Origin of the sequence: Pacificibacter sp. AS14 (genome assembly GCF_038899935.1) — a bacterium.
GTDB lineage: Bacteria > Pseudomonadota > Alphaproteobacteria > Rhodobacterales > Rhodobacteraceae > Celeribacter.
The window spans coordinates 112,315-573,687 of sequence record NZ_JBBMQI010000001.1; the positions used below are offsets into that span (position 1 = coordinate 112,315).

The following is a 461,373-nucleotide window of genomic DNA, read 5'->3' on the forward strand; positions in this document are numbered from 1 at the left end:
GCAAGGCGATCATGGCGGGCCGATCTGCATCGCCGCCCGATTTATTGTCATTGAAGACGTCTAAAACCTCGTAGCCCTTGTATCGCGCATATTCGCGGCAACGGCTTTCTTGAGAGGCCAAGCCATCGCCCTTTTTGAGCTGAGCGACGCTTGAGACGCGTGCATAAATGACGGCGTTTTGTGTTTCCATTTAAAGACTCCCTTCCTGTTGCGCGTCAGTCTTCGGTGCTGCGGCATGTTCAAAAACGGTTGTGGTGTCTGACAAGTTTAACACATCTGCGGTGGGCATTTCCGCCAAAGAAATGTCTTTTCCACAAGCTTGCTGGACGGGATGAATACCAAACCCCAGATCAACAAAACTGACCATGATGGACCACAGCGCCTCAATCATTTCGCGCTTTTGGTCTTCCGAAATGTCCTCATCCTCAAAGAACGGCAGATATTCGGGCAAGATCGAAACTACGTCTTAGGCGATGACGAACTGAATCTCATTGGGGACCGCGATAAGCTGACGCGGTCCTTGGTGAATGTCTTAGTTAAGGACAGGCTTGAGCGTTTTTGCCTATGCCTTATTTTTTAGTGAAGGTCTGTTTCTATCAGCTGTAGCTCACTGCGATTCAGGTCCTGTGCCAAAACGTCATAGACTCTACGAATCCGACTTCTCGTTAAAAAGTCACGATGCGCGACAAGCCAGATTGGAAACACAAGCGGTTCGAGATTAGGCAGGACACGGCGCACGGCTGGGTCCGTATAGCCGATAGGTTGCCCGTTCCTGTCGCGGAACGATTGGGCTTGGCCTTTTGAAAGGAAAACCATGTCACAAGACACTCAAAAATTAACTAAACCTGAAAGACGCGCGCATCGCAGGCGCCCTTTATCTCTCAATCGCCATCACAAGCATGCTCTATCAAATGTTTCAAAGCCCATGCGCTTGGCATCTTCGTTTGGCAGTTGTTCTTTGGTGCACATTTGCTGGCTCTAGGACGGATTAGCCTGTCATCTTGGCCAATTGCGACAGAATGCTGGTGTAATTGTCTACGCCTTGCGCACCAGTAACGAGATGCTTGCGGTCAAACACAACGGCAGGCACACCAGTAATGCCCTGTTGTTGCCAAAATTGCTCGGCGCTGCGCACATCATTAGCAAAGCGCTGATCATCAAGCACGGCGGCGGCTTGGTCACGGTCCAGTCCGATTTCGGCGGCAACCTCAGCCAGAACCGCATTGTCAGACAAGTTGCGTTGATCCGTGAAATGAGCCGTAAAGAGCGCCATTTTGAGATCATGTTTGCGCCCGAGCATATCTGCCCAGTGGAGCAGCTGATGGGTGTTGAAAGTGTTGTGCATACGAGAGTCTTTGGTCCATTCGAAATCGAAGCCAAGATCGTCTGCCAGCGCTTTCATGTGCTGGCGCGATTGTTCAGATTGCTCAGGCGTGCTGCCGTATTTTTCTGCGACATGTTCGCGTGTGTTTTGGCCTTCTGGCGGCATGTTCGGGTTCAATTCAAACGGATGCCAATGAATTTCGTGATCCGTACCAGCCGCGTTCAGCGCTTGGGACAGCTGACGATAGCCGATGATGCACCACGGGCACATCACGTCTGACACGATATCGATACGCAAAGGATTGCTCATTTTACTACACTCCAGTCGCGACAAGTGACATGACGGTCGCCGTCAAGCCCAGGCCGTAGATATTTGAGTTTAAACAACATGAAAACTTTGTTTTTCACTACACATTTGGACAGATAGGTGTCGCGAATGCTTTTTTCCAGTGTTCGTGCCAAGATCCCTACGAGAACCAACTAGATGTGTCGCGTTTTAGTGCCGCTTCAAGGGCTCGTTTAAGCCACCTTCCGTTCGAAAGCGACAGGGCTTTTCCAGCCCAATGTTGAGTGGTGCCGTGGCGGATTGTAGAAGCCATTGATGTATTTGAAGATGGCCATCTTAGCCTGCGCTGTGTGTTCTATGTATCCCGCCAGCCTTGCGCAGGGCCCTAGGGGCAAATATTTAACCTTTTGCCGCCAACTTGTTTGTTGCCTCTCTTTGCAACAATTAAATATCCTTTGAGGTTCGATGGTCGAAGGTGAGCGAAAAAGTCTATAATTCAAAACCTTAAAGCCGTCACTTCGCGCGTATTCTATGGAAAACTCTATTGAGTGTGGGTATAGATTTTTGACCTCAGCGCTATTGTGTTCCGTTGTATACTTAAGGCGCCCCAATTATGTCGTGGACAGGTTTTTCCGGATATTTACATAAAGTCCAAAAGTGGTTGAGAGCGGTCAAAGCCTCAAGCATTTGATCCTTTTTGACAGGCTTAACAATATATCCAGCGACGTTAAATTCATGTGCGTTGCAAATGTCATCGGGGTGATCTGAGGTCGTCAGAACAAACACGGATACGTTTGAGAACTGCCTATCATCACGAAATTTTGCCAAGAGTTCGAGACCGCCCATACGTGGCATGTTGAGGTCCAACAGCACAATGAAATGTGACGGCCCCTTTTCCAAATTAGAGTCTTGTCGCAAGAGGTCCAAGGCCTCAATCCCATCTCGTGCACGACGTAAGCGATTGGATATGCGCAGCTGTGAAAAGCTGCGACTGATTTTTTCAAAATCGAGATCATTGTCGTCAACAACTAAAAATTCAGGAGTACCTTGATGTGAGATATCAATCATCTGTGTCATGCTACGTCTTTCAAAATTGAGGGAGAGGTCGAAATTGGCCAGCTGAGGGTAAACTTTGTGCCTTGGTTTGGTTCGGACTCTATAGCGATTGTCCCGCCATAGAACTCGACAGTGCGTTTGACAATTGACAGACCAATTCCAGTGCTCTCGATTTGATCTTTTGGCTGCAAAGACTGAAATGGTTCAAAAATTTTTGTATGGAACATAGAATCTATCCCTGGCCCATTGTCGGAAATACTGAGGTACATCCATTCGCCCACGGTTTCAGAAGTCACGCGTATTTCTGCGTTTTTGATATCATGGTGATACTTTGCGGCGTTCCCAATCAAGTTGGACAAGACTTGATTCAACCGGGTTGAGTTGGTGCACACACATGGAAGCTCATCGTCTACAATAAGTTGGCTCTCGTTCAAAGACAGGTCATTACCGATCGTACGTACAGTTTGACCCAAGTCGACTGTTTCATTCGTTTCGACGCCAGTACCAATGCCAGAGTAAACGAGAATACCATTGATCAAATTGTCCATGCGCAGAACTTGTCGCTTCATGCGTTCAATGTTGAACTGTACTTGTGGATTGGCCGAGGGACTTGAGACATAAAGCTCCAAGTCCTCTTCTAGGTATTCGGTTAAATCACCCATGCCTCGCAATGGCGTTTTTAGGTCATGGGATGTCATATATGCAAATTTCTCCAGATCTGCGTTTGACACTTCCAGTTCATTTGCCTTGTGCTGTAATTGCTGCGTAACCAAATCGGCGAAATCCAAAGCTCTTCTGTTTGAGCGGGTCAACAACACAAACAAAATGAACAACATTCCATCAATGAAGAGCCCGCCAAAAAGGATGACGAGCGGTTCGTTGCTTGCCATGTTGTTTCGAAACTCTGGATCTGCCCAAACAAAAAAAGTCCACGTGCGACCATAAAGATTCAAGTCGATTTCTTTGGTAAATGGCTCGCCTAATTCCGGTGCTGGGTGCTCTAGAGTGTTTTCTGAGTATAAATCGCTATCTGCATCACGAACTGAAAAGTGAAGTTGCCTGTTTTCTTTACCTAAAGTTCCTGCCATCAATTTCTTAAAAACGAACGGTGCGTACACCAACCCTAGAAACTCTCTCTTATCCGTTTCGGAAGCATCGTCATAATATGGCGTATAAAATAGAAAACCAGGCGTGTTCCCTTCATCCTGCACCAAACTGATTGGGCCGGTTATTTGGGCAATACCTGTATCTTTTGCTTTTATTGCCGCTGTGAAGCGGTTGATCTCATGGGCTACATCAAGTCCAATTGCTTTTGCGTTTAAATCTTGTGGCTCAATATAGGTTATAGGCAGCTTGATGTCGCCGTCGTGAACTGGGTAAACAGCAAATTCGGACAGCGTTTGGCGCTGGTCTCGCTCATAAGCCTCAAGTTTTGCTTCGGGTACGAAGTGAATCACTCCGATTCCACTGATTCCTGGATATTTTTCATAGATGTTCAGCGTTTCAGCATAGGTCCGCCACTGATCACGAGACATATTCCCACCATGAGATTGAAGTGCAGAAACACCGCCCCATAATCCATCTTCATACTGCTTTATACGTTCAGAGACGACGCCCAAAATCTGGTCGGTTTGATGTTCAAACTGCGCATTGCTGTTACGTTTGACTTGATTGCTTGAAAAGCTCCATGCGCCGAATGTGATTGCCAATGAAACCACAACCACGACCCAATGAACAGAGTGGAGCTTACCTGAACGGGCCAAAGCAGCTCTTTCCGCTTCTGCCCCGCCAAGTGTGCTAACATTCGTCGCAGCATGTATCTGTCTTAAATAATTTTGAGGCACTATTGTTTAACTTTCAATGTCTATTTAAAGATGAAAAAACTTGGGTTGGGGTCATCCAGCATGTTTAAGATTGAATTTTCACCTGTTTCATGTTCAATCGACTGGCCACCGGAATAGGACACTTGCCCCAGTGCGCGCATCAGTAACGACACAATGCGGTCATCGCTCAGTTCTGTGCGAACCACCTCTGTGACAGCAGACATCGTACGATCATGGATGGCGTCCATTTCTTTTTGAAACACACGCGTTGCATGTTGTTCGAGCCGCTTCGCCGCGGTTTTCATCATCATTTCAATCGAAAATGCGTCCATATCGTATTTGGCAACATAGTCTTGGCAGCCACTTTTGATCGCCGTGACAGCAATTTCGTGACACACTTCACCAGTCATCATTATAGTGGTGGCGTTGGCATGTGACGGGTGTCTGCGGATAACATTTTGCGCTTCTAGACCTGTTTCGTTGGCAAGGTGGTAGTCAACAAAAATTACATCGTATGTCTTTGTATCCATTGATTTTTGCATAGTTTTGACATCTTTTGCCGTATCTATTGAGAGCTGCAAATTTGTGCGTCGGCACTGCCGTTCTATATTTTGGCAATCAAAAACTGAATCGTCGACAATTAGAATGTGTGTTTCTGTTCCTGCGTTTGAATTTCTTTGTGGTTGGAACCTGGTCGCCTTGTTAAAATTTTCCATGCGGAACTCTCCCTGATCCAACCTGAGTCTCGGTCATAGAGTTTAAAAATGTGTTAGTTTTACATTTATTTAGACGGCATTCTCGCGCGGAAACGTTACGCAATCGAAAACAGCACATGATGAGTTAGGTAAAGGAATTTGAAAACAATTCACTTTAGAACAAAAATAGAACGGACATAAGATTAGCGAGATCAAAATTAATGACGGCAGAAGAACCACGCAGTTTACAACCCAACAACCGGTTCGTGTCCAGATTGGTGCACGATCTTCGCGCATCATTGCGGGCTGTTAACACACTGCCAGATTGGATTGTTGAAGACTTGGAAACGGTGTCCAGTAGCGTGCCAAGCGATGTATACAGGCACCTTCTAGACATAAAGTCGAAAGCGGAAAGGGCAGACAGGCTGATACTCTCGGTGCGGGAATATTGTGAAATTGACACTGCGACTGAGTGTCATGTGGATTGTGACGTCATTAGTACAATCAAGATGGCAATAGAACAGTCAGCGCTGCCTGATGATTTCAAAGTGACGTTAGATTTGGTAGATCAAAAATGCAATGTGCCGCAAAAATCGCTCGTACGAGTAATATGTTTGCTGTTGGATAACGCCTGCCGTCATCATGGCAAAGACGTCGGAAACATCCATGTGACCAATAATGGAACGCATGGCGCCATTTGGGTCTGTGACGACGGGCAGGGAATTCTAGAACAATATGCCGAACAGGTTTTTGAACCTTTCACGACCTTGAAGTCTCAAGATGTTATAGAGGGCAGTGGGTTCGGCTTGGCCATAGCACGTAAATATGTGGAAGGCTGGAACGGAGTTCTCCACATAATTGAAGGTAAAAGTTTTGGTGGAACATCCATTGAAATTTCTTTGCCTGAGCAAACGCACTACACATCATAACCGATTTTGGGACGAAAACTCCAAAATTATACGAAAGCTGCCCTCGGTGTTGATCGCCGTAAAGGCCCAGATTTTGGCCATCTTTTTTTTACCATAAGACAGCTTCCTTTAAATCGCACTTGCTCGACTTTCAGTCCACTGCGTTACGACATGCCGCAAAAGCCCTAGTGGATTGATCGTCAAAGACATCAAACGGGCCAACCGCAAGCATTGTTCATCTGAAAAGACGATCAGGATTGTGCTGGACGGTCTTCGCGGCGAGGATAGTATTGCTGAGCTGAACCCCTAGTTTTCAGAGCTATTTCGAACCGCTTTACACTCTTTGGCATCCAAACTGCCTTGTCGTGCTTCTAGCGGAAGTTGTTTTGATCTTGCACAAGGTCTGGTGAACAGGGTCCTATAGACTACCCAATCACTAGGAGACTGCAACATGTCCAGCATCCCTTTTGCTAGTAGAATAACGCGGCTGCCACGTGCGTATGATCTAGATCGCGGTGCGGAAGCGATTGCGTTCGTTCCTGAATTGACCGGACAAATGCGCGATCTGATCATCGGAGCGGGAGGCAGCGCACCATATTTGCATGGGTTGCTCGGGCGTGAGGCTGCATGGATAACGCCAACGCTTAACGATCCTGAAGCGGCATTGTCGAATGAGTTGACCAGGATCGATGGATTGGGTCCCGATACACTGACCCGCACACTGAATGCAGAGCTGCGCCGCGCCAAATGTCGTGTCGCCTTGTTATCAGGCCTGTGCGATTTAGCGGGTGTGTGGTCGCTGCACGAGGTCACAGGAGCTTTGTCAGATTTGGCTGATCACGCCACACATGCGGCGTTACGTGCACATGTCGCACACGAGATCGAGCGCGGGAAATTGCCAGGACAAACCCAAGATGACGTTGAGAGCTGCGCTGGTATGGTGGCCTTGGCCATGGGCAAGCATGGGGCAGGGGAGCTTAACTACTCATCCGATATTGATCTCATTTGCCTGTTTGATGAGACCCGATTTGACCCTGTGGATCGCATGGATGCGCGTGCAGGATTTATCCGTGCCACACGCAAAGCCATGGCGTCTTTGTCTGAGCTGACGGCGGACGGCTATGTGTTTCGGACTGATTTGCGATTGCGCCCTGACCCTTCTGTGACACCTGTGTGTTTCGCTATGGATGCGGCTGAAAGGTACTATGAAAGTGTTGGGCGGACTTGGGAACGCGCGGCCTATATCAAAGCCCGCGCTGCGGCCGGCGACAAGGTGGCTGGACAACAGTTTTTGGATTCGCTGACACCCTTTGTTTGGCGAAAGCATCTCGATTTTGCAGCCATTCAAGAGACCCACGATATGCGCCTCAAAATTCGCAAACATAAGGGGCTTGGCGGGGGATTAAAGCTTGAAGGTCATAATATAAAATTGGGACTTGGAGGTATTCGAGAAATCGAGTTCTTTGCCCAAACACGGCAGTTGATCGCTGGGGGGCGCGACAAGGACCTGCGCATGCGTGGAACGTGTGATGCATTGAAAGGGTTGGCCGATAAGTCTTGGATAAAAGATGATATTTGTGATCTTTTAACTGCTGACTATACGGCCCACAGAGAGGTTGAGCATCGCTTGCAAATGCTGCGTGACCAACAAACCCATAGTTTGCCATCATCGCCTGAAGAGTTTGACCGTTTGGCGCATTTGATGGGCGTGGACACCGATGCGATGCGCCGCGATATCATGAAGCGTTGTGCGCGTGTGCATGAGGTCACCGAGGGCTTCTTTGCCCCAACTGAAATTCAAGCCCCTGAGATTGTGCAATCCGAAGAGTTGCACGCAATCACATCGCGTTGGCACAGCTATCCAGCGTTGCGTTCCACGCGCGCGCAGAAAATTTTCGAACGCATAAAGCATACTATTTTGGTCCGTCTTCAGGCTCACGATCGCCCATTGGAAGTGGCTGCAAACCTAGACGGGTTCTTGCGTGGGTTGCCTGCTGGTGTGCAGCTTTTTGCGCTCTTCGAGGCTAATCCTCAGTTGATTGATTTGATTCTCGATATCGTTGCCACAGCGCCGCATCTTGGACGGTATCTTTCACGAAACTCGGGTGTTTTAGATGCTGTCATCGGCGGTGCCTTTTTTGCGCCATGGCCAGGGCGCGCTGCCTTGCGCATTGAATTGACTGAGACTTTGGCCAAAGCTGGAGACTACGAAGAAGCCTTGGACAGCTCGCGTCGTTGGGCCAAAGAATGGCACTTTCGTATTGGCGTCCATCAGTTGAGAGGCCTTATTTCAGCAGATGAAGCCGGTCAGCAATATTGCGATTTGGCGTCTGCTTCGATTGCAGCGCTGTATGAGGTGGTGGTGGACGCCTTTGCGAAAAAGCATGGGACGCCGCCGGGACGCGGGGCCCTGATCTTGGGTATGGGATCACTTGGTGCTGGCCGCCTGACCGCCGCGTCAGATCTGGATATGATTGTGATCTATGACGCGGATAATGTTGAGTATTCAGATGGAAATCGCCCCTTGCATTCTAGGGCGTACTACGCGCGATTGACGCAGGCTATGATCACAGCGGTCACAGCACAGACCGCGCAAGGCCGACTGTACGAAGTTGATATGCGGCTGCGCCCATCTGGTAAACAAGGTCCTGTTGCCACATCTTTTGGCAGCTTTATGTCTTATCAAGAAAACGAAGCTTGGGTTTGGGAACACTTGGCCCTCACACGGGCAAGCGTTGTCGTGGGAGCGCTTGATTTGGCTGAGACTGTAGAGCAGTTTCGTATAAATCTTCTACAAGCACGTAACGATGAAGCCACTATCCGGTTTGAGACAAGTGAAATGCGCAAGCGGCTGGCAGAGGCCAAGCCGGGGTCTATGTGGGATCCTAAAAGCGGCGCCGGACGTATGATGGATATAGAACTGGTCGCCGAGGCAGCGGCTTTAATCGCAGGCTGTCCATCGCAGGACGTATATACTCAGTTGCAATCTGGACGGGATCTCGGCTGGTTCACGCAGCACGAGCATGACGTTCTGCGTTCCACCTACCAGCTCACTTGGCGTTTGCAGTCAGCCGCTCGATTGTTAACAGGGGATAGGCTTGACCCAACGACTATTGGCACAGACGGACGCGCGTTCTTGATGCAGTCTACTCAATCCGATAACATTGAGTCCTTGTCTATACAGATCGAGCAGGCGTGCGGTGAGGCTGCAGACGTGCTCGAAACTGTGCTTGCGCGTCCGACCGCTTCCCCATAAATCGCTGGCTCTTGCAACGAGGGGCCGCGCACTCTAGTTGAAACCATGCTTGAACGCAGGAGAATTGATCATGGCGCGCCGTGAAACACTTGATTACGATGAAGCGCTTGATCCAGGCGGCTTGATCCGTGAATCCTACCGTATTGATAATATCACGATCCAGGAAGCTCGTTCCATATTCATGGATTGGGCGATCAAGATTGGACCAGACCTGCGGCCAGATATTGCGATCCGGCGGCTTATTGGACTGTATGAGCAAGGGGCTGCGGACCAGCATCCGATGACCTTGGTTTTGCGTGAAGGTTTGGGCAGCTTGATCGGCCCAAGTGGGCGGCGCGGCGGATCTCGGGCGCGGCGTGGCTTATAAGTGCCGCCCCCTTATGGACGGCATGATTGGCGCGAGCTGTGATAATTTGGCTAAATTTCGCGTTTTATGACTGAAGTTAGGTAACAAATTCGTAAGTAGTTTCAGCAATATTTCGAGTATTAGAACAAAAAGGCCGAGAATATCGTGAACTTGGGGCATTCAATACACCCTGAGATTTTACCAGACAACCTTTGCCAAGGCGGACCAACACCGTTTTTGGAAATGGAGCTTTACATGCGTATCAGAAGACTTAACGGAATGTTCGCGATTTCCAATCAAGTGGAAGTGAACACAGTCCATGAATTGGCCAAAGCTGGCTATAAAACACTTATTTGCAATCGACCTGATAACGAAAGCACTGATCAAGTTGCATTTGACGTTGTTGCTGTTGAGGCAAAGCGACTTGGTTTAAAGGCGATTTACCTACCCATCGATGAGCATGGGGCAACAGAGCAAGATCAAGCGGCGTTTGATCAGCATGTCTTTGCATGTCCAAAACCGATTGTAGCCTACTGTCGTTCAGGTACACGCTCAGCAACGCTATGGGCGAAATTCGATGTCGTCCACAATGGGGGACACGTCGGGGGGACTGAGCGCCGGGTTGACGCGATGCGATCCGGCGCGCTGTCAGTACAGCACGCAGCAAGCATGGCTTATGCAACAGGATTCAGCGCGCCAAGGTTAAATGCAACGACAAAAATTGGATCGGCTGCGTCTGGTATAGGCCGCAGATCGGCTTGACCCGCGGCGCATGTCATATCTTTTAGTGGTGGGCGTTAGCGGGACAGTGCAGCTGCCTCGCGCGCCAGCTCCTCAATTGCTTTCCAGTCGCCTTTGTTCACCAAATCATTTGGTGCAACCCATGAGCCGCCAACGCAAAGTGCGTTAGGCAACGACAGATACTGGTGGGCCGTTTTCACAGAAATGCCGCCGGTTGGACAGAATTTCATTTGCGGCAAGGGCGCGCCAATGGCTTTAAGCGCAGGGGCGCCGCCGTTGGTTTCTGCAGGGAAGAACTTAGCTACCGTGTAGCCGCGTTCTAACAAACGCATCACATCAGAGGATGAAGCTGTGCCAGCTAATAGCGGCATGTCTTGTGCTTCGCAGGCATCCATAAGACGATCTGTGGCCCCTGGTGACACGCCGAATTTTGCGCCTGCTGCCTTTGCATTCGCCACGTCTTGTGCGGTCAAAAGTGTCCCAGCGCCAACTGTACCGCCTTCGACTTTCGACATTTCTTTAATGACATCGAGAGCGCAAGGTGTGCGCAAAGTCACTTCGAGAGCTGGCAGGCCGCCTGCGACGAGCGCTTCGGCCAATGGGCGCGCATGGGCAACGTCATTGACAACGAGAACGGGGACGACGGGGGCAAGCGCGCAAATCTCTGCGCACAGAATGCTGGCCTCTTGTGGGGTCATGTTAGGGCTCCTTATGCCGCAAAATAGGGGTGTTAGCCCTAACAAGCCTATTGTCACGCTCAGGTCAAGTGACAGTCGCTTGTTCAGCCAGCTTGGGCATGGCTTAACACCAAAATCTCGCATAAAAAACCGTCCATATGAATATGGACGGCTTATTGCAGCTTAAAAATTGGATCTTCGCTTTCGGTTGGTCCTATAGAATTGTTGCAGCCCCTTCGGTGGCGTTGCCAGCGTTTTGACGGAACACTTCAAATAACTCACGGCCCATGCCGACGCTATTGGCTGAAAGGTCGATTTGCACTGCCTCACGTTCATCAAAATCAGATTCGAGCACTTCCAAAGTGCCCGCAACGGCATCCACACGGACCAAATCACCATCACGCAGCTTTGCGATTGGCCCACCGTTTGCAGCCTCGGGAGAGACATGGATACAAGCAGGCACTTTGCCGGAGGCACCTGACATACGGCCATCGGTGACCAGCGCCACTTTCAGGCCGCGATCTTGCAGGATCGACAGGGTTGGAGTCAAAGAGTGCAATTCAGGCATGCCATTGGCGCGTGGCCCTTGGAAACGCACAACGACCACTGTGTCTTCGGTAAATTCGCCATTGTTAAAGGCGGGTTTCACATCGCGTTGATCGTGGAAAATGCGCACTTTTGCTTCAACGATGCGGCGTTCAGGAGCCACAGCCGAGACTTTCATCACGCCGCGCCCGATGTTGCCTTTGAGTTCTTTTAGACCGCCGGTTTTCTGAAAAGCATCGGACACTGGGCGCAATATGCGATCGTTTAGCGTGTCCTTTGATCCATCTTCAAACACCAATGTACCATCTTTAATCTTCGGATCTTTGGTGTACAAAGACAGCCCGTCACCCGCGATGGTTTTAACGTCTTCATGCAGCAAGCCATTTTCAAGCAACTGCCCAATCATATAGCCAAGTCCACCAGCCGCGTGGAAGTGGTTCACATCTGCCAAGCCATTCGGATAAACCTTTGCCATCAAAGGCACTGCTTCGGATAAGTCTGAAAAATCTTGTAGATCCAGAATGATACCTGCGGCACGCGCCATTGCAGGCAAGTGCAACACAAGGTTGGTTGAGCCGCCGGTTGCCATCAGTCCAACAAGCCCATTCACAAAGGCTTTCTCATCCAAAATTTGCGATGTCGGTCTGAAATCATTGCCCAAGTTGGTGATTTCAAGGGCGCGCTTGGCCGCCGCTGTCGTCAAAGCATCGCGCAGCTCGGTGCCTGGATTGACAAAGGACGCGCCAGGCAGGTGCAGGCCCATGATTTCCATGAGCATCTGATTTGTATTGGCTGTGCCGTAGAACGTACAAGTGCCGGAGCCGTGGTAAGAGGCCATCTCAGCTTTCATCAATTCTTCACGGCCAATTTCGCCCGTTGCAAATTGCTGGCGCACTTTGGCTTTTTCATCGTTCGGAATGCCTGAAGTCATCGGACCTGCTGGAACAAACACAGATGGGATGTGACCGTATGTGGCTGCAGCCATCACCAAACCAGGCACGATTTTGTCGCAAATCCCAAAGAAAACGGCCGCGTCAAAACAATTATGCGATAAGCCCACGCTTGCCGATAGTGCGATCACATCGCGTGAGAATAGAGACAGTTCCATTCCCGGCTGGCCTTGAGTGACGCCGTCACACATGGCGGGTACACCGCCTGCAACTTGTGCGGTTGCCCCGACTGAGCGGGCCGCATCGCGGATGATGTCTGGGTAATGCTCGTAGGGTTTATGCGCAGACAACATATCATTGTACGCCGTTATGATCCCGAGGTTGGCTGAGCGCTCTGCTACAAGCGCGTCTTTGTCTTGCCCCATGGCCGCATAGGCGTGGGCTTGATTGCCACAGGTTAAGTGTGCGCGCACGGGCCCTGCGTCTGCTGCTGCAGTCATCCGCTCTAAGTAAGCGTCGCGAGTCGGGCGAGAGCGTTCTACAATACGGTCTGTGACGGCTTTGATCTGTGCATTGAGTGTCATTCGTGCGGGCCTTTGCTGTCAATTTGAAAAAAGAGTAGCGCTTTCAGTGTGTTTGTTCGAGATATATACATTGCGTTAGCGCTAAACCAAATTATGTTAGCGCTAACGTACTTCCGAGGTGCATAATTGTCCAGAACAATTCCCCAAATATGTCCTGTGCGAAGCAGATGCATGTTCTTTGAGCGGCGAAGGCCCACAGTCATGATTCCGCCAAACTGTCAGTTAGGAATGCCCGAAGCGTTTACCAGTTCTTTATGCCGCAATGCAGCGAGTGCATGGCGGGGTTTCGCAAAGGGTAGTGGTGGTCTGAGAGGGAGCAGCGTAAACATAACTCAAGCAATACGATTAAGGCCTTTAGCAAACAAGCCAGTCGTTAAAACAGAATAAGACCAGAAGGAAAAGTCCAATGACAAACGCACAATTATCACACCTCGACATCACTGCAATTGAATTTCGTGCTCGTCAACTTCGTGCTGAAGCTGCACGTGATATGATTTCTGTCGTGTCCAAATGGGTTCGTCGCCAATTTACATTCGGTGCGACATCTACATCACAAAGCGCGGCTATTTGATTGGGTCTCCAAGGGCTCGATTGGTTTCGCTACGGCTAAACACGCGTTAAGAATTTTTAATAAATCTAGAAAAATCCCGCAAAATGTTGCGGGATTTTCTCATTTTTGCCCCAATTCGCCATCATGGTTAGTCCAGAATTAATGGGGATAACCCCGGAGGCAGAGCAATGAAAAACGTAACAAAAATCGTAAAAATGATAGCAGCAGTTGGCCTGATCGCCAGTACAGCTGCCTGTACAACTGTTGAAACCGCATCGCGCGCATTACCAATTGATGCGCCGCTTGCTGGGGCTCAGTTTTCACCTGAGCCAATTTACATTCAACCGGACTTTAAAGTAGTTGATATCAATGTTTCGGTTCCAAAATCCTTGACAGTGTCAGAAGCCAATACTTACAAACCAAACGCTGACATCGTGTGGCGCGGCGATTCCTATGGCAATCGTTACGAGCAAGTCCAAGCTGTTCTGGAAACTGGTCTAGCGGCTGGCGTGCAGTCCTTTGATGGCGCACAAGAGGTCGTTTTGGATGTGCAATTGGTGCAGTTTCACGCACAAACTGAAAAAGTGCGTTACACCTTTGGTGGCGAACACGAAATTATTTTTGCCATGACCGTCCGTGACGCGCAAACCGGCGCTACAGTCGTGCCGCTGCATTTTGTAGATGCAACCTTTAAAGCTTTGGGCGGTATCGCTGCAGTCAATGCCGAAAAAGCTGGCGTGACGCAAAAGGTTCGGATCGTTGAAAGACTGGCTGAAGTGATCTCAACTGAGCTGCAACAGCCATACACCTTCTGATCCCCCTTTCATGGGACGCAAAACCTAAGTAAGAGGGGTGCATGACGCACCCTTCTGAATCATTACCCACCATTCGTCTCAACCCAAAAGCCAATGCCCGCGCGATTCGCCACGGCAGTCCTTGGGTGTTTGATAATGAGCTGGTTGTCGACCGCCGCACGAAAAACCTCACACCCGGCGCAATTGCGCGGCTTGAGGATGCGGAGCGTAACTTTTTGGCCCTTGTTGGCGTTAATCCAAACAGCCGCATTTTTGCGCGGGTGTTGGATCGTGACCCTGACATGGCGATTGACGAGGCTTGGTTTACCCCGCGCGTCAAACATGCCCTACAGCACCGCGAGATGCTGTATCCTGAACCGTTTTATCGCTTGATCCACGCTGAATCCGATGGTCTTCCAGGCGTCATCGTGGATCGTTTCGGCGATACTTTGGTGATCCAACCGAATGCGGCTTGGGCTGATACTTTGCTCGCACCTCTGGTGGCTGCTTTGAAATCCGTCACCGGTGCCACGACCATCGTGATGAACGGCTCTGGTCGCGCGCGCACTTTGGAAGGTTTGGACGAAAAACTTGAAGTGATCGAAGGCGCCGTTGACGGCGTGATTCCTGTGTCCATGAACGGTGCCACTTATATGGCTGACCTTATGGGCGGTCAAAAAACCGGTTTGTTCTTTGATCAACGTGACAACCATGCCTTCGCGCAAAACCTTGTTAAAGGCAAACGCGTTTTGGATGTGTTCTCCCATGTTGGTGGGTTCGGCTTGGCGGCTTTGGCCGCTGGCGCAGAATCTGTTGTCTGTGTTGACAGTTCTGCCCCTGCGCTTGAATTGGCCGCACAAGGGGCTGCTGCTATGGGCGTGTCTGACAAATTCAGCACCCGCAAAGGCGACGCTTTTGACACCATGGCTGCTTTGCTGGCCGAGGGTGAAAAATTCGACGTGGTGATCTGTGATCCACCCGCCTTTGCGCCCTCGAAACCTGCGCTTGAAAAAGGTCTGCGGGCTTATGAACGCGTGGCGAAAATGGCTGCAGCATTGGTTGTGGATGGTGGATATCTGGGTCTGTGTTCGTGTTCGCACGCCGCTGATTTAGAACGGTTCCGCAATTCGTGTAACCGTGGCATTGGCCGCGCAACACGCTCTGCGCAGCTCATTCACACAGGCTTTGCCGGTGCAGATCATCCCTTGATGCCGCAGCTTGCGGAAAGCGGATACCTTAAAGGTCTATTCTACCGCATGATGTCTTAAGGGATTCAAATACATGAAAAAAGTGCTCCTTGATGCCTGCGTTCTCTATCCCACAGTTATGCGTGAGGTTCTATTGAACGTGGCCGCCAAGGGGCTCTTTACCCCATTATGGTCTGAGCGTATTTTAGAAGAATGGGCCAGAGCTGCCCGCAAAATCGGCCCCACAGGCGAGGCACAAGCCCGCGCCGAAGTGGCACTGATCAAGGCCGCTTGGCCAAACGCATCGATTAAACCCCACGCCGGATTGCAAGCGCGGCTGTATTTGCCCGACGAGAACGACATCCACGTGTTGGCCGCTGCCATTGCCGGTCACGCCGACGAAATCGTCACGATGAATGCTTCAGATTTTCCGCAAAACACCCTGCGTGAAGAGGGGCTTGAGCGCCGCGATCCTGATGGGTTCCTATGGGAACTCGCCTCGCATCACCCCGATCTGGTCGGGGATGCCTGCGAACAAGTCCGCCTGACAGCCGAGCGTCTGTCTGGCCAGCCATGGGACATGCGTAAACTGATGAAAAAGGCACGCCTGCCGCGTTTGGGGAAGATGCTAGGTTAGGCTGATATTAATAAAAAGTTTGCAGTCTGGCTTTTTCGGATATAGTCGTTGTTTATGGAACAGATTTGCGCACCGAACCGTTAACTGTCCATCAAGACTAAAGAACTACTTATGGTCACATTGACGTCAGAATCATTGATGTATTGAGATGTATGCTCATATCGTAGTTAGAAACTGATGGAGAATAGAATGGCACAGAGACTAAAAAAAACCGTTTCTGAAGATAAAATATCTTTTTCGCCAGAGGCCGACGGAGATTTCGATATAGTATCTATCAAAAAAATTACGGAGTGGCGCGAAAAGCTGAACAATAGATTTGGAATTGGTAGCGGCAAACTAGTGACTATTTCTGAACCTACTGCAGACGCTTGAGGCTACTTTAGTTTATGGCGAGTTGGGAAACAAATCGACCGGAACTTTACGATGTCGTAACTGGTTTTTTTCCTGAAACATCACCGAAAGAAACTTGGGCAACTAATCCGAGGCCGCTTCTAGTATGCGGCGTTGCCCAAGATCCAGAAACGAAAACATACTTCTGTAGAATAGCTTACGGTACTTCGAAGAGTGTTCGAAGTACTCATGGTAGTGACTTGGTTATTGCCAATGTGTCGATCTTGAATAGCTTGAACTTAAAGAAACCTACAAAATTTGTTATTCATTCTGGACTTCAGATGGTAATTTTGCCATGGCTGGAAGAGTTTTTCCAACCATGGACTGGGTATGATACACCTGTTCTTAGTAGGTTGCCTGAAGATATGCAGCGATTTGTTGGAAATGAACTGTCATTGCTCCAAGATTTGCCGCAGTTCTAGTTCGGCCAACATCAAACCTGCCACTTTGTCTCGTTCACCTCAATCGCTTTGATCCGTTCTTCCACCTGCGGGTGGCTCATGAACCATGCAGGCGTTTTGGCGCCGTGGGCACCCGTGAGCGTATTCAATTTTAAAAACAAAGACTTCTGCGCCGCAGTGCCTATACCTGATTTATGCAACAGGGCCGAAGCATAGGCGTCTGCTTCAAATTCATCGCGGCGCGACAGTTTGGCGGCCAGCATGCTGGTCATGGCTGAGGCAATATAGATCGCGAAGGGGCCTATGAGTGGCACGAACCGCAGGCCCATGGCCAGCGCCGTGCGCAAAGCGTTTTGGCCTGAAAAATCAATCATCCGTCGTTTGGAATGCCCCAAAGCGACATGGCCCAGCTCGTGTGCCACAACAGATGCCATTTCTTCGGCCGTCACGTCGCCAGAGCGGAATTTTTGATAAAACCCACGGGTGATGTAGACCTTGCCATCGGGGGCGGCCAAGCCATTCACTGGGTCTATATCGTATAAAAACACCTGCACACGCGGCAGATCAAGCGCGTGAGCCAGTCGCATAAACTGATCCCGCAGGGTCGCGTCAGCCAGTTCTGCGGATTTCGCGTTCAATTCTCGCGCAGAGCGCCCCGCAGACATGCGATACATGACGTAGCCGTAAACCAGCGCCAAAAGGATGGGTAAGAACTTTAGCATATGACTTATATGGTGCTCTCGGACTGTTTGGCAAAGGGGTCAGGGGCTGTTTCTTGCGACTGCTCCGTTTCGCGGGCCTTCTCTGCGGCACGTTGCGCGCGTAAAACTTGGGTGATCCAAAGACCTGCACCCGCCGCGATGACCAATGCTGCGATCAAGCCCATGACATCTCCCACAAGTTCAGCCACAAGCGTCAAACTGCCAGCAAAAGCAAAGCCCAGCCAGATGTACAGATTGACCCAAATAGCCTCGCCCAAAATATCTGCGATGGTAAACCGCAGCCATGGCAAGCCGGCGGCACCTGCGACCACATTCACATATGGCCCAAGAGGCGCGACCAACCATGTCGAGAAAAACACGCCATACCCGCCACGCTGGTCTACGGTTTTTTCGGCGCGGGCAATGACACGGGCGCGGGCTGGGGATCGCGCCAATCGCGTCAAGGTGCGGCGTCCGAATTTACGCCCTAAGAAATAGCCTGTTTGGTCGCCCATAATCGCGCCCAAAAAGGCGGACACCAACAAAAGTGGGACCGAAATGTCGCCAGAGGCCGCCAAAGCGCCGCCCGCTAACATCATCAAAGACGTGGGCACAGGCACGAACAAGCATGAAAAAAAGGTGCAAATGAAAACGCCGATATAACCATAGGTCGTGATCAGCGCGAAAATACTATCCGTCATAATCCATCCTTTGGCGCAGGGCCGTGCGGTGAAGGCGGCGGCGGAGCAGGGCGCGTCCTGCTGAAACTATGGACGGCGTCATCAACAGATGTGATCAGCGCGTTGACCGAAATTTTCTGCGATTTGGCGATTTGGTCTAAGCTCATAGGGCCTTTTTTGCGGCGTTCGAAGTCGCCCAAACTATCCAAAACAACGTGAGGCGGCACACCCCAAGAGTGCGCGATATATTTTGGGGTCATCCAGGGCTCTATCGCTTGGGCGCGATGTTGTGGATCATTCCAGTAGGCCCAAAGCGCCACTGAGCGCGCCGCGAATGCGCCGGCGGCAGCCAAAGATATGACCAATACAATCGTGGCGATTGGCGCGTTTTGCCAAAGACGTTTGAAAAATTGTGGTATGACGCGATCCTTTTCAGGCGTTTTGTTGGATATTATACGAAGGGAAAGCGATTTTCTGTCGCAGCTGGGGCGTTTTTTACGAGCCCAACAGTTTCATGCCCTTTGTCAGTCCGTCAAGCGTCATAGGCACCATACGGTCATCGAAAATTTCTTGGATCATGCTGATAGAATGGGTGTAGCGCCAATGATCTTGGGGCACAGGGTTAAGCCAAAGGTGATCGGGCCAGTGCGCGCGGGCGCGGGACAGCCAGACTTCGCCACTCTCGTCGTTGTAATGCTCGTTGGCACCGCCCCGCATCGCAATCTCATAAGGGGACATCGACGCATCGCCCACAAAGATCACCTTGTAGTCTTTGCCGTAGGTGTTGAAGACATCTTGGGTCGGGGTTTGCCCATTCCAACGGCGGATATTATCGCGCCAAACGCCTTCATACAGGCAATTGTGGAAATAATAGTATTCAAGGTGCTTGAACTCGCTGCGCGCAGCAGAAAACAGCTCTTCTACCACCTTGATATGATCGTCCATCGAGCCGCCGACATCGAAAAACATCAAGACTTTGACAGCATTGCGCCGCTCAGGCCGCGTTTTCACATCAAGATAACCGCTTTTTGCTGTTGCGCGGATGGTGCCATCCAGATCCAACTCATCATGAGCGCCATCTCTGGCCCAAGAGCGCAGGCGCTTCATCGCAATTTTGATGTTACGCGTCCCCAGCTGCGCGGTGTCATCGAGGTTTTTGAAATCCCGTTTGTCCCAAACTTTTACAGCCTTGCGGTGGCGCGATTGATCTTGGCCTATGCGCACGCCTTCGGGGTTGTAGCCGTATGCGCCAAAGGGCGATGTGCCGCCGGTGCCAACCCATTTAGAGCCACCTTGATGTCGGCCCTTTTGTTCTTCTAGACGTTTCTTGAGCGTTTTCATCAGCGCGTCAAACCCGCCCAAGGCTGCGATCTCGGCACGCTCTTCGGCGCTCAGGTGTTTTTCAATTTCTTTGCGCAGCCAGTCTTCGGGCAGATCAATGGCATCGATGACTTGCTCTGAAGAGATGTTCTCAAGGCCTTGAAAGGACTTTGAAAAGGCTTGGTCAAACTTATCGATGTTGCGCTCGTCTTTGACCATGATGGTGCGGGCAAGGAAATAAAACTCTTCGATGTCATACTGTGCGAGCTTCACAGACATAGCCTCCAAAAACGCAAGATATTCGCGCAAGGATACAGGCACGTGGTGGTCGCGCAGGGTCTGGAAAAAGGGTAAAAACATCAAATGTCCCTCATGTAAAAGGGGCTGGGCGCGCGGTCTGAAGTGGTATTTGGACGAGCCGCGCAGTCATTACTTTTAGATCAAGATGTCGATGAACAGAGTTATAAAAAGACCGATCACAGAAAATCCCAACATCAAAGCGGCCGCATATTGCAGTTTGTCCAAACGGTTTCCGTCGCGTTTAGCAGCTATACGCCACCCAAGTGTTGCGCCGACAATAGCCAATAGAATGACGATCATAGTTCTAGTGTCCTTCATCTGCCAAAGCGCGCGCAGACCGCGTCACCCTTTGGGCTGTTTTTGCTAAACAGATCCGCTTTAATGCCGCGCAAGACTGGCGATTTCGCTGGATCGCGCATGGACCTGTTCGTCTGAGCCAAATCCATATCGTGCCCAGCCCAGACTGTCGAGACGAACCAGTCGCGCTTCAGACGCGCGACCAAGGGCAGTCAGGGCTTCGGCTTTGGTCAACATCAACGAGGCGAGCAAAGTTGCATTGCCTGCTGTGCGCGCAACTGGGATCGCGGTGTTGGTAAGGCGCAGAGCCTCATTAAAGTCACTATCAAGCAACGCTATGGCCGAGAGTTGCAACGCGACATGTGCGCCATGATAGGCGGTGTCGCTGCGTGCCGCATAAATGGCGTAGGCGTCTGACAATGCCGCCCGTGCGAGGTCGCGATCAACCCCAACAGACAAACGGCCAAGCAAGAACAGTGAAAAGCCGGTGCGAGAGTCATTCCAGTTTTGGGAAAGTGCAAAGTTTACAGCACGGGTTGCGGCAGCACGGCGCGCATCCGACGATGGCTGTGCGCCCATTGCTGCTTCAACATCGTTGATCCAAGCGCGCGGCGTCGGTGAATAGGGCGCTGTGCTGACACGATTTCCGGCGGGATTCATTTGGCTCAAAATAGCTGGCAGTCGCTGTGCCACCTCGGCGCGCGACATGCCATTGCGCAAGGCTGGATTATAGGTTGCCTGCAAAATCAGCATGTCAAATTCAGTCAAAATCGAATGAATATTGTCATCATTATAGACACTGTCGGTCAGGCTATACAAATCGTTGAGCGGTCCCAGGGCTTGGGCCAATTCTTCGTGCAGGCAGTCGCGAATTTCTTGCGGCGCTTCATCATTGGGGATGAAAATCGACAACTTTTCGCGTTTGGTGACGTTGGTCCAGCTCAAATCAGCGCGGCCCGCATGACGGTAGGCATCCCAGCTGGAAATATTCGGCGCGACAATACAAGCCGCATTTGGAATACGCTGGCGCAACTCTGCATGGGGCAGGGTTTCAATGGTGATATTGGCGTCCTCATTGGGGGCAACGCGGGTGATGTCAATGCCGGCCTCACTGCGCAGTCGCGCGATCAACAGTTCCAGATCTGGCCCCAAAGAGGCAGGGATCGCGGTCCCCGTCACGCGCAGGGTGATCGGCCCATCAAATCGTGTGAACTGTGACAGCTCGGTGCCATTTTCAAGTTGGAAACTCAGCGCCATAAAGTCACGCGCAATAGAGGTGTTCGAGCGGGTGATTGTGGCGGGCCGCAACGATGAAAAAAGTTTCATTGGTGGCAAATCAAGTAAGACAGACGGTGCGCGTGCCGTGCCACGCTGTGTCGTTCGCAGTTCCGGCGCGCCACATCCGACCAAAAGGCCCATAGCCACAGCTGCAACCCCCAGCCGCAATGCGCGGCGTCCGGATGTGGTGCAAGCGACGGATAAGGGATTGTGTAAGGGAACTGATTTAAACACTAGGATGGCCTTTGGTATTTCACAAATGGGGTTAAATTGGCAACTTGGTCGTACAGCTTGCGGGCCGTGTGGTTGCTCTCCTGCGTCATCCAGTACACCGATGGTGTCGCATTTTCATCAGCGGTAAGATAAACACGGTTGATCAAATCCCGTGCTGCGCCTTTACCACGTGCGCTTTCCGTCACGTACAGGTCTTGCAAGTAAATCACATCTTCCAACCGCCAATTGTGGGCATGGGTGATATAATGGACAAAACCGATTATTTCATCGTTTAGGACAGCCACAAAGGCGGCGCGTTCTGTGCGCGCGGAATCGGTGAGGCGCTTGAAGGTGACATTGGTCACTTCGTCAAGAACGGCGGATTCATAGAACGTCAAATAGGCCTGCCAAAGCGGCTTCCATGCCTCTTTATCTGCAGGCGCTAGTGGTCGAATAGTGATGACCATATCAGCGACGTCCTTTGCGATCTAAAAAGGCCAAACGTTCAAAAAGTGCCACGTCTTGTTCGTTCTTTAGCAATGCACCATGCAGCTTGGGCAACGCGTTTGCACTGTCCATCGCAAGGTCTTCTGGTGTCAAATCTTCAGCCAATAGCAATTTAAGCCAATCCAATACTTCCGATGTCGAGGGCTTCTTTTTGAGCCCTTGAGTCTCTCTTATGGTAAAGAACTGTGTCAAAGCCGTGGTCAAAAGACGGTCTTTCAGGTTCGGAAAATGGACATCGACGATTTGACGCATCACATCCATGTCCGGAAAACGGATGTAATGAAAAAAACAGCGCCGCAAAAACGCATCGGGCAGTTCTTTTTCGTTGTTCGAGGTGATGATGATCACAGGGCGATGACGCGCCCGTATAGTTTCACCCGTCTCGTAGACGTGAAACTCCATCTTATCAAGTTCTTGCAGCAAATCGTTGGGAAACTCGATGTCAGCTTTGTCGATTTCGTCAATCAGCAAGACCACTTTTTTATCCGCCTCAAAGGCCTGCCAAAGCTTGCCTTTTTTGATGTAGTTGCTCACATCTTCGACTTTTGGATCGCCGAGCTGACTGTCTCGCAACCGTGACACAGCATCATATTCATAAAGACCTTGTTGAGCGCGGGTGGTGGATTTGATGTTCCACTCGATCATCTGCAACCCCATGCTCGCAGCCACTTGGCGTGCCAACTCCGTCTTTCCTGTCCCCGGTTCGCCCTTCACCAAAAGAGGGCGCTCCAGCGTGATGGCCGCGTTCACAGCGACCGTAAGATCCTTTGGCGCGATGTAGGTGTCAGTTGATGAGAATTTCATAGCTAAAGAGCCCCGATCTAACGAATTTTCATCGCAATCATAGCAGTGGATCACAAAGGTACAACTCGCAGTAGATCTCCTAGTGACATCCGCTTTCAAAGCAGGTAAATGAGCGGCAATTGGATGTGCCGACCAGTCAAAAGTGATAGCACTTATGCTGCCGGCGACAATGAGGTGAGCAATATGACGGCCGAATTAGCCATGCCCGACGATTACCGTCCATCGGTGGACGAACCCTTTATGAACGAGCGTCAGCTCGCATATTTCCGCCGCAAACTTCAGAATTGGAAAGCTGAGCTGCTTGATGAAAGCCGCAACACGCTTGAAGGTTTGCAAGACGGAACCCGTAGCATTCCAGACATCGCAGACCGTGCGTCTGAAGAAACCGACCGCGCCCTTGAATTGCGCACACGGGATCGTCAGCGTAAGCTCGTCACCAAAATCGATGCCGCTTTGCGTCGCATTGAATCTGACGAGTTTGGCTATTGCGAAGAGACGGGCGAACCGATTTCTCTCAAACGTCTTGATGCACGCCCGATTGCAACCATGAGCCTTGAGGCGCAAGAGCGTCACGAGCGTCGCGAAAAAGTACATCGCGACGACTGATCTGGTTATGTGATGTGTGCGGTGGGGCGCGTTGCGCGGCATTGCGCGCAGGTGACCTGTATTCGAATTTATGTCAAACACCGAAGCAATCGCTTCGGTGTTTTTCTTTGCGCTGGCTTTGCATGAGGACTTCATATGTTGATCGGACAAGATATCGCAATTTTGGGCGCAGGCGTGGCGGGGCTGACCGCTGCTCGGGCCCTCGCGCTGCGCGGTGCGCGTGTGACAGTCTATGAACGCACATCTGAGATCGCGGAAGTGGGGGCAGGGCTGCAACTGTCGCCAAATGGCGTGGCTGTCTTGTCGGCGCTTGGATTGGATGCCGGCTTGGCGGCGATGCGATCGACTGGCGTGTTGTTGGTCGATGGGTATTCTGGGCGCACTGTGTTGCATATGGATTTTGAACGTCTCAAGCCAGATGCGGATTTTTTGTTGGTGCACCGCGCTGACCTGATTGATGTGTTGTTGAGATGCGCGCAAGACGCCGGCGTTCAAATTAAGCTGTCACATACGGTCGAGACGGTTGTTGATGATGGGGGCGCTGTGACCGTGCACTTTGAAGGCGGCAAACAGGTCGTTCATGATTTTGTCGTGGGCGCCGATGGGTTGCAGTCGCGCCTTCGCAAGACGTTGAATGGTGATGCCGCGCCCTTTTTCACCGGACAAACGGCTTGGCGCGCCACGGTGCCTGCTGCGGGCGGCGAAGATCAAATTGCGATGATCCATGTGGCTGCGGGCAAACATGTGGTGTGTTATCCGTTACGTGGCGGGTCTTTGATCAATATTGTTGCCGTTGAAGAGCGCGAAGAGTGGAGCGACGAAGGCTGGCATCTTGAGGGCGACCCGATTCAGTTGAGAGAACATTTCAGTGCGTTCTGTGCTGGTGTGACCAGTTTATTAGAGCGGGTGACCGAGGTGTCGCGCTGGGGCTTGTTCCGCCATCCCGTGGCGCAAAACTGGTATGGTACCCGCACCGCGTTGATTGGCGATGCTGCTCATCCGACATTGCCGTTTTTGGCCCAAGGCGCAAATCTTGCCTTAGAAGACGCGTGGGTTTTGGCCGATTGTTTGGCCAATATGCCTCTTGATCAGGCGCTTCCGGCTTATCAATTGCGCCGCCGTGCGCGTGTGGTGCGCGCGATTGATGCCGCCACGGCCAATGCACGCAATTATCACCTGCGCGGCCCCAAACGTATGGCCGCTCATATGCTGCTGCGCACAGGCGGCAAGCTTGCCCCGCGCGCTTTGGTGGATAAGTTCGGCTGGCTTTATGATCATGACGTGACCCGCGACGTCACTTAAGGTTCGCAAAGGCAAAACGCCGCCCAAATCACTTGGACGGCGTTTTGTTTGTGCAATGTGTTGCTGCTTAAGAGGCCTCTAACGCAGAGATAATCCCCGCAAAATCAGCAGCCTTTAAAGACGCACCGCCAACCAATGCGCCGTCTACATCTGCCACTGCAAAAATATCGGCCGCATTGCTGGGTTTCACCGAGCCGCCATAAAGCAGCGGCAGGTCGGCGGCGATGTCGCCAAACCGCTCGGTCAATGTGGCGCGCATATCGGCATGAATTTCTGCGATCTCGGCAAGAGTTGGCACTTTGCCCGTGCCGATAGCCCAAACGGGTTCATAGGCGATCACCAATTTTGTGGCATCGATTTCATCGGGCAGGGACCGCAAAAGCTGCCCGTGGACCACTTTAAGCGCATCACCCGCTTCGCGCTGACCCAGCGTTTCGCCAACACAAACAATGGCAGTGAGGCCAGCTGCACAGACCGCTTCGGTTTTTGAACGCACATCGGCGTCGCTTTCGCTGTGATCGGCACGGCGCTCAGAATGGCCGGTGATCACATAGGTCGCACCTGCATCCGCCAGTTGCGCCGCAGAAATATCGCCCGTGTGCGCGCCACTTTCATTGGAATGGCAATCTTGTGCACCTGTTGCGATGGGGCTGTCCTTGAGGATCTGGGCCATGGGCGTGATCAGTGTGGCTGGGGGGCAAAGCAAAATATCGACGCTTGAAGCTACGAACTCTTTGGCCAGCGCCGCAGCCTCGGCCAAATTGGCGGTCACGCCGTTCATCTTCCAATTGCCTGCTGCCAGTTTGCGTGCCATGTCGGGTTCTCCTCAAATGCGTTTTGTGCATCATTGCAGCGTTGAGGGCGTCGTCAAGTGTATAGCAAAGCTTGTGGTCGCCTGCGAATGGTTTTAAAGCGCAGCCAAAGCTTTTTTGCCCCAATAGCAAGCAATATCTGCATCATCCAAAGCCGCTAAAGAGTACCACCGATGATGCAGGCAAACATCACATCACCCTCAACATACAAAGCACTGCCGCCAAGCAACCCACCGACTGTAATGTCGCCTATATCTACAAAAAGACCACGCGCATGGGCAATAAGTTCAGCGGGGGCAGGCATTTACGCTCCGCTTTGCGCGGACAGGCTTTCATCAAATTTGATACTTTCGCCGCAACCACAAGCGTCAACCACATTGGGATTGCGAAACTTAAAGCCAGATTCCAGCAAGGACACTTCGTAATCGATTTCAGTGCCAAACAAGAACATCTGCGCCATGGGCGCGATCATCACGCGGCCGCCGTCTTGTTCGACCACTTCGTCCAGCGGATCGATTTCGTTCACGTAGTCCATGGTGTATTCCATGCCCGCGCAGCCGCCTTTTTTCACGCCAATGCGCAAGCCTTTGGAGCCATCTTTCTCCATCAGTTTTGCGATTTGCGCTGCCGCTTTGGGCGTGATGCTGACAGCTTGTTTGCCTGGAATACCGAACATGTGCGTTCTCCTTTCCCCTAACTTAAGGCTTTGTGGCCATGATCTCAAGAAGCGGATCACCGTTTAATCCATTGTTGATCGCAAGTGTTAAGATTGCGATAGCAATCGCCCAGCTGAACGAGGCCAGCGTGCCGATGATCACATATTCGGCTTTCTCGTTTTTAGATGCCGCATCAAAGCGCAAAACCGATTTCGCAGCGATCAAAAATCCGATGCCTGCGGGCTGTCCGGCCAGAAACATCAAAAATATGAGACCCCGTTCCAGCAGACCAATCATCTGCCCGCCTTTAGGCAGGGATTTCTTGGGAGCGCCTTTTCCGAATGGCTCCATCAATTTGCCCACCGCAAAACCGCCCGCACGCGTGGTGTATAAAATGCCTGCCGTCAGCAGCATTGCTTTTGGTGCCCAAGTGCTGATGTCCAAAAGGCCGCCAGCAGCCAAATCTTTGGTCCAAGCGCCGTTTTCCCAAAGCATCGGGGCAAAAGCGGCCATCATACCGAGCGTGATGAGATGTGCGAGCTGATCAAGTAAGTAGGGATTGATCCCGTCATCATCGCGGGTTTTGACCCAGATGGCTTTCAGCGCATCGATCGCCAAATGAACCCCCGCAAGCACAGCGACCTGCCACGCGACAGACCCCAAAGCGACCACGGCGCACAAGTACACCGCAAGCGTATGGACGAGAAGGGTGGCAAAGCGATCCTTGCTCTGCGCCATCTTGGTGGTTTGAAACACAAAATCGGCGAGAACATGGGCGAAGAAGAGGGCGCTTAGGGTTTCAAACATGTGACTTGTTGCTTTCGATATCAATTAGAGCTGAATAAATTGATCTAAAACCAGCACTATCAAGCGCTTTCGCCACAGTTTGGCGTGACTTTCCCAGAGCTTTCGCAATCTCAGTATAGGTCGGTGTGTCTGTTGGATGCAGCATGCGGATCAGTGGTGCCGCTTGTGCCGGTGTCCAATCTTGTGACATTTGCCCAAGCAGCACCGCGCAAGCAGAGGTTGCTCCAGCGCTTGCATGCCCGAGTGTGAGTTCGAGCTGCGGGGCTTCAACTTTGATCCATTCGAGCATTTGTCCAGATTTGGTGAAAACACCGTCAGTTTGGTCGTTGAGATTGGATTCCAGAGGGCCAGTTATATCTCCCTCAGCAATCCCAATATAGCTATCAAACTCACTGCCCTCAGATCGCAGCGCTGCCCTAAACATCAAAGCAGATCGCAGCGCGTATTTCGGCTCGGCCAGCGCCACTTGCCAGCCATCGCCACGGTGGCGGGTGAAGTGGAGAGATTCCCCCATCCACTCGGCTTGCGTCTCGGCGCAGTCTTTGAGGGCATTAAAGGCGCGCTCAAGTTTTTCGGGGCCCAGCGCGGTGGAGCCGACGATATCGCCGGTGAGAACGGCTATTTTGCGTGTTTTATCTGTCATGATGCAGCCAATATAGGCTGCGTTTGTCAATATGCAACCTAATTGGGCTGCGTTTTGTGTTTCGCACCCTAATTAGGTTGCGATTGTGGATATGCAGCCTCTTTAGGCTGCGCACTGTTTTGGGGCAAATCGCGTGGCCAAAAATATCACAAAACCAAAAGAAAAACGGCCCCGAAGGACCGTTTTGAACCGTAGCACAAAGGCGTGAGTGCTTACATAAAGCCGAGCTCGAGACGCGCTTCATCGGACATCATTTCCATGCCCCAAGGCGGTTCCCACGCCAGATCGACGTCAACTTGTTTGACGCCAGGCAGCGGTTCAATCGCATCTGCGACCCAACCCGGCATTTCGCCCGCAACAGGACAGCCCGGCGCGGTCAACGACATGATAATATGCACTTCGTTCTCTTCATTGATCTCGATGGTGTAGATCAACCCAAGATCGTAGATGTTCACAGGAATTTCAGGGTCATAGACGGATCGGCAGGCTTCCACGATGGCTTCGTGAAGCTGGTGTTCCGTGTTGGAAGGCTTAATCAGCGGAGTGCCTTCGACGGGAGCGTCTGAATTGGTCATGTCTGTCCTCGTGTAAACTTGACCAAAGATATAGGGTTTAGCTGGGGCAAGGTCCAGACCTCGGCTTGGTCTTTTGTGTTTGTGAGGCTATTGATTGGGCAACTGAGCACAAAAAGGTCCATTGCCATGTCTATTCTCGCCGCAGATCAAAACCTGTTCCACGTCGATATCGAATATAAAGTCGATTTGGCGCTGGTTGAACCGCATATGCAAGCGCATCTGGCTTTTGTTGACGAGGGCTATGATCGTGGATTCTTTTTGGCCTCGGGGCCGAAGGTGCCGCGCACTGGCGGGGCTATTTTGGCGACCGCGCCGGATCTTGAGGTTTTGACAGAATTTCTAGCACGCGATCCCTTTGTCACTGAAGGGCTGATTGCTTTGAACGTGACCGAATTTGTGCCGCGCCGCACAGTCGAAGGGCTGTAACGGCGCGGAGCTTTGGGCTGTTAGCTGGTAGATTTTTTGCTGGAACCTTTGCGCGCTGGCATTGGGCGGACACGTTTTTCGATGGTGTCATACAACAGACCCGCGATGTTTTTCGCGGTGGTTCTTTCTGCGCCTTCCAAACCGGGCGAGGAATTGACCTCTAGCACTTTCGGGCCATCATCGGCACGCAACAGATCCACGCCTGCCATGCGCAGACCAAAGGCTTTGGCGGATCTTACGGCGGCATCGCGTTCGGCTTTGGTGATGCGCACGGCTGTAGCTGTGCCGCCCAAATGCAGGTTCGAGCGGAAATCACCGCCGCTTGAGCTGCGTTTGATCGCGGCCACCACTTTGCCATCGACAACAACACAGCGGATATCGACGCCTGAAGCTTCTTTGACGAAATGCTGCACCAAGAAGTTGGCTTTGAGGCCGCGGAATGCCGAAATCACAGATTGCGCGGCTTTCTTGGTCTCGGCCAGCACAACGCCACGCCCTTGGGTGCTTTCAAGCAATTTAACGATCAACGGCGCTTGACCCGCCAAATCGATCAGATTGTCTGTGTCTTTCGGAGAAGCGGCAAAAGCTGTGGTCGGCATATCGATACCATGACGCGCCAAAACTTGGTGCGCATGCAGTTTGTCACGCGATTTGGCGATGCCATCGGCGGAATTCAGGCAATAGGTGCCAATGGTTTCGAACTGACGAATCACAGCACAGCCATAAGACGTGATCGAGGCGCCAACGCGCGGGATCACAGCATCATAGCGCGGCAGGCGTTTGCCGTCGTAATAAATTTCCGGCGCCATCGCGTTGATCGCCATGTAACAGCGTGTGGTGTCGATAACCTCGATCACATGCCCGCGCTCTTCGCCCTCGGTCACAAGACGTCGGGTGGAATAGCTGTCGGGTTCGCGTGAGAGCACGGCAATGCGCAGGGCGCGCGGCGCGCTTGAGGTGCGGATGGCCGCAGAAAAGTAAGCGCTGTCGTTAAGCTCGGGTTGGCAAAAGCTTTCAGACGGGGTGACAATCATGTCGTCAGCAATGGCTTGGCGGCCCAACAGCATACGATACGCCATATTGATGCGATTGGTCAGGGTGATTTCAACTGGCCATGTGCGATCTCCTATGGAAATATTGGTGGTGATCACATAACGCAGCTCGGTTTCGCCGTTGGACGATGTGACTTCGCGACGATCCACCACTTTGGCAGAGCAGGCGATGACGATGTCTTCGCGCCCGGGTACAGGATGGATGCTAAACCGCACCATAGGGGCGTTTGTAGGACCAAAAGGTTCAATGTCGAAGGCATGCAGCGCAGAGGTGCGCGCGCCAGTGTCAACTTTAACCTTGAGTGCGGGCAGACCAAGCGCAGGTAGTTTTGCCCACTCTTCCCAGCCCAAAGCGAAAGGAGCTTTGTCCGTCATCGTTTTATCTCACATTTGAAAGGGAATGCGGTTCGAAATGACACCGCCAAAGAGGCCCTTTCTCACCTATTCACGATTCTAGCAATAGGGTTTGTGAGTTTTGTGACAATGTTAGGTTTTTCGGACCATAAAACGACGAAGCATGACGATCAGGGCGCACAAGTTTGTGTTGCTTGAAGACCTGATTTTGCGAATAAATTGAGCGAATGCGCCGTTGTTCTTGCAGATTTGCCTAACATTTAGACCAAAATAGGCGTTGCCCTAAGGGTAACTTAAGCCCTCAGGGCCAAGGCCTTTTCATACGTCTTATCCGCGCGCAAACTTTCAAAATACGACAAAGGGGAAAATTATGTCAGAACAAAATTCACAGTTGGTGTACAATTTAAACGACGTTCCACCGCCACCCAAAGCCGCTTTGGCCGCTTTTCAACACGTCTTGGCGTCCATCGTTGGTATCGCCACGCCGTCTTTGATCATTGGTGGCGTTTTAGGGCTGGGGGAACATGTTTCCTATCTCATCGCGATGGCGTTTTTCGTCTCTGGGATTGCGACCTTCATTCAATGTAGACGTGTCGGGCCTGTTGGATCTGGTTTGCTCAGCGTCCAAGGGACGTCTTTTGCCTTTCTTGGTGCCATTTTGGCGGCTGGGTTTGCGGTAAAAGGTCAAGGTGGCACACCTGAAGATATTTTGGCGATGATTTTCGGCCTGTGCCTTGCTGGCTCTGTGGTCGAGATCATCCTGTCGCAGTTTTTGGACAAACTTAAACGCGTGATTACGCCAACGGTGACAGGTGTTGTGATCACCGTGATTGGTCTAAGCTTGATCAAAGCGGGCTTTACCGATTTTGCCGGTGGCGCGGGTGCGGGCGAAGATTTGGGCAAGCCTTTGTTCTTGCTTTTGGGTCTTTTGGTTGTGGCCGTGATTTTGATTGTGACTTTCATGGGCAATCCGATGTTGCGCATCGCTGCCATCATGATTGGCCTTGTTGTGGGCACGGTTGTTGCCAGCTTCTTTGGCATGGTGAATTTTGGCGCTCTGAGCAGTGCTCAACTGTTCGCTTTGCCCATTCCATTTAAATACGGCATCAATTTTGACTTTGCTTTGTTTTTGCCCATCGCATTTTTGTATTTCGTCACAGCGATTGAAACCTCTGGCGATTTGACTGCGAACTCTGTGATCTCAGGCGAACCTGTTGAGGGCGATGTCTACATGACCCGCATCAAGGGCGGTGTTTTGGGCGATGGTGTGAACTCTGCGATTGCTGCTGTGTTCAACACCTTTCCGAACACCACGTTTTCGCAAAACAATGGCGTGATCCAAATGACAGGCGTGGCCAGCCGCCATGTCGGTATGTGGATCGGTGGCATGTTGGCACTGATGGGGCTGTTCCCGATTATTGGCGCGTTCTTCTTGATCATCCCTAAACCCGTTTTGGGTGGGGCCACAGTCGTCTTGTTCGCCTCTATCGCGGTTGCGGGCATTCGCATCCTTGCGTCCCAAGAGATGACCCTGCGCCGCATTTACATCATGGCAGTGTCCTTTGGTCTCGCTTTGGGCGTGACCTTGGTGCCTGATGCCACACAGCATTTGCCAACCTTCATGAAACAGGTGTTTGCAGCACCCATCACCTTGGCGGGCTTGTCGGCGATCATTCTGTCTTTGGCTATCCCAGAAGACAAAGACTAAGCGGTCCTGTCTGAACTGGTTGTCACATAAAAAGAAAGGCCCGTCTGATGTTCAGGCGGGCTTTTTGCGTCTCTAGATGGTTCACGCTTGTTTGCGATCAACGACAGCGGTGAGGGGGCAAGCCAATTGTATCCCTCCAGCCCCAGTAAAGAGATCAAGCATCATTGCTTTGAGCGCCAAGCTTTTATCAGTGAGACAAGGCTCGCTTTTTTAAAACTAGGGCTTGCGATTAGAGCCACCGCGATAACTGTGAGTAAAATTGCACCCAAGCCTTCGCCTTCGATAAATACAATAGAAAGATTTGCATCAGCAACGAGTTGATACAGGCAGCCAAAAACTGTTTTTGGGGATTCGTTCGGCATGAGACACACTCCACTCTGTAAGGTGTCATTTTTTAATACGTAAAAGGTTGCTGTCTAGAACTGGCACGGCAAGGGTCGATTCTAGAAGTGACTCTAGATGACGGCCCATGGGCAAGTCTGGTGTGCAACACCCTCTCTGGCCCAAGCGCGCATTTCGCGCTAAGTCGTTTTCTTATGACACAACGAATCTCATTTTCCCTCGATGCCACAGATGGCAAAGCCCGCACGGGCGTGATCTCAACCCCGCGCGGCGACATTCGCACACCGGCCTTTATGCCTGTTGGCACGGCTGGCACGGTCAAAGCGATGATGCCCGAAAGTGTGCGCGCGACAGGCGCGGATATTTTGCTGGGCAACACCTATCACTTGATGCTGCGCCCCACGGCGGAGCGCATTGATCGTTTGGGCGGCCTGCACAAGTTCATGAACTGGGACCGGCCTATTTTGACAGACAGCGGCGGGTTTCAGGTGATGAGCTTGGCTGGCTTGCGCAAACTCAACGAGGAAGGCGTCACTTTCGCGTCGCACGTGGATGGGTCCAAACATGTCATCACGCCTGAGCGCTCTATGGAAATCCAAAAGTTGCTCGGCTCTGACATTGTGATGTGTTTCGATGAATGCCCAGCGCTGCCTGCCGATGACGAAGTTGTGGCCAAGTCCATGCGCATGTCGATGCGGTGGGCACAGCGGTCGCGCGATGCCTTTGGTGATCGTCCTGGGCATGCGTTGTTTGGCATCATGCAAGGCGGCGTGACGCCTGAGTTGCGTGAAGAAAGTGCCAAAGCGCTGGTTGATATCGGGTTTGACGGATACGCACTTGGCGGCTTGGCTGTGGGCGAGGGACAAGAGGCGATGTTTGGCGTGTTGGAATACGCGCCTGATTATCTGCCTGTCGATAAACCGCGCTATTTGATGGGTGTGGGCAAGCCTGATGATATCGTGGGTGCTGTGAAACGCGGCGTTGATATGATGGACTGCGTGCTGCCATCACGCTCTGGTCGCAATGGTCAGGTGTTCACCCGTCGTGGCGCCATCAATATGAAAAACGCGCGTCATGCAGACGACCCGCGCCCTTTGGATGAGGCCTGCACTTGCCCAGCATGTACGCAATATTCGCGTGCCTATTTGCACCACGTCTACCGGTCCCACGAAATGATTTCCGGCATGCTTTTGACATGGCACAACCTGCATTATTTCCAAGATCTCATGCAAGGCATGCGTGATGCGATTGCTGCTGGCACGTTTGACGCGTGGGAAGCTGAGTTTCACGCCATGCGCGCTGAGGGCGACATCGCGCCGCTGTAAACGCGACATTTAACGCAAGCTATTGAGGCCGCTCACATATTGTTGGAGCGGCCTTTTTTATGGAAATTTAGATAAAATTTTCTATTTAACTCACTGTTATCCTTGTCTTTATCTATCTGGATTTCGCCACATTTCGGACCAACCCTCTGGATAGCTCTGAAGCATCAGATCAATCAGGAGTTTATCATGTCCGTATCGAAAATTTGGGGTTTGGCTATCGGCCTGTTCTGTATATGTGTCTTGGCGTCGACGTTGCAATTGTCTGCTGCCATGCCCAAAAGCGCAAAGGCGACCCAAGCGCAGATCGAGTCTGACGCGATTTTCCAACACGCGACGGCGCAGTCGCAAATGGGGAAAATTCCGAACGTGACCGTCGCTTGCGCAATGCCAATAGCTGCAACACACCAGATTGCGCAGTGTACCATTGGCGCGTCGGCGAAATAGTCGTTACGCACGCCTGTGGCGGCTTTGGTCCCGTCTTAGCATCACTGGCGCGCTTAAAAGATTAACGATAACTTTGCTAATTCTTGCCAAATTAAGCTATTTCAGTGCTTGCGGGTGGGCGCGAAGGCGGGCAAACTAAGTCCAAATCCAACTGCACTTGGTTGAAATTGGGGGCGCAGGGCCCCAAATGTGATGAACCAAGTCAGGAAAGGGCCAAAGATTGCCGCAAAGCGGGATCCGGTTCTTTTGCAAAATAAGGACACAAAATGCACGAGCAACTTCAATCATATCCCGTACTGCCTTTGCGCGACATTGTGGTTTTCCCCCATATGGTCGTGCCCCTGTTTGTGGGCCGAGAAAAATCCGTAAAAGCACTTGAGGAAGTGATGTCGCAAGACAAACAAATCCTTTTGAGCGCTCAAATCGATCCATCCGTCGATGACCCTGAAGCCGACGGCATTTACCGCATGGGCGTTTTGGCGAATGTTTTGCAATTGCTCAAATTGCCTGATGGCACAGTGAAAGTGCTTGTCGAAGGTGATAAGCGCGTCCAAATCACTGAATTTGTTGAAAATGATAGTTTTTTCGAGGCCGCGACAGCCGAACTGTTCGAAGTCGAAGGCGATCCCGCCGCTGTAATCGCTTTGGTGCGCTCTGTAGCGGAAGAGTTCGCGCATTATGCCAAGATCAAAAAGAACATTCCCGAAGAGGCTTTGACAGCCGTCGACGACACCAAAGACCCGAGTAAACTTGCCGATCTTGTGGCGGGACATTTGGGTGTCGAAGTGGCGCAAAAGCAAGACTTGCTTGAAACCCTGTCTGTTGAGGCGCGCCTTGAGGCGATCTATGGGATGATGCAGGGCGAAATGTCCGTGCTTCAGGTCGAAAAAAAGATCAAAACGCGCGTCAAATCCCAGATGGAGCGCACTCAGCGCGAGTACTATTTGAACGAGCAAATGAAGGCCATTCAGAAAGAACTTGGCGATGGTGAGGACGGCACGAACGAAATCAACGAGCTTGAAGAACGCATTGCCAAAACCAAATTCTCTAAAGAAGCATCTGAAAAAGTCGCAGCTGAGCTAAAAAAACTCAAATCCATGAGCCCTATGTCGGCTGAGGCCACGGTGGTGCGCAACTATTTGGATTGGATGCTCTCTATTCCATGGGGCGTCAAATCCCGCGTTAAAAAAGACCTGAAACGTGCCGAAGAGGTGCTGGATAAAGATCATTACGGCCTTGAAAAGGTTAAAGAACGCATCGTTGAATACCTTGCGGTGCAGCAGCGCAGCCAGAAGCTCAAAGGCCCGATCATGTGCCTTGTGGGCCCTCCTGGTGTGGGTAAAACCTCGCTTGGTAAATCCGTAGCCAAAGCCACGGGGCGTGAATTTATTCGCATCTCTTTGGGCGGCGTGCGTGACGAATCTGAAATCCGCGGTCACCGTCGGACGTATATCGGCTCGATGCCCGGTAAAATCATTCAGGCGTTGAAAAAAGCCAAAACCACCAACCCGCTGATCTTGCTCGATGAAATTGACAAGATGGGGCAAGATATGCGTGGAGATCCCGCATCTGCGATGCTCGAAGTGCTGGATCCAGAACAAAACTCCACTTTCGTAGATCACTACATGGAGGTCGAATACGATCTGTCCAACGTGATGTTCTTGACCACATCCAACAGCTACAACATGCCCGGTCCATTGTTGGACCGGATGGAAATCATTCCATTGTCTGGCTACACCGAAGACGAAAAAGCCGAGATCGCCAAACAGCATTTGATCCCCAAACAGATCAAAAATCACGGGCTAAAAGCAGACGAGTTTTCAATCTCTGACGCGGCTGTGTCCGACTTGATTCGTTACTACACCCGTGAAGCGGGCGTGCGGAATTTGGAACGTGAAATGGCCAAGGTCGCGCGTAAGTCTTTGACCAAAATCGTCAAGAAAGAAGTGACGTCCGTACATGTTACGCCTGACAATTTGGAAGACTTCTTGGGCGTGAAAAAGATGCGCTACGGTTTGGCCGAGAAAGAAGACCAAATCGGTGTTGTCACTGGCTTGGCCTACACATCTGTGGGCGGCGATTTGTTGCAAATCGAAGCGCTGCGTCTGCCTGGCAAAGGTCGGATGAAAACCACAGGTAAGCTTGGCGATGTGATGAAGGAATCCATCGACGCGGCGTCCAGCTATGTGCGCTCAATCGCACCTGAGATCGGGTTGAAGCCTCCAGTGTTTGATACCTTGGATATTCACGTCCACGTACCAGATGGGGCGACGCCGAAAGATGGACCCTCTGCAGGTCTGGCCATGGTTACGACTATTGTTTCGGTGCTCACCAAAATTCCAGTGCGCAAAGACATCGCGATGACGGGCGAGGTCAGCTTGCGCGGCAATGCGACGGCCATCGGTGGTTTGAAAGAAAAGCTTTTGGCGGCTTTGCGCGGGGGCATCACCACGGTGTTGATTCCCGAGGAAAACGTCAAAGATCTCGCGGACATTCCTAATAATGTCAAAGAGGGTTTGGAAATTATTCCTGTGACCCATGTTTCTGAGGTTCTCAAACACGCTTTGGTGCGTGCGCCAGAGCCAATTGAATGGGATCATGATGCCGATGATGCTGCCCGATTGGCTAAGGCAACGGCGCCAGCTGCTGCGGTAGCTCCAGTCGCTCATTAGCCTTGGGCCTCGCTTGATGTAATTTCAACGCGAATTTGGTGCTTGTTTTGAAACAAAGGCGTTCCTGAAAATGGAGCGCCTTTTCATAATTTTAACACATTTTATATGGCAAGAGCATTTTCCATATTTTACAAAATATTTAGAATTTCGCGTCATCTTCAGCCAATTTGTGTGAAAACTGTCTTATATCTGCCTGATTTGTGCCCAATGTGAATTGGTGAGGCTTTTGATCTATTTCCCATTTGCAACCGGGGTAGAGGAAAGGTTAATGTTTCTACAAAAGAAACAACCTAAAGGTCTGAATCATGGCAACCCGCCGCACAACGACAACGATCACGACAGAAGAGCCCGCCGAAGTCATGGCTCCGACAACTGTTGCAACATCTACACCTGCCGCTGAAGTCGAAGCGCCAGAAGCAAGCCTTGTGCATGTTGTAAAGAAAAAAGAATTCATCGAACGCGTATCTGAGGCATCGGGTGTCCGTAAAGGCATGACCAAAAAAGTGGTTGATGCCATGCTCAAAGAAATGGGCGACATTATGCAAGAGGGCACAGAGATGAATCTGCCGCCTCTTGGTAAACTGTCGATCAATCGTCAAAAAGAGATCGGAAACGCGTTCATTTTGATTGCCAAACTGCGCCGCGCCAAAGGCATGCTTGCAGGTAAAAAGCCAACTGTTGAAGGCGAAGAGGCATCAATTGAAGATGTTGAAACCGCTGAAACTACAGAAAGCTAAAAAAGTGGCATGATGCCCCTTGCATCATGCCCGTCCTAGGGCTAAATACCGCGCCACGGCGGGTCGTTAGCTCAGTTGGTAGAGCGCTTCGTTTACACCGAAGATGTCGGGAGTTCGAGCCTCTCACGACCCACCACCGAAATTCAAAGGCATGCCGCAAGGTGTGCCTTTTTTCGTTGCGCGACATTCTTTGAAAGGCTACCTCATTTGCATGATTGAACATCCCATTTTTCTTTTGCGGCACGGCCAAACTGAATGGAATTTAAAAGGGCGCTTGCAAGGGCAGCTCGACAGCCCATTGACGACAAAAGGTCAGGCCCAAGCCTTTTTGCAACGCGATATATTGAAGCCCGTGTTCGCGACTTTTCCACAGATCTATTTTCTATCCAGTCCTTTGGGTCGTGCGTGGGATACGGCTGTGATTGCCGCAGACGGTTATCCCGTACAGCGAAATGATTTTCTCAAAGAAGTGTTTGCTGGCAGCTGGGAGGGACGTCTGCGCAGTGATATCGTGGCAGAGCGCGGCGGATCAGCGGCCGAAGAGGATATGTTTGATCTGTTTTTGTCAGCCCCGGATGGGGAAGGCGGCGAATCCCTTGAGACGCGGTGCCGCAGCGCATTGACTGCCCTGAACGGGCCAACGGTCATTGTTTCACATGGGGTTGTTTCCGCGTTTTTACGCGGTCTTGTGTGCGGGTTGGATGTACCTGACATCGCCCGGCTTTCTCACAATCAAGGCGTCGTTTTTGCGTTGCACAACGGCGTAGAGACGATGTTGGAAACGCGCGCGGATGCTGAACAATATCTTGCCAGGACCCGCGCTTAACATATTTATGAGTTAGTCTTTCGACACTGCATCTAGAATGCGGGCCCAAGAACGAATGCCCTTGTGAAAGCTTTCCACGTCGTATTTTTCATTTGGCGAATGGATTTGGTCATCATCACGGCCAAAGCCAGCCAGCATCGCATCAACGCCAACGATACGTTTGAAGTGACCGGCTATGGGAATAGAGCCGCCACAGCCGATAAATGCGGCTTCGTTTGGCCATTCATCGGACAAGGCCACACGTGCTTTCTCGAATGCTGGGTGATCTGTCGCCATGGTCGAAGCTTTTGAAGCCCCGTGCGGGTTGAAGGTTACTGTGCAATCGTCTGGCAAATTGGCGCAAACGTAGTCGTGCAAAGCGGCACGAATCTTGTGCGGGTCTTGATCGCCGACCAAACGTGCTGACAGTTTGACCGAGGCTTGTGAGGGCAGCACCGTTTTGAAACCTTCGCCAGTGTAGCCGCCAATGATGCCGTTGAATTCAAGCGTGGGTTCGGACCAGATCATTTGCAGCCCTGTTTTCCCTTCTTCGCCAGCGGGGTTTTTCAGACCAACTTCACCCAAGAATGCTTCCGCATTAAAGTCTAAGGCCTCCCATTGGCTGCGTAGGTCATCAGACAGTTCAGGTACGCCATCGTAGAATCCGGGGAGCGTGACGCGGCCTGAGTCGTCATGCAATCCGGCAAGGATTTTGGTTAAAACGCGAATGGGATTGCGCGCGATTCCTCCAAACATGCCAGAGTGCAGATCTTTATTGGCTGCGGTTATTGTAATCTCGTCGCCCATCAACCCACGCAACATGGTGACAATTGCGGGCGTGTCATGGCCAAAAAGACCGGTGTCGCAAATCAAGGCCACATCGCCTTTAAGCTTGTCTTTATGTTCTTCCATAAAGGGCACCAGCGACGGAGACCCGCTTTCTTCTTCACCTTCAAAGAAGAATGTAATTTCGCAAGGCAATTGGCCATGCTCTGTTTTCCATGCGCGGCAGGCCTCAATAAAGGTCATCAACTGGCCTTTGTCATCAGATGACCCACGCCCGCGAATGACGCGTCCCTTTGCAGTGTTCTCGATTTGGGGATCAAAAGGGTCATTCGTCCAAAGGTCAATAGGATCAACAGGTTGAACGTCGTAGTGTCCGTAAAACACCAAGTGCGGTGCATTTGAATTTTTTGGCCCATCGACATGCCCCATCACCATAGGATGCCCCGGTGTGGTATAGATTTTCGCATCAATGCCGATAGAGGATAGATCAGCGACAAGCCAATCTGCGGCTGCTGCGCAGTCATCCTTATAGGCTGGGTCAGTCGAAATCGATCTAAGACGCATGAGGTCCAAGAGACGATCCATCGACGCGGGTAAGTCTGCGTCGATACGAGACAAAACGGGAGAGAGTTGGGGGGTCATAAGAGACTCGCTTTTGGACAAAGAGGGGAATTTCGTCACAACTTACCGTGCCTAACTGCGGTGTCCAGTCGCGGGGGGAAGTTTGATATAGATCATTCCTAAATGTTTTTGTTAGAAGCTACACCAAAGCGAGTTAATATTGCTGCTGCACAGAATGCTTAAATATCTTGCATTTTTTGAATATGTTTCGCAAGTTGAGCATCAGCCGCTGTAAAAGGCGATGAAAGACCGAATGAGAGGACGACCCGTGAACTATACTGCACAGCTCGATGAAGCGCTCCAACGTCTGCACGACGAAGATCGCTACCGGACGTTCATTGATATCGAGCGCGAGCGTGGAAATTTTCCGCATGCTGTATGGAACAAGCCAGATGGAACAAAACAGCCGGTCACAGTTTGGTGCGGCAATGACTATCTGGGCATGGGGCAACACCCTGTGGTTCTTGACGCAATGAAAGAAGCCGTTGATGCAACGGGTGCTGGTTCTGGCGGCACCCGTAATATTTCTGGCACGACAGTTTATCACAAACGGCTTGAGGCCGAGCTGGCCGATTGGCATCAAAAAGAAGCAGCCTTGGTGTTTTCATCGGCCTATATTGCCAATGACGCAACTTTGTCGACTTTGCCAAAGCTTTTTCCTGGGCTGATCATCTATTCTGATTCACTTAATCATGCTTCAATGATCGAAGGCGTGCGCCGCAACGGTGGTGCAAAACGTGTGTTCCGTCACAATGATGTCGAACACCTGCGTGAATTGTTGCAAGCGGACGATCCATCCGTCCCCAAATTGATTGCCTTCGAATCGATCTATTCTATGGATGGCGATTTTGGTCCGATCAAAGACATTTGCGACCTTGCGGACGAATTCAACGCGCTGACCTACATCGACGAAGTTCATGCCGTTGGTATGTACGGTGAACGCGGGGCAGGGGTTGCAGAACGTGATGGTCTGCTGGATCGTCTCGACATCATTAATGGCACCCTTGGTAAAGCTGTTGGCGTTTTTGGCGGCTACATCGCGGCATCCGCGAAAATGTGCGACGCTGTTAGGTCATATGCGCCTGGATTCATTTTCACCACCTCGTTGCCGCCTGCAGTTGTTGCAGGGGCCGCGGCTTCAATTGCGCATCTAAAAACGGATCAGGCGTTGCGCGCACAACACCAAACCCAAGCCAAGATTCTTAAACTGCGCCTGAAGGGGCTAGGCTTGCCGATCGTTGATTATGGTAGTCACATTGTGCCGTTGATTGTTGGAAATCCCAAGCACACAAAGCTTATGTCCGACATGATGCTCGAAGGCTTTGGCATTTACGTGCAGCCAATAAACTACCCAACAGTACCACGTGGCACAGAGCGGTTGCGCTTTACACCCTCTCCAGTTCACGGGTCGTTTGAAATGGATACTTTGGTGAGCGCATTGGACAACCTGTGGTCTCATTGTGCGCTGAATCGTGCCGAATTGGCGGGTTAACCGCTTTTGACTCTGTGCGCCGCCTTTGACCATATGCTAATTAAATAGAGATATAGCGAACGAATCGCTGAATCGAATTGGGGCAATCTAGGTATGCGGATGTTGGGGCGGTGGAGCACACCTCCAGTCGAGGAAGAACAGCAGCCACGCGGCTTTGACGACTTTGAGCTGAAGCTCGGTGACGTCATGCGCGGGGAACGTGCAACCCTTGGCAAATCCCTACTTGATGTTCAACGAGAATTGAAAATCAGAGCGACTTATGTTGCTGCCATTGAAAACGCCGATCCTTCCGTTTTTGAAACCCAAGGCTTTATCGCGGGATATGTACGTTCTTACGCGCGCTATCTCGACCTTGATCCTGAGTGGGCTTTCGCACGTTTTAGTGCAGAAAGCGGCTTTGCTGTGGCACATGGTATGTCGCCCGAAGCCTCTTCTGTACGCAAGCCCTCTGCGATGGCATTGGCTGCGTCAAAGCGTAAATCCGACGATCCATATTCTGATCCTAACGCCTCTTTTGTTCCGCGTGGCGAAAGCTTCTTGGCGCGTATCGAACCTGGCGCTATTGGCTCCACTGCGGTTTTGCTCGCACTTGTTGGGGTCATTGGCTATGGTGGTTGGTCAGTTTTGCAAGAAATACAAAAGGTGCAACTTGCGCCAGTTGATCAAGCGCCCGGTGTGGCGTCTGAAACAACGACACTGCCAAATGATTCTGTTGTCTTTGCCGGTTTGAATGAAAGCGTGGGGCTGACGACCTCATCGTCTGAGGCGCTCGACCGTCTTTATCGCCCGCAAGCTTTGACCACGCCGGTTCTTGTGCCCCGTGATGGCCCAATAGCGTCGCTTGATCCACGGACCGGTGGCGCTTTGGTACAAGAAAGCGCCGAAGATCGTCTTAACGCTATGTCCCGCCAATTGGCCAGTGCTGTAACGACTGGGCCTGAGGAGACAATCATTCAAGTCGTTGAAGATGCAGCACCTGAATTGGCTTTGATCGCGGTACGTCCGTCTTGGGTGCGCGTCAGTTCTGCGGATGGCTCTGTTTTGTTTGAGAAAATTCTTGATGCAGGCGAACGCTATGTGTTGCCTGCGACCGAAGATGCACCGCGTTTGCGCACCGGCAATGGTGGTGGTGTCTATTTCGCTTTAAACGGCCAAGCTTACGGCCCTGCAGGGAAATCCGGTTCTGTAGTGAAAAACATCGCTTTGTCGGAGCTTGATATTTCAGCCACGTTCGAGGCCGTTGATCTTGCAGCCAATGACTTTGTCGCTGAGATGTTTAAAGTCGCTCAAAACACTGCTGCCGAATAGTTAAACTATTATGGATATCAATCGCGGTTGAGCTGACCTCGCCCGAGTCGTATCTGCGTGCGTGTCAAACCTGTGCCGTTTGCGATTGTGCGCTTTGCCCCATTGCCCCCATACCATCCACAAACTATCTATAGGGCAAAGACGCAAATCGTTCCGAAAGGTGCCCCATGTCCCTGAATCATATCCGCCCGTGGCGTAATATTTACCGTCGCGAAAGTCGTAAAATTATGGTCGGAAATGTGCCCGTTGGGGGCGATGCACCGATTTCGGTTCAGACGATGACCAATACTGACAGCTCGGATGTGCGGGCGACATTGGATCAAGTGTTGCGCTCTGCCGAGGCGGGCGCGGACATCGTGCGGATTTCTGCCCCTGACGAGGGGGCGACAAAAGCGCTTAAAGAGATTTGCAAAGAGAGCCCGGTGCCCATCGTCGCAGACATCCATTTCCATTACAAACGCGCCATTGAAGCAGCAGAAGCAGGGGTGGCCTGTTTGCGGATCAACCCCGGTAATATTGGTGATGAAAAGCGTGTCAAAGAAGTGATCAAGGCCGCGAAAGATTATGGATGTGCGATCCGGATCGGCGTGAACGCAGGGTCTTTGGAAAAGCATCTGTTGGATAAATATGGCGAGCCTTGCCCTGATGCTATGGTTGAAAGCGGGATGGATCATATCAAGATCCTGCAAGACAACGACTTTCACGAGTTCAAAATCTCGGTGAAAGCCTCTGATGTCTTCATGGCCTCAGCCGCTTATCAGCAATTGTCTGAGGCCACGGATGCGCCGATCCATTTGGGCATCACCGAAGCGGGCGGATTGACTTCTGGTACGATCAAATCTTCCATTGGTATGGGCCAGCTTTTGTGGATGGGCATTGGCGATACAATCCGCGTGTCTTTGTCGGCTGATCCCGTCGAAGAAGTCAAAGTCGGCTATGAAATCCTGAAGTCTCTGGGCCTGCGCCATCGCGGCGTGAATATCATCTCTTGCCCGTCCTGCGCGCGCCAAGGCTTTGATGTGATCAAAACTGTTGAGACTTTGGAAAAGCGTTTGGAACATATCAAAACGCCCATGAGCCTTTCGATCATTGGCTGTGTTGTGAATGGCCCTGGGGAAGCGTTAATGACCGATGTGGGCTGGACAGGCGGCGGCGCTGGATCTGGCATGGTGTATTTGGCAGGCAAGCAATCGCACAAGCAATCCAATGAGGACATGGTTGAACATATCGTTGAGCAGGTCGAAAAGAAGGCCGCTGAGATTGCCAAAAGAATGGCCGAAGAAGAGGCTGCGGCAGCCGAGTAAGTTTGGCCATACCCCAAAGAAAAACCCCGCTTACTTGGCGGGGTTTTGTCGTTTTAAAATAGAATGTGCTAGGGCCCTTAGCCTTGCGCGCGCAGCTCGGCTACGATTTCGACCATGCTGTCATAAGGCACATAGCCACGGACGACTGCGGTTTCCATCACAAATGCTGGCGTGCCGTTGATTTGCATCGCTTGGCCAAGGGCATGATTTTGCGCGATGATTTGCGTGACCTCATCGGAATTCATCCGCTCGATTACGGCGTCAACATCAACATCAGTGCCGCGCAATAGGCGCTTTAAGCTGCCCTCAGTGACGTTGTTGCCACCGTTCATCAAAGCCTCATGCACTTGGGCATAGGCTTCATTGCCGGCCTCCAAATGGGTCGCAATGGCAAAACGCGATGCCAAAACGGACGCTTCGCCAAGGATAGGGAATTCTTTGACGATCAATTTGATATTGCCGTCATTTTCAAGCAAGGCTGCCACATCCGGATGCGCTTTTTTGCAATATCCACAGCGGTAATCTAGAAACTCGACCAAAGTGATGTCGCCTTCTGGGTTGCCCAAGACCAAATCTTCAGGGGATTCGAATAAAGCAACCGCATTGGCCGACACCAAGTTGCTGTCTGACACGTCGGCAAGTTGGTCATTGCGCTCTTGAAGTACGGCGATGGCTTCCATCAGGATTTCTGGATTGTCCATAAGATAGGCACGCACTTCGGCGCGAAAGGCGTCACGATCTGCGTCAGTCAAATCGGTCAGATCGCTGGACCAAGCGGCACTCGCCACAGACAAAGCCGTAAGCGCGCAGGCACTCAGGGTCAAAAAAGGGCGGGTGAAACGCATTTGGGTTCTCCATTTTAAACTGTCACCTAGGTCTAGCACAGATAAATGTCGCGTCCAGCCAACAGTTTTGTGAGAGGCGGGATGCCGCAACCCTAAAGTATGGCTGGGCATGGCATTGCGTTTTGTGCCACGCGCTGGCATCCCTAAGCAAATGCCCGTTTCAAAAGTGACCGCAGATGAAAATTTCACACCGCAGCGCAGTCGACCCCTTTATCGTCATGGATGTGATGGAGGCTGCCCGCGCTGCCGAATCCGAGGGCCGTCATATCATTCATATGGAAGTGGGCCAGCCCGCAACGGGGGCGCCTGCTTTGGCGCGCGCGCGCTTGGCCCAAGAGATGGAGCAGGGGCCCTTGGGGTATACGGTCGCTTTGGGTCTGCCTGAGTTGCGTAAGGGAATCGCAGACTTGTACAAAGACTGGTACGGTGTCGACCTTGATCCTGCCCGTGTCATCGTGACCTCAGGGTCATCAGGCGCGTTTATTTTGGCCTTCACGGCCTTGTTTGATGCTGGTGCCAAAGTGGGGCTTGGGGAGCCGGGCTATCCCTCGTATCGCCAAATTTTGAGCGCTCTCGATTTAGAGCCCATTGGTATTCAATCCAAGCTGGAAAACCGGTTGCAGCCTGTTCCCAGTGATCTGCCTGAGGGGCTTGATGGTTTGATCGTGGCCTCTCCAGGCAATCCATCGGGCACGATGCTGGATCGCACCGCTATGACCGCTTTGATCGATGCCTGTGCCGACACGAATGTGTCCTTCATTTCAGATGAGATTTACCATGGCATTCAATATGATGGACGCGCGGTGTCGGCCTTGGAAATTTCTGACGATGTCTATGTGATCAATTCCTTTTCCAAGTATTTTTCCATGACGGGCTGGCGCGTGGGATGGATGGTTGTTCCCGAAGATCATGTGCGTGTCATCGAGCGACTGGCGCAGAACTTGTTTATTTGCCCGTCCCATGCTGCGCAGATTGCGGCTTTGGGGGCTTTGCAGTCGCGCGCTGAATGTGACGCGCACACCCATGTGTACGCCGAAAATCGCAGGCTGATGCTGGAAGGCTTGCCCAAAGCGGGATTCGATAAAATCGCGCCGCCTGATGGGGCGTTCTACATCTATGCAGATGTGTCCGAGTTGACCAACGACAGTCGCGCCTTTTGCGCTGAGATTTTGGAGCACGCAGGCGTCGCCGTGACGCCTGGGTTGGATTTTGACAAACAGCGTGGCGCGCAAACCTTGCGGTTTTCCTATGCGCGATCCACCAAGGATATTGTAGAAGGACTTCTTCGCCTAAACGACTTTATGAAATTGCGCAGCGAGAGATGACATATCACATTGGGTTCAGTGCTTCTTGGCTAGAACTTTTTTCATCTGCACGTTAAGTTGACGTCCAAAGGCCTAAGATAAGGTCTGGATGAGGTAAAAATGCAGTTTCCCAAAATCTGTTTAATCACAGCGGCGATTTGCGGGTGCAGTGTTCTCACGCTTGAGAGTGTGTCTGCGCAAGACAGTTTTGTCGCTTTGGCACATGTTGGCGGCGACGGCGCAGGTGTTGTGGATCACGGTCATGGGGCGACATTGACCCTGACCTTAAGCCAACCGGTGCCGTACCGCATTTTTACTTTGACCGATCCCTTACGGATGGTTGTTGATTTTGCCGAAGTTGACTGGACCGGCTTTAACCCGATCGCTTTTGACCAAGCCGAGGCGGTTACCGCCGTTAGGGTCGGTGGTTTTCGTCCGGGATGGTCCCGCATGGTCTTAGATCTTGCCCATCCTGTAGCCGTGACCTCAGCGCAGATGCAGCGGACCGTTGAGGGCGCAACGTTACACCTCAGTTTAGATCCTGTGAGCGAAGGTGATTTCGCCGCACAATCTGGTGTGCCCGAAACCGCTCAGTTTCCGTTGGCAGGAAAACCAGTTGAGCTTGCTCCCGTTGCTCGCGTGCCGATCGGAACAGGGCCTTTGCGGGTTGTGCTTGATCCTGGACATGGTGGGATTGACCCCGGTGCGGTGCGCGACGGCCTTCATGAAGCAGATTTGGTGTTAAAGTTTGCCCATGAGTTACGAGATGTCTTGGTGCGCGCTGGCGGGTTTGAGGTTGTGTTGACTCGGGATGATGACACGTTTGTCCCGCTTGAAACCCGTATCAGTATTGCCCGCGCAGTGGCGGCAGACGTGTTTATTTCGCTTCACGCGGATGCCCTTTCCGAAGGTCACGCAGAAGGGGCAACCGTTTATACGCTGGCCGAGCGCGCGTCAGATGAAGCTTCTGTGAAGCTGGCGGAACGCCATGATCGTGCCGATATTTTGGCAGGGGTCGATTTGAGTGATCAAGATGATGTGATCGCGGCCGTTTTATTGGATATGGCGCGTACTGAAACCGAACCGCGCACAGATCGTTTGGCGGACGCCTTGGTCACACGATTGCAAAAAACAATTGAGATGCACAAACGTCCACGGATGGAGGCGGGTTTTTCTGTGCTCAAATCTGCGGATGTGCCGTCTATACTCTTAGAGTTGGGGTTCTTATCCTCGCCAAAAGATCGCGCCAATTTGGTGGATTTTGACTGGCGACAGACAGCGGCTCAAGCGATCCGTGATGCGCTTCTTGCTTGGGTGGATGAGGAGAGCAGTGTCGCGCTTAAAACGCGTCACTAGCGATTGGCACCTTGATGTTCGCAAATTTGCGAAGGTCTATGGAATATTCCCCACATTTGCAGCGCAATTCTGCTCACATTCGTGCCAGTTGGTTTTGACCCGCGTCGCGACCCTGTGTAAGTAAAGATGGCAGATATAGGCACGAGCAACGACTCGTGCGATCGGTGGCGAGAAAGGCTCTCAATTTGGCACGGTTTATTTTTTCCTTCTTTGGGGCTATCTTTTCGTGGATCACCACCGCTGCATTCTTGGGCGCTGCCGTTATCGGTGGAATCTTTTGGATGTACGGGCGCGATTTGCCGGACCACGAGACCTTGGCGCAATACACGCCTCCGACCATCAGCCGTATTTATTCGGGCGAGGGGCGCATCATTGATGAGTTCGCGCGCGAACGTCGATTGTACACACCTGCTGAAGAAATCCCAGATCTGGTCAAATACGCGTTTATTTCGGTAGAGGATAAGAATTTTTATTCCCACAAGGGCTACGATCCTTTGGGGATTATAAAAGCGGCTGTGCAGTGTGCTCAGGGCGCGCGCTGTCGCGGTGCCTCGACCATCACCCAACAGGTGATGAAGAACTTTTTGCTGTCATCTGATCGCTCGGCTGAACGTAAGATCAAAGAGATCATCTTGGCGGCGCGCCTTGAGACAACCCTGTCTAAAGACGACATCCTTGCGCTGTACCTGAATGAAATCGATTTGGGTGCGCGCTCCTTTGGTGTGACCGCTGCGGCGCAGACCTATTTCAACAAATCCTTGAGCGAGTTGAACATCGAAGAAGCCGCGTTCTTGGCGATTCATCCCAAAGCGCCTTATTCGTACCATCCTGTTAAAAACTATGACGAAGCTTTGGACCGCCGTAATAACGTGGCACTACGCGAAATGTATGAGAACGGGTATATTTCGTTAGAGCAATATGAAACCGCCAAGGCGCAACCGATCCGGTCTGTGCAAAATGGTGATTTTGAAAGCTACCGCAAAGCTTTGCCGCCACGTGATTACTTCACCGACGAAATTCGTCGGCAATTGTCCAAGAACTTTGGAGCGGATGAGTTTTTCGAAGGTGGTTTGTCCATTCGCGCGACGATCGATCCTGAGCTGCAAACGCAAGCAGCCCATGCGCTGCAAAACCGTTTGGAAACGCTGGATCGCGAACTTGGTTTGTGGCGTGGCACAGGCAAAACCATTGATGTTGCAGCTTTGGACGATGGCTCATGGGAAGAAGAGCTGAGCAATGTCCAAGTGGCCCGTGATATTTCATTGGACAGCCAATGGTTTGTGGGGGTTGTCGATGCGGTTGGCGATCAGTCCATGTCACTTATGGTCGAAACAGTTGGAGAGGCTTCTGTGCCGCGAACTGATATTGGCTGGATGAGAGGTTCGTTTAAAGACAACTTCACGCGCGGTGATGTCGTCCACGTGCGCCGCCTGACGTCTGGTGACAACGGTGCCGATGATTTCATTGGCTGGACGCTTCGCCAAGTGCCTGAAATGCAAGGCGGTTTTATGGCGATGGACGTCAATACCGGCCGTGTTCTCGCAATGCAGGGTGGGTTTTCCTATCAAAATTCAGTGTTTAACCGCGCCACTCAAGCCACGCGTCAACCGGGGTCATCTTTTAAACCCTTCGTTTATGCCGCGGCTCTTGATTCAGGCTTTACACCAGCAACGATTCTTGTGGATGCACCGATTGAAATCAACACACCGCAGGGCGTTTGGCGCCCTAAGAACGCTTCTAAACGTTTCTATGGTCCAACGCCGTTGCGCACAGGGATTGAGCAATCTCGGAACTTGATGACCATCCGATTGGCGCAAGAGGTCGGCATGGATGTGGTTGCAAGTTATGCGGAACGTTTCGGCGTTTATGATCGTATGGGTCAGTATTTGGCGTCATCTTTGGGCGCTGAAGAAACGACGCTGTTCAAAATGGTGGCTGCCTACGCGATGTTTGCCAACGGTGGTGAACGAGTTGAGCCGACGCTTGTTGACCGTGTGCAAGATCGCTGGGGGAAAACCATCTATCGCCACGACCAACGTATCTGTAATGAATGTGACTTTCTTGATATCAATACCGGCCTTGCGCCGACAATTGTGTCCAACCGAGAACGCGTGATGAACGCGATTACCGCCTATCAATTGACATCAATGATGCAAGGCGTCGTCAGCCGAGGGACTGCCAAAGGACGTGTGAACCTTTCCGTGCCTGTTGCAGGAAAAACAGGGACGACAAACGATGGCAAAGATGCTTGGTTTGTCGGGTTTACTTCGAACATTGTTGCAGGGTGTTACATTGGTTACGACACGCCGCGGTCTATGGCCGGTGCATCAGGGGGCGGGTTCTGTGGGCCTGTGTTCAATGAGTTCATGCAAAAAGCTGTTGCTAAGTATGGCTCAGGTAAGTTCCGTGTACCTCCAGGGGGTCGTTTTATTAAAATTGACCGTTTCACCGGCGCGCGCTTGTCCGATGATGCTTCTGGCCCGAATGTCGTTGCCGAATACTTCCGCAATGGTGAAGAACCGGTGTTTGGCTTAGCCTTTGATGGTGGTTTCGCAATGGGGTCAGATTTGCCACTCTATACATCCGATGCTTCCGAAGCGGGCGGCACGCGTAATGTGCAAACAGGCGCAGGCCGGGTGATCACCGTGCCTAAAAAAGCGACGATTAATTCACTTTCTTCGGGTGGACTTTATTAAGTTAACTGATCAGAGTTCAGAATATAAATTATTGATTTAAATTCATTTTTTTCGATCTGATCGAAACTCTAATGAATTGGCGAAAAGAACGACGTTTTTCAAACGGCGTGGATTTTGATTGCTCAAGCGGTGGCCCATAAATCGATAGACAATTTTTCAGGTTTGGCTAATTTTTACCAATATTTATTAATTTTTGCTGCTACTTTTTTCGATTTATATTTTGGAAGGTCGCAGCCTTGCATTTAGGAGATTTGATTTCCAAGTTTTGTAGGCGATTTTGTTGTAGCTGACACCGTTAATGACAGTCTGACCGGCACTGCTTTGTCGGGCATCAAAGATGTGACGAGTTTTGAAATTAACGGCACCACTTATTTGTTCGTTGCCAGCTATTACGATGGTGTTCAAGTACTGTCGATCGACGCCAATGGGGATATGGAGTTGGTCGATGCCGCGTTCGACAACAGCGTTAGTCAGTTCCTATACGGTGCTAACACGCTTGTTGCATATGAACAGGGTGGAACAGTTTATCTGACTGTGGCCAGTGGTTACGATAATACCTTGACGACGTTTTCAGTTAGCTCTTTGGATGACTGCAACGATGGTCATCTGACGCTGGAATCCACAAAAACGGACTTTGGGCTCGATAGACCGTACAGTTTGGATCATGTTGAAATCAGTGGTCGGCATTTCATTTTGTCTACGTCCTACGATACTGACGGCCTGAGTGTGTATGAAAGCACAGGGAACGGTGATTTAACGCTGCGAGATTCTGTATTCGATAGCGATGATGAAGATTTACAACTTGATTATGCCTATGCTGTGCATGTCGTCACCGTTGGTACGCGCCATTTCGTCTATGTGTCATCGAATACTAACTCCGAAGGGTTTTCTGTGTTCGAGTTGAGTAATTCAGGAACGCTCACGTCTGTTCAAGATATACCTATGTCATACGACTATATTTCTGATTTTGAATCTGTGACAGTTAATGGAACGACGTATTTGTTTGCGTCAGAAAGCTACAACGAAGAAATAATAACTTATAAAGTCGCAGCTGACGGCACTGTGACCGTAGTGAATACAATTGATCTGAACAATTACGACGGATTGAATTATGGATCAAATCCGTTTGGCTTAACCTTCATGGAAATTGATGGGGTGTCATTTTTGGCGGCGTCTGTTGATTCTGATGGCTTGGTCCTATTTTCAATCTCTGATGATGGGTCCTTGACGCCAACTGAATCCCTGTATTCGTCGACGTATTTGGATGATTCAGACTATTTGACCCATGTGGTTGTCAACGGTCGCCACTACATCGTATCCGCCAACACCGATGACAATGCGTTGACGTCGATTGAGATTGGCGGTGGCGACAACACTGTGCTGGGAACGAGCGAAAGCGATACTTTGCACGGCCTGCGCGGTGATGACGACTTGCTGGGGTACGGTGGCAATGACACAATGTATGGTGGTTCCGGCAATGACGTTTTGAGTGGCCGCCTTGGCAATGATATTTTGTTTGGTGGGGCAGATGATGATGATGTCCTTTTGGGTCATAAAGGCAATGACACGCTTGATGGCGGCGCTGGCGCCGACGTCTTGATCGGCGGATTAGGTTATGACCGCGTATCCTACAAGTACAGTGGTGCAGGTGTTACGATAGATCTCAGCAAACAAACTGCCAGCGGAGGGTCCGCCACAGGGGATATTATCTCAGGTTTTGAGCAAGTGCGTGGGTCGTCCCATAATGATGTTTTGACCGGAGACGATGGCAACAACACGCTCGACGGTTTGGGGGGCGTTGATAGCCTAAATGGCGGTTTGGGCAACGATGTGCTCAACGGTGGTGTCGGAAATGACTCACTCTATGGGCAGGGAGGCAATGACAAACTCAATGGCCAAAATGGGAACGATTATCTAAATGGCGGCTACGGAAATGATACGTTGGCTGGCGGCAGTGGCAAAGATGTCCTGAGAGGTGGCAACGACACCTTGTATGGGAGTTGGGGCGACGATACTTTGCTTGGAGATGCAGGTAACGACACCATAAAAGGTGGTGATGGAAAAGACCGTATTGGCGGTGGTTTAGGCAATGATAACTTGACCGGCGGCAACGGCTCAGACTGTTTTGTCTTTGGTAACAATTTTGGGTCAGACACGGTCAAAGATTTTGACGCCGGTGTGGATAAGCTCGACTTTTCAAATCATTCTAAGTTCGAAGATGCCAGCGATGTAATGGGGGCTGCGCTTGAGATTTCAGGAACCGTTTATATTGTCGATGGTTCCGCTCCAATTGCCCTAGAGGGCGTGGGGCTTTCCGATCTCAGCGCGAGCGATTTCATTTTTTAAGAGATGCTCAGGTTGTCAGGAATGGCGTGTTTGGCCAATGCGCCTTTTTAAAGGGACTTTGATAAACGTTTCGGACTGCCGTTTTTGATACAGATCGATATGAGTTCAGCCTGCATCCATTCTTGGGTGCGGGCTAAATTTTGGGGAAATCCCTTGTGTCTGGCGTGTTGCGCTCGTAAATGTATTTCCCAATTCAGACGTGGCCATTTGGCTATATATAATAAGGTAGATGCACGTGCGCGCCGAGATTCAAAATTCAGTTACGAAGATCGAAAAATCAATTGATTTGCTCAAACAGCGTCTCGATTGGGAAACTGCGCCGCATCGTCTGGAAGAATTTGCTGCGATGATCGAAGACCCTACTTTGTGGGATGACCCTGAGCGGGCGCAAAAATTAATGCGCGATCGTCAGACTTTGATGGATGCAGTCGATATGGCCAAAAGCATCGCGCAAGAGATGCAAGACAATATCGAGATGATCGAGCTTGGCGAAATGGAAAGTGACCAAGAGGTTATCACGGACGCCGAAGAGGCTTTGCAAGCGCTTGAAATCAAAGCCGCTGAAAAAGAATTGGAAGCTTTGCTAGATGGTGAAGCAGACGGCAATGATACCTTTCTTGAGATCAATTCCGGCGCAGGTGGCACGGAATCGTGTGACTGGGCTTCTATGCTGGCGCGCATGTATGTGCGTTGGGCTGAGAAAAAAGGCTACAAGGTCGAGCTGCAATCTGAAAGCGCGGGCGAGGAAGCTGGCATCAAATCGGCCGCTTATAAAATTTCGGGTCACAATGCTTATGGCTGGTTGAAATCGGAAAGTGGCGTGCACCGTCTTGTGCGCATCTCACCTTTCGATAGCGCCGCCAAGCGCCACACGTCTTTCACATCGGTGAAAGTCTATCCTGTTGTCGACGACAACATCGAGATCGAAGTGAACCCCTCAGACATTCGCATCGACACCTACCGGTCGTCTGGGGCAGGCGGGCAGCACGTGAACACCACGGATTCCGCCGTTCGGATCACCCACGCCCCAACAGGCATCGTTGTGACCTCGTCCGAGAAATCACAGCACCAAAACCGCGACATCGCGATGAAAGCCTTGAAATCACGCCTGTACCAAATCGAGTTGGATAAGCGGTCCGCAATGGTGAATGAAGTCCATGAGAACGCTGGCGACGCGGGTTGGGGCAACCAAATCCGCTCTTACGTTTTGCAGCCCTACCAAATGGTCAAAGACCTGCGCACCAATTTCGAGACTTCAGACACCAAGGGCGTTCTTGACGGTGATCTTGATGGGCTGATGGCGGCGACATTGGCGCAAAACGTCTCAGGCAAATCGCGTGCAGACGCTCAGGGCGAGTAAGTACAACACGTACGGTTTTTTGTGGCAATGGCACAATTTGTTTCACGACCATAGACCAATTTCGTTTGATAACGGGTTGCCGTTGCTTGCCGATTACGCTTGTTCAAAAATATGAAAAATTAAGTTTTCAAGGTGATGCCTGCAATCGCGATGCAGACATCCTCATGCCCTTTTTCTGTTTCAAAGAAGGCCCGTTGCTCACCCAGCAACAAAAAATTCTATTCATATTCCATTTTCTCTATCTTATGTGACAAACTCACGGACGGCACAGGTGTGTTCATCTAGACATGTGTCGATAGAGCGCCGCACAGAGCGCCAATGATAAGGAAACGCACAATGATTACGGACTTCACGCCTTGGGCGTCATTGATTGGGGGCGTGCTGATTGGCGGCTCTGCGGTTTTACTAATGGCCTTTCAGGGCCGCGTGTTTGGCGCGACGGGTATTTTGGCAGGGTTCTTGCAACCCAATGGATCAGGCGACTGGGCATGGCGTGCGGCCATTTTGGCGGGCATGATTTCGGGGCCAGCGCTGTACATGCTGTTCACCGGCGCGATGCCTGCGATCGATGTGCCTGTATCGCGTTTGGCCTTGATTATCGGAGGGGCCATTGTTGGGCTTGGAGTCACTTTTGGCTCCGGCTGTACCTCTGGTCACGGTGTTTGCGGCATGGCGCGGCTGAGCCCACGGTCTATCGCAGCAACGATTACCTTTATGATCACGACTGGCATCACGGTTTACATCGTACGTCACATTTTGGGAGGGATCTAAGATGAAACATGTTATGACATACGCGATTGGTTTGATGTTTGGCCTTGGCATTTCTATGGGCGGCATGGCCAATCCTGCCAAAGTCGTCAATTTCTTTGATGTGGCGGGCACTTGGGATGCATCCTTAGCCTTTGTGATGGGCGGGGCTGTTATAACAGCGTTTATCGGCTATCGCATTGTGTTTGGCCGCTGGGAAACTCCAGTGTTTGAGCCTGCTTTCAATGTGCCGACCAGTCGCCGGATTGATGCGCGCCTGATCGGAGGCTCAGCTGTGTTTGGCATCGGCTGGGGCATCGCAGGATTCTGCCCCGGTGGCGCTTTGCCAGCTTTGGGCACGGGCGACGTAGATGTCTTTATCTTTTTTGCGGCCTTGGTCGTAGGCATCTTAGCAGCGAAATTTTTGATGAAACGGTCAACAAAGCGCGCTGCGCAATCGGCGACCTGCATATGACAAAGGACGATATCATGACACTTCAGTATCCTGTCGATATGTCGCAAATACCTGACGTAAAAGCCTTTTTTGATCCTGCGACTTGGACCATTTCCTATGTGGTGCGTGATCCTAACTCGACTTCTTGCGCGATTGTCGACAGTGTTATGGATATCGATTACGCGGCGGGCCGCATTTCTTATGAAAGTGCTGACGCGATCATCGCCTATATCGAGGCCGAAGGGCTGACATTGGAATGGTTGTTGGAAACCCATGTTCACGCCGACCACCTGTCTGGTGCGCCTTATATCCAAAACAAGCTGGGGGGCAAAATTGGCATCGGTGAAAACATCACCATCGTCCAAGATGTCTTTGGAAAAGTATTCAATGAAGGCACTGAATTCCAACGCGATGGGTCACAATTTGATCGCCTGTTTAAAGACGGTGATACCTATAAAATCGGCACGCTGGACTGTTTCACCATGCACACGCCTGGCCACACGCCAGCCTGCATGACCCATACAATGGGCGATGTCACCTTTACGGGCGATACTTTGTTTATGCCCGACGGAGGGTCTGCGCGCGCAGATTTCCCGGGCGGGGACGCAGCGACATTGTTTGACAGCATCCAAAAGGTATTGGCTTTGCCCGACGATATGCGCCTGTTTATGTGCCACGATTACGGGCCTAATGGCCGCGATATCGAATGGGAAACCACGGTTGGCGATGAGAAAAAGCACAATATTCACGTCGGCGTAGGCAAAACCAAAGAGGATTTTGTCACCTTTCGCGAAGCACGCGACGCCCAACTGGACATGCCACGGCTGATTATTCCGTCTTTGCAGGTGAATATGCGCGGTGGGGAATTGCCCCCAGCCGATAAGGATGGCAAAACTTTCCTAAAGGTGCCCGTGAACGGTCTGTAAATCGTCAAGATCGCACAGCACCCCGTTTTGTCTCAAAAAGGGGCAGGGCGGTCTTGACCCTACAGCAATGAAAGCACGCCTTATGGATTTCAATAAAATCAACGACCAGCTCACCGTCAGTGGCCAAATTTTGCCAACCGAGATGACGACCTTGGTTGAAAAAGGCTTCAAAACTCTGATCTGCAACCGTCCCGATGAAGAAGTTGAAGAGGCTCTACAATCTGCTGCGATTGAAACGGCTGCCACGGCTGCGGGTCTAAGCTTTCGGTATATTCCGATCTATCCCGGTCAATTCACCGAGGACGCCATTACTGAGTTGACCACAGCTATGACGGAACTTGATGGGCCTATCTATGCCTACTGCCGCTCTGGCACACGGTCTTGCACCCTTTGGGCCTTGTCGCAGGCGGGTGTTTTGGATGCGGACGATATTATTTCTCAGGCCGCCGATGGTGGCTACGATTTACGCGGTATGGCCGCTTATCTCGCAGGCAAATAGCCCGCGCTTCACTCTCGCGCAGTCTTCCTCGCTTTGCGTCCATAAGCTGGCCCATCCACGGCTCATTCGCCCCAGTGGCAATCAACTTATGTGACCAAAGCTGCGGGAAGCCAGCAATGGCACCCGCGTGAGGAGACGCAAAATGAACGTTAAAAAAATATCAGACGCTTTGTCTGTCAGTGGGCAAATTTACCTTGATGAGGTCGCCAACCTAGCTGACCTCGGTTTCGGAGCGATTGTTTGTAATCGCCCTGATGGCGAGGCGGCGGACCAACCAACACATGAGGAAATGCAACAGGCGGCGCAAAAGGCGGGGCTTGCGTTTCTATACCTTCCCGTCACCCCTGGGATCGTGACAGATGAGACCGCTGCAGCGTTCAAAACCGCGCTGACGGAGCTCCCTGGTCCTATTTTGGGCTATTGTCGCACTGGCACACGTACGACCACGCTTTGGTCTTTGGCGATGTCATCTGACAAATCTGTTGTTGATATTTTGGCGGCAACCAAAGCGGCAGGGTACGATATGGCAGGCGTTGCGCGCCGGATCGCCAATGGTGGAAAAACTCCGACAGACTCTGCTCAGGACGCGCAATATGATGTGGTCATTGTTGGCGCAGGTGCCGCAGGAGTTGCCGTTGCCGCCTCGTTAAAGGCGCGCAAACCAAATGCAGAAATTGCCATCATCGACCCTGCTGATATTCATTATTACCAACCAGGGTGGACTATGGTTGGCGCAGGCGTGTTCGATGCACAGACCACGGCGAAAACCATGGGGTCTTTGATCCCGCGTGGTGTGCATTGGGTGAAATCAGGCGTGGCTGCATTCGAACCAGAGAACAACGCGATCATTTTGGATGGTTGCCGCGTCGTCAAATACCAACGTCTGATTGTATGTCCGGGTTTGAAACTCGATTGGGGCGCAATTGAAGGATTGGAAGACACTCTTGGTCGCAATGGGGTGACATCGAATTATCGTTATAATTTAGCGCCTTACACTTGGGAATTGGTGCATGGCCTTAAGAGTGGGCGTGCGATATTTACGCAGCCACCAATGCCGATCAAATGCGCTGGTGCGCCGCAAAAAGCGATGTATCTATCGTCTCACCATTGGGAAACCTCAGGCAATTTGAAAAACATCGACGTGGATTTCATGAATGCCGGTGGGGTTTTGTTCGGGGTCAAAGACTATGTGCCAGCGCTGCAATCCTATGTGGACCGCTATGATCTAAATCTTAACTTCTTCCACAATCTCACTGCAATTGATGGGGCCGCAAAAACGGCGACTTTTAGTGTGTTTAAACCCGAGACTGAGGCCACTGAGATCACGGTTGATTTTGACATGATCCATGTCTGCCCGCCTCAAACCGCGCCTGATTTTATTAGAGTGTCCCCTTTGGCGGATGCAGGCGGGTGGGTCGATGTCGATCAAGCCACCTTGCGCCACAAGGTTTACGACAACATTTGGTCTTTGGGCGATGTGATGAACGCGCCCAACGCAAAAACGGCGGCGGCGGCACGGATTCAAGCGCCTGTGGTAGCGGAAAACGTGGCTTCTGACATGGATGGCAAAGGTCCAGTGGCGTCTTACAACGGCTATGGCTCCTGTCCGCTCACCGTTGAGAAAGGTAAAATTGTTTTGGCTGAATTTGGCTATGGCGGTGTGCTTTTGCCAAGTTTCCCCAAGTGGGTCATTGACGGCACAAAGCCGACCCGCGCCGCTTGGGTTTTGAAAGAGCAAATCCTGCCGCCCATCTATTGGAAGGCGATGTTGCGCGGCAAAGAATGGCTTGCGAAGCCAGAAAAAATTACAGCCAAATAAGTGTTTAGGGCGCATGATCTGGGAAATGGTCCGAGCGTGTGTCCCCATATAAGGAAAGTCCAACGTGTCTTTTAATCTCTCCGGCCTGCGCAGATATTTTCCCATTCTTGATTGGGGTTCACGCTATACACGCGACACGTTTTTGAACGACGGCGTGGCGGCTTTGATCGTGACGATCATGTTGATCCCGCAATCTTTGGCTTATGCTTTGCTGGCGGGGTTGCCGGCTGAAATGGGGCTTTACGCTTCCATTTTGCCGCTCGTGGCCTATGCCATTTTTGGGACGTCGCGTGCGCTGGCCGTCGGGCCGGTGGCCGTTGTGTCTTTGATGACGGCGGCGGCTGTTGGCAACATGGCGTTGCAAGGCACAGCTGAATATGCGATGGCTGCGATCACTTTGGCGTTTCTATCTGGTTTAATTTTACTGGTTATGGGGCTGTTTCGACTGGGGTTTTTGGCGAATTTTTTAAGTCACCCCGTGATTGCAGGCTTTATCACCGCCTCTGGCATCTTGATTGCCACGTCGCAGTTGAAACATATTTTAGGCGTTTCTGCCTCTGGTCACACTTTGTTAGAGACGGTCCAATCTCTTGTGAGCCATTTGGGGCAGGTGAATTTTATCACGTTGGTCATTGGTGTGGCCGCTGTCGCATTTTTGTTCTGGGTGCGCAAAGGGTTGAAGCCGTTTTTGATTGGCAAAGGTGCCTCGCCGCGGATGGCTGATATCGCGACCAAAGCGGGGCCTGTTGCTGTAGTTGTTGTCACCACACTTCTGTCTTTCGGCTTTGGTTTGGCCGATCATGGGGTGAAAATTGTGGGAGAGGTGCCGCGCGGCTTGCCGCCTTTGACCCTGCCGGTGTTTTCGGGCGAGGTTTGGTCGCAACTGTTTGGCGCGGCGGTGCTGATTTCTATCATCGGATTTGTTGAATCCGTTTCTGTGGCGCAAACGCTGGCTGCGAAACGACGCCAACGCATCATGCCTGACCAAGAGTTGATCGGCCTAGGGGCGTCTAATATAGCGGCCGCGATTTCTGGCGGCTATCCTGTCACTGGTGGATTTGCGCGCTCGGTTGTGAACTTTGATGCAGGTGCAGAAACGCCAGCTGCGGGTGCCTTTACCGCGATTGGCATTGGGCTTGCAGCATTATTTTTGACGCCACTTTTGTACTTTTTACCGATTGCCACCTTGGCCGCAACGATCATTGTCGCCGTGATGTCTTTGGTTGATTTTTCGATCTTGCGGGGCACTTGGGCCTACAGCAAAGCGGATTTCGCCGCCGTCTTGGCCACGATCATGCTGACGCTTGGGGTTGGTGTCGAGACAGGCGTCTCGGCTGGTGTGATTTTATCCATTGTTTTGCACCTGTACAAAACGTCTCGGCCCCATATCGCCGAAGTCGGTTTGGTGCCCGGGACAGAGCATTTTCGCAACATCAAGCGCCATGAGGTTTTAACCAAGCCGCATGTGGTGACGATCCGCGTTGATGAAAGCCTGTATTTTGCCAATGCGCGTTTTCTCGAAGACTATATTTACGATCGCGTGGCAGATTGCGATGAAATCAAGCACATCGTGCTTATGTGTCCAGCCGTGAACGAGATCGATCACTCTGCACTGGAAAGCCTTGAGGCAATCAATCTGCGTCTGAAAGACATGGGCATTTCGCTCCATTTGTCTGAGGTGAAGGGGCCGGTGATGGATCGACTGCAGAAATCTCATTTTTTGCAGGCCTTGACCGGGCAGGTATTTTTATCGCAATTCGCCGCCATAAAGGCGCTTGAGCTGCCAGATGACGTGCCCGTTGGGTAACCGCTCTATCTCATTTGGGTGACTAAAATGCGGCTTCATTTTTCGAATGGTGTCGCATTTTTTTTGGTATACGTCAGTTTGGCTCTGGTGCTGCAAAGAGCGCCAAGTTTTAGGGGCTGAAACGATGACACGTGCATCGACATTGATGGTATACAATTTTGCTCAAGGGGCGTGCGCGCAAAACTCTGGATCAGACTAATCTTTCAGGCCATCATAGAACTAAGGCATTGGGACGCGCGCAATCAAGACAGGCTGTGCCCCCGCGAATTGGAGAACGCCATGACCTATACCCCCGCAGAAAACCGTTATGAGACAATGCAATATCGCCGTTGTGGAAAATCAGGGCTAAAACTGCCTGCAGTGTCCTTGGGACTTTGGCACAACTTTGGCGATGATACGCCGCATCAAGTGAAACGCGATATCTTGCATACAGCATTTGACGCAGGCATCACCCATTTCGATTTGGCCAATAACTATGGGCCACGCCCAGGTGCTGCTGAAACCGCCTTTGGCGAAATCCTCAAAACTGATTTTGCAGGCTACCGCGATGAGATGATCATCTCAAGCAAAGCAGGCTACCACATGTGGGATGGCCCCTACGGTGAATGGGGTTCACGCAAATATCTGATGGCATCTTGTGATCAATCGCTCAAACGTATGGGGGTTGATTACGTCGATATTTTCTATTCGCACCGCTTTGACCCTGACACGCCGCTTGAGGAAACAATGGGGGCACTCGATAGTATTGTACGTCAAGGTAAGGCGCTATATGTCGGTATTTCTTCATATAATTCCGATCGCACTCGTGAAGCCTTACGCATTTTGAACGAACTTGGAACGCCTTGTGTCATTCATCAACCAAGCTATAACATGCTCAACCGCTGGGTCGAACATGATGGTCTGAAAGACACGCTGCAAGAACTGGGTGTCGGGTCCATCGCGTTTACGCCATTGGCGCAGGGCATGCTGACCAACAAATACTTGGGCGGTATTCCCGAAGGATCGCGCGCGACGCAGGGCAAGTCCTTGAAGCCTGAGTTCGTATCTGAAGCCGCGATTGCGAACCTCAATAAGCTCAATGAACTGGCCAACGGGCGCGGTCAAACTTTGGCGCAAATGGCCATCGCTTGGGTGCTGCGCAATGGCGGGATCACGACAGCGCTGATCGGTGCGTCGAAACCATCTCAGGTCACAGATTGCGTGGGGGCGGTTAATAATCTTGAGTTCACCGCTGAAGAACTTGCTTTCATTGACGAGCACGCGGACGAAGAAAAAATCAACCTTTGGGCGCTTTCATCCGAAGGCAAAGGCGAAGTTAAGTGATCTGAAGTCCCGCCTTTTGAATGGTATTCGAAGGTAGAATTTACATTCAAAAGTTCTCGAATTGGGATCTTATAGCGCGGCCTTTTCATCGGGCCGCGCTCTTAAATGTGAAGCTGACTGGGTATGTCGCGAACGCGGGTGCAGACTGATCCTTTACGAAGGGCTCTGATGCCATGTATGCGATATATATTACGGGGCCAAAGCGCGACGCGCGGTTTACCCGTTTCTCATTTGAACCTCAGGGCGTGCCTTGCAGGTCGCGTTTAAAGGATGATCACATGAGCTGGACCTCACGCCTAATGGTGTATGATTTTGAAGAGGGAAAGTCCTTTCCCGTCTTGGAAACCGACATGCATATCGAAGCTCCAAATTGGGCGCCAGAGGGCGATGCTTTGATCGTGAACGGCGAAGGTAGCTTATTTTGGGTAGACCTTGAAAATCCCGAATTGTGGGAAATTGATACAGGCCTGTGTGTCAAACTCAACAACGATCACGGGATAACGCCAGATGGCGAAACTTTGATTTTCTCTGATCATACCTATGGTCAAGGGGCTGTAATTTGGACGCAAAAGCTTGGTGACGAAAACGAAGATGCTGATCCAAAGCGCGTGACCACGAACAGCCCATCTTGGTGGCATGGCGTGTCGCCTGATGGCAAAACGCTGACCTATACTGCCGTGCGAAATGGCACTTTCGGCATTTACACCATTCCAATTGAAGGCGGGGACGAGACATGTGTGATCGAGAGCGCCCATCATTACGATGGTCCTGATTACACTGCTGATGGGGACTGGATTTGGTTTAACTCTGAACGTTCAGGCAATGGGTCATCAGACCTGTGGCGCGTGCGTGTGGATGGCTCAGATGTCGAACAAATGACTGACGACGCGCGCGTAAACTGGTTCCCGCATCCATCTCCTGATGGTGAAAAAATCGTCTATTTGTCATACGAAGAAGGCGTTGAGGGCCACCCCGTAGGCCAAGAGGTCGAGTTGCGTTTGTTTGAAAGCACAGGCCTTGCACCCAAAACGATTGTGTCGCTCTATGGTGGCCAGGGCACCCTGAATGTGCCATCTTGGTCGCCTGATGGGGTCGCCTTTGCCTATGTGGAATATGCGAGGCCTAATCAAACTTAGCCATGCTGAGTCGCACTGCAGTGCGCGTCAAAAAACGATACTCTCTAAAACTGCATTTATCATATCGTAGCTTGATCACGGTTTTGGGGCAGTTTATTTCATGCGATTGACTTCACACAAACTGCGCGCTTAAGGCGATACATTCAAATCCTGAAGGTTAGCTAATAACAAGTCTATTAATGCCTTAAGTGTCGCTGGTGAAAGCCAATTTCAGCAGGTGTTTTGCGCGCAATTGGGTTGCAATTTTGACCGAGACGTTCGATTACTATTACTGTTGGTTTCGTCGCTAGTATACCACTTGCGCTGGCGGGAACCGAGCTGGAAATTTTCTCAGAGCGCTTGGTGCTCCACGAATTAAACTGCACACCGGATTGGTGGCGGAAAGGTAGTCTCATGACGTTCACCCCACACGGAAAACACCTCATCAGCGGCGAATGGATCGGAACTGATGCGGTCTTTACATCAGAGCCAGCAACCGGAGACGCGCATGACTTTAGCGTGGGTACGTCTGCTTTGGTTGATCAAGCTGCTCAAGCAGCAGAAGACGCATTTTGGAGCTTTGGATATTCTTCTCGCGAAACCCGCGCGAAATTTTTGAATGCAATTGCTGATGAAATCGAAGCACGCGCTGATGCTATCACTCAAATCGGGTCCGAAGAAACGGGCTTGCCACAAGGTCGCATGCAAGGCGAGCGTGGCCGCACAACTGGACAGCTGCGTTTGTTTGCTGCTCACATTTTGGCTGGCGATTATTTGGACCGCCGCACTGATGAAGCCTTGCCTGATCGTGCACCGATGGCTCGTCCTGAAATTCGCATGATGCAGCGTCCTATTGGGCCCGTTGCTGTGTTCGGCGCGTCAAACTTTCCGCTTGCGTTTTCAACCGCTGGCGGTGACACAGCTGCTGCTTTGGCAGCTGGTTGTCCTGTTGTTGTCAAAGGTCACTCTGCGCATCCGGGCACTGGTGAAATTGTTGCAGAAGCCATTCACGCTGCCATCAAATCCTGCGGTATGCACCCTGGTGTGTTTTCACTGATCCAAGGTGGAAAACGAGATGTCGGCACGTCTTTGGTTCAGCACCCTTTGATCAAAGCGGTTGGTTTCACCGGTTCACTTGGTGGCGGTCGCGCATTGTTTGATTTGTGTGCACAACGACCTGAACCCATTCCATTCTTTGGTGAACTTGGATCCGTCAACCCAATGTTCTTCATGCCAACTGCACTGTCAAAACGCGGCACTGCAATTGCTGAAGGCTGGGCTGGTTCTTTGACTATGGGTGCGGGGCAGTTCTGTACTAACCCTGGCATCAGTGTTGTTTTGGATGGTCCAGATGCAGATGCATTTGTTGAAACTGCGACAAAAGCTCTTTCGTCTGTCGCGCCCCAAACAATGTTGACGGATGGCATCGCCGACGCTTACCGCAAAGGTGGCAGCAGCATTTCTGCGGCGAAAGGTGTTCAAGAATTGATCTCATCAACTTGTGACTTGCGCGATGCGGCGCCTTACCTTTTCGAGACCTCGGGCAAAGACTGGTTGGAAAATGAGTTGCTGGGTGAAGAAGTGTTTGGTCCACTTGGGTTGATCGTTCGTGCGAAAGATATGGACGAACTATTGCAAATTTCTAAAGCACTGAAAGGTCAACTTACTTGTACGATTCATCTTGATGATGAAGATGCGCAAGACGCCAAAAAATTGCTTCCGATCCTTGAGCGTAAAGCTGGTCGTATTTTAGCAAATGGTTTCCCAACTGGCGTTGAAGTCTGTGATGCAATGGTACATGGCGGACCTTACCCAGCATCGACGAATTTTGGTGCGACATCTGTCGGGACCTTATCTATTCGTCGCTTCCTACGCCCTGTGAGCTATCAAAACATCCCTGCCGCGGTTCTGCCCGCTGACTTTTCTTAAACTTAAATTGCATTCCACCACGCTGTTCGCGTGGTGGAATGCATTGTCAGACAATTTTTGAACTGCATGACCTAAGTTTTAAACTGATTGGTCTCGTGGTGCAGATTTTTTGCTTGGGTTTTGAGCATTGTGACGGCTGCAGAGCTTTCTTCGAACATCGCAGCATTTTGCTGTGTTACCTGATCAAGTTGATCTACGGCTTTGTTGATTTCAGACAGACCAACAGATTGTTCTTGTGCGGAACTCGCGATATCTTGGACAAGGCCATCGACTTGGGAAACCAAGCTTTCTATTTCTTTAAGTGCAGTGCCTGATTCATGTACCAACGCGACGCCGGATTTGACCTGTGTTGACGAAGTGTCTATCAGGTTAGCAATTTCTCTGGCGGCTTCAGATGATCTCTGTGCAAGTGCGCGCACTTCTGAAGCAACCACGGCAAAGCCACGACCACTTTCACCTGCACGCGCGGCTTCAACGCCTGCGTTGAGGGCAAGCAAGTTGGTTTGAAATGCAATGTCATCAATGACAGACGTGATTTTGGAAATTTCTTCGGAACTTTTTGAGATATCGGTCATTGCATTGATGGTAAGTTCCACAACTTCACGTCCTTCACCTGAACGAGCGCGTGCCATTGCGACTGATTTAGCAGCATGTTTGGCGCCTTCGGCGGAGTTTTCTACTGAAGAGCTGAGCTCTGTTATAGCTGACGCTGTTTCGACCAATGACGCGGCTTGACTTTCAGTGCGCCGACCCAGATCTTCGGATGCAGAGGCGATGCTGTCCACTTCGTTTTGCATGCTGTCGATGCCGAGTGTGATTTGCTGAATGAGTGCTGCCAGTCGGCCAAGGGATGCGTTGAAGTTATTGCGTAAGTCGTTCAGCTCTCCTGGCATTTCATCAGACAAATTGGCGATCAAATTGCCGCGGCTGAGTTCGCTGATTGCGTCGTTTATGTCAAACATTGCGGTTTTGAAAGCGGTGATATCAGCTGCAAACTTCACGACTTTATAGACATTCCCTTGCAAGTCAAAAATGGGATTGTAGGTCGCTTTGATCCAAATTTCTTCACCGGTTTTAGTGACACGAAGAAATTCAGAATCCATATACTCACCCGACAGGAGGGCTTTCCAAAATAGTTTGTAATCATCTGTTTCACTATCCTCTTCGCGAACAAACATGGAATGGTGTTTGCCTTTGATTTCGTCCATCGTGTAGCCGAGGGCATATAGAAAATTATCATTCGCGGTCAGGATCGTGCCGTCTGGGTTGAACTCGATCACAGCTTGGACGCGATGAATTGCTTTCATTTGGCCCGTTAGATCGTTGATGGCAGCTTTTTCTTTCGTAATTTCCGCCGCGATTTTCATGACCCGCTCTGGTTTTCCATCTTTATCGAATAGGACGTTGTAATGGGCTCGAAAAAAGACGTCTGCGCCATTTTTTGTGCAACTCAGGAATTCACCTGAGGCTGTTTTACCTTGTTTCAATTGATCCCAAAATGCGGTGTATTCTGGAGTATCGGCCTGTCCCGCTGGCATGAAGGTGCTATGGTGCTTGCCTATGATTTCGTCGATCGTATAGCCCATTTTGTCCAGAAAATTCTGATTTGCCGACAAAACGATTCCGTCGAGTGTGAATTCTACAATCGCAGATGATCGAGAAATAGCGTCATTTCTTGACTGATTGAGCATACTATCGATGTTCTTTTGAGTGACATCGGTCGCAATTTTAACCACGCCGGTGATTTCGTCATTGATGCTTTTAAGAGGAATATATGACGCTTCAATATAGACAGTTGAGCCATCTTTATGCAGACGTCCGAAGGTCCTTTGTTGCATTTTTCCTGCGCGCAGGGCCGCCCAAAATTTATTATATTCTGGACTTTGTTTTTCTGTGGCGGTCACGAACATCGCATGCTTTTTGCCAATGATTTCCTCAGGCGCATAGCCCATGGTGTGGCAAAAATTTAGATTGGCATTGGTGATGGTCGCATCCAAGTCGAACCAAATCATCGCAAGCGCGGAATCAGTCGCAGCAAGGGTGGCGGCGGAAGTATCAATTTGACGTTTGGAATTTCGAAAGTGGAACATATGTACCTCATGAGTTTGAGGCATCCTGTCTCAAGAGTTCTAATAAATGCTTTAACGGCAAGGTGTTTTTGTATTTTTCTTGAATTTTTCTGACAAGCACAAAGAAGAGCCCACGCGCATCAAACGCATGGGCCGTTCTATTAAGTTTTAGACCGAAATTAACAGATGGATTAAAGCGCGATCAAGGCCCCGCGATGTTGAACAACTTGTGACGACAGCGTCATACCTGCTCTTAGGGCACCCTCTAGATCTGCGCCTTGCATCCGAGCTGTGATGTAGCCTGCGTTGAAGCTGTCGCCTGCTGCGGTGCTGTCGACCGGGGTGACGGGTTCAGGTGAGATTGACATGCCACCTTCGCCCTGTGACCACGCATACATTTCATGAGCACCGTTTTTGACGATCACAGTGTGGGCTCCAAGATCGCGGTATCGTAGAGCTGTGTCTTGAGGCTTTGCGTCCCCGAACATTTCTTCTTCCTCGTCAAAAGAAGGCAGCATGACGTCAGCAATTTGTGCCGCCTTTGAAAGCCATTCTTTTGTGGCAGAAGGGGTTTCCCAAAGACGGGGACGAATATTGGTGTCAAAGACCACTTGGGCACCTTGGGCGCGAGCACGCGAGAGTGCTTCAATCAAGTTTTGGCGATGTTCGGGGGATAGAATTGCAAGGGTGATACCTGAGAACAACAAAATTTGGTCCCCGGCGAAGGCTGTGTCCATCGCGTCTGCGTTGCTTGCCAAAAGTTTGGCAGCGGAATTGTCACGCCAATATGCAAAAGACCGTTCTCCATCTGCCAACTGGATCGTGTAGAGGCCAGCTGTGCGATCGGGAATGCGGCTGATGTGCGTGGTGTCAATGCCGGATGTGTTGAAAAAATCTACCATCTGATCGGACATACCGTCCGTACCCACCGCAGTGAAATATCCGACGGAGTAATCATCAAGACCAGCCAGACACCGTTTGGCATACCAAGCTGTATTAAGTGTATCGCCTGCGAAGTTCATGGAATATTTTCCATGGCCGTCTGGCGCCATTTCGACCATGCATTCGCCAATGGTCAAAAGTGTCTTAGTTTTCATGGTCGTCCTCTTCGAAAAACTCGGAATGTTCTACCCGAATTGTTTGTATTGTATTTGCGATACGGTTCAGGTGCGATCGCAAAAGATCACTTAAACGCGGCTTATCGCCAGCTTTCATCGCGTCCAAAATCGCAACGTGTTCGTTGAAAGCTTTCTGCGAGACCTGTTTATCAAGCGCGAGATAGCGCACGCGATCCATGTGAGCTTTGTTGTTTTTGATCAAAGTCCAGACTTCTGGATGACCTGCAATCACACAGATTTCAGCGTGAAATTCGTCATCAAGTTCATGGAATACATCGCGTTTGTCGTTCTCGATGGCTCTTTTTTGCAAGTCGAGATTGTCTTCGAGCGAGCGGAAATCTTTAGGGTTTGCGCGCTCTAACGCCGTGCAGGTTGTTTCCAACTCTAATGCCGTGCGAATGAAGCGAGCTTTAAGAACTGCGGCTGGAGAAATTTTAGTGACAACCGTTGCGCGTTGGGGGCGGATCAATAAAAAGCCCTGTTGGCTTAGGCGATAGAATGCGTCACGCACAGGTTGACGAGAGACCCCCAATTGGCTGGCGACATCCGCCTCGGACAACTTAGTACCTGGCGTCATAGTAAGGCCTACGATGCTATCATAAAGCTGTCTGTAGACGACGTCCGTGACAGAAGGGCTGCGCTCTTGCGTCAGGGCTTGTAGTTTTAGATTTTGTCCCACCCAGTGCCTCCCTTACGTACATGTGCCAAATCCTCCGCGATGTCGCACAGTGGTTCAATTTATGCCGGTTCTCAAGAGCAGTAGCATCATTTTTCTGATGTGAACTGACCGTATGTGAAGTCTCGTTGACATGAATTTCCAACTAGCATATTAGATTGCTGAGGAATTGAACACCCCCTATAGCATCAAAGCTTGAGGCTATTTCAATGCCAAAAGTTTTAGGGGGTGACGGGGGGAATTACATGGCGCTACTCGACCAAGATCGTCTGTTTCCAGTCGAGGACCGCACGCGTGGTCTTAGCCGAGAGATATATGACGGTATAAAAGATTTACCGATCATTTCGCCGCACGGGCACACGGACCCGTCTTGGTTTGCGCTCAACGAGAGTTTTAGCGATCCAGCACGTTTATTTGTGACCCCTGACCATTATGTTTTTCGGATGTTTTGCTCGCAGGGTATAGATTTGGCCACTTTGGGCGTGCCACGCGCCGATGGGGGCGTGACGGAACAAGATCCGCGCAAAATCTGGCGTGTGTTCGCGGAAAATCTGTATCTTTTGCGCGGAACGCCGTCGTTGATGTGGCTCAACCATGCGTTTCAAGAGGTGTTTGGCATAGACGTGCCGCTGACCCGTGACACGGCTGACGAAATGTACGACCATATTGACGCCTGCTTGAAAACTGATGCGTTCAAGCCGCGCGCTTTGTATGACCGCTTTAACATCGAGGCTCTGTCGACCACCGAGATGGCCCTGGACGACTTGCAGCATCATAAAACCATTGCTGAGAGCGATTGGAATGGCACCGTTATTTCTGCCTATCGCCCCGACAATGTGATCGATCCTGAGTTTGCTGGGTTCACTGAAAATGTGATGCAACTTGGGGCTTTGACGGGTGAAGACACGGCCACTTGGGCGGGCTATTTAAATGCGCATCGTGCACGGCGCGCTTATTTCAAAGAGGTGGGGCGTGTCACGTCCTCTGACCATGGTCACCCGACTGCGCGCACCGAAAACTTTAGTGCCACTAAGGCCAATGAGCTGTTTCAAAAGGCGCTCAGCGGTACGAGCACGGCGGATGAAGCCGACGCCTTTCGCGGGCATATGCTCACCGAAATGGCGCGTATGTCGCTGGATGACGGTTTGACGATGCAAATTCATGCGGGCTCTCATCGCAATCATTCTGGTCCTATGTTGCAGCAGTTTGGCCGCGATAAAGGCTTTGATATTCCGTCCAAAACCGAATTTGTGAACAATTTAAAACCCTTGTTGAACGCTGTTGGCATGGAACGCGATCTGACGGTGATTTTGTTCATGCTGGACGAGACCACGCAAAGCCGCGAACTTGCGCCTTTGGCGGGTGTTTATCCGGCGCTGCGTCTTGGGCCGCCTTGGTGGTTCCATGACAGTTTTGAGGGCATGAAACGGTTCCGTGAAAACACCACAGAAACCGCTGGGTTTTATAACACTGTTGGCTTCAACGATGACACGCGTGCGTTTTGTTCTATCCCTGCGCGCCATGATGTGGCCCGTCGCGTCGACGCTGGATACCTTGCCACTTTGGTTGCCACAGGGCGTCTGACTGTGGATGAGGCGCATGAGGTTGCGCAAGACTTGACCTATAATTTGGTGAAAAAAGCCTATAGGCTTTGATCGCAGATACCACGCCTTTTGGGAGGGAGGCCAGTTTCACGCAAATCACTTGAATAAACACACTGCCGCTGCCTGTTTAGGAGCGCGATAGATGTATTTCAAACACTTTGCGCGCAAACCTTTACTCATATTTCAAGTTTAGAGCCGCCATTTCTGCCTCGCATTCTAACGCCGCCCTGACTTTTTAACGCGGCGAGGTTGGCCTCGCGCTGACCTGAACAAAAACATAGGAAGAAGATCATGACCAAACTCAACGTCGAAACCCGCCACGCTGTTCACCCTGAGCACGCCAAAGGCATGGATACCCAAGCCCTGCGTGATCATTTTCTGGCCCAAGGTATGTTTGCCGATGGTGAAATTCGTCTGGTCTACACCCATTACGACCGCTTTACGGTTGGCGGTGCTGTGCCCGCCGGTGGGTCTTTGACGCTGGACAAAGTCGATGAAACGCGCACAGGGACATTCTTGGAACGTCGTGAAATGGGCATCATCAATATCGGCGAAGCGGGTTCTGTTGAAGCGGCAGACGAGACTTACGTGATGAACAAAGGCGATGTGCTTTACTTGGGCATGGGCACTGGTCCTGTGACTTTCAAAGGGCAGGGGCGTTTCTACATCACGTCTTGCCCTGCGCATCACACCTATCCTTCGCGTTTGGTCACGGTTGATGAGGCCAATAAAGTTGAAATGGGCGCGCCTGAGACCGCCAATGAGCGCACCATCAAGATGTTCATCCATCCGCTGGTGATGAAAAGCTGCCAATTGGTTATGGGTTACACCTCGTTTGAACAGGGCTCCGTTTGGAACACCATGCCAGCGCATGTGCATGATCGCCGCATGGAAGCTTACCTGTATTGGGGCATGGACGATAATACGCGCGTGTTCCACTTGATGGGCGAACCTACTGAGACACGTCACATCGTTGTGGCCAATGAGGAAGCAGCTATTTCGCCAACATGGTCCATCCATTCTGGCGTTGGAACTGGCGCCTATACCTTTATCTGGGCTATGGCGGGCGACAATGTCGATTACACCGACATGGATTTCGTTCAAATCGCAGATATGCGCTAAGGGGCTTTTTATGTCAGATTTATTCTCACTCAAGGGCCGCAAAGCGCTTGTTACCGGTGCCAACACGGGCATCGGCCAAGCCATTGCAGTAACGCTTGCAGGTCAAGGCGCACACGTGATCTGTGCAGGTCGGCGCGCTTGCGACGAGACGACCGCGATGATCGCGCAAAACGGCGGCACAGGCGAAGCGCTGATCCTTGATTTTGCCGACCCTATGGCTGCGAAAGACGTGTTCAAGGGCTTGGGCGTCTCGATCCTTGTGAATAACGCAGGCATCATTCGTCGCGAAGATTCAGTCGACTATTCTGAGGAAGACTGGGACGCAGTGATGGACGTCAACCAAAAGGCACTGTTTTTTACCTGTCAGGCCTTTGGCAAGGAATTGATCACCTCAGGCGGCACGGGATCCATCGTAAATATCGCGTCTTTGCTGTCGTTCCAAGGCGGCATTCGCGTTCCTGCTTACACGGCGTCCAAACACGCTGTTGCAGGGATCACCAAAATCCTTGCCAATGAATGGGCTCCCCATGGCATCACAGTGAATGCCATCGCGCCGGGTTATATTGCCACCAACAACACCGAAGCCTTGCGCGCAGACCCCGTGCGCAACGAGGCCATCTTGGCGCGTATTCCCGCAGGTCGTTGGGGCGATGCCTCAGATATTGGCGGCACGGCGGCTTATCTTGCCTCCAATGCGGCCAAATACGTGACCGGTGCTGTGCTGAACGTCGATGGCGGTTGGTTAGCACGCTAAGTTGATACATAGGCGGGTGCGACCTGATCGCGCCCGTCCTCTCTCTACAAAGCCACTCTTGGCTAAGGACACAAACATCATGACAGACAGCAATTCACATGCCCGCCTTAGCCGCTCAGATGCGGTGAAACCCGGTGTCGGCATTATTCACCTTGGCCTTGGTGCCTTTTACCGCGCCCATGCTGCGATCTATATCGCGCAAGCGATGCAGGCATCCGGTGGCGATTGGGGCATCACGGGCGTTTCCTTGAAATCGCCCACACAACGCGACAAGTTGGCCCCGCAAGACTGTGTCTACACAGCGCTTGAATTGGCCCCAACTGGCCCGATCCCGCATCACATTGAAGTGGTGCAAGATGTGCTTGTCGCCCCTGAAAATCCCGCCGCCGTGCTGGACGCGATGAGCCAAGAGACCGTCAAAATCGTCACGCTTACGGTGACCGAAAAAGGTTATTGCCACGAACCCTCGACAGGTAAATTGCTGCAAAGCCATCCTGATATCGTGCAAGATCTTGCAGACCCCAGCGCGCCTGCGTCTGCTCTTGGGTTTTTGGTCCGTGCCTTGGATGTCCGCCGCACAAAAGGCCGGCGTCCCTTCACGGTTTTGACCTGTGATAACCTGCCTGACAATGGCCGCGTTTTGCGTGGTGTGGTGCTTGAATTGGCCGCGCTGATTTCTGATGATCTGGCCGCTTGGATTACATCCGAGGTTAAGTTTCCCTGCACGATGGTGGACCGGATTGTACCTGCGACCAAACCGGAAGACATCGATATGCTTGGCGATCTCATCGGCAAATATGATGCGTCGCCTGTGATGATGGAACCCTTCCGCCAATGGGTGATCGAGGACGACTTCGTTGATGGTGTGCGGCCAGATCTTGGCGCAGTTGGTGTACAGCTGGTAGAGAACGTCACTGAATTTGAAGACATGAAACTGCGCTGTTTGAACGGCACGCATTCAAGTCTTGCTTATTTAGGCTACTTGGGTGGTTTGGACACCATTTCAAACACCGTGGCAGAGCCTGCTTATGCGGCCTTTGTGAAATCGCTTTGGAGGGATGAAATCATCCCGGGTTTGACGCCGCCTGCTGGTGTTGATCTACAGGCCTATGCCGATGCGCTTTTTGACCGCTACCAGAACCCATCCATTCGCCACCTCACTTGGCAGATTGCTATGGATGGATCGCAAAAACTGCCTCAACGGATTTTGAAGCAGTTGGAAAGCGGGTTGCAAGCAGGGCGTCCGATGTCTGGACTTATTTTGGCGGTCGCCGCATGGATGCGCTACGTTGGTGCTGTGGACGAAAAAGGTGCCGCTATTGACGTACGTGACCCCATGGCGGATCGCCTGAAATCCCTGAGCGACGGGGCTGAAACCGATGTCGCCAAGGTGCACGCTTTGCTGGCCATTGACGAAATTTTCCCATCAACTCTACAGAATAATTCTAACTTTGTCGCCCGACTGACGGCAGCCTATGAAGGGCTTGTTGCACAAGGCGCATACAAAATGATCGAGGCACACAATGATTGAATCTTGGCGCTGGTACGGACCGCTAGATAAAATTGAGCTTGGCGAAATCGCGCAAACAGGCGCGCTTGGTATCGTCAATGCTTTGCATGAAATCCCCTACGGTGAGGTCTGGACGCGCGAGGCAATCGCTGCGCGTCAAACCATGATCGCCGACGCTGGGCATGGTCAAAAATGGCATGTCGTTGAAAGCCTGCCGATCCACGAGCGGATCAAGCGCGGCGAGGGCGATTTGACAGAACTCTTTGCGAACTATCGCCAATCTATGGCCAATCTCGCCGCCGAAGGGCTGACGACGATTTGTTATAACTTCATGCCCTTGATCGACTGGACACGCACGCGATTGGATCATCCGCTCAAGCACGGTGGGACGTCTTTGCGGTTTGAACAACGCCAAATCTGCGCGCTGGAAATGTTCATGTTGGAACGTGCTGGCGCCGAAAACGACTTTACGCCCGAAATCGTTGCGCAAGCAAAACAATGGTATGATCAATCCACCGAAGACGACCAAACAGCATTGATTGCCGCCATCATGGCGGGGCTTCCTGGCGCTTACGAGCGCTATGATGTGACGTCGATGAAAGAAGCACTCAAGCTTTACGACGGTATCGGCCGTGATGACATTCGTAGCAACTACGCGCGCTTTCTGGCCGAAGTTATTCCTGCGGCGCAAGATTTGGGCATGCGCTTTGCGGTGCACCCTGATGATCCGCCCCGCGATATTTTTGGCCTGCCACGCGTGATGTCAAATGCCGAAGACATTGCTTGGGTGTTTGCACAACAAGATGCTGTGGAAAATGGTTTGACGCTGTGTTCAGGATCACTTGGCGCCAACCCTGCCAACGATGTACCTGCGATTGCACGCGAATTTTCAGAACGGATTCATTTTGCGCATCTGCGCAATGTGGCCAAAGATGCCGATGGGTCCTTTGAGGAAGCCGCGCATTTGGACGGCGACACTGACATGGTCGAACTGGTGTCCGTTTTGTTAGGCGAAGAGCAAGCCCGCAAAGAGGAAGGCCGCGCCGATTGGGAATTGGTTTGGCGTCCCGATCACGGGCATGAGCTGTTGCATGATATCGGATCAGGCACCCATCCGGGATATCCCTTGATCGGGCGTTTGCGTGGATTGGCTGAAATGCGCGGGGTGATCAAAGCACTGTCTCATAAGAATGTGCAATTCAGTTAAGTGGACGCCCATTCTGGGTTTGAACAATGCAACCTGCCTCATGGCGGCCCACCAGTTTGGGTCGCCATTTTCTTTGGAATTATAGAACTGGGCGTGCGTCTGACGCTAAGCAATTGTCGGGGGTGAAATGCCAATGCCGTCGCACAATAAGCGCAAAACAGATTGCGCTACAGGTGTTAAAGCACCACCAGCGCGGGTGATGAGGCCATAGTCTTCGACTTCGAAATCTATATCTGTTTTTATAATCTGGACAAACCCTGCTGTATCAGGCACGCCCATGTCGTCGCCTTGATAGGATGTGAACGTCTGCGCCACTGAGGTTGCAACGGGGGCGACTGCGTTGGTTTGTGAAATCGTCGCCAGAACCAGTAAAAAAGACGAGGTTCTAAGCACCCTTTCAGGCAGGGGAAGGCCTCTGCGCCCTAGGGCTTGACTGACAGTGTTGTGTAAAATCGCGCCTGCGTCAGGCATAACCCAGTCATATTTTAACAGGTCAGCCACTGGAACAGCACTTTGTGGGGCATGATCTTTGCGTTGCAGCACAGGGTGGCCGTGTCGGCCCACAATACTCAAGGGTTCTTTGCTTACCACTGTCATATTGAACGTCGAAGGGTCTGCGCCTGTCGGCAACCGCGCCAGTGCGAAATCAAGTCGCCCGCTTTGCAGCATGGGTCCAAGCGTATCTGACGTGCCGACTTCCACGTCTATCTGTACGTTTGGCAAAGCAATGCGCGCTTGTCTTAGAGCGGGCAGCACATGCTCAATCGCTGGGCCGGTGACTGCCCCGATTGAAACTTTGCCTGTCAGCCCTGATTTCAATTCAGTAATCTCGCGGTCCGCGTCTGAAATTTCATGCAAGATCCGTCGTGCGCGTCGTGCCAAGGCCAAGCCTTCCGCCGTCAATTCGATCCCTCGGCCAGCCCGTGTATAAAGCGGCGCGCCGATGATGCGCTCGACCTCAGAGGCTAGACGCGATGCCGCCGGTTGCGCGATGCCCATAACGCGCGCTGCAGACGAGAGTTGTTGTTCGCGCATTAAAGCCTCTGCTAATCTTAGGTGGCTGATTTTTATGCCTCTTTTGAGCAATCGGTCCATTGGATAAGAGCGTCCTTGTTCTCGAAAACAGCACATGTCTGCGTTGAAGTGACTTCAGGTAGTATGGTGAAAATGGTATATTTATATCGTATAATATAATTTGACTGAGATGTGTCAAAGGTTTTGAATGCAGCGCACTGTCAAGATCACGCGCTCCTTTGTTTGGCGCCGTTGTGACGAGACAAACAAGATTAGCAATACGCCGTCACAAGGATCATGCAGCTCACATCTGCGCCCTGTGATGGAGAGAAACAAAATTGGAAATGAAAATCATGCTGCTCTCACAAATTCAAAACGCCCTTGGGGGCATCACTGTTGTCGCGCGTGACGGGTCTGAAGCCTACGCGGTGAAAGATGCGGCATCGACTTACGCTTTGGCGATGGAAGCGGCTGAGGCAGGCAAATCCTTGGCGGAAGTGATCCAAGCCCATGGGTTTGGCGAGGCGATTGATTTGAATGCGGCCTATGCCGAGGGCCGGATGATGCTGCCAATCCATCATGAAGACCCAGCGCATTGCCATTTGACAGGCACCGGTTTGACCCATTTGGGGTCCGCGTCAACACGGTCATCGATGCACGCCGAAGCCAAAACTGATGCGCCAGTAACTGACTCCATGAAGATGTTTCAAATGGGTCTTGAGGACGGCAAGCCTGCCGTGAATGCCGAGGGCGCGCAACCTGAGTGGTTTTACAAAGGCAACGGCACGCAAGCTGTGGCTGCTGGTGCGCCACTGACATCGCCCAGCTTTGCAAAAGACGCAGGCGAAGAACCTGAAATCGCAGGCATCTATGTGAACTCAGCCGATGGCACGCCGTTCCGTGTTGGTTTTGCGCTGTCCAATGAGTTTTCAGACCACATCACTGAGCGCGGCAACTACCTGTGGTTGGCGCATTCCAAATTGCGTCCTGCGTCTTTCGGCCCTGAGCTTTTGGTCGGCGATCTGCCTGGCGATGTGCAAGGCATGTCGCGCATTTTGCGCGATGGGGCTGTGATCTGGGAAAAACCGTTCCTTTCTGGTGAAAACAACATGTCGCACACTGTGGCGAACCTTGAGCATCATCACTTTAAATACGACATTTTCCGCCAGCCGGGCGAATTGCATGTGCACTTCTTTGGCACCGCAACGCTGTCGTTTGCCGATAAAATTTCCACCAAAGATGGCGATGTGTTTGAAATCGAAGCGCCTGAGTTTGGCTTGGTCTTGCGCAATCCATTGATCCAGCAGCCTGCCGTGTCTGGCACTGTCACCGTCAAAGTTTTGTAAGGGGTCCCATGACATTTACACCAGCCCCTTGGCCCCGCAAACTGCGTTCGCAATCTTGGTACGGCGGCAATTCACGTGACACGATTTATCATCGTGGCTGGATGAAAAACCAAGGTTACCCGCATGATTTATTCGATGGTCGCCCGATCATCGGCATCTTGAATACGTGGTCCGAATTGACACCGTGCAACGGCAGTCACATGAAAGAGTTGGCTGAAAAGGTCAAAGCGGGCATCTGGGAAGCGGGCGGTTTTCCGGTGGAAGTGCCTGTGTTTTCAGCCTCAGAGAACACCTTTCGCCCCACTGCGATGATGTTTCGCAATCTGGCAGCTTTGTCGATTGAGGAAACCATTCGCGGACAACCTATTGATGGCGCTGTGCTTTTGGTTGGCTGTGATAAAACCACTCCGTCTTTGATGATGGCAGCGGCGTCTTGCGATATTCCGTCGATTGTTGTCACCGGCGGACCTATGTTGAATGGTCATTTCAAAGGCGAGCGTGTCGGGTCTGGCACGCATCTTTGGAAATTCTCAGAGGCTGTGAAAGCTGGCGAAATGACCCAAGAAGAATTCTTGGAAGCCGAACAGGGCATGTCGCGCTCTTCTGGGACGTGCAACACCATGGGCACGGCATCAACGATGGCGTCTATGGCCGAAGCTTTGGGCATGGCTTTGTCTGGCAATGCGGCAATACCTGCGGTGGATTCGCGTCGTCGCGTGATCGCGCAGATGTCTGGTCGCCGGATCGTACAAATGGTCAAAGACGACTTAAAACCGTCTGATATCATGACCAAAGCCGCGTTTGAAAACGCTGTGCGCGCCAATGGCGCAATCGGTGGCTCGACTAATGCGGTTGTGCACCTGCTGGCGATGGCGGGTCGTGTTGAGGTTGATTTTACACTGGACGATTGGGATCGTTGCGGGCGTGATGTCGCCACCATCGTTAATCTTATGCCGTCGGGGAAGTACCTGATGGAAGAGTTCTTTTACGCTGGTGGACTGCCTGTTGTCTTGCAATGTTTGGGGCAGGGGGATCAGCTGAACAAAGACTGTATCACCGTCTCTGGTCAGACGATCTGGGACGAAGTGAAAGACGTCGAAAACCACAACGAAGACGTGATTTTGCCGCTCGAACAAGCCCTGACACAGCAAGGTGGTATCGCTGTTTTGCGCGGCAACTTGGCCCCCAAAGGCGCTGTTTTGAAACCCTCTGCCGCCTCACCGCATTTGCTCAAACACACTGGGCGCGCCGTGGTATTTGAAGACATCGACGATTACAAAGCCAAAATAAATGACGAGGCTTTGGATATCGACGAGACCTGCATCATGGTGATGAAAAACTGTGGCCCCAAGGGCTATCCGGGCATGGCAGAGGTCGGTAATATGGGCTTGCCGCCAAAGATCTTGAAAAAGGGCATCACCGATATGGTGCGTATTTCTGATGCGCGCATGTCTGGCACGGCTTACGGCACAGTTGTGTTGCACACCTCGCCTGAGGCCGCCGCAGGTGGTCCTTTGGCCGTGGTGCAAAACGGCGATATGATTGAGATGGATGTGGAAAATCGTGTGCTGCGTTTGGATATTTCCGATGCAGAACTGGCCGCGCGTCTGAAAGCTTGGACGCCTGCTGTAAGCGCGCCAACTTCGGGCTATGCCTACCTGCATCACGCCCATGTCGAAGGCGCTGACACCGGCGCGGACTTTGATTTTCTCAAAGGGTGTCGTGGCAATGATGTTGGCAAAGACAGCCATTAGGCCGCTCTTTCAAGGCATCAAACAGGTGCCTGTAAAATAATCAAAAGGGGGCGTTTCTCGGGACGCCCTCTTGTCTTTTGGCACGCGGTCCTAGATCACTTTGATAAGAGACCCAAAAATGGGTCTGAACGCGCACCAAAAGAGACGACAGCTATGAAATTTTTCCCGATGTTCCTTCGGATGGCCGACCGCGATGTGATGATCGTGGGGGGCGGCGAAACAGCCGCACAAAAAGCGCGGCTGATGTTAAAATCTGAGGCGCGGATCACCTTTGTTGCCCCGCGCCTAGACGACGAATTGCAAGCACTGGTGACTGAAGGTCGCGCCAGCCATGATCGCGGGCCCATCACGCCTGAGACCTTTAAAGGCTCTGCTTTGGTGTTTGTCGGCTCTGGCTGTCCGGGGCTTGATGCCTCGATCCATGCGCTGGTGCGTGTTTCTGGCGCTTTGGTTAATGTCGTCGATCAACCTGACCTTTGTGAAGCAAATACCCCAAGCCTTGTAGACCGCGATCCATTGGTTGTGGCGATCGGCACCGAAGGGGCCGCACCCGTGTTAGCGCGCCAAATTAAAACCCATTTGGAACAGGTGCTTGAACCAAAATTGGGCGACCTTGTGGCGCTCGGTGGGCGTTTGCGATCTGCCGCAGCGCAACATGTTCACAAAGACAAACGCCGTGCCTTTTGGCGGTGGGTCTATGCCGACAAACCACGTCAATTACATGCCCGCGGTGCCGAACGCGAGGCCGCAGAGCTGATCAAATCAGCCATTCAGAACGGCAGCGCACCCGATGATGCAGGACAAGGTCAGATCACCGTGGTCAGTGTTGGCGCAACCGATGCGGATTTAATGACCCTACGCGCGGTTCAGCGTCTGCAAGAAGCCGATTTGATCATCGCGGCAGAGCCCGCTTTCGCATCCATCTTCGAGCTGGCCCGCCGCGATGCGGATCGTATTGTCGTGGGCAAAGACCACGGCACCGCCGCTTGGCGCTTGTCTGATCAACGCAAAGCAGCCTTTGATGAATGCGAAAGCGGCGCGCGTGTGGTATGGTTGGTGCCTTCCCGCGATGCAGATCGCGCCGCCATGGGTTTTGATCAAGCCGTTGAAACCATTCCTGCCGTGATGTCTTAGGAGACCGATATGTCCAATCTTGAAACACGCATTGCGCAAGCCAAAGGCGACGAAATCGCGGATATCGTTCTCAAAGGCGGGCGTATTTTTGATTTGATGACCGGTGAATTGATTGCTGGCGATGTGGCGATTTGCGGGGATCGCATCGCAGGCGTGTTCGAGCAGTATGAAGGCAAACAAGAGATTGATGTCACCGGACAAATCCTTGTGCCTGGCTTCATTGATACGCATCTGCACATTGAAAGCTCTCTGGTGACGCCGTTTGAATTTGATCGCTGTGTGACACCGCGCGGGGTGACGACGGCGATCTGTGACCCGCATGAAATTGCCAATGTCATCGGCCTTGATGGCATTCGTTATTTCCAAGAAGCGTCCGAGCATACGTTGATGGACATTCGTGTGCAGCTGTCAAGTTGCGTGCCATCGACCCATATGGAAACCGCAGGGGCTGAGCTTCTGGCGGATGACCTTAAACAAGTGATGGGTCATCCGTCGTCCATTGGGCTGGCCGAGTTCATGAACTACCCCGGTGTGATGTTTCGCGACCCAAGCGCCATGGCCAAGATCAAATTGTTCGAAGATCAGCACATCGACGGTCATTGTCCGCAGCTCTCTGGGCGCGATCTCAACGCCTATATCGCCGCGGGCATTCGCACGGAACATGAGGCGACGACGTTTGATGAGGCGCGTGAAAAACTGCGCAAAGGCATGCGGGTGCTTATTCGCGAGGGCTCTGTGTCCAAAGATTTGCACGCCTTGCAGCCGCTGTTGACTGATATCACCTCGGCCTACATGTGCCTGTGCACCGATGATCGCAACCCTTTGGATATCGGCGAGCACGGCCATTTGGATTACATGATACGTACCCTGATCGCGCTTGGCTGTTCGCCTTTGTCGGTCTACCGCGCCGCAAGTCTGTCTGCGGCTGAGGCCTTTGGCCTGAAAGATCGGGGCATGATCGCACCCAGCAAACGCGCAGATATTGTGGTCATCGATAGTTTGGAAAATTGCAACGCTTCCAAAGTGTTCTGTGGTGGTGTTGAAGTCACTCATGAGAATTTTGAAGCCCGTATCGAGATCGCGCCAGTGGCACGCAATTCTGTCAAAGCACCTTATGTGACAGCGCAGGATTTTCGCACCACAGGCAACCGCGAAGACACCGACGTGATTGGTATTCTTGAGGGCAAGATCATCACGGAACACCTGCATGAGGTGATCCCAATTGAAGATGGCGATAAAAAGCCGGACCCGTCGCGTGATTTGACGCGGATAACGGTGATTGAGCGGCATGGCAAAAACGGCAACATCGCCAGTGGGTTTGTCAAAGGCTTTGGTCTGAAAGCTGGCGCGATTGCCTCGACCGTTTGCCATGATCATCACAACATCGCTTGCGTTGGCGTGGATTACGACGATATGGCGCTGGCCGCCAATCGGATGAGCGAGATCGAAGGTGGGTTTGTTGTCGCTTCAGGTGGCAAGATTTTGGCCGAACTGGCGCTGCCTGTGGCCGGATTGATGAGCCTTGAGCCTTTTGAAGTGGTACGGGATGCGCTGGTCGATTTACGTGCCGCTGCGAAATCTTTGGGCGTCACATTGGAAGAGCCGTTTTTGCAACTGGCGTTCTTGGCTTTGCCTGTTATTCCTGCGCTCAAAATCACCGATCGCGGGATGGTGGATGTGCATAAATTCGAGATAATCAGCTAAAGCCTACAAGGCGCAAGCGAGCAAAATAGGAGTGTGCCGTTTGTCCTGATTTGCGCCGTGTGCCTGTCTATTTTTAGAAAATTCAGACGGGTATTGTCTGACACGGCTATGGCAAATCCTTTCGTATTGGGCAGAATGTCTTCGATGCGCCCGCCTGTCAGTCGCGCCGATGATGGCGTGGACGGGTCGCAGTTAATTACATTTATGTTCAGTGGTTTATGGTAGTAGAGTTCGCATGTTGTTCAACGTATTGTTCAAGGTGGACTGAAAAACGAAAAGAGATTGTTTATCAGGCAATCATTTTGTTCCGAAAAAAGAGCGAACGACCCCAAGCCGCCGGTCGACGCGTTATTAGCATGCTGCGGTGGCAGCACGCATTGCGGCCTTTCGCTGCGAGTGCAGGGTTGATAATTGATCTAATTTCGCAAATGCAGATGCAGCTTTGCTGTCGTTGGTTATCCCAATGACGGTAGGCAGGCTTTAGCGCGCATATTTCCGAAATAGGCATCAAGGACAACGGACCCTGCAAGGGGTTAAAGCTTTGGTTGGGTTCTGAGATCGGTTCGTGCCATTAGTCGCACATGTCGCCTGTACGAATAGCCTGCACAAAACCATAAAGCAGCTTCAGCCAGCAACGAAGACGTAGCCGTTTACAATAGTTTCATTTGACAGGTGGGTAGCATTGCGAAACAGGTGGGTCGTTTGCTGAACAAGGAGCAAAAAATGTCACCCCCTGCAGGTTCATCTTTCCAAGCGGCTGAGGTTGTTGATCTCTACCTTCATCGACCACCCTACGCACAAGAAATTTATGAACGCATTCAAAATTTTGCGCCTTCACGAGATGCCTTGTTGGATCTGGGCTGCGGTGAAGGCAAAGTTGCCAGACAAATGACCAAGGTCTTTGACCGAGTGTTTGCAGTTGATCCATCCGCAAATATGATCACTCTCGGAAAATCGCTCGAAAATGGCGATGCTGAAAACATAGAGTGGTTGGAAGCCACCGCTGAGAACGCCGCTTTGCAGGGTTTATTTGACGTCGTCACCTTTGCATCGAGCATCCATTGGATGGAACCTGTCCCTCTTTTTACAAAGCTAAAAAAGCACTTAAAAGAACGCCATCTACTTGCCATCATTCGGGGAGACGACCCATTTGAACCTGCATGGCAAGAAGAATGGCTTGCTTTCCTGACCCGCTGGGTGCCGAAGGTGACGGGACGCGCGCTCGGCTCACCGCAATGGGAAGGGGCGAGAACGCAATATTTGCATCATGTTGATCGTATTCAAGAAGACGAGTTCATTTCAGAACCGTTCCGGCAGCCCGTCGAGGATTTCATTCAGTGCCAGCATTCCCGTGACACTTTTTCGCTTTCCAAATTGGGTTCTCAAAAACAAGACTTTCAGCGCGAGCTTGAGGTGATTTTAAGGCCTCACGCCGATATCCAAGGGAAGCTCACGTTTCAGGTGAAGACGCAATTGACACTCGCCACTCTTAAAAGTTGAAACCCCCGACTAGCAGGGGTATTTTGAATTCTACCAATGATCAAAGTCGGCTTCGGACTTGAAACTCTACTTTGCAAACTCCGGTTTTCGAGCATCGCTGCCATCTGTGCCGGATGTAGAATTAAGCAATTTTGGGCTCTTTTCAACCTTCTTCGGTTCACGGCATCTAAGTGTATCCGGTTCACTCAGCCACGAACGGCCCAATGCTGGCATTGGATGAGCTTCAATACGCTGCGGTGCAGCATCTCGAAAGCAAAACGCTACATTGCCTTCCCGCATTGAGGGGCGATAACGTTGTGAGAGGAATTAAGATAGAGGAATAGAAATGGCTTTTGTTGCGAAGGTCGATCCTATCAAAATGGTAGTTGGACAGAATAATCGAACCAAATCGGACTCTCATTCTCATGTTGAACCTAGATGAAAATATAGAACTTGAGCAGCAATTCATCGAGCCTTCCACCGAGGACGTGGAGCAACACAGGCACCTTCATGGATGCCTATTTTGGAATTCTATAGTTACGTAAAGAACGAAGCTCAGGAAGCACAGCTCGAAACAGTTGAACCTTGGATCTAAGCGTTTTCGTAAGAACCCATGTCTGCTTTCACAGTGTATTTCCAATTGTTGCGAAGACAGGTCCCGTCAGCGAGCTTCACCCAGCGCTATCGAAGCGCACGACGACATTCATAGACTTGCCGTTTGGGGGAGGTGTAAACGGCCCTGCGCGCTTGACCTGCGCAACCGCGACTTTATCAATACCAGCATGCCCTGATGACGTGACAATCAACGCTTTTGAGATTGACCCTGAAGGGGAAATGGTGATGCCAACCATGGCTTTGCCGCGCGCGCCAGCAGAGCGCTTGGGGACACGAGCGATTTTGCGCAGCACTTTGGTTTTGTAGGATCTAACCGCCCCATCACCTGTTGTTTTTGTCGTTGATTTTGTCTTGTTTTCTGAAGCGTCTGTGTTTGTGCCTGCTGCCATGCCTGAAGCTTGCCCTTTGCGCGCCGTCACTGGAGCATTTCCTGCCTTCGTTTTTCGCGGTAGTAATTTTTTTTGCGGTTTGGGGGCGGCTTGAGCTTTCGTAGGTCGGGGCTCAGGAGGCGTACGGGAAGGTTTTGATGCCTCCGTCGGCATAGGCACCGGTTGCGCTTTAACGTTGGAAGGGGTGGACGCCGCCGTTGGTTTCTGCGTCACCTGAGCAGCTTCACTCGAAGGCGCAAGGGCGGATAACATCGGGGTCGATCTGGACTGTAACGCTGGCGGCACCGAAGCTTTCGTCAACGTCTTTGTGGTTTGAGATGTTGCCGTTTGCGAAGGTGTGGTTGCAGCCACGACGGTGTCTGGCGTTACAGTTTCACTCAATGGTGTTGGCGCAGCTTGGGCTCCAACACTTGCTTTGACCAAGTCTTCGAAACCCAAGCCAAGCGCAACAACACCCGAAACGTTGCCACCGTCAAGCACAAAGGATTGCTCTGCACTCTCCCAGCCTGCGCCGAAGACATGAAGTGCGATGGACACCCCAAGGGCGGCCGGGGGCCAGAGCGACCTCATGGCACACTCTTTTCAGTCATAATCATGATTTTCTGTGCCGCTGTTGAAGTATGCGCTGCGCGCGCAATTTTCAATAACTCCAACGCAGGTGCGTCGCGATCAGGCATAATCCGCAGTTGCCCTGCGTCAATTTCTTCTTTTTGCATCTTGCGCATCGCCGCTAAACCTTCGTCTATCGTCACAGTTGACCCAAGCCACGTCAGCCTGCCATCGTCATGCAACACCAATGCATCGCTTGGTGGGATCACATCTGGATCGTCCGTTTGAACCAACGACAAATCCGCATCCAAAGGGCGGGCAACTTGCGCCGCAACAAGGAAAAAAATCAGCATTAAAAAGACGATGTTAATCAGCGGTAGTGTTGGTTCATTGCTGCCATCACGGCGATTTGCGACAAAACTCATGGTCACTCCAACACGGCAAATTTTGCATTTGGCAGAGCGTTAAAAACGCGCAGGGTGTCGACCAAACCCTGCGCCCGCGCATCTTCGCCAATCGACAAAAGCAAACGTACATCGCCATTTCGTCTCAAGGGCGCGATCGTGGCGGACACGGCGTCCAGGGGCGTCGAACGACCGTTGATTTTCACCCCATCGGCGGTGAGGCGGGCGAAGACTAAGGCTGTGTCGTTGAAGTCCGTGCGGGTTGAGCCGCCTGCCACCGTCAACTCGATGTCCCCGAATTTTGAAAACGTCGATGACAACATGAAAAACAACAAGAGCAGAAAAATGACGTCAATAAGTGAGGTCAATGACAGCCGCCCGCGTCGTCTGGCGCTACGCTTGGGCATGTTCACCTCGGATGGGCGTTGCAATCATTGGGTTTTGCGCAAAGATCTGTGGTGTTAAAATTTCTTCCAGCGCATCACGAACAGCATGATCGAAACGTTCTAATTTACCATCGAACCACGACAGCGCCATTGAGGTGGGCATGGCCACCACGAGCCCCGCTGCGGTCGTGACCAAGGCCACCCAAATCCCGCCAGCCAACACCGCAGGATCTGCTGTGCCACCGGCCTCTTGCAGGGTACGGAAGGCATCGATCATACCCAGAACCGTGCCAAAAAGACCAAGCAATGGGGCGACTTGGGAAATCACATCTAACAACCGCAAACCTGATCCAGCGCGTTCAAATTCACGCTCCAATCTCGCTGCGGTCCGCGTACGGAGCGCCTCGTCGGTCGCTCCGTTTTTCTTTGCTTCGGCGACCTGTGTCAGAATGGATCGCGCGAAACCTCGGGTCACACGTGGTCCGACCCCTTCAACGGCAAACACGACGATCTTCCACAAAATGCAAGCCAAGGCGATGACGGAAAACCCCAGTAAAATCGCCACGACGGGTCCACCCAAAGCGATGATCTCGAGCAGACGATCTTGAGCAAGTGCAATCATTGTTGAACCTCCACCGCATCTAGGCGCGACGAGAACGTCGGCGTGACCGTGCAAGCGCTCCCATCCGTTGCGTTGCAAATTGACACGTCATTGAAAAGGACCATTGAGATGTCGTCGCAATTGGTTTGAGGCATATCGAACTGTCGCACCCGCAAACCCTGAGACGGGATCGCGCCGAAATCAAACAAAGTAAAGGTCTGCACGCCGCCTTCTTGATCGAACAGAACCGTTTGGGTTTGCAATTCGGACAGGCCCTGCTGCGCTGTGACGGTGAAGGTCAAACGGCACGCGCTGCCGGCTTGCGCGGCACTGTTCAAATCGATCACGGCAGGTTGCTGTGCAAAGGCTGGTGCTGCGGATAACGCCGCAAAGGCAAGTAAGGCCGCGTGCAAGGCATACGAGATTTGGGTCATGAAAACTCCATCAGGAAAGAGAAGGGGGCACAGGCCCGCCGGTTACTGAGCGCCCAAACACGAGTAAAACGCCGCACGGGTCAGACACATAAAATTCAAACATGTTCCATGGGGTTTGAACAAAGCCACGAAACCCAGGAACTTTGCGTGCAGCGAATTCGTCGTGAAGCGCATCAATGCCCGCGCCGCGAATGTAGCAGCGCGCTTCGGTTTCCAATGGACCCGTGTCGTCGGCGGCATAGGTTCGCGCATGATCGGGTGGGCAAAAATGCAGCTCAATCTGATCTCGGCGCATGATGAGATAATCTGGCGCAACGCGTTCAGGCGTAAAACCGAGTTGGTTCGTATAGAAGGCTGTCGTCTCATCCAGATTGCTGGATCTCAGGACTGGGAGGACTGTTAAATCTGTCATTTCATGTTCTCCATATAGCTGTTCATCCTGCAGAGCCCGCAGCGAAAGACGCCGCTTGCGGTAAAACCCATGGTCCCCCAAAGGGCGGCGGGGTATTGGTGCGCACGGCGCAGCCATAACAAATGGACAGGTTCTCATTCGTCAGAACATGTTGCGGCGTGCCTGTGCTTTGCACTTTGCCTTTGTTGAGCAAGACCACTTTATGAGCAAACATGGACGTTAAGTTGAGGTCATGCATGACAGCGATCACCCCGCCGCCTGCTTGCGCAAAATCGCGTGCGATTTGCATCACCACCAGCTGATGCCCGATGTCGAGCGCAGACACAGGTTCATCCAACAATAACCAGCGCGGACGACCATCTAACACGGGGTCCCAGATTTGAACCAGAACACGCGCCAGCTGTACACGTTGGCGTTCTCCGCCAGACAAGTCCTGAACAAACCGCCCCTCAAACCCGCGCAGACCAACACGCGCCAGAGCTTTGTGTGGCAAGTCTTGCATAAGCGTTAAGGCATCCGTGCTGCGACCGCTGGTCAGACCAAGTCGCACCAACTCCAGCACCGTGAATGGAAAAGCGACGGATCCCGATTGTGGCAGAACGGCTCTGCGCGTGGCACGTTCGACGGGCGTCATATCCGACAGCAGACAGCCATCTAAAGTTGCGTTACCTGTCGACGCGACGTCTCCTGTGATGGCTTTCAACAGCGTGGTTTTACCTGATCCATTGGGACCAACAATTGCGGTCAATTCGCCGGGCAGCGCTTTAAAGTCAACGTCTTGCAGCACTTGCGTTTGGCCAAATGTGACCGTGATATTTTTGGCTTGTAGCATTGTTAAACTTCCAAAATTGCGCGATTTTTCAGCAAGACCCACAGGAAGAAGGGCCCCCCAACTGTGGCTGTCACAATGCCAACGGGCAATTCAGCCGGGGCCACGACAACGCGGCTCAGCATGTCTGCAATCAAAAGAAACACAGCCCCCAAGAGGGCGGCATTTGGCAAAAGCATGCGATGCACGGGCCCTTGTATTAGGCGCAAAAGATGCGGCACAACGATGCCAACAAACCCAATGCCGCCAGTGATGGCGACTGATGCGCCAACGGATGCGGCGACGCTTAGGACTGACATCCGTTTCATTCTCTGGACGTCAATGCCCATATGTTGCGCAACTTGCTCGCCGAGAGACAAAGCATCGAGGGCGCGTGCCAAAAAAGGCGCAGCGGCCAACGCCAGAATGATTATTGGACCCGCCGTCATGAGTTTAAACCAAGACGCCCCAGCAACCGAACCCATCCCCCAGAACGTCAAATCACGCAGCTGATCATCGTCGGCACGGTAGACCAAAAACCCGGTGGCAGCGCCCGTTATGGCCCCAAGCGCGATGCCCGCAAGCAGCATTGTGATAACAGATGTGCGCCCACCGCGGGTCGCAATTCGGTATAAGATCAATGTTGAGGCCCAGCCCCCGAGGAACGCAGCCAAGGGGATAAGATAAGGGCCCACAAGACTGAGCACTGCCACTGGCAGAAACCCACCTAGTACAATGGCCATGACGGCACCAAAGCCCGCGCCGGCACTGATGCCGACCAGACCGGGATCCGCAAGCGGGTTGCGAAATAGCCCCTGCATCACCGAGCCGGACACCGCCAGCGCGGCCCCGACCAAAGTGGCCGTGAGCATCCTTGGCATGCGGATATCCCAAACGATAGACATGTCGCGCGCGCTTGCAGTTCCAATCCCAAACTTCGCGCCAATTGCCCCAAGGACATCTGTATCGGACGCAGCACCCCAGCCCAAACTGAGCAACATCATCAATAGCAATAGGACGACCAATCCGGCCTGAAGGATGAACGATTTTGCCCTGCGATCACCGGGCGTTGAGGACGCGCGCAGTGTGGTGAATGCTTGTTTTGCAGTGGGAAAGGATAGAGCTGCCATCTGATTTACTGCGCCTTTGTTGCTATAGGTTTAGGCGCGAGCGCCGCATTGAGCGTTCTTGCGAATTGGGCCGTGCGGGGGCCAAAGCCAAGTGCGGCTGGGTCTATGGTGACGAAGGAACCGTTCAGCGCGGCGGGGCTATGAGCCAGAGAGGGTAGGGCTAATATTTCTTCTTTGCGCCCTGCGTGATCCTCGCGCCCTGTCATCATCAAAACGACGTCAGGTGCGGCTTCAATCAATGCTTCGTCGCTTATGATTTTATAGCCTTCATAAGCGGCCCCCATGACGTTCTCGCCCCCCGCAAGGGTGATTATTCCATCGGCACCTGTGTTGCGTCCTGCAACATTTAGACGCCCCCCTTGATTGGAAAGGATGAACAAGACACGCGAGGTTGTTTTTTGCTGCGCAATGTCCGTTTCAAGCGCGCCGAACGCGTCTTCGATCTGCTTGTGCAATGTCGCTGCGGCGTCTTGTTTTCCCAAGGCTTCGCCGATGTTGTCGACCGTGTTCAGAACGCTTTCTTTTGTGAAACCATCGTGGATCTCAACCAGCGGTACACTGGCGGCGCGCAACTGGTCTAATGTCTCAGGTGGACCTGCCGTGTCGCGCGTCACGATAAGATCTGGACTGACTGACAGCACGCCTTCCGCGGACAATTGACGCATGTAACCGACATCTGGAAGGGCTTCCACCTCGCTTGGGAAATGCGATGTGGTATCGCGTGCAACAATGCGGTGCCCCGCCCCAAGAGCGTAAATCACTTCTGTGACGGGGCCCCCGATGGAAACGATAGAGGTGGCATTCGGATAACTTTCTGCTTGTGCCGTAACCGGAAAGGCGACGGCGAGAGCGGCGAGAAAGTATTTCATGCCAATGCCTCTTCACAGGTTTTCAGTTCAGCCAAAATATTGGCCCACCGCGCGGCATCACCCTCTTCATTCTTTTGACCAAAGCATTGAAAAATCAAATTGCCCGCGGCGTCGAAGGCTTCGAATGACAAAGCAGGTCCACGTTTGGTTGGCTTTTCAATGACATAGGCTTCGACCACGTGATCATCGCGCAGATGAAGGTTGAATTTCGGATCAAGCACATTGAGCCAAGGCCCCATTGGTTTGATGGTGTCGAGCGTGCCCCAATGAATTTGGATGTTGCCAGGATTGCCGACAAATAAGATCACCTTTTGACGCGCTTCAGCGACGGCATTCAAGAATGCTTCTGAGCTGTCCTTTGCCACAGGGCGCACCCATTTTTCACCTGATGCGAGACGATATGCACCAAGGCGGTTCATGCCAAGATTACGTGTTATGCGGTTAAATTGATGAGTATCTGTCATCTTTGCCCATGCCTCAAACAAGGCGCTGCGATTGTCTGCGCTGCCTTGCGCACCTTCGGCAGGTTTGCGTGGTGCAACCTCTATACTGTCGTTTATGTCGCCTGTTTTCAACGCCGTAACAAGTGGCCCCCAAGCATCATGATTCGAGTCGTCACGCATAAAGACCTTTTGCAACGCGTCGCCTGCGGCATCAAAGAACTGCAAAGACTTACGGGTGCCTTTTTCGGTTTGCGTCTCAACGGCAAAGCCAAAGCTCCAGTGTTTGGAAAAGATGCGGGTGTCGATATCGGGCCCCAGCACCATAGAGGCATGTTGACCAGAGGTGTATTTCTCGAAGGTGCCGACCCGTTCGTGCACGCAAGATTCGTTGCGCGTAAGGGCCATGACTTCACCCAAGGATGTGATCTGCGGCATCACATCATCTGGATTATGGGCGATGCGGGTCACGCTTTGTCCGTCGTTCTGCCCAACAAAAGCGGCAACAAGTTGAGCTTCGGAAATACCCAAGCTGTGTGCCAAATCACGATCTCGCATTGTGGCATCGGATTTGGCTTGGCGAATATCAGTGGCGGAAAGGGGAGATGTCATAGCAATGTCCTTTAGGCTTAAGGTGGCGTAAAAACGCGAAAGGGCGATGCCGCATCTGAGGATGCGCGGCATCGCGGGCGGCCAAATTTAGAATATCTTGGTGACCGAGAGCGTCAGATTGCGTCCGGGTGCAGATCTACTGCTAAGGTAGGGCTGGTAGTCGCGATCGAACAGGTTATCGAGCGACGCACGAAATTCCACACCATGCGCGAGACCGCTGTCTGGAATGTAGGCCGCCGTCAGGCCTGCAACTGTGTAGCTTTCACTTGCCGCTGTCGCACCGGAGGTGCTTGTTGTGCGCTCATTCGACCAAGCGTGCAGGACTTCAATAGCGAGATTTAATTGGTCCTCAAGAAAATGCTTGCCAACAGTCAGCTGCGCTGCGTCGCTTGGCGCGTTGTTGAAATACTCACCCGTTTCCCATTCGCCGCGTATGCGAGACGCATTGAAATCCATGTAGAACGCAGCATTGGCGTATGAGGCTTCAAATTCGATTCCCTCCAATTTGATGTTCTCATATGAATATGTTGAATCGTAATAGGTTGTGTTGTCCCAAATACGCGTTTTGAATGCGGTCAATTTGGCTTTCACACTGTCGCCAGTTTGGAACACATCGACAGTGTCATAAGAGGCACCAAGTTCAATCGTGGTTGCTTTTTCCGACGTTTCAATAAAGGCGTTGGACAGATCATCAATGATCGGCATGTTTTCATTATACGCGAGCGTGCCAAACACTGCGAAGTTTTCACCGAGCCTGTAACGCGAAGACAAAGCACCGACGGTGGAGTCTTTTTCATAGGTTGTACCGTCCGCGATCGAGTCATTGCCCTCAGACGTGATTTTTTGTTTCTCGAAGCGCAACTGAGGGGTCAACGTGAGGTTGCCGATAACGATTTCATCCGTCGCATAGACCGCAATAAATTCATCCGTACCGCCCGGAGACGCGCTTGCATTTGAGTCCGTATCGCTAATGGAAGTGCGCGTGCGCTTACCGATTTCAACGCCGGTCAATACTGTATGATCGGCTGCCCCTGTCGCAAAGACCGCCTCATTTTCAAAACTCAAAGACAGTCGCTCTGTCCTGTTGTCCGCATTGTAGATTGTCGAGGATGTCGTATCTGAAATGTTTGAAATCAATTCGTCAGAATATGTGAGCTTTCCGGTCAGATTGATCAAATCGTTGTCGGATGGATTGTATTGAAACTGCGCATAGGCCGTGGTGTCTTCTATGTCCGCATCTACACGCGCGTCGAACGAGGAACCGATAAAATCATAGCTCACATCTTCTAGGCGGTTTTGTGTTTTTGACACTGACGCTGTAAAGCTGAGCTCATCGGTTGCGTTGTATTTTAACTTGAGCATCGCAGACGGCATTTCATAGGCCGTATCGGCTTCTGTGCTGCCCGAACCATCGGTGTAGTCGCCACTGGAACGGTAGCCGTAGAACCCAAGCACTTCGAGTTTGTCATCGGGGGCCCAAGCTACAATTGAACTGCTCATGAAGCCATCGCCGTTGCTTTCATAGGACAGCTTTTGGCGGATCGAAAATGTGTCACCGTCTTCGAGAAAATCAGATGCATCTTTGGTGACAGCGTCCACTGTGCCGCCAATCGCACCTCCTGAGAAACGGAAGCTTTCGCCCGGACCACGGATCACTTTAACTGTTTTGAACAGCTCTGGTTCCATTGTCAGAATACTACCTTGGCGGTAGATCTCTTCTTGGCCTTTTGCGACACCATCGATCACCACAGCAACCTTGGTGTTTGACCCGTATGTCCCAGCATCCGCCCCAAGGCCGCGAATGTTGATGGAAGACCCCTGAGGTGTGGCAGCGTTGGACAGTGTCACTCCCGGAATCGTACCGAGGAGTTCGGCGAGCGTTGAGGCCTGGCGCGCATCGAGTTCTTCTTGTGTAATAATTGTTTCAGATGTTGCCGTGTCGGTTTGAATGCCCCGGCGGCTTTCCCCTAATGTGACGACGCCGATGTAGTCGCCAAAGTCCGAGGTGTCGGTGTCTTGGGCAAACGCTGGCCCCGCCAGTGTCGGTGCAACAGCTATGACTGCCATAAGTGCACGCAAGCTTGTTTGAGTTCTCATTGTTATCCCCTTGGTTGTTCCTTTTGGGCTGGCTACCAAGGGAGGGAGCTTGCGTTATTTGAAGGGCAACTACTATAACCTTACTATTTTTGTCAAGAATAAATTATTAACCTCTTCATCAGGTTTGCAGATGGAGGTTTTGGTCTTCGTTGATGATAAAACCCTACTGGATTAGGGTGCTGCGCTTGAAGTCGATAGAGCGTGCCGTCACAACAAACAGGGGCGACCAACCTATCGATTGGTCGCCATCCAACACCGCATTTGCATTTGGCAACACGTCGCCTGGGACTGAAATGCGACCCAAGTTATACCCTTTTCTACAAAGGGCAGTTTTACGATTTGACGCTTGGTGTCCGCAGCCGGCATACGATTCTACTTGGTGAGGATCAGTTTCCCCGCCCGCGTTATGCGTAAAAAATAGGTTTGATCGGCTAGGACAATACATGCGGGCTGCCCATCAGGCATTAAGTCCTGTGCGTCGTATGTTTTGGGCCGTGTTGTCTCTCTGGAATTTGTCGGGATTGTTATGTCTGCCATAGTAAAGGCCCCTCTGACGCTAAATTGTCCAGAACACGTCCAAACTTTTCTTGCGGAATGCCGTCATCCTGGAACAGGATTTGGATCTTGTTCAGCGGATGTGCTTTTTGTTTGCTTTTAATGGGGCTTGTCTGTGTGCGCCAGTCCATGACGTTTCTCCTGCTATGTTGTGGTCTGGGCTCTCCATTTGGGTTGGCTAGGACCGATCCTATGCAACCTGACTAAATTTGTCAGGAATGTCAACGTGTGGAAGTGACCAAAACCGTGACGAAGGTCAGTCCTTTAACCTAAGTATCGAAAGCATAATAAAAAATATCTTTAAATATCATTCGCCTGCAGGAAAATTTGAGGTCTATATTGCAGCGGTCAGTTGACACCACACACCTTGGCTTCCGTTCTCAATACAAAAAGGCATGACCAAGCCAAATACGAGGCCTCCTATAAAGACCCACGGATCAGTGCCGTCGCAGCGATTGATTCAGGCCTCACTTGGGGCCTTGCGCCTGAGGATATACAAGATTTGACGGCTTCACTTTTACTTATAGGGCTTGGAAAAGGCGCGGATCGGTTAAGCGCAACAGACACCAGCGCTATGGGCAGCAATTTGTGCCGCAAGCGACGGTTCAGGCAATCGTGCATGCGATTCACGTCTCAGCCCTTGGTCTGTGTAAGCCCGCAGGTGAAGCGATTTTGATCGAAGAGTTTGATCGAAGAGAAAGACGATCCGGTTTGCACCGACCCGATGGAAACAGACCGCGCCCAAGTGCTTGGAGAACCCAAGTGCTTGGAGAAAATGTCGACGCTTTGGCTGATCACTTTGAATTAGAGTGAGACTTTGCGAGGCGCATCTTGGTTTGAAGATCAAGATGCGCTTGCTACCGTGAAATTTTAAGACCTGTCGCAATGCTTACATCACGATGAGATATCCTACATAAGGTGACATGAATTATAACTGGGAAACCTCGTCAGTGAGCGGTTTAACACCAAATGATAGTCGGCGAGCTGAGGTCAGCGCATTCGTGCGTGCGACGTTTGGGTTGCGAGGCACAGTGCGTCTTCATAGTTTTGCCTTTGGCTTTGATCTGCTGCGTGCCCCAGCGAATGTCTTGTTGGCGCCGGTTTTTCTTGTGACCCAACTGATGGCCCTGACCGCTAAGGCGATGCGATGCCACAAAGCCTCTGTTTGGATATCACGACGTAAGATTTTGTTTGAAACCAATGTGTCGAAGCAGGTCGCCATTCGTGTCTTGGCTTTTATCGGCGACCTTGAAACAAAGGGCGATCTCATTGCCAGTCCAACCGAGACCGTCGAGCACGAGATAGCCGGTTATACAGGCGTGCGCAGTGCCGTGAGCGAAATAACAACGACACTCATCGTCATCATTGTGGGGGTCTTTGTCTTTCAGACTGTCACCCCTGGGGTGCTGTCTATCACTGGACAGGTGGCTGAATTGAGAGCGCACGCGCATGCCATCGCGAATTTCCCCCTCGGACAAGGGGTGGGCAGACTGTACTATGGTGTGTTCTCGACGGATCTTAAGTCTTGGGAATGGGTGGCAACGGGTGTTGTCCTGTCGATGTTGGCATCTGTTGTGACGACCTTCGCCGGTGTGATCGCGGATCCGTTGCAGGTCATGACAGGGACGCACCGTCGCCGCCTGTGTCGCCTGCTGAATCGCCTAGAAATCGCGTCAGGTCGCAGCAATACCATAGCGCGAGAACACATCATGGCCCGCCTAGCTGATCTGACCGACATAGCGCTTAACCTCTGGCGCGCCCTGCGGGGATGACCGTCTCTTGAAATCTGCGGTGCGGCATAATTGATCGCGCCAATGTTGGCTTCGGGCTGTTCGTGCCGATCTAAGATAGGGTCGCTTGGCAAGACTTGGGTGCGCGACTTGGTGATCAAGTTCGTCGGCACAGCACAGCGCGCAAAGCCAGATCACTGTGTTGGCATTTCTACAGAGGCGAATAAGGGGGGGCGGGCCGATGGGTGAAGTCGATCATGCAAAATTGTCAAAGATGCGTATTGCGGAAGCGTTGAGCAATTTAAACGCGGCTCTGCCTGATGCTCATAAGATGGGAATCAGAACAGAGGTTCATTCGGTTGGATGTGCGGATTACAAGCATGCGCGGGGTGTTATGATGAAACCCGTACCCTTGCAGTTCGACAAAAAGGAGGGCTAATCCGCCTTCGTCACAAGTCCCGTTTGCTCAGGGTATTGAGCAATGGTTTCAGCGCCAAGGTGCCCACACTCACGGCAGCGCGCACCGTTTCGAATAGCCTCAAGGGGCTTGTCTGCGCCGAACATCTCAATTGTCGCTGTCTTGGTGAAAACTGAATTATGATTGCAATGCCACATCGATGACTGCGCTTTTGTTGTCACCATCATTGCTTGGTGTAAAACCTTTGTCAGTCTCCCAAAGGGCCCCCATTGGAGTATCGCGCTCAAAGCAATTGATGGTGAACAGGCGTGGGGGTTTTGAGTGACCTCAAAAACACTAGAGTTTCACGAGGCTACGTTGTCTTCGCGTGCATCTGTGCGGAGATATGGCTCTTCGACGTGACCTTTGGCGCAGCAGGGTGCCGCTATCTTGTGCGTTTATTTTAGGACCGTTGCAATCTGAGCCGCATAGCGCTGCAATATACTCGCTACTCTTGGATAGTCAGCGGGTGTGACTTCACTCATAGGTTCCGAAATACCAAGCGCAGCTTCAGCCCCGCCCATGAGGCCAACTGGAACAGAAAGCCCAACGGCTCCGGCTTCGAATTCGGCCTCGACAACTGAGATGCCGGAGGTGCGAATGTCTCGAACCTGTGCTATAATTTTTTCTCTGTCCATCAGCGTTTCGCTTGTGAAGCGCTCAAGGGGGGCCGTTTCAATCATCTCATCCGCCCATGTTTTATCACCACTCGCAAGGAGGGTTCGACCAATGGAGGTGCTCAGCAAAGACACACGGCTACCGATGGTAAACCCGAATGTGTAACGTGCGTTTTGTTGGGTCGATTGCGCCACATACACTGGGGCAGACCCATCCCGCATGGCCAAGCTTACGCTATATCCAATCTCGCGTGCGCAAAGCTCAATCAGTGGCTGTACCAGCCGGCCAAAATGATTACCCTGCAAAAAACCGCTGCCCAAAATTAAGACGCGTGGCGTCAACGAAAACCGATTTTCGTCTTTGCGAACATAGCCGAGGTGAACCAATGTAAGGACCAAACGCCGTGCCGCAGCTCGTTCTATTCCAGTCAAACGCGCAATATCAGCGAGTGTTAATTGGCTATGGTCTGCATCAAAGGTTCGTAGGACCCTCATGCCCTTCATAAACGTTAGAGAAATGTCTTTGGTCGGAATGTCGGGTTGCATTTTTAGTCCTTCAAAGCGCGGCAGCCAAGCGCAAATGTTGAGCTTTATTTGTTTTGCCCCCTTATTCTATAGCTCGCAAGCATAGAATGTATTGACAGGGTAAAATATTAGCGAACATATTGTATATTATCGCACACTTGATGCGACAGGGGATAAGGGCTCGTGAAGGGCCTGTAAAAAAACCAACACGGAGAAATACAAGTTATGCTGAAATCTCTCGCCATTGCAGGTACTGCTGTTCTAGGGCTCGCTGCATCAGCCCAAGCAGAAACCTTGCGCTACGCACATTTCATGTCGGCCAATAGTTGGCAAAACGAAACTATTTTTGAAGACTGGGCCGCCGCCGTTGAGGCAGCTGGCGGCGAAGATCTTGATGTTCAAATTTTCCCAGCGCAAACTTTGGGCAAAGCTGTTGCTGGCTACGACAATGCCGTCAATGGGATCGCTGACATTGCATGGACCGTTCCAGGATACACAGCTGGTCGTTTCCCATTGAGCCAAATTGTTGAATTGCCTGGGCTGTTTGACACTGGCGCTGTTGGGTCATGTGCGTTCCAAAAACTCTACGACTCTGGCGCGCTCGACGCTGAATATGACGAGACACATGTCTTGTTTGTGCACACACACGATCCGGGTCATCTGCATACAGCGAACACGCCTGTGCGCACCCTTGCAGACATGAAGGGTCTGAAGCTACGCCGGCCTACGCAAGTGGTTGGGGATCTTTTGACAAAACTCGGCGCGGAACCGGTGGGCATGCCAGCACCTAATACCTATGAATCGCTACAGCGCGGTGCGATTGATGGCTACATGTTGCCATGGGAAAGTGTTGAAAGCTTCCGTTTGGATGAGCTGTCCAACTACCACACAGTTTTCGGATTTTACGCCTTGTCTTTTGTAACGACGATGAACAAACGCAAGTATGAAGCGTTGTCTCCTGAAGTGAAAGCGGCAGTCGATGCAAATAGCGGTATGGAATGGTCTGTGACGGCTGGACGCGGCTATGATGAAGCGGGCGCAGAAGTTTTGGCTGGCTTGCGTGAAACGTCGACTGTGATTGAGCTTTCTGATGAAGAACGCGCCACATGGGACAAAGTCGCAAAAGAAGCGTCCGAGGACTATATCGCTCAGCTTAATGCGCAGGGTCTTCCAGGAACAGAAACATATGAAGCTGTGCAAGGATATGTCACAGCATGTGAAGCCGAGCTTCACTAAGCTGTTTCTTCTTGTTGGGCGGGCCGCATTATGCAGCCCGCCCAATACGCGTATTTTACCACACGTAGCTTATCCTCACGTAGCTTATCCTAAGGACGCCAAATGATAGTCGCAACACTCACACGAGTTTCCCGTGTTCTGGAAATGGCTTGCCTTTTTATAGGGGCGCTGTGCTTGTTATACATGGTTGGTGTTGTCGGCTTAAATGTACTGGCGCGTATCGTATTTGATGTCAGTGATACGGCTGTCAATTGGATGATCCCCGGTGCGATCGAGCAAGTATCTTATCTCTTAGGTATTGTGGTGCTTGCAGGTCTGTCAGCGTCTATGGCGCATGGCATGATCGCAGTGGATTTCATCGTAGACCGCCTTCCACAGTTTTGGAAAATACTCTTTATTCGGTTTTGGTTCTTGGGCGTGGTCGCATTTGCCTTGGTGTTGTCTTGGCTTCTTTACAAAGACATGCTGGCAACCTTCTCACGCGGCGAAGCATCACAAGATCTGCGCATTCCAATGTATCTGATCTACGGCACATATGCTGTGGAATGTTTGGCCTTGGCGATCATCGCCTTGCGCGAAGCATGCATCAACGATGGCCAACATCAGGAGCTTTCATAATGACCCCTCTCTTCGTTGGCTATGCCTCAATTGTTGTCATGTTCATCATCGTGCTGCTTGGTGCGCCGATTGGGTTGGCTATGATCGCTGTCGGCTTTGCTGGCTTTGCAATGATTGTCGGTATGGCTCCGGCTTTTAGCGTGCTTCAAACGGCAACCTTTGAAACCATCACAAGCTATTCATTCACGCTCATTCCCTTGTTTTTGTTGATGGGAAATCTGATTTCACGCTCTGGTGTTGCTGCCGATTTGTTCCGTGGTGCGCTGTTGCTGACCAAAGGCTGGTCTGGCGGATTGGCGGCTGCGGGCATGACAGCCAGCGCGGTTTTTTCCACAGTATCAGGGTCTTCACTCGCGACGGCATCGACAATGACGCGTGTGGCGTATCCTGAAATGCAAGCCCATGGATATGACCCAAGACTTGCGACAGGGTCGCTCGCAGCAGGGGGCACTTTGGGGATTTTGATCCCGCCGTCCATTGCGTTGATGCTCTACGCATTGATCACCGAACAATCTGTTGGGACGATGTTTTTGGCAGGGATTTTGCCCGGCGTTTTGGCATTTGTTTTGTATATCGTAACGATCTTGGTGATGGCGCGCATCTGGCCGCCAATCACAGCAGACACGCCGCAGCCGGAAACCGCAGACACATCATCAGACACACAAGCAGATGCGCCAGCAGAGCAAACTGGAGCCCTTACAATCCTGCGCTTGTTTGCTCCATCCTTCCTCTTGTTCGGGTTGGTGATGGGGGGGCTTTATGGCAACTTTTTCACACCGACAGAAGCAGGCGGCATTGGCGCGGCCTTGGCATTGGTTTTTGCCCTTTGGCGCCGCGTGCCGCGCTCTGAGTTGAAAGCGGCGTTTATAGAGACGACGATTACAACCGGTTCAATCTTTCTCATATTGATCGGCGCAGAGGTCTTTGGTTTTGTGCTTTCAACCTCACAATTGTCCAATGAATTGGTCAACTTTTTAAACGGCAATGGATTTGGGCGCTGGCAAGTGATGTTTGCCATTCTCATTTTTTATGTTGTGTTGGGCTGCTTCATGGAGAGCCTCGCGATGATTTTGCTCACCATTCCAATCTTTTTCCCGATCATTATTGCCAACGGGTTTGATCCCATTTGGTTTGGTATCATTGCCGTGGTGACGGTCGAATTGGGGTTGATCACGCCGCCTGTTGGCATGAATTTATTCATGGTCAAAAGTGCGTCGCGTGGCACCCCTTTGAGCACGATTATGACCGGCGTCATCCCGTTTGTGGTGACCGATATTATCAGACTTGGTATCCTATTGGCATTCCCTGCAATCTCTCTTTTGCTAACAGGGCGGCTTTGAATGTATTTTATTATTTTCGCTGAACAAAACTTACCACATGGCCGGAGGCCGCACCGATGACTTCTACTTTTCTCGCACAAATTAACTCTGGTCGTTTGGCGAAAGATGGCTTGCTCAGCGAAGAGGCTCTTCAAGGCGCGGCGGATCTTTTGCATCAGGTTGACGGCAGTGATCTTGAAACCATTCGTGTGGTGTTTGCTGATCAGCACGGGATACTGCGTGGCAAGACGGTCACCGCAGCAAGCCTTGCGTCTGTCTTTCGCTCTGGGCTCAATATGCCTGGCACTTTGCTGCTTAAAGACACATCCAATCGCACTGTGTTTCCCATTTGGGATGGCAGCACTCCGGGTGTGATGGCGACGATGGCGGGAGCTGGCGATATGCTGCTTGTGCCGGATCCCAGCACCTTTCGCATTTTGCCGTGGTCGCCCCATTCTGCGTGGCTCTTTTGTGATCCTTACGCCCGCGATGGTCTGCCGCTGCCTTTCGCGCCACGCTCTGTGCTGCGCAAAGCTGTCGATCAATTGGCCCAAAAGGGCTATGCTTTGACGGTTGGACTTGAGGTCGAATTTCACGTTTACAAACGTACAGATGACGCATTGAGCCATGATCAAGTTGGCATGCCAAGCGCGCCGCCACAAACCGCGCCGCTTGACCAAGGCTATCAATATCTGTCTGAGACAAATTACAATCGGCTAGAGCCAGTCATGGATATGATCCGTCGCCACGCGCAGGCGCTTGGGCTGCCTGTACGTTCGACAGAAGTTGAAATGGGGCCGAGCCAATTTGAGTTTACCTTTGAGCCTGCCAGTGCCATGACGCACGCTGACAACATGATTATGTTCCGCACCATGGTCAAAGAAGTCTGCGCCCGCGAAGGTCTGCATGCCACGTTTATGTGTCGCCCCAAGACGGCCAATAGCGCGTCCAGCGGCTGGCATTTGCATCAATCTTTGACCAATTCTGCGGGCGACAACGTGTTTATACCGTCCACACAAGGCGAATTAACCCCGCAAGCCGATGCTTGGATTGCAGGCTTGCTGGCGCATGCGTCCGAAAGCTGCTTGCTGACCACACCAACAATCAACGGCTACAAGCGCTATCAGCCGTTTCAACTGGCACCGGACCGGATCGAATGGGGCTATGACAATCGCGGCGCGATGGTGCGCGCATTGATGGTGCCCGGTGATGGCGCAAGCCGCGTTGAAAATCGGGTGGCAGAACCGGCCGCAAACCCTTACTTTTACTTTGCCTCACAAATCTTGTCTGGCCTCTCAGGCTTAATGCAGGACCTGAGCGCGCCACGTCCAGTCGAGTCTCCGCACAGTGCCGATGCTATAGCTTTGCCGCCAAGTTTGATTGCAGCGATTGAAGCCTTTGAGCAGGGGGATCTGTTTCGCCAGACCCTAGGGGAAGAGTTCGTCAGCTACATGTCCACGCTCAAACGTGCAGAATGGAAACGGTACCTGAGCACCGTGACGGAGTGGGAACACCAAGAATACTTTGGGATCTTTTGATATGCCGCATGTGGTGATTGAATATTTTGCCCCGCATGGTCTCGAGCGTGCCGTCGTTTTGGAAACTGCGCTTGAGACTGCGGCGCATAGTGACATCATGCAGCGTGAAGATATCAAAGTGCGTCTGGCCCCGTCAGAGGCGATTTTGTTTGGCGATGGACGTGAGTCTTTTATACATGTCACGCTATCGCTTTTGGCAGGGCGCGCTGATGCAGCCAAACTCAAAGTGGCCGAAACGCTGACGGAAAACTTGCGCAAGGTCTGCCCTGATATCGATGCGATTAGTGTCGATATCCAAGACATGAACCCGGCGTGTTATAAGAAATCTTTGCGCTAAGGCACCAACTCAGGCCGCCTGCGTCGTCTGAGTGTTATGCGCAAAAAGATCTTAAGGTGCCAAGCTCTGGCAAGGATGCGGGAACGTTCGCCAAAACATCTGGCGTTGACATCTGTTTGGACTTTGGCAGAGGCTGCGTGGACACACCAAACCCCGTCAAATACGCTGGCTCGCCGAGGCGAATATCTTTTGGTAGGCCTGCGTCAGCGTGGCCATTCAGCCAGTGCCAATCCCCTGCGCCGATCAAGATAAATTCGCCAGTGTCATGAGGTGCAACACGCATCACCGTCAAAACCATCACATCGATCATGCCCGCGTGGTTGTCGCGTAAATGTAGCGGCACCGGCGCATCTGGTGCCAAGCCCGAGATGTCCATAATCGGGGCATGTCGCAACGTAAAATTGGCCCATGAGAAATGGTTGCGCGTCATCATCTGACGCACAGATTCCTTGAGGGTGAAATACCCGTCCAGAATATCATGGAATGGCAAAGCGCCAGATGCAGGCGTTACGTCAGGCTGCATCTGGTGTCTCCTATGACCACATATGAGGTCATCATACAGACGCATCCCACGGGCAATCCGTGCGGCGTGTCATGTCTGATTGCATGCTCGCCGCAGCCCAATCATCGCTGTCTGCAATTGCGTCATTTGACAGTGGGCCGATGATTTTTGGTGTGACATGCGCGTCTTGCATGGGCAGCCGTTCAAGGTGCTCAGATGCCAAAGCTTTGATCGCTTTGCGCAACATCAAACGATATCGAATGATCGCAGCATCGCCGCGACCCAAATGTTCGCGCGTCCGATCTTGGATCGCGCCCATGCTTTCAACAGCCCACTGGTCATGGACGTTGATGTCTAGTCCCATGCCTGTATATGTCAGCGTTTTTTGCTCTTCTGGATTGAAATGATAGCTGTTGTTGCGATTTTTAAGCGGCGCGTATGTTGGCAAAGAGTGCTCTTTGATCCGCTGTGCGCGCATAAGGTCTTTGTCGACGGGCTTTTCAAAGCTGGTGAACATTGTAAACCAATAGCAATTTTCATCATCAATAGGCACGTGCCACTGCGTGATAATCATCTCGCGGGACATCGGGATACAGATGGCCGATGGGAAAATTTGGTTGGTCACGCGCACATGTGTCAAATCGTTGTCCATGTGGCGTAAGGCTGTGATTTTCAATCCAAAATCTGTTTCCTCGACTTCAATATCGGGGCGCGGATATTCCCGTAGGACTTGGGTCATTGGCATGTCTGTGTTGGCCGCTTTGTCGCGAAACTGCTTGCCGTAGCTGTCTTGTGGATCTTCGTCTTGCAAGAAGCGGTGCAAGAATGAAGCGTGGCCAGGGTCGATGCCAATTTCCAAAGCTTGCAGCCAGTTACATTCCCATAAGCCTTTGAATGCAAAAACATGGGTGTCCGGCGCACGAAAACAATCGAAGTTTGGAAACTCAGGTGGTTCCCCACCGCCCAAGTAGGCAAATAAGACCCCGTTTTTTTCAACCACAGGATATATCGGAGCGTCTTCAACAAAATGAATATCCGCACGGGCAGGGTGATGCGCTGGGGCTTCATCTGCGCTGGCAACGCGCTGGGTCAAGATATATGAGCCTGTATTCGCATCGCGCATCAACACCAGCCGTTCTCCCAAAAGGTTCACGGGCAAACGCGGATCATCACCTTCGATTTCGTCTAACAAGGCGGCGGGTTGCCAATACTGTCGATGAACCGCACCAGCAGGTGTGTTTGGTCCGATACGGCTGATTTGGTCGTTAAGCTTTTGCGTAATCATGTGTGGCGTCCTTTTTATACGGTGCAAGCAATATCAGCGTCCAAAACAGCGCTGGGTGCGGGCTCAGTGCCGCCCCACGCAAGGACATCACCATTGTGTTCCAAAACTGTGTAATTGGGCAAACGGATTGCTTTATACATTGTAGAATCATCGGGTTCCGCAGGTTGGTCCGTACATTGTCCCGTGCGGTCAAAATGCCAGCCGTGAAAGGGGCAGCGCAGCCCGTTGTCTTCGTGGCGGCCATAACAAAGGTCTGCACCGCGATGCGGGCAGTACCGGCCAATCAAGCCAAGGTTTCCCTCTTCATCGCGAAAAAGCACAAGATCGCGCCCAAAAGCATGAACCGGCGCGACGGGCCGCGGGCCACTCAATGCGCTCGCTGTTGAAATCTTAATCCATGCGTTGGCAGGCGCTTCAGCTTGAGAAGGAGTGGACATGAAATTTTCCTCAACGTGTTATAATATGGGCAACTCTTAGGTCGCGATGCGTGCGATAATCGACAAGTTGCGCTTTAATAGAACTTTTTCATTGATTTATCTACAGGTCAATGCAAATATTTAATGTGGCTCCTTCATGGCGCTAAACAGTCAACAGGGCAGGCACTTGTATAAAAAACGAGCGCCGTGATGACAAATAGAGAGCTTTTGGAGTGCGCGCTCATGACAACTAACAGGTCGACAGCCAAAATTGCCATCGTAGGCGCAGGCCCATCAGGGTGCTTTACGGCGCAAGCTTTGTTGAAGCTGGACCCAAACCTTGAACTCGATATTATCGACGCGCAACCAACGCCTTTCGGTCTTGTCCGCTACGGTGTCGCTGCGGATCATCAAGGCACAAAAGCAGTCGCTCGACAATTTTCGCGTATTTTCACACGTCAGAACGCCCATTTTTTTGGCAACGTTCAGATTGGCACGCAAGTCTCAGTTGAAGACGTGTTGCAGTCTTATGATGCAGTGGTGCTTGCCGCGGGCCTTTCTGAGGACCGCAACTTGGGGATTCCCGGGGATGATTGTCCCGGCATCATTGGCTCCCGCGCTTTGACGCGGTCCCTCTATGAACACCCCAATGCAGCAGAGCTCCCCGAACTTGGGTCACACCCTGTGATCATCGGTATGGGGAATGTCGCGGTGGATATTTTGCGCCTGCTTTCGAAAACCCCTGACGAATTGCATGGCAGTGATTTGGGGCAGGGACCGACGGACTGGCTTGCATCGCAAGAGTTTGAACAGATTACGATGCTTGGCCGCTCCTCTGTGGCAAGTGCACGCTTTTCTAGCGTCATGATCAAGGAACTGTCCAATCTGTCAGCCATTGATGTGCGCACCCACTATTTGAACAATGCCAAGGACGGCACTGCACAAGACCGTTTCGATGCCATTGCTCATTTGGAAGCGGAAACGGCGGGCGGTGTTCCTGTCGAATTGAGATTTGAGAGCCGTCCAACCGCCATCACTGAAACCGCTCAAGGCCTCACACTTGAAATCGATACTCCAGATGGCCCACAAAGCCTGCTTGCTTCATCGATCATCACGGCTATCGGTTTCACATCTGACGGACGTTTGAACCGCGAAGCGCTTTTGTCTGAGGCAAACGACAAAGCGTCGCCACAAGATCGGCTCTATACAATAGGCTGGTTCCGCGACGGTCCGGTCGGAGCTATTGCGCAATGTCGCGGCGAAGCGCAGATTTTGGCAAAACGTATCTTAGCAGAGCTAAAGCCAGACGCGGTGCGCAAAGGGTCCGCCCTTTTGGTTGACCTGCCAGATGTCATCGACTTCAAACATTGGGAAGCCATCGACGCGCTTGAGGTCTCTCGTGCGCCCGACAATCGGTGCCGTCAAAAATTATCAAACATGGCGGACCTGCTTCGCCCCACAACTTCTTAGGATATTTTAACCATGAATATTTCTTTCTTATTTGGCACCGAAACGGGCAATGCCGAAATGCTTGCTGACGATTTAAACATGGCTTTTGAAGAACAGCACGATACGCGTGTTGCGAACTTGCAAGACACAACTGTGCAGGATCTTCAAACGGCCGACTTGAACATCATCGTCTGTTCTTCGTATGGCGATGGCGACCTTCCAGGATCTGCGCAAGCCTTTGCAAGCGTCCTGCAAAAAGAACGACCTGATTTGTCTGGTGTTCGTTTTGCGATGTTTGGGCTGGGCGATATGGAATACGCGTCAACATTCGGACATGGATCGATGAAGCTCGCGACACTTCTTGTTGAGTGCGGCGCACAGAGTATCGGCGCGCGTGTTGTGCATGACGCATCAAATGACGAGATGGTTGAGGACATGGCCATTCCATGGGCCGAAAACGTTGTTGGGAGCTTGTAACGTTATGACCTTGTATTGGCGCCACCTGAACAAAACAGCTTTTGAAGACGAGGCGCTCAAAGACGCTGTGGTTGTTGTTTCTGTCGGCGCCACGGAGCAGCACGGCCCGCATCTTCCAACTGGCACAGATAGCCTGCTCGCGGATGCTATGACGCAGCTCATTGTCAGCAAAACACAAACCGCGCCTATCATTGTCTTTCCAACTTTGTGTCTCACGGCTTGACGCCTCCAGCAAGGTTGTTGTTGAAGACTGCATCGGCAACTTCACCCGTAGGATCAACATTTTGTTCCACGGATTTATCTTAGGACGTATGATTGTGAAAGCTCTGATACCAAGTTCGATTTCTGCCCCTTTTGGCCGATATGCCCATGGCGTGGAAATTCCACCAAACTGGCGGACTGTGCGCAGCTCTGGCCAGTTGGGGCTTGCCCTTGATGGAACAATACCCACAACCGTCCTAGAGCAAGCGCGTGTTTGTTTTGCCAACATCTCTGCCATCTTGGCCGAGGCAAATATGGGGCCCGCTGATGTGGCACATATTTCAGGATTTGTGACAGACCGCGCCTATTTCGCAGAGTATATGGTTGCCAGAGACGCCTTCATGCAAGGTATAGACCGACCACCGGCTTCCACGCTACTTATTGTGTCAGGCTTCACAAAGCCGGAGTTTTTAGTCGAGGTCGAAGTCATGGCTTGCGCCCCCTAAGCGTGGTTTGAGTGCAAGACACAAAACGTATACGAAAAAGAGTAGGAATAAAATGCAAGCTACACGTGTCAACGGTCAGCTGATCGCTTATCGCCACCGCTCGGATGGCGGTGGGCCCTGTGTGGTTTTCGCCAACTCCTTGGGCAGCGATCAAAGCATTTGGGACGATGTTATTGCGCATCTGGGGCGTGGCTTTGACACGTTGACCTATGATCTGCGCGGGCATGGGCAAAGTGGGATCACCCAAGATGGGACGGGCTATACCGTCACTGAGCTGGCTGACGACTTGATTGCTTTGATCGAAGAACGTGGGCTGTCCGATATTATTTTGTGCGGCGTGTCCGTCGGCGGCATGGTGGCGCAATCCATCGCAATCCGCCGCCCTGATTTACTGCGTGCCGTCATCCTGGCGAACACTGCGGCCAAAATCGGCACCGATGCGCGCTGGAATGACCGGATTTCGGCGATCCGCACCGCGGGCATTGAGACCATTGCCGACACCATCTTGGACAATTGGTTTGCGCCTGAATATCAAGGCCAACAGCCTCACAGATGGGCGATGCACCGCAACATGCTGACGCGAACACCTGCCACGGGCTATGCGGCCACTTGCGCCGCGATCCGCGACACTGATATGTCGCAAGACGTTGCAAACATCACGGTGCCGACGCTGTGCATTGCGGGGGCAGAGGATAAATCGGTGACCAGCGCACAGGTTCAAGACCTTGCTGCGGCGATCCCAAATGCGCACTTTGAAGTGCTTGAAGGGGTTGGCCACTTGCCGTCTTTGGAAGACCCAGAGCGTATGGCCCGTTTGATCGAAGGTATGGCTGTGCCGTCTCTTTCAAAATATGATCAAGGCATGAAAACGCGACGGCACGTTCTAGGGGACAGCCATGTTGATCGCGCTGAAGCTGCAAAGACTGATTTCGATCTGCCGTTTCAAACGCTCATCGCGGAAGGCGCGTGGGGCACCGTTTGGTCAAGCTCAGGGCTTGCGCATCGGGAGCGTTCCATGCTGACGCTGGCGCTGCTTGCGGCCACTGGGAACTTCGAAGAAATCCCTATGCACGTGCGGGCGAGCGCACGCACTGGCGCAAGCGGACGCGACATCCAAGAAGCGTTCCAACATGTTGCAATTTATGCAGGCGTTCCGAAAGCCAACCACGCCTTAAAATTGGCGCGCGCTACCTTTCTTGAAATGAAGGATCAAGTCGATGACTAACTTAATTGCGCCCCGCGATCTTGATTGGCATCCTGCTCCTTTGTCGCCAGATTATCGCAGCACAACTTTGCGCGCACCATCGCATCAGCGTTTGCATTACAGCCCAACTGCGACAGAGATGTCTGGGCCTGCTTTTGGGCATGATATGCTCGGCGAGCTTGATGATGATTTGATCTTAAACTACGCGCAGGCGGGTGCCTGTGCCATTGGACCGCGTATCATTGTGCATGGCAAATTGATCGATGAAAATGGACGTCCTGTTGCAGGTAAATTGATCGAAGTGTGGCAGGCCAATGCTGGCGGTCGGTACCGCCATAAGAAAGACGGTTACCTCGCGGCTTTGGATGACAATTTTGGCGGATGCGGTCGCTGTATCAGTGGCGAAGACGGCTCTTACAGCTTTAGAACCGTGCAACCTGGACCATACCCTTGGCCCAATGGTGGCAATGATTGGCGTCCTGCCCATATTCACTTTTCAGTCTTTGGTGACGGCTTTGCACAGCGCCTTATTACGCAGATGTATTTCGAAGGAGATCCTCATATTGCGCTGTGCCCAATCGTTCAGGCCATTCCCAGTGAGAAAGCCATCGATACGCTTGTTGCACGTCTGGATATGGACAAAACGGTGCCGATGGATATCCGCGCATATCGCTTTGATATTGTGCTGCGCGGGCGTGAGCAAACGCTGTTTGAAAACCAATTGGAGGGTTTGTAAATGACTGAGCTAAAGGAAATCCCCTCGCAGACAGCTGGACCTTACGTGCACATTGGTTGCGTGCCTACTTTTGCTGGATTGACGGGCATGTATGGCGGTGTCGATCTTGGCGCAAAAATGATCACGGGCACCCCGGAGGGCGAGCGTATCGAGCTGTCTTTTGAACTCTTTGATGGCGCTGGCGAAGTGCTTAAGGATGCTTTGATCGAGATTTGGCAAGCCGGACCTGATGGGACCTTCGGGCCAACGACAGGCTTTACCCATTGGGGGCGCCAACCGACAAATGCAGACACTGGCATCGCTACCTTTGAGACTTTAAAGCCTGCAGCCTCAGGTGATCAAGCGCCGCATGTGCTTGTGTGGATCGTTGCCCGTGGAATCAATCTGGGTCTCTCGACACGTGTTTATTTTCCTAACGAAGATAACTCAAAAGATCCGGTCTTTCAGTTGGCAGCAGATCGATCCTCAACCTTGGTTGCTGAAAAAACACCGCGGGGGTATCATCACACTTGCGTCCTTCGTGGTGAGAATGAAACGGTATTTTTCGACGTTTAATCGCGTCGCGTAAGGCCAAACCAGCGTTGCCGTCGCAATAGACTTAAACCCTTGAAGGTATGCCTCGCATGAACTCGATCCTTGAAAATCCGTGGATGAATGCGCTGTTTGGCGATCCCGAAGTGGCCGCTTTGTTTTCTGCCGAAACGTCCTTGCGGCAGATGCTTAAGATTGAAGCCGCTTGGACCCATGCCATCGCGCCTGCGCAGGTTGCTGCGCGTCTCGAGATGGCATTCATGCACAGCGATGTGACTGTGGCGGATTTGACAGCAGGCATGGCCCAAGATGGCGTGCCCATTCCAGCCTTGGTGCGACATCTAAAACAGAGCGTTGCGCCAGCGGATCATGCCTTCGTTCATAGTGGTCTGACCTCGCAAGACGTGATCGATACGAGCTTGATGATGGGGCTGCAGGCCTTGTTCCCAATATTGGAGATGCGCCTAAACAACCTCATAGCAGCGTTGAATGCGCTTAGTGACCGCGATGGGGCAAATGAGATTATGGCAGTGACCCGTATGCAGCCGGCCTTGGCGATCACCGCAGCTGACCGGATCACAACCTGGCGTCGGCCATTGGAAGACCTTTTAAGGCAGCTGCCTGCCTTGGCTGAGCGCTGCGCGATCGTGCAATTGGGCGGACCAGTAGGGACGCGCGGCCCTAAAATGACAGACACTATGGGGCGCAATTTTGCGGCGTTCTTAGGGCTGCGTGATCTTGGTTACGCATGGCATAATGATCGCACTATTCTGGCCGAAGCTGCGGCTTTTCTCGCACGCATGACTGGCGCGATCGGCAAAATCGGTCAAGACATTGCCATGATGGCGTTGAACAGCCAAGACGCACTCACACTGACGGGCGGCGGCGGATCATCTGCGATGCCACATAAACAAAATCCTGTGCGTGCAGAAATTTTAATCACTCTAGCGCGCCGCAACGCGGGTGATTTGGCACAAATGCATCATGCGTTGACCCATGAATTTGAGCGCTCCGGAAGTGCTTGGATGCTGGAATGGCTGACCTTACCTGCTATGGCGGAAACCTGTGGGTGCAGTCTTATCACGGGCGCAAAACTGATCGAACAGATTACCAGTATTGGGGCGCATGCTGTTGCAAAGTGATCTATAGGCCTTTGTATTTACCGCCTCAATTCCGCGTTCCTGATCACGACCTTATTGCCCCTGCGTTAAAAATTCTCCCCCTTTGTGAATGCCGCATGCGATGATGACAGCCACCGCGCGGTGCCTAGATTGTACTGCAAATTTGCTTGGATCTATCGAACGGATCGGCGCGCTATAAAACCCGTTTGAGGCCGGCCTGAACTTTCAATAATTTTTCAAGGTACTGCGCGCTCAGCTGTTCTGGCGTTTGGTGTGTCGCGGCCATCCCTGTGTTGATTGCGGCCACCACGCGCCCGCGACCATCGATCAATGGCACAGCAATGGACCTTAGTCCGACTTCGACCTCTTGGTCGATGATCGCATATCCCGCGTCACGCGCGTTATCGATCTGCTCCATTATCTCAACAGGATTTGTCAGCGAAAAGGACGTGCGTGGCGTCAGATCAACGCTTTCGATCAAGGTCTGTGCTTCGGCGCGGGGCAGGGCTGCCAAAAGCACACGACCCATTGATGTGCTCGCAGCTGGCAGACGAGACCCTGGCATGAGGCCGATGGACATGACCCGTTTTTGAGCCGCGCGCGCAATGTATACGATATCTCCTTCGTCAAGAAGCGCGACCGAACAGCTTTGTCCAATTTGCTGCGATAGCTGTTCAAGCCAAGGCTGTACGATTTGCGACAGAGGCAGTGATGAAATAGCAGCGACGCCTAACCGCAACACGCGCGGCGTAAGCGTAAAGAATTTGCCATCGTAATCGGCATAACCCTCTCGGTGCAGGGTCAGCAGAACACGGCGGGTTGTTGCGCGATCAAGCGCGCTTGCCTTGGCCGCCTCAGAAATAGAAAGCCGTGGCGTCTCTGCGCCAAAGGCTTCGATAACCTTGAGGCCTTTGGCCAGCGAAGCGATGTAATCGGTCGTTTTGTTCAACATGCGCACATACTCACGTCTATATTGAACAAATGTCAATATATGAACAATTTAAGTGACGAACCGCAGGGCATCACCATAGTTTGCAGGCAACTCAGGAGACACCCATGACGAAAATAGCAGACTCCGTACGCAATGCTGTCGCAGGTATTCCAGATGGCGCGCAAATTATGATCGGCGGTTTTGGCGGCTCAGGCGCACCGATTGAACTTATCCACGCTCTGATAGACCGGTATCGCACGACAGGCAGTCCTGCAAACGTGACCGTCATCAACAACAACGCCGGCAACGGGTCGACGGGCATCGCCGCGATGATCAAAGCGGGCATGGTGCAAAAAATGATCTGTTCCTTTCCGCGGTCGTCAAACGCCGAAGCGTTCAATTCGAAATACCTTGCAGGAGAGATCGCCTTGGAGCTGGTGCCCCAAGGCACATTGGCTGAACGTATCCGAGCTGCAGGGGCAGGTATCCCCGCCTTTTACACGCCGACCTCTTTTGGCACCGATTTGGCCAAAGGCAAGCACACGGAAGACTTCGACGGTAAGATGTATGTGCGCGAACGTTGGCTCAAGGCCGATTTTGCCTTGCTTAAAGCTCATAAGGGCGATCATTCTGGCAATCTGACCTACCGTCTTGCGGGGCGTAATTTTAACCCGCTGATGGCCATGGCTGCGGATCACACCATCGCACAGGTGGCCGATCTATGTGCTTCAGGCTCTATCAATCCAGAACATGTGATTACGCCCGGGATATTCATTGACACTGTTGTCGAGGTTCAAAATCCGAAACAAGAAGAAGAACTCGTGCGCGAAGGGGCGATCTACTAATGGCCGATTTCAACGTAATGGAAGACAAATTGCCCAACGCCAAAATCGCATGGCGCGCGGCGCAGGATTTGGCGGATGGCTCCTATGTGAACCTTGGAATTGGGTTCCCTGAAATGATCGCAAAGTTTCAACCTGAAGGCCGCGAGGTGACGTATCACACTGAAAACGGTGTGCTTGGGTTTGGCAAGGCACCCGACGTTGGAAAAGAGGACTGGGATCTGATCAACGCGGGCAAACGGGCGATCACTTTGAATGCGGGCGCGTCTTTTTTCCATCATGCAGATAGTTTTGCCATGGTGCGTGGCGGGCATTTGGACTTGGCTGTTCTGGGCGCTTATCAGGTTGGTCAGAACGGTGATTTGGCAAATTGGAGCGTTGGCTCCAAAGGCGTGCCAGCCGTGGGGGGCGCGATGGATTTGGTCCATGGCGCAAAAAATGTTGCCGTCATCACGGATCATGTGACCAAAAAGGGGGAACCCAAATTGCTTGAAACCTGCACACTTCCATTGACGGGCATTGGCTGCGTGACCCGCATCTATACGTCGCTTGCGGTGATCGATATCCAAGACGGCCAATTTGTTCTGCGTGAGAAGCTGCCTCAAATTTCGATGGATCAGTTGCAGTCTGTTACAGGGGCCGCGTTGCATATGGACGGCACCGTTGACGATCTTATTGTACCGGAGACACTGTCATGATCGATGTATTTATCTGCGATTATATCCGCACGCCTATTGGCCGCTATGGTGGTGGATTGTCCGCTGTGCGCCCCGATGATTTGGGCGCAATTCCGTTGCGCGCGCTGTCCGAACGCAATCCTGATTTGGACCTATCTGCCATTGATGAAGTGATCTTTGGGTGTGCCAATCAAGCTGGTGAAGACAACCGCAATGTGGCGCGTATGTCGCTTTTGCTTGCGGGTTATCCTGACACGGTTCCTGCCACAACAATGAACCGTTTGTGCGGCTCTGGCATGGACGCGATCATCACTGCTGCGCGCGCGATTAAAGCGGGCGAGGCCGATCTGATCATTGCAGGCGGCACTGAAAGCATGTCGCGCGCGCCTTTTGTGATGCCCAAGGCCACGGGCGCATTTTCGCGGGCCAATGAGGTGCACGACACCACTATTGGATGGCGGTTTGTGAACAGGTTGATGAAAGAACAATACGGCGTGGAGTCTATGCCTGAGACTGCTGAAAACGTGGCGGAAGATTTCAACATCTGCCGCGCAGATCAAGACCAGTTTGCCCTGCGGTCGCAGCAAGCCGCCAAAGCTGCCGCCGATAGCGGTCGTTTGGCGCGCGAAATCACGCCAGTGATTATCCCCCAGCGCAAGGGCGACCCTGTCGTGGTGTCACAAGACGAACACCCACGTCCGTCAACGACATTTGAAGCGCTGCAAAAGCTTAAGCCGTTTGTGAAAACGGGCGGGACGATCACAGCTGGCAATGCATCGGGTGTAAATGACGGCGCTGCGGCGGTGATTTTGGCCACAGGTGAAGCGGCTGAAAAGCATGGTCTCACACCGATCGCCAAAGTTCTCGGTGGGGCCACAGCCGGTGTCGCGCCACGGATCATGGGCTTTGGCCCTGCGCCTGCCTCGCACAAACTGATGAAACGCTTGGGGCTTTGCATTGATGACTTCGCCGTTATTGAGCTGAATGAAGCCTTTGCCTCCCAAGGACTGGCCACTTTGCGGGATCTCGGTGTTGAGGATGATGATCCACGGGTCAATAAAAACGGTGGCGCGATTGCGCTTGGACATCCGCTTGGCATGTCTGGCGTGCGCATTACAGGCACAGCTATGCTTGATTTGAAATCTGGAGAAAAGAGCCTGTCGACCATGTGCATCGGCGTCGGTCAAGGTATCGCGATTGCCTTGGAGGCTTTGTAACTTTTTAGATATGCTGTGGCGCCTTATGAACTCGCAGTCGCCCTGTTGAGCCGCGTGCGTTCTTAGCGCCTTCTCTGGTTTTGTATGTCCTGCGACGGATGCGTTCTCGTTTCAGCAGGTTAAAGAAGCTCTCGGCCACGGCATTATCATGGCAATTCCCACGGCGGCTCATACTGTGTTCCAGATTGTGGTGTTTGAGAAACGACGCCCAATCAATGCTTGTGAACTGTGAACCTTGGTCAGAATGTACTAGAACTTTGCTCGTTGGTTTGCGACGTCAAACAGCCATCAGTAACCCGACCACGCGATGCATTGGCAGTGAGTTGGGGCGGCGGTCACGTTTCTTCGCTTTTCCGGTTATCCCAAGGCGATTGCAAACTACGAACGCATCTTTCATCGCCTGCTGGTTCAGTGGAATGCCCCATGCTGGCCTAGCAACGGCAAAGATTGCCCCAAGGTGGGACATATAGTTTCCAACGGTGGCTGGTGTTCGTGTCGCGCCAAGTTCTTTGGCGAACTGAACGATGTCATGGCTTTGGATTTCATTGCAGTTCATAGATGCGATGTCATATTCGCGAATTGACCTCAGCACCTGCGCTTTGGTGCGGCCAATTTTCTTGACGCTTTCAGTGATGTAGCGGTCGATGGCAGTGCTTAGGGTTCTGCCTTTGCTTTTGACGGTAGACAGGTCTGCGCCTGCTGCGGTGATTTCCTTCATCCGTTTTTTGAACCGTGCTGAAGCTGAAGAATGCTTGTCAAAAGTTCGAGATTCGCGGTTCGCCCATTTGCCATTTCGTCTGATGTTGATTTGTGCAACATAGGCGATAGACCCATCTTTACGTTCGCGTTCTACAATCTGGGGCATATCTGAACAACATTTTTAGGATATTTGAACAGATTTTATTGTTCAAATAGTAAAAAACGGGCAAAAACAAGCAACAATGTGCGATGCGATGTGGAGGCCATTTTGAGCCATAGTTATTTAGAATCAGACGCTTACTTGTCTTCAAGGCTATCCGTTGCACCTATGATGGCGTGGACGGATCGGCATTGTCGGTACTTTCATCGTCTGATGTCTCAACACGCGTTGCTCTATACGGAAATGGTCACAGCGCCCGCGCTTGTCCAAGGTGGTGCTGCACATTTACTGGCATACTCTGAGGCCGAGCATCCTGTTGCGCTACAACTCGGAGGATCTGATCCGGCGGAACTGGCTTTGGCGACTAAGATGTGTGTCGATCAGGGTTATGATGAGGTGAACCTCAATGTGGGTTGCCCGTCGGATCGCGTGCAATCGGGGGCCTTTGGCGCTGTCTTGATGAAATCACCGGATTTGGTCGCAGACTGCGTGCAAGCGATGATCAAGGTCTCAAGCGTCGAGGTGACAGTGAAATGCCGCATCGGTGTGGATGCGCAAGAGGCGCATGAAGTTCTGCCTGATTTCCTTGCAAAAATGCAAAGCGCAGGGGTGAGACGTCTGACGATCCATGCGCGCAAGGCTTGGCTCCAAGGTCTGTCCCCGAAAGAAAACCGCGATATTCCGCCGCTTGATTATGCGTTGGTGCATGCGATGAAGACTGAATTTCCCGACCTGCATTTGTCCATAAACGGGGGGATTGCTGATGAGGCAGCGATGCTGTCGCAGCTTGACGTGATGGATGGCGTCATGGTCGGTCGCGCGGCCTATCACCAGCCCTTTGATATTTTGGGCCATGCCGATGCTTTGGTCTTTGGCGACACGCGGACGGCGTTGAGCCGACGCGAGGTAGTGATGGCGATGGAAGACTATATTGGCCGTCACGTGGCCGCAGGCGGCAAGTTGGCGCAGATCACCCGCCATATGCTTGGGGTCTTTGCGGGCCAGCCTGGTGCGCGCAGATGGAAGCGCATCTTGTCAGAAGGGGCCTATAAAGAAGGCGCTGATTTTGGCTTAGTGCGCGAAGCTTTGGCCGCGATGGATGATCTTTAAGACAACATTTTCGTAATGTTAGAACGAAAAACGCCCCCAAAACTGGGGGCGTTTATTTTATTCTGCAGCGGTTGCGGGCTTGCCATTGTTTGCAGCCAGATTTTCATCTTTAGGCGCTTTTTGTTGATCTTTTGGTTTTGACTCTGTCGGTGCTTCTGCCTGATGATCAATCGGCTGATCCTGGTACGGTTCAACGTCCCAAACAAACTCGGGATTGTTGGCTCGTTTGGCTTCGCGTGCCAAGGTAAAGTCACGTGCGGTTTGGCCTTGTCGTCCAATCGCTGCCGCCGTCACCGTCACGAGATAGCGCAAGATCACCCAAATCCAAACCCGAAGCGCCAGCATGGCGGGGGTGAAAATCAGCGTCAAAACCGTTGCAATGCCCAAACCAAACACCACAGCCGTGGCCAAGTTGGTCCAGAACGCCGCCGTGGGCGAGTTCAAAGAATACCCGCCATTGATGAAGTCCAAAGACAGACCAAACATCATCGGCGTCAGGCCTGCCATCGTGGTGATGGTGGTCAAGAGTACAGGGCGAATGCGGTCTTCTGCTGTGCGCACAATGGCGTCGATCCGTGGCATGATCCGCGAGTATTCTTGGTAGGTGTCGATCAATACGATGTTATTGTTCACCACAATCCCCGCCAAAGCGACAACCCCCGTGCCGGTCATGATCATGCCGAACGACATGTCCATCACCAAAAGGCCCACTAGAACGCCGGCGACAGACATCACCACCGCCATGAGCACCAAAACCGAGTTGTAGAACGAATTGAACTGGGCCAGCAGAATGATGAACATCAAAGCCAAAGCGGCGGCAAAAGCTTTGCCAAGAAAGGCGCCGGTTTCGCGCTGCTCTTCGTCATCGCCTGTCCATTCCCACGTGACACCGTCCGGCAGGTCTGCGTCGTTTTCCAACCAGGTTGTGAGCAGCGCTACGCGTTCGACGGGCGTGATCGCGATGCCGGCTTCGGTGGTCATGTCTGACGCCACGCCCGCTTTCACATCGAAGTAGCGTTTTTGATCCACGCGGTCGATTTGGGCCAGCTTTTGCACAGGTTCACGGGTGATGAAGTTTGACAACGGCACCAGCCCACCAGCGGTGCGCACCTTGAGGTTATCAAGCGTTGACATCACGCGGTCTTTTTCGGGTAAGCGCACGCGGATGTCTATCTCTTCATCCGAGCTTGGCACCCGCATTGTGTCGAGGGTGATCCCGCGCGTCACGAGCTGGACCATACCGCCCACAGTCGCCACATCTGCACCGTAGCGGCCAGCTTTGGCCACATCGACGTTGATCTTCCAATCAATGCCGGGCAGGGGACGGGTGTCTTCAATCTCGGTCAGGGCTTGCGTGTCCTCGAACTTGTCGCGCACCGTTTGCACGGCTCCGTCAAGCGTGTCGAAATTGTCACCAATTAAACGTAGGTGAACAGGTTTCGACGAAGCCGGACCACCAGACAGAGCTAGGATTTCGGCATAGATACCAGGGATTTGGTCAAGGCGTTCTTGCAGCTCGTCCAAGACTGTGTTGCCGTTGTATTCTTCGGCGACATGCGTGTCCTCAAAGAACAAGAATCCGTCTTGGGTGACCGTTGGGCGTTCGGCCCAAGGTATCAATTCGACTTGGATTTGACCAATGGTGTCACGGGGGCCTTCGCCGCCACCTGTGTTGGCATTCAAACCACCAGAACCGGCAAAGGCAAAGGCGTTGTCGACACCGACTTGGGTCAGAACGACGTCTTCGACTTGACGCACGAGGGCGTCTTTTTCATTCAATGACAGGTTGCCACGTGCGCGCACGTATATGATGGCTTGTTCTGGTTCAGTGTCTGCGAAAAATACGACGCCTTTGTTGTTGGCGCCGTAGTAGCCGAAAATGGCGACAACGCTAAAAATAACCGCAGCAATCGTGACAACGGGCATCACTGGATTGCCAGCAATGGCGTAGGTGAACCATCCAAAGGGTGAGCGTTTATAACCTGCGCGGATTTTTTGTTCTTTTTTCTCGCGACCTGCTGCGGCCAATGTGATGCCTGAAAATGCAGAACCGATGAGAAATACAACAGCGCCAGCAATGAGCCCCACAAGTCCATCGGGTGCTGAACCACCGAAGAGGTATCCAGGGTTCATCAATTGGCGTAGACCAACAAATACCATGTAGGTCGAGGGCACGACCAAAACGGCGCGCACGATCCATGGCAGGCGCGCTTTGAGAACCGCTGAGGTGCGGTCAAACAGGCGTGAAATACGGCCAGAGACACCGCCCATAACAGGCAGATAAATCAAGGCCACAATCAATGAAGCCGACAGAACAAAAATGATCGTGACCGGCAACATCCCCATAAATTCGCCCGCAACGCCCGGCCAAAACAGCATCGGCAAAAAAGCGCAGAGCGTTGTCGCAGTCGAGGACACAATCGGCCAGAACATGCGCTTGGCTGCTTCAACAAAGGCCGCCATCGGGCCTTCGCCCTCGGCCATTTTACGATCCGCGTATTCCACGACAACAATTGCGCCGTCCACCAGCATGCCCACCGCCAAAATCAAACCAAACATAACGATGTTGGAAATGGTGATGCCCATGAGGCCAAGTAAAATGAAACACAGCAAGAAAGACGTCGGTATCGCAAAACCAACCAGCAAAGCCGACCGGATGCCCAAAGACGCCAAGACAACGATCATCACCAAGGCTACAGCGGTCAAAACAGAGCCTTCGAGTTGGCTCACCATCGATGCGACCTGTGTGGATTGATCGTTCGAGGTGCCGACATTGATCGCTTCTTGCAAGGCTTGTGGCCAAGTGGCCACTTCGGCATCGACTTCGGTTTTGATCAACTCAACCGTATCGATGATGGGAAAGCCTTTGCGTTTGACAACTTGCAGCGCGACACTATCGACGCCGTTAAAGCGCGCCGTGCCTTCGCGGTCTTCAAAAGTCAACCGAATGGACGCGAGATCCCCAAGCGTAATCACGCGGTCGCCGTTCACTTTAACAGGCAGGCCCATCACATCGCTTTGGTCATTGAAAGAGGCCGGAATCTTGATCGCGAAAGTCCCAGTGGATGTGGACACTTCGCCCGCGGCCACCAGTTGGTTGTTTTGGGTGACGACTTGGATCAACTCAGCTGCGGTGACGTTGTAGGATTCAAGACGCAAAGGATCGATGATCACTTCAAGCATCTCTGCACGATCGCCTGTCAGCGCGGCTTCCAAGATGGGCTCAAGCCCTTCCAAACGGTCTTGCAGCTTGCTGGCGTATTGCACCAAGGTGCGCTCTGGCACGTTGCCTGTTAGGTTGACGATCAGGATCGGAAATTCGGAAAAGTTGATCTCGTTGATCGAATAGTTGTCCGCGCCATCAGGAAAATTACCCTCGGCGCGGTTCATGCGATCACGCACATCGGCCATGATCTTGGTTTTGTCCCAGCCAAATTCGAATTCTAACGCGACACCGGCATAGCCTTCTGAGGCCGTACCCGACATTGTATCCAGTCCATCCAAATCTGACAGCTCTGTTTCCATTGGCTTCACCAATAGACGCTCGCTGTCCTCGGCTGAAATGCCTTGAAAGGGAACTGAGACAAACAGGGCAGGGATTTCAATATCTGGTTCGCCCTCTTTGGGCAGGCTTACATAAGCCGCTGTCCCAAGCACGAGGGTCAGCGCGATGAATGCCAAAATCATTCGGGCGCGTTCACCGGCCCAATCAACGAGACCCGTCATTGTACAGTCTCCTCAAAGTGGGGATCGACCAAGACGCCTTTGCTAACGTATTCTTGACCGACTGTAATGATGTCCACGTCCTTAGGCAGGCCAGCGACCCAAATGCCGTCTTGGGTGTCGCGGATCACTTCGATGGGCATGAAATCAACCAAATTGTCAGCGCCCACTGTGCGCAATCCGATAAGGCCATCGTTGTTGAGCGTCAAAGACGATTGCGACACCAGATGCGCCAAGCGTCCGGCAGATGATATGCCAATTTCGACAGTTTGACCATCGCGGATTGCGAAATCTGTGTTGGGCACTTCGACCTCAACGCGGAACGTGCGTGTTTCTGGGTCTGCGGAGCGCGATAAGAATGTGACGCGGCCTGTGACTTCTGCGCTAGAAATAAAGCGCGCGCCAGCCAAAGCACCCACTTCGATTTTGTCGACTTCGGTTTCAGGGGCGAAACCAACCAATTTGATCGGATCAAGTTGAATAACTGTCGCACATTCTGAACCCGCTTGCAGTGATGTGCCGAATTCTGCTGTGTCTGTTTCCAGAAGACCCGCAAATGGCGCTGTGATTTCAAGGCGTTCGATGTCTTTTTGCACTTGCGCCACCGCAGCCCGCGCGTTCTCTAATGCAGCCTCAGCTGATAAAACTTTGGTTTCAGAGGCATAGCCACCTTCGGAGAGGGTTTGCGCGTTGTTCAAGCCGACCTGAGCTTCTGCCAGACCCGCACGGGCTTGCGCCAATGTTGAGGCGCGTGTTCCCGGATCAAGCTGACACAACATCTGACCCTGTTTGACATAGGCCCCTTTGCGCAGCGGCTCTGACATCACTTGTCCGCCAGTTTGGGCCGCAACAGTCACTTGACGCGCGGCCTGTGTCTCGCCGCGCAAAATAACCGCGCTGTCCAATTCGCGTGCAACAGAATGTGTGGCCACCACGTGTACGGCTTTGGTCTTTGTCTCTTCTTTTAAACCAGGCGGTGCAAATGCGTCCGCTTGGGTTTCGACCACCGTCACGGTTTCAGGAGCACCGGCCCCGGTGGTTAGACGATCACGTTCAAAAATGAAGAAGTATAGTGCTACGCAAACGAGCAGGGCGATGATGATTGACATAATACGCATAGGGTAATTTCTGTGTCCGTTGATCTTAGGCGGCGTTTAGCCGGATTTATATTTCAGGCTAGATAGAGGAAAATGGCGCTTTGTTGGCCCAAAGGTTGCCTGAAACCAGATGGGAGCACTCTCTAGTTGCATCAAATCTTGTGCTGGTCTTAAACAGATTAACATTATGGTCAAGATGGGCAACGACGCCAAGCTACGCAAGATGTTCAACAACATTACATCAGCAATACGATTATAATGGACGATTGCTTCACATAAACAGTTAAAAAACGCGCTTTTAGCCGGCAGTATTTGAGTTTTAAGCGTCCATATGGTGAGTTTGGGCCGTTAGCGGGAGCAATTGCGACAAATGAGCCCTACTTATACGGAATTGATCAGCCTAGCTTTGCGCGATAAGTTTTGAACGTCAACGTGATATGAGGCCAAAAGACGTTGCGTCATTCTTCTGAGTGCACGCGACTTTTACGTCTTCAATCGCGTGTCGCTTGCTCAATGTTTCACATCCTCTTGGCAAGGGTTCGTGGTTCGGGGTAAGAGGGACTCAACACCAAGAATATGTGCAGCTTCTTAACGAGCACACAGATCAAAGTTTGAATCGACCCCGGGGGCCAATGTGAGCAATACTGACAGTTTTATCGACGAAGTGACCGAAGAGGTTCAGCGCGACAAACTTTACGCGACTTTGCGCAAATATGGCTGGATTGGAATCGTTGCCGTTTTGGCCATTGTGGGCGGTGCTGCATATAACGAATGGTCAAAGTCTAAAGCTGAAACCTTGGCGCAAGCCAACGGAGATGCGATTACGGCGGCTTTGACCTCTGGTGGTGATGACGCCTCAGCGCGGGCGGATGCCTTGGCTGCTGCTGGTGTAAATGGATCGGCGCGTATTGTGGCTGACATGGTGCGTTCCGGCGAATTGCACGCAGCGGGTGACACTTCTGGGGCCATCGCAGCCTTGGCACCTTACACGGTTGATGCCACGCTGGATGCTATTTTTCGCGATTTGGCGATCTTGAAAACGGCGATGATCGGGGCGGGGGATATCACCCCCGAAGACCGCATCGCGCAATTGGCGGGTATCGCGTCGCCGGGCGCGCCGTATCGTTTGCTGGCTGAAGAACAAATCGCAACCGCACAGGTCGAACTTGGCGATATCGAGGCCGCTGTGGCGGGCTTGCGCGCGATTGCACAAGATGTTGATGCCACAGAGGCGCTTCGCCGCCGAAGCCTTCAAATGATAGTTGCACTTGGGGCAGATCCAATCGCACAATAAGCCAAGACTTTTGATTTTGCGGCTTTGATATATATCAGGGCCAGATACACGGACCCGCATGCGGGGTCGGGCGCTCTCAAAATACGAACACAAGAAAACGACATTTGACGAGGGGATCATCTCATGATCGCGCAGTTTGGTAAAACAGGGCTTTTTCTTTTGGCGGTCGGCTTATCCGCTTGCGGCGACAAAGATGTTATCTTGCCCGGCGAGCGCCTTGAGCTGCGCGATGGCTTTGCCATTGCAGGCGCAAGCGACGTCAAGGTGGCAAACAGCTCTGTTGCGATTTCGCTTGGGGCTCAAGTGTCTCGGGCGAGCTGGACGCAAACCGGTGGTTCCGCGAGTCACGCCGCAGGCCACAACAAATTCACCGCCACAACGCCGACCGTGGCTTGGGCTGTACCGATCGGCCAAGGCAACACACGTAAATTGCGGATGACCTCTGCGCCCGTGGCGGCCAACGGTTATGTCGCTGCCTTTGATGCCGGCTCTCACGTGACTGTGGTTTCTGCTTCGACAGGCGCGACTGTTTGGACACAAGACATCACACCGGCCAGTGAACATAAAGGCGACGCCTCTGGCGGGTCTTTGGCCATTTCTGGGTCGACACTTTTGGCGGCGACGGCTTACGGCGATATCATCGCTTTTGATCTGGCCACTGGTGCGCGTGCATGGACACAACGTATCGATGCAGCAGGGGCTTCTGGCCTGACCGTTCACCAAGGTCTGGTCTATGTGGTTGGCGGCGATTCGCAAGTTTGGGCCATTGATCTGGCGACGGGTTTGGTTAAATGGCAAATGAGCGGCCCCGAAACGATTGCCTCACGGGTCGGCGCGCCGGCGCCAGCTGTGAATGATCGTTTGGCTGTGGTGCCTTTTGCCGCGGGCGATATTTACGGGTTGTTCCGCAAGGGCGGCACGCGTCTTTGGTCTGCCTCGATTGCGGGGCAACGCGCAGGATTGGTTTATGCCAATGTGTCTGACATCACCTCAGATCCTGTGATCGTTGGCAACACAGTTTACATGGGCAATCAGGCGGGTCGTTTCGCGGCCTTTGATATGGACTCAGGCGAACGTCGTTGGACTGCACGTGAAGGGGCTTACAGCCCTGCGTCGATTGTTGGCGGATCCGTGTTTATCGTCACTGACCGTGCTGAACTGGTGCGTCTGTCTGCCTCAAGTGGCACGCGTATCTGGGGGCAGCAATTGCCACTCTTTACCACTGACAAAGTGAGCAAGCGCAAAGCTGTTTTTGCCCATTACGGTCCAGTTGCGGCGGGTGGCAAGCTTTGGGTGGCGTCCTCTGATGGGGCACTTCGCGGCTTTGCTCCAGACTCAGGAGCGTTGATGACACAAGTGAGCTTGCCTGCAGGCGCTGCCAGCGATCCGATTGTTGTGGGCGGCGTGATGTATATCTTGCTCGAAAACGGCACAATGGCTGCTTTGAACTAAGCACGCATAACGACCGATTGAGCTTTGCCCCTTTACCCCAAAGGCCCTTTGGGTGTATCGGGGCGACTTGAGATGAAAAGCGGGATCACCCATGAGTTTTACACTTGCAATTGTCGGCCGTCCAAATGTGGGCAAATCGACCCTGTTCAACCGTTTGGTTGGACGCCGTCTGGCTTTGGTTGACGACCAACCTGGCGTGACCCGTGACCTGCGCGAAGGCGAGGCCAAACTGCAAGGCATGCCCTTCACCGTCATCGATACCGCCGGTTTGGAAGAAGCCACCGATGAAAGCCTTCAGGGCCGGATGCGTGCGCTCACTGAACGTGCTGTTGGCATGGCGGATGTCTGTCTGTTCCTTGTGGATGGTCGGACTGGTATTTTGCCTGCGGATGAAGTCTTTGCTGACATCCTGCGCCGTAAATCTGCGCGGGTGATCTTGGGCGTGAACAAAGCCGAAGGCCATGCGGGCGAAGCTGGGTTCTTGGAATCTTATTCTTTGGGTCTTGGCGAACCTGTGCGCCTGTCTGCAGAGCACGGCGAAGGCATGTCCGATCTTTACGATATGCTCTTGCCGATCTCAGAAGAGTTCGAAGAACGCGCCAAGCGCGATGCGCCTGATGTCGATGTGATTTTGACGGATGAAGATTTCGATGAAGAGGGCGACACTTTAGGGTCTTCTCGCGAATTCACATTTGAGAAACCGCTGCAGATTGCCGTTGTTGGCCGCCCAAATGCTGGCAAATCCACATTGATCAACAAGCTCTTGGGTGAAGAACGTCTGCTCACCGGACCAGAAGCAGGCATCACCCGCGATAGTATTTCTGTCACGATGAATTGGAACGACACGCCTGTGCGTGTGTTCGATACTGCTGGCATGCGCAAAAAAGCCAAGGTGCAAGAAAAGCTTGAAAAGCTGTCTGTGTCCGACGGTTTGCGCGCGGTGAAATTCGCCGAAGTCGTGGTTGTTTTGCTGGATGTGTCCATTCCGTTTGAACAGCAAGATTTGCGCATCGCCGACTTGGCTGAACGCGAAGGCCGTGCTGTTGTTATCGCTGTCAACAAGTGGGACGAAGAGACCGATAAATCCAACAAAGCCAAATTCTTGCGTGAAGAATTTGCCCGTTTGTTGCCGCAACTTAAAGGCGCGCAATTGGTCACTGTTTCTGCCAAATCCGGCAAGAATCTTGATAAGTTGGAAGAAGCGATTTTGAAGGCGCATGAGATTTGGAACCGCCGCGTTCCGACTGCGCGTCTCAACAGCTGGCTCAAAGCCATGACCGAAGCGCACCCGCCACCCGCACCCGGTGGACGTCGGATTAAACTGCGCTACATGACCCAAGCCAAAACCCGTCCTCCAGGGTTCGTGGTGATGTGTTCACACGCGGACAAATTGAACGAGAGCTATAAACGCTATCTTGTCAATGGCTTGCGGATCGACTTTGATATGCCAGGCACGCCCATTCGTCTGTGGTTCCGTGACCAAGGCGAAGACAACCCGTATAAAAACAAAACCAAATCTGTGCCCTCACGCTTGCGCAAACACCTTGGCAAAGCACGGGCCGACGACAAAAAGAAATGGTAACGAACACGTATTTAACGTGTTAAAATTCTAGAACGCTCGCAGTTAAGTCTGCGGGCGTTTTGCATTTTCAGACCTTGCGCTGGAATTCGCGATGCCGCGCGACAAATTTTCACAAATCTGCGCATATTATCACATCGTCGCGACGGAAAAGTCGTGTGTCCGCGTGTGTCAATCAAAGGGTGTGGGTATGTCTGTTAGACTGCCCATCCAACACGATCGCGTATGTTAGAAACAAGGACGTTTTTAGAATGGTAAAAATGACAAACCACACGGCATGGCTTAGTTCTGCGGCGTTTGTAGTCGGGGTGTGTTCGGCCAACATCGCCGCAGCGGATGTAGATATTTCACTTTTTGATGCCGCAGAGATGCTGAAAACCCCAGAGATTGTGTCGTGCACATTAGAGAACGGCGAAGACGCGCAATGCGTGCAATTGGTTGTGCCTTACAAACCTACAAGCTTGGACATCGGTCCATTCTGCCCCACATCGCTCAGAGACGAAGGTGGTATCTGGGATTGGGACGGCGAAAACGCAGGTCTGTACCGCTTGAACGCAGCGTTCTTTTATATGCTCGAAGGGCTTGGGTACGAGTTCACCGATGCGGATGGCACGATGCATATTTCTGATCCCGGTGCGGGCCGCCCTGAGCAGACCAACACATGTTTGGAAGCCTCTGAGGACGACAGCGTTGTGATCACCGCTCTTATTCCGCTCTCGCCGCAGATGGCGGATCAGGTCACTGATCTTGGCACAGTGGCCAAAGTGGGCATGGGGCTTGATGGTGTGCCTATTTTTGCTGATGCGCCATCCGTTTTGCAGACAGGACATTTGCCCGCACTTGACACCTGTGGTGGGCATATTGATCCCGGTGGCTGGTACCATTGGCACGCGACCGCAACAGACATCGGTAGCGCTTATGATGAGGCTGGTGTGGATGCCTCTTGCGCCAATGTCACCCAAGACGTGACAGCGCAATTTGGCTATGCCTTTGATGGTTACGCGATGTACGGTACGCATGATCCCGATGGATCAATCCCCACAGATCTTGATGCCTGCAACGGCCATTTCAGTGAAGGCATTGGCTACCATTACAACGCGACAGCCGACTTTCCGAACCTGCCACCGTGTTTGACGGGTGTAATGGCTGAGCAGAACTTCTCGACCACGGCGAAAGGTGGTGTTGGCGCCGCGGGCGGCCCCGATGGTGGTCCTGCAGGTGGTGGCCATGGCCTTCCAGCAGGGTTTGAAGCTGCAGCCGAAACCTTGGGGGTCTCTGCGACAGATTTGTTGATGGCCTTGCAGGCAGCAGGTGCGCCGCAAAACCTTGATGCGGCCAAAGCGGCGGACAGTCTGGGCGTGACAGTTGAGGCTTTGACAGCGGCTTTGCCCCAGCGGCCTTAAATATAAAATTTCATGACATGATATGAAGAAGGCCCCAAGAGTTTCCGGGGCCTTTTTTCCATTTCGTTACAAGTCGATTTCAACCCAAATCGGTACGTGATCTGATGGCTTGGCTTTGGCACGTGCATAGGCATCGATTTGACAGTCCTGCAACCGGTCAGCCGCTTGTGGCGACAGCAAAAAGTGATCGATCCGTATACCGTCATTGCGATCAAAGGCGCCAGCTTGGTAATCCCAAAACGTATAGGTTTCATCCGCGCCGTTTTTCACCCGCAAAGCATCGGTAAACCCAAGGTCCATCAGTTTGCGAAATTTTTCGCGGCTCTCAGGGCGGAACAGCGCGTCTTTGCGCCAAGCATCGGGGCGTTTTGCGTCTTCGGCCTGCGGGATCAGATTGAAATCGCCAGCGAGTAAGAACGGTTCTTCAAGTTGCAAGAGATCGCGTGCGTGATCTTCCAAACGCTGCATCCATTTGAGCTTGAAATCGTATTTTGATCCTTCAACGGGGGTGCCATCACTGTTCAAGTCAACTGGATTGCCATTGGGCAGGTACAACCCGCAGATGCGCAAAGACGTCGTCTCGCCAATCACAGTGGCCTCGATATAGCGCGCCTCGATATCATCCGCGCCATCACGGCCCATCCCCGTGGCATTTGGCAGGCCACGGGTGACGTCTTCTAATGGGACTTTCGATAAGAATGCCACGCCATTGAATGATTTTTGCCCATGGGTTTCAACGATATAGCCCAAGTCTTCGAAATGTGCGCGGGGGAAATTTTCGTCCACTGATTTGATTTCTTGCAAGATCACCACATCAGGGTCAGATTCCTTTAGCCAATCTGTGAGCGCGTCGATGCGGGCTTTGATACCGTTGATGTTAAAGCTGGCAATTTTCATAACGCATCCGTTGTGTTTGTGGTTTTGGTCTTTATTTCCTCGAGTTTAAGCGCGCAAAGCCGCAAGGGAAAGCGTTGATCAGGGGTGATCCGCAATAGCGCGCCCTGCGGCAGCTGCTGAAGACCACGCCCATTGGAAATTATAGCCCCCAAGCCAGCCGGTCACATCGACAACTTCGCCGATGAAATACAGGCCTTTGACCTGCTTGCTCTCCATTGTTTTCGAACTCAAAGCATCTGTATCAACACCTCCAAGGGTCACTTCGGCTGTGCGGTAGCCCTCAGAACCCGTGGGTTTCAAGGGCAGGGCGTGCAACGTATCGCTGAGATCTTGCAACGCCTTGTCGGATTGATCTGCCAAGTTGCCCGAAAGTTTGAGGTTCTCGGACAAGGTGGTGGCAAGTTTTTTCGGGAAAAGCGCCGCCAAAGCCGTGCTCATTTGGCGGCGACCATTGTCTGCGCGCGCGCGGCGCAGCGCGTCAAAGATCGACGCATTTGGCATCAGGTTGGCATACACCGTATCGCCCTCAACCCAATAATTAGACACCTGCAACACAGCAGGGCCAGAAATACCGCGATGGGTGAACAGCAGCGCTTCCTCGAATGATGTGCCATTGGCCTCTAAACGGCCGTCTAACGCAGTACCAGCTAAGGGCACGATCCACTCCAGTTCCTGCGGGCCAAAGGTCAACGGCACCAAGCCGGGGCGCGTATCTGTCAGGGGCAATCCAAATTGCGTGGCAATTTGATAGCCAATGCCTGTCGCGCCCATTTTCGGAATCGATTTTCCACCTGTGGCCACAACAATATTGGTTGCCGTCACGTTGCGGCCAGACAATGTCGCGCGAAACACAAAACCATCATGCGCAATCGCATCAATAGACGTGTTCAGCGCGATATCGGCGTCTTTGGCCTCAGACAGCAACATGTCGATGATTTGAGTGGCCTTTTCGTCGCAAAACAGCTGCCCCAAGGTTTTCTCATGATAGGCGATACCGTATTTGGCGACCAGTTCGATGAAATCCCACTGGGTGTAACGCGCCAAAGCCGATTTGGCGAAATGCTTGTTTTGGCAGATAAAGTTGTCTGGCCCTGCAAACATATTGGTGAAATTACAACGCCCACCACCAGAAATGCGAATTTTATCGCCAGCGCGTTTGGCATGATCTACCACCAAAACACGCCCGCCTTTTGCAGCTGCAAATCCTGCGCACATCAGGCCTGCGGCCCCTGCGCCCAGAATGATCGTGTCGTAGTGGGATTGGGTCTTTGTGTTCATAGGGGCGTAAAACAACAAATCACACAGCGAGACAAGTGTTTCATGCCCTCGAAAAACGTAAAAAGGCGACCCATGAGGGCCGCCTTTAGGGGAGGAGGAGGTGAAAAGAGAGGTTAGTTCGCAACCACGTCGATGGTTTCAGTGGCTGCAATTGTTCCGTTTGTTGTCAGCACCGCAACCACGTCTTGGTTGGTGATTGTTTTAAAGCTCACACGTACGTCGTCGTTTGCGCCTGCGCGAACAGCTTGTGATCCGAGCAATTTGCCTTGGCCGTCTGCTGTAAGTTCGTAAACGTCTACAACACCAGCTGAAGAAGCGCGCACAAGGTCAAGTTCGACATATGATTTCAGGTCTTGTGAGTTGTCTGCGAAGATGTAGTCGGATGCGAAAGCGGAAGAACCGGCTGCGATAAGTACGGCTGCTGCTGCGAGTGTTTTTACGGAAGTGTTAAACATGGTGTGTCCTTTCAAGACGAATATTTTTGCTGATATGGGATCAGCGACCCAATTTTGATGAGGTTTGGCGTGTCGCTTAGTTTACAGACACATCAATAGTTTCAGTTGCTGCAACAGAACCGTTTGTGGTGAGCACTGCGACGACATCGTGAACGGTGATTGTTTTAAAGCTCACACGTACGTTGTCATTGGCGCCGGCGTGAACAGCTTGTGATCCGAGCAATTTGCCTTGGCCGTCTGCTGTAAGTTCGTAAACGTCTACAACACCAGCTGAAGAAGCGCGCACAAGGTCAAGTTCGACATATGATTTCAGGTCTTGTGAGTTGTCTGTGAAGATGTAGTCGGATGCGAAAGCGGAAGAACCGGCTGCGATAAGTACGGCTGCTGCGGCGAGTGTTTTTACGGAAGTGTTAAACATGGTGTGTCCTTTCAAGACGAATAATAGTTTGTGTCTGGCGGCGTGCCCTAGTGGCTTCATTGCTGCCTTGCCAATTGAAATAGACGCTTCAGCTGAAATTGTAAGGCCTTGATTGTTCACAAGAAAAAGAGTGAAATTTGACAAATCCGTGAGTGCGTGGATGCGCAGACTTGGCGCGCAAAGGCACAGACGGAAGTGGATGCGAGCATCGATTAAGATTTGTGAACTTGTGTTGGCTGTGGCGCGAATGAAAAAAGTCGTGGCGCAGCAAAACGATGTCACCAAGGCGGGCCTTGGTGTTTTTTTATGTGTTAATGGCGTCAGTACCGCCTAAAGCTTTATGGGATTTTGGGAGCGGGGCGCAGGATGTTCCCGCGCGCGAGCGCACGGCCTGAAAGACATCGCTCAGATAGATGCCGCGGCGCTCTAGGGTGCAGGCGGTTAGAATGAGTGCGTCTTTGGTGTGCTCAGAGGTGTACTCAGATTGAGGGCGCAGACTTTAGGTGCTATATTATTTCACACGGAAAAGGCGCTTCACATCAAGAGTTGAGATTACATTGAAAAGGACGTGCCGCATCCGCATGACGATGTGGCGTTCGGGTTCTCAATCACAAACCGCGCGCCGATCAGTTCTTCAGTAAAGTCGATCACAGCGTTTTCCAAAAATGGCAAAGACACTGGATCGATCACTACAATCGATCCGTCACTTTTAAGCACAACATCATCCTCAGCCGGATCATCAAGCGTGATGTCATACTGAAACCCTGAACAGCCGCCACCATCGACAGCCACGCGCAATGCTTTCACATCGCCAAGTTCGGCGTTAATTTCAGCAAGCCGTGCAAAGGCGCGTGGGGTGACTTGGGGCGGCAAAGTGAGTGTCATAATCTGTGCAATGCTCTTGATAGGCGACATTTTTAGCGAAACCTTTGAATTTACAGGCTTCGGCGTTTGTCGCGGTGTACATCTTTCAATATAAGGGGCGTAACGACGCACGACAAGGACAGTCCATGCTCAAATCCTATGCAAGCCAACCGATGGAAACCCGCGGACGGCTTTATACCGAGACACTTTCGACATTTCGTTCGCCTTTTCAACGGGATCGCGACCGTATCATTCATTCGTCGGCCTTTCGCCGCCTCAAACATAAGACGCAAGTTTTTGTCGAACATGAAGGCGATTACTACCGCACACGTCTGACCCATTCGATTGAGGTCGCGCAAGTGGCGCGCACCATCGCAGGCGCTTTGGGACTGAATGAAGGTTTGGCCGAGGCCATCGCCTTGGCGCATGATCTGGGCCATTCGCCTTTCGGGCACACGGGCGAGGACGCTTTGGTAGAGCTGATGGCGCCTTATGGCGGCTTTGATCACAACGCGCAGGCCTTGCGGATCGTCACCAAGTTGGAAAAGCATTACGCCGATTTCGACGGGCTGAACCTGACCTGGGAAAGCTTAGAAGGTATCGCCAAACACAACGGGCCCATTATAGGCCCCAACGCTGACCCGAAAAAACACCCCTCAGATGCGCCTATTCCCTATGCGCTGAAAGATGTGAACGACCAGTTCGATCTGGAACTACACACTTTTGCCTCGGCTGAGGCGCAGGTGGCGGCCATCGCGGATGATGTCGCCTACAATCACCATGATTTGCACGATGGCTTGCGCGCAGGGTTGTTTACCGCTGAGGATTTGATGGAGCTGCCATTGACGGGACCAGCCTATGAAGAAGTAGATCGCCTGTATCCGGACCTTGATCGTAACAGGCGCGACCACGAGGCTTTGCGGCGGATTTTCGGTTATATGGTCGAGGATGTGATCACCATCGCCAACAATCGGCTGAGCAGTGCGATGCCTGAAACCGCGCAAGATATTCGTGATATGGACCGCACAATCATTCGGTTTTCCAAGCCGTTTTTTCAGAATTTAAAAGCGATTAAATCTTTTCTTTTCAAAAGAATGTATCGTGCACCTTCTGTTATTGTTGAACGTAAGCGTGTTACCGCGATGGTCAATGCGCTGTTCCCGCTGTTCATGGAAAAACCAGAGCTGTTGCCCGAAGAATGGCGCCAAGAGATTGCTGTTGCGCAAAGTGACACGGATTTGGCGCGTATCGTTTTGGATTACGTTGCAGGTATGACGGATCGTTTTGCCATACAAGAATATGAACGCTTGTTTGAGGCGGCACAGTAGCGTTTGAGCGCACAGCTCAATCTGAAGCCTCAATACCTGTGATCTAAAAAGGAGCTGCGACATGGCCACCGAACATCTGGCTGGATTAACGACAGTTCAAGCTTTCGCCCTTGTCGGTGCGGCTGGCGTGGGCGCGCAATGGATCGCTTGGCGGCTCAAACTGCCTGCAATCGTTGTGATGCTGGCTGTTGGTCTGTTGATAGGGCCAGTGTTTGGTGTATTTGAGCCCGCGCGCGACATCGGGCCTATTGTGCAGCCTTTGATATCCTTGGCCGTGGCCGTCATTTTGTTTGAAGGCGGGCTGACGCTTGAACTGCACAAGCTGGGGGATGCGCGCCAAGGCGTCAAACGCTTGGTCTGTATCGGCGCGCCTTTGGGTTGGCTTTTGTCGTCTTTGGCGCTGCATTTCGGGGCAGGGCTCGGTTGGGAAACTTCGGCCGTGTTTGGTGGAATTATGGTGGTCACAGGGCCAACAGTGATCGCACCTCTGCTGCGCCAAGCCAAGCTTGATAAGCGACCCGCCAGTCTGTTGCAGTGGGAGGCCATCGTCAACGATCCTATCGGTGCTTTGGCCGCCGTTTTGGCCTTCGAGTTCGTCTTAGTGTTCCACGAGGCGGAAAGTCTTATGGCTGCCTTGGGGCAGTTGACCATCGGATTTATTGTGGCTTTGGTTGTGGGCTTGGTCACAGGACTGGGCCTTGCGCGCATGTTTAAACGCGGACAAGTGCCTGAATATATGAAGGTGCCTGTGCTTTTCGCGACGCTTTTGGTCTGCTTTGCTGTGCCCGACATGTTGTTGCACGAAAGTGGGCTGTTGGCCGTGACCGTGATGGGCTTGGTGATCGCCAATGCCGATCTGCCGTCCTTTGTTGAACTGCGTCGGTTCAAAGAACACGCAACGATCCTTTTGGTCTCGGGCGTGTTTATTTTGTTGGCGGCCTCGCTTGATTTTGCCTCGCTGGGGCAATTGACATGGCGCGCGGCCGTTTTCGTTGGTCTGATCGTCTTGGTGGCGCGACCTTTGACGGTGTTCATATCGTTGATCGGCACGAACTTACCGCGCAATGAGCGGATCTTGATCGCGTTCACCGGTCCGCGCGGCGTGGTGTTGGTCGCTGTCGCGGGGCTGTTTGGCGAACGTTTGGCTGCGGCTGGCATTATGGACGGGGCCGTCATCGGCCCGCTGGCTTTCGCATTGGTTATGGTCACGGTTGTGCTGCACGGATTCACGCTGGCGCCTTTTGCGCGTTTGCTTGGACTGGCCGCAACTGGCACGCCTGGGGTGATGTTGGTCGGCGGATCACGGTTCACCACCGCTTTGGGCGAGGCCTTGCAAAAAGAAGGCGTGCCAGTGATCGTCGCCGACACCAATCACGCCCGTCTCATTCGGCCGCGCGCCCATAGCGTGCCTGTGTTCTACGGCGATGTCTTGTCAGAGGCTGCAGAGCATTCGGTGGAAATGCTGTCCTATCAAACGGTGATCGCCGCCAGTGAAAACGATGCTTATAATACGCTTGTGGCAACAGATTTGAGCGCAGAATTTGGTCGCGAACAGATATGGCAAATCGCGCCGCATAAAAGTGACAAAGCAAACCACGCCTTGCCGACGCAACTGGGTGGGCGACCTTTTGGGACGGGTCGAAATTTTGATGATCTCGAAGGTCTGATGAAAGAGGGTTGGATGGTTCACATCACCAGTTTGAGCGATATATTTGGCTTTGATGACTGGAAAGAAACGCATCCAGAGGCCAAGCTTTTTGGGCTTTTGGCTGAGAGTGGCGCTGTGAAACGCATGTCACCTGACGATGTTGAGTTGTTGTTTCCGAACAGGGCCGCGGCCAAGATTGACGCATTACCAGAGGACCGTCGCGCTGCGGCCAAAGCCGAATTGATGCGACGCATGAGTGATGCCAAATTGTCTGCCGTCCGCGCACGTCTGACAGGGCCCACTCGTTTAATCAGTTTAATCCCGCCTGAGACTGTTTGAGCGTCACAACACGACTTTCATTGATCGTCTTTATATGTGCGCAACGCGAAGATTTGAACCGTTTTGGGGCGTTGACCTGAGCGCGGGGAATGATAAACCCGTGCCAACTCACCAGAAGAGACAAATACCATGAACCTATTCGCCGATATCCGCGCCCTTGTCATCAATAGCCTCACTGAATTGACCGCTGAGGGCATTCTGCCTGACGGTCTATCCTTTGACAATGTTGCTGTTGAGCCGCCACGCGATGCGTTGCACGGCGATATGGCGACCAATGCGGCGATGGTTTTGGCCAAACCCGCCAAGTCCAACCCGCGTGTGATTGCGCAGGCTTTGGCGGATAAACTTGCGACCGATCCACGGGTCGAGAGTGTCGATGTGGCGGGCCCAGGGTTTATCAATTTGCGCTTGAGCCAAGACATTTGGGGCGGCTTGGTGACCTCTATTTTGACCGACGATGCCTTTGGCAAAAGCGCGCTTGGTGCGGGCAAAAAGGTCAATGTTGAATATGTCTCAGCCAATCCGACAGGCCCTATGCATGTTGGGCACACACGCGGGGCTGTGTTTGGGGACGCCTTGGCGAGCCTTTTGGATTTTGCCGGTTACGACGTGACGCGCGAATATTACATCAATGATGGTGGCGGTCAGGTCGATACCTTGGCGCGGTCTGTTTATGAGCGCTACCGCGAGGCCAATGGGCTGTCGCCGGAGATTGCAGAAGGTCTGTACCCCGGCGATTACTTGGTGCCTGTTGGCGAGGATCTGAAAGAGAAATACGGCGATAGCCTGATCGGCAAACCTGAATCTGAATGGCTTGCTGATTTCCGCGTGTTTTCAACCGACGCGATGATGGAAATGATCCGTGCAGATTTGGCGATGCTTGGCGTGAAAATGGATAATTTCTTTTCAGAAAAAGCGCTGTACGACACCGGTTTGATCGAAAGCGCTATCGCTGAGTTGAAAGACAAAGGTCTGATTTACCGCGGTACGCTTGAGCCGCCAAAAGGCCAAATGCCGGACGATTGGGAGCCACGCGAGCAGACCTTGTTCAAATCCACCGATCACGGCGATGACGTGGATCGTGCCATTCAAAAATCTGATGGCGCTTGGACCTATTTCGCCCCTGATATCGCGTATCACTATGATAAAGTGCAGCGCGGCTATGATGAGATCATCGATATCTTCGGCGCCGATCACGGTGGCTATGTCAAACGGATGAAAGCGGCTGTCTCTGCCTTGTCAGACGGCAAAGTGGCTTGTGATATCAAGCTGGTGCAACTTGTGAAACTGTTCAAAAACGGCGCTGAGTTCAAAATGTCCAAACGGGCAGGGACTTTCGTGACCTTGAACGATGTGGTCGAGCAGGCTGGCAAAGATGTGACCCGTTTCATCATGTTGACGCGCAAAAACGATGCGTCCTTGGATTTCGATTTCGACAAGGTGCTTGAACAGTCCAAAGACAACCCTGTGTTTTATGTTCAATACGCCCACGCGCGGGTTTGTTCTGTGTTGCGCAAAGCTGATGCTGCTGGTGTGGTTTTGACCGATACGCCAAAATTTGACGATCCGGTTGAAATCACATTGGCCCGCAAACTGGCCGATTGGCCGCGTCAGGTCGAAATCGCTGCGAAATCGCACGAACCGCACCGTATTGCTTTCTACCTCTATGAGCTGGCTTCAGATTTCCACGCGCTGTGGAACAAGGGCAATGACAAGCCGGAACTGCGCTTTTTACAAGATGACCTAAATGCATCATCGGCAAAAATTGCCCTGCCACGGGCCGTTGCCGTTGTTATTTCTGCAGGATTGGGTATTCTAGGTGTAACGCCGGCACAAGAGATGCGTTAAAAATAAGCACCTGTGCCGGATGTCGGGGAATGAATTGGAACGTTAGTTTTCAAACATTTTCAAGAGCAGGCGATAACCCGTTGTTTTGAAACGGGAAGCGGTAGAGGCAAAGATATGGCGCAGACCTATTCAGCGCGCACGCAGCAGGGCTATGCCCCGCAGGCGGACGCTTATTCATCTGGCTCGCAAGCGGGCCAGAACTCTTCCTATGATCAATACGGCAATGGTCATTTTGTTGATCCTCAGTCGCAGTTTTACGCGCAAGAACTTGATCCGCACGGCCATGATCAACCTTTTTCAGCGGCACAATCTGCTTATACTTATGATGCCTCAGGGCGTGGGTATGCCACCGATGGCACGCCGCTTCGACCCAAACTTGGTGCTGCGCAATGGGGCGGTGCTGCCGTATCTTTGGCGCTCATAGTTGGTTTGGGTATTTGGGGTTACAACTTGATGGCGCGCGATGTCTCTGGCGTGCCTGTGATCCGTGACATGTCGGCCAATGCGCGATTGGTGCCTGAAAACCCCGGTGGTCAATTGGCGATGCACCAAGGCCTGTCGGTGAATTCTGTAACGGCAGACGGCTCTGCCGGTGCGCCTGCGGATACGCTGACTTTGGCCCCACGCCCTATGGCTTTGACTGATGAAGATCGTCCCATGGGCGATACCGTGACTATTGTGTCCAATTATCAACCTGACAACGCCTACACGCAGCCTGCTGAACCTTTGCCAGTTCCGGTGCCTTTGGCGGCTGAAGTTGTTGTGCCTGAGCCGCTTGAACTGTCCGATGTTGAACCTGTGGCCGCAGATGCAAGCGTTGACTTGGCCCCTAAGGTTGACTTGGCCCCTAAGATAGGCGCGTTCACGCGGTCGCCTTTGCCGAAAGCGCGCCCCGTCCGTTTGGCCGCTATCGCGCCGACGGATGTGACTGCGCCTGCTGCGATTGCTGGCGCGAATTTGAACGATGTTGCAGGTGATATTTTGGCAGCCCTCGGTTCTGAGGATGAAGTGCCAACGTCGCAAGTGGCTGTTGGCACGCCTTTGGTTCAGTTTGGTGCGTTTCAAAACGAAGATATTGCGCGGGCCGAATGGGACCGTCTGGTGTCAAGATTTGACGCTTTGATGGAAGACAAAACCCGTATCATTGAACAGGCCGAATCTGGTGGCAGAACCTTTTATCGTCTGCGCGCCCTTGGCTTTGCTGATGCGGCTGATAGCAATCGGTTCTGCGCAGCTTTGACCGCGAGCAATGCGGCCTGTGTGCCTGCGCGCCAACGCTAGCGCGCAGATGGGGCAGGGTGCATATATCTTTGGCTGTGAGGGCTTGGAACTTTCGCCGCTCGAGGCGCAGTTCTTTCGTGACGCAAACCCATGGGGGTTTATTCTTTTTGCGCGCAATGTCGAGACAAAAGAACAGCTTAGACGTTTAACAAACGATTTGCGTGACACAGTAGGCTGGCACGCGCCGATTTTGATCGATCAAGAAGGCGGGCGAGTCCAGCGTTTGCGTGGCCCGATTTGGCGTGAATTTGAACCGCCGCTTGACGATATCTTGACCAAATCTGATCCCAAACGCGCCATGTGGCTGCGGGGACGATTGATCGCAGATGATTTGGCGGGTGTGGGCATTGATGTGAATTGCGCGCCGACTTTGGATGTTGCCAGTGATCTGACCCATCCGTTTTTGCGCAATCGCTGTTATGGCACTGACCCCGCAACAGTGGCCCATATGGGCCGTGCTATGGTTGACGGAATGGCCGCAGGTGGCGTAGCTGCGGTGATGAAGCATATCCCAGGACATGGGCGCGGCACGGCAGACAGTCACAAAAATCTGCCGCGAGTATCGGCATCGCGTGCCAAACTTGAGGTGGACTTTGTGCCATTCAAAGCCTTGAATGATCTTCCTATGGGAATGTCCGCGCATATCGTGATGGAGGCGATTGATCCAGAACGTCCAGCCACACAAAGCCCCGCCTGTATTGATGTGATCCGCAATGAGATCGGCTTTAACGGCTTACTTATGACCGATGATCTGTCAATGCAGGCGCTAGATGGCACTGTGTTTGAACGCGGCCACAAAGCGCTTGAGGCAGGATGTGATATTGTGCTGCATTGCAATGGTGATTTGATTGAGATGCAAAGCGTCGCCGCGCTTGGATACATGAGTGATCTTGCACAACGTCGCGCAGATTACGCCGCAAACAGCCGCCCCAAAGCGCCAAGGTTAACGACACAGACCATTGACATTGCTGCGCTGGACGCTGAATTTCAGTCTTTATAAGCGCGGTCAAACAACTGGAGCCGGTTTGAGCCCATGCCACAAGACGATCAATTTGAACTGAGCGATGTGCTGAGTGTCGAGGAGCGGCTTGCGGCCGAGGCCTTGATTGTGGATGTGGACGGCTTTGAAGGCCCGCTTGATTTGCTGCTGACCTTGTCGCGCACGCAAAAAGTTGATCTGCGCACTATTTCTATTTTGCAGCTCGCGCATCAATATTTGGCCTTTGTGGAAAAGGCCAAAGAGCTGCGGATCGAATTGGCCGCTGATTACTTGGTGATGGCGGCTTGGCTCGCATTTTTGAAATCGCGTCTGCTATTGCCCCCTGATCCAACAGATGAAGGCCCGTCAGGCGAAGAGCTTGCTGCGCATTTGGCGTTTCAATTGGCGCGGCTGTCAGCCATGCGCGAGGCGGCGGCGAAATTGATGGCGCGGGATCAAAAGAGCCGTGATTTTTTTGTGCGCGGCATACCGGAAACCATGGATCGCGTGCGCAACGTGACTTATACCGCGTCGCTTTTGGATCTGATGCAAGGCTATGCGCGCATTCGCACCAAAGACGAATTTCGCCCGTTTGTGTTGGATCGAGAGTCAATTTTGTCGATGGAACAAGCGCTTGAGCGGATGCGTGGGCTGATTTCTTTTGCCGGCGATTGGACTGATCTGTCGTCCTATTTGCCTGAAGGCTGGGAACTTGATCCTAAAAAACGCCGATCCGCCACGGCAGCCACCTTTGCGGCGTCATTGGAGCTGGCAAAAGCTGGCAAGATTGAGATTCGCCAAGGCGACACTTTCGCCCCTATTCAAATCAGAAGCGTGAACATCAGATGAGCCAAGATCCAATAATCGCTCCATCGAATACATCCGAAGACGCAGCACAAGACCAAGCCCCACGCGAAAGCCTGTTTGAGGCACCGCCTTTGGCCGAACAAGAACGCATGGTTGAAGCCGTGCTATTTGGCTCTGCTGATCCCGTGAGCCTTGCTGATTTGACCGCGCGCATGCCACATGGCTGTGATCCAAAGGTGGCTTTGGAACAGTTACAGCGTCGCTATGAGGGGCGTGGCGTCCGTGTTGTGCGCGTGAACGAGGCTTGGGCCATTCGCACAGCGCCAGACTTAGGGTTTTTGATGCAAAAGGAAACCATCGAGACGCGTAAACTGTCACGCGCCGCGATCGAGACGTTGGCGATCATCGCCTATCACCAGCCCTGCACACGTGCCGAAATCGAAGAGATTCGGGGCGTTTCTGTGTCTCGTGGGACGATTGATCAGCTGATCGAGATGGAATGGATCAGGTTCGGCCGCAGGCGCATGACGCCGGGGCGCCCAGTGACCTATATCGTGACGCCCATTTTCTTGGATCACTTTGGCCTTGAAAGTGCGCGCGACTTGCCTGGTTTGAAAGAGCTGCGCGCAGCTGGGCTTTTGGAAAGTCGGCCAATGCCTGATATAGGGGACATGTCTGAGGAAGACATCGACGAGCAAGATGATTTGTTTGAGGATGAAAGTTAAGATCGGGGTGCATTAACCCAGCGCCATCTTTGTGGCGTATTGCCCCTGTAGTGAACTTTAAAACAGAACCAAAAGTGTTATCTTTAACGGATAGGGCTGTGAAAAAAACGGAGTGGCAGATGAATATCGAGCGAATCTTTAATATGGTGATCCGTCAGGTGATGCGTCGCCTTGTCAACAAAGGTATTGGCGCAGGTATCAACGCGGCGACAAAAGGGCGTGGCGCAGGGCAACAACAGCCAATGCAAACACAACAAAACACGCCAGCCGATATAGAGCAGCAGCAATCAGCCAAACTGATGGCCAAACGCGCGCGCAAAGCTGCCAAGCTAGGTCGTCGGCTTTAGGGCACCATAGTGTGTTGTGCCTTTGAACTAAAATCGCATGTTGCGTAGTTTGGGCAATCTTTTGCCTGTTTTTAAATCTAGAACTCTAGCCTTCAACACGTTTACACTTTGTTAACCTTTTGGCCGCACTTCTTTCATATTGCTTTGTGAATTTTGTCTTAAGGATGGAGCTGGCGTCAAAATGGTATGTGTGAAGGACGGCCATATATGGGTCGCATGACAAAACTTGTCTCCGGATTTGGCCAATTGGGGTCTGTCGGTTTTGGACCCGCGCTTGTCGCTTTGAAGTTGCAAAAGCTTTTGGCCTTTTTGGGTGCCGCGGGTGCCATGGCTTTGTTCTTTTCCATAGTCATGCATATTCAAATTTTCTCAACAGTGTCTCGCGTGAACGACATGCATGGTCTTACAGCGACATGTTTGTTGCTTTTGGCTGTAGCTATCATGGGGCGACGAGGATTTCGCAAAGCAACGCATATTCGTGACGCTGCATTTGCTTTGATCGCGTTACTCGCATCATCGCGCATTTGCGAGGCGCTCCTTTGGCAAAATTTAACGTTTTCGTCTGATATTGAATCCTTATTGGGACTGACCTTAGATCAACATAGTCCGATGGGTTTGAGTACGGCGCTAAGCCTGTTTCTATTGAGTGCAGGAGCCTTCTTGCGGCACCGCGCTTCATCGGTCTCTATCGTGATGATTTTAACAGGATTGGTCTTGCCGAGTGTTTCTGCCCTGGGCTTCTCCTATCATCATCGCGGTTTAGACGGCCAAATGTCCTTGGCGACGACTGTATTATTGCTAACGCTTGGCGGAGCTGAACTGCTTTTGTTTGTGCGCTCTTCACTTCTGCGTCCGTTTTTAACCACGTCATCTTGGGGGCGAATGGCGCGCTTGCAAATGATTATTGTCATAGGTGGAACGTGGCTTATCGGATTTTTTGCGGACCGGACTAGTTTTGACGGCGCAGTCGAAACAGTCGTTGCTGGGGTGATTTGGTTGTTTTTGGTGACAATGCTGATCACGGGCCCAATGTTTGAGCGGGTCGATCGTGATAGACGAGCATTGGAGCGTGAGCTGACCCGAAAGGCGAACATTGATCCACTCACGGGCCTGTGGAATCGGCGCGCGGTCCGTGAGATGCAGGCTTTCGGATCGTCAAATGACGAAGAAACGCGGTTGTCGAGGGCCGACCAAATTGGCGTTATTATGGCAGATGTTGATATGTTTAAACGCATCAATGATGTCGCGGGGCATGAAGAAGGTGACAGGGTGCTCCGTAACATCGCACGGGTGTTGCGCGAACGCGTACGCGGCCTTGATGTTGTAGCGCGTTGGGGAGGTGAAGAATTTTTGATTCTTTTGCCTGATCTGTCGCTTGAAAGGACAATGGAAGTGGCACAGGTTTTGCGTGTTGCTGTGGCGACGTACGTTAAATGGTCGAACAATGGAGATTTTGAATCCGTGACACTTTCTATTGGCGTAACATCCATGAATGAAAAAGTCGGAAAGTCTCTCGAAATTGCGTTAAAAGATGCAGATCACGCGCTCTATGCAGCCAAATCTCTCGGACGAAACCGCGTGATGCTTTATGGCGATTTGATGCGCAAAGTGTCAAAAGATACGGCTAGAGACATATTACTCAACCGCTCCGTGCATTGACCTGAACACCTAGGCGACAAGACACATATGTCTACCGATGCAGTCAATTGGCTTGGATTCTGTGACTTAGTTGGGTGATTTGAAGTGCTTCGACAGTTTCAGGCCTTGCCCTTGGTAATTGGACGCCAGATCAGCGCCATACAAACGGTTTGGAACCTCTTTCATGCGCTCATACACTAGGCGCCCGACGATTTGCCCGTGTTCCAATACAAAAGGGGCCTCATGGCATCGCACTTCTAATACGCCACGCGATCCTGCGCCACCTGCGTTGGCATGGCCAAAACCGGGGTCGAAAAAGCCAGCGTAATGCACGCGGAATTCGCCAACCATCGCTAGATAAGGCGCCATTTCAGCCGCCATTTCTGGTGGAATATGGACGGCTTCACGACTGACCAAAATATAGAACGCGCCAGGGTCCAAAATGATCCGCCCGTCTTTGGTGTGGATCTGTTCCCAATAGTCAGCAGGATCGTAGTGCCCGATATTATCAAGGTCGATCACGCCCGTATGCGGTTTGGCTCGGTACCCAACAAGATCGCCCTCAGTAGGGCGCAGATCGACAGAAAATCCCAAACCTTGATCGATCACCACTTCGCCATCAACAAGTGGGCTGTGCATATGCAGTTCGTGCAATTCGGGATCACTCAAAACCGCTTGGCCTTCACGAAAGCGAATTTGATTAAGGCGCATCCCTGGACGCACAAGAACAGAAAAAGACCGAGGACAAATTTCAGCAAAAAGCGGACCAGAGTACCCCGGTGCGATGCGATCAAATTCGACACCCTCATCGGTGATCAGACGGGTTAATAGATCAAGGCGACCTGTGGAACTCTTAGCATTTGCAACGGCTTGCACGGATTGCGGCAGGTTCAAGCTTTCCATCAAAGGCACAACATAGACGCAGCCTTTTTCCAAAACGGCACCATGACTCAGGTCGATTTGATGCATTTCGAATTCTGTTAGGCGATCCGCGACTGAGTTGCCAGCGCCCGCCAAAAACGAAGCACGCACGCGCCATGCACGATTGCCAAGACGCAAGTCCAATGATGCAGGTTGAATTTGTTCAGGAATGACAGACGGCGTGGCGGTTATGGCCCCGTTTTCGATCATGTTTTGAATTGCTTGATCTGCGAGTACGCCCATCATCTATCCCCAATCTCTACCGTTTTTTATTGTGATTGTGCTTAACGCAAAAATGCCCGCTGCGATAGACGCATGCGGGCATTTTTGTGGGGGTTTAGTGGTCGGGCTAGCAGGACTCGAACCTGCGACCTTCCGTCCCCCAGACGGACGCGCTACCAGACTGCGCTATAGCCCGAACTGACGCCTTTCTAATGATTTTGTTAGGCGGGGCAAGCGCGAAATGTGCATTTGTATCTCGTGCTTGTTGTATTTCTGTTCAAAGATCTATCCGGTTCGTAACAGTCTTGCTTTGAGTGCCGTAACGCGGTTAAAAATGGCTTGAACCTGCTGTGGGTCTGAGGCCAGCGCGTTTTTATTAAGCCTTCCAAGCACACCTTCAGGTACATCAAGACCCATCGCATCATCTTCTAAATCATTAGAAATTGCATCGGTTGGTAGGTTCTGGATGGGATATTCTTGGGGTACGTCGCCAACTGGCTCAGTGAGCGTAACTTCAAATTCTTGTAGATCTTTTAAAGTTTCAGACAGCTCATCTGAGTTACCCTGTTGGCTCTCAGGCTCTGAAATGTCCTGTGAAGTCCCTTTGTCTGGCTCAAGATGCGCAATTTCTGAAGCCGTCTCTGGGGCAAAGCTATCTGAAACATCTCCACCGAGTTCCGCAACCTGTTCTTCAATTGGCTCAGCAGTTTCTATCGATAGCTCAACGTTGGCTTTTGGCAGGGATCCAACTTCATGAGAAACATCATCATCGGCGTCATGAGTTGCCAGCGCATCTTGCAACGCAGCTTCAAAGGCGGCGTTGTTTGCCAGGGAGGACGCAGTCGAGAGTTCATCCGCTTTAGACGCAGAGTCAAAACCGAAATCAAAGGTGACTTGCGCGGGAGCTGGGGATGTATCTTCAGCAGGAGCCAAGTCTGGTTCTGCAACAGGCGACTCTAACGCCTCCGGTTTGGCTGCGATTTTTTGTGCCGTTGCTCGATGCGCAGGATTCGGTTCAATACTTTCGACGGTTGGAGGACGTGGTGCATCGGTTTCAATCATCAGTGCTTCAGCAGCATCTGTGGTAGACACATCATCCGTATCTGGAAGCGCAGATTCTTCCATAAGCGCTGAGTCAACTGGGGCATCACGTGCAACGGTTTGTGCAAGCGCATTCGGATCAGGTTGCGCAGGAATATCTGATCTAGAAAATGGAATTATTCTTTCTTCTTGCGTCACAGGCGTTTTGTCAAATGCGCCTGTTGGCACGTCCTCGGCCATAGGCGCTGCAGGCACGGGGCCAACAGATTCGCGGGGTGGCTCAACCGGATCGACGCCTTCGATCTGTGGTGACATCGAGGCAACATAGCGCACGCCATGTTCGCGCAGAAGCTTTTGAACGCCGCGAATGGTCATGCCATCGTCGTGAAGAAGCTTTTTAATACCACCGAGGAGAACCATGTCAGATGGACGGTAATACCGTCGTCCGCCTGCGCGCTTGACGGGTTTGACTTGTGAAAAGCGGCTTTCCCAAAAACGCAAAACATGCGCGGGCGTACCGAGCCAATCGGCAACTTCGCTGATCGTTCGAAAAGCGTCGGGCGATTTATCCATTTAACAACAGTGCCTTAGGTTTTATTGCCGTCTGCGACACGGTCTTTCATGAGGTGGGATGGGCGAAAGGTCATCACGCGACGCGCAGGAATAGGGGCTTCATCCCCGGTTTTTGGGTTGCGGCCAACGCGGGCAGATTTGGACCGGACCGAAAAGGTGCCGAAGGAAGAGATTTTGACGGTTTCCCCTTTTACGAGGGCGTCTGACATGTGCTGCAAAACGCTTTCAACAAGCTGTGCAGATTCATTGCGGCTCAGGCCCACTTCGCGAAAAACGGATTCGCTTAGGTCCATACGTGTCAAAGTCTTGCTCATAATTGTCCCCTGTGGTTGATTTAAAATAACAGTGGCAGGTCGCAAAGCATCCGTCAATATCAATGACTTGGGCAACACCGTTCAGGTGCAACATGGCCGTTTTGCTTAAAGGTCTATTACCAGCGCAAAACGACAGCGCCCCAAGCGAGGCCGCCACCGATGGCTTCTGCAACGCAGATGTCGCCTTGCTTGATTTGGCCACGAGCTTTTCCGACAGACATCGCCAAAGGAATAGACGCCGCAGAAGTGTTGCCGTGGTCTTGAACGGTGACAACAATTTTATCCATGGGCAGACCCAACTTTTTGGCGGTGCCCTCAATGATGCGGATGTTGGCTTGATGGGGCACAACCCAATCGATGTCAGCGGCTGTGATGCCTGCTTTATCCATGGCGGTCTCGGCTGTAGAGGCAAGTTTTGACACGGCTTGGCGGAACAAAGCGTTTCCCTGCATGCGCAATTTACCGGAATCGCCCGTCGAAGACACGCCACCATCGACATAGAGCATGTCGCGGTAATTGCCGTCGGAGTTCAGATCAACAGAGAGAATACCACGATCATCAGAGGTGCCAGTGCCCTCTTGGGCCTCAAGCACAAGTGCGCCAGCGCCATCGCCGAACAATACACAGGTTGACCTGTCGGTCCAATCCATGATGCGGCTAAAGGTTTCCGCGCCGATCACCAAAACACGTTTGGCCTGGCCTGACACGATTTGCGCATTGGCGTTGGACAAAGCATAGACAAATCCGGCGCAAACGGCTTGCACATCAAAGGCAAAGCCTTTTGTCATGCCCAGTTCTTTTTGAATCATCGTGCCGACAGAGGGAAAGGTCAAATCAGGTGTCGATGTGGCGACGATGATCATATCAATATCATCAGCCTCAAGGCCTGCATCTTTAAGGGCCGCGCGTGCCGCATGGGCCCCCAACTGCGATGTGGTTTCACCTTCGGCGGCAAAATGGCGACGCTCAATACCGGAACGGGTGCGAATCCATTCATCCGAGGTGTCTAGGGTTGCCTCAAATTCCGAATTTGGCACCACACGCTCGGGAAGATAATGGCCAACACCTTTGATAACTGCCCGCACGGTCATAGTGTCTGCTCACATTTGTTATTTGTTATTGTTCAGTTTGCGCTGCGGCTGCGGCGGATGCAACCCGTGCGGCCAAGCGGTCAGAAAAGCCAGACGCGGCCAATTCATAGGCCAGTTTGATGGCTGCAGATACGCCCGTGGCATCTGCAGAGCCATGAGATTTCACAACGGTTCCGCGAAGGCCCAAGAAAACGCCGCCGTTCACACGGCGTGGATCGATTCGTTTTTGCAAACGGCGCAAAGAGGTCAAGGCGAGCAGGGCGGCAATGCGCGACAAAGGCGTGGCCTTAAAGGCTTCTTTGAGGAAATCACCAACAAGTTTCGCGGTGCCTTCACCGGTTTTCAAAGCGATATTGCCAGTAAACCCATCGGTCACAATAACATCAACCCGATCCCCTGGAATGTCGCCACCTTCAACGAATCCCTCATATTGGAACCCGCCAATGCTAGCCGATTTCGCGATCAACTCTTGAGCTTCTTTAAGTTCTGCGCGGCCTTTGTGGTCTTCTGTACCGACGTTCAGCAAGCCGATCCGTGGATTTTTCAACCCAAGGCCGTTGCGGGCATAAGAGGCGCCCATCATGGCGTATTGCAACAGATCGCGTGCATCGGCGCGGATGTCTGCACCGACATCCAGCATCACGTTGAACCCTTGCGGATTGCGTGAGGGCCAAAGGCAAGCAATCGCAGGACGATTGACGCCTTCGATTTTGCGCAGACGGATCATTGAGGTCGCCATAAGCGCACCTGTGTTGCCGCAAGAGACAATAGCCTGTGCCTCGCCGTTTCTGACGGCATCGATGGCTGAGCGCATTGATGTATCCGCGCGACGCATGGCTTGAGATGGCTTTTCGTCCATGGAAACAATGCCTTGCGCGTCACGTATTTCAACGCGACCTTCTAGGCGTTTGTGCTTTTGTATAAGTTTTTTCAGCGCTGCGGCATCACCGTGTATGATAAAATTCACGCAGTCGTTTTTAGATGCAGAACGCGAAATACCGGCAACGATAGCTGCCGGTCCGCGATCGCCGCCCATGGCGTCGATAGATAAAGTGACCCGCGTGCCAGCAAGAGCGCCCAGACGCCCCATGACCTTATCCGCATCTTCGGGTGTTGCCGAAGGGGCCTCGGTGGGGTTCTGTGCGCTCATGCTGATACTCTATCGGTCGAGCTTATGCTGCGTCTTCGTCGTAGTCGATGTCGTCAGCTTGCGCGACAACTTCACGGTCAGCATAGTGACCACATGCGCCACAAACGTGGTGTGGGCGTTTCAGCTCGCCACAGTTTGGGCATTCCGCTGGGTTACCTGCAACCAATGCATCGTGTGAACGACGTTGGCCGCCGCGTGAACGTGTGATCTTACTCTTTGGGACTGCCATTGGCACAACCTCGAATTTATGGGGGCAGAGTGCCCCGGAACTGTGGGGCGTCGCCCCTGAATTTATCGGCAATCCGGCGTCATTTTGCGTGGCGCAAAACGGTCGAACCCCAACATGCAATTGAGGCCGGGAACATACTGAGAAATACGTATGTTGCAAGGCCTTTGTTTGCAGCGAATTGATGGCCCGTCTTAGTCGCCTTTTTCCAGCTTGTCACGTAGGCTTTTCAATGAAGCGAAAGGTTTTGTGTCTTCATCGGTCATTGCATCGGTACCCTGCTGTGTAAATAGGGTCTCTGGCAGCTCTGCATCCGATGCGCGGGGGTAATCTGGCAGGGCTAGAACCAAGGCTTCAGAAGCCACATCAAGCAAAGTGAGCGATACGGGAATCGGCTCGACGGTGTCATCTTTGGGCACTTCGATCTCAGATTCGTTTTCGGCTGTGGCCAAAGCGGGATCGTTAAAGTCTGATGTGTAGAGCCGCTCCACGATAACATCGACACGGGTGGTGACGGGTTCAAGCGTGGCGACGCAGGCCTGCGATACGGTCGCGCCAAGTTTAGCTTTAAGTTGCCAATCGTGTTTGGACGCGGGGATAAAACTGCCCTCAAAGCGCAGTTTTTTAAGACCAAGCAGGCCAAGGTCTTCGCGTAGGGACTTCATTTGCGCCGCATCGGGCTCCAAAGTGAAGCTGTGCTCACGGGTGCTGGACAGATCGGACAGGCGAAAAGACGCGCCCCACGTGTTTAGGCTGATTTTCGTACCATTTTTAGACATGGATGCGTTCTCCTTGATCGTCGCGCGGTGGTCGTATAAGCCGATTAAAAGGCAAGACGGCACAACGCAAGAGGGGCTTATGCTCAAAATGATCAATATCGACCGGACGACATCATGGATTGGCCGCATAGCAAAAGGCGCGTTGATGATTATAGGCGCTTGCGCGCTGAGTGCCTGTGTCGCGCAAATTCGCAATCATGGCTATCTTCCTTCTGATGAGGCTTTGGCCAAAATCGTAGTGGGACGCGATACAAAGGATACCGTACGCGAGGTGGTTGGTCCGCCGCAAGCCGAAGGTCTTTTGGCCGCGTCTGGTTGGTATTACGTGCGCTCTGAGTTTCAGCACTTGGGCGCGTTTGAACCAAAAGAGATAGATCGCCAAGTATTGGCCATCTCGTTCAACGACAGTGGCGTTGTGACAAATGTAGAACGTTTTGGCCTGGACGAAGGGCGTGTGATCGTTCTGTCGCAGCGGGTTACGACGTCTAATGTGCAGGGTACGACGTTCTTAAGTCAGCTGTTTGGCAACTTGGGACAGATTTCTGCGGAACAGTTGCTTCAATAACAGATTCCATAGCTTTGATATGAAAACGGCGGCCTATCTAGGCCGCCGTTTGTCGTTTTAGCTGTGATTTTGCCGTTCAATCGTCTTGGCTTGCGTTGTCACTGGGTTCAAACAGCAGCGCCACGCCGTTGATGCAATAGCGTCGGCCCGTTGGTTTTGGCCCATCTGGAAATACATGTCCCAAATGCGCGCCACAATCGTCGCAATGCACTTCGGTGCGCGTCATACCGTGAGTTGTGTCATGACTTTCGCCCACAGGCGCGTCGTCTTTGGCGGCATAAAAGGCTGGCCAGCCGCAATGGCTTTCATATTTGGTGTCTTGGGTGAACAGTTCAGCTCCACAACATACGCAGTGAAACGTGCCCGGTTCTTTTGGAAACCCAGGGTGCGAGTAGGCGCGTTCCGTGCCCTGTTCGCGGGTAACACGGTAGGCATCGGGATCAAGTGCCTCTTTCCACTCGGCGTCTGACTTGTTGACCTTTGGTGTGTTCGACATGAGGCCTCCTAAATATATATGGGCGTTTTTTGAAATGTAGTAGTTTTCACCCGAACCACCAGCGCATAGCGATATCACGTGGCGTCAAACTTTTGTCATACCTTGTAGGTTATCCTTAGGGCACTCATACTCTGGTCACGCCGCGATCTGCGGAGGACATAATGCGGAATATACAAAAGGCCTAACCATGTTGAATTTGCGTAAATCGCGGTACACTGTCCGCATCGCCAACGATCGTGCTGACATCGCAGCTGCGCAGCGCTTGCGGTATATCGCATTCGTGGCCGAGGCAGGGACGCTGGCGCGCAAAGATGGGCTTGACGCGGACGACTTTGACGTTCTGTGCCACCATGTTTTGATCGAAGATCGCAAATCCGGCCAGCTTGTGTGCTGTTTTCGCTTTTTGGACCTCAAAGACGGTGGTGATATCGGCACAAGCTATTCCGCGCAGTATTACGGGTTGGACAAGCTTGCCACCTACAAAGGTCGCATGGTCGAGATGGGACGCTTTTGCGTGCATCCTGAATGGCGTGACGCAGACATTTTGCGCGTCGCTTGGGGGGCTATGACCACCTATGTCGATGATAACGCTGTGGATATGCTGTTTGGCTGTTCCTCGTTTCATGGCACCGACTGGGCTGTGCATGCCGATGCTTTGGCGATGCTGAAGCACCGGCATTTGGGACCAAAAGGGCTGCTGCCGCATGTAAAAGCGCCCAATGTTTTTAAATTCGCCGCGCGCCTGCGCCGCAAACCCAATGCAAAACGCGCCGCTTTGGCGATGCCGCCGTTGTTGAAAACCTATCTGATGATGGGGGGATGGGTTTCGGATCACGCTGTGGTGGATCGTGACCTTGGTACGATGCACGTCTTTACCGGCGTGGAAATCAGTGCGATTCCACCTGCTCGTAAAAAGCTTCTGCGCGCTGTGGCGGGGTAAACCTGTTTCTAAAGCGCCTGACACTACCGCATATGCCTCTACAGCGTCAGGTGCGCTTTGACGTAATCCATGCCGGATTTTTGAAAGACCTCTGTGTCGATTTTAAATCCGCATTTTTGGTAAAACCCCGCAGCACTCAACCGTGCATCGCACCAAATTAACGTGGCGCCTTTGGTTTTGAGCTCTGTACGGGCTGCAAAAATCAATCTGCGTGCGATCCCTTGGCCATGCAGCTTTGGCTCTACGGCCATCTTTCTCAATCGAAATACGGATGCGGCGTCGGGGTCGCGAAAAAAACTGCCGATTCCCACTAAAACCTCGTTTTGATAAGCTCCGAAATTCAGAGCATTCTCGTCGCCCGGCAAATGCATCTCGGCGCGACTTTTGTTTGGCCATAAAACACGCTGCCGCAAATCAAGCGTTTGCTGGGCAGTTATGCTGCGAATTTCAACGATCATAGGGCCTCCCGTGTTTTGTACATAATATATATGCGCTCAAATGCTGTTCCAGACCTTATATAACTCAGGACCGCTTGACGTTCATTGCGGGCCATTGTAGCGGGATTGCATGGCACGCGCACCCTTACTCCAGCTCTCGAACATCTCGCTCACTTTTGGCGGAGATCCCGTATTTGATGGCCTCGATTTGGTCGTCCAACAAGGCGACCGTGTCGCTTTAGTGGGGCGAAACGGATCGGGGAAATCCACCTTGATGAAAGTCATGGCCGGACTGATGGAGGCCGACAAGGGCACCCGTGTCCTTGGTCCTGGCACCACGGTGGGCTACATGGAACAAGAGCCCAAGATGGAAGGCTTCACCACTTTGGGTGAATTTGCCGCATCCCAGCTTGATCCCATGGAAAGCTACAAAGTCGACATGGTCGCCGAAGGGTTGAAATTCAATCCAGAAGGCTTGATCGCCACTGCATCGGGGGGCGAACGCCGTCGTGCGGCTTTGGCCAAATTGTTGGCAGAAGCGCCTGAATTGATGTTGCTGGACGAGCCGACCAACCACTTGGACGTCCAAGCCATCGCATGGCTCGAAGAAGAATTAAAAACCACCCGCACGGCCTATGTGATCATTTCACACGATAGGGCTTTTTTGAACCGTTTGACCAAAGCCACGCTTTGGGTCGATCGCGGTCAAGTGCGCCGCCAAGAAGAAGGCTTTGCCGCCTTTGAAGCTTGGCGCGATAAACTGTGGGAAGAAGAAGACGAACAGCGTCATAAATTGAACCGCAAGATCAAAGCTGAGGCCCGTTGGGCTGTCGAAGGCATCTCTGCGCGTCGCACACGTAACCAAGGTCGCGTGCGGGCTTTGCAAGATCTGCGCGCTGAAAAGTCGTCGCAGATCAGTCGTCAAGGCACCGCTGCCATGGATCTGGAAGTCTCCGAAGTGTCGGGTAAGCGCGTGGTCGAAGCCATCGGCGTGTCCAAAGCCTTTGGCGACAAGCAAATTCTGAGCAATTTTGACATCAAAATCGGCCGCGGGGATCGTATCGCCTTTGTCGGGCCGAACGGTGTGGGCAAAACCACCTTGCTGAAAATGCTCACAGGCGAGATTGAAGTTGATTCTGGAGAAATTAAGCTTGGCACCAAGCTTGATGTGGCGGTTTTCGACCAAACCCGCAGCAATATTCGCGAAGATTTGACCCTTTGGGAAGCCTTGCTGTCTGAAAAAAACCTCACCGTTTCTGGTCGCGCCGATCAGATCATGGTGCGTGGTCATCCCAAACATGTTGTTGGCTATCTCAAAGAATTCCTCTTTTCCGATTCCCAAGCGCGTGCGCCCGTATCGGCGCTGTCTGGTGGCGAAAAAGCGCGTTTGCTTTTGGCGAAAATCATGGCGAAACCGTCCAACCTTTTGGTGCTCGATGAGCCGACCAATGATCTGGATATTGAGACGCTGGATTTGCTGCAAGAGCTGTTGACCGAGTTTTCAGGCACTGTTTTGCTGGTCTCGCACGATCGTGATTTCATCGACCGTGTGGCCACGCAGACCATCGCGATGGAAGGCGACGGGCAGGCGACTGTTTATCCTGGCGGTTGGAGCGACTATCAACGCCAACGCAAAGCCACAGCCCAGAAAACGGCAACGACCGTCAATATGAAGTCCAAGCAAAAGGGATCAGCAAAAATCGCTGAGCCTACACCTGCGGCGAAGTCCAAACTATCCTTCACCGAAAAGCACCGCTTGGAAACTTTGCCGGCGGAGATTGAGCGGATCGAGGCAGAAATCGCCAAACTGGGGGAGCTGATGGCAGACCCTAAACTGTTCACAGATCATCCTGCGAAGTTTGCCAAAGCGACGGAGATGTTGTCCGAACGCCAAACAGCTCTCGAGACGGTCGAGGCTGAATGGATCGATTTGGAAGAGCGCAACGCTGGCTAAAACCCGCTTATTATGCGCTGAAAACGGCCTATAAACAGCCCTTAAATCGCGTGAATGTGCAGCCACAGTGAAGCCACTGTGCAGGTTTGATGAGATCAACTTTTTCTCACGTGACTGTGAACGACCGGCCTCTAGCTAATTGAAAAATTATGAGTATTTCTTCGGTTATAGACGCACAGGGCAAGATGCCCGTGCCTATCATAATGGCCTCATTGAAGAGGCGTACAGGAGATAGATATGAACCGTTTCGCATTTGCACTCGCATCCGCATCCACACTCGCTTTCGCTGTTCCAGCACTCGCAGGCAGCTATGACCCAGCACCTGTTGAAGCACCTGTTGTTGTTGTTCCCGTACAACAAACCGCTGACGCGGATTGGTCTGGCTTTTACGGCGGTCTTTCTGCTGGCTACGGCTGGGGCGAAGATATTGCCGATGAAGCCGACGACGCAACATACGGCCTTTTCGGTGGCTACAACTATGACCTTGGCAACTGGGTTTTGGGCGGCGAACTTGAGTACGCGAAAACAGACTTGGAAAACGATGACTCGTCTATCGACGACATGACTCGTTTGAAATTGCGTGCTGGTTATGACCTTGGCAAAGTTGTTGTTTACGGCATCGTTGGCGCCAACTACGCCAATGCGACTATCGATGGCACAGATTACTCCGACACAGGCGTAAGCTACGGTATCGGCGCTGACTACGCTTTGTCTGACGCAGTTGTTGCTGGCTTTGAAGTTTTGCAAAACGACTTCAACGAATTTGACGACAGCGGCGAAGATTTGTCTGCGGCAACAGTCGGTGCGAAAATCGCTTACCGCTTCTAAAGCGACTGTGGGGTAAACATCTTACCTCTTTAAAACACTTAACCCCCGATCCTTTGTTGGGTCGGGGGTTTTGCATTTTTACTGTTTTGCGGTTCTATAAAACTGAGGACTTGGGTATGGGATTGCCAAACGCGCATCGGCGCCTTGAGGCCTTTTGAAGTGATGTAGCGCGTCGTCTTATCAATTGCGCCTAGTATACCCATCGGGCCATGTAAGGAAAACCAAATGAAAATTGCTCTCTATAGCGTCCTTATCATTTTTATTGCTGCGTTGGCCTATGTGCGTTTGTCGCCCATGGTTGCAGATCGATGGAATATTGACCCTTTTGAGGTCGAACCACCAAAAGAAGGCGGCGTGCTGCAGCGTTTTATGTCGTCTCTTGGGGCCGTCGCGACCTTGGAGGCATATCGCGCGGTGGCATTGGCGACACCGCGTACTGTTGTTTTGGCAGGATCACCATCTGAGGCACGCATGTCTTTTGTCACCCGCAGCGCGTTGTGGGGCTTTCCTGATGTGACAACCATTGGCGTGCGCGAGACCATTGAAGGGACTGAAGTTGCTATCTTTGCACGCTTGCGCTTTGGTAAAAGTGATATCGGCGTCAATGGAAAACGTGTGATGGCATGGCGCGCAATGGTCGAAAACGCACAGTGATCCGCACGTATTTTATCTGACAGACGGCCTTGGCCCCTTGACCCTGTGGCCGTGAGCGGGCAACACCTTTCCCATGATACCAGAAGAACGCCTACATCAAATCACCCAGCGCTTTGAGTTTATCGAAGCGTCCATGTCGACCGGCGAAGGCGATATCGTGGCTTTGGGCCGCGAATATGCTGAGCTGCGCCCAGTCGTCGATCAAGTCCGCGCCTATATGCAGGTCGCCCAAGACATCGAAGACGCGACAGCCATGTTGGATGATCCCGATATGAAAGAGCTGGCGGAACTCGAATTGCCAGAGCTGAAAGCGCAATTGCCAGTCATCGAAGAGGCGCTGCAAATTGCATTGCTGCCCAAAGATGCCGCCGACAATGGCTCTGCCATCTTGGAAATTCGTCCCGGAACAGGCGGCGATGAAGCGGGGCTTTTTGCGGGTGATCTGTTACGCATGTATCAGCGCTACGCTGAAAACATGAAATGGAAATTCGACATCATCGAGCTGTCTGAGGGCGATCTGGGCGGTGTTAAATCTGTCACCGCCAATGTGGTCGGAGATGGTGTTTTTGCGCGGATGAAATTCGAATCTGGTGTGCACCGTGTGCAACGTGTGCCAGAAACCGAAAGTGGCGGGCGGGTGCATACATCTGCGGCCACAGTCGCGGTTTTGCCCGAAGCCAAAGACGTCGATATCGATATTCAAGCCAACGACATTCGCATCGATACGATGCGCGCGTCAGGGGCGGGTGGTCAGCACGTGAACACCACCGATTCCGCTGTGCGCATCACCCACTTGCCCACAGGCATCATCGTTGTTTCGGCTGAGAAATCGCAGCACCGCAACCGCGAGATTGCCATGAACGTGCTCAAAGCGCGTTTGTACGATATGGAACGTCAAAAAATCCATGATGAACGCTCTGCAGATCGCAAATCTCAGGTTGGTTCTGGTGATCGCTCTGAACGCATTCGCACCTATAATTTCCCGCAAGGCCGCTTGTCTGATCACCGTATCAACCTGACGCTGTACAAATTGGATGCGGTTATGGGGGGGGATTTGGATGAAATCATCGATGCCTTGATTTCCGATCACCAAGCGACGCTTTTGGCTGAGATGGGTCAATAGACCCTGTGCAAGTGACTGTTCAACAGGCGCTTGTTGTGGCCGCGCGGCGGTTGACTGAGGCGGGTATCGATGGCGCTGTGCGCGATGCGCGTGTCTTGATGGCGCATGTTTTGCAGATAGATGTCAGTCGGATCACTCTGATCGCGCCTGATGAGCTAAATGCTGATGCAAATGCGGCTTTTGACGCCTGCATTACGCGCCGCATTGCACGTGAACCTGTCAGTCACATTTTGGGGCGTCGCAGTTTTTATGGTCGCGATTTCACAGTCACCGCCGATGTGCTTGATCCACGCCCTGAAACCGAGATTTTGGTCGCAGAGGCGTTGAAGCAGCCGTTTTCTTCCGTGCTCGACATGGGCGTGGGCTCTGGCGCGATCGTGCTGAGCTTGCTGGCCGATCAACCTTTGGCCAAGGGGCAGGGCAGTGATCTGTCGCCCACGGCGCTTGCCGTTGCACAAGCCAACGCAGATCAATTGGGTCTTAGCAATAGCGTGCGGTTTACCCAGTCCGATTGGTTTGAAAACATCATTGGCACGTTTGATCTGATTGTCTCCAACCCGCCCTATATCGCCTTGGATGAAATGCCCGATCTGTCGCCAGAGCTGTCGTTCGAGCCCCGTATGGCGCTAACGGATGAAGCGGACGGCTTGGACGCCTACCGCATCATCACCGCTGGTGCCTTGGCACATCTGCGGCCGCGAGGACGGATTTTATTGGAAATCGGTCCAACCCAAGGGCGCGCCGTTGCCGATATGCTTTTGACGCAAGGATTAAAAGCCGTGCGGATTGTGCCCGATCTGGACGGGCGTGATCGTGTTGTCTGTGGCGTGGCTCCTAAGTCAGTTTTGTCGATATGAGCAAAACATTAGATTTTTACCTCTAAACTTTGGGTTGTCAGTCCAAATATGCTTAAAACAGGGCCATATTACACAAAACGACTTGTAAAAAAATACCAGTCATGTTTACTCACATATGCGCAGGATGGGATTGGTTCCCCCTCGCAGTCACCCAAAACTCTGCTGGTGCTCATCTTGGATCCTTTGGACCTGATGTAGCTTAAGCAGCGTTACGGGCCAGTTTATAGGCCACATTTTAGGCAAGCCGGGCCAAAGATCCGGCGCAAATAGGCGCGAAAGTCAAAACATATGAGATCTTCGAAAAATCGTTCGCGGTCAAAGCCGAACAATCGCAACAACAGCAACCGCTCTGCGACCAATATCGTCAACCGGACTTATGACAGTTCGGGGCCAGAGGGGAAAGTGCGCGGCACACCGCAACAGATCATCGAAAAATACAACCAATTGGCACGCGATGCACAGTTGAGCAATGACCGCGTTGCCGCTGAGAACTTTCAGCAGCACGCAGAGCATTACACACGTTTGCTTGGCGCCGCGCAAAAAGAGATTGATGCGCAGCGCGAGCAGCAAGAACGCGAACAACAAGAACGTCGTGATCGTCAAGAGGCTGAGCGTCTTGAACGCGTAGCCCGTGCCGAGCGCAACGGTGAACGTACCGAACGTGGTGAGCGCACAGATCAAGGCGAACGTGGTGATCGTCCTGAACGTCCTGAACGCCCTGCGCGCCGTCCTCGCAATGATTATAGTGATGCTACAGAGCAACCCAGCGCAGCTGCAATCCCTGGCGAGGGCGATCAGCCTGACATCTTAGCTCCAGCACCTGCCGCTGTTGTCGATGTGCCTTCGGACACGGACTCTGGCCTTGTGGCAACTCCAGAAGAAGCGCCCAAACCAAAACGTGCACGCGCGCCGCGCAAACCCCGCGCACCACGTGCCCCAAAAGTTGATACCATAACAGAGCCAGCCGCTGAGCCTGAAATCGAGAAAAAGACAGAAGAAAAATCGGCAGATGCACCTGCTGCAGCGCCAACTGGCGATGCGCCGGAAGCCGCTGAATAGCAAGCTGTTTCAATAGCGAAGACTAAAAAACCCGCCAATTTTGGCGGGTTTTTTCATGTCTGGTGAGAGCCATTAGGGTCGATTTAAACGTTTCGAATATAGCCAGCCCGGGGTGGCCACTGACGTAAGCGATCCGGTGTTGGCGTTCGAACGAACAGCAGCTAATGACCTTGACCGCTTTGCCGGAGAGCTCAACAGTATGAACGTTGCACTTTAGTCTTTTGTAAAAAAAACTGAGTATTCAATAATGTTGTATTATCTCATTATTCTTTTAAAGAGCAAACCCACATCGTTCTGGATGAACATCATGGCTCAGTTTTGGGGTAGTCTTTTAAAATCAAGAGCCCATCGCCTCAACTCTACACACCCTATTCAGTGTACTTGGAAACGATTTTTCCGTAGGTTCCATCCGCTTTCAATTCTTCAATCGATGCTTTGAGTTGAGCTGCAATTTCGGGGTCAAAAGTGGTATTTGACGCCAGCCAGAGCGGCGCTTCAACAATCGGTGCGCCGGTGACAATCGTCGCTGGATCGAAACCTTGAGCCTTCGTCAGGTAGCGCGCGCGGTGATCAAACGTGTACCAGGCTTCGACACGCCCTTTGTTTAGAAGAGTGGCCGAGGTCGCAGGATCTGTTGCAGGTTTAAGGTTCGTCAGGCCTGCTGCCGTGAGGCGTTTTGCGCGCGGGGACCCTTCCAATGTCGTGACGCTTTTGAGCGCTATGGCCTCGTCAGTCGTGTTTATCGCCGCGGAGGTTGTTGCAAACACTTCATTGGTGACAATGACTTCGACAATCCAATTGAACATGTCTTCTCGCGCAGGGCTGCGCAGCACCGTAAATGCAAGGGAATTGGGTGTTTTCTGAATTTCAGCATTCATCCGTATAAAAGGTAAGTACTCGAAATCAAACTCAAGGTCCGTACGCTCACTTATTTCCAACAGTAGTTCATGCGTGATGCCAGGCATGTCCGGTTCACCAATGGAAAATGGTGGCAAAACGGCGGAAAACGTTTTAATCGGTTCTGCAGAAACTCCAATCGAACCGCCCATTGCCATCGACAGGCCAAAGAGTGTTGCGCGTTTTAAGTTTGTATACATGTCCATAATTTACCTTTTCGAACTGTGACATTGAACGAATGATTGAGACAGCGCTCACTCACTCTTGCTGAGTTCTTGTCGCACAAGACCATGAATAAAATTATAAAGCCGATTTTTTGGTTGAGTGCGCCTGCACTTGATAGCTTGTGTGCAGGAAACGGTCCGTGCAGTTCGCTTTGCTGTCAGCAAAGTCGATAACAAAGGCTGCGCGTGACGCCTGTGATCGACATGACTGTTGTTCAAGCCGTCTTCGACGCTTGATCTATTACATCTGATCTAAAGTGAATTGCCTTAAGGTTTGGCGATCTCGCGCGCCAAAGCACACCACCCCTCGAGCGGCACTTGTTCCGCGCGGTCGGTGGGTTTGATGCCTGCTGCGTTCAAATAGTCTTCAATCTCAGGTTTGACACCCTTCAAAGAGGCTCTAAGCATTTTGCGACGTTGATTGAAGCCTGCTGCGACAATGCGCTCAAGCACTTTGGCATCTGCTTCAAAACGCGGTTTTTCCAGTGCTTCGAAATGGACAACCGCAGAGTGAATTTTTGGCGGAGGGGTAAAGGCCTCTGGTGGCAGTTCCATAACCAAGCGCGGGTTGGTGCGCCACTGGCTTAAAATTGCAAGACGCCCGTAGGTTTTGTTGCCCGGCTTTGCAACAATGCGGTTGGCCACTTCGCGCTGAAACATCAACGTGAGAGACGCCCAGTAAGGCGGCCATTCGGGTGGGGTCAGCCAACGCACCAGCAATTCTGTGCCCACATTGTAAGGCAGGTTCGACACGATGCGCACAGGTGGAGTGAGTTGCTCAAGCGGATTGATTTCCAAAGCATCGGCATTGATCACTTCCAATCGACCGGGGTAGGCGGCAGAGATTTCGGCCAAAGGCCCCATGGCGCGGATGTCTTTTTCTACGGCCAAAACCTTGCGCGCGCCTTCGGCCAAAAGACCACGGGTCAGACCACCCGGACCGGGGCCGACCTCGAGCACATCACATTTGGTCAAGTCACCAGCTTGGCGCGCGATTTTGGATGTGAGGTTGAGGTCGAGCAAAAAATTTTGCCCTAAAGACTTTTTGGGCACCAGATTATGGGCTTGAAGCACATCGCGCAGGGGCGGTAGCCCATCGAAACTTTTCATTATTTTGGTCCTTGAGCGCTGCGCGCAACCATATCCCACGCCATATCCAGCGCGGCAATCAGTGATGTGGGGTTGGCGATGCCTTGACCTGCGATGTCCATCGCAGTGCCATGATCGGGCGAGGTGCGAATGAATGGCAAGCCGAGCGTGACATTCACGCCGCCGTCGAAATCGATGGTCTTGATCGGAATAAGCGCTTGGTCATGATAGGCGCAGATCGCCACATCATATCCCGCTCGGGCGCGGGCATGGAACATCGTATCAGGGGGCATCGGGCCTTTGAGATCAAAGCCTTCCCCGCGCATCCGCGTGATCAAAGCCGTCATCCAATCGAGTTCCTCGTGCCCCATGGCACCACCTTCGCCTGCATGGGGGTTGAGCCCCGCGATGGCGATGCGGGGCGACGTGAGGCCCCAATGACGCGCCAAATCGGTGGCGGTGATGCGGATGGTGTCTTCTAGAACTTTGGGGGTGAACTGCGTCGGCACATCTTTAAGCGCGATATGAATGGTCGCAGGTACAACACGCAATTCGGGGCAAGCCAACATCATCACGACGTGATCTGTCTTCCCAAGGGCGGCAAGATATTCGGTGTGGCCGGGGTAGGCAAAACCGGCTCCATCTTTCAGGATCTTCTTATGAATAGGAGCTGTACACATGGCGCTGGCTTGGCCCGATTGCACCAGTTCGGCGGCGCGAGCGATCACATCTATCACGTCTTGGGCATTGGCAAGGTTGGCCTCACCAGGCACAGCAGGGGCTTTGAAGGGATGACAAAGAACAGGCAAAATACCTTTGGGGATGTCAAACGCATCTTGTGGTTGCGCTATTTCTGCAAAAGGCGTGCCCACCGGCAGATGGCGTGGATCGCCGATCCAAAAGAAAGGCACGCGTCCTTGCATCAAATGGGCAGCCTTAATCGCGACTTCGGGGCCGACACCTGCGGGTTCGCCACAGGTGAGGGCAATTGGGGGCGCTTGGGTCATTTTCGAACAATAGTGGCATCTGCACGCAGTTCGGCCAGATGACTGTCTGCCATGGCGCCAATACGCGCACTTTGCAGACCTGATTTCACAGTCTCGCGATCCACATTTGCAGATTTCTCGAAGGTGCGCTCACACAGCATTAAAAACACCAAGGTTTCGCCGTTTGAGCGTGTCAGCGCGATTGAGCTTTCGCCCGGGTCAAGCTGAGCAAGCTCTTTGGCAACATCGGCAGGGATTTCACTCAGAGGCAAAGTATCGATGTCTAGCACGCTGGCCGGCGATCCTTTAGCAATGCCGTAAAGATCATCGCATGTGTCAACGCTAGCGCGCAGTTTTGACGCCGCTTTCAAACCAGACTCAGAGCGTCCGCCTGCAATATAGTAAGCGGCATATTCAATGCTTGTGGCGCGCGGCGTAGGGGTGTCAATTTCTGACAAACCGCGCAGTTGAAATATACCGATTGCGTTGCCTGTGGACAATGGGGCCGACACTTCCCCTGGTTTCAGTGTCGTTGCCGCAGTACGCAGTGGAGCAGGTAGGTTGCCCAAAGGCGTCGGAGACATGCGACCAGATTTTTCTTTTCCGCTTGGCGCAACCGAGTATTTACGGGCGGCTGCTGCAAAAGCTGCAATGGAAGGGTTGGCAGCGATTTGTTTTGCCAAAAGTTCAGACGCGGCACGTTCTTTGTCGTCGCGCGCGGGTAGGAAAATTTCAGACATAGATACAAGCAACCCGCCTGACGGGCCGTTGTCGCGCAAAGCACGGTCTATATCAGATTCGCTTACGTTCACGCGGGAAACAAATCGTGCGCGCGCATAGTCTCGCCAAGCGAGGCCAGAGACAACGAAATCACGAAATGTTTGGTTGGATACGCCATTTTTGTTCAACAAAGACAAAAATTGTTCAGGCGCAAGGTTGCCGCGAGAGGCAAAGTCGTCGATGGCTTTTGCAGTGGCTTTATCATCAGGTTCAATGTTGGCGCGCTTGGCGGCATCAACTTTCAAACGCTCGTCGATCAAAGAATCAAGCGCCACTTTGTCTGTCACACCACCGCCGAGAACGCTCATCAACTGGACACGTTGTTGCAACTCATAGGCCGTAACAACAGAGTCGTTGACCTGCGCAACCGGCGCAAACAGGTTTTGCGCGTTTACAGGCAGAACGCTGCCACCAAATGGTACAGCAAAAAGACATGCCACCTGAACAAAGCCTGTGATCTTGGATCGAATGCTCTTCGTTTTCATACCCGTCCTCGCGTCTTGTATTTGCGTCATTTTCTCTTTCATAAGCGGTTTGTGGCTGCGGGCCAAGCGGCCAATTGAGACATGTATTTCATACGCTAAAACCCGCACGTTCCTTGCGATGAAGAACTTTGCGTTCCAAAGGCGCCAAACCCTACGGAGAGTGAGTAGCTGGTCGTGAGATCCGTTGCATCTGAGTCTTCGTAGTCGCGCGATACGCCTAATGTTACGCTGGCACATTCATTGGCATATTCAAACTCTATGCCCGTTGACGTTGTTTGCGCTTCGTCAAAATCATATCGGTAGTCTGCAGTTGCCGTCCAGCGGTCATTCAGTTTGACTGTACTGTCCATGCTAACCTCGGCCAGATCCGTGTCGCGGTCTTCATCTTCATCGGCTTGTACGTAGGAATGAACAAGACCTAAAGAATAGCGTTTGCGCAACAGATCCAGCCGTGTTTCCCATTTGTTGACTGATAGATCGTTGTCCAAAAGGGCGCGGCTGCTCAGGTTCAAGGTGTTGTTCAACTGTGCAAACGCATCGATCAAGAGATCTGAAGACATGCCAGATAGACCTGACGCATCAGTGTAGTCAGAGTCACTTTCACTTGAGAGGATGCGCCCGAGGGTAACCCCGTAACTTAACTCTTGGCCTTGATGTGAAAATTTAACACCGACAGCGCCACGTGCCCCAACGCCACGCCGATCACTGCCAGAAAACTGCGATAAGGCCAAAAAGTTTCCGGCGTCAAATTCGGTCAAAATACTGTCTGAGTCGGGGACATCACCGCCGTAGCTTTGCGACCACGACAATTGTACAATTGGTTCGATCACTTGGTGGGCGCCGGTACGGGTTGTGCGCTCCAAGGGATAGCTCAAGCGCACTTGGGCTCCCGGTGTGATACGTCCAACTTGGTCTTCATAGTTTGAGTTTTGCCAAATGGAATAGGCATCCACAACCGTCGACACCATTCCATCGACGCGAATCCCTGGCCCCCAAATGACGCTGTTTTTCCAACCGGCTTCAGCGCTGGTGCGTAGGACATCCATCCCATCAACATCTGTATCTGACGTTCTGTATGACCCGAAGGCCGACAGTTCGACCCATGCCGTGCCGCCCAGATTTTGTGGCGAAAATACGTGTTTATACGATGCATCTCCTAGCAAGAAGGGCAGCGTGTCTTCAATATCGACTTCTGAATCGCGCAAAGTTCGGATGTGAATCAATTGGGCATCTAGCGCCGTGTCTGATCCATACCGTTCAAGCCACATGCGCGATGACAGCCTGTCCCCGTCATACACATCGTAGTCCTGCAGATATGAGATGTCTGATGTGGCGCGTAGATCGATGCCAAACTGTAGATCATTGCCAACGTCCCATAGACCATTTGCAAAGATATAGCCACGCAACCCGTTGTCGGTATCGTCGGTTCCCAATGCGCCATTAATTTCAAGCGTACCATTTTGGTAAGACTGTCTGTAGCGCAGATCAAGGGAACGTGCTTGTGTCGCCAAAAAAGGAGAAACTGTCAGGTCACGGTGATCCCCCAAGGTGATGAAATAGGGTATTTGAATGCCTGTACCAATGGTAGAGTTATTCTGAAAAACCGGCACCAAGAACCCCGTTGCGCGTTCTAAAGTGGGGTCAGGCAGTCGCAATCGTGGCAGAAAAAATATAGGCACATCCCAAAGGCGAAACTGCGCATCGGTGAAGTAGAGTTGTCTTGCCTCGCTGTCGTGAATCACTTCGGATGCACGGATTTGCCACAGCGGCACCGATGAGCCTTCGCAAATTTTACAAGTGGAACTTACCGTCTTTGCCAAGCGCGTGTATCGTCCATCGATACGTTCCATGCTGGCCGCTGCCAATTGAAACTGTTGATCGATGACCAACCGTGCCGAGGTCAAGATGCCATTGCGCAAATCAGAACTAAGCTCGGCTGCAGATGCCAAAACCACTGTGTCGCCGCCATTTTGCGACAGATATATCGGACCATCAATATTCAAGGAGCCAGTGTCACGATCATATGTGATGCGCTCGGCCGAGAGACGTATGTCGTCGTAGTAGACTTCGACGTTACCATTTGCGATCAACTGCGCGCCTGTGAAGTTCACGTAATCAGCTAAGAGTGCTGCATTCTGTGTCGTGGCATTCTGTGCGAAGGGACGTGAAGACGTCGTGCTTTGTGCCTGAACGTGATCGGTTATCAAGACAAGACCTGAGCTTGCCAGAGCCAAGGCGGGCAACGCGCTTGTGATGACTTGGTGCAGTGTTTGCAAAGTTACGCGGCAATTGACTAAGGTCACGGTCACCCATCCTCCAAATGTAGTAAAAGCGCCAAAGCGGCCAAAATCACGGCGACAGGCGGGGCCCATGCCGCCAGAACGATAGGGATTTCGCCGTTTTCGCCCAAGATTGATGCGAAATTTCGTAAGAAGAAAAATGCGAAAGCCAAAAGTAATGCTGTCACCACAAGGCTTGCTGTATTGCCAAAGCGTGTGTGTCGCATCGTGAAACCTGCGCCGATAAGCATCATGGCAACCAACGTTAAAGGTAAAGCCAGTTCTGATTGAAGCCACATCTTATAAGATCGCGCTGAAAAGCCAGCTTTCTCAAGCCGGTTTATAAAGCTGGGAATTTCCCAAATTGGCACCGCTGACGGTGTGCTAAACGTGTCATGGATCTCATCAAGTGTCAGCGTCGTCGGCAAATCAAACTCATCCAGGGTTTCGGAAAGCGCCTCGGGGTTGCCACCTTCAGCCAAAGGCCAGCGTTTGGCGTTTTTGATCTTCCACACGCCAGGCTCAAGACGAGCGCTGCCCGCTTCCAACCGAAATTCAGGCGCGCCATCAATTGAAAAGCCTAAAAAGGTTACGTCAAATAAGGTAGATCCATCTAAATTTGACTGGCTCGCACGTACCACAATTTGACCGTTTTCATCGCCTTGGCGCAACCAAAGTCCTTCGTCGGAAACCGAAAATATTTGGCTTTTCTCTTCAAGATATTCGGTTTTGAGTTGGTCGAATTTTCGTGACGTCGCCGAGACAAGCGGGTTCAAAACCGCGACCACCAAAACCCCCATTAGAAATGCGACAAGCAGTGGCGCTTTTAAGGCGCGCATTGCGGATCGTCCTGCCGCGCGCGTTACAACCAATTCGGATGAACGGGCCAGTCCCAAAAACAAAACCAAAGTTGAGATGACCATGACAATCGGAAAAATCTTGTAAAGCGTATATGGAATGCGCAGCACAGAAAGGTAGAACAAGGTGCCAAGCGACAGTTCCGCGGGCCCAAAAATTCTAATCTGTTCAATCATTTCGATCATCAACGCGATCGTGCATAGAATGCCTGCGACTGTTGCCAAAGCCATCAGTGTTTTTCGCGCGAAATACAGATGCAAAATCATTGCGATGTCTCCGCTTTGTTCTTAGGCAATTTTTTGCGCCACATATTTGGATCGGCAGCATACCACAACAAAGCCGTGGTGATGAGCAAGCCAACGACCAAGGCCATATAAAGCTGCGGCCATTCGTTTGGATCGCGTCGCGTTGCTGAAATGCCGGCGCTGTCGATTGATTTGACAAAAATCAGCAAGCCGAAGGATAGGAAAATCTGTTTCCATAGCCCGAAACGTGAAAACCCGCCTGCAATTAATCCTGCAAATCCAATCAACGGCGCGACAATCGCCAGCAGAGCTTTCGCATTACGCTCATGGATCGTTTTGCGCAGCTCCGCACGGTCATGACCCGTTTCTGAAATGACAGAAGTCGGGGCGGTCATCAACTCATAGGTGGAAATTGCACGCAAAGATCGCTTTGACGTGGCTATAGGGTCCAAAAAGTCACCAAGACCATAAGCAAAGCTCTTGAATGTGGTCACCGATAGTTTCTTGGCAAGGGTGTCATATTCATGGGATTCCCCGTCAAACATTAATAAAACCGGACCTTCATCTGCTTTGACGATTAAAGCGCGGCGCGCCAAAAAGTTTCTGCGCTTACCCTCCGAGCGGCTATCGGACAGGTATATATCAAACAACTCACCTGAGGGCGGAATTTCTCTGACGTAGAATGTAACCCCAGGTACAGGATGAACAAAAGTGCCTTCGGTCAAAAGTCTTGCCGTGACGTCGCGCGTGATTTCGGCTGATCGCAATGACAATTCACGCTGCGCTAGTGGTGTGAGAACATGAGTGATGCATGCGACCATCAAAGTTACAATCAGCCCAAACACCAAGACTGGGCGCGCCAACCGCCAAGGACTATAGCCGGTGGCTTGCACGACGACCAATTCAGATTCTGAACTCATGCGATTTATCGCAAACACCGCTGCGATAAACGCCGTGATGGGTAATACATCTGCAATGATCGTCGGTAACCCAAGAGTGGTCACCTTCAAAAAGGTCATGATCGATTGCCCGTCGCCCATAAGGCGGTCAAGGAGTATGACAGCTTTATTGACCCAAAATACCAAGACAAGGATCATGGAAAACAGTCCAAACAACATCATGAGTTGGTGGAGTAAGTATTTGTCGAATCTACCCAAAATTTTCCCCAAGGCGTCTTTAAGTAAAATGAGTTTATCTGCTCAAAGAGCTGTCCGAAACCCATAATACGCTGCAAAATTTCGCCCACAAGCGGTGCGCCGCACAATAAGCAGCGCTTGCCCCTCTGGCAATGCGTGCAAAGGATCGCTACCTATTGGAAAATGGAAACGTTTGGCACGCCATGTGACCAATCAAAAGACATTGATCCAAAAAGGAGCACGCCCATGACAATCCCAGCAACTCTACAGGTCACCCAGCTAGATCTCGACGCGATCGCAACATTTAATGGCCGCGTTGCAGTGATCGTGTCAAACGACGGCAAGTTGAACGCACCAGCGCAACGGTTGAACCGGCTGACCAAAGGGGCGGTAAAGCGCTTTGTGGAAAGTGCAGCCTTTGAAAAGCTTGAGGAGGGCTGCGCACAAGAACTCGCCTTTCCCTTTGGGCTGGCAGCCGAGGCTTTGCTGATCGTAAAGCTGCAGCGGTCAGCGCAGACACAGATGGCCCGCAAAGCCGGTGCTGCGATCGGTGCTGCGCTGGATAAAAAAGATGTCTTGGTTTTAAGTGGGTATCTCAAACGTGCCTCAGATGTGGCCCTTGGGGTCTTGCTCAAAGCTTATGCTTTTACCGATCACAAATCCGAAGGGCCCGCGACCGAAACTCCAACGGTAACTTTCGCGGTCACAAAGCCCGAAGAAATCGATGCGGCTGGCGTAACAGCTTTGGCAGAAGGTGTATTTTTCACACGAGATTTGGTATCGGAACCAGCTAATGTTTTGACGACAACTGAATTTGCTAATCGCCTTAAAGACTTGGAAGGCCTTGGTGTCGAGGTCGAAGTGCTGGAAGAGGCTGATCTGGAAGTGCTCGGCATGCGCACTTTGTTGGCGGTTGGCCAAGGCTCGCGCAGCCCGTCCAAAGTTGTCGTGATGCAATGGAAAGGTGGACAAGACGAGGCGCCTTTGGCACTTGTCGGCAAAGGCGTTGTCTTTGACACAGGCGGTATTTCGATCAAACCAGCTGTCGGCATGGAAGACATGACTATGGATATGGGCGGCGCTGGCGTTGTATCGGGCGTTATGAAAACGCTGGCCTTGCGCAAAGCCGCTGCCAATGTTGTTGGTCTGGTCGGAATCGTTGAGAACATGCCCGATGGCAATGCGATCCGTCCAGGCGATGTGATCAAAACGATGAAGGGTGATACAGTTGAGATCATCAACACCGACGCCGAAGGTCGCATGGTTCTGTGTGATGTCATGTGGTACGCGCAAGATCGGTTCGAACCACGCGGTATGATTGATCTGGCAACTTTGACAGGGGCTATTGTCGTTGGTCTTGGCCACGAAAACGCGGGCGTTTTCTCGAACAACAATGCGTTTTGCAATGCCTTCCTCAAATCTGCAAAAACAGAATCTGAGGGCGCATGGCGTATGCCTTTGGGGCAAGCCTATGATGATCAACTGAAATCTCACATCGCGGATATGAAAAACGTCGGCACGCGGGCAGGAGGATCCATAACCGCCGCGCAATATTTGCAGCGCTTTGTCAAAGACGGCACACCTTGGATTCACCTCGATATCGCGGGTGTGGCTTCGGTCAAATCAGCCACGGACTTGGCTCCTAAGGGGGCGACCGGTTGGGGTGTTTTAGCGCTCAATCGTTTGGTCGATGATCTCGCAGCTGCAGGCGAGGCTTAAACATGGGGGCGGCCTTTTTCTATCACCTCACACGCAATCCTTTGCCCGTGACTTTGGCCACTTTGGCTGAAAAGTCGCTTGGGGCAGGGTGGCGTGTTGAGGTGCGAGGCCGCACTCAAGCACAATTGAAATCCCTCGATGCCGCTTTGTGGCTGCGTGAGGGGTTTCTTCCCCATGGGTTGGCTGGAGGCACGCATGATGCGGCGCAACCGATTTTGCTGACCACTTCGGCGGGCGGCAATGATGCAAGCTGTATTATTTGTGTGGGGGGCGCTGAAATTTCGCCCGAAGACATCACAGCGGCTGATCGCGTGTGTATCTTATTCGACGGTCATGATGCGGCCGCGTTGGAGCACGCCCGTGGCCAGTGGAAAAGCCTAACAGCTGCGGGTGCTCTGGCCCAATATTGGTCTGAGGAAAGCGGAAAATGGCAAATGAAAGCGCAGCATCCAAAAGCCGAAGAGTGAATTCAATCAACGTGTTAGAATGAGTTTTTGACGTGTTATCTCGATCTTCTCAAACCGGTGCAAGTAATCCATACCCAGCAACGATCCGAACAAATTCCCATCGGTCACATAGGCGCGCACATCGCTGTCTTGAACGCCGCCAACGTTTAGCGTGTCAATCGATACCACTGATGTTTTGACAGCCCCATTCGCGGTGTTGGCAATGCCCGTATAGGTCAACTCATCGATCTCAATACCGGCTTTTTCAGCATCAGCATGCGACAACACAACATTAGACGCTCCGGTGTCGACCAAAAACTCGATTGGGGTGCCGTTCACGTCCGCGATCAACACAAATTGACCGCTGCGATCTTTGGGAATCTCGATCACGCCATTGCCATGGGTGATCTGCACAGGGGCCAGACGTGGTGCTACATCTTGCCACAAACCATAGCCCGCCAAAACGCCGATGAAAATCAGCGCCCACAAAATAATGTGCCGCAACAATTGCCCCAGTGCCCGCCTGTAAGACACAAGCGTATAGACCAAAACTGTGCACAACAGGATGGCGAGATAGAAAAAACGTGCGGTGTCAAAACTGTCCATGCCCTATAGATAGGGGCACTGGCCGCAGATGTCAGTAGGGCAATAGGCCTACTTCGCCTAAGCCGTCCAAAATGAACTGGACAGACAGGGCTGCGAGCAACATTCCTAGGATGCGCGTGATGACATTGACGCCTGTTGGCCCTAAGGCGCATTCCAACAAGACGCTGATGATAAACAAGATCCAAGTGATCGTCAAAACCGCTGCAAGAGTTGCAAAAATCATTACAAAATTCAGGGTTGTTTCCGCTTGCCCTGTCAACAATATCATCGATGCAATGGCACCTGGTCCGGCAATCAAGGGCGTGGCGAGCGGGAAGACAGACGGGTCATCCTCGGAAATGTCAGGTTGATTGGCTTGATCTTCGCGACGTTTTGTCCGGCGTTCAAACAGCATATCAAGCGCCGTGAGGAACAACAAAATCCCGCCTGCGATGCGAAAGGCTGGCATTGAAATTCCCGCGAAGCCCAAGACCGCTTCGCCGAAAAAACCAAACAAAACCAAGATACCAAACCCGATTAAGATCGCACGCACCGCAATGGTGCGGCGCGCTTGCTTGTTTGATCCTGCTGTCAGAGATACAAAAATGGGCATCAATCCAATCGGATCAATGATGACAAAAAGTGTCACAAAGGCTGTCAGCAAAAAGTTCAGGTCCATGTTTAGCTTTCGGCTTTTTCAAGTTTCTCTAAAGCGGCCATCCATAGCTCTTCTGCGCGATCTTTGGCCTCGCAGACCTCGTTGTATTTCTTTTGCCACAAGACAGCCGAGGGTTTGTCATCATAAAGTGCCGGATCAGCCAGTTTGACTTCAAGCTTTTTCGCCATCTCATTGATCTTCGCCATGCGCTGTTCACATTTGCGCGCGTCAGAGCGAAGCGCGAGAATTTCATCACGGGTGAACACGCGTTTGGCAGTGGCAGCAGGTTTTGCTTTGGCTTTAGGCTTGCGTGCGACTTTGTTTTTGTCGTCCCCTTGCAGCAAAAGCTTGCGGTAGGTGTCTAGATCGTCCTCGTAAGGGGTCACATGACCATCTTTCACCAACCATAAACGGTCTGCCACAAGGCTGAGCAAGTGCATGTCGTGCGTGACCAAAATCACCGCACCTGTGTAGGCTGTCAGTGCCTCAACAAGCGCTTCACGGCTTTCAATGTCCAAGTGGTTTGTCGGCTCATCGAGGATCAACAGATGTGGCGCATCCAATGTGGCGAGCAGCAAAGACAGACGCGCCTTTTGACCACCAGACAGGCGGCCCACTTGCGTGTCGGCTTGATCTGCACCCAGACCAAAACCAGCCAATTTGGCGCGCAGTTTTGGACCAAAGACACCGGGCATGGCTGGCGCCAAATGCTGCAGCGGAGTCTCGTCAAAGTTCAGCTCTTCGACTTGGTGTTGCGCAAAGAAACCGATGCGTAACTTGTTGTGACGTTTGAGTTTTCCGCCCATAGGCTCAAGCGCATTGGACAGCAGTTTCGACAGGGTCGATTTGCCTTCGCCATTGCGGCCGAGCAAAGCAATACGGTCGTCTTGGTCAATGCGCAGATCAAGTTTGCCCAAAATCTGTTTGCCGTCATAGCCAACAGACGCGCCTTCCATATTGATGATGGGCGGCGACAGTTCTTCGGGCTCAGGGAAGGTAAAGACCACGCGCGCCGCATCCTCGGGCGCGGTGATTTTCTCCATTTTTTCAAGCATTTTCACACGAGACTGCGCTTGTTTTGCTTTCGAGGCTTTCGCCTTAAACCGATCCACAAAGCTTTGCAGGTGTTCGCGTGCTGCGTCTTGCTTTTTGGCTGCTGCCGCGATGACCGCACGTTTGGCGGCGCGGGTCTTGGCAAAATCATCATAGCCGCCGGTGTAAAGCGTCAGTTTTTTGTCTTCCAAATGGACAATCGAGTCCACAGCACGGTTGAGCAGCGCACGGTCGTGCGAGATCAACAAAACAGTGTGCGGGTATTTGCCCAAATAGGTCTCAAGCCACAAAGCGCCTTCAAGATCTAGGTAGTTGGTCGGCTCATCGAGCAGCAAAAAGTCGGGCTGCGAGAACAAAACACCCGCAAGCGCCACACGCATCCGCCAACCGCCAGAAAAGGCGGAACACGGCATGTAGATTTCTTCTTCGGTAAACCCTAGACCGCGCAGCAAGGACGCGGCACGCCCTTCGGCGCTCCAAGCGTCGATGTCGGCCAGACGGGTCTGGATTTCAGCGATGCGCATCGGGTCCGTGGCGGTCTCTGATTCGATCATCAAAGACGCGCGCTCTTTGTCTTCGGCCAAAACCGTATCCAAAAGCGACACCTCGTTGCCGGGCACCTCTTGGGCAACACCACCGATGCGTGCCCTTGAGGGCAGGTCGATCGATCCGTTGTCCAGAGGCATCTCGCCGCGCAACAATTTAAACAGCGTGGACTTGCCCGCACCGTTGCGACCGACGATGCCAACTTTGTGGCCTGTCGGGATGGTGACGGTGGCGCCTTCAAACAGGGTGCGCCCCTCAACCGAATATGTGATGTCTTGGATTTTAAGCATGCCAGCCGCTTAGCAGGGCTTTGATGGGCGGTCTAGGGGGATTGAATACCTATCGACGGATTTAAGGCCCCAAAGGCTGTTTGTGATGGATCAAGATGCAACATTCGCTTTCCAAACCGCTTTGCCCGTGCTAATCCGCGCGCAATCGCGGACGTGTGGATGTTCCATGCGTTCGGTCCGAAATACTTTCACACCCTAGGATCTACATCATGGCTATCCAACGCACATTCTCTATCATCAAACCAGACGCCACAAAACGTAACCTTACAGGCGCTATCGTTGCGAAATTCGAAGAAGCTGGCCTGCGCGTTGTCGCATCCAAGCGCATTCAAATGACACTTGCACAAGCACAAGAATTCTACGGTGTTCACTCTGAGCGTCCTTTCTTTGGCGAACTGTGTGAATTCATGATCTCCGAGCCAATCGTTGTTCAAGTTCTCGAAGGCGAAGATGCGATCGCGAAAAACCGCGAAGTTATGGGCGCAACAAACCCAGCAGACGCTGAAGCTGGCACAATCCGCAAAGAGTTCGCTTTGTCTATCGGCGAAAACTCTGTTCACGGCTCAGACGCTCCAGAAACAGCTGCAGAAGAAATCGCTTACTTCTTCTCTGGTCTCGAACTGGTTGGTTAAGGTCGAAAGACCTTACAATATTTAGCTAAGAGGCTCAGCCTCCAGGGCTTTATTAAGGGCGTGGCCAATGGCTGCGCCCTTTTTCTATGACGACCTTTGCCGTTTGCGTTCGACAGCGCGTCGGGCGCTATTTCAACGCAATTACCCCAATTTCATCTAAGATCTTTTCTATCCCTGCCAGAGGATCTGGGGTCACGCCATCTTTGATCGCATCAAAGCGCATGCGCAGCGCGGTTTTTTCGTCGCCGTTGCAATCATTCCAAGGCCGCCCTTGCAGCCCCATAACCATGGCATAGAACCCGATGAAATGCGGACGCGCACCCGATTTGAGCAATCTGGCATAGGCCGCATCAGGGCCAAGATCGCGCAGCTGCGTCGCTGTGGTGATGCCTGCGCGTGCATAGACGGCATCCGTGGCGGGGCCAAGGTTGCGAATAGAGGAAACGGGATCATCATTTGGGGATGTGGACATGAATATCTCGTGTGAAGTCACTATTGGATTGTTGTCCAGAGTGCCTTCAAGGCGCGTGATGAGCAAGTGGGCTAAGGCAAAGTCACAAAACACAAGCGGCGCATCCTTTTGAACTAGGGTGCGCCGGTAAGTCTTGTCGTTGGAGGTAAAGTTCGGTCTTAGAAAGACGCCCAATCGGTGAACTGAACAGGCGCAGGTTCTGGCTGTGGTGTTTGTGCAGGGCTCTGCGCTGATATGGGTTGTGACAGTGTAGCATATGCCATTTTGAGTGCTCCTTTTGACTGTGTGTAAAAGGAGTTTGCCCAAGCAATCTGCCGATGCTTGGGCATAAATGGGGCACATTAAGGTTAGAATGTTATAGTTTTAGAAGTCCGTATAGCAATCAAACCTGTCGTTTACTGCGGTTTTACGACCTGATCGAGTGCACGCAATGTTGTCAAAAGCGGTTGCAAGTCTTCGATCCGCACCATGTTTGGACCATCTGAGGGCGCGTTGTCAGGATCTTCATGGGCCTCGATAAACAGGCAAGCTGTACCAACGGCGACGGCCGCGCGGGCCAAGGGTGGCACCATAGTGCGATCACCGCCGGATGAATTGCCGTTGCCGCCTGGTTGTTGCACGGAATGTGTCGCATCAAACACAACTGGGTAGCCGGTTTCAGCCATTTTCGGCAGGCCCCGGAAATCGCTGACAAGCGTGTTATAGCCAAAGGAGGTGCCGCGATCACACAGCATGATGTTGCGGTTGCCCGTCGAGGCCACTTTTTCCGCGACATTCGCCATATCCCAAGGGGCCAAAAACTGCCCCTTTTTGATGTTGATAGTCTTGCCTGTTTCGCCTGCAGCCAAAAGCAAATCTGTTTGGCGGCACAAGAACGCAGGAATTTGCAGAATATCGACAAATTCTGCCGCCATCGCACAGTGGTGTGTCTCGTGCACATCGGTTAGAACAGGGCAGCCAAATTCGTCGCGAATTTTGGACAAGATCGTCAAACCTGCTTCAGAGCCCAATCCGCGTTCGCCGGACAATGATGACCGGTTGGCTTTGTCGTATGAGCCTTTAAAAATAAACGGCGTACCGGTGGCGGCGCAAGCCGCTGCGATTTTTTCCGCCAGCATGCGCGCGTGATCCAAGCTTTCCAGCTGGCAAGGGCCGCAGATCAAGCCGAATGGCAGGTCATTGGCAAGCGTGACTGCGCCCTTGAGGCTTTTGTTGCCAATGGTGACGGCTTGGATAGTGGTCATATGAATGCTCCGAATTGGTTTGCGTCCATAGATCATAAAGCGCGGGCAGGGTGCAAGCTGTAGGGTGAAACGAGGTCCATCAGAATCGTTCAAATTTGCAGATCATTTGGTGTCATGTCCCATTCATGTTCCACAGTTGGGATTTTTTTCCGTATTTTGATAAAAATATGGATATAAGTTTCATGCTTTTGCTGTTCGTTGCACGATGACGGAGAACCTCCCTAAACCCCGATGTTAGTCTCATATCCAAGCGATCATGGAGGGAATGAACATGCGCATCGGTTGTCCTAAAGAAATCAAAAATCATGAATACCGCGTTGGGTTAACGCCAGAGAGTGCGGCAGAACTTGTGGCGCACGGCCATGAGGTTGTGATCGAGCATGGCGCAGGCCTTGGGATCGGCGCAGAGGATGCGGATTACATCGCAGCAGGTGCTACTTTGGCCAACGTCGAAGACGTGTTCGCAGCAGCAGACATCATCGTCAAAGTCAAAGAACCCCAAGCGGTTGAACGCGCACGTCTGCGCAAAGGGCAAACGCTCTATACCTATTTGCACCTCGCACCTGACGCGCCGCAAACAGTCGATCTGATGGCATCTGGTGCCACCTGTATCGCCTATGAAACTGTCACTTCGCCTTTTGGTGGACTGCCATTGCTTAAACCGATGAGCCAAGTCGCTGGTCGTATGGCGGCGCAGGCTGGCGCGCACACCCTTGAAAAAGCTCAAGGCGGTCGTGGCGTTTTACTGGGCGGTGTGCCCGGTGTGGCCCCTGCGAAAGTGATCGTCATTGGTGGTGGTGTCGTGGGGCGTAACGCGGCAGCCATGGCCGTTGGTATGGGCGCGGATGTCACCATTTTGGATCGCTCAAACGAGACATTGGAAAGCATCGACGCACAATTTGGCGGCTCAGTTAAAACGCTGTACTCCAGCAAAACGGCTTTGGCCGCAGCTATCATCACAGCTGATCTGGTGATCGGCGCGGTACTGATTCCCGGCGCTGCAGCGCCAAAGCTTGTGACACGTGAGATGCTCAAGACCATGCAGCCCGGTGCTGTGCTGGTGGATGTTGCCATCGACCAGGGCGGGTGTTTCGAGACATCAAAGGCGACAACCCACGCCGATCCGATCTATGTCGAGGAAGGCATCGTGCATTACTGTGTGGCCAACATGCCGGGGGCTGTGGCACGCACCTCGACTTATGCGCTGAACAACGCGACCTTGCCGCATCTTTTGAAGTTGGCGGATATGGGTGTGAAAGAGGCTTTGTTAGCTGATCCTTATCTGCTTGAAGGTCTCAATGTGGCGCATGGCAAGGTGACCTGTAAACCTGTGGCCGAAGTGCAAGGGCTTGAGTATCTGCCCGCGCGTGAGGCGGCAGAGGCGCTATAATCCGTCACACCATTTGTGTTTCAAAGGCCCTGCATCTGCGGGGCCTTTTTTCTGCGACGCAAGGGGGGCGAAGGTTCGACGCGCTGCATTGCATTGGGTTGATGGGAGGTATGCTGAAGGCGCATATGTAAAAGTTTTATGTATGCATTTAACGCATGGCGGAGTTCTCGCATTGTGGATTGTTGCGGTGCAGCATTTGCTCCATATTCAAGTCAAGCAAACGGGCAAACGTCCACACAGAAACATAGAAATTTAGGCCAGATCATAGAGCCTTCAAACCAACGACATCCGAACCGAAAGATAGGAATATTAAAATGGCATACGCAACTTCAAACGCACACATCGCTCACTCACCTTTGACAGAGCGCTTCGCAACCGTCATTTCAAACGCCTTCAAGGGATTTGTTCTTTCCGTAGCTGAAGGCCGTTACAAGTCAGAACTGTCTCACCTGAGCAATCGTGAGCTGGCGGATATCGGCATCAAACGCGCTGACATCCCAACGATCGCTCGCGAAGCGGCACGTGGCACACGCACTTAATTTTACTACAAAAACATACGCTTAGATTTGACCCCCGTAGCCATCAGGTTGCGGGGGTTTTGTTTGTTTTGAGTTTAGAGGATGTTCGACAATGTAGATAGCGATAGAAAATCCTTTGCATTTTTGATCAATATGAAATGCGTCAGCGATCAGCAAAATCGTCGATCTGTGGCCCTAGGGGACTTTGCGTGACCCACGTCCTCAGGTAGATTTCCCGAAATGCGCAGTTGGCGCGATGGATTTTTACGGGAGACGAACATGAAAACACGTGCAGCTGTCGCATTTGAGGCTGGCCAACCGCTTGTGGTTGTTGAGGTTGATCTTGAAGGCCCTAAATGGGGCGAAGTTCTGATTGAAATCAAGGCCACCGGAATTTGTCACACAGACGAATTTACCCGTTCTGGTGCGGACCCTGAGGGCATTTTTCCTGCCATTTTAGGTCACGAGGGCGCGGGCGTTGTTTTGGAATGCGGCCCTGGTGTCACATCGTTGAAGCCTGGCGATCACGTGATCCCGCTTTACACCCCCGAATGTCGTGAATGTGCCTCGTGCAAATCGCAAAAAACCAACCTGTGTACCTCTATTCGGGCGACGCAAGGCAAAGGTTTGATGCCCGACGGCACATCGCGTTTTTCTTACAAGGGCGAAACTATCTATCACTACATGGGCTGTTCTACCTTTGCGAACCACACCGTGATGCCTGAAATCGCTGTGGCAAAAATTTCCGAAAAGGCCGCATTTGACAAGGCCTGCTATATCGGCTGTGGCGTGACCACGGGTGTGGGAGCTGTAATGAATACGGCAAAGGTTGAATTCGGGTCCACCGCCGCTGTGTTTGGTCTAGGTGGAATCGGTTTGAACGTGATCCAAGGTCTGCGCCTTGCAGGCGCGGACATTATCATTGGTGTTGATCTTAATGATGATAAAGAAGAATGGGGCCGCAAGTTTGGCATGACCCACTTTATCAACCCCTCAAAGGGCGGAGATGTTGTCGAGCAAATCGTCAATCTAACCAAACGTGGTGATGACGTGATCGGTGGCGCGGATTACACATTCGATTGCACAGGCAACGTCAATGTGATGCGTCAAGCATTGGAAGCGTCTCACCGTGGGTGGGGCGAAAGCGTCATCATCGGTGTTGCGGGCGCGGGCCAAGAGATTGCCACGCGTCCCTTCCAATTGGTCACAGGTCGCACGTGGAAAGGCACTGCTTTTGGCGGTGCGCGCGGGCGGACAGATGTGCCTAAAATCGTTGATTGGTACTTGGATGGCAAAATCGAGATCGATTCAATGATCACCCACACCATGGGCTTGGACGACATCAACAAAGGCTTTGATTTGATGCACAAAGGCGAATCTATTCGCTCTGTCGTTATCTATTAAAACTTAAGTTTCGCGCGCAAGTTTTTGCTTGCGCGCTATTTTTTCATTTGGAGGTGCATTATGGAAACCGTTTCAACCAATCTTGCCTTTGGCGGGACGCAAGGCGTCTACGCACATCAATCTAGTGCCACTGGCACGCAGATGACCTTTTCGGTCTTTGTGCCGCCCCAAGCTGCTCATGAGAAATGTCCTGTCGTTTGGTATCTATCGGGTCTGACCTGTTCGCATGCAAATGTGATGGACAAAGGCGAATACCGTCGCAAAGCCGCCGAGCTCGGCCTGATCATCGTGTGCCCAGACACCTCGCCACGCGGCGATGATGTGCCCAATGATGAGAGTTGGCAAATGGGGCAAGGGGCAGGGTTCTACGTTGACGCAACCGAAGAACCATGGGTCACGCATTTCCAAATGTATTCCTATGTCACAACAGAATTGCCAGCCTTGATTGCTGGGAATTTCCCTGCGGATATGTCACGCCAAGGGATCACGGGTCATTCCATGGGCGGGCACGGGGCGCTGACAATTGCGCTGAAAAACCCTGATACGTTCAAATCCTGTTCCGCCTTTGCGCCGATCACCAATCCCTCTACGGCGGACTGGTCTAAGGGGGCGCTTAAAGCCTATCTTGGAACTGACGAGACCAAATGGGCGGCGCATGATGCTGTTTGCCTCATCGGATCCGGTGCGCGTTTTCCAGAGATTTTGGTCGACCAAGGGGCGGCGGATAATTTCTTTGATGGCTGCAACCCACAGGCCTTGCAAGATGCCTGCGCAGACACTGACATCGCGCTGACCTTGCGCTTGCAAGAGGGTTACGATCACTCTTATTTCTTTATCTCGACATTTATGGATGATCATTTGGCGTGGCATGCGGAACGCTTGTAGCCATGATGACGCGCTGATCGTAAAGACCTAGCTGCGCGCGACGATCCATATGTCACGCGCAGCTGGACTGGCGCAATGGCGCATTCCCCTCTATGTAGAGCTGAAGCAATTTTTCTGGGGGGGAACTCATGCGCAAAGTAACACTGCCTGAACGGCCAAATTGGCGTGACCAAGCGGCTGAATTGGGCTTTACCTTTGCAGATATGCATGGCGAACCCTATTGGGACGAAACAACTGCCTATCAATTCTCACTGCGTCAAATCGAGGATGACATCGAAGATCCCTCGACCGAACTGCACACAATGTGTCGCGATGCCGTGGCCGAGATCGTCAAAAGCGAAGAGTTGCTCGAAAAACTGGGCATTCCCACGGCATATTTCGATCTTGTCAAAGACAGTTGGGGGCGCGGCGATCCTGAACTTTATGGCCGCTTTGATCTGGCCTATGGTGGCACTGGGCCTGCTAAGTTATTGGAATATAATGCGGATACACCGACCTCTTTGTTCGAATCCGCCTCATACCAATGGACGTGGCTGGAAGATCAGATCAAGCTGGGTGTCCTTGGCAATGACGACGATCAATTCAACGGAATCCATGAGGCTCTGGTGGCCCGTTTCAAAGCACTGTTTGAAAACGCGATGGATCTGCATTTCACCGCGATGAGCGGCAATCCCGAAGACTACGGCACTGTCGAAATGCTGGGCTGGGCTGCGCGTGAAGCGGGGCTTGGCGCGCATTACTTTGATTTGGAAAAGCTGGCCTTGAGCAAAGAGGGACAGTTTTTGGACGACGAGTCCCGCGTCATCGGCGCGCTGTTCAAACTCTACCCATGGGAAGACATGCTGCGCGATGATTATGCCCAGCATATCGAAGGTGCCAATTGCTTGATGATTGAACCAGCGTGGAAATCTGTTGTGTCCAACAAAGGGCTGTTGCCTGTGTTGTGGAGCATGTTTGAAGGTCATAAAAACTTATTGCCGGCGTTCTTCGAGGCGGATGTTTTTACTGGTCTAGATGGCACAGGTTCTGTGAACCCCAGCGTTGCAGAGGCATTTGAACGCGCATCAGACACCTTGCGTGCAGGTCATGTCCGCAAACCGATCTTTTCGCGCGAAGGTGCGTCAGTGTCGATCATCGAGGATGGGGCCACAACCGATACGGCGCCTAACGATGATTACAGCGCTTTCCCGCATATCGTGCAGGCCTATCACGCCTTGCCAGAATTCGACGGGTTTCGTCCCGTTATCGGGTCTTGGATCGTCGGCACGCAATGTGCTGGCATGAGTGTGCGCGAAGATCGCTCGCGCATCACCCAAGATCTGTCCCGTTTTAAACCCCATTTCATTCGCGATTGATCTCAAAGGATATCCCTATGTCAAAACGTTCCAAAACCGTCGCTTTGAGCATTCTTGGTGCTGCCTCTTTCGCTTTGGCTGGTTGTCAAGACGAACAAATCGATGCGCAGGCCTATCCTGATGTCGCAACTTGTAAAGCTGAAGTCGGTGAGGGCGGGTTGGCCTCAACCGAGGCCTGCGACGTGGCATTTGCCGAGGCCCAAGCGCTGCACGTTGAAGCCGCACCACGCTATGATAGCATCGAGGTTTGCGAAAGTCAGCACGGCGAAGGGGCTTGTGGTTCAGAACAAGCTCAGGTTGGCAATGGCGGCTCAAGCGGTATTTTCATGCCACTTTTGACGGGCTACTTAATCGGCAATATGCTGAGCAATCGCGCCGGCATGGCGGGATCGCAACCTTTGTACCGCAAGGCAGGCGGTGGCTACACCAACGCCTCTGGCAATGCGAGCTATTCTGGAAACAAGGGCAAGGGCACCCTGAGCAGCTCTCAATTTAGCAAGCCCGCAGCAACCGCAGGCAAAGCCCCAATGACCAAGTCGAGCATTGCATCGCGTGGTGGATTTGGCAAAACTGCGGGAACGCGCAGCTATGGTGGCTAAGAGCTGCAGTTCGCAATTGATGGCAATTAACCAATGAAAAATCCGCCCTAAGCTCAGGGCGGATTTTTTATTAAAAACAATTATTTAATGCCTATATATCATGTATTATGTTAGAAGGTGCACAAGCGAGCTGAAAGCGCGTTTATATATAAGCTGCAATTCCGCGCCAGCCTGCTAGAATAGCGGCTAAGGCCATAACGCCAATCGCGATATTGCGATATTGCGTGCTGTTCAGACGCTTAAACGCGGCGGTACCAAGCCAAGTGCCGAGTGCCATTGATGGGATCGACATGGCCGTAATAATGAGTATCGACTGCGTCAATGCGCCTTTCAAATACAAGCCAGGCATTGCCAAGAGGACGACCACAAAGAAGAACAACAACAAAGATGCATGTGTTTGTTTGGGTGGAAGGCTTGTGCCCAAGAAATACGCCACTGCAGGTGGTCCAGGCATGGCCGCCAACCCCGTAAAGGCACCTGCGACGACACCGGCTACGACGGCCAATGGACCGTTGGGCGCAGATGTGCTGGGTTTGTAGCGCAGCAAGATAATAAGGCCTGCCAGAACAACAACAGCGATCATAATGCGCGCGGCATCTGGGCTCAACGCCGTCAGGCCCAGCACGCCGACAGGGATTCCCACGATGGCGCCAATGCACAAACGCAAAAACGAAGGTCTGTGAATCTCTGAATACAGAGTAAAGCTATCGCGCACGCCGACGACGATTTGCAGCAAAATTGATAGGGTCACAGCCTCCAGCGGCGACAAAACCACAGACACGATTGGCACGGCGGCAAGCGCAAAGCCAAAGCCGGCCATGCCGCGCAAAAAGGCGGAAAACAGGACCGCGACGAGAACAAGGATGGTGGTGCTGAGGATCATAAGTAGGGCTTTCTCGAATCAAGATGTCTAGGTGTTACTTTGGCCGTAGACAGCAATGGTAAACGACGATTGGTCCACGCCTTGGGTTTTTATGGGGCCACAGATGGGCCATGCTCCGCCAAACGGGTCGCGACTTCGCCAAGAACACGCATGCCCGGCACGATGGCTTCGGTTTCGATTAGCGATAAACCAAGCCGCAAGAAACGCCCTGCGTCTTCGGGGCGCACAAAGGGATCGCCGCTTTCAAACAAAACTCCGGCTTTCATCGCTTCACGCATGAGGTCTCGACCATCTATTCCACTTGGACATTCCAACCAAACACTTGCTCCACCTTGGCAGGGCTCCGGTATTTTGAATCCGGGCATCAGCGTATCGATGTGCTCCATGACGCGATACCACCGTTCGGCATGGACTTTGCGCAGTTTGCGCACCAGCGCGAGATAGTGCCCCTCGGCTAAAAAAATCGCTGCAGCGCGTTGGTTGTTTAACGGCACCGAGCGGTGCATCAAGCGGCGCAGCCATCGCGCTTCTTGCACGACCTCCGCTGGGGCCACCATAAAACCAAGTCGCACGCCGGGGGCTAAGACCTTTGACAGGGTGCCAAGATACAAAACGCGCCCGTCTTTATCGCGCGCTTTCAGGGCGGTGTCGCGCGCAAAGGAAACCTCGCCTTCATAATCGTCTTCGACAATCAAAAAGTCTTCTTGGGCTGCCAGCTTTAAAATTTGATCGCGGCGCGCATCCGTCATCAAAGTCATGGTTGGGCATTGTGCGCCGGGGGTGAGCAGGGCCACGTCCAATCCCAATCCAGGGGCGATCCGCGCGCCCTGTTCGTCGATCGGCAAAGGAACTGACTGTCCGCCGTAAAGCTCATAAATAAAACGTGAATCAGGATATCCAGGGCTTTCACAGCCGACACGAGCGCCAGGTCCAGACAACATTCGCGCCAGCAAGTAGAAACCTTCTTGAGCGCCCAGTGTAATCAAAATTTCTTCAGGGCGCGCATAGACGCCGCGATCAGGCAAAATCCTTGTGCGAATTTGCTCAATCAGCATTGGATCATCATCAACGGCACGATCTGCGGCCCACCAGTCAATCGAGGCGCGCCCCAAGGTGTCTCGAGAGGCCGCGCGCCACGCGTTCACCGGAAATAGGCGCGGATCGACCTGACCATAAATAAATGGATAAGAGTAGTCTTTCCAATTCAGTGGCTTGCGGATGTGATTGAACCGCGAGGGATGTATGCGCATCCGTGCATTCCAATCCAAAGATGATGGCTTTGCGGCATTCTCGTCTTGCTCGGCGCCACGGGCCGACACAAAACATCCCCGTCGCGCTTGGCTTTCCAAATACCCTCGGGCAATCAGTTCATCATAGACAGCTGTTGCTGTGTTGCGTGCGATACCCAATTGCTCTGCCAAGGCGCGCGAGGATGGAATTTTCTGCCCGACGACCATCTGCCCATCGTGAATCGCATCGATGAAAGCGCGACGGAGCTGGCGTTGCAAAGGCTCCGCACTGTTGCGATCAATGGAGAAGGGTAAGTTTTGCATCTTTAGCTTTCTTCTTGTTCAGGGCTGTGTATGGCATTCTGGCTCCTGTTTATTTTATAATTAAGGGGCCAGATTAAACCATGCAATGCGAAAATCAGGAGATATGCTCAAGATATGTTATGAAATTTCGTATGTATGCCTGAAAAATTAGCGCTAATTGGAGGGCTTTTCAATCTGGCTCCGTGGGAGTTTTGTAACTGGCTCTATCGATTGTGGTGGTTTCAGCGATGATCTGCAAAAATAGTCTCTTAACGCTTAGGTAAATCCGTCTCATGGAAATGACTCAAATCAACGACATTCGCGCTATTGTAGAATCTGACCGTACGCATGTTTGGCATCATCTGTTTCAACACGCTGCATTTGACCAAAAAGATCCGCGTATTTTCGTTGAAGGTCGTGGAATGAAGTTGTGGGACCAAAACGGTCGCGAATTTCTTGACGGTGTGTCGGGCGGACTTTGGACTGTTAATGTTGGCTATGGCCGTGAAAGCATGGCCAATGCGGTCCGCGACCAACTTATGAAAATGAACTTTTTCGGCGGCAATATGGGCACGGTCCCTGCGGCACAATTTGCCGAGAAGATTACATCAAAAACGCCTGGCTTGGATCGCGTGTTCTTTTTGAACTCTGGGTCCGAGGCCAATGAAAAAGCGTTCAAAATGGTACGCCAAATTGCCCATCAACACCACGGTGGTAAAAAATGGAAAATCTTGTACCGCGAGCGCGATTACCACGGCAGCACCATGGGCGCGATGGCGGCGACAGGTCAAGGTCAACGGACTGACAGCTACGGTCCATTTCCTGATGGTTTCATTCCTGTGCCGCATTGTCTTGAGTATCGTGCGCAATGGGATGTTGAGAACTACGGCGTACGTGCTGCTGATGCGATCGAAGAAGTCATCTTGCGCGAAGGTCCCGACACCATCGGTGCGATCTGCCTTGAACCAATGACAGCAGGCGGTGGCGTGATCACACCGCCCGCGGGTTACTGGGAGCGCTTGCAAGAAATCTGCACAAAATACGACATTTTGATCCACATGGACGAAGTCGTCTGTGGCATGGGCCGTACAGGCGAGTGGTTCGGTTACCAAAACTATGGCATCAAACCTGACATCATCACGACCGCAAAGGGTGTGGCGTCCGGCTATGCCGCGATCTCGTGTTTGATCACAACAGAAGATGTGTTCCAAAAGTTCCGCACCAATCCTGAAAATCCAATGAGCATGTTCCGTGATATCTCAACCTTTGGCGGCTGTACGGCAGGACCGGCGGCGGCGATGGAAAACATGCGTATCATCGAAGACGAAAATCTCTTGGGGAATTCCAAGAAAATGGGCGCTTATTTAATGGATAAGCTGCATGAGATCAAAGATCGTCACGCGATTGTTGGCGATGTGCGTGGCCAAGGTCTGTTTTGTGGACTGGAATTGGTCGCGGATCGCGATACACGCGAACCTCTGGCAGAAGCTTTGGTGGATAAAGTTGTTGCAGGTTGTGACGCAGAAAGCGTGTTGATCGGCAAAACAGCCCGCGCGATCGAAGGCTTTAACAACACACTTTGTCTGGCCCCATCGCTGATCGTAGGAGAGAGCGAAATCAACCAAATTACAGAAACACTAGACCGTGCTTTGGGTGCGACCCAAACCTCGGCTTAAGTCAAGAATCGTGGTTCCAAAACGGGGGGGGCGCCATCCCCAAATGACCTGTCAATTTGGGTTAACCCTTTTTTGATTTCAAAACCACCATATCGTACCGGAAGGCGTAATGGTGAAGGGTGCGTAAAAAATAGGCTTTCGAAATTGAAACGCGGATGTGGCCTAGTATCCTTAAGAAGTCAAAGAAAACCACTACCAGAATCGGATAAACCGATCACAATCTAAGGCATAGGAATGTGCCAAAAATCAACATGGAGTTATCAATGATCTTTTCTAAAACACTTAAATCCCTTGCGGGTTCAACTGCACTGGCCCTGACAGCACTTGGCGTTGCGACACCTGCATTTGCTGTCGAAGAACTGACTGTTGGGTACTTTCTAGAGTGGCCAATGCCTTTCCTTGCTGCCAAAGCAGATGGCAAATACGCCGAAGCCCTCGGCGTGCCAGTGAACTGGGTCAGCTTTGACACAGGCACAGCGATGTCTGCTGCTATGGCATCTGGCGATGTTCAAATTTCAGTCAGCCAAGGTGTACCGCCCTTCGTGATTGCGACGTCTTCAGGTCAAGCGTTGCAGATTTTAGATGTTGCTGTGAGCTACTCTGAAAATGACAATTGTGTTGTTGCAACTGCCTTAGAGATCGACAAAGACAGTGCCGATGAATTGGCGGGTAAAAAAGTTGCTGTTCCGCTTGGCACGGGTGCTCACTACGGTTTTTTGAAACAAATGGAACACTTTGGCATCGATTTGGCATCTCTGGACATTATCGATATGGCACCAGCAGACGGGGCTGCGGCTTTGTCTCAAGGCGCAGTTGATTTTGTCTGTGGTTGGGGCGGCGGTTTGGCGCGCATGAAAGAGCACGGCAACGTATTGCTTACAGGTCCAGAGAAAGAAGACCTTGGCATCTTGGTTTTTGACGTAACAACTGCGCCTTCTGATTTTGTTGTTGAAAATGAAGATGTTGTTTCAAAATTCTTGGCTGTGACAGCTGAAGCCAACGCAACTTGGATGGCAGATCACCCTGCAGACATGCTTTCTAAAATCGCATCTGAAGCGGGCATGGATGAAGACGCAACTTCGACATCCCTTTCCACATTCGACTTCCCGTCTGTTGAAGAGCAACTGTCAGAAAAATGGCTTGGTGGCGCGGCTCAAGAGTACATGAAAGGCGTCGCAGACGTTTTCGTTGAAGCTGGCTCCATCCCATCAGCCCTTGAGAGCTACGACGATACTGTATCTACTGGTCCGCTCGCCGCGATCAAGTAATGGCATACTCAATGCGCAGGGCACAATCGCCCTGCGCATTTTTTGATGTGTTCCGAAAAAGTGTATGAAAAAGGAGAACCTCGTGGGTGCTCTACAAATTAATGACATTTCCATGCGTTTCGAGTTGCCGGATGGCTCTCATGTGCAAGCTTTGCAAAACGTTTCCTTGAACTTAGAAAAAGGTGAGCTTCTTTCTGTTTTAGGCCCGTCGGGTTGCGGAAAGTCAACACTTTTGAATATCTTAGCCGGTTTTCTTGCTGCGACTGACGGCGTGGTTACTCTGGGCGGCAAGACCGTCACGGGCCCAAGCGCTGAACGCGGAATGGTGTTTCAACAAGGCGCACTGTTCGAATGGATGAGCGTTCGCGAAAACGTTGAGTTCGGTCCGCGGATGAAGAAAATGCCTGAAACGGAACGCAACACAATCGTGGAAAACCTGCTTGATACAGTGGGCTTGCGCGACTTCAAAGACAAAGCTGTTTATGAGCTTTCAGGCGGGATGCAGCAGCGCGTCGCGCTGGCACGGTGTTTGGCCAACGATCCTGATGTGATTTTGATGGACGAACCGCTTGGCGCACTTGACGCTTTGACCCGTGAAAAAATGCAAGGTTTGGTTTTAGACCTTTGGAAGAAGACTGGCAAAACCATCATCTTGATCACCCACTCTGTTGATGAGGCGCTTTTGTTGGGCGAACGCCTATTGGTGATGGCACCACGTCCAGGTCGCATCTTTAAAGAATACCGTCTTCCGTTTGCAGAGCGAGCCGTTGGGGCCGATCTGCGCGTGGTCAAAGATGACCCTGCGTTTGGCGAGACCAAAAAGGAAATTCTCGAAATGATTTGGGAAATGGAAGAAGAAATTATGGGCGGGGGAGATCACTAGATATGTCTGGTATTATCGTACTCGCAATTTATGCTGGCTTGTTTTCTGGTGCATTTTTCTTAGCCAAGGTGATCCGTGCGGCTTTGGGAAAAGCCACTGATTACACGTCTTTGAAAACCGTGACCTTTGGTGACGAAAGTGCTGTCACTGCGGACCGCGTGGCATCCATTATTTCGGTCATTGCTGTGTTCTTGGTTTGGGGTGCTTTTACAGGGTCCAAATTGGTTCCGATCCATATGCCTGGTCCCTTTATGGGCAACACCAGTTTCACCTACACATCGACCGGTCCAAGTGGCGACACGGCGGACGCTATTGTTGATGTTTTGGTTCACAAAGCTGGTGAAGATGTTAGCGCGCCTGAAGTTGGTGCCTCAACAGACTTTGCACAAAACGATTCTGCCACCGTGGCGGCATGGCGTTCAGTCCTTATCCGTGCGCAAGCCAATGATGGGGATGATGCATCGATCACTGCCATCGAAGGCAAAGCGATCACCCCGGGTAAAACAGTCAAAGTGCCGAACGGTGAAGTCACGATGACAGGCAAAGGGTCGTTGAACTTTTCACCAAACCCTGGCTGGCAGATGGAGCCTATTTGGCTTCCAGCACCAGAAGCTGTTGCCGCGCGTTTCTTTGAAATTGCAACCGATGGCTACCAAAACGTGTCTTTGTTTTCACATATTGGTTGGTCTTTGTGGCGTGTTATTGCTGGCTTTGTGCTTGGCTCGCTTGTGGGTATTCCGCTGGGCTATGCCATGGGCCTGTCCGGTTGGGCCCGCGGTTGGTTTGATCCGATCGTCGAGTTCATGCGTCCGGTTCCGCCGCTTGCCTTAATCCCGCTTGTGATCATTTGGTTCGGCATCGGGGAGCAGGGTAAGATTGTTCTGCTGTTCCTTGCTGCTCTTTGGGTGATGATCATCGCCGCCCGTGCTGGTGTGTCTGGGGTCAATATCACCAAAGTGCAGGCCGCCTATTCTTTGGGGGCCAGCAAATGGCAAATCCTACGCCATGTTGTGGTGCCAAACTCGCTGCCAGAAATCTTTACCGGTGCGCGGGTTGCCATGGGTGTTTGCTGGGGCACTGTTGTTGCCGCTGAACTGGTCGCCGCGGAAAAAGGGATCGGTAAAATGATCGTCACCGCGTCCAAGTTCCAATCGACAGACATCGTATTGATGGGGATTATTGTGATTGGCCTGATCGGTTTTGGCATCGATATCTTGATGCGCAAAGCTGAAAACTGGTTGGTCCCATGGAAAGGCCGCAGCTAAGCTTTTCAAGATCATACTCAAAACAAAAAAAACCACCGTTTGCCTTGCGCAAACGGTGGTTTTTTAAATTTTAGGTGTTCCGTTCAGTGTCACATCGTCGTGCCCTCATCAGATGACCGTTTCGCTGAACACATCGAGCGATTGCGAGATATTGGAAGCCGTTTTGGTAAACTCGGGGAACAATTCATTTTGAAGAAAATCACGCAACTGCTTGGCCAAAACTTCTGGCAAGGCGCCAAGTTCGTTTATGCGATTGACCAGATAGATTTGGCGCGAAATATTGGCAAAGGGTAGGGGGTGGATATCCACCAGCCCGCGAAACCGACTGGCATCTAAAATGCTCAAAGGCGTTGCCAGAGTCCAACCACCGGTGCGTGCGACGGTGGCGATCACTGACCGGCTTGTTTCGAACGAAAAGCGCCGCGGCGCATCAAACCCCAAGCGTTTGAGATGGGTTGCAACCAATTGACCCATAGGCATAGCTTCGGAATATTGCACCCATGGCAAGGCACGCAATGCGCTGCGCCAATCGTTTGTGGGTTGATACACGCCACGCGCCGTCACCAAGACAAATTGCTCGCGACACAGCTGTTGGACTTGAAACTTGATTGTGTTTGTTGGGATGGTGGCCGTGACAGCAATGTCAGCTTCACGCGCCTCTAAGCGGGCAGTCACGTGATCTGATCTTCCTGAAAACGTATTGATAAAGCTGCGGGGAAGCTGCGTCTGCAGCGAAGTGGCCATCAAGGGCGTCAAAGACGCATCAAGATCGTCAATGATCGCACAGTTCAGAACCGGTAGGCTTGCGACGGTAAATTCCCCTAGTGAGGCTTCGGCCGCCAAAAGCATCGCGACCACGCGGTGGGCGTGCAAGCTAAGCACTTGGCCAGCAGGCGTAAGTGAAATGGGCTTTTGCTTGCGGTCAAACAAAAGTGTGCCGAGGTTCTGTTCCATCGTCGTGATTTGCTGCGATACGTTTGATTTGCTCAAGCCTAGATTTTTCGCGGCTTCAGCAACCGATTTTGTGTTTTCCAAAGCAATGAAAACCCGTAACCCCCGTAAAGTCAGGCGGTCTGGAAAGTCATTGAGTATGGAGGATGTGCTTAAGGTATCTGTCATGTCTTATCGTAACCTTTGGCCCGTTCGGAATCAAATTTAATACTGGATCGAAGTGGCTTTTTTGTGAACCTGATCAGCGCCAGGCGTTTTCATTTCGCTGAAATTTTGGGCGCTAACAATTCGGAGCTTTTATGCGTAAAAGTCTTTATTTTTGAATAATATCACGAGTTCTTGGCCTTTTTGATATGTTTTTGGGCAGTATTTTTACAGAAGTTGGTTCTGTATTTTAAAGTGGTGCGTTCTGTTTTTCTGAACTTAAGTTTGAACGATTGACCGTGACTTCACGCTCAGGTTTAGAAGATACAAATCCAAAATTAAAAGTGAGATCGATATGAAAACTCAAACACGCGTTGTTGTTATTGGTGGGGGCATTGCTGGCTGTTCCACGCTCTACCACCTTACACAAGAAGGTTGGACCGATGTTGTATTGGTCGAACGTAACGAATTGACATCTGGCACGACATGGCACTCTGCGGCTCAGGTGACAAACTTTGGTGGAAACCAAACCATGGTTGGCCTGAAAAGCCACTCGATCAAACTGTATCAAGAGCTGGCAGCAGACGCTGATTACCCTGTTGGTTATCACCACGGCGACGGTGGCATTCGCTTGGCCAACACCGAAGAGCAAATGCAAGGCTACCGCCACTTTGCCTCTATGGCGCGCGGCATGGGCGTTGATTTCGAAGTGCTTGACGCCGAAGAATGTGCGCGTCGCCACCCTTTGATTTCGACTGACAACCTGCTCGGCGGCCTTTGGGACGCGTCTGACGGCGATATCGACCCTGCGCAGCTCTGCCAAGCGCTTGCGCGTCGTGCCCGTAAAGCTGGCGCAGAAGTGTACCGCAACACACCTGTGACTGCCCTGACGCAGCACAAAGATGACACATGGACAGTACACACAGAACATGGCGATATCGATTGTGAAATCGTTGTCAACGCCTGTGGCTACCGCGTGAACGAAGTGGGCAAAATGATGGGTGTTCACCACCCCGTTGCATCTATGGAGCACCAGTACTTTTTGACTGAAGACATCCCTGCGATCGTTGAATCAGACAAGCGTATGCCGCTTCTGCGTTGCCCAATCTCTGACTACTACTGCCGCCAAGAAAAGAACGGCCTTTTGGTTGGTTTCTACGAGCAAGATTGTAAAACTTGGGGCATGGACGGGATCGACCCGAACTTTGTCAACGCGCTTTGCCCAGACGATCTTGACCGCGTCATGGACGTTCTTGCTGGTGCATTCGAGCGTATGCCAGCTTTGGAAGAAACCGGTATCCGCGCGATTGTGAACGGACCTATTACGTACACCATCGACGGCGCGCCACTTGTTGGTCCGATCCCTGGCAAACGCAACGCTTTCTGTATCATCGGTCTGCGTGCGGGTCTTGGTGAGGGCGGTGGCCACGGTTTGATGCTTGCGCAACAAATCGTTCACGGCGAGGCTGAGTTCGACACATGGTGCATCGACCCACGTCGTTTCACAGGTCACACCAACGTTGAATTGACCGCGTTGAAATCTATCGAAGATTACCAAAACGAATTCCGTTTCCACTTCCCACATGAGCACCGCCCCGCAGGTCGTCCAGCGAAAACAACACCTTTGACGCCAATCTTGGCTGCTGAAGGCGCGGAATTCACTGTTGTGAACGGCTGGGAGCGCATGGATTACATCAAGCCAACACCTGATTTTCACCCTGCTTTGAACTTCCTGTTCGACGAGACCTTCGACATCGTCGCAGCTGAAGTCAAAAACGTGCAAGAAAACGTCGGCCTGTGTGAAGTCAACGGTTTCAACCGCTTCGAGATCACCGGTGCAGATCGTCACGCGTTCTTGGACCGTATGTTCTGTGGCAACGTCACCAAAAAAGACGGCCGCGTTGGCTTGGGCTACATGCTGAACCACCACGGTATGGTCAAAGGCGAGGCGACAATCGCGAACATTCCAGCCTCTGACCGCGGCCCACAGCGCGCTTGGTTCGGGTCTGCCGCTGCGGCTGAATTCCACGATATGGACTGGTTGCAAAAGCACCTGAACGCCGACGAGGACGTTCAAATCAAGAGCCTGACAAACGACCAGACTATTCTTGTGTTGGCTGGGCCAAAAGCGCGTAAAGTGCTTGAAGCAACAAGCCGCGGCGATTGGTCTAAAGAAGGCTTCAAGTGGTTGTCAGTGCGTGAAGCTTTCATCGGCTTCTCACCTGTGACTGTCCTTGGCGTCAGCTTCTCAGGTGAGCTTGCTTACGAGATCCACGTACCAAACGCATCACTTTACGCTGTGTATCTTGCTTTGCGTGCAGCAGGTAAAGAACACGGTCTTGGTCTGTTTGGGGCACGCGCTGTTGACTCCATGCGGATGGAAAAAGGCTTCATGCACTGGAAAGCAGACTTGCTGACTGAGTTTGACCCCTTCGAGACCTCATTGGATCGTTTTATCAAAGTTGAAAAAGGCGATTTTATCGGTAAAGAGGCCTTGGTCAAACGCCAAGAAGCTGGTCTTACAGCTAAGTTGGCCTGTTTCAAGATCGACGCGACACATGCACCAGCCATTCCTGGTGGCTCGCTGATGCTTGACGGAAAAGTGGTCGGAACGATCACATCTGGCGACTATGGTCACCGCGTTGGCATGAACCTTGCTTACGCCTTCGTGAAACCAGAACTGGCAGCCGTTGGCACCAAGATGGAACTCGACCTGCTCGGCGATATGGTTGGCGCGGAAGTGATTGAAATGTCACCTTACGATCCATCCTACGCTCTGATGCGGGGCTAAATAGCATCTGAGTGATCGGCTTTACGGCTGGTCCTCAGAAGCTAGAACAAGTTGATCTGCGGTGCATGGACCCCTTGTGCATCGCGGGTCGAACCAGCGGCGACGGACATTCAATCGGCGTTGCTGGTTTAGATCCCGATACGCGATCAGCGCGCGCTATAGGCGCATATTGAATGAACTTAATCTCCCTTAATCTCTCAAGGAACGATGTGATGAAAATTTTAGTGCCGGTAAAACGCGTCATTGACTACAATGTGAAAGTCCGCGTGAAGGCAGATGAAAGCAGTGTTGAACTTACGAACGTAAAGATGTCGATCAATCCGTTCGACGAGATCGCAGTTGAAGAAGCCATCCGCTTGAAAGAAAAAGGCGTCGCGACTGAAGTTGTTGTGGTCACGATCGGCGTGAAAAAATCCGAAGACGTGCTGCGGACTGCCTTGGCTATGGGGGCTGACCGCGCGATTTTGATTGAGGCAGCAGACGACGTACACACCGATATCGAACCTTTGGCCGTTGCCAAGCTTTTGGCGAAAGTTTCTGAGGCCGAGGCACCCGATTTGATTTTGGCGGGCAAGCAAGCCATCGACAACGACATGAACGCAACCGGCCAGATGCTGGCGGCTTTGCTCGGCTGGGGGCAGGCGACTTCTGCGTCTGATCTGGAAATCACCGATGGTGTTGCCCGTGTGACCCGCGAAGTTGATGGCGGTCTACAGGTTGTTGACGTGAACATGCCTGCGATTGTGACCTGCGATTTGCGCCTCAACGAGCCGCGCTACGCGTCACTGCCAAACATCATGAAAGCCAAGAAAAAGCCACTCGCAGCAACCACAGCAGCAGATTACGGCGTGGATATTACGCCTCGTTTGACTGTTGTGAAAACGGTCGAGCCAGCCGCCCGCGCGGCAGGCGAAATCGTCGGTTCTGTTGAAGAGCTCAAGGCCAAACTTAAAGAAGCAGGAGTGGTATAATGTCCGTTCTTCTCGTCGCCGAAATTTCCGGCTCGCAAATTTCTATTGATGCAACATCCAAAGCCTTGGTGGCTGTGTCATCGCTGGGTCCTGTGACAATCTTGGCCGCAGGCGAAGGTGTTGATCCTGCATCACTCGCTGCATTGGCTGGCGTTGAAAAGGTACTTCACGTTGAAGGGGCTGAATACGGCCACCAAATGCCAGAAGCCTGCGCCAAGCTGCTGCAAACACTAGCACCAAACTACACCCATATCGCAGCCCCTGCGACCACATCAGCCAAAGCGACCTTCCCACGCTTGGCGGCTTTGCTCGACGTGATGGTGATCACTGATGTGATTGCCGTGGACAGCGCGGACACATTCCAACGGCCTATTTATGCGGGCAATGCGATCCAAACTGTGACCTCAACAGACGCGATCAAAGTGATGACTGTACGTACAGCTGGCTTTGAAGCTGTGACTGACGGCGGAGCTGCTGGGGTTGAAGTGATCGATGCAGCCGAAGGCGTAGAAAGCTCTCGCTGGGTTGAAGACCGCGTTGTCACAAGTGACCGTCCTGAACTGACATCTGCGGGTGTTGTTGTCTCAGGTGGACGTGGTGTTGGCTCTGAGGAAAGTTTTGCGATCATCTCTGCGCTTGCAGATACACTTGGCGGTGCCGTTGGCGCGTCTCGTGCGGCTGTGGACAGTGGCTTTGCGGCCAACGACATGCAGGTCGGTCAAACGGGTAAAGTTGTCGCCCCTGATCTGTACATCGCTTGTGGTATTTCTGGGGCTATCCAACACTTGGCTGGCATGAAAGATTCCAAAGTGATCGTCGCGATCAACAGCGATTCAGAGGCGCCGATTTTCCAGGTGGCAGACTACGGTTTGGTCGCTGACCTGTTCGAGGCTGTTCCCGCTTTGACGGAGCAGCTCAAATGACAGCACAGCTCATCGACGGTAAGGCACTCGCATCAACGGTGCGTGGGACTGTAAAAGACGCCGTCGCACAGCTTAAAGCCGAGCACGGGATCACCCCGGGCTTGGCTGTTGTCCTTGTTGGCAGCGATCCGGCGTCTGAAGTCTATGTGCGTTCCAAGGGCAAGCAAACCATCGAGGCGGGCATGAATTCCTTTGAATTCCGCCTGTCTGTGGACACCTCTGAAAAAGAACTGATGGGCCTGATTGAACGGCTCAATACAGATCCTGAGGTGCACGGCATTTTGGTGCAACTTCCATTGCCTGCGCATCTTGATAGCAAGCTCGTGATCAACGCGATCCATCCGCATAAAGACGTCGACGGCTTTCACACCACCAATGTCGGTATGGTCGGCACCGGGCAGGACGCGATTGTGCCTTGTACGCCGCGCGGTTGCATGATGATGTTGGCACAGATTTATCCTGATTTGCGGGGCAAAACCGCGCTGGTTATCGGTCATTCCAACATCGTGGGCAAACCCATGGGGCGCCTGTTGTTGAACGCGGATTGTACGGTGATTGTGTCGCATAAATCATCAACCAATATCCCTGAGCTTGCGCGGATGTCCGACATTATTGTCGTCGCTGCCGGTGTGCCTGGCTTGGTGAAAGCCGATTGGATCAAACCTGGTGCGACCGTGATCGATGTGGGCATCAACCGTGTCCCCGCGCCTGAAAATGGCTTTAAAGACGACGGCACGGTTAAAACCAAACTTGTGGGCGACGTCGATTTCGACGCGGCCAAAGAGGTCGCGGGCGCAATCACCCCTGTGCCTGGTGGCGTCGGCCCAATGACCATCGCTTGTCTCTTGGTCAACACTCTTAGTGCGTGTTGCAACCTTAATTCCCTCCCTGAACCAGTGCTTTTGGGCGCTTGAAAAGGAAATACGACTATGACAAACCATTGCCTCACCGTGACCTGTACTACCAGCCGCGGCATCGTTGCAGCCATCGCGACGTTCTTGTCTGATCACGGCTGCAACATCACAGACAGCTCGCAATACGACGATTTGGACACCAACCAGTTCTTCATGCGCATCAGCTTTTCTTCGCAAGAAGGCGTGCTGCAAAGCGATCTAGAAGCTGAATTCGCTGCTGTTGCTAAGCCTTTTGACATGCAATTTGCCTTCCACGACGAAAGCATCAAAATGAAAGTCGTGATCATGGTCAGCCGTTTTGGCCATTGTCTGAACGACATTCTGTACCGTGTGAAAATCGGCGCTTTGCCTATTGAAATCGTGGCCGTGATTTCAAACCACATGGATTACCAAAAGGTTGTTGTGAACAACGACCTGCCATTCCATTGCATCAAAGTCACCAAAGAAAACAAACCAGAAGCCGAAGCTGCGATCATGAACGTGGTTGAAGAGTCAGGTGCTGAGTTGATCGTTTTGGCGCGCTATATGCAAATCTTGTCAGACGCGATGTGCACCAAAATGTCTGGCCGTATCATCAACATCCACCACTCGTTCTTGCCATCTTTCAAAGGTGCAAACCCTTACAAACAAGCCTTTGCTCGCGGCGTGAAACTCATCGGTGCGACGTCTCACTATGTGACGGCTGATCTTGATGAAGGCCCGATCATTGAACAAGACGTTGTGCGCATCACCCACGCACAAAGCCCCGAAGACTATGTGTCCCTTGGCCGCGATGTCGAAGCGCAAGTTCTGTCCCGCGCCATCCATGCGCACGCAAACCACCGTGTGTTCTTGAACGGCAATAAAACCGTAGTCGTGTCTGCGTCACCGGGCAGCTACTCGTCTGAAAGAATGGGCTAAACCATGTCGCAAACAAGCAATGATATTGACGCTCCTGCGCGCGAAAGCATGGACTATGATGTCGTGATCGTGGGGGCGGGGCCGTCGGGCCTGTCTGCTGCGATCCGGTTGAAGCAGCTCGATCCAAATCTTGAGGTCGTGGTGCTGGAAAAGGGCTCCGAAGTTGGTGCTCATATCCTGTCTGGTGCTGTTCTTGATCCCATCGGGTTGGATCGCTTGATCCCTGATTGGAAAGAAAAATCAGCGCCGATCAAGACAGCTGTCGCTGAAGATCATTTCTTGTTTTTGACTGAAAAAAGCTCTGTGCGCATCCCGAATTGGCCGATGCCAAAATTGATGTCCAACCACGGCAACTACATTGTCTCTATGGGCAATGTGTGTCGTTGGTTGGCCGAGCAAGCCGAAGCCTTGGGCGTTGAAATCTTCCCCGGTATGGCCGCTTCTGAATTGGTCATGGAAGGCGACCGCGTTGCGGGTGTCGTTGCTGGCGAATTTGGCCGCGAATCCGATGGCAGCATTGGTGCCAACTATGAGGCGGGCATGGAATTGCGCGGCAAATATGTTTTGCTGGGCGAGGGCGTGCGCGGATCTCTGTCTAAAATCGTGATGGATAAGTTCAATTTGTCAGACGGGCACGCGCCACAAAAGTTCGGCCTTGGCATGAAAGAAATCTGGGAAATCGACCCCGCCAAGCACAAAGAAGGCACCGTTCAACACACGATGGGTTGGCCTTTGGGCAGCAATGCTGGTGGCGGGTCTTTCATTTACCACATTGAAAACAATCAAGTTTACGTGGGCTTTGTGGTGCATCTCAATTATGAGAACCCGTACCTGTCGCCTTACATGGAATTCCAGCGCTTCAAACATCACCCCGTTGTGGCTGATCTGCTCAAGGGCGGCAAACGCGTAGCTTACGGCGCGCGTGCGATCTCGGAAGGGGGCTTGCAGTCCTTGCCCAAACTGACTTTCCCGGGCGGTGTTTTGTTGGGCTGTTCTGCGGGTATGGTCAACGTGCCGCGCATTAAGGGCAACCACAATGCGATGCTGTCTGGGATTGCTGCGGCCGAAGCTGCGGCCTTGGCCATTTCTGAAGGCCGCGAAGGCGATGAGCTGGCGGATTACGAGACCGCCGTGCGCGATGGCGATATCGGCAGTGATTTGAAAAAAGTCCGCAATGTCAAACCTATGTGGGCCAAATGGGGCATGATGTGCTCGTTAGCGTTCGGCGGCTTGGACATGTGGACGAACGAATTGTTCGGCCTGTCTTTGTTTGGCACCATGAAGCACGGCAAAAACGATGCGCAAGCGACAGGCGAGGCGAAAAATTTTGCCGAGATCACCTATGCAAAACCCGATGGCATTCTTAGCTTTGATCGTCTGACCAATGTTAGCTTTGCTGCGACGAACCATGAAGAAAGCCAGCCGTGCCATTTGAAGTTGGCCGATTCTTCTGTGCCGATCGAAGTCAATTTGGCCAAATATGCCGAGCCAGCGCAACGCTATTGCCCTGCAGGTGTCTATGAAGTTGTCGAAAAAGCAGGCGTGCCGGAATTTGTGATCAACTTCCAAAACTGCGTGCATTGCAAAACCTGCGATATCAAAGACCCAAGCCAGAACATCACATGGACCACGCCACAAGGCGGGGATGGGCCAAACTATCCCAACATGTGATTTTTTTTTCGAATAAAAGTGTTACGAGTGGCCTGTTGATATTGGCAGTATTCAGCCCAGGCTTTGTCACATCACCGTTGGCTGTGAGGCGCAGAGGACGATGCCAAGCCGTTGCAAAGGCTTGGCATCGTGAAGTATCTATTCTGCGTCTGCTGGTTTGATTTTATCCCATGTTTGGGTGTCAAAATCGCTTGCATCATGGCGTTCGCGCAGTTGCAGGTCTTCGTCGCCCCAAGCTTTGTTCACCATCTTGCCGCGGATCACAGCAGGGCGGGCTGCGATGTCTGCGACCCAGCGATTGACGTTTTTGTATGACGCCACGTCGAGGAATTCTGCCGCTTCATACACGATATTCTGCACCAGCGCACCGTACCAAGGGAATGTCGCGATATCGGCGATGGAATAGTCTTCCCCGCCCAGATATTTGCTTTCATTCAAACGTCGGTCCAACACGTCCAACTGGCGTTTCGTTTCCATTGCAAAACGGTTGATCGGGTATTCGAATTTTTCGGGCGCATAGGCGTAGAAGTGGCCAAAACCACCGCCAAGATAAGGGGCCGAGCCTTGCAGCCAGAACAGCCAGTTCAAGGTCTCGGTCCGGCCCTTTGGATCAGTTGGCAAGAAGGCCCCGAATTTTTCAGCCAGATAGAGCAAAATCGCGCCGGATTCGAAAATGCGCACGCCGTTGGTTTCGTCAAACAGGGCAGGGATCTTTGAGTTCGGGTTCACCTCAACAAAGCCAGAAGAGAACTGATCGCCCTCTTGGATGTTGATCAACCATGCGTCGTATTCTGCGTCGGTAAAACCCGCTGCCAGCAGTTCCTCGAACATGATGCTGACTTTGACGCCATTGGGCGTTGCAAGTGAATAGAGCTGATGCGGGTGTTTGCCAACTTGCCGGTCTTTGTCAAAGGTCGGCCCTGCGATGGGGCGGTTGATGCTGGCGAACTTGCCGCCGCTCTCGGCGTCCCAAGTCCAAACTTTAGGGGGTGTATATGTCATATCATGTCCTCTTGGGGAAAAAATTGCGTTCCACTCAGCTATGCAGATGTGTGTCTTGTGCGTCAAATCGCCAGCCCCAATATCGCGGCATGTGTTCACAATTCAGCGAGCAGTGAGGGGCGTAAACCGTGATCAGAATTGAAGAGGCAAGTTAAAAGTTTACTCGCTGTTCCCCCAGCGTTCTCCTCAGAGGATTTTCAAAAGCCAAAAGGGGCTAGCTGAAATCAGCTAACCCCTTGGAATTTTTGGCTCCGGCGGTAGGGATCGAACCTACGGCCAATTGATTAACAGTCAACTGCTCTACCGCTGAGCTACGCCGGAATGTGTGGGCTGTATAGCTATGAGAATTGGGGGCTGCAAGAGGGATTTATGACAAAATCTCACTTTTTTTAAACTTTGGTCACTGCTAGAGAAAAAATAGCTGTTTCACGCAGGTTTGGCGTCGCTTCAACCTTTGATTGTTCTTTGAGATCAATAAGATGTGCCAATGTGTTGCGCGCAGCCGCTTTGAGTGTAAAGGGACTAAGATCGCCGTAGACCGCTAGGGTGATGTCTTGCAATCCCAACGGTTTAAGCGCGAGGGCCTGTAAGATTTGATGTTCGCGCTTTGCACGATGCTCAAGCAGTGCGGTAATGCGCGAATGGCCGGTCTCAACCGGTGCGCCGTGGCCAGGATAAAGCGGGCCATCCAAGCGCATCATCAGCTTTTGGCAACTGGCACGAAACGCAGCGGCGTCGCCGTCAGGTGGGGAAATGAGTGAGCTGGACCACCCCATAATCAGGTCGCCACTGAACAGGCCGTCGTTCCAAGCAAAGCATAGGTGATTGCCCATGTGCCCCGGCGTGTGCAATGCGGTAATTGGCCCTGCAGGTGTCTCAATCTGTTGCCCATCATCAAGCAGCACATCGGGTTTAAATGTCATGTCCAGACCTTCGCCACCGCCCATTTGCGTGGTCGCTGCGAGATCGGTCATCACTTCAGAGCGCCCTGACACAGCATCACCAAAGGCCAACACCGGCGCGCCTGTCGTCTGTTTGAGATCCTGCGCGCCGCCGCTGTGATCCTTATGGGCGTGTGTCACCAAGATATGCGAAATTGATGTGCCTTGGGGCAGGGCGCTTAACAGGGCGTGTGTGTGTTGTGTGTCCTTGGGGCCCGGATCAATAAGAACGCGCGTGTCACCTGTGCCCAAGATATAACTGTTGGTACCCCAATAGGTCATCGGCGATGGGTTTGGCGCGATCACCCGGATAAGGCCCGACGCAAGGGTACTCACGGTTTCAGGTCGTTCCATCATGTGTTTCCTCTTTGCAAGCTTGTTTGGCACAGCTACCAATAGCTTATGATATTTGCATGGCTAAAAAAATACATGCCGCGTGGTCTTTATGGCCGTGCTGTGCTCATCTTGCTGGTGCCAATTGTTGTTTTGCAACTTGTGGTTTTGGTGGCCTTTTCACAACGTTATTTTAGCGATGTGACGGATCAATTGATGCGGGGGGTGCGCGCTGATGTCTCATTTTATGTCGATGCGCTGCAAGAGGCCCCTGAACAAGACCTGTCGGTTATAGTACATGATTTGGATCAGCGTCTTGGGTTCATGACTCGCGCCATTGATGACTCTACGCCTGTTATCGATCGTCGCGCGTGGTATGATTTTTCAGGTATTTTGATTTCAAGGATTTTGTATTCTGATATACAAGGCATTGAAGGTGTTGATTTAAAATCAAACAGCCGCAGTGTTATTTTGGGATTACATCTCAATGGTCAACACATTGAAATCCAAGTGCCACGTGAGAGAGCATCTGCCAAAAATCCGCATCAACTCATTCTTGTGACCCTTATGACCAGCGTTATCATGGCGGTCGTCGCGGCGACGTTTTTGCGAAATCAACTGCGTCCCATTCGCAGGCTGGCACGTGCCGCCGAAGCCTTTGGGCGCGGGCGCAATGAGCCCTATAGACTGGCTGGTGCATTGGAAGTTCGTGCCGCAGGGGCGGCATTTGTCGATATGCGTGCACGGATTGAACGGCATATTGAGCAACGCACTTTGATCTTGTCCGGTGTGTCCCACGATCTGCGCACGCCGCTTACGCGTATGCGGCTCAGCCTGTCTCTTTTAGAGGCTGACCCAAGCTTGGCGGAGGACATCAACGCGCTGCAAGAAGATTTGTCTGAAATGGAACGGCTTTTGGATGATTTTTTAGCCTTTACGCGTGCGGATGCTTTGGATGCGCCTCAAAAAGTCAATCCCGTTTCAATTTTGATGGGCGCATATGAGCGCTCAAAGCGGTCTGGCGGGACGATCACCTGTGAAGGGCTTGAGCTTGGAGATCACGTGATTTCTGCACGCCCTGATGCTCTGGCACGCGCACTAGACAACTTAATTTCGAACGCATTGAGATACGGAAAATGTGCACATGTGTCATTGACCATCCTTGAGCGATCCGTGGTGTTTCGTGTCGAAGATGATGGGCCAGGCATTGATGCTTCAGATCGTGAGAAAGCATTGCAGCCTTTTGTGCGATTGGATGCAGCACGCAATCAAAATCGTGGCTCTGGGGTTGGGCTTGGTTTAGCCATCGCAACAGATATAGCGCGCAAACATGGTGGTATTTTGCGACTTGGCCGCAGTGCAAGACTTGGTGGATTGAAAGCTGAAATCGTGATCGCGCGCTAGCGGAAAGTTTCAACAATTAGGGTATCAAAACTAGGGTATCCAAACGCCGAAAGATTGATTCACCGTGGCAAATTGTAAGTGAAGCCTTTGCTCCTCAACGGGTCACGCTCCTCCGAGCCAGAGCCCAAGTGACAAGCTATACTGGAAAAGCAATTTAGTCAGCAGAAGATGGTGGCTTTAAAAAGGTTAAAGATCACGAAAAGGGATACTCTGACAGTACTTTAGCCACTTCAGTTTTTGTGTTGATTGTGACTTCAAAATCGAACTTACGTGTTGTCGCAAGGATATTTGTAAACATGAAACGCATCAGACGACCATCACATTAAAAGAATAATTTACCAAAAGTTCTGGTTCTGGGTCGTCTGAGTTATAATGTCCGTCTAGAGCTGTCACATGGCCTGTTATGCTGCCCCCCTGTGGACGCGATTGACTGATCCTAGGGCGACCAATGCGCGGTATAACTCGCAACAAATGGATTGTAGTCTATGTTCCATACCGCATACTCATAAGGCTCGGTTGCAAAACTGGAAAGCGGTGCAGAAAATGTAAAACTAAACCGCTCGCTCGGTTCAACTGCAACCATTTTTAATATTACGCTTCGCCAGTTCTATACTGCTAGGCTAGGTTAGTCCGTCTTCACTCAGTCTGCTTCATCGATATTCTCCCTCGACAGAGGTGAACCGCGGCGATTTACGCAAGAAGAGCTCGATTGGCGTGCGATCAACGCGCCCTGGAACCTGCGGCGCGACTTCAAGACGAATACGACTTGGGATCGCGAGTGCGGGGCAGAGGTGACAAAATGAACTTTGGATTTGGGTTTGCCAGGTGCGAAGGTGGCGCCGATAATTGGGGGTGCCGATGTCATTCATCGTCTGGGGATTCTCTGGGGGTCGTACTCTCAAATGGCCCCAGACGTTCCCTATTTTTCCCATTTCGGCAAGTGATTACATCTTAACGACCCGCACGGAGACGTATTCTAAGGTGCTGTATCTAATGTATAAAATATGTGAAAACTCTGGAGCGGGTAACGAGAATTGAACTCGTAACTAAAGCTTGGGAAGCTGCCGTGATACCTTTTCACCATACCCGCTCTGTGCGCCTTGATTAGGCGTAAGTGTTTGAGGCGTCAAGCGCCACAACAACATGGCGCTCGCTAAATCGACTGTTTAACGGCGCCGACGTCGGCCAGTGCCGCGACCACCCTCACCGCCGCCTGCATTAAAAGACACATCGGGCAAAGTGACTAGGGCGCGCAGGCCCGCGAAGGGCGCTGTGGCATGTGGGATGGCATTGGCATCGACAAAGTGCTCTTGGAAACGCGGCTCAATCGCTGTTTCGATCTTTGTGATTTGATGCACCAAGGCCTCGACCTCGCGTCGTGCGGCCACGTTAAGCAGCGCAATTTGCGCGCCTGTTCCGGCTGCGTTGCCGGCAGAAACGACTTGGTCAAGCGCACAATCGGGGATCATGCCCAGCACCATCGCGTGTTTGGGGGAAATATGCGCACCAAAAGCACCGGCCAGCACAACACGCTCGACAGTGTCAGTGCCAAATTCATCCATCAACAGCCGAGCACCCGCGTAAAGCGCTGATTTTGCAAGCTGAATGGCGCGGATGTCGCCTTGTGTCACTTCAATCACAGGCCCACCATCGGCAGAGCCATCCATCAGCAAATAGGCGTGGGTTCGTCCCGTTGGGCGACAGCGCTCTGTACCAGTCTGCTCAGCTGACCCGATCAACCCACCAGCATCGAGCAGCCCAGCCATGCGCATTTCTGCGACGGCTTCGATAATACCAGAGCCACAAATCCCCGTGACGCCCGTGGTGGCGGTTTGCACGGCAAACTCAGGATCAGAAGACCAAAGATCACAGCCAATGACTTTGAAACGCGGTTCTTTGGTGACGGGATCAATCTCAACACGCTCAATCGCACCAGGAGCGGCCCGTTGGCCGCTGGAAATCTGCGCGCCCTCAAAAGCAGGGCCCGTTGGGGATGAACAGGCTAGGACACGGGTTTTATTGCCCAAAATAATCTCGGCATTGGTGCCCACATCGACGATCAATGTGAGCGGATCAACGTTTTGCGGGGCCTCAGACAGCGCCACAGCGGCCGCATCCGCACCAACATGCCCTGCGATCAGCGGCAAGATATAGATCTGCGCTTGGGGGGCGAGATTCAGACCTATGTCACTGGCCGCGAGATCCATGGCGGATGAGGTCGCAAGCGCAAAAGGCGCTTGGCCCAGCGGGATCGGATCAAGCCCCAACAAAAGGTGATGCATCACAGGGTTCATCACGAACACGGTCTCGAAAATATCGGTGACGGCCAGACCGGCTTCGGTGGTCAGGTCTTGCGCCAGCGTGTTCATCGCGTCGCGCACGGCAGCGGTCATATCGGCCGATCCGCCGTCATTCATCATCGCGTAAGACACGCGCGACATCAGGTCTTCGCCAAAACGAATTTGCGGGTTCATCACACCGCCAGAGGCTTTAACCTCGCCCGTCACAAGATTGGTCAAATGTGCCGCAATGGTGGTCGACCCCAAATCAACGGCAAGGCCATAAAGATTAGGTTCCGCAAATTTCGGCCAAACGCCAACAATTTTTGCGGCTCCCATGCGCGCTGTGTGCACGGCCAAAGTGGCGGTGTTTTTACCGTCTAACAGTGCTTTTTGCAAAGGAGCAAGCAAGGCAAAGGGCAGGGTGATCCCGTCCAGATCAAACTGGGATTTCAACGCCATTTCAGTGCGTTCCCAGTCGCCAGACGGGTCGTGCATATCGGCCTCGGCCACTTCGACATAATAAAGTCGCGTCGCAGGATCCATTTCGATATGGCGCGTCGTGGCAGCTTTGCGCACCACTTGTTTGTGCACTTGGCTTTCGGGCGGCACGTCCAAAACCACATCGCCAGTGACGCAGGCCTGACAGCCCAAACGACGGCCCGTTTTCAGGCCCCGAACGCGATCGTAGCGTTCCTCAACAGCGTTGAATTCAGTCAGAGCGTCTTCACCGGCGGTGATGCCATGCTTGGAATGATCCCCAAAGGACGGCTGCACCTGACATTTCGAACACACACCACGTCCACCACAGACGGAATCCAAATCCACGCCGAGCTGACGTGCTGCCGCCAAGACAGACGTGCCGCTTGGCACACGGCCACGCTTGCCGGATGGGGTGAAAATCACCAATGGGTCTTGCGCATTTTGGGTGTCTTGGGACGCGTCGCTCATGTGGGTCTCTTTTCGGGGGTTATTTCAGATCATTCGGGTCGAGGTCGCGCCAGTCGCCGCTTTTCAGGCCCGCAATAGTCCATGGACCAATCGCGACACGGATCAAGCGCAGGGTCGGAAAACCAACATGTGCTGTCATGCGGCGCACTTGGCGGTTTTTACCCTCTGAGATGGTCAATTCCAGCCAGCTGTCAGGCACGGATTTTCGGTAACGCACCGGCGGGGTGCGCTCCCATAGCATCTTTGGTTCCGCCACGCGCCGCGCTTTGGCGGGGCGCGTCAGACCGTCTTTTAGGTCCACCCCGCGTCGCAAATGGTCGATGGCCTCATCCGAGATTTCGCCTTCCACTTGCGCCAAATAGGTTTTGGCCATCTTGTTTTTCGGGTTCGAAATCTTTGCTTGAAGCTGGCCGTCGTCTGTGAGCAGCAAAAGGCCTTCTGAATCGCGATCAAGCCGTCCTGCGGGATAGACGGCGGGCACTTTGACGCAATCAGACAAGGTGGCGCGCTTGGTGCCCTCAGTGCCTTTGTCGGTGAACTGCGAGAGCACATCGAAAGGTTTGTTCAGTGCGATCAAGCGCGTCATATCAATATCCCTTTGCGTCGGTTAACGACGACGCCGTCCGCCACCGCGACGTCCACCACCAGACCCGCCAGCAGATGCAGCGTCTTTGGCGGCATCGGCAAAGGATGCTCCGGCGGTCACAGCATCCATGATGCGGCTAAAGGCAATCCATTGCGTGCCGTCTGGGTCGCGGTCCATCAGCAAGTTGGCGGCGCGGATGGCCTCCATTTCTTGCATCCGCACAGGGTTCATAATAGCGGAGGTCATGCCCGCGCTGATCGCCATTGGCAAAAACGCGGCGTTGATACCGTGGCGTTGAGGCAAGCCAAAGGACACGTTGGACGCGCCACATGTGGTGTTGACGCCCAATTCTTCGCGCAGACGACGTACTAGAGTAAACACTTGCTGACCCGCTGTGCGCATCGCGCCGATTGGCATTACAAGTGGGTCGACCACGATGTCATGAGCCGGAATGCCAAAATCAGCAGCGCGCTCGACAATCTTTTTGGCCACAGCAAAACGCACATCTGGGTCTTCTGAGATACCAGTGTCATCGTTGGAAATGGCCACGACAGGCACGTTGTATTTTTTGACCAAAGGCAAAACCAGCTCAAGGCGTTCTTCTTCGCCTGTCACAGAATTCAAAAGCGGGCGACCTTCTGAGGCCTCAAGCCCCGCTTCCAAAGCGGCCGGCACAGAGCTGTCGATGCACAAAGGCACGTCCACAATCGCCTGAACCCGCGCAATCAATTCGCGCATAAGTGGCGGTTCAACAAAGTTGTTGTCGGCGTAGCGGGGGTCTTCGGCCATTTTGTTGGAAAACACAGCACCGGAGTTGATATCAAGGATGTTCGCGCCACACAAAACCTGTTCCAGCGCGTCACGTTCAACGGTGGAAAAATCGCCAACTTCCAATTCAGCGGCCAGTTTCTTGCGCCCTGTTGGATTGATGCGTTCGCCGATCACGCAAAACGGCTCGTCAAAGCCAATCACAACGGTTTTTGTTTTGCTCTCGATCACAGTGCGGGTCATTGGGTCGTCCTTATAAGGGGCTGCTGGCCGCACGGTGTGGGCCAAGTCTATTTACAAGCGTTTACGCAGTTGGCGCAACGCCGTCATTGTCTATGAGGGTCTTGAGTGTCTCTTTGTCAAAACCCGCATCAAGCTCGGCGGCTTTTGCATCTGCTGCGGCTTGAAGATCGCCTTCAACAGTTCCGCCTGACACATCGCGCCACTCGGCCATGTAAGCATCGCCATCCGTGGCACCGATACGCATCGCAACACGGTCGATGGCTTGTTCAAACCGTTCTGGCAAAACGGCACGGGCGGCTTTGCGACCACGGCCCACACGGACCTGTGCAGGGATGTCGCGCCAATAGATGATTGTGAGCTCAGACATAGGGAACCTCAAACATAGGACTTCGTTGGCGCCAAGGCTTAAAGAAAAGGGTAAGGCTGCGCCAGACCCGTGATCCGGTGTGCGACTGGAAAAATTCTCAAGAAGGTTATGAACGAAAGCGGGATCAATTCGTGTGGATCACAAAAAAGGTGATTGATTGTGCTGCTCACTAGGCTTGCGGCGGGGTCATTTTTGAGCGTAAGATCAAATCAACTCAGAATGGAGGGCGTGTGATATGACGCCCAAGCGTCCCAATGGTGCGGGCGCGTTCCCCATAGCGGTCGAGCCTCTCGCACCTGCAATAGTCGATCCTGCGCAGCTGTACGCCGCGCTGGACCTTGGCACAAACTCGTGCCGCATGTTGATTGCCCAACCCAAAGGCAGTCAGTTTCATGTGGTGGATAGTTTTTCGAAATCTGTCCAGCTTGGCGCTGGGTTGGAGCAGACTGGGCGTTTGTCTCGGTCTTCTATATCGCGCACATTGCAAGCTTTGAAGGTTTGCAAGAAAAAGCTAGAAAAACATGACGTTAAGCGGATGCGCCTTGTGGCAACCGAAGCTTGTCGTCGTGCAAGAAACTCTCGTGATTTTTTACGGGCTGTACGCCGCGAAGTTGGGATTGACCTCGAAATTATCAAACCAGAAGAAGAAGCCCGTCTTGCGGTTATTTCTTGTGCGCCACTTGTTTCCACAAAAACCGAACAGCTTCTGGTGGTCGATATCGGCGGCGGTTCAACCGAGCTGGTTTGGATAGACTTGTCATCCGTCCCGCGCATTGAACGCCCGCGCGCGATCATGCGTCTGCACCGTGGGTTTCACAATTCAGACAGTCCGTTTCCCCACGCAAAAGTCGTCGATTGGATTTCAGTACCTTTAGGTGTGGCAACACTCAAAGATCAGTTCCAAGACGTTGACGACGATTCCGCGCGTTTCGCGTTAATGTCATGGCTGTTTGAAGAAAAGCTGGCTGATTTTGCGCCTTATGCCAATGACGCCTGCCGTGAAGGATTTCAGATTATCGGAACGTCCGGCACGGTCACCACGGTTGCGGCCTCGCATCTGGGGCTGCGTCGTTATGATCGCAATAAGGTCGATGGCTTGCGCATGACGTCGGAACAAATTGACCGCGTGATCCGTGATTACCTTGATCTGGGGCCTGAGGGGCGGCGGCGTGATCCGCGTATCGGGCGGGATCGACAAGAATTGATCATGTCAGGTTCTGCCATCTTGCAAGCTTTGTTGCGGATTTGGCCGACAGATCGCCTGTCCGTCGCCGACCGAGGTCTGCGCGAAGGCTTGCTTTATGCGCAAATGAGCATGGACGGTGTTTTGGAAGAAACGGTTCCATAGCTCGATATTTTTTGAATGCAATACATGAAAAACGCCCCGTAAGTGGAGCGTTTTTAAGTATAATTTTGAAATCAGCCTATGGGATGATGCGGGTGTATTTCGTGCCTTCGACGGTGGCGCCCGCAATCAGTCCGGCTTGACCAAACACAACAGCAATTACAGGAGACAAAGATGTCGTTGTCTCAGCCGATATATTTTCGCCGCGATTGTTCAGCGCATATTCGATGTCCGCACCCGCTGCCCAACCAGGCGAGCCGCGGAAAGTCTGCAATGCGTCATTGGTCATGAAAAACAGCACATGTGCATATTGTTGCGCGCCGATTTGCAACCCGATCGAGGCTTGAGTTGACGAATAATAGTCAACGGTGACGTCATTGATGCGCAATACGCCGCGTCCGTAGGACCCACCAAGGCCAAAGCCCGCTTCGGTCACCAGCGGCATCACCAAGATACCGACTGATTTATCACGTAATTCGCGGGTATTGGGATATGTGTTAAAAAGATATTGCAGCGACGCATCTGCGCGTGCGTCAATTCGTGGTCCGCCAGTGCCTTGCAGCCCGTTATTACAAGCAGTAAGCAGGCTTGTTGCACCTAAACCAACCATGAACGTACGACGGTTGGCCTTTGATCGGCTTGGTCTTTCTGTCTGCGCCAATGTTTTAGTCATGGAGCTGCCCTTTTGATATCGGTGCCGCACTGGCACCATGTCCTCATGAATAAGGCTCTTTGTACGCAGTTTACAGTGTCATCGCGGGCTTTGTCATCGCACAATCGTCATTTGGGAGGTTTTCGGCAAATTTTACCCTGTTTTCAGATAGGCTGCGCTGCGTCTTATGGCTTATTTAGCTAAAATACGGGCCACGTCAGGGGCAAAATAGGTCAAAATTCCATTACATCCTGCGCGCTTAAAGCACATAAGGCTTTCCAACATTGCTTTTTCGCGGTCAATCCACCCATTTTGCGCAGCGGCGGCGATCATCGCGTATTCGCCGGACACTTGATAAGCAAAGGTGGGCACGCCAAAGCGGTCTTTGACCGACCGGCAAATGTCCAGATACGGCAGGCCCGGTTTGACCATGACCATGTCGGCGCCCTCCATCAAGTCGCGTTCGATCAAACGCAGGGCTTCGTCGGCGTTAGCTGGATCCATTTGATAGGTCTTTTTATCGCCTTTGAGCGCACCAGATGCGCCCACGGCATCGCGAAACGGGCCGTAGAACGCCGAGGCATATTTGGCTGAATAGGACATTATGGTCACATTGCTGTGACCTGCCACTTCCAAAGCGCGGCGAATTGCGCCTATCCGCCCGTCCATCATATCAGACGGCCCGATAATATCTGCACCTGCATCGGCTTGCGCGACAGCCATTTTGACCAAAGCCTCGACGGTCATATCATTGACGATTTCGCCCTCGACAACAAAACCGTCGTGTCCGTTGATGTTATAGGGATCAAGCGCCACATCTGTCATGATCGCAAGCTCGGGCACAGCTGCTTTTATTGCACGGATGGCGCGGTTTACCAAATTGTCGGGGGCCCAAGCGCCAGCGCAGTCTTCCGTCTTAAGGTTTTGTTCTATATAAGGAAAAATGCAAATTGCGGGAATGCCCAATGCGTAGGCATCTATAGCCTCCTTGACCAAAAGATCCACAGACAACCGATCAACGCCAGGCATAGATACAATCGGTGTGCGTGCGTTTTTGCCGTCTTGCACAAACACAGGCCAAATTAAGTCATGCACTTCAAGGGCGTTTTCACGTACCAAACCGCGCAAGGATTCCATTTTGCGGGCGCGGCGCAGGCGTGTCAAAGGGTAGGGTGCAAGAGTGCGGGGCATAGGCTGTCCTTCGTCGCAAGTCACAGTTATATCTTGTTCTACGAGGTGACATGGATTTTACCTCTCATCAAGGGTAGGAATCGCCGCAGCCGCAGCATAAAGTCCCCCAAGTTGCGACAAGCAAGCTTAACGATCAGAAAGAATTACCGTTTTGAACCTCTATCAAACTATTTTTGAAGTGATCGACATGCGGTCCTTTTCGAACCTTTGGTACTGGATCGCTTTGGCGGTTCTTTGGTCTACCGCCTCTCACTATGTGTTGGGGGTGCCATTTGATCTTGCCCAAAGAGCCGTTAAAGATGGCGGTCAAAAAATGCAGGATATCGAAACATTGGTACGCATCAATGTCAGTCGCATTTTAAACATCGCAGAAGTCTCTGGCTTGTTTATTGTTGGGTTTGTCGCTGCGGGTCTGACCATTCTATTTGCATTGGGTGCGTTCTACGGCGCAGAATTTGCGCAAGCGGTTTTCTTGATGGCCTTCCCAATGACTTTTGTTGGGCTTATGAGTGTCAACACAGCTATGAAAATTAGGGCTGATCTGCCAGCAGGCGATGCGCTTTTTTCTATTCTGAAACGACACAGATTTTTCACACAAGTTATTGGAATGGTTTCCATTTTCATCACTGCGATGTGGGGCATGTTCCAAAACCTTGCGACAGGCCCATTGGGCGGATAAAACGCGGAAAGCAGACATGAGCACCAGCACCCATATTCAAGTCGGCGGCGCGCCCGAAGGCTTTGATGCCTATTTGCTGGCTCGTGAAGTTGCCAAATCTGATGGCCCTGTTATTCATATTGCGCGCGACGACAAACGCCTTGCCGCGATGCGCACGGCCTTAAGGTTTTTCGCGCCAGATATGCCTGTTTTGGATTTTCCGGCTTGGGATTGTCTGCCGTTTGATCGTATGTCACCCAATTCTGACATCTCGGCACACCGCATGGCGACTTTGGCCGCACTGGCTCATGGCGCAGCCCCCAAACGGTTTGTGTTGCTGACAACTTTGGCCGCAGCCACGCAGCGGGTTCCGGCGCGCAGTACCTTGGCAGAAGCGGCGTTTACAGCACGTGTTGGCGAACGGATCAACGAGGCCAATTTGCGCGCCTTTTTGGTGCGCATGGGCTTCACCCAAGCACCCACAGTGGTAGAGCCAGGCGATTACGCGATCCGTGGCGGCATCATTGATGTGTTTGCGCCAGGACAAGATTTGCCAGTGCGCCTTGATTTCTTTGGGGATGAGCTTGACGGCCTACGTCGTTTTGATCCGGGCAATCAGCGTACGACCACCAGCCTGAAGGAAATAACCTTTACGCCAGTGTCTGAAGTGATTTTGGACGAGGCCTCGATCACGCGCTTTCGTCAAAACTACCGCATTGAATTTGGCTCCGCTGGGTCAGATGATCCCGTTTATGAAGCCGTGTCGGCCGGCAAAAAACACGCAGGTCTTGAGCATTGGTTGCCTTACTTTCATGAACGCCTTGAAACCTTGTTGGATTATGTTCCTAAAGCAACAATTTCCCTTGATGATCAATCGACTGCGGCGCGCCTTTCACGTTGGGAAGGCATTCAAGATCAATACGAAAATCGCGCTGAAGCCCTAAAAGCCAAGGGTCGCATGGACAGCGTTTACAAACCTTGTCCACCAGAGCTTTTGTATCTCAATGATGCCGCTTGGGAAGCCGAGATCGAAGGCCGACGCGTCTTGCATTTTCACGCCTTGCCACTGCCAACCGGTTTGGGCGTCATTGATGCCGGCGGATTTATCGGACGCAGCTTTTCGCCAGAGCGTCAACTTGAAAATGTAAACCTTTTCGATAGCTTAGCGCAGCATATAAATGCAAAACGCCAAGAGGGTCAGGTGATTGTTGCCTCTTGGTCAGAGGGCGCACGAGACCGCATTTCAACACTTTTGCAGGATCAAGATCTCAACGGTGCCGTTGAAATTGGCGACTGGCGCGATGTGCCTGAGGGTATTGGCGGTGTCTATTTGGCTATTTGGCCGCTCGACGAAGGGTTTGAGGCCAAGGTTGACGCGGGTCGCGTTACCGTTATTTCCGAACAAGATGTTCTTGGCGATCGGCTAATCCGCCGTCCAAATCGCAAAAAACGGGCTGAAAACTTCCTGACAGAGCATTCCACCATGTCTATTGGTGATCTGGTCGTACATGTCGAGCATGGCGTCGGAATCTATAAAGGGCTTGAAGTCATCGCCGCCCTTGGAGCTGCGCATGAGTGTTTGCTACTGGAATATGCAGGCGGGGATCGTCTGTACCTTCCTGTTGAAAACATTGAACTTTTAAGCCGCTACGGCCACGACGAAGGCATGCTAGATCGCCTTGGTGGCGGGGCTTGGCAGGCCAAAAAATCACGGATGAAGGAACGCATCCGCGAGGTTGCTGAAAAGCTTATTCGTATCGCTGCGGAACGTCATCTGCGCAAAGCGCCGATCATGCTGCCGCCCGACGATATGTGGGAAGCCTTCTGTGCACGTTTTCCTTACACCGAGACCGAAGATCAGCTGCGCGCCATTGAAGATGTGCTCGACGACTTTGAGGCCGGTCGCCCTATGGATCGTCTGATTTGTGGCGACGTGGGTTTTGGCAAGACGGAAGTCGCGATGCGCGCCGCCTTTATCGCAGCAATGTGCGGCGTACAGGTGGCGATGATTGCACCAACGACATTGCTTGCGCGCCAGCATTACCGGTCTTTTGCAGAACGTTTCCGTGGCTTTCCGATCAATGTGCGGCCGATGTCTCGCTTCGTGTCGACCAAAGAAATGGCGCTTACACGGGCGGGGATTGCTTCAGGCGAGGTCGATATCGTTGTCGGCACCCATGCGGTTTTGGCTAAGAATGTAAAGTTCCATAATATCGGCCTGACGATTGTCGATGAAGAACAGCGCTTTGGTGTCACACACAAAGAGCGCCTCAAGTCTTTGAAAACAAACATTCATGTATTGACGCTTTCGGCCACGCCAATTCCGCGTACCTTGCAGATGTCACTGACTGGGGTGCGTGATTTGTCGATCATTGGCACGCCGCCCGTCGATCGTTTGTCGATCCGCACTTATGTGTCTGAATTTGATACTGTAACGCTGCGCGAAGCTTTGCTGCGTGAACATTACCGTGGCGGGCAGTCGTTCTTCGTGGTGCCGCGCATCAAGGATATTCCTGAAATCGAGGAGTTTTTACGCCGCGAAGTGCCCGAAGTTAGCTTTGTCGTTGGTCACGGCCAATTGGCAGCGGGCGAGCTTGATGATCGGATGAATGCCTTTTACGATGGCAAATTCGATGTGCTGCTTGCGACCACAATCGTTGAAAGTGGCATCGATATTCCGACCGCCAATACGATGATCATCCACCGCGCCGACATGTTTGGTTTGGCGCAGCTCTATCAAATTCGTGGTCGTGTTGGGCGGGCAAAAACCCGCGCCTATGCCTATTTGACCACAAAACCCCGTGCGCCTTTAACCGCCACCGCAGAAAAACGTCTGCGGGTTTTGGGCAGTCTGGATACTCTGGGGGCTGGATTTACGCTGGCCTCTCAAGATCTTGATATTCGCGGCGCGGGCAATTTGGTGGGCGAAGAACAATCTGGTCAGGTCAAAGAAGTCGGTTTTGAGCTCTACCAAAACCTGCTGGAAGAGGCGATTGCCAAGATCAAATCCGGTGACGAGGCTGTTGATTTCGATGATGACGGCCAGTGGGCGCCGCAGATCAATTTGGGCGTGCCTGTGCTTATCCCCGATACCTATGTGCCCGACCTAGATGTGCGTCTTGGGCTATATCGCAGGCTGTCTGGTCTGCGTACTAAAGTGGAGCTGGAAGGCTTTGCCGCAGAATTGATCGACAGATTTGGGAAATTACCCAAAGAGGTCAATACCTTGCTGGTGATTGTTCGCATCAAGGAAAAATGCCGCGAAGCGGGCATCAGTCGCCTTGATGGCGGACCAAAAGGCGTGACCATTCAGTTCCACAACGACAAATACGCAAGCCCTGTTGGTTTGGTGAGCTTTATTCAGGCGCAAAAGGGTCTGGCTAAAGTGAAAGACAATAAGATCGTCGTGCGCCGCGATTGGAAACGTGACAGCGACAAGATCAAAGGTGCTTATTCGATTGCACAAGATCTGGCGAAATTTGCCAAAGAGGCGTCGAAAAAGCCCGCTTAAAGTTTGAGCTTACGGTTTTGACAGATGCCGATGTTCAACAAAACTTGCAAGAGCCAGAGCGGCACATCCGAGAATCGCAATGGTTGCTGCCTGTGCTGCGCCGCTCATCAAGGCCAGTCCGATAAAGGACAGGCATTGACCGAGATATTGCGGATGTGACATGTGCCTGTAAGGGCCTTTGATGCAACGCTGTGCAGGATAGGTTCCGCCCAAGGGCCAACCTGAGGTGGTTTTGACGCCAAGCGCTGAGGTGGCCCAGCTGTGATAAATCGAACCGATCACAGCCACGCCAATACCGATATTTTGAACAAGCGCGGGCAGGGCAAGCGTGTTGCCTTGCGTAAATCCCAATCGGACAATCGAAACATAAATCGCGCATGTCAGCCCCCAAGACCACACAACGGTGATCCATGTTGGGTGTTTTGGGGGCCAAAATCTTGCCCGTGGATACAGCGCCGCATGGATCAAAGCGCTGATCCAGCCAAGGCATGCTGCAAGTCCTAAGGCAAAATTCACATTCACTGAACTGGAGTGTCGCCGACTTGTTCCATCAGCTCATCGATCACGCTTAACCAAAGCCCACTGTTTTGTGCGCCAGAAACAGCGTGCTGCTGCGCCACGACAAACAATGGCACGCCGGTGATGCCGCGTTCTCGACCGTGGACATCGCGTGATTTGATCAGATCGACGTCTTCTTGCGTGTCGAGCAATCGCGTCACGACAGAGGCATCCATACCAATCGAGTCCGCGATATCGGCCAAAGTTTCCGCATCGCCAATATCGCGACCATCGACAAAATAAGCCTCGAACAAAGCGTCGACCATAAGCGTCTGTTTTGCTTCAAGGCCAGCCCAGTGGATCAAACGGTGCGCGTCCAGTGTGTTCGGTGTCTTCTTGATTTTTCCCAGATCGGCGTCAGGTAATTCTGCTGCAAGTGTTTCAACGATAGGGCGGTAAGCGGATTTTGCACCAGCCGTGCCACCAAATTTACCTTCAAGATACGCGCGACGATCCATGCCATCTTGCGGCATATCGGGGTTCAATTGAAAGGGATGCCACTCCACAACAAAGGGATGGTCTGGACGTTGATCTAAAGCTGCCTCAAGGCGGGCTTTGCCAATGTAGCACCAAGGACAAATGGGGTCTGAAAAGATGTCGAGTTTGATCATGTGTTGGTGTCCTGTGTCGCTAATACGAGTTCGATTTGTGTTTTGTCATAGCTAGCGCATTTCGCCAAAAATGGAAGTCGAATCCATAAAAGGAAAATATTCTTCCACTTCACGATACCTCTCAAGCTGGATGTTCTCATTGACCTATATCTAGTAATTCGCGGGGTTTGCAACTTTGCAAACTCTCCAGTGTTCCGCTTAAGTTCTTTAATTGTTCTTACTTTAGCTGCATTGCGACACTTCGACTTGTGGTCGAAGTGTTTCAGGTCGTTAGGCGTGACGCGCTGTCCGTATTGTGTTTAACTCACTGTAGTTAAACGAGTTCATTAGGGTTACGAACATGGCATTTTATTCCGACCGGTCCTTCTCAACGTTCCAAGGCCGCGCTCAAGGTCGCTCCAGCACTCCGATGCTGTCGCAGCGCTTGCGGTTGCCAGTTGTGACACTTGCTTTGGGCGCTATCGCGTCTTTGGTGGTTGCTGCCGGCGCGCTGGATTGGACGTCGAACGGATTATCTTTGTCAAACGAGTTGAGCAATGTTGAATACCTGACTGGTACGATTGATCCTAAAAAGTAATCGTAGCCTCACACAGAATAGGGCCAAGCAAGATACCCCATCGAGCAGTGTTTCCCCAAGACGACTGGCGTTTGGTCCCAAGAACCCCCGAAGATGCGAGCAACAGCATCCGGGGGTTTTCTTTTGTTTTGAAGTTAAGAAATTAAGCGAAGCGCAGCGTCAAGGAGCGCGTAAGCGCCTTAGTTTTTGAACAACTTCGCGCCGATGAAAACCATCAACAGCGCGCCAATAATTTGAGCCGCTATAAACATCGGAACATGTTCTGGCGCGATACCTGCAAAGGTGTCCGTCAGGCTCCGCGCTATAGTCACGGCAGGGTTGGCAAAACTCGTGGACGCCGTGAACCAGTAAGCGCCAGTGATGTAGAGCGCCACCAAAGTGGGCACCGTATCTGGACGATGTTTGAGCCCGCCAAAAATGGTGAACAGCAAACCAAAGGTCGCAACGATTTCGGCAATCCATTGACCTGTACCTGTGCGCGCTGTTGTTGAGATTTGCAACACGTCTAAATCAAACATCAAGTGCGAAATGAACACGCCAAGAATGCCGCCGATCACCTGAGCGATCATGTAGGGCGCGGCGTCTTTGACGGCATGTTCGCCGCGAATGGTAAAGGCCAAGGTCACGACCGGATTGAAATGCGCGCCCGATACGGGACCAAGCGTTGTAATCAGCATGTACAACATAGCGCCTGTTGCGATGGCATTGGCCAAAAGGGCGACGCCGGTGTTTCCACCCGACAGGGCTTCTGCCATGATCCCAGAGCCGACTACGCCAATCAACAAAAACGCAGTACCTATGCCTTCGCTCCAAAGGCGTGTTGAAAGCGTCTGCGTCATGGAAGCGTTCCGATACGATCAAGTTCCGATTTCAAAGTGGCCGCATCCAGTGTTTCAAAGGGCAGTGCGATCAATGCCGCGGCGCGGCGCGATAAGATGTCATAGGCTGTGTCAAAAGCGTCTTGCCAATTGTCCTCAATAGCCGCGGCAGGATCTTCGACACCCCAATGGGTGCGCACTGGCGCGCCGGGCCAATAGGGACATTCCTCAGCTGCTGCTGATCCGCAAACTGTGATCACTGCATCCATGATGGGCGCATCGACATCTTCAAATTCATCCCAACTTTTGGAACGCGCTTTAGATACATCGCGACCCAAGCCGTTGAGCAGTACGATCGATTGAGGATGCACCTTGCCAGAGGGGTTTGATCCAGCTGAAAAGGCTGTGATTCGACCGTTTGAAGCTGCAGTAAGCTCGGATTCGAGCAAGATTGATCGGGCTGAGTTGCCCGTGCACAGGACTAAAATATTCATGGGATGCGTCTACTTAAGGTTTGTAACGATTATGTGACGCTGGTTGTGCCATGATTATTTGACGACCGCGACTGTGGTTTTTACGGTAGCTTTAGCAATCTTTGCGCTCGTTTTGACGCCAATACGCGCAGCGCCGCAACCAGAGACTGCGACGCACAGAGTTATACACCAAAAAGTTTTGATCACTCAGAACCAACCTTGGACGGTGCGCGATGCGCCAGAGATGTCTTCTCCAACGCCCGCGACGGTGCCGCAAGATGCCAAAGAGCTCAGTAAAATCAAAGCAAGTATCGTTTTCATCAGTCTTCCCAGTACCAAACATCAGGTTGCCAGCCGATCCAATCACCATAAATCGGCAAAGTTTCAGGGAATTTTAGCTCTTTTGCATGGGCTAGACGAGAGATATTCCATTGATAAATCGGAATAACATAGCGCCCTGAAGTCAAAACGCGGTCTAAAGCGCGTGCCGAGGCCACAAAATCATCATTTTGAGTAGACGACAGCAATGTGTCGATCAACGTGTCGACAGCTGTCGATTGTATGCCGATAATATTACGCGATCCTTGGGTCGTTGCAGCCTCAGTGCCCCAGTACCCTTTTTGCTCATTGCCAGGCGAAAGCGATAGCCCGCGGCGAAAGTTGGTCATACCAAAGTCGAACGCGTCTGATCGCTCACGATATTGTGGGCTATCGACAACTGTAACGGTCGGCGTGATTCCAATTTGCCTTAGAGCCGTTACGTAAGTGTCTGTTATAGATTGATTTTCATCGTCTCCTACTTTGAGTAAAATCTCAAACGTGAACGGCTCTCCGGCTGCGTTCTGCATGACGCCATCTTGCACGGTCCATCCGGCTTCTTCAAACAGGCCCATGGTGCGGCGCAGTGTTTGACGGTCATTTTGTGTGCCGTTGGTTTGTGAAAAGCTGTAGCCCTCTAGCGCACCTGGCAGCAATTCATCCGCAAATGGCATGAGCAGCTCAGCCACTTTGCCTGTCGCAGGACCGTCTTGCATGCCAAGGACTGAGTTCGAGAAATACGAAGTGATGCGTTGTTGCTGAGATCCAGTTTGCACCTCGTTGATGTATTCAAAATTGAACGCTTCTATCAAAGCCTGACGCACGCGCCAATCTTGAAACTGGGGCAGGCGGGTGTTCATCGCAAACCCTGTCATGCCTGAGGGGCGTTGATGCGGGATGATCGATTTGACCACATCGCCGCGCTCAACTGCAGGAAAGTTGTATTGATCATCCCATGTTTGCACGTTGAACTCGCGATGTGCGTTTAATTCACCAGCTTTAAAGGCTTCGATTACAAGACTGGAATCTGTGAAGAATTCCCAACGTACAGTGTCAAGATTGGCTTGACCGCGCATGAAAGGAACATCTTTGCCCCAATAGTCCGGGTTGCGCGCCCACTCGACAAAGCTGCCGGCCTTGTAGTCGGAAACCACATAGGGCGCTGATCCAATGGGAATGGTGTCAAAGCCGGATTTGGTGAAATCCTTGCCCTCCCACTGCGCCTTTTTCAAAATGGGACGCATCCCCACAAGCAACGCCAGCTCGCGGTTGTCGGTGTTGAAGGTAAACTTGACCGAATTGGGTCCAGTTTGCTCCATCGACTCAATCTGGCCCCACAAAGACGCATAGCGACCATGGCCTTCGGTGCCCAATTTTTCATAGGACCACATGACGTCTTCAACAGTTACAGGACTGCCGTCAGAAAACTTTGCCTCAGCGCGCAGAGTAAATTCGGCCCATTCGCGATTCGGACCTACATCAATCGATTCGGCTAAAACGCCATAAAGCGCGAAGGGTTCACCGTAAGAGCGGCCCATCAAGCTTTCCGCCATCATAAATCTGAGCTGCCACGGCGTGGTGCCTTTTTGGATGAAGGGGTTCAAGCTATCGAACGTACCGCCTTCACCTGTGACGATCTTTCCGCCTTTCGGCGCATCAGGGTTTGCGTAGGGTAGAGACACGAAATCTTGTGGTAGAGCAGGTTCACCATACATAGCGATGCCATGCTTTGGTTCGGCGGACGCTATGGAACCCGCTAAACAAATCGCTATAGCGGTTGTCGAAGCTAGAAATTTACCGAAAAACTGCGTCGCCATTATTGAAACAATGCCTCCATGCCTGTGGTTTTATTACATCTTAGCTTATGCCTCTTTGTCCGAGGTATCAAACTTTTAGCTTGGATGGCGTCAAAGTTAAGCGTATAAAGAGATCACTGCTCGATAGGTTTCTTGCCTGTATGAAACCTGCCTCAATAACTTTGCGCCCGCCTTGTGCGGGCGTTTTTTTTCGCTCAAATTTTGAAAATCCCCAAGCTGGCTTGAGTCATTCGCACTTTCAGCGCTGCTTTGTCAGCTCATCAATGTCGCTCCGAAATACTATCCATTTGATCGCAAAACCGATTCTGCAATGCAGCTTGCGATTGTGCTTTGATTTGCGGGTGCAGCATCTATTCTATCCATGGCGCATGAAAAAGATGCACGACATGAGGAATGGCAAAATGACTTTAAACGGTAAAACGGCGGTGATAACGGGATCAAATTCAGGAATTGGCCTTGGGGTGGCGATTGAACTGGCCAAGGCTGGCGCAGATATTGTGCTCAACTCCTTCACAGATCGCCCCGAAGATCACGACATTGCAACCGACATCGCGACCCAATATGGCGTCAACGCGCGTTATATCGCCGCTGATATGTCCAAAGGGGCAGAGTGCCGTGCGTTGATCGAGCAGGCAGGCGCCTGTGATATTCTGGTGAACAACGCAGGCATCCAATATGTGGCCGCGATTGACGAGTTTCCAAGCGACAAATGGGACGCGGTCATCGCCATCAACATGAGTTCAGCTTTTCACACCACGGCGGCGGCCTTGCCTATTATGCGCGCTGCCGGTTGGGGGCGGGTGATCAATATCGCTTCGGCCCATGGTTTGACGGCATCCCCATTTAAATCGGCTTATGTCGCGGCCAAGCATGGTGTTGTGGGGCTAACGAAAGTGACAGCGTTAGAGACGGCGGAAGAAAACATCACCGCCAACGCGATCTGCCCAGGCTATGTTTTGACGCCGCTGGTCGAGGCGCAAATCCCAAATACGATGGAAAAATACGGCATGGACCGCGATACAGTCATTCGCGAGGTTCTGTTGGAACGCCAGCCATCTAAAGCCTTCGCAACGGTTGAGCAGCTGGGGGGCACTTGTGTGTTCTTGGCCTCTGATTCTGCCGCGCAGATGACAGGTACAACACTGTCCATCGATGGCGGCTGGACCGCGCTGTGATCTAATACTTGCGCGTCGCCTTATGTTTTGGGCGGCGCGACGGCATCTTTGCCGTTTGGATAGACAAGCCCAGCTGAAATCACCAATTTCGCTGCATCTTCAACAGTCATGTCCAAGATTTTAACCTCTGACGTTGGGAAAAACAGCAAAAACCCAGACGTCGGATTGGGGGTCGTCGGCACGAAGATCGAGATCAGAGGATCATCAGCCTCTGCGGAGGCCGCAACTTCACCCTTTGCCGTCGTGGACACAAAGCCAATCGCCCATGTGCCTTTGCGCGGGTATTCGACCATACAGGCCTGATCAAAGGATGTTTCCGACTGGGCGAATACCGTTTCTGCGATTTGTTTCAATCCGTTATAGATCGAACTTACCACGGGCGTGCGATCCACAAGTGACTCAGCCCATTTGATGAAAGAGCGCCCCAATAGGCCTTTGGCCAACCAACCAACGATTACCGTAAAGACCAAGAAAATGACAACACCAATACCACGCACGTTGACGGGCAATTGGTTGGCGGGGTCAGTGTAACCCAAGAGACGGTTTATGATCTCACCCGGGTGATAGGCACGGGGCACAAAATTCAAGACCCAGCCATCAAACCAGCCGGTAACAGTCCAAATCAAATAGGCTGTCAGACCGATTGGTGCCACAACCACCAATCCCGTAAAAAATGACGCGCGCAAAGCTGCGAGCATCGTGCGGCGTGTGACGCGGGCGGGGTTTGGTTCGTCAAACGGGTTGGTCATAATCTCAAAACATACCTAAAGGGGCGTGATCGCCTGTTAATTGGAACCTAGGCACACAATATGTCAGACACAATGACAGCTGAGGCCTAAATATCCATTTATGGGCGAAAAATTGAGCTCATGCACATAAAGCGCACGCAATTTGCGCAGCCAAGCGCGCGTTGTTGCGCACCAGAGCGATATTGGCAGTCAAGGAACGCCCCTCAGTCAACTCAAACATACGTTGCAACAAAAATGGCGTGACCTGTTTAGCAGCGATGCCTTGGGCCTCGGCTTCTGAAAGGGCTTGTTCGATATAAGGCGTGATTTCATCAACAGAAATTTCGTCCGCCGCAGGAATCGGATTGGCGATCAGTTGACCACCCGGAAGTCCCAAAAGTCCGCGCATCACGGCAGATTTCGCGATGTCAGCGGCCGTATCCAAGCGCAAAGGCGCTGTGAATTCAGAGGCGCGTGACCAAAAGGCAGGCAGGGAGTCCTGACCATATGAAATCACGGGAACACCTTGTGTTTCAAGCACTTCCAAGGTCTTTGGGATGTCCAAAATCGCTTTGGGGCCAGCGGCTACAACTGTCACGGGGGTTTGCGCCAATTCAAGCAAATCAGCAGAAATATCAAACGTGGTCTCAGCGCCGCGGTGCACGCCACCGATGCCGCCGGTGGCAAAGACTTTGATGCCCGCCAAATGTGCGGCGATCATGGTCGCGGCCACTGTGGTGGCTCCGGTGCCGCCTGTGGCAATGCACACGGCCATATCTGCGCGCGACAGTTTGGCAACATTTTTAGCTTGGCCGAGGCTTTCCAGTTCCGCATCCGTCAGGCCGACATGAATGACGCCGTTCAGCACAGCTATGGTTGCAGGTGTGGCGCCTTCTGCACGCACATCGGATTCTACGATGCGCGCAGTTTCGACGTTTTGCGGATAGGGCATGCCATGGGTGATGATGGTGCTTTCCAGCGCAACGATGGCTGAGCCCGCATCTTTTGCGGCTTGCACGTCTGGCGATAGAACGAGAGGAAGGATGGTCATATGTCGGTATCTCCTGATACATAAAGCGCTGCCGCATCAATGGCTTGATTGAGGGCGTCAATGTTGTTTGCACCTGCCAATTCAGCCGCTATATGCGCGGCCATAAAGGTGTCGCCTGCGCCGGTCACGCGGGCCACCATGACGGGGGGCGGTGTTTGCGTAATAACTGTGTCACCCATGGCCATCGTGGCGTCTTTGCTGCCATTGGTGACCAAAACACGATGCGCGCCTTTGGCGATCAGCGCGCAGGCACCGTCACGCGAACTGGTAAAGGTGTGGTGGCACAACAGGCCAGCCTCTTCCAAGTTGACGTAAAGCGTGGCTTTAGGGTGTTTGAGCAGCGGCAGCAAGCGCTCTGCTTTGCCGGGGCTTGCGGGAGCCACGCGCAGATCGGCTTGGCTAAACAGGGGCGATGTTGCGATATCGCGCAGCAAAGCGGTTGTCAGATTTCCATCCAGCGCAACGGGCCCATTATAAGGAGTGGTCTCACTGCCAAGTTGCCCGTTCGCTAGGGGGCGCAGGATCTTATCGCCGGCGGCCTCCAAAGAATGCGCATCCGCAATCGCTGCGATCAACCCGTTTGCACCCTCGACAGCCATATAGATGTCTGTCGGCAAATCGTCTGAGCGGTATATATAGTGTGTGCCGATGCCACGCACTTGTGCTGCTTTGACCAGCTCGTCGCCCTGCGCATCGCGGCCAACTGCCGTCAATAAATCAGGGTTCAGCCCAAAACGCGACAGTGCCATAGCGATATTCATTGCAACACCTCCCGGCACGCGAATGATCCGCCCTGGCACGTCGGATCCAACGCGCATAGAGCGATCAGAGCGACCGATCACGTCCCAAAGAACGGAGCCGATGCAAAGGATATGTGTTGTCTGTGTCATAAGGTGTTTTGGCGCAATTTTTGACCAAATGGCAAGGGTTTCGCGACGGCCTGTATGGGAAAATCCTCTCATCGACCATTTATTCGCTATTGAGACCTAAAAAACACCTATAAACGCTGAAAACAGGGCTTATTCTCTTGCGCAACGTCCAAAGCCACCCTATTAGCTGCGTCACTTCACAGGCGGAGGCGGGCCCTCAAGGGAGAAATCCTTGAACGGTCCACCGGTTGGGGCGTGTTGCAAAACATGGCTCTGAAGACCCTCCGCTCAGGTATAAACCGGAAAAGGAACATGAATATGGCTCTTCCAGAATTCACAATCCGTCAGCTGCTCGAAGCTGGCGTTCACTATGGTCACCAAACTCAGCGTTGGAACCCGCGTATGCAGGAGTTCATCTACGGTGAGCGTAACGGCATCCACATCTTCGATCTGACACAAACTGTTCCAATGCTTGACCAAGCGTTGAAAGTTGTGCGCGACACAGCTGCCAAAGGCGGCCGTATCCTGTTCGTAGGTACCAAACGTCAAGCTGCTGGTCCTGTTGCTGAAGCTGCTGAAAAATGCGCTCAGTACTACATGAACCACCGTTGGTTGGGTGGCACGCTGACAAACTGGAAAACTGTTTCCCAGTCTATTTCGCGTCTCAAAATGATCGACGAAAAACTTGCGTCCGGCGCCGAAGGCCTGACCAAGAAAGAGCGTCTTGGCATGGAACGTGACCAAGGTAAATTGCAAGCCTCTTTGGGCGGCATCCGCGACATGGGCGGCGTGCCTGACTTGATCTTCGTGATCGACGTCAACAAAGAAGATCTCGCAATCCTTGAAGCGAACAAGCTCGGCATCCCTGTTGTTGCTGTTGTCGACTCTAACTGCCCACCAGCAGGCGTTGACTACATCATCCCAGGTAACGATGACGCGTCACGCGCGATCACATTGTACTGTGACCTCGTCGCACGTGCGGCTTTGGACGGCATGACTGAACAAATGGGCGCTGCTGGCGTTGATTTCGGTGCCTTCGAAGAAGCACCTATCGAAGAAGTTGTTGCTGAAGCGTAATCGCTTCAAAGACGTTACACACATGTTACGGGGGCAGGGTACACCCGCCCCCGATCCCATTTCAATTCTAGGAGAACCGGCATGGCAATCACTGCTGCAATGGTTAAAGAACTGCGCGAAGCAACAGCTGCAGGCATGATGGACGCAAAAAAAGCACTCGTTGAGTGTGCTGGTGACATGGAAGCCGCTGTTGACTGGCTTCGCACCAAAGGCTTGGCAAAAGCCGCTAAAAAATCTGGCCGTACAGCAGCTGAAGGCCTTGTGGCTGTTGCTGTGTCCGGCGGCAAAGGCGTTGCTGTTGAAGTGAACTCTGAAACTGACTTCGTTGGTAAAAACGCTGAATTCCAAGCTATGGTTGGTTCCATCGCTGGTGCAGCTTTGGCTGTGAACACAGTTGAAGAACTGTCAGCAGCTGACATCGATGGCAAATCTGTTGCTGAAACGATCACTGACAAAGTTGCGACAATCGGCGAAAACATGGGCTTGCGCCGCATGGCTGCGCTCGAAGGTGACCTTGTTGTGTCCTACGTTCACAACGCGGCGACTGACGGCATGGGCAAAATCGGTGTTCTTGTGGCGCTCAAAGGCGGCGACGAAGCATTCGGTAAACAGGTTGCGATGCACATCGCGGCTGTAAACCCTGCCTCTTTGTCAGAAGCGGATCTCGACGCATCTGTTGTTGAGAAAGAAAAGCAAATTCAGATCGACATCGCACGTGAATCTGGCAAACCAGACGCCGTGATCGAGAAAATGATCGTGGGCCGTATGAAGAAATTCATCGCTGAATCCACTTTGCTTGGTCAAGCTTTCGTTGTGAACCCAGATCTGACCGTTGCACAAGCCGCAACTGAAGCCGGTGCAGAAATCACGGGTTTTGTGCGTCTTGAAGTTGGCGAAGGCATTGAAAAAGTTGCAGAAGACTTTGCTGCCGAAGTTGCAAAGACAATGAACGGCTAAGGCATTCCGCTTTAACGTCAATGACTGAATGGGGAAGGGGCCGCGAAAACGCTGGTCCCTTTTCTGTTTTAGGTTGGTTGCGGATACGGTTCAAATTGGGGCAGAATGTAAAACGCAGCCCCCCGAAGGGAACTGCGCTCTAAACAACGTGCTACACAAACAATCGGGATGAGGGTTGCATGCAGCTTCACGATCTAAAAAAGGATCACTTTGTCGAAAATAAACAAGCGATCCTTATGTGCCAGAAAGCCAGCAAGACCAGGTAAGCTAAATATGAGCGATCTCCAATCCAATACCTGAGAAGACAAACTTCTTTGTTAAGGTAGGTAAACTTTGCATCAAGGACGTGGGGTAACGAAAGTGGGGAAAACCATACCTTTGAAATTTTTACGAAGAGATTGAGCCTAAAATGCTGAAAATAAAACTAAAATTCCAACTAAGAAAGTAAATCTAAATTCTGTAAAATTGGTTCAAAAGCGAAGCCTTTAAAATTGCCTGAGCTGTAGTGTCGACACCTAAAGCGTCACGCGCGAGCTTTAAGTGCTTTTCAACTGTTGCAGTTGTGAGTCCCATTATCTGAGCCACATCGGCAGACGTTTTACCATCTCCAACCCATTCTAAGACCTCACGCTGACGCGCTGTTAGGCGCCTTAAGTCAAATGGAAGAGAAATAATTTTTAGATGAGAAACGTCACATAAGATTTTGATTTCTTGCCCATACTTGGTCCATATGGCATCGGCTTGTTCCTGCGTCCCCTTGAACCGTTGCATCGATAAACCGATCGCACCTTTGGACCGCGTTGTTGCGTTGCTAAAGCCGATGGTATAGCCGCTCGACACTCCAAATGAGCGATTGAATTCGACTGTGTCCAGCGCTTTGCTGTCCAGTGACTCGTAAACCTCGTCGATATAGGCCCATGAACACACACCAGCATTCTGAGCTGCCCATGTGACAATTGGACCATGCTTGTAGCGGCCGTCATTGAAGTAGCCTTTGACGTAATCTGGTCCTAAGTTGGTCAGAACTAAATGATCTGTAGTGTCCCCAAAACCATTTTCGGTGTGAAAGCGCGTGAATCCATATAAGACATTTTGAAATCCCCAAGATTGAAGCTTCAAAAGCAAAACTTCCCAAACATCCTCGATGGTTTTTGCAGCTAAAATGCTATCTAGCGCAGCATTCATACCCGATCCCAAACTCATAACTAACCCCAAATACTATCCCTTTGTTCAAACTACGCATGAGGGTGCTTTTGTGCAATATTTGTTAATACTTTCCTCACTAAAGATGAAAGTATTGCGATTTTTTTACAAAAACAGGAACAATTCCTTGGAAAATAACTATATTTTGTACGAATAGACTTTGCCAGCACTCAGAGAGCCTAAGCATTTGGCGACCAAGTCTTTACGGTTTCAGCCGCACGGCTTTGGTCAATTAAGCTACTGTGATTACATCTCAGGTGGGGTTATAACTCGTGTGCAGATAATTCAGGCTGCGGGATGAAATTTGATATATTTCATTTGGGTATAGGATGGCCATTAAGAGTGTCTAGATTAATCAAATAGTTTTACATAATACCAATTATAGGATTAACGTTAATCTGAAGTCTTATACAATGTGTTCCACAAGCACCAAGATCAGAACCATCCCGCCCAAGGCCAATCATGTCAAAAGACATGACCAGCCTTAAAGGCGCTCCTCCCCGCGACGCGATTTCTGCAAGTTGTCAGCGCAACAAGTATGCGTTTGTAAACCACGTTGATACATCTGGCTGTGTCGCAAGTGGCTCTCCATCCTCATCGCGCAAGATGCCTGCATCAAACAAGAAGCCAGCGATATTGTCGAACATATCGGCGTCAATCACCCCAACAGCCTCGCCCGCATCTTGCAAGTATCCGCCTTTGACCAAGGTTTGCATTGAGGCGTGAACCAGATCAGGGTTGCTCATCATACCAGCAGTTTCAGCGATGAGAATGTCTGCGGCGGCGCTTGGATTATTGGCTGCAAACGCGTAACCACGTTGCGTCGCTTGTACAAATGCGCGGGCCGCATCAGGGTGCTCAGCTAGCCAGGTGCTATTGCCGCCCAAAAACGTTGTGTGCTGATCTGGCACGCCAAAATCTGCATAGCGAAAGGCGCGTTGGGGACGATCCAAAAGGACAGAGTTCACGCCTTCCCAAGTGCTGACCTCAAGGGTGAAATCCACGCTGCCATTGGCCAAGGCTTCATAGGCAGACGTGCCCAAGGTAACCGTATCAAATACGCCAGTTCCGCCATCGTTTTGGATAATTGTCGAGATCAGCGCATTTTCCCAATCGCTCCCGAACCCCGCATAAATCTTACCATCCAAATCCGCAGGACGTTGAATATCGTCACGCGTTCCATTGAACACAACCCTACCCGTTTCATGCTGGACAACAGCCAAAACAGCCGTCATATCCGCCCCTTTGGCACGCAGACTGTGAAAGCCGACAGCGCTTAAAATGCCAAAGTCCGCGAGCCCAGCAGAGACCAATGTTGTCGAGGATGTATCGGTGTAAGGCAAGATATCGACATCAAGATCGGCCTCGTCAAACCAGCCTTTGGATTGGGCCACATAAAGACCGACGTGGTTGGTGTTGGGGGTCCAATCAAGGGCTACGGTCACGGCGTTTTGAGCCACAGCGTTTTGGGACATGGCAGGCAAAGCAGCACATAGGCATGCAGCAGCGATCAAATGTTTCATAAGTCTTCTCCGGTTTGGTTTAATAAAATATCTAACAGATGCGCCTCAAGGGCGTGGGCCTCAGAGGGGATGGGATTGCCAAAACGTGGGCGCGGCGTGGGCACGACCACTTCGGCAATCACAGTGGCTGGGCGGCGCGATAACACGTAAATGCGGTCAGACAAGGCCACGGCTTCGCGCACATCATGGGTGACCAACAAGGTGGTCCAACGCGCCGATCGCCAGCGATCCTCGAACCACTTTTGCATTTGCATCCGCGTTAAGGCATCCAAAGCCCCGAAAGGCTCGTCCAGCAATTGCATGGGGCGATCTTGCAAAACGGTCCGCATTAACGCCGCGCGTTGCCGCATACCGCCAGACAATTGCGACGGGTAATGCTGGGCAAATTCGGCAAGCCCAAAATCTGCCAACAAGGGCATGGCGCGCGCGCGTGCTTCTTTGCGGGGTACACCCTGCACTTCTAGACCCAAGGTCAGATTGTCGAGAATGCGCAACCAAGGCATCAAGGCATCGCTTTGCGGCATAAACGCAAAGCCATGCGGGCTTTGATACAGCGGATGACCGTTACAGGTGATCAATCCGCGATCAGGGTTCAGTGCACCTGTGAGCAATCGAAAAATGGTCGATTTACCTGCACCAGATGGACCAAGAATAGATACGAATTCGCCCCGCGCCACGTGCAAGGAAATATCAGCCAAGACATCCGTCTGCCCAAGCGACAGACCCACGTTTTGCATATCCAGAACGTTCATTGGTCGCCTCCCGCATCGCGCCAGCGCAAGGCCACGCGTTGCAGCAGCGCAGTGATTGCAAACAACGCCAAGGTCAGCACAGAGCTGATCACGACAGCTGCCAACACAAGGTCAGGGCGAAAGCTGTTTTTCGCGTTCAAGATAACGATCCCCAACCCCGCCCGCGCGCCAACATATTCGGCAAAGATCGCAGCGACGACGGCATAGGTGATCGAAATGCGCAGCCCTGCAAAGAAATACGGCATCGCGGATGGCAGCCGCGCACGACGAAACACAACGCGCTTCGAGGCCCCCATCGAGCGCAAAAGCTCTTCGATTTCAGGGTCGGTGGAATCGTATCCGTCGACCAAAGCCACCAGCATAGGAAAGAAGGTCACCAGCGTGACCAGCAAGATTTTGGGCGTCAGATCAAAGCCGAACCACAGCACGACCAAGGGTGCGATCGCGACCAAGGGCAAGGTCTGACTGACCACAAAAATTGGAAACAAAGCACGGCGCAGGCGCGGCATAAAATCCAACGCAATCGACAGTACGAAAGCAACGGTCAGCGACAATGAGAACCCAGCAAGCGTAGCCTGCAACGTCGGCACTGTGTTGTGCCACAGCACTTCACGGTTCAACACCATCTGTTCCAGCACGCGCGATGGCGCGGGCAATATCAACGGGGAAATTCCCGATATTCGAACGTAAAGTTCCCATAGCGCAAAAGCACTGACAACACTTAAGACGGCAGGCAAGCCGCGTGTCAGGCCTGCGCCTGAACGGCGAGGCAACGGATTTTGCATCAGATCAGCGCTTGGAAGGGCTGTTGGCAGAGACCGTTAAATCAATTGTGACATGGCCGTTTGGCGGGCCGAAGCGGCAAAACGCCTGTTCGAGCGTCGCAAAAACCGGCCCTGCATCGCCGCTGAGACGGGTGCAGAAATTCTTTGACCTTAGAAACGTGCCGCTTTGCTTAAGAAACTCAATGCAGCCCATGATTTCAGCCATGTGATTGCCCGCGCCCATCACGTATAGCGAAAACTGCGCGTCTGCGAATTGGCCTTTGTCAGGGGTCTCAGCAATGGCACTCAGTGCGCTTTGCTGGCGCGACACCAAAGGCTCAGACGGGTTCGCCAGCGCGTTGGTTTGGCAAATGGGATCATCAGGCTCGCCGGGGCAACCGCGCGATAAGGTGCTGCGCAACACGATGTGCTGACCTGTTGAGGCCGCCGCACTGTACAGGTCGCGCAATGCTGGAAATAAGACTTCGGGCGGTCCGACGATCAGAGTTGAAATATCATCAGTCTCAATCCGCAATTTATCGCGCCATGGATCAAGAGCGTGAAGTGACGATAAAATCACATCCACGAACCCATCGGTCATCGGATAAAGGGAAACTTGTGCGCCTACAAACATTTCTGTCCTCCTTGCTACGCTGGCATTATCCAGATCAGCTTTAAGGGTCCGTGGGCTTGTGCCCCCATCTCAGCCGCGACATGACGCGGCTCCCCTGTGGTTTCGTATGATTTGCAGATCGCTTGATTGATTGCAACCCTCAAAAGAGATGTGGAGATTTACAGATGTTCCAAGACGTAACAGCAACGGCGCAGGGTCAGACTTGAGTTGGTGCCAGTGAACTTTCTGTTCCTCACGGTGGCGAGCGATTGTAGCAGACATAAAAAAAGGCGCGGGGAACTTAATCCCTGCGCCTTTATAAATACAATGAGCGTTGCCTGTCGTGGGAGCACCCATTTCGTTAGCTAAATCGCAGTGAACGATCACCTGTCCTACGTCAAAGGTTCATCCGAGCGCGTAGCCAGCGCCACGCACAGTACGCACTGGGTCTTCGCCACCGTGTTGGCAAAGCGCCTTGCGCAGACGTCCGATGTGGACGTCTACAGTACGTGTATCGACATAGATATCGCGTCCCCAGACCCGATCCAGCAACTGTTCACGTGACCATACGCGACCAGGCTTTTCCATGAAGGTGGTCAAAAGGCGAAACTCCGTTGGGCCCAGCTTTAGGGCGCTGTCAGAGCGCGTTACCTTATGGGTCTCAGCGTCCAGACGGATGTCATCAAAAGACAACACCTGCCCCACCGCTGATGGACGCACACGACGCAATTGCGTGCGTACGCGCGCCATCAATTCGATGACCGAGTAAGGCTTGACCACATAGTCATCCGCCCCCGTTTCCAAACCGCGCACACGGTCAACGTCTTCAGAGCGTGCTGACAGCATGATGATCGGGATTTGACGTGTCTCTGCGCGGGATTTTAAGCGACGACAAATTTCAATGCCAGACACACCGGGCAACATCCAATCGAGGACGATGATGTCCGGTGCCTCTTCACCTACAAACATCAAGGCATCATCGCCATTTTCGGCTTTGGTGACCTGAAAGCCTTCTGATTCAAAGTTGTAGCCCAAGACTTCACGCTGCGCTGGCTCATCTTCGACAAGCAAAACATGAGGACGATCGACAGACATCAGAACGACTCCATATCCATGTCAGTGTGAGAGGTCAGATCGCCCTTTGGACGGCCTTCTTCAGGCATTTCACCCGTGACAAGGTAGATCACTTGCTCGGCAATAGAGGTTGCGTGATCGCCCATACGTTCGATGTTTTTGGCGATGAAATGCAAGTGCATACAGGCAGAAATGTTGCGAGGATCTTCCATCATATAGGTCAGGAATTCACGAAACAACGCGTTGTACATTTGGTCAACGTCAAGGTCGCGTTGGCGCACTTGCTCGGCCAGTTCTGCGTCGCGCTGGATGTAGGCATCAAGCGCAAGCTTAAGCATTTCTTCGACTTCACGGGCCATACGGCGAATAGAGGCACCTGCCCCCGCGATCGGATGCATATCGGCCAGAACACCTGTGCGCTTGGCCAAGTTTTTCGCGTAGTCGCCACAGCGTTCCAAATTGCCTGCGATTTTCATCACAGTCAAAACAGTGCGCAAATCACCCGCTGCAGGAGACCGCAATGCGATCACACGTGCGGCTTCTTCGTTGATTTTTTCTTCCAAAGTATCGATGGCTTTGTCAGAGGCACGCACTTTGGCTGCCAGCTCAATATCACGTTCTTCCAAGGCTTGCGCCGCAGAGGTGATGTTGGCTTCGACCATGCCACCCATTTTCATTATCAGGGCTTGGATAGCTTCTAGATCGCGGTCAAAAACCGACGCGATGTGTTTGTCATTTGTCATAGAAGTCACTCCTTAGCCGATCCGGCCAGTGATGTAGGACTCAGTACGCGGGTCCTGTGGATTGGTAAAAATATGGCCTGTTTCGCCATACTCAACAAGATTTCCAAGGTGGAAAAACGCAGTCTTTTGGCTCACACGCGCAGCTTGCTGCATGGAGTGCGTGACGATCACAACAGAGAAGTTTTCGCGCAACTCGTCAATCAACTCTTCAACTTGAGCGGTGGCGATGGGGTCAAGCGCAGAACAAGGCTCATCCATCAACAGAACTTCAGGTTCAGTGGCAATGGCGCGCGCAATACACAAACGCTGCTGCTGGCCGCCGGAAAGACCTGTACCAGGGGAATGCAGACGGTCTTTGACTTCGTTCCAAATCGCGCCGCGGCGCAGGGATTTCTCGACGATTTCGTCAAGATCCGCCTTGGAACGCGCAAGGCCGTGAATACGTGGCCCGTAAGCGATGTTGTCGTAGATCGACTTTGGGAATGGGTTCGGTTTTTGGAACACCATGCCAACCTTGGCGCGCAACTGCACCGGATCGACCCGTTTGTCGTAAATGTCTTCACCTTCGATCTTGATAGAGCCTTCAACGCGGCAAATATCGATGGTGTCGTTCATCCGGTTCAAACAGCGCAAGAATGTCGACTTGCCGCAGCCAGAGGGACCGATAAAGGCCGTCACGGTTTTGTCTTTGATCTCGACATTGACGTCTTTGATCGCGTGGGTGTCTCCGTAGTAGACCTGCACACCTTTGGCGGAAATTTTATTGTCATTCATGTCAACGTCTCTTTTCACAATTCGCATATCGTTCATTGTCTGTAATCCTGTTCTACCAGCGGCGCTCGAAGCGACGGCGGAGGATGACGGCGATGATGTTCATGGTCATCAAGAAGCCAAGGAGGATGATAATCCCGCCCCAAGCGCGTTCATAATACGCAGGGTCGGCACGTTTGGCCCATTCGTAGATTTGGGCAGGCATCGCGGAGTTCGGATCAAGAAAGCCTGAGGCAATCCCATCGGGCATGTTCGAGGCGATAAAGCCAACCATACCGATGAGCAGCAAAGGCGCTGTTTCCCCCAAAGCCTGTGCCAGACCGATAATAGTCCCAGTTAAAATGCCGGGCATAGCCAGCGGCAGCACGTGGTGGAATACGGACTGCATTTTTGAGGCGCCGATGCCCAAAGCCGCATCGCGGATGGATGGGGGCACAGCTTTCAAAGACGCACGTGTCGAAATGATGATCGTTGGCAGTGTCATAAGCGTCAAAACCAAGCCGCCCACCAAAGGCGCGGATTGCGGCAAATGCGCGAACTGGATGAACACAGCCAAGCCCAAGATACCAAAGACGATAGACGGCACAGCTGCGAGGTTCGAGATGTTCACCTCGATCAAATCGGTCCATCTGTTTTGTGGTGCGAACTCTTCAAGATAGATCGATGCAGCCACACCAATCGGCAAGGCCAGCCCCAAAACGACAATCATCATAAACAAAGACCCAAGCATGGACACACCGATACCGGCTTGCTCTGGCCGCGATTCAGAGGCGTCGGCCCCAAAGATGAAATCAGCGTTAAAGGTTGTTTCCATCATGTCGGCCGCGACCATTTCGTCCGCAACGTCCAGATGCTCAAGGTCTAAGTTCTTGTCATTGATCAAAGCCTCGCGCGTGACGCGGCCTTTGAAATAGCCATCCACACGCGAAGACGCGAGGATACGGAAATTCATCGTTGTGCCGATCACGCTTGGATCAGCCAGAACCACATCACGTACCTGTGCGGGCGCGGATGAGGACAGGATTTTTGCGACGTCTTTGGCCTTGGCGAAAGGATTGTCGATGCCTTGGGCTTCTAGCGCCACGACCAAGGCATTTTCAATCAAAGGTTTATAGCCAAAGGTCGTGACCTTTTTCAATTCTTCTGGATCACGGTTGCCCGTTTTGTCCAGTTTTGCCTCAACCAATTCGATGGGAATGGTCACGAACGTCTGCTTAAACGCTGGCGAACCGTTGCCGATGATTGACACCAAAAGCGCGACCAGAAAGCACATGCCAAGCGCGATGGCGCCGATGCCGTAAGCCTTGAAACGCGTCTCAGAGGCGTTGCGCTTTTTCGTGCGCTCATCAAGTTTCAGCAGTGAGTTCTTGGGCTTGGGGGATTGATTTGCGGATAGATCAGACATTAGTCGTACTGCTCCCGGTATTTGCGCACGATAACCAGTGCGACAATGTTCAAGCATAGGGTGATGACGAAAAGCGTCATGCCAAGTGCAAAGGCGACAAGGGCTTCAGGGGACGAGAAATCCGCATCCCCGGTCAGCTGGCTCACGATCCGTGTGGTCACTGTGGTCATGGCCTCGAAAGGGTTCATAGACAGGCGCGCTGCGGCCCCTGCCCCAAGCACAACGATCATCGTCTCGCCGATGGCGCGTGATGTGGCCAAAAGGATAGCCCCAACAATACCTGGCAAGGCCGCGGGCAAGATCACTTGCTTAACCGTTTCAGATTTTGTAGCGCCAATACCCAAAGACCCGTCACGCAAAGACTGCGGGACTGAGTTGATGATGTCGTCTGACAGCGATGAGATAAAGGGGATCAACATGATGCCCATAACCAAACCCGCTGTGATCACGGCTGTGCCGCCCTGCATCCAGTTCACACCCAAGGTGCCGTCTTTACCGAAAAAGCTGACCAACATCGGACCAACTGTCAAAAGCGCAAACAAGCCGTAAACAATTGTGGGGATACCCGCGAGCACTTCCAAAAGCGGCTTCGCGATGCCGCGTGTTTTTGGACCTGCATATTCAGACAAGTAAACAGCTGCGAACAAGCCAATTGGAACCGCGACAAGCAAAGAGATGAAGGAGACATAGAATGTCCCCCAAAACAAAGGCAAAATCCCAAGTTCTGAGCCACCGCCAAAAGATGGTGCCCATGTCGTGCCGAAAAAGAAATCCGCCGCGGGGTAGACTTTGAAAAACTCTATGGTGTTGAAAATCAGCGAGAACACGATCCCGCCGGTGGTCAAGACCGCAATAGAGGCCGCCCCGATCAAAAGCCCCAAGATGACTTTTTCCACAGAATTGCGCGCGCGTTGCGTGCTTGATGTGGATCTATAGGCCAACGTAAATCCGATGGCCGCGGCTGCGATGACCGCGACAGTCATCAACCATCCGCCCCAATTCGACAGGGATCGGTATTCTTGTGCGGCAATCAAGACGTAGTCTTCGACGTCTGCGCCCAAAGCAACACCCAAGTTGGCGAGCATGCCTCGAATGTCTTGCGCGCCGACAAGGTTTTGCGTCTCTTGCGCGGTCATTACGCCTTGCGACACTGCTGTATTAAGTCCGTCAGCGACGCGGCGGACATCTGACATAATCAGGTTCAAAGCGCCATCGTCGGCGAAATTATTAGAAGCAATATGCGAGGCCACATTGACCTGAATAAGCATCGGTTGAACGATCAACCAAAGGACCAAAAGGCCCATGCTTGGGATCAAAGCCGACAACATCACGTTTGAGCCATAGTAGCTCGGCAGGGAATGAAGATTACGAATGTCTCCGCCTGCATCTTTCATGGCGCGAGCACGCCCAAGAAAAAAACCGGTCAGTCCAATGACGATAACCAATACGAAAAGCCAAAGCGCGGGCATGTATAGCTCCCTGTGCGGTCGAGTTTAAGGCGAAGATGCATCTTGGCCCGTTTCGGTGTAAAGGCGGCGCAAGGCAATCCCCGCGCCGCCTTCTATTGTTTGGTAAACCCCAAAAGGCTTACTTCATCACAACGCCTTCAGCGACAACAGCTTGTGTGTCTGCAAGAGCTGGATCGGATACGAGACCGTACTCAGCCAATGGGCCGTCTGGACCAGCCATGTCGTCAGATACGAAGAAGTCTGCGTATTCTTGAAGACCTGGGATCACACCGATGTGCGCTTTTTTGATGTAGAAGTAGAGTGGGCGTGACACTGGGTATACGCCTTCAGCGATCGCTTCTGTTGTTGGAACAACGCCAGCCATTGTTGCAACTTGCAACTTGTCTGTGTTGTTTTCGTAGAATGCGAGACCAAAAACGCCGATGCCGTTTTTGTTGCTGTCGATACGTGCAAGTGTTTCTGTGTAGTCGCCGTCGATGTCGACTGACAGACCGTCTGTACGGATAGACATACAAGCTTCTTCAGCGTGATCTTCGTCGCCTTTAAGCTCAACAAATTTAGCAAAGTCGCCAGTTTCTTCACAACCAGTCAAGATCACTTTTTCGTCGAACACTTCGCGTGTGCCGTGCTTGGTACCTGGGATGAAGGCCATGATAGGCTGAGCTGGGAACGCAGGGTTCACTTGATCCCAAGTTGTGTTCGGGTTTGCAACTGCAACACCGTCAACGATGATCTCAGCAGCCAAAGCTTTGTACCAATCGGACTGTGTGAATTCGAAAGAGTTGCCGTTGAGGTCAGATGCGAACACGATACCATCGTAACCGATACGCACTTCAACGATGTCAGTCACGCCAGCTTCAGCACAAGCAACAACTTCTTTGTCTTTGATTTTGCGTGATGCGTTGGCAATATCGATTGTGTTTTCGCCAAGACCTTCACAGAAGCGTTTGAGGCCAGCGGAAGAGCCGCCAGATTCAACAACTGGTGTTGGGAAGTCGAAGTTTTCGCCAAAAGCTTCTGCAACGATAGACGCGTAAGGCAAAACTGTGGAAGAACCAGCAACCTGTACTTGATCGCGCGCGGCAGCGGCAGTTACGGACATAGCGGTAATCGCCAGTGCAGAGGCGGTCAGTTTAACAAAGGACATATGTAGCTCCTGAATTTCATATCATGAGAGGCGTTTAGTTTCTCTCTCACCGGCGGTCTAAACCTGCTTCGCTATGCTTTTGTGAAGATAATGTAACAGTTTAATGACAAAGGCAGAAGGTCAGGCAAATAATATGACGTCAAATTAAGGATTTTGACAGGCTGATGTCCTATAAGCCCTTAATTATAAGGCAAAATCACCGAAAAACAGCTGCCGTTGCCTGCATGGCTTTCCACACGCAGTCTGCCGCGGTGGCGATTTAAGATATGCTTCACGATGGCCAATCCAAGCCCCGTTCCACCCATTTCTCGCGATCGATGGTTATCGACCCGATAAAAGCGTTCGGTGAGACGCGGTATATGATGCGCAGGAATTCCCTCGCCCTGATCTGCGATATCAACACGTACGGCTGGACCACGCATCGTCGGTTCTATGGCGTGAGAGGTGATGCAAATGGACACCTCGCCACCATCGGGGCCATATTTGATCGCGTTTTCAACGAGGTTCGTGAACACTTGGGTCAATTGGTCTTGGTCGCCGCTCACCAGATCTTCGGTGTCCCCCCCCTCAAGGCGCAAAGACACGTGACGCGCCGCAGCAAGAGGCTGCAGCGTTTGCACCACAGAGCGCACCACAGAGGGGACATTGACCTGATCAGTTGGGCGCACCCGCCGGTCTGCTTCTACACGACTCAGAGATAAAAGATCACCAACGATTCGGTTCATGCGCTTGGCCTCAGAGTCCATAATCGACAAAAACCGTGTGCGAGCGTCCCCATCATTGGCTGCAGGTCCAAGCAGTGTTTCGATGAATCCAAGCACCGCCGTGAGCGGCGTGCGCAATTCATGAGACACATTTGCAACGAAATCCCTGCGCATTTGGCCAGCTTCTTGCAGCTCTGTTTTGTCTTCAAACGCAACAATGACATAGCTGGAATCTGGCGTCACCGCCGCACGCACTTGGACTTCAAAGTGTAGGTCTCGCGCGGATTCTGAAACGCGATATGTCGCGGTCGCATCCTCGCCCAATCGCAACACATTTTCGATGGCATCCAATAGCATGGGTTGACGCAAAACAGTGATATAGTGCCTTCCCTGTGCACCCGTGCCAAAAAGATCTTCAGCCTTTTGATTGGCCACGAGCACCCGTTCATCATTGCCAATTACGATCAATGGCAGGGGCATGGCCGATGCCATTTCTATCACAAGGTCGTTTGCTGATGTCTTGCTATATTGTGAGGTGTTCATCACGAGATCTTTCTAAAAGTGCTGCTTTGAATACTGCCATAGTATGACGCGTATGTGACGGTTGTGCATGCGCTTTCTCTTTAAGGTTGTTGAAGTTGGCCTGCTGTTCGATTTTAGTATTCAAGATTCGCAAAATGGTAATTCTTCCAATAATGCCAAAAACGATATTGCATTTGGACGGGTTTCCGCTTCTGCTGTCGGCTAACAGAATATCTAATAGTGGGTCACGCGACGAAAAATGGGTAATATCTCAACTTCTAGGTTCTTTGATGTGATTGCGATGTCCCGCAATGACCGGCAGGACAATGACAAAATGACACTACTGGTTGGTGAGTATGCTCATGTTCAAGGGGCAGAGACCTTAATGCCCTCAACCTCGGCTGTCTTTTATCTCGACTTTAAGGACTTGTCCGCTAACGTCTTTCGAGCGATCAATCCTGACTTGGTGATCTCACCTGTTATTGGAACGACGTTCGATTGTTTGGAGCTGGCTGAATTCTTAGGAGGCACCGAGTTTTCAGGCCGGTATCGCGTGGTACTAGAAGACATTCCTCGGCCCGACATTATTTGCCGCGAAGTGCGCAGCACGCATCCAATGCTGGATTTTGATGTCATCAGCGGAAAATTATCGGCAACGAAACGCTTGAATTAAGTTCCAGCTGCGCCAGGACACCAATAGCCGTCTTGGCGCGCTGCAATAAGGTGGACACTTAGCCGACGGTTTTAAGTCCGTTTTGAAACCGCCGCGCATTTTGTTGGTAGCGTACCGCGGATTGTTTTAATGCATCAATTTGGTCGTCTGACAATTGACGCACCACTTTACCGGGCGCGCCCATCACAAGCGATCCATCAGGGATTTCTTTGTTTTCAGTGATCAAAGCCCCTGCCCCGATAAGGCAGTTTTTGCCGACCTTGGCGCCGTTCAGCACGATAGCGCCCATACCAACCAAAGTATTCTCGCCCAAGGTACAGCCATGCAGCATGGCTTTATGCCCAACCGTACACCCTGCACCGATGGTCAAAGGTGACCCCATATCGGTGTGCAGTACTGCATTTTCTTGGATATTGCTGCCAGCACCGACATCAATCATTTCGTTGTCGCCGCGCAATGTGGCCCCGAACCAAATGCTCGCGCCCTCTCCCAAGCTGACTTTGCCGATGACATTGGCATCATGCGCCACCCAGTAGTCGCCGTTCTCGGGCAAAATGGGTGTGTGATTGTCTAAAGTGAATAAAGTCATGTCTCAATCTCCTCGAATTCTGCTTGTAACCCGCGAACCACATCCAACAACCCTGGTTGCTGTCTGCGGTGCAAACGCTCAGCCGATACGATGGTTTTGAGACGTTCAAACGACGTGTCGAGATCGTCATTCACCAAAACGTAGTCATAGCCATCCCAATGACTGATTTCATCCCAGCTTTGACGCATCCGCTTTTCGATCACTTCTGCGCTGTCTTGGCCGCGAGTCTCTAAGCGTCTGCGCAGTTCTGTGATAGAGGGCGGCAGAATAAATACGGATAACACGTGATCGCGCAGCGCGGAATTGGCGATTTGCTGCGCCCCTTGCCAGTCTACGTCGAACAACACGTCCTCGCCCGCTTCAATGGCTTTACGCACAGGCCGCGCAGGCGAGCCATAGTAATTGCCAAAGACCAAAGCGTGCTCAAGCATTTCACCGTTGCTGACCATAGATTTAAAGTCATCCTCGGCTGTGAAATGGTAATCTATGCCATTTTGCTCGCCGGGACGCTGCGCGCGCGTGGTGGCAGACACGGAAAAGCTCAGCGTTTCGTCCCATTGCATCAAACGTTTGGCAAGCGTGGATTTGCCTGCGCCCGAGGGCGACGACAAAATAATAAGAAGTCCGCGGCGTTCGGCTGACATAAGTCCCTCCCTATAATGGACCGTATTTCTATAGTCCCCGTTGTGAGTCTTGACCACCGCTACGATTGGCCTTTTATGGGTGATTTTGGCTGCAGTGCAGCAATAAGGCATATTAAGCCCGCAAAGTGATTTGGATCGTCTCAAATGCGGCAAGAAGATGTCTTACCGTTGGGGAATGTCAGAAAGGCAGTCCTTTTTTAAAGGCCCAAATCAACGTTTGAGTCGGCCTCAATCGTTAATTTTACGGTTGCTACCAGCTCGTTTTACGATTTGGCCCCGCAAATGACCGGTTCAAGATCGCTTTTTATGATCCAAAGACCGTTTTTAGAAATTTTATTATAGTCCATTGTTTTTAATGAAATATCCAAAACGTGCGTTGTTTTTGATTTGGTTGTATATGCTCAAAAAGCGCCATTTCAGCCCCTCAAATGACGCTCGATGTTAACCATTCCTTAGGAAATTTCACCAATTCAGGCAAACTCATGGCATAAACGGGTCAAGCAAGCACAGACACAAAGTGCTCAGTCAGAACAACGCAGCACACAGCCACGCTGGAAACGATTAGGTGATGAAATGAAAATTGATTATGTCAGCGGTTCAAACGTCGTATCCCTTATGCCTCGTCGCAACGAAATTATTTTCCCAGCTCTGCGTGATGTGGAAGCCTACTGGGACGGTTTGCGCAACGGTCGACCAGTGCCAGCACGCGCTGACATCGATCCACGTGGTATGCAGTCGTCATTGGAATTTGCCTTCATTCTTGAGCGTATCGCACCTGGTGTTGCACGCTTCCGCCTTGCCGGTATGCACCTCACCGATTTGATGGGCATGGAAGTGCGCGGCATGCCACTGACTGCGATGTTTGTACCTGAGAGCCGTGCTCAAATTTCTGCGGCGATCGAAGCTGTTTGTGATACCCCACAGATCACAACAATCACCCTTAAAGGTGAGCGTGGCATCGGTCGTGGCACTTTGGATGCACAGCTTTTGCTTTGTCCGCTTAAATCAGACCTTGGCGATGTGAACCGTATTCTGGGCTGCCTTCAATCCAAAGGCGATATCGGCCGCCAGCCGCGCCGCTTTGAAGCTGTTGAAACAGTGTCTCGTCCACTTTTGGGAGACGTTCAAGATGCGCCAATGCCAGAAGGTATCACAGCAAAAGGCAACCCGATCCCACAAGGGTTCGCAGAAGCGCGCAAAGCCTACCTTGAGCAAAAAACAGACACGACAACTGCGGCAAAAGGCGCACCACAAGCACCGCGCCCAACGGGAAAACCTGCTTTGCGTCTTGTCTCGACCGATGATTGATTGTTTCTGACGTCACGCGTTGCGTTAAAAGATCTCACCTAGCTTGATCCGCAACTCGATAACGCAGCCTTGGGGGCTGCGTTTTTTTTGATTAATCAAAATGGCCAGATCTGTTGGCATAAAAAAAGGCCGAACACTTGGTCCGGCCTTTTTTAAAATAAATATCAGATCGCCTAGCGTGTGTTTTTAGACAGCTCTTCGGCCACCAAAAACGCAAGTTCCAAAGCTTGTGACGCATTCAAGCGTGGGTCACAGGCTGTGTGGTAACGATCTGCCAGATTTTCGTCGGTCACTTCAATAGCACCACCGGTGCATTCGGTCACATCCGCGCCCGTCATCTCGAAGTGAACGCCACCTGGAATGGTACCGTGCTCGCGATGGATTTCAAAGAATTCCTGAACTTCGCTCAAAACGCTTTCAAACGGACGGGTTTTATAGCCGCTGTCTGATTTGATCGTGTTGCCGTGCATCGGATCGCAAGACCAAACAACGTTTGCGCCCTCTTCTTTCACAGCTTGGATCAAACGTGGCAGATGATCTTTGACATTGCCGGCCCCAAAACGTGCGATCAAGGTCAAGCGCCCTGCCTCGTTTGCTGGGTTGAGCTTTTTCATCAAGATTTTTAGGTCTTCCGTTGTGGTTGTTGGACCACATTTCAAACCGATTGGGTTGGACACACCAGAACAGAATTCGACATGCGCCCCATCAGGCTGACGTGTGCGATCGCCGATCCAGATCATGTGACCCGATCCTGCAACAGTATCGCCCAAGGTGCTGTCCACACGGGTCAACGCCTCTTCGTATTCCAACAGCAACGCTTCGTGCGAGGTGTAGAAATCCACTGTTTTCAATTCATTATTATTGTCAGACGTCATGCCCGCAGCGCGCATGAAATCCAGCGCGTCTTGGATGCGATTGGCCATATCGCGGTATTTCTCGGCTTCGTCGGCCTCCGTGAAGCCCAGAGTCCAACCATGCACGCGGTGCACATCGGCAAAACCACCTTTTGAGTAAGCGCGCAACAAGTTCAAGCTTGCCGCGGCTTGGGTGTAGGCCTGCAACATGCGGTCAGGGTCGGGGATACGCGCTTCAGGTGTGAAGTCGAACCCGTTGATGATGTCACCGCGGTAGCTTGGCAGCTCCACACCATTTGATGTCTCTGTCGGCGCAGAGCGTGGCTTGGCAAATTGCCCCGCCATACGACCAACTTTAACCACCGGCACTTTAGCGCCAAAGGTCAAAACCATCGCCATTTGCAGCATCACTTTGAATGTATCGCGAATTTGGTCTGCACCGAACTCAGCAAAGCTTTCCGCACAATCGCCACCTTGCAACAAAAACGCTTCACCGCGCGAAGCCGCTGCCAGTTGTGACTTTAGTGTTTTGGTCTCGCCCGCAAAGACAAGAGGAGGATACTTGGAGAGTTGTGCCTCAACCGCGTTGAGTTTTGCCTCGTCCGTATACTCGGGCATTTGCACACGCGGTTTGTTACGCCATGCTGATTTTACCCAATCCGTCATTGTCTCTACTCCGGGAAATTAATTCATTTATGCCGCGTGACGCAGAGTTTTAGCGCGAGCAGCCCAAGCGTTATAGGCGCAGGTCTTGGGTTGGAAAACCCAAAATGGTAAAAAAAGATGCGCAATTTAGGGGCAATTGCACAATGAACGTACGTGAAAGATGCAAACTCGTTCCATAACCACACCAAATTTGGGGTGATCTGGCCCCAAAGTGCTCTTCGTAGCTCTTTCAAACAGACCTAGATGACCGCCATGACGTAACGTGATCATCGGTTGATTCTTAAAAAAACCTTCGATCTCAGGGTATTTTTACATCCCGCTCACACACCGCAGGAGATCGCAACCTCACCGTTTGGTGCTAAAAATGGGCATTTTTGTACATTTGGACTAAAACAGCGCGCTATTTGATGCATTACGTCGAAAAAAACATGGCCAGCGCGTATGGACGTCTCTGTGCTTTTCATTTCGAAATTGCCGATCTACGCTTTCATCAGGACAATGATTCAACTTGGAGTTTCTCGATGAAAAAAATTCTACTGGCCACTGCGGCTACAACACTTATTGCTGGCGCGTCATATGCCGACGAAATCAAACTGGGTCTGATGCTTGGATTTTCTGGTCCTGCTGAATCTTTGGCAGCGGACATGGCTGGCGGCGTGCGCGCTGCGGTAAAAGAAATCTCAGACAGCGGCAAGTTCTTGGGGGGCACAACCGTCGCGCTCGTTGAGGGCGATTCTACATGTACGGATGCCGCAGTTGCGTCTTCTGTTGCAGAACGCATGATCACATCCGACGGTATCGTCGGCCTTGTTGGTGCCTTGTGTTCCGGTGCGACAGGTGCGGCTTTGACCAATGTTGCGGTGCCAAACGGCATGGTGATGTTCTCGCCATCCGCGACATCCCCATCTTTGACAACCATCGAAGACAACGGCCTGTTCTTCCGCGCTTCCCCATCTGATGCGCGCCAAGGTCAAGTTATGGCTGAATCATTGCTTGAAAAAGGCATAAAGACCGCAGCTGTCACCTACACAAACAACGACTACGGCAAAGGCTTGGCCGATGCGTTTGAAACGTCCTACACAGCAATGGGCGGCAAAGTCACAATCAACACATCCCATGAAGATGGCAAAGCGGATTACTCTGCCGAAGTCGGCGCATTGGCGTCTGCTGGCGGTGATATTCTTGTTGTTGTTGGTTACATCGACCAAGGTGGCCCTGGCATCATTCGCGCAGCACTCGACACAGGTGCCTTTGATCGCTTCCACCTGCCCGATGCGATGATCGGCGCTTCATTGGAAGAGCGTTTTGGCACTGAAATCGAAGGTGCGACTGGTCAAGTTCCAGGGTCAGATTCCCCAGGTGGCGAGCTGCTCGTCGCGATTGGCGAAGCAAACGGCTACAACGGCACAGCACCTTACGCACCTGAGTCCTATGACGCAGGCGCTCTGATCTTGCTGGCAATGCAAGCGGCTGGATCAACGGATCCACAGGTTTACAAAGACTTCGTGATGGATGTTGCCAATGCGCCGGGTGAGGAAATCTTCCCAGGTGAATTGGCCAAAGCCCTCGATATCCTCGCCGCAGGTGGTGAAATTGACTATGTCGGCGGCACCGCTGCAGAGTTGATCGAGCCCGGCGAAGCGGCTGGATCTTACCGTGAAATTATTGTCAAAGACGGTAAAATCACCACTGTTGGCTACCGCTAGTCGGTTAGACATTATGCGCAGCCCGAGATCTCATCTCGGGCTGTTTGCATAGCCGATCCAAGAAAAAACGGTAAATCCAAGGGGATAGCTATATGATCGAAGTGCGTGATTTACACATGCATTTCGGCGGATTTCGCGCGGTGGACGGGGCATCGCTTTCCATCAAGGAAGGTTCCATAACGGGTCTCATTGGCCCAAATGGCGCGGGAAAAACGTCGCTTTTCAACTGCATCGCGGGTGTATTAACGCCTACAAGTGGACAAATTTTATTTGATGGCGAAGACGTCACAGGCCTGAAACCGCATCAATTGTTCCACAAAGGCATATTGCGGACCTTTCAGATCGCGCATGAATTTTCCACCATGACGGTGCGCGAAAACCTGATGATGGTGCCAGCCAATCAATCGGGTGAAACGCTTTGGAACGCTTGGTTTAAACGCGGTCAGATTGCGATCGAAGAAGCGACTTTGCGCAAAAAAGCCGATGAAGTCCTTGAATTTTTGACAATTTCTCACATCGCGGATGAGAAGGCTGGCAATATCTCAGGCGGTCAAAAAAAGCTCGTCGAACTGGGCCGTACCATGATGGTCGACGCTAAAATCGTGTTTTTGGACGAAGTGGGCGCAGGCGTGAACCGCACCCTGCTTTACACAATTGCCGATGCGATCAAGCGTCTGAACACTGAGCGTGGGTATACATTTTGTATGATCGAACACGATATGGAGTTCATCAAAATGCTCTGTGATCCGGTGATCGTTATGGCCGCAGGCCAAGTGATGGCGACAGGATCAGCCGAAGACATCATGCAAAATGAACAGGTGATCGAGGCCTATCTTGGCACGGGAATCAAAAACAAAGAAGCCACTGAAGGCCTGACCAAAGACGCCACCCCTGCAGCATCGGAGAGCACATCATGAGCTATTTGAGTGCCACCCATATGACTGGCGGCTACGGCGGTGCGGATATTTTGCATGATTGCGAATTGTCGGTCGAGCAAGGCGAAATCGCAGTGATCGTTGGCCCGAATGGTGCCGGAAAATCCACAGCGATGAAGGCCGTGTTTGGGATGCTGAATATCCACACCGGGTCCGTTGTGCTGGACGGTGAGGATATCACCAAACTGTCCCCGCAAGAACGCGTCTACAAAGGCATGGGGTTCGTGCCACAGACTTCAAACATCTTTCCGACTATGACGGTTGCGGAAAATCTGGAAATGGGCGCGTTCATTCGTACCGATGATTTTCGCGAAACCATGGAACAGGTTTATGAAATTTTTCCCGCGGTCTATGAAAAGCGCAATCAGAACGCAGGCGAATTGTCCGGCGGTCAACGTCAACAGGTTGCGGTCAGCCGCGCCTTGATGACAAAACCCAAATTGCTGATGCTGGACGAGCCAACGGCAGGCGTCTCGCCCATAGTTATGGATGAATTGTTCGACCGGATTATCGAGGTGGCCAAAACAGGTATCGCAGTGCTGATGGTGGAACAAAACGCCAGACAAGCGCTTGATATCGCAGATAAAGGCTATGTTTTGGTGCAAGGCGCTAATGCCTATACCGACACAGGCGTTGCCTTGCTCGCGAACCCTGAAGTGCGCCGCACTTTCTTGGGGGGTTAGACTATGCTCAGACTGGTCGTTCCAACACTTGTGTTTGCTCCGATTGTGATCGGTGTGCCGATTTACGTCTACACATCCTATGTGGAAAACCAAAAAAGCAACCTGCCAGCCGAGCTGTTTTGCTTGTCCGATATCATCTGCGAAGGCAGCGCCGCCAATTGCCGTGATGGATCAGCGCCGCTGAAGTTTAAACGCGGTGATAATTTCGATGGCGAAATGCAGTTTGATAACGGACGCAAATTGACCGGCTCTGTGACAGCGGTTGCCGGACAAATGTCAGGGCTTTTTGACGAACAAGGCGGTGGAACATATGAGCTTGAAATCACGACAAAGGCCTTCACCTTGATGCACCGCGTTCCAGATCTGCGTGACACACAAAAAGAAACCTATTTTCAGGGCACATGTGAGAGGGTGAATTGATGGATATTCTCAATGCCTTAGTGGCATTTGCGAACTTTGTACTCGTGCCGGGTACTGCTTATGGCGCACAGCTTGCGCTTGGGGCCCTTGGGGTCACGCTTATTTACGGAATTTTGCGGTTCTCAAATTTTGCCCACGGCGACACCATGGCGTTCGGCACGATGTTTACCGTGTTGATCACCGCCGCGATGAAATCTGTTGGGATCAGCTTTGGCCCCTTGCCCACCGCCCTGCTCGCTTTGCCGTTTGCGATCCTGTGTACCATGGCTTTGGTGCTTGCCACCGATCGCGTGGTGTACCGGTTCTATCGCAAGGTCAAAGCGGCGCCCGTGATGTTGGTGATCGTATCGATGGGCGTCATGTTTGTGATGAACGGCGCGGTACGGATGTTCGTTGGCACCGATGATCGACGCTTTGCGGATGGGGAACGTTTCATCATCACAGCCCGCGATTTCAAAACCATGACAGGCCTGTCCGAGGGCCTTGCCATCCGCACGACGCAAGTCATTACCGTGGTGGCGGCGATCATCGTTGTGGCGGCATTGTTTTGGTTTTTGAACAGAACTCGCACAGGGAAATCGATGCGCGCCTACGCAGATAACGAAGATTTGGCGCTTTTGTCAGGCATCAATCCTGAACGTGTTGTGACAATCACTTGGTTGATCGTGGCGGCTTTGGCCACGGTCGCAGGCACGCTTTATGGATTAGATAAGTCGTTTAAGCCATTCATATACATGCAACTTTTACTACCCATATTCGCGTCTGCCATCGTCGGCGGGCTTGGGTCACCTTTGGGCGCCATTGCTGGCGGCTTTGTCATCGCCTTTTCCGAAGTGACGCTGACCTATGCGTTCAAAAAAGTTCTCACCTATCTGGTGCCAGAGAGTTGGGCCCCCGACGGATTGGTGCAGCTCTTGTCCACCGATTACAAATTCGCTGTGTCGTTTGCGATTTTGATCATCGTTTTACTGTTCAAACCAACAGGTCTGTTTAAGGGGAAATCGGTATGAGCCATTCTCAAAATCAAACCCCGACTTCTGCTTACCGCGCGCCTTTGTACTTTGGCGCTATGGCAGCCCTCATCATCGCTGTCGGCTTTATCCAGTCTTGGAATTCGGCTTTATTCATTTTGAACATGGGGCTGATTTCCGCGATTATGGCGCTTGGTGTGAACCTGCAATGGGGCTTTGCAGGTCTGTTTAACGTTGGCGTTATGGGCTTTGTCGCATTGGGCGGACTGGCCGTCGTGCTTGTTTCGACCTCTCCCGTTGGTGAGGCTTGGCAAGCGGGCGGTGCCCGAGTGCTCTTTGCGCTTATGCTGGGCGTTGGCACAATTGTTGGCGCGATCCTGCTGTGGAAAAAACTTGCCAAAGGTCGGGTGCGCGCGATTATCGTAACGGCTTGGATCATTGCGGGGTTCTTTATTTTCCGTGCCGTATTTGATCCTGCTGTTGCAGCCATTGAATCTGTGAACCCAGCGATTTCAGGTAATCTTGGAGGGCTTGGCCTACCGGTCTTGATTGCTTGGCCGGTTGGCGGTTTGTTCGCTGCGGGGGCTGCATGGCTGGTGGCGAAAACCGCTTTGGGTCTGCGGTCTGATTACTTGGCAATCGCGACGCTTGGCATTGCTGAAATCATTATCGCGGTGATGAAAAATGAAGATTGGATGGGCCGCGGCGTGAAAAACGTCATCGGCCTGCCCCGCCCTGTGCCTTATGAAATCGATTTACAGCAAAGCGAATGGTTCATCGGAATGATGCAATCCATCGGCGCTGATCCTGTCACCGCGTCCAGTATTTTCGTCAAGCTTTGCTATGCGGGCCTGTTTTTGGCGGTTATCCTATTGCTGATCACAGCCATGCAGCTGGCGCTCAATTCGCCTTGGGGGCGGATGATGCGCGCGATTCGTGACAATGAAGTGTCGTCTGAGGCCATGGGCAAAGACGTCACAGGGCGTCATCTGCAGATCTTTGTGCTTGGGGCGGCCATTTGTGGTTTGGCTGGCGCGATGATGACCACTTTGGACGGCCAATTGACGCCAGCGTCCTACCAGCCGCTGCGCTTTACCTTTCTGGTCTGGGTCATGGTGATTGTTGGCGGGTCTGGCAACAATTGGGGCGCGGTTCTGGGCGGCCTATTCATTTGGTTCCTTTGGGTCGAAGTCGAACCGATTGGTCGTTTCATAGCCCAAGTTCTGACCTCTGGGTTGGCGGATGACAGCGGTATAAAGGAGGTCATCATGGATCGCATGGTCTACATCCGTCCGTTCACGATGGGACTGGTGTTGCTCTTTGTTCTTAGGTTTAATCCGCGCGGGTTGCTGCCCGAACGCTAGGGCTTTTCCATAGATCAATTGACAAAGGGCGCGCCGTATTTGGTGCGCCCTTTTTTTCGTTTTATGAAACCGACGTCGTATTTCAATTGGGCCTCTGCAAATGCAAAAAGGCGACCCGAAGGCCGCCCTATTCGTCATGTGCCAGTGTCAAACGTTTTAGCTTGCAAACAAAAGGCGTGTTTCATGCTTTTTCAAAGATTTTCGTGCAGACTCGTAATCGGTCAAACCGTCCTTCGTTGCGAGTTCTGGAAAGAGAGAAAACACTTCATCACGCTGCGCAGATTGCAACCCTTTAAGAGATGCCTCACCGGGTTGGAACGTTTCCGTCCAAGCACCGTTGGACAATACAACTTCATGATTATCACACATAAAGTGCACGTAAGATGTTCTGGCAGGGCGTGCCCGCGAAATACCCGGCATGCCGACCAAATGGACTGCAGGCGCCAGAACTTCGCGTTCCTCGAAGTAAAGCTGCGCGCGCTCTGAATTGAGCAAAACACGGTGCTGTGGCGAGACCATCAGATCTCGTTGAGGCAAGCCGTTGCCCAAAGCACCTTTTTGGATCAGCACAGGCGCCAAAGACTCTTGGCAGGCGAAATCAAGTTCGGTGACATCTTTTTGACCAACCCAACGAATTTCCTGTACGCCGTTGTCGCGTGTGAAGACTTTGTCGCCCTCTTTCAATGTTTCAGCACCCACTTCGCCCTGCGGAGTCGCAATAGCAGTGCCTGGTGTGAAACAAACGATCGATTCAATTTCAGAGAAAGTGATCGTGCCCGTCAGTTCACCATCATCGTCATAAAGATAAATGGTGCCACTTTCCGAGTCGTCTTTATCATAAGCTACGGTATAGTCGGCGTAATCGTAATCACTTCTGCTCAGCTGAATGACATCTACATCGTCGCCATCGCTGTCTTCGCCACCTTCGATAGTGCTGTCGCTCGACGCGGCAATAATAAAGGTATCATCGCCTTTTTCCCCGTCGACCGTGTCATCGCCGCCATCTAGGTAGATCGTATCATCGCCGGAGCCGCCTTCGATGTCGTCATCGCCGTCGCCACCATAGATCGTATCGTCACCACTCCCGCCATCGATAACATCGTCGCCATCACCGCCATCGATATAGTCATCGCCGTCATTGCCTTCGATGTCGTCATCGCCGTCGCCGCCATAGATCGTGTCATCGCCATCTCGGCCTTCGATCTCGTCGTCGCCATCACCGCCATCTATGTAGTCGTCGCCGTCACCGCCGTCGATCTCATCACGGCCATCACCGCCGTAGAGCGTGTCATCGCCATCATTGCCTTCGATCTCATCACGGCCATCGCCACCGTAAATCGTATCATCGCCGTCACCGCCAGAGATGTCATCATTGCCATCGCCACCGTAAATCGTATCATCGCCGTCGCCACCATAGATGTCATCATTGCCGCCGCCACCGTCGATGGTGTCATCACCGCTATAGCCTTTAATTGTGTCTTCACCAGATGTGCCGTCTATTTCATTATCACCGCTGTCGCCATAAATCTTGGCCATGATACATCCCCATTTAGTGTAGGCGTAAAAGTCGTTCGGAATCAAAAAATGTCAGAGGCAACTGGCCTGTCGCCTTGCATTTAATCCTGCATTTGCAATCTTAATTTTTTCTTACCATGAATTTAGGGGCCTGATAGAGGGGGATTGTGCGAACATTCCGCAATTTGCGTATTTTTGCTGCTCTGCGGCAAGTTTGACCCCATAAAATGCAGGAAATATGGTGCAAAACGCTTCGCATCCAATTGAAATTATTGCAAATAATGTAGTATCGGCACTATATCGGTGAAGCTTTGTGCAAAAAATGTAGAAAAGTTATAAAAAATAGTCGGGCGTTTCGCGTTGGGAAACGGCTGCACAGATATTTGATATTTTGATCAAATATGGAAACTGCCACATGACAATTGAGCTAAAACCCTAAGCGGGTCTAAGAATCATATGGCTGTTTGACAGTCTTATCCACGGTCATGGTACGACCCCGAATGCCATGCCTCCAAGGCTGGCATTCGGGTAAAATTTTGTATGTTTGAGTGCTTATGACACCAACAATTCAGCTTCGTGTTTGCGTAACACACGACGGGCTGTCTCATAGTGTGAACGACCAGACTGCTCGCGCAATTCAGGGAAGAGCGAGAAGATTTCTTCGCGCTGCTCTTCACCGATACCTGCCAAAGTGAAATCACCAGGCTGGAAGCTTTCAGACCATGTGCCATCCCCTAGGATAACTTCGTGGTGATCAAACATCACGTGGATGTATGTCACTCCTGCGCTCCCCATAAGCTCAACACCATCCATCTTGGTTAAGTATTTTGCAGCCACAAGAACTTCGTGATCTTCAAAGTAGAGTGCAGATCTTTCAGATGAGACGAGCATGCGGTGGTTTGGTGACACCATCATATCGCGCTCTGGCAAGTCATTGCCCAAAGCCCCTTTGCGGATCATCACTGGGCAAAGCTCAGTGCGCAGCATCAAGTCAGCGACAGACAAGGCTTTGTTGCCAACCCAACGGATGGTTTGAAGACCATTGTCGCGGGTGATGACTTTGTCGCCCACTTTGAGGGTCTCAACAGTCACTTCACCTTTTGGTGTCGCGATCATTGTGCCAGGTGTGAAACAAGGGATCACATCCTCGATGTTGGTGTAGTTGATGTTGGCGCTTTCACCTGTGCTTGTGTTCACGAGTTGGATTTGACCGTCATAGCCATTGCCATCGCTATCAGTGTTCTGCACGTGGTTCGTAATTGTCCAGCCATCCGCCAGCAAATCGCTGAGGTTGAGCGTATCCCAATCAACGCCGCCATCACCACCGTTTACTGTGGTGTTGTAAACGCCAGTAGTGACGTCATCAAACGTGATATTGATCGTATCTTGATCATCGTCACCTGACAGAACGTCGTTGTCGCCACCACCATAGATCGTATCTTCGTCTTCGCCGCCATTGACGACGTCAGTGCCTGCACCTGCATAGATGGTATCATCGTCGACGCCGCCGTCGATGGTATCATCGCCGTCACCGCCATAGATCAAATCGTCATCATCTTGACCATAGATCGTGTCATTGCCAGCGCCGCCATCGATAACGTCTTGGCCGTTTTCGACTTCAAGATCCCCCTCATCGTCAGGGATATTCAAGCTGTCTGAGTAAGATGGATCAAGGCCACCATAAATGATGTCATCGCCGTCACCGCCATCGATGTCATCAGAGCCTTCGCCACCGATGATGTAATCGTCGCCGTCTCCACCTAAGATGGTATCGTCGTCAAAGCCGCCGTCGATGGTATCATCGCCTTCACCGCCGTCGATGTAGTCGTCATCATCGCCGCCGGAAATGGTGTCATTGCCAGCACCACCGTAGAGTGTGTCTTTGTCATTCTCGGTATCGTCATCTTCGCCGACGGAGCCATATCCACGATCTGGCAGGCCTGTGTCGCCGCCCACGATGACGTCATCGCCGTCGCCGCCGTAAACCGTGTCATTACCGTCTTCGCCGTAGATTGTGTCATCACCACCTTCGCCGAAGATTTCATCATCGCCATTGCCACCGTAAAGGATGTCATTGCCATCGCTGTCGGATGTCGCAACGAGGGAGATGTTGTCGAGAAGAGGGCCGTAGTTGGAGTTTTCACTGCTGAGCTCAGAGAACTCTAGGCGATCTTCACCAGATCCAGTCACTTCAAATGTGTATGTTTCCCATTCGTCGCCTGCTGTGATTGTTCCAACCAATTCACCACCGAAGTAAACTTCGACTTGATCATCAGAGCCTTCCACACGCTGCATCACATCCACAGAAATAGTGTATGTTTCGCCTGCTGTTGTATCAACATCTTGATAGATACTGTCGACGCCACTGTCGACGTCGAGTTCGATGAATGTACCGCCATCTTGAGAGAATTCGCCTTCGAATCCGTTGCCCCAAGTTTCGATTTGACCGTTTGCATTCTGCCAGCCTTCAATGCTGTCGACTTGGCTAAATGTGCCATCGTCTTGACCGGATTCGAGTTCGCCATTGATAAGCAGGTTTTCGGAAGACGTTGCATCATCACCGTAAATTGTGTCGTCGCCTTCGCCGCCGAGCACTGTGTCATCACCAGCGCCAGCGATCACGATGTCATCATCACCTTCTTCGCCAGTCAGAATAGCATCATCGTTGTCGATCATGTCGCCGTCAGGGTCGTCCGTATAGGTCGCGTCAATCAGGTCATCGCCATCTGTACCCTCGACGATACCGTCAAGAACAACCGCGTCATCGAAAGAAATGTCAGCAATTTTTACTGTACCTGAAGTGTCAGCTGAGTCGCCGTTGTCGTGAATGACGGTAAAGCTTACAATTGGGCCCGCGATTGTCACAGTGACAGTATCAAGCGCGCCTGAGCCTTCAACGCCGCTATCCGCAGCGCCGTCGCCTTCAACTGAGTTGCCGTCAACCTCGTGCAAGTAAAGATCGGAAAATTCTACCGTCACCTCTTCGCCGGCAGCGTTTAAGGCGACGATCGTGATTTTGTCATCCCAAGAGCCGTCCAGCGAGTCGACGTCAAACACTTCGAATGTGACATTCGAGACTTCTTCGTCAAAGGTAAAAATGGCAGCTGTCGGTTCATCAACACCAGAGCTTCGCAGTTCGCCGCGGGACATGGTGAAAGATTTGCAATCTGTTTCTGGTGTCGAAACTGTAACGCCAACTGTGCTGTCACCTGTGGTCGATGAAACTGTTGTCGAACCGTCGGCACCGGTATCGTTGAGATCTAAGGTATAATCGGACATGTTTAACGCTCCTGATTGTCGCCGCGTTCATCGCTGTTCACGACGACGACGCAAATATAATGATTACTAAAATTTGCCGAAGCAAAGCAGACGGGATTAACGCCATTCAAGGTAGAAAATGTGCCTTGAGCGCTCAGACTATATGTCAGACAATGCGTCATACTCTCTCCTACACACGCAAGGGGACACCCCAAACGCGATTACCCGAAGGCGTTACTGGCCATCAATAGCCACGTAAACGGAGAATTAGATACATCTAGCGAGGCAAAACAAACCTCATCCCGCGAACGGGTTACACATGTCTATAGCAGCAGCGGAACGAGCAACCATTCCAAATACAACACGAACACGTATGCCAGATGATCAAACGATCACCTTTCTACGCGGCCGCCCCCGTGGCCGAAAAAAATTATGCCCCCCAGTGGACACATCAAGACATACGATCAAATGCTCTAGCTGCAAAAGGACTTTTCGATGAATTCAGGCAAAGTTGAGGAAAAATACTATTCAATGTAGACGGTTATGGAGTGTTTATACGCGTGTGGAAAAAATTTCTTCACAACTTAAGCGAATGTGTAAAATTTAACCATTTTCATTAAATATAATTAATTCAGAAGGTTAATAAAGTATAGGCCAAGACCTAACTTGCCGTTTGGGCATGAAATCAATGACGGGAATTTCACTGTCTTTGCCTTCATAATTTGATGACTTTGCTTTCATAATTTGATGCGTTTTTAGCCGCCATTTTGACGGTATCCTTGAAAACTCATAAACAATGCCGCCATGTCTGCAAAATTTTCGCTATTTTAGAAACAGTCAGGGGGCAAAAAGTTCGAATCGGGGCAAAGACCTAATCCATTTGAGGCAGGCGATTCGGCTCTAGATGGCCATCAAGGCTGCCAAACATTGGCATAACATCAGTCTATGAAACGCGTTGTCCAAAACTTGTAACAGAAAAACCCCAAAAGCGCGAATGGCTTTGGGGTCTGTCAGACATTCCCGAAGGAATGCAAATTTGGAATGGTACCCGCGGGCGGACTCGAACCGCCAAGCCTGTTACAGCGGGGGATTTTGAATCCCCTGTGTCTACCAATTCCACCACGCGGGCAGATTGAAGTTTAGGTCGCTTAAAACCGTTTGCTTCGTCGTGGGAGGGATTTAGCGAAGCGCGCCGCCATCCACAAGAGGGATATGACAGTTCTTGATAAAAAAATGTCATTTTCTTTTGGCGTGCTTCACCTGCCCCTTATTTTTAAGGCCTTATGTCATAGCTGTGCAGCACTGAAAGTATCGCAGGCCGCTAAGTCACCAGTTTCATAGCCCGTTTTGAACCAAGATTGGCGTTGTTTGGACGTGCCATGGGAAAATGTATGTGGTTGAGGGACACGGCCAGCATTGCGCGCCAGCGTGTCGTCACCGATTTGTTTGGCTGCGTTCAAAGCTTCGGCGATGTCGCCCCGTTCAAGCGACGCGAAACGGATATCAGCTTCACGCGCCCAAATTCCCGAATAGCAATCGGCCTGAAGTTCAATACGCACAGAAATAGCGTTGCTTTGTTCCGTCGAGGATTGCGCGCGGATTTGATTGGCCTGCCCTAAGATACCCAATTCGTTTTGCACGTGATGCGCGACCTCATGAGCGACAACATAAGCAGAGGCAAAGTCACCCCCTGCCCCCAGTTGCTGTTCCATCGTGGTGAAAAATGCTGTGTCGAGATAGACCTTATTGTCGCTGGGACAATAAAACGGCCCCGTCGCACCAGAAGCACCGCCACAGGGGCTTTGGGTCACACCTTTATAGAGCACCAAAATCGGCGGCTGGTATGTTTCGCCCAATTGACGTGCAAAAATATCGCGCCAGATTTCTTCGGTATCGGCCAAGGTCACTGACACAAACTGCGCGGACTGCTCATCAGCAGCTGTGATTTGGGTGGATTGCGTTGTCGCACTGCCGCCGCCCGCCACTTGGTTGAGCAAAGGCGTGACATCGATGCCAAGTGCATATCCAATGATCAAGACGGCAATGATCCCAATGCCGCCGATCCCACCGATAGACTTGCCACCGCTTGCACTGCGTCTACGATCTTCGATGTTGCGCGACCCGCGTCGACCCTGCCATTTCATTTTTTAACCCTCATAAATAAGAACATTCACACATTAGTGCCAGAGCGTCGTCTCACAAGTTAAAATGCTTTCATCTGGCCTTGACCCACGGGCAGCAATGCGGCCTAAAGAGACAAAACAGGCTTTGAGGATTTGGGCATATGTTGAAACGGCTTTATGATTGGACCTTGTCCATGGCGCAGCACCCCCGCGCATTGTGGGCTTTGGCTTTGGTCGCTTTCATCGAGAGCTCTGTCTTTCCGATCCCGCCTGATATTTTGATGATCCCGCTGATCGTGGCGCGGCCTAAAGATGCGTTTAAGATCGCTTTTGTTGCTACGCTGGCTTCAGTTGCTGGTGGTATGCTGGGCTATTTCATCGGTTACGGCGCGTTTGAAACCATCGGGCGCCCTGTGCTTGAGTTCTACGGCAAAGATGCGTATTTTGATGAGTTCAAAGAAACCTACAACCAATATGGCGCTTGGGCTGTGTTGATCGCAGGTGTGACGCCATTTCCGTATAAGGTCATCACCATCCTGTCTGGTGCGACGGCTTTGTCCCTGCCCGTCTTTATTGCGGCGTCGGTTGTGGCGCGGGCTTTGCGGTTCTTTATTGTGGCGGCATTGCTTTGGAAATTCGGCGAGCCGATCCGTGATTTCATTGAAAAGCGTTTAGGCCTGATGTTCACCCTATTTATCATCTTGCTTGTGGGCGGCTTTGCCGTGGTGAAATTCCTATGAAAACTGTGACACGCACCCAATTGGTTGCCTTGGCGGCTGGCGGATCGCTTGCGCTTTTGCTTGGCGCTTTCATTTTCCAAGCCTTGGGCTATCCGCCTTGCAAAATGTGCCTGTGGCAACGTTGGCCCCATGCGGCAGCTGTCTTGATCGGAGCGGCCTATATGGGTGTGCAAACCCGTGTGTTGTTATGGCTTGGCGCGCTCGCCGCAGCGATCACCTCAGGTATCGGCGCGTTTCATGCCGGTGTTGAGTACAAATGGTGGGAAGGCCCGACATCTTGCACGGGCGGCAGTGATGCTTTGTCAGGCCTGACGGGCAGTGATCTTTTGCCCGGCTCTGCCACCAAAGTCATTATCATGTGTGATGAGGTGTCATGGCAGCTGTTTGGTTTGTCCATGGCCAGCTATAATTTCATCTTTTCAGCGCTTCTAGTCATTGTTTGGGTCATGGCGGCGCGCAAAGACGCTTAAAGCACGCCACAGGACTAACAGAGCGTCTCTATGGGGCAATGAGCCATTGCACCCTATATGCTGTCTGGGGTAGACTAAAGGTCAACGATATATAGACCTTAAAACAACCACAGGCGGACATCGTGAGCGACACTCCACAAACTCCTGAATCCGAAGACGAAACACCACGCGAACCCATGTTCCACGACGGGCCGAACATCTCGATCACCGCAGAGATGAAAAGCTCCTATTTGGATTACGCGATGAGCGTCATCGTCAGCCGCGCTATTCCGGATTTGCGCGATGGTTTGAAACCTGTGCACCGCCGCATCATCTATTCGATGTACGAAAAAGGCATCACCCACGACAAATCTTACCGTAAATCGGCGAAATCTGTCGGCGATGTGATGGGCTCTTATCACCCGCATGGCGATAGCGCGATCTACGATGCATTGGTGCGTATGGCGCAAGATTTCTCGATGTCTTTGCCGCTTGTGGATGGTCAAGGTAACTTTGGGTCTATGGACGGCGATAGCGCGGCTGCGATGCGCTACACAGAATCGCGTCTGCAAAAAGTCACGTCTTACATGACGGGCGATTTGGACAAAGACACTGTCGATTTCACGGACAACTACGACGGCAAAGAGCGCGAGCCCACTGTTTTGCCTGCGCGTTTCCCGAACATGCTCGTCAACGGCGCTGGCGGTATCGCAGTCGGCATGGCGACAAACATCCCGCCGCACAACTTGGGCGAGGTGATCGATGCCACGCTTGAGCTGATCGACAATCCCGATTTGTCGATGGAGCGGTTGATGGAAATCATCCCTGCCCCCGATTTTCCAACGGGTGCGATGATCCTTGGTCGTGCAGGTGCGCGCAAAGCCTATCTTGAGGGTCGCGGATCTGTGATCATTCGTGCGAAATCCCATGTCGAGGAAATTCGCAAAGACCGTTACGCGATTGTTGTCACCGAAATTCCCTATCAGGTGAACAAATCCACGATGATCGAAAAGATCGCCGAACTTGTGCGCGATAAAAAGGTCGAGGGCATCGCCCATGTCCAAGATGAATCTGACCGCGTTGGTGTGCGGGTCGTGGTCGAGCTGAAACGTGATGCCACACCTGAAGTTGTGTTGAACCAATTGTTCCGCTTCACGCCGCTGCAAACCTACTTTGGCTGTAACATGTTGGCGCTGAACTCTGGTCGCCCAGAACAGCTGACATTGCGCGATTTCTTGACGTACTTCATCTCGTTCCGCGAAGAAGTTGTCGCGCGTCGTACTGCGTTTGAATTGCGCAAAGCCCGCGACCGCGCGCATATCTTATGTGGTTTGGCTGTGGCTGTGACCAACGTCGACGAAATCGTCGCAACCATCCGATCCTCTGCCGATGCGGCCGAAGCCCGTGCCAAATTGATGACGCGTCGCTGGCCCGCCCATGACATTGCGCCCTACATCAAGCTGGTCGATGATCCGTCGCATACGATCAACGAGGACGGCACATATAACTTGTCCGAAGTTCAAACCCGCGCGATTTTGGAACTGCGTCTGCAGCGTCTGACACAGATCGGCGTCAAAGAAGTCACTGACGAGTTGCAAGAACTCGCTGGCAAAATCAAAGATTTCCTTGAAATCTTGGCCTCGCGCGAACGGATCATGGAAATCATCTCGAATGAGTTGATCGAAGTGAAAACCCAGTTCGCTGTGCCGCGCCGCACAGAGATCGTTGATTGGTCTGGGGATTCCTCTGACGAAGACCTGATCGAAAAAGAAGACATGGTGGTCACCATCACCTCGTCTGGTTGGGCCAAACGCACGCCGCTTGCGGATTACCGCGCGCAAAAGCGTGGCGGCAAAGGTCTGTCTGGCATGGCGACCAAAGACGAAGACGTGATCACCACGCTCTTTGTGGCCAACACCCATACGCAGCTGTTGTTCTTTACTGATGACGGCATGGCTTACAAGCTCAAAACATGGCGTTTGCCGCTGGGGGGCCGTACTGCCAAAGGCAAGCCGATCGTCAACATTCTGCCCATCCCAACGGGTGTCGGTATTGCGGCGATCATGCCTGTGGACCGCGACGAAGTGGATTGGGATGATCTGCAAGTGATCTTCGCAACCTCCAAAGGCTCTGTGCGTCGTAACCGCCTGTCTGACTTCACCAATGTGAAATCAAACGGCAAGATCGCGATGAAATTTGAAGGCGAAGATGAGGGTACGCGTCTGATCAATGCGCGCATTTGTGATGAAAATGATGACGTTATGCTTGTGACCTCAAGTGGCCGGGCCATCCGTTTCCCTGTGACAGACGTGCGTGTGTTCAACTCACGTGCCTCTTTGGGTGTGCGCGGCATTAAGATGACGGACGATGAAGTCGTCTCGATGTCTGTGATCCGTCACTTTGAAGCCGAGGCCTCTGAACGTGCCGCCTACCTTAAAATGCGTCGTGCGCAAGCGGGCGCGGACGAGGTTGAGGGCACCGATGATGATGAGGAAGCTGTAGAAGGCTCTATCAAGCAAGAACGCTTCGAGGAAATGAAAGCCGCAGAAGAGCTGCTGGTGACCATTTCGGAAAACGGTACTGGTAAACTGTCGTCCAGCCATGACTACCCCGTTCGGGGCCGTGGCGGCATGGGCGTCACGGCGATGGACAAAGCGATGCGCGGCGGACCTCTTGTGGCCTCCTTCCCCGTTTCTTTGGACGACCAAATCATGCTTGCGACCTCTAAAGGTCAATCGATCCGCTGCCCCGTCAAAGGCATTTCTTTCCGCTCACGCTCTGCGGGTGGTGTGAAGGTGTTTGACACAGGCAAAGGCGAAGTGGTCGTGTCTGTGGCCTATATCGCCGAAAGCGACGACGAAGAAGAAGAAGTCGATGTGGTTGATGGCACTGCGGTTGAGACACCGGACGCGCCTGAGAGCTAAGGCCAAGAACATTTCAAAATTGCAAAGGGCGCCGACATGGGCGCCCTTTTTGCTTTTCTAAGCCCCGCAATCGGGCTACATCCCCCCTATGACAGATAAAACACTCCACATCGTTGGCGGCGGCATGGCCGGATCAGAGGCAGCTTGGCAAGCGGCCAATTTGGGTATTCAAGTGGTGATCCACGAGATGCGTCCAAAAGTCGAAACCTTTGCGCATCAGACAGGTAACTTGGCCGAAATGGTCTGTTCCAACTCGTTTCGTTCCGACGACAGTGAACAAAATGCCGTGGGGCTTTTGCATTGGGAAATGCGTGCCGCAAATGGTTTGATTATGGCTGCAGCCGAACAACACCGCCTGCCCGCTGGTGGCGCTTTGGCGGTGGACCGCGATGCATTTGCCGAATTTGTCACTGAGCAAATCAACGCCCATCCGAATATCACTGTCGAATTTGACGAAGTGAACGAGATCCCATCGGAAGGTACTTGGATTTTTGCCACAGGCCCCCTGACCTCACCAAAACTTGGCGAAGCCATTGCCGCTGAAACTGGCGCAGATCGTTTGGCGTTTTTCGATGCCATCGCACCGATTATCTATCATGACAGCATCAATATGGATGTCGCATGGATGCAGTCGCGTTATGACAAAGGCGAGACAGAGGAAGAGCAAAAAGCCTACCTCAATTGCCCGATGACCAAAGACCAGTACGAGGCCTTTATCGACGCGCTTTTGGAAGCCGATAAAACCGAATTTCACGAAGGCGAAGAGTCGTCTGCCCCCAAACCCACCCCTTATTTTGATGGCTGCTTGCCAATCGAGGTCATGGCCGAACGTGGTCGCGAGACCTTGCGTTTTGGCCCGATGAAGCCTGTGGGTCTTACCAACGCCAATGACCCCGAAAACAAGCCCTATGCCGTGGTGCAGCTGCGCCGCGACAACAAGCTGGGCACGCTTTACAACATCGTTGGCTTTCAAACCAAAATGAAATACGGCGCGCAAGCGGATGTGTTCAAGATGATCCCAGGTTTGGAAGAGGCTAAATTTGCCCGCCTTGGCGGTATCCACCGCAATACGTTTTTGAATTCACCAACATTACTTGATAACCAGATGCGCCTGAAATCAAAGCCAAATGTACGCTTTGCAGGTCAAGTCACCGGCGTTGAAGGTTATGTTGAATCGGCGGCCATGGGATTGCTTGCAGGCCGTTTGGCGGCGCATGAAATTCTTGGCACGCCGATCACATCGCCGCACGGCACCACGGCCACAGGCGCGTTGATCCACCACATCACCGGCGGCGCAGAGGCGAAAACCTTTCAGCCGATGAATGTGAACTTTGGTTTGTTCCCGCCAGTTGAAGGGCTTAAAGCGGGTCGTCGAGGTCGCAAAGATCGTTACAAAGCCTATACAGACCGCGCAAAAGAACAGTTTAATGAATGGCTTGAAGGGCAGTCTTAATGTCCTTTGTGACCCGATTTGCACCCAGCCCCACGGGGCCTTTGCATCTCGGGCACGCCTATTCTGCTTGGATCGCCCATGACATGGCCCGTGCCTGTGGTGGGCGATTTTTATTGCGCTTTGAAGACACCGACCTAGAACGATCCAAGCCGGAATACATCTTGCAGATCATTGAGGATCTCACCTGGCTTGGGATGACTTGGGATGAATACCCTTTGTTTCAATCTCAGTCGTTAGATGTTTATAATCAAAGCCTTGAGGCCTTGATCTCAGGTGGTTTAACCTATCCGTGTCGGTGCAGCCGCAAAGACATAGCAGCCGCACTTTCCGCCCCACAAGAAGGCGTGCCGCACCATCTGTACCCTCAAATATGCAAGCGCCGCTCGATGTCAGACCGTCAAGATGGTGACGCGATACGCCTTCATATGGACCGCGCTTGCGATGCGTTGGGTGAGTTTGATCTGAAATTTCAAGAAATTGGTGACATCAATAGTGGCACTTATTCAATTGATAAAAATACACTTATGCGCGATGTCGGTGACATTGTTGTCGGCCGTAAAGACATTCAAACCGCCGCCTACTTTATGGCCTCAGCGGTGGATGATATCCGCCAAGGCATCACTCATGTCGTGCGCGGCGTCGACTTGTTTGAATTCACTCAAGTGCAGGTTCTACTGCTGCATCTGTTGGGGCACAAAGCGCCGATGTACCATCATCACGATTTGATCCGCGATAACGTTGGCAAACGTTTGGCAAAACGTGATGACGCCCGCGCGATTTCGAAATATCGCGCCGATGGATTTTCGCCACAAGATATCAAACACTTGGTCGGCCTAGCTTAAGTCGATTTACGCCTCAGGCTGCATCAGTTCAACCGTCTCACCATCACGCACGGCAGTGTAGAAACACGACCGACGATTGGTGTGACAGGCTGGGCCGGTTTGGTTGACTGTGACTAAAATACAATCCTCGTCGCAATCATAACGAAAATCGACCAATTCTTGCACGTGACCAGAGCTTTCGCCCTTGATCCAAAACGATTGACGCGACCGCGACCAATAGGTCACCTTGCCCGTGTCCAATGTCATGGCAACGGATTTGGCATTCATCCAAGCCAGCATCAAAACCTCGCCTGTTTGCGCGTCTTGTGCGATCGCAGGAATGAGACCTTTGTCATCATATTTTAGAGAGTTGGGATCAAAGGTCATGGCGGGTCCTTTCCTATGCCTATCGCATGCCCTATCTAAGTCTGTAATCGATGAAAGGCAAATCATGTCGACAGATCTTGCGTCTCTTTATTCAGGGCGTCTTTTGGCGCTGGCCGCTGATATTCCGCACCTTGGGCGCCTTGATGCGCCGGACGCCTCCGTGCGCGAACGTGCGCCGCTGTGTGGGTCAACCGTGACGGCTGACGTCGTCGCGCGAGATGGCCGCATCACAGACTTTGCGCAAGACGTCAAAGCCTGCGCCCTTGGTCAAGCCGCCGCAGCTGTACTGGGGCAAAATATCATTGGCAGAACTTCCAATGAGCTCACACTTGCGTTGACCGAGTTAACAGCCTTTCTCAAAGATGATGGCCCCGTGCCCTCTGCGCCTTTTGAAGGCTTCGAGGCGCTGCTCCCTGCCCGTGACTACAAAAACCGTCATGCCTCTATCGTGTTGTCTTTGAAAGCTGCTCAAAAAGCGCTGATAAACGCAAATTTTGCGTCAAACAGCTAGTGGGCATTGCCACCAACGTCCGACAAAAAAAACCGCCGCACTTCATCAGAAGGCGGCGGGTGAAGTTGGGATTCAAAACAACATTTCAGCGGGATGAGGCTCCGCAGGCGGACGGGAATAGGTAAGACGTCTGCAACACCCATTGGGACATGAGGTGTGGTTTGGTTGCTTGAATCACAGGCAGAAACTTAGAAAAATGCTGGTGCTATCAGACCTCCGAATAAGATCACCAAAAGGGCGGCAGCACCGATCATATCTTCGACCAAAGTACCTTGTGAGCGCTCTACAACAGATTTGATATCGCGGATCATTGTGCCGTCCTTTCGAGAGGTTAATAGGTTGTTGCCTATTTGTTCTCATTTTTAACGACCTGTGTAAAGAACTTTTTAAGAACATTCGCGAACAAAATTAACGAAATTAGCTTAACCCACTGACATTAAACGAATTGCGCGATCTTTTTCCATTAACCAAAGTAGAACACGTACAGCCTGTCCGCGTTCACTTTCCAGATCCGGATCATCATGCAGCAGCTTGCGGGCGTCATTTTGCGCCAGCGCCATCAACGCAGACTGCGTTTCAATGTCAGCAACCTTAAATTTAGGAACCCCAGATTGCGCCGTTCCAAGCACATCGCCAGCCCCACGCATTGTTAGATCTTCTTCAGCGATGCGAAACCCATCTTCGGTTTCTCGCAAAACCTCTAAACGTCTGCGCCCAGTTTCGCTCAGCGGCGCTTGATAAAGCAACAAACATGTCGACGCGACAGTGCCACGTCCCACCCGCCCGCGAAGTTGGTGCAATTGTGCCAGACCAAAGTGTTCTGCGCGCTCAATCACCATAATCGAGGCATTGGGCACGTTGACGCCCACCTCGATCACAGTTGTCGCCACTAGCACCGACAGATCGCCCGCGACGAACTGCGCCATGGTCGCATCTTTTTCGTCAGCGGCCATCTGGCCATGAACCAACCCGACTTTACCTTCACCCAAAGCAGCACGCAAATGCTTGAACCGCTCTTCGGCGGCCATAAGATCCATGACTTCGCTTTCACCAACAAGCGGACAGACCCAATAGGCCTGCTTGCCCGCCGTCACAGCTGCATTCAAATGTGCCACAACATCGTTCATTCGCTCCGTCGCGCTCAGGGCTGTCTTGATCGGTGTGCGACCGGCAGGCTTTTCGTCCAAGATCGACACATCCATATCGCCATATTGCGCCAAGGACAGGGACCGCGGAATCGGCGTCGCTGTCATCACCAACATATCAACGCTACGCCCCTTGTCGGCCAACGCCATGCGCTGCGTCACGCCAAAACGGTGCTGTTCGTCGACAATCGCAAGCCTCAGATCGCTGAAAACCACATCGTCTTGAAAAACGGCATGCGTGCCCACAAGGATATGTATATTGCCCTGCGCCAAAGCCTGAAGCTTCGCTTTGCGTTCTTTACCTTTGTCGCGCCCTGTGAGCAATTCAAGCACAACGCCGGCTTGCTCGGCGAGCGGACGCAGATCTGCCAAATGTTGTCGTGCCAAAATTTCGGTCGGAGCCATCAACACGCCCTGCCCGCCAGATTCAACAGCAACAAGTAAAGACATCAATGCGACCAAGGTCTTACCCGATCCGACGTCCCCCATCAAAAGCCGGTTCATCCGCTCAGATGTCGACAAATCATGTTCGATGTCGTCCATGGCGCGGCCTTGAGCGCCAGTGGGGCGAAAAGGCAGCGCTTTCATAACTTGCGCGCGCAACTTGCCTGTTCCAACCGAGCTGCGCCCAGGTTTTGACTTCACAGCCTTACGTGCAAGCGCCAATGTGATTTGATGCGCGAACAATTCGTCATAGGCAAGCCTTTGACGCGCGGGCGACGTGGGCGATAACTCGTTCACACTCATAGGATTATGTGAAATTTCGAGTGCGGATTTAAAAGCTGGCCAACCTTCTCGTGCCCTCAGACTTGGGTCGATCCACTCCACCAATTCAGGCGTCTTTGATATGGCATCAAGACAAGACTTGGTCATTATTTTTTGCGTCACGCCGGCAGCGAGCGGGTATACGGGTTCAAAGTGTGGCAGTTCGTCTTCTTTGTTCAAGGCCAAAATGTGATCGGGATGCGGCATCTGAATTGTTGAATCGTAAAATTCAATCTTGCCTGATACGAGACGGCTCTCATCGACGGGTAGCTGTTTTTCAATCCAATCTGCAGCACCTCTGAAGAAAACCAATTGGAATTCAGTGTCGCTATCGCGCACAAAAACGCGATGCGGTAGCCCCTTACGACTGGGAAATAAATGTCGCAACACAGTCACTGCGACGGTGACAACATCGCCGGAAAGCGCCCCAACAACGGTTGGAACACGGCGACGATCGATAAGTGAGTGCGGTAAAGTGAACAAAAGATCTTTCGGCCGCTCGACCGACAGCCCAGAAAATGCCTTGGCGGTTTTGGGTCCGACCCCAGCCAAGGTTGTCAGGTCCGCAAATAACGGAAACAAGGATTCTGGTCGTGCGCTGATCATTTTGGCGCAATCAGGTCAAGCCAACCATCCTCGTCCAAGGTGAGAATACCAAGGTCAGCCGCCTTTTTCGCCTTTGATCCCGCACCGGGGCCCGCGATCAAAATATCCGTTTTTGCAGACACCGATCCAGACACCTTAGCACCAAGACTTTCAGCTTTTGCTTTCGCCTCGGCGCGGCTCATTTTCTCCAAAGTACCGGAAAAAACAACAACTTTGCCGGTGACGGGACTGTCATTTGCGGGTTGTTTGGCGTCGATGATGGTTAATTGTTCAGCCAAACGATCAATTGATGCGCGCTCAGACTCTTGATGAAAGGCTGTCACCAAGGATTTGGCCATGACCGCGCCCACGCCATCAATGGATAGAAGATCATCCCAGATAGCACTTTCACCGATAGCCGCTTCGGTCATCGCCGCCTCGAATTTGTCCCAACTTCCATAGTTAAGGGCAAGTAATGCAGCTGAACTGTCCCCGACATGGCGGATCCCAAGACCAAAGATCATCCGCGCCAAATCGACATTTCGGCTCACATTGATGGCATCAAAAACTTTTTGCGCGGATTTTGGTCCCCAACCGTCACGGTTTTTAAGCTGTTGAAGCCCCGATCCATATAGCTCTTCGAGCTTGAAAATATCAGCGGGTTCTTTGATCCAACCGTCGTTGTAAAACTGTTCAACCTGTTTGGCGCCAAAACCGTCGATGTCAAACGCGCCGCGCGACACAAAGTGCTTTAACTTTTCAATGGCTTGAGCGGGGCAGATCATGCCGCCGGAACACCTGTGGACCGCGTCGCCCTCTTCGCGAATGGCGTCAGATCCGCACTCGGGACAGGTGGTCGGAAAGGAAAATACGGTCTCATTTCCGTTGCGCTTGTCGATATCGACATCCGCGATTTTAGGAATGACGTCGCCGGCGCGGTACACTTGCACCCAATCCCCAATGCGGATGTCTTTACCTCCACGGATTTCTTCGCCTTTGCTATCGCGGCCCTCAATGTAATCTTGATTGTGCAGCGTTGCGTTTGATACGACGACACCGCCAACGGTAACTGGCGTCAATCTCGCCACTGGACTAAGCGCGCCGGTTCGGCCAACTTGAATGTCGATGGCTTCCAGGCGGGTCCATGCCAATTCAGCAGGGAATTTATGCGCGATGGCCCAACGTGGTGTGGTAGACCGAAAACCAAGGCGCGCTTGCATTGCAAGATCGTCGACTTTGTAGACGACCCCGTCGATATCATAGCCCAAGGTCGCGCGCTGTTTTTCAATGTGATGATAGTGTTCCACTAGCTCTTGTGGGTTGGCGCAGAGTTTGGTCAGCGGATTGATTGAAAATCCGAATGATTTCAGTGCATTTATCGCGCCCATTTGAGTGTCGGCCAAAGGCTGTGAGAGTTCGCCCCAAGCATAGGCAAAGAATTTGAGGGGGCGCGCACGGGTTATGTCCGCATCAAGTTGGCGCAAACTGCCAGCAGCGGCATTGCGCGGATTTGAGAATATTTTGCCACCACGTTCTGAATGTCGTGCGTTGAGGGCGGCAAAATCGGCATGGCTCATATAGACCTCACCGCGCACCTCCAAAATGTCTGGGGCATTGGGAATGAGGTGTGGGATGTCAGAAATGGTTCTGGCGTTCTCGGTGACGTTTTCACCGGTTTCTCCGTCGCCCCGTGTCGCAGCATAAACAAGGGCACCATTTTCATAGCGGATCGACAAAGACAGCCCATCGATTTTCGGTTCCGCTGTGTAGCGCAATGCAGTGTGAGTTCCCAAGAACTTGCGGATCGATATATCGAAGTCTTCGACGTCGCTGTCATCAAAAGCGTTCGACAAAGACAGCATGCGCATTGCGTGCGTGATTTTTCCAAAACCTGCTGCTGGAACAGCGCCAACGACGTCTGAGGGGCTATCGCTACGCTTTAACGCTGGAAAGCGGGTTTCAATTTCTGTGTTTCGTGCCTTAAGCGCATCATAGTCAGCATCGATAAGTTTGGGTTCGGCTGTGTAGTAGTCTGTGTTGGCCGCCAACATAATTTTTGACAAACGTGCAAGCTCTGTGCGTGCTTGATCTTCGGTCATGAGTTCGACGGCGACGTCCGCAGACATAAGAAAACCTCTCCAACTTTGGTCATCTAATTGTTTAGGAGAGCGCAGCGGAGAGGTCTAGTCTGAGAATGCAACGGAATGGGATGATACAGTAAAAAACCGCATCATCCTTAAAAACATTTAGGCACCAATTGCGATTGGGCTTTCCATGTCCACCGGGTCTGGATCGCGCAGGACGTAGCCACGCCCCCAAACCGTTTCGATGTAGTTGTCACCGTCTGTCGCGTTTGAAAGTTTCTTGCGCAGTTTACAGATGAATACATCGATAATTTTGAGTTCTGGTTCGTCCATTCCACCATAGAGGTGGTTTAGAAACATTTCCTTGGTTAAAGTTGTCCCCTTACGCAGAGATAAGAGTTCCAGCATTTGATATTCTTTACCGGTAAGGTGTACGGATTTGTTTGCAACCGATACTGTTTTCGCATCCAAATTGACCTCGATCTTGCCGGTGCCAATCACAGATTGTGAATGCCCTTTTGAGCGACGAATGATGGCATGGATACGGGCAACCAATTCTTCGCGATGGAAAGGTTTTGTGAGATAATCGTCAGCACCGAATCCGAAGCCTTTGATTTTGTTTTCGGTATCGTCAGCACCGGAGAGAATTAAAATTGGTGTTTCGATTCGAGCGAGGCGCAATTGGCGCAACACTTCGTGTCCGTTCATGTCCGGCAGACCAAGATCTAAAAGGATCAGATCATAATCATAGAGCTTTGCAAGATCGATGCCTTCCTCGCCCAAATCCGTCGTATAAACGTTAAGATTTGCATGAGTGAGCATCAATTCAATGCTTTTAGATGTTGTTGGATCGTCCTCGACCAGAAGAATACGCATTACCTAGGATCTCCGTTGCTAATTTTTTTTTCGAGCGTTCGTTCGATAAAAATATTGGCCAAAAATGGTTAACTACACGTTACTAGTTTTAACCTTTTAGCACTTTCAACCTAAGGTTGTCTATATTTTTGCACAGAAGTTGCTTTTAGGGCAACTTCGCCATAGTTTTGGATCGCATTTTTCCAAGAATTATACTCTTCTTCACTCAGACCATAGGTTTTCAATGCCTCGGTCAAAGGGATCAAGCCAAAGGCAACCGCTTTGACGATGATCGCTTTACGAGATGCCACCCAGCGCCGCGTTTCGGGCGGCGGCAGGTCTGCACGGGTCATTATACTGCCATCAGGCAATGTTACCGCGCGCGGTCCGTCTACTTTTTTTAGATACATGGGCTCACCCTCATCAACTTTACGCATTTGTTTTGACGGAATGGTCTTAATGGGTGGTGAAACCTGTGATTGAGAATATATAGGATTTTCATATTATCTGAACATCTTCTGGAAAGGTTTTGTTCATGTCTATTGCTGCAACAGATACGACCACGCATTCGATCAATTCTCTTGGCTTTGCCAAACCCCCGTCTGAAACGCGGGTTGTCGTCGCCATGTCTGGCGGAGTGGACAGCTCTGTTGTTGCCGCACAGCTGGCGGAAGAGGGCTATGACGTGGTTGGGGTGACTTTGCAGCTCTATGACCACGGAGCGGCTTTGTCCAAGAAGGGCGCCTGTTGTGCAGGGCGTGACATTCATGACGCACGTCGTGTGGCAGAAGAGATGGGCTTTCCGCATTATGTCTTGGATTACGAGAACGTCTTTAAAGATGCCGTGATTGATGAATTTGCCGACAGTTACTTGGCGGGTGCGACACCCGTGCCGTGCATTCGCTGCAACGAGCGGGTGAAATTCAAAGACCTGTTGGAGACCGCAAAAGATTTGGATGCCGATTGCATGGCGACGGGGCATTATATTCAGCGCAAAATGGGCAAGGACGGTGCAGAGTTGCATTCCGCCGCGGACGCCAACCGCGATCAGTCGTATTTCTTGTTCTCAACCACAGAAGCGCAGCTTGATTACTTGCGCTTCCCTTTGGGGCATTTGGCGTCGAAAGACGAAACCCGTGCGCTGGCATCGAAATACGGATTGGCTGTGGCGGACAAACCCGACAGCCAAGACATTTGTTTCGTGCCAAACGGCAACTATGCCTCTGTGATTGAAAAACTGCGCCCTGGCGCGGCAGAACCCGGCGATATTGTCGACACCGAGGGCACTGTTTTGGGCCAGCACAATGGCGTGCTGCACTATACTGTTGGTCAGCGTCGCGGGCTTGGCATCGGCGGTTTGGCTGATCCTTTGTATGTGGTCAAATTGGATGTCGAGAAAAAACACGTCATCGTTGGCCCCAAAGACATGCTCGCCACCCGCAAAATTCCTGTGCGCGAAATCAATTGGTTGGGCGATGAACCACTGTCGAGTCGTGAAGAATGGCATGTCTTGGTGCGTGTGCGCTCGACCCGCCCGCCGCGTGAGGCGATCATCCGGCCGATTTCAGACACAGAGGCTGAGGTCGAATTGATAGTGGCCGAAGAAGGTGTGTCAGCTGGGCAAGCGTGCGTGTTTTACGATGCAGACAGCACTCGTATTTTTGGCGGTGGCTGGATTTGGCGCGGGTATTAAAACCTAAACTCTAATATAAAATGGCCCGAGTGCAAATTGGACAATGTCCGCAAAGGTTCTCGGGCCATGTCAATCATTGTACCTGTAACGTTGACGTGTCGCTAAAGCGGCGAAAAGCCAACGCCAACAAATGTGCCATGATAAGTGTCATACCGACATGTCCGACGAATGAAGACTGCGTGTAAGTGCCAAATCCCATCATAAATGTTCGTCCAATCACTGGCGCCAATATGCCTTGGGCGACAACCCATAAGATAAATCCAGAAATAAAGCCCGTCAGCCAAACCTTGTGCGGCATCACGAGACGAATAAGATAGGTGAAGATGCCAAACCCCAGCGCGCCGATTGTGAAATGGATCGGAAAGGCTACGGAATGTGACAGCTCAATGCCTATAAATTTTGTGGTCAGCGCAATCACCAGATTTGAAGGCTGCAAAGTCACGTCGAACAAAATTGGTGAAATGAGCCACGCGTAAAGCTCAAAAGCGATTTCGCCGACTAAGCCTGCGAGGGCGACGCATAAAAGTGTGTTCTTGTTGGGAAGCGATTGAAGGTTTTGCATATGTCTCTCATTTTGATGTGTTGCCCCGATTTAGGAGCACAAAGCATCAACAACAAGAAACGCCTTTTCACAACGGATAGTAACGGCGTGTGTGGGTCGTGATCCTATAGGCCATTACTCAGACAGCCCTGCCAAATCGCCTTTGCAGCCCGCAAACCTGGCGCTTCACCACCCTGCCCCAAACGCTGCATGGTCAGATCAAGCGCTGCACTTTGGGCGTTTGGACTTTGCAACACATCACCAAGCGCAGCCGCAATAAGATCGGGCTGGCAGTTTTGCGCCAAAAATTCAGGCACCACGCGCGTCTCTGACACCAGATTGACCAAAGTCACCGTATCGATCAGCAATTTACGTTCGACGATTTTCTGTGTCAGCCATTGCATTTTATAGGCGACAACCATCGGCGTTTGATTGGCGGCCAGTTCCAAAGACACAGTTCCTGACGCGGCCAAAGCAATATCAGCGGCTTTGAAAGCGGCGCGTTTGGCGACCTTATCAGAGGCTTGGATCAGGATTGGCTTCACGGGCCATGAGGCAGTTTTTTCCCGCACGAGTGGTTCAACGGGGCCAGCCATGGGCAAGACAAAACGTGCATCGGGATGGATCTTTGCAAAAGCGCCAAGCGCTGCGCCAAAATCGTCAGATAGCCTTGCAACTTCGCCCTTGCGCGACCCAGGCAGGACCAACACCAAAGGCGCATCATCTAGCTTATGTTTTGCGCGAAACTGTGTAACCTCTGCCTTTGTCGCAACAATTTCTGTCGACACAGGATGCCCAACAAAATCGCAACGCAGGCCCACGGCGTCAAAGTAAGGCGGCTCAAACGGGAATAGTGCTAAGACTTGATCGACTTTAGTGGCCATCTTTGCGGCGCGCTCTGGCCGCCAAGCCCAAACTGTTGGGGCCACATAATGGCAAAAACGTAGATCGGATTTGGATTTCACAATATCGGCCACACGCAGACAAAAATCAGGGCTGTCTATGGTCAAAATCACATCAGGTTGCCACGCCAATGCGGCCTCGGCCGTCTCACGGATGCGACGTTTGAGGTGGAAATACTTTGGTAGAATTTCCATGATGCCCATAAGAGACAACTCGTCCATCGCGAACAGGCTTTTCAATCCCTCGTCCGCCATTAAAGGCCCGCCGACGCCGCGAAATTCGACATCTGTCAGCTGTTTGAGGCCCGCCATGGCAGCAGCGCCCAGTTTGTCGCCAGATTGCTCGCCTGCAATGATAAAGACTTTCAATGCGCTCATAAGGATTTCAGGAAGATACCTGCCTCTTCAACGCGGGATTTGACCGCTGCGCGTTCTAGCACGATCACCGTACCTGACGGAATCACCAGACCTGCAAGACCAGCCTTGATCACCGATTCGATGGTTTTGGGGCCGATTGTGGGCATATCGATGCGCAGGTCTTGGTTGTGTTTTGGTGATTTCACAAACACGCCTTTAGCGCGGCGCAGATGGTCGGGCGTATCGCTGACATAAGACAGCATCGAATCCGTGCCTTGCAGCGTCTCAATCCCCAGCATCATCCCGCCCGCACAGACAGCCCCTTGGCCGACATCAAGCGGGGACAGGGCGCCGAGCACCTCTAAAGCGCGCGCAGCATCTTTATCGTCTTGTTTGCTGGGCTTTGCGCCCCAGATCGTGCCTTTCGTGAGCACCAAATCGGGGCAAATATCGACAGCGCTTTTGATATCAAACCCTTGATCGCCAAACACGGCCAAAACTTCGCGCAGCAAGGCGTCATCGCCTTTGCTCATGGACATGGCCAATCGCAGGGCATGGCGGTCTAGCAAAACAGGGTTTACTTTGGGCCGCGCCATCGCGCCGGCAAAGGTGACAGACGTGACATCACGGTCTTTTAAGTCCTTGAACAAACGGTCAAGTTTTTCGATCCGTGCGGTGACATGTTCAATGCCCGTAGGCACGAAACTGTCGTCCAAAGTCACATAGACAGGCGCGTCCAAAGTGTCGGCCAAAAGGCGCGGCAGATCCCCTGATCCTGCGATGATGGCCGTTCTGGACACGCGCGTCACCTTATTTGTGTGTTAGAAATCATTTTGGCGTCAAAAATCCGCGATCACTGTCGCCCATCACGAAGTCAACCATACGGGCGACGTAATCGCTGTCGAAATCTTCATGCAGGCGGGCTGCGCGTTCTTTGAACGATCCTTCACCCTGCTTGAGCATCTGAAAGGCAGCGCGCAATTGGTTGATATCATCACGTGCAACGCCACGACGTTTGAGGCCTACCAGATTGAGACCATCAAGCTCGGCGCGCGGTCCTTGAACCAAAGCGTGCGGCAAGACATCTGCAGTCACCATGGACAAAGCGCCGATAATAGCGCCCTGCCCGATGCGCACCCATTGATGGATGCCGGACAGGCCGCCGATAATCACATCGTCTTCAATAAAACAATGGCCTGCGACAGCGACGGAATTGACTAAGATCACCCGATTGCCGATCTGCACGTCATGCGCAACATGAGCGCTGGCCATAATCAAATTATCGTCGCCAACCCGCGTGACGCCGCCACCGCCAACAGTGCCCAAATTCATCGTCACATATTCGCGGATGCGGTTGCGTTTGCCGACAATCAGTTTGGTCGGCTCGCCGTCGTATTTCAAATCCTGCGGGATCGCGCCGATAGAGGCGAACTGGAAAATCACAGTGTCGTCGTCGATAGATGTGTCACCAGAGATCACGACATGGCTTTTCAGCACAACGCCTGCGCCCAAAACCACATCAGACCCAACAAGACAGAACGGGCCGATTTGGCAGTTTTCACCGACAACAGCACCGTCTTCGATCACACTAGACGGGTGGATTTGCGCACTTGGGTGGATGCTCATGACGGGCTCCGAACTTGAGAGAAATGACGTGACCTGCGACCGATCACTCTTTTGGAAGATCCATCATCGCCGTAAATGACGCTTGGCAGGCCACTTCGCCGTCGACTTCTGCACGGCCATCAAATTTCCAAACCTTACCGCCACCGCGTTTGGTGACGATGTGCATTTTCAAGACATCGCCGGGGACAACTTTGCGGCGAAATTTGCATGATTCTATCGACATGAAGTAAACCAGAAAGTCTTTATCCGCGAGGCCGTTTTCAACGCCAACCATCACAGCGGCGGTTTGCGCCATCGCTTCGACAATGGTCACGCCAGGCATAATCGGCGCGCCAGGGAAATGGCCTTGAAAATGAGGTTCATTGAAGGACACATTTTTGATGCCGGTGCAGGTCTTATCGCCATCAATATCAACCACACGATCCACCAGCAAAAACGGATAACGATGCGGGATAATGCGTTGGATGAGATCAATATCTGCTGTTTTGAAGCTCTCTGTCATGTCCGTCCCTTGCCTTTTCGTATCTTTGCCCCCTTCGGGGGAATTGTGCCGCATGATGATCATGCTTAGGCGCTTCACATATGTCCAGCGTTGCGGCGTAAACTGTCTGTGTCGCGTGCCTAATTTCGAACTTAGGTGTTTATACCCAATGCGCTAGGTGGTGTCTGTATCAATGCCGTGAAGTCATGACAAGTATGCATGTGAATGCGTGACGTCGGGATTTACTGGTCTTCACTTGTGGGCTGCGTGTCTTGTCCCGTAGCCTCGACAGCCGGCGTCTCGCTCTGCTGGCTGTTTGCATTGAGCCTTTTAACGGCTTCGAGTGATATATCAATCGAGCCTGACATGAGATAGATTTGCCCCCGCTCGAAAACGGCTACAGCACGAACTTCCTGTGCTATGTCTGTTAAAACCGCATTGAGTGCGGTCTCAAACTCGCGAAGGCTTTGATCTTTTGTCTGCTGAATGGTTTCGGATTTGGCTTTTTGCTCAGCGCGTTTTGCGACAACTTTAGCATCAAACGCGTCGGCTTTCTTTGCAAAGTCTTCGGCCCGCAGGACACCTTTGAGGGCAGTAAGCTCTTGTTCCTCAGCTTCAAGTGCCGCGAAAATAGCATCGTTTTCACTTACCAAATCACTTAGCAATGTCTCGATTTTTGCCTCAAGAGCACGTCCCAAATCGGATTCAGAAAAAATGCGCTCTCTATCAAACGCGATTACAGGCACTTGAATCGCAGTTTTTTTTGTCTGCGTTTGTTCCTCGGTCACGGGCTCTATAAGAACTGATTCATCGGCATTCACGATAGGAGTTTCTTGAGCCAACACGGGACCGGACACATTGGCGGCCATAACCGCGCAGATTATCCAGCCCCAAACCCGCATTAAAATTCAGTCGCGATCGTCAAATCAAAGTTTTGCTCGATGTCGTAATCTTCTTTTTGCAACGCATGGGTGAAATTGAACCTCAAAGGACCAATCGGTGTTTTCAAAAAGATTGATGCACCAATAACGGTGCGCCAGCTCAAATCTTCGCTTCCATCTGCGCCGGTTGCATCATCCAGTCCCCAAATTGCACCGTGATCCAAGAACAATCCGCCTTTGATGCCGTACTCTTCTGGCAGCCCTAATGGAAAATCGGTTTCCAAACGGGCCACGGCATAGAAGTTGCCGCCCAAAGCGAGATCGGTATCCGTATCGCGTGGGCCAATGCCACCAGGTTCGAACCCGCGAATAATCGAGGTGCCAGAAAAGTAACGATCTGAAACCCGTGTGTTTGTGCCATTGCCGTCAATCATACCGCCCTCAAAGGTGGCACTCACGTTGACTTCTTCATTAAACAAAGAGCTATTCGCAGTGAATTCCGCAGAGTTTTTCAAGTATTCAACATCCCCGCCCAGCCCTGCATAATCTTGGCTAAACTTGAACGCGAATCCGGCGCCTGACTCCACGCCACTGCGGCTTGTATCAAAGGAATAAGTGTATCCAACAGACTGTTGGAAGACCTCGCCAGCCGAGATGTCATCTTCGATGATGTCTGGCAAATCGTTGTCATCGGGATTTGTGAGCTCATTCACACCCGCGCGGTAGCGCAATGACAACCGCCCACGCTCGGACAAAGGGAACGTCAGACTTGGAGATACGAAAATGTTCTTTTCTGTGTGATCGGCATAGGACGGTTCTGAGAACCCATAGCCTGCCGACAGGCCAAAGGCCACGTCACGGCCCAAAAACGCGGGCTCAGTGAAGTTAAAACCAAGACTGCCATCGTCCAATTGGGTGGTCAGACTAAAGGACAAAGTTTGCCCACGCCCCAAAAAGTTTCTCTCTGAGAACGACGCGACAAAGTTCACACCCGAGGACACAGAATAATTCGCGCCGAACGAGAAGCTTCCTGTGGGCGATTCATCAACATCAACATCAACAACCACCTGTTGGCTGTTCGAACCCTCACGTGCGTCTACACGAACGTCTGAAAAGAATCCAAGCGCACGAATGCGACTCGCAGCCTCACGAATTTGCCGTGGATTGAACGGGTCACCTTCAACAATTTGGAACTTTTGGCGGACAACTCGATCAAGCGTGGTGGCATTGCCTTCGATATCGATACGTTCCACAAAAATACGAGGGCCACGCACCAAAACGAATTCGATGTCCAAAGTTTGGTCACGATCATTGCGGGTTACGCGCGGCTCAACACGCAAAAAGTCGAGACCTTTTTTCGTCGCAAGAATTTCCATCCGCTCTACGACGTTTTCAACAGCAACGGGCGAATATGTTTGTCCAGAACGAATATTCAAAACCTTCTGAAATTCAGCCACATCAGCACCATCATATTCCGACACAGCAGTCATGGTGCCGAAATCAAAACTTTGACCTTCACGGACATTGAACGTTAAGAAGTATGCGTTGCGCTCTCGCGAAAATTCGGCGGCGACATTGAGCATTTCAAAATCTACATAGCCACGTGACGTGTAGAAATCCGCCAAAACCCGCTTATCGAACTCAACGCGATCCTCTGCAAATGTATCGCGCCCCACAACAAACCGTAAAAGACCCGCTTGTTTGGTCTCCAAAACTCGGCGCAAACGAGCGTCGGAAAATGCGCGGTTCCCAACAAAAGTCAGGCGTTCGACTTCAACGCCCTTGCCTTCGGTAACTTCAAATACGACATCGACGCGGTTGTCTGGCCTGCGGATGATGCGCGGGGTCACAGTGGCGGCCAGCTGGCCCTTTGTTTCGTAGATCTCAGTGATGGCTGCGGCATCGAATTCCACAGTTGAGGGAGAATAGACACGCCGGACTTGAGTTTGCAGTGAAGACAAAAGTGTATCGTCTTTGATCTTCGAATTGCCTTCGATATTGATCCGCGACACTGTTGGGTATTCGGCAACCTTGATCACCAAACGGGACCCTTGCGGGATAAATTCAACAGATTCAAACAATCCAGCGCCTAAAACTCGTTGATAAGCATCATTCAACTCACCCGCAGAGACGCCCTGCCCGCGCGCGATTCCCGCGTAGGATAATATGGTCTCAGCTGAGACGCGGCCGTTGCCTTCGATGGCAACGGTCGTAAACCGGAACTCTTGTGCGTAAGCTACAGTCGGCGTTGCAATATACGCCGTTGACCCCATTGCTAAAACTGCAAATGACAGCACGAAAGCGCGTGGCATGTCTCCGCATAGTACAGTGTGAATTCCACGTTTTTGAAACCGCATTACAGCTCATCCATTTACCCAAGTTATTGCTTGAGTAACGGGAATAACTGCCCTTGTCAAAAGCATGTGCTTCAGAAGGCTGCGCTCTGGCAAACCCCCGCCATAATATGGAAAAGGACGACCAATCGGCCGTCCTCAAAAAATATACTTTGGCCAATGTAAAGCCACCCAGTGAATGAAGCGACAACAAGGGCGCCGCGCGGTCACTTTTGCTATAAAAACAAGTTTCCGAAAACTGAGCCAGCGACCAGAGCCACTGCAATCGTGACACCGTACAACAGGCGATCCGAGTTCAAACGCGCTAGCATAGACAGTCCGTTATAGCTCGCGATGATCGTAGTCATGATTGACCTCTTGTCGTTATGTCGATGCCTTTTGGCATGACGTCAAAAACCATTGGGTATGCACCCTGACTACAAGTAATATTGGCTGAATATGGCAAGATTAGGGCCGCACATGGCGGCCCTTAAAGTTTTTTTCATGTTTTGCTGGGTACAATTTGGGTCTACTTGCAGAACAAATCGCTGCCCAGACCCAGCATCATCATCGACAGAATCAACGCCATCCCCACCATCATCATCACGTTTATGGCCCGATCTGGCATCGGTTTGCCGCGTACTGCTTCGTACAAATAGAACACCAAGTGACCCCCATCCAGAACAGGGATCGGCAGGAGGTTCAGCAATCCAATTGCAACAGAAATAAAGGCAATTTTCCCGATGTAATCGGCGATTGTTGGCGCGCTGCCCACAAACTGGGCCATACCTATCGCCCCCGACATATTGCAGGTCGAAATCGCACCGGTGATCATATGGCCAATACCAGACAGCGACATCACAATAATGGTCCAGACTTGCTCAATCGAAGACACAATGGCTTTGCCAAGGGGCATGGTTTCTGTCGCAGGCGAGAAAAAGTAAGTGCCCTCAATGCCGATCAACCAACGCTTCTCAAACCCGCCTTCTGGTAAAGGAATATCGCGCGACAAAGCGGCAAGCGTCATTTGCAACACCTCACCATCGCGCCAAACATCCAATGCGATATCTGCGCCTTCCTTGGCTTTGACTACGTCTTGCAGGTCATAAAAGGTTGGCAAAGGCACGCCGTCAGCGGCCATAATGACATCGCCCGATTCAATGCCAGCACGCTTTGCGGCGGATTTGACCTGAACGGTGTTTACAAGCACGGGAAATGGGTGCGGCGCCGTCACAGTTTGCTCAGATCCATCGCGCAACACGGTGTAGCTAAGCACGTCTTTACGGGGCAGGTCTTCGAAAAATTGGCCCACACTAGACATTTCGGGTACATCCTGGCCTTCGATGGTCAACAGCTCATCGCCCGCCATCAGACCAATTTCACCGGGCAAATCTTTGATGTTATCAACGATCAAACGGTTTTGGACTTGGCCATAAAACATCATCAAGAACACGAAAATTATTGCAGCAGAGATGAAGTTAAACATCGGTCCCGCCAGCACCGTCAAAGTGCGCGCCCACAACGGCGCGCCGTGCATGGTGTGACGACGTTCTGCGTCAGACAGACCTTCTGTTGACGCGTTGTCAGGGGCCGAGGCCGCATTGGCATCGCCCGCAAATTTCACATAGCCACCCAAAGGAATGGCCGCCAGTTGCCACACTGTGCCGCGTTTGTCTGTGCGCTGATACAATGGTTTACCAAAGCCAATCGAGAACACATCAGCTTTGATGCCGCTCCAACGCCCAACAATATAGTGACCGTATTCATGGATCGCGACGATGATCGACAGCGCGATGATGAACACCACCACCGTGAAAAGACCGCCGCCGAAGAGAGATAAGAGACTGCTCATTGTCTAAAAACGTCCTGTTTTACTGTGTTTTTGGGCTCTTGTGGCCAGTTAGTCTGTGCCGCACGCTATGCGTTTAGGCGCGTGCCTGCAAGGATAGCACCCGCGCGCGCGCCTCTGCGTCGGCTTCATACACCATATCGAGGCTGATTTGGACATCTTGATGACTTAAATCAAGTGACATTTGCGCGAGCACCTGCTCCACCAATTCGGCCATATCTGTAAACCCGATACGCCCTGCGATAAACAAATCCAATGCTGTTTCCTTGGCGGCGTTGAACACGGCCCCCGCCAATCCACCCGTTTGCATCACGTCGCGTGCAAGGCGCAGCGCGGGGAAACGAAACTCGTCAGGGGCTTCAAACTGCAATGATCCGAGCTTGGCCAGATCAAGACGTTCCACAGGCAAATCGCGACGCTCAGGCCAGTGCAGCGCGTATCCGATGGCGTGGCGCATATCTGGCGCGCCCATATGCGCCATCAGCGCGCCGTCTTTGAAACCGACAAGGGCGTGAATGTAAGACCCAGGGTGAACAATGACTTCGATTTGATCGGGTGAAAGCCCAAAGTACTCTTTGGTTTCAATGATCTCCAACGCTTTATTGAACATAGAGGCGCTGTCAATCGTGATCCGCTGGCCCATATCCCATGATGGATGTTTGCAGGCTTGCGCCAGTGTTGCGCCTTTAAGCTGCTCAGTCGACCATGTGCGAAACGGACCACCTGAGGCGGTGATGATCACGCGCTCGACCTCGGAAATCTGCTCACCGACAAGGCCTTGGAACACAGCAGAATGCTCTGAATCCACAGGCAGAATGCGGGCGTTATGTTTTGCAGCCTCAGCCAGCAACAGCGGACCAGCGGTGACCAGACTTTCCTTATTGGCCAAGGCCAAACAGGTGCCGTGTTTGAGCGCTTCAAATCCCGGAGCGAGACCTGCTGCACCAACAATCGCCGACATGATCCAATCAGCTGGACGGGCCGCAGCCTCGATCAGGGCCGCCTGCCCTGCGGCCGCTTCAATGCCTGTGCCGCTTAGCGCATCTCGTAGTTCAGGTAAGCGATCATCATAAGCTGTGATGGCAATGTCAGCGGATAGATCGCGGGCATCTTGCGCCAATTGTGCGATGTTCGCGCCGCCTGTGAGCGCCACGACATTATAAGACCCTTGGTCACGCTTGATCAGATCAATGGTGGATTGCCCGATTGAGCCCGTCGCACCGAAAATGGATATCCGTTTCAAGACGCGCCCCACATAGTCCACGTCAAAATGCGCAAGAAGAATAACACGGCGCCAACGGCCAAAAGCGCATCAAAGCGGTCCAAAATACCGCCGTGACCAGGGATAATGTTTGAACTGTCTTTGACCCCCATGCGACGTTTGATAGCACTTTGCGCGATGTCGCCCAATTGAGAGGCAAAGGACAAGACAATCGCAAAACCGACGATCATCAGACTTTCACCCAAATCTAGATGTAAAAATAAAACCGTAATGCAGGCGATCAAAGCAGCGCCAACCCAGCCGCCGACCACACCTGACCATGTTTTCTTAGGGCTGACACTCGGCCAGAATTTTTTGCCGCCAATAGTGCGGCCGACGAAATAGCCCATAGAATCCGTGGCGACCACCAATGACACAACAAAGATCAATCCGCTTGGTCCTGTTAGGAACGATACGCCCCAAAGACCTGCAATACCCAGAATAAAAAGGATAAAATAAGCCCCTAGAGCGTAGAAGTCTTCAGAAATCAGACCCGCAGAATCGGCCTTAAACCGCGCCATTTTGTAAAACTCCCAAACGCCGACAAGCGCAAGGAACGCCAAGAGCACTTCAAATGCAATGTGGCCCGATATGATCACAAGGATACCAACACCAATCATGACCAAGGCCGAAATAACACGTGGCCCAAGGTCACGCCAATTGCGCGCTGATTTTGGGCTTGATGATGTCATGCTTTCACCCCGCCAAATCTGCGATCTCGAACACCGTAGCGTGCGACACAGTCGGCAAATACATCTTTGGTAAAATCTGGCCAGAGCGTATCGATAAATTCATATTCTGAATAGGCTGATTGCCACAGCAAAAAGTTTGAAATACGCGCCTCGCCCGACGTGCGGATCACCAAATCGGGATCTGGTAAAACGCGGGTGTCCAGATATCCAGCCAAAGTTGTCTCATCAACGGTTTCCGCGTCAAGCCTGCCAGCTGCCGCATCACGCGCCATTTCTTTGACGGCACGGGCCACTTCGTCACGACCACCGTAATTTAAGGCAATCGTCAAATGCACTTTATCGTTTTCAGATGTAGCGTCTTCTAGACTGTCCATCAGCTTGATCAGTTTCGCGTCCAGACGCGGACGATCACCAATGAACCGCACCCGGACGCCCTCAGCGATCAAGTCTTTCATTTCGCCTGTTATGTAGCGGCGAAACAAAGACATCAGACCAGAAACTTCCGTTTGGGTGCGTTTCCAGTTTTCGGTCGAAAAAGCAAATATCGTAAGGTATTTCACCCCGACATCTGGACAAGCCCGCACGATTTCTTTCACGCGTTTGGCACCCGCATGATGCCCAAAAAGGCGAGGTTTGCCCCTCGTCTGGGCCCAGCGACCATTGCCATCCATGATAATGGCGACATGTTTTGGGCCAGTTTGACTGTCGGGCATCAACCTAAGTTCTCCTAAAATGTCTCTGGGAAAATCGCGATTGGCGCCGCGTAAGCTCATGAAACCAGAGCTCCGCGCGCCGCATTCCCCCAAGCAAAACTACGCTGAGCGTATTAAACTTGCATGATCTCAGCTTGTTTGATTTCGACAGTCTCGTCCACTTTTTTGATGTGAAGATTGGTCATCTCTTGGACTTCTTCTTCCCAAATCTTTTGATCATCCTCGGACATACCATCATTTTTGGCTTTCTTAATCTGGTCCATGCCATCACGGCGAATGTTGCGCACAGACACGCGGGCGTTTTCAGCGTAACCAGCGGCGACTTTGGTCAATTCGCGACGACGTTCTTCGTTCAACTCAGGAATCGGCAGCATGATGATCGTGCCGTTGAGTTGCGGATTTATGCCAAGACCACTCTCACGGATGGCTTTTTCCACTTTGCCAACAAGGCCCTTGTCCCACACATTGATGGTGACCAAACGCGGTTCAGGCACGTTCACGGTGCCCACTTGGTTGATCGGCGTCATAGAACCGTAGGCATCGACCATAATCGGTTCAAGCATAGAGCCCGACCCACGTCCGGTGCGCAAAGAGGCCAGTTCAACACGCAAATTGGCAATCGCACCGTCCATACGTTTGGACAGATCATCGGTATCAAGCATGAAATCTTCGGACATAGTGTTCGCGGCCTCGGCTGTATTGGTATGTGTTTTATGTAGTTAAGCGGTCTGAGCGCCCTTGTATAGACGCAGCGCGTTCAGGGCAAGCAGTGGCATACGCCACCATATCACCCCGAACCATATCGCCTAAGCGTGTAATCATCAAATCAGTTGACGATTGTATAGGTGCCCTCGCCAGCCAAAATGCCCTTAAAACCGCCGGGTTCATCCAATGAAAACACGATAATCGGCAAATTATTGTCGCGTGCCAGAGCGATCGCCGAGGCATCCATAACATTCAAGTGCTGCGCCAAAACTTCGTCGTAGGTGACTTTGTCGTAGCGAACGGCGTCATCATGTTTGGCTGGATCTTTGTCGTAAACACCATCCACTTTGGTGCCTTTAAAGATCGCTTCACAGGCCATCTCATTGGCACGCAAAGTCGCAGCCGTGTCAGTCGTAAAGTATGGGTTACCTGTGCCTGCCGCAAAAATACAGACGCGACCTTTTTCCAAGTGACGCACTGCGCGGCGACGAATGTAGGGTTCGGCAACTTCGTTCATAGTGATCGCAGAAATCACCCGCGTATGGATGCCCAAATCTTCCATCGCGGCTTGAACACCTAAAGCGTTCATGACGGTCGCCAGCATGCCCATGTAATCTGCTGTGGTGCGCTCCATACCTTGCGCAGAGCCTTGCAAACCGCGGAAAATATTGCCGCCGCCAATGACCATGCAAATTTCGACGCCCATGTCATAGACTGTCTTTACCTCGCGCGCGATGCGTTCGACGGTTGGCGGGTGCAGCCCAAAACCTTGGTCGCCCATCAGCGCCTCTCCAGAGATTTTAAGCATCACCCGCTTATATTTCTTGCTGGTTTGGCCTTGATCCTGATCGCTCATGAGGTATCCCCTATGTGTCCGCTGATTTTGCGCAAAATGCGCCAATTCTCGGCATTATTCAATGAGCCTGTGCCAAAAAATCATGGCCTTGCGCATAAAAGTCACCGACGGCCAATTCGCGGCCTGCACTGTCACAAGAACTAAGGGCTTCACATGTCTTTGTCCGCGCAAATCTCGCAGCATTTATCGGCGCTGTCCCCCGATCAACCTGTCTTGATTGCGGGGCCCACGGCCTCGGGTAAATCCGCTTTGGCGCTTGAAATCGCTGAAGCCCAAGGCGGCGTGATCATCAATGCTGACGCCCTGCAAGTTTTTGAAAATTGGCGCGTTTTGTCCGCGCGCCCGTCCATTGATGACGAAACGCGCGCCCCCCATGCCCTTTATGGCCATGTGGAACACGACTTTGGCTATTCGGTCGGGCATTGGTTGCGCGAGGCGGTGCCCTTTCTATCAGGCCCCAAGCGTCCTATTTTCGTCGGTGGTACGGGACTGTATTTTTCAGCATTAACTGAAGGGTTGGTCGAAATCCCCCAAACCCCCGAAGATATCCGCGCAGCAGGTAATGCCCGACGCGCGGATGAGGGAAATCATTTGGGACTATTGGCCGAACTGGACACGGAAGACGCTGAGACAGCGCAAAAGGTGGATCGATTGAACCCAATGCGCGTTCAACGCGCTTGGGAGGTTTTGCGCGCCACAGGCCGTGGTTTGGCTGCGTGGCAGGCCATGACCCCTCCGCCTGCGTTGGCTTTAGAAGCGGCCTACCCCATCGTTATGGATGCAGACAGAGACTGGCTAAACGCGCGAATCGCGCGGAGGTTTCAAATCATGCTTGATGAGGGCGCGCTCGACGAGGCAGAAGCAAATTTGGCGACTTGGGATCCAAGCCTGCCATCCTCAAAGGCCATAGGCGCGCCAGAATTGATCGCGTATTTGCAAGGCCAGTTGACGCTGCAAGCCGCCCAAGAGGCCGCAACCATCGCCACACGTCAATTTGCCAAGCGTCAGCGCACTTGGTTTAGGGCTCGTATGAGGCAGTACCACAAGATATCGCTTCCCTAACCACCTGTTGTATATTATTAAGATGCCATTATATCATATTGTTTTAAAAGAAAATTTTATTGACCCTGTGTGATCACAGTCTAAACTGAAGTCAGTGAACAAAACAAACAGGCTTGCAGCGTTCTCATGACGACAAAAATCTTTCAAACGCCCCCGATTGGCGACCTTGATCTGCAATTGCGTGCTCAGGTGACACACAGAGGTAAAATGTCGAACGTCACGCCGGACATTCCCATGCCTGCTGCCTACCGAGTCGATCCTTTGGCGCGCATGTCGACGCCAAATACCAAGTGGCGCACAGAAGCCATGCGCAGCCACAGATCGCCGACCCTGTTGTGGTTTGCACGCGGACAAGGCCGGATCACCATCTCAGGCGTGACCCGTGGATTTGGCGGACATAATCTGATCTTTTTGCCCAAACATACGATGTATGGCTTTGCCCCCATCGGCCAAGCTTACGGGTTTATCGTGCATCTTGCCGACGACCCTGTGCTCAAACTGCCAGATGAACCTTTGCATCTGCGGTTTTCGGATTTAGCGCAACAAAACGAAATCACCCATATGATTGAAAACCTCGCCCGCGAGATCGAACACGATGACTCAAGCAAAGAGCGCGCACTGTCTTTACAAGCAGGTTTGATTTCTGTTTGGCTTGAGCGCCAGATGGCAAACATGCCCGACTACGACATGACGCCAGATGCGTCGCGCCGTTTGGCGGCTGCGTTTACGGCTTTAGTGGAACAAGATTTTAAGCAAACCCACAGTGTCAGCGATTACGCGGCCGCTTTGGGAGTGACCGCCTCGCATCTGTCGCGCGCCTGCAATATTGCATCTGGACGTCCGGCCTCTTCCATCGTCGCAGATCGTGTATATTTTGAGGCGCGGCGCATGCTGAAAGAAACTAAATTTACAGTGAAAAGCATCAGCGAAAGTCTCGGGTTTCACTCTGCAGCCTATTTCGCGCGGGCGTTTCAAAAGCAGACGGGTCTAACGCCAAGCGCGTTTCGCAAGGCGGATTAGATAAAGGTCAACTCGCACTAAGGCCGCGCATAACACCATGCTATGCGGCTTTATACTAGCTGCCCCAAATCACACGCACGTAGTTTTTGGTCTCTTTATATGGTGGCACGCCGCCATATTTTTCGACAGCTCCGGGACCCGCATTATAGGCAGCCAAAGCCAAGCGCCATGTGCCAAATTTATTATACATTTGGCGCAAATACCGCGCGCCGCCTTCTAAGTTTTGCTGAGGATCATTGGGGTTTACGCCCAAAACCCTCGCTGTTTGCGGCATAAGTTGCGCCAGTCCAATCGCGCCCTTGTGCGACTTCGCCCGTGGGTTCCAGCCACTTTCTTGCTGAATGAGGCGTAAAAACAAATCCGGCGGTATGTTGTTGCGCTGCGCGATGCTGCGCGCCAAAGTCAAATATTCGCCTTTGTATGATCCAGCATAGGGCAAGCCAGATGTGCCGGGGATCGTTGTAGACATAGGCTTGAGTGACACAGACCCAGAATATTGCTCGCTTGCGCGCCCATCAAGAACACTCAATTGCGATGCATAAATAGAGCCACGTGATTTTGTACCAAAGATAATATCTTCGGCTTGCGCACAGGTACCTGCTACTAGGCAAACAACCCCGATCGAAATGGCGCAAAACTTGGTTACAAGGGTCATATAAAAACGTCCGCCTTAAAGTTGCGCGAAATATAGGCGCCGGCGCGCAACTTTCCAAGTCCAGAGAATTGCAAAGAGCGCCGATCCGCCGCTTTTACCCTTTCAAAGTGCTGCGTGGAATGGTGTAACAGTCCAAACAAGAATCTAACGGGAGACGCGATATGGCGGGTTCGGTCAACAAAGTGATCATTATTGGCAATTTGGGACGCGATCCTGAAGTGCGTACATTCCAAAACGGCGGCAAAGTGTGCAATCTGCGCATCGCAACGTCAGACACATGGAAAGACCGCACCACAGGCGAACGCAAAGAGCGCACAGAATGGCACTCCGTCGCGATTTTCCAAGAAGGTCTCGTGCGCATTGCGGAACAATACTTGCGCAAAGGTTCTAAAGTTTACATTGAAGGCAAGTTGCAAACCCGTAAATGGCAAGACCAATCTGGCGCTGATCGCTACTCTACAGAAGTTGTGTTGCAAGGCTTCGATGGCGTTTTAACCATGCTTGATGGACGCAGCGAAGGCGGTCAAGGCGGCGGCAACTCTGGTGGCTACGACCAAGGCGCGCCATCTGGCGGCTATGACGATGGCGGATCTATGGGTGGTGGATCATCAACACCTGCAGGCGGCGGACGTTCCAGCATGGATGACGACGAAATTCCCTTTTAAGTACATTTCGTTTGAGCGCTTCAAATCCATAATACTCAAAACAGGGCTAGCATTCGCTGTCCCTGTTTTACACTGAGAATAAGGATACGATAGATCATGGGACACCTGACAGACAAAACCATTTTGTTTGATTTGGACGGCACTCTGACCGACCCAGCACAAGGCATTGTCACCTCATTTCAATTTGCGCTGCATAAACTTGGCCAAGATGTTCCTGATTTTGACACACTCACTTGGGTGATTGGCCCCCCCTTGCGCCGCAGTTTTGGAACACTTCTCAACGATGACAGTCTGATCGAGCCGGCTGTTGAAGCCTACCGCGAAGCCTATGCGGCGGGCGGCGTGTTTGAGGCGACAGTCTTTGATGGGATGTTTGAGGTTCTGAAGACTTTAAAATCCGAAGGCGCGCGCCTCTTGGTGTGCACGGCCAAGCCAACAGTCTTTGCCCGTCAAGTGATCGATCATTTCGGCTTAGCACCCTATTTTGACGTGATTTATGGTGCTGAGCTTGATGGCCAGTTCGACGACAAAGGCGTTCTTATTGCTCATATGATTGAGAACGAAGGGTTTACAGCCCAACACGCCCTTATGATTGGAGATCGCGCCAACGACACAACAGCTGCAGCGCGCAATGATATGCAATCTATCGGCGTGCTTTGGGGGTATGGGGATAGGGCAGAACTCACCGAGGGCGGTGCATCCATGATTTGCGGTGCCGTGCGGCAACTCACGTCAACCGTTCACAACGCTTTCAACACATTGAAAGATTTGCGCACAGAAGTGTGACTGGCGCAGGGGTTGAGAATGACACAGGCACACCCTTTATCTAAGTGAGAAAAAGGAACTCGCACATGCCCACACACACCCTCTCGTCCCAAAAACCTAAAGCCGTTCTTCACCGTATGGATTTGCCGAATTACACCTGTGGCTATGGCACGGCTGCTTTAGACCTGCTTGAACGCAATGGGTTCAACGTTGAGGACAACGTCTTACGCACGCGCCATGAAACCGACGCGTTTAAAGACAAGCACCACATCACAACGACACCGCTTGTCTTTATCGATGGCGTCAAAATTGGCGGTTTCACTGATTTGCAAAAGCATCTCAATGCGCAAAAACCTAAGCGAAAAGGGTTTTTCTCTCGCTAAGGCTTAGCATTTTTGAGACTTAGCACTCGCGCAGGGCGTCCTCTATCACGCTGAGCACGGCCTCGCGCGGCACATCTGATGTAACAAAGCTTTCGCCAATGGACCGCGCCAAAATAAAGCGTAGCTGACCATCCAGCACTTTTTTGTCTTGCGCCATCAAATCGACCAGCGCTTCTGCGGATGGCAAATCGCCCTCGATGTCTTTGAGGTCACATTTCATGCCCATGGCTTTGATCTGCGCGCGCACGCGACTTGGGGCTTCTTGCGAACACAGCCCCAAACGCGCGGACAATTCATAGGCCAAAGCGCAGCCAATCGCCACGCCTTCGCCGTGAAACAATCGATCAGAGTATCCAGTCGCTGCTTCCAAAGCGTGGCAAAAGGTATGGCCCAAATTCAACAGCGCCCGATCGCCCTGCTCTGTCTCATCGCGCACAACGATCTCGGCTTTCATTTCCACGGATCGTTTTACAGCGTAAGTGCGCGCGGCGACGTCGCCAGCGGCCATCAGCGGTCCATTTGCCTCAAGCCATTCAAAAAACGCCTCATCCCCCAACATGCCGTATTTCACAACCTCGCCGCAGCCCGACAAAAAATCGCGCGACGTCAAAGTGCCAAGCACAGACACATCGGCCAAAACCAAAGAAGGTTGATGAAACGCGCCGATCAGGTTCTTGCCAGCCGCAGGCGAGTTGATCCCCGTTTTGCCACCAACTGAGCTGTCGACTTGCGCCAAAAGCGAGGTCGGAATCTGCACAAAACGTACGCCGCGACGCAATATCGAGGCCGCAAAACCAGCCAAATCGCCAATCACACCACCGCCAAAGGCCACCACAACATCTTTGCGCTCAACCTTTTGCGCCAAAAGCCATTCAACAGATTTGTTCAGCTCGGCCCAGCATTTCGTACTTTCGCCAGCAGGCAAAACCAGTGCTTCCATCTCGATCCCAGCTGCCGCCAGGCCACCGCGCAGGGTGTCCAAATGCAAAGCCGCGACGTTCTCTTCGGTGATCACGCAAACACGTTTTTTCTTACCCAACAGCGGCGCAATATGGGCGCCAGCCAATGCGACCAGCCCTTCACCAATGCGCACATCATAAGCGCGATCCCCAAGGGGCACATGTACGGTTTGAAATGTTCCAAGGGCACCTAAAGATCTGATATCGCTCATTTGTTGTCCTTTACAATCCCGCCATGCGCCACCAGCGCATCAACGACTTTTTGTGCCATTTTTTCGATACTCAAACTGGGTTCTGCGTCTACGATGACACCTGCCATCCCATAAATCGGATTGCGCACGTCTGCCAATGACCTAAGCGTTTCCAAAGGGTTGTCAGTTTGCAGAAGAGGCCGTGTATTTTTATGCCGAACGCGCTGCCATAGAATATCTAAATCAGCTTTCAACCAAACGGCAACGCCATGGGCGGCAATGGTGTCGCGGTTCACTTCGCTCATAAACGCCCCGCCGCCAGTTGACAAAATGCAGCGCTCATCTTCCAAAAGGCGTGTGATCACTTGGGTTTCTTTGCTGCGAAAAAACGCTTCGCCATCGCGTGCAAATATTTCTGCAATGGTCCGATCCGCGGCGCGTTCAATTTCGGCGTCCGAGTCCAAAAATGGAACCTCAAGAAGTTGCGCAATCGCCTTGCCAACAGCCGTTTTTCCTGCGCCCATCATGCCAACGAGTGCAACTGTTTTTTTGAGCCCTTTGTACATGTTTTCCCCAGTGTCTTTGCGGGTCCACCGCACGGCAAACTCTTGCTCACATTCATTTGTATGCCTCAATGGCGTGATATTGTCGGAAATTCCATATATAAATATACGAAAACATGTCATAGCGACAAAAAATCAGTCAAACTGATTTATAAAGCTGGATAAAAGGAGGCAATCGATGCGAAAATTTTTAGGGCGGCTTTTGATCATGACCCTAGCGTTGTGTACAATAGGGTTTGTGGCCTTTGCCTATGTCGGAGATTTGTCACCGACCCGTGCAGATGTAAGCCTGCCCGTGACGCTGACGTTGCACTAGGCATGGAAATGACCGTCTTTGGGCGTCAAACGATACTAGGTCACGCCTGCACCGCAGGGACAGTAAACTGCACCATTTTGGCCAGAACGGCTGTGATCTTGGTGCTCTGCCTCAGCAGTCTGTTACCGGCTGTCGCGCAAGACAATGCGGCCGAAAAGCCATTGTCTGCAATCAATTGGCTGACACAATCGCTTGATGCACCGCGCACCGCACCAAAATCGATAGCCCCAATAACATTTTTGGCCGACGATATTTCGCACAACGCCTTGCCCGAGGATGTCACATCAGGCCCCATTGGTGCACCGCGCATCGACGCTGTCGGATTGTTAAGCGCTGCCCAAACCGGATTGCCGCGCGATCTGTGGGGGGCATCTAAAGCTTTGGATCTCAGCCGTAGACTGACCTCAATTTCGCAAGAACCTGACCTTTTGCCTGCATCACGCCGCCTGCTGAACACTTTGATATTGGCTGAGCTTGATGCACCTTTGGATATTCAAAACGATGGGCGTCTTTTTGTCGCCCGTGTAGATGCGTTGCTGACGCAAGGCCTGATCGAAGAAGCCGATGCGTTAATGCAGCGTGCAGGATCAAATGCGCCAGAAGTATTTCGCCGCTCGTTTGATGCCAAATTGTTGATGGGCACCGAAAGCGAAGCCTGCGCACAGCTTCAAACCACACGAGGGCTGTCCCCTGCTTTGCCAACACGGATTTTTTGTCTTGCTCGTGACGGTGATTGGCGCGCCGCAGCGCTGACACTGGAAACCAGCACGGCCTTGGGGTTGATTTCTACCGACGACAGCAACCTTTTAGCGCGTTTTTTAGATCCAGAGTTGTTCGAAGGCGAACCCGCCCTAACGGTGCCAAGTGCCCCAACCCCACTGACATTTACAATGATGGATGCGATTGGTGAGCCGATTCCCACACAGTCTTTACCGCTTGCCTTTGCACAATCCGATTTACGTCAAACCGCTGGATGGAAAATTCGCGCAACTGCGGCAGAACGTTTAGCCCGTGTCGGTGCGTTGGCACCAAACCGCTGGCTTGGCATTTGGTCAGAACATTTGCCTGCCGCCTCTGGCGGGATTTGGGACAGGATTGAAGCCTTGCAACGGTTTGAAACCGCATTGAAAACTGGCGATCCGAGCGGAATCTCGCATAGTCTCGGACGGGTTTGGGATGAAATGGGCGAATCTGGATTGCAAATCGTCTTCGCCGATCTTTTCGCGCAAAAACTCAGCGATGCTCCGCTTGCCGGCGATGCCGCCGAAGTTGCATTTGAAGTGGCACTGCTGTCACCGTCCTATGAAATTATCGCCGCCAAATGGGATAAACCCGTGTCAAAAGATGCAGCATTCGCGCGCGCCATAGCTTTGGGTGATGTTCCCTTAGAACGCATAGTAGATGCGCGCAAACGCGCCATTGTCGACGGATTTCGCGCGTCAGGCATCCCTGTACGCTTGAGCGGATTGGTGCAAAGCAGCCGTTTAGGCGAGGCAATTTTACGTGCCATCGAGTTGCTGGAAGGCGGTGCCACTGGCGATTTAGACGAACTTACAGACGCGCTGCAATTCTTCAGGGCTGTCGGGCTAGAAGCCACGGCACGGCGTGCAGCTCTGGAAATTCTATTCCTGGAGCGTCGCGGATGAGCGCGGATCACAACTGGATTTCACTTTATGCAGAAGCCCAAGCCGCAGAGCTGGGAGCCGCAGAGAATACGCGACTGTCTTACGGACGTGATTTGCTTGGGTTTTCAGAATGGCTTAGACGTCGGGGTGGATCGTTTGAGACAACCCAGCGTGCCGACATCGAGTCTTATTTGGTCGCTTGCGAGGCCGAAGGCCTAGCGCAATCTACACGAGCGCGGCGGTTGTCATCAATCAAGCAACTTTACCGGTTCGCCTTTGAAGAAGGTTGGCGTAAAGACAATCCAAGTTTGCAAATTCGTGGACCTGGGCGCAGCAAACGCTTGCCCAAAACCCTGTCTGAGGACGAAGTATCATCGCTTTTGAGTGCAGCGCGTGGTTTAGGAAAAACCGCCTATGATCGCGCACGCAACACTTGTTTGATCGAAGTTCTGTATGCAACTGGAATGCGGGCATCTGAACTGGTCGAGCTGCCCATATCAGCCGTGCGCGGAGATCCGAGGATGATTTTGGTACGCGGCAAAGGCGATAAGGAACGGATGGTGCCCTTGTCGCCCCCTGCCCGCAGTGCGTTGACAGATTGGTTGGTCCACCGTGACGAGGCCGAAGAGGTCGCGCGTCTCGAGAAGGGTCAAAAGCCATCGACCTTCGTGTTCCCGTCGCGTGCCAAGGCTGGGCACTTGACACGTGTGGGCTTTTATCAACTCATCAAAGAGATTGCGGTACATGCGGGTCTGTCGCCTGACAAAGTCACCCCCCATGTGATGCGCCACGCGTTTGCGACACATCTGTTGGCGCACGGGGCCGATTTGCGTGCCATCCAGACACTATTGGGTCACGCAGACCTGTCGACAACTGAAATCTATACGCATGTACTGGATGAGCGTCTCAAAGAATTGGTACTCACCCATCATCCTTTGGCCGACACATAATATATTGACCTAAATTGCACATCAAGCAAGGGCTGTCACTTGCGCGCCGCGCAGCACGGCCCCATAACAATTGCACGATGCCGCCCTCTTTGATGATAAATTGGAGCCTGAACTATGGACCTCACTATGCTTGACGCAGCCTTTTGGATGACATCCGCCGCAATTGCAGGGCTGCTCGTTTTGTCGGGGTTCTTTTCCGGGTCAGAAACTGCCTTGACCGCTGCCTCTCGCGGAAAACTGCGCGCGCAAGCCGACAAAGGGGCAAAAGGTGCGCAAAAAGCCTTGGATGTTACCGAAGACAACGAACGGCTGATTGGATCTGTGTTGTTGGGCAATAACCTTGTGAATATCCTCGCAACGTCTTTGGCCACGGCGCTGTTCACAAGGGTGTTTGGTGAAAGCGGTGTTGCATTGGCGACTTTAGTAATGACAGGTCTTGTGCTTGTTTTCGCTGAGGTTCTGCCTAAAACATATGCCATCACCAATCCTGAATCTGCTGCTGCGCGGGTGGCGAAACCCATTGCGGCAGTTGTGTTGATCTTTTCACCTGTCGTGAGTTTTGTGCGGATGCTTGTACGTGGCATGTTGCGCTTGTTTGGTGTTCAAACCGATCCTGACAGCCATTTTTTAGCACTGAAGGACGAAATAGCCGGTGCGATTGCCTTGGGTCACGTTGAAGGCGCTGTTGAGAAAGAAGATCGTGATCGGTTGCTTGGCGCGTTGGATCTCGGCGAACGCACTGTCGAAGAAATCATGCTACACCGTTCGAAAATCGAGATGATCGACGCCGACACTCCGCCGCGAGATGTGCTTGAAGTCTGTTTGCAGTCCCCGCACACCCGTTTGCCGCTTTTCCGCGATGACCCTGAAAACATTGTTGGAGTTATCCACGCTAAAGACCTGCTGCGTGGTATGTATGCCGCACGTGCCGACGCGATGGGAGATTCCGAATTTGCCGCATTCGATGTAATGGCCGTGGCGATGGAACCCTATTTCGTGCCCGAAACCACAACGCTTGATGATCAAATGCGTCAGTTTTTGCGCCGTCAGACACATTTTGCCCTCGTGGTAGATGAATATGGCGCGCTGCAAGGTTTGATCACGCTGGAAGATATTTTGGAAGAAATCGTCGGCGAAATAACAGATGAGTTCGACCAATCCGAGGACGCGCCGATCAGATCCAAAGAAGGCGGCTGGGTCGTTGATGGCGGCATGACAATCCGCGACTTTAACCGCTCAACAGAATGCAATCTTCCAGATGACGAGGCCAATACCATGGCCGGTCTGGTCATCCACGAGGCGCAAATGATTCCCACAGCTGGACAAGTCTTCTCTTTCCACGGTCACCGATTTGAAGTGGTGGCCCGCAAAGACAACCGCCTATCAACCTTGAAAGTGCGCCCTTTGCGCCGTGGCTTATAATGCTGTCGTATCAGCACGGATTTCACGCGGGCAATCTGGCAGATGTGCAAAAGCATGCTTTATTGGCGGTGATGATCGAGTATCTCACCCGTAAAGACAAACCGCTGTCTTACATCGAAACCCATTCTGGACGTGGGCTTTATGACTTGCAAGGCTCGCAAGCACAAAAAACGGGCGAAGCAGAATCTGGCATCTTGAAAGTGGCCAAATGGTTCAAGCCCGATCATCCTTATAGCCGCGCCCGCAAAACCGTTTCAGACGCGCAAGGCAAAAGCATCTATCCGGGTTCACCCGCTCTGGCGCAAGCTTTGCTTCGTGACGATGACAACATGCATCTGGCCGAACTGCACCCCGCAGAATTTGACCTGCTGCGCACCTCTATGCGCAGCTCAAAATCATACGTGGGACTGCATATGCTCAAACAAGACGGTATGGAATTTGCGCAAAGTGTTTGCCCGCCGACCCCGCGTCGCGGTCTGTGTTTGATCGATCCGCCTTATGAGATGAAATCCGATTACAACACTTTGCCCAGCTTTATTGAAAAGCTGCATCGCAAGTGGAATGTCGGCATTATTGCCCTGTGGTATCCAATTTTAGAGGGCGGTGCGCATAAGCCGATGACGGATATGTTGCTAGACCTTAAGCTGCCCGATGTGCTGCATCACGAGGTGCGGTTTGCGCCTGCGCGCGAGGGGCACGGCATGATCGGATCAGGCATGTTTATCGTGAACACGCCTTGGGGATTGGCCGATGAGTCCAGACGCCTGACAACTCTGTTCAAAACGCTTTGATCCTGGAGCATGAAAACCGTATAGATATGTAAAATATGCATACATTCTATGCAGTCTTGGTTGTTTATTTCTAAATTTTAAATCGATACCCCTTCCAAGGATTCATTCTTCGCGGCATCGCTTTGAATGTTATATCTATTTATCACAAGGAAATCACACATGGATCGCCGTTCTTTTTTGAAAACCTCTGCTCTTGGTGGCGCGTCCGCAGTAGCAACCACAACATTGGCAGCCCCCGCATACGCACAAGGCAAACGTACTTTAACAATGGTCACAAGCTGGCCCCGCGGTTTTGCGGGCGTTTGGGACGCCGTTGAAGCCTTCGCAACATCCGTCACTGGAATTTCCGAAGGCCAATTGACGATTGACCCCAAAGCTGCAGGCGAATTGGTCGGCGGTCTTGAAGTGTTCGATGCCGTCACAGCCGGGCAAGCCGACATGTACCACAGTGCGGATTACTACTTCGTCGGCCAACATCCAGCTTGGGCTTACTTCACAACTGTTCCATTCGGCATGTCTGCGCCTGAAATGATGACGTGGTATTATGGTGCTGACGGCATGCAAAAGCACCACGAGCTTGGTGAAATTTTCGGTTTAAAACCGTTCATTGCAGGCCAAACAGCGGCGCAAGGTGGCGGTTGGTTCCGCAAAGAAATCAACTCCGCAGATGATTTCCAAGGCATCAAATTCCGTATGCCTGGGCTTGGAGGGCAAGCGCTCTCTAAACTTGGCGCGTCTGTGCAAACCATTCCGGGCGGAGAAATCTACCAAGCGCTCTCCACTGGCGCTCTCGACGGCACAGAATGGATCGGCCCTTGGGCAGACGAAAAGCTCGGTCTTCAAGAAGTGTGTGACTTCTACTACCCAGCGGGATTCCACGAGCCAAATGGTGCGATGACCATTGCAACGAACTTGGCAGTCTTCGACGATCTGACCGTAGGACAACAGCGGGCAATCGAAGTGGCTGCAAGCTATGCTCATCAAAGCAGCTATGCTCAATTCATGGCGAACAATGGCCCCGCGCTCAAGCGTCTTATCTCTGGCGGAACTCAAATTATGTCATTCTCTGACGATGTTTGGGATGCCTTCGGCTCAGCGTCTAAAGAGGTTCTTGATGGTTACATGGATGACAGTATTTTCGCTGATATCCGCGCATCCGCAGAAGCCTCTATGGCGGCAACATCTGGTTGGTCCCGCCGCTCAGACAACGTTTACACGGCACAGCGTGACCGCGTTCTCGCAAACCTGAAGTAAGCCATTTAACCTATTGAAAAGATAAAGATGCGCGCCTTTTAAGGTGCGCATCTTTTCATTTCAGCCGTTCGATGTATGCCTGTCAGTTTTTGGCAGTCATTCGTTTGACAGGTGAGGCATCAGCGCGCCTTAAATAGCCCGCCCAAGATACCGCGTACGATGCGCCGCCCTGTGGTGCCTTTTAGCTCTTTGATTACCAAATTGGTGACAGATTCCCCGATGGTTTCCGATGTTGAAGACCGTCGTGATGATGATTTCCCATAGGATTTGGTCTCGTAACGGCGCGCCTTTTTGAACTCACGTTCCAGTTCACTGCGGTGTTTGTCATCGGCTTTCGCCTGTTTCGCGGCGAGGTCTGCGGCCTCTTCTGCCGCTTCGGCATCCTCAGCCGCTTTCGATGCGTCATCAGCGCGTTTGCGCAACACCTCAAAAGCGCTTTCGCGGTCCAAAACAGTCTCGTATTTGCCCGCAATCGGCGAGGTGGCAATCACCGCTGCCCGCTCTAACGCACTGAGCGGCCCAAGTTGCGACGACGGCGGGCGGATAAGCGTTTGCTCAGCAATGGATGGCACGCCTTTGGCCTCAAGCATTGATGTGACGGCCTCACCCGTGCCGACCGATTTGATTGCCTCTTCAATGTCGAAACGCGGATTGATCCGGTAAGTTTCGGCAGCGCGCGCAAGGTTCTTTTGATCGCGCGCAGTGAATGCCCGCAGCGCATGTTGCACGCGGTTGCCCAATTGCCCCAAGATATCATCCGGCACATCGGCAGGGTTTTGCGACACGAAATACACGCCCACGCCCTTGGACCGGATCAAACGTGCAACTTGTTCCACCTTATCGACAAGCGCTTTTGGTGCATCATCAAACAGCAAATGCGCCTCATCAAAAAAGAACACCAATTTCGGTTTATCAGGATTGCCAATTTCTGGCAGTTCTTCGAACAGTTCAGACAAGAGCCACAGCAAAAACGTCGCATAAAGGCCCGGCGATGACATCAATTTGTCTGCCGCCAGTACTGAAATACGCCCACGCCCGTCAGCATCCGTGCGAATGATATCAGCGAGGTCCAGAGCCGGTTCGCCAAACAATTTATTACCGCCTTGGTTTTCAAGCACCAAAAGACCACGTTGGATGGCACCAATAGAGCTGGATGAGATATTGCCATAGCGCAGCGTTAAATCATCTGCATTCTGACCACACCAGACAAGCAATGCCTGTAGGTCTTTGAGATCTAAAAGAGGCCAACCTTGTTCGTCTGACACGCGAAACGCAATGTTGATCACGCCTTCTTGGGCATCCGTCAGTTGCAACATCCGCGACAAAAGCAAAGGCCCCATTTCTGCAACAGTTGTGCGAATGGGATGGCCCTGCTCGCCAAAGAGATCCCAAAAGGTGACGGGAAAGCTTTCATACAGGAACGTCGTGAAATTGATCGTCTCATTGCGCGTCATAAACGGCGCATGCAGTTTGCCGTCTTCGGACCCTGCTTTTGCAAGACCTGACAGGTCCCCTTTGACGTCCGATAAAAACACAGGCACGCCTGCGTTTGAGAATCCTTCGGCTAGAATTTGCAAAGTGACGGTTTTACCTGTGCCTGTAGCGCCTGCGATCAATCCATGACGGTTGCCGTATTTCAGCAAGAGCTGTTGCGGATCTTTGTAATCGATACCGCCACCGCCAATAAAAATTCCATCACTCATCTCACTGTTTCTCCAACTGATTCCGCGCGTGTTGCAGGTCACTATATCTATCGTTCGACGCAACAATACAATTTTAACAAATTGGTGCCAGTATCACATGTGTTCGGGCCATGTCCTCCTAGGCCCGAACTGACTTCCTCCCTGTCAGACTGGCCGCGCGTGATCACGATCACCGCGGCCTCTTTTTTACCAAATCAGAAAAATTGCGGATTTTTCATCCAAATTTGCGTTGACGTCATAAACCATCCTGCCTAGAATTTTTGTCAATGCGTCGGCCATGTCCGACAGGGAGCAAATTGATCTTCTATCAAGACAAGATCACCAATGGGGTGCCACGCGAAAGCTGGCGCCCTTTTGAGACTTAGCACCTTAGTGACCAGACATATCAATGTGTGCGAGCAAGAGTTTGCCTGTTTTGGCCGATTTTATTATTTTGGAACGAAATCGAACAAATCCTGCCTGACACCCTCAGATCGCCATGGTAGAAAAAACCAAATTGACCCAAGCATTTATGGATTTCATATGAACTTCGCGAACACCACGGCCAAAACGCTTTGCCTGAGCACTGTCATGTCATTTGGATTGTGTTTTACTGCTACGGCGCAAGACGCCGACCCAGCCCCTTCCGAAGGCGCTGCCTCAATACCAGGGCTGAGCACTGGAACACCAATTGATGATACGGATGGCATTGGACAACCTTACACGCTTGAGCAGCACGGCGATTGGAATATCAATTGCCTCAAAGCACCTGAAGGCCAAGCTGATCCGTGTTCCATGTTCCAGTTACTCTTGGATGAAAAAGAAAACCCTGTGGCTGAAATATCTTTGTTTCACTTCGGCAATGGCGGCATTGAAGCCGCAGCCACTGTGACAGTGCCTTTGGATACATTGCTAACTGAGCAACTAACACTGACTGTTGATGGTGCCAACGGGCGTCGTTACCCGTTTGCAGTGTGCTCTCCAACAGGCTGCCAAGCCCGTTTTGGCCTTGTTGAAGATGATGTCGCTCTATTGAAAAAAGGCGCAACAGCAACTTTGACGATCGTGCCCTATGCAGCTCCTGACGTTAAAGTGCCCGTGTCAGTGTCATTGACAGGCTTCACGGCTGCCTACACTCGAGTGACAGAGATCAATATAGCTGCACGCGCTGAAACACAATAATAAGTGCAAACGCTCGAATGCAAAGGACCGGCACAAATGATGTGTCGGTCCTTTTGATATTGATGAAAATCTCAGAAATTAAGAAGCTTTGCGCAAGGCAATAACGGCGTTCAAGCCACCAAAGGCAAATGCGTTAGACAGAACCACATCCACATCCGCATCACGCGCCTCGTTGGGCACAACATCCAACGCGCATTCAGGATCAGGTTCTTCATAATTGATGGTGGGCGCGATAATGCCGTCTTTGAGCGCCATAATACATGCCAACAGCTCAACAGCGCCGGTGCCACCAATCAGATGCCCATGCATTGATTTGGTTGAGGACATCATAACCGTGTCGGCATGATGGCCGAGCGCATCCGCAACGGCGGCGCATTCGGTTTTATCATTGGCGGCAGTCCCGGTGCCATGGGCATTGATGTAACCGATCTCTTCGGGATTGATCTGCGCATCCGTGATGGCGCCAGCAATGGCGCGTGCTGCACCCTGTTTTGAGGGCATCACAATATCAGAGGCATCAGAAGTCATCGAAAACCCGATCACCTCGCACAAGATCTCAGCGCCTCGCGCTTTTGCGTGCTCATACTCTTCGAACACGAACACCGCAGCCCCCTCGCCCTGCACCATACCATTGCGATTGAGGCTGAAAGGCCGACAGGCGTCTTTCGACATAACCCGCAGACCTTCCCAAGCTTTGACACCACCAAAGCACAGCATGGATTCTGAGCCCCCCGTGACCATCGCTGTCGCCATGCCACAACGCACCATGTTAAAGGCTTGCCCCATGGCATGATTGGACGACGCACAGGCCGTTGCAACAGTGAAACTTGGGCCCTTAAGATTGTATTCCATCGACACATGCGAACACGACGCGTTGTTCATCAATTTTGGCACCACGAACGGATGAACACGGTTTTTACCCTCTTCGTAAACCATGCGGTAATTGTCGTCTTGGGTGTTCAAGCCTCCGCCAGAAGTACCAAAAATTACACCTGATTTGGCTGCGAGATCACCGATAAATTCCAAACCCGATTGCTCGATCGCCTCTTTTGCAGCCGCCAAAGCAAACTGCGTGAACCTATCATACAAAGCGATTTGTTGGCGATTAAAGCGTTGCTCTGTGGTCCAACCGTGAATTTGGCCACCAATTTTGATCGACAGTCTGTCCACATCCCGAAATTTTAGTTCAGAAATACCGCAACGGCCTTCACGCATTGCCTCCAACGTTGACGGCACATCGAGCCCCAATGCGTTGACCGTGCCCGCCCCCGTTATGACGACGCGTTTCATGACGATTGCTCGGCAATAAGTCCCTGAACCGCTTTCACAATGGCCGCCACCGAAGTGATATCGAAATCCGATTGGTCAGGCTCATTCGCGTTATACGGCACTGAAATATCAAAGGTTTCCTCGATAGCAAAAATGCATTCCACAAGACCAAGGCTGTCGATGCCAAGGTCGTCGAGGCTTTGGTTATCACGCACGTCACTGGGTTCTAGAACGGCTTGCTCAGCGATGATTGCGATTATCTGTGTTCTGATCTCGTCAGACATTTTTTGTCTCCATCTTTCGCGGTCATCATAGGATCTAAACCGAAACTTTTGGCTGTAAAACAGAAAAATATGACAGCAAGGTGTCAAAAAAACACGAGCCTAGGTGCCCTTTTTAGACGCGAGGTCTTTGAGCAAACGTGGCAAGCGTCGCAAGGATTTATACATATCGATATGCGTTTGCATCGCGACCGCAGGATAGCCCATCATAGCCTTTCCCTTGGGGACATTCGACAACACACCAGAGCCAGCGCCAATAATCGCGCCGGACCCGATGGTGATATTATCGGCGGCCCCAGCTTGGCCGCCCATGACGCAAAAATCCCCCAAGACGGTTGAGCCCGCGATACCAACTTGCCCGCATAGCAAACAATGCTGCCCGACAATCACGTTGTGACCGATGTGCACTTGGTTATCGAGCTTACTGCCCGATCCGATTTGGGTGGCCCGAATGGTGCCTTGGTCAATCGTAACATTGGCGCCAATTTCAACATCATCGCCGATGATAACACCGCCGATAGAGGCAATGCGCAGCCAGCTTTGGCCTTTGGCCTCGACATTGGCCCCAAGGCTTTCACGCGCTTGCTCTACAGCGGATATTTCTTGCGTAACAAAGGAAAACCCGTCTGCGCCAATCACCGCACCGGGTTGAATAAAGATGCGCGCGCCGATTTGCGCACATGCGCCAATTCGCACACCCGCATGAATGACAGCATCTGCGCCGATGTGAACGTCTGTGCCGACAGTCACCTGCGGCGCAATCTGACAGCGATCACCGATGACAGCACCAGCGCCGATGACAACCAGTGGACCAATTGAAACGTCGTCGCCAAGTGTCACTGAAGGGTCGATGACGGCACTGGGGTGAACACCTTTCGCAAGCCCAAGACCCGCATCAAAGCTTGCGGTGATCCCTGCCATTGCCAAACGTCCGCGGCGCACCAAAATAGCAGCCTCCAACCCGAAAGACTGCCAATCGGCGCCCTCCCAAATAACCGCGGCACGCGCAGCACCTGTGGTCAAGGCTGGTGCAAACTTAGGGTCCATCGCCAAAGCAATGTGGCCTGCATCAGCTGTTTTAGGTTCACCGGCAGAGGTCACAACCAATGCGCCATTGCCTTCAAATGGCGCGCCAATGCGCTTTGCTAAGTCTGAAATCGTGATGCCAGTCATGATGAAACCTTTGAAAATACCTGAGTTACTTTGACATAATGCCTCAAGGCCAACATGGAAAGGACCGAGGCAAAACATGGCCCCAAGTTTTGTCAAAGATCCAATTCAAAAAACTATTAAGGGCGCCCCGCAGGACGCCCTTGAACGAGTATAAAAACATAAACGAGTATAAAAAAACTTTCGTTTAGCTGCCAACAGCGCGCAACTGAACGCCTTGTTTTTGCAAAGCAGACCAAATTTTCGCGTCACGTCCGTAAACGTCACGACGGTATTCCATGCCACCTTTCGCAACCGTTACAGCCGTGCGGTAAACAATATGCACAGGCACCTGCTCTTCCAATGCCACAACAGATTCAACGCCAGATTTTAAACGTGACTGGAACAGACCCACGGGATCGTTAGACTGTTTTGCAAGCAATGCGTAAGCAAAATCAAACGGATCTTTCAAACGCACACACCCGTGTGAGAACGCGCGGGACTCGCGTGAAAACAGGCTTTTTGCAGGCGTGTCGTGCAGGTAGATATTGTACTTGTTTGGGAACATGAATTTCACCAATCCCAAGGCATTGCCGTCTGACGGTGGCTGCTTCAGATTAAACGGAAAGGTTCTTTCTGTGTAGGAATTGAAATCCACATTTGCACGGTCCACTGTACGACCACGAGAATCCACCAGACGAAGATGACCAGCTGCCCCTGGGTTCTTTTTCATCAATGGAAGATATTCACGAACCGCAATAGAGCGCGGCACATTCCATGTTGGGTTGATCACCATGTGTTCCATAACGTCTGAAAACTCAGGCGTACGACGGTTGGAATCATTGGCACCAACAACTGAACGCGTTTCAAATGTGACACTGTCGTTATCGATGATCTTGGCCGAAAAATCTGTGACATTCACCCAAACGTGACGTGTGCCACGTTCGATATTCATCCAGCGTTCACGCTCAAGAGCCACGTGAACAGACGCAAGGCGTTGCGCAGGCTCAATATTAAGCTCTTTCAATGTTCCCACGCCAGCAACACCATCCGCTGACAATCCATGACGTTGTTGGAACAATTGAACAGCTTTTTGAATACTCGCGTCATAGACTGTACTCGCGTTGCGATTAAGGTATCCCATCGCAATCAACCGATCGCGCAATGCCACTACGTTGCCGTTGGACTGACCTGGCTCAAGTTTATTGCCGCCAACCTGCGGACCCCAGCCGCCATTGCCGAGGGTTTTTTCAAGCACGCGCTTTTCTTTTAGCAACCGTGTATATTCAGGTGATTTTGGCATCAGGCTTTTCAAAAATGCTGCCGGCGTTGACTTGGCAAAGCTGTCCATAAGCGACACACCGTCACGATACGGCACTTGACGCACGATACCACTGTCAATACGCGATGGCACCAATTGGCCTGTCTGCATGTCTCTCGCGTAGTCCAAGAACAAAGTCGCCATGGCCACCTCGGCGCGGCCTAAATCGCGTTCTGATTTTATAGACCGCATATTGGCTTTCAACAGGCTTGTGTCATACGGTGCGATACCGTGATCCGGCGCGCCATCTAGTGCGCGCAACAATGCCTGACGCCGACTGCGAGCGCGACTGGAATTATCGGCAAATATAGGCTTGTAGCCTGTCGCACGATAATATTCCGACAGGTCTTTGGATTTTGATGCCGCTTCTGCAATCGATTGCATCATTGCAGTGACTTGCTGAGCGGAGACCCGATCAGGGGCCGCCGAAATGAAGGCCATCGAGAGAATGGCGATGAAACCGAACCGTAAGCTTTGTGACGCGGCAGACGTCAATCGCGCAGCATACGAAATGCGCGGCACCAAAGAGAGAAACATAATAATCCTCAAAAAAGACAGTAAACTAGCGTCTAAACTACATAGTTTTGGGTGCGAGCGTGAGGGGAAAACTGGTCAGAAATGCCCCTTGTGATACTCAAAGCACACATTTTATCGTGATCGATTTCCCGCACGATTCCCCTTGATTTTCCCTTTAAAGGCTGAGTGAGAAGTTGAATTTGCGGGTCTTTTGCGCTCGAATACGTTCTATATGCGCAAATTTTTGCCTACTTTTCGGCCATTTAGTGCCTCTCTATAAAGGGATGCTTGGAGGGCGATTCACTTTGTGCCATAACACTGACAGTAGCATCATTGACTTTAAGAAATGCAAATCAGCTAGGCCAAATAAAGAAATTGGCAAGGTTTTGGTTAGCGAAGCTTTTATCTGGTGTAACTTTGGTTTCGTTTTGAGTGAGCCTTGAAACAACGCCGCGACGCTGTGAGTCTCCGATTTGGGGGTGATCTAGGTCAATGTTGACGGCTGTGAATGAGTTAGAATGTCGTAAAAACGGCACATAGGAATGTACCGCGTTGAGGCGGGAATGATAAGAACGGGACGCTTGAGATCATGACGACAAACAAGTCCAGCGCAATCACACGGCGCACGCTTTTGCGAAGTTTTGCAGCAGTCACCCTTTCCGCCGCTCCAGTTTATGCCAACGCGGCGGGGTTCTTGCGCGGTTCAGGCGACATCCGTAGACTTCGTATGTATTCAGGCCGTACAGGTGAAAGCATCGATACAATTTACTGGGTCGAAGGCGAGTACATCAACGAAGCTCTCAAGGAAGTCACTTATTTCTTCCGCGACTGGCGCAACAATAAAGTGAAATCAATCGACGCTCGCACAATTGATATCATGGCTGCCGCGCATGGGTTGATGGACGTGAATGAGCCTTACATGCTGCTCTCCGGCTATCGCTCTCCTGAAACCAATAACATGCTGCGCTCTCGCTCAAGCGGGGTAGCCAAGAACTCCCTCCACATGAAAGGCGAAGCCGCTGATTTGCGCCTGAAATCTCGCTCCGTAAGCCAAATGGCCTCTGCCGCCAAAAACTGTTCTGCGGGTGGTGTTGGAACCTATCGTGGTTCAAACTTTGTGCATATGGATTGTGGTCCTATCCGCACTTGGAACGGCTAAACGACGTTTTTAATCATTGAGCATCAAAAACGAAAGCCGCCCCAAAGGGCGGCTCATTTGTTTTCACAATGTATCATCAACTGATACGATTTACGCCGACACAGGTTCAGGCAGTTTGAGCGCGAGAATATCACGCACTGCATTTGCGGCCTCTGCACCCTTTTTCACAAAATGTTCTGTGTAGAACTTGATGTGGTCTTCAGTGGAATGGAAATGGTGCGGCGTCAATGACACCGAAAACATTGGTACTTCTGTTTCCAGCTGCGCCTGCATCAAGCCAGAGACAACAGCGTCAGCGACGAAGTCATGGCGATAAATACCGCCATCAACGACTAAGGCCGCGACAACAATCGCATCATACTTACCTGTTTTGGCCAAGCGCTTTGCCAAAAGAGGCGCTTCAAACGCACCAGGGACATCATAAACATCAGTGGTAGCACTTGGCGCATGCGCAGTCATTTGTGCGACAAAGCCAACATGGGCTTGATCCACAATATCCGCATGCCAGCGGGCGCGAATAAACGCTATGCGAGGAGAAGAAGTTTCGAAGTTTGAAGTCATATCAGTCATTTTGGAACCCTTGAGTTTACACTGTTAGGTCCCAGAGCTCGAAGGAACACGAACGACGAGCCAAAGCCCCCTGCCCGCATTCCATTCTCTACCATCCGGACTTTAACCGTCGGTTCTGGAATTTCACCAGATCTGCTGACCCAAGCATTTTTAAGTGCGAGGCGCTCGCGGACTATAACCGCCGGTGGGGAATTACACCCCGCCCTGAGAACTGATTTGAATTTAGGGCTGCTCAAGAAAAAGGTCAAGGGCAACGCAGTGGATAGCACAGCCCTTTGATCGCGACTTATTGGCATAGAAAAGGCCCGCGAAGTTTCCCCGCGAGCCCAATCAAAATCATAATGAATAGCTTAGACTTTAAGAAACTTTACAAGGCTCTGCGTTGATCCATCTTTGTCAGCACTTGATTCAGTTCCAGCCAACACAGGCTGCAATGCGACGGCAAGCTCTTTGCCAAGTTCAACGCCCCATTGATCAAAAGAATTAATCCCCAAGATCACGCCTTCGACAAAGACACGATGTTCATAGAGCGCAACGATTTGCCCCAAAACGAAAGGCGTTAGGCGTTCATAAGCCAATGTTGTTGTCGGACGATTGCCCGGGAATACGCGGTGACGAGCTTGGCGTTCAAGTTCAGCGCCCTCAAACCCTTTGGCACTCATGATGTCACGCGCCTCACTCAACGAGCGCCCACGCAACAGCGCTTCGGATTGCGCCAAGCAATTAGACACAAGCAATTCATGTTGGTGCTCAAGACCTGCTTCATGACCGTATTTAGCGACCATGAATTCGCAAGGCACAACGCGGGTGCCTTGATGTATCAGCTGGTAAAACGCGTGTTGGCCATTTGTGCCTGGCTCACCCCAAACTACAGGACCGGAATTGAATGTCAGATCTTCTCCATCCATCGACACCCGTTTGCCGTTACTTTCCATTTCCAATTGCTGCAAATAAGCGGGCAGCCGCACAAGACGTTGTTCATAAGGAAGAACCGCGCGCGTCGCATGACCGCAGACTTGGTTGTGCCAAATGCCTGTCAAAGCCAAGAGCGCTGGCAGGTTTTCAGCCCAAGGTGCTGTCCGGAAATGTGTGTCCATCGCTTGCGCGCCACGCAGGAAATCCGCGAAATGTTGCGGACCGATAGCTAGCATCAAGGGCAGACCAATCGGGCCCCAGACGGAATAGCGCCCGCCAACCCAATCCTCGAACCCAAACACAAGGTCAGGATCGATGCCAAAGGCCGCGGTTTTGTCACGTGCCGTTGAGAGCGCTGCAAAGTGGCGTGAAATGCCTTCTTCGCCGACACGTTCAACAAGCCAATCTCGTGCGGTTTGGGCGTTGGTCATAGTCTCGATCGTCGTAAATGTTTTGGAGGCGACAATAACGAGTGTCGTCAAGGGGTTGAGCCCCTTGAGAACGTCATAGATATGCGCGCCATCGACGTTTGAAACGAAGTGACACTGCGGTCCATTGGCATAAGGTCGAAGCGCTTCATAAGCCATCACAGGGCCAAGATCAGATCCACCGATCCCGATGTTGACGATATTCTCAAACGGCGCATTCGAGGATGACGTAATGTCCCCGCGGCGCACGCGATCTGCAAAATCGTCCATGCGCGCCAAAACATGCCGCACACCTTTCATAATGCCAGTGCCATCAACTATGATGTCATCGCCATCCAAATTGCGCAAAGCCGTGTGTAAAACAGCGCGCCCTTCGGTGTCGTTGATTTTCTCACCCGAGAACATTGCCTCGCGTTTGCCTGCGACGTCTGCTTGTTCGAGCAGATCAATCAAGCTGGCCTTTTGCGCTGCATCGATATTGGTTTTCGAGTAGTCAAACAAAAGCCCGTCGGCTTCGACAGAAAACGACTGGGCCCGCGCGGCATCACTGGCAAACAGATCCAGAATGTGACGATCAGCGGCGGCAGCGTTTAATGCTTTCAATCCGGAAAAATCAACGGACATGGTATCTCCTATCAGGGTGTGACCCCGTTTTAGTCTAAAACAGTTTATGTGTCCCTAATGGGATCAAAGCGTCATCAGCGTCGCATAGACCGCCTGTTTTACGGCGCCCAATGCACAGTGGCACCGCGTAGAAACGCAGCAATCGGCGCGTCGAACGGCTGTAACTTACGTGCTTTTTCCAAGACATCGCGCTTTTCGTCCCCCGTGATCAAAATATGGGTCGACACAGCCGTTTTCAAAGCGCGTGCAGACAATGTGATCCGAGGTTCTGGTGCGCCGGGTGCGCGCATGGCAAGCAATGTCGGCGCTTTATCAGATAAGCCCAGTTCAAGCTGATCTGCACCGGGGAACAAGCTGGCCGTGTGCATATCAAGACCCATGCCAAGCACCAAAACATCAAGTGGTAAAGCTGCATCCACGGCAGACATCAAGCCATCCAAGCCCTCTTCCGGCGTTGGGACATCTGTATGCAATGGGATCAAATTGGCGCCAGAGGCATGCCCTGAGATCAAGCGGCGCTTGAGCAAGGCCGTGTTCGAACGATCAGAGGTTTCGGGCACCCAGCGCTCGTCATTGAGCAAGATATCAACGCGATCCCACGCCAAATGGACACCTGACAAAGTGTCAAAAATCGGCCCCGGCGTGGTGCCGCCAGGGACACACAAAGACGCGCGATCGGAATGATCCAGCGCCGAAGTCAATTCACCTGCGATGATATCAGCCAAACCAAGCATCAAAGCATCGCGGTCAACATAATCGACAAAGTTCATTCTTTGATCTCCCGCCACGTGCGGTTTTCACGTTTCAGCATCAGTGCAGCGTCCTCAGGTCCGGCAGAACCGACGTCATAGAGCTTTGGCACATCGTTGCGCGCTTTCCATCCATTGATCAACGGATCGGTCCATGCCCAAGCTGCCTCGACTTCATCGCCGCGCATAAACAGGGTTTGGTTGCCACGGATCACGTCCATGATCAGACGCTCGTAGGCGTCTGGAATATCCGCGTCGGCATCGTCTAAAGCCTCGGCGAAAGACATATCAAGCGGCACATCGATCAAACGCATGCCACCAGGGCCTGGTTCTTTGATCGTCACTTGCAATGTCATGCCCTCGTTGGGCTGCAAACGAATGCGCAACACATTGGCGTGGGTGCCAGCTTCTTCGCCAAAAATTGAATGCGGGGTCTCTTTGAACACCACAGCAATTTCAGAGGCGCGCGCTTTGAGTTTCTTGCCGGTACGAATGTAAATCGGCGTGTTGGCCCACCGCCAGTTGGCGATTTGACAACGCAACGCGATATAGCTTTCCGTGCGCGATTTGGGATCGCCCGCATCTTCGCGGTAAGACTGGTCTGTATCCGTCGCGTCATATTGACCGCGCACGATGTGATGTGGCGCGATAGGTTCTAAGGCGCGGATAACTTTAAGCTTTTCATCCCGTACAGCGTCAGGGTCGTATTTGCTTGGCGGTTCCATCGCGATCAAACACAACAGCTGCATCAAGTGGTTCTGCACCATATCGCGCATGGCGCCAGCGCGATCATAATACTCACCGCGTCCGCCCACACCGACGGTTTCAGCCACTGTGATCTGAATGTGGTCGATGTATTGCGCGTTCCACAAAGGTTCAAACAAAATATTGCCAAACCGCACAGCCATAAGGTTTTGCACGGTTTCTTTACCGAGATAGTGATCGATGCGGTAGATCTGTGTCTCGTCGAAATGCGCAGCCAAATCAGCGTTGAGCGCCTTGGCAGTTGGCAAATCACGCCCGAAAGGTTTTTCAACCACGATACGGCTGTCTGCGTCGGAAATACCATTCAGGCGCAAACGCTCTGCGATGGCGCCAAACAGGCTAGGCGCGACAGAGAAATAGAAGGCCTTGACCACGTCATCACGCATCAAAGATTTCAACTCAGGCCAACCGTCCTCACCTTTTGCGTCGATGGTCACGTAATGCAACTGCGCCAAAAACTCTTCGATTTTGAACTCGTCGCAGTCGTTCTTTTCAGAGAACTCATGGATCGCTTCTCGCACAAGGTCACGAAACTCTGGCGTATCAAAGTCAGATCGCGCAGCGCCGATAATGCGCGCCTCGGCGGGCATTTGACCGGAACAAAAACGGCGGTACAAGCCCGGCAAAATTTTGCGGCGGGCCAAATCGCCCGTGCCGCCAAAAATAACCAAGTCGAAGTTTTCGACTGGAATGACGCGTGACACCATGATGTGTCTCCTTTGTGCGTTCAAGCGGCACAGTCTGCGTGAAGCCGCCGTCACCATTGTATTCCAACGCCGTGACAGTTCTTTTTAAAATTGTCGTTAGCGCTAACGCTTACGGTTTAACTTCCCATTTCAGCAAAGTCTAGCATCCGTTTTACCATTCGTCTGCAATCAATTTGGCATACCATTTCACCAATAAAATAAGGCCTGTTCACAATGCCGTTGAATGACCAAAACTTACTTTTCTATAATGTAACAAACGCATACCACAGATAAAACCAGTCACAACGGACGACCCAATGAAAGACTTTGACGCGACCCGCCCAAATTGGCCTCATGGTGAAAAATTCATCGATCCTAAGGTAACTGCTGATGGTGACACCCGCGCAACTGTGTCTTTAAGCAACCCGCAGACGCTGTGGTTCAACACGGGCACTTTGTGCAACATCACTTGCGTTAACTGTTATATCGACAGCTCCCCCACGAATGATGCGCTTGTTTATATTTCTGCTGACGAAGTGCGTGGCTATTTGGATGAATTGGACACCTTAGACTGGTCCTTGCGCGAGATCGCCTTTACCGGCGGCGAACCTTTCATGAATCCGCAAATGATCGACATCACGCGCGCTGCTTTGGAACGCGGCTATGAGGTGCTGATCCTATCAAACGCTATGGTCCCAATGCAGCGCCCCTCCATGAAAGCAGGGCTGTTAGCGTTGAGTGCTGAATTTCCCGATAAACTGACTTTGCGGGTATCGCTCGATCATTGGTCTGAAGAAAACCATGACGAAATGCGCGGCAAAGGCAGCTTTTCTAGAACTTTGGACGGCATGGATTGGTTGCGAGACAACGATTTCACCATGGCCGTCGCGGCGCGCTCGTTGTGGGATGAAACAGATACCGAAGCGCGCACTGGTTTTGCCAAACTTTTCCAAACACGCGACTATAAGATCGACGCGCAAGACCCTGCAATGACTGTAATTTTTCCCGAAATGGATGCTTCAATTGAAGTGCCTGAAATTACGACAGCGTGCTGGAGCATTTTGAACAAATCCCCCGACAGCGTGATGTGTTCAAGCTCGCGCATGGTTGTGAAACGCAAAGGCGAAAAACCGTCTGTCGCCGCTTGCACACTCTTGCCCTATGACCGTCAATTCGATCTGGGTGCGACCTTGAAAGAGGCTGAAAAAGACGTGGCCTTAAACCACCCACATTGTGCGAAATTCTGTGTGCTGGGCGGCGCGTCTTGTTCGGCGTAAGCCTAGGCTTCCAGTTCTGAATCCCAATACAAAAAGTCGATCCAACTGTCGTGCAAATGGTTTGGCGGGAACTTGCGTCCGACATTGCGCAACTGCTCGCATTCCGGCGCGCGCGGCGTTTTACGCAGCTTCATACCTATTTGGCGCAAAGATTTCGACCCTTTGCGCAAATTGCAACGCTGACAGGCTGCGACCACGTTTTCCCAAGATGTGATGCCGCCCTTTGCCCGCGGGATCACGTGATCAAAGGTCAGATTGCCCATAGATCCGCAGTACTGACAGCAAAATTCGTCCCGTAAAAACAAATTAAAGCGCGTGAAGGCCACGCGCTTTTGAGGTTTGACATAATCTTTAAGGACGACAACAGACGGTATCTTGATTTCATGTCTGGGACTGCGCACCACTTGGTCGTATTCAGCGACGATCTCAACGCGATCAAGCCATACAGCCTTGATTGCCTCCTGCCATGGCCATAAAGACAAAGGGTAATAGGATAAGGGGCGATAATCGGCATTGAGCACCAAAGCAGGATGCGCCTTGCGAATATTCGGTTCTCTGACAAAATCGGTTCGAAAATCACTGTCCATTTGCACTTCCAATCGCACCTCTTTCAACGAGCCGAGGCACGGGCGTCTGCGGTCAAACGCGCGTCCTAGACATGTCCCACTATATATCGGGGGTTAATACTGACAAGACCCCTGTATATATGATCGGCATGGGCTGAATAATAAGACGCATGTGATGACGTCAGTGTGACAGATTGCACAAAAAAAGATCGTATGGAAATCCATACGATCTTTGATTTGGCGCGGTGCAATCAACAATAGACACACCCGATATTTCAAACGAACGTCAAGCTGTTCGCAGCTGAAACCCTAGCGACGCTTGTCTTCGACGCGGACGCGAATTTTGCGTGGCTGCGGTTGAGGAAAATACGCGACGCCAGCAATCAACAAAACAAATGCGGCACTCAAAGTAATAATCATATCCATGGGACTCTCCTCCAACTGGTTCTTAACAAAAGGGTAACAATATGGCGCAAATCGTCAAGTGGTTCTGTCAGTATTTGGCCAAAAACATAAAATTAGAGTAAATAACGTAAGGGAACTTGAAAGCACGTGGCTTTTTTATGTCGAAGCAAGCGCAAATCCCTCACCGAACGTTGCGTTTATTCGTAGCCAAGGCGCTCACGCAAGAACGCCAAAGCGACTGAAAGCCCTTCAGGATCGATTCCATGCGCAGTCCCTTCCATCGAATGTGCATAAACCTTCTCGAACCCTGCAGCTTCCAAAGCTTGCACTGCATCCGGCATAGACTGCGGCGGCACGACGTTGTCTTCATCGCCATGGGCCAGTAAAACAGGCATTTTCACGCGCAATTCGTCTTCAAGCATCTCAGGTTCAAGCAAACGCCCTGAAAAGCCAACAACACCTGCGACCGCATCTTCGCGGCGCGGCGCCACATGCAGCGCCATCATAGTCCCTTGGGAAAAGCCAACGATGGCCATTTGGGCAGGCTCAAGATCAAGATCGACAAGAAGATCATCCAAATAGGCATTCAATTCGTGCGACGCGCGCTCCAAGCCGACCCGCGATTCCTCTTCTGATGATCCATCAATCCAAGGAATGGGAAACCACTGAAACCCACCAGGCGCGCCAGCACAAAGCTCAGGTGCATCAGGGGAATAAAAAATCGTGTCCGGCATATGTTCAGCCATAGGATCTGCCAGACCCAAAAGGTCCGCACCATTGGCCCCATAGCCGTGTAAAAACACCACAACCGAGTGGGCCGAGCCGGATTGGCTTTCTTTCATTTTATGATCGAGCACAGACATCAACGTATTCCTTCTCGGGTTTTCTCAACATGGTAATAGGCCCATAAAAGCCGCGCTGCAACAGACCTATAGGGGGCCCAGTCTGCGGCCATGGCGCGCATCTGTTTCTCGTTCGGGCGCGCGTCGAGTTCAAACAGCATTTTTGCCGCTTCTTGCAGGGCCAAATCATTGGCGGCAAAGACGTCAGCGTGCCCAAGCGAAAACTTGGCGTAAATCTCGGCCGTCCAGCGCCCGATGCCTTTGACCTCAGTCAAAACAGCAATCACCTCGTTGGTTGAGGCCGCACGCAGAGCTTCAAAGTCGATTTTTGCCTCTGCTAAAGCTTTAACATATTTCATTTTAGGGCGCGACAATCCGCAAGCGCGCAGGTCTTCATCCGAGGCGCTGCTCACGGCTGCTTCCGTGTGCAACTGAGCATCCACAACCCGCTTCCAAATGGCCTTGGCTGAGGCGACAGAAACCTGTTGAGAGACAATCGCGGACATCAATTCTTCAAAGCCATCTTTGCGCAGCCGCAAAGGTAGCTGCCCAGTTAGACCATAAGCTTTGGTGAACTGCGGGTACTTTGTCGCCAAGATTGCGGCGTCTGCATCCACATCCGCCTGACAGGTGATGCGCCTCATGCGAATTGCTCGGCCCATTCCAGCGCGTCGCAAATCTGTTCACGCCGCTCGATTCCCGCAGGCGCTTCGGGCCGCGTCATCATCGCCACCTGAAGGCCCAAAGCCCGTGCGGCGGCCAGTTTGGTTTTGCCACCTGCCCCGCCTGCGTTTTTCACCACAAGCCAATCGGGTTTGAGCCGTTCAAATATCTCGCGTTCATGTGCTTCTGAAAACGGTGGGCGCCCGATGATCCATTCACCATTTTGATAAGGAAACGGCACAGTTGGCGGATCAATCACGCGACACATCAGATGACGGTCAGCAAAAGCCCCGTAGTGATCAAGGCTTTGACGCCCCGTCGCGACAAACACCCGCGCGCCTTTAGGGATCAACCGATCCAAGTCGGCAAAAGTATCTGCGCGATGCCATGCGTCCCCTGTGCGTGAAATCCATTGTGCACGCTCAAAACGCAAATACGGCAGGGCGCGGTCTTGGCAAATCTGCGCCGTGCGGGCGGTGATTTTATCGGCAAACGGATGTGTGGCGTCGATCACGGCCGTGATGTTTTCGCCGATCAAAAAGGCCTCGAATGCTTCTGCGCCGCCAAACCCACCGATGCGCGTTGGCACGCCAAGATCCATCGGGTTGCGTGTCGCCCCCGCCAAGGATGCGACGCAAGCAATGCCAGCGTCTTTCAGGTAGCCCGCCAAGTTGCGCGCCTCTGCGGTGCCCGCGAGAAGTAGGATCATAGCTTTTGTCTTTCTTAAGAAGCTGTGGCCAAAATGGCACCTGCGCGGTCAATCACCACGATGTCATACTCTATTGATGTGCCGTCAAAGGCGGTTTTGAACCGCGCATTGACGGTTTTCAATGCTATCTCGGCCACGGTTTTTGCAAAAATAGGCCTTGCAATTTGGCTCGCCTCAAGGGCCGTATTGGCCGAGGCGATCTCAGGCAAATCAAGACGGTCCGCCCAAAACTGCAAATCCACTTGGCCGCGTTTTGAATGCAAATCCATCTCACCTTGGGCGAGCTTTGCGATTTTGCCGATACCGCCGCCAATGGTGACTCGTGGCACAGGATGTTTAACGAGATATTTCAGCATCCCACCAACGAAATCTCCCATGTCGAGCATCGCCGCGTCAGTAAGTCCATGATGCGCCTGAACAACCCGCTCAGACGTGGCCCCAGTGCAACCAGACAAATGCATCAAGCCTTCGGCGCGGGCCACATCAACACCGCGATGAATAGAGGCGATCCAAGCGGCACAGGAAAACGGTCGCACAACGCCCGTGGTGCCCAAAACCGACAACCCGCCCAGAATGCCAAGGCGCGGGTTCCATGTTTTCAGGGCGATTTTATCGCCATCAGGGATAGAGATCGTAATTTCAATATCAGGGCTTTGGCCCAAACGCGCAGCCATCTCGACAACTTGCGCTGTCATCATGTCGCGCGGCACAGGATTGATCGCAGGTTCGCCCACGCCAATCGGCAGGCCCGCTTTGGTCACAGTGCCAACGCCTGCGCCTGCTTTGAACACCACACCGCCATTGGAGCGCGTCACACGGGCACGAATTTCGGCCCCATGCGTGACATCAGGATCGTCGCCTGCGTCTTTGATGATGCCAGCTTCGGCCCAATCTGTTCCAAAGTTCTTATAAGACAACGCAAACTCAGGCCGCTCGCCCTTTGGTAAGGTGATGCGCGCCTTATCGGGAAAGCCCTCGCCCCACAGCTGCATCAAGGCCGCGCGCGTGGCGGCGGTGGCACAAGCGCCCGTGGTCCAGCCGCGGCGCAATGGTGTGGGTTCATCTGTCATTGTGCCGACTATAAAACGGGCGTGCGGCGAATTGCTATGCGTATTCTTGTCCAAAGGCCCAGCTCTTGCATCTGTCGGGCCTTTCCTAGCCCCGCGCGCTGCGTCATAAATCGATTATGACAGAATCAACACTCACTTTGCCCACAGGCAATTGGCCCGCGATCGAACCTGGATGGGTTTGGCTGTGCGGCGCAGGTCCCGGTGATCCCGGTCTTATGACATTGCACGCTGTGAATGCGCTGCGCCAAGCAGACGTGATTGTGTATGACGCGCTGGTCGCGCCTGAGATTTTGCAATGGGCGCGCGATGACGCTGAAAAAATATATGCGGGCAAACGTGGTGGTAAACCCTCTGCCAAGCAGATCGATATTTCGCTGACTCTGGTGGAACTGGCCCAGCAAGGCAAACGGGTGATGCGTCTGAAAGGCGGCGATCCATTTGTGTTTGGACGTGGCGGCGAAGAGGCGCAAACTTTGATCCAACGCGGCATCAATGTGCGTATTGTTCCAGGCATTTCTGCTGGCATCGGCGGCTTGGCCTATGCTGGCATTCCCGTGACCCACCGCGATGTGAATCAGTCTGTGACCTTTGTCACCGGCCACGATCAAACCGGCGAGGCAACGAAGACCTTGGATTGGGATGCTTTATCGCGCGCGTCTGGTGTTTTGGTCATCTATATGGGCATGAAACATGCGCAGTCTATCTGCGAAGGCCTGCTTGGGGCTGGTCGTGGGCTGGATGAACCTGTTGCGATCGTATCCCAAGCGACAACGCCAAATCAAAAGGTGCTAGAAACCACGTTGGGCACGATGCTTGATGACATCGCAAATACCGAAATGGGGCCGCCCGCAATTATTTGCGTGGGGCGATCAGTCTTGATGCGTCAGGTGTTGGATTGGCAGGCTTTGGAGCGAGGTGAAAAACCGCGCAATCTTGATCCTTTGGGACGCGGCAAACCCGCAGAGCTGCGCGATTGACCCGTGCTGTCTTGATCGCAGCCCCCAGTTCGGGGTCGGGCAAGACCACGCTGACTTTGGGGATTTTGCGTGCTTTAACGCAGCGTGGCTTTGCTGTGCGTGGGGCCAAATCCGGCCCTGATTACATCGATCCGCGCTTTCATGAGGCCGCTTGTGACCAGCCCTGTTTTAATCTGGACGCTTGGGCGATGTGTCCGAGCCGCTTGAAATCTCTTGCCCAAAGTGATGCTGACACCACATTGATCATCGAGGGCGCGATGGGACTGTTTGATGGCGCCCCTAACCTTGATCCAGCATTGGATGGCAAAGGCGCCTCAGCTGATTTGGCGCGTGTATTCGATATTCCGGTGATCTTGGTCATTGACGCGTCGCGTATGGCGCAAAGCATTGGGGCTGTTGTGGCGGGGTTTGTCGGTCATGATCCGCGTATCAGCATCAAGGGCATCATTTTAAACAAAGTCGGATCGCTGCGTCACCGCGACATGCTTGTGCGCGCTTTGGCTCATGTGGATGTGCCTGTTTTGGGCGCGGTGCCCCGCAGCGCCGACATCATTCACCCTGATCGCCATCTTGGATTGGTTCAGGCCCAAGAGCGCCATGATTTGGATGCCTATCTAGATACAGTGGCTGATAGCGTTGCTGCCCATGTTGATTTAAATGCAATTTTGGCGCTGGCGGGCAATGTGGCTTCTGCCCCTAAACACACCGCTTTGACGCCGCCGGCACAAACAATTGCCGTGGCGCAAGATGCTGCTTTTGCTTTTGCCTATCCGCACCTATTGGCCGATTGGCGCAACCAAGGCGCGGAAATATCGTTCTTTTCGCCCCTCGCAAATCAAGCACCACCCGCCGTTGAATTGACCTATTTGCCTGGCGGGTATCCAGAATTATATGCAGGCCAACTGGCAAGCAATCACCATTTCATGCAGGGCCTGCGCGAAGCGGCCGCGCGCCGCGCTGTCTACGGCGAATGCGGGGGATATATGGTTTTGGGCGATGGCATGATCGACGCCACGGGCCAGCGCCATAAAATGGCGGGGCTTTTGGGGTTAGAGACGTCCTTTGCAACACGAAAACTACACTTGGGATATCGCGCGGTGCACTCCGATTGCGGTCTTTTCCAAGGTCCTTGGTGCGCCCATGAATTTCATTATGCAACAACATTAAAAGCCACAGGCACACCCTTGTTCAAAGTCAAAGACGCTATGGATCAAGATTTGCCCGACACAGGGCTGATCAACGGATCCGTCTCAGGATCTTTCATGCATTTGATCGACCGCGCGTAAAGACGAATGATCATAAATGCGAACACCCATGCGCACAATTTGTCGCGTGTTTTTTTCGCTCAATAGCACTACACAGATAGGCCTGACACCTTGGCCAAAAAGAAGCCCCATATGACAAGCCTGACCACAGCAGCCGAACACGCACGCGCCAAACGCAATGTCTATATTTTGGTCGCGGCCCAAGCCCTTTTGGGCGCGCAAATGGCGATGATTTTCACCATCGCGGGGCTTGCAGGGCAATCGTTGGCCTCTAATTTGTGTTTTGCGACCCTGCCGATCACGGCCACCGTGCTGGGGTCTATGCTGACGGCAACACCGATGTCGAACCTCATGCAAAAACATGGTCGCAAGGTAGGTTTTTTTATCGGCGCTGGCGCAGGTGCTTTTGGCGCAGCGATTGGCGCTATCGCGTTGCTACAACAGAATTTTTGGCTGTTTGTAGTCGGCGGTTTGTTCACGGGCGTCTATCAATCATCCCAAGGCTTCTTTCGCTTTGCCGCGACAGATACGGCCTCTGAAGAGTTTCGCCCTAAGGCGATTTCTTATGTGATGGCCGGCGGACTGGCCTCGGCCATCATTGGGCCGCAACTGGTCAAGCTCACATCACAAGCCATGGTCGTGCCATTTTTGGGCACCTATTTGGCGGTGATCGCGATCAATATCATAGGCTCGTCGCTGTTTTTGTTCCTCAACATCCCCAAGCCACCTGTAGCGAAAGCGGGTGAAAGCCTTGGGCGTTCGAAATGGCAGCTGTTGAAAACCCCGCGTATCGCTGTGGCGATCATTGTGGGCATGGTGTCTTATGCCTTGATGAACCTCGTGATGACCGCGACACCTTTGGCGGTTGTGGGCTGCGGCTTCACGCAAAACAATGCCGCAGACGTGGTGTCTTTTCACGTGTTGGCTATGTTCATTCCGTCTTTTTTCACAGGCTCTTTAATTGCACGTTTTGGCGTCGAGAAAATCATGGCCATTGGCCTGACAATTTTAGGCATCGCAGGCCTTGTGGCCTTGTCTGGCGTCACACTTGGCAACTTCTTTGTCGCTCTTGTGTTTCTTGGGATCGGTTGGAATTTTGGCTTTATCGGTGCCACTGCGATGTTATCATCCTCGCATGAGCCCTCCGAGCGCGGACGTGTTCAGGGCATGAACGATCTCTTGGTATTTGGGGGCGTGACCTTTGCTTCGCTCGCCTCTGGTGGATTGATGAACTGCTCTGGGGGCACACCACAAGACGGGTGGAGCGCCGTGAACCTTGCGATGATCCCACTTTTGACTTTGGCAGGTGCTGCCCTGATTTGGCTTTGGATGCAGCCGAAAAAGGCGTAACCATCTATAGCGAGGCAGCTTTTAAGCTTAGCTGAGCTTGTCCTTGTGGCGAGCCAACCAAAGCGCGGTCAGCAGCAAAGGCCCAGTATCCAACGCGCCTTGATCGGCCAAAGACATCAAGTCATCAAAGCTCAAGATCATGCTGGATATGTCTTCTTGCTCAGAGGCCAATCCACCGACACCGACCACATCGTCTGGTAAATCCGCGATCCCCACATAAGACGTGACATATTCTGTCAGCGCGCCAGGCGACGGGTAATAGCCACTGACCAGATGCAATTCGCGCAAGGCGATCCCCGCTTCTTCCAAAGCTTCACGCCGCGCCGTTGTGGCCTCTGTCTCACCGGCATCGACGCGACCCGCGATGGGCTCAAGCAACCACGGCTGCTTATCGCCGCGCACAAACGGCGCTATCCGAAATTGTTCGATCAAAAGCACGCGCTGGCGAATAGGATCATAGGGCAAAACAGTCACGGCATCGGCAGACACAAATGCCGCACGATCCATTGTGGCAGACGTGCTGCCATCAAATCGCGTGTGACTTAAGTTGAGGTCCTCGACAGCGAAAAAATCAGAATAGGGATAGGCTTTAGCGTAGACATTAACCGCATCAATGCTGCGACCACGTCGCTGTAGAGATGTTCCTTGCCCCAAAGGGCGTCCCATTCTGGCCTTGAGCCGACTGTGCGCACGCACCAAAATCATTTCACGCCGCAAAGCGACTTCTTTGGCTGGCTCGAACGGCATATACGCGAGAACTTCATGCGCAGCAGAGGCAATCAGTGTACTGGTCAAGGCTGTCTCTGTGCCATCCAGTGTCTCAACAAGATATGCGAGTTCGTCGTCCGAAAAGCGCCCTTTGAGAGCCTCAAACGCTGATTTTACGACCATTTTCGTCCAACTTTCTCAACAATCCAGCCTCCGAAAAGTCCACCAAATATAAGCACGATTAGAATATCCCACTTGAACAACAGTAAAAAGTTATCGCCCATCAACACAACACAGCTTGTAAGAGCCTGCATCGGACCATCGTAACGTTTGCGCATAGCGCGACGGAGCATTTCTTCAAAAGAGAAGTAAAACACGCAGTATAAAACAAGCAAAAATATCGCAGTGAGCCCATACCCGTATGCCGCGCGCATCGAGTCGCCAGCGCGTCCACCGGCGAAGGTCCAGCCAACAAACGCGCCGAACCCAGCACTGATCATCAGCAAGCTGCCGACCTGAGATCCTTCAGGAAGATATGGAATGACAAGCTGCGCCGAAAACCACCCAACAAGGGCGTACCAAAAGAAAGCTGCGAGTTTGGGCGCTGTGGGCATAGGTTATCGATCCGGTTTGGACATTGTGATCTGTGTTACGTCGCAATTTCCACTGTGAAACGTCGCAGCGCAAGAGGTCAGATAAAAATTCCACATTTTACGGAACTCTGTGTCAAATCCTAGCGGTTCTATTTGCCCCCATTTAGCGTTGAAAGCGTCATACCAAATCCGCAGTGTTTGGCTGTAGCTTTTGCCAAACTCTTTGGACTGCTCAAAGATCAAACCAGAGGACGCGATTTGCGCGCGCAAGACTGTTGGGCTTGGCAACATGCCACCCGGGAAGATGTGTTTTTGAATGAAGTCGACGGACTTGCGGTAAATCTCAAATCGGCGGTCTTGCACTGTAATAATTTGCAACGTTGCGCGCGCTGTCGGCTTCAAACAGCGCTTCACGGTTTCAAAATAGACGGGCCAATATTTTTCGCCAACAGCTTCGAACATCTCGATCGACGCGATCCCATCATACTGTCCCGTCTCGTCGCGGTAGTCTTGTAATTTGAGCGTCACCAAATCAGATAGTCCCGCTTTTTCAATACGATCTGTCGCAAAGTTAAACTGTTCTTGCGAAATGGTTAGCCCTGTAACTTTAAGCCCACGATGCTTGGCGGCATATTCCGCAAAGCCACCCCAACCGCAGCCTATTTCCAGCACATGATCCCCTGCCTTCACGCCCATTTCATCCACCATAGAGCGGTATTTTGCGGTTTGCGCCTCAGATAGAGTTTCTGAATTGGTTTCAAACAAGGCAGATGAATAGGTCATGGTGTCGTCCAACCACAGCCCGTAAAATGTATTACCCAGATCATAATGGTGCGAGATATTTTTGCGCGCTTGGCGTTTGGAATTTGAATTCATCCAATGGCGCAGACGTTCATAGGCGCGCACCAATCCCATACCCGGAAAGCTGTCATACATTTCATCATTATCGGCGTGGACCAAATCCATAAAAGCTTGCAAATCAGGCGTATCCCAGCCGCCTTGCACGTAATCTTCGCAAAAACCAAGATCGCCTTCGCGGATCAAACGCGCAAAAACATCATCGTTTTTCAAGATAACAACCGCCTGAGGACCATCTGCAAGGCCTTTGGCGCGAAACACACGCCCGTCTGTCAGCACAAAATCAAGCTGTCCCCGCTCTAACCTACTGATCATCGCAAAGGCCTGCGCGAAATAGCGAGGCAAATTGCTTTGACCTTTTGTACTGGTCAAAACTTCGGTCTCGTCGAACGGTGTCGCAGCATAATCGAGCATGTTAGCCCCCTTATCGGTTTTCGGTCCCATCTGTTGAGCGATGGTTGTCCTGTCAAATTTAACATATTTCGCGCAGATCGTCGCACGACAGATCACATTTTAAGCGGATTTTGGTAAAGCGCTGTAAGCATCAAGCGCGCGCAATCGTCCGTCACTCAAAGGTGCTATGGGTTTTGGGTCAGGATCGCGCACCCTCAAAGACCATGATTTTGGCACGGCGTCATAGAAACTCAGCGCTGTGTCGCTAGGGTCCAAACGGCCCTCAGCAAGCCACCTGTCCAAATACACACCCTGTTTGTCGAACTTTTCAATCTGCCCATCTGGGTTGAAAATTCGAAAATAGGGCGCAGCATCGGGGCCGCATCCGGCCACCCATTGCCACCCCATAGCATTCGCAGCAGGATCCCAGTCGATCAAGCAGTCCTCGAACCAAGCGCGCCCGATACGCCAATCTGTCATCAGGTGTTTGGTCAAGTAGGACGCCACAATCATCCGCGCGCGGTTGTGCATAGTGCCTGTTACGTACATTTCCCGCATAGCGGCATCGACAAATTTGATCCCTGTTTGCCCGCGCTGCCAACGCGCGACCTCATGCCTCGTCGCATCAGTATTCCACGGAAACGCTCCCCAGTGCGGGCGAAAGTTTTCATTGGGTAAATCAGGTCGGTGAAACAACAAATGGTAAGCGAACTCGCGCCAGACCAGTTCCTTTAAAAAATGCTCTGCGCCGGCGGCCCCTTCTTCAAACGCCCGCTGGCCCGCGTGCCAAATTTGGCGTGGGGAAATTTCGCCGTAAGTAAGGTTTTCAGACAGACCAGAGCACACAGGCTCTGCCGGGAAATCTCGACGGGCTTTGTAATGGCCTATATTATCTTCGATGAACTGCACCAAACGCTGTTGGGCAGCGTCCTCGCCCACATGCGCGTGTTGAATCACCACATCAGCGCCACGTTTCATCGCTGCCCCAAGATGCCAGTCTTCAAGCGATTCACTTGGCGGCATGGGCGCAAATTTCAGTTCAGGAATAGACAGAGTTCCATCAATAACGCGCTGTTTGACCGTATTCCAAAAGGGCGTGTAGACCTTGTAAAACCCACCCTGTTTGGTTTCGACCGACCAAGGCTCAAACAACAAGTGACCTGCGAACGACTGCGCGTCGATATTAATTGCTTGCAGATTTGATTTCACATCTGTGTCACGCGCGACACTGTCTGCATCATACAGGCGCGACCAGTAGACGGATGTGGCGCCTGTCTCTTGGGCAAGTTGCACCAGAATTTTGCGCGGATCACCGCTGCGCAACACGATATCACCGCCGAGCGCTTTCATCTGATCGCGCAGATGTGCCAGCCCCAGCCCCATACGCCATTTGGGAGCAGCACCCAAACCTTCAACGATAGCGTCACGAATGAACACTGGAATCAAGTCGCCCGCGCGCACCGCAGCACAGAGTGCAGGGTTGTCCGCCAGACGCATATCACGCCTAATCCACCACAGTGCCGTCATCATTCGCCCCAGTCGTAACCTGTTATTTAATAGGTTACGCAAGCGCTAGACGATTGGATCACTCTAGCAAGAAAATCAATCTATTAAGGTTGAAAATTCTAAGCGACCTCTTCGCGATCTTCGGCCTGAGCTGCCCACATTGCACTATATTTTCCGTGACGCGCAAGAAGATCTTCATGGGTGCCGCGTTCCGTCACCTGACCTTTTTCCAGCACCACAATCTCGTCAGCATCAGCCACGGTGGACAGGCGGTGCGCGATAGTGATCACGGTGCGGCCCTCGCCAGCGGCTTTCAAAGCGCCCAAAATTTCGCGCTCTGTCTGAGTATCAAGCGCCGATGTGGCCTCGTCCAAAAGCAAAATAGGCGGGTCTTTCAACAAAGTGCGCGCGATGCCCACACGTTGTTTTTCACCACCAGAAAGCTTGAGCCCGCGTTCGCCCACTTGGGTCTCGTATCCATTGGGCAGGCTCAAAATAAAGTCATGAATCTGCGCTTTTTGGGCTGCGGCAACGATTTCATCAAAAGTCGCATTGTCTTTGCCATAAGCGATATTGTAGCGCACGGTGTCGTTGAACAAAACGGTGTCTTGCGGCACCACACCGATAGCGGCATGCAGAGTTTTTTGCGTCACCTCACGCACGTCTTGGCCATCAATCATCAGACTGCCGCCTGCGATATCATAAAAGCGAAACAGCATCCGCCCGATGGTGGATTTGCCCGCCCCCGACGGGCCCACGACAGCGACTTTTTTACCCGCAGGTACAGATAGATTGAGCCCGCGCAAAATCGGGCGCTCAACGTCATAGGCGAAATCAACATTCTTAAATTCAAGAGCGCCGCCCGTGACCTGTAAAGGTTTGGCATCTGGCGCATCGACCACTTCTGCGGGTTGCCCCAAAAGGCCGAACATTTCTTCCATATCCACCAAAGATTGGCGGATGTTGCGGTACATGGACCCGAGAAAATTCAGCGGCATGGTAATTTGGATCATATAGGCGTTAACCATCACAAAATCGCCGACTGTCATTGAGCTATTTTGAACGCCGATAGCAGCCATAACCATCACTGAAATTAAGCCCGAAGTGATAAACACCGACTGGCCAAAATTTAAGAACGCCAAAGAATATTCGGTTTTAACCGCCGCTTTCTCGTAAGCTGCCATAGCGGTGTCATAACGGGCGATTTCGCGCGCGTCGGCGTTGAAATATTTCACGGTCTCATAGTTCAACAAGCTGTCGACGGCTTTTTGATTGGCGTCGTTATCTTGATCATTCATTTCTTTGCGAATTTTCACCCGCCATTCGGTGACCTTGATCGTGTACATCACATAGGCCGCAATCGTCGCGGCGACGACAGACAGATATGAAAACCCGAACGTCAGCCATAAGATGATCAACACCATGCTCAGCTCAAGGATCAACGGGAACACACCGAACAGCATGATGTTCAGCAAAAAGGCCACGCCTTTCACGCCGCGCTCAATGATCCGGCTTAAGCCGCCCGTTTTGCGGGTCAAATGATAGCGCAGCGACAGCGCGTGGATGTGCTGAAACGTTTGCAAGGCCAATTGGCGCAGCGCAGCTTGACCCACTGGGGCAAAGATCGCATCGCGCAATTGCTGAAATCCGTTGGTCATCAACCGCGCAAGACCGTAGGCCACCGTCAATCCAACAGCACCGAACACCAACATCATTTCAGGTTTTTGCGCGATATCGCCGCTGAGAACATCCACCGCGAGTTTATACAGATACGGCGCAGTGACAGAGATCACTTTTGCCGAAATCATGACGATCAAGGCTAAGACAACGCGCACGCGCGCAGGCTTGTTTCCCTTGGGCCATAAGTATGGCGCCACATTTTTAACCACGGACCATCCGTTTTCTGGACCTTTGGAACTGGTGATAGACGGACGCGGAGACATAAAGCAGCCTTTAAAAAGGAGGTGGAGCGTGCGGTGATAGGCCCAAACAGTGGCCTAAAACCAAGCAAGATGAGATATATAGCCACTCAATGTGATTTAAAAAGGGGCAAACGACACGCCTGCCCCCTTATGTAATGCAAACCCGATGTGCGAAAGACGCAGCCGTTACTTGTCAGGCAAAACAAAAACCTGCCCAGGATAAATCAGATCAGGATCGCGAATTTGAGCTACATTGGCTCTGAACACCCGTGCGAACAAAAATCCATCGCCATAAGTTTTAGAAGCGATGCCCCAAAGCGTATTGCCGGGCTGCACAGTCACCGAGTTGATCCGTGGTTGCGGTGCGCCTTGTGGTGCGGTCTCAGCAGTCAAAGTTTGAGCGACGTCACCTTGACCTTCGGTTTCTACACTTTTGTTTTGAGCATCTGACTTTTGACTAAGCTCAACAGTCGCGGAGTGCGCCGCCCCCTGCGCCAAGCGCTCTAGCACAGCAACGTCTTCGCGTTTGAATGGGATTTCAACACGGCTGAGCACTTTGCCGGTCGCGTCTAGCATGTCTGCACGCAAAGAATAAATCCCTGCATCGACATCCATCTTTGCACGCCACTGGCCGTCAACGCCGACAGAGGTCTCCGTCAATGGCGCGTTGCTCAGATACAAACGTACCGTTGTACCAATCATTCCGCGTCCTGAAGCAAATACAGCACCATCTGGATCATAGGTGATGGCATCAATGCTAACGCCCGTGATCGGGGCCGCAGATTGCAAGATTTTAACCCCTGTATCATCTGCCACCATGACGGTTGGCGCAACGACGGGTGTTTCATTTGGAATGGTCACTTCGACAGGTTCAGACACCGCCTGTACGTCCTGTACGTCGGTTTTTGCCATTTCAACACCCGTCACATCCGCGACCACTCTGGCCTCGTCATTGATAACATCGGACTGCGCCAATTTAGTGGTATCTGCGACGCGATCTTCTTGCGTAACTCTCACATTCTCGCCGTCTAAATCCTCGCCGTCTAAATCCACGGACAAGTCCTTGGCGATATCTGATGTGAATGTATCCATGGCGACCACAGCTGGCTCTTTGGGTGCCTCAACAGGTTTTCGATCGGGAACAGACATAAATGGCGCAATGATGATCGAGCTGCTGGCGAATACACGAATCTTGCCCTTTTGAGCTGCAACCTGCATCTCGCGCGGGCGCTCAACTGACGGAATATCGAACAATGCGACGTATTCGCCACTCGCTCCGGCTTTGGCGCGGGCCATTTCGATCCCATCAACAAAAATCAAAATATCTGAGCCAGCATCTGCGCGCCCTGCCACGGTGGATATACCTTCCGGCGGAATGCGTACAACATCAACAGTCGGCGCAGAGAGCGCAGGGACAACTGCGATTGGGGCGCGGGTGTCAGGCGTTTCTGTTGTCGTGGCCTCTAAGGTTTGGATCGTTGGCGCGTTTGATTCGGCATCATGAGGTATTGCTGGTATTTCAGCGACAACAGCGGGTTTAGCCGCAACAGATTCCATTGCAGCCTCAATAGTTGTATCCGGCGCGACGTCCTGCGCTGAAACAGTTTCTTTTTTGAGGGGCGCGACTGAAGCGGCGGGCTTTTTGGTGAGTGTGGTTGCGGACGGCAACACGACAGGGGGCACAACGGTTTTGGGCACGTCAACAACGGGTTCACTTGGTGCCGAAGACACCGCATTGGCAGAATCCAAAGCGTTTATAGCTGGACCCGTGGGTTGCACATCGGCGGGGGCCTCTGCGGCGACTGGCGGCGCCTCTTCAGTGTCGCGCGGTGCGCCTGTGTAAATGAAATATCCAATGGCGGCTGCAATTGCGACAGCAGACACCGCCGCGACAGGCGAAGCCGCCGCACCAAAGGCCTGTTTGAAAGGCATATCGTTGTTCCCGTTTCCCTAAGTCCCCTCATCTTTTGAGAGGGGTTGAGCCACGGTACCAATGCGCCTAACAAGGGTCAAAGACTTCCTTGCCTCTAGCATTGCCAAAGGATCAATAAATGGCCGATTTTTCCCTTTCCGTCTGTGTTTTTTGCGGTGCGCGCTCTGGCGGCAATCCTATCTATGCTCAAGCGGCCACTGATCTTGGGCAAGCGATTGCGGATCAAAACTGGCGTTTGGTTTATGGTGCCGGTGATGTTGGGCTCATGGGCACCGTTGCGCGTGCAACGCAACATGCTGGCGGGACAACTTTTGGAGTGATCCCTGTGCATCTGCTCAAGCCAGAAGTGGGCAAGACGGATCTGTCAACATTTGTCGTCACTGAAAACATGCATGAGCGCAAGAAAGTCATGTTCATGAACTGTGACGCCATCGTGGTTTTACCTGGTGGTGCTGGGTCTTTGGACGAGTTTTTCGAAGTGCTCACATGGAAACAAATCGGCCTGCACGAGAAGCCGATCTATCTGCTATCTGTGAATGACTATTGGGCCCCGCTAGAGGCTTTGATCGACCACGTGATTGCAGAAGGCTTTGCCTCTGAGATCAACAAAAGTTTTTATAAAACAGTCTCTTCTGTTGAAGAGCTGACAGCAGATCTTTTGTCTGAGCGGGCTTGACGATCTTTGCGCCAAGCGGTCCATGTGAACAGCGCTAGTCCGATCCAAATCATCGGCAAAGCGATCATATGCGACGGGGTTATCACTTGGCCAAACACCCAAACGGCGATGATCATCTGCAAGGTCGAATTGTGGTAATTGCCAAGCCCAAGCACGATCATCGGCACACGGCGCGAGGCCATTGAGAACCAGATCAACGGCACGCCTGTGACCACGCCCGCGAGAATCAATAAGACTGTGTCGTGAGCCGTCGTGCCAAACGCCCCTGCGGCTTGCATCTCTGTACCGCCCCACCCCCAAATTTCTGCCCCGACCAAATAGATCAAGGCAAACGGCGCCAAAAGTGCAGCTTCGGCAGCCATAGAAATCACGGCGCCAACCGCCAACCCCTTTTTGATCGAGCCATAGATGACAAAACTACCCGACATGGTCAGCGCGAGCCAAGGCGCGGCCCCAAGGCCAATCGTTAACACGACCACAGCAGCCAATCCCAACAGCATCGAGACATATTGCAGCCCCTGCAAACGCTCACCAAAGGCAACAACGCCGACGCCAGCCGCCATCAAGGGAAATATATAATAGGCCAATGAGGCCTCAAGCGTTTGGTCGGATTGAATGGAATAGATGAACAAAAACCAGTTGATCGACACGAAAAATGCAGCGGGCGCGATGCGGTAAAACCCTTGGGTGCCACTTTTGGGATGCAGCAAAAACAACAACTCTCGCGTGCGCCCTTGCAAAACGACCACAGCCCCGAACAGGACAAAAGACCAAAAGGTCCGATGCGCCAAAACTTCAAGCCCAGGGACATGATTCACCTCGCGGTAATACAGCGCTGAGATGCCCCACAAGGTGTAGGCAGCGAACAAGGCTAGCAATCCGGTTTTGCGATCAGTCATTTGTGACAATTGGCTTTAAATAGCGTGTTCACGCAAGGTCAAAATGACACACCAAACATCATTTGCACCGCGCAGTTTAGACGATCGGGTACAAAAAAGGACGCCAAAAGGCGCCCTTTTCTGTATTCATATGGTGTCTGAGCTTAGCCCAAACGAGACGCTACGTTTTCCCAGTTCACAAGTTTCTCAAGGAAGTTTGTGAGGTATACAGGGCGTTTGTTGCGGAAATCGATGTAGTAGGAGTGCTCCCAAACATCACAGCCGAGCAATGTTGTTTGACCAAAGCACAAAGGGTTCACGCCGTTTTCAGTCTTAGTGACTTTCAAAGAACCGTCTGTGTCTTTGACAAGCCAAGCCCAACCAGAACCGAACTGACCAGCGCCAGCTGCACAGAACTGCTTTTTGAACTCTTCAACAGACCCGAAAGAGTCAACAAGCGCTTTTTCAAGCTCAGTTGGCATCGCATTGCCATCTGGACCCATCATTTCCCAGAATTGGTTGTGGTTCCAAAGCTGTGAAATGTTGTTGAAGATGCCGTTTTGCGCAACAGACGATTTGTCATATGTGCCAACGATGATCTCTTCCAAGGATTTGCCATCCCACTCCGTGCCAGCAATAGCAGCGTTGCCATTGGTCACGTAAGCGTTGTGGTGCAAGTCGTGGTGAAATTCGAGTGTCTCAGCAGACATGCCAAGATCAGCAAGAGCGTCGTGAGCGTACGGAAGATCTGGAAGTGAAAAGGCCATGATGAAGGCTCCTCTATTTATATGGTGCGTTTGATTGGCCTATAGGTGATGCGATGCGCGCGCGGGGTCAAGGGCAGACAGGCCAAGTTGTGCGAATTTAGCTCAAGTAGGGTTAAAGTTTAGCACGAAACACCATGACAAACCGACCATGGGCACGCCATAGCGTCACATCTACTTGATAGGGCCTTTCCCAAGCGCCTCGCGCGGTCTACATCTGTGATCCAATACTGACCTAGCGCGGATACACCTTATGACCTTTTGGATCATCGCCACGATCATAGCCCTTCTTGCAACAGCACCTTTGGTGCTGGTGTTGCTGCGCGCGCGTGGCTCGACCGCAGATGACTTTGGCAATACAGCCATCGAATTGCGTGTTTACAAAGACCAATTGGTCGAAGTGGATCGAGATCTGGGGCGGGGTATGCTAACGGAAGATGCAGCAAAACGCGCCCGTTTGGAAATTTCGCGCCGCATGCTTGAGGCTGACAGCAAAAAAGATCAACACACCACCAAAGACGCCGCCCTGCCTCTTTGGGCCGCTTTGCTGGTCGGCGCACTGGTTTTGGGTGGTGGCATTTGGCTGTATACGGTCGAGGGCGCGCCGACCTATCAAGATTTGCCATTAAAAACCCGTTTGGCGATGGCGCAAGAAATCCGCGAGACACGCCCCACGCAAGCCGTAGCAGAAGAAAATGCGCCCGCCTCGCCGCCGCTTGAGACGCCAAGCCCAGAGCACCTGCAACTGCTGGATCAATTGCGTGCAGCCCTCGCCACACGTCCTGATGATTTGCAAGGCCACACGTTATTGGCCCGCAATGCCTCTGTAGTTGGCGAATATCGCGATGCTTATACAGCACAAGCCCGTGTGATTGCTCTCAAAGGTGATGCCGCCACCGCCGAGGATTACGCCGCTTTGGCTGACATGATGATTTTAGCTGTCGGGGGCTATGTCTCGCCCGAAGCTGAGGCCGCGATCACGCAATCTTTGGCGCGTGATGCGGGCAACGGCACCGCCAATTATTACGCAGGTCTGATGTTTGCCCAAACGGGGCGCCCTGATATGACCTTTCAACTTTGGTCGCGCCTGCTCAGCAACAGCGCGCCAGACGATCTTTGGGTGGCGCCTATTCGCGGGCAGATCGAAGCCGTGGCCTTTGCCGCAGGTGAACGCTACACCTTGCCGCCTTTGGCTTCGACGGCATCCCCACTCAAAGGCCCAACAGCCGACGACGTTGAAGCCGCAGCCGATATGGACGCAGGCGACCGCACGGCGTTCATTCAATCTATGGTCGATCAGCTGTCTGCGCGTTTGGCCAATGATGGCGGCACGCCAGACGAATGGGCACGCCTGATTTCGTCTTTGGGCGTTTTGGGTGACACCAGCCGCGCACGTGCTATATGGAGCGAGGCGCAGGTTATCTTTGGACCTGACCCCACAGCCCTGGCCACGGTTCGCGCCGCAGCCCAATCCGCAGGAATTGCCCAATGAGCGCCCAAATTTTCGAAGACATTGCTGAGTTCGCAGCAACGCTTCCCATGATGAAGTCCATCGCAGGACTTGATTTTGGCGACAAAACCATTGGCGTGGCGGTTTCTGATCGCTTTCGTACAATTTCCTCATCGGCCATGACTGTGCGGCGCAAAAAATTCACTTTGGACGCAGAAGAGCTGATCAAGGTTTTCGATGAGCGTGAAATCGGCGGCGTTGTTTTGGGCTTGCCGCGTAATATGGACGGCTCAGAAGGTCCGCGTTGTCAAAAGACCCGCGCTTTTGCCCGCAACTTAAGCCAATTGATCGAACAGCCAATCACCTATTGGGATGAACGCCTGTCCACTGTGGCCGCTGAGCGCGTGATGCTTGAGGCCGATATGTCACGCGCCAAACGGGCGGAGAAGATCGATCAAGTCGCCGCAGGGCTAATTTTGCAAGGCGCGCTGGACCGTTTGGGCCATTTGAAAACACAAGCATGATACTAGATACAATAATACTGGGCACATGACAGAAAACAGATGACAGAGAACACCGACAACATTTGGACCCGTGCAGAGATTGAAAGTCCCTGCACCAAAGTCTGCCAAATTCATCCCGAAACACGGATGTGCTTGGGCTGCGCGCGCTCGATTGACGAAATCGGCGGATGGTCAACTATGACACCCGCCGAGCGTGCTGCCATTATGGCAGACCTGCCCAATCGAACTGCGGCCCCCACCACACGTCGCGGCGGGCGCTCGGCACGGCTCAAACGCAGTTTCGACTGAGGCGAGCCCAACTTGCGCGCCAGTTTAGCGCTGCAAAAAGCGACTTTTTAAAGTTCGACCACCACGCGGCCTTTGACTTGGCCCTTAAGAATATCCGCCCCAAGCTGCGGCAAGTCCTCAAGCGTTGCGGGCAAGATCATGTCTTCAAGCTTATCCATTGGCAAATCCGAAGCAATCCGCGCCCAGGCCCGCGCCCGATTTTCAAATGGCTGCATCACGCTGTCGATGCCCAAAAGGTTCACACCGCGCAGCAAAAACGGGATCACGCTGGCCGGCAGGTTTGCGCCACCCGCAAGGCCAATGGCCGCAACAGAGCCGCCATATTTCAACTGACCAAGAACCCGCGCCAGCATTTCGCCGCCAACCGCATCGATGCATCCTGCCCAAGTTTCCGCCTCAAGCGGACGTTTCACAACCTCATTGATTTCAGAACGCGCAACGATTTGCGACGCGCCCAAAGATGTCAGATACTCCGCCTGCTCAGGACGCCCTGTCACACCTGCAACTTCATAACCAAGATTGGCCAAGATCGCAGTGGCGACAGAGCCCACACCACCGGCAGCGCCTGTGACCAACACAGGGCCGCTGTCAGGCGTTAAACCGTGATCTTCCAGCGCCAAAACTGCCAGCATTGCCGTGAAACCCGCCGTGCCAACCGCCATCGCTTGGCGCGTTGTCAAACCATCGGGCAAAGGCACCAGCCAGTCGGCCTTCACTTGTGCTTTCTCGGCATATCCCCCCCAATGCACCTCGCCTACACGCCAGCCCGTCAAGACCACCTTATCGCCGGGCGCATAACGCGCATCGTCAGAGGCCTCGACCGTGCCTGCAAAATCGATACCCGGCACATGCGGATAATTGCGTACAAGACCGCCGCCTTTGGGCGACAGGCACAACCCATCTTTGTAATTGAGCGTTGAATATTCGACCTGCACGGTCACATCGCCCGCAGGCAATTGAGAGTCGTCGATGTCTTTGATTTGCGCTTCAGCGAGACCATCAGCCCCCTGCTCCATCACCAATGCCCGCATGTCATCCTCCCAAATTCCAATAAAATTCGCATCGTTTTTTCCGTTGTCCAGAAGTGTCTGGCAATTGAATATAGAGCGCAAGCGCGTTTTTTGTAACGTCGCGGCCAAGCCAATGCAGCTATCGATATGGCCTCGCCACCCCTTGCAGCCCGCGCCCAGACCCCCTATATCTATTGCGTCGGGCTTGCTCGACTATGGACATAAACGCGCTCGTAATACACGGATCGGACCAGGGGGCGGTACCCTGCGTCTCCACCAATCACTCCTGTATCAACTCTCATTTGGGGTATGATCTAGGGCACATGGGGACGAAATAGGATCGACGGACGTCTAAAGGGGTTAGCTTTGTTTCGGTGAGTTACCACCGTTATCGGTACACAATGAGTAGTTGCAAATGACAACAAAGCTCCAATGGCTCTCGCAGCGTAAGCTGTGCGAACATTGAAAATCTAAGTCCTTACGCTTAGCAGCGTTTGGCGGGGTTCGCAGGTACCTGGCAACAGAAACCTGCACTTACACCCTCCCAACTTTTCGCTCTGAACAATCACAGCCTGCGCTTTGATTTTATTTTGCTTTGCTCAACCCATCGTAAGTTTTCGTTTATTGTTCCGATGGTATGATAAAAAGTGAACAATCGGAGTGACATCATGACTGGCATTGAAATTCTACAAGCTTGGTATCAACGTGTTTGGGAACAAAACGACCTAACCGCCGTGGCAGAATATTTTGACGTTGATGCGATGGCCAATGGTTTGATGACGGATTTAGCTGCCGAACTCGAAGACTTCCAAACCATCGTGCCGGCTGTCTTGCGTCTGATCCGAAATGTCAAAATCAACATCACGCATAGCATGGAAGAAGGTGACAAAGCCTGGGCCTATCTCGAAATAAGTGCCCAAAACGCCAAAGACTTGTCGCCTGTGGTTTGCTCCGGTCAGGTTATGATTAGAACCAAAGACAACAAAATCACCGAAGCCTACAATCATTTCGATTTCTTGGGCTTTTTCGAACAACTCGGTTTTCTACCTAAAGACACTATTGCGCTGTGCTTGTCGGGGGAACATCTATCCTGACGTCACAAACTATAACCTTAGGACCAGGCCAACAGCCCCGCCACAAACCTATGCCGCATCTTTGACCGAAAATGCTGACGCGATTGGGCACAGCCCCTCTTTCCTTTGGCTTAGAATCCCTTATGCTAAGTCCACTACATCTTGGAAGGATACGTGAGATGGCAAAATCCATTGACTACGGAAATCTAATGCACAGCGCGATGCGTGGCTTGATCCGTCAAGTTCTCGAAAACGTGCGCAAAGATGGACTGCCCGGTGATCACCATTTTTTCATCACCTTCGACACGATGCATCCTGATGTCGAATTGGCCGACTGGCTGTCAGATCGCTACCCCGAAGAGATGACCGTGGTGATCCAACATTGGTTCGATAATTTGGAAGTCAATGAAGACAGTTTCTCAATCACATTGAATTTTGGCGATAGTCCTGAACCTTTGTTTATTCCATACGACTCGATCCGCACATTTGTGGATCCTTCGGTGGAATTTGGGCTGCGCTTCGAGACCCAAGACTCCGATGATGACGATATTGAAGAAGATGACGATATCGAGATGTCGAGCTCTGATGTGTCAGAATTCACTGCTGCACCAACAAGCGCATCTGACGAAAAATCCTCTGGTGAGGCTAAACCCAAAGAAGCTGAAATTGTGTCCTTGGACCAATTCCGCAAATAGGCCTCGCGTGGTGCACGCCTAAAAGCTAAATACCTTTTGCCATTTTTTCAAACATCACCTTGGATATGATCTCCAAGGTGCTCTGAAAGCACAGCTACGACACAGCTTTGTCTCTTATTCTATAAATTTGGAAAATTTAGCGCTAATAGGTATCTGTATGCAGCCGTATACATTGCATGATTCACTACAAAGGCGTATATCCAATCCAAATTATGGCTTCGCATCAAGGGAGAGAGCCCCGATGACCACCACCCGTACAGAAACAGACAGCTTCGGCCCACTAGAGGTCCCTGCAGACAAGTATTGGGGTGCCCAAACGCAGCGCTCCATTATGAACTTCCCCATCGGTTGGGAAAAACAGCCTGTGCCAATCATTCGCGCCCTTGGCGTGGTGAAAAAAGCCTGCGCGATGGAAAACTTCGCCCAAGGCAACCTTGACAAAAATCTCGCCGACGCGATCATTGCCGCTGCCACCGAAGTGATCGACGGCAAGTTCGACGACAACTTCCCGCTCGTAGTCTGGCAAACTGGCTCTGGCACACAGTCAAACATGAACGCCAACGAAGTGATTTCGAACCGCGCAATTGAAATGTTGGGCGGTGAATTGGCCTCTAAAAAACCAGTTCACCCCAACGATCACTGCAACATGGGTCAGTCTTCTAACGACACTTTCCCAACAGCGATGCACGTTGCCATCGGCATGCAAGCGCGTGACGTGTTACTGCCTGGTCTCGACAAATTGGCCGCAGCTTTGGAAGCCAAATCCGAGCAGTTCAAAGACATCATCAAAATCGGCCGCACGCACACGCAAGACGCGACTCCTTTGACTTTGGGCCAAGAATTCGGCGGCTATGCGCATCAAGTGCGCAAAGGCATCGAACGCGTCAACTCTTGCTTGCCAGACATCTATGAGCTGGCTCAAGGCGGCACTGCAGTTGGTACAGGCCTGAACACCAAAAAGGGCTGGTCCGAAGCGGTCGCCAAACACATGGCTGACATCACTGATCTGCCTTTTGTCACGGCGCCAAACAAATTTGAATCCTTGGCCGCGCATGACGCGATGGTCATGTTCTCTGGTGCCTTGAAAACTGTGGCCGCAAGCCTGTTCAAAATCGCCAACGACATGCGTCTTTTGGGCTCTGGCCCACGCTCTGGTTTAGGTGAATTGATCTTGCCAGAAAACGAGCCAGGCTCGTCCATCATGCCGGGCAAAGTGAACCCAACCCAAGCCGAAGCGCTCACCATGGTGTGCTGCCACGTTATGGGCAATGACGCGGCTGTTGGCATGGCCGGTTCGCAAGGCCACTTCGAATTGAACGTTTACAACCCAATGATGTCCTACAACGTCTTGCAATCTATGCAACTTTTGGGCGACAGTGCCTCTGCCTTCACCGACAATATGGTTGTGGGCACCGAGGCCAACATCGACCGCATCGACAAGTTGATGAAAGAAAGCTTGATGCTTGTGACGGCGCTTGCGCCAACCATTGGCTATGACAATGCGACAAAAGTTGCCAAAACGGCGCATAAAAACGGCACCACCCTCAAAGAAGAAGCGATTGCTTTGGGCTTTGTGGACGCCGAAACCTTTGATGCCGTTGTGCGCCCAGAGCAAATGATTGGCCCAAAAGACTAAGCCTAAACGTCTTTAATCAACTCAATTCAGGGCGGCTTTCGGGTCGCCCTTTTGCTTGCGCTTTTCTATAAAATCTTGGCGTCGCCAGTGATCGATGGTACAATCACACCCCATGAGCACACCGATCAATCTCAATAAATTTCGCAAACAAAAAGCCCGCGCCGACAAGCGTGCACAGGCTGACCAGAATTCGATGAAATTCGGGCGCACTAAGGCGCAAAAGGACTTAGAAGAGGCGCAAAAAGCCAAGGCGAAGGCCCTGCTTGATGGCCATAAAAAGGACCAAAGCGAATGACGGCACCATTGATCGGACGCCCAGTTAAACGCTCACTGACCCTACATGGTCACCGCACATCTGTATCGCTCGAAGACCCGTTCTGGACAGCATTCCGTGATATAGCGCGCGAAACGAGCAAACCAATCAATGTCTTAGCTGCCGAAATTGACAATATGCGTGGTGTAGACAGCGGGCTCGCGTCCGCCATTCGCGTCTATGTGTTGGACTACTATCAGACGAAAGCCCAAGACGGCACCTGAGATACAAAGGCCAAACGCAGCGATTGGCGCAGCGGCGTCATGCTTAGTCGACCATCAATCACCGCACTTGGATCTTTGACCGCGACCTTCAACAGCGGCAGATGGGTCATCGCATCATTCAATGGCGCCCGCGCGGTTTTACTCAATCCTGCCAAGACAGTCCCTGATCCGCGCACAGCCTCTAAAGCGTCACTGGCAAGATCAGCAACGGCGCTCAGTCTGCCATCTACAAGCGGCACACGACCGACCTCTTGCAGCTTGGGAACAGCCGCGAAATAGCGCACCAACGCACCAGCATACCCTATACTTTCCAATACCTTACAGGCCTCACTTGAGGCACCCAGTAACCGCGATGCCTGCACCAAGGGCAAAGCATAGCTGTTGGTCAAATAGATCTTAAACGCCGTTATATCCTCATGCGGGTCGTTGTAGATATCCCATTGGCGCGCGGTGACTGTGGCGTCTAAGGCCTCCGCCGCCTCTGCATCCAACACGCCTGCAAGCGGTCGCGCGACCTCATGGGCACGCGGGTCTTTGCCGTCGATTATCTCTTGCAACACGTCGCGCCAAAACTGCAGACGCATTTCTGCAATCATGCTTTCTTTGGTCAACCACGGCGCTTTGGCCACCTCCAAACAAAAGGCATGGATCGGAAACAACACATCACGCGCAGGCACAGGTGCTGCCATCGTGGCGCGAAAGCGTTCTTGATCGGCGGTTTTCACCAATACAGCACAGGCTTGAATGTCTTGCGCGACCATTATTCCGCACCTAGGGTTTGGGCGCCATCGCGAACAAGTTTCCAATTGATCGCATCCAAAAGCGCCTCAAAAGACGCATCTATTATGTTGGATGACACGCCAACAGTAGACCAACGGCGTCCGGTGCTGTCCTCGTGATCAATGATCACGCGGGTACGCGCCTCGGTGCCGCCTTGGGTTATTCTGACTTTATAATCAACAAGTTCCATGTCTTCTATCAGGCTTTGATACGGCCCAAGGTCTTTGACCAATGCCTTTGATAAGGCGTTCACTGGCCCACCATCAGAGCCATCGTCAACTATGCCCTCAGAGACCGACAACAACCGTTCGCCGCCTATATTGACCACCACGGTGACCTCGGACAGGTGGTTCATTTCGCCGCGCGCATCCAAGCGCCGCTCGACTGTGGCGCGGTAGCGCTCGACAGAGAAGAACACAGGCAACAGGCCAATTTCTTGGCGCGCGAGCAATTCAAACGAGGCCTGCGCGGTGTCGAATGAATATCCAACACCCTCTAAGTCTTTGATGCGGTCCAAAATGCGCCCCATCGCAGGATCATTTTTGGGCAGGTTCAACCCCATATCGCTCAGACGTTTACGCAGGTTCGATTGCCCCGCTTGGTTTGACATCGGCACAATCCGCGCATTGCCCACCAGCTCTGGCGGCACATGTTCATATGTGGTCGGGTCTTTCAAAATCGCCGAAGCATGCAAGCCCGCTTTATGGGCAAAGGCGGAGGCACCAACATAGGGTGCCGCGCGTTGTGGCACACGGTTGAGAATGTCATCCAACATGCGCGAGACCTGCACGAGACCTTCCAACGCGTCCATCGTCACACCGGTTTCCAGCGTCGATTTATAGGGCTCTTTCAACAACAAAGTGGGGATCAGCGAGACCAAATTGGCATTGCCGCAGCGTTCGCCCAAACCGTTGAGCGTGCCTTGGATTTGACGCGCGCCCGCATTGACCGCCGCCAAGGAATTGGCGATGGCATTGCCGGTGTCGTCATGGGTGTGAATGCCCAAATGATCGCCCGGAATGCCGCTGGCGATCACATCCAGCGTGACTTTATAGACATCCGCAGGCAAAGTGCCGCCGTTGGTGTCGCAGAGCACAATCCAGCGCGCGCCCGCGTCATAGGCCGCTTTCAAACAGGCCAGCGCGTATTCAGGATTGGCTTTGTAGCCGTCAAAGAAATGCTCGGCGTCAAACAAGGCCTCGCGACCGTTTTTCACCAGATGTTTGAACGAGGCGGAGATATTCTCAAGATTTTCGTCCAAGGTGATACCAAGGGCAGTTGTGACGTGGAAATCATGGGTTTTGCCCACCAAACACACGGCTTTCGTGCCCGCGTTCATCACTCCTGCCAGCACCTCGTCATTCTCAGCCGAGCGCCCTGCCCGTTTGGTCATGCCAAAGGCCAAAAACGTCGCTTTGGTCTTGGGTGCTTCCTCAAAAAACGCGGAATCCGTCGGGTTGGCACCGGGCCAACCACCCTCGATATAATCCACCCCAAGCGCATCAAGTGCGTCGGTGATCATGTATTTCTCAAGTGTTGAAAACTGTACGCCTTGGGTCTGCTGGCCATCACGCAAAGTGGTGTCGAAGAGGTAGAGGCGGTCTTTGGTCATCAGAGAGCCTCCAAAACATTTTGGGCAGCATACTTCATATAAAGATCATGAACCGCATCAGCTTTCATAGTTCCATTATCATCAACACCGTCGCCCAGCTGTTTTTTTCTCTCTTCAGCTGAGAGCGTGCTAATGTACTTATCTATCATGTCAAAACTTGTTGAAGGAGCAACGTTTCCATTTGGCATATCTTTTAGTGTGATACCTAACTCTGCAAAAAGATCGCGGATCAAGTCTGCTTTCGCCCAATCTTTGTCTTCTCTGGCTTTCTTTCTGATACGCAAGACTTGGTGAAGTGCGAAATAGGATTCTTTTTTAATAATCGAGGTTTTGGCCCATTCTCCTAAATGATCCTGAAGTAAACCTAGCATCGAGCAACATGCCAAAAGTACATCGTATTTTTTTTCATCAAATAGGCGATAAAGAACGGCGAGAGCTCCAGCTGTATTCAGGTCATCTGAAAGTAAATCCAAAAACTTTTGGTCTACTTCACCAGCCTCAATTCCCGCACATACTGCACGCCATTTTTCCAATGTCGCCATAGCTTGATCTGCCTTGTCTTGCGTCCAATCCATCGGCTTGCGGTAATGTGTGCTTAGAAACACAAACCGGATCACTTCGCCGGGAACGCCTTGATCTAGCAAATCACGTACGGTGAAGAAATTGCCCAAGGACTTGGACATTTTCTTGCCCTCGACCTGCAACATCTCGTTGTGCAGCCAGTAGTTGGCGAAGCCGTCCCCATCATGGGCGTGGCCCGAGGCGCAGCAGCTTTGGGCGATCTCATTCTCGTGGTGCGGGAACATCAAATCATTGCCCCCCCCGTGAATGTCGAATGTATGTGGATGCGCGAGTGCATTTTCACTCAACTCACCTGCTTCAAGTGGTTTTTTCCACAAAATATCCTCTGCCATGGCAGAACATTCAATATGCCAACCGGGGCGACCTTTGCCCCACGGGCTGTCCCAACCTGGCGTGTCCGCATCGGATGGTTTCCACAGCACGAAATCCATCGGATCGCGTTTGTTGTCGGCAATTTCAACCCGCGCGCCAGCGATCATGTCGTCTGTGTTGCGACCAGACAGGTCGCCATAATGGGGATAGCTATTCACGGAAAACAACACATGCCCCGCGCCGTCCGCGTAGGCGTGGCCTTTGGCGATCAAATCTTCGATCATCGTGACCATCTGCGCGATGTATTCGGTCGCGCGCGGCATGTGATCGGGATCCATCGCGCCAACGGCTTGCATATCCTCAAGATACCACTTGGTGGTCTCATCGGTGATGTCGCGAATGGAGCGCCCTGTTTGAGCGGCCTTGGTGTTGATTTTATCATCCACGTCAGTAAAATTGCGCACATAGGTGACGTGATCAGCCCCATAAACATGGCGCAGCAAACGATTGAGCACATCGAACACGATCACAGGGCGCGCATTGCCAATATGGGCGCGGTCATAAACCGTCGGCCCACAGACATACATCCGCACGTTTTGCGCATCAATCGGTTCAAAAACCTCTTTTTTGCGCGTTTTGGTATTGGTCAGACGGATGGGGGTCTGTGTCATAGCGATAGCTTTCCTTCGGGTGTCCCCGCGGGCATATCAGCTTCATTCAATAGAGAAAAGAGACCAGAAACCCGCGCGACAATGTCAGCGGATAATGCAGCAAATAATTTGGGTGCATGATGTGGTCATAACTTATGTGTAGCAGGGCAAACTGGGCTTGCAAAGCCCCTTTGATCGGCTCAGATTACACTCACCCAACTGAGAAAAGATCGATGAGCAAAACGCCAAACCGTGACCCGATTTATGAGGTGCCCGAGGGCATCGAACAGCTGCTGGAAATCATGCGCCGCCTGCGCGATCCTGAAACGGGGTGTCCGTGGGATATTGAACAGGATTTCTCCACCATAGCACCCTTTTCCATTGAGGAAGCCTATGAGGTCGAGGATGCCATCAAGCGCGGCGACATGGCCGATTTGCAGTCTGAACTTGGGGATTTACTGTTTCAATCCGTGTTTCAATCGCAGATCGCCGCCGACAAAGGCCTGTTTGATTTTCAAGATGTGGCCAAGACCATCGCCGCGAAAATGATTGATCGCCACCCCCATGTGTTCGGCGATCAAAGCAATCAAAAATCGTCGCAACAACAGACCATCGACTGGGAAGTGCAAAAAGCAGCCGAGCGCGAACGCCGTGGCGAGACACGGGTTTTGGACGGTGTGGCCATGGGCCTGCCCGCTTTGATGCGCGCACAAAAACTGCAAAAACGGGCAGCGCGAGTCGGCTTTGATTGGCCTGATGTCAGCCATGTGATCGACAAAATCGTCGAGGAATCCGCGGAACTGGTTGAGGCCCGCGACACCAAAACGCCTGAAGACGTTTATGAAGAATACGGAGATTTGCTGTTTGTCATGGTCAACCTTGGGCGTCATATGGGGATCGAAACCGAGGAAGCTTTGCGTGCAGCCAATGACAAATTCACACGCCGTTTTAATGCTGTCGAAGAGCGACTTAAAGTAATTGGAAAGACGCCATCAGAAAGCGACTTGGCAGAGATGGATCAGCTTTGGAATGACGTGAAAGAGGTCGACAAGCAGGGACTTTTGTAGGGACATTTGACCACAGGCCTGAATACCTGATTTTTATAATCAGATATTGACCTGAGTGATTTAGTCGGATTAAAAGACCTCAACCAAACTGGAGCCTTTTCATGACCCTTCGCACCACGATCCTAGCAACGACACTTTTGGCAGCCACCCCTGCGCTTGCCGACGTCAACGTCTACTCACACCGCCAACCTGAGCTGATCGCCCCTTTGACAAAGGCTTTCACCGCAAAAACAGGCATCCGTGTGAATGTTGCTTTTCTTGAAAGTGGCCTTGTTGAGCGATTGAAAGCCGAAGGGGATCGTTCACCTGCTGATGTGATCCTAACGGTCGACATTGCACGTCTTGCAGAAGCTATGGATGCTGGCGTAACACAACCCCTTATAACAGACACTCTGGAAGCCAACGTGCCTGCGGCTTATCACGACCCAGAAGGCCATTGGTGGGGAGTGACAACCCGCGCGCGCATCGTTTACGCCTCTCGCGAAGCCACAAAAGTAGGCGATATCACCACCTACGAAGATCTCGCCAATCCGAAATGGAAAGGCCGCATTTGCACCCGCTCAGGCACCCATTCTTACATGATCGGCCTCACATCGGCCTACCTCGTGCATCACGGGTCCGAGGAAACCAAAACATGGCTCGCTGGTCTCAAAAACAATCTCGCACGCAGACCCCAAGGCGATGACCGCGCGCAAGTGAAAGCGATCTGGGCGGGCGAATGTGACATTTCACTCGGCAATACCTATTACATGGGAAAAATGCTGGCAGACCCAGAGCAAAAGGTTTGGGCGGATTCTGTGCGCCTTGATTTCCCAGTGTTTGAGGGTCACGGCACCCATGTGAATATCTCTGGTGTGGCGCTCACTAAAGCTGCAAAGAACGTCGCAGAAGCAACACAATTCATTGAGTTTTTGACATCACCGGAAGCGCAAGAAATCTACGCCGAAGCCAATAGCGAATACCCAATCGCACCAGGGTCTCAGCCGTCTGAATTGGTCGCAAGCTGGGGCTCGTTCGTGGCGGATGACTTGAACCTGATAACCATTGCAGGTGCGCGTGCCGAGGCCCTGCGCCTGACCCAAGAGGTCGATTACGACGGTTAACCGCTCCTATACAGCGTTGAGATAAGAGATTGACCCGCCATGTGAACAAACACGAGGCGGGTCTTTTTTTGCCTTGACGCGCCATCGATCTCTAGGCATGTTTCCCCCATGAAAACATCATTCGCCACAACGCAGTATTATTTCCGTTCCTCATAGGGTGCGGCTATCGTTGTGACATAACAAAAGCCGCCGCAGCAGGGCGGCTTTTTGTATTTTGGGGCTCTTGTGTGCGGCAGCAGGAGACTAAAATGATCGAGACCTTAGGACGCACCATCACCATTCGCCCTGCCCGACGATCCGATTGTCGTGCCGTTGCGCGGATGATCGAAGAGCTTGCCAAGCATCACGGCGATGTGCCTTTAATTTCCGAAGACGCCCTGCGTGCCAGCGTGTTTTCAACAGAACCTTGGCTGACAATTCTTGTGGCTGAACGCGAAGAACGGCTGGTGGGCTACGCTGGCTTGGTGCGCGGATTCAAACTGCAATTCGGGCAACGCACGCTGGACTTACATCACCTCTTTATCGCGCCAAATATGCGCGGCAAAGGTATTGGTCGGCAATTGATAGACGCGTCCGTCAACACGGCACGTAGGCTGGACTGTACCGAGCTGACGGTGGGCACCCAAAGCCACAACACGGCCGCCCAAAGCGCATATGCGGCCTGCGGATTTGCGAAACGGCAAAGCGCAGGCGGCGTCAAATTTGTAATGGATCTGTAATCAGACAAACAAAAGGCGCAAAACAGTCAACCAGTGACAGATTTTGCGCCTTTCAAATATCGAGTATACAAAGCAACTGCTAGAGCGCGATAACGTCGACCCTTTGGCCTTTCACAGCCAAACCTATCTCGCCTTTGCACAAACGCATTGCATCATCACCAAACACTTCGGCGCGCCAGCCGCTGAGAGATGGCAAATCACGTTTGCCAGCTGCAATCATATCCAGCTCAGCCGATGAGGCAATCATTTTTGCCGCCACATTGGCATTGTCGGATTTGGCTTTCAGCAAGACCCGCAGCATATCGGCCAAAGCAGGGTTCACCTGCAATTTGTCGCGATCCATATCCACTTTTGGCATTTGTTCAGGGGTGTATTTGGCCGCAGCCGTGATCGCCGCGATGATCCCGTCAGCGATATCGCCTTTACGTGCTTCACGCAGCAAAAGGCGTGAACGGGACAAGTCGGCAGCGTCTTTGGGCTTTGTCGAAGCCAATTCCAGCATCGCATCGTCTTTGTAAACACGGCTGCGCGGAATATCGCGGGTCTGCGAGTACTCTTCGCGAAACGCGGCCAATTCTTTGACAGCGGCAAGGAATTTTCCAGAGCTGGTGCGGGTTTTCACACGCTTCCAAGCGTCTTCGGGTTCGACCACGTAAGTGCCTGGCGTCAACAAGACCTGCATCTCTTCGTCGACCCATTTTTCACGGTCTGTCTTCTTAATCTCTGCGGACAAAAATTCGTAAATCATCCGCAAATGCGTCACATCAGCCAATGCATATGTTTCTTGCGCAGGCGTCAGCGGGCGGCGCGACCAATCGGTAAAGCGCGATGTTTTATCAAGGCTCTCCTTGGCAATTTTACGCACCAAAGTCTCATATCCAACCTGTTCGCCAAAGCCGCAGACCATCGCCGCCACTTGTGTGTCGAACAAAGGCTTCGGGATGACGTTGCCTTGGATGTAGAAAATTTCCAAATCTTGGCGCGCAGCATGGAACACTTTGACCACGTTTTCATCGCGAAACAGCGCGTACAGCGGCTCCAAATCGATGTCTTTGGCCAAAGGATCCACCAAAACGGCGTCTTCTTCGTTGTCACCCGTCACCGCAAGCTGCACGAGGCACAGCTTGGAATAATAGGTCCGCTCTCGAAGGAATTCAGTGTCCACGGTCACAAAAGGATAGGTTTTGGCGTGGTCGCAAAAGGCTTGAAGCGCCTCAGTCGTTTTGATGGTGATCATGATGTCTTTTCTAAAGTATACGGGGTCATCCCGCAGATCGTTGTCAATTTCTACGCAACTCAGACAAGAATGAAAAGCAGATAGGTCTAAATGTCGAAAACGCGCCCCAATGTGGTGCGCGTTTGCCTAAACATCGATGCGTGTCCGGTCGCCCGACACAAAGCGTCGCAAGGTCTCTGGGTAGAGCTTATGCTCAAGCGGCAAGACCCGTGCGGCCAAGGCATCGGCGGTGTCGCCAGCCAAAACAGCCACGCGCCCTTGCGCCAAAATAGGTCCGCCATCCAGCTCAGCTGTGACCTCATGCACGGAACAGCCAGCGGCCTCATCGCCGGCATCAATAGCTCGTTGATGGGTGTGCAAGCCTTTGTATTTCGGCAGCAAAGACGGATGGATATTGAGCATCTTACCCGCAAAATGCGCGATAAACTCAGGCGTGAGAATGCGCATGAACCCAGCCAAAGCCACCACATCAGGATCGTAAGGCGCGAGCGCTTTCATGACTGCCGCGTCAAAAGCCGCACGATCCCCTTTGTAGTCTTTGTGATCCACAACCACCGTCGGAATGCCCAAAGCCGCAGCCTTGGCCAGCCCACCCGCATCGGGGCGATTGGACAGCACAACGCAAGCCCGCGCAGGGTGATCACCCGTCATAGACTGCGCCAGCGTCACCATGTTAGAGCCGCTGCCAGAGATCAGGATCGCAACTTTTTTCACGGCCAATGCGCCCTTAGACCAATGTACCAGTGTAGCGCACGCCCGCGCCCGCCGTCACTGTGCCAAGGGTATAGACGGTTTCGCCCTCACCTTGCAGCAATGCTATGATCGCGTCAGCTTTGTCCGCGTCCACAGACAAAACCATGCCAACGCCAGCGTTAAAAGTTTTGAGCATTTCAGATTCAGCCAAACCGGCAACATCTGCGATCCAAGCGAACACAGGCGGCAAAGTCCAAGACGACAGATCGATATCCGCGCCCAAGCCCTCGGGCAGAACGCGTGGCAGGTTTTCGGTCAAACCACCGCCCGTAATATGCGCCAACGCATGAACGCCACCTGCACGGATTGCTGCCAAAGTTTGTTTCACGTACAAGCGTGTCGGCTTCAACAGCTCTTCGCCCATGGTGCCCGCGCCAAACGGGGCTTTGTCACCCCAACCAAGGCCAGAGACCTCAACCGTTTTGCGCACCAAAGAATAGCCGTTGGAATGCACACCGTCAGAGGCCAAACCGATCAAAACATCGCCTTCTTTGACGCCCGCTGGCAGATCTTCGCCGCGTTCCATTGCGCCCACAGAAAAGCCCGCAAGGTCGAAATCGCCGTCGTGGTACATGCCCGGCATCTCAGCGGTCTCACCACCGATCAGCGCACAGCCAGAAAGCTCACAGCCTTTGGCGATGCCCTCGATGATCGCTGTCGCTTGGTCCAGCTCAAGTTTACCCGTGGCAAAGTAGTCGAGAAAGAACAAAGGTTCCGCGCCCTGACAGACAAGATCATTCACACACATAGCCACCAGATCGATGCCGATGGTGGACACATTGCCTGTGTCGATCGCGATGCGCAGCTTGGTGCCGACGCCATCAGTCGCAGCCACAAGGATCGGGTCCGTGTAGCCTGCCCCTTTGAGGTCAAACAAAGCGCCGAAACCGCCCAAACCCGCCATCACGCCAGAGCGTGCTGTTTTCTTGGCCGCCGGTTTGATCCGCTCAACCAGCGCATTGCCCGCGTCAATATCCACACCGGCGTCTGCGTATGTTAGGCCGTTTTTTGCGTCGCTCATGATCTATCGTCCCCAAACTCACCTGCGACATGTTCATGATCTTGGTCTGAACACACCGCTTTGTCATCATTTGCCCCGCGCTTTATCGCAGTTCGCGGCGTAAGGAAAGCAAAAGCGCTGATTGCTTGCGCTGCTTCGTCATCCGCGCTTTAGTAACTGCAAGTCCTAAGACATTTTTATCCAGAGATTTTATCATAATGCTTGATGCCTTGAAAAATATTGAAAGGTCTTTGGCCCCTTATTCAAATACCATAACAACCATAGGCGTCGTCATCGCGCTTTTGGGATTGTTTGTTGCGGTCTACGCTTTGCGCCCCAGCCGCAAAACCGATCCCTATATAGACATGCTTGAAACGCGCACCGATTGGGCCAAGGCCATCGGGCGGTTGAAAGCAGATGATCACAAAACCTATTCCGACAGGCTGACACGCCTGAACACTTGGGCGGATGGATTTTATGGCAAGCGCCTGTTTGGCTGGCAAAGTTTTATGCCCTGCCTGTCTTTGGCAATGATCTATCCTATTATTGCAGCCCTGATTGGCTGGGCCATTGGCGGCAATCCCAGCGTAGGCGGGCTGACACTTTCTGAGGCAAACACACCCCTTGTTCAGCGCTGGACCAGCCTGACTTGCATCACGGCCTCTTTTAGCGTTTTGTACTTGGTCTTTAAAAATATCGATAAAATTCTTGACCGCGTCACCGAATTATTTGCGCTTTGGCGCAACGGTCTTGACGCGCGGCGTGGTTTTTTCGCAAAGGCAGCCCGAGTGTTATTGAGACAAGCGCCAGCTCTTATCGGTGCCTTTGCCGCTACCGGAGCATTTGCCTTTGCCTTTGCTTTTGCATTTTCCGGTGCCTTTGCCCTTGCCCTTACCTTTCCAGTTGTCGTTGCCTTTGTCTTTTTTACCTTTGCCGTTACCCGTGTCATTTTCCGTGCCGTTACCCGTGTCATTATCGGTGCCGTTGCCCTTACCCTTGCCGTTACAGGTGCCCTTGTCGTTGTCGTTGCCTATTTCAACCAAGACTTCACACTGCTCTTTTTCTACGGTCTTCTGCCCCTCTTTAACGCTGGTGCTGATGTCATTTCAGTTGGCGCCACGCGGTTATTTATACGCAAGATCGGCTCTGGCACCCAAAAACCGCTTATCATTATTTTGGAACTTTTGATTGATCTCACTATCGCCTTGTTGTGTTTATTTGCCCTGCTCATGTCATTGACGTATGCGCTGGACCTTTGGGCGAACCTGTCCCCCAGCACCCTGCCCTTTGATTGGCGCGCCTATCGTGATCAGGTTTTAGATGGCGACGCAGGCGCATGGGTTTTCATCGCCATGATGTTGGCCAGTACGCTGCTGCCAACCTTCATCCATTGGGCCATGGGCATTTACGCCCTGCTGCGCCACAACTCGCATCATGCGCGTGCGGCATTGGAGCGTTGGGAGCTGTTGAACCGGATGGTGCCGAAAGATACAGTGTTCCAAGATATCAAACCCGAAATACAAGATACGCAGGTCGTGCCACTGATGAGGTCGCTCAAACACGCACAACGCATGGGCTTGATTGGCGCGTTCCTTAGCGTGGGTGTTTTGATCATCGTGACCCTGTTGGGCATCGAAGCGATGATTAATTGGCGCTACCCAGACCTTTCTGTCTTTCCAACCCCTTGACCCGCATCGCAACTCGCAATATTCACGTCCTCGGCGGGCCTGTAGCTCAGTTGGTTAGAGCAGAGCGCTCATAACGCTTTTGTCGTAGGTTCAAGTCCTACCGGGCCTACCAAATTCATTGAATATCATTCACTTTCCGCCAAAGTGGGTCCTAGAAAAATCATTATTCCGTTGACGACTCACCAAAGCCATTTGGTTTGGGATCCATCGAAAAAGAGTGGTTCCCCCAACATCAACGATCCTGCGGCCTCAGCTTTCGGTGTTTTATGCCCGATGAGTCTATATATTTGCATCAATACCATCGACATGCTCTGACCTACAAAGGTGCAGACCCTGTTGTTGCATAAGATCACAAAATTGTCGCTTTATCCTGAAACCCATGCTTCAAAACGGCATGAAGATCCCCCAGTTCTCTTATGACGGAACCAGCAGAAATTGGCTGACGGGTCTGGTTGTTGAGCTGCAGAAACGCGATGCGTTTGAGATAAAAACCGCAAACGGGACTGTGACGCAGATCTAAATCATCAAGGCTGCGCTGCAACTGCGTAGCAGGACAAATATTTGTTTGATGAACAAGCATGTTCCTCAAGAAGCCGCATACACACGTGTCACACGTGACAACACATACACTCTTTTAAATTCAATTACTCGGATATTTGCCCCGCAGAATATCGCTCGACATAACAGTGCGCCAACTTTTTTGCCCCATGTGATCCAGCTGCGCTGCGCCACAAGGTCATGGATTGACGGTCATGGCCAGACATAGCGCCGCTGACGTGTTCGCCGCGCTCAATGTTACTGAGATATAGAACTCGACGACGGCGCATTGCAGACCATGTTTTTGTTGGCGCACTGCGCGCTTCAACGTGTTCAAACAATCGTGTGAAACTTGGGAAATATAGCAACCCTACAGCGTTAAAATCACTTCCCACACAGGGAAACATTGTGATCGCATCCTCGCACGTGCGCTCCATATCCCGAAGTTCCTTGGCCAGTGTTGCGGTCTCTTGCGCGAAGCCATCGGGCGCGTACTGCAAGACGGAAATAAGGTAAGGCGTGACGCGGCTCACGCTTGCATTGACGCCAATTTCCTTGTGCACCACAAATGTCGACAAAAGTGTAAAGCGCGCAATCTCGGTCCCATCGACATACAGGAAGTGATTGGATTGGATCTTGCTTTTGCCCGCGGACCAAAGCTGAGATTTCACCTCAACATTTTGACCGAGCGTCGCCAAATCGGGGTTCAGCTGTTCAAATTCGGTCGCGCAAAAGGCCGCATACATTTGGCGTCCTTTTTTGTCCCAAAAAACAGTGGTGCGTTGGCCAAGCGCGTCTGCGATCAACTGCCAGTGGACATCACCTAAATGGCGAAGCCACCAATCCTCTGACAGGCCGTGAAATGCAAGTTGGGCCATGCCAAGCGGTATGGTTTCAGCGCGCGCCACAGTTGTGAGATCAACGGATGCCAGCGCGTTCATGATGCGATCCGTTTTGATGTATTCGCCACGCTGGAAATTGTATCGACCAGATATTTTGAATCTTCATCAATACCCAAGAACCGCCCAGACCCCCAAGTGTTCAACCAGCCCAATCCGATGAAGTAGAACCCAGTCTCATTGCAAACGCCACGATTGTAGGCGGGACGACCGTGAGTATCAAAGACATCCACGTCGATCCAGCTGTAGTCTGGTCGGAACCCAATCGCCCAAAGTATTGACGTGATGCCTTGTTTTGCACAGTCGATTTCGGTGGTTTCCTGCTGCGGGCGCCACAGTTTTTCAAATGCAGGTTCCGCTGGCGCATCAATCCCGTTCTTGTCAATATAAGCATCGATCGCGTTGCGGATACCAAGATAACTGTCGTCGGCATCATCAAGATTCTGCTCGAGATCCGGCAGGAACTGAATCTTTTGCCCGTCCATCCCGCTGACCGAGCCATATAGAGACACACCGTCCAGCGCGAATTTGCGCAGATCGATTTCATGGCCACCATCCCGACCTGTCATATAGTGATTGGTTTTGGTCATCGCGTGGACGGGATCGGGATGCTGATCTATTGTGATCTTATAGTGCCCCATATCGTACAACCAATCGGTTGCGTCACGCCCGCGGTATTGCCGCGGAGAGCGTGGAGCTGGGCCAGCAGCAAGGTGAACATCGCGTCCTTTAAGGTGCATGTCTTCCATCAATTGCACTCCGGATTGGCCTGTCCCCACCACCAAAGTGGCGCCGTCTGGCATTTGCTCGGGACGGCGGTAATCAACGGAATGCATTTGCAGGATCGAAGGATCAAGGTCGGCGGCATAGGTCGGTACAATAGGATTGTCGTAGCCACCCGTCGCAATCACAACTTGATCAGTGGAATAGTGACCCTGACTGCTGTCCACCAAGTACCCGCCGCTCGGACGTTTGGTGATTTTGGTCACCTGACAATGTTCCACAATCGGGGGATTGAACGTCTCGACAAAGGCATCAAGATAGTCAGTGATTTGGTTTTTCACCATAAAACCATCTGGATCGCCACCATTATAGGGAAAGTCAGGCAAGCGGCATTGCCAATTGGGCGTGACAAGACAAAACGTGTCCCACCGGTTGGTCCGCCAAGAATGAAACTTTGCGTGTCGTTCCAAAACAACATGATCCAGTCCAGCCTGAGACAGGTAATAGCTGACGGACAGCCCTGCCTGTCCGCCGCCGACAACAACAACAGATTTTGTTTCCCGATGGGTCATGGGTGTTTCCTTAAGAGATCGACAAGCAGATGACGTCTGCCGGTGCGGTAAAAGCGCTGGCTTTGCGCTCGATTTGAGTGAGTTGGGCATCGGCACTTGTGCAGCGATAGCCAAATTTTGCTTCGACACGGGTGCTGGCTTTTTCCAGAGCAATGCGGCAACGCACGACAAAATCATCCAAGGGATAGGTTGTTCCGGCAGACAAAAATTCATGCACCACAGTTGACGGCGAATAACACACTTCGGTTTGGCCATCGGGCCAGCGCACGGTAAAACGAGTCTCAGGCATGTTGGGCCTCTTTCGCAGATAGGTTCAAATATGGATCGCGGGCATAGTCCCAAAACAAGGCAGAGCCTTCGCGGTCTGTAAGTCGCAGGGCCGAGCCCTCAAGGACATCACCACAGGCGGCGGCAGAAATGCCGTGGGCTTGGAACATTTTGCAGACGTCGTCTGCGTCTTGGGCTTTTACAGAAAGCAAAAACCCAAAGCTTGGAAAGCTGCGCAACCAGCGGGCCAACTCCACGCCTTGCGGGCGCGGCAAGGCCTCTAGCTGAATATCAATCGCGACGTTAGATGCTTCGGCCAACATTAAAGCTGTGCCAACAATTCCGCCTTGGCTGATGTCTTTGCCTGCAGCCACCATGCCTGTTTCGGCGAGGTTTGGCAGAATTTCTAAGTTTTTGCGCAACACCACAGGTGATGTCGTCAAAGCGGCATTCCAGTTGTCAAACGGCTCGCGATAACTCCCTTTCAAATCGATAGCACAGATGAGCACGTCGCCAAGGCAGGCAGAAAAACTGGAAATGACATGTTTTGCGTGCCCTAAAATGGAGGCGGAAAGCTGTAGTTGATCACTGTGAAGATTGGTGTGACCACCGACGATGGGCACACCGTAGGCCTGAGATGCGGCCTTCATGCCTGCCAAAACGGGTTGTGCCTGTTCAGCACTTGGGGCCCAAATAGCGTTGGTGACACAACGGGGACGCCCCCCCATTGAAAGAATGTCAGAGATATTCACCATGACAGCGCACCAGCCAGCAAACCATGGATCGGCGTGAACGAACGCGTTGATGAAGCCCTCACAAGCGAACAGATCGAAACCACCTTTGACGGGCAAGACAGCGCAATCATCACCGGGCTGCCCCTCACTTTGAGCGCTCAAACCAAGCGTTGCCGTACTTTGCGCAATGTCCAATTTGCTCAAGATAGACGGATGTGCGCGCAGGTCGCGCACCATTTGACGTAACGCGGGATGAGGCTTCATAACGTTCGCTTCCGTTTGGGGGATAGGGTTTTCCATCCCGCGAAAGGGTCGCTGATCGCAGGATACCACATCAGATCGGCTTCCATCTCCATATGCGGGACGCCATGCACTTCGATTTCGCGCAAGGACGCCCAATGCAGACGTTTGAACAGTGGAACGTTTTGCATTTGGACCTGTGCCAGAAAACGATCACAGTCACGCCCATGCGCGGTGCAGACAGCGAGCCTGATCAGTTCAGCCCCCAAACGCCCCATCCGGCGGTGCGTGTGAGAGACCGCAAGTCGCGAGCCGCGCCAGATACGCGGGTGTTCTTGGTGGATACGCACCGTTCCAACAATAGCGTCAGCCTCAGACGCAAACGTGCTGATCGCGGCAAGCGGCATCGCGATATCGTCAATCGCGTCGCGGTCATGCAAGTCAAAGATTTTCTGTTCTTCGACAAAAACTTGGCGTCGCAACTCTTTGACGCCCTTCAGTTCCCACGGCAGGGCCGCCGCACGAATGATAAAGTCTGGAGACATAAAGGCATGGGGGTTCTGGAAACTCATGATGCCCTCAATTTCTCATAGACGGACAAGGCAGAGCAGGCACCGCACTTGCCACAACCTGCCTTGATGCTTTCAGAACTCATCCCTGCGCGCAGGATCATGCCCGACAGAGGTTTCAAGATGCTGGCCATAAACTCTGATGTCGGTGCGGGGTGACTTTCGAGCGGTGTGCCTGACACAGGTACAAACGGAACAACAAACGGATAAACGCCGATATCGCACAGTTTTTGTGAGGTTTCCAAAATCGCCTCTGCGGAGTCGCCCAGCCCTGCAAGGATATAGGTCGATACCTGACCACGGCCAAAGACCTTTACGGCGGCTTTGAAGCTGTCAAAATATTTCTCGAGACTGACTTGCGCCTTGCCGGGCATAATGCGTGCGCGCACCTCTGGCGTGACCGCCTCAAGATGCATCCCAAGCGCATCAACGCCCGCATCAAACATGCGCTGGTGCCAGATATCGTCTTCTGGGGGTTCGCATTGTGCTTGAAGGGGCAGATCAACGACCGCTTTGATCGCGGCTGCGCTTTCGACCATCACCGCAGCGCCGCGATCTTTGCCTGCGGGCGTGCCCGTGGTCATGACCATGTGCTTTACGCCATCCAGTTCGACCGCTGCTTTTGCGACTTCTGCAAGCTGTTGCGGCGTTTTATGGGCGATCGTGCGACCGGCGGCTAAGGATTGCCCAATAGCGCAGAATTGACAGGTCTTTTTGCGGCTCTCATATCGAATGCAAGTTTGCAGAACAGTTGTCGCCAACACATCTTTGGAATGCAATGTCGCGATCTTGCTATATTCGATACCGTCAGACGTCTTCAAATCGTAAAACTTGGGACGCAAAGGGAAACGTACGTTTCCAAGTGACACACCTGATTTGGTCACGGCGGCCAATCCATCTGCGCCTGGGGCTTGCACGACATAGGGACTGTCGAACGCAGGTGCCGTGTGGACCGGCACCATGACGGTGGTGTTACCAACCGTCACCGCTTTGTGGTCTGTGGGCCCTGCGCCACCGCGGCGGCTTTCCATGCCAGCAGTCGGGTCTACCAAGCGCATACCGCGTGTTTGCAATTCATTGATAAGGTCAGCTTCAGACATCTTTTGCCTCCGTTTCTGGGGTGGTCATAAGGTCTTGAGGGTCTTCTATCCGGCGCACGGGCTGTGCAGGGCGAGCGTCGTGGACCAGATGCAACAACTCTGGGCGCGCGTAATGGCCGACGCTGTCCATCATACGCTTGCGTTTGGTCACAAGTTTCATGTCCAGATCGGCGATCAAAATGCCTTCGCCTTCAGTTAAAGGCGGCACCACATGACGACCTTCGGGCGAGATAATGCAGGTCATACATCCGTCGCGCAGACCCTTTTGCAATTTGGGGTCATCTGACACACTGGCGATTTGATCCTCGGTCAGCCATCCTGTCGCGTTCACAACAAACGCACCAGCCTCTAAGGCGTGGTGGCGCATGGTGACTTCGATTTGTTCCGCAAAAATAGGCCCAACGAGACTTCCAGGGAAATGCGCGACATGAATTTCTTCGTGTTGAGACATCAATGCGTAGCGCGCCAGCGGATTGTAGTGCTCCCAACAGGCCAAAGCGCCCACACGGCCAACTTTGGTATCCACCACTTTAAGTCCCGCGCCATCCCCTTGGCCCCAGATCATCCGCTCATGATACGTTGGCGTGATCTTGCGGCGTTTCAGGGCAAGGCTTCCGTCGGCATCAAAAATCAGCTGAGTGTTAAACAACGAACCATTGTCACGCTCGTTGACACCCAAGACGACAACAACCCCGAATTTTCTGGCCGCGTCTGCGACGGCTTGTGTTTCGGGTGATGGCACAACAACGGCTTCGTCATACAAGCGCAGATGCTCTGGTCCTTGCAGCATAGGTGGCAAAACGAACGAAAAGTAGGGGTAGTAAGGTACAAAAGTTTCGGGAAAAACGATCAACTCCGCGCCTTTTCCTGCAGCGTCAGCAATGGCGTTCAAGACACGCTCGATCGTGCCTGCTCGGCTCGTTAAATCTGGCGCGATCTGGACTGCGGCGGCCCTGACGGTGTGATCTAACATGGGATCATCCTTTGTGGTGTGAAAGGGCTGCGACGTTGCCGCCCGCGCTGTAACTTTTAGGGAAAGCCCAGAGCAGCACCCTTGCCGCTCTGGGTGGGGGGAAGCGGCTTATAATGTCCAGGTGTCGACAACAAAACTGTCAGGACCACGGTGCAAGAGCTTGATATCCATAACATCCTGTGGAGCGATCGGGATGATACCGGGCAGCAACGATGGCTCGCCTTGGCCCATCAGCATTTGCAAACCAAAACGGCAGGCATAGACTTTGCCGCCCTCTTTCATGAACTTTGTCAAATTGGCCGCATAGTTCTGCGCACCAGGGAATGCCTCATCCCCAAGTGTTGGAAAACCGCGTTGTACGCCCAGTGAAACGCCTGGACCATAGAGCAAGATTGATGTTTCAAACCCTTTGCGTTGCAAGCGGATGGCTTGAAGAATGTTTACCAGACCGATTGAGCCTTCAAAGGCGACCGTATGAAAGGTGACAAGCGCCTTCTCACCCGGCTCGGCTTGGACGTCTTCGAAAACCTTGTCCTCATAATTTACGAAAAAATCACCATCTTTATGGGCTGGCGTGTTTACTTCTGGCATGTCGAACTCCTGTCGTCGTGTTGATATTGACTTCAGTTAGACAAGCAGATCACCGAGGTGCTATTGATACATACAACATTGCACTCAATGTAATTGTATTGATTGTATGATTGTGCCTGCTCAATAAGCGTTTGACTGAATATTTCAGCAATTATTGCACAATATTTCGCGATTTGAGAGATTTTTTGCACACCCCGTACTAAAATTATTGTATGTAAATAAGGCATACAATATTGAAAGTCGGACAGAATTGAGGGCGAGAAATGGAAAATTGGCCACATAGAATCGAACAATCTCGCAAGCCTCGCTATCTAGCGATTGCAGATTGCATCGCTCAAGACATGAAAGACCGCGTGATGCTACCCGGGGACCGCCTCCCTTCGCAACGCCGCCTTGCTGACATGATCGGGGTTGATTTCACCACTGTCTCACGTGGCTACACCGAAGCGATCAATAGAGGCTTGGTTGAATCACATGTTGGGCGCGGCACATTTGTCTTGCCACAAAAAAGCCTGAGCAACCTCAGCGACGAACGCCGGTCCTTGGCAAGTGACCTGACCATGAACGCGCCGCCTGAACCCACCGACCCCGACCTGCTTGAACGTATGCGCGCGGGGCTGACTGCCGTGTCTGATGATCTTGTCCATCTTTTGCGTTACCAAAATCCAATAGGCGGTGACATCGATAAAGAAGCCGCCTCTATCTGGTTGTCTATGCGTGGACTTGTGCCAAATTTAGATCGCATCGCCGTGACGCCCGGCGCGCATGCAACGATGCTTGCAATCCTGACAATTCTTGCGAAACCAAGCGACTGCATTCTCTGCGAGGACATCACATATGCAGGCTTTAAGAAAATCGCAGCACAGCTTGGACTAAAGCTTGTGGGACTGCCTATGGATAAGGACGGCATACTGCCCGATGCACTAGAGAAGGCGATTTTGACTGAAAACCCTAAGGCGCTCTATCTCAATCCAACGCTCCATAACCCAACCACTATGATCGTTCCAACAGAACGCCGATTGGCAATCACTGCTGTTATGAAGCGTCATAACCTCCCTTTGATAGAAGACGATGCATATGGGTTTGTGCTGCCCGACGCTCCACCGCCATTAGCGGCTTTCGCGCCAGAATTGACTTGGTACATCGGCGGGCTCGCCAAATGTATCGGTGCAGGCCTAAGACTTGCTTATTCCGTTGCACCGAATGCTCGGGCCAATTTTGCTTTGGAAAACGGAATTCGGGCGGTGTCTGTCATGTCGTCCCCAATTTCAATGGCTTTGGCGACGCGCTGGGTTCTGGATGGCACTGCCGATCAAATACGACGGTTCATTCGTTCCGAAACCGCCGACCGACAAAAACTTGCTGCGGAACTCGTGACCGAGGCCTCATTCGTTGCAAACCCTCATGCATTTAACATTTGGCTGCGATTGCCAAAGGGAATTACCTGCGCGGCTTTGATGGCGCAAATGTCTAATCATGAAATAGGCATAACTCCAGAGAGCGCATTTCGCACTCAAGGCGACGAAGAGCGGTTTGTACGCATTTGTCTAGGTGGACGCATGCAGCGTGAAACCCTTGCGCAAACGCTCGCGCACCTAAACAATCAAATCTGGCAATTATCGTTGTAAATTTATAGGCAAAGGCGCGGCACCGATTGCATGTCAGCGCAATATAAAAATCGGCTTTTCCCAGACTTCGTCTATACACCGCTTGATGGCCTCGCGCTTGATCATATGGCCATGCTGACCCAAGCGTGGGGGCAACGTTTGACACAAGCCGATGCGATAAAAACTGAGCTGACTCGTCAAATAGCACAAACCGACAAACAACTCGACGCGCTGTTGACCCACATTGTCGAGACCAACAACCCAACAGTCATCGCTGCCTATGAGACGAAGATCACCAAGCTAGAGCAAGAAAAACTGGTTCTGGCTGAGAAACGGGAGAAAAAAGCCACGTCAAAGCGCACACCCGAGCAAATTTTCGAACTCGCTGTGAAATTCCTGTCAAACCCTTGGAATATTTGGAAAAATGGAAACCTGACGCTCAAGAAAACAGTGCTCAGATTGGCATTTAAAGCCCCATTGACCTATGATCGCCAAAACGGGTTTCGAACCCCGCAAACGTCTGTAATTTTTAGGTTTTTGGATGAAATTTCACTGAAAAGTAAAATGGTGCACCCAGCAGGATTCGAACCTGCGGCCTCTGCCTTCGGAGGGCAGCGCTCTATCCAGCTGAGCTATGGGTGCCTTGGAAATCGGTATAGGCGAAGGGTTTGGGGGGTGCAAACTGTTTTCGCACCGCCCCCTGCAATCATATTTTAAGCAAACAAATCGTGACACAACTCAAGCGCTGAGACCAATGTGTCTACATCCTCTTTGGTGTTGTACATCGCGAAAGAGGCACGACAGGTCGCTGTGACACCCAAATGCTCCATCAGCGGCATGGCGCAATGTGACCCAGCCCGCACAGCCACGCCGCGTTTGTCCAACACCGTCGACAGATCATGGGCGTGAGCACCTGCCATAGTGAAGGAAAAGATAGCACCTTTGTCGGGGGCCGTGCCTTGGACTTGCAGCCAATTGAGGCTTTGCAGCTTTGCGCTGGCGTAGGTGGCAATATCGGCTTCATGTTCGGCGATATTGTCCATGCCGACGTTCATCAGCCAATCCAAAGCCACGCCCATGCCAATGGTTTGCACGATACCGGGAGTGCCTGCTTCGAACTTCATCGGTGGCTTGTTGTAGGTGACAGTGTCACGCGCGACGACATCAATCATATCGCCACCGCCCATAAAGGGCTGCATCTCAGCTTGGCGATCAGGGTGTACATAGATGGCGCCAGACCCCGAGGGACCATACAGCTTATGACCGGTGATGGGATAGAAATCGCAACCGATATCTTGGACATCCACAGGGCCGTGTACAGACCCCTGCGATCCGTCCACCAGCGAAGCTATGCCACGGCTGCGCGCCGCTGCACAGATGGTTTTCACATCGACACGCGTGCCCGTAACATTGGACATCTGCGTGATGGCAACCAATTTGGTTTTGGGCCCCATCGCGTCGATCACCGCTTGAGCATCCAAACTGCCATCCATGGCGCAATCGATCCATTTGATAACAATGCCCATACGTTCGCGCAAGAAATGCCACGGGACTATGTTGGCGTGATGCTCGAGCACGGAAATCAAGATCTCATCGCCCGCTTGCAGGCGCGGCATGGCCCAACTGTAAGCGATCAAATTGATGCCCTCAGTGGTGCCTGAGGTGAAGATGATATCGTCCTCATGCGGCGCATTCAGAAAGGTTTTGACGATGTCACGCACGCCTTCATATTTGTCGGTCGCAAGGTTCGACAAAAAGTGCAAGCCACGGTGAACATTAGAATATTCTTCCGAATAGGCTCGCGTGATCGCATCAATGACGACCTGCGGTTTTTGCGCAGATGCGCCGCTGTCAAGGTAGGTCAAAGGCTTGCCATTGACTTCACGCGACAAGATCGGGAACTGCGCGCGAATGGCGTTTACATCATACATGAGGGGCCTCTTTCGGGAAGGCGACTTCGACAAGCCCCAAACCCCAGAATAGTGTAAAAGCAGCAAAGGCGATCAGGCCGACAAATGTCACGCCAGCCCCTGCCCCAAGAAATCCAACGCACAGGCCGTAGAGCAGCCACAGCGGCGAGGCCGCCAAAAGCGCCCAAAATGTCGCCATGCGCGCCTCGTATGCAGATTGTTTCCCGCCCACGAGGCGCAACACAAAGTGCAAAGCAATCGCCAAAGCATAAAGAACCAAAGGCATGATAAAGACCCATGCCAAAAGCGCGCCTCCGACCATCATGTCCAAGTCTTGGCCTTGCTCGAAGGCCTCTCGAGACAGACGCGGCCATTGCGCCACAAAGATGAGGCCACAAGCCAACACCACTGTGATCAATGCACCGCCTTCATTGACCTCAGGGCCAATGCGATGGCGCAACACCGCGCGCGGGGCGCGATAATTGCGTAAAATGTCAGAGACGACGCCCATAGACCTATCCTTTACGTCGCGCGAGCCATGCTTCAAGACGCTCCAAAACGTTTGCTGCAATGTCTTCGCGTGCGATTTCGTCGATGGCTTCGGCTAAGAAGGCCAAGGTCAACAGATCTGTGGCCTCTTGAGTTGGGACACCGCGCGATTTGAGGTAAAACAGTGCCTCTTCATCAATTGCGCCTGTTGTGGACCCGTGCGAACAGACAACATCATCTGCATAGATTTCCAGCTCAGGCTTTGCCAAAAACTGGCTATCATCATCCAACAAAAGTGATTGCGAAATCTGATAGCCGTCTGTTTTTTGCGCGCCGTCTTTGACCAAAATTTTGCCTTGGAACACGCCTGTCGCGCCATTGCGCAGCACTTTCTTGAACACCTGACGGGACTCGCAGCGCTCTGCATCATGAGTGATGAACACTGTGTCATCATGCAAGAATTCGCCATCCCCCATACAAACGCCGCCGACATGCGCCTGTGAATCGTCGCCTACAAGTTCAAGCACAATTTCGTTGCGTGTCAAAATACCGTTCGCCGTCATGGTGAAGGATTTGAACAAAGCGTTGGCGCCGATACGGGCAAAGATATGCGTCGCGGCACGGCGTTCGTGATCACGCCCTTGGGCACGCACATGGTGGAAAGACGCGCCATCGGCCACTTCGACCTCAAGCACTTTATTGAAACGCGCAGCCGCGGGACCGTTTTCCAACAGGGTCAGCTCTGCACCCTCTTCGAGTTTCACAAGGTTGTGCAAAATCGCGTCTGAGGACTCGTCGGCGTGTTTGTAGATGATAGAGATCGGCTTGGCGACTTTGCCAGTGACGCGAATAACCACGCCATCTGTCGCGAAAGCTGTGTTCATCGCCGCAAGGGGGCGTTCGACAGGTGTTTGACCCGCGTGTTCTAGAACGCCATAGCTGTCTTTCGCCCAATGGATGTCGGTGTTCAATGCGTCTTTAAGCGATGAGATTTCAACACCTTCGCCTTTAAAATCATCAGAAGCAGAGGCGTCAAACACACCATCGACAAAGACGATTTTCAAACGGTCAATCGCGTCAAATATAGGAACGTCTTTGGGATCAAACACCACAGCCTTATTTGGCACGGCGGCTGTCAAAGTCGCAGGATCCGTCCATTTCCAATATTCATCGCGTTTGGTAGGCAAGCCCATCGCAAGCAAGCGGGCCAGCGATTGTTGGCGCAGATCAGTGGCCCAAGCCGCCCCCGCAGGCACAGCCTTGTCCTCAAGACGTGCCGCCGTGTCATCGCATTTACGTTGTTTCATTTGTGCGCGTGTCATTATGAATTCTCCTGCTCCGCAAGCAGATCAGCATAGCCATTGTGCTCGACTTCCAACGCCAGTTCAGGACCACCAGATTTGATGATGCGGCCGTTGGACATGATATGCACGTAGTCTGGCTTGATGTGATCCAACAGGCGCTGGTAGTGGGTGATCACAACGAAAGAACGTTTGCCATCGCGCAGCGCGTTTACGCCTTCGGCCACCAATTTCATCGCATCCACGTCCAAACCAGAATCGGTTTCATCCAAGATGCAAACCTTTGGCTCAAGCATCGCCATTTGCAAAATCTCGTTGCGTTTCTTTTCGCCGCCAGAAAAGCCAACATTGACAGGACGTTTGAGCATATCCGCGTCGATTTTCAACGCCTTTGCTTTTTCGCGAACGATTTTGAGAAACTCGCCGGCGGTCAATTCATCTTCGCCGCGCAACTTGCGTTGTGAATTCACAGCTGTGCGCAAGAAGGTCATGTTGCCAACACCTGGGATTTCTACAGGGTATTGGAAGGCCAAGAAAAGACCCGCAGCTGCGCGCTCTTCTGGTTCCATGTCAAAAAGGTCTTCCCCATTCAAAGTGGCGGAGCCTTCGGTCACTTCATACCCATCGCGTCCAGCCAAGACATAAGATGTCGTGGATTTACCAGACCCGTTAGGGCCCATAATCGCGTGCACTGTGCCCGGTTCAACTGTCAGGTTTACGCCTTTGAGAATTTGCTTTTCTTCTTCTTCAAGTTTGACGTGTAGGTTTTTGATTTCTAACATTTATCTATCCTTCATACGGAAAGGCCCGCACGACTGTATCCAGTCGGCAGGCGCATGTGTGCGTTGTGGGTGAAAGCGTGATCTAGTGAGACATATGTCGTCAAGGAGCACGCGGAAAGAGAAACCCCGTTGGCTGTTACAGGCCGACGTGGCGAATATATAGCGTGAGACAGGTGCCTAAAAAGAACACCTGAAACACGGCTGAGCGTAGGCCTTTGAACATCAGCGATGCGCGCGAGAGCGTGCCCATCTCGTTTTTGTCCAAGACCCTGCGGGAACTGCTTGCGTTGGATGTATTGCCCACGTGAACGACGCCACAAGTGTTCGCGCCCCGTGATTGTATCCGTGACATTCGCTCTGTGAAGGCTTGTTTTTGCGCAAGTTGCATCTGTTGTTTCTCCTCGACGGCTCTGTGACACTTTAAGAGTGACAGGTTGCGAGAAAATTAAGGATTTAACGTGGCAAGCCTTGGGCAAACCGGTGCAGTCAAACGTTAACTTTACGTTAACCTTTGCACCTTGCGACAAAGCAGATGTTAGAGATGAATTTCTTTGCCCCGAAATACCAAAGTGCCCGGCGCGGTCGTCAAGGTCACATGTTCTACCCATTCGGCTGAAAACAGGCGTGTGAACGGCCCCGGGAATTCGTGCACCACATTGTGCATCGTGGTCAAAGCCAGCAAAATGCCCGCGAATTGTGCGCCCATCTGACGAATGGCTGACAAGGACACCAGCTCGCGCAGCCAAAAGGCGAGGGCGATGGCCAATAAAACGTCCAGGGTAAAATCCAAATTCGCTGACAGATTGAAACCTATGGACCCGGTGAGTTGGAAATGGATGTAGCGAGCGATCATGGCAGACAGCGTGCCCATAGCGACGGCCAAAACAACCGAAAGAATCGGCGTCCATGGCGCAGGCTTGTCCAAATCCACTCCGTAGAACTCTTGAACTTTGTCCCAAGCCTCTTGGCGCGCCAACATTGTTTGAATGCGTTCGCTGCGTTCCATGCGCTGCGACTTCGATGGCCCAATACCTGCTCGTTGGACGCACGTGAGCTTTGCTGCGCGGCCGACACGCCTTTGAAAATCTATTCGTTGGTCCATAAAAATGACCTCTCCCATAAAATACCGAGATCATGGTTACTGAAATATTATGGCAAGAGATGGGCGCGGCCATTAGATTTTTATGGGACTCTAAAAACATTTGTCTGACCTAGCCTATCACAAGCCGCAAGATCACAACAAATGCCCAAGACGCCATAGACGCAAGGAAAGCTGTGGCAAAAACAGAATCACGAAAGAGCCCCTCGCGATTGCCTTTGTTGGCACGGACGCTCAAACCGATAACAACACCAAGAAACACGCCAATCGCGACACCGGCAGATTTCATCGCAACAAGAGACAGAAGTTCAGGGGACATATTCAAAGCCTCACTTTAATTGACGTTGCTAAATGCGGTGACCACATCTAGCAAACGGGCTGGATCGATCTGGGTCGGATCGAGTTCGAATTTGACCATACGGTCTTGGGTTTGGACAATCGGCGCAAAGCTTTCGCACAATTGGTATTTGTCTTCGCAGCCAACGTAATCGTCGAACAAAACTGTCACGGGCTTAGTGATCAACAGCAAAGTCGCCAGAAAACACCAAACACGAAACGGTCCGTCGATCAAAACGACATCCGGATGAACAAAGTCATCCCTTTGCCAGACAGACAATGCATACCGCGGATACCTACGCCATTTGACCTTGTTGACAGGGCGCCCCCATTTTTCGGTCCTACCCTTATCTTCTAAATGCAATCGCACGTCACTTTTAGATTGATTTTTCTCAAACCACACGACCAAAGCGCTGTACCAAGGCTCAGAGTTTTCAACAGAAAATACAGTCTTTCCAACCATGTTTGCAGCCATGGTAGTCGATCCACCAGAGCCGTATTCCAAAATGGTTGTCGCCGCTTCATAATGCTCACGCACCCACAAAGCGACCTCCGTAGGAAAGGTCAGCTCTGGTCCCTCAGCGGGAAAAACAAATGTGGTGGGGGCTACGTGCTTCATCTGATCAGGCAAAGCTAACGGCTGTACCAGAGGCCGAGACCATCAACATGTTGTTGATCACCTCATAGTCCAGATCAACGCCGACAACAGCCTGCGCCCCAAGGGCCGCAGCGCGATGTTCCATTTCGAGCAGCGCAGCTGTGCGTGCATCCGCCAGTTTTTTCTCATAAGACCCAGAACGACCACCAACGATATCAGTCACTTGCGCAAAAATATCGCGTACAATGTTGGCGCCCATAATGGCTTCGCCTGTGACGATGCCTTTATAGCTGGCGATGGATTGACCTTCGACGGATGGCGTGGTGGTGATGATCATTTTAAAGTCTCACTCTTTGACATAGCTGTATCACGTCGATGCTTGAAGACGGCGAAAACCGATACGATCACAAAATAGATGGCCGCAAACTTGAGGGCCGTAGGTAGGAACCCCTCGTTCACTCGTGCAAGATAAGGCTGTTCAGATCCGTCAAAGGATATGGCTTCTAAAAACGGAAACAAGCACCCCAAGATTAGGGAGCCCATCCAAGCCTCTCTAAACCGTTTGCTTTGAAAAAACGACATCTCAGCCTTTTCCTTTGCCAAAAGTCTTGAGCACAGTCTGTGCAAACAGACTGCCCAATGCGCCAGAGGCAAAACTGATCAAGATCAATTGCGTCATACCAAAACTATCCGAGATCAAGCTTACGACATAGGAAAACCCAGCACAGAACAGGCCCGTGACAATTGCGGAAAGCAAAGTGGTTTTCATCATGTCTCGGGCCCTTCAATCCGCCTGTTAACCTACGGAACCTTCAAGAGAAATCGCGACCAATGCCTGCGCCTCCATTGCGAATTCCATCGGCAAAGCTTGCAAGACTTCTTTACAGAAACCGTTCACAACCAAGGCCACGGCCTCTTCTTCGCCCATGCCACGTGCGCGGCAGTAGAACAGTTGATCGTCGTCGACTTTAGACGTGGTCGCCTCATGTTCAACGCGGGACGAATTGTTGCGCACTTCGATGTAGGGCACGGTGTGCGCGCCACAATTTGACCCGATCAGCAAGCTGTCACATTGGGTGTAATTGCGCGAATTTTTCGCACGCGGGTGCATGGTGACCTGACCACGGTAGGTGTTCTGCGCTTTGCCCGCAGAGATGCCTTTGGACACGATCCGTGACTTGGTGTTCTTGCCAAGGTGGATCATTTTCGTGCCGGTGTCAGCCTGCTGCATATTGTTGGCGATGGCGATGGAATAGAACTCGCCCTGAGAGTCATCTCCGCGCAAAATGCAGGACGGGTATTTCCACGTCACCGCAGAGCCGGTTTCCACTTGGGTCCACATAACTTTGGAACGTGCGCCACGACAATCGGCGCGTTTGGTCACAAAGTTGTAAATCCCGCCCTTGCCGTCTTCGTCGCCAGGGAACCAGTTTTGCACAGTCGAGTACTTGATCTCAGAGTCTTCCAGCAGAACCAATTCCACCACAGCGGCGTGCAATTGCGCGACATCGCGCTTTGGCGCGGTACAGCCCTCAAGGTAGGAAACGTATGATTTCTCATCCGCGATGATCAATGTGCGTTCAAACTGGCCCGTGTTTTCCGCGTTGATACGGAAATATGTGGACAGCTCCATCGGGCAGCGGGTGTTTGGTGGGATGTAGACAAAAGACCCATCCGAGAACACAGCAGAGTTAAGCGTCGCGTAGTAGTTGTCGGACACAGGCACAACGGTGCCGAGATATTTCTTGACCAGCTCAGGGTGATCTTGGATCGCCTCAGAGATGGAACAGAAAATAACGCCAGCGGCCTCAAGTTCTTTCTTGAATGTCGTGCCAACGGAAACGGAATCGAACACCGCATCCACAGCCACTTTGCGCTGACCGTCAGCGGGAACATCGCCTGCGCCCTCGACGCCTGCCAAGATCGCTTGTTCTTTTAAGGAAATGCCCAATTTAGCGTAGGTCGCCAAAAGCTTCGGGTCCACATCGTCCAAAGATTTCGGTTTTTCCGCCATAGATTTTGGACGCGCGTAATAGTACTGGTCCTGAAAATCAATTTTCGGGTAATCAACCATCGCCCAATCCGGCTCTTCCAAGGTCAACCAACGGCGGTACGCCTCGAGACGCCAGTCCAGCATCCATTGAGGTTCGTTGTTTTTCTCAGAAATCAACCGCACGATATCCTCGGACAGCCCTTTTGGGGCATATTCCATCTCGATCTCGGTTTCCCAGCCGTACTTGTAAGCGCCGCCAAGCGCCTGCACCGCATCAACTGTGTCTTGCTCGACGCCGTCTTTGACTTGGACTTTGTCTTTTACCGATGTGTCATCCATGCGGATCACTCCTTCAAGTGCGTATCTATCGGGCTCAGATGGCCCATTTTATCTGTGCGGCACCGCGAACGGGCCTGGATTATTCTTAAGCATTATTCTCAAGCTGCGCGCTGTTTCCAGCGGTCATAGGCGCTCAGCCAAGCATTGGCAAACCGCTCGATCTGATCTGTTGTGGTCTCAGGCCCCAAAGACACCCGCATCGCGCAAGACGCCTCAAGATCCGAGTATCCCATTGCCCGTAAAACGCGGCTGGATTTCACCTTTCCGCTGGAACAGGCGGATCCTGCGGAGACCGCAAACCCAGCCAGATCCATTTGCATCACTTGGGTTTCGCCCTTCCAGCCGGGCGTGATGATGCTCAATGTATTTGGCAGACGTTTCGTGTCTTTCCCAACACATATGATGCCCTTTGCGCCGTCTTCAAGACGGGCTTGCAACAGATCGCGGCGGGCTGCCACTTCATCCCAAACACCGTCCGCCATCAGCTTGGTGCTGGCTTCAGCTGCCGCGCCGAATCCAACGATACCCAGCAGGTTCTCAGTGCCCGAGCGACGCCCCATTTCTTGGCCGCCTCCCAAAATCTGCGCTTTGACATCCAGACCTTGTTTGAGCACCAATGCGCCAATGCCTTTGGGGCCGCCAACTTTATGCGCTGAAATCAGCGCCATGTCGCAGCCCATCCAATTGAACGCAACGGGCATTTTTCCAAACCCTTGCGTCGCATCCACCACCGCAAGGCCCTCAGGTAGCGTCTGTACAATTCCAGTTTCGGAATTGGCCAACTGAACTGCGGTTTTTGTTTTATCTGAATAAGTTACCGCACCTTGAGCATCGACTTTCAAATCCGTTTCACACCAAGACGACACCGCCTCATGTTCCACATCTGCGCAATGTATTGCGCGACCAGACAGCGCCAAAGCCGCCGCTTCAGTCGCGCCTGATGTAAAAACGATATCGGCTGAACTGGCGCCAAAGGCGTCAGAGACTTGCCCGCGCGCTTTTTCAATCAAGCCCTTGGCTATACGACCCTCGCCATGCACCGACGACGGATTGCCCACCACATCCATGGCAGCAATCATCGCGTCACGGGCGGCCGTGCAAAGCGGCGCGGTGGCGTTGTAATCCAAATATGTGCGAGGCGCGCGGGTCATTATTCGTTTACATCCGCATCTGCCAGGTGTTGGACTTCGGACGCCGCGACGGCATTGCTGTCATCGACCACTTCAACAAAGTTAGGCACCGCAGGACATGGACGCAAGCCGTTACCAATGATGTCCGACAAACGGGTTTGGTGCAAGAATACATAGACGTTTGCAGACAGGCCTTCCCACAAACGGTTGGTCATCGATTGAGCGCGACTGCCAGAGACGCCACCAGAAGCCCCTGCCCCTGTGTGCATCGCAGATACAGTTTCGTCCACAGCCTCAAGTATGTCAGAGACGCGAATATCAGACGGGGATTTTGCCAGCTTGTAGCCGCCACCAGGCCCGCGCACCGAGGTGACCAGTTTTGCGCGGCGCAGTTTAACAAATAGCTGCTCTAAGTACGGTAAAGATATATCTTGGCGTTTGGAAATCTCGGACAAAGACAGCAAAGCGCCATCATTTTGCAGCGCAAGATCAGCCAAGGCGACCATCGCGTAACGGCCCTTTGTGGATAACTTCATATCTCCATCTCCCAGTCATAGGCGTCGTGAAACACGATTCACCCGCCCCAGTTCAGTATCTTGCCACATATTTGCGATGATTCCCCCGCAAAACGGGTAATTCTTGAGCAAAATCATTGACGTTAGCGCTTTGGAGCCTTAACTCCAATGCAACTCGTATGCCCCAAAGAGCAGTAAGTTTAGAATGCTTCTAAAGTTCCTGATCTAATTCGTCAACTATAGCTGGACAGGGCATTTAACACGAGCAGAAAACGACACCCCATAATGGATGTCCCAGCCCGTCCCACGCACCCGTGATGGCATTGCTGACAGGACATCTAAGGAGACAGGGACCTCAATGCCCGAAGTGATTTTTCCCGGCCCAGAAGGCCGCCTCGAAGGCCGCTACCACCCACAACGCGCCAAAGATGCACCGATCGCGATCATCTTGCACCCGCATCCGCAGTTTGGCGGAACGATGAACAACCGCGTTGTGTACAACATGCACTACGCCTTTCACAAAATGGGCTTTACTGTTTTGCGGTTCAACTTTCGCGGTGTCGGCCGTTCGCAAGGTGAATACGATCAAGGCATCGGCGAATTGTCTGATGCGGCCTCTGCGCTTGATTACCTGCAGTCGTTGAACCCAAACGCGAAACATTGCTGGGTTGCTGGCTTTAGCTTTGGCGCTTGGATCGGCATGCAGCTTTTGATGCGCCGCCCCGAGATCACAGGCTTTATCTCTGTATCGCCGCCCGCCAATATGTATGACTTCTCGTTCTTGGCTCCGTGCCCAGCATCGGGTTTGATCATCAACGGCACAGCCGACCGTGTGGCACCACCCAAAGATACCCATACGCTTGTGAACAAATTGCACGAGCAAAAAGGCATCACCATCACCCACCAAGAACTTGAAGGTGCTGGCCACTTCTTTGAAGACCCGCATATGGAAGAGATGATCGGCAACGTTGACACATATGTGCGCCGCCGCTTGACCGAAAATACACGCTAAGGAACGCTGCTATGGGGATCATGGACGACCTATCGGACGATCTTGCAAAAGATGCCATCAAAGCGATGGATGTGATCGGCGATGAGCAGTTTATCCAACAGGTGTCCCAAGTGATTGGCGCGACATCGACCACCACACAAGAGGCGTTTAACACCGCCGCCCGTGTGCGTTTGGCCGAGCGTCGCGCCCGTGACTATATTTTGCAACGCGTGAAAGAACACAAGGCGGGACTGAACCCAACGGCCCCACCCCCGAGTGCGGAAGATGACTTTGAAGTATGACCCTAAAGATCTGGCGCGTCTTAATGCGCAATTCGCGTTTTTGTTAGATGCCGACAAACTCAAAACTGTAGACCGCGCCAACCAAGTGATGGATCGAGCTCGGTTCGAGAACTCAGCCGAACATTCATGGCATGCGGCCCTTTTGGCGGTGCTCTGTGCGCCTCTGGCGGACGCGGATGTTGATCTAGCACGTGTAATCGAGATGTTGATCTTGCACGATATCGTGGAAATCGACGCAGGTGACCACCCGATCCACATCATGCACAATCCAAAAGATATTGAGCTGGCCGAACAGGCAGCCGCTGCCCGCATTTATGGGCTATTGCCCGATGATATTGCGGATCACTATCTGGCCACTTGGCGCGAATTTGAGGCCATGCAGACCCCAAGCGCGCGCTTTGCCAAATCCATCGATTTCCTCGCCCCCGCGCTGCAATGCCTTGGCGCACCGGTGCAACTGGATGAAGAACGCGAGATTGTGGAACGCAACCTGTATCAAGGCCGCGCGTCCAAAATCAAAGACGTGTTCCCCGAGCTTTATGAATTCACATTGGCGTTGTTTGAAGTCCGCGCGACAGACCCCGTTATGGATCAACGCTATGCCTTTTGGTGCGAAGCAGACCGCCTCAAAGGCATTTTGCGTGCCACACCAATCATGGACGGATCACGCCCTGAAAACTCAGGCGAACATTCGTGGCATGTGATGCTCTACGCGTTGACGCTCATAGATCAAGCTGGAGGCCCAATTGATCTGTCACGCGCCATCATGATGATGCTCTTGCATGATATCGTTGAGGTGGATGCAGGCGACACGCCGATCCATGGCGCTGTGACGGCCGAGGCACAGCAAGCCCAGCTTGACGCAGAGCTCAAAGCGGCAGATCGGCTTTTTGGCCTATTGCCCGTCGATCAATGCACGCAGCTACGCGGCATTTGGGATGAGTTTGAGGCGGCTCAAACCCCCACAGCGCTTTACGCCAAATCCATCGACCGCGCGCAGCCCGTTTTGCATAATTTAGCGAATGATGGTGGATCTTGGCGTGATTACGATGTGAAATTGAGCCAGATCGAAACCCGTGTTGGCGATAAAATCACCCGTGGCTGCCCTGCCCTTTGGCCGTTCATTCGGGCCCGCATCGAACCTTGGTTCATCGCGCAAGAAGCGCTGTAATGTAATCAATCGCGCTTAGGCGGAATGGCATAGGTCAAGGACGCCTGCGCCAAAACAGCATCACGGCCTGGGTTGCGCATCAACACCTGCCCCACAGCCAAGGTCCGCCCCAATTTGTGAACCGTAGCAGTGCCCAAGACCGGCAGATCCCCTGCAGGTTTGCGCATAAAATCGATTGAGGCATTGGTGGTCACAGCCATCTCGACAGGCCCAAGCCGCGCCAAGATCGCAAAGTAAAACGCTACATCTGCCAGCAAAAACAAACTGGGCCCAGACACGGTGCCGCCCAAACGGATATGCCCCTCATGCGGGCAAAGTCGCAGGGTGACGCTGCCCTCATCGACCGCATCAATTGTTAGATCGGCCCCCACGGGACCAAAACCTTGTTCCAAATGCTGTGAAAGTGCCGCGTGGCTCATGGCAAGCGTCACGCGATCAAATTCCGTAAATGCCGCTGAATTTTTCTTCGAGGTAGTCTAGCAATGGCACTTCGGTTGGCTCGAACCCGCAAGCATGTACGATGGTATCATGCGGGGAGCGCAGGCCGCCGTATTGCTGCACATTGTCGCGCAACCAATCCGTGGCAGGCGCGGTATTGCCCTTGATCAAGGCGGCATCGATGCCAGCAACGTCGCTGCGCATCGCTTTATTCAAACAGCCCGCATAGACGTTGCCCAAAGAATAGGTCGGGAAATACCCGAACAGGCCCACAGGCCAGTGCACATCTTGCAAACAACCGTTGGACACTTTGTCGACTTTAACGCCGAAATCGGCCTCGAACCGCGTGTTCCACGCCTCAGGCAGGTCTTTGACGTCCAAAGCGCCAGAGATGATGTCACGTTCCAGATCAAAGCGCAAAAGCACATGCAGATTGTACTGAATTTCGTCGCTCTCCGTGCGGATATAACCTTGGGTGACACGGTTCACAGCAGCATAGAATCCTTCGGCACTACTGATGCCGAAGTCGCCAAAGCTGCTCCGCATTTTGCCGTACAGATATTCCGTGTAGGCACGCGAGCGGCCCAACTGGTTCTCGTAAATTCGCGATTGGCTTTCATGAACGCCCATCGACACGCCCGCGCCAAGTGGGGTGAACAGGTGCTGATCATCGATGCCCAACTCGTAACAAGCATGACCGACTTCGTGGATCGTAGAATACAAGCAGTTGAACGGATCATCGTGGGACGTGCGCGTGGTGATGCGCGAATCCGAACCAGAGCCGCTTGAAAACGGATGCACGGCTTTGTCGATACGGCCGCGATGGAAGTCATAGCCAAAGCTTTTGGCCACCTCATGGGTGAGCGCCATTTGCGCGGTCTCATCGAACGTGCCGCTAACGCCCTTGGGCTGATCCGCGCCCAAAACCTTGTCGCGCAGCGCGCTGAGACGTGGGCGCAGCGCACCGAACATTGCAGACAATTCTGCTGCGGTTGATCCCGGTTCATAGTCTTGCAGCATCGCATCGTACAGATCGCCGCCATCCGCCAAAGCCGCCGCTTCTTCGCGTTTAAGCGCTACAACGCGTTCAAAAGTCGGCGCGAAATGCGTAAAATCATCATTAGCGCGCGCCTCGGCCCAGATGCCTTGGGACATGGATGTCACCTTAGCAATTTCAGACGCAAGATCGGCGGGCACTTTGGTGTTGCGCGCAAAGGATCGCTTGATGTGACTGATATTGGCGGTTTGCACCGCGTCCAACGTGCCCGCATCAATTGACGCCAACCAATCACCAACACGTGCGTCCGTGCGCCGCGCGTGCAGAACCGTTTCCATAGCCGACAGCTCTTCGCCGCGCTGTGCGGCTGCGCCCTCGGGCATGATCGTTTCTTGATCCCAGTTGAGCCGTCCGGCAACAGATCCAAGCGCTTCGGTGGTTTTTTGAAACGCCATCAAGTCATTATAAGCAGACATATTTAGGATCCTCGGACAGATTGGGGTTTTGGGTACTGGCTCAAGAACCGCGCCCGCAAAATCGATACAAACAAGGCCACGGCCCCGATTTGATGCGCGAGGCCAAGATGCATTGGTGCGCCGTTGATCACGGTGACGATGCCCAAGGCCACCTGCAAGAACAGAATGGCAGCCATCATATTGAACGCCGCTTGGGTGCTGCGATTGGCGGATTTTCGACCACGGGTCCAGACGACCAAACCAAAGACGAACAACAGGTACCCCGCCATACGATGCATGAATTGCACAAGACCTGCGTCTTCAAAGAAATTGCGCCACAAAGGCGTCAAAGACAGCGGATCAGGGGGCAAGAACTGCCCGCCCATAAGTGGCCAATCGGTGAACCCGCGCCCTGCATCAATGCCCGCGACCAAAGCGCCAAGTAGGATTTGCAAAAACGCGAAATGCAGCATGCCTGTGGACAACCCAAACAATTTGGCGTCACGCATGCGGCGCGCTTGCATCAATGCCCCCTCTGACCGGCTGAGTTGGAACACGTACCATGCGATAAACCCAAGGATCACAAAAGCGATCCCAAGGTGGGTTGCAAGTCGATAAGAGGCCACGTCCAAGCGATCCCCCGTCAAGCCAGAGGAGACCATCCACCAACCGATCGCGCCCTGAATCCCGCCCAAAGCGCCGATAAACAGCAGTTTTTTTGTCCAACCCGTGGGAATTTTGCGCGCGACGGCAAAGCCTGCAAAGCCAAGGAACCAAACAAGCCCGATGGTGCGGCCCAATTGGCGATGGCCCCATTCCCACCAATAGATCGCTTTAAATTCAGACAAGGACATGCCTGCGTTTTGCAGCTGATATTCTGGAATTTCTTTGTATTTGTCGAACTCTGACGCCCAAGCATCTGCATTCATCGGTGGCATAGCGCCTGTCACAGGTTTCCATTCGGTGATCGACAGACCGGAATCTGTCAAACGCGTCATGCCCCCTACAGCGATCATCAGCATCACCATCGCAAACAAGATCAGCAGCCAAACGCGAATGCCTTTGCGTGCGCCGGATTTGCCTGTGTCGATCAAGCCACCTTTGGGGGCTGTGACAGGTTTTGTATCTGTGCTGACTTCTTCAAAAATGCTGCGTTTTGATGTTGTTTTTTGAGCCATGCGATGCGCCCCTATGTGTACGATGTTTGCAGGGGAAACTAGGGAGCACCCCGCCCAAGGGCAAGCACATCCAGACGTCAAAAGACGCTTTGACGCGGCTAAATGTGAAAAACTGTTTCTTGATCGAGAATATCGAGGGTCTAGTGGCCCGAGCCGCGTTCTTTCCAGCGCTTCATCTGACGCATCATGCCATGCATCATCTGTACATCCATTTTGGTCATCGGCATCCGCGACCACAGATTGCGCAGGTTCAACTTCATGCTGGTGGCTTTGGCTTCGGGGTAAAAGAATCCGGCTTGATCCAGCGTGTCCTCGTAGTGATCGCCGAGCTTTTCCATCTCAACGTGGCCAGCCCATTCAGTGCCCGCCATTTCAACCACTTCAGGGACGATGTCAGCGGTTTGACGACGCCATTCATAAGCGGTCAGCAAAACACATTGCGCGAGGTTCAAAGACGGAAACTCAGGATTGATTGGCACAGTGATCAGCGCATTGGCATGAACCACATCGTCGTTTTCCAACCCTGCCCGCTCTGGCCCGAACATCACGCCGACCTTGCCACCATTCGCCATAATGGCGCGAGCATGTTCCATCGCGCGCTCAGGCGACATCACGGGCTTGGTGATGTCACGCATGCGTGCTGTGGTGGCAAAGACGTAATCACAATCGGCCAAAGCGTCGGGCACGGTGTCAAACATACCTGCTTCATCCAGCAAACGCCCAGCCCCTGAAGCCATGGCCACGGCTTTTTGATTGGGCCAACCATCACGCGGATCAACGATGCGCATCCGGTCCAAGCCGAAATTCCACATCGCGCGCGCCGCCCCGCCGATGTTTTCGCCCATCTGCGGACGCACCAGAATGAAGGCTGGTGTGGGACCGGACAGATCAAACTCTTCGGATGATAGGGACATGTTTTGGACCTTCTTGATCGTAGCTTGATTGCAGCAAAGGGGCCTGCGCGTGATAGGCCCAGATCGCCAAATGCGCAAGGGACTGTGAACATGGGGATGTACTGCTGGGCGGTGATGACCATGAGCCGTGCGCAAAGCCTTCCACCCAAAGTCTAAAGCCGCTATATCGAGACAAACGTCAAAGGAGTCGCCCATGTCCGATCACACAGATCAATCCGAAGTGCCACAAATCTATCTGCTGACTCCCGCCGCTTTTGATGTGCAGACCTTCCCCGCGCTGTTGGCGCAGGTCTTGGACGATCATGACATCGCTTGTGTGCGTTTGGCTTTGGCCAGCAAAGACGAAATAGAACTGGGTCGCGCGGCCGATGCTGTGCGCGAGGTTTGCCATGCACGTGACGTGGCGATTGTGATCGATTCCCATGTGGCTTTGGCTGAAAAGCACGGGCTTGACGGGGTGCACTTGCTGGATGGTGCGCGCTCTGTGCGCGATGTGCGCAAAACGCTCGGGGCCGATGCGGTTGTTGGCGCCTTTTGTGGGTCCACCCGCCATGATGGCATGACCGCTGGCGAAATTGGCGCGGATTACGTGGCCTTTGGCCCTGCAGGTGCCAGTGGCCTTGGCACCGGTGTGCAGGCGGAAAAAGAGCTGTTTGAATGGTGGTCTTTGATGATCGAAGTGCCAGTCGTGGCCGAAGGGGCGCTGGACGTCGATACAATCAAATCCCTGACGCCACACACTGATTTCTTTGCCATCGGCGATGAAATCTGGTCTCAGGGCGATCCAAGTGCGGCTTTGGGCACATTGATCGCGGCGATGAGTTAGACGGGTTAAGCACCCAATTTTCATATAAATTTCACGTTAAGGCCCCTCACCGGGGCCTTTTTCGTGTCCGCTCTCGCTCTAAACCTCTTGGAACTCTTCTGCGATCTCAGGCAGGCTTGAGCGCACAGCGTTTTCACACAAAAGCGCCATGTCTTTGCGGTTTGGCACGTCTTTCACCGCGATAGGATCGTGAAATGTGATCTCGATTGCCCCTTGTTTACGGGCTTTCAAAAATGTGATCAAAGACGGCCCAAACTCCATATCGCCCCACCAGCCGTAAAACCGTGGATCGGCTCCCGTTGGGGCGATGTAGCGCACAGTGACGGGTTGAATTGACACCTCATCACGCAGCTGAGGCGCAAAAAAGGCAGCGAACAACGTGGGCTTAAACGGCAGGACACGCAATCCATCGGTGGACGTGCCCTCGGGAAAAAACAACAACTTGTGCCCCATGTGCAGACGCGCCTCGAACAGTGCCTTTTGCCGCCCAGCCTCTTTGCGATCGCGCGCGATAAACACAGTGCCGCTGGCCCGCGCCAAAGGGCCAATGCCTGGCCAATTGGCCACCTCGGCTTTGGACACGAAAAACACTCTTTGGCAGGCATTGAGCGAAAAAACATCCAACCAAGTGGAATGGTTCGCAACGACAGCGCCTGGTTGGGACATCGGAGTGCCCGTCGTGCGCAAGGGTATGCTCATGATCATCAGCGCGACGCGTGAGACAAAGCGCGGAAAGAAAGACGACCAAGGTCTGCGCGCCCCGACACTCAAGCGCTCAATGCCTCGTGTCATTATCATCAACGGAAGACAGATCAATATCAGCAGGACGATCGGAACCCCGCGCAGAATGGCGCGAGCGCTATCAAAACGCTCCCAAGGCGGCTCAACTGCTGGTTTGGAACTGTCCCAAAGTGGTGCGCTCATCTGATACGCTCGCGGGTGTACATTTCTTTTTGGCGCGGCGAGACCTGCGCTATATCCAAGATCAAACACACATCGATGGTGTTGAACGCGTGATCAACAAAAGCGCCCTCGCCCACAGTGCCCCCCAAACGCAGATAGGCTTTAATCAATGCCGGCACCTGTAACATGGCAGAGCGACGGTCGATTTGATCTTCTGGGATCAAATCCATGTTCTGAAAGACGTCTTCTACGGCACGCACGCGCAGCGTTTCGGGCGCAAGGTGGCGATGATGCAGCAACGACAAAGGTTCAGCGAGTTTTGACATGTCAGTGCCGTGAAACGATGCCACGCCGAACAATACGTCAAACCCACCTTCAAAGACGTATTTCGCAAGGCCTGCCCACATGTGATACAGTGCTGTGCCGCCGCGATATTCAGGGGCCACACAGGACCGACCAAGTTCCAAAAGCCGTTTGCCTGAAGCCTTGAGCACGCTCAAGTCATATTCAGACTCAGTGTAGAACCCGCCAATTTCGACGGCTTTCTCGCCAGTCAAAAGACGATACACCCCAACGCATTGTTCAAGCGGATCATCAGAGCGCGATTTATCAATCAGCATCAAATGGTCGTAAACAGGATCAAATTCATCAGCTTCGAGCTGCGCCTTGTGATCGACCATTGCGCCGTCAGAGCCGAGTTCTTCGACAAAAACCCTATAGCGAAGCCTTTGGGCCGCGCGCATGTCTTGTGCGCAGGTTGCAAAGCGCAGTTCGAACTTGTGATCGAGTTCACTCATTTGGGGTCTTTTTTAAAAGGATGCGGTGCGCGGTTTCTACGGCGTTCGCGGTATCAATGCAACACAGCTCGCTCAAGGACCACCCCTATACATCTTTAGGTTGTAAATAAATCCAATACGACACCCAATAAGAGTTATGTCCGTATCAACGAAACCTTAACCATAACGAGACTAATTAAACACCGGAAGGAGAGCAACGCGACGACTATCAATGACAACTTTGCCAACTTGTTCGAACATCACCGTAAGCTTGCCATTGATATTGGACTGCACCTGCCCCTTGCCCCAGTCTTCGCAGTTGGGATGGCGCACGATCTGCCCCGGTTCGAGCATAGCATTTAAATCGTCCATCGCATTACTTTCCTATGTTAGCCCCATTTCAGGAGACACAATGACCAAAGAGTTGACCCGCGACATCGCCGCCATGATCGGTTCTAGAATTTGCCACGATCTCATCAGCCCTGTCGGCGCGATTTCCAATGGCGTTGAATTGCTTGGTATGTCTGACGGGGACACCAGCCCAGAACTCAGCCTTATCGCGGAAAGCGTTGACAATGCAAACGCCCGTGTGAAATTTTTTAGGATCGCCTTTGGTATGGCATCCCCCGGTCAAATGACCGGACGTATGGAAATGGTGACGATCCTAAAGGCTTTGGAAACAGCGCGTTTGAAATACGAGTGGCAGCCTGAAACGGATATGCTGCGCGATGAAGTCAAACTCACCTGTTTGATGATGCTGTGTATTGAAACAGCCATGCCACGTGGTGGGCTGATCAAAATAAGCAATGACAATGGCCAATGGACGATTTGCGCGCGCGCTGATCGGCTGGAGCCCTCACCTGACCTGTGGGCTCGTTTGGGGGCGACGACCTCCATAGAAGGACTGAAGCCTTCAGAAGTCCAGTTCATTCTAGCGCCGTTACAAGCAGAACTGCTCAACAGGCGCATCACGGGTCAAACTCAAGAAGGTGTTTTGCGCCTGATAGCGTAACACGTTTTTAGACACGTGACCTCCCCCTCCCCTTGAGGTCACACAAAAGGCGCGCCTCTGAATGGGCGCGCCTTTTTTTCAGTCAAAGACCGTTTTTCAAGTCACTTGCGGGTCGCGCCATCTGAGGTCACTAAATACTTAAACGAGGTCAACTGCTCAGCGCCCACAGGGCCACGTGCGTGCATTTTACCCGTCGCGATTCCGATCTCGCCACCCATGCCAAATTCACCACCATCCGCGAACTGTGTCGAGGAGTTGTGCATCAAAATCGCGCTATCAATGCGCTCAAAGAACTTGGCCACATTTTCAGGTGTCTCGGAAATGATGCAGTCTGTATGAGACGATGAATACTGGTGGATATGCGCAATAGCGCCGTCAATATCATCAACAACCTTGGCGGCGATGATGGCGTCGGCGTACTCACACCCCCAATCGTCTTGGGTTGCAGGCACGACGCCGTCGATGGATTGCAAAGTCTCATCACCACGCACTTCGATGCCAGCCTTGATCAAAGCTTTGACCACATCCACACCAAGGGTGTTCGCTAAGTCTTTATGAATAAGCAAACATTCCGCAGCGCCACAAATGCCTGTACGGCGCGTTTTGGCGTTGATGACGATATCCATGGCCTTTTTCGGATCGCACGAGGCATCCATAAACACATGTACGATGCCCTCTAAATGAGCAAACACAGGCACACGCGCTTCGCGCTGCACAAGGCCCACAAGCCCCTTGCCGCCGCGAGGCACAATCACGTCAATATAATTGGTCATCGACAGCATTTCACTGACCGCCGCACGATCACGGGTTGGTACGCGTTGGATGGCATCCGCAGGCAGGCCCGCTTTGACCAAGCCGTCGACCAAACACTCGTGGATCAAGCCTGACGAATGAAAGCTCTCAGATCCGCCACGCAAAATCACCGCATTGCCAGCCTTCAAACACAAAGCCCCTGCATCTGCCGTCACATTGGGGCGCGATTCATAAATCACGCCGATAACGCCCAAAGGCGTGCGTGTGCGTTTGATGTGCAGGCCAGAGGGCATGTCCCATTCGGCAATCACATCACCCACAGGATCTTTTTGCTCTGCGATGGTGCGCAAAGCATCTTGGATTCCAGAAATGCGCTCTTCCGTTAGCAACAAACGGTCTAACATTGCATCTGTCAGACCTTTGTCACGGCCAAAGATCATGTCTTTTTCATTCGCGGCGATGATCTCAGCACGACGGGCCCAAATAGCCTCAGCCGCGCCGATTAAGGCCGCGTGTTTGCGTTCAGCGGACGCATAAGCCAGTTCGGCCGCGGCTGCTTTTGCACGTTTGCCGATGTCTTGCATCAGCTCGAATATATTCACATCTTGTGTCATAGCACCATGTCATCCCTATGGATCATCGCGGCTCGGCTCGTGTGGCCAAGGATCGCTTGAATATCTTGTGTCTGGGCCCCTTTAATGAGCCGGGCTTCATCGGCAGTATAGCGGGTCAACCCAAGTCCGATGCGGACCGCATCTGGCCCAACAATCTCAACCGGTTCGCCTCGGCCAAATTGGCCTGACACCCCCGTGACCCCTGCAGGCAACAACGAATTGCCTTTGCTCAAGGCGCGGATCGCGCCTGCGTCCACCGTCAAAGTGCCTTTGGGCTTCATCGCGCCAATCCAGTTTTTGCGCGCTCTTTTCGGACCAACTGATGGCAAAAACCATGTCGCGACAGCCCCATCGTCCAGCGCTTTGAGCGGACGAGCAACGGCCCCTTGCGTGATGGCCATGGCACAACCGCCAGCCATCGCCGTTTTGGCGGCCAAAATTTTGGTTTTCATCCCGCCTTTGGACAGACCCGACACAGGATCGCCGGCCATTTCTTCTATGTCAGTCGTTATTTCAGAGACTTGCGCAATATGTTTAGCGCCAAGGGTCGTGTTAGGATTAGCGGTGTAGAGCCCATCAATATCTGACAAAAGCACCAAACAATCGGCCCCCACTGTCACAGCAATTTGAGCGGCCAAACGGTCGTTGTCGCCATAGCGAATTTCATCAGTGGCAATTGTATCGTTTTCATTCACGATGGGCACTACACCAAATGCCACGAGCGCCTCAAGGGACGCACGTGCATTCAGATACCGCCGACGGTCTTCGGTGTCATCCAATGTCAAAAGCACTTGCGACGCGATGATCCCATGGGGATCAAACACATCTTGATAGGCCCGTGCGAGGCGAATTTGCCCCACTGAGGCGCAGGCTTGGGATTGTTCTAATGGCAGATCAGCAGCGGGCAGTTTTAAGACCCCGCGCCCCAAAGCGATTGAGCCAGAGGACACGATAATCACATCTGTGCCACGGGTTTTGAGCATGGCCACATCTTCAGCAAGGCCGGTCAGCCAAGTTTTGCGCAGTCCACCGGATTCGACCAATAAGGCCGATCCGATTTTTATGACAACGCGTTTTGCATCTCTTAAGGTCGCCACGATGTTTCTTCCTCATCGCCTCCGTCGGCTTGTTTGGTACGCAAACGATCCATTGAAATCTCGGCCTTCAACGCCCGCAGAACTGTATCCACCCCGTCACGGCTAATGCCTGACATGGTGTAAACGCGTCCGCCAGAGGCTTTTTCAAGTGCTTGTGTTTTTTCGGCAATCTCTTCGTCGGTCAAACTGTCAACTTTGTTCAGCACCGTGATCCGGGGCTTGTCCCCCAGCTCGTCTGTGTAGTTCGAAATCTCGCCAATGATCACATTGTAATCATCAGCCACATCCTCAGAGGTGCCATCCACGAGATGCAACAGCACCGCGCAGCGCTCAACGTGCCCAAGGAACAGATCCCCAAGACCACGCCCTTCTGAAGCGCCCTCAATCAGCCCAGGGATATCGGCGACAACAAATTCGGTGTTATCAATACCTACAACGCCCAAATTCGGGTGCATGGTCGTGAACGGGTAATCGGCCACTTTAGGACGCGCGTTTGATGTGACTGACAAAAACGTTGATTTGCCCGCATTTGGCATGCCCAAAAGACCCGCATCGGCGATCAGTTTCAGGCGCAACCAAATCGTGCGGTCGATGCCCTCTTGACCAGGGTTCGATGTGCGCGGGGCTTGGTTTGTGGACGACTTAAAGTGCAAGTTGCCCCAACCGCCGTTACCGCCTTTGATCAAAACGATCTTTTGGCCAACTTCCGTGATGTCAAACAAGACAGTTTCTTGGTCTTCGTCCATGATCTCGGTGCCTGCAGGCACCCGCAGGTAGATGTCTTTGCCGTCTTTACCGGTGCGGTTGCTGCCCATGCCACCCTGCCCGTTTTGGGCAAAGAAGTGCTGCTGGTAGCGAAAATCGATCAGAGTATTGAGACCGTCAACAGCTTCAATAATCACGCTGCCGCCTTTGCCGCCGTCACCGCCGTTTGGACCACCATATTCGATGTATTTCTCACGACGAAACGATACGCAGCCGTTGCCGCCTGAGCCGGATCGAATGTAAACTTTGCAAAGATCGAGAAATTTCATGTGGTGATCCTTTCAGATCGCAGACTTAGCGTGCGTTGGCGGCAAATTCAATGTGCCTTATGCGCGTGATAGCGCATGGGCGTAAGGGTTAAAATGCGCGATTGGACCTCTTTATCCCGTGCTTTCGAGAATTTATAGGTGATTTCGCGTGGCTCAAAGCCCAAGCTGGTCAGAATGGATTGCGAACCACTGTTGCCAATAAAGTATGACGAGACCAGCGTGTCGCCATATTGGCCCATCCAATGATCGACAACCGCGTTTGCCGCCTCGGACATGTATCCTTGACGCCAAAACGGTTGCCCGAGCCAATAGCCAAACTCGGCCCCCACCTCGACACAGCCCATAAAGGCGCCGGTTTCGCGTGATGTGATGGCAAACCGCCATGGGTTGCTCAGCGCGCCGATGTACCAATGCGCTTCCATGAGGGAATACGGACTGCTGACACGCGTCAACCATTGGCTCACATCAAAATTGTTGAGCAAACGCACAAGATCGGGCGCATCATCGCCGCGAAAAGGACGCAAGATCAATCTGTCGGTGGTTAGTACTTGGGTCATCGGGGTCGTCCTATAAATTGGCGACCCCGTTTTGGCTCATGAGGTCAGTCGAGTTTGCACACATAGGTCCATGTCGGGACCCTTGCGCCACGTGAGACACTGAAGGTTTCAGCGTCCCCTAGGTATTCAAAGCCGGCGTGCGTCACGACGCGAGCCGAAGCTTGGTTGTCTTGGAAAATCTCGGCAAACATGGTTTTGTCACCCAACGGGTTTGCCGCGACCAGTGCTTTGAGCGCCGAAGACGCAATGCCGGTGCCCCAAAAGGACGGGGCAACCCAAAAGCTGACCTCGGATTGGCCTCGCTCAAGCGGCTTCAATTGCATCACCCCCAAAACTTCGGACAGGCCAGCGGCCTCGCCATCAATGATATAGGTATGCAGCGGTACAGCAGGATCAAGAGATCGCGCGATGAATGCCTCAGTCGCCCCTGGTGGCAAAGGGTGCGGCAAGGACCGCGAAGCGTTTGCAACGCGTTTATCACTGGCGTAGAGCGACAAAAGTCCCACATCAGAGGACTTAGGGCCACGCAATGTAAACCTGTCAGCCTCGATAGGCACTTGTGTCACTTTTGAATCGCGAACGATGGTGTGATCTAATTTCATATTTCTCCTCCTCGAAGAGTACCTCAAAATAACGCCACCCTCCCCAAGGGGGCCCCTGCGCCAGTTTGCGTTTCAAGCAACCGCATACCTGAACGATCTTAACAATCGCAAACTTCGTTCCTGTGACAGCAAAATAAATCGCTGGGCTCGCAACGAAAAAGGGACCGGCCCGAAGGCCGATCCCTTGAATTTCGAACCATCAAGGTCGGCTTATTCAGCGGCCTCTGCCACTGGAAGCACAGAGATGAAAGTCCGTTTTTTCAAGCCCTTGTGAAATTTCACAGCGCCGTCAGTTGTTGCAAAGATCGTGTGATCTTTGCCAAGACCAACGCCTTCACCTGGGTAGAATTTCGTACCGCGCTGACGCACGATGATGTTGCCTGCGATTGCAGCCTGACCACCGTAGAGTTTAACGCCGAGACGACGACCAGCTGAGTCGCGACCGTTGCGGGATGAACCGCCTGCTTTTTTATGTGCCATGGTGTGCTCTCCTTAACTCTACTTACTTCGCCAAAGCTTTGGCTTGATCAATCCAACCTTCGCGCTCGATACGGCCTTTGAAAGACAGTTTCTCGCCGAATTCTTCAACATCTGCTTCAGTCCATGCAGCAACTTGAGCAAAGCTTGTCACGCCAGCAGCGTGCAGTTTTTTCTCAAGAGCAGGACCAACGCCTGAAAGGAGTTTCAGATCGTCCGCACCAGCGGCTGCAGCCGCAGCTTTTGGAGCAGCAGGTGCGCCAGAACCGTGGGCTTCTTTACGGGCAAGGCTTGCACCGATTGCAGCTTTCACGCCAGATGCGTCTGCACCTGTTTCAAGGATATCCGTGATGCGCAACAATGTGAGCTGCTGACGGTGACCCTTAGTACGCTTAGAAGAGTGCTTACGACGACGCTTAACGAAGTTGATAAGCTTTTCGCCTTTGATCTGGTCGATCACTTCAGCTTGGACGCCTGCGCCCGCAACCAAAGGGGCACCAACAGTGGAGCCCACCATGAGAATCTCGTTGAACTGGATTGTTTCACCAGCTGCCACAGCAAGCTTTTCCACGCGCAAAACGTCACCGCTTTGTACTTTGTATTGCTTACCGCCAGTTTTCAGAACTGCGAACATGCAGTCGTCCTTTCAATATACCCGCGTTTTTTGGTCCCTTTACCTTTCAAGTTGCCTTGAAAAGCGCCAGCGTTTGTTACCTCAAACAGCGCGTCCCTCTGTGGGGACGAGATTATCTAAACCCATTGATTGGGCCCTATCTCGAGATAGGGTTTTTCCAAAACAATAGCACTCGGTCGTACCTATGGCACGCCAAGTGGCGCGTGTATCAAGAATCTCATGCTATAAGTCAAGCTGCGATTGGCTTTATCGCCCAGCTTATTGCTTGAAACCGCGCAAAGCGTCCTACATCACAACTCTTGCCCGTCAAACGTCTGGATCAAAAGCGCAGTCCCAGCACCAAGACCGCGTGCCAGATCAGCGTAAACATTGTCGAAGGCCGCAAACATGGCATTGTTCAGCGCACGCCCTGCATCAGATTTACCAAATGCGATATAGGCATCAAATTCATCTTCATCAAGCGGCTGATAGGCCAAGGCAGAGAAGCCGTAAACCCATTCCATCACCTGTGCACGGGCTTCTGGCTCGCCGGCCCAGACTTCGCGCATGATATCCGTTTCATTCAACCCCATGCCATCTTTAGCGCCGGCGCTAAACCCTCGGAAGTAGGCGATATCAGAATTCATGGCCCCCACGACATTCAGCTCTATCAGATCGTTCACGGACACGTAGTCTTCGATCAGCTGCGCGCGTTGGCTTTGGGGATCAAGCTCAGCCCACATATCGCCAGCAGCACTCAACACCGCGTCATCCGTGATCGCCTTGCGTGCATCCAGTTCGAGATCCGCAATCTCGCGTCCAAGATCGCTTTCATAAAACGCAACGATTGGATCTAGATCGGTGGCCCCAAAAGCCGTCACCAACTCAGTGCGAAAGGCTTCATGCATCGCATCCTCGTTATACAGCTTGGTGATCATACTGTCCCAAGCGTAGCGCGGCATGCCAAGGTCTATGTCAGGGGTATCGTCAGCCATGCTGCGCCCCTCGTCCGCTAAAAGTTCGATCACTTCGGGGAACTTCATCAAATCCATTAAGCGGTCAATAGGTGCGGCCACCAAAGGTGCACTTGTAATGCACAACAATACAACCGCCCCCCCGAGAGACCGTACAGACATATTGCCAAGTTTCGAAGTGATGAGATTGAGCATTACCGCCCCTTCTGAAATAAGTTCATGACCAATAGGTAGGCAAACATTGGGTCATTTCCAAGTGGCGGGGCTGTTTTTTTCACCCTGCACACACAATAGTGAATCTCTTATTTATAGCTGCAGAAAATACTCACTGAACAACGACAGAATGCGAAAACCACTTGCACCGATGGCACATCACCGCTAATCACCCGCCACCGCGGAGAGGTGCCGGAGTGGTCGAACGGGCCGGTTTCGAAAGCCGTTGTGCCTTTACGGGCACCCAGGGTTCGAATCCCTGTCTCTCCGCCATTTTATTTTCTTCGTCATCGAGATCACCTAACACCCTGAAGGGTAATGTGGTTTTGGCGGTTCGAAACCCTGTATCGCGTGCATATGGGATTGGGGCGTCGAATACGAGCTTTAGGACGGTTTGACGGTCAAGCGGTTTACCTGTTTCCCAAAGTTTCCAAGGGTTTGCGAGGAAATTCATTGCGGTTCGAAAACTTCCATCGAAGTCTGTTGTTTTGGGCTTCGATTTTTGCAAATCTTCCGCGATCAGCGCCTTTTGCGCTTCTAGCTTGTCGATTTTTGCCTCGATGGCCCGCATGGTTGCAGCGCTGCCTGTGGCAATCAGCAAGTCCGCCGCTTTGCGGATATCCGCTTCTATTCGTTTCAATTCCGTTTTCTGCGCCGCATGGTGTTGAGTGAGCGTGGCTATCCGGTCGTCCCATATGTCGCGGAACATGTCGGCCATCGAGAACGTCAGAATGCGCATCACATCTTCGTCGTTCAACGTCATCAGTTGCGCCAGCATTGTGCCTAGATCTGGGCGCATCACATGCCAGTCGTTACGGGTGGGTAGGATTTGTTCCGACTCGATTTCCAGCAGCGCGGCAATCTCGTCACGTTCAGCTTCGAAGGCGTGCTGCGCAGGGCTGGCCGCAAGGCTATCGGCAATTTCCGGTTTGGCCGTTTTCTGCGGGTCGCGCTCAACGCTCCACAGTGATGACCCTGCTAACATATGGGCTGCGAGCAGCCGCAAGGCCAGATCAGATCGCCCCAAGATATCGGCCCGCACGGCTGCATAACGATGCAGATCGACATAGTTCTGCGCGGCTTTGGTCAGTTCTGATTTGGGTTGCGGTGTTGCACCTGTCTCGGGTGTCTCGCGCCGTTTGGCTTCGGCGTTGGTGATATATCCCTCGTGGAACGTCACCTCGCCTTGCGTGCTCACAGTGATAAAGACCTTGCCACCCTCGGGTTTGTCTGTGCTTGTGTGCTCCCACGTCGCAAAATAATCGCCAACCTCCATCACAATAACATCCGCCCAGCCATCGGCGTGATAACCTTCGACCTTCTCGGCGATCACTGCGTTTTGCTGCGGCCAGAATGCCTCGGCATCCGCAAAATAGGCCTGCTCTCCGAACAGGTCCGCCACAACCGCCAGTCCCGATGCATCCACATCAAACAGTGCGTTTACCGTCGGAATATGCGCCCCACCAAACAACCAATCTTTGAGGCGTTGCCCTGTTGGCGCATAGGCTTCATCATCTTTGACCAATGCGCCAAGCCAAAAGCGCGCCCAAGATCGCAACCTTCAAAACATGGCTTGATCACGCCCGCACGCAGGTCTCGGCCAAATCCCCAACAGGAGATGCGCTCAAATACATCGCCAAATACTGGGTGGGGTTGATCTTGTTCCTGACCGACGGCCGCATCGAGATGGACAGCAATGCCGTGGAACGCACGATCCGCCCCATCGCTTTGCAAAGAAAGAACGCGCTATTTGCCGGGCATGACGCCGGTGCCCAAAACTGGGCCATGCTCGCGTCGCTCATCGAGACCTGTAAGTTGAACAAAATCGAGCCGCATCGCTACCTGACCGGTGTCATCACAGCCATCGTCAACGGCCATAAGCAGAAACACATCGACCAGCTGCTACCGTGGAATTTTAGAGGCTGAAACAACGCTTGCCGAGAAATCCGCCGTCATTCTGTATAATTATGAGGCCGAGGAGGTGGAAATTTTATCTGTGTTCTATGGTGGTCAGGACTACAGCGCACTGAAGCGGGATGAGTAATCAATTCAACAGTGTGTTTACCCACAAGCAATCAGGCCTGCTATGATCGCAAAATGTGATCGGGGTAGTTGTTCCCAAGTGGCCCTTGGAATTTCAAAAACAGTTTTCGGATATGCCCACAATTAAACGGGCGGCTTCGGGGTCAATGCCCGCAGAAACCGCCGCTTGGCGCAAGGTCTGGCCTTCGGTGACTCCTAAACACCTGACAGGCCGGGAAGCCCTGCAGCGGGTCGGAAATCGCGACCCCTGACAGCCAAACGATATGGGCGGCGCGTCTTCTAGCTTCGCCTGAGAACCTGAGGGCAAAGCGTACAGTGCGCAGGTCTAGGCATGCGCGCCTTAAACGGAAGGGGCTTGGGCAAACACACCTAAATAATTATCTAAGCAGGTTCAAAGCGGCTGTTCATTGTTGAAATGGCAAAGGTTGGCTTTTGGTTGAATTGTCCCGCTGCAATTGTATTTGTTACGCCCTGCAAACATGCGTGGCGCGCTGCAATTGCGGCGGGCATTTGTGTGAACGTCTACTGTGTGAACGTCTATAACGTCTGTACTCGTATCATCGTGGCGCGGCTTTCTCTAAATAGGCATCCATAGCGGGGCGGTAAGATTTGAGTTCATCGTCGACGACACCGAAACTCTGCAGCCGCTTATCGTATTCGACCACAATTTCCGGCCATTCGACCGGCACGTTGATGGCTATTTCAAAGGCTTTGATCCAGGCAAAAGTCACCGCAAACCCGCAATCACAAAGCCATAACTTGTCTTGCTCAAGTGGGTTTTTAGACAACAATAGTCCTAGAGATGACAGGTGTTTTGAAATCAATGCACCACCGCTGTTAACGGCCTCTTGATCACGTGTTTGGTAGTCCACATGCGGATATAGTGCGCGGACCGCTGGCTCGAGACGTGTGTCATGCGACCGACTGAGTTCCCGCGCTTTGGCCCGCAATTTTGGCGTTTCCGGCAACATTGGAGTGTTTGGAAACGCTTCGTCTAGATACTCTGCGATGGCCTCGGAATCTGATAACATAAACCCATCATGGATCATCGCAGGTAGGTTTCCAGACGGAACAATTGCCCGATATTCATCCGACCCGTAGCCGCCCGGTGGGGGCAGCTGTTCAAAGGGAATGGATTTGTAACGCATCATGATGCGCAACTTTGCGCAGTAAACGGCGACCGGAACGGAATAAATCGTAAGCATAAAGGCCTCTGGCTGCTGAAACACAAAGGCCAACGCATTGGGCTGGCCTTTGTTTCATTTATTTGATTTTTTCACTCATTTGATCGAAGGCTTACTCTGCCAACAATTGCCATTTCACGCCCAGTTCATCAAAAAAGCCCTGTTCTTGTTTCAGGGTGATCCACGTGTTCACATAGTTGATCCAGACCTGATCCGCCTGTGGCATCAGCATCGCAATAGGCGTTGGGGAACGACCTTCTGCGACAGGAACAATCATCAATTGTTGATACTGATCGACCAATTTGTTGGCTTCGACATTCGACGTGATGCTGGCATCGGCGCGCCCTGATAGAACCTCTTGGAAGTCGCGTGCAGGGGCTTCGACAATACGGTGTGTCGCGGCTGGGAAATAGTCTTTGACTTGCGTCTCTTGCGTTGTCCCCAAGGTCGCAGCCACAGAAACGCCTTCAACGTTCAGGTCATCCCAATCCGTAAAACGATCTGCATTTTTGCGCAAAGTCAGCGGTACGGTTGCAAGAGAAAAATAGCTGTCGGAATACCCTGCCGCTTTTGCACGGGCCGGAGATACAGAGGCTGACCCAGTAATGTGATACTGGCCCGATGTGACACCTGCGACAAGTGTCTTCCAATCGGTTGGAACAAATGCCACTTCGACACCCAAATCGGCGGCGAGCTGTGTCATCACATCGATGTCGTAGCCCTCATAGGTGTTTGTTGTGACATTGCGCATCGTCATCGGGTTCCAATCCCCCGTTGTCCCAACCTTTAGGACGCCGTCGGCAAGGATTTCGTTCAGAGCCGACTGTGCGTTGGCTTGGACCGCGCTTGTCGCGACGATGAAGGCTGCAGCGGCAATTTTGAAGAATTTCATAAGTTTTCCATGGTTTGGTGATGTTAAAATGAACGTGACAGAAGTCTATGAAAATGTAACTAGCTCAGAGATGCAAACTTCCAAGTGTCTGTTCACATTTACGATAGAAGGTTAAGTTTTCACGATGACGATCATCTCTATGCGCAACGTTTCAAAATTCTTTGGCGACTTTCAAGCGCTGAACAATGTATCCCTTGATGTGAAACTAGGAGAAATAGTCGTAGTTTGTGGGCCCTCAGGGTCAGGGAAATCGACGCTTATCCGGTGTATCAACCGTTTGGAAGCCCACGAGCAGGGTGAAATCATCGTAGATGGCACAACTTTAACTGATGCACCGACCAACTTGAAAAAAATCCGCTCTTCGGTTGGCATGGTGTTTCAACAGTTCAATTTATTCCCACATTTGACTGTTTTGGATAACCTATGTTTGGGGCCTAAACGCGCTTTGGGGTTGTCAGATGCGCAAGCCAAAGACCGGGCCATGCATCACCTTGAAAGGGTGCAGATCCCGGACCAAGCCGCCAAATATCCACGTCAATTATCAGGGGGCCAGCAACAACGTGTGGCGATTGCACGGTCGTTATGTATGGAACCCAAAATCCTGTTGTTTGACGAACCCACGTCTGCGCTTGATCCTGAAATGGTTGCCGAGGTGTTGGAGGTCATGATCGAACTTGCCTCAACTGGCATGACTATGATCGTTGTCACCCATGAGATGGGGTTTGCCCGCCGCGTTGCCGACAGGATGGTGTTCATGGACAAAGGTGAAATCGTGGAAATTGGCGCGCCAGACAGTGTGTTCGAGAGCCCCAAATCCAAACGGTTCGGTGCCTTTCTCAACCAAATTCTCAGCCACTAAGAGACCAAATATGAAACGTTTTATGATCCTGCTGTCTTGTCTGCTTTTACTATCCGGATGTTCCGGGAACTGGGGCTGGTATGTTGTGAACCCGACAACAAATACCGGTTGGAACAACTTGAGCTTTATGATGAGCGGTGCCTACTACACGATCATTCTGTCGCTCACCGCCATTTGCATATCGGTCATTGTAGGTTTGCTGGTGGCCCTGCCCGGATTGTCTGACAAACGCGGGTGGCGTATGTTTAACCGCACCTATGTTGAAATTGTGCGTGCGGTCCCAATCCTTGTGCTGATCTTATGGGTTTATTACGGCCTTCCGGCATTGAGCGGGATTACGTTAAACGTGTTTTGGGCGGGTGTTCTTGCGCTTGCGTTAAGCGATAGCGCCTTCCAAGCCGAAATCTTCCGTGCAGGCATTCAATCCATTCCCAAAGGCCAATACGAGGCCGCGCAATCTGTTTCGCTCAACTACCGCGATACAATGCGATTTGTGATCCTGCCGCAGGCGATCCGTCACATCCTGCCTGCGTTGGGCAATCAATTGGTTTACATGATGAAAATGTCATCTCTGGTGTCCGTCATCGGCATGCAGGAATTGACCCGTAAGGCGAATGAATTGGTCGTCTCGGAATACCGTCCTCTCGAAATCTATACGATATTGGTGCTGGAATATCTGGTGTTGATTTTGATCGTATCAGCCGGTGTGCGGTGGCTGGAACGACGGATGAACGCTAGCGAAGATTGATACACAGGTGGCCAGAGCATCGCGGAGAGCCGCCCGATATTGACGTCGATTTTGAACATGAACGCCGCTCATGCGCCGCGGCCATCGCTCTCGAATTTTATGAAATTGTGGCGCATGAAAATGGTGTTAACCACGGGACCTGATGAGATTGTATCCGAACTCCCTTCAGTTGGATTAGCGTATAAGTTTATTCACCTCTATTTTCGTTGCGCCACGTCGTGGAAGTGACAGGCAACACTGTGACCTGTTTTCGGCTCTGAGAGCATAGGTTTTTCTTGGGCGCAGATGTCTTGTGCCATGGGGCAACGGGTGCGGAAGACGCATCCTGAGGGGGGCGACAGCGGTGACGGCAGCTCTCCATCTGTCATCAATGCGCTTCGGTCCGCTGGTATGGGGCGCTCAATATCTGGCACAGCCGCGATCAATGCGCGCGTATAGGGATGGGAGGGATTCTCATAAATACTGTCACTGTCAGCGATCTCGACGACAGTTCCCATATAGAGCACCATGACCCGCGTTGAAATGTGTTGAACGACGCTGAGATCATGAGCGATGAACATCAACGCCAGATCCATTTCCCTTTGCAAATCCATCAATAGATTGATCACCTGCGCCTGAATGGACACGTCCAACGCTGAGACAGGTTCATCACAAATGATGAGCTTTGGTTCGAGGATCAGCGCGCGCGCAATACCGATACGCTGGCATTGCCCACCTGAGAACTCATGGGGGTAACGGCTGACCATATTGGGCAAAAGGCCAACGCGGGACATCATTTTTGCGACGCGATCTTTGATCTCGGCTTTGGGCATTTTGGGAAAATGGGTTTTAAGTGGTTCTGCGATGATTTGACCAAGGGTCATCCGTGGATCGAGCGATGCAAGTGGATCTTGAAAAATCATCTGCAAATCTTTGCGCCTGTCGCGCATCTCGGATGGTTTGAACCCGACTAAATCCTGCCCCAACCACAGTACACGGCCTTCGTGGATTGGAACCATTCGAATCACGGCCCGTGCAAGGGTTGATTTTCCGCAACCACTTTCTCCAACAATCCCAAGGGTCTCGCCTCTTTGAATGTCAAAGCTCACACCATCCACGGCCTTGATGTAACGAGGTTCGTCGCGAGAAAACAATCTGCCAGCACTGTGTTTGAAATACACTTTGACATCTTTCACGCTAAGAAGTGTCTCTGGATGGCTCATACGAGATCCTCCTGTGGGACGTGGCAAGCGCGCGCGCGCGCTGCCTCAAAGACTTCAATGGTTGGTTTTTCTGTTGCGCAGCGGGTATAGGCAAAATCGCACCGCGGAGAAAACGCACACCCTTTTGGCGGGGCCAACATGTTAGGTGGATTTCCCGGAATTGTTGCAAGCTGCGCGTTGGTCTGTCCAAGGCGTGGCACCGCGCGCAACAGCCCGCGGGTATAGGGATGAGACGGGGTGGCGAAGAGCTGACTTGTCGGCCCCGTTTCCATCACGCGCCCGCCATACAGAACCAGCGTATCCTCGCAGCTGCCCGCGACGACACCAAGATCGTGCGTGATGAGGATAATACCCATGCCAAAATCGTTTTGTAGATCGCTCAGAAGATCCATGATTTGAGCTTGAACCGTTACATCAAGCGCTGTTGTCGGCTCATCTGCAATCACCAAACGCGGGTGGCACAAAAGGGCCATCGCAATCATAACGCGTTGGCGCATGCCACCGGAGAACTCATGTGGATACATATAAATGCGCCGCTTGGCATCTGGAATTTTCACCGCATCAAGCATCTTGATGCAATCCTTGATGGCGTCGGATTTACTCATGCCTTTGTGCAGCGTAAGAACTTCGGCCATCTGTTCACTGACCCGCACATAAGGATTGAGCGAGGTCATGGGGTCTTGAAAGATGATTGAAACCTGCTCTGAGCGATATGTATTGAGCACGGATTCTGGCGCCCCCAAAAGCTCGGTGCCTTCAAATTTAATCGAGCCGCCTGCCGTGCCATTCTCGGCCAGCAAACCCATGATGGCAAAGGCGGTTTGGCTTTTGCCTGATCCGCTTTCTCCGACAATCGCGAGCGTTTTTCCCTGTTCCAATGTAAAGCTAACATCTTGCACGGCTTGCACTGTACCGTCAGGTGTTTTGAAGGAAACGCTGAGGTCTTTCACGTCGAGTAAGGTCATAGCGCCCTCCTATCTATCTTTGGGATCCAGCGCGTCCCGTAGACCGTCGCCGATGAAAAAGAAGCAAAACAAAGTCACAACAAAGAAGCTCAGCGGGAAGATCAGCTGCCAATATGTGCCGTATTGCAAGGTTGATGCGCCTTGAGAAATGAGCGCACCCCAACTGGTATTTGGCTCTTGGACACCAAGGCCTAGAAAGGAAATAAAGCTTTCTGTGAGAATCATTTGAGGCACCAACAAGGTGGCATAGATGACGATCACGCCAAGAAGGTTGGGGATGATGTGGCGTAAAACGATGGTGTGATGTTTGACGCCAATAGCGAGGGCGGCCTCAACGTATTCCTTAGACTTGAGGGTCAAGGTTTGCCCACGCACGATGCGCGCCATCTCTAGCCATGAGATCATGCCGACACCGATGAACAGCAACCACATGGACCGGCCGAACACCACCAGCAGCAAGATCAGAACAAACATATAAGGCACCGACATCAAGATATCGACGACACGCATCATGATGTTATCTGTGCGCCCGCCAATATAGCCAGAGGTGGCACCATACAATGTCCCAAGAACGACCGCGATGGCCGATCCAATAAGCCCGACCAGCAATGAGACCTGCGTGCCTTGGATGACGCGCGCATACATGTCACGGCCAAGCTCATCTGTGCCAAAATAGTGCCCGCTGCTGATAGAGGGGGCACCCATTGTTGAGATGTCGCCAAGCACAGCCCAATCGATGGTCTCGTTGTCCCAAGCGGCTAAGTAGGGTCCAAACGCTGCAATCAATGCGATAACGATCAAGACGACGAGGCTCACGACGGCAGCGTGGTTTTGCAAAAACCGGCGGCGCGCATCATGCCACAAAGAACGCCCCTTGATGGTTGGTTCACAAAGGTCGGACGCAGGGGATGTTGATAACTCTGTCATTGCCGATCTCCTTACAGCTGAATTTTCGGATCAATCCACGCGTAGAGAATATCCACGATCAGATTGAATACGATGGTGAGCGCTCCGATGAGAATGGTGATCCCCATCATCACGGCATAATCGCGATTAAGCGCTGAATTTACGAAAGCTTGGCCGATGCCGCCCGTCGTAAAGTAGAGGTCGACCACAACAGATCCTGTGATCATCACAACAAAGGTTGGTCCAAGGTAGGAGATCACTGGGAGCATCGCTGGTTTTAATGCGTGGCGAAATAAAATGGTCCGGGCTGGCAGGCCTTTGGCGCGAGCGGTGCGGATGAAATTGCTATGCATCACCTCCAAAAGCGATGAGCGCATGATCCGTGCGATGGAAGCCATAAAGCTGGTCGAAAGCGCGATCACTGGCATCACGAGATAAGGCCAAGCGCCGCCATTCCAGCCGCCCCCAGGCAACCAGCCCAGCCACAGAGTGAAGATCAAAACGAGAATGGGCGCCATCACGAAATTGGGCAACACCTGCGCTCCGATCGAGATGCCAACGGCAAGATAGTCCCAGAGCGAATTTTTATTAAGTGCAGCAGTCATGCCCAAAGCGCAGCCCACCACAACCGCCACGACAAAGGAAATCGCGCCATAGGTGAGGGTCACCGGAAAGCCCTGAGCTATAATCTCGTTTACAGTTCGATCTTTGTACTGAAAGGAGGGACCAAAATCAAAATGGACAACCACGCCGTAAACATAGCGCACGATCTGTTTGGGCAAAGGATCATCAAGATGATATTTTGCTTCGAGATTGGCCAAGACTTCTGGAGGCAGCGGCCTATCGGATGAAAAAGGGCCGCCTGGGGCGGAATGCATCAGAATAAACGAAAACACGATCAAGATCAGCAAGGTCGGGATTGCGTACAGCAACCGCTTTAAAATGAACTTAAACACTGGGGCTCTCCTGGTGTGCGTTTATCTGGGAAGAGTAGTATGGGCCGCGCCAGATCAAAGACATCCAGCGCGGCGGGCGATTAATCGGCTGTGAAGTAAAGCTCACGCGCATACCATTTTTGCTGCACGTTGTTCACAGGCCAGTTTTTCAAGGCCGCATTCATCATGTAAGCGCCAGCGTCATGGGTCACAGGCAAAATTGGGATGTCTGTGGCAAGGATTTGTTCCACTTTGGTGAAATTCGCAGATGGATCAGTGAGGCGTTTGGCTTCGTCGAGCAGGCGGTCCACTTCAGGATTGTTATAACCCGCATCATTGTAAGGGTGGTCACTGCTCATCAGATCCAAGAACGCAGAGGCCGAGTTGTAGTCGCCACACCAGCCAGCACGACCGATGTCAAACTCTTGATTGGAACGCGCCTCTAAGAAGGTTTTCCACTCCATATTTTGCAAAACAGTCGTTACGCCCAGCTTTTGCTTCCACATTTGGGAAACCGTGATCGCGATCTTCTGGTGTTGCTCACTTGTGTTGTAGAGCAGATCAAGTTCAACAGGATTGTCTTTGCCATAGCCAGCCGCAGTAAAGAGTTCTACCGCACGGGCATCACGCTCTTTTTGCGTCATGTCACGTGCTGGGTTTACAGGCGCTGTAAAGCCTGCCGTTGCATCTGGTGTAAACGTGAACGCTGGCGTTTGCCCGCCTTGCAAGATTGCATCGGTGATCACGCTGCGATCCAGTGCGAGATAGAGCGCCTCACGAACGCGTTGATCCTTCAGTGCCGGATGAGCGCTTTCAGTCATATTGATGAAGTAGTAATAACTACATTGTTTCGGGAAGCTAATGGCTTCATCAGGATAGCTCGTGCTGAATTTCTTGAACTGACCCGTCGGGACTTCTGTAAGATCCAACTCGCCAGACAAGTAGCGCGTCAAAGCGGCATTTTCATCGTTGATCACGAGAGCTTCTACCTTGTCAATGATCGTCGCATCATTGTTCCAGTACATCTCATTGCGTATCCGCGTTGATCGTTCTTGCGGCACATGCTCTGTCAAAACGTAAGCACCGTTTGAAACAATATTCTCTGGCTTAGTCCATTGTGCGCCATAAGCGTCAATGACCCACTTTGGAGACGGCAGCGCGGCAGAGCTGGTTGTCATCAACGGGAAGTGGTTTGAGCTCTCAGAAAGGGTCACTTCAAGTGTGTGATCATCAAGCGCTTTCACACCAAGTTCAGAGGGCGGCATTTCTCCGGCCACAATAGCAGCAACATTCACAAGGCCCATTTCTTCGATGAACCACGCATAGGGAGAAGCTGTTGCTGGATCGGCAAGGCGCTTCCAAGAGTATTCGAAATCTCCCGCCGTAACGGGCGTGCCATCAGACCATTTTGCCGCCTCACGTAGGTAAAAGGTGAAAACCGTATTGTCCGAGTTTGCTTCAAAATGCGTTGCAACACCTGGCGCAAGGTTGCCCTCGCGATCTTGGTTCATCAGGCCTTCAAATAGGTCACGTACTAATGCTGCGCCATCAATATCTTCAGTCAATTGCGGATCAATAGATGCAAATTCATCGCCGATACGGTACACAAAAACCTGCTCATCGGCGAGAGGTTCGTTTGTGACTGGATGGTTTTCAGCAAGCGCAAGCGACGCGATTAAACTCAGGGCGGTTGTCATCGCCAGCAGGGATGATGTTTTCATGTGAACTCCTTAGCATAAGCTGAAGTATGTCGAGCACCAGACTGGCAAGCTCGAACTTAAAGCAGCCTTTGTGCACTGTTTGTTAATGATGTGGATAACGTTACTGAAGCGCAGGCTGGTTGTCCCATGCTAAAAACTCCACATCATTGACTGAAAATCAATGGAGCCAAATTTTACTTCATTTCAGCGTAACTTAGACATGTAGGTCAAAATGGTTTTTCACCAATTTTGACCTGCAGCTTTATAGAATGGCCTGTGTCAAAACGCATGTGACAAGAGTGCGACACTCAATTGGATATTGTGAATACAAGCCTTCTCCTTCAGGATGTGTACAAGAAATATGAAAAGCAAACGCTGATGATTTGCATTTATAAGGACTAGTTTTGTGACCTTTCGGCAAATCCATGCATTCATTTTGGTTGTAAGATTCGGTACATTTGCTGCCGCAGCGGACCATATGGGACTGACGCAATCTGGGGTCAGCCGTCTGATCACCGAACTCTCTCGCAATGTTGGATTTGAGCTGTTTGATCGTGTGGGACGCGGCGTTCGCCCGACAGCCCGTGGCATGGCCTTTTTCAAAGTGGCTGAAGGCGTTTATGACAACGCCCAAACGTTGCAACGTGTGGCCGCTGAAATTCGCGAAGACGTTGACGACCGGATCCGATTGGCCTGTATTCCAACCCTCGCCACGGCAGTTTTGCCCGCTGCGCTAGAAGAATTTCACGCCAAGTATCCGAATGTCTTCGTGGACATTTTAGCCCAGAATCCACAAGAAGTGATTTCATCTTTCAGTGACCGCAAAGCAGATCTTGGCGTGACCTTAGGGTTTTGCCAAATGGATGGCGTACATAACGAAATCTTTGCCAAGGCAGACTACATCTTAGCCGTACACAAAGACCACGTTTTGGCCCGCTTAAAGAAAATATCCAGCAAAGATCTTGCGGGACATGAAGTCATGGGCTTTGAAAACGACTCTGTTTTACTGCCAAATGATGATGAAACGCTCTTGCTCGCGGATGTGAGCGGCAAGACGTCAAAGCGTATTTGGTGTCAGACCTCATGGGTGCGGTATGCGTTGCTGTCGAATAAGCGCTATGTCAATGTTGCCGAACCGTTTTCTTTCCCAATTTTTGCCAAACATGACATCGTTGCACGACCTTTCAGCCCGCAAGTCACGACAGACTTACGTTTTGTCATGCACAACGAAAAACTACACATTCCAATGTATCAAGATCTCACGGCCAGTTTCCGCAGCAGCGTTGAACACTTTGGCCTTGAACATGATCTACCAATCTATGTGACGCCGTGATGTGAGCCTACACAACTTTTCGAAAATTTTACATAAAATCACACCACGTTCTTCTTGAGCATCAGGCAAGGGCACGGATAGTCAGCCCATGCCTGCATCATGCCGCGTCGTTGATCCAATAGATCCGTTCCGTGATAGGCTGCTTCAGTTGCGTTGGCTACCGTAAGAGCAAGCGTGCGTTTCCGACGCCCACATAGATATTGCGGTACACATTGCTAAAATAGGTAGAATCAAACCGCCAGCACGCCAGTACGTATCGTTTTTGCATATGCTTACAGTCAAGAGGTATAGAAACTTAAGCAAAGGAAACAAAAAGACCCAAATTATATATGCACTTGTCATTTTTACAAACATCTTGTTACATCGAAGTAGGTTTACCTTAAGCTATTAATTCCACGTAATCAGAAAGCTAACATGGATCCGCATCCCCTTCAGACGCCCAATTTGCTGACTGCTGTTCAGGAAAAACGCTCAACATTGAGCCCGAAAATGCGCATGATTGCAGATTTCGCGCTGAACAACCCCGAAGAGTTCATTCGTCACAACAGCAAGGATCTTTGCGCCGTTTTAGGTACATCCGAGCCCACATTGATCCGGTTTTGCAAATTTTTTGATCTGTCTGGAGTGGCTGAGTTTCGGATAAATTTGGCGCTCTCATTGGTTGCAAAACACCGTCAAAGTGGCAAGATCGAGCCGCGCGCAGATGACCGCCGCCGACTTAACCGACCGCAAAAAACAGCGATCGCGAAAGCTGCACTTGAACTTGTTGCGGGCGATAGCGCGCTTTTGCTCGACAATGGGTCTACGGCTGAAATGTTTGCGCAAGAACTGGCAGACCTACCGCCCAAAACCATAATGACAAGTGGCCTTGTGGTGGCACAAACCGCCGCCAGCCATGGTCAGCACAACGTTATTGTCACTGGCGGAACGGTCCGCCCTGTATCGATGTGCATGACCGGGCGACTTGTGAATGAAGCGGTGCGCGGGATGCATTTTGATACATTTATCATGGGCGCGGACAGCGTCAGTTTGGATCGCGGGATTTCCACCTTCTTAGAAGACGAAGCTGAAAACACGCGTATATTGATGTCTGCAGCCGAACGCACCATTGTTCTTGTGGATCGCTCAAAGTTTGACAAACCGTCATTGCACCGCATTTGCGACTCAAAGGACGTTGATATCATTGTGACAAACTTGCCAGAGAATAGCGACGTCGTCCGCCGATTTGCAGACAAGGGTATCAAGCTGACGCTCGTTTCAGACGACGCATAGCTTTTTTGCAGAAATTTGGCTGAGGCAACCAAGAACGGCATCAACAACTATAATGAGAGATGCGCCGCTGCCGCTTGATCCAACACGACGGCTACATTTGGGTGCCCACGCAGCGAGGATGCGGGGCAAAACCGACCAATCGGCCCTTCTGCCATCGCTTTCACCGCATCAGCTTTGACAGATCCGCAGGCCAACAGCACAATTTTGCGAGCCTTTAAGATAGCCCCAATCCCCATGGTCACGGCATCTTTGGGCACTTGGGTTTTGTCATCAAAAAAGCGGCTGTTGGCGGCGATGGTTGTGTCGCTCAGCGCTGTGACTTGCGTGCCGCCATCAAAGGCCGCCCCCGGTTCGTTAAAACCGATATGGCCGTTTTGGCCGATCCCCAAAAGTTGCAAATCGATAGGACCATATTGCGCCAAAAGCCGTTCATATTGCGCGGCAGATTCTTGTGGATTGCCAAGGCCTGAGGGCAAATGGATATGATCAGCGGCGATGTCGATATGATCAAAGAAATGGTTCCGCATGTAGTGGTGATAGGATTGCGGATGATCTGGACCAAGGCCAACATATTCGTCCAAGTTGAATCCACGCGTCTGTTTGAACGACACATCCATCCGGCGCAGAGCATCGTACAGCCCCAGCATCGTGCCCCCTGTGGCCCATCCAATGACGCTTTCGGGCTGCAGTTGGACCTGTGCAGCAATCAACTCAGCGGCATAGATCTCTGCAGCGTTCGGGGTATCAAAAACAGTAAAATTCATCGGGATACACAGTGCTCGTTTTTAGTCCAGCGTATCGAAATCTCAATAAGAGTGGCTCGAAATCTGGTTCATTTTTCTGGGATAAGGGCGACAGACGCATCCGATAACGCTCTCATATATACAATAAATTTAATGTGTTAATTGATGATCATCTCGCATCGCGTAAAGTCAGAATTCAACGCCACACAGTCGCCAAGATACGTACCCATATCTACGACCGGTGGTGTGAGACCCATCACCTCATGAGGAATATCAGTCGCCATCGCAATCGCTTGCTCAGGCGCGATGCCCACATGGATGATCATGTTTCTCAAGCAGGTCAGCATATCGATATGCGCCCCTGCGAGCGATCCATTGGCATTGACCAAAGCACCGTCTTTGACGGATATTTTTTCGCCGTAAAGCATGAAAAAGTCAGGCCCGCCAATGGTTGCCATAGCGTCAGAAACCATAAACATGCAACCTGCTTTGGGTCGCGCACGGCAGGCCAGCGCGATCATATCCCAATCGACGTGATGCCCATCGGCGATGATCCCTGCATAGCCGTCAGAGGCCAACGCCGCCGCGATTATACCTGGGTTGCGCGACGTCATTTGCGGCATCGCATTGTAAAGATGGGTAAACCCACGCAGGCCCGCATCAAGTGCCGCGCGGGTTTGATCTGCCGTGGCCATGGTGTGACCGGCAAAGACCTTCACGCCCATATCGGTCAGCTTGGCAATCAAATCCAACGGCACCGTTTCTGGCGCTAAAGTCAACATCACCGGAATATCGGCCGCACGCAATCTTTTGAGCACGTCTAACGTTTCATCTTCAAACGGGCGGATAAACTCAGGATTATGGGTGCCTTTGCGTTCCACATTGATATGTGGACCTTCGATGTGCAGCCCCAAAAGACCACGCATCCCCCAAGCGTCAAGCATCGCGTCGCAAGTCCGCCGCAGGGTTTCCGCGTCGCTTGTGATCACTGTCGGCAACACCCAAGACGTGCCCAAACCACGCAGAGTGTCGACAATGGTTGCAATGCCTTCAGGTGTCGGCTCAGAGTTGAGCATCACGCCGCCTGCCCCGTTCACCTGTAAATCGGTGCAGGCAGGCATCAAAATATGCGGGGTGAAGTCTGGTTGATCATCGGCACTGCGCGCGCGCTGCTCAACCACACGCCCTGCTTCAAACAGTACAGCTTGGCCCGCGACCAAAGCACCGTCTTGCCAAAGGAGATCTGGACAAATCAAAGTCATGAGATGACATCCAAATAAGGCGATAGCGCCGTTTCAATTTGTGCATGAATAAGCGATTTGGACAGGCTTTGCCCTTGCGTCACCAAGACATCTGCACGCTCAACGACCTTACTGTCAAAATACTGCGACAACAAAGGCCGCGCGGGCGGGGTCATGTTGATCCGTTTTTCAAGATCAGTCGTGGCAGCAACAGCCTCAGGCGTGGCCCAGTAATAGCGAATACGATCCGCGTAACCGAAATGGCGCATCAGTTTTTGCGTCGCCGCATCACCGTGGTAATGGCTTTCCCATGGTGTTGTATCTGCCAACATCAGCCTTTCCATCACTTGCGGCAGGCTTTGGCCCTCATAGCTCCACTGATCAATCGCAGAGAGTGCATAAATTGCCTCGCGGTAGGCAAAGGTCAAAGCGGGTCCCACTTTCATCACTGAAAAATGCCGCCGCGCCAGATCGATGAACACTTCGGGGATTTGATAATCCGTGGAATGCGCCTCAAAGGACATCTGCGGATGATCCGCGATCACGGGTGTCAAAAGGTCGGGTTGCTCTAAGTCAAAAACATGCACATGAGCTGGCGCAAATTCCAAACCGGGTTGCACCACAAGCGCGCGCACGCGAGGCCAAACATGGCCTAGCCCTGCGGCTTTAAAGGCCTCATGAGTAATCTCAATCGTGCGGGCGGCGTCCTGCGGATCAGTGGGGTGGACCAATTCGTCGTCATGGCGCGCGCCACCGGGGGGCGGCACTTCGGTGCCAACGATATAGGACAATGTTTCTGGGTTCGAACTGGCCGCCTCAGCCACGGCCGCGAGATCAGCAGCCCGCGCGGCACACAGATCGTCACCGACTGTTGCCCCCTCGCCCAAACAGCCCTCAGAACAATCAAGGTGGATTTTGGTAAACCCAGCTTTGACATAAGCCGCTATCATCTCGCGAGCTTTGGCCATCGCTGCCTCTGGCGCTTCAGATTTCCACGCTTGCGGGCCAAGGTGGTCGCCACCGAAAATGATCCGTTCAGGGTCAACACCGCCGTCTTTAGCCAATTTGAGCACAAAGGCAATATAGTCGTCTGGCGTCATATGGGTATAGCCGCCAAACTGATTGACCTGATTGGACGTGGCTTCGATCATCATAGGAATGTCGCGTTCTTGGGCCAAACGCAGGCTGGCGATCAGTACATCAGGATGCGCTGTGCACACGGATGTAAACGCGAAATCTCCCTGTGCGCGATTGCGGGCAACGCCTTGTGCAAAGTCTAACATCTTCGTCCTCATTTCAGTGGACCGCGTGGTCCGTATATGCGTGCCTCAAGCGGGCTATGTATTTTCTTTCATGGCCATCAAGGCCATACCGCGCGCGCCCGAACTGTCGCCGTGCTGCGCAAGTAAAATCTCTGGTTGGCCTGTGTCGCTGAATTGCTTTTGCCGCAAAGCCTCCGCGAGGCGCGGGATCAAACCGTCGATCAGTGAGGCGCCCCCGCCCAAAACGATGCAGGCGGGATCCAAAGTCAGTTGGATCGCAAACAAGCATTCCGCGGCAAGGTCTTCCCAGATGGACAGCACTTGCTGCGCGATCTCCTCGCCGGCCTTAGACCGCGCGGCAATGTCTTTGCCCGAACAGGTCTCGTTGGTTTTCAGCTCGTACAATGTCGTCAGCGCACTGCCGGACATATAGCGTTCCATGCAAGCGGTTTTACCGCAGCCACAGGACCAAAGCGGCAAATTGTGGCGCGCAACAGCCTGCGCAGACATTCCGATATGTCCAATTTCGACAGCCAGCCCACTGTGACGATAGGGCAGCGTGCCACCCACGCAAAGCCCTGCTCCAACACCAGTGCCAACGATCAAGCCGACAACGCTCGGATAGTCTTGCCCCGCGCCGCCGTTGGCCTCTGAATAGGCCAGTGCCATGCAGTCATTCACTAGTGGGATATTGCGCCCATAGCGCGCTTTAAGAGCTGCGCCAATATTATGCCCAGACACAGGAATGTTCGAGGCCGTAGCTATGCCTGTCGTCGGGTTGATGATCCCTGCAAGCGACACACCGATGGGCAGATCTGCCTGCTCAGATATGGCATAAAGCCAATCGATTTGTGCGCAAAGCCCCACCATGAAAGCATCGAAATCTGTCGTGGGTGTCGCGATGCGTTTCATCTCAATCGTGTGCAAAGACGCATCGAAGGCACGTGCCTCAATTTTCGTCCCGCCAAGATCAATCGCACCGCATACAATCATTCTGCTGCATCCATATCAAAGGGGTAGAGCGTAACCCCAGAAACAACACGTGACAATGTGCCGTGGCCTTCAAAAGGATTGTCCACCGGCAGGCTCAGCGCCTGCGACCACATCACCGCCCAAATTTGAGCGGCGAGCACATAAAGCACCCCGTCCCAGCGCGCGTCTTTTGTGCCAACAAAGGAAACCGTGCAAGCCTCTTGCCCAATGGTGACGACTTTGGCATTCGGGTATTGAGCCTCGATTTCGCGTGCCACGTCAATATCATAGCGCCCTGCCCTCGGGTCTGGGTGGATCATCACAGCAATCAAGGTGCCGTCTACGACAGCCGCTTTTGGCCCGTGACGAAAGCCCAAAGTGCTGTCCCATTGGGTCATGGTCTGACCCGCAGTCAGCTCCAACACCTTCAAAGAACTTTCGCGGGCGATGCCTTTCAGCGCACCGGAGCCAAGGAAAATTGCACGTTCAGGACGATCCATCACAGTGCTTGAAAGCTGCGCGATCAAACGACGCGCGGATGTTGCCAAGGTGCCAATTTGCGATTGCAAATCAACCTCAAGATCCAAAACCGACAAAGCCGACAAGAGCATCGTGGTAAAGCTAGAAGTCATCGCAAAGCCGCGATCATGGGTGGCTTCAGGTAAAATCATCACGCGGCGCTCGCCTGGTCCAGGCGCCACACGGGTCGCCAAGGCACTGTCTTTATTGCACGTGATATGCAGCTGGTGAACTTGCGGGGCCAATCCGTCCAACATATGCATGGCGCCAATGGTTTCCGAGCTATTGCCACTGCGTCCAAATTGGATGACCAAAAGATCGTCCCGCATCTTGGGCAAATCCATCGCAGCGCCAACCACATCGGTTGTCGCAATCGAGCGCAACGTCAAGGTCGGATGCGCCACAGCCGCCAGAGTATCGCCGATGAAAGCCGACGTACCAGCACCCAAAAACCAGACCTCACGAATGCCTTTGTCTTTGATCCAAAGCCCTATATCGGTGCGCGCTTGCGCCAACTCAGGCACCCAAGCGTCCCAGATATCTGGTTGTGAATTGATTTCCCGCCACGTTTCTGCTGTGCATGAAAAAGTCATTATAAACGTCCTTAATTACGTGTCAGTGCAGCCAAACGGCGCTTTGACAGTTTGGGGGTTGGGGACCAAGAAAAATCGGCTTGAAAAGGGTACACCTGATCGCCGCGTTTGGTGTTCTCAAGCTGCGCCATGTCTTGGTTGACCGCACCATCGGTCAAGGCCATCAGCGCAGGGTTTGCTATGGGGGCCAAATCGGGCGACAGATAGCCGGATTTGACCACGATGAGACTTTGCTCGGCGGGTTCGATGCCGAACTTGCGAAAGTCCTCAAAATTGTGAAACGGTCTGCGGCGGGCGGTGACAATCACCAGATTGCCACTCACGTTGATTAACACCTCGGTGCCCTTGCCGTCCTCTGTGTCGATGATCTGAACGACTGATGCGTCCACCGTCAACCGCGGGCCACCTTGGCCAAGAGCCGCGCCAATTTGGATCGTCAGCAAAGCACCCACACCAGCATCACGACAAGCATAAGCCGCCGGCGCATCGGTGATGCCAGCGATCACAGCGCCCGAAATGCCCTGTTGCAGCAAGGATTCCAGAACGTCTGCGCGATCGCCAACACCACCACCCGTCGGATTATCACCACTGTCCGCCAAAATGACGGGGTGGCTCTGCTCAGCCAAAATAAGCTGAAGACAGTCTTTAAGCGGCTCTGAGGTCACGCCGAATGCGAACTCAGATCGCGCAGTCCAATAAGACGTGGCAAGACGTGTGGCACTCTCAAAAGCCGCAGCCTCATCTGTCCCTGTGACCACAGCACAGGCCGTCGCCCGCGGCGTATCGGCCCAAACATAGCCAACCATCAGATTGGCATCCAAAATGCCGTCTTTGGCATCCTCTAAGGGCAACAACGCGTAGAGCTCTCGTGCGGGACTATCATCCGTCGAGCTGCGTTCACCGGGCATCAACACTGGCACGGGGGCCCATGTCACGAAAGGCACATTGCCCGTGCGAATCGCGTCTATACACATCGTAAAGGCGCGCATATGGGTTTGAACAACATCGATATGTGGCGCAGTGCGAAAGGCTGAGAATATATCAATCTGATCAATGACTTGCTGGGTGATGTTTCCGTGTAAATCAAAGCTGGTTGCGATGATACAATCTGGCCCCACAAGGTCGCGTATAGATTTAAGCCAATCGCCTTCTGCATCTTCCATCGCGGGATCATGCCCCGCGACATGAACCGCGCCGTGCATGGCCAGATAGACCGCATCCACAGGCAGGCATTCTTTAAGGCGTTGCAAAAAATCGGCCTTGAAGGCGTCATAAGTGCTTGCCGCAATCGGACCGCCTGGCACGGAAGACACATAAGACAGACCCAGCGCAGTCACGTCTTGCGGCACGGTCAGTTGCAATTTTTCGATCACATTCTGCCCAAAGTATCGCGCGAAATCATCTGCTGTTTGCAGCAAAGGATTATAGGTCGAACACTCAGTGTGAAGGCCGCCAATTGCAATGCGCATGTGATGGATCCTTATAGCTGCGGCATATGCCGGCTGATGGCGCAAAAACGGGGCCAACTTTTTTGTGACATGGGCGTCCAGCCGCCTTCTGCCACGGCGTAGAACCGTGGGAAAACCAGATGATTGAACAGCCCGCGGGTAAAGATGTGCTCGGTCCAGATACAGGCCTGAACACCGGCCAGCGCGCCACGATCAGCAGCAGGCAGATCGCCTTCGGGGTCGAAATCATAGCTTTGCTTGGGTGGGACAACGCCTGCCCACTGCGCACCGGGTTCATCCCAGCCGGTGGATTGAACCATATCCATGTAATAGGCTTGACCGGGGCTTGCGACCACGCGGTAACCTTGGGCCGTCAAAGCAGGCACGAGGTCGGGGTTTTGCCACGCGATCAGCAAAGTGCCCTCTTGATCGACGCCGCCGCCATGGCTGACTTCGTCCCAACCGGCAAGGTTTTTGCCGTTGTTGCGCAAAATCTTTTGTACGCGGCGTAAGAAATAAGCTTGAATTTCTGGTGTGCCCGCAAGCCCTTCGGATTGGCGCAGACCTTGCGCCTTGGGCGATGTCATCCAAGAGCCTTCGGCAACTTCGTCCGCGCCCACGTGGATATAAGGACTTGGGAAGATGTCAGCGATTTCGGTCATGACCTTTTCGATGAACTCATAGGTCTCAGGAATGGCGGGGTTCAGCGCGTTGTTCGGATAGCCCTGCACAGATTTCGAACTGTTCACCTGCTCGTCAGGATCAACAAGATACGGCAAGGCCAGTAAAACAGCGGCACAATGCCCTGGAATGTCAATTTCAGGCACGATGTCGATGTGCAAATCGGCGGCATGGGCCACCACAGCGCGCGCCTCAACTTGAGTGTAATAACCACCGTATCGTTTGGCGTTATGAGCGTACTGCCCCACCATAGCGCAGTCTGGACCACGCACAGATCCAATATCAGTGAGCTCAGGATAGGCTTGAATCTCAATCCGCCAGCCTTCGTCATCGGTCAAATGCCACTGGAAAACATTCATCTTGGCCCAAGCCATAATATCGATCAGGCGGGTGACTTCATCTTTCGTGTAGAAATGCCGCGACACATCCAAATGCCCCCCACGCCAGCCAAAGCGCGGCGCGTCAGATATTGTGCCAGAGGTCGGAAATTGGAAGGTCTCAGGCGCATGGGAAGCCCCGTGCACCAATTGTGCGAGGGTCACCAAAGCGTAAAACAAGCCAAGCTCGTCGCCATAGGTCACACGAATGATTTTGCCCTCGAACGACAGCTCATAAGCCTCTTTGGCCACATCGCCCTGCGCGAACTGAAGTGCCATATCACCATCATCAAGACGAAAAATTTCGCGTGCCTCTGGGTATAACCGCGCATGCAGCCCAGCCACGCGCATCATTGCTCCACGCTCGGCCGCAGTGGCATCGGGGACAAAAAGACGTGGCGCGGCGCAAAAGGCATCAACTTTGACTTCACTGGGCCAAGGTTGCAGCATCAAAGGCAGATCAAGCTGCCCCTGCGGATAGTCACGCAATGGCCCTGTGTCTTTCAGATCTTTGCAGATCAGATCGCCGACTTGCACCTCTAAAACATCATCGCCATTGAACAAAACAGCCGATTTCGGACCGTCCAAACGGTGTGATGGAATGTGATGTTCAATGCTTTCAAAGCCAAAGGTCCAGCTGCCACCCGCGGGCACAACCAGCGCGTCAGGGGCTGCGAATTCATGATAGTTGGCATAGGCTTTTGACAATTTTGCGCCAAAGACCACAGCCTCATCCGCCATGCGGGTCATGGACGAAAACCCGACACGAAACCCTGTCAAAGGCTGCGCGGAACCATTGTAAAACGTGTAAGTAAAGCGCGTGTCTTCGCGGGTCGTGGCACCGTTGAATTCGGCCTCAAGGCGGTAAAGGGACATAGTGGATTCCGTCTCATCTTTTGCGCAGCGCGAAGCTGACATTTATTCATTTAAAATCAGATCACTGCGCGCCATATCTCATGTGCGCAATATCTGCGTCACTCCACGTTTAAGCTTGGCAGCTCAACTGTCGTCAGCGCGACTTGACGCTCGAAGGCCAATCCATCTGGCCCGAACAAATGACAGTCCGTCGCATTGATCCCGAAGTGGGTCTTTTGCCCGACTTGAACCGGCGCGGTGCCTTCCAAAACGGACATGAACTGGGACGCATCGCCTTCAAGCGAAGAATAGACAACAGTGTGGATGCCAAGGCGCTCCACAACCGACGGCACACCCGCCAATTGAATGTCGCCGCCTTCGGCCACGATATGTTCAGGACGAATGCCAAGAGTGAGTGTCTGCCCCACAAGATCAGCGCCTTTGTGGTCTGCTGTACTGACAGGCACGGTCAGCGCAGTCCCGTTGGACAGCTCAACCGATACGCCATGTTCAGTGATCGACTTGCAAGTGACAGTTTGGAAATTCATTTTGGGGTTGCCGATAAAACCCGCGACGAACAGGTTTTTGGGCTTGTGGTACAGCTCAAGTGGCGAGCCCACTTGCGAAATATAGCCCCCGTCCAGCACGACGATACGGTCCGCCATGGTCATGGCTTCGACCTGATCATGGGTCACGTAAACCATGGTGGCGTCAAGATCGTGGTGTAAACGCGACAGCTCAACACGCATATCGGCACGCAAAGCGGCATCCAAATTCGATAGGGGTTCGTCAAACAAAAACACGGATGGATCGCGCACGATGGCACGGCCAATTGCAACACGCTGACGTTGACCGCCAGACAGCTGACCTGGCTTGTGCTGCAGGCGCTCGTCGAGTTGCAAAATAGCAGAGGCACGCTTCACTTTCGCGTCCATGTCAGCCTTGCTCATCTTGGCAACGCGCAATGGGAAAGCGATATTTTCATAGACCGACATATGCGGGTAAAGCGCGTAAGATTGGAACACCATCGAGATGCCGCGTTCAACAGGAGCAAGGTTGTTCACCACGGCGCCGTCAATCATAACCTCGCCAGATGTGATTTCCTCAAGCCCAGCAATCATCCGCAACAGAGTGGATTTCCCGCAACCGGATGGCCCAACGAAAACCACAAATTCTCCGTGATCGATATCGAGGGACACGCCCTTGATCACTTCTGAGGTTCCAAAGCTCTTGCGAACATCGCGCATTGTTAACTGGCCCATGGGACACCTTTTCCATCTTAACGTGAGTGTTGATCTTAGCGGCTGCCCCGCCACCATGGGCGGAGCAGCCAAAGATAGGTTTACTTAACGGCTTCGAGTTCTTCGGCGGCGTATTCCACAGCTTCCGCTGCATCGACTTCACCCAAGATCACACCTTGAAGCGCTTCATTAAGCACGTCTTGCATCGCTACGTAATCTGTGACGAATGGCTCTGGACCACCATCAGGAATGACGTTGATGAACGGTGCCCAAGTCGCGTCAGCGTCAATCAGCGCGTCAACTTCTGGACCTGTACGAATAGGTGTGTAGCCTTCCGCGATATCGAACGCCATTTGGTGCTCTGGGCTGGTCAAGTATTTGGCCAAAGACAAAGCAGCATCTTCAACGCCAGAGTCTTTGAACACGGCCAAGCTGTCTGTGATCAACAAAGACGAAGACTTGCCCATTGGCCCCGCTGGGAAGGGTACAACGCCCGCGTCCAAATCTTCGGAAATGCGACCTTTGAGCCAATGACCATCGATCAACATGCCGACTTTTTCTTCGCCAAATAAGATCTCAAGCTTGCCGCGATCGTATGCAATTGGGCCAGGCTCTGAGTAAGGCACGAGTGCTTCAACAAAGGCCAAGGCCTCAACGTTGTTGTCGCTACCGAATACGATTTCGCCGTCAGCGTTGATAACTTCGCCACCGTTGGAATACATCACGGTCATGAACTGGTGCATTGTGTTGTCAAAAGACGCACCCGCCATGCCATAGCCAGCTGCATCTGTGTTCTCTGTGATGGCTTTGGCAGCTGCCAAAAGCTCGTCCCATGTTGTAGGTGGTGTTTCAGGATCAAGACCCGCGGCCGCGAACAAACCTTTGTTGTACCACAAGGCTTTTGACGAAAACGCACGTGGCATGCCCCACTGTTGGCCTTCCCAAGTCACTGTGCCCAAGATTGGGGCCGCGTAAGATTCGGCTTCTTCGTCAGTCAGGCTCACAGGAATGATCAGATCATTTTTAGCCAATTGCTTGAGCGTGCGTGAGCCAAGGTATGCAAGCGACGCAGGGTTGCCAGCGGCAGCCAAAGTCATGGATTTCTCTTGGCACTGGCCCCAAGGTACAAATTCGATGTCGACAGCGTAATCAGGATTGGCGGCTGTCCATTCGTCGATCAGCGTTTGCTGAACTGCGATACCTGGCGTGGTGTCGTCGCCACACATGATCATGTGCAAATCAGTGGCAGCAAAAGCACCGCTGACGTTGGCGGCAGTCGCAAGCAGCGCGACGCCCAATGTTGTTGTGAATATTTTCATTTTTGAACTCCCTGTTCATTTGAAATGTTGGTTTCACGTTTTGATGATGAGTTTGTCTGTTTAACGACGTTTCTCATTCTTTCACCGCCCCAGCCGTCAAACCGGCAACGATGTATTTTTGTAGGAAAATGTAGACGAACATCACCGGCAAGATACCGACCAAACTGGCCGCCATAAGCTCGTTCCAAACCACACGTTGGCGTCCAAAAAACTGGAACAGGCCGACAGGCAATGGGTTGAGCTCGTTTACAGAATTAAATGTCAAAGCATAGATGAACTGCTGTGCATAGGCCGCGATAAACGTCGCGATGGCCACAACCACGATCCCCGGCAAAGCGACAGGAATGATCACCCGCACCAGCGTATACATACGCCCTGCCCCGTCGACCAATGCCGCCTCTTCCAACTCACGTGGGATCTTCATCAGGTATGAGCGCAACAGCCAGATGCCAGTGGGAATAACAAAGGCGGTACCCGGTGCGATCATGGCAAAGTAAGTGTTCAAAAGCCCCAGGCCCATCATCACTTTGTACAGCGGAATAATCAGTACCGCACCGGACACCATGTTCACCGCAAGAAACGCCCCAAGCAGGATGTTCTTGCCTTTAAATTCAAAGCGCGAAAACGCATAAGCCGCAGGGACAATGGCCAACAGACCACAGATGGTCACAGCCATCGCAATGCCCAAAGAGTTCATCATGTAGCGGAACAACAAGGGCACAGAGTCCCACATCGAGACATACGCATCAAAAGACATGTCATCCGTGATGAAGCGGTACGGAATAGAAAACAGCCCATCAAGCGGCCGCATTGATACCAAAAAAGCTTCAACAAACGGCGCCAAGATAAAAGTTAGGAACAGCGCAAGACCGGTATAAATGAGAACATATTCCCACCAACGATAACGATTGATCATTTGACGCCTCCTCGATTGGACAGTTTGCGGATCAGTGAGAAATAACAGGCCGAGAAAATCGACAAGAAGATAACGATCATCACAGCGCGTGCGGCACCTTCGCCGTAGCGGAACCGTGAAATAGCTGTTTTGTAGGTATCGATGATCATCGTGGTGGTCGCATTGCGCGGACCGCCTTCGGTCAAAATCCAAATGATATCAAAAGAATTAAAGGTCCAAATCGAAGCCAATAGCGCCATGGTCGAAATCGCGGGCATGATCAGCGGCAATGTGATGCGGCGAAAGCGATACATCCGTGACGCGCCATCGGTCCATGCCGCTTCATATAGATCGCTCGGCACACTTTGCATCGCGGCTAAAAGATAGACCGTAACCAATGGCGTTCCGATCCAGACATCCGTGACGATTGTCGACATGAAGGCCGAATTTTTATAGGCGAGAAATTCAAATGGGCCGGACAGGATATGCAGACGTTGCGCAATCCCTGAAATCATCCCGAACTGACCATTGTACATCCATCCCCAGATAAACACCCCAATCGCAATGGGCACGATCCAAGGGGGCATCACCAACAGACGCGCCAAAGTGCGACCTGGCACAGAGGCATTGAGCAATACAGCGCCAAATATGCCCATGCACATTTTAAAAGCGACTGACAGGCTCATCCAGTAAAACGTACGCGCAATCACTTCTGGGAAACGGCGCGAAAACATCTCTTCGTAGTTGTCCAAACCAACATAATGCGTGGCTGGGTTCATGGACGCGTCAGTGAACGACAGACGGATTGTTTCTACCAAAGGCCAAGCGACGATGATCAATGTGATCAACAAGGCCGGTATCAGCAACAGATAGGGAAACCAGTCAATTTTCTTACCGTGAGACATATTTATGCGCCCTTATCCATGCCGTAGCTGTCAAATTTTGCCCATGTCTGCGTCATATCTACGACAGATCGTGTCACGCGGGCCTCGTCCATCTTAAGCGCAGTCAAGCCCGCTTCTAACGCGTCTAAAACACTCACTTTCAGCGGCACGCCATGGTCAAGATAGGCAACTATATCTGCCGCCATTTGATCATCTGCCCCGTAGTGGTTTTTCACATCCGGCCCGACATGTTCGTTCTCAGAAATCGTCTTTGCGGTGAAAGCATCTGTCACCTTGAAATCATTGCGCACGAAATCGCCCTCGGCCATGCCGCGCGTTCCCATCACTGCAAAGCGGCGGAACTCATCGGGCACATTGATATTGGTGTGAAAGGCCATCACAGCACCATTTTCATACTCAACGTTGGCCGTTTGATAATCAACGATGTCCGCGTCACTCGCGAACTCGTCGTCCACACCGCCCCAGCGCGGCTCGTATCCATAAGGGCGCGTTGGGTCATGCTGGGCGATATTTTCGGCAATGGCGCGGTAATCCGGCGCCACTTTTGGACGGTTGCTTGGCACAAAGCTTTTGCGTCCGCCAAAGCTTGAAATATATTTCGGACGCTCACCCACAACCCCTTGATACAGATCAATATCGTGACAGCATTTTTCCAACATGAACCCGCCAGACAAGGCCGAATTGCGACGCCAATCGCGCATAAAGAAACTGCCGTGATAGCTGCCGATGTGCTCAGAGGCTTCAATGGACACAATCTCGCCAAGCTGGCCCGCGGCCTGCGCGTCTTTGAGCATCACATAAAGCGGCGAATAGCGCAGAACCAAGCCAATCATCACGCGGCGATGGCCACCATGATCGCGCATCAGCTCCAGCAATTCAAAGGTCTCATCTTCGCTGATCACCACTGGCTTTTCGGCAAAAATGTGTGGGACGTCAGCCAGAATAGCACTGCGCAGATGTTGAATGTGTAAATGGTTTGGCGATCCGACCATCAACAGATCGATCTCTTCATGCGCAAGCATATCATCAAGGTCGTCATAAGCGGTCAACGCATGACCAAGCACGCCTTCAAGATAGGGTTTTCCTGCTGGTGACGGGTCCGCATAGGCGACAAATTCAAAATCTGGCTTGGCAATTTTAAACAGATTTGCCACATGCGATATACGCGCGCCCAAGCCAACGATACCTACCTTCATTGAACGACCTCCAGTCGAGATTTCATGAGTTTGACAAGGCCGACATCCAGTGCCGCATCCTTTTCAGGTGAAAAGCCCAAGGCAACCAAGTTTGAGTCTGGCGTCACTGGCGCGCGGCAGGATGAATGCAACTGCGTCACGCCCGTGCCCTCTATAAGCGCTACCGCATTGTCAGGCGTCACACCTGACCCAGGCAAAATTTCAATCCGTCCGTCCGCATGGTCCACAAGGTTTCTAAGGCAGCCCAAACCATCAATCGCTTTCGGTTTCTGCCCAGACGTCAAAACGCGCATCACTCCAAGATCAACGGCCTCATCCAAAGTCCGTTTGGGATCTGAAACCAAATCAAATGCTCGGTGCAGTACAATTTCCATATCGCCAGCCGCGTCACATAACCGATGCATCACTTCAACGTCCAACGTATCATCCGCTGTGAGCGCACCAATGGCGACACCTGCCAGACCCGCTTCTTTTACAAATTTGATATCGTCGATCATTTGGGACACTTCTAACTGATGGTAGCAAAAGCCACCCAGAGTGGGGCGGATCAAAACGATCACAGGGGCCATCAGTTTAACGGCACCAAGAATGCAACCCAAAGACGGCGTCACACCACCAAGTGCAAGAGAAGCACATAGCTCAATACGATCAGCACCGGAACCAACAGCACTTTTCGCGTCGCTCAAACGATCAACACAGACTTCTAGACGCCTAACGCCTGATACGTTTACCTGTTGTGTCATTGTCGCCACCTAAATTTCAAAGTCGCCACCCGCGTTTAAAAATCCTTCAAACCGATATTTTTTCTTTGTTAAGAAAACATTCGGCTCAATGATTTTAGATTTGCACAAGTAATTTTCAAAAACCAGTCTGTAAATTAGATAACCAAACAAAATACACCCGACGGACTGATGAGTTGCCTAAAAAAGGCGCAACAACGATCGCTTAACGCGGCACCCGAGGGGCCAAAATCCATTTCGATAGATATGCACTTGCTAGAAAAATCGGAATCAGCACCGCAAACCCTAGCCTCATGCCTGTGAACTGCGCTGTGAGGCCGATCAATAAGGGGCCTAAAAGCTGCCCGCTCAACGCGATTTGCGACAGAAATGCCAAATGCCGTTCAACCGATGACACAGGCTGAGACGCAACAGCGGTCACTGCAAGCGGGAACCCTGCAGCCAAGCCCAAACCAATACATATAAAGCCAAAATAGGAAACGAATGCTGCGGGTGCGGCGACCAAACAGGCAACACCGATGATCGCAAACCCACATCCCAACATGCAGATTTGACGCCCACTCAAAAATCCGCGAACAAAATCAGATCCGAAACGCCCTAAGGTAATTGATGTGGCATAACACACAAATCCAAGCCCCTCGATGCCGCCTGAAACATCATAGACTTGGGACATATAGACCGAAGCCCAATCAGCCATGGCGCCTTCCCCCATTGCTATTCCAAAGACAAAAAAACTAATGGCAACGGTGGTCCAGCCCAGAAAAAGGCGCTCTTTATGATTGTTATTTATAGGTTTTTCTACTTTTGGGACATCAACGTCGGGGAGAACCTTAAAAACCCAAATCGCCAAAGCGCCCGTGAGGACCGCCAGCAGAACAAGCGTCAAACCGACGGACAGCCCGACAAAAGAAAGCCCACTGGACGCCACGGATCCGGCCAGCAACCCAAGGCTCCAAAATCCGTGTGCGCGCCCCATTATCGGACGTCCACCACGCTTTTCAATCGTATCGGCCACTAAGTTCAGGCCAAGTTCTGCTGCGGCCAAACCAATGCCGACAAGAAAGAGAGTACAGCAAAGAACAGGTAAATTTGCACTAAAACCAGGCAAAGGAATGAAAAGTAAAAACACCAAAAGGCTTAAGGCCGTTGTTTTTCGAACACCCAATTTTGCGTAAACGCGGCTGATGAACATCAACGACAACAGCAACCCCACAGGTACGGCCGCGATCGCGATGGACAGACTTAGGGGGTTCAATGCAAGATCGCGTTGAATTTCAGAAATGCGCACAAGCCAACCGCCCCACGATAGGGGCTGAATGAAAAAGAGCAGATAGAGAGCGTAATAGGCGCGGCGCGGCATGGCGAGTTCCGTATTTTACTGGCAAAAATTTTACTTAAACTAAAGTTTTTTAAGGTTAAATGTAAAACAAGCAGATGCCATACACGCCATTCTCGTTACGCCGTGCTTAAAATTCGCGCATTTGCGTGGCGTTTTCTGTATTAAATAGAGAAAATACAGCTGCTCTGACGTCAGCAACCTCGCTCAGACTTTCAAGCATGCCGCACCGACAAAAAAAGGCCGCAGAAATCCTGCAGCCTTTTCGTTTGAGATTTGATCTAAACTTAGATGTCTTTGACGCAGACTTGTTTTTGTGTGCCCAGTTTTTCGATTCCCAGTTCAACGACGTCACCTTCTTTAAGGTATTTCGGCGGGTTGAAGCCCAAACCAACACCGGGCGGTGTGCCAGTGGAAATGATGTCACCGGGGTGAAGCGTGAAGAATTGCGACAGGTAGGACACCAAGAACGGCACACGGTAGACCATGGTGGACGACGAACCATCTTGCATGCGCTCACCGTTCACATCGAGCCACATGTGCAGGTTGTCAAAATCGCCAACCTCGTCAGGTGTAACCAACCAAGGACCGGTTGGACCGAAGTTGTCCGACGATTTGCCTTTGGACCACTGACCAGAGCGCTCAATTTGGTATTCTCGCTCAGACACGTCGTTGATCAGGCAGAATCCCGCAACGTGATCCATCGCGTCAGCCTCGTCCACATATTTAGCTTTTTTGCCGATCACAAAGCCCAATTCGACTTCCCAATCCGTCTTGGTAGAAGCGCGTGGAATGATAATGTCATCGTTAGGCCCGCAAATCGCTGAGGTGTATTTTGCGAAGATCACAGGCTCAGGCGGCACTTCCAAACCGGATTCCGCGGCATGGTCGGCATAGTTCAGGCCGATACAGATGAATTTGCCTGTTCCGCCGACACAAGCACCATAGCGCGGATTGCCCTCGACCAGTGGCAAGGTTGTTGGATCCATGTCTTTGAGTGCGCTAAGATTCACCAGAACCTCGCCAGCGATATCCGCCACATGTGCCGACAGATCGCGCAAAGCGCCATCCGCGTCAATCATCCCAGGTGTTTCAGAACCGCGGTCCCCGTAACGTACAAGTTTCATAGTCTTCCTTCCTCAAATCTTGTTTTTTTAAGCGGTCCAGCCGCCATCAATGATATGTTCTTGTCCTGTGGTGAAATTCGACTCGTCAGATGCGAGATAGGCCACAAGGGCTGCAACTTCTTCGGGCTCGCCAATGCGGGCCATCGGTTGTCGGCCAATAAATTCGATCAAAGCGCTGTCATAATCACCCGTTTCTCGCAATCGTTGGTGCAAAGATGGGCTGTTAATGGTGCCGGGGCAAATGGAATTACAGCGAATGCCTTGGGTGACGTAATCCGTAGCAATGGCCCGCGTCATGCCTGCAACGGCTGCTTTTGATGCACTATAGGCCAGACGGCTCGCAGGGCCTGTGATCGGGCCTGCAACAGACGACATATTGATGATAGAACCACCGCCGCCGGCAAGCATGGCAGGCAAAAATGCTTTGATCATCCTAAATTGCGCCTTTGCGTTCAACTCGAAGGCAAAGTCCCATTCGTCCTCTGACGTGTTCAAAATATCGCCGGAATGCACAATGCCCGCGCAGTTGAACAGCACGTCGACCGCGCCGAGGTCTTGCGCAAGTGCCGTGACAGCCGCGCCATCCAAGACGTTCAGAACACGCGCTTCTATGCCACCTACAGCGTTCAAATCGGCCATAAGATCAGGGTTGATATCAGTTGCGATCACTGTCGCGCCTTCGGCAGCCATACGTTCAGCACAGGCGCGTCCAATCCCTTGGCCAGCAGCGGTCATGACCACGCGTTTGCCACTTAAACGGTGTTGTAAATTCATTAAATCCCCCTTTTCAAAACATGTATCAGATGCAGATCATCGATGCGCTGTTTTGGTATACCATTTTGAGCGTGAGATAATCAGATCACTGCAATCTTGTCCAATGCAAAGCGAAAAAATTCACCGAAAATCGCAAAACCCAAAGGCAGGACTAAGACGTAAGTCTTACAGATCGAAAAACCCAAGATCGAAAGCCACTTCCAATTCATTTCCACCCTCAGACCTGAGCTTAAACCCCGTCTTTGATTGAAATACCTGAGCAACGCCTGACCATCCAGCGGGGCGCGGCACAACGGCGATGGCGTGCCGCACTTGGGTGTGCAAATCGGGACGCAAGACTAAAGTGGTAACGACCCCTTCGCGTGCTATCGGATTGTCGCCTGAGGCCCCTTCCAACGTTGTTAACCCTGCGCAACAGCCATCCTCAATTCCAAGAACGCCGGTGTGACGTCCATTCCACGGCGCATAATCGCGCCCGCCATTGGATTGCCACATCATCGTGAGCGGCATCACGCGCGGATCTTTGACAAACAGCACAATGTCATCTTCGGCATAGCGTGTGACAGCGGTCCAGCCGAACTGTGCGTCGTCAGCCTCGACAAGCGTGATGAAATCCTCATGCCCTGTGTCAGACGGGTAGTGGTGTAGATCAACATGACCGCCATCCGCGCTTGGAAACTTCGACAGATCAGCGCCGCGCGCGGGATAGGCAAAACGATGTGATTCTTCCAAAGGGCTGGACGGTGTCATTGCGGCCTTTTTCGCTGAAAAACCGATATGCCCGCCCGCCAATAAATGCAGCATGGGATGATGCGCGAATGTCAACGCGCCCTGCCCGCCCGTGATGACATGCGTTTGATACAAAACGGAATGTCCGGCAATCACGCGCAATTCTTTGGTGATCCGCGCGCCGAAAACGGTGCTATTAAGCGCCAGTTTCAGCACTGCCATATCATCGTTTTGTGCGCGCAGCACAGGCGTCCATTCAGAATTTGCCGTCCACCCATGGGGCGGAACATCTGCGACCCCAGAGGCACCAAAGGGGGCACAAAAGAAGTCCCCTGCAAGATGTTCGTCGACTGGAGCCTCAAGAGATTGGGCAGCATCCGTGCCGACCCAATGCGCGGTGTGCAATATTTCTCGCCCCGCAATTGAGAAGGTGCGAATATTGCCAATAGTTGGATCTAACGCGACGGATACGTCGCCTGCTCCGATGCGGACCCAACTATCCATGACGTCAGCCTTTAAATCCAGTCGCGACGACAAACTTTTCGGAACTGTCAGACCGCGATGCCGGCGGTTTGACGTGCATCACCTTAGTGAAACGTTGTTTAAGTACCTTTTGCAAATCGCCCTCAGCACCGCCAGCCAAGACCTTGGCCACGAATGTCCCGCCCTCTTCCAACACGTCAAAAGCGAAATAGGCCGCAGCTTCGCATAGGGCCATGATGCGGTTGTGGTCGGTTTGTTTGTGACCTGACGCAGAAGCAGCCATATCGGACATCACAACATCAGCCGAGCCGCCAAGCCATTTCTTGGTCTTGATATCCGCGTCATCTTCCATGAAGTCGAGCTGGTGGATTTCCGCGCCCGCAATAGGTTCGACCTCTTGCAGATCGACACCCAAAACAAACCCAATGCGCTTGCCGGATTTTTCGCCCAAAGCATTCACCCGTTTGACGGCGACCTGACACCATCCACCAGGGGCACAGCCCAAATCCACCACCCGCGCGCCCGGCACGAGAAAGCGAAACTTGTCATCCAGCTCAAGAATTTTATACGCCGCACGGCCGCGATACCCATCAGTCTGGGCGCGTTTCACATATGGGTCGTTCAATTGACGCTCAAGCCAAAGCGTCGACGACAGCTTGCGCCCGCGTGCGGATTTCACTTTCACCCGCAGATCGCGTTCGCCGCGACCTGATGATTTTTTGTCAGCCATGTTCATAAATTCCCGTATTTGCAAGCCTTATAGCAGCAACCTATGCCAATAGGAAAGCATGGGCTTTGGCCTGCGGATCACGTTTTGAGGCCCAAATGTCGATTTTTCATCAAACAAACACCGTTAAACCACAGGTAATAGGCTTATACAGCTAAGCATTTACCAAGAGACGTTTATCCGCGCGCCGCGATTTGCAATTCTTTTGCGCGCTTAGACGAAATGCCAAGCACCGCTTCGATTTGGTGCAATAGCTCGTCTTCCTCAACATGTTTGATGCCATCCGCGTAGACAACGGCCCAAAGCGCGCTCAAGGTGGCTTCCTTTTCGGTCGCACTGATCGCGTCTTTTATAATACCCGTCATCTCGACAGTATCGGGCATCTCTGCTTCCAACTTTTCGCACGATGCGCGCATTTTCGCGGCCTCGATGGGGTTCAAGTCAAAGCGCTGCGCCAGCACCTGATCGATTATCTGAATTTCTTCGAACAAAATCTTTTGATCGGCTTTGGCTGCACGCACCAAGAGTGCGCCCATAGCATGTTGGGCATCCGCCTCGGGCAGTGGCGTTTGGTAGGTTTTGACCTGACCAAGAAGCGAAAGCAGGTTTTCAAACATTGTAGGTATTCCAATTCAATGATGCGTTCACGCTATCAGCACGTCACACATCATGCGAGCAAAATGTCGCCAAGCGGATGTTGCGTCACCTAAGCCCCAGAACCGGACGCAGATGACGCCGATCATTTAGTCAAAAGCTTTGAGACGCTTGAGCAAACTAGACGTGTCCCAACGACCGCCGCCCATTTTTTGCACATCTTTGTAGAACTGATCGACCAAAGCCGTGACAGGCAGACTGGCGCCCACGTCATCTGCGGCTTCCAAACAGATCGCCAAATCTTTGCGCATCCAATCGACAGCGAAACCGTGTTCATAGTGATCGGCCAACATGGTTTTGTGACGGTTGACCATCTGCCAGCTGCCCGCGGCCCCACCAGAGATCACATCGACCAAAGCTTCACCATCAAGGCCAGATTTTTCCGCCAAATGCAGCGCCTCAGACAGACCTTGCACCAAGCCCGCGATGGCGATTTGGTTGCACATTTTGGCGGTTTGTCCCGCACCAACCTCGCCCAAACGTTTGACGATTTTGCCGTAGGCTTGCATCACAGGCTTGGCTGATGCGTAATCCGCATCTGAGCCGCCACACATTACAGACAAAACACCGTTTTCAGCACCAGCTTGGCCACCAGAGACAGGCGCGTCGACATAACCAATGCCCATTTCGGCTGCAATCGCCGCCAATTCACGAGTCACTTTGGCCGAAACCGTGGTGTGATCAACAAAAATTGCACCTTTGGACATGCCTGCAAATGCACCGTTTCCGCCCAAGCACACAGACCGCAGATCATCATCATTGCCCACGCAGGCCATCACGAAATCGCAGCCAGCTGCAGCCTCACGCGGGGTGGGTTGAGTTGCACCATTATGGGTGTCGGCCCATGTTTGCGCTTTTGCGGGGGTGCGGTTGAAGACGGTCACAGAATGGTCCGCGGCGGCCAAATGCCCCGCCATCGGAAATCCCATAACCCCAAGTCCCAAAAATGCTACAGTCGCCATGGCTTTTTTCCTCTGACTATATGTGGTTTAACGCTTCATGAGTCCTAAACCACAGGACCGCCGCGTTCACAATAAGCAGGTCTGCACAGCCCATGGCACTTTTCTTCAAATGGCTTTTTCGCATCGTCACAGGTGTCACTATTTTCGCCCTGCTCGCCGGATACATGGCTTACTATTTAGGGTCGCGGTCCCTGCCCGATTACAGCGCCTCCTATAACGTCAGCGGCATCACCGGTCCGATCGAGATTGCCCGCGACACCGCAAATGTGCCACATATTTTTGGCGAAAACGACGCGGATGTGTTTTACGGTCTCGGATTTGCCCATGCCCAAGACCGCCTGTTTCAAATGATGTTGTTGCGCCGCACGGCCCAAGGCAAACTGTCCGAAGTCTTTGGCGAGCGCACAAAAAACACTGACATTTTAATGCGCCGTTTGGGAGTTTATGACGCCGCTGTTGCCTCCGCGCCGCTTCAGACCCCCGAAACCATGGCTGCACTCACCGCCTATGCGCGCGGCGTGAATGCGTGGATTGGCGAAGTCAACAAAGGTGCTATGGGGCGTGGCGCCCCTGAATTTTTCTTGTTTCCATCTGAAATCTCATACTGGCGCCCCGAGGATTCCATCGCTTTGTTGAAACTGGTGGCGCTGCGCCTGTCGGATCATATTCCATCCGAAGTCTTGCGTGCGCGTACTTCTTTGATGCTGCCTCCTGAGCGGGTCAAAGACATCTTGCCAGACGCCCCCGGCGCGCCAACGGCACTGCTGAACGGCTTTGCCAGCTTATTCCCAGACGTATCGCCTTTCACACCCGAGGCCGACGTTGACTATGCCATGGCGGGTTTCAATTCCGCGCCGCTTGGAGGGGCGTCAAACGTCTGGGCCGCGTCACCAGACCGTGCGGCCTCTGGCGCGTCTTTGATGGCCAACGATCCGCATTTGGGCTTCAGCGCCCCCGGTGCGTGGTATCTGGCCCGTGTTGAATTACAATCCGGCGGCGTGATTGGCGCCACTATCCCTGGCATTCCGTTTGTGATCGCGGGGCGCAAAGAGGTGCTGTCATGGGGCATAACCTCGGCCTACACCGATGATGCAGATTTGTTCATCGAGCAGGTGAATCCCAGCGCGCCGAACGAAGTCATGACGCCGGACGGCTACAAAAAAATGATCAGCAAACAATCGATTCTGCGGATCAAAGACCAAGCGCCGGAAACTTTGACGCTGCAGTGGACAGACAACGGGCCTGTGCTGCCGCAAACTGCCTTCAATCTGAACACGGTCACGCCCAATGGCTATATCGTGTCTGTGTCTTGGACTCCTTTGGCCCATGATGACACTTCATTGTCTGCGCTGATGCAGTTGATGCAATCGGGCACCGTACGCCAAGGCATCGAGGCTGGGCGTGGTTTTGTCGCCCCTGCCCTCAATCTGGCTTTGGCGGACCCTGATCACATCGCGCAAAAAACCATTGGCCGTGCGCCCATTCGCGATGCTGCGCACCAAAGCCAAGGCCGCATTCCATCACAAGGCTGGGTCGCTGAGAACCAGTGGCAAGGGTATCGTCCCTATGACGATCTGCCGTTGTTTTCGCCGGCCAGTGGTGGGATCATTGGCAACACCAACAACAAAACCACCAACGCCGCCTTTCCTGACCATTTGACCTTTCACTGGGGCGACACGCAGCGCATTGAACGGTGGAAACGCTTGATGCAAAGCCGCGAAGTGCACACGCGCGAAAGCTTTATCGAGGCGCAAAATGATATCGTATCTTACTCTGCGCGATCTCTTTTGCCGCTGATTGCCGCCGATCTGTGGTTCACCGGCGAGGCTGCCCCTGAAGGTACGCCAGAACGCCAACGTCAACGCGCGTTGAACTTGTTGGCCGAATGGAACGGTGAAATGAATGAACATTTGCCGGAACCCTTAATCTATTACGCGTGGATGCGTGCGTTGCAAGACCGCTTGATCCGCGACGAGCTTGGCCCGCTGGCCCATGCCTATACCCATGTGGAACCTTTGTTCATCGAACGCGTTTACCGCGACATCGGCGGTGCATCCATTTGGTGTGACGTTTTGCAATCAGCCGCCGTTGAGACCTGTGCAAATATCGCAAGCCTCGCCTTGGATGACGCTTTGCTTTGGGTTGGCGAAACCTATGGCACGGCTTTGGAATCCCTGCGCTGGGGCGATGCGCATACAGCGCAGCACACACACCCTGTGCTTGGCAACGTGCCCTTCATCAAATGGATCGTTAATATTCGCCAATCCACCTCTGGCGGCGACAACACATTGATGCGCGGCGTCACGGCCGGTACAGGCAATCAGCCTTTTGCCAATGTCCACGGGGCTGCCTATCGTGGCGTGTATGACTTTGCCGACCCTGACAGTTCGGTGTTTATCACCGCGACAGGACAATCGGGACATCCGCTGTCGCGTCACTACGATGATCTGGGGGAGCTGTGGCGAAGGGGCGAATATGTGCCCATGACATTGGACCCAACACTCGCAAGAGCCGCCGGTGTTGGCATTACACACATTTTGCCCGAAGATAATGATATTAAATAAAGAACGCCGCCCCACGCGCTTTTTTCTAAAAGTAAGGAGCCGATCATGACGCCGTCTTCACCCAAAGTGCAGCTTTTTGCCTTAGACGGTCGCGGTGCCGCGCGCGCTGCTGACTTGCATGAGCTTTCGCTTACGAAAGATACGGCAGACAGTCGCGCTTTTGGTTTCGCTTGGGTCTTTTGTGGAACAGATCGAGAGGCAGCTATAGTAGAGTTGGCATCGTTTCACTTAGACCATTTTGTGACGGATGCGTTGACCGCTGATGAGACCCGCCCACGCTGCACAGTTCACGGAGATGGAGTGATTATCAACCTAAGAGGCGTAAACCTGAATGACGGCGCGGACCCTGAGGACATGATTTCCGTGCGTCTGTGGGTCGAAAAGGGACGCATCATTGGCGTCTGGAGACGTCCGCTCAAAGCCATCGCGGATATCTTTGAGGCCATGGAACGCGGCAAAGCGCCTGAAACGCCAGGGGATTTTATCGCCAAACTGTCCTTGCGCTTGTCTGATCGCGCCGAACCAATCGTCGCCGCCCTAAATGAAGAGATCGACACCTTGGAAGACACCCTCGCGGATGGAACACTGTCTGAGACGCGCCGTACGCTGGCAGGTCTTCGCCAAACAGCAACCGTTTTAAGGCGCTATATGTTTCCACAGCGCGATGCGTTGACCACGCTTGAGATTGAAGATGTCTCTTGGCTTTTGCCCCAAGATCGCAGCCGTATCCGCGAGGCCGCAGACCGTGTGACACGCATGGCTGAAGAACTAGACGCCATACGCGATCGTGCCCAAATTGTGCAAGATCAGATCATGGATCAACGGGCCGAAGCGATGAACCGGCAGATGCTTTTGCTCTCTATCGTTGCCGCGATTTTCTTGCCGCTTGGACTGCTCACTGGTCTTTTGGGCGTGAATGTTGGCGGCATTCCCTTGGCGCAAAATCCTTGGGGTTTTGCCATTGTCTGCCTCACTCTGGTCGTGGTCTGTGCAGGGCAAATTTGGCTGTTCAAACGTATGAAAATGTTTGACACTTGATCTATCAGTCTTAAAGGCTATCCCAAAAGCAACCAAAGAAACCGTGATGTTCGACAGCCTTTGGAGCAAGCTCAGATACTACGCCAGCACTTTTGCGAGTATCGGTCTAGTGTTTGGTTTCATAGGCTATTGGGGCTTTGACATCCGCTCTGGCGGCTCGATTGGATCGTCCAGTTGATTTTTCTGTTCCGCTGGGCGGCAGACGGCGCGCAGATATTTTGTCCGACAACTATGGCCACGTCATCGTCGGCCACGCAATCATGGGACTGGCCTTGGCGTTATGGGTTGGTTGGTGCTTGTGTCTATGTGTGGCGTACAGGGGTCTTTTAAACCCATTGAACCTCGCAAAGATGACAACGCCCCAATCACAAGTAACAGGGGCGCTTGGTCTTACATTTCGCGGTATTCTTGTTCCTGACGCGGCGTCCATAAAACTGTAACTTCATAGCCGTTTTCTGTCGCTTCTTCGCTTTCAAGGATTTGTTGTTCAAACAACCAAGCACGTTTTTTGCCCTCAGCATAAGGGATCACAAATTCGCGGCGGATTTTCTCTTCCTCAAAGAAGCTCGAAATAGCAGCCAAAAGTTCGGGCACGCCCTCGCCTGTGATAGCAGAGATCGCGAATTTGTCGTCTTCGGCCTCAGCTCGGGTCAAACGCGCCTCACGGGCATCGCCTTCCAGCAGATCGATTTTGTTCCACACTTCGAACATCGGCGCGTCTTCTTTGATGCCCAGATCGTTCAAAATGGTCCGCACATCCAAGGCCTGCTCATGGGTTTTCTCATGCGCAATATCGCGCACGTGGATGATCAGATCCGCGTCGAGCACCTCTTCCAACGTCGCACGGAACGAGGCCACAAGCTGTGTCGGCAAGGACGAGATGAATCCCACCGTGTCTGACAGAATGATCTCGCGATCTGTGCCACCTTGCGGAGCTTCCAAAACGACGGAGCGCATGGTCGGATCAAGCGTGGCGAACAACATATCTTTGACAAACACATCTGCACCAGTGACCTTGTTGAAAAAGGTCGATTTACCGGCGTTGGTATAACCCACCAAAGCGACAATCGGGTACGGCACTTTGGCGCGCGAGGCGCGGTGCAATTCGCGCGTTTTCACAACCTTTTCCAGCTGCTTGCGCAAACGATTCAAGTGATCATCAATGGCGCGTCTGTCCGCTTCGATCTGAGTTTCGCCCGGACCGCCTACAAAGCCCAGACCACCACGTTGGCGTTCCAAGTGGGTCCAAGCCCGCACTAGACGGGTCCGTTGATAGCTTAATGCCGCCATCTCGACCTGAAGCACACCCTCGCGGGTGCGCGCACGATCCGAAAAAATTTCAAGGATCAGGCCGGTGCGATCCAGCAGTTTGACCTTCCACTCTTTTTCAAGATTGCGCTGTTGGGCAGGACTAACAGGGCCATCCACAAGCACGAGGTCAATTTCGTTTTCTTCCAAACGCAGGCGCAACTCTTCGATCTTACCTTTGCCAAACAACCAACCGGGTTGCAGCTTGGGCAGACGCACGATTTCACCCCCGATGGTCTCGAGGGATGGCAAAGCAGCGGCCAAAGAAACAGCTTCGGCAAGACCTGATGCAGGGTCGCGCCGGTTGCGGTCGGATTGAATGTCTGGGTGGATCACCCAAGCGCGCGTCAGCGGCTTATCATGTTCTTGCAAAGCTTACTCTTCGCCGTCGTACAGGCTGATAGGCGTTGATGGCATGATGGTTGAAATCGCGTGCTTGTAGACAAGCTGAGACTGGCCATCGCGGCGTAAAAGAACGCAAAAGTTGTCAAACCAAGTGATCACACCTTGAAGTTTCACACCGTTGATCAAGAAAATTGTGACTGGAACTTTAGCTTTACGAACATTGTTCAAAAATGCGTCTTGCAGGTTTTGCTTATCGGCGGCCATATCTTTTTGCCTTTTTTCTTGCGCTTTTGTTGCGAACTGCCTCTCTGACGGCAGCACTTTCGCGTACGTTCGCAACATGTTGGGGCAAATGTCAAGATTTCCACCCCTCTAAATCGTTAACTTTTTCCCAAATCGTCGCAATTAACCTGCGTTGGGGCAATTCATGAAGGTTTCAATGCTCAGCGGCGCCAAAACTCTGGATTGAGCAGGGCAACAATCGCCAACATTTCGAGCCGTCCGAGCACCATAGTGGCCGCCAAAATCGCTTTGGGGATTGTGTCCAAGTCTGCATAGCTAAAGGGAACTTCGGCTGCAAAATAGACAAGTGGCCCTGTTGTGGTCAGTGCAGAAACCGTGAACACAGCCGCAGCTTCGAAATGCAGGCCAAACAAAGACAGCGCCATCATCACCACGGCGATTGTCAGGGCAAAGAGCATGAAATAAACCCAAGCCACATAGGCGCCTTGGCGGCGCAATCTGCGCGCTGTGGCCCCTGCACCGCCGACAGAATTGGGTGAAATCATTTTTTCAATTTCGCGTTCGCTGTGACGCACCAAAGCGTAAAGACGCAAGAGTTTCACCCCGCCCGCCGTGGTGGCGACACCGCCGCCAAACACAGCCAAGCCGAACAACAATACGCCAGGCGCTTGCAGCCCAGACCACAGTCTTGCCGCATCCCAACTGCTGCTTTCAAATCCTGTGGTGGTCAAAAACGACATCACCATAAAGGCGCTGCCCCACAGCGACTGCACCACTGCAACCAGATTACTTTGCTCGGACACTTCCAAAGCGCTGCTCCAATGGCGCAAAAATAAAATGATTGGCAATCCGATCAGTAAAACCAATGCGATCTTAATTTCTGAATCGCGGCGCAGCGGTTTTACGTCATTCCCAATTTGATCAATTGTGAAGGTCTTGCGCGACAGAGCCAGCGTCAGGAAAGCAAACACAAGCAGCTCCGCGCCAAAATTAGAGTGACCTTCAACAAAGCCTCCGACCGGCGAAATACCTGAGGTGGCCATGGTAGACATCGCATGACACAGCGCGACGAAAGGCGTGGCGCCCGTCATAGCCAAAGCGAACCACAACACTAGAGTAAGGCCTAAATAGATCGGAAAAAGGCGCTGCGTGTAACGCGACAAACGTTCAGGCCCCGCAGCAACTTGCACGATCTGCGAAGCCCCTGTCGTAACCATATCGCCTCTGGTCGGCGCGCGTGCTGCAATGACTTCAAAACCACCCAAATTGAGAGGAGCCAACACTGCGATAGCCGTCACCCAAGCAAACAATCCGCCAAGCCAGCCCACAATTGAAATCCAAAGGTGGACGGTCGTCGGCAAGCGATTGGGGTCTTCAAAAACAGTCGCACCCGTTGTGGTAAGGGCAGACACCATTTCAAAATACGCATTGAAAAAAGTCGTGTTGGGAATGGATTCCGAGAATGGCACAGCCAAGATCACGGGCAACACCGTATATGCCGCCAAGAGCACCAATAGTTGATTGCGGCCTTCACGATCGCGATCCTTGCGGGTGTCGCGATCTTCTGTGGCTTCACCGCGAAACCGGGTGATGGCGACCAGACAGGCCAGTGTGCCGAACAAAATACCTGAATAAAAGAACGACCGAGAGGCCAAAAACTGCGATACGAGCCCACCGTAAATGGCAGGCACCATCATCGCGCCGGAGCAAATCAACATCAGTTGAATAAAGAACGGCATGCGTGAGAAACGGTTCATTAGAAGTAATCGATCGAAACTTGTAAAAGCCGTTCCACTTCTGGAACATCTGCAGCCAATGAGAACAGCGTCAGCACGTCGCCCTCTTCTATGCGGGTTTCTGCGGAGGGCTTCTTGTATTGATCACCGTGCATCAAAGCACCGACCAAAACCCCCTCGGGAAAATCGATATCGCGAATGCGTCGGCCAGACAAAGGCGAGGTCGACAGAACTTGCGCTTCGATGACCTCGGCTTCGCCATCGCCGATGGAATAGACATTACGCACGCGGCCATGGCGGATGTGGCGCAAAATAGACGACACCGTTGTGGCCCGCGGGTTGATATAGGCGTCGATATCAAGCGCTGTGAGCACAGGCACCAATGATGGATCGTTTACCAAGCAAATCGCCATCGCACAGCCTGCTTGTTTGGCGCGCACGGCGGACAACATATTTACTTTATCATCGTCGGTGACACATAAAACCGCATCAGCGCGCGCGATACCTGCTTCGGTCAAGACTTCATTGTCCAAAGCATCCCCGTGCAAAACGATCGTACGCTCAAGCGCATCTGCGGCTTTCTCTGCGATGGTTCGGTTTTTTTCAATCACCTTGGCACGCACCCGCTCGGTGCGCGCCTCTAGCGCTTGAGCCACGCCAAGACCCACATTACCACCGCCCAAAATCACAACGCGTTCTTGTTTGCGGTTGGTTTTGCCGAAAATTTCCAAAGACCGCGTCAGATCTTTGGAATGGGCAAAAAGATAGACATCATCGCCCGCATAAAGTTGATCACCGGCGTTGGGAGAAAACAACGTCCCGTCACGACGCACGCCGACCACGATGGCCCGCAAGGTCGAAAATAAATCTGTCAATTCACGCAAGGATGTATTGAGCACGGGACAATTCTCATCGAGAGAAATCCCGATCAACTGGGCTACGCCGCCGAAAAACGACTGCGTGTCAAATGCTGCAGGCGCGGCCAAACGGCGCAACGCAGCTTCGGCCACTTCTTTTTCGGGCGAAATCACCACGTCGATGGGCATGTGATCGCGACGATACAGATCTGAGTAGATCGCAGTCAAATACGATTGCGCCCGCAAACGCGCAATTTTGCGCGGCACGTTGAACACCGAATGAGCCACCTGACAGGTGACCATATTGACCTCATCTGAATGAGTTGCGGCTATAATCATGTCAGCATCACGCGCCCCTGCTTTTGCAAGCACATCAGGGTAGGACGCAAAGCCTTCGACCCCTTGTACATCCAAAGTATCAGTCGCACGGCGCACCAAGTCGGGATTGTTATCCACAACGGTAACATCGTTCTTTTCGCCAGACAGCTGACGTGCGATTTGCCAGCCCACTTGGCCAGCTCCGCAAATGATGACTTTCATTGCATCATCCCTTGTTGTTCAAGCCTTGGTTCTCACACCTGTCACGCGTGGTCAACGTCTGTCCGATCCCCGTAACACTGTCAACACGCGCCATATTATCATTCGACCTCTTCAGGGACATAAGCAACACGTCCGCCTGATTTATTACCAGTGACAACACCCAAAGATTTCAATTTGCGGTGTAACGCAGAGCGTTCCATGCCGACAAAAGTCGCTGTACGCGAAATATTTCCGCCGAACCGATTGATTTGGGTCAACAAATACTCGCGCTCAAACAATTCACGCGCCTCTCGTAGTGGCAAGGTGGCGATGCTTGGAGACAGAATCGAGCGCCCATCATCTTCGCGCTGTGCCGCTTGTTCTGGCAACTCATCTGCCGAAATATCTTCCGTGCTGTCACCTAAAATCAGCACGCGTTCGATCACGTTTTTCAACTGACGCACATTGCCCGGCCAGGCCAAAGCTTGCAGCATCGCAACAGCATCGCTTGACAATTTGCGCAATGGCAAGCCTTGGAACTTGTTGAACTGCTCGATAAAAGCTTCGGCCAAAACAGGAATGTCTTCACGCCGTTTTTCCAGCGCGGGCACCTCGATCGGCACAACATTCAACCGATGAAACAGTTCTTCGCGGAAATTTCCCGCTGCGATCTCTTCCGACAAATCACGGCTGGTCGAGGAAATCACACGCAAATCGACGGAGACTTTTTCGGTGCCGCCAACGCGCGTAAACCGCTGGTCCACCAAGACCCGCAGTATTTTGGATTGGGTCCCCATCGGCATATCGGCCACTTCATCAAAATAGATGACGCCTCCGCTGGCCTGTTCCAGAAGCCCTTTTTCGATGCCCTTTTCCGCGCTCTCGCGCCCAAACAAAACATCTTCCATACGGTCAGGTTCAATCGTTGCAGAACTCACCGTCACAAAAGGATTACTGCCACGGTCAGAATGGGTATGAATGAACCGCGCCGCCACTTCTTTTCCCACGCCAGCTGGCCCTGTGAGCATCACACGACCGTTGGACTTGGTGACTTTCTCAAGATTAGATTTCAACTGTTTGAAAGCAGCCGATCCGCCGATCATATCGATTTCACCACCATCTTTGCGTTTGAGCGCGGTGTTTTCGCGACGCAATCGCGAGGTTTCCACCGCACGACCGACAACAACCATCAACTGATCGATGTTAAAGGGCTTCTCAATAAAGTCATAAGCCCCCTGCTTGATCGCAGCGACCGCAATTTCGATATTCCCGTGACCGGAGATGATAATAATCGGCACCTCAGGATGCTCGCGTTTGACATGTTTCAGAATATCGATGCCGTCCATGTGGCTGTCTTTCAGCCAGATATCCAAAACCATCAAAGACGGAACAGACGCATCGATTTCCGCCATACAGGTTTCTGCATTCGCAGCCAAACGAGTTTCAAACCCTTCATCACGCAAAATGTCCCCGATCAACTCACGAATATCACGTTCATCGTCGACAATTAAAATATCAGACATGCCCTACTCCCACTTTACATTCACACTGCAAGCTTTTCTTTTACTTGATTTTTTTCCTGAACCAGCAAATCCAACTTTACGGTGGCGCAGGCCCCTATACGTCCAGATGGATCCAAAGGCACGCCGTCGCTCAACGTCAACGTGCCCCCGTGTTCATCGATAATCTTTTTAACAATAGGCAACCCCAGCCCTGTACCTTTGTCGCGTGTTGTCACGTAAGGCTCAAACAGGCGGGATCGATCTTCTGGCAGGCCAATTCCGTTGTCGGTAATCGTGATGACAGCTTGGCCGTCATCCTCGACCATCGCCACACGAATGACGGATTTATAGCCCAACGGAAACCCTTTTTCCCCAAGACCTTCAATAGCTTCGCCTGCGTTTTTAATGAGATTGGTTAGCGCTTGCCCAATCATCGTGGCATCCACTTCGGCAACGGCCATGCTTGGCTCGATCAGGGTCTCAATCGTAACGCCCACTTGCGCGTTGCGTTGCAACAAAACAGCGCCGTTTACCAATTCCACCAGATCTTGCTCGCGCCGCTCAGGGCTTGGCATACGTGCGAACTTCGAAAACTCGTCGACGATGCGGCGCAAATCGCCTGTTTGGCGGACAATCACCGACGTATATTGTTCCAAGGACGTGCGGTCTTGTTCGCCCATACCTTTGCCGAACTTGCGCAAAATACGTTCCGCGGACAATTGAATGGGGGTCAGTGGGTTTTTGATCTCATGAGCAATGCGACGCGCCACATCCGCCCAAGCAGCCATGCGCTGCGCACTCACCAAATCGGTCACGTCATCGAAGGCCACAACATAGCCCTCAAGCGCGCCATCGACATCGCGTCTGCGCGCAATCCGCACCAACAGGCTTTCTTGCGCCTCAGACCGGATCAAACGAATTTCACCTTGTACGACCTCGCGTCCGTGATCTTGCAAGGTCTGAAACAGTGGCCCAAATTCAGGCACAGCGACACTAAGTGGCGTCTCGATTACATCACTGTCTATCACCGACAGCAATCCTTCGGCGGAAGGGTTAAGCAATGAAATGCAGCCGTCGGAATCCAGCGCAATCACACCGGCGGTCACAGACCCCAAAACAGAATCAAACAAACGGCGGCGACGCTCAATCTGTGTGTTGCGTTCAAGCAAGGTGTCATGCTGAACCTTCAGTTCTCGGGTCATTTGGTTGAACACACGACCCAAAATAGCGATTTCATCATCGCCTTGCTCTTCAGAGACGCGTGCGGTCAAATCGCCTTCTTTCACGCGATTTGACGCCTCAACAAGACGCCCAACGGGACGCGCAAGCCGTTCTGCAAACCACAGACCAACCCATGTAGCGGCCAAAATCAAAATCAGCGCAAAGGCCAAATAGATCAGGCCAAATTCGAACAGCAAACGCCCGCGTTCGCTTTCAAGCTGATTGTAAAGTGTGACCGTTTCTTGCGTTTCGTCCAAAAGGCTGAGGATCGCGCCATCCACATCGCGCGTGACATAAAGATAGCGATCAGAAAATCCAGCCAGACGCAGCAAAGCGCGACTTTCATTGACATCCCAATCATCGATCATCACCAATTCGCCCGCTTCCGCGCGCGCCAACTGTGCTGGCGTCGGCTGTTCATAATCGAACAAATAGGACCGTTCGCCCCGCGCGGTTATATCGCCATCGCCATTGATCACATAGGCCTCACGCAAGCCGCGCTGGATCAGACCTTGCCCTTGATTGAGCACCTCACGCAGTGCGCCATCAGGCAAAATAGTCACAGATCGGCGGCGTTCGGTGATAAAAACAGCCAAGCTGCGCGTGTCAGAAGCCAAACCATTACGATGCTCGCCTTCATAGGCCTCAGCGGCCGCCAAAGACGAGCCAACAACATTGCGCACACGATCTGAAAACCAGCCCTCAAGGCCGAAATTCAGCGTAACGACAGCAAACACTGCGACGGTAACCGTGGGGATGAGTGCCAAAAGCACAAAAACGCCGGTCAGGCGCAGGTGAAGCCGCGATCCGGCGGAATGAGCCCGCCGTGCCGCAATCATTTTGACAACGCGCTGCGCCACCAAACCGGCGACCACCAGCACATAAACCAGATCTGACAACAGCACGCCACGCAAGGCCGTCGATGACGCACTTTGATCAAGCGGCCCGACAACAATAAATGTCGCAACAGCAAGCATCGGCCCAAGCGCAAACAAAGATATGGTCGCCCAATTTTGAATGCGCCGCATCCGACGCAGCCGCATCAGCTTGATCAAGCTTGTTCTCGCTATAGGCTTGCGCAAAAATGCCCCCAGACTGATATAAAAACCTACACGGGCTTCCCCGGACCCCCGAAAATTTTAACGCAACAAGCGTGACGATTCTGTCACTGCGCCCAAATCAACACGGGTGTGGCGGTTTTACATCAATTTGCGACGGCGTGTCACCTGAATATCGAGGTCATTGATCTTTTTACGCAAGGTATTGCGGTTGATGCCAAGCAAATCGGCACATTTAGCCTGATTTCCGCCGACAGCATCCAGTGCAATTTCGATCAAAGGCCCTTCGACTTCCTTTAAAATTCGCTGATAAAGGCCGGGAGGCGGCAAAACACCCCCGTGTAAGTCGAAATACCGACGTAAGTGTTTGCCAACTGAGGCCGCCAGCTTTTCGCCGTCCCCCCCGCCCTGCAGTGGTTCGATCGCAGGCTGGTTGCCCAAGACAAGTTCAACTTCTGCACGGGTAATTTCTTCTTCGGGTGCGGTGACAATCAAGCGACGAATGGTGTTTTCAAGTTGACGAACGTTGCCCGGCCAGCTGTAGGCGCGCACCAATTCGGTGGCCTCTGACGTAAAGCGACGCAATGCCATGCCATCGCGGTCAGCTTTGCCAAAGAAATATTCAGCCAACAAAGGAATATCATCAACGCGTTCGCGCAGGCTTGGCACGGACAGCGTCACGCCGCCAAGGCGGTAGAACAGATCTTGGCGGAACGCGCCGCTTTCCATTTTGGCACTCAAGTCGGCCTGAGATGTTGCCATAATACGCGGCGAATGATCTGTGAAGCTGTCGAGCATCCGAACAATGCGTGCTTGAGCTTCCTCGTCAAGATCGCCGACCTCATCGAATAAAATCGAGCCGTTTTTAGCGCGTGAAATCACCGCCGCAGGCCCTTCCATCGTCGCCAATTCAGTGGCAGTCACCACCACTAGAGGCAAAGATCGACGATCGGAGAAGTCATGAATGGCGCGAGCGATCAAAGATTTTCCCGTACCGCTTTCGCCAGTGATCAGAACAGGTAAATCGGTATTCATCACGCGCGCGACCAAACGGTACAAGGTCTGCATCGCTGGCGTGCGACCAACCAACGGAAGGTCTTCTTGTATCTCACTGGGGGCTTTTGCCGTTGACGGCGCAGGGTTGGCGCGGCGTTTCACTTCCAAAGCTTTGGCGGCGCGCTTCATCAGGTCGGGCAGATCGAAGGGTTTGGGCAGATAGTCAAAGGCTTCGGCCTCGGCTGCCTGAATGGCAGTCATAATAGTATTTTGCGCCGAGATCACGATCACGGGCAGACCGGGGCGTTCTTTGGCGATCTTCGGCAGGGCTTCCAAGCCATTGCCATCGGGCATCATGACATCAGAGATCACCAAATCCCCTTTGCCCTCTTCCACCCAACGCATCAACGTTACCAAAGACGAGGTTGCATGCACTTTACATCCAGCTCGCGTCAAAGCCTGCGTCAGCACCGTGCGAATAGTGCGGTCGTCGTCTGCGACGAGGATTGTTCCGTCCATTTTAAACTCTCCTTAAGTACCCGTATTAGCTTTAACACGGTGCCCGCAGCGCGAGCCTTTTAACTTCAAAATAATCACGATCCTATGACCCCTCTTTGGGGGCCACGGGAAGTGAAATGCGGAACACTGTCTTTCCGGGACTGGAGTCCACTGAAATCCAACCTTCGTGATCCGAGATGATTTTAGACACCAGCGCCAAACCCAATCCCGTGCCGTTTTCACGCCCTGACACAAATGGTTCAAAAATATCGCCAGCAATTTCAGGTGGCAAACCGGGGCCGTCATCTATGATTTCGACTTGCAGCGGTAAAGCCCCGCCAGAACCGTCCTTGCGGCGCAGCCTCAATGACAGATCATAGAACGTCCGAATGCGGATGACCCCGCCGTCCTTTTTGTCCGAGGCCTCAGCCGCGTTTTTAAACAAGTTCAAAAACACCTGCATAAACTGATCACCATCCACGAATGTCGACGGCAAAGAGGGGTCGAATTCTTCAACAAACTTCATCGACGCCGCATAAGAAAGCTTAGCGGATTTGCGTGCGCGGTCGATCAGATCATGCACATTGATGGCACGCCGTGACGGCGGGCGCAGATTGCCGAATTGCTCGACCTGCTCCAAAAGCGCGACGATACGGCGGCTTTCTTCAACGATAAGGTCCGTCAGCTCTTGATCCTCAACAGAGATCCCCATGGACAGCAGCTGCGCCGCCCCAGTGATACCTGCCAGCGGGTTTTTAATCTCATGCGCCAGCATTTCAGCCATGCCAATGGCAGAGCGCGCCGAGGACTTTACCGAATGTGATCGCCCTAAGCGATCGGCAATTTGGCGCGGCTCCATCAGCAGCAGAACCCAACCGGGTTTTCCTGACAAAGGCGCGATCTGAATGTTGCATTGCACAGGCGCCGCATTACCGCCTGAGACATCCACATTGTTGATAAACATCGGCGCATCATCGCGGCGCACCCGTTCGAAAGCTTCTTCCAGAGGCGCATCAATCGCCAGCTTGTCCATCACTGGTACACCGCGCATCGATTTGGCGGACGCGTTGAGAAACCCTTCGGCGGCGGAATTGATTTCGCAGATTTTATCGTCTGCAGACACGATGAGCGATGGCACCGGCAACGAGGGCCATAGTGTTTCAAATGAAGTCACGCTCATGCGGCTCTCCCTTTCTCGGACAAAGCGCTCGGCAAGTGGTCAAACACTTTGCGCGGATCTTTAAGTGTCAAAATTTCTTTGCGCAGCGCCGCTGGCGTTTTGGCCGTATCCATGTACCACCCCAAATGTTTGCGCATCACGCGACCACCAATCTCGATACCGTAAAACGTCAGACCAGACTCAAAATGACCCGCGACCATATCGGCAAATTCATGTCCATCTGGCTCAACAGGGTCAGGCGCGCCCATGATATTCGCCGCGACCTGTGCCAAAAGCCAAGGCCGCCCCTGCGCACCGCGCCCGATCATCACGCCATCTGCCCCCGATTGGTCCAGCGCTTCTTTGGCCTTGTCGATAGACGTAATGTCCCCATTGGCAATCACAGGAATGTTGACAGCATCCTTTACAGCGCTGATAGCGGCCCAATCGGCCGCCCCTTTGTACATCTGACAACGGGTGCGTCCGTGAATGGTGATCATTTGAATGCCTGCTGCTTCAGCACGCAGGGCCAATTCTGGCGCGTTGAGCAATGCATCATCCCAGCCCAGCCGAGTTTTCAGCGTCACAGGTATATCTACAGCCGCCACCACGGCCTCAATCAGTGTTAAAGCGTGATCCAAATCGCGCATCAATGCAGACCCCGAATACCCGCTGACAACTTTCTTCGCGGGACAGCCCATATTAATATCGATGATACGTGCACCGTTGGCTTCAACCATTTTTGCTGCCTCGCCCATCCAGTGGGCCTCGCGACCTGCCAATTGCACAGCCGTGTTTTCAGCACCAAAGCCAAGCTCGGCCTTTTCGCGTGATCCTGGGCGGGCGTTGAGCATATCGTGGCTTGCCACCATTTCGGACACAACGAGCCCTGCGCCGAAAGACGCAACCAGATCGCGGAACGGCAAATCTGTAATCCCCGCCATTGGGGCGAGAAAGATCGGTGGGTCTAGAGTTATATCTGCCAAATGAACGGGCAAGCGATTAATCCTTGTGCACATTGGTAAGGGGTATCCCTGTATCGACAGAGTCGCAAAGGGTAGAGCGCAAAAAAATGGCTCAAAATCGCATTTGCACACTTTTTAATCACACAACGGGATCGAAGCGACCATTGCGTTGAGCCGCACCACATATTATCCACACGACATGACAGTGACAGCTTTGATTGTTGCCGCAGGACGCGGCACCCGTGCGGGCGGCGATATCCCCAAACAATGGCGCCCTCTTGGGCGCGATAGAACATGCCCAAGGGTGATTGATTACACGATCGCTGCGCTTCGCCCTCTCGTGGATCACATCGTCGTGGTGCACCACAAAGATGACACGGAGCTTGTTCGAAGCCTTAGAAATATCACGCCCGTTGTCGGCGGCGCAACTCGCAGCGCTTCTGTCAAAGCAGGCCTAGACGCTCTCAAAGGCTCAGGCACGAAAAAAGTCTTGATTCACGATGCCGCCCGCGCATTGGTGCCGCAATCAGTGATCTACGGCGTCTTGACGGCGCTAGAAACAGGGTCAGCAGCAGCCCCGGCTTTGCAAGTTACTGACGCGCTTTGGCGTGGTGATCTGAGGGTTGACGGCACTCAAGATCGAACAGGTCTATGGCGCGCCCAAACACCACAAGGATTCGACTTTAATAAAATTTCAGACGCCCATAACGCCTTTGAAGGCGAGGCTGCAGACGATGTCGAGGTTGCCCGCGCTGCGGGTATTTCAGTCGCCATCACCCAAGGCGATGAGACAAATTTCAAGATCACACATCCCGATGATTTTGCCCGCGCCGAACAGGTTTTGGTCGCGCGCTTGAGACAAGATCAAGATAAGGACAGACCCCAAATGGATATTCGCCTTGGAAACGGCTATGATGTGCACCGCTTTGGCGTGGGCGACCATGTGTGGCTGTGTGGCATTAAAGTGCCTCATAACAGATGCTTGCAAGGGCATTCTGATGCAGATGTGGGCATGCACGCGCTGACGGATGCGATCTACGGCGCACTGGCCGAAGGCGACATAGGTCATCACTTTCCGCCCTCTGATATGCAATGGAAGGGTGCTGCCAGCCATATATTCTTGCGTCACGCAATCGATCTTGCGCGCACGCGCGGCTATGAAATGTCCAATTGCGACGTGACTTTGGTCTGCGAACAGCCCAAAATCGGTCCACACGCTGATGCAATGCGCGCAGCCCTTGCAGATATCATGTCTGTGGAACTGGGGCGTATTTCAGTAAAAGCCACCACTTCGGAACGCCTTGGGTTTACGGGGCGCGAAGAAGGCATCGCCTCGATCGCAACCGCAACCTTGATAAAACGCTAGGACCTGCCATGAAAGATATTGCTGAAATCATCGCCACCTTTGCTCGCGTTGGCTATTTAAAGCCCGCCCCCGGCACTTGGGGATCAGCTGCGGCCATTCCAGTGTTTTGGGCCATCAATGAGGCCGGCGGATTTGGTCTGATCGTATTTGCCACCATTGTTGTGTTTATTGTGGGCCTTTGGGCGACGCAAGTGATGACCAAAGACGCCACTGAGGGCACCGAAGAACATGATCCTTCCGAGATTGTGATCGACGAAGTGGCCGGGCAATGGATTGCGCTTTGGCCTGTGGCCTTTGGCGCGCAAATGATGGGCGTGGAAAGTGCCCGCCTATGGCCCGGATATTTGGCGGCGTTTTTGCTGTTTCGCCTGTTCGACATCTGGAAACCCAGCCTTGTGGGAAAAGCCGACCGTCGCGGTGACGCGATGGGTGTGATGCTTGATGATGTAATCGCAGGCGTATTTGCCGCAATCTGCGTAGTGATCCTTGCCAGCCTTGCCCATGGATTTTTGATGTGAACGCCGATCTGACAGTTTTGGCCAGTGAAGTCCTTACTTTGGCGCGTGCGCAATCTGTGAAAATCGCCACCGCGGAAAGCTGCACTGGCGGGCTGATCATCGGCGCGCTGACCGAAGTTGCGGGATCGTCAGATGTGGTAGACCGTGGGTTCATAACTTATTCCAATGAGGCCAAGATCGAGATGCTGGGCATTGACCCAAACACGCTCGATACCTATGGGGCTGTGTCAGAAGAGATCGCGCGCCAAATGGCCGATGGCGCGCTTGAGCGCTCGCTTGCAGGACTGTCTGTCTCTGTGACCGGCATCGCAGGCCCAGGAGGGTCCGCCTTCAAACCTGAGGGTCGTGTTTGCTTTGGGCTGGCCCAAACAGGTCAGACAACCCGTGTCAAAACCGTCGAGTTTGGTGCGTTGGGGCGATCGAATGTGCGGATTGCGACAGTCCGAACCGCGCTAGAAATGCTGCACGAGGCACTGTAACGCTGTAAATTCTGCGCAAGATTCAATTTCGATTAATTTTTAACCTATGTCGCATAATTTAGTTTAATTACACATCAACTTTACAATTGCACAATATTTAATCACGCAAAATGCATAAAAGCCCCTTTCCTAATCACGTTTAAGCCGCCCCATGCCCCCTAACGCTTAAAAAATATCCTTAGGAGGGGAAGATGGTCGGAGCTGATACCGCGTGGATCATGATTGCAACCGCACTGGTCCTATTCATGTCGCTGCCAGGCTTGGCATTATTTTACGGCGGGCTGGTGCGTGCGCGCAACGTGCTGAGCGTCTTTATGCATGTCTACGCCATTGCTTGCGTGATGAGCATTCTTTGACTGGCCTTTGGCTATTCCATCGCCTTTGGGGACGGTGGTCCGCTTTGGGGCGGATTGGGCAAGATGTTCCTTTCTGGCGTGGAAGCAAACACAATGTCTGGTACAATCCCCGAAGTGCTGTTTTTTACCTTTCAGATGACATTCGCGATCATCACCCCTGCCCTGATTGTGGGCGCTTATGTTGAGCGGATCAATTTTGGCTTTGTGATCTTGTTCTCATCCTTGTGGATGCTTGTGTGCTACGCGCCTGTCACCCATTGGATCTGGGGCGGCGGTTTCTTGGCAGATGGCGGCATTTTCGGCGACGTCGGCACAATGGATTTCGCAGGCGGCATCGTTGTGCATGAAACAGCTGGCATCGCCGCTTTGATCCTTGCTGTGATGCTGGGACGTCGCAAGGTGGACAACAAGCCACCGCACAACCCAGGTTACGTGATGATCGGCGCCTCCATGCTGTGGGTCGGCTGGTTTGGCTTTAACGGTGGCTCGCAATTGGCAGCAGACGGCGGCGCGGCCATGGCGATCACTGTCACGCATATCTCTGCGGCTTCGGCCTCAATCACTTGGGCAGTTTGGGAAAAAGTCAAATACGGCAAAGCCTCCCTCGTGGGCATTGTCACCGGCACCATCGCGGGTCTTGCCTCAATCACGCCCGCTTCTGGTTTTGTTGGCCCAGTGGAGGCGCTGATCATTGGCGGCATTGCGGGCATCTTATGCCAAGAGATGGTCAACATCATCCGCAACACCTTGAAAATCGACGACACATTGGACGTCTTTGCGGTGCACGGTGTCGGCGGTATTTTCGGCACGATCATGATCATCTTTTTCGCGGACGGCGCAAATGCCATCGCACAATTCGGCGCGCTGGGGATCGTTGGGGTGTTCACCTTTGTTGTGACCGTGGCTTTGATCAAGCTCTGCCAGCTTGTCACGCCTCTGCGCGTTGATGCGGAAACCGAGCAGCAAGGCTTGGACTTGACCCAACACGGCGAAAGCGCCTACGACCACAACTCGTAAGCATTACGCTTTACGGCATAAAACAAGACACTGAGGTGGGCCGAAAGGTCCGCCTCAGTGGGTTTGGGACTGTGGTTGGATCACAGATAGCGGCAGATTTGAATAGTGGCAGATTTGAAATTATACTGCTTCATCCAAGCAATATAATGCGAAGTGATCGTAGTCCGAATCCACAAATCTATATTGAAGATGTATTCCTTCTTCGTGATTTTTCTGATCATCCTAGCCACACTGACGGTACTTCTTGCTTAGACTAAAGTTCGCAAAGATTCCGTCCGCAAACCATCACCTCACCCGTAAAGATCAGCCGCGCGTTTCTCGAAGGCGCTGACGACGCGGCGCATGGCCTCATTAAAGACCACGCCAATCACTGATTGCAGAATCGCGTTTTTGAACTCGAAATCGACGAAAAACTCGACCTCGCAAGTCCCATCCTCAAGATCGCGAAACTGCCACCAGCTTTTCATATATTTGAACGGCCCGTCCAGATATTCGGTGTCGATCTTTTTGTCCGCAGGCCAAAGTACAACTTTGGAGCCGAATTTTTCGCGAAACACTTTGAACGAGATCACCAGATCGGCCAGCATCACTTCGTGATCGCCCATGTCAACGCGCGACCTGATGCGTGCGGCGGCGTTCCATGGCAGGAATTTAGGATAACTTTGTACATCCCCCACCAGATCATACATCTGTTGGGCGGTGTAGGGCATGGTTTTGGTCTCGCGGTGCGTCGGCATAGTCTCTGGTCTAATTATTTCAGGGTGATATGTCTTACCTAAGCGAGCAAAATGCAAGAGGTTACCATGACGCAGCGCCCCTATCACATCGATGTTATGATTTCAGCCAAGGCCATCGCCGCACGGATCGAAGATTTGGCCCTCGCCATTCGCAAAGAATACCCCGACACTGAAAAGCTTGTGGTGATCGGGCTGTTGCGTGGGTCATTCGTGTTTATCGCCGATTTGGTGCGCGAGTTGGACATGAATGTTGAGGTGGACTTTTTGGAGGTGTCATCTTACGGCGACGGGATGGAAAGTTCTCGAAACGTCAAAATTTACAAAGACTTGCGTGGCGATATTGAAGGGCGTGATGTTCTGGTTGTCGAAGATATCGTCGACACAGGCCACACGCTGAAATCTGTGCTGGAGCTCTTGCGCTCGCGCAATCCCCGCAAGCTTGAGACCATCGCCTTGCTCGACAAACCAGTGCGCCGCGAGGTCGAGTTAACAGCTACATGGACTGGCTTCGAGATCCCCGACGCCTTTGTCGTTGGTTACGGCATTGATTTTGCACAGGCCAATCGCAACCTGCCCTATATCGGAACTGTGGTTTTTGACGACGAAGATGGCGTGGACGCAACCACATGAATTTGATGTGGCTCATCCGCGCCAAACGTTGGGCGCACCGCCCCCCAAGCACCAAACGGATCAAACTGGTGTTTGGTGTTGTGCTGGCCTGCTTGGTTTTGGTGGGTGTCGAGAAATTCATTGGCGTCCCTGAGTGGATGCAATTGGACACGTCTAAGCGCAGTGGCCTGCGGCGTTAATTTGATTCACGTACCATCATTGCTGTGCTAGTCTGCGATCAATCGCCTTATACCAGCGCCGGAGACAAAGATGTTAAAGATCGCAACCTATTCTTTTGGAACACTTATTCTTGGCGTCGCTACGGCTTGGGTTTTGACTGAACCGCGTCATGCAGACTTAGAAATGATCTCAAGTTTCACCCCTGACCTTGCGCGTGGGGAATATATCTTTACGGCCGGTGGATGCGCTTCTTGTCATGCGGGGGACGATGGCAATGCTGAGGCCTTGACCGGCGGCATGGCGTTTGCGTCCGCATTTGGCACCTTTTACGCGCCTAATATTTCGTCCGATCCCGATCAGGGCATCGGCACATGGTCGGCGCTCAATTTGGCGGACGCGATGCTGCACGGCACCTCGCCAGAAGGCGAACACCTGTATCCCGCTTTTCCCTATACATCTTATGCCAAAATGGACCCAGCGGATGTGGTGTCTTTGCACGGCTATCTCATGACTCTGCCCGCCTCGACAGTGCCCAGCAAAGCCCATGATGTGGGCTTTCCTTTTAACATTCGGCGTAGTTTAGGCGGATGGAAGCTGTTGTTTGGCACCAGTGCCGGTGATTGGGTGGTGAATGATCCGAACATGACGGAGCAAGATCTGCAGGGCCGATATTTGGTCGAAGCGCTCGCGCATTGCGGTGAATGTCACACGCCGCGCAACGCTTTGGGCGGCATGGAAACGGCAAAATGGCTTGGCGGCGCGCCCAATCCATCAGGCAACGGCACGATCCCCAATATCACCCCTGGCACGTTAACGTGGTCCGAGGAAGATATCGCCTATTACCTTGAAAGCGGCTTCACGCCTGACTTTGATTCCGTGGGCGGACACATGGCGCATGTGGTTGATAATTTTGCGAAACTGGACACCAGTGATCGCGAAGCCGTCGCCAGCTATCTCAAACGCGTGTCCCCCGTTGAATAGCGCCCCACATAGCTTGGTCATAAAGAACATCTTATGATATCTTTGCGCGGTCTAACTATCGTTTTCCTGATTTCAAGCGCCGCACCAGCATTATCGCAAAATCATGCAGGTATGCACCGACATGACATGGACTCGAGCGGAACCTTTATTCATGACGAAGTGAATATGCCGGGACTCATCGGAGAAACCACAACGCCAGACGAGGTGGATGCGCTCAAAGAGCTGTTCATCAATCATAAAGACCTCAAACGCACGGTTGAAAACCTGCCCAATGGCATTCGCACCGTAACGACAACAGGCAATCCGGTTTTGCTTGATGCGCTGGTGAACCATGTAGCATCGATGATTTACCGCGTAGAAGACGGGCTTGATCCGCGTATTCCGATCCAAAGCCCGACATTGGATTTGCTGTTTGAGCAGCCTGAATGGATCACCACGGACATCGAATTTACAGATACGGGCGTGATCGTCGTACAGACATCAGAGGCCCCAGAAATGATCGCGGCCTTGCAAACACATGCTGGTGAAGTGTCTGATTTGGCCGCCCGTGGTATGGTCGCGGTGCATGAAACCATGATGAAGGCGCATCACTGAAGACGCCACCACACCGACCTGCAACGTGATTACTAGCTAGCACAGCACGTCAGTTTGAAACAGTTTCACCTTGAGGCCGCCATGCGCGATGGGGGCTTCTGTTGGCAACCACGGCAGTTTCGTCGCCTCGGCCAATTGCGTGTCAGAGGTGATCATGCCAACCCGCCAGCCTTTGAATTTGGTGCGCATCACATCGCCGAACGATCCATAGAGCGCAAAGAGGTCTTTTTTCTTGCCGATCCGCGCACCATAGGGCGGATTGACGATGACAAGACCCGCAGGGCCATCAGGGCGTTCCAAGCTGGAGACTTGCGTTGGCGTAAAATGACACAAGGCTTCGACCCCTGCCCGCGTGGCATTGTCTTTGGCGAAACCGATCACATTGACGTTGCGATCCGAGCCGTAAAATTGCTGATCGCTGGGTTTGATTTTCCAAGCCTCGCGCATACGCCGCACGGCAACCTCGTCATAACTTGCGAGCTTTTCAAACGCGAAACTGCGCGCGCGCCCTGCCATGAAATTACGCGATATTTCAGCGGCTTCGATCAAGAATGTGCCAGAGCCACACATGGGATCAAGCACAGGTTCATCACCAGTATACCCACAAGCCCGCAGCGCCAAAGCCGCCATGGTTTCGCGCATCGGTGCTTTGCCCATGGCCTGTTTGTGACCGCGTTTGTGCAAGCCTTCACCTGAGGTATCGATGGAAAAATGCAGGTTGTTGTCGTCGATGCGCACTTTGATGACGATATCGGCGTCTTCCAACCCCTCGGCGATTTTCGCGCCGAATTCTTCATGGATTGCACGTTCGATCCGCTCGACAGCGGCACCAGCGTGATAAATTTTGGATTTTTTGTTGGTGTTCACTTCGACCTTGAGGCTTAACTCTTCGTCCAAGATCGCTTGACCCAAGATGTCGCCCCAAGGAAATTTACGCGCCCGCTTGTCAAGCTGCGCCAAATGGAAAGCACGAAATTCGCCAATGCGCGCCAAGACCTTAGAGGGTCCACGCAGCGTCAGGTTCGCCCGCCAAACATCTGACCAATCGCCATGGATCGTCACCCCGCCGCCTGTGGCAACTGGGTTTTGGAACCCTGCCTCGATCACTTCCTCAAGCAAAACATGCTCAAGTCCGGGCACGGTGGACAGGAAGATGTCAAAAGTTGCGTTGGCTGGCGTGGAATTGGTCATGCTGGGCCTCGATGGGATGCGGATCGCGTTGACGGCTTGTGTCACGCGCAGCGCGCCATGATCAAGGCAAAAGAAAACCGGCAGGTTGCCCCACCGGTTCTCAGACCACGTGTAAATGCGGTTTAGACAGTGCCAAACTTTTTAAGGCGCGCCTCACGCAAGCGCGCAAAATCATCGCCCGCATGATAACTTGAACGGGTCAAAGGCGTGGCAGACACCATCAAGAAGCCTTTGTTAAATGCGGTTTTCTCGTAGGTTTTGAACTCTTCAGGCGTCACGAATCGATCCACAGCGTGGTGTTTCGGCGTTGGCTGCAAGTACTGCCCGATGGTCAAGAAATCGATATCGGCGGCGCGCATGTCTTCCATCACTTGAGTGACGGATTGCTTGTCTTCGCCAAGGCCAACCATGATGCCAGACTTGGTGAACATCGTTGGATCAAGCTCTTTCACGCGTTGCAACAGACGCAAAGAGTGGAAATAGCGCGCGCCAGGGCGCACTTCTGGGTAGAGGCCAGGCACAGTTTCCAGATTGTGGTTGAACACATCAGGGCGCGCCTCAACGACGATTTCCAGAACCTTTGGATCACAGCGAATGAAATCAGGTGTGAGAATTTCAATAGTGGTGCTGGGCGATTTTTTGCGGATGGCACGGATGGTCATCGCGAAATGCTCTGCACCGCCGTCTTCAATATCATCGCGGTCCACGGACGTGATCACAACGTGGTTGAGGCCCAGTTTAGCGACAGCGTCAGCCACACGGCCCGGTTCAAACACATCCAAATCTTCAGGCGGTTTGCCTGTGGCGATGTTGCAAAAGGTACAAGCACGGGTACAAACTTCGCCCATAATCATCATCGTGGCGTGACCTTGCGACCAACATTCGCCAACATTAGGACAGCCCGCTTCTTCGCACACGGTCACCAATTTGTTTTCACGCATGATGTCGCGCGTTTGCTTATAGCCATCGGACGTAGGCGCTTTGACACGGATCCAATCGGGCTTTTTCGGCTGCGCATTGTCGGGGCGCTTTTGCTTTTCAGGGTGTCGCTGGGCCGGAATTTTGAGATCGCGCACGGTTTTTCCCCATACTGAAACAGATTTTCTAGGTTATATCTCAGTTAGACCTCGGGGCAAGTGGATACGTGGCATTGCAGCCATGATCCCTGCTCATTGCACAATCGGCATGACCTTTAAGCAATGACTGAAATCTAAAGTTTTGCATCTTTCGTGGATGGTACGCTCGTTTTTGCGCCGAAAACTCTGCGCGCCATAATCTGACCATTTATGTCAGTCGGCGGCAATTGAACCCCAGCTAGAATCGTTCTAGGTTCTGCGCAACGGCATTCGAAATCTGCGAGCCCTTCGCAAAAAGATCCTTAGGAGTGATGATATGCAAGCTGGACACAAACTTCCGAACGTAATGTTCAAAACACGCGTCCGCGACGAATCCATCGGTGGCGACAACCCGTTCCGCTGGCAGGACATGACAACTGACGACTACTTCGCAGGCAAACGCGTTGTGTTGTTTTCGCTTCCAGGTGCTTTCACTCCGACATGTTCCACATACCAATTGCCAGGGTTCGAAAACGGCTTTGCCGATTTCCAAGCGGAAGGCATCGACGCGATCTATTGCATGTCTGTGAACGACAGCTTTGTGATGAACAAATGGGCGCAATCGCAAGATCTGAAAAACGTCAGCGTGATCCCTGACGGCTCTGGCGAATTCACCCGCCGCATGGGCATGCTTGTGAACAAAGACAACCTTGGCTTTGGCGTGCGCTCATGGCGTTATGCCGCGGTGGTCAAAGATGGCGTCGTTGAAGCATGGTTCGAAGAGCCCGGCCTGTGCGACAACCACGGTGAAGACCCATATGCAGTGTCTTCTCCTGAATCTGTTTTGGAGTACCTCAAAACAGCTTCAAAATAAGCTGCGGCTGAGCCATCAGGCCTGCTAAAATTCAAATCAGATCAGCCCGCCTCACATTTGAGCGCGGGCTATTTCTTTGTCAAAACGGTTCAACCGCGCATCCGCGCGTCAAACAACAGCTCGCTGCCAGCCTCGGCCAAAAGCGCTGCAAGGTCCGTAAACCAAGAAATCTCAGGCGTGCTGGCACGGCGCACCAACGCGATGGTCCGCGCGGGCTGCGGGTCCAGAAAACGCATCACCGCCATATCCGGACTGGAAGATTGCTCTACCTTCAGTGCGATTTCGGGGACAAAGGTCAACCCAAACCCCTGCGCCACCAATCCGCACAACGTTGAAAGCGATGAGGCCCCAAGGTCGACAGTCTGCTGTCCGCGTGTCAATCGGCACATATCCAACGCTTGATCCGCAAGACAATGCCCCTCGTCCAGCAACAAAAGCCCGTCTGGTGGCACATCTGTGGGGCGCATCGGCGCAGTATGCTGACTTAAATGAGCAAGGCGCGTCTTAGATCCTGCCAGTAAAAAACAATCGGTAAAAAGCGGCTCTGCAATCAGGCCTCCTAGGTCATAAGGCAAGGCAATGATCGCCGCGTCCAGCCGCCCAGAGGACACATCTTTGAGTAAATCTGCCGTCTGCGCCTCCCGAACGCGCATATCTAAGTTCAACTGTGCTGATTTAATCCGTGTCAATGCGCGCGGCAGCATATAGGGCGCGATTGTGGGGATCACACCCAAGCTCAAGCGCCCTGTCAGGCCGTCTTGCAAGGCCACATCAGATTCCATCTCGCGCGTCATAGCTAAAATGCTTTGAGCCCGCTCAAAGACCACCTGCCCTGCGCGGGTCAGTCGAATATCGCGCGGCAAACGCTCCACGAGTTGCGTATCAAGGCTGAGCTCCATCTCTTTGATTTGCTGCGACAAAGCGGGTTGAGTGACATGCACATGTGCGGCTGCGGCGGAAAAAGACCGCAACTCAACCAGCGCCACAAAGTAGCGCATCTGTTTCAGTGTCAGCATTTTGGCCAACCTTTGCTATCGTTCAGTTAAATATCTATTAGAAATAATAATCCATATTATAGATTTATACAATTTTATTTTATCCAAAGCATCTGCCATGTTTGTGACATCAGCCAACGAAGACAAAAAGAGAGCTTACAATGTCCAAACGTTTGACAACCACTGCCGGCGCGCCGGTTTCGCACAATGACACATCAAAAACGGCAGGCCCGCGCGGACCGGTGATGCTCGATGACTATCAGTTGATTGAAAAGCTGGCTCATCAAAACCGTGAGCGTATTCCTGAGCGTGTCGTGCATGCCAAAGGTTGGGGCGCGCAGGGCACCTTCACTGTCACCCATGATATCTCACAATATACCACGGCAAAGATTTTCTCTAAAGTTGGCAACACTTGTGAAATCCTTTCCCGCTGGTCCACTGTTGCGGGCGAACTTGGCGCCGCGGATGCCGAGCGCGATGTGCGCGGGTTCTCGGTGAAATTCTACACAGAAGAAGGCAACTGGGACGTGGTTGGCAACAACACTCCGATCTTCTTCATCCGTGATGCGTTTAAATTCCCTGACTTCATCCGCACGCAAAAGCGTCACCCGAAAAGCAATTTGCGCTCTCCTGAAGCGATGTTCGACTTCTGGGCTGGGCATCCTGAATCCGTGCACCAAGTGACCATTTTGATGTCTGATCGCGGCATCCCAGTGAACCCAATGCACATGCATGGCTATGGTTCACACACATATTCCATGTGGAATGCAGATGGTTCGCGCGTTTGGGTGAAATTCCACTTCCGCAACCAGCAAGGCATCAAAAACTACATGAATGATGAGGCCGAAAGCCTGATCGCAAAAACCCGCGAGAGCTACCAAGAGGATCTCTTTGGCGCGATTGAAGCTGGCGACTTCCCGAAATGGGAGCTCAACATTCAGGTGATGAACGAAGAAGATGCTGAAAAGCAAGACTTCAACCCGTTTGATCTGACCAAAGTCTGGCCACATGATGAATTCCCATTGATCCCAGTGGGTATGTTGGAGTTCAACAAGAACCCTGACAACTACTTTCAAATGGTTGAAAATGCAGCGTACTCACCGTCAAACAAAATCCCTGGCATCGGCTTTAGCCCAGACAAAATGTTGCAAGCCCGTGTATTTTCATATGCGGATGCGCATCGCTACCGCCTTGGCACGCATTATGAATCCTTGCCCGCCAATGCGCCGAAAGTCCCTGTGCACCACTACCACAAAGATGGCGCGATGAACTTTAACGGGCCAAGCACAGGCCACCCAGAGGCCTACTACGAGCCAAACCAATATGAAGCCAGCGCCAAAGCAGATCCAAGCGTGTCCGAGCCACCGCTGAAAATCTCAGGCGATGCGGATAAATATGTGGTTGAAATGGAGGATGCGGATTACGTGCAGCCGCGCAAACTTTACGCCGAAGTTATTGGTGATGATGAGCGCTCGCGCCTTCACATGACAATGGCCGGTGCAATGGCACCATGCTCCACACCTGTGCGTGAGCGTTGGTTTGAGGTGCTTGGAAAAGTACACCCTGGCTATGAAGCCGGCGTGCGCGGCGCATTGAGCGAAATCGACAACGCTTAATCTGCGCCAAGCCTTAAAAAATAAAAACGCCCCTCGTTTTATGCGACGAGGGGCGTTTTTTCATAGTCAGCCTGAAAGTTCAGGCAAATGTGTTAGCCAATAAGGTTTGAATACCCAGCCTCGTCAAAATGGCGTTTAAGGCGTTGCAGCGCAATCCGCAGCACCACTTTGCCAGAGCGCGCAGACCAACCCATGCGCTTTTCGGCCTGCTCCATGCCTTCCAAATAGCAACAGCAGCGCAGCGCCACATCACCCAGTCCGGGGCCAAGATCCATCAAAGCCGCCGCAACGCGGGCTGTGGCAGCATCGGGGCCAAAACCAGAGGCATCGCCATCAAAAGTGTTGCGCGTGCCTTCAGCCAAAAAACGATCCCAGTTCTTGGTCGCACGCGGGCTCATCTGCGCCAATTCGAAATCTTCGCGCAGACGTTCTGCCGCGGCTACAAGCTCGGGACTTATAAACATCTCACCATCTTTGTCGCGACGCCGCGACAGAGTCATCACAGGACTTTCCGCCGCGTTGTAACGCATGCGTTTTGGCTTATCTGCCTCTGCGCCAGCCATATCCTTGACGGCCCAAACGCTTTGTGAGTCGCCAAAAATGGCTTGCGCTTCTGCGAAACCTGCGCGCGCACTTTCATCCGCTGCGACAAGACGTTTCAGCGCTGCACGTCCAGCCGATGTAATGGTGTAGCGGGTGATTTTCCCCTTAGCCTGCGCTGTTATCCAGTCTTTAAGCGCCATGGCTTGCGCAATCGGGCGGTCCAACACAGCCGTGCGTGTGGTGCGCCCATCGGGCAAATCGCGCACCACGACGGCCTTTTCCATATCCTTGGCCACAGCCAAACAAGCGCCAGGTTCGCTCAAACGGCGCAAAATCCGCCGAGCTTCGCGTTCAATGGTGGCATCATCAGGAGGCGTTGCCGCGTCAGTGTCCGAAAAGTCGGTAAATTTGCTCATGGAAGTTGTGTCCTTCGATCTTGTGGGGGGGCGCACGGGGTCGTTGACAGACATAGGCATCGTTTTGTAGTGGCTGAGCGAACTCAGAGCTTCATCAATCAACGGATCATCTCGCTTCATCTCGATTTTGCGAACTTGGCGCATGATCGTAGAGGGCGCACAGCCACCGGTACGAGCCAAAGCGCGAATTGTTTGACCGTGCTCGGTATGATCCAGATACCGTTTGGCCTCTTGTGGAACCCAATTGGGCAACCTTCCATCCGTTTTGGCTATGCTTTTACCGTAGTTCAACGTTTTCTCCCCCCGCAGGCCACTGATGTATCTGCCTCAGATCGAACAGAGTTCGACTTAAGGTTTCTGATTTGGAGACAATCTAATTTTTTAGATAAGATTGTATCGAATCTAGCAACAACCTTGAGTTGTATTGGTTACCTAAAGGTTAATTGCCATGTCTTGGACTTACTTTCGCCACATTTCATAAACGCAGCAGGAACAGACCGTTCGCAAATTGGAAACAATACGCAACACACGTCTAGGTTGTGCTTATCTCTCTTCACACGGCCGAAATTCAACATGAACGCCGCATTCAACGTTGCGCCCAACGGCACAGCCCAACACATTACGGAGAGACCCATGACAGATATCAACACAGTTCTCGCATCCCTACGCCGCCCCAGCTTGTTGATCCGCGCAGCCCGGTTTGGCTTGACTGACTACAACCGCACACGTGACCTTAAGCGCGTCATGGCCACGTCCCAAGGCCTTTCCCCTGCCCGCATCATTGACGGTTTGATTGAAAAAGAAGCCCACTTTGAAGAGACTCGCAAAAAAGGCGACGCAGCTTATAGCGTTGCACGCCATATCGAAGTCTTGATTGCCTTGATGGCAGAGGCACGCTTGTTGCCGCGCGGACCTCAAGCGGTTTAACACACGCCCGAAAATTCAGAGCAAACATCGTTTAGGTCCCTCAAACGCGACGTTTGGGGGATTTTTCTAAGCTGCGAGCCCCGAAACTGGCGCTTGGGTGTTCAAACCATCTTGCCTCAAAGCGCAACTGGGCCTAAACGCTGACCTATGACCAGCATATCCCATGACCGCCTCCTCATCATCGACTTTGGCTCCCAAGTGACGCAGCTGATTGCGCGTCGTTTGCGTGAACTCAATGTCTATTGCGAAATCCACCCTTATCAGAACGTCACAGACGCATTTTTGGCCGATTTCGCGCCAAAAGCCGTGATCCTGTCCGGTGGCCCAGACAGCGTGACACGTGAAGGCAGCCCCCGCGCGCCGCAAAGCGTGTTCGATATGGGTGTTCCGATTTTGGGCATCTGTTATGGCCAACAAACCATGATGGAACAGCTCGGTGGCAAGGTCGAAAGCGGCCATGGCACAGCTGAATTTGGCCGTGCTTTTGTGACGCCGAATGACCACAAGCTTGACCTTTTGGACGGCTGGTTTGGCAACGACAAAGAACAAGTTTGGATGTCTCACGGTGATCACGTGTCGCAAATCGCGCCCGGTTTTGAGGTCTATGGCACCTCGCCAAACGCGCCCTGTGCGATCATTGCAGACTCCAGCCGTCATTTTTATGCGGTGCAGTTCCACCCTGAGGTGCACCACACGCCCAATGGCGCAAAACTCTATGAAAACTTCGTCAAACTCGCGGGTTTTACCGGCGATTGGACCATGGCGGGTTATAAAGACCAAGCCATCGCGGCCATTCGTGAACAAGTTGGCGACAAGCAAGTCATCTGTGGTCTTTCTGGCGGCGTAGACAGCTCTGTCACAGCGATTTTGCTGCACGAAGCCATTGGCGAGCAGCTCACATGTGTGTTTGTTGACCACGGCCTGTTGCGCCTCAATGAGGCGACAGAAGTCGTGAAAATGTTCCGCGACAATTACAATATCAAACTGATCCATGCGGACGAATCTGATCTGTTCCTTGGCGAACTGGACGGGGTTTCTGACCCTGAAACCAAGCGCAAAATCATCGGTAAGCTGTTCATTGACGTGTTCCAAAAATACGCCAATGGCATCGAGGGCGCTGAGTTCTTGGCCCAAGGCACGCTTTACCCTGATGTGATCGAATCTGTGTCTTTCTCTGGTGGCCCATCTGTGACCATCAAATCGCACCACAATGTCGGCGGCCTGCCCGAAAAAATGGGCCTCAAACTGGTTGAGCCTCTGCGTGAATTGTTCAAAGACGAAGTGCGCGCACTGGGTCTTGAGCTTGGCTTGCCTGCGTCCTTCATCGGGCGTCACCCTTTCCCTGGTCCAGGCCTTGCGATCCGCTGCCCTGGTGAAATCACCCGCGAAAAACTGGCGATTTTGCAGCAAGCCGACGCGGTCTACATCGATCAAATCCGCAAACACGGTTTGTATGACGAAATTTGGCAGGCGTTTGCCGCGATTTTGCCGATGAAAACTGTAGGTGTGATGGGCGATGGTCGCACTTACGATTTTGCAGTGGCCATTCGTGCGGTGACATCCGTTGATGGCATGACCGCTGACACCTACCCGTTCACCCATGAATTCATGGGCGAAACGATGACCCGTATCATCAATGAAGTCAAAGGCGTGAACCGCGTGTTTTACGATTTGACGTCAAAACCACCAGGCACGATTGAGCTTGAGTGATTTGGTTTGATTTAAGAAAGACGTCCCTTTTGGGGCGTCTTTTTTTACTCCCCTGCTTAAATTTTTCACAAGCGGTATGAGCTTTTACGCATATATAGAGATTGCGGGACCCACAGCCCGTCTTTAGCTAGGATGTTATGGGAAAAGTATTGCTAACGGGCACTATGCGCTGCGACGCAGATGAAGTTGAGACCGTTTTGGCGCTCATGGACAAACACGTGCGCTTGTCACAAGCCGAGCCCGGATGTTTGCAGTTTGAGCTGTGGCAAGATGAGCTTGATCCACGCAGTTTCCATGTCAGTGAAGTCTTCCGCTCGGAACGTGATTTTGAAGCCCATCAAGACCGTGTACATTCGTCTGATTGGGGCCGCGTCACACGACATATGCCTCGCGACTTCACCAAAAACGCAGCATGATAGGGCAAGCGAACCCGCTCAAAGCCGCAGCATGGATGATGGGAGCTGTGTTTGGGTTCTCTTTACTTGCCGTGGCGGGTCGTCAACTTGCGCTTGGGCTCGATACCTTTGAAATCATGACCTACCGCTCATTGGTTGGCGTGATAACGGTTACTGGCATCGCTATACTTACAGGGCGCAGAGATCACATCAAAGCCAGCGCGTTGCATTTGCATTTTGCGCGCAACCTTAGTCACTTCGCCGGACAAAACCTGTGGCTTTTTGCTTTGACGCTTATCCCCTTGGCGCAACTGTTCGCCTTGGAATTTGCCTATCCGATACTCGTCGCCATTGGTGCCGTTTTATTTTTGGGCGAATGCGTCAACGGCCTACGGGCGCTGTCGTTTGGCATCGGATTTATAGGGATTTTGATTGTCGCGCGCCCCTTTGGGGCTGGCGGATTATCAATAGGATTGCTCAGCGCCATGGCCTGCGCTTTGGGATTTGCGGGCTCTGCGCTGTTCACGAAAAAGCTCACTCAAACAGCCAATGTCACACTGATATCTATTATGTTTTGGCTGTCCTTGATGCAAATGGGCATGGGGTTGATATGCGCAGGCTTTGATGGCGATGTGGCTTGGCCCTCCGCGCAGAACTGGCCTTGGATTATCGTGATATCCTTGTCGGGACTTGGCGCGCACATGTGCTTGACCCAAGCACTGTCTTTGGCACCTGCCTCAATCGTCACCCCGATCGACTTTCTACGGTTACCGTTGATTGCAGTGATCGGCATGATGTTTTATGGTGAAGAGCTTGACGTCTATGTCTTTGTTGGCGCGGCCATTATCTTTGGGGCCAATTATATGAATATATTAACGGAGTCTCGCAAAAAAAAGGCGGGAAATTCACACTAACTGCATAATTGCTACATTATGACGCGGCGTTAGAATTGTGCGAAATTCTGCCGACGGTTACCCTTAGCTCTATAAGATATAATAGAATCGAGCACTTGACTCGCTGGGGGAAAGTTATGAAGCATACGACATTTTTTATTTTGGGCCTTGTTACGGCCGCGACAGGCGCAAACGCAGGCGGCATGGATCGCACAGGCCAATCTATTGCACCTATTTTCGAAAATGGGACTTATGTCGAACTGAGCTATGGATCCGTCACACCAAGCGTGTCAGGGACACTTGGCGTCGGCTCAGGATCCATGGCACCTTCATACAACCGTATTGCCGGCGCATATAAACGCGATCTATCTGAAACCTTATCTATGGCACTAATCATCGAACAACCCTTCGGTGCCGATGTAGATTACCCAACGGGCACCGGTTACGCCTTGGCTGGGTCAAACGCAAAGGTCACGACGACGGGCGTCACGGCCTTGCTGCGCTATAAACTGAGTGATCGCTTTTCTGTTCATGGCGGGATCAAACATCTGACCACACACGGCGAAGTCGAATTGCCGTTTGCGGGTTACGCCATGTCGACCACCACAGAATCTGATTGGGGATATCTCATTGGGGCGGCTTACGAAATTCCAGATATCGCGTTACGCGCATCGCTGACCTATAGTTCGGGCACAGACATCAAGTTCACGGCCACTGAAACCCTTTCTGGTGTTGGAACTGTGGCCTCGGAACTGGACGTCACATTGCCTCAGTCGGTGAACTTTGATTTTCAAACTGGGATCGCCGCAGACACCCTTTTGATGTTTACCGCGCGCTGGGCTGAATGGACAAGCACCACAATCACCCCCGTTCTGTACACAACCTATGTTGATCCAGGCGAAAACTTGGTGGATCACTCAGATGATACTATATCCTATAGCCTTGGCATAGGGCGCCGGTTCAACGAAAAATTGTCTGGGTCTGTGTCCGTTGGCTATGAGAAAACCTACGGTGGTGTTTCTGGAAACTTGTCACCGACAGATGGGTATACGTCTGTCACAGCTGGCCTCAAATATCAGATCAACACGCAAACAGCCCTATCTGGCGGCGCCTCTTATGTTTGGATCGGCGATACAACGACGAGTATCGCAGGCAACACCACAGATTTCTCGGACAACTCGGCCTTTGGATTTGGCTTTAAGCTTTCTCATACGTTCTAAATCCATCTGAAAACAGTTCCATAAGGCCCTGCTGATGCGGGGCCTTTTTTGTATCTGAAAGACATATTCATCGTTTTTTGTGATGAAGGTTTGCACAATTTCCGGTTTGCCAACACGACAGAGCCGCGTCACTGTCGCTCATCACGCAAAGGACGCACCCATGGCACCGCAAAAAGTAATTTCTCTGACCGCTTGGATCGGACTTGGCCTTATGGGGCTGTTTTGGGGCGGATCCTTTTTGTCGATAGAATTGATGCTGCGCCAAATGCCTTTTGAAACATTGGTCGCGCTGCGCATTTCTGGCGGAGCTGTAGCGCTTTGGGCTTATGTATTGATCCGCGGTTATGACATCCCCCGTGCTCCGCGCATTTGGATCGCCTTTTTGCTCATTGGCTTCATAAACGTGGCGATGCCTTTTGGTCTAATCACCTGGGGGCAGCAATATATCACCTCGGGACTTGCTGGCATCTTGAACGCCTCGACGGCGCTGTTTGGGCCGATTGTGGCGACACTGGTCTTTGCTGATGAACGTCTGGGCCCGCGCAAAGCCATTGGCGTTTTGTTCGGCTTTTTCGGCGTTGCCACTGTGATTGGGCTGAATGCGATCCTCAGTTTTGATCTGACGTCAGCGGGACAACTCGCATTGCTTGGCGCGGGCATTTGCTACGCCATTGGCGCCAGCTCTGTGCGTGTCCACCTAACGGGCATCCCCCTTGAGGTCTCAGCCGCAGGCATGATCGGCGGCGGCGCGGTGTGGATGGTGCCTGTGGCGCTTTATATGCACGGGGTGCCTGAGTTTGCCAGTTTCAACAGCATCACGTTAGGCGCTTGGGCCTATGTGTCGCTTATTTCCACTGGGCTGGCCTATTTGATTTTGTTTTATGTAATCAAATCGGCAGGATCAGGAAACGCCACGCTGGTCACTTTGCTCGCGGCCCCTGTATCGGTGATTTTGGGCGCGGTTGTGTTGGAAGAAACCTTGCATTTTGAGGCCTACATCGGCTTTGCATTGATCGCTTTGGGTCTCTTGATCATTGATGGGCGTCTTATACGACGATTAGGGCTTAAAAATCTGGCTTAAATGCAGCTCGAATAGCCGCCCTCTTGATCCTATGCGCTGTGCGTGGCACTCAAGACAAAACTTAAAGCGTTTTGCGAAGAGGACAGCCGATGATCTATGAAAACAGTGAGGCTTGGTTTGCAAGCCCGCACAAACGTGTGGTATTTTTCGCCATGTCGGGCTTGGGGAAAACCCATATGTCGAGCATGCTGCGCGCCACAGGTCAGTGGTATCACTATTCCATCGATTACCGGATCGGCACGCGCTATTTGAACGAGGCGATTGACGACAATCTCAAACGTCTGGCGATGCACGAACCCTATTTGCGTGAATTGCTGTTATCCGACAGCGTTCGCATCAAAGCCAACCTGAGCTTTGACAATCTGTCACCTGTTTCGGGCTATCTGGGCCAACCGGGGAACGAGACCTTGGGCGGTTTGCCGATTTCCGAGTATCGCCGTCGCCAAGAACAGTTCCGTATTGCTGAAATGGCAGCTTTGATGGACACCGCTGCGTTTTTGGAAAAATCACAAAACCTGTATAACTACCCAAATTTTGTTTGCGATACGGGCGGGTCTATCGTGGAATGGGCGGATCCTGAGAACCCAGATGACCCGATCCTTAAATCTCTGTCTGAGCAGGCTTTACTGGTGTGGATCAAAGGCTCAGATGCGCACACAGACGAATTGATCCGCCGGTTCGACACCTCACCCAAACCAATGGCTTACCGTCCAGAGTTTTTGACAGACTGCTGGGAAGATTTCATCAAAGAGAACGGTATCGAAGAAGACCGCGTAAACCCATACGATTTCATTCGATATTCATACAAACGTTCGATGGTATCGCGTCAACCACGCTATGCCAAAATGGCCCAATGGGGTGTGACCGTTGATGCAGGCGTTATGGGCGCCGCGAAATCCGCTGACGATTTCGCCGCCATCATCGGCGCCGCGCTTGATGAAAAAGCTTTGAACACCTAAATACACAGGCTCACCACTTGCGCCTCAACTGTACAGAAAGCCAATCCAATGCCCATCACCCTGCCAGAAACACTGCCCGCCTTTGATGTCCTGTCAGCTGAGGGTGTTATGGTGATGGGGCTTGGGCGCGCTCAAACACAAGAAATTCGCCCCTTACGCATTGCTTTGCTCAATCTAATGCCGAAAAAAATTCAAACCGAAAACCAGTTTGCCCGTTTGATAGGTGCCACGCCGCTGCAAATTGATTTTCAGCTGATCCGCATGAGTGAACATCAAACCAAAAACACGGCTGCGGAACATATGGCGCAGTTTTATCGCCCTTTTGATGAGGTCAAAGCCTCTGGCGAAAAGTTTGACGGCTTGATCATCACGGGCGCCCCGATAGAACATCTGCCTTTTGACGACGTGACTTATTGGGGTGAACTCAAAGAAGTGTTCGACTGGACCCAGACCCATGTGCATTCCACATTTGGCGTGTGCTGGGGTGGCATGGCGATGATCAACTATTTCCATAGTGTCAAAAAACACATCCTTAAGAACAAGGCTTTTGGCATATTCAAGCAAAACAATCTCGCACCTTCCTCGCCTTATTTGCGTGGATTTTCAGACGAATGCAACATTCCTGTCAGCCGCTGGACCGAAATGCGTATGTCTGAAATTGAAGCTGCACCAGGGTTGGTTCCTCTGCTGGGCTCAGATGAAACTGGCCCTTGTCTTGTGCAAGATACCGATCACCGCGCGCTCTATATTTTCAACCATTTCGAATATGATACTGGCACGCTTCACGAAGAGCTGATGCGCGACAAACAATCGGGCAAACCGATACTTTTGCCGCAAAACTACTATCAAGACGATGACCCAAGCAGGCGTCCCGTGAACAAATGGCGGTCTCACGCGCATCTTCTATATGGCAATTGGGTCAATGAAATCTATCAATCGACCTATTATGATATGGACAAAATTGGTGCTTAGCACGGTCATCATTCTGGCTTTGATCGCGGCCGTGACCTTTGGTCTTGCGCGCGAAAAATTGCGGCGTGCCGAAGATCTTGCACCCATGCGCGGACAATTGGTCACCGGTATTGGCGGTGCAACTGTGCATGTGGAAACCTATGGTCCTGAGCGCGCACAACCGTTGATTATGATCCATGGCATGTCTGGGTCGACCTATGATCTGACCCACTCCTTGCTGCCAGAGCTTGAAGATGAATTTCGCATATATGTCGTTGATCGCCCGGGTTTTGGCTATTCTCCCATGCTTGAATACGGCGAAGACTTGCAATCGCAAGCGCGCGCCATTCGTGAAGCCGTATTTGCCTTAGACAGTCGCAAACCGATTGTGCTCGGCCACTCCTATGGTGGGGCCGTTGCACTTTCGATGGCGCTCGATGCGCCTGAATCTCTGGCTGCATTGGTGCTTTTGTCTTCGCCTTCACAACAATGGCAAGGCGCTCCCGCATTATCCTATCGTCTTTTGACCACACCAGTTATTGGCCCGATTGCCGCGTGGTTGATCGCAGCTTATACGCCAAAATCGTACATTTATACCCAAGTTGAAGATGTCTTTGCGCCGCAATCCGCCCCTTTTGGGTATATGGAGGCCTTCCAACCGGTGATGGCGCTGCGTCCGAGCACCTTTTTGCTCAACGCGCGTCAACGGATCGCGCTCAAAGCGCAATTGGCCGACATGGAACGACACTACCCAACAATAGGTATGCCCGTTGAAAGTGTTCACGGCACAGCTGACCCCATTGTACCGCATCTGATCCACGCCATTCCATTAGACAACCAAATGCAAGTGAACCGCCTGATGGAAATTGGGGGTATTGGCCATATGCCACATCATTGGGCTTTAGAAGATGTGGAGCACGCAGTCTATCGCGCGGCATCGCGCGCAGCACTGGATTAACAGGGGCGCTTTTGACCGTGGCTCATTGCACTGCCTCAGCAAACGCCCCATATTAAGCAAAACACGGCCCAGAACCACACGAGCGAGGCAATCTATGATCGAGTTACCTTTTGATGGCGGCATCTCAAATTTCTACGACACAGAAGCCCCCGCTGATATTCGCGAAGCTGTGGAAAGGGGCGGCAAAAAAGATATTTTATCCCCAAGCTATCCGTATGAAAAATGGATGAAAAAATCCGACTACGAATCTGAAATCAAAGCGCTTCAACGTGAGTTGGTGAAATTCCTAAACGATGTGACCACCACCGGTAAACGCGTCGTTGTGGTTTTTGAAGGCCGCGACGCGGCGGGCAAAGGCGGCACGATAAAGCGATTTCGCGAGAACCTGAACCCGCGCTCGGCACAGGTTGTCGCCTTGTCAAAACCTTCGGACCGCGAACAAGGAGAATGGTATTTTCAACGCTATATCAAACACCTGCCAACAAAAGGTGAAGTGGTTTTGTTTGACCGATCTTGGTACAATCGCGGTGTTGTGGAAAAGGTGTTTGGCTTTTGTAGTGACGCGGAACGTATACACTTTTTCAATCAACTACCGTCTTTTGAACAGATGCTTGTCGATGACGGGATATTGCTGTTCAAAATTTGGTTGAACGTTGGCCGTGCCGAACAATTGCGTCGTTTTTTGGATCGAGAAAAAGACGAATTGAAACAATGGAAACTGTCTAGCATTGACGTCAAGGGCCTGTCCAAATGGAACGCTTATACAGATGCAATCACCGAAACGCTTGCACGCACGCATAGCAAAGCCGCACCATGGACCGTTGTGCGTTCTGATGATAAATATCGCGCACGACTGAACGCCATTCGCGCTGTGCTGAGCCAGATTGACTATCGTGACAAAAACTTGGACGTCGCCCATGCACCCGACGATAAAATCACCGGTGGGCCCGAGATGTTGGACACGGGGCCTGAGACCTAATGGGAAAACGCGGTTATCACCATGGCAATCTGCGACAAGCGCTTGTAGATGCAGCGCTGACCTTGATCGAAGCCAAGGGGCCGACCGGATTCACCCTGTCTGAAGCCGCCAAAACTGCCGGCGTAACGCCAGCCGCAGTCTATCGCCACTTCGAAGGACGCGAAGATTTGATCGCTGAAATTGCGCGTCAAGGCTATGAAATTTTTGCCGACCTGCTTGAATACGCTTATGAAAAGGGTCAACCTTCGGATCGGGCCGCTTTTGAAGCGACGGGGCGCGCCTATTTGGCCTTTGCCCGAAAGTACCCAGGTCATTATGTGGCAATGTTCGAAAGTGGTATTTCGATCCAACGCACCCCAGAACTGTACCAAGTGTCGTCGCGCGCCCTTGGTGTTTTAGAAAAATCGGCGGCCAAATTATCCGAGCACATTCCTGCAGACAGGCGTCCCCCACCGCAGATGTTTTCTGCGCATATTTGGGCGATGAGTCACGGTGTAGTAGAACTTTTTGCCCGCAATTCGCCTGGAACCAAAAGCCCTTTCCCACCCGAAGACTTGCTAGAAACAGGCATTGGAATTTATCTGCGTGGGCTTGGGCTTATTCCGGCAGACGAGTGAGCGACTGTTTCATGCCGTAAAGCATTTGCCTTAGTCTTATGTGATGTTATGTGCACGTGAAAACACAGACATAACGCGGGCGACCATTTTTGGCGTCACACTGCGTAGATTGGCTTCAAAGGCAGGAATATCTTGCGCCCAGGTGGTGACCAGCTCATAGGATGGAAAATAGTCTATCGCACTGTATGTGTTTGATATTTCCCCGGCTGCTGCCCGTAAAGCTGATTTTGAATATGTCGTGGCTGCCAAAACATGATCGTTTGATGCCGTAGCGGTCAACGGCACGGGCGAGACCGTCAAAAGCAGTTTAATATCGGGATTGATCGTTTTGAGGGCGCTATAGATGGCGTCCAAATCTTCCACCAATTCATCAAATGTGAAGTTGCGAAAGCGGTAGCGCGCAGGATCGTAATCACCCGCGATCACACCGGGGGCCAACGCCATGACACGCCCCGCTTGGTCATCCATCCACGCCTCGGTCAACCCGAGGGTAAATACGAAGATATCAGTGTCGATCAGCAGTTGGCGCACACAGGCCAAATGCGTACGACGTTGGTCCATTGCAGCGCTCAGGCTGTCAAAACCGTCAGGTTCAACGCCAGGACGCAGCGCATCGAAAAAGCGGCTTTCCTTTTGCCAAAACAAGTCTGCGTGCACGCAGTCATGCGCCGCATCATTTAGCAATTCACGCAGCTGGCGCGGCGTGTAGATATTGCCGTAGCGCGCGGAATAAATGCCATAGCTGAGGCGTTTTGCATCATCTTCGCTCAGACCCGCAGGCGCAGGTTCGGCATCGAGCACAGTCATGCCCTGCCCTTTAAGCGTGCGGCCGATGTATTGCGCGAAACAACTGCCCGCCGTGGCGATGGCCATCTCTGCGGTGATTGGAAATTTGGGTTTGCACAAATCCAGCCAAAGCGTTTTGTCAGTGTCAACAACACCCGTTCGCCAATAGGCGTCATCGGCCAGATTTGAATAGGGGGATGTCACTTTAAAGATGCTCCGGTTGTCTTAAGCATAAGTATGCAACGCATCATTGGCGAAGCCAAGAGCGCGCTTTTATTTGTAACCCTATCAAACCAAAAGAAAAAGGCCGCCCGAAGGCGACCTTTTGAAACTTGGGATGACCAAGGGCATAACGCCCAAGACCAAAAGCGATTAACGCTTGGAGAACTGGAAGCTCTTACGCGCTTTTGCACGACCGAATTTCTTACGCTCAACAACACGAGAGTCACGTGTGAGGAAGCCAGCTGCTTTCAAGGCGCCGCGCAACTCAGGAGTGTAGAGTTGGAGAGCTTTGGAAATACCGTGCTTAACCGCACCAGCTTGACCAGACAAACCGCCGCCTTTGACTGTTGCGAAGACGTCGAATTCGCCTTCAACACCAGCAACGGTGAATGGCTGACGCAAGATCATTTGCAGCACTGGGCGTGCAAAGTATTTGTCTTGGTCTTTGCCGTTCACGACAACTTTGCCGGAACCCGCTTTGATCCAAACGCGTGCAACCGCATCTTTACGTTTGCCTGTGGCGTAAGCACGACCAAGCGCGTCACGAACGGGCTCTGGAAGGGCTTTCACTTCAACAACTGTCTCACCAGCAACGCCGTTAAGCTCTTCCAATGATTTGATTTCATCAGTCATGATTATGCGCTCCGAGTGTTTTTAGAGTTCATTGACTTAACGTCCAGAACGGTTGGGTTCTGAGCTTCGTGTGGGTGCTCTGTACCAGCGTATACACGCAGGTTCGTCATTTGCTGACGGGACAGTTTACCACCTGGAAGCATACGCTGAACAGCTTTGGTCACAACGCGCTCAGGGTGTTTGCCCTCGAGGATTTGTTCCATAGAACGCTGTTTGATGCCACCTGGGTGACCCGTGTGCCAGTAGAACAATTTGTCGGTGCGTTTTTTACCTGTGAGCTGGATCTTGTCAGCGTTCACGATAATAACGTTATCACCCATGTCCATGGACGGTGTGAAAGATGGCTTGTGTTTGCCACGAAGACGCATAGCGACGATAGACGCAAGACGGCCAAGAACAACGCCTTCAGCGTCGATGATGATCCATTTTTTGTCTATGTCCGCAGGCGTAGCGGAGAAAGTTTTCATAGGACTACCCTTAAAAGGTCGAGAATTCAGATTGGGGTGTTCTATAGGTTTAGCGGATGCAGTCAAGGGTCCGCGAATTGAATTAAACATTGCAAAACAATTACTTACGAAATAGGTATTATTTTACCCCAATAAACCGCCTCTATTTCTATGCAACAGCAGTCTCAAACCACAAAATACCTGTCTTTGCCGACCAAAGACGTCAAAACCATTTCTTCACAATCCTATAATAGCACCGACATGTATAAGTTGCACAAGAGAGTGGCAAACAATCATTAATTTTGGTATACAAAGGTATACACCCTTCACTTCTGATAGAGAACGTTCTACGAATATCTCAAGTGACCTCAGACATTTCAGGAGCCTGTCGATGAAAAAGATCAAGGTAGACAACCCAATCGTAGAGATGGACGGCGACGAGATGACACGGATCATCTGGCAGTTCATTAAAGACAAGCTGATCCTGCCCTATCTTGATCTAGAGCTTCTGTACTACGATCTTGGCATGGAAGAACGCGATCGCACTGACGATCAAATCACCATCGATGCCGCGATGAAAACCAAAGAGGTCGGTGTCGCGGTGAAATGCGCGACGATCACGCCTGATGAGGATCGCGTTAAAGAATTCGGTCTTAAGAAGATGTGGAAATCGCCCAACGGCACCATCCGCAACATCTTGGGCGGCGTTGTCTTTCGCCAACCAATCATCTGTCAAAACGTGCCCCGTCTTGTGCCGGGCTGGTCTGATCCCATCGTGATCGGTCGCCACGCTTTCGGTGACCAATACAAAGCCACCGATTTTCAGTTTCCGGGCGCTGGCAAACTGACGATGAAATTCGAAGGCGAAGACGGCACGATCATCGAACGCGAGGTCTATGACGCGCCCTCCGCTGGCGTTTACCAAGCCATGTACAACCTCGACAGTTCGATCCGCGACTTTGCGCGCGCGTCGCTGAACTATGGCTTGAACCTTGGCTGGCCTGTTTACTTGTCCACCAAAAACACCATCCTCAAAGCCTATGACGGGCGCTTCAAGGATCTATTCCAAGAAATCTATGAAGCCGAATTTGAAGAGAAATTCAAAGAAGCAGGCATTTGGTACGAACACCGCTTGATCGACGACATGGTCGCCTGCTGTATGAAATGGAACGGCAAATTTGTATGGGCCTGTAAGAACTACGACGGCGATGTACAGTCTGACACCGTCGCCCAAGGCTTTGGCTCACTGGGCCTGATGACCTCTCAGCTGATGACCCCTGATGGCAAAATCGTCGAAGCAGAGGCCGCACATGGCACCGTGACGCGTCACTACCGCCAGCACCAAAAGGGCGAAGCGACATCCACCAATTCCATTGCGTCTATTTATGCATGGACAGGTGGTTTGAAGCACCGCGCCAAGCTTGACGACAACGCAGAATTGCTCAACTTCGCTGAGACTCTTGAACGTGTGATCGTCGATACGGTCGAAAGCGGCTTTATGACAAAAGACCTCGCATTGCTGGTTGGCCCTGATCAAAAATGGCTCACAACGATGGGATTCTTAGAAAAAATCGAGGAAAACCTAAACGCAGCTCTCGACGTTTAAGCCTCTAAATAAAACTACAAAAAGGGTCTCAGGTCGTTCTGAGGCCTTTTTATATGCCGAACACCGGCTTGCTCTCACTCATAGTCACAGGATTAAATCAGTTTAAGCGTGCCCCACTTCGGGGCGCTTTGTTTATCTTAGAAAGAGACAGCTACGCCCACTTTCATCATGGCTATTGGCATGGGTTACATGCACCAAGCGCATAGGCTTACCTCTCACGCCCTTGGGGCCCTGTCGGCGCTTGTCGGGCTGTCACTGCTGTTTGGCTAGCACTTG

The 461,373-nt window shown here is 52.3% G+C and carries 442 protein-coding genes, 8 tRNA genes, 1 other RNA gene, 5 pseudogenes and 2 riboswitches (1 of these 458 only partly in view); of the genes and pseudogenes, 202 read left to right on the forward strand and 254 right to left on the reverse strand.

The annotated features are described in order from the left end of the window. The 7 genes and pseudogenes from WNY38_RS00575 to WNY38_RS00605 all read right to left on the reverse strand — a co-directional run. Positions 1–190, reverse strand: partial view of a recombinase family protein gene (locus WNY38_RS00575; RefSeq protein ID WP_342855371.1) — the beginning only. Its footprint begins 257 nt before the window's first position; 190 of the gene's 447 nt are visible here — the first part of the coding sequence; its start codon is at positions 188–190; its stop codon lies beyond the left edge, outside the window. Beyond that, complete coding sequence (locus WNY38_RS00580; protein ID WP_342855372.1) at positions 191–451, reverse strand: hypothetical protein; 261 nt, start codon at positions 449–451, stop codon at positions 191–193. Between the two features lie 537 nt (positions 452–988). Continuing rightward, complete coding sequence (locus WNY38_RS00585) at positions 989–1,633, reverse strand: DsbA family oxidoreductase (RefSeq protein ID WP_342855373.1); 645 nt, start codon at positions 1,631–1,633, stop codon at positions 989–991. A gap of 209 nt (positions 1,634–1,842) precedes the next feature. Continuing rightward, positions 1,843–1,953: pseudogene (locus WNY38_RS00590) on the reverse strand (IS3 family transposase); the annotation flags it as partial. Positions 1,954–2,206: 253 nt separating this feature from the next. Continuing rightward, on the reverse strand, positions 2,207–2,686 hold the full coding sequence (locus WNY38_RS00595; RefSeq protein ID WP_342855374.1) for a response regulator: 480 nt from the start codon (positions 2,684–2,686) through the stop codon (positions 2,207–2,209). Further along, a complete protein-coding gene (locus WNY38_RS00600) occupies positions 2,683–4,428 on the reverse strand; it encodes a CHASE domain-containing protein (protein ID WP_342855375.1) in 1,746 nt (581 codons plus the stop codon). The genes WNY38_RS00595 and WNY38_RS00600 overlap by 4 nt, the downstream gene beginning before the upstream one ends. Before the next feature lie 101 nt (positions 4,429–4,529). After that, complete coding sequence (locus WNY38_RS00605; protein ID WP_342855376.1) at positions 4,530–5,204, reverse strand: response regulator; 675 nt, start codon at positions 5,202–5,204, stop codon at positions 4,530–4,532. A gap of 200 nt (positions 5,205–5,404) precedes the next feature. Between WNY38_RS00605 and WNY38_RS00610 the strand changes: the two genes are divergently transcribed. The 4 genes from WNY38_RS00610 to WNY38_RS00625 all read left to right on the forward strand — a co-directional run bounded on the left by WNY38_RS00610 (position 5,405) and on the right by WNY38_RS00625 (position 10,455). Then, the gene (locus WNY38_RS00610; protein WP_342855377.1) at positions 5,405–6,112 is read left to right on the forward strand and encodes a HAMP domain-containing sensor histidine kinase; all 708 of its coding nucleotides are present in this window, start codon (positions 5,405–5,407) and stop codon (positions 6,110–6,112) included. 430 nt (positions 6,113–6,542) lie between these two features. Then, the gene (locus tag WNY38_RS00615; protein WP_342855378.1) at positions 6,543–9,347 is read left to right on the forward strand and encodes a glutamine-synthetase adenylyltransferase; all 2,805 of its coding nucleotides are present in this window, start codon (positions 6,543–6,545) and stop codon (positions 9,345–9,347) included. Between the two features lie 70 nt (positions 9,348–9,417). Beyond that, complete coding sequence (locus tag WNY38_RS00620) at positions 9,418–9,714, forward strand: hypothetical protein (RefSeq protein ID WP_342855379.1); 297 nt, start codon at positions 9,418–9,420, stop codon at positions 9,712–9,714. Between the two features lie 234 nt (positions 9,715–9,948). After that, positions 9,949–10,455 (forward strand): sulfur transferase domain-containing protein, encoded by a 507-nt coding sequence (locus WNY38_RS00625; RefSeq protein WP_342855380.1) that lies wholly within the window; start codon positions 9,949–9,951, stop codon positions 10,453–10,455. A 35-nt stretch (positions 10,456–10,490) separates the two neighbouring features. Here WNY38_RS00625 and eda read toward each other — a convergent pair whose 3' ends face one another. Both eda and edd read right to left on the reverse strand, forming a co-directional pair. Next, positions 10,491–11,132: a bifunctional 4-hydroxy-2-oxoglutarate aldolase/2-dehydro-3-deoxy-phosphogluconate aldolase gene (gene eda, locus WNY38_RS00630; RefSeq protein WP_342855381.1), complete on the reverse strand. Its 642-nt coding sequence runs from the start codon at positions 11,130–11,132 to the stop codon at positions 10,491–10,493. Between the two features lie 193 nt (positions 11,133–11,325). Next, positions 11,326–13,131 carry a phosphogluconate dehydratase gene (gene edd, locus WNY38_RS00635; protein ID WP_342855382.1) on the reverse strand — a complete coding sequence of 602 codons (1,806 nt, stop codon included), beginning with the start codon at positions 13,129–13,131 and terminating at the stop codon, positions 11,326–11,328. A gap of 406 nt (positions 13,132–13,537) precedes the next feature. Here edd and WNY38_RS00640 point away from each other — a divergent pair, with 406 nt between their 5' ends. The 6 genes from WNY38_RS00640 (at position 13,538) to WNY38_RS00665 (ending at position 17,111) form a co-directional block, all read left to right on the forward strand. Beyond that, positions 13,538–13,702 (forward strand): hypothetical protein, encoded by a 165-nt coding sequence (locus WNY38_RS00640; protein WP_342855383.1) that lies wholly within the window; start codon positions 13,538–13,540, stop codon positions 13,700–13,702. Positions 13,703–13,869: 167 nt separating this feature from the next. Continuing rightward, entirely contained in the window at positions 13,870–14,496 is a 627-nt protein-coding gene (locus tag WNY38_RS00645; RefSeq protein WP_342855384.1) for a DUF6778 family protein, read from the forward strand. 41 nt (positions 14,497–14,537) lie between these two features. Continuing rightward, complete coding sequence (locus WNY38_RS00650) at positions 14,538–15,743, forward strand: class I SAM-dependent rRNA methyltransferase (protein WP_342855385.1); 1,206 nt, start codon at positions 14,538–14,540, stop codon at positions 15,741–15,743. A gap of 13 nt (positions 15,744–15,756) precedes the next feature. Beyond that, on the forward strand, positions 15,757–16,299 hold the full coding sequence (locus tag WNY38_RS00655; RefSeq protein ID WP_342855386.1) for a PIN domain-containing protein: 543 nt from the start codon (positions 15,757–15,759) through the stop codon (positions 16,297–16,299). A 189-nt stretch (positions 16,300–16,488) separates the two neighbouring features. Further along, a complete protein-coding gene (locus tag WNY38_RS00660) occupies positions 16,489–16,671 on the forward strand; it encodes a hypothetical protein (protein ID WP_342855387.1) in 183 nt (60 codons plus the stop codon). Positions 16,672–16,685: 14 nt separating this feature from the next. After that, on the forward strand, positions 16,686–17,111 hold the full coding sequence (locus WNY38_RS00665; RefSeq protein ID WP_342855388.1) for a hypothetical protein: 426 nt from the start codon (positions 16,686–16,688) through the stop codon (positions 17,109–17,111). 11 nt (positions 17,112–17,122) lie between these two features. On the opposite strand, the gene WNY38_RS00670 is transcribed toward WNY38_RS00665, so the two are convergent. The 7 genes from WNY38_RS00670 to WNY38_RS00700 all read right to left on the reverse strand — a co-directional run bounded on the left by WNY38_RS00670 (position 17,123) and on the right by WNY38_RS00700 (position 23,190). Continuing rightward, complete coding sequence (locus WNY38_RS00670; RefSeq protein WP_342855389.1) at positions 17,123–17,812, reverse strand: M48 family metallopeptidase; 690 nt, start codon at positions 17,810–17,812, stop codon at positions 17,123–17,125. A 5-nt stretch (positions 17,813–17,817) separates the two neighbouring features. Then, positions 17,818–18,492 carry a DedA family protein gene (locus tag WNY38_RS00675; RefSeq protein ID WP_342855390.1) on the reverse strand — a complete coding sequence of 225 codons (675 nt, stop codon included), beginning with the start codon at positions 18,490–18,492 and terminating at the stop codon, positions 17,818–17,820. A gap of 474 nt (positions 18,493–18,966) precedes the next feature. Next, positions 18,967–20,151 carry a VWA domain-containing protein gene (locus WNY38_RS00680; protein ID WP_342855391.1) on the reverse strand — a complete coding sequence of 395 codons (1,185 nt, stop codon included), beginning with the start codon at positions 20,149–20,151 and terminating at the stop codon, positions 18,967–18,969. Positions 20,152–20,226: 75 nt separating this feature from the next. Beyond that, a complete protein-coding gene (locus WNY38_RS00685) occupies positions 20,227–20,391 on the reverse strand; it encodes an apolipoprotein acyltransferase (RefSeq protein ID WP_342855392.1) in 165 nt (54 codons plus the stop codon). Between the two features lie 78 nt (positions 20,392–20,469). Next, the gene (locus WNY38_RS00690; protein ID WP_342855393.1) at positions 20,470–21,900 is read right to left on the reverse strand and encodes a DUF2927 domain-containing protein; all 1,431 of its coding nucleotides are present in this window, start codon (positions 21,898–21,900) and stop codon (positions 20,470–20,472) included. Next, on the reverse strand, positions 21,900–22,346 hold the full coding sequence (locus tag WNY38_RS00695) for a GNAT family N-acetyltransferase (RefSeq protein WP_342855394.1): 447 nt from the start codon (positions 22,344–22,346) through the stop codon (positions 21,900–21,902). Before WNY38_RS00695 ends, WNY38_RS00690 begins: the two co-directional genes overlap by 1 nt. 1 nt (position 22,347) lies before the next feature. Continuing rightward, positions 22,348–23,190, reverse strand: a complete 843-nt coding sequence (locus WNY38_RS00700) for a MoxR family ATPase (protein WP_342855395.1) — start codon at positions 23,188–23,190, stop codon at positions 22,348–22,350. A gap of 183 nt (positions 23,191–23,373) precedes the next feature. Between WNY38_RS00700 and dksA the strand changes: the two genes are divergently transcribed. Further along, the gene (dksA, locus tag WNY38_RS00705; RefSeq protein WP_342855396.1) at positions 23,374–23,796 is read left to right on the forward strand and encodes an RNA polymerase-binding protein DksA; all 423 of its coding nucleotides are present in this window, start codon (positions 23,374–23,376) and stop codon (positions 23,794–23,796) included. 135 nt (positions 23,797–23,931) lie between these two features. Then, positions 23,932–25,098 (forward strand): FAD-dependent oxidoreductase, encoded by a 1,167-nt coding sequence (locus WNY38_RS00710; protein ID WP_342855397.1) that lies wholly within the window; start codon positions 23,932–23,934, stop codon positions 25,096–25,098. 67 nt (positions 25,099–25,165) lie between these two features. Here the strand turns inward: WNY38_RS00710 and tpiA are convergent, their stop codons facing one another. From tpiA to WNY38_RS00740, 6 genes are all read right to left on the reverse strand, one after another. Beyond that, positions 25,166–25,912 carry a triose-phosphate isomerase gene (gene tpiA / locus WNY38_RS00715; RefSeq protein WP_342855398.1) on the reverse strand — a complete coding sequence of 249 codons (747 nt, stop codon included), beginning with the start codon at positions 25,910–25,912 and terminating at the stop codon, positions 25,166–25,168. Positions 25,913–26,067: 155 nt separating this feature from the next. Beyond that, positions 26,068–26,214, reverse strand: a complete 147-nt coding sequence (locus tag WNY38_RS00720) for a hypothetical protein (RefSeq protein ID WP_342855399.1) — start codon at positions 26,212–26,214, stop codon at positions 26,068–26,070. Beyond that, positions 26,215–26,586, reverse strand: a complete 372-nt coding sequence (locus WNY38_RS00725) for an iron-sulfur cluster assembly accessory protein (RefSeq protein WP_342855400.1) — start codon at positions 26,584–26,586, stop codon at positions 26,215–26,217. Positions 26,587–26,608: 22 nt separating this feature from the next. Further along, positions 26,609–27,373 (reverse strand): DUF3307 domain-containing protein, encoded by a 765-nt coding sequence (locus WNY38_RS00730; protein ID WP_342855401.1) that lies wholly within the window; start codon positions 27,371–27,373, stop codon positions 26,609–26,611. Beyond that, entirely contained in the window at positions 27,366–28,016 is a 651-nt protein-coding gene (locus tag WNY38_RS00735; RefSeq protein WP_342855402.1) for a hypothetical protein, read from the reverse strand. The genes WNY38_RS00730 and WNY38_RS00735 overlap by 8 nt, the downstream gene beginning before the upstream one ends. 212 nt (positions 28,017–28,228) lie before the next feature. After that, positions 28,229–28,591 carry an SUF system Fe-S cluster assembly protein gene (locus tag WNY38_RS00740; protein ID WP_342855403.1) on the reverse strand — a complete coding sequence of 121 codons (363 nt, stop codon included), beginning with the start codon at positions 28,589–28,591 and terminating at the stop codon, positions 28,229–28,231. A gap of 126 nt (positions 28,592–28,717) precedes the next feature. Between WNY38_RS00740 and WNY38_RS00745 the strand changes: the two genes are divergently transcribed. Further along, positions 28,718–29,017 carry a YciI family protein gene (locus WNY38_RS00745; RefSeq protein WP_342855404.1) on the forward strand — a complete coding sequence of 100 codons (300 nt, stop codon included), beginning with the start codon at positions 28,718–28,720 and terminating at the stop codon, positions 29,015–29,017. A gap of 20 nt (positions 29,018–29,037) precedes the next feature. Here WNY38_RS00745 and rimK read toward each other — a convergent pair whose 3' ends face one another. After that, positions 29,038–30,444 carry a 30S ribosomal protein S6--L-glutamate ligase gene (rimK, locus tag WNY38_RS00750; RefSeq protein ID WP_342855405.1) on the reverse strand — a complete coding sequence of 469 codons (1,407 nt, stop codon included), beginning with the start codon at positions 30,442–30,444 and terminating at the stop codon, positions 29,038–29,040. Between the two features lie 349 nt (positions 30,445–30,793). Between rimK and WNY38_RS00755 the strand changes: the two genes are divergently transcribed. After that, entirely contained in the window at positions 30,794–32,131 is a 1,338-nt protein-coding gene (locus WNY38_RS00755; protein ID WP_342855406.1) for a nucleobase:cation symporter-2 family protein, read from the forward strand. A 161-nt stretch (positions 32,132–32,292) separates the two neighbouring features. Here the strand turns inward: WNY38_RS00755 and WNY38_RS00760 are convergent, their stop codons facing one another. Further along, a complete protein-coding gene (locus WNY38_RS00760) occupies positions 32,293–32,493 on the reverse strand; it encodes a hypothetical protein (protein ID WP_342855407.1) in 201 nt (66 codons plus the stop codon). 174 nt (positions 32,494–32,667) lie between these two features. Here WNY38_RS00760 and tgt point away from each other — a divergent pair, with 174 nt between their 5' ends. From tgt to WNY38_RS00790, 6 genes are all read left to right on the forward strand, one after another. Next, positions 32,668–33,798, forward strand: coding sequence for a tRNA guanosine(34) transglycosylase Tgt (tgt, locus tag WNY38_RS00765; RefSeq protein WP_342855408.1), 1,131 nt, complete (start codon positions 32,668–32,670; stop codon positions 33,796–33,798). A 186-nt stretch (positions 33,799–33,984) separates the two neighbouring features. Next, positions 33,985–34,242 carry a hypothetical protein gene (locus WNY38_RS00770; RefSeq protein WP_342855409.1) on the forward strand — a complete coding sequence of 86 codons (258 nt, stop codon included), beginning with the start codon at positions 33,985–33,987 and terminating at the stop codon, positions 34,240–34,242. 266 nt (positions 34,243–34,508) lie between these two features. Then, entirely contained in the window at positions 34,509–36,914 is a 2,406-nt protein-coding gene (lon, locus tag WNY38_RS00775) for an endopeptidase La (RefSeq protein WP_342855410.1), read from the forward strand. Positions 36,915–37,219: 305 nt separating this feature from the next. Further along, positions 37,220–37,651, forward strand: a complete 432-nt coding sequence (locus tag WNY38_RS00780; protein WP_342855411.1) for an HU family DNA-binding protein — start codon at positions 37,220–37,222, stop codon at positions 37,649–37,651. A 60-nt stretch (positions 37,652–37,711) separates the two neighbouring features. Continuing rightward, positions 37,712–37,787, forward strand: a tRNA-Val gene (locus tag WNY38_RS00785). 75 nt (positions 37,788–37,862) lie between these two features. Beyond that, positions 37,863–38,477 carry a histidine phosphatase family protein gene (locus tag WNY38_RS00790; protein WP_342855412.1) on the forward strand — a complete coding sequence of 205 codons (615 nt, stop codon included), beginning with the start codon at positions 37,863–37,865 and terminating at the stop codon, positions 38,475–38,477. Positions 38,478–38,489: 12 nt separating this feature from the next. Here the strand turns inward: WNY38_RS00790 and WNY38_RS00795 are convergent, their stop codons facing one another. Beyond that, positions 38,490–39,884 carry a M20/M25/M40 family metallo-hydrolase gene (locus WNY38_RS00795; RefSeq protein WP_342855413.1) on the reverse strand — a complete coding sequence of 465 codons (1,395 nt, stop codon included), beginning with the start codon at positions 39,882–39,884 and terminating at the stop codon, positions 38,490–38,492. 247 nt (positions 39,885–40,131) lie between these two features. On the opposite strand from WNY38_RS00795, the gene hemA reads away from it, so the two are divergent. From hemA to ispG, 3 genes are all read left to right on the forward strand, one after another. Beyond that, positions 40,132–41,355 (forward strand): 5-aminolevulinate synthase, encoded by a 1,224-nt coding sequence (hemA, locus tag WNY38_RS00800; RefSeq protein ID WP_342855414.1) that lies wholly within the window; start codon positions 40,132–40,134, stop codon positions 41,353–41,355. Between the two features lie 99 nt (positions 41,356–41,454). Then, a complete protein-coding gene (locus WNY38_RS00805) occupies positions 41,455–42,663 on the forward strand; it encodes a RodZ domain-containing protein (RefSeq protein WP_342855415.1) in 1,209 nt (402 codons plus the stop codon). Positions 42,664–42,830: 167 nt separating this feature from the next. Beyond that, positions 42,831–43,967, forward strand: a complete 1,137-nt coding sequence (gene ispG, locus WNY38_RS00810) for a flavodoxin-dependent (E)-4-hydroxy-3-methylbut-2-enyl-diphosphate synthase (protein WP_342855416.1) — start codon at positions 42,831–42,833, stop codon at positions 43,965–43,967. Positions 43,968–44,044: 77 nt separating this feature from the next. Here the strand turns inward: ispG and WNY38_RS00815 are convergent, their stop codons facing one another. Further along, positions 44,045–44,812: a DsbA family protein gene (locus WNY38_RS00815; RefSeq protein WP_342855417.1), complete on the reverse strand. Its 768-nt coding sequence runs from the start codon at positions 44,810–44,812 to the stop codon at positions 44,045–44,047. A 176-nt stretch (positions 44,813–44,988) separates the two neighbouring features. On the opposite strand from WNY38_RS00815, the gene WNY38_RS00820 reads away from it, so the two are divergent. The 14 genes from WNY38_RS00820 (at position 44,989) to WNY38_RS00885 (ending at position 64,493) form a co-directional block, all read left to right on the forward strand. Then, positions 44,989–46,137, forward strand: coding sequence for an aminotransferase class I/II-fold pyridoxal phosphate-dependent enzyme (locus WNY38_RS00820; RefSeq protein WP_342855418.1), 1,149 nt, complete (start codon positions 44,989–44,991; stop codon positions 46,135–46,137). Positions 46,138–46,236: 99 nt separating this feature from the next. Beyond that, positions 46,237–47,472 (forward strand): N-acetylmuramoyl-L-alanine amidase, encoded by a 1,236-nt coding sequence (locus WNY38_RS00825; protein ID WP_342855419.1) that lies wholly within the window; start codon positions 46,237–46,239, stop codon positions 47,470–47,472. Positions 47,473–47,657: 185 nt separating this feature from the next. Further along, positions 47,658–50,168 (forward strand): PBP1A family penicillin-binding protein, encoded by a 2,511-nt coding sequence (locus tag WNY38_RS00830; protein ID WP_342855420.1) that lies wholly within the window; start codon positions 47,658–47,660, stop codon positions 50,166–50,168. Positions 50,169–50,489: 321 nt separating this feature from the next. Then, positions 50,490–52,514: a hypothetical protein gene (locus tag WNY38_RS00835; RefSeq protein WP_342855421.1), complete on the forward strand. Its 2,025-nt coding sequence runs from the start codon at positions 50,490–50,492 to the stop codon at positions 52,512–52,514. 235 nt (positions 52,515–52,749) lie between these two features. Beyond that, the gene (gene prfB, locus WNY38_RS00840; RefSeq protein WP_342855422.1) at positions 52,750–53,874 is read left to right on the forward strand and encodes a peptide chain release factor 2; all 1,125 of its coding nucleotides are present in this window, start codon (positions 52,750–52,752) and stop codon (positions 53,872–53,874) included. A 336-nt stretch (positions 53,875–54,210) separates the two neighbouring features. Beyond that, positions 54,211–54,645 (forward strand): YeeE/YedE thiosulfate transporter family protein, encoded by a 435-nt coding sequence (locus WNY38_RS00845; protein WP_342855423.1) that lies wholly within the window; start codon positions 54,211–54,213, stop codon positions 54,643–54,645. 1 nt (position 54,646) lies between these two features. Continuing rightward, entirely contained in the window at positions 54,647–55,096 is a 450-nt protein-coding gene (locus tag WNY38_RS00850; protein WP_342855424.1) for a DUF6691 family protein, read from the forward strand. 14 nt (positions 55,097–55,110) lie between these two features. Then, positions 55,111–56,001, forward strand: a complete 891-nt coding sequence (locus WNY38_RS00855) for an MBL fold metallo-hydrolase (RefSeq protein ID WP_342855425.1) — start codon at positions 55,111–55,113, stop codon at positions 55,999–56,001. An 82-nt stretch (positions 56,002–56,083) separates the two neighbouring features. Continuing rightward, on the forward strand, positions 56,084–56,500 hold the full coding sequence (locus WNY38_RS00860) for a TIGR01244 family sulfur transferase (protein WP_342855426.1): 417 nt from the start codon (positions 56,084–56,086) through the stop codon (positions 56,498–56,500). A 142-nt stretch (positions 56,501–56,642) separates the two neighbouring features. Beyond that, entirely contained in the window at positions 56,643–58,319 is a 1,677-nt protein-coding gene (locus WNY38_RS00865) for a TIGR01244 family sulfur transferase (RefSeq protein ID WP_342855427.1), read from the forward strand. A gap of 64 nt (positions 58,320–58,383) precedes the next feature. Then, positions 58,384–60,126: a sulfate permease gene (gene sulP / locus WNY38_RS00870; RefSeq protein ID WP_342855428.1), complete on the forward strand. Its 1,743-nt coding sequence runs from the start codon at positions 58,384–58,386 to the stop codon at positions 60,124–60,126. Between the two features lie 279 nt (positions 60,127–60,405). Then, positions 60,406–61,449, forward strand: a complete 1,044-nt coding sequence (gene mgrA, locus WNY38_RS00875) for an L-glyceraldehyde 3-phosphate reductase (protein ID WP_342855429.1) — start codon at positions 60,406–60,408, stop codon at positions 61,447–61,449. A 278-nt stretch (positions 61,450–61,727) separates the two neighbouring features. Continuing rightward, complete coding sequence (locus tag WNY38_RS00880) at positions 61,728–62,585, forward strand: hypothetical protein (protein ID WP_342855430.1); 858 nt, start codon at positions 61,728–61,730, stop codon at positions 62,583–62,585. 393 nt (positions 62,586–62,978) lie between these two features. Then, the gene (locus tag WNY38_RS00885; RefSeq protein WP_342855431.1) at positions 62,979–64,493 is read left to right on the forward strand and encodes an aldehyde dehydrogenase (NADP(+)); all 1,515 of its coding nucleotides are present in this window, start codon (positions 62,979–62,981) and stop codon (positions 64,491–64,493) included. Positions 64,494–64,564: 71 nt separating this feature from the next. Here WNY38_RS00885 and WNY38_RS00890 read toward each other — a convergent pair whose 3' ends face one another. From WNY38_RS00890 to WNY38_RS00900, 3 genes are all read right to left on the reverse strand, one after another. After that, positions 64,565–66,607 carry a PAS domain-containing methyl-accepting chemotaxis protein gene (locus WNY38_RS00890; RefSeq protein ID WP_342855432.1) on the reverse strand — a complete coding sequence of 681 codons (2,043 nt, stop codon included), beginning with the start codon at positions 66,605–66,607 and terminating at the stop codon, positions 64,565–64,567. Between the two features lie 146 nt (positions 66,608–66,753). Continuing rightward, positions 66,754–67,659 (reverse strand): sugar kinase, encoded by a 906-nt coding sequence (locus WNY38_RS00895; protein ID WP_342855433.1) that lies wholly within the window; start codon positions 67,657–67,659, stop codon positions 66,754–66,756. Beyond that, positions 67,649–68,359 carry a GntR family transcriptional regulator gene (locus WNY38_RS00900; RefSeq protein WP_342855434.1) on the reverse strand — a complete coding sequence of 237 codons (711 nt, stop codon included), beginning with the start codon at positions 68,357–68,359 and terminating at the stop codon, positions 67,649–67,651. Before WNY38_RS00900 ends, WNY38_RS00895 begins: the two co-directional genes overlap by 11 nt. A 242-nt stretch (positions 68,360–68,601) precedes the next feature. On the opposite strand from WNY38_RS00900, the gene uxaC reads away from it, so the two are divergent. The 5 genes from uxaC to uxuA all read left to right on the forward strand — a co-directional run bounded on the left by uxaC (position 68,602) and on the right by uxuA (position 74,553). Next, on the forward strand, positions 68,602–70,011 hold the full coding sequence (gene uxaC, locus WNY38_RS00905) for a glucuronate isomerase (RefSeq protein ID WP_342855435.1): 1,410 nt from the start codon (positions 68,602–68,604) through the stop codon (positions 70,009–70,011). 240 nt (positions 70,012–70,251) lie between these two features. Beyond that, complete coding sequence (kduI, locus tag WNY38_RS00910; protein ID WP_342855436.1) at positions 70,252–71,082, forward strand: 5-dehydro-4-deoxy-D-glucuronate isomerase; 831 nt, start codon at positions 70,252–70,254, stop codon at positions 71,080–71,082. Positions 71,083–71,092: 10 nt separating this feature from the next. Then, positions 71,093–71,836, forward strand: a complete 744-nt coding sequence (gene kduD / locus WNY38_RS00915) for a 2-dehydro-3-deoxy-D-gluconate 5-dehydrogenase KduD (RefSeq protein WP_342855437.1) — start codon at positions 71,093–71,095, stop codon at positions 71,834–71,836. A 79-nt stretch (positions 71,837–71,915) separates the two neighbouring features. Then, the gene (locus WNY38_RS00920) at positions 71,916–73,367 is read left to right on the forward strand and encodes a mannitol dehydrogenase family protein (protein ID WP_342855438.1); all 1,452 of its coding nucleotides are present in this window, start codon (positions 71,916–71,918) and stop codon (positions 73,365–73,367) included. After that, on the forward strand, positions 73,360–74,553 hold the full coding sequence (gene uxuA / locus WNY38_RS00925; protein WP_342855439.1) for a mannonate dehydratase: 1,194 nt from the start codon (positions 73,360–73,362) through the stop codon (positions 74,551–74,553). Before WNY38_RS00920 ends, uxuA begins: the two co-directional genes overlap by 8 nt. Positions 74,554–74,658: 105 nt before the next feature. Here the strand turns inward: uxuA and WNY38_RS00930 are convergent, their stop codons facing one another. After that, positions 74,659–75,684: a LysR family transcriptional regulator gene (locus WNY38_RS00930; RefSeq protein WP_342855440.1), complete on the reverse strand. Its 1,026-nt coding sequence runs from the start codon at positions 75,682–75,684 to the stop codon at positions 74,659–74,661. A gap of 236 nt (positions 75,685–75,920) precedes the next feature. Here WNY38_RS00930 and araD1 point away from each other — a divergent pair, with 236 nt between their 5' ends. From araD1 to WNY38_RS00955, 5 genes are all read left to right on the forward strand, one after another. Continuing rightward, the gene (gene araD1, locus WNY38_RS00935; protein ID WP_342855441.1) at positions 75,921–76,913 is read left to right on the forward strand and encodes an AraD1 family protein; all 993 of its coding nucleotides are present in this window, start codon (positions 75,921–75,923) and stop codon (positions 76,911–76,913) included. Positions 76,914–76,921: 8 nt separating this feature from the next. Continuing rightward, entirely contained in the window at positions 76,922–78,667 is a 1,746-nt protein-coding gene (araD, locus tag WNY38_RS00940) for an L-arabinonate dehydratase (RefSeq protein ID WP_342855442.1), read from the forward strand. Positions 78,668–78,820: 153 nt separating this feature from the next. Further along, positions 78,821–79,801 (forward strand): NAD(P)-dependent oxidoreductase, encoded by a 981-nt coding sequence (locus tag WNY38_RS00945; RefSeq protein WP_342855443.1) that lies wholly within the window; start codon positions 78,821–78,823, stop codon positions 79,799–79,801. 9 nt (positions 79,802–79,810) lie between these two features. Next, complete coding sequence (ade, locus tag WNY38_RS00950) at positions 79,811–81,505, forward strand: adenine deaminase (RefSeq protein ID WP_342855444.1); 1,695 nt, start codon at positions 79,811–79,813, stop codon at positions 81,503–81,505. Between the two features lie 723 nt (positions 81,506–82,228). Further along, positions 82,229–83,005 (forward strand): class I SAM-dependent methyltransferase, encoded by a 777-nt coding sequence (locus WNY38_RS00955; RefSeq protein WP_342855445.1) that lies wholly within the window; start codon positions 82,229–82,231, stop codon positions 83,003–83,005. Between the two features lie 650 nt (positions 83,006–83,655). Here the strand turns inward: WNY38_RS00955 and WNY38_RS00960 are convergent. The 13 genes from WNY38_RS00960 to WNY38_RS01020 all read right to left on the reverse strand — a co-directional run bounded on the left by WNY38_RS00960 (position 83,656) and on the right by WNY38_RS01020 (position 93,416). Continuing rightward, the gene (locus WNY38_RS00960) at positions 83,656–84,558 is read right to left on the reverse strand and encodes a TonB family protein (protein ID WP_342855446.1); all 903 of its coding nucleotides are present in this window, start codon (positions 84,556–84,558) and stop codon (positions 83,656–83,658) included. Next, positions 84,555–84,962: a biopolymer transporter ExbD gene (locus tag WNY38_RS00965; protein WP_342855447.1), complete on the reverse strand. Its 408-nt coding sequence runs from the start codon at positions 84,960–84,962 to the stop codon at positions 84,555–84,557. The genes WNY38_RS00960 and WNY38_RS00965 overlap by 4 nt, the downstream gene beginning before the upstream one ends. Positions 84,963–84,964: 2 nt before the next feature. Then, on the reverse strand, positions 84,965–85,348 hold the full coding sequence (locus WNY38_RS00970) for a biopolymer transporter ExbD (protein ID WP_342855448.1): 384 nt from the start codon (positions 85,346–85,348) through the stop codon (positions 84,965–84,967). Beyond that, complete coding sequence (locus WNY38_RS00975; protein WP_342855449.1) at positions 85,335–85,949, reverse strand: MotA/TolQ/ExbB proton channel family protein; 615 nt, start codon at positions 85,947–85,949, stop codon at positions 85,335–85,337. Before WNY38_RS00975 ends, WNY38_RS00970 begins: the two co-directional genes overlap by 14 nt. Continuing rightward, entirely contained in the window at positions 85,946–86,362 is a 417-nt protein-coding gene (locus WNY38_RS00980) for a hypothetical protein (protein ID WP_342855450.1), read from the reverse strand. The genes WNY38_RS00975 and WNY38_RS00980 overlap by 4 nt, the downstream gene beginning before the upstream one ends. Before the next feature lie 10 nt (positions 86,363–86,372). Further along, positions 86,373–86,774, reverse strand: a complete 402-nt coding sequence (locus tag WNY38_RS00985) for a VOC family protein (protein WP_342855451.1) — start codon at positions 86,772–86,774, stop codon at positions 86,373–86,375. Positions 86,775–86,796: 22 nt separating this feature from the next. Beyond that, a complete protein-coding gene (locus WNY38_RS00990; protein WP_342855452.1) occupies positions 86,797–87,606 on the reverse strand; it encodes a heme ABC transporter ATP-binding protein in 810 nt (269 codons plus the stop codon). Positions 87,607–87,608: 2 nt separating this feature from the next. After that, positions 87,609–88,712 carry an iron ABC transporter permease gene (locus WNY38_RS00995; RefSeq protein ID WP_342855453.1) on the reverse strand — a complete coding sequence of 368 codons (1,104 nt, stop codon included), beginning with the start codon at positions 88,710–88,712 and terminating at the stop codon, positions 87,609–87,611. Positions 88,713–88,717: 5 nt separating this feature from the next. Next, a complete protein-coding gene (locus tag WNY38_RS01000; protein WP_342855454.1) occupies positions 88,718–89,581 on the reverse strand; it encodes an ABC transporter substrate-binding protein in 864 nt (287 codons plus the stop codon). Beyond that, positions 89,578–90,633, reverse strand: coding sequence for a ChuX/HutX family heme-like substrate-binding protein (locus tag WNY38_RS01005; protein ID WP_342855455.1), 1,056 nt, complete (start codon positions 90,631–90,633; stop codon positions 89,578–89,580). The genes WNY38_RS01000 and WNY38_RS01005 overlap by 4 nt, the downstream gene beginning before the upstream one ends. A gap of 87 nt (positions 90,634–90,720) precedes the next feature. Next, complete coding sequence (locus WNY38_RS01010; RefSeq protein WP_342855456.1) at positions 90,721–92,730, reverse strand: TonB-dependent receptor; 2,010 nt, start codon at positions 92,728–92,730, stop codon at positions 90,721–90,723. Between the two features lie 372 nt (positions 92,731–93,102). Continuing rightward, a complete protein-coding gene (locus WNY38_RS01015) occupies positions 93,103–93,267 on the reverse strand; it encodes a hemin uptake protein HemP (RefSeq protein WP_342855457.1) in 165 nt (54 codons plus the stop codon). Then, positions 93,255–93,416: a hypothetical protein gene (locus tag WNY38_RS01020; protein WP_342855458.1), complete on the reverse strand. Its 162-nt coding sequence runs from the start codon at positions 93,414–93,416 to the stop codon at positions 93,255–93,257. Before WNY38_RS01020 ends, WNY38_RS01015 begins: the two co-directional genes overlap by 13 nt. 554 nt (positions 93,417–93,970) lie before the next feature. On the opposite strand from WNY38_RS01020, the gene WNY38_RS01025 reads away from it, so the two are divergent. From WNY38_RS01025 to WNY38_RS01035, 3 genes are all read left to right on the forward strand, one after another. Next, positions 93,971–94,093, forward strand: coding sequence for a hypothetical protein (locus WNY38_RS01025; protein WP_342855459.1), 123 nt, complete (start codon positions 93,971–93,973; stop codon positions 94,091–94,093). 142 nt (positions 94,094–94,235) lie between these two features. After that, a complete protein-coding gene (locus tag WNY38_RS01030; protein WP_342855460.1) occupies positions 94,236–95,057 on the forward strand; it encodes a DUF6635 family protein in 822 nt (273 codons plus the stop codon). Between the two features lie 199 nt (positions 95,058–95,256). Then, positions 95,257–95,454, forward strand: coding sequence for a hypothetical protein (locus WNY38_RS01035; RefSeq protein ID WP_342855461.1), 198 nt, complete (start codon positions 95,257–95,259; stop codon positions 95,452–95,454). On the opposite strand, the gene WNY38_RS01040 is transcribed toward WNY38_RS01035, so the two are convergent. Both WNY38_RS01040 and WNY38_RS01045 read right to left on the reverse strand, forming a co-directional pair. Beyond that, a complete protein-coding gene (locus WNY38_RS01040; RefSeq protein WP_342855462.1) occupies positions 95,451–95,660 on the reverse strand; it encodes a hypothetical protein in 210 nt (69 codons plus the stop codon). The genes WNY38_RS01035 and WNY38_RS01040 overlap by 4 nt on opposite strands. A 210-nt stretch (positions 95,661–95,870) precedes the next feature. After that, complete coding sequence (locus WNY38_RS01045) at positions 95,871–96,635, reverse strand: IclR family transcriptional regulator C-terminal domain-containing protein (protein WP_342855463.1); 765 nt, start codon at positions 96,633–96,635, stop codon at positions 95,871–95,873. A gap of 204 nt (positions 96,636–96,839) precedes the next feature. Between WNY38_RS01045 and WNY38_RS01050 the strand changes: the two genes are divergently transcribed. The 5 genes from WNY38_RS01050 (at position 96,840) to WNY38_RS01070 (ending at position 101,662) form a co-directional block, all read left to right on the forward strand. Further along, positions 96,840–97,850, forward strand: a complete 1,011-nt coding sequence (locus tag WNY38_RS01050) for a TRAP transporter substrate-binding protein (RefSeq protein WP_342855464.1) — start codon at positions 96,840–96,842, stop codon at positions 97,848–97,850. A 102-nt stretch (positions 97,851–97,952) separates the two neighbouring features. Continuing rightward, positions 97,953–98,468: a TRAP transporter small permease gene (locus WNY38_RS01055; RefSeq protein ID WP_342855465.1), complete on the forward strand. Its 516-nt coding sequence runs from the start codon at positions 97,953–97,955 to the stop codon at positions 98,466–98,468. Continuing rightward, positions 98,468–99,808, forward strand: a complete 1,341-nt coding sequence (locus WNY38_RS01060; RefSeq protein ID WP_342855466.1) for a TRAP transporter large permease — start codon at positions 98,468–98,470, stop codon at positions 99,806–99,808. The genes WNY38_RS01055 and WNY38_RS01060 overlap by 1 nt, the downstream gene beginning before the upstream one ends. 56 nt (positions 99,809–99,864) lie before the next feature. After that, positions 99,865–101,325: a glutamine synthetase family protein gene (locus tag WNY38_RS01065; protein ID WP_342855467.1), complete on the forward strand. Its 1,461-nt coding sequence runs from the start codon at positions 99,865–99,867 to the stop codon at positions 101,323–101,325. A 1-nt stretch (position 101,326) separates the two neighbouring features. Beyond that, the gene (locus WNY38_RS01070; protein WP_342855468.1) at positions 101,327–101,662 is read left to right on the forward strand and encodes a hypothetical protein; all 336 of its coding nucleotides are present in this window, start codon (positions 101,327–101,329) and stop codon (positions 101,660–101,662) included. Between the two features lie 34 nt (positions 101,663–101,696). Here WNY38_RS01070 and WNY38_RS01075 read toward each other — a convergent pair whose 3' ends face one another. From WNY38_RS01075 to WNY38_RS01085, 3 genes are read right to left on the reverse strand one after another with little or no spacing between them, the layout of a single operon-like run. Then, complete coding sequence (locus WNY38_RS01075; RefSeq protein WP_342855469.1) at positions 101,697–102,185, reverse strand: hypothetical protein; 489 nt, start codon at positions 102,183–102,185, stop codon at positions 101,697–101,699. Between the two features lie 31 nt (positions 102,186–102,216). After that, positions 102,217–103,449 (reverse strand): aromatic ring-hydroxylating dioxygenase subunit alpha, encoded by a 1,233-nt coding sequence (locus tag WNY38_RS01080; protein ID WP_342855470.1) that lies wholly within the window; start codon positions 103,447–103,449, stop codon positions 102,217–102,219. A 14-nt stretch (positions 103,450–103,463) separates the two neighbouring features. After that, positions 103,464–103,886 carry a Rieske 2Fe-2S domain-containing protein gene (locus tag WNY38_RS01085; protein WP_342855471.1) on the reverse strand — a complete coding sequence of 141 codons (423 nt, stop codon included), beginning with the start codon at positions 103,884–103,886 and terminating at the stop codon, positions 103,464–103,466. 222 nt (positions 103,887–104,108) lie between these two features. Here WNY38_RS01085 and WNY38_RS01090 point away from each other — a divergent pair, with 222 nt between their 5' ends. The 9 genes and pseudogenes from WNY38_RS01090 (at position 104,109) to WNY38_RS01130 (ending at position 110,111) form a co-directional block, all read left to right on the forward strand. Continuing rightward, positions 104,109–105,335 carry an FAD-dependent oxidoreductase gene (locus tag WNY38_RS01090; protein WP_342855472.1) on the forward strand — a complete coding sequence of 409 codons (1,227 nt, stop codon included), beginning with the start codon at positions 104,109–104,111 and terminating at the stop codon, positions 105,333–105,335. 12 nt (positions 105,336–105,347) lie between these two features. Further along, positions 105,348–105,791 carry a flavodoxin domain-containing protein gene (locus WNY38_RS01095; protein WP_342855473.1) on the forward strand — a complete coding sequence of 148 codons (444 nt, stop codon included), beginning with the start codon at positions 105,348–105,350 and terminating at the stop codon, positions 105,789–105,791. A 4-nt stretch (positions 105,792–105,795) separates the two neighbouring features. Further along, positions 105,796–106,014: a creatininase family protein gene (locus WNY38_RS01100; RefSeq protein WP_342855474.1), complete on the forward strand. Its 219-nt coding sequence runs from the start codon at positions 105,796–105,798 to the stop codon at positions 106,012–106,014. Between the two features lie 88 nt (positions 106,015–106,102). Continuing rightward, positions 106,103–106,498, forward strand: coding sequence for a RidA family protein (locus WNY38_RS01105; protein WP_342855802.1), 396 nt, complete (start codon positions 106,103–106,105; stop codon positions 106,496–106,498). Between the two features lie 52 nt (positions 106,499–106,550). Continuing rightward, positions 106,551–107,306, forward strand: a pseudogene (pcaD, locus tag WNY38_RS01110) (3-oxoadipate enol-lactonase); the annotation flags it as partial. An 18-nt stretch (positions 107,307–107,324) separates the two neighbouring features. Then, complete coding sequence (pcaC, locus tag WNY38_RS01115; protein WP_342855803.1) at positions 107,325–107,723, forward strand: 4-carboxymuconolactone decarboxylase; 399 nt, start codon at positions 107,325–107,327, stop codon at positions 107,721–107,723. Then, positions 107,716–108,438, forward strand: coding sequence for a protocatechuate 3,4-dioxygenase subunit beta (gene pcaH / locus WNY38_RS01120; protein ID WP_342855475.1), 723 nt, complete (start codon positions 107,716–107,718; stop codon positions 108,436–108,438). The genes pcaC and pcaH overlap by 8 nt, the downstream gene beginning before the upstream one ends. Next, positions 108,439–108,993, forward strand: coding sequence for a protocatechuate 3,4-dioxygenase subunit alpha (gene pcaG, locus WNY38_RS01125; protein ID WP_342855476.1), 555 nt, complete (start codon positions 108,439–108,441; stop codon positions 108,991–108,993). A gap of 68 nt (positions 108,994–109,061) precedes the next feature. Next, positions 109,062–110,111 carry a 3-carboxy-cis,cis-muconate cycloisomerase gene (locus WNY38_RS01130; protein ID WP_342855477.1) on the forward strand — a complete coding sequence of 350 codons (1,050 nt, stop codon included), beginning with the start codon at positions 109,062–109,064 and terminating at the stop codon, positions 110,109–110,111. Between the two features lie 172 nt (positions 110,112–110,283). On the opposite strand, the gene WNY38_RS01135 is transcribed toward WNY38_RS01130, so the two are convergent. Beyond that, the gene (locus WNY38_RS01135) at positions 110,284–111,042 is read right to left on the reverse strand and encodes an IclR family transcriptional regulator C-terminal domain-containing protein (RefSeq protein ID WP_342855478.1); all 759 of its coding nucleotides are present in this window, start codon (positions 111,040–111,042) and stop codon (positions 110,284–110,286) included. A gap of 104 nt (positions 111,043–111,146) precedes the next feature. Here WNY38_RS01135 and WNY38_RS01140 point away from each other — a divergent pair, with 104 nt between their 5' ends. The 3 genes from WNY38_RS01140 to pcaF are packed head-to-tail and all read left to right on the forward strand — an operon-like array spanning position 111,147 to position 113,757. Further along, on the forward strand, positions 111,147–111,866 hold the full coding sequence (locus tag WNY38_RS01140; RefSeq protein ID WP_342855479.1) for a 3-oxoacid CoA-transferase subunit A: 720 nt from the start codon (positions 111,147–111,149) through the stop codon (positions 111,864–111,866). Next, complete coding sequence (locus WNY38_RS01145; RefSeq protein ID WP_342855480.1) at positions 111,866–112,561, forward strand: 3-oxoacid CoA-transferase subunit B; 696 nt, start codon at positions 111,866–111,868, stop codon at positions 112,559–112,561. The genes WNY38_RS01140 and WNY38_RS01145 overlap by 1 nt, the downstream gene beginning before the upstream one ends. Beyond that, entirely contained in the window at positions 112,558–113,757 is a 1,200-nt protein-coding gene (gene pcaF, locus WNY38_RS01150; protein WP_342855481.1) for a 3-oxoadipyl-CoA thiolase, read from the forward strand. Before WNY38_RS01145 ends, pcaF begins: the two co-directional genes overlap by 4 nt. Positions 113,758–113,818: 61 nt before the next feature. Here the strand turns inward: pcaF and WNY38_RS01155 are convergent. Next, a pseudogene (locus WNY38_RS01155) lies at positions 113,819–114,052 on the reverse strand (DDE-type integrase/transposase/recombinase); the annotation flags it as partial. Then, entirely contained in the window at positions 114,035–114,622 is a 588-nt protein-coding gene (locus tag WNY38_RS01160) for a hypothetical protein (protein ID WP_342855818.1), read from the reverse strand. The gene WNY38_RS01160 and the pseudogene WNY38_RS01155, both read right to left, overlap by 18 nt. Before the next feature lie 102 nt (positions 114,623–114,724). Between WNY38_RS01160 and dusA the strand changes: the two genes are divergently transcribed. Continuing rightward, positions 114,725–115,726, forward strand: coding sequence for a tRNA dihydrouridine(20/20a) synthase DusA (gene dusA, locus WNY38_RS01165; protein ID WP_342855482.1), 1,002 nt, complete (start codon positions 114,725–114,727; stop codon positions 115,724–115,726). A 57-nt stretch (positions 115,727–115,783) separates the two neighbouring features. On the opposite strand, the gene WNY38_RS01170 is transcribed toward dusA, so the two are convergent. Both WNY38_RS01170 and WNY38_RS01175 read right to left on the reverse strand, forming a co-directional pair. Continuing rightward, on the reverse strand, positions 115,784–119,452 hold the full coding sequence (locus WNY38_RS01170) for an efflux RND transporter permease subunit (RefSeq protein WP_342855483.1): 3,669 nt from the start codon (positions 119,450–119,452) through the stop codon (positions 115,784–115,786). After that, positions 119,449–120,567 (reverse strand): efflux RND transporter periplasmic adaptor subunit, encoded by a 1,119-nt coding sequence (locus tag WNY38_RS01175; protein ID WP_342855484.1) that lies wholly within the window; start codon positions 120,565–120,567, stop codon positions 119,449–119,451. Before WNY38_RS01175 ends, WNY38_RS01170 begins: the two co-directional genes overlap by 4 nt. Before the next feature lie 613 nt (positions 120,568–121,180). Between WNY38_RS01175 and WNY38_RS01180 the strand changes: the two genes are divergently transcribed. The 4 genes from WNY38_RS01180 to WNY38_RS01195 all read left to right on the forward strand — a co-directional run bounded on the left by WNY38_RS01180 (position 121,181) and on the right by WNY38_RS01195 (position 126,274). Continuing rightward, a complete protein-coding gene (locus WNY38_RS01180; RefSeq protein WP_342855485.1) occupies positions 121,181–121,840 on the forward strand; it encodes a hypothetical protein in 660 nt (219 codons plus the stop codon). Positions 121,841–121,963: 123 nt separating this feature from the next. Then, the gene (locus tag WNY38_RS01185; protein WP_342855486.1) at positions 121,964–123,292 is read left to right on the forward strand and encodes a PQQ-binding-like beta-propeller repeat protein; all 1,329 of its coding nucleotides are present in this window, start codon (positions 121,964–121,966) and stop codon (positions 123,290–123,292) included. A 91-nt stretch (positions 123,293–123,383) separates the two neighbouring features. Next, positions 123,384–124,874 (forward strand): ribosome biogenesis GTPase Der, encoded by a 1,491-nt coding sequence (der, locus tag WNY38_RS01190; RefSeq protein WP_342855487.1) that lies wholly within the window; start codon positions 123,384–123,386, stop codon positions 124,872–124,874. A gap of 248 nt (positions 124,875–125,122) precedes the next feature. Beyond that, positions 125,123–126,274, forward strand: a complete 1,152-nt coding sequence (locus WNY38_RS01195; RefSeq protein WP_342855488.1) for a YHYH protein — start codon at positions 125,123–125,125, stop codon at positions 126,272–126,274. A 66-nt stretch (positions 126,275–126,340) separates the two neighbouring features. On the opposite strand, the gene xth is transcribed toward WNY38_RS01195, so the two are convergent. From xth to WNY38_RS01220, 5 genes are all read right to left on the reverse strand, one after another. Then, on the reverse strand, positions 126,341–127,171 hold the full coding sequence (gene xth, locus WNY38_RS01200; RefSeq protein ID WP_342855489.1) for an exodeoxyribonuclease III: 831 nt from the start codon (positions 127,169–127,171) through the stop codon (positions 126,341–126,343). A gap of 78 nt (positions 127,172–127,249) precedes the next feature. After that, positions 127,250–128,449, reverse strand: a complete 1,200-nt coding sequence (locus WNY38_RS01205; RefSeq protein WP_342855490.1) for an NAD(P)/FAD-dependent oxidoreductase — start codon at positions 128,447–128,449, stop codon at positions 127,250–127,252. 113 nt (positions 128,450–128,562) lie between these two features. Next, positions 128,563–128,904: a hypothetical protein gene (locus WNY38_RS01210; protein WP_342855491.1), complete on the reverse strand. Its 342-nt coding sequence runs from the start codon at positions 128,902–128,904 to the stop codon at positions 128,563–128,565. A gap of 76 nt (positions 128,905–128,980) precedes the next feature. Continuing rightward, positions 128,981–129,322, reverse strand: a complete 342-nt coding sequence (locus WNY38_RS01215; RefSeq protein WP_342855492.1) for a hypothetical protein — start codon at positions 129,320–129,322, stop codon at positions 128,981–128,983. Between the two features lie 552 nt (positions 129,323–129,874). Further along, complete coding sequence (locus WNY38_RS01220; RefSeq protein ID WP_342855804.1) at positions 129,875–130,207, reverse strand: iron-sulfur cluster assembly accessory protein; 333 nt, start codon at positions 130,205–130,207, stop codon at positions 129,875–129,877. A gap of 125 nt (positions 130,208–130,332) precedes the next feature. Between WNY38_RS01220 and WNY38_RS01225 the strand changes: the two genes are divergently transcribed. The 9 genes from WNY38_RS01225 (at position 130,333) to WNY38_RS01265 (ending at position 141,147) form a co-directional block, all read left to right on the forward strand. Next, positions 130,333–131,514 carry a deoxyguanosinetriphosphate triphosphohydrolase gene (locus tag WNY38_RS01225; RefSeq protein ID WP_342855493.1) on the forward strand — a complete coding sequence of 394 codons (1,182 nt, stop codon included), beginning with the start codon at positions 130,333–130,335 and terminating at the stop codon, positions 131,512–131,514. A gap of 61 nt (positions 131,515–131,575) precedes the next feature. Then, the gene (locus WNY38_RS01230; protein WP_342855494.1) at positions 131,576–133,501 is read left to right on the forward strand and encodes a sodium:proton antiporter; all 1,926 of its coding nucleotides are present in this window, start codon (positions 131,576–131,578) and stop codon (positions 133,499–133,501) included. 129 nt (positions 133,502–133,630) lie between these two features. Next, positions 133,631–135,349, forward strand: coding sequence for an arginine--tRNA ligase (gene argS, locus WNY38_RS01235; RefSeq protein WP_342855495.1), 1,719 nt, complete (start codon positions 133,631–133,633; stop codon positions 135,347–135,349). Between the two features lie 114 nt (positions 135,350–135,463). After that, complete coding sequence (locus WNY38_RS01240; RefSeq protein WP_342855496.1) at positions 135,464–136,630, forward strand: SPOR domain-containing protein; 1,167 nt, start codon at positions 135,464–135,466, stop codon at positions 136,628–136,630. Beyond that, positions 136,599–137,630 carry a glycoside hydrolase family 3 protein gene (locus tag WNY38_RS01245; RefSeq protein ID WP_342855497.1) on the forward strand — a complete coding sequence of 344 codons (1,032 nt, stop codon included), beginning with the start codon at positions 136,599–136,601 and terminating at the stop codon, positions 137,628–137,630. The genes WNY38_RS01240 and WNY38_RS01245 overlap by 32 nt, the downstream gene beginning before the upstream one ends. 33 nt (positions 137,631–137,663) lie before the next feature. Further along, a complete protein-coding gene (locus WNY38_RS01250; protein ID WP_342855498.1) occupies positions 137,664–138,458 on the forward strand; it encodes a ScpA family protein in 795 nt (264 codons plus the stop codon). Positions 138,459–138,565: 107 nt separating this feature from the next. After that, complete coding sequence (gene scpB / locus WNY38_RS01255; RefSeq protein ID WP_342855805.1) at positions 138,566–139,141, forward strand: SMC-Scp complex subunit ScpB; 576 nt, start codon at positions 138,566–138,568, stop codon at positions 139,139–139,141. 119 nt (positions 139,142–139,260) lie between these two features. Continuing rightward, positions 139,261–139,488, forward strand: a complete 228-nt coding sequence (locus WNY38_RS01260; protein WP_342855499.1) for a hypothetical protein — start codon at positions 139,261–139,263, stop codon at positions 139,486–139,488. Between the two features lie 207 nt (positions 139,489–139,695). Next, positions 139,696–141,147: a GGDEF domain-containing protein gene (locus WNY38_RS01265; protein ID WP_342855500.1), complete on the forward strand. Its 1,452-nt coding sequence runs from the start codon at positions 139,696–139,698 to the stop codon at positions 141,145–141,147. Between the two features lie 66 nt (positions 141,148–141,213). Here WNY38_RS01265 and WNY38_RS01270 read toward each other — a convergent pair whose 3' ends face one another. The 8 genes from WNY38_RS01270 to WNY38_RS01305 all read right to left on the reverse strand — a co-directional run bounded on the left by WNY38_RS01270 (position 141,214) and on the right by WNY38_RS01305 (position 147,443). Then, on the reverse strand, positions 141,214–142,293 hold the full coding sequence (locus tag WNY38_RS01270; RefSeq protein ID WP_342855501.1) for a 2'-deoxycytidine 5'-triphosphate deaminase: 1,080 nt from the start codon (positions 142,291–142,293) through the stop codon (positions 141,214–141,216). Between the two features lie 95 nt (positions 142,294–142,388). Beyond that, a tRNA-Pro gene (locus WNY38_RS01275) sits at positions 142,389–142,465 on the reverse strand. 89 nt (positions 142,466–142,554) lie between these two features. Then, positions 142,555–143,883: a MerR family transcriptional regulator gene (locus tag WNY38_RS01280; RefSeq protein WP_342855502.1), complete on the reverse strand. Its 1,329-nt coding sequence runs from the start codon at positions 143,881–143,883 to the stop codon at positions 142,555–142,557. A gap of 14 nt (positions 143,884–143,897) precedes the next feature. Beyond that, positions 143,898–144,200 carry an integration host factor subunit alpha gene (gene ihfA / locus WNY38_RS01285; RefSeq protein ID WP_342855806.1) on the reverse strand — a complete coding sequence of 101 codons (303 nt, stop codon included), beginning with the start codon at positions 144,198–144,200 and terminating at the stop codon, positions 143,898–143,900. A gap of 113 nt (positions 144,201–144,313) precedes the next feature. Continuing rightward, positions 144,314–145,288, reverse strand: a complete 975-nt coding sequence (locus WNY38_RS01290; protein WP_342855503.1) for a beta-ketoacyl-ACP synthase III — start codon at positions 145,286–145,288, stop codon at positions 144,314–144,316. Positions 145,289–145,313: 25 nt separating this feature from the next. Further along, complete coding sequence (gene plsX, locus WNY38_RS01295; RefSeq protein ID WP_342855807.1) at positions 145,314–146,378, reverse strand: phosphate acyltransferase PlsX; 1,065 nt, start codon at positions 146,376–146,378, stop codon at positions 145,314–145,316. An 82-nt stretch (positions 146,379–146,460) separates the two neighbouring features. Then, positions 146,461–146,667 (reverse strand): 50S ribosomal protein L32, encoded by a 207-nt coding sequence (gene rpmF / locus WNY38_RS01300; protein ID WP_215941998.1) that lies wholly within the window; start codon positions 146,665–146,667, stop codon positions 146,461–146,463. Positions 146,668–146,858: 191 nt separating this feature from the next. Beyond that, a complete protein-coding gene (locus WNY38_RS01305) occupies positions 146,859–147,443 on the reverse strand; it encodes a DUF177 domain-containing protein (protein WP_342855504.1) in 585 nt (194 codons plus the stop codon). A 79-nt stretch (positions 147,444–147,522) separates the two neighbouring features. Here WNY38_RS01305 and WNY38_RS01310 point away from each other — a divergent pair, with 79 nt between their 5' ends. Next, positions 147,523–148,008, forward strand: coding sequence for an outer membrane protein assembly factor BamE (locus WNY38_RS01310; protein ID WP_342855505.1), 486 nt, complete (start codon positions 147,523–147,525; stop codon positions 148,006–148,008). Positions 148,009–148,084: 76 nt separating this feature from the next. Here the strand turns inward: WNY38_RS01310 and msrB are convergent, their stop codons facing one another. Beyond that, on the reverse strand, positions 148,085–148,504 hold the full coding sequence (gene msrB, locus WNY38_RS01315) for a peptide-methionine (R)-S-oxide reductase MsrB (protein WP_342855506.1): 420 nt from the start codon (positions 148,502–148,504) through the stop codon (positions 148,085–148,087). A gap of 187 nt (positions 148,505–148,691) precedes the next feature. Here msrB and WNY38_RS01320 point away from each other — a divergent pair, with 187 nt between their 5' ends. Continuing rightward, positions 148,692–149,444: a GNAT family N-acyltransferase gene (locus tag WNY38_RS01320; RefSeq protein ID WP_342855507.1), complete on the forward strand. Its 753-nt coding sequence runs from the start codon at positions 148,692–148,694 to the stop codon at positions 149,442–149,444. 38 nt (positions 149,445–149,482) lie between these two features. Here the strand turns inward: WNY38_RS01320 and WNY38_RS01325 are convergent, their stop codons facing one another. Then, a complete protein-coding gene (locus tag WNY38_RS01325; RefSeq protein WP_342855508.1) occupies positions 149,483–149,902 on the reverse strand; it encodes a GNAT family N-acetyltransferase in 420 nt (139 codons plus the stop codon). A gap of 109 nt (positions 149,903–150,011) precedes the next feature. On the opposite strand from WNY38_RS01325, the gene WNY38_RS01330 reads away from it, so the two are divergent. From WNY38_RS01330 to WNY38_RS01355, 6 genes are all read left to right on the forward strand, one after another. Beyond that, positions 150,012–151,835, forward strand: coding sequence for an ATP-binding cassette domain-containing protein (locus WNY38_RS01330; RefSeq protein WP_342855509.1), 1,824 nt, complete (start codon positions 150,012–150,014; stop codon positions 151,833–151,835). 237 nt (positions 151,836–152,072) lie between these two features. Next, entirely contained in the window at positions 152,073–152,663 is a 591-nt protein-coding gene (locus WNY38_RS01335) for an outer membrane beta-barrel protein (protein WP_342855510.1), read from the forward strand. 225 nt (positions 152,664–152,888) lie between these two features. Beyond that, positions 152,889–153,317 (forward strand): DUF1499 domain-containing protein, encoded by a 429-nt coding sequence (locus WNY38_RS01340; RefSeq protein ID WP_342855511.1) that lies wholly within the window; start codon positions 152,889–152,891, stop codon positions 153,315–153,317. A gap of 73 nt (positions 153,318–153,390) precedes the next feature. Continuing rightward, on the forward strand, positions 153,391–154,440 hold the full coding sequence (gene prfA / locus WNY38_RS01345; RefSeq protein WP_342855512.1) for a peptide chain release factor 1: 1,050 nt from the start codon (positions 153,391–153,393) through the stop codon (positions 154,438–154,440). 11 nt (positions 154,441–154,451) lie between these two features. After that, positions 154,452–155,297: a peptide chain release factor N(5)-glutamine methyltransferase gene (gene prmC / locus WNY38_RS01350; protein WP_342855513.1), complete on the forward strand. Its 846-nt coding sequence runs from the start codon at positions 154,452–154,454 to the stop codon at positions 155,295–155,297. A gap of 288 nt (positions 155,298–155,585) precedes the next feature. Further along, positions 155,586–156,356 carry a DUF4167 domain-containing protein gene (locus WNY38_RS01355; protein WP_342855514.1) on the forward strand — a complete coding sequence of 257 codons (771 nt, stop codon included), beginning with the start codon at positions 155,586–155,588 and terminating at the stop codon, positions 156,354–156,356. A gap of 368 nt (positions 156,357–156,724) precedes the next feature. On the opposite strand, the gene WNY38_RS01360 is transcribed toward WNY38_RS01355, so the two are convergent. The 7 genes from WNY38_RS01360 to lptF form a co-directional block, all read right to left on the reverse strand. Further along, positions 156,725–157,459: a transporter substrate-binding domain-containing protein gene (locus WNY38_RS01360; RefSeq protein WP_342855515.1), complete on the reverse strand. Its 735-nt coding sequence runs from the start codon at positions 157,457–157,459 to the stop codon at positions 156,725–156,727. A 285-nt stretch (positions 157,460–157,744) separates the two neighbouring features. After that, complete coding sequence (rsmA, locus tag WNY38_RS01365; protein WP_342855516.1) at positions 157,745–158,587, reverse strand: 16S rRNA (adenine(1518)-N(6)/adenine(1519)-N(6))-dimethyltransferase RsmA; 843 nt, start codon at positions 158,585–158,587, stop codon at positions 157,745–157,747. Beyond that, positions 158,587–159,573 (reverse strand): 4-hydroxythreonine-4-phosphate dehydrogenase PdxA, encoded by a 987-nt coding sequence (pdxA, locus tag WNY38_RS01370; RefSeq protein WP_342855517.1) that lies wholly within the window; start codon positions 159,571–159,573, stop codon positions 158,587–158,589. The genes rsmA and pdxA overlap by 1 nt, the downstream gene beginning before the upstream one ends. Continuing rightward, positions 159,570–160,817, reverse strand: coding sequence for a peptidylprolyl isomerase (locus tag WNY38_RS01375; RefSeq protein ID WP_342855518.1), 1,248 nt, complete (start codon positions 160,815–160,817; stop codon positions 159,570–159,572). The genes pdxA and WNY38_RS01375 overlap by 4 nt, the downstream gene beginning before the upstream one ends. A 95-nt stretch (positions 160,818–160,912) precedes the next feature. Further along, positions 160,913–163,126, reverse strand: a complete 2,214-nt coding sequence (gene lptD, locus WNY38_RS01380) for an LPS assembly protein LptD (protein ID WP_342855519.1) — start codon at positions 163,124–163,126, stop codon at positions 160,913–160,915. Next, on the reverse strand, positions 163,123–164,220 hold the full coding sequence (gene lptG, locus WNY38_RS01385) for an LPS export ABC transporter permease LptG (RefSeq protein ID WP_342855520.1): 1,098 nt from the start codon (positions 164,218–164,220) through the stop codon (positions 163,123–163,125). Before lptG ends, lptD begins: the two co-directional genes overlap by 4 nt. Beyond that, entirely contained in the window at positions 164,217–165,368 is a 1,152-nt protein-coding gene (gene lptF, locus WNY38_RS01390) for an LPS export ABC transporter permease LptF (protein WP_342855521.1), read from the reverse strand. The genes lptG and lptF overlap by 4 nt, the downstream gene beginning before the upstream one ends. A gap of 213 nt (positions 165,369–165,581) precedes the next feature. Here lptF and WNY38_RS01395 point away from each other — a divergent pair, with 213 nt between their 5' ends. Beyond that, positions 165,582–167,054: a leucyl aminopeptidase gene (locus tag WNY38_RS01395; protein ID WP_342855522.1), complete on the forward strand. Its 1,473-nt coding sequence runs from the start codon at positions 165,582–165,584 to the stop codon at positions 167,052–167,054. Between the two features lie 2 nt (positions 167,055–167,056). Then, positions 167,057–167,521, forward strand: coding sequence for a DNA polymerase III subunit chi (locus tag WNY38_RS01400; RefSeq protein WP_342855523.1), 465 nt, complete (start codon positions 167,057–167,059; stop codon positions 167,519–167,521). A 6-nt stretch (positions 167,522–167,527) separates the two neighbouring features. Here WNY38_RS01400 and WNY38_RS01405 read toward each other — a convergent pair whose 3' ends face one another. From WNY38_RS01405 to WNY38_RS01415, 3 genes are read right to left on the reverse strand one after another with little or no spacing between them, the layout of a single operon-like run. Then, complete coding sequence (locus WNY38_RS01405; RefSeq protein ID WP_342855524.1) at positions 167,528–168,106, reverse strand: TIGR02281 family clan AA aspartic protease; 579 nt, start codon at positions 168,104–168,106, stop codon at positions 167,528–167,530. 31 nt (positions 168,107–168,137) lie between these two features. After that, on the reverse strand, positions 168,138–168,764 hold the full coding sequence (locus tag WNY38_RS01410) for a MarC family protein (protein ID WP_342855525.1): 627 nt from the start codon (positions 168,762–168,764) through the stop codon (positions 168,138–168,140). A gap of 2 nt (positions 168,765–168,766) precedes the next feature. Continuing rightward, entirely contained in the window at positions 168,767–170,632 is a 1,866-nt protein-coding gene (locus WNY38_RS01415; RefSeq protein ID WP_342855526.1) for an ABC-F family ATP-binding cassette domain-containing protein, read from the reverse strand. A gap of 209 nt (positions 170,633–170,841) precedes the next feature. Between WNY38_RS01415 and ndk the strand changes: the two genes are divergently transcribed. Further along, the gene (gene ndk / locus WNY38_RS01420; protein WP_342855527.1) at positions 170,842–171,264 is read left to right on the forward strand and encodes a nucleoside-diphosphate kinase; all 423 of its coding nucleotides are present in this window, start codon (positions 170,842–170,844) and stop codon (positions 171,262–171,264) included. A 127-nt stretch (positions 171,265–171,391) separates the two neighbouring features. On the opposite strand, the gene WNY38_RS01425 is transcribed toward ndk, so the two are convergent. Next, positions 171,392–171,736, reverse strand: coding sequence for a TfoX/Sxy family DNA transformation protein (locus WNY38_RS01425; protein ID WP_342855528.1), 345 nt, complete (start codon positions 171,734–171,736; stop codon positions 171,392–171,394). Positions 171,737–172,131: 395 nt separating this feature from the next. Beyond that, positions 172,132–172,980 carry a 3-deoxy-8-phosphooctulonate synthase gene (gene kdsA, locus WNY38_RS01430; protein ID WP_342855529.1) on the reverse strand — a complete coding sequence of 283 codons (849 nt, stop codon included), beginning with the start codon at positions 172,978–172,980 and terminating at the stop codon, positions 172,132–172,134. Positions 172,981–173,251: 271 nt separating this feature from the next. Between kdsA and ald the strand changes: the two genes are divergently transcribed. The 6 genes from ald to WNY38_RS01460 all read left to right on the forward strand — a co-directional run bounded on the left by ald (position 173,252) and on the right by WNY38_RS01460 (position 179,131). Then, complete coding sequence (ald, locus tag WNY38_RS01435) at positions 173,252–174,370, forward strand: alanine dehydrogenase (protein WP_342855530.1); 1,119 nt, start codon at positions 173,252–173,254, stop codon at positions 174,368–174,370. A gap of 314 nt (positions 174,371–174,684) precedes the next feature. Then, positions 174,685–174,909, forward strand: coding sequence for a DUF1127 domain-containing protein (locus WNY38_RS01440; RefSeq protein WP_342855531.1), 225 nt, complete (start codon positions 174,685–174,687; stop codon positions 174,907–174,909). Positions 174,910–175,167: 258 nt separating this feature from the next. Next, the gene (locus WNY38_RS01445) at positions 175,168–176,292 is read left to right on the forward strand and encodes an S-(hydroxymethyl)glutathione dehydrogenase/class III alcohol dehydrogenase (RefSeq protein ID WP_342855532.1); all 1,125 of its coding nucleotides are present in this window, start codon (positions 175,168–175,170) and stop codon (positions 176,290–176,292) included. A gap of 60 nt (positions 176,293–176,352) precedes the next feature. Beyond that, positions 176,353–177,177 (forward strand): S-formylglutathione hydrolase, encoded by an 825-nt coding sequence (fghA, locus tag WNY38_RS01450; RefSeq protein ID WP_342855533.1) that lies wholly within the window; start codon positions 176,353–176,355, stop codon positions 177,175–177,177. A 128-nt stretch (positions 177,178–177,305) separates the two neighbouring features. Continuing rightward, on the forward strand, positions 177,306–178,532 hold the full coding sequence (locus tag WNY38_RS01455; RefSeq protein ID WP_342855534.1) for a glutathionylspermidine synthase family protein: 1,227 nt from the start codon (positions 177,306–177,308) through the stop codon (positions 178,530–178,532). Between the two features lie 17 nt (positions 178,533–178,549). After that, a complete protein-coding gene (locus WNY38_RS01460; protein ID WP_342855535.1) occupies positions 178,550–179,131 on the forward strand; it encodes a DUF1190 domain-containing protein in 582 nt (193 codons plus the stop codon). Positions 179,132–179,273: 142 nt separating this feature from the next. Here the strand turns inward: WNY38_RS01460 and WNY38_RS01465 are convergent, their stop codons facing one another. Beyond that, on the reverse strand, positions 179,274–180,014 hold the full coding sequence (locus WNY38_RS01465) for a sulfite exporter TauE/SafE family protein (protein ID WP_342855536.1): 741 nt from the start codon (positions 180,012–180,014) through the stop codon (positions 179,274–179,276). A gap of 89 nt (positions 180,015–180,103) precedes the next feature. Then, entirely contained in the window at positions 180,104–181,567 is a 1,464-nt protein-coding gene (locus WNY38_RS01470) for a PLP-dependent aminotransferase family protein (RefSeq protein WP_342855537.1), read from the reverse strand. A 272-nt stretch (positions 181,568–181,839) separates the two neighbouring features. Here WNY38_RS01470 and WNY38_RS01475 point away from each other — a divergent pair, with 272 nt between their 5' ends. The 4 genes from WNY38_RS01475 to WNY38_RS01490 all read left to right on the forward strand — a co-directional run bounded on the left by WNY38_RS01475 (position 181,840) and on the right by WNY38_RS01490 (position 186,638). Beyond that, on the forward strand, positions 181,840–183,222 hold the full coding sequence (locus WNY38_RS01475) for an aminotransferase class III-fold pyridoxal phosphate-dependent enzyme (protein ID WP_342855538.1): 1,383 nt from the start codon (positions 181,840–181,842) through the stop codon (positions 183,220–183,222). Between the two features lie 263 nt (positions 183,223–183,485). Next, positions 183,486–184,490, forward strand: coding sequence for an ABC transporter substrate-binding protein (locus WNY38_RS01480; protein ID WP_342855539.1), 1,005 nt, complete (start codon positions 183,486–183,488; stop codon positions 184,488–184,490). A gap of 82 nt (positions 184,491–184,572) precedes the next feature. Further along, positions 184,573–185,373, forward strand: coding sequence for an ABC transporter ATP-binding protein (locus WNY38_RS01485; protein ID WP_342855540.1), 801 nt, complete (start codon positions 184,573–184,575; stop codon positions 185,371–185,373). A gap of 11 nt (positions 185,374–185,384) precedes the next feature. Further along, the gene (locus tag WNY38_RS01490; protein WP_342855808.1) at positions 185,385–186,638 is read left to right on the forward strand and encodes an ABC transporter permease; all 1,254 of its coding nucleotides are present in this window, start codon (positions 185,385–185,387) and stop codon (positions 186,636–186,638) included. Between the two features lie 108 nt (positions 186,639–186,746). Here the strand turns inward: WNY38_RS01490 and WNY38_RS01495 are convergent, their stop codons facing one another. Continuing rightward, positions 186,747–187,757, reverse strand: a complete 1,011-nt coding sequence (locus WNY38_RS01495) for a LysR family transcriptional regulator (protein ID WP_342855541.1) — start codon at positions 187,755–187,757, stop codon at positions 186,747–186,749. A 331-nt stretch (positions 187,758–188,088) separates the two neighbouring features. Here WNY38_RS01495 and WNY38_RS01500 point away from each other — a divergent pair, with 331 nt between their 5' ends. From WNY38_RS01500 to WNY38_RS01525, 6 genes are all read left to right on the forward strand, one after another. Then, complete coding sequence (locus WNY38_RS01500; RefSeq protein WP_342855542.1) at positions 188,089–190,524, forward strand: FAD-dependent oxidoreductase; 2,436 nt, start codon at positions 188,089–188,091, stop codon at positions 190,522–190,524. Positions 190,525–190,736: 212 nt separating this feature from the next. Next, positions 190,737–191,495, forward strand: a complete 759-nt coding sequence (locus WNY38_RS01505; RefSeq protein ID WP_342855543.1) for an electron transfer flavoprotein subunit beta/FixA family protein — start codon at positions 190,737–190,739, stop codon at positions 191,493–191,495. Further along, the gene (locus WNY38_RS01510; protein WP_342855544.1) at positions 191,495–192,418 is read left to right on the forward strand and encodes an FAD-binding protein; all 924 of its coding nucleotides are present in this window, start codon (positions 191,495–191,497) and stop codon (positions 192,416–192,418) included. Before WNY38_RS01505 ends, WNY38_RS01510 begins: the two co-directional genes overlap by 1 nt. Further along, positions 192,415–193,332: a bifunctional methylenetetrahydrofolate dehydrogenase/methenyltetrahydrofolate cyclohydrolase FolD gene (gene folD, locus WNY38_RS01515; RefSeq protein WP_342855545.1), complete on the forward strand. Its 918-nt coding sequence runs from the start codon at positions 192,415–192,417 to the stop codon at positions 193,330–193,332. The genes WNY38_RS01510 and folD overlap by 4 nt, the downstream gene beginning before the upstream one ends. A gap of 15 nt (positions 193,333–193,347) precedes the next feature. Beyond that, a complete protein-coding gene (purU, locus tag WNY38_RS01520) occupies positions 193,348–194,232 on the forward strand; it encodes a formyltetrahydrofolate deformylase (RefSeq protein WP_342855546.1) in 885 nt (294 codons plus the stop codon). 3 nt (positions 194,233–194,235) lie between these two features. Next, positions 194,236–195,903: an electron transfer flavoprotein-ubiquinone oxidoreductase gene (locus tag WNY38_RS01525; RefSeq protein WP_342855547.1), complete on the forward strand. Its 1,668-nt coding sequence runs from the start codon at positions 194,236–194,238 to the stop codon at positions 195,901–195,903. Positions 195,904–196,041: 138 nt separating this feature from the next. On the opposite strand, the gene yghU is transcribed toward WNY38_RS01525, so the two are convergent. From yghU to WNY38_RS01540, 3 genes are all read right to left on the reverse strand, one after another. Continuing rightward, positions 196,042–196,905 (reverse strand): glutathione-dependent disulfide-bond oxidoreductase, encoded by an 864-nt coding sequence (gene yghU / locus WNY38_RS01530; protein ID WP_342855548.1) that lies wholly within the window; start codon positions 196,903–196,905, stop codon positions 196,042–196,044. A 246-nt stretch (positions 196,906–197,151) separates the two neighbouring features. After that, positions 197,152–197,226: transfer RNA gene (locus WNY38_RS01535), tRNA-Asn, on the reverse strand. 68 nt (positions 197,227–197,294) lie between these two features. Beyond that, the gene (locus WNY38_RS01540) at positions 197,295–198,203 is read right to left on the reverse strand and encodes an MBL fold metallo-hydrolase (protein WP_342855549.1); all 909 of its coding nucleotides are present in this window, start codon (positions 198,201–198,203) and stop codon (positions 197,295–197,297) included. A gap of 72 nt (positions 198,204–198,275) precedes the next feature. Here WNY38_RS01540 and WNY38_RS01545 point away from each other — a divergent pair, with 72 nt between their 5' ends. Further along, entirely contained in the window at positions 198,276–199,583 is a 1,308-nt protein-coding gene (locus WNY38_RS01545) for an ATP-binding protein (RefSeq protein ID WP_342855550.1), read from the forward strand. A gap of 1,016 nt (positions 199,584–200,599) precedes the next feature. On the opposite strand, the gene WNY38_RS01550 is transcribed toward WNY38_RS01545, so the two are convergent. The 5 genes from WNY38_RS01550 to WNY38_RS01570 form a co-directional block, all read right to left on the reverse strand. Continuing rightward, positions 200,600–200,673: transfer RNA gene (locus WNY38_RS01550), tRNA-Gly, on the reverse strand. Between the two features lie 76 nt (positions 200,674–200,749). Further along, complete coding sequence (locus WNY38_RS01555; protein WP_342855551.1) at positions 200,750–202,813, reverse strand: ASKHA domain-containing protein; 2,064 nt, start codon at positions 202,811–202,813, stop codon at positions 200,750–200,752. Positions 202,814–202,832: 19 nt separating this feature from the next. Continuing rightward, positions 202,833–203,399, reverse strand: a complete 567-nt coding sequence (locus tag WNY38_RS01560) for a pseudouridine synthase (RefSeq protein WP_342855552.1) — start codon at positions 203,397–203,399, stop codon at positions 202,833–202,835. Positions 203,400–203,420: 21 nt separating this feature from the next. Continuing rightward, positions 203,421–204,410: a methyltetrahydrofolate cobalamin methyltransferase gene (locus tag WNY38_RS01565; protein WP_342855553.1), complete on the reverse strand. Its 990-nt coding sequence runs from the start codon at positions 204,408–204,410 to the stop codon at positions 203,421–203,423. 61 nt (positions 204,411–204,471) lie between these two features. Next, on the reverse strand, positions 204,472–204,777 hold the full coding sequence (locus WNY38_RS01570) for a virulence factor (protein WP_342855554.1): 306 nt from the start codon (positions 204,775–204,777) through the stop codon (positions 204,472–204,474). A gap of 235 nt (positions 204,778–205,012) precedes the next feature. Between WNY38_RS01570 and WNY38_RS01575 the strand changes: the two genes are divergently transcribed. Next, positions 205,013–206,125 carry a Ppx/GppA phosphatase family protein gene (locus WNY38_RS01575; RefSeq protein WP_342855555.1) on the forward strand — a complete coding sequence of 371 codons (1,113 nt, stop codon included), beginning with the start codon at positions 205,013–205,015 and terminating at the stop codon, positions 206,123–206,125. A 76-nt stretch (positions 206,126–206,201) separates the two neighbouring features. Here WNY38_RS01575 and WNY38_RS01580 read toward each other — a convergent pair whose 3' ends face one another. Then, the gene (locus WNY38_RS01580; protein ID WP_342855556.1) at positions 206,202–206,795 is read right to left on the reverse strand and encodes a YSC84-related protein; all 594 of its coding nucleotides are present in this window, start codon (positions 206,793–206,795) and stop codon (positions 206,202–206,204) included. Between the two features lie 171 nt (positions 206,796–206,966). After that, positions 206,967–207,965, reverse strand: a complete 999-nt coding sequence (gene hemB, locus WNY38_RS01585; RefSeq protein ID WP_342855557.1) for a porphobilinogen synthase — start codon at positions 207,963–207,965, stop codon at positions 206,967–206,969. Positions 207,966–208,116: 151 nt separating this feature from the next. On the opposite strand from hemB, the gene WNY38_RS01590 reads away from it, so the two are divergent. Next, entirely contained in the window at positions 208,117–208,644 is a 528-nt protein-coding gene (locus WNY38_RS01590) for a component of SufBCD complex (RefSeq protein WP_342855558.1), read from the forward strand. Between the two features lie 16 nt (positions 208,645–208,660). Further along, the gene (gene mfd / locus WNY38_RS01595) at positions 208,661–212,134 is read left to right on the forward strand and encodes a transcription-repair coupling factor (protein ID WP_342855559.1); all 3,474 of its coding nucleotides are present in this window, start codon (positions 208,661–208,663) and stop codon (positions 212,132–212,134) included. A 9-nt stretch (positions 212,135–212,143) separates the two neighbouring features. Here mfd and WNY38_RS01600 read toward each other — a convergent pair whose 3' ends face one another. Both WNY38_RS01600 and WNY38_RS01605 read right to left on the reverse strand, forming a co-directional pair. Then, complete coding sequence (locus WNY38_RS01600) at positions 212,144–212,650, reverse strand: methyltransferase (protein ID WP_342855560.1); 507 nt, start codon at positions 212,648–212,650, stop codon at positions 212,144–212,146. A gap of 2 nt (positions 212,651–212,652) precedes the next feature. Then, positions 212,653–213,303, reverse strand: coding sequence for a DsbA family oxidoreductase (locus WNY38_RS01605; protein WP_342855561.1), 651 nt, complete (start codon positions 213,301–213,303; stop codon positions 212,653–212,655). 340 nt (positions 213,304–213,643) lie between these two features. On the opposite strand from WNY38_RS01605, the gene WNY38_RS01610 reads away from it, so the two are divergent. Beyond that, positions 213,644–213,880 carry a hypothetical protein gene (locus tag WNY38_RS01610; protein ID WP_342855562.1) on the forward strand — a complete coding sequence of 79 codons (237 nt, stop codon included), beginning with the start codon at positions 213,644–213,646 and terminating at the stop codon, positions 213,878–213,880. Positions 213,881–214,059: 179 nt separating this feature from the next. Here the strand turns inward: WNY38_RS01610 and WNY38_RS01615 are convergent, their stop codons facing one another. The 4 genes from WNY38_RS01615 to WNY38_RS01630 all read right to left on the reverse strand — a co-directional run bounded on the left by WNY38_RS01615 (position 214,060) and on the right by WNY38_RS01630 (position 217,204). Continuing rightward, the gene (locus WNY38_RS01615; RefSeq protein ID WP_342855563.1) at positions 214,060–214,719 is read right to left on the reverse strand and encodes an MIP/aquaporin family protein; all 660 of its coding nucleotides are present in this window, start codon (positions 214,717–214,719) and stop codon (positions 214,060–214,062) included. After that, the gene (locus tag WNY38_RS01620; protein WP_342855564.1) at positions 214,716–215,192 is read right to left on the reverse strand and encodes an arsenate reductase ArsC; all 477 of its coding nucleotides are present in this window, start codon (positions 215,190–215,192) and stop codon (positions 214,716–214,718) included. The genes WNY38_RS01615 and WNY38_RS01620 overlap by 4 nt, the downstream gene beginning before the upstream one ends. Before the next feature lie 186 nt (positions 215,193–215,378). Continuing rightward, on the reverse strand, positions 215,379–215,492 hold the full coding sequence (locus WNY38_RS01625) for an entericidin EcnA/B family protein (RefSeq protein ID WP_342855565.1): 114 nt from the start codon (positions 215,490–215,492) through the stop codon (positions 215,379–215,381). Further along, positions 215,492–217,204: an extracellular solute-binding protein gene (locus WNY38_RS01630; RefSeq protein WP_342855566.1), complete on the reverse strand. Its 1,713-nt coding sequence runs from the start codon at positions 217,202–217,204 to the stop codon at positions 215,492–215,494. Before WNY38_RS01630 ends, WNY38_RS01625 begins: the two co-directional genes overlap by 1 nt. Positions 217,205–217,707: 503 nt before the next feature. On the opposite strand from WNY38_RS01630, the gene WNY38_RS01635 reads away from it, so the two are divergent. Then, positions 217,708–218,481: a 3-hydroxybutyrate dehydrogenase gene (locus WNY38_RS01635; protein WP_342855567.1), complete on the forward strand. Its 774-nt coding sequence runs from the start codon at positions 217,708–217,710 to the stop codon at positions 218,479–218,481. 20 nt (positions 218,482–218,501) lie between these two features. On the opposite strand, the gene WNY38_RS01640 is transcribed toward WNY38_RS01635, so the two are convergent. From WNY38_RS01640 to WNY38_RS01650, 3 genes are all read right to left on the reverse strand, one after another. Next, positions 218,502–219,230, reverse strand: coding sequence for a DUF502 domain-containing protein (locus WNY38_RS01640; RefSeq protein WP_342855568.1), 729 nt, complete (start codon positions 219,228–219,230; stop codon positions 218,502–218,504). 118 nt (positions 219,231–219,348) lie between these two features. Then, positions 219,349–220,260, reverse strand: coding sequence for a pseudouridine-5'-phosphate glycosidase (locus tag WNY38_RS01645; RefSeq protein WP_342855569.1), 912 nt, complete (start codon positions 220,258–220,260; stop codon positions 219,349–219,351). Further along, positions 220,257–221,150 carry a PfkB family carbohydrate kinase gene (locus tag WNY38_RS01650; RefSeq protein WP_342855570.1) on the reverse strand — a complete coding sequence of 298 codons (894 nt, stop codon included), beginning with the start codon at positions 221,148–221,150 and terminating at the stop codon, positions 220,257–220,259. The genes WNY38_RS01645 and WNY38_RS01650 overlap by 4 nt, the downstream gene beginning before the upstream one ends. A gap of 297 nt (positions 221,151–221,447) precedes the next feature. On the opposite strand from WNY38_RS01650, the gene rpsB reads away from it, so the two are divergent. Then, entirely contained in the window at positions 221,448–222,206 is a 759-nt protein-coding gene (rpsB, locus tag WNY38_RS01655) for a 30S ribosomal protein S2 (protein ID WP_342855571.1), read from the forward strand. A gap of 81 nt (positions 222,207–222,287) precedes the next feature. Then, positions 222,288–223,163, forward strand: a complete 876-nt coding sequence (gene tsf / locus WNY38_RS01660) for a translation elongation factor Ts (RefSeq protein WP_342855572.1) — start codon at positions 222,288–222,290, stop codon at positions 223,161–223,163. A 450-nt stretch (positions 223,164–223,613) separates the two neighbouring features. On the opposite strand, the gene WNY38_RS01665 is transcribed toward tsf, so the two are convergent. The 12 genes from WNY38_RS01665 to WNY38_RS01720 all read right to left on the reverse strand — a co-directional run bounded on the left by WNY38_RS01665 (position 223,614) and on the right by WNY38_RS01720 (position 235,874). Further along, the gene (locus tag WNY38_RS01665) at positions 223,614–224,366 is read right to left on the reverse strand and encodes a LuxR family transcriptional regulator (RefSeq protein ID WP_342855573.1); all 753 of its coding nucleotides are present in this window, start codon (positions 224,364–224,366) and stop codon (positions 223,614–223,616) included. Between the two features lie 524 nt (positions 224,367–224,890). Next, entirely contained in the window at positions 224,891–225,889 is a 999-nt protein-coding gene (locus WNY38_RS01670) for an ABC transporter substrate-binding protein (RefSeq protein ID WP_342855574.1), read from the reverse strand. Continuing rightward, a complete protein-coding gene (locus tag WNY38_RS01675; RefSeq protein ID WP_342855575.1) occupies positions 225,886–226,641 on the reverse strand; it encodes an ABC transporter ATP-binding protein in 756 nt (251 codons plus the stop codon). Before WNY38_RS01675 ends, WNY38_RS01670 begins: the two co-directional genes overlap by 4 nt. Continuing rightward, positions 226,638–227,426 carry an ABC transporter permease gene (locus WNY38_RS01680; protein WP_342855576.1) on the reverse strand — a complete coding sequence of 263 codons (789 nt, stop codon included), beginning with the start codon at positions 227,424–227,426 and terminating at the stop codon, positions 226,638–226,640. The genes WNY38_RS01675 and WNY38_RS01680 overlap by 4 nt, the downstream gene beginning before the upstream one ends. A 4-nt stretch (positions 227,427–227,430) precedes the next feature. Beyond that, entirely contained in the window at positions 227,431–228,039 is a 609-nt protein-coding gene (locus tag WNY38_RS01685; protein ID WP_342855577.1) for a YkoF family thiamine/hydroxymethylpyrimidine-binding protein, read from the reverse strand. Continuing rightward, a riboswitch (TPP riboswitch) is annotated at positions 228,033–228,145 on the reverse strand. (Overlaps the previous gene by 7 nt.) A 278-nt stretch (positions 228,146–228,423) precedes the next feature. Beyond that, the gene (gene phoB / locus WNY38_RS01690) at positions 228,424–229,113 is read right to left on the reverse strand and encodes a phosphate regulon transcriptional regulator PhoB (protein ID WP_342855578.1); all 690 of its coding nucleotides are present in this window, start codon (positions 229,111–229,113) and stop codon (positions 228,424–228,426) included. Continuing rightward, a complete protein-coding gene (gene phoU, locus WNY38_RS01695; RefSeq protein WP_342855579.1) occupies positions 229,113–229,835 on the reverse strand; it encodes a phosphate signaling complex protein PhoU in 723 nt (240 codons plus the stop codon). Before phoU ends, phoB begins: the two co-directional genes overlap by 1 nt. A 12-nt stretch (positions 229,836–229,847) precedes the next feature. After that, entirely contained in the window at positions 229,848–230,645 is a 798-nt protein-coding gene (pstB, locus tag WNY38_RS01700) for a phosphate ABC transporter ATP-binding protein PstB (RefSeq protein WP_342855580.1), read from the reverse strand. A gap of 16 nt (positions 230,646–230,661) precedes the next feature. Beyond that, a complete protein-coding gene (gene pstA, locus WNY38_RS01705) occupies positions 230,662–232,011 on the reverse strand; it encodes a phosphate ABC transporter permease PstA (protein ID WP_342855581.1) in 1,350 nt (449 codons plus the stop codon). Then, on the reverse strand, positions 232,011–233,480 hold the full coding sequence (pstC, locus tag WNY38_RS01710; protein ID WP_342855582.1) for a phosphate ABC transporter permease subunit PstC: 1,470 nt from the start codon (positions 233,478–233,480) through the stop codon (positions 232,011–232,013). Before pstC ends, pstA begins: the two co-directional genes overlap by 1 nt. 118 nt (positions 233,481–233,598) lie before the next feature. Beyond that, entirely contained in the window at positions 233,599–234,627 is a 1,029-nt protein-coding gene (locus tag WNY38_RS01715; RefSeq protein ID WP_342855583.1) for a substrate-binding domain-containing protein, read from the reverse strand. A 179-nt stretch (positions 234,628–234,806) separates the two neighbouring features. After that, positions 234,807–235,874: an ATP-binding protein gene (locus tag WNY38_RS01720; RefSeq protein WP_342855584.1), complete on the reverse strand. Its 1,068-nt coding sequence runs from the start codon at positions 235,872–235,874 to the stop codon at positions 234,807–234,809. 67 nt (positions 235,875–235,941) lie between these two features. On the opposite strand from WNY38_RS01720, the gene WNY38_RS01725 reads away from it, so the two are divergent. After that, positions 235,942–236,079: a hypothetical protein gene (locus WNY38_RS01725; protein WP_342855585.1), complete on the forward strand. Its 138-nt coding sequence runs from the start codon at positions 235,942–235,944 to the stop codon at positions 236,077–236,079. Between the two features lie 33 nt (positions 236,080–236,112). Further along, positions 236,113–236,526, forward strand: a complete 414-nt coding sequence (locus WNY38_RS01730; protein WP_342855586.1) for a hypothetical protein — start codon at positions 236,113–236,115, stop codon at positions 236,524–236,526. A gap of 58 nt (positions 236,527–236,584) precedes the next feature. Here the strand turns inward: WNY38_RS01730 and WNY38_RS01735 are convergent, their stop codons facing one another. Both WNY38_RS01735 and gmk read right to left on the reverse strand, forming a co-directional pair. Next, the gene (locus WNY38_RS01735; RefSeq protein WP_342855587.1) at positions 236,585–237,115 is read right to left on the reverse strand and encodes a gamma carbonic anhydrase family protein; all 531 of its coding nucleotides are present in this window, start codon (positions 237,113–237,115) and stop codon (positions 236,585–236,587) included. Next, positions 237,112–237,759 carry a guanylate kinase gene (gmk, locus tag WNY38_RS01740; protein WP_342855588.1) on the reverse strand — a complete coding sequence of 216 codons (648 nt, stop codon included), beginning with the start codon at positions 237,757–237,759 and terminating at the stop codon, positions 237,112–237,114. The genes WNY38_RS01735 and gmk overlap by 4 nt, the downstream gene beginning before the upstream one ends. 573 nt (positions 237,760–238,332) lie before the next feature. On the opposite strand from gmk, the gene WNY38_RS01745 reads away from it, so the two are divergent. After that, positions 238,333–239,067: a PAS domain-containing protein gene (locus WNY38_RS01745; RefSeq protein WP_342855589.1), complete on the forward strand. Its 735-nt coding sequence runs from the start codon at positions 238,333–238,335 to the stop codon at positions 239,065–239,067. Positions 239,068–239,240: 173 nt separating this feature from the next. Here the strand turns inward: WNY38_RS01745 and WNY38_RS01750 are convergent, their stop codons facing one another. Continuing rightward, the gene (locus WNY38_RS01750; RefSeq protein WP_342855590.1) at positions 239,241–240,587 is read right to left on the reverse strand and encodes a 3-deoxy-7-phosphoheptulonate synthase class II; all 1,347 of its coding nucleotides are present in this window, start codon (positions 240,585–240,587) and stop codon (positions 239,241–239,243) included. Between the two features lie 521 nt (positions 240,588–241,108). On the opposite strand from WNY38_RS01750, the gene WNY38_RS01755 reads away from it, so the two are divergent. The 6 genes from WNY38_RS01755 (at position 241,109) to WNY38_RS01780 (ending at position 246,666) form a co-directional block, all read left to right on the forward strand. Further along, entirely contained in the window at positions 241,109–242,293 is a 1,185-nt protein-coding gene (locus tag WNY38_RS01755; protein ID WP_342855591.1) for an ABC transporter substrate-binding protein, read from the forward strand. A gap of 92 nt (positions 242,294–242,385) precedes the next feature. Further along, entirely contained in the window at positions 242,386–243,210 is an 825-nt protein-coding gene (locus WNY38_RS01760) for an ABC transporter ATP-binding protein (protein ID WP_342855592.1), read from the forward strand. Continuing rightward, positions 243,207–243,911 (forward strand): ABC transporter ATP-binding protein, encoded by a 705-nt coding sequence (locus tag WNY38_RS01765; RefSeq protein WP_342855593.1) that lies wholly within the window; start codon positions 243,207–243,209, stop codon positions 243,909–243,911. Before WNY38_RS01760 ends, WNY38_RS01765 begins: the two co-directional genes overlap by 4 nt. A gap of 3 nt (positions 243,912–243,914) precedes the next feature. Then, a complete protein-coding gene (locus tag WNY38_RS01770) occupies positions 243,915–244,331 on the forward strand; it encodes a hypothetical protein (protein ID WP_342855594.1) in 417 nt (138 codons plus the stop codon). After that, a complete protein-coding gene (locus WNY38_RS01775; protein WP_342855595.1) occupies positions 244,331–245,341 on the forward strand; it encodes a branched-chain amino acid ABC transporter permease in 1,011 nt (336 codons plus the stop codon). Before WNY38_RS01770 ends, WNY38_RS01775 begins: the two co-directional genes overlap by 1 nt. Before the next feature lie 59 nt (positions 245,342–245,400). Beyond that, on the forward strand, positions 245,401–246,666 hold the full coding sequence (locus WNY38_RS01780; protein ID WP_342855809.1) for a branched-chain amino acid ABC transporter permease: 1,266 nt from the start codon (positions 245,401–245,403) through the stop codon (positions 246,664–246,666). Positions 246,667–246,822: 156 nt separating this feature from the next. Here WNY38_RS01780 and WNY38_RS01785 read toward each other — a convergent pair whose 3' ends face one another. The 4 genes from WNY38_RS01785 to WNY38_RS01800 form a co-directional block, all read right to left on the reverse strand. Then, positions 246,823–248,202 (reverse strand): Hint domain-containing protein, encoded by a 1,380-nt coding sequence (locus WNY38_RS01785; protein WP_342855596.1) that lies wholly within the window; start codon positions 248,200–248,202, stop codon positions 246,823–246,825. A gap of 531 nt (positions 248,203–248,733) precedes the next feature. Next, positions 248,734–251,460 carry a Hint domain-containing protein gene (locus tag WNY38_RS01790; RefSeq protein ID WP_342855597.1) on the reverse strand — a complete coding sequence of 909 codons (2,727 nt, stop codon included), beginning with the start codon at positions 251,458–251,460 and terminating at the stop codon, positions 248,734–248,736. A 1,021-nt stretch (positions 251,461–252,481) separates the two neighbouring features. After that, positions 252,482–252,568, reverse strand: a tRNA-Leu gene (locus WNY38_RS01795). Positions 252,569–252,725: 157 nt separating this feature from the next. Then, on the reverse strand, positions 252,726–253,583 hold the full coding sequence (locus tag WNY38_RS01800; RefSeq protein WP_342855598.1) for a neutral zinc metallopeptidase: 858 nt from the start codon (positions 253,581–253,583) through the stop codon (positions 252,726–252,728). Between the two features lie 140 nt (positions 253,584–253,723). On the opposite strand from WNY38_RS01800, the gene WNY38_RS01805 reads away from it, so the two are divergent. From WNY38_RS01805 to gluQRS, 5 genes are all read left to right on the forward strand, one after another. Beyond that, positions 253,724–254,302, forward strand: coding sequence for a YqaA family protein (locus WNY38_RS01805; protein ID WP_342855599.1), 579 nt, complete (start codon positions 253,724–253,726; stop codon positions 254,300–254,302). Further along, positions 254,299–254,772, forward strand: a complete 474-nt coding sequence (locus WNY38_RS01810; RefSeq protein ID WP_342855600.1) for a disulfide bond formation protein B — start codon at positions 254,299–254,301, stop codon at positions 254,770–254,772. The genes WNY38_RS01805 and WNY38_RS01810 overlap by 4 nt, the downstream gene beginning before the upstream one ends. Before the next feature lie 122 nt (positions 254,773–254,894). Then, positions 254,895–257,675: a DNA gyrase subunit A gene (gene gyrA / locus WNY38_RS01815; protein ID WP_342855601.1), complete on the forward strand. Its 2,781-nt coding sequence runs from the start codon at positions 254,895–254,897 to the stop codon at positions 257,673–257,675. Positions 257,676–257,763: 88 nt separating this feature from the next. Then, positions 257,764–259,128 carry a methylenetetrahydrofolate--tRNA-(uracil(54)-C(5))-methyltransferase (FADH(2)-oxidizing) TrmFO gene (trmFO, locus tag WNY38_RS01820; RefSeq protein WP_342855602.1) on the forward strand — a complete coding sequence of 455 codons (1,365 nt, stop codon included), beginning with the start codon at positions 257,764–257,766 and terminating at the stop codon, positions 259,126–259,128. After that, a complete protein-coding gene (gene gluQRS, locus WNY38_RS01825; protein WP_342855603.1) occupies positions 259,128–259,970 on the forward strand; it encodes a tRNA glutamyl-Q(34) synthetase GluQRS in 843 nt (280 codons plus the stop codon). Before trmFO ends, gluQRS begins: the two co-directional genes overlap by 1 nt. Positions 259,971–259,976: 6 nt before the next feature. On the opposite strand, the gene hisI is transcribed toward gluQRS, so the two are convergent. Further along, the gene (hisI, locus tag WNY38_RS01830; RefSeq protein ID WP_342855604.1) at positions 259,977–260,336 is read right to left on the reverse strand and encodes a phosphoribosyl-AMP cyclohydrolase; all 360 of its coding nucleotides are present in this window, start codon (positions 260,334–260,336) and stop codon (positions 259,977–259,979) included. 64 nt (positions 260,337–260,400) lie between these two features. Here hisI and WNY38_RS01835 point away from each other — a divergent pair, with 64 nt between their 5' ends. Further along, a complete protein-coding gene (locus WNY38_RS01835) occupies positions 260,401–260,847 on the forward strand; it encodes an iron-sulfur cluster assembly scaffold protein (protein WP_342855605.1) in 447 nt (148 codons plus the stop codon). Between the two features lie 188 nt (positions 260,848–261,035). Here the strand turns inward: WNY38_RS01835 and WNY38_RS01840 are convergent, their stop codons facing one another. The 5 genes from WNY38_RS01840 to WNY38_RS01860 form a co-directional block, all read right to left on the reverse strand. Next, positions 261,036–261,158, reverse strand: coding sequence for a hypothetical protein (locus tag WNY38_RS01840; protein WP_289846657.1), 123 nt, complete (start codon positions 261,156–261,158; stop codon positions 261,036–261,038). Between the two features lie 111 nt (positions 261,159–261,269). Next, a complete protein-coding gene (gene recG / locus WNY38_RS01845) occupies positions 261,270–263,360 on the reverse strand; it encodes an ATP-dependent DNA helicase RecG (protein WP_342855810.1) in 2,091 nt (696 codons plus the stop codon). Then, on the reverse strand, positions 263,360–265,468 hold the full coding sequence (ligA, locus tag WNY38_RS01850) for an NAD-dependent DNA ligase LigA (RefSeq protein ID WP_342855606.1): 2,109 nt from the start codon (positions 265,466–265,468) through the stop codon (positions 263,360–263,362). Before ligA ends, recG begins: the two co-directional genes overlap by 1 nt. A gap of 120 nt (positions 265,469–265,588) precedes the next feature. Continuing rightward, a complete protein-coding gene (locus WNY38_RS01855; RefSeq protein WP_342855607.1) occupies positions 265,589–266,302 on the reverse strand; it encodes a response regulator transcription factor in 714 nt (237 codons plus the stop codon). A 110-nt stretch (positions 266,303–266,412) separates the two neighbouring features. Then, positions 266,413–266,691 (reverse strand): DUF1153 domain-containing protein, encoded by a 279-nt coding sequence (locus WNY38_RS01860; protein ID WP_342855608.1) that lies wholly within the window; start codon positions 266,689–266,691, stop codon positions 266,413–266,415. Positions 266,692–266,816: 125 nt separating this feature from the next. On the opposite strand from WNY38_RS01860, the gene mnmA reads away from it, so the two are divergent. Then, positions 266,817–267,974: a tRNA 2-thiouridine(34) synthase MnmA gene (gene mnmA / locus WNY38_RS01865; RefSeq protein ID WP_342855609.1), complete on the forward strand. Its 1,158-nt coding sequence runs from the start codon at positions 266,817–266,819 to the stop codon at positions 267,972–267,974. A gap of 73 nt (positions 267,975–268,047) precedes the next feature. Here mnmA and WNY38_RS01870 read toward each other — a convergent pair whose 3' ends face one another. The 14 genes from WNY38_RS01870 to pyrH form a co-directional block, all read right to left on the reverse strand. Continuing rightward, a complete protein-coding gene (locus tag WNY38_RS01870; RefSeq protein WP_342855610.1) occupies positions 268,048–268,536 on the reverse strand; it encodes a hypothetical protein in 489 nt (162 codons plus the stop codon). Between the two features lie 104 nt (positions 268,537–268,640). Beyond that, on the reverse strand, positions 268,641–269,795 hold the full coding sequence (gene lpxB, locus WNY38_RS01875) for a lipid-A-disaccharide synthase (RefSeq protein ID WP_342855611.1): 1,155 nt from the start codon (positions 269,793–269,795) through the stop codon (positions 268,641–268,643). After that, complete coding sequence (lpxI, locus tag WNY38_RS01880; protein ID WP_342855612.1) at positions 269,792–270,574, reverse strand: UDP-2,3-diacylglucosamine diphosphatase LpxI; 783 nt, start codon at positions 270,572–270,574, stop codon at positions 269,792–269,794. Before lpxI ends, lpxB begins: the two co-directional genes overlap by 4 nt. Positions 270,575–270,602: 28 nt before the next feature. Beyond that, on the reverse strand, positions 270,603–271,400 hold the full coding sequence (gene lpxA / locus WNY38_RS01885; protein WP_342855613.1) for an acyl-ACP--UDP-N-acetylglucosamine O-acyltransferase: 798 nt from the start codon (positions 271,398–271,400) through the stop codon (positions 270,603–270,605). Between the two features lie 43 nt (positions 271,401–271,443). After that, a complete protein-coding gene (gene fabZ / locus WNY38_RS01890; protein ID WP_342855614.1) occupies positions 271,444–271,902 on the reverse strand; it encodes a 3-hydroxyacyl-ACP dehydratase FabZ in 459 nt (152 codons plus the stop codon). 221 nt (positions 271,903–272,123) lie between these two features. Then, complete coding sequence (locus tag WNY38_RS01895; protein WP_342855615.1) at positions 272,124–272,750, reverse strand: OmpH family outer membrane protein; 627 nt, start codon at positions 272,748–272,750, stop codon at positions 272,124–272,126. A gap of 32 nt (positions 272,751–272,782) precedes the next feature. Next, positions 272,783–275,119, reverse strand: coding sequence for an outer membrane protein assembly factor BamA (bamA, locus tag WNY38_RS01900; RefSeq protein ID WP_342855616.1), 2,337 nt, complete (start codon positions 275,117–275,119; stop codon positions 272,783–272,785). 212 nt (positions 275,120–275,331) lie between these two features. Next, a complete protein-coding gene (locus tag WNY38_RS01905; protein WP_342855617.1) occupies positions 275,332–275,463 on the reverse strand; it encodes a hypothetical protein in 132 nt (43 codons plus the stop codon). Positions 275,464–275,624: 161 nt separating this feature from the next. Beyond that, positions 275,625–276,947: an RIP metalloprotease RseP gene (rseP, locus tag WNY38_RS01910; RefSeq protein WP_342855618.1), complete on the reverse strand. Its 1,323-nt coding sequence runs from the start codon at positions 276,945–276,947 to the stop codon at positions 275,625–275,627. A gap of 73 nt (positions 276,948–277,020) precedes the next feature. Then, on the reverse strand, positions 277,021–278,187 hold the full coding sequence (gene dxr / locus WNY38_RS01915; protein WP_342855619.1) for a 1-deoxy-D-xylulose-5-phosphate reductoisomerase: 1,167 nt from the start codon (positions 278,185–278,187) through the stop codon (positions 277,021–277,023). Beyond that, complete coding sequence (locus WNY38_RS01920; RefSeq protein WP_342855620.1) at positions 278,184–278,897, reverse strand: phosphatidate cytidylyltransferase; 714 nt, start codon at positions 278,895–278,897, stop codon at positions 278,184–278,186. The genes dxr and WNY38_RS01920 overlap by 4 nt, the downstream gene beginning before the upstream one ends. Beyond that, positions 278,894–279,610: an isoprenyl transferase gene (locus tag WNY38_RS01925; protein WP_342855811.1), complete on the reverse strand. Its 717-nt coding sequence runs from the start codon at positions 279,608–279,610 to the stop codon at positions 278,894–278,896. The genes WNY38_RS01920 and WNY38_RS01925 overlap by 4 nt, the downstream gene beginning before the upstream one ends. A 113-nt stretch (positions 279,611–279,723) precedes the next feature. Beyond that, on the reverse strand, positions 279,724–280,287 hold the full coding sequence (gene frr, locus WNY38_RS01930) for a ribosome recycling factor (RefSeq protein WP_342855621.1): 564 nt from the start codon (positions 280,285–280,287) through the stop codon (positions 279,724–279,726). Between the two features lie 149 nt (positions 280,288–280,436). Then, positions 280,437–281,171: a UMP kinase gene (gene pyrH, locus WNY38_RS01935; RefSeq protein WP_342855622.1), complete on the reverse strand. Its 735-nt coding sequence runs from the start codon at positions 281,169–281,171 to the stop codon at positions 280,437–280,439. Between the two features lie 153 nt (positions 281,172–281,324). On the opposite strand from pyrH, the gene miaA reads away from it, so the two are divergent. After that, positions 281,325–282,233, forward strand: a complete 909-nt coding sequence (gene miaA / locus WNY38_RS01940; protein ID WP_342855623.1) for a tRNA (adenosine(37)-N6)-dimethylallyltransferase MiaA — start codon at positions 281,325–281,327, stop codon at positions 282,231–282,233. A 126-nt stretch (positions 282,234–282,359) separates the two neighbouring features. Then, entirely contained in the window at positions 282,360–283,253 is an 894-nt protein-coding gene (locus WNY38_RS01945; protein ID WP_342855624.1) for an AraC family transcriptional regulator, read from the forward strand. A 55-nt stretch (positions 283,254–283,308) separates the two neighbouring features. Here the strand turns inward: WNY38_RS01945 and WNY38_RS01950 are convergent, their stop codons facing one another. Then, positions 283,309–283,908 (reverse strand): lytic transglycosylase domain-containing protein, encoded by a 600-nt coding sequence (locus WNY38_RS01950; RefSeq protein WP_342855625.1) that lies wholly within the window; start codon positions 283,906–283,908, stop codon positions 283,309–283,311. A 161-nt stretch (positions 283,909–284,069) separates the two neighbouring features. Between WNY38_RS01950 and ssb the strand changes: the two genes are divergently transcribed. The 3 genes from ssb (at position 284,070) to WNY38_RS01965 (ending at position 285,721) form a co-directional block, all read left to right on the forward strand. Beyond that, a complete protein-coding gene (gene ssb / locus WNY38_RS01955) occupies positions 284,070–284,573 on the forward strand; it encodes a single-stranded DNA-binding protein (RefSeq protein ID WP_342855626.1) in 504 nt (167 codons plus the stop codon). Positions 284,574–284,669: 96 nt separating this feature from the next. Further along, the gene (locus tag WNY38_RS01960; protein ID WP_342855627.1) at positions 284,670–285,359 is read left to right on the forward strand and encodes an HAD hydrolase-like protein; all 690 of its coding nucleotides are present in this window, start codon (positions 284,670–284,672) and stop codon (positions 285,357–285,359) included. 65 nt (positions 285,360–285,424) lie between these two features. Continuing rightward, positions 285,425–285,721 carry a glutaredoxin gene (locus WNY38_RS01965; protein ID WP_342855628.1) on the forward strand — a complete coding sequence of 99 codons (297 nt, stop codon included), beginning with the start codon at positions 285,425–285,427 and terminating at the stop codon, positions 285,719–285,721. Positions 285,722–285,740: 19 nt separating this feature from the next. Here the strand turns inward: WNY38_RS01965 and aroB are convergent, their stop codons facing one another. Beyond that, positions 285,741–286,892 carry a 3-dehydroquinate synthase gene (aroB, locus tag WNY38_RS01970; protein WP_342855629.1) on the reverse strand — a complete coding sequence of 384 codons (1,152 nt, stop codon included), beginning with the start codon at positions 286,890–286,892 and terminating at the stop codon, positions 285,741–285,743. Then, positions 286,889–287,437 (reverse strand): shikimate kinase, encoded by a 549-nt coding sequence (locus tag WNY38_RS01975; protein WP_342855812.1) that lies wholly within the window; start codon positions 287,435–287,437, stop codon positions 286,889–286,891. The genes aroB and WNY38_RS01975 overlap by 4 nt, the downstream gene beginning before the upstream one ends. A gap of 175 nt (positions 287,438–287,612) precedes the next feature. On the opposite strand from WNY38_RS01975, the gene WNY38_RS01980 reads away from it, so the two are divergent. From WNY38_RS01980 to WNY38_RS02005, 6 genes are all read left to right on the forward strand, one after another. Continuing rightward, positions 287,613–287,750, forward strand: coding sequence for a hypothetical protein (locus WNY38_RS01980; protein ID WP_342855630.1), 138 nt, complete (start codon positions 287,613–287,615; stop codon positions 287,748–287,750). 2 nt (positions 287,751–287,752) lie between these two features. Then, a complete protein-coding gene (locus WNY38_RS01985) occupies positions 287,753–289,396 on the forward strand; it encodes a hypothetical protein (RefSeq protein ID WP_342855631.1) in 1,644 nt (547 codons plus the stop codon). Then, positions 289,393–290,325 (forward strand): site-specific tyrosine recombinase XerD, encoded by a 933-nt coding sequence (locus WNY38_RS01990; RefSeq protein ID WP_342855632.1) that lies wholly within the window; start codon positions 289,393–289,395, stop codon positions 290,323–290,325. Before WNY38_RS01985 ends, WNY38_RS01990 begins: the two co-directional genes overlap by 4 nt. A gap of 114 nt (positions 290,326–290,439) precedes the next feature. After that, a complete protein-coding gene (locus WNY38_RS01995) occupies positions 290,440–291,747 on the forward strand; it encodes an HlyC/CorC family transporter (RefSeq protein ID WP_342855633.1) in 1,308 nt (435 codons plus the stop codon). Further along, the gene (gene rlmJ, locus WNY38_RS02000; protein ID WP_342855634.1) at positions 291,747–292,538 is read left to right on the forward strand and encodes a 23S rRNA (adenine(2030)-N(6))-methyltransferase RlmJ; all 792 of its coding nucleotides are present in this window, start codon (positions 291,747–291,749) and stop codon (positions 292,536–292,538) included. The genes WNY38_RS01995 and rlmJ overlap by 1 nt, the downstream gene beginning before the upstream one ends. A 159-nt stretch (positions 292,539–292,697) precedes the next feature. Next, entirely contained in the window at positions 292,698–293,792 is a 1,095-nt protein-coding gene (locus tag WNY38_RS02005; protein WP_342855635.1) for a twin-arginine translocation signal domain-containing protein, read from the forward strand. A 119-nt stretch (positions 293,793–293,911) separates the two neighbouring features. On the opposite strand, the gene WNY38_RS02010 is transcribed toward WNY38_RS02005, so the two are convergent. Beyond that, positions 293,912–295,495: a helicase HerA-like domain-containing protein gene (locus WNY38_RS02010; RefSeq protein WP_342855636.1), complete on the reverse strand. Its 1,584-nt coding sequence runs from the start codon at positions 295,493–295,495 to the stop codon at positions 293,912–293,914. Between the two features lie 522 nt (positions 295,496–296,017). On the opposite strand from WNY38_RS02010, the gene WNY38_RS02015 reads away from it, so the two are divergent. Next, complete coding sequence (locus WNY38_RS02015; protein ID WP_342855637.1) at positions 296,018–296,656, forward strand: invasion associated locus B family protein; 639 nt, start codon at positions 296,018–296,020, stop codon at positions 296,654–296,656. Positions 296,657–296,734: 78 nt separating this feature from the next. Here WNY38_RS02015 and WNY38_RS02020 read toward each other — a convergent pair whose 3' ends face one another. The 4 genes from WNY38_RS02020 to WNY38_RS02035 form a co-directional block, all read right to left on the reverse strand. Then, positions 296,735–297,946, reverse strand: a complete 1,212-nt coding sequence (locus tag WNY38_RS02020) for a beta-ketoacyl-[acyl-carrier-protein] synthase family protein (RefSeq protein WP_342855638.1) — start codon at positions 297,944–297,946, stop codon at positions 296,735–296,737. Continuing rightward, positions 297,943–298,209, reverse strand: coding sequence for an acyl carrier protein (locus tag WNY38_RS02025; RefSeq protein WP_342855639.1), 267 nt, complete (start codon positions 298,207–298,209; stop codon positions 297,943–297,945). The genes WNY38_RS02020 and WNY38_RS02025 overlap by 4 nt, the downstream gene beginning before the upstream one ends. A 99-nt stretch (positions 298,210–298,308) precedes the next feature. Continuing rightward, positions 298,309–299,379 (reverse strand): UDP-3-O-(3-hydroxymyristoyl)glucosamine N-acyltransferase, encoded by a 1,071-nt coding sequence (gene lpxD / locus WNY38_RS02030; RefSeq protein ID WP_342855640.1) that lies wholly within the window; start codon positions 299,377–299,379, stop codon positions 298,309–298,311. 184 nt (positions 299,380–299,563) lie between these two features. Next, positions 299,564–301,213: a L,D-transpeptidase family protein gene (locus WNY38_RS02035; protein WP_342855641.1), complete on the reverse strand. Its 1,650-nt coding sequence runs from the start codon at positions 301,211–301,213 to the stop codon at positions 299,564–299,566. A gap of 568 nt (positions 301,214–301,781) precedes the next feature. Between WNY38_RS02035 and WNY38_RS02040 the strand changes: the two genes are divergently transcribed. Next, positions 301,782–302,351 carry a DUF882 domain-containing protein gene (locus tag WNY38_RS02040; protein ID WP_342855642.1) on the forward strand — a complete coding sequence of 190 codons (570 nt, stop codon included), beginning with the start codon at positions 301,782–301,784 and terminating at the stop codon, positions 302,349–302,351. A gap of 90 nt (positions 302,352–302,441) precedes the next feature. On the opposite strand, the gene WNY38_RS02045 is transcribed toward WNY38_RS02040, so the two are convergent. From WNY38_RS02045 to zwf, 4 genes are all read right to left on the reverse strand, one after another. Next, complete coding sequence (locus tag WNY38_RS02045; RefSeq protein ID WP_342855813.1) at positions 302,442–302,912, reverse strand: 6,7-dimethyl-8-ribityllumazine synthase; 471 nt, start codon at positions 302,910–302,912, stop codon at positions 302,442–302,444. Positions 302,913–303,000: 88 nt separating this feature from the next. After that, positions 303,001–303,137, reverse strand: a riboswitch (FMN riboswitch). A gap of 134 nt (positions 303,138–303,271) precedes the next feature. Then, positions 303,272–304,888 (reverse strand): glucose-6-phosphate isomerase, encoded by a 1,617-nt coding sequence (gene pgi, locus WNY38_RS02050; RefSeq protein WP_342855643.1) that lies wholly within the window; start codon positions 304,886–304,888, stop codon positions 303,272–303,274. Positions 304,889–304,986: 98 nt separating this feature from the next. Next, positions 304,987–305,658: a 6-phosphogluconolactonase gene (gene pgl / locus WNY38_RS02055; RefSeq protein WP_342855644.1), complete on the reverse strand. Its 672-nt coding sequence runs from the start codon at positions 305,656–305,658 to the stop codon at positions 304,987–304,989. After that, complete coding sequence (gene zwf, locus WNY38_RS02060) at positions 305,655–307,109, reverse strand: glucose-6-phosphate dehydrogenase (protein ID WP_342855645.1); 1,455 nt, start codon at positions 307,107–307,109, stop codon at positions 305,655–305,657. Before zwf ends, pgl begins: the two co-directional genes overlap by 4 nt. Positions 307,110–307,405: 296 nt before the next feature. Between zwf and WNY38_RS02065 the strand changes: the two genes are divergently transcribed. Then, positions 307,406–308,365 carry a radical SAM protein gene (locus tag WNY38_RS02065; RefSeq protein ID WP_342855646.1) on the forward strand — a complete coding sequence of 320 codons (960 nt, stop codon included), beginning with the start codon at positions 307,406–307,408 and terminating at the stop codon, positions 308,363–308,365. A gap of 2 nt (positions 308,366–308,367) precedes the next feature. Here WNY38_RS02065 and WNY38_RS02070 read toward each other — a convergent pair whose 3' ends face one another. The 5 genes from WNY38_RS02070 to WNY38_RS02090 form a co-directional block, all read right to left on the reverse strand. Beyond that, a complete protein-coding gene (locus tag WNY38_RS02070; protein WP_342855647.1) occupies positions 308,368–308,952 on the reverse strand; it encodes an HNH endonuclease in 585 nt (194 codons plus the stop codon). A gap of 581 nt (positions 308,953–309,533) precedes the next feature. Further along, positions 309,534–310,199, reverse strand: a complete 666-nt coding sequence (locus tag WNY38_RS02075) for a dienelactone hydrolase family protein (RefSeq protein WP_342855648.1) — start codon at positions 310,197–310,199, stop codon at positions 309,534–309,536. Next, on the reverse strand, positions 310,199–310,822 hold the full coding sequence (locus WNY38_RS02080) for a DNA-3-methyladenine glycosylase 2 family protein (RefSeq protein ID WP_342855649.1): 624 nt from the start codon (positions 310,820–310,822) through the stop codon (positions 310,199–310,201). The genes WNY38_RS02075 and WNY38_RS02080 overlap by 1 nt, the downstream gene beginning before the upstream one ends. Continuing rightward, positions 310,819–311,550: a cobalt-precorrin-6A reductase gene (locus WNY38_RS02085; RefSeq protein ID WP_342855650.1), complete on the reverse strand. Its 732-nt coding sequence runs from the start codon at positions 311,548–311,550 to the stop codon at positions 310,819–310,821. The genes WNY38_RS02080 and WNY38_RS02085 overlap by 4 nt, the downstream gene beginning before the upstream one ends. Positions 311,551–311,564: 14 nt before the next feature. Further along, positions 311,565–312,620 carry a cobalt-precorrin-5B (C(1))-methyltransferase gene (locus WNY38_RS02090; RefSeq protein ID WP_342855651.1) on the reverse strand — a complete coding sequence of 352 codons (1,056 nt, stop codon included), beginning with the start codon at positions 312,618–312,620 and terminating at the stop codon, positions 311,565–311,567. A gap of 116 nt (positions 312,621–312,736) precedes the next feature. Here WNY38_RS02090 and cobA point away from each other — a divergent pair, with 116 nt between their 5' ends. The 3 genes from cobA to WNY38_RS02105 all read left to right on the forward strand — a co-directional run bounded on the left by cobA (position 312,737) and on the right by WNY38_RS02105 (position 316,212). Beyond that, on the forward strand, positions 312,737–313,597 hold the full coding sequence (gene cobA, locus WNY38_RS02095) for a uroporphyrinogen-III C-methyltransferase (protein WP_342855652.1): 861 nt from the start codon (positions 312,737–312,739) through the stop codon (positions 313,595–313,597). Continuing rightward, entirely contained in the window at positions 313,594–314,883 is a 1,290-nt protein-coding gene (locus WNY38_RS02100) for a cobyrinate a,c-diamide synthase (RefSeq protein WP_342855653.1), read from the forward strand. Before cobA ends, WNY38_RS02100 begins: the two co-directional genes overlap by 4 nt. 111 nt (positions 314,884–314,994) lie before the next feature. Next, complete coding sequence (locus WNY38_RS02105; protein WP_342855654.1) at positions 314,995–316,212, forward strand: MFS transporter; 1,218 nt, start codon at positions 314,995–314,997, stop codon at positions 316,210–316,212. A 27-nt stretch (positions 316,213–316,239) separates the two neighbouring features. On the opposite strand, the gene WNY38_RS02110 is transcribed toward WNY38_RS02105, so the two are convergent. The 6 genes from WNY38_RS02110 to WNY38_RS02135 all read right to left on the reverse strand — a co-directional run bounded on the left by WNY38_RS02110 (position 316,240) and on the right by WNY38_RS02135 (position 324,124). Continuing rightward, positions 316,240–317,103, reverse strand: coding sequence for an NUDIX domain-containing protein (locus tag WNY38_RS02110; protein WP_342855655.1), 864 nt, complete (start codon positions 317,101–317,103; stop codon positions 316,240–316,242). Further along, the gene (locus WNY38_RS02115) at positions 317,094–317,534 is read right to left on the reverse strand and encodes a TrgA family protein (protein ID WP_342855656.1); all 441 of its coding nucleotides are present in this window, start codon (positions 317,532–317,534) and stop codon (positions 317,094–317,096) included. The genes WNY38_RS02110 and WNY38_RS02115 overlap by 10 nt, the downstream gene beginning before the upstream one ends. 3 nt (positions 317,535–317,537) lie before the next feature. Next, entirely contained in the window at positions 317,538–318,785 is a 1,248-nt protein-coding gene (locus WNY38_RS02120; protein ID WP_342855657.1) for a cyclopropane-fatty-acyl-phospholipid synthase family protein, read from the reverse strand. Positions 318,786–318,884: 99 nt separating this feature from the next. Further along, positions 318,885–320,294, reverse strand: coding sequence for a deoxyribodipyrimidine photo-lyase (locus tag WNY38_RS02125; RefSeq protein WP_342855658.1), 1,410 nt, complete (start codon positions 320,292–320,294; stop codon positions 318,885–318,887). 95 nt (positions 320,295–320,389) lie between these two features. Next, a complete protein-coding gene (locus tag WNY38_RS02130; RefSeq protein ID WP_342855659.1) occupies positions 320,390–322,213 on the reverse strand; it encodes an ABC transporter ATP-binding protein/permease in 1,824 nt (607 codons plus the stop codon). Positions 322,214–322,378: 165 nt separating this feature from the next. Further along, positions 322,379–324,124, reverse strand: coding sequence for a LysM peptidoglycan-binding domain-containing protein (locus tag WNY38_RS02135; RefSeq protein WP_342855660.1), 1,746 nt, complete (start codon positions 324,122–324,124; stop codon positions 322,379–322,381). Between the two features lie 119 nt (positions 324,125–324,243). On the opposite strand from WNY38_RS02135, the gene WNY38_RS02140 reads away from it, so the two are divergent. Beyond that, the gene (locus tag WNY38_RS02140; protein WP_342855661.1) at positions 324,244–324,801 is read left to right on the forward strand and encodes a TIGR00730 family Rossman fold protein; all 558 of its coding nucleotides are present in this window, start codon (positions 324,244–324,246) and stop codon (positions 324,799–324,801) included. Here the strand turns inward: WNY38_RS02140 and rarD are convergent. Further along, positions 324,741–325,700 (reverse strand): EamA family transporter RarD, encoded by a 960-nt coding sequence (rarD, locus tag WNY38_RS02145; protein WP_342855662.1) that lies wholly within the window; start codon positions 325,698–325,700, stop codon positions 324,741–324,743. The two genes, WNY38_RS02140 and rarD, sit on opposite strands and share 61 nt — an antisense overlap. A gap of 143 nt (positions 325,701–325,843) precedes the next feature. Beyond that, positions 325,844–326,446: a superoxide dismutase gene (locus WNY38_RS02150; RefSeq protein WP_342855663.1), complete on the reverse strand. Its 603-nt coding sequence runs from the start codon at positions 326,444–326,446 to the stop codon at positions 325,844–325,846. Positions 326,447–326,696: 250 nt separating this feature from the next. Here WNY38_RS02150 and ccmI point away from each other — a divergent pair, with 250 nt between their 5' ends. Genes ccmI through WNY38_RS02165 form a run of 3 tightly spaced genes read left to right on the forward strand, consistent with a single transcriptional unit; the run spans position 326,697 to position 328,705 of the window. Then, positions 326,697–327,935, forward strand: coding sequence for a c-type cytochrome biogenesis protein CcmI (gene ccmI / locus WNY38_RS02155; RefSeq protein WP_342855664.1), 1,239 nt, complete (start codon positions 326,697–326,699; stop codon positions 327,933–327,935). Next, entirely contained in the window at positions 327,932–328,417 is a 486-nt protein-coding gene (gene ruvX / locus WNY38_RS02160) for a Holliday junction resolvase RuvX (RefSeq protein ID WP_342855665.1), read from the forward strand. The genes ccmI and ruvX overlap by 4 nt, the downstream gene beginning before the upstream one ends. A gap of 39 nt (positions 328,418–328,456) precedes the next feature. Continuing rightward, positions 328,457–328,705, forward strand: a complete 249-nt coding sequence (locus tag WNY38_RS02165) for a DUF1289 domain-containing protein (protein ID WP_342855666.1) — start codon at positions 328,457–328,459, stop codon at positions 328,703–328,705. 47 nt (positions 328,706–328,752) lie between these two features. Here the strand turns inward: WNY38_RS02165 and WNY38_RS02170 are convergent, their stop codons facing one another. After that, positions 328,753–329,736 (reverse strand): MDR family oxidoreductase, encoded by a 984-nt coding sequence (locus tag WNY38_RS02170; protein ID WP_342855667.1) that lies wholly within the window; start codon positions 329,734–329,736, stop codon positions 328,753–328,755. A 138-nt stretch (positions 329,737–329,874) separates the two neighbouring features. Here WNY38_RS02170 and ssrA point away from each other — a divergent pair. The 6 genes from ssrA to WNY38_RS02200 all read left to right on the forward strand — a co-directional run bounded on the left by ssrA (position 329,875) and on the right by WNY38_RS02200 (position 333,656). Continuing rightward, positions 329,875–330,250: a transfer-messenger RNA gene (gene ssrA, locus WNY38_RS02175) on the forward strand. Between the two features lie 133 nt (positions 330,251–330,383). Beyond that, a complete protein-coding gene (locus tag WNY38_RS02180) occupies positions 330,384–330,809 on the forward strand; it encodes a nuclear transport factor 2 family protein (protein ID WP_342855668.1) in 426 nt (141 codons plus the stop codon). A gap of 158 nt (positions 330,810–330,967) precedes the next feature. Continuing rightward, positions 330,968–331,483, forward strand: coding sequence for a ClpXP protease specificity-enhancing factor SspB (locus WNY38_RS02185; protein WP_342855669.1), 516 nt, complete (start codon positions 330,968–330,970; stop codon positions 331,481–331,483). A gap of 241 nt (positions 331,484–331,724) precedes the next feature. Beyond that, positions 331,725–333,119 carry a class II fumarate hydratase gene (gene fumC, locus WNY38_RS02190; protein ID WP_342855670.1) on the forward strand — a complete coding sequence of 465 codons (1,395 nt, stop codon included), beginning with the start codon at positions 331,725–331,727 and terminating at the stop codon, positions 333,117–333,119. Positions 333,120–333,231: 112 nt separating this feature from the next. Further along, the gene (locus WNY38_RS02195) at positions 333,232–333,414 is read left to right on the forward strand and encodes a DUF4169 family protein (RefSeq protein WP_342855671.1); all 183 of its coding nucleotides are present in this window, start codon (positions 333,232–333,234) and stop codon (positions 333,412–333,414) included. Between the two features lie 8 nt (positions 333,415–333,422). Beyond that, positions 333,423–333,656: a ribbon-helix-helix domain-containing protein gene (locus tag WNY38_RS02200; protein ID WP_342855814.1), complete on the forward strand. Its 234-nt coding sequence runs from the start codon at positions 333,423–333,425 to the stop codon at positions 333,654–333,656. On the opposite strand, the gene WNY38_RS02205 is transcribed toward WNY38_RS02200, so the two are convergent. The 3 genes from WNY38_RS02205 to cysS are packed head-to-tail and all read right to left on the reverse strand — an operon-like array spanning position 333,629 to position 337,613. Further along, complete coding sequence (locus WNY38_RS02205; RefSeq protein WP_342855672.1) at positions 333,629–334,417, reverse strand: squalene/phytoene synthase family protein; 789 nt, start codon at positions 334,415–334,417, stop codon at positions 333,629–333,631. The two genes, WNY38_RS02200 and WNY38_RS02205, sit on opposite strands and share 28 nt — an antisense overlap. Continuing rightward, the gene (cimA, locus tag WNY38_RS02210) at positions 334,417–336,048 is read right to left on the reverse strand and encodes a citramalate synthase (protein WP_342855673.1); all 1,632 of its coding nucleotides are present in this window, start codon (positions 336,046–336,048) and stop codon (positions 334,417–334,419) included. Before cimA ends, WNY38_RS02205 begins: the two co-directional genes overlap by 1 nt. Beyond that, positions 336,048–337,613 carry a cysteine--tRNA ligase gene (gene cysS / locus WNY38_RS02215; RefSeq protein WP_342855674.1) on the reverse strand — a complete coding sequence of 522 codons (1,566 nt, stop codon included), beginning with the start codon at positions 337,611–337,613 and terminating at the stop codon, positions 336,048–336,050. The genes cimA and cysS overlap by 1 nt, the downstream gene beginning before the upstream one ends. Positions 337,614–337,825: 212 nt before the next feature. Between cysS and mazG the strand changes: the two genes are divergently transcribed. From mazG to WNY38_RS02230, 3 genes are all read left to right on the forward strand, one after another. Further along, positions 337,826–338,659, forward strand: a complete 834-nt coding sequence (gene mazG, locus WNY38_RS02220) for a nucleoside triphosphate pyrophosphohydrolase (protein ID WP_342855675.1) — start codon at positions 337,826–337,828, stop codon at positions 338,657–338,659. A 101-nt stretch (positions 338,660–338,760) separates the two neighbouring features. Further along, positions 338,761–339,762 (forward strand): Fe(3+) ABC transporter substrate-binding protein, encoded by a 1,002-nt coding sequence (locus WNY38_RS02225; protein ID WP_342855676.1) that lies wholly within the window; start codon positions 338,761–338,763, stop codon positions 339,760–339,762. A 248-nt stretch (positions 339,763–340,010) separates the two neighbouring features. Then, entirely contained in the window at positions 340,011–340,481 is a 471-nt protein-coding gene (locus tag WNY38_RS02230; protein ID WP_342855677.1) for a GNAT family N-acetyltransferase, read from the forward strand. 79 nt (positions 340,482–340,560) lie between these two features. Here the strand turns inward: WNY38_RS02230 and rnd are convergent, their stop codons facing one another. The 3 genes from rnd to purM form a co-directional block, all read right to left on the reverse strand. Further along, the gene (rnd, locus tag WNY38_RS02235; RefSeq protein WP_342855678.1) at positions 340,561–341,718 is read right to left on the reverse strand and encodes a ribonuclease D; all 1,158 of its coding nucleotides are present in this window, start codon (positions 341,716–341,718) and stop codon (positions 340,561–340,563) included. 126 nt (positions 341,719–341,844) lie between these two features. After that, positions 341,845–342,432: a phosphoribosylglycinamide formyltransferase gene (purN, locus tag WNY38_RS02240; RefSeq protein WP_342855679.1), complete on the reverse strand. Its 588-nt coding sequence runs from the start codon at positions 342,430–342,432 to the stop codon at positions 341,845–341,847. A 13-nt stretch (positions 342,433–342,445) separates the two neighbouring features. Beyond that, entirely contained in the window at positions 342,446–343,492 is a 1,047-nt protein-coding gene (purM, locus tag WNY38_RS02245; protein ID WP_342855680.1) for a phosphoribosylformylglycinamidine cyclo-ligase, read from the reverse strand. A 209-nt stretch (positions 343,493–343,701) separates the two neighbouring features. Between purM and WNY38_RS02250 the strand changes: the two genes are divergently transcribed. Together WNY38_RS02250 and WNY38_RS02255 are read left to right on the forward strand one after the other, a co-directional pair. Then, positions 343,702–345,159 carry a hypothetical protein gene (locus WNY38_RS02250; protein ID WP_342855681.1) on the forward strand — a complete coding sequence of 486 codons (1,458 nt, stop codon included), beginning with the start codon at positions 343,702–343,704 and terminating at the stop codon, positions 345,157–345,159. A 35-nt stretch (positions 345,160–345,194) separates the two neighbouring features. Further along, positions 345,195–345,271: transfer RNA gene (locus WNY38_RS02255), tRNA-Ile, on the forward strand. Between the two features lie 237 nt (positions 345,272–345,508). On the opposite strand, the gene WNY38_RS02260 is transcribed toward WNY38_RS02255, so the two are convergent. From WNY38_RS02260 to WNY38_RS02300, 9 genes are all read right to left on the reverse strand, one after another. Continuing rightward, entirely contained in the window at positions 345,509–345,739 is a 231-nt protein-coding gene (locus WNY38_RS02260) for a hypothetical protein (RefSeq protein ID WP_342855682.1), read from the reverse strand. Positions 345,740–345,803: 64 nt separating this feature from the next. Continuing rightward, positions 345,804–346,637 carry a Pnap_2097 family protein gene (locus WNY38_RS02265; RefSeq protein WP_342855683.1) on the reverse strand — a complete coding sequence of 278 codons (834 nt, stop codon included), beginning with the start codon at positions 346,635–346,637 and terminating at the stop codon, positions 345,804–345,806. After that, positions 346,634–347,890 (reverse strand): MSMEG_0569 family flavin-dependent oxidoreductase, encoded by a 1,257-nt coding sequence (locus WNY38_RS02270; protein WP_342855684.1) that lies wholly within the window; start codon positions 347,888–347,890, stop codon positions 346,634–346,636. The genes WNY38_RS02265 and WNY38_RS02270 overlap by 4 nt, the downstream gene beginning before the upstream one ends. 10 nt (positions 347,891–347,900) lie before the next feature. Further along, positions 347,901–348,179, reverse strand: coding sequence for an MSMEG_0570 family nitrogen starvation response protein (locus WNY38_RS02275; RefSeq protein WP_342855685.1), 279 nt, complete (start codon positions 348,177–348,179; stop codon positions 347,901–347,903). Next, positions 348,172–349,155 carry a sll0787 family AIR synthase-like protein gene (locus WNY38_RS02280; RefSeq protein ID WP_342855686.1) on the reverse strand — a complete coding sequence of 328 codons (984 nt, stop codon included), beginning with the start codon at positions 349,153–349,155 and terminating at the stop codon, positions 348,172–348,174. The genes WNY38_RS02275 and WNY38_RS02280 overlap by 8 nt, the downstream gene beginning before the upstream one ends. Beyond that, positions 349,152–349,703: an MSMEG_0567/Sll0786 family nitrogen starvation N-acetyltransferase gene (locus WNY38_RS02285; RefSeq protein ID WP_342855687.1), complete on the reverse strand. Its 552-nt coding sequence runs from the start codon at positions 349,701–349,703 to the stop codon at positions 349,152–349,154. Before WNY38_RS02285 ends, WNY38_RS02280 begins: the two co-directional genes overlap by 4 nt. Then, complete coding sequence (locus tag WNY38_RS02290) at positions 349,700–350,800, reverse strand: MSMEG_0568 family radical SAM protein (RefSeq protein WP_342855688.1); 1,101 nt, start codon at positions 350,798–350,800, stop codon at positions 349,700–349,702. Before WNY38_RS02290 ends, WNY38_RS02285 begins: the two co-directional genes overlap by 4 nt. Next, positions 350,793–351,773 (reverse strand): Nit6803 family nitrilase, encoded by a 981-nt coding sequence (locus tag WNY38_RS02295; protein WP_342855689.1) that lies wholly within the window; start codon positions 351,771–351,773, stop codon positions 350,793–350,795. The genes WNY38_RS02290 and WNY38_RS02295 overlap by 8 nt, the downstream gene beginning before the upstream one ends. A gap of 108 nt (positions 351,774–351,881) precedes the next feature. Further along, positions 351,882–352,364 carry an MSMEG_0572/Sll0783 family nitrogen starvation response protein gene (locus WNY38_RS02300; protein ID WP_342855690.1) on the reverse strand — a complete coding sequence of 161 codons (483 nt, stop codon included), beginning with the start codon at positions 352,362–352,364 and terminating at the stop codon, positions 351,882–351,884. Between the two features lie 263 nt (positions 352,365–352,627). On the opposite strand from WNY38_RS02300, the gene WNY38_RS02305 reads away from it, so the two are divergent. Further along, entirely contained in the window at positions 352,628–353,992 is a 1,365-nt protein-coding gene (locus WNY38_RS02305; RefSeq protein ID WP_342855691.1) for a PLP-dependent aminotransferase family protein, read from the forward strand. Positions 353,993–354,536: 544 nt separating this feature from the next. On the opposite strand, the gene WNY38_RS02310 is transcribed toward WNY38_RS02305, so the two are convergent. From WNY38_RS02310 to WNY38_RS02370, 13 genes are all read right to left on the reverse strand, one after another. Continuing rightward, a tRNA-Arg gene (locus WNY38_RS02310) sits at positions 354,537–354,613 on the reverse strand. A 71-nt stretch (positions 354,614–354,684) separates the two neighbouring features. Further along, entirely contained in the window at positions 354,685–355,902 is a 1,218-nt protein-coding gene (locus tag WNY38_RS02315; RefSeq protein WP_342855692.1) for a cysteine desulfurase, read from the reverse strand. Continuing rightward, a complete protein-coding gene (locus WNY38_RS02320) occupies positions 355,895–356,392 on the reverse strand; it encodes a YIP1 family protein (protein ID WP_342855693.1) in 498 nt (165 codons plus the stop codon). Before WNY38_RS02320 ends, WNY38_RS02315 begins: the two co-directional genes overlap by 8 nt. Before the next feature lie 4 nt (positions 356,393–356,396). After that, positions 356,397–357,692, reverse strand: a complete 1,296-nt coding sequence (gene sufD / locus WNY38_RS02325; protein WP_342855694.1) for a Fe-S cluster assembly protein SufD — start codon at positions 357,690–357,692, stop codon at positions 356,397–356,399. Continuing rightward, positions 357,692–358,453, reverse strand: a complete 762-nt coding sequence (gene sufC / locus WNY38_RS02330) for a Fe-S cluster assembly ATPase SufC (protein WP_342855695.1) — start codon at positions 358,451–358,453, stop codon at positions 357,692–357,694. The genes sufD and sufC overlap by 1 nt, the downstream gene beginning before the upstream one ends. A 535-nt stretch (positions 358,454–358,988) precedes the next feature. Then, on the reverse strand, positions 358,989–359,459 hold the full coding sequence (locus tag WNY38_RS02335; protein WP_342855696.1) for a hypothetical protein: 471 nt from the start codon (positions 359,457–359,459) through the stop codon (positions 358,989–358,991). A gap of 205 nt (positions 359,460–359,664) precedes the next feature. Continuing rightward, a complete protein-coding gene (locus tag WNY38_RS02340; protein ID WP_342855697.1) occupies positions 359,665–359,871 on the reverse strand; it encodes a hypothetical protein in 207 nt (68 codons plus the stop codon). Between the two features lie 15 nt (positions 359,872–359,886). Further along, positions 359,887–360,507, reverse strand: coding sequence for a hypothetical protein (locus tag WNY38_RS02345; RefSeq protein ID WP_342855698.1), 621 nt, complete (start codon positions 360,505–360,507; stop codon positions 359,887–359,889). A gap of 4 nt (positions 360,508–360,511) precedes the next feature. Next, the gene (locus WNY38_RS02350; RefSeq protein ID WP_342855699.1) at positions 360,512–360,823 is read right to left on the reverse strand and encodes a heavy metal-binding domain-containing protein; all 312 of its coding nucleotides are present in this window, start codon (positions 360,821–360,823) and stop codon (positions 360,512–360,514) included. A 246-nt stretch (positions 360,824–361,069) separates the two neighbouring features. Then, complete coding sequence (locus WNY38_RS02355; protein WP_342855700.1) at positions 361,070–361,258, reverse strand: hypothetical protein; 189 nt, start codon at positions 361,256–361,258, stop codon at positions 361,070–361,072. A 24-nt stretch (positions 361,259–361,282) separates the two neighbouring features. Continuing rightward, positions 361,283–362,818, reverse strand: a complete 1,536-nt coding sequence (sufB, locus tag WNY38_RS02360) for a Fe-S cluster assembly protein SufB (RefSeq protein WP_342855701.1) — start codon at positions 362,816–362,818, stop codon at positions 361,283–361,285. Positions 362,819–362,916: 98 nt separating this feature from the next. After that, on the reverse strand, positions 362,917–363,969 hold the full coding sequence (locus WNY38_RS02365; RefSeq protein WP_342855702.1) for a cysteine desulfurase family protein: 1,053 nt from the start codon (positions 363,967–363,969) through the stop codon (positions 362,917–362,919). Next, complete coding sequence (locus tag WNY38_RS02370; RefSeq protein ID WP_342855703.1) at positions 363,969–364,484, reverse strand: Rrf2 family transcriptional regulator; 516 nt, start codon at positions 364,482–364,484, stop codon at positions 363,969–363,971. Before WNY38_RS02370 ends, WNY38_RS02365 begins: the two co-directional genes overlap by 1 nt. 337 nt (positions 364,485–364,821) lie before the next feature. Between WNY38_RS02370 and WNY38_RS02375 the strand changes: the two genes are divergently transcribed. Genes WNY38_RS02375 through WNY38_RS02385 form a run of 3 tightly spaced genes read left to right on the forward strand, consistent with a single transcriptional unit; the run spans position 364,822 to position 366,927 of the window. Further along, complete coding sequence (locus tag WNY38_RS02375) at positions 364,822–365,475, forward strand: alpha/beta hydrolase (protein ID WP_215942910.1); 654 nt, start codon at positions 364,822–364,824, stop codon at positions 365,473–365,475. 11 nt (positions 365,476–365,486) lie between these two features. Then, positions 365,487–365,756, forward strand: a complete 270-nt coding sequence (locus WNY38_RS02380) for a hypothetical protein (RefSeq protein ID WP_342855704.1) — start codon at positions 365,487–365,489, stop codon at positions 365,754–365,756. Next, on the forward strand, positions 365,740–366,927 hold the full coding sequence (locus WNY38_RS02385; protein WP_342855705.1) for an HD domain-containing protein: 1,188 nt from the start codon (positions 365,740–365,742) through the stop codon (positions 366,925–366,927). The genes WNY38_RS02380 and WNY38_RS02385 overlap by 17 nt, the downstream gene beginning before the upstream one ends. 5 nt (positions 366,928–366,932) lie before the next feature. On the opposite strand, the gene WNY38_RS02390 is transcribed toward WNY38_RS02385, so the two are convergent. The 4 genes from WNY38_RS02390 to WNY38_RS02405 all read right to left on the reverse strand — a co-directional run bounded on the left by WNY38_RS02390 (position 366,933) and on the right by WNY38_RS02405 (position 370,909). Next, the gene (locus WNY38_RS02390) at positions 366,933–367,358 is read right to left on the reverse strand and encodes a PaaI family thioesterase (RefSeq protein WP_342855706.1); all 426 of its coding nucleotides are present in this window, start codon (positions 367,356–367,358) and stop codon (positions 366,933–366,935) included. Positions 367,359–367,362: 4 nt separating this feature from the next. Beyond that, positions 367,363–368,838: a carboxypeptidase M32 gene (locus WNY38_RS02395; protein ID WP_342855707.1), complete on the reverse strand. Its 1,476-nt coding sequence runs from the start codon at positions 368,836–368,838 to the stop codon at positions 367,363–367,365. Positions 368,839–368,840: 2 nt separating this feature from the next. Continuing rightward, the gene (ctaA, locus tag WNY38_RS02400; RefSeq protein ID WP_342855708.1) at positions 368,841–369,995 is read right to left on the reverse strand and encodes a heme A synthase; all 1,155 of its coding nucleotides are present in this window, start codon (positions 369,993–369,995) and stop codon (positions 368,841–368,843) included. Positions 369,996–370,135: 140 nt separating this feature from the next. Continuing rightward, entirely contained in the window at positions 370,136–370,909 is a 774-nt protein-coding gene (locus WNY38_RS02405; RefSeq protein ID WP_342855709.1) for an RNA methyltransferase, read from the reverse strand. Between the two features lie 193 nt (positions 370,910–371,102). Here WNY38_RS02405 and WNY38_RS02410 point away from each other — a divergent pair, with 193 nt between their 5' ends. Further along, positions 371,103–371,735 (forward strand): thiamine phosphate synthase, encoded by a 633-nt coding sequence (locus tag WNY38_RS02410; RefSeq protein ID WP_342855710.1) that lies wholly within the window; start codon positions 371,103–371,105, stop codon positions 371,733–371,735. Positions 371,736–371,813: 78 nt separating this feature from the next. Here WNY38_RS02410 and WNY38_RS02415 read toward each other — a convergent pair whose 3' ends face one another. The 3 genes from WNY38_RS02415 to WNY38_RS02425 all read right to left on the reverse strand — a co-directional run bounded on the left by WNY38_RS02415 (position 371,814) and on the right by WNY38_RS02425 (position 373,786). Continuing rightward, the gene (locus tag WNY38_RS02415) at positions 371,814–372,659 is read right to left on the reverse strand and encodes a lysophospholipid acyltransferase family protein (RefSeq protein WP_342855711.1); all 846 of its coding nucleotides are present in this window, start codon (positions 372,657–372,659) and stop codon (positions 371,814–371,816) included. Beyond that, positions 372,656–373,435 (reverse strand): GNAT family N-acyltransferase, encoded by a 780-nt coding sequence (locus WNY38_RS02420; protein ID WP_342855712.1) that lies wholly within the window; start codon positions 373,433–373,435, stop codon positions 372,656–372,658. Before WNY38_RS02420 ends, WNY38_RS02415 begins: the two co-directional genes overlap by 4 nt. Positions 373,436–373,606: 171 nt before the next feature. Next, positions 373,607–373,786 carry a DUF3553 domain-containing protein gene (locus WNY38_RS02425; RefSeq protein ID WP_342855713.1) on the reverse strand — a complete coding sequence of 60 codons (180 nt, stop codon included), beginning with the start codon at positions 373,784–373,786 and terminating at the stop codon, positions 373,607–373,609. Positions 373,787–373,826: 40 nt separating this feature from the next. Between WNY38_RS02425 and WNY38_RS02430 the strand changes: the two genes are divergently transcribed. Continuing rightward, positions 373,827–374,426 carry a histidine phosphotransferase family protein gene (locus tag WNY38_RS02430; protein WP_342855714.1) on the forward strand — a complete coding sequence of 200 codons (600 nt, stop codon included), beginning with the start codon at positions 373,827–373,829 and terminating at the stop codon, positions 374,424–374,426. A 101-nt stretch (positions 374,427–374,527) separates the two neighbouring features. Here the strand turns inward: WNY38_RS02430 and WNY38_RS02435 are convergent, their stop codons facing one another. The 8 genes from WNY38_RS02435 to WNY38_RS02470 all read right to left on the reverse strand — a co-directional run bounded on the left by WNY38_RS02435 (position 374,528) and on the right by WNY38_RS02470 (position 381,342). Further along, positions 374,528–375,793 (reverse strand): glutamate-5-semialdehyde dehydrogenase, encoded by a 1,266-nt coding sequence (locus tag WNY38_RS02435; protein WP_342855715.1) that lies wholly within the window; start codon positions 375,791–375,793, stop codon positions 374,528–374,530. Next, a complete protein-coding gene (gene proB, locus WNY38_RS02440; protein WP_342855716.1) occupies positions 375,790–376,890 on the reverse strand; it encodes a glutamate 5-kinase in 1,101 nt (366 codons plus the stop codon). The genes WNY38_RS02435 and proB overlap by 4 nt, the downstream gene beginning before the upstream one ends. Next, positions 376,878–377,924 carry a GTPase ObgE gene (obgE, locus tag WNY38_RS02445; protein ID WP_342855717.1) on the reverse strand — a complete coding sequence of 349 codons (1,047 nt, stop codon included), beginning with the start codon at positions 377,922–377,924 and terminating at the stop codon, positions 376,878–376,880. The genes proB and obgE overlap by 13 nt, the downstream gene beginning before the upstream one ends. Before the next feature lie 47 nt (positions 377,925–377,971). Next, a complete protein-coding gene (locus WNY38_RS02450; protein ID WP_342855718.1) occupies positions 377,972–378,481 on the reverse strand; it encodes a GNAT family N-acetyltransferase in 510 nt (169 codons plus the stop codon). Between the two features lie 44 nt (positions 378,482–378,525). Further along, positions 378,526–379,083, reverse strand: coding sequence for a GNAT family N-acetyltransferase (locus WNY38_RS02455; protein WP_342855719.1), 558 nt, complete (start codon positions 379,081–379,083; stop codon positions 378,526–378,528). A 210-nt stretch (positions 379,084–379,293) separates the two neighbouring features. After that, entirely contained in the window at positions 379,294–379,563 is a 270-nt protein-coding gene (rpmA, locus tag WNY38_RS02460; RefSeq protein ID WP_215989999.1) for a 50S ribosomal protein L27, read from the reverse strand. A 22-nt stretch (positions 379,564–379,585) separates the two neighbouring features. Then, positions 379,586–380,194 (reverse strand): 50S ribosomal protein L21, encoded by a 609-nt coding sequence (locus WNY38_RS02465; RefSeq protein ID WP_342855720.1) that lies wholly within the window; start codon positions 380,192–380,194, stop codon positions 379,586–379,588. Between the two features lie 290 nt (positions 380,195–380,484). Beyond that, positions 380,485–381,342 carry a DUF2059 domain-containing protein gene (locus WNY38_RS02470; RefSeq protein WP_342855721.1) on the reverse strand — a complete coding sequence of 286 codons (858 nt, stop codon included), beginning with the start codon at positions 381,340–381,342 and terminating at the stop codon, positions 380,485–380,487. A 201-nt stretch (positions 381,343–381,543) separates the two neighbouring features. Here WNY38_RS02470 and WNY38_RS02475 point away from each other — a divergent pair. From WNY38_RS02475 to WNY38_RS02485, 3 genes and pseudogenes are all read left to right on the forward strand, one after another. After that, positions 381,544–381,633, forward strand: a tRNA-Ser gene (locus tag WNY38_RS02475). Between the two features lie 556 nt (positions 381,634–382,189). After that, positions 382,190–382,330 (forward strand): hypothetical protein, encoded by a 141-nt coding sequence (locus tag WNY38_RS02480; protein WP_342855722.1) that lies wholly within the window; start codon positions 382,190–382,192, stop codon positions 382,328–382,330. Positions 382,331–382,887: 557 nt separating this feature from the next. Then, positions 382,888–383,286 (forward strand): annotated as a pseudogene (locus WNY38_RS02485) (transposase); the annotation flags it as partial. A 674-nt stretch (positions 383,287–383,960) separates the two neighbouring features. Here the strand turns inward: WNY38_RS02485 and WNY38_RS02490 are convergent. Both WNY38_RS02490 and WNY38_RS02495 read right to left on the reverse strand, forming a co-directional pair. Next, positions 383,961–384,608 (reverse strand): glutathione S-transferase N-terminal domain-containing protein, encoded by a 648-nt coding sequence (locus WNY38_RS02490; protein ID WP_342855723.1) that lies wholly within the window; start codon positions 384,606–384,608, stop codon positions 383,961–383,963. A gap of 91 nt (positions 384,609–384,699) precedes the next feature. Continuing rightward, a complete protein-coding gene (locus WNY38_RS02495) occupies positions 384,700–385,479 on the reverse strand; it encodes a transporter substrate-binding domain-containing protein (RefSeq protein WP_342855724.1) in 780 nt (259 codons plus the stop codon). Positions 385,480–385,603: 124 nt separating this feature from the next. Between WNY38_RS02495 and WNY38_RS02500 the strand changes: the two genes are divergently transcribed. Next, positions 385,604–386,338, forward strand: coding sequence for an amino acid ABC transporter ATP-binding protein (locus tag WNY38_RS02500; RefSeq protein ID WP_342855725.1), 735 nt, complete (start codon positions 385,604–385,606; stop codon positions 386,336–386,338). Positions 386,339–386,348: 10 nt separating this feature from the next. After that, positions 386,349–387,086, forward strand: coding sequence for an amino acid ABC transporter permease (locus WNY38_RS02505; protein ID WP_342855726.1), 738 nt, complete (start codon positions 386,349–386,351; stop codon positions 387,084–387,086). A 197-nt stretch (positions 387,087–387,283) separates the two neighbouring features. On the opposite strand, the gene WNY38_RS02510 is transcribed toward WNY38_RS02505, so the two are convergent. The 5 genes from WNY38_RS02510 to WNY38_RS02530 all read right to left on the reverse strand — a co-directional run bounded on the left by WNY38_RS02510 (position 387,284) and on the right by WNY38_RS02530 (position 392,815). Beyond that, positions 387,284–388,288 carry an oligopeptide/dipeptide ABC transporter ATP-binding protein gene (locus tag WNY38_RS02510; protein ID WP_342855727.1) on the reverse strand — a complete coding sequence of 335 codons (1,005 nt, stop codon included), beginning with the start codon at positions 388,286–388,288 and terminating at the stop codon, positions 387,284–387,286. Further along, positions 388,285–389,253, reverse strand: coding sequence for an oligopeptide/dipeptide ABC transporter ATP-binding protein (locus WNY38_RS02515; RefSeq protein ID WP_342855728.1), 969 nt, complete (start codon positions 389,251–389,253; stop codon positions 388,285–388,287). The genes WNY38_RS02510 and WNY38_RS02515 overlap by 4 nt, the downstream gene beginning before the upstream one ends. A 9-nt stretch (positions 389,254–389,262) precedes the next feature. Further along, positions 389,263–390,180: an ABC transporter permease subunit gene (locus tag WNY38_RS02520; protein WP_342855729.1), complete on the reverse strand. Its 918-nt coding sequence runs from the start codon at positions 390,178–390,180 to the stop codon at positions 389,263–389,265. Positions 390,181–390,191: 11 nt separating this feature from the next. Beyond that, complete coding sequence (gene oppB, locus WNY38_RS02525) at positions 390,192–391,115, reverse strand: oligopeptide ABC transporter permease OppB (RefSeq protein WP_342855730.1); 924 nt, start codon at positions 391,113–391,115, stop codon at positions 390,192–390,194. A gap of 80 nt (positions 391,116–391,195) precedes the next feature. Further along, the gene (locus WNY38_RS02530) at positions 391,196–392,815 is read right to left on the reverse strand and encodes a peptide ABC transporter substrate-binding protein (protein ID WP_342855731.1); all 1,620 of its coding nucleotides are present in this window, start codon (positions 392,813–392,815) and stop codon (positions 391,196–391,198) included. A 385-nt stretch (positions 392,816–393,200) separates the two neighbouring features. On the opposite strand from WNY38_RS02530, the gene WNY38_RS02535 reads away from it, so the two are divergent. Together WNY38_RS02535 and WNY38_RS02540 are read left to right on the forward strand one after the other, a co-directional pair. Further along, entirely contained in the window at positions 393,201–394,127 is a 927-nt protein-coding gene (locus WNY38_RS02535) for a LysR family transcriptional regulator (protein ID WP_342855732.1), read from the forward strand. A gap of 414 nt (positions 394,128–394,541) precedes the next feature. Continuing rightward, positions 394,542–395,399: a transcriptional regulator gene (locus tag WNY38_RS02540; RefSeq protein WP_342855733.1), complete on the forward strand. Its 858-nt coding sequence runs from the start codon at positions 394,542–394,544 to the stop codon at positions 395,397–395,399. A gap of 47 nt (positions 395,400–395,446) precedes the next feature. On the opposite strand, the gene nagB is transcribed toward WNY38_RS02540, so the two are convergent. The 20 genes from nagB to WNY38_RS02640 form a co-directional block, all read right to left on the reverse strand. Then, positions 395,447–396,163 carry a glucosamine-6-phosphate deaminase gene (gene nagB / locus WNY38_RS02545; protein ID WP_342855734.1) on the reverse strand — a complete coding sequence of 239 codons (717 nt, stop codon included), beginning with the start codon at positions 396,161–396,163 and terminating at the stop codon, positions 395,447–395,449. 137 nt (positions 396,164–396,300) lie between these two features. Then, positions 396,301–397,404: an N-acetylglucosamine-6-phosphate deacetylase gene (locus WNY38_RS02550; RefSeq protein WP_342855735.1), complete on the reverse strand. Its 1,104-nt coding sequence runs from the start codon at positions 397,402–397,404 to the stop codon at positions 396,301–396,303. Beyond that, on the reverse strand, positions 397,401–398,666 hold the full coding sequence (locus tag WNY38_RS02555) for a class II D-tagatose-bisphosphate aldolase, non-catalytic subunit (RefSeq protein ID WP_342855736.1): 1,266 nt from the start codon (positions 398,664–398,666) through the stop codon (positions 397,401–397,403). The genes WNY38_RS02550 and WNY38_RS02555 overlap by 4 nt, the downstream gene beginning before the upstream one ends. A gap of 54 nt (positions 398,667–398,720) precedes the next feature. Next, the gene (locus tag WNY38_RS02560) at positions 398,721–399,638 is read right to left on the reverse strand and encodes an ROK family protein (protein WP_342855737.1); all 918 of its coding nucleotides are present in this window, start codon (positions 399,636–399,638) and stop codon (positions 398,721–398,723) included. After that, positions 399,635–400,729 (reverse strand): SIS domain-containing protein, encoded by a 1,095-nt coding sequence (locus WNY38_RS02565; protein WP_342855738.1) that lies wholly within the window; start codon positions 400,727–400,729, stop codon positions 399,635–399,637. The genes WNY38_RS02560 and WNY38_RS02565 overlap by 4 nt, the downstream gene beginning before the upstream one ends. Before the next feature lie 11 nt (positions 400,730–400,740). After that, positions 400,741–402,198: a M81 family metallopeptidase gene (locus WNY38_RS02570; protein ID WP_342855739.1), complete on the reverse strand. Its 1,458-nt coding sequence runs from the start codon at positions 402,196–402,198 to the stop codon at positions 400,741–400,743. 11 nt (positions 402,199–402,209) lie between these two features. Continuing rightward, on the reverse strand, positions 402,210–404,111 hold the full coding sequence (locus WNY38_RS02575; protein WP_342855740.1) for a family 20 glycosylhydrolase: 1,902 nt from the start codon (positions 404,109–404,111) through the stop codon (positions 402,210–402,212). A gap of 98 nt (positions 404,112–404,209) precedes the next feature. Continuing rightward, positions 404,210–405,352 (reverse strand): sn-glycerol-3-phosphate ABC transporter ATP-binding protein UgpC, encoded by a 1,143-nt coding sequence (ugpC, locus tag WNY38_RS02580; RefSeq protein ID WP_342855741.1) that lies wholly within the window; start codon positions 405,350–405,352, stop codon positions 404,210–404,212. Between the two features lie 80 nt (positions 405,353–405,432). Beyond that, positions 405,433–406,650, reverse strand: coding sequence for a sugar ABC transporter substrate-binding protein (locus WNY38_RS02585; protein WP_342855742.1), 1,218 nt, complete (start codon positions 406,648–406,650; stop codon positions 405,433–405,435). A gap of 73 nt (positions 406,651–406,723) precedes the next feature. Continuing rightward, entirely contained in the window at positions 406,724–407,566 is an 843-nt protein-coding gene (locus WNY38_RS02590) for a carbohydrate ABC transporter permease (RefSeq protein WP_342855743.1), read from the reverse strand. Then, on the reverse strand, positions 407,563–408,450 hold the full coding sequence (locus tag WNY38_RS02595; RefSeq protein ID WP_342855744.1) for a sugar ABC transporter permease: 888 nt from the start codon (positions 408,448–408,450) through the stop codon (positions 407,563–407,565). Before WNY38_RS02595 ends, WNY38_RS02590 begins: the two co-directional genes overlap by 4 nt. A gap of 2 nt (positions 408,451–408,452) precedes the next feature. After that, positions 408,453–409,646 (reverse strand): Gfo/Idh/MocA family oxidoreductase, encoded by a 1,194-nt coding sequence (locus WNY38_RS02600; RefSeq protein WP_342855745.1) that lies wholly within the window; start codon positions 409,644–409,646, stop codon positions 408,453–408,455. Further along, a complete protein-coding gene (locus WNY38_RS02605; protein ID WP_342855746.1) occupies positions 409,643–410,389 on the reverse strand; it encodes a copper homeostasis protein CutC in 747 nt (248 codons plus the stop codon). Before WNY38_RS02605 ends, WNY38_RS02600 begins: the two co-directional genes overlap by 4 nt. Before the next feature lie 202 nt (positions 410,390–410,591). Further along, on the reverse strand, positions 410,592–411,746 hold the full coding sequence (locus WNY38_RS02610; protein ID WP_342855747.1) for an MFS transporter: 1,155 nt from the start codon (positions 411,744–411,746) through the stop codon (positions 410,592–410,594). A 263-nt stretch (positions 411,747–412,009) separates the two neighbouring features. Then, a complete protein-coding gene (locus WNY38_RS02615; protein ID WP_342855748.1) occupies positions 412,010–412,849 on the reverse strand; it encodes a fumarylacetoacetate hydrolase family protein in 840 nt (279 codons plus the stop codon). A 27-nt stretch (positions 412,850–412,876) separates the two neighbouring features. After that, on the reverse strand, positions 412,877–413,623 hold the full coding sequence (locus tag WNY38_RS02620) for an SDR family oxidoreductase (protein ID WP_342855749.1): 747 nt from the start codon (positions 413,621–413,623) through the stop codon (positions 412,877–412,879). Between the two features lie 165 nt (positions 413,624–413,788). Beyond that, on the reverse strand, positions 413,789–414,856 hold the full coding sequence (locus tag WNY38_RS02625) for a hypothetical protein (protein WP_342855750.1): 1,068 nt from the start codon (positions 414,854–414,856) through the stop codon (positions 413,789–413,791). Between the two features lie 4 nt (positions 414,857–414,860). Beyond that, a complete protein-coding gene (locus WNY38_RS02630) occupies positions 414,861–415,565 on the reverse strand; it encodes an RlmE family RNA methyltransferase (protein ID WP_342855751.1) in 705 nt (234 codons plus the stop codon). Positions 415,566–415,738: 173 nt separating this feature from the next. Further along, a complete protein-coding gene (locus WNY38_RS02635; protein ID WP_342855752.1) occupies positions 415,739–416,179 on the reverse strand; it encodes a TerB family tellurite resistance protein in 441 nt (146 codons plus the stop codon). A 126-nt stretch (positions 416,180–416,305) separates the two neighbouring features. Continuing rightward, positions 416,306–417,178, reverse strand: a complete 873-nt coding sequence (locus tag WNY38_RS02640) for an NAD(P)-dependent oxidoreductase (RefSeq protein WP_342855753.1) — start codon at positions 417,176–417,178, stop codon at positions 416,306–416,308. 92 nt (positions 417,179–417,270) lie between these two features. Between WNY38_RS02640 and WNY38_RS02645 the strand changes: the two genes are divergently transcribed. From WNY38_RS02645 to WNY38_RS02655, 3 genes are read left to right on the forward strand one after another with little or no spacing between them, the layout of a single operon-like run. Beyond that, positions 417,271–419,742: a penicillin acylase family protein gene (locus WNY38_RS02645; RefSeq protein WP_342855754.1), complete on the forward strand. Its 2,472-nt coding sequence runs from the start codon at positions 417,271–417,273 to the stop codon at positions 419,740–419,742. 45 nt (positions 419,743–419,787) lie between these two features. Then, complete coding sequence (locus WNY38_RS02650) at positions 419,788–420,780, forward strand: zinc transporter ZntB (RefSeq protein WP_342855755.1); 993 nt, start codon at positions 419,788–419,790, stop codon at positions 420,778–420,780. Positions 420,781–420,826: 46 nt separating this feature from the next. After that, positions 420,827–420,958 carry a hypothetical protein gene (locus tag WNY38_RS02655; RefSeq protein ID WP_342855756.1) on the forward strand — a complete coding sequence of 44 codons (132 nt, stop codon included), beginning with the start codon at positions 420,827–420,829 and terminating at the stop codon, positions 420,956–420,958. Between the two features lie 212 nt (positions 420,959–421,170). Here the strand turns inward: WNY38_RS02655 and hflX are convergent, their stop codons facing one another. The 9 genes from hflX to dusB form a co-directional block, all read right to left on the reverse strand. Continuing rightward, positions 421,171–422,460 (reverse strand): GTPase HflX, encoded by a 1,290-nt coding sequence (gene hflX, locus WNY38_RS02660; RefSeq protein ID WP_342855757.1) that lies wholly within the window; start codon positions 422,458–422,460, stop codon positions 421,171–421,173. 3 nt (positions 422,461–422,463) lie between these two features. Further along, entirely contained in the window at positions 422,464–422,697 is a 234-nt protein-coding gene (gene hfq / locus WNY38_RS02665; RefSeq protein ID WP_085849467.1) for an RNA chaperone Hfq, read from the reverse strand. Between the two features lie 179 nt (positions 422,698–422,876). Next, complete coding sequence (locus tag WNY38_RS02670) at positions 422,877–424,433, reverse strand: potassium transporter TrkG (protein ID WP_342855758.1); 1,557 nt, start codon at positions 424,431–424,433, stop codon at positions 422,877–422,879. After that, entirely contained in the window at positions 424,433–425,809 is a 1,377-nt protein-coding gene (gene trkA, locus WNY38_RS02675; protein WP_342855759.1) for a Trk system potassium transporter TrkA, read from the reverse strand. Before trkA ends, WNY38_RS02670 begins: the two co-directional genes overlap by 1 nt. Before the next feature lie 98 nt (positions 425,810–425,907). Then, positions 425,908–427,311 (reverse strand): sigma-54 dependent transcriptional regulator, encoded by a 1,404-nt coding sequence (locus WNY38_RS02680; protein ID WP_342855760.1) that lies wholly within the window; start codon positions 427,309–427,311, stop codon positions 425,908–425,910. Between the two features lie 20 nt (positions 427,312–427,331). Continuing rightward, the gene (locus WNY38_RS02685; protein ID WP_342855761.1) at positions 427,332–429,539 is read right to left on the reverse strand and encodes a PAS domain-containing sensor histidine kinase; all 2,208 of its coding nucleotides are present in this window, start codon (positions 429,537–429,539) and stop codon (positions 427,332–427,334) included. Positions 429,540–429,710: 171 nt separating this feature from the next. Continuing rightward, positions 429,711–431,084, reverse strand: coding sequence for a response regulator (locus tag WNY38_RS02690; RefSeq protein WP_342855762.1), 1,374 nt, complete (start codon positions 431,082–431,084; stop codon positions 429,711–429,713). A gap of 82 nt (positions 431,085–431,166) precedes the next feature. After that, complete coding sequence (locus WNY38_RS02695) at positions 431,167–432,243, reverse strand: ATP-binding protein (RefSeq protein ID WP_342855763.1); 1,077 nt, start codon at positions 432,241–432,243, stop codon at positions 431,167–431,169. After that, positions 432,240–433,220 carry a tRNA dihydrouridine synthase DusB gene (dusB, locus tag WNY38_RS02700; protein WP_342855764.1) on the reverse strand — a complete coding sequence of 327 codons (981 nt, stop codon included), beginning with the start codon at positions 433,218–433,220 and terminating at the stop codon, positions 432,240–432,242. Before dusB ends, WNY38_RS02695 begins: the two co-directional genes overlap by 4 nt. Before the next feature lie 166 nt (positions 433,221–433,386). Between dusB and WNY38_RS02705 the strand changes: the two genes are divergently transcribed. The 4 genes and pseudogenes from WNY38_RS02705 to WNY38_RS02720 all read left to right on the forward strand — a co-directional run bounded on the left by WNY38_RS02705 (position 433,387) and on the right by WNY38_RS02720 (position 436,923). Continuing rightward, entirely contained in the window at positions 433,387–434,553 is a 1,167-nt protein-coding gene (locus WNY38_RS02705) for a bifunctional 2-C-methyl-D-erythritol 4-phosphate cytidylyltransferase/2-C-methyl-D-erythritol 2,4-cyclodiphosphate synthase (protein ID WP_342855815.1), read from the forward strand. Positions 434,554–434,561: 8 nt separating this feature from the next. Next, positions 434,562–435,071, forward strand: a complete 510-nt coding sequence (locus WNY38_RS02710) for a phosphatidylglycerophosphatase A (protein ID WP_342855765.1) — start codon at positions 434,562–434,564, stop codon at positions 435,069–435,071. Further along, the gene (locus WNY38_RS02715; protein WP_342855766.1) at positions 435,068–435,550 is read left to right on the forward strand and encodes a CinA family protein; all 483 of its coding nucleotides are present in this window, start codon (positions 435,068–435,070) and stop codon (positions 435,548–435,550) included. Before WNY38_RS02710 ends, WNY38_RS02715 begins: the two co-directional genes overlap by 4 nt. A 191-nt stretch (positions 435,551–435,741) precedes the next feature. After that, positions 435,742–436,923 (forward strand): annotated as a pseudogene (locus tag WNY38_RS02720) (ammonium transporter). 290 nt (positions 436,924–437,213) lie between these two features. Here WNY38_RS02720 and WNY38_RS02725 read toward each other — a convergent pair. After that, complete coding sequence (locus tag WNY38_RS02725; protein ID WP_342855767.1) at positions 437,214–437,660, reverse strand: type II toxin-antitoxin system RatA family toxin; 447 nt, start codon at positions 437,658–437,660, stop codon at positions 437,214–437,216. A gap of 66 nt (positions 437,661–437,726) precedes the next feature. Between WNY38_RS02725 and hpt the strand changes: the two genes are divergently transcribed. The 4 genes from hpt (at position 437,727) to WNY38_RS02745 (ending at position 440,024) form a co-directional block, all read left to right on the forward strand. Beyond that, positions 437,727–438,290: a hypoxanthine phosphoribosyltransferase gene (gene hpt, locus WNY38_RS02730; protein ID WP_342855768.1), complete on the forward strand. Its 564-nt coding sequence runs from the start codon at positions 437,727–437,729 to the stop codon at positions 438,288–438,290. Next, positions 438,287–438,469, forward strand: a complete 183-nt coding sequence (locus tag WNY38_RS02735) for a hypothetical protein (protein ID WP_342855769.1) — start codon at positions 438,287–438,289, stop codon at positions 438,467–438,469. Before hpt ends, WNY38_RS02735 begins: the two co-directional genes overlap by 4 nt. A 70-nt stretch (positions 438,470–438,539) precedes the next feature. Continuing rightward, the gene (locus tag WNY38_RS02740) at positions 438,540–439,430 is read left to right on the forward strand and encodes a cytochrome c (protein ID WP_342855770.1); all 891 of its coding nucleotides are present in this window, start codon (positions 438,540–438,542) and stop codon (positions 439,428–439,430) included. Positions 439,431–439,556: 126 nt separating this feature from the next. Beyond that, positions 439,557–440,024: a hypothetical protein gene (locus WNY38_RS02745; protein ID WP_342855771.1), complete on the forward strand. Its 468-nt coding sequence runs from the start codon at positions 439,557–439,559 to the stop codon at positions 440,022–440,024. A gap of 36 nt (positions 440,025–440,060) precedes the next feature. Here WNY38_RS02745 and WNY38_RS02750 read toward each other — a convergent pair whose 3' ends face one another. Together WNY38_RS02750 and lipA are read right to left on the reverse strand one after the other, a co-directional pair. Next, positions 440,061–441,215 carry a class I SAM-dependent RNA methyltransferase gene (locus tag WNY38_RS02750; RefSeq protein WP_342855816.1) on the reverse strand — a complete coding sequence of 385 codons (1,155 nt, stop codon included), beginning with the start codon at positions 441,213–441,215 and terminating at the stop codon, positions 440,061–440,063. Positions 441,216–441,337: 122 nt separating this feature from the next. After that, positions 441,338–442,291 (reverse strand): lipoyl synthase, encoded by a 954-nt coding sequence (gene lipA, locus WNY38_RS02755; RefSeq protein WP_342855772.1) that lies wholly within the window; start codon positions 442,289–442,291, stop codon positions 441,338–441,340. A gap of 316 nt (positions 442,292–442,607) precedes the next feature. Here lipA and WNY38_RS02760 point away from each other — a divergent pair, with 316 nt between their 5' ends. Continuing rightward, complete coding sequence (locus WNY38_RS02760) at positions 442,608–443,144, forward strand: peroxiredoxin (protein WP_342855773.1); 537 nt, start codon at positions 442,608–442,610, stop codon at positions 443,142–443,144. An 89-nt stretch (positions 443,145–443,233) separates the two neighbouring features. On the opposite strand, the gene WNY38_RS02765 is transcribed toward WNY38_RS02760, so the two are convergent. Continuing rightward, entirely contained in the window at positions 443,234–444,160 is a 927-nt protein-coding gene (locus WNY38_RS02765; protein WP_342855774.1) for a LysR substrate-binding domain-containing protein, read from the reverse strand. Positions 444,161–444,300: 140 nt separating this feature from the next. Between WNY38_RS02765 and WNY38_RS02770 the strand changes: the two genes are divergently transcribed. Next, entirely contained in the window at positions 444,301–445,755 is a 1,455-nt protein-coding gene (locus tag WNY38_RS02770) for a catalase (protein WP_342855775.1), read from the forward strand. 92 nt (positions 445,756–445,847) lie between these two features. Here WNY38_RS02770 and WNY38_RS02775 read toward each other — a convergent pair whose 3' ends face one another. After that, positions 445,848–447,005 carry a DUF6456 domain-containing protein gene (locus tag WNY38_RS02775; protein ID WP_342855776.1) on the reverse strand — a complete coding sequence of 386 codons (1,158 nt, stop codon included), beginning with the start codon at positions 447,003–447,005 and terminating at the stop codon, positions 445,848–445,850. Positions 447,006–447,347: 342 nt separating this feature from the next. Here WNY38_RS02775 and WNY38_RS02780 point away from each other — a divergent pair, with 342 nt between their 5' ends. The 11 genes from WNY38_RS02780 to WNY38_RS02830 all read left to right on the forward strand — a co-directional run bounded on the left by WNY38_RS02780 (position 447,348) and on the right by WNY38_RS02830 (position 457,404). Continuing rightward, positions 447,348–447,641, forward strand: coding sequence for a DUF6477 family protein (locus WNY38_RS02780; protein WP_342855777.1), 294 nt, complete (start codon positions 447,348–447,350; stop codon positions 447,639–447,641). 147 nt (positions 447,642–447,788) lie between these two features. Further along, complete coding sequence (gene guaA, locus WNY38_RS02785; protein ID WP_342855778.1) at positions 447,789–449,351, forward strand: glutamine-hydrolyzing GMP synthase; 1,563 nt, start codon at positions 447,789–447,791, stop codon at positions 449,349–449,351. Between the two features lie 137 nt (positions 449,352–449,488). Further along, complete coding sequence (locus WNY38_RS02790; protein ID WP_342855779.1) at positions 449,489–449,767, forward strand: putative quinol monooxygenase; 279 nt, start codon at positions 449,489–449,491, stop codon at positions 449,765–449,767. Beyond that, complete coding sequence (locus WNY38_RS02795) at positions 449,764–450,660, forward strand: DMT family transporter (protein WP_342855780.1); 897 nt, start codon at positions 449,764–449,766, stop codon at positions 450,658–450,660. The genes WNY38_RS02790 and WNY38_RS02795 overlap by 4 nt, the downstream gene beginning before the upstream one ends. A gap of 116 nt (positions 450,661–450,776) precedes the next feature. Then, the gene (locus tag WNY38_RS02800) at positions 450,777–451,859 is read left to right on the forward strand and encodes a hypothetical protein (RefSeq protein WP_342855781.1); all 1,083 of its coding nucleotides are present in this window, start codon (positions 450,777–450,779) and stop codon (positions 451,857–451,859) included. Positions 451,860–452,019: 160 nt separating this feature from the next. Next, on the forward strand, positions 452,020–452,940 hold the full coding sequence (locus WNY38_RS02805) for a DMT family transporter (protein WP_342855782.1): 921 nt from the start codon (positions 452,020–452,022) through the stop codon (positions 452,938–452,940). 89 nt (positions 452,941–453,029) lie between these two features. Further along, positions 453,030–453,899, forward strand: coding sequence for an ATPase (locus WNY38_RS02810; protein WP_342855783.1), 870 nt, complete (start codon positions 453,030–453,032; stop codon positions 453,897–453,899). Positions 453,900–453,947: 48 nt separating this feature from the next. Continuing rightward, positions 453,948–454,871: a homoserine O-succinyltransferase gene (metA, locus tag WNY38_RS02815; RefSeq protein ID WP_342855784.1), complete on the forward strand. Its 924-nt coding sequence runs from the start codon at positions 453,948–453,950 to the stop codon at positions 454,869–454,871. Continuing rightward, complete coding sequence (locus WNY38_RS02820; protein ID WP_342855785.1) at positions 454,864–455,808, forward strand: alpha/beta hydrolase; 945 nt, start codon at positions 454,864–454,866, stop codon at positions 455,806–455,808. The genes metA and WNY38_RS02820 overlap by 8 nt, the downstream gene beginning before the upstream one ends. 97 nt (positions 455,809–455,905) lie before the next feature. Beyond that, a complete protein-coding gene (ppk2, locus tag WNY38_RS02825) occupies positions 455,906–456,787 on the forward strand; it encodes a polyphosphate kinase 2 (protein WP_342855817.1) in 882 nt (293 codons plus the stop codon). Then, positions 456,787–457,404, forward strand: coding sequence for a TetR/AcrR family transcriptional regulator (locus WNY38_RS02830; protein ID WP_342855786.1), 618 nt, complete (start codon positions 456,787–456,789; stop codon positions 457,402–457,404). Before ppk2 ends, WNY38_RS02830 begins: the two co-directional genes overlap by 1 nt. A 36-nt stretch (positions 457,405–457,440) precedes the next feature. On the opposite strand, the gene WNY38_RS02835 is transcribed toward WNY38_RS02830, so the two are convergent. The 3 genes from WNY38_RS02835 to rplM all read right to left on the reverse strand — a co-directional run bounded on the left by WNY38_RS02835 (position 457,441) and on the right by rplM (position 459,512). Beyond that, on the reverse strand, positions 457,441–458,394 hold the full coding sequence (locus WNY38_RS02835; protein WP_342855787.1) for a GSCFA domain-containing protein: 954 nt from the start codon (positions 458,392–458,394) through the stop codon (positions 457,441–457,443). A 168-nt stretch (positions 458,395–458,562) separates the two neighbouring features. After that, complete coding sequence (gene rpsI / locus WNY38_RS02840) at positions 458,563–459,045, reverse strand: 30S ribosomal protein S9 (protein ID WP_342855788.1); 483 nt, start codon at positions 459,043–459,045, stop codon at positions 458,563–458,565. Between the two features lie 2 nt (positions 459,046–459,047). Further along, positions 459,048–459,512, reverse strand: a complete 465-nt coding sequence (rplM, locus tag WNY38_RS02845; RefSeq protein WP_342855789.1) for a 50S ribosomal protein L13 — start codon at positions 459,510–459,512, stop codon at positions 459,048–459,050. Positions 459,513–459,882: 370 nt separating this feature from the next. On the opposite strand from rplM, the gene WNY38_RS02850 reads away from it, so the two are divergent. Next, positions 459,883–461,097: an NADP-dependent isocitrate dehydrogenase gene (locus WNY38_RS02850; RefSeq protein WP_342855790.1), complete on the forward strand. Its 1,215-nt coding sequence runs from the start codon at positions 459,883–459,885 to the stop codon at positions 461,095–461,097. The last annotated feature ends 276 nt before the right edge of the window (positions 461,098–461,373 follow it).

Excerpts from the sequence above, each read along its gene's own strand:
- WNY38_RS01675 (WP_342855575.1), bottom strand. The coding sequence starts at position 226,641 with ATGAACGTTCTGGATATGCAAAACGTGGGTCTGTCGCTTGGGCAGACG.
- WNY38_RS00990 (WP_342855452.1), bottom strand. The coding sequence starts at position 87,606 with ATGCTACAAGCCAAAAATATCACGGTCACATTTGGCCAAACGCAAGTG.
- WNY38_RS01545 (WP_342855550.1), top strand. The coding sequence starts at position 198,276 with ATGCCGCGTGGTCTTTATGGCCGTGCTGTGCTCATCTTGCTGGTGCCA.
- WNY38_RS02280 (WP_342855686.1), bottom strand. The coding sequence starts at position 349,155 with ATGAAGCCTCATCCCGCGTTACGTCAAATGGTGCGCGACCTGCGCGCA.
- gmk (WP_342855588.1), bottom strand. The coding sequence starts at position 237,759 with ATGTCAGCCGAACGCCGCGGACTTCTTATTATTTTGTCGTCGCCCTCG.
- WNY38_RS00740 (WP_342855403.1), bottom strand. The coding sequence starts at position 28,591 with ATGACCAATTCAGACGCTCCCGTCGAAGGCACTCCGCTGATTAAGCCT.
- rnd (WP_342855678.1), bottom strand. The coding sequence starts at position 341,718 with ATGATCACCATCAAAACGACTGAGGCGCTTCAAGCCTTTTGCGACCAC.
- WNY38_RS01270 (WP_342855501.1), bottom strand. The coding sequence starts at position 142,293 with ATGATGGGCGTACTCGCAGATCAAGCAATTCAAAACATGATCGAAAAC.
- WNY38_RS00675 (WP_342855390.1), bottom strand. The coding sequence starts at position 18,492 with ATGACGGATAGTATTTTCGCGCTGATCACGACCTATGGTTATATCGGC.
- WNY38_RS01405 (WP_342855524.1), bottom strand. The coding sequence starts at position 168,106 with ATGGACAGTTTTGACACCGCACGTTTTTTCTATCTCGCCATCCTGTTG.
- WNY38_RS01540 (WP_342855549.1), bottom strand. The coding sequence starts at position 198,203 with ATGATGGAACGACCTGAAACCGTGAGTACCCTTGCGTCGGGCCTTATC.
- WNY38_RS02410 (WP_342855710.1), top strand. The coding sequence starts at position 371,103 with ATGTCCGATCACACAGATCAATCCGAAGTGCCACAAATCTATCTGCTG.
- bamA (WP_342855616.1), bottom strand. The coding sequence starts at position 275,119 with ATGCGGTTTCAAAAACGTGGAATTCACACTGTACTATGCGGAGACATG.
- ald (WP_342855530.1), top strand. The coding sequence starts at position 173,252 with ATGCGCATCGGTTGTCCTAAAGAAATCAAAAATCATGAATACCGCGTT.
- WNY38_RS01290 (WP_342855503.1), bottom strand. The coding sequence starts at position 145,288 with ATGACCGTGCGGGCAGTTATCAAAGGTGTTGGCCATTATCTTCCCGAG.
- WNY38_RS02230 (WP_342855677.1), top strand. The coding sequence starts at position 340,011 with ATGATCGAGACCTTAGGACGCACCATCACCATTCGCCCTGCCCGACGA.
- WNY38_RS01730 (WP_342855586.1), top strand. The coding sequence starts at position 236,113 with ATGGGTAATATCTCAACTTCTAGGTTCTTTGATGTGATTGCGATGTCC.
- WNY38_RS01445 (WP_342855532.1), top strand. The coding sequence starts at position 175,168 with ATGAAAACACGTGCAGCTGTCGCATTTGAGGCTGGCCAACCGCTTGTG.
- WNY38_RS00855 (WP_342855425.1), top strand. The coding sequence starts at position 55,111 with ATGACACTTCAGTATCCTGTCGATATGTCGCAAATACCTGACGTAAAA.
- WNY38_RS02130 (WP_342855659.1), bottom strand. The coding sequence starts at position 322,213 with ATGTCTCCGCGTCCGTCTATCACCAGTTCCAAAGGTCCAGAAAACGGA.
- WNY38_RS02040 (WP_342855642.1), top strand. The coding sequence starts at position 301,782 with ATGACGACAAACAAGTCCAGCGCAATCACACGGCGCACGCTTTTGCGA.
- WNY38_RS01085 (WP_342855471.1), bottom strand. The coding sequence starts at position 103,886 with ATGTCCACTCCTTCTCAAGCTGAAGCGCCTGCCAACGCATGGATTAAG.
- WNY38_RS00795 (WP_342855413.1), bottom strand. The coding sequence starts at position 39,884 with ATGACCCCCCAACTCTCTCCCGTTTTGTCTCGTATCGACGCAGACTTA.
- nagB (WP_342855734.1), bottom strand. The coding sequence starts at position 396,163 with ATGAATTTTACTGTTTTTGATACCCCGAACGCTGCAGAGATCTATGCC.
- WNY38_RS02085 (WP_342855650.1), bottom strand. The coding sequence starts at position 311,550 with ATGATCCTACTTCTCGCGGGCACCGCAGAGGCGCGCAACTTGGCGGGC.
- WNY38_RS02640 (WP_342855753.1), bottom strand. The coding sequence starts at position 417,178 with ATGGCGACTGTAGCATTTTTGGGACTTGGGGTTATGGGATTTCCGATG.
- WNY38_RS02595 (WP_342855744.1), bottom strand. The coding sequence starts at position 408,450 with ATGTCTCACGGTAAGAAAATTGACTGGTTTCCCTATCTGTTGCTGATA.
- WNY38_RS00745 (WP_342855404.1), top strand. The coding sequence starts at position 28,718 with ATGTCTATTCTCGCCGCAGATCAAAACCTGTTCCACGTCGATATCGAA.
- WNY38_RS00770 (WP_342855409.1), top strand. The coding sequence starts at position 33,985 with ATGTCCGTATCGAAAATTTGGGGTTTGGCTATCGGCCTGTTCTGTATA.
- WNY38_RS01325 (WP_342855508.1), bottom strand. The coding sequence starts at position 149,902 with ATGATCGTTGAAATTCGCAGCATAACTGCCCAGCAAACGCTTGATTTG.
- der (WP_342855487.1), top strand. The coding sequence starts at position 123,384 with ATGAGTTTTACACTTGCAATTGTCGGCCGTCCAAATGTGGGCAAATCG.
- ispG (WP_342855416.1), top strand. The coding sequence starts at position 42,831 with ATGTCCCTGAATCATATCCGCCCGTGGCGTAATATTTACCGTCGCGAA.
- WNY38_RS01980 (WP_342855630.1), top strand. The coding sequence starts at position 287,613 with ATGCGAAAATTTTTAGGGCGGCTTTTGATCATGACCCTAGCGTTGTGT.
- WNY38_RS02740 (WP_342855770.1), top strand. The coding sequence starts at position 438,540 with ATGTTAAAGATCGCAACCTATTCTTTTGGAACACTTATTCTTGGCGTC.
- WNY38_RS02725 (WP_342855767.1), bottom strand. The coding sequence starts at position 437,660 with ATGCCGACGCACCGCGAGACCAAAACCATGCCCTACACCGCCCAACAG.
- WNY38_RS02470 (WP_342855721.1), bottom strand. The coding sequence starts at position 381,342 with ATGCTCAATCTCATCACTTCGAAACTTGGCAATATGTCTGTACGGTCT.
- WNY38_RS02275 (WP_342855685.1), bottom strand. The coding sequence starts at position 348,179 with ATGCCTGAGACTCGTTTTACCGTGCGCTGGCCCGATGGCCAAACCGAA.
- WNY38_RS01310 (WP_342855505.1), top strand. The coding sequence starts at position 147,523 with ATGCTCAAAATGATCAATATCGACCGGACGACATCATGGATTGGCCGC.
- WNY38_RS02405 (WP_342855709.1), bottom strand. The coding sequence starts at position 370,909 with ATGTCCCTATCATCCGAAGAGTTTGATCTGTCCGGTCCCACACCAGCC.
- WNY38_RS01635 (WP_342855567.1), top strand. The coding sequence starts at position 217,708 with ATGACTTTAAACGGTAAAACGGCGGTGATAACGGGATCAAATTCAGGA.
- WNY38_RS02745 (WP_342855771.1), top strand. The coding sequence starts at position 439,557 with ATGGACTCGAGCGGAACCTTTATTCATGACGAAGTGAATATGCCGGGA.
- WNY38_RS01400 (WP_342855523.1), top strand. The coding sequence starts at position 167,057 with ATGGGGGCGGCCTTTTTCTATCACCTCACACGCAATCCTTTGCCCGTG.
- yghU (WP_342855548.1), bottom strand. The coding sequence starts at position 196,905 with ATGACATATACACCCCCTAAAGTTTGGACTTGGGACGCCGAGAGCGGC.
- WNY38_RS02795 (WP_342855780.1), top strand. The coding sequence starts at position 449,764 with ATGATAGGGCAAGCGAACCCGCTCAAAGCCGCAGCATGGATGATGGGA.
- WNY38_RS00650 (WP_342855385.1), top strand. The coding sequence starts at position 14,538 with ATGACGCACCCTTCTGAATCATTACCCACCATTCGTCTCAACCCAAAA.
- WNY38_RS02135 (WP_342855660.1), bottom strand. The coding sequence starts at position 324,124 with ATGCCTTTCAAACAGGCCTTTGGTGCGGCGGCTTCGCCTGTCGCGGCG.
- WNY38_RS01685 (WP_342855577.1), bottom strand. The coding sequence starts at position 228,039 with ATGTTTGTAGGCGCACAAGTTTCCCTTTATCCGATGACCGATGGGTTC.
- WNY38_RS01945 (WP_342855624.1), top strand. The coding sequence starts at position 282,360 with ATGACGACAAAAATCTTTCAAACGCCCCCGATTGGCGACCTTGATCTG.
- pstC (WP_342855582.1), bottom strand. The coding sequence starts at position 233,480 with ATGCCCGCGCTTTGGCTTTTCGTATTGGTTATCGTCATTGGACTGACC.
- ugpC (WP_342855741.1), bottom strand. The coding sequence starts at position 405,352 with ATGGGCCAGTTAACAATGCGCGATGTTCGCAAGAGCTTTGGAACCTCA.
- WNY38_RS02780 (WP_342855777.1), top strand. The coding sequence starts at position 447,348 with ATGACAGATATCAACACAGTTCTCGCATCCCTACGCCGCCCCAGCTTG.
- WNY38_RS01010 (WP_342855456.1), bottom strand. The coding sequence starts at position 92,730 with ATGAGAACTCAAACAAGCTTGCGTGCACTTATGGCAGTCATAGCTGTT.
- rseP (WP_342855618.1), bottom strand. The coding sequence starts at position 276,947 with ATGAGCAGTCTCTTATCTCTCTTCGGCGGCGGTCTTTTCACGGTGGTG.
- WNY38_RS00730 (WP_342855401.1), bottom strand. The coding sequence starts at position 27,373 with ATGTTTGAAACCCTAAGCGCCCTCTTCTTCGCCCATGTTCTCGCCGAT.
- WNY38_RS01320 (WP_342855507.1), top strand. The coding sequence starts at position 148,692 with ATGTTGAATTTGCGTAAATCGCGGTACACTGTCCGCATCGCCAACGAT.
- WNY38_RS01100 (WP_342855474.1), top strand. The coding sequence starts at position 105,796 with ATGACCTTGTATTGGCGCCACCTGAACAAAACAGCTTTTGAAGACGAG.
- WNY38_RS01305 (WP_342855504.1), bottom strand. The coding sequence starts at position 147,443 with ATGTCTAAAAATGGTACGAAAATCAGCCTAAACACGTGGGGCGCGTCT.
- lpxB (WP_342855611.1), bottom strand. The coding sequence starts at position 269,795 with ATGAGCGCATTGAAAGTCTTTATCATTGCAGGCGAGCAATCTGGCGAC.
- WNY38_RS00615 (WP_342855378.1), top strand. The coding sequence starts at position 6,543 with ATGTCCAGCATCCCTTTTGCTAGTAGAATAACGCGGCTGCCACGTGCG.
- WNY38_RS02170 (WP_342855667.1), bottom strand. The coding sequence starts at position 329,736 with ATGCGGGCATTGGTGATGGAGCAGGGGGCTGATGGTCTCGCTGAAGCG.
- WNY38_RS02570 (WP_342855739.1), bottom strand. The coding sequence starts at position 402,198 with ATGCGCATTGCAATTGGCGGCCTTCACACTGAGTGTTCGACCTATAAT.
- WNY38_RS01395 (WP_342855522.1), top strand. The coding sequence starts at position 165,582 with ATGACAATCCCAGCAACTCTACAGGTCACCCAGCTAGATCTCGACGCG.
- WNY38_RS02115 (WP_342855656.1), bottom strand. The coding sequence starts at position 317,534 with ATGCCCACAGCGCCCAAACTCGCAGCTTTCTTTTGGTACGCCCTTGTT.
- WNY38_RS00920 (WP_342855438.1), top strand. The coding sequence starts at position 71,916 with ATGACAGACAGCAATTCACATGCCCGCCTTAGCCGCTCAGATGCGGTG.
- WNY38_RS02435 (WP_342855715.1), bottom strand. The coding sequence starts at position 375,793 with ATGACACAAGATGTGAATATATTCGAGCTGATGCAAGACATCGGCAAA.
- WNY38_RS01785 (WP_342855596.1), bottom strand. The coding sequence starts at position 248,202 with ATGGCCAAGATTTATGGCGACAGCGGTGATAATGAAATAGACGGCACA.
- WNY38_RS01555 (WP_342855551.1), bottom strand. The coding sequence starts at position 202,813 with ATGAGCGACGCGTCCCAAGACACCCAAAATGCGCAAGACCCATTGGTG.
- WNY38_RS01210 (WP_342855491.1), bottom strand. The coding sequence starts at position 128,904 with ATGTTTAACACTTCCGTAAAAACACTCGCAGCAGCAGCCGTACTTATC.
- aroB (WP_342855629.1), bottom strand. The coding sequence starts at position 286,892 with ATGAGCGATATCAGATCTTTAGGTGCCCTTGGAACATTTCAAACCGTA.
- rpsB (WP_342855571.1), top strand. The coding sequence starts at position 221,448 with ATGGCTCTTCCAGAATTCACAATCCGTCAGCTGCTCGAAGCTGGCGTT.
- WNY38_RS01080 (WP_342855470.1), bottom strand. The coding sequence starts at position 103,449 with ATGATTACGCAAAAGCTTAACGACCAAATCAGCCGTATCGGACCAAAC.
- WNY38_RS02555 (WP_342855736.1), bottom strand. The coding sequence starts at position 398,666 with ATGTTAGACTTTGCACAAGGCGTTGCCCGCAATCGCGCACAGGGAGAT.
- WNY38_RS02615 (WP_342855748.1), bottom strand. The coding sequence starts at position 412,849 with ATGAAACTTGTACGTTACGGGGACCGCGGTTCTGAAACACCTGGGATG.
- WNY38_RS01745 (WP_342855589.1), top strand. The coding sequence starts at position 238,333 with ATGAAAATTGATTATGTCAGCGGTTCAAACGTCGTATCCCTTATGCCT.
- WNY38_RS02385 (WP_342855705.1), top strand. The coding sequence starts at position 365,740 with ATGACTTTGAAGTATGACCCTAAAGATCTGGCGCGTCTTAATGCGCAA.
- WNY38_RS02265 (WP_342855683.1), bottom strand. The coding sequence starts at position 346,637 with ATGAACGCGCTGGCATCCGTTGATCTCACAACTGTGGCGCGCGCTGAA.
- rpmF (WP_215941998.1), bottom strand. The coding sequence starts at position 146,667 with ATGGCAGTCCCAAAGAGTAAGATCACACGTTCACGCGGCGGCCAACGT.
- tgt (WP_342855408.1), top strand. The coding sequence starts at position 32,668 with ATGACACAACGAATCTCATTTTCCCTCGATGCCACAGATGGCAAAGCC.
- WNY38_RS01220 (WP_342855804.1), bottom strand. The coding sequence starts at position 130,207 with ATGACACTCACTTTGCCGCCCCAAGTCACCCCACGCGCCTTTGCACGG.
- uxuA (WP_342855439.1), top strand. The coding sequence starts at position 73,360 with ATGATTGAATCTTGGCGCTGGTACGGACCGCTAGATAAAATTGAGCTT.
- pgi (WP_342855643.1), bottom strand. The coding sequence starts at position 304,888 with ATGTCCGTTGATTTTTCCGGATTGAAAGCATTAAACGCTGCCGCCGCT.
- WNY38_RS01565 (WP_342855553.1), bottom strand. The coding sequence starts at position 204,410 with ATGACCCGCACTGTGATCGAGAGCAAAACAAAAACCGTTGTGATTGGC.
- WNY38_RS02395 (WP_342855707.1), bottom strand. The coding sequence starts at position 368,838 with ATGTCTGCTTATAATGACTTGATGGCGTTTCAAAAAACCACCGAAGCG.
- WNY38_RS02105 (WP_342855654.1), top strand. The coding sequence starts at position 314,995 with ATGACAAGCCTGACCACAGCAGCCGAACACGCACGCGCCAAACGCAAT.
- pstA (WP_342855581.1), bottom strand. The coding sequence starts at position 232,011 with ATGTCTGATCTATCCGCAAATCAATCCCCCAAGCCCAAGAACTCACTG.
- WNY38_RS01620 (WP_342855564.1), bottom strand. The coding sequence starts at position 215,192 with ATGAATATTTTAGTCCTGTGCACGGGCAACTCAGCCCGATCAATCTTG.
- WNY38_RS01075 (WP_342855469.1), bottom strand. The coding sequence starts at position 102,185 with ATGCAGCCTGACGTAACGCCTGCATCTGGCGCTTTGCCATTCCATGAT.
- xth (WP_342855489.1), bottom strand. The coding sequence starts at position 127,171 with ATGAAAATTGCCAGCTTTAACATCAACGGTATCAAAGCCCGCATCGAC.
- WNY38_RS00890 (WP_342855432.1), bottom strand. The coding sequence starts at position 66,607 with ATGCCTCAAACTCATGAGGTACATATGTTCCACTTTCGAAATTCCAAA.
- WNY38_RS02735 (WP_342855769.1), top strand. The coding sequence starts at position 438,287 with ATGAATTTGATGTGGCTCATCCGCGCCAAACGTTGGGCGCACCGCCCC.
- WNY38_RS02300 (WP_342855690.1), bottom strand. The coding sequence starts at position 352,364 with ATGCCAGAAGTAAACACGCCAGCCCATAAAGATGGTGATTTTTTCGTA.
- WNY38_RS02605 (WP_342855746.1), bottom strand. The coding sequence starts at position 410,389 with ATGACACAACAGGTAAACGTATCAGGCGTTAGGCGTCTAGAAGTCTGT.
- WNY38_RS01185 (WP_342855486.1), top strand. The coding sequence starts at position 121,964 with ATGATCGCGCAGTTTGGTAAAACAGGGCTTTTTCTTTTGGCGGTCGGC.
- WNY38_RS01920 (WP_342855620.1), bottom strand. The coding sequence starts at position 278,897 with ATGACATCATCAAGCCCAAAATCAGCGCGCAATTGGCGTGACCTTGGG.
- WNY38_RS01860 (WP_342855608.1), bottom strand. The coding sequence starts at position 266,691 with ATGTATCTAAAAAAAGTAGACGGACCGCGCGCGGTAACATTGCCTGAT.
- WNY38_RS02680 (WP_342855760.1), bottom strand. The coding sequence starts at position 427,311 with ATGTCTGATATTTTAATTGTCGACGATGAACGTGATATTCGTGAGTTG.
- WNY38_RS00995 (WP_342855453.1), bottom strand. The coding sequence starts at position 88,712 with ATGGCAGCTCTATCCTTTCCCACTGCAAAACAAGCATTCACCACACTG.
- folD (WP_342855545.1), top strand. The coding sequence starts at position 192,415 with ATGACAGCACAGCTCATCGACGGTAAGGCACTCGCATCAACGGTGCGT.
- WNY38_RS00980 (WP_342855450.1), bottom strand. The coding sequence starts at position 86,362 with ATGACCCAAATCTCGTATGCCTTGCACGCGGCCTTACTTGCCTTTGCG.
- WNY38_RS00930 (WP_342855440.1), bottom strand. The coding sequence starts at position 75,684 with ATGTGCTGTTTTCGAGAACAAGGACGCTCTTATCCAATGGACCGATTG.
- trmFO (WP_342855602.1), top strand. The coding sequence starts at position 257,764 with ATGACAGATAAAACACTCCACATCGTTGGCGGCGGCATGGCCGGATCA.
- WNY38_RS01570 (WP_342855554.1), bottom strand. The coding sequence starts at position 204,777 with ATGTCTGAGCTCACAATCATCTATTGGCGCGACATCCCTGCACAGGTC.
- WNY38_RS02340 (WP_342855697.1), bottom strand. The coding sequence starts at position 359,871 with ATGTCCCCTGAACTTCTGTCTCTTGTTGCGATGAAATCTGCCGGTGTC.
- WNY38_RS01410 (WP_342855525.1), bottom strand. The coding sequence starts at position 168,764 with ATGGACCTGAACTTTTTGCTGACAGCCTTTGTGACACTTTTTGTCATC.
- WNY38_RS01950 (WP_342855625.1), bottom strand. The coding sequence starts at position 283,908 with ATGACCCTTGTAACCAAGTTTTGCGCCATTTCGATCGGGGTTGTTTGC.
- WNY38_RS01650 (WP_342855570.1), bottom strand. The coding sequence starts at position 221,150 with ATGACACAGACAACACATATCCTTTGCATCGGCTCCGTTCTTTGGGAC.
- WNY38_RS01045 (WP_342855463.1), bottom strand. The coding sequence starts at position 96,635 with ATGCAACCCGACATTCCGACCAAAGACATTTCTCTAACGTTTATGAAG.
- tsf (WP_342855572.1), top strand. The coding sequence starts at position 222,288 with ATGGCAATCACTGCTGCAATGGTTAAAGAACTGCGCGAAGCAACAGCT.
- cimA (WP_342855673.1), bottom strand. The coding sequence starts at position 336,048 with ATGACCAAAGACCGCCTCTACCTCTTCGACACCACTTTGCGTGATGGC.
- WNY38_RS02180 (WP_342855668.1), top strand. The coding sequence starts at position 330,384 with ATGACTGGCATTGAAATTCTACAAGCTTGGTATCAACGTGTTTGGGAA.
- WNY38_RS01020 (WP_342855458.1), bottom strand. The coding sequence starts at position 93,416 with ATGGACTGGCGCACACAGACAAGCCCCATTAAAAGCAAACAAAAAGCA.
- WNY38_RS02140 (WP_342855661.1), top strand. The coding sequence starts at position 324,244 with ATGGCCGATTTTTCCCTTTCCGTCTGTGTTTTTTGCGGTGCGCGCTCT.
- WNY38_RS01525 (WP_342855547.1), top strand. The coding sequence starts at position 194,236 with ATGTCGCAAACAAGCAATGATATTGACGCTCCTGCGCGCGAAAGCATG.
- WNY38_RS02075 (WP_342855648.1), bottom strand. The coding sequence starts at position 310,199 with ATGTCTGTGCTCGATCATAAAATGAAAGAAAGCCAATCCGGCTCGGCC.
- WNY38_RS01090 (WP_342855472.1), top strand. The coding sequence starts at position 104,109 with ATGACAACTAACAGGTCGACAGCCAAAATTGCCATCGTAGGCGCAGGC.
- fabZ (WP_342855614.1), bottom strand. The coding sequence starts at position 271,902 with ATGACAGAGAGCTTCAAAACAGCAGATATTGATCTCATCCAACGCATT.
- WNY38_RS02630 (WP_342855751.1), bottom strand. The coding sequence starts at position 415,565 with ATGGCTGACAAAAAATCATCAGGTCGCGGCGAACGCGATCTGCGGGTG.
- WNY38_RS00640 (WP_342855383.1), top strand. The coding sequence starts at position 13,538 with ATGACAAACGCACAATTATCACACCTCGACATCACTGCAATTGAATTT.
- WNY38_RS01205 (WP_342855490.1), bottom strand. The coding sequence starts at position 128,449 with ATGAACACAAAGACCCAATCCCACTACGACACGATCATTCTGGGCGCA.
- rlmJ (WP_342855634.1), top strand. The coding sequence starts at position 291,747 with ATGCTGTCGTATCAGCACGGATTTCACGCGGGCAATCTGGCAGATGTG.
- WNY38_RS02830 (WP_342855786.1), top strand. The coding sequence starts at position 456,787 with ATGGGAAAACGCGGTTATCACCATGGCAATCTGCGACAAGCGCTTGTA.
- WNY38_RS01160 (WP_342855818.1), bottom strand. The coding sequence starts at position 114,622 with ATGCCCCAGATTGTAGAACGCGAACGTAAAGATGGGTCTATCGCCTAT.
- WNY38_RS01960 (WP_342855627.1), top strand. The coding sequence starts at position 284,670 with ATGGGACACCTGACAGACAAAACCATTTTGTTTGATTTGGACGGCACT.
- WNY38_RS02585 (WP_342855742.1), bottom strand. The coding sequence starts at position 406,650 with ATGAAAATATTCACAACAACATTGGGCGTCGCGCTGCTTGCGACTGCC.
- WNY38_RS01360 (WP_342855515.1), bottom strand. The coding sequence starts at position 157,459 with ATGGACATGTATACAAACTTAAAACGCGCAACACTCTTTGGCCTGTCG.
- WNY38_RS01055 (WP_342855465.1), top strand. The coding sequence starts at position 97,953 with ATGATAGTCGCAACACTCACACGAGTTTCCCGTGTTCTGGAAATGGCT.
- WNY38_RS02125 (WP_342855658.1), bottom strand. The coding sequence starts at position 320,294 with ATGATGACGGCACTGTGGTGGATTAGGCGTGATATGCGTCTGGCGGAC.
- pcaC (WP_342855803.1), top strand. The coding sequence starts at position 107,325 with ATGGCTGTGCCGTCTCTTTCAAAATATGATCAAGGCATGAAAACGCGA.
- WNY38_RS01905 (WP_342855617.1), bottom strand. The coding sequence starts at position 275,463 with ATGACTACGATCATCGCGAGCTATAACGGACTGTCTATGCTAGCGCGT.
- gluQRS (WP_342855603.1), top strand. The coding sequence starts at position 259,128 with ATGTCCTTTGTGACCCGATTTGCACCCAGCCCCACGGGGCCTTTGCAT.
- WNY38_RS00955 (WP_342855445.1), top strand. The coding sequence starts at position 82,229 with ATGTCACCCCCTGCAGGTTCATCTTTCCAAGCGGCTGAGGTTGTTGAT.
- WNY38_RS02025 (WP_342855639.1), bottom strand. The coding sequence starts at position 298,209 with ATGTCTGACGAGATCAGAACACAGATAATCGCAATCATCGCTGAGCAA.
- WNY38_RS02260 (WP_342855682.1), bottom strand. The coding sequence starts at position 345,739 with ATGCTTGTTCATCAAACAAATATTTGTCCTGCTACGCAGTTGCAGCGC.
- WNY38_RS02610 (WP_342855747.1), bottom strand. The coding sequence starts at position 411,746 with ATGCCGCGCCGCGCCTATTACGCTCTCTATCTGCTCTTTTTCATTCAG.
- WNY38_RS00605 (WP_342855376.1), bottom strand. The coding sequence starts at position 5,204 with ATGGAAAATTTTAACAAGGCGACCAGGTTCCAACCACAAAGAAATTCA.
- WNY38_RS02020 (WP_342855638.1), bottom strand. The coding sequence starts at position 297,946 with ATGAAACGCGTCGTCATAACGGGGGCGGGCACGGTCAACGCATTGGGG.
- WNY38_RS02450 (WP_342855718.1), bottom strand. The coding sequence starts at position 378,481 with ATGACCCAAGTACTAACCACCGACAGATTGATCTTGCGTCCTTTTCGC.
- rpsI (WP_342855788.1), bottom strand. The coding sequence starts at position 459,045 with ATGACTGATGAAATCAAATCATTGGAAGAGCTTAACGGCGTTGCTGGT.
- WNY38_RS00820 (WP_342855418.1), top strand. The coding sequence starts at position 44,989 with ATGAAAATTTCACACCGCAGCGCAGTCGACCCCTTTATCGTCATGGAT.
- pcaF (WP_342855481.1), top strand. The coding sequence starts at position 112,558 with ATGATCGATGTATTTATCTGCGATTATATCCGCACGCCTATTGGCCGC.
- WNY38_RS01475 (WP_342855538.1), top strand. The coding sequence starts at position 181,840 with ATGGAAATGACTCAAATCAACGACATTCGCGCTATTGTAGAATCTGAC.
- WNY38_RS02065 (WP_342855646.1), top strand. The coding sequence starts at position 307,406 with ATGAAAGACTTTGACGCGACCCGCCCAAATTGGCCTCATGGTGAAAAA.
- WNY38_RS02760 (WP_342855773.1), top strand. The coding sequence starts at position 442,608 with ATGCAAGCTGGACACAAACTTCCGAACGTAATGTTCAAAACACGCGTC.
- rplM (WP_342855789.1), bottom strand. The coding sequence starts at position 459,512 with ATGAAAACTTTCTCCGCTACGCCTGCGGACATAGACAAAAAATGGATC.
- WNY38_RS01260 (WP_342855499.1), top strand. The coding sequence starts at position 139,261 with ATGAATATCGAGCGAATCTTTAATATGGTGATCCGTCAGGTGATGCGT.
- mnmA (WP_342855609.1), top strand. The coding sequence starts at position 266,817 with ATGTCTATTGCTGCAACAGATACGACCACGCATTCGATCAATTCTCTT.
- ade (WP_342855444.1), top strand. The coding sequence starts at position 79,811 with ATGTCCAATCTTGAAACACGCATTGCGCAAGCCAAAGGCGACGAAATC.
- WNY38_RS01280 (WP_342855502.1), bottom strand. The coding sequence starts at position 143,883 with ATGGATAAATCGCCCGACGCTTTTCGAACGATCAGCGAAGTTGCCGAT.
- WNY38_RS01625 (WP_342855565.1), bottom strand. The coding sequence starts at position 215,492 with ATGAAAACGATACTTGCTTTGATTTTACTGAGCTCTTTGGCATCTTGC.
- WNY38_RS01645 (WP_342855569.1), bottom strand. The coding sequence starts at position 220,260 with ATGACCATCCTTCCTCTCGTTCTATCGCCAGACGTGCAAGCCGCAAAA.
- purM (WP_342855680.1), bottom strand. The coding sequence starts at position 343,492 with ATGAGCGACGCAAAAAACGGCCTAACATACGCAGACGCCGGTGTGGAT.
- WNY38_RS00610 (WP_342855377.1), top strand. The coding sequence starts at position 5,405 with ATGACGGCAGAAGAACCACGCAGTTTACAACCCAACAACCGGTTCGTG.
- WNY38_RS01330 (WP_342855509.1), top strand. The coding sequence starts at position 150,012 with ATGGCACGCGCACCCTTACTCCAGCTCTCGAACATCTCGCTCACTTTT.
- WNY38_RS01505 (WP_342855543.1), top strand. The coding sequence starts at position 190,737 with ATGAAAATTTTAGTGCCGGTAAAACGCGTCATTGACTACAATGTGAAA.
- WNY38_RS02770 (WP_342855775.1), top strand. The coding sequence starts at position 444,301 with ATGTCCAAACGTTTGACAACCACTGCCGGCGCGCCGGTTTCGCACAAT.
- WNY38_RS01140 (WP_342855479.1), top strand. The coding sequence starts at position 111,147 with ATGACGAAAATAGCAGACTCCGTACGCAATGCTGTCGCAGGTATTCCA.
- WNY38_RS01060 (WP_342855466.1), top strand. The coding sequence starts at position 98,468 with ATGACCCCTCTCTTCGTTGGCTATGCCTCAATTGTTGTCATGTTCATC.
- WNY38_RS01755 (WP_342855591.1), top strand. The coding sequence starts at position 241,109 with ATGAAAAAAATTCTACTGGCCACTGCGGCTACAACACTTATTGCTGGC.
- WNY38_RS00850 (WP_342855424.1), top strand. The coding sequence starts at position 54,647 with ATGAAACATGTTATGACATACGCGATTGGTTTGATGTTTGGCCTTGGC.
- lon (WP_342855410.1), top strand. The coding sequence starts at position 34,509 with ATGCACGAGCAACTTCAATCATATCCCGTACTGCCTTTGCGCGACATT.
- WNY38_RS00720 (WP_342855399.1), bottom strand. The coding sequence starts at position 26,214 with ATGCCTGCCCCCGCTGAACTTATTGCCCATGCGCGTGGTCTTTTTGTA.
- mazG (WP_342855675.1), top strand. The coding sequence starts at position 337,826 with ATGAGCAAAACGCCAAACCGTGACCCGATTTATGAGGTGCCCGAGGGC.
- WNY38_RS02110 (WP_342855655.1), bottom strand. The coding sequence starts at position 317,103 with ATGGTCGTAAAATCAGCGTTTGAGGCTCTCAAAGGGCGCTTTTCGGAC.
- phoB (WP_342855578.1), bottom strand. The coding sequence starts at position 229,113 with ATGTCTGTCGATCGTCCTCATGTTTTGCTTGTCGAAGATGAGCCAGCG.
- WNY38_RS00885 (WP_342855431.1), top strand. The coding sequence starts at position 62,979 with ATGACGTTCACCCCACACGGAAAACACCTCATCAGCGGCGAATGGATC.
- kdsA (WP_342855529.1), bottom strand. The coding sequence starts at position 172,980 with ATGACCACTATCCAAGCCGTCACCATTGGCAACAAAAGCCTCAAGGGC.
- WNY38_RS01835 (WP_342855605.1), top strand. The coding sequence starts at position 260,401 with ATGTCGACAGATCTTGCGTCTCTTTATTCAGGGCGTCTTTTGGCGCTG.
- WNY38_RS01135 (WP_342855478.1), bottom strand. The coding sequence starts at position 111,042 with ATGTTGAACAAAACGACCGATTACATCGCTTCGCTGGCCAAAGGCCTC.
- WNY38_RS01415 (WP_342855526.1), bottom strand. The coding sequence starts at position 170,632 with ATGCTTAAAATCCAAGACATCACATATTCGGTTGAGGGGCGCACCCTG.
- WNY38_RS01840 (WP_289846657.1), bottom strand. The coding sequence starts at position 261,158 with ATGATCCGCGATATCAAATCTGTTGTAGAGCGCTCACAAGGTACTTTG.
- WNY38_RS02165 (WP_342855666.1), top strand. The coding sequence starts at position 328,457 with ATGACAGAGAACACCGACAACATTTGGACCCGTGCAGAGATTGAAAGT.
- fghA (WP_342855533.1), top strand. The coding sequence starts at position 176,353 with ATGGAAACCGTTTCAACCAATCTTGCCTTTGGCGGGACGCAAGGCGTC.
- lpxA (WP_342855613.1), bottom strand. The coding sequence starts at position 271,400 with ATGAGCATCCACCCAAGTGCGCAAATCCACCCGTCTAGTGTGATCGAA.
- WNY38_RS02515 (WP_342855728.1), bottom strand. The coding sequence starts at position 389,253 with ATGACCTTACTCGACGTGAAAGACCTCAGCGTTTCCTTCAAAACACCT.
- WNY38_RS00680 (WP_342855391.1), bottom strand. The coding sequence starts at position 20,151 with ATGTTTTTACCCTTTTTCCAGACCCTGCGCGACCACCACGTGCCTGTA.
- WNY38_RS00805 (WP_342855415.1), top strand. The coding sequence starts at position 41,455 with ATGTTGGGGCGGTGGAGCACACCTCCAGTCGAGGAAGAACAGCAGCCA.
- WNY38_RS00985 (WP_342855451.1), bottom strand. The coding sequence starts at position 86,774 with ATGACAGATTTAACAGTCCTCCCAGTCCTGAGATCCAGCAATCTGGAT.
- argS (WP_342855495.1), top strand. The coding sequence starts at position 133,631 with ATGAACCTATTCGCCGATATCCGCGCCCTTGTCATCAATAGCCTCACT.
- WNY38_RS01715 (WP_342855583.1), bottom strand. The coding sequence starts at position 234,627 with ATGTCCTTTGTTAAACTGACCGCCTCTGCACTGGCGATTACCGCTATG.
- WNY38_RS01465 (WP_342855536.1), bottom strand. The coding sequence starts at position 180,014 with ATGATCCTCAGCACCACCATCCTTGTTCTCGTCGCGGTCCTGTTTTCC.
- WNY38_RS00645 (WP_342855384.1), top strand. The coding sequence starts at position 13,870 with ATGAAAAACGTAACAAAAATCGTAAAAATGATAGCAGCAGTTGGCCTG.
- WNY38_RS00585 (WP_342855373.1), bottom strand. The coding sequence starts at position 1,633 with ATGAGCAATCCTTTGCGTATCGATATCGTGTCAGACGTGATGTGCCCG.
- WNY38_RS01105 (WP_342855802.1), top strand. The coding sequence starts at position 106,103 with ATGATTGTGAAAGCTCTGATACCAAGTTCGATTTCTGCCCCTTTTGGC.
- WNY38_RS02150 (WP_342855663.1), bottom strand. The coding sequence starts at position 326,446 with ATGGCCTTTTCACTTCCAGATCTTCCGTACGCTCACGACGCTCTTGCT.
- araD1 (WP_342855441.1), top strand. The coding sequence starts at position 75,921 with ATGCTGCTCTCACAAATTCAAAACGCCCTTGGGGGCATCACTGTTGTC.
- WNY38_RS01005 (WP_342855455.1), bottom strand. The coding sequence starts at position 90,633 with ATGACATCTCCCCTTTCCGCCACTGATATTCGCCAAGCCAAATCCGAT.
- WNY38_RS01975 (WP_342855812.1), bottom strand. The coding sequence starts at position 287,437 with ATGTACAAAGGGCTCAAAAAAACAGTTGCACTCGTTGGCATGATGGGC.
- ligA (WP_342855606.1), bottom strand. The coding sequence starts at position 265,468 with ATGTCTGCGGACGTCGCCGTCGAACTCATGACCGAAGATCAAGCACGC.
- WNY38_RS00660 (WP_342855387.1), top strand. The coding sequence starts at position 16,489 with ATGGCACAGAGACTAAAAAAAACCGTTTCTGAAGATAAAATATCTTTT.
- WNY38_RS01560 (WP_342855552.1), bottom strand. The coding sequence starts at position 203,399 with ATGACGCGCTTGATCGCACTGAACAAACCTTTCGATGTGCTCTCGCAG.
- WNY38_RS02590 (WP_342855743.1), bottom strand. The coding sequence starts at position 407,566 with ATGATCAATCGTTATCGTTGGTGGGAATATGTTCTCATTTATACCGGT.
- pcaG (WP_342855476.1), top strand. The coding sequence starts at position 108,439 with ATGACTGAGCTAAAGGAAATCCCCTCGCAGACAGCTGGACCTTACGTG.
- WNY38_RS00970 (WP_342855448.1), bottom strand. The coding sequence starts at position 85,348 with ATGCCCAAGCGTAGCGCCAGACGACGCGGGCGGCTGTCATTGACCTCA.
- WNY38_RS01215 (WP_342855492.1), bottom strand. The coding sequence starts at position 129,322 with ATGTTTAACACTTCCGTAAAAACACTCGCCGCAGCAGCCGTACTTATC.
- WNY38_RS02035 (WP_342855641.1), bottom strand. The coding sequence starts at position 301,213 with ATGTTTCTCTCTTTGGTGCCGCGCATTTCGTATGCTGCGCGATTGACG.
- WNY38_RS01250 (WP_342855498.1), top strand. The coding sequence starts at position 137,664 with ATGCCACAAGACGATCAATTTGAACTGAGCGATGTGCTGAGTGTCGAG.
- WNY38_RS02080 (WP_342855649.1), bottom strand. The coding sequence starts at position 310,822 with ATGAGGCGCATCACCTGTCAGGCGGATGTGGATGCAGACGCCGCAATC.
- WNY38_RS00760 (WP_342855407.1), bottom strand. The coding sequence starts at position 32,493 with ATGCCGAACGAATCCCCAAAAACAGTTTTTGGCTGCCTGTATCAACTC.
- phoU (WP_342855579.1), bottom strand. The coding sequence starts at position 229,835 with ATGACAAATGACAAACACATCGCGTCGGTTTTTGACCGCGATCTAGAA.
- WNY38_RS02540 (WP_342855733.1), top strand. The coding sequence starts at position 394,542 with ATGGATCCGCATCCCCTTCAGACGCCCAATTTGCTGACTGCTGTTCAG.
- WNY38_RS00895 (WP_342855433.1), bottom strand. The coding sequence starts at position 67,659 with ATGAAAACTAAGACACTTTTGACCATTGGCGAATGCATGGTCGAAATG.
- WNY38_RS01470 (WP_342855537.1), bottom strand. The coding sequence starts at position 181,567 with ATGCAAAACTTACCCTTCTCCATTGATCGCAACAGTGCGGAGCCTTTG.
- WNY38_RS00725 (WP_342855400.1), bottom strand. The coding sequence starts at position 26,586 with ATGTTCGGTATTCCAGGCAAACAAGCTGTCAGCATCACGCCCAAAGCG.
- WNY38_RS02490 (WP_342855723.1), bottom strand. The coding sequence starts at position 384,608 with ATGCTTACGATTTATTCCGTTCCGGTCGCCGTTTACTGCGCAAAGTTG.
- WNY38_RS02620 (WP_342855749.1), bottom strand. The coding sequence starts at position 413,623 with ATGAATTTACAACACCGTTTAAGTGGCAAACGCGTGGTCATGACCGCT.
- sufB (WP_342855701.1), bottom strand. The coding sequence starts at position 362,818 with ATGGATGACACATCGGTAAAAGACAAAGTCCAAGTCAAAGACGGCGTC.
- WNY38_RS01245 (WP_342855497.1), top strand. The coding sequence starts at position 136,599 with ATGCGGCCTGTGTGCCTGCGCGCCAACGCTAGCGCGCAGATGGGGCAG.
- WNY38_RS02465 (WP_342855720.1), bottom strand. The coding sequence starts at position 380,194 with ATGTTCGCAGTTCTGAAAACTGGCGGTAAGCAATACAAAGTACAAAGC.
- WNY38_RS02430 (WP_342855714.1), top strand. The coding sequence starts at position 373,827 with ATGACCAAAGAGTTGACCCGCGACATCGCCGCCATGATCGGTTCTAGA.
- rimK (WP_342855405.1), bottom strand. The coding sequence starts at position 30,444 with ATGACGGACAAAGCTCCTTTCGCTTTGGGCTGGGAAGAGTGGGCAAAA.
- araD (WP_342855442.1), top strand. The coding sequence starts at position 76,922 with ATGACATTTACACCAGCCCCTTGGCCCCGCAAACTGCGTTCGCAATCT.
- WNY38_RS01480 (WP_342855539.1), top strand. The coding sequence starts at position 183,486 with ATGATCTTTTCTAAAACACTTAAATCCCTTGCGGGTTCAACTGCACTG.
- WNY38_RS01870 (WP_342855610.1), bottom strand. The coding sequence starts at position 268,536 with ATGCAAAACCTTCAATCGCTTCCCAACAAGAACACACTTTTATGCGTC.
- frr (WP_342855621.1), bottom strand. The coding sequence starts at position 280,287 with ATGTCCGAAGATTTCATGCTTGATACCGATGATCTGTCCAAACGTATG.
- WNY38_RS02565 (WP_342855738.1), bottom strand. The coding sequence starts at position 400,729 with ATGACTTTTTCATGCACAGCAGAAACGTGGCGGGAAATCAATTCACAA.
- WNY38_RS02070 (WP_342855647.1), bottom strand. The coding sequence starts at position 308,952 with ATGGACAGTGATTTTCGAACCGATTTTGTCAGAGAACCGAATATTCGC.
- WNY38_RS02425 (WP_342855713.1), bottom strand. The coding sequence starts at position 373,786 with ATGGACGATTTAAATGCTATGCTCGAACCGGGGCAGATCGTGCGCCAT.
- WNY38_RS02285 (WP_342855687.1), bottom strand. The coding sequence starts at position 349,703 with ATGAGTTTCCAGAACCCCCATGCCTTTATGTCTCCAGACTTTATCATT.
- sufC (WP_342855695.1), bottom strand. The coding sequence starts at position 358,453 with ATGTTAGAAATCAAAAACCTACACGTCAAACTTGAAGAAGAAGAAAAG.
- WNY38_RS02005 (WP_342855635.1), top strand. The coding sequence starts at position 292,698 with ATGGATCGCCGTTCTTTTTTGAAAACCTCTGCTCTTGGTGGCGCGTCC.
- WNY38_RS00665 (WP_342855388.1), top strand. The coding sequence starts at position 16,686 with ATGGCGAGTTGGGAAACAAATCGACCGGAACTTTACGATGTCGTAACT.
- sufD (WP_342855694.1), bottom strand. The coding sequence starts at position 357,692 with ATGACACGCGCACAAATGAAACAACGTAAATGCGATGACACGGCGGCA.
- mgrA (WP_342855429.1), top strand. The coding sequence starts at position 60,406 with ATGACCTATACCCCCGCAGAAAACCGTTATGAGACAATGCAATATCGC.
- WNY38_RS01760 (WP_342855592.1), top strand. The coding sequence starts at position 242,386 with ATGATCGAAGTGCGTGATTTACACATGCATTTCGGCGGATTTCGCGCG.
- WNY38_RS02635 (WP_342855752.1), bottom strand. The coding sequence starts at position 416,179 with ATGTTTGAAAACCTGCTTTCGCTTCTTGGTCAGGTCAAAACCTACCAA.
- WNY38_RS02195 (WP_342855671.1), top strand. The coding sequence starts at position 333,232 with ATGAGCACACCGATCAATCTCAATAAATTTCGCAAACAAAAAGCCCGC.
- WNY38_RS00815 (WP_342855417.1), bottom strand. The coding sequence starts at position 44,812 with ATGCGTTTCACCCGCCCTTTTTTGACCCTGAGTGCCTGCGCGCTTACG.
- WNY38_RS01990 (WP_342855632.1), top strand. The coding sequence starts at position 289,393 with ATGAGCGCGGATCACAACTGGATTTCACTTTATGCAGAAGCCCAAGCC.
- mfd (WP_342855559.1), top strand. The coding sequence starts at position 208,661 with ATGAGCACCAGCACCCATATTCAAGTCGGCGGCGCGCCCGAAGGCTTT.
- WNY38_RS02270 (WP_342855684.1), bottom strand. The coding sequence starts at position 347,890 with ATGACCCATCGGGAAACAAAATCTGTTGTTGTTGTCGGCGGCGGACAG.
- WNY38_RS02650 (WP_342855755.1), top strand. The coding sequence starts at position 419,788 with ATGACGCCGTCTTCACCCAAAGTGCAGCTTTTTGCCTTAGACGGTCGC.
- WNY38_RS01170 (WP_342855483.1), bottom strand. The coding sequence starts at position 119,452 with ATGACGGGTCTCGTTGATTGGGCCGGTGAACGCGCCCGAATGATTTTG.
- WNY38_RS02810 (WP_342855783.1), top strand. The coding sequence starts at position 453,030 with ATGATCTATGAAAACAGTGAGGCTTGGTTTGCAAGCCCGCACAAACGT.
- WNY38_RS01145 (WP_342855480.1), top strand. The coding sequence starts at position 111,866 with ATGGCCGATTTCAACGTAATGGAAGACAAATTGCCCAACGCCAAAATC.
- WNY38_RS01500 (WP_342855542.1), top strand. The coding sequence starts at position 188,089 with ATGAAAACTCAAACACGCGTTGTTGTTATTGGTGGGGGCATTGCTGGC.
- WNY38_RS00825 (WP_342855419.1), top strand. The coding sequence starts at position 46,237 with ATGCAGTTTCCCAAAATCTGTTTAATCACAGCGGCGATTTGCGGGTGC.
- WNY38_RS01375 (WP_342855518.1), bottom strand. The coding sequence starts at position 160,817 with ATGAAAACGAAGAGCATTCGATCCAAGATCACAGGCTTTGTTCAGGTG.
- WNY38_RS00595 (WP_342855374.1), bottom strand. The coding sequence starts at position 2,686 with ATGACACAGATGATTGATATCTCACATCAAGGTACTCCTGAATTTTTA.
- WNY38_RS01630 (WP_342855566.1), bottom strand. The coding sequence starts at position 217,204 with ATGTATGGTGAACCTGCTCTACCACAAGATTTCGTGTCTCTACCCTAC.
- WNY38_RS02420 (WP_342855712.1), bottom strand. The coding sequence starts at position 373,435 with ATGAGTGAACTCGATCACAAGTTCGAACTGCGCTTTGCAACCTGCGCA.
- WNY38_RS01770 (WP_342855594.1), top strand. The coding sequence starts at position 243,915 with ATGCTCAGACTGGTCGTTCCAACACTTGTGTTTGCTCCGATTGTGATC.
- WNY38_RS02800 (WP_342855781.1), top strand. The coding sequence starts at position 450,777 with ATGAAGCATACGACATTTTTTATTTTGGGCCTTGTTACGGCCGCGACA.
- WNY38_RS02500 (WP_342855725.1), top strand. The coding sequence starts at position 385,604 with ATGACGATCATCTCTATGCGCAACGTTTCAAAATTCTTTGGCGACTTT.
- WNY38_RS01680 (WP_342855576.1), bottom strand. The coding sequence starts at position 227,426 with ATGCAAAATCCGTTGCCTCGCCGTTCAGGCGCAGGCCTGACACGCGGC.
- WNY38_RS01440 (WP_342855531.1), top strand. The coding sequence starts at position 174,685 with ATGGCATACGCAACTTCAAACGCACACATCGCTCACTCACCTTTGACA.
- WNY38_RS01720 (WP_342855584.1), bottom strand. The coding sequence starts at position 235,874 with ATGAACACCTCACAATATAGCAAGACATCAGCAAACGACCTTGTGATA.
- WNY38_RS02305 (WP_342855691.1), top strand. The coding sequence starts at position 352,628 with ATGGAAAATTGGCCACATAGAATCGAACAATCTCGCAAGCCTCGCTAT.
- WNY38_RS00965 (WP_342855447.1), bottom strand. The coding sequence starts at position 84,962 with ATGAGTTTTGTCGCAAATCGCCGTGATGGCAGCAATGAACCAACACTA.
- WNY38_RS01765 (WP_342855593.1), top strand. The coding sequence starts at position 243,207 with ATGAGCTATTTGAGTGCCACCCATATGACTGGCGGCTACGGCGGTGCG.
- WNY38_RS00865 (WP_342855427.1), top strand. The coding sequence starts at position 56,643 with ATGAACGTTAAAAAAATATCAGACGCTTTGTCTGTCAGTGGGCAAATT.
- WNY38_RS02205 (WP_342855672.1), bottom strand. The coding sequence starts at position 334,417 with ATGGTCGCGCAAGACATTCAAGCCTGTGCTGTATTGGTGAAAACCGCC.
- WNY38_RS02455 (WP_342855719.1), bottom strand. The coding sequence starts at position 379,083 with ATGAAATTAGATCACACCATCGTTCGCGATTCAAAAGTGACACAAGTG.
- kduI (WP_342855436.1), top strand. The coding sequence starts at position 70,252 with ATGACCAAACTCAACGTCGAAACCCGCCACGCTGTTCACCCTGAGCAC.
- WNY38_RS01665 (WP_342855573.1), bottom strand. The coding sequence starts at position 224,366 with ATGAGTTTGGGATCGGGTATGAATGCTGCGCTAGATAGCATTTTAGCT.
- uxaC (WP_342855435.1), top strand. The coding sequence starts at position 68,602 with ATGGCGCTACTCGACCAAGATCGTCTGTTTCCAGTCGAGGACCGCACG.
- WNY38_RS02290 (WP_342855688.1), bottom strand. The coding sequence starts at position 350,800 with ATGTCTGAAGCTGACCTTATCAATGAATTGCAAACACGCGGTATGCGC.
- WNY38_RS02415 (WP_342855711.1), bottom strand. The coding sequence starts at position 372,659 with ATGAGCGCACCACTTTGGGACAGTTCCAAACCAGCAGTTGAGCCGCCT.
- lpxD (WP_342855640.1), bottom strand. The coding sequence starts at position 299,379 with ATGACTGGCATCACGATTTCAGACTTAGCAAAGCGCATTGGCGCGCCA.
- WNY38_RS02750 (WP_342855816.1), bottom strand. The coding sequence starts at position 441,215 with ATGACCAATTCCACGCCAGCCAACGCAACTTTTGACATCTTCCTGTCC.
- pcaH (WP_342855475.1), top strand. The coding sequence starts at position 107,716 with ATGACTAACTTAATTGCGCCCCGCGATCTTGATTGGCATCCTGCTCCT.
- WNY38_RS01605 (WP_342855561.1), bottom strand. The coding sequence starts at position 213,303 with ATGATCAAACTCGACATCTTTTCAGACCCCATTTGTCCTTGGTGCTAC.
- WNY38_RS01615 (WP_342855563.1), bottom strand. The coding sequence starts at position 214,719 with ATGACGCAGACGCTTTCAACACGCCTTTGGAGCGAAGGCATAGGTACT.
- WNY38_RS01460 (WP_342855535.1), top strand. The coding sequence starts at position 178,550 with ATGTCAAAACGTTCCAAAACCGTCGCTTTGAGCATTCTTGGTGCTGCC.
- WNY38_RS02600 (WP_342855745.1), bottom strand. The coding sequence starts at position 409,646 with ATGAAGGTAGGTATCGTTGGCTTGGGCGCGCGTATATCGCATGTGGCA.
- WNY38_RS02655 (WP_342855756.1), top strand. The coding sequence starts at position 420,827 with ATGTTCGACAGCCTTTGGAGCAAGCTCAGATACTACGCCAGCACTTTT.
- pstB (WP_342855580.1), bottom strand. The coding sequence starts at position 230,645 with ATGAACGATATGCGAATTGTGAAAAGAGACGTTGACATGAATGACAAT.
- WNY38_RS02320 (WP_342855693.1), bottom strand. The coding sequence starts at position 356,392 with ATGGGCGTCGTCTCTGACATTTTACGCAATTATCGCGCCCCGCGCGCG.
- WNY38_RS00700 (WP_342855395.1), bottom strand. The coding sequence starts at position 23,190 with ATGAAATTCTCATCAACTGACACCTACATCGCGCCAAAGGATCTTACG.
- WNY38_RS00695 (WP_342855394.1), bottom strand. The coding sequence starts at position 22,346 with ATGGTCATCACTATTCGACCACTAGCGCCTGCAGATAAAGAGGCATGG.
- ndk (WP_342855527.1), top strand. The coding sequence starts at position 170,842 with ATGGCTATCCAACGCACATTCTCTATCATCAAACCAGACGCCACAAAA.
- WNY38_RS00655 (WP_342855386.1), top strand. The coding sequence starts at position 15,757 with ATGAAAAAAGTGCTCCTTGATGCCTGCGTTCTCTATCCCACAGTTATG.
- WNY38_RS00710 (WP_342855397.1), top strand. The coding sequence starts at position 23,932 with ATGTTGATCGGACAAGATATCGCAATTTTGGGCGCAGGCGTGGCGGGG.
- ccmI (WP_342855664.1), top strand. The coding sequence starts at position 326,697 with ATGACCTTTTGGATCATCGCCACGATCATAGCCCTTCTTGCAACAGCA.
- WNY38_RS01425 (WP_342855528.1), bottom strand. The coding sequence starts at position 171,736 with ATGTCCACATCCCCAAATGATGATCCCGTTTCCTCTATTCGCAACCTT.
- WNY38_RS02710 (WP_342855765.1), top strand. The coding sequence starts at position 434,562 with ATGAAAGATATTGCTGAAATCATCGCCACCTTTGCTCGCGTTGGCTAT.
- WNY38_RS00620 (WP_342855379.1), top strand. The coding sequence starts at position 9,418 with ATGGCGCGCCGTGAAACACTTGATTACGATGAAGCGCTTGATCCAGGC.
- WNY38_RS00860 (WP_342855426.1), top strand. The coding sequence starts at position 56,084 with ATGGATTTCAATAAAATCAACGACCAGCTCACCGTCAGTGGCCAAATT.
- WNY38_RS02530 (WP_342855731.1), bottom strand. The coding sequence starts at position 392,815 with ATGAAAACATCATCCCTGCTGGCGATGACAACCGCCCTGAGTTTAATC.
- WNY38_RS02520 (WP_342855729.1), bottom strand. The coding sequence starts at position 390,180 with ATGACAGAGTTATCAACATCCCCTGCGTCCGACCTTTGTGAACCAACC.
- WNY38_RS02495 (WP_342855724.1), bottom strand. The coding sequence starts at position 385,479 with ATGAAATTCTTCAAAATTGCCGCTGCAGCCTTCATCGTCGCGACAAGC.
- WNY38_RS02625 (WP_342855750.1), bottom strand. The coding sequence starts at position 414,856 with ATGGATAGTTGGGTCCGCATCGGAGCAGGCGACGTATCCGTCGCGTTA.
- WNY38_RS00945 (WP_342855443.1), top strand. The coding sequence starts at position 78,821 with ATGAAATTTTTCCCGATGTTCCTTCGGATGGCCGACCGCGATGTGATG.
- metA (WP_342855784.1), top strand. The coding sequence starts at position 453,948 with ATGCCCATCACCCTGCCAGAAACACTGCCCGCCTTTGATGTCCTGTCA.
- WNY38_RS01790 (WP_342855597.1), bottom strand. The coding sequence starts at position 251,460 with ATGTCCGATTATACCTTAGATCTCAACGATACCGGTGCCGACGGTTCG.
- purU (WP_342855546.1), top strand. The coding sequence starts at position 193,348 with ATGACAAACCATTGCCTCACCGTGACCTGTACTACCAGCCGCGGCATC.
- WNY38_RS01230 (WP_342855494.1), top strand. The coding sequence starts at position 131,576 with ATGGCCACCGAACATCTGGCTGGATTAACGACAGTTCAAGCTTTCGCC.
- zwf (WP_342855645.1), bottom strand. The coding sequence starts at position 307,109 with ATGGTGTCACGCGTCATTCCAGTCGAAAACTTCGACTTGGTTATTTTT.
- prfA (WP_342855512.1), top strand. The coding sequence starts at position 153,391 with ATGATACCAGAAGAACGCCTACATCAAATCACCCAGCGCTTTGAGTTT.
- WNY38_RS01240 (WP_342855496.1), top strand. The coding sequence starts at position 135,464 with ATGGCGCAGACCTATTCAGCGCGCACGCAGCAGGGCTATGCCCCGCAG.
- WNY38_RS01095 (WP_342855473.1), top strand. The coding sequence starts at position 105,348 with ATGAATATTTCTTTCTTATTTGGCACCGAAACGGGCAATGCCGAAATG.
- WNY38_RS02045 (WP_342855813.1), bottom strand. The coding sequence starts at position 302,912 with ATGACTTCAAACTTCGAAACTTCTTCTCCTCGCATAGCGTTTATTCGC.
- WNY38_RS02670 (WP_342855758.1), bottom strand. The coding sequence starts at position 424,433 with ATGAACCGTTTCTCACGCATGCCGTTCTTTATTCAACTGATGTTGATT.
- WNY38_RS00845 (WP_342855423.1), top strand. The coding sequence starts at position 54,211 with ATGATTACGGACTTCACGCCTTGGGCGTCATTGATTGGGGGCGTGCTG.
- cobA (WP_342855652.1), top strand. The coding sequence starts at position 312,737 with ATGACAGAATCAACACTCACTTTGCCCACAGGCAATTGGCCCGCGATC.
- WNY38_RS01610 (WP_342855562.1), top strand. The coding sequence starts at position 213,644 with ATGGCATTTTATTCCGACCGGTCCTTCTCAACGTTCCAAGGCCGCGCT.
- WNY38_RS01340 (WP_342855511.1), top strand. The coding sequence starts at position 152,889 with ATGAAAATTGCTCTCTATAGCGTCCTTATCATTTTTATTGCTGCGTTG.
- WNY38_RS01035 (WP_342855461.1), top strand. The coding sequence starts at position 95,257 with ATGGGTGAAGTCGATCATGCAAAATTGTCAAAGATGCGTATTGCGGAA.
- hisI (WP_342855604.1), bottom strand. The coding sequence starts at position 260,336 with ATGACCTTTGATCCCAACTCTCTAAAATATGATGACAAAGGTCTCATT.
- WNY38_RS01015 (WP_342855457.1), bottom strand. The coding sequence starts at position 93,267 with ATGGCAGACATAACAATCCCGACAAATTCCAGAGAGACAACACGGCCC.
- rarD (WP_342855662.1), bottom strand. The coding sequence starts at position 325,700 with ATGACTGATCGCAAAACCGGATTGCTAGCCTTGTTCGCTGCCTACACC.
- WNY38_RS01225 (WP_342855493.1), top strand. The coding sequence starts at position 130,333 with ATGCTCAAATCCTATGCAAGCCAACCGATGGAAACCCGCGGACGGCTT.
- WNY38_RS00780 (WP_342855411.1), top strand. The coding sequence starts at position 37,220 with ATGGCAACCCGCCGCACAACGACAACGATCACGACAGAAGAGCCCGCC.
- WNY38_RS02850 (WP_342855790.1), top strand. The coding sequence starts at position 459,883 with ATGAAAAAGATCAAGGTAGACAACCCAATCGTAGAGATGGACGGCGAC.
- WNY38_RS02370 (WP_342855703.1), bottom strand. The coding sequence starts at position 364,484 with ATGAAGTTATCCACAAAGGGCCGTTACGCGATGGTCGCCTTGGCTGAT.
- plsX (WP_342855807.1), bottom strand. The coding sequence starts at position 146,378 with ATGGGGCGTCTGGGCGCTCTTGCTGGCACGCGGGTCACTTTATCTATC.
- WNY38_RS02765 (WP_342855774.1), bottom strand. The coding sequence starts at position 444,160 with ATGCTGACACTGAAACAGATGCGCTACTTTGTGGCGCTGGTTGAGTTG.
- WNY38_RS01640 (WP_342855568.1), bottom strand. The coding sequence starts at position 219,230 with ATGACCAACCCGTTTGACGAACCAAACCCCGCCCGCGTCACACGCCGC.
- rsmA (WP_342855516.1), bottom strand. The coding sequence starts at position 158,587 with ATGAAAAGTTTCGATGGGCTACCGCCCCTGCGCGATGTGCTTCAAGCC.
- edd (WP_342855382.1), bottom strand. The coding sequence starts at position 13,131 with ATGACACTCAATGCACAGATCAAAGCCGTCACAGACCGTATTGTAGAA.
- WNY38_RS01895 (WP_342855615.1), bottom strand. The coding sequence starts at position 272,750 with ATGGCCGCCAATGTGTCCGGTCCCGTGTTGGCTCAAGAAACTCCTATC.
- WNY38_RS01070 (WP_342855468.1), top strand. The coding sequence starts at position 101,327 with ATGCCGCATGTGGTGATTGAATATTTTGCCCCGCATGGTCTCGAGCGT.
- WNY38_RS02350 (WP_342855699.1), bottom strand. The coding sequence starts at position 360,823 with ATGATCATCACCACCACGCCATCCGTCGAAGGTCAATCCATCGCCAGC.
- hfq (WP_085849467.1), bottom strand. The coding sequence starts at position 422,697 with ATGGCCGCCGATAAGCAAAACCTGCAAGACGCATTTTTGAACAATGTT.
- WNY38_RS01965 (WP_342855628.1), top strand. The coding sequence starts at position 285,425 with ATGCCCACACACACCCTCTCGTCCCAAAAACCTAAAGCCGTTCTTCAC.
- WNY38_RS02015 (WP_342855637.1), top strand. The coding sequence starts at position 296,018 with ATGAACTTCGCGAACACCACGGCCAAAACGCTTTGCCTGAGCACTGTC.
- WNY38_RS01065 (WP_342855467.1), top strand. The coding sequence starts at position 99,865 with ATGACTTCTACTTTTCTCGCACAAATTAACTCTGGTCGTTTGGCGAAA.
- WNY38_RS01050 (WP_342855464.1), top strand. The coding sequence starts at position 96,840 with ATGCTGAAATCTCTCGCCATTGCAGGTACTGCTGTTCTAGGGCTCGCT.
- scpB (WP_342855805.1), top strand. The coding sequence starts at position 138,566 with ATGGTTGAAGCCGTGCTATTTGGCTCTGCTGATCCCGTGAGCCTTGCT.
- WNY38_RS01985 (WP_342855631.1), top strand. The coding sequence starts at position 287,753 with ATGGAAATGACCGTCTTTGGGCGTCAAACGATACTAGGTCACGCCTGC.
- WNY38_RS01175 (WP_342855484.1), bottom strand. The coding sequence starts at position 120,567 with ATGCGTATTATGTCAATCATCATCGCCCTGCTCGTTTGCGTAGCACTA.
- WNY38_RS01800 (WP_342855598.1), bottom strand. The coding sequence starts at position 253,583 with ATGAAATGGCAGGGTCGACGCGGGTCGCGCAACATCGAAGATCGTAGA.
- ruvX (WP_342855665.1), top strand. The coding sequence starts at position 327,932 with ATGAGCGCCCAAATTTTCGAAGACATTGCTGAGTTCGCAGCAACGCTT.
- WNY38_RS02790 (WP_342855779.1), top strand. The coding sequence starts at position 449,489 with ATGGGAAAAGTATTGCTAACGGGCACTATGCGCTGCGACGCAGATGAA.
- WNY38_RS00960 (WP_342855446.1), bottom strand. The coding sequence starts at position 84,558 with ATGAGGTCGCTCTGGCCCCCGGCCGCCCTTGGGGTGTCCATCGCACTT.
- WNY38_RS02185 (WP_342855669.1), top strand. The coding sequence starts at position 330,968 with ATGGCAAAATCCATTGACTACGGAAATCTAATGCACAGCGCGATGCGT.
- WNY38_RS01670 (WP_342855574.1), bottom strand. The coding sequence starts at position 225,889 with ATGAAACATTTGATCGCTGCTGCATGCCTATGTGCTGCTTTGCCTGCC.
- WNY38_RS01195 (WP_342855488.1), top strand. The coding sequence starts at position 125,123 with ATGGTAAAAATGACAAACCACACGGCATGGCTTAGTTCTGCGGCGTTT.
- WNY38_RS01735 (WP_342855587.1), bottom strand. The coding sequence starts at position 237,115 with ATGACTTTATTCACTTTAGACAATCACACACCCATTTTGCCCGAGAAC.
- msrB (WP_342855506.1), bottom strand. The coding sequence starts at position 148,504 with ATGTCGAACACACCAAAGGTCAACAAGTCAGACGCCGAGTGGAAAGAG.
- WNY38_RS02510 (WP_342855727.1), bottom strand. The coding sequence starts at position 388,288 with ATGAGCCATCCAGAGACACTTCTTAGCGTGAAAGATGTCAAAGTGTAT.
- hpt (WP_342855768.1), top strand. The coding sequence starts at position 437,727 with ATGACGCAGCGCCCCTATCACATCGATGTTATGATTTCAGCCAAGGCC.
- cysS (WP_342855674.1), bottom strand. The coding sequence starts at position 337,613 with ATGACACAGACCCCCATCCGTCTGACCAATACCAAAACGCGCAAAAAA.
- fumC (WP_342855670.1), top strand. The coding sequence starts at position 331,725 with ATGACCACCACCCGTACAGAAACAGACAGCTTCGGCCCACTAGAGGTC.
- guaA (WP_342855778.1), top strand. The coding sequence starts at position 447,789 with ATGACCAGCATATCCCATGACCGCCTCCTCATCATCGACTTTGGCTCC.
- WNY38_RS01810 (WP_342855600.1), top strand. The coding sequence starts at position 254,299 with ATGAAAACTGTGACACGCACCCAATTGGTTGCCTTGGCGGCTGGCGGA.
- dksA (WP_342855396.1), top strand. The coding sequence starts at position 23,374 with ATGACGGCCGAATTAGCCATGCCCGACGATTACCGTCCATCGGTGGAC.
- WNY38_RS01130 (WP_342855477.1), top strand. The coding sequence starts at position 109,062 with ATGAACTCGATCCTTGAAAATCCGTGGATGAATGCGCTGTTTGGCGAT.
- WNY38_RS02295 (WP_342855689.1), bottom strand. The coding sequence starts at position 351,773 with ATGTTAGATCACACCGTCAGGGCCGCCGCAGTCCAGATCGCGCCAGAT.
- WNY38_RS01510 (WP_342855544.1), top strand. The coding sequence starts at position 191,495 with ATGTCCGTTCTTCTCGTCGCCGAAATTTCCGGCTCGCAAATTTCTATT.
- WNY38_RS02505 (WP_342855726.1), top strand. The coding sequence starts at position 386,349 with ATGAAACGTTTTATGATCCTGCTGTCTTGTCTGCTTTTACTATCCGGA.
- pyrH (WP_342855622.1), bottom strand. The coding sequence starts at position 281,171 with ATGAGCGATCAGGATCAAGGCCAAACCAGCAAGAAATATAAGCGGGTG.
- WNY38_RS02365 (WP_342855702.1), bottom strand. The coding sequence starts at position 363,969 with ATGACCCGCGCGCCTCGCACATATTTGGATTACAACGCCACCGCGCCG.
- WNY38_RS02575 (WP_342855740.1), bottom strand. The coding sequence starts at position 404,111 with ATGTCCCTTTACCGCCTTGAGGCCGAATTCAACGGTGCCACGACCCGC.
- tpiA (WP_342855398.1), bottom strand. The coding sequence starts at position 25,912 with ATGGCACGCAAACTGGCAGCAGGCAATTGGAAGATGAACGGCGTGACC.
- WNY38_RS01495 (WP_342855541.1), bottom strand. The coding sequence starts at position 187,757 with ATGACAGATACCTTAAGCACATCCTCCATACTCAATGACTTTCCAGAC.
- WNY38_RS01000 (WP_342855454.1), bottom strand. The coding sequence starts at position 89,581 with ATGAAATACTTTCTCGCCGCTCTCGCCGTCGCCTTTCCGGTTACGGCA.
- WNY38_RS02315 (WP_342855692.1), bottom strand. The coding sequence starts at position 355,902 with ATGTATGATGTAAACGCCATTCGCGCGCAGTTCCCGATCTTGTCGCGT.
- WNY38_RS01040 (WP_342855462.1), bottom strand. The coding sequence starts at position 95,660 with ATGATGGTGACAACAAAAGCGCAGTCATCGATGTGGCATTGCAATCAT.
- WNY38_RS01725 (WP_342855585.1), top strand. The coding sequence starts at position 235,942 with ATGCGCTTTCTCTTTAAGGTTGTTGAAGTTGGCCTGCTGTTCGATTTT.
- WNY38_RS02090 (WP_342855651.1), bottom strand. The coding sequence starts at position 312,620 with ATGACAGATGAACCCACACCATTGCGCCGCGGCTGGACCACGGGCGCT.
- WNY38_RS01455 (WP_342855534.1), top strand. The coding sequence starts at position 177,306 with ATGCGCAAAGTAACACTGCCTGAACGGCCAAATTGGCGTGACCAAGCG.
- WNY38_RS00790 (WP_342855412.1), top strand. The coding sequence starts at position 37,863 with ATGATTGAACATCCCATTTTTCTTTTGCGGCACGGCCAAACTGAATGG.
- kduD (WP_342855437.1), top strand. The coding sequence starts at position 71,093 with ATGTCAGATTTATTCTCACTCAAGGGCCGCAAAGCGCTTGTTACCGGT.
- WNY38_RS01575 (WP_342855555.1), top strand. The coding sequence starts at position 205,013 with ATGACGCCCAAGCGTCCCAATGGTGCGGGCGCGTTCCCCATAGCGGTC.
- WNY38_RS02705 (WP_342855815.1), top strand. The coding sequence starts at position 433,387 with ATGACAGTGACAGCTTTGATTGTTGCCGCAGGACGCGGCACCCGTGCG.
- WNY38_RS01925 (WP_342855811.1), bottom strand. The coding sequence starts at position 279,610 with ATGCCCGACAGTCAAACTGGCCCAAAACATGTCGCCATTATCATGGAT.
- ssb (WP_342855626.1), top strand. The coding sequence starts at position 284,070 with ATGGCGGGTTCGGTCAACAAAGTGATCATTATTGGCAATTTGGGACGC.
- WNY38_RS02375 (WP_215942910.1), top strand. The coding sequence starts at position 364,822 with ATGCCCGAAGTGATTTTTCCCGGCCCAGAAGGCCGCCTCGAAGGCCGC.
- WNY38_RS00625 (WP_342855380.1), top strand. The coding sequence starts at position 9,949 with ATGCGTATCAGAAGACTTAACGGAATGTTCGCGATTTCCAATCAAGTG.
- ctaA (WP_342855708.1), bottom strand. The coding sequence starts at position 369,995 with ATGGCTCAAAAAACAACATCAAAACGCAGCATTTTTGAAGAAGTCAGC.
- WNY38_RS00685 (WP_342855392.1), bottom strand. The coding sequence starts at position 20,391 with ATGATCGTCATTCTATTGGCTATTGTCGGCGCAACACTTGGGTGGCGT.
- WNY38_RS02345 (WP_342855698.1), bottom strand. The coding sequence starts at position 360,507 with ATGAAGCACGTAGCCCCCACCACATTTGTTTTTCCCGCTGAGGGACCA.
- WNY38_RS02355 (WP_342855700.1), bottom strand. The coding sequence starts at position 361,258 with ATGATGAAAACCACTTTGCTTTCCGCAATTGTCACGGGCCTGTTCTGT.
- hemB (WP_342855557.1), bottom strand. The coding sequence starts at position 207,965 with ATGCCCCGCACTCTTGCACCCTACCCTTTGACACGCCTGCGCCGCGCC.
- WNY38_RS01750 (WP_342855590.1), bottom strand. The coding sequence starts at position 240,587 with ATGACGGATTGGGTAAAATCAGCATGGCGTAACAAACCGCGTGTGCAA.
- WNY38_RS01780 (WP_342855809.1), top strand. The coding sequence starts at position 245,401 with ATGGCAGCCCTCATCATCGCTGTCGGCTTTATCCAGTCTTGGAATTCG.
- WNY38_RS01775 (WP_342855595.1), top strand. The coding sequence starts at position 244,331 with ATGGATATTCTCAATGCCTTAGTGGCATTTGCGAACTTTGTACTCGTG.
- WNY38_RS02120 (WP_342855657.1), bottom strand. The coding sequence starts at position 318,785 with ATGCTCGATTATGCTGCGACACCGTTCGACGAGACCGAAGTTTTGACC.
- WNY38_RS02645 (WP_342855754.1), top strand. The coding sequence starts at position 417,271 with ATGGCACTTTTCTTCAAATGGCTTTTTCGCATCGTCACAGGTGTCACT.
- rpmA (WP_215989999.1), bottom strand. The coding sequence starts at position 379,563 with ATGGCACATAAAAAAGCAGGCGGTTCATCCCGCAACGGTCGCGACTCA.
- WNY38_RS02560 (WP_342855737.1), bottom strand. The coding sequence starts at position 399,638 with ATGATTGTATGCGGTGCGATTGATCTTGGCGGGACGAAAATTGAGGCA.
- WNY38_RS02335 (WP_342855696.1), bottom strand. The coding sequence starts at position 359,459 with ATGGAACGCAGCGAACGCATTCAAACAATGTTGGCGCGCCAAGAGGCT.
- lptG (WP_342855520.1), bottom strand. The coding sequence starts at position 164,220 with ATGATTTTGCATCTGTATTTCGCGCGAAAAACACTGATGGCTTTGGCA.
- pdxA (WP_342855517.1), bottom strand. The coding sequence starts at position 159,573 with ATGACCCAAGCGCCCCCAATTGCCCTCACCTGTGGCGAACCCGCAGGT.
- WNY38_RS00670 (WP_342855389.1), bottom strand. The coding sequence starts at position 17,812 with ATGCTAAAGTTCTTACCCATCCTTTTGGCGCTGGTTTACGGCTACGTC.
- WNY38_RS02010 (WP_342855636.1), bottom strand. The coding sequence starts at position 295,495 with ATGAGTGATGGAATTTTTATTGGCGGTGGCGGTATCGATTACAAAGAT.
- WNY38_RS02380 (WP_342855704.1), top strand. The coding sequence starts at position 365,487 with ATGGGGATCATGGACGACCTATCGGACGATCTTGCAAAAGATGCCATC.
- WNY38_RS00755 (WP_342855406.1), top strand. The coding sequence starts at position 30,794 with ATGTCAGAACAAAATTCACAGTTGGTGTACAATTTAAACGACGTTCCA.
- WNY38_RS01335 (WP_342855510.1), top strand. The coding sequence starts at position 152,073 with ATGAACCGTTTCGCATTTGCACTCGCATCCGCATCCACACTCGCTTTC.
- WNY38_RS02805 (WP_342855782.1), top strand. The coding sequence starts at position 452,020 with ATGGCACCGCAAAAAGTAATTTCTCTGACCGCTTGGATCGGACTTGGC.
- trkA (WP_342855759.1), bottom strand. The coding sequence starts at position 425,809 with ATGAAAGTCATCATTTGCGGAGCTGGCCAAGTGGGCTGGCAAATCGCA.
- WNY38_RS02225 (WP_342855676.1), top strand. The coding sequence starts at position 338,761 with ATGACCCTTCGCACCACGATCCTAGCAACGACACTTTTGGCAGCCACC.
- WNY38_RS01580 (WP_342855556.1), bottom strand. The coding sequence starts at position 206,795 with ATGACTAAAACATTGGCGCAGACAGAAAGACCAAGCCGATCAAAGGCC.
- obgE (WP_342855717.1), bottom strand. The coding sequence starts at position 377,924 with ATGAAATTTCTCGATCTTTGCAAAGTTTACATTCGATCCGGCTCAGGC.
- WNY38_RS00735 (WP_342855402.1), bottom strand. The coding sequence starts at position 28,016 with ATGACAGATAAAACACGCAAAATAGCCGTTCTCACCGGCGATATCGTC.
- WNY38_RS01805 (WP_342855599.1), top strand. The coding sequence starts at position 253,724 with ATGTTGAAACGGCTTTATGATTGGACCTTGTCCATGGCGCAGCACCCC.
- WNY38_RS02685 (WP_342855761.1), bottom strand. The coding sequence starts at position 429,539 with ATGCGGCGCATTCAAAATTGGGCGACCATATCTTTGTTTGCGCTTGGG.
- WNY38_RS02690 (WP_342855762.1), bottom strand. The coding sequence starts at position 431,084 with ATGGACGGAACAATCCTCGTCGCAGACGACGACCGCACTATTCGCACG.
- miaA (WP_342855623.1), top strand. The coding sequence starts at position 281,325 with ATGTCTTTGTCCGCGCAAATCTCGCAGCATTTATCGGCGCTGTCCCCC.
- WNY38_RS02550 (WP_342855735.1), bottom strand. The coding sequence starts at position 397,404 with ATGACTTTGATTTGTCCAGATCTCCTTTGGCAAGACGGTGCTTTGGTC.
- WNY38_RS00975 (WP_342855449.1), bottom strand. The coding sequence starts at position 85,949 with ATGATTGCACTTGCTCAAGATCGTCTGCTCGAGATCATCGCTTTGGGT.
- WNY38_RS01265 (WP_342855500.1), top strand. The coding sequence starts at position 139,696 with ATGGGTCGCATGACAAAACTTGTCTCCGGATTTGGCCAATTGGGGTCT.
- WNY38_RS01855 (WP_342855607.1), bottom strand. The coding sequence starts at position 266,302 with ATGCGTATTCTTCTGGTCGAGGACGATCCAACAACATCTAAAAGCATT.
- WNY38_RS02695 (WP_342855763.1), bottom strand. The coding sequence starts at position 432,243 with ATGAGCGTGACTTCATTTGAAACACTATGGCCCTCGTTGCCGGTGCCA.
- eda (WP_342855381.1), bottom strand. The coding sequence starts at position 11,132 with ATGACCCCACAAGAGGCCAGCATTCTGTGCGCAGAGATTTGCGCGCTT.
- WNY38_RS00880 (WP_342855430.1), top strand. The coding sequence starts at position 61,728 with ATGAGCTGGACCTCACGCCTAATGGTGTATGATTTTGAAGAGGGAAAG.
- WNY38_RS01355 (WP_342855514.1), top strand. The coding sequence starts at position 155,586 with ATGAGATCTTCGAAAAATCGTTCGCGGTCAAAGCCGAACAATCGCAAC.
- pgl (WP_342855644.1), bottom strand. The coding sequence starts at position 305,658 with ATGAACTTTGTCGATTATGTTGACCGCGATGCTTTGATGCTTGGTTTG.
- WNY38_RS01995 (WP_342855633.1), top strand. The coding sequence starts at position 290,440 with ATGGACCTCACTATGCTTGACGCAGCCTTTTGGATGACATCCGCCGCA.